This is a genomic window from Kutzneria kofuensis (assembly GCF_014203355.1).
In the GTDB taxonomy this organism is placed as follows: domain Bacteria; phylum Actinomycetota; class Actinomycetes; order Mycobacteriales; family Pseudonocardiaceae; genus Kutzneria; species Kutzneria kofuensis.
On sequence record NZ_JACHIR010000001.1, the window covers coordinates 514,470 to 971,912 of the forward strand.

The following is a 457,443-nucleotide window of genomic DNA, read 5'->3' on the forward strand; positions in this document are numbered from 1 at the left end:
GCTGGAGCCGGTCGGCGACCCGACGTACAACGACAACATCATCCTGCGCGGGATGAGGGAGCTGCCGGTGCGGATAGCCTGACGGAATGGTCTTCACGCTGAGCACCCCGCTGCCCGGGGACGCGACCGTCGGCCGGGTGCTGGTCACCGGGGCGGCGGGGCGGATCGGGTCCGGGTTCCTGCGGCACGTCGCCGGGCGGTACGTGCTGCGGGCCACCGACCTGCCGTCGAGGCCCGTCGAGGCCGAGGACTTCGTGCCGGCCGACCTCACGGACCCCGCCGCTCTGGCCCGGGCCTGCGAGGATGTGGACACCGTCGTCCACCTCGGCGCCGACCCCCGGCTCGACGCCGACTGGGAGTCGCTGCTGCCCAACAACATCGTCGGCACGCACACCCTGTTCGAGGCCGCCCACGACGCCGGCGTGCGCCGGGTAGTGTTCGCGTCGTCGGTGCACGCCGTGTCGGGATACCCGGCCGGCAAACAGGTCTCCGCCGACGACCCGGTGAACCCCGGCAACCTGTACGGCGTCACCAAGGCCTTCGGCGAGGCGCTGGGCCGGTTCTACGCCGAGCAGCGCGGCCTGTCGGTGATCGCCCTACGCATCGGCGCCTTCCACACGGAGGGCACACGGCCGGATCCTCAGCCGTACAACGAGTTCCTGCACCTGGCGGCCGCGGATCTCTACCGGATCATGGTCCGGGCGATCGAGGTGCGGGGCGTGCGCTACGCCGTGGTGAACGCCATCAGCGAGCAGCCCGGCGGCCGCCTCGACATCACCGCCACCCAGGCGCTGTTGGGCTAGCGGGGCCACGTGCCGGGGTAGCTGGGCCACGTGAGTGGCTCACTTCGCTTCCAGGGGCCACGTGAGTGGCTCACTTCGCTCCCAGGGCCAAGTGAGCCACTCACGTGACTGAAAAACCGGGGTGAGGCGGGTCAGAGGCTCTTGGCCAGGCGGTCGGCCAGGACCTTGGTGAACTTGGCCGGGTCGGGCAGCTCGCCGCCCTCGGCCAGCAGCGCCATGCCGTACAGCAGCTCGGCGGTCTCCCCCAGCTCGGTCTCGTGGCCGCCCTCGGTGAAGGCGCTGCGCATGCTGGTCACCAGGGCGTGCTCGGGGTTGAGCTCCAGCACCCGCTTCACCGCCGGCACCGGCTGGCCCATGGCCCGGTACATCTTCTCCAGCGTGGGCGTGAGGTCACCGGCCTCCCCGACCAGGCACGCCGGCGAGGTGGTCAGCCGCGACGACAGGCGGACCTGCTTCACGCTGTCGGTGAGGTTCTCCGACAGCCACGTCAGCAGCGGGCCGAACTCCTCGTCCTGCTCCTTGTCGGACTCCTTGTCCTTGTCCAGGTCGACCTCGCCCTTGGCCACGGACTGGAACTTCTTGCCGCGGTACTCGTCACCGGCGTCGACCCACATCTCGTCGATGGCGTCGGTGAGGATGAGCACCTCAAGGCCCTTGGCGCGGAACGCCTCCAGGTGCGGGGAACTCTCCACAATGGACCGGGAGGCGCCGGTCATGTAGTAGATGTGCTCCTGCCCCTCCGGCATGCGCTCGACGTAGTCGGCCAGCGTGGTGGGCTTCTCGGCGTCGTGGGTGGAGGCGAACGAGGCGATGTCGAGGATCGTCTCGCGGTTCTCGGCGTCGCTGAGCAGGCCCTCCTTGACCGCCGGCCCGAACTCGGACCAGAAGGTGGCGTACTTCTCCGGCGCGTCGGCCATCATGGTCTTCACGGTGGACAGCACGCGCTTGACCAGCCGGCGGCGCATCAGCTGGATCTGCCGGTCCTGCTGCAGGATCTCGCGGGACACGTTCAGCGACAGGTCCTGCGCGTCCACGACACCCTTGACGAAGCGCAGGTACTCCGGCATGAGCGCCTCGCAGTCCTCCATGATGAACACCCGCTTGACGTACAGCTGCACGCCACGCTTGCGCTCACGCATGAACAGGTCGTACGGGGCCTTCGACGGCAGGAACAGCAGCGCCTGGTACTCGAACGTGCCCTCGGCCTTGACGTGGATCGTCTCCAGCGGGTCGTTCCAGTCCCGGCTGATGTGCTTGTAGAACTCGGTGTACTCCTCGGCCGGCACCTCGTCCTTGGACCGCGCCCACAGCGCCTTCATCGAGTTGATCGTCTCGAACTCGCGCGTGGTCTTGTCGTCGACCTTGCGCTCCACCTCCAGCCGCACCGGCCAGGTGATGAAGTCCGAGTACCGGGTGACGATCTCCCGCAGCTTCCACTCGGCGGTGTAGTCGTACAGGTGGTCCTCGGTGTCCTCGGGCTTGAGCTTGAGGATCACCGACGTGCCCTGCGGGGCGTCGTCGACGGTCTCGATGGTGTACGTGCCCTCGCCGTCGGACTCCCAGCGCGTGCCGGTCTCCTCGCCGGCCTTGCGGGTCAGCAGCGTGACGTGGTCGGCCACCATGAACGACGAGTAGAAGCCGACGCCGAACTGGCCGATCAGGTCCTGGCTGGCGGCGGCGTCCTTGGACTCCTTCAGCTTGCGCAGGAACTCGGCGGTGCCGGACTTGGCGATGGTGCCGATCAGGCCGACGACCTCGTCCCGGGACATGCCGATGCCGTTGTCCCGGACGGTCAGCGTGCGCTCGACGCGGTCGGCGACCAGCTCGATGCGCAGGTCCGAGGTGTCGGCGGCGAGGTCCTTGTCGCGGTAGGTCTCCAGGCGCAGCTTGTCCAGCGCGTCCGAGGCGTTGGAGATCAGCTCACGCAGGAAGGTGTCCTTGTTCGAGTAGATCGAGTGCACCATGAGCTGGAGCAGCTGGCGCGCCTCGGCCTGGAACTCGAGCGTCTCGACTGGCGTGTTCACCGGAATCCTTTCGCTGTTCGCACCGGCGGCCCGGCGTCGAGCACCGGGCCACCGAACAATGCAGGATACCGAATCCGCGCCGGCCCGAAGCTGTGAACGGACCTTTCCCAAACTCGGAGTAGAGGAACGGTCCGTTCCGAACTTCGGCGGGGCGTCAGGGCGCGGTGACCTGGACCGTTGCGGTGCGGGTGACGGTGTTGGCGCCGGCGGCGGTGACCGTCACCGTGACCTGGTAGCTGCCGGGTTCGGTGCCGGGTGGCGGGGTCAGGGCGACGGTCTGCTGGACGGGCAGGTGGTTCGACTTCAGCAGCAGCGCGCCGGGGTTTGCGACCCAGCCGTTGGAAGCGGTGATCGCCACCGGGAGCGTGCCCGGGGCCTGGCCGAGCACGTCGACGCCGAGGCCACGGATCGAGGCGTCCACGTGCCGGCGCGAGTCCGGGGCGGCGTGGTTGATCGACGGCGGCTCGTCCTGGGGCCTGGTCGCCCACGCCGACGGTGTGCTGCCGACGGCGACCCGGAGCGTGCCGCCGCGGGTGATGTCGTCCCAGCCCAGCCAGCTGGCGCTGACGCCCCGGCCGTTCAACGCCACGCTCTGGACGTACCGGTTCACATCCGTGACCCCGGGCGCGGTGATCGTCAGCTGGCGCTGTCCGGTGTGGACGGTCATGGTCGGGAACTGGGGACTGGACAGGGCCAGGAAGTTGCCACCGCTGGTCGTCGGGTACAGGCCCAGCGAGGAGAACACGTACCAGGCCGACATGGTGCCGAGGTCGTCGTTGCCGGTCATGCCGTTCGGGCCGGTGGTGAACAGGGTCATCGCCGCCCGCACCACGGTCGCGGTCTTCGACGGCGCGCCGGCCCACAGGTACATGTACGGCGCCAGCAGGTCGGGCTCGTTGTTCGGGTTGTAGGTCGGCTTGCTGTAGTAGTCGTACGGGCTGGAGATCCAGTCGTCGTGGACGGCCCGGCCCGGATCGGTCAGCAGGTGCGGGTACGCGAAGAAGGCGTCCAGCCGCTGCTCGGCCGTCCTGCGCCCGCCCATCAGCTGCACCAGCCCGGCCGGGTCCTGCGGCGCCAGCCACTGGTACTGGTACGCGCCGCCCTCGTGGAACTGGTGGTCGGCGGCGACCGGGTCGTACGGCGTGAGCCAGGTGCCGTCGACGGTGCGGGGCCGGAACTGGCCGGTGGAGCTGTCCCACAGGTTCCGGTACCACTGGCCGCGAGCGGCGAACATCCGCGCGTCGGCCTTGTGCCCGAGGCCGTCGGCCATCAGTGCCAGCGCGGCGTCGGCGAGGGCGTACTCCTGGGTCGCGGACGCCGGGTGGTCGCAGTCGTTGTCGCCGCCCTTGTCGGCGCAGTCCGTGCCGCGTTTGAGGCCGGACGGGATGTAGCCGCGGTCGGTGTAGAACGGCTCGCCGGTGCGGCCGTTGTACTGCGAGCCGGCCGGCGGCAGGCTCGTCGCGTTGGCCCGGAGCAGCGTGTACGCCTCCTGCTCGTGCCCCTTGAGCAGGCCCTTCGTCCATGCCTCGACCAGGAACGGCGTCACCGGGTCGCCGGTCATGATGTTGGTCTCGCTGTTGGCCAGCGCCCAGCGCGGCAGCCAGCCGCCGTCCCGCCCGGCGGCCACCAGCGACAGCGCCACGTCCCGGGCCACGTCGGGGTGCAGCAGCTCCAGCAGCTGGTTCTGCGGGCGATAGGTGTCCCACAGGGAGAAGTTCTGGTAGGGCGTGTAGTCCGCCGCCCGGTGCACCTTGGCGTCGAAGCCGGCGTAGCCGCCGTCCACGTCGCCGGCCAGGTTCGGGTGCAGCTGGGAGTGGTAGAGCGAGGTGTAGAACGCCGTCTGCCGGTCCGGGCTGCCGCCGCCGATCTCGACGGTGTTCAGCTCCTTGATCCACGCGTTGTGCAGCGCGGCGCGGGTGGCGTCGAAGTCGTAGGAACCGCCGGTCTCCTGGGCCAGGTTGGCCCGCGCGCCGACCATGCCGGTGTAGGAGATGCCGACCTTCAGCGTCACGGTGCGCTGGGTGGTGGCGTCGAAGGTGACCCAGGCGCCGTTGCCGCCGGAGCCGGCGGCGTCCTTCGCGCCCGGCGTGGGCGTGGTGCCGCGCCAGGCGCCGTACGAGGCGAAGGGGTGGTCGAAGCTGGCGGTGAAGTAGACCGTGTGCTGGTCGTGCCCGGCGCAGAAGCCGCCGTCGTGCACGCGTCCCTCGACCGTGTGGTTGTCGACGACGTGGACCTCTGAGTCGAACACCGACTGGTTGGCCTGGCCGGTGTTGAACAGGACGTTGGCCGCCGCCGTCGACGGGAAGGTGTAGCGCTGCCAGCCGGTCCGCGGCGTGGCGGTCAACTCCGCATTCACGCCATAGGTGGACAAACCGACCCGGTAGTAACCGGGCGTGGCCTGTTCGTCGTCGTGTGAATAGGCCGACGCGTACTTGGCCGGATCCACCGAATTCACCGCGCCGGTCGTCGGCATGACCGGTAGCTCCCCCATCACGCCGCAGCCGACGCCCGACAAATGGGTTTGGCTGAAACCGTAAATCGCCGACTGGTCGTAGTCGTAGCCGCCCTGGCCGCCGGTGTCCGGACTCACCTGCACCATGCCGAACGGCGCGCTCGCGCCGGGAAAGGTGTTGCCGGAGTTCTCGGTGCCCACGAACGGGTTCACCAGCGTCGTCGGATCGGCTGGCGCGGCGTCGGCGGCAGGACCCACCGTGACCGCCAGAAAACCCGCCACCAGCGTCGAAACCGCCATTGCCGAACGGAACCGCATGCCGGCCCACCCCCCACGGTAGCCATCTGGTTACGGGAAGCACTAGACCAATGCGTGCCGGCGCTGTCAATCGAGCGATCCGTCCGTTGTCCCGCAGATGCGCCGTTTGAGTGAAGATCTACATGGCCGACTCCGCAACCGGCCTGGGAAGCGACTACGGTGTCTGACCGACCGCCGTCGAGTGGAGGCGTCATGAACAAGGACGCGGGTCCCGACGGCAGGCGTTGGATGGGTGTCGGCCAATCCAGCACCACCGCATCGAGGACCGCAGCGGCCGAGGCCGCACGCGCCGCCCTGACCGGGGCGGATCCGAAGCTGCTCATCGTCTTCGCGGCGATCACGTACGACCCGGCGCAGGTGCACGCCGGCGTGCGCGACGTCGTCGGCGACGACGTGCCGGTGATCGGGTGCACCACCCGTGGCGAGATCTGCAACGGCGGCGCCAATGACGGCACCGTCGTGGTGGCCGCGATCGGCGGCCCCGGCTTCGCCGTCACCACGGCCGCCGCCGAGAACGTGGCGGGCCGGCAGCGCGACGCGGGTGTGGAACTGGGCAGGGCCGTGACCGAGATCCCGGGCCTGCCGAACCGGGTGCTGGTGTTGCTGACCGACGGGCTCGTCCGCGAGCAGGAGCAGATCGTGCGCGGCTGCTACAGCGTGCTCGGCGCGAGCGTGCCGCTGTTCGGCGGCTCCGGCGCGGACGGCTGGCGCATGAAACAGGCCTACGTGCTGGCCGGCGACCGGGTGCTGACCAACGCCGTCGTGGCCGCGACGATCCACTCGGAGGCGCCGCTGTCGGTGGGCGTGCGGCACGGCTTCCGCACGGTCGGCGAGCCGATGATCGTCACCAGCAGCCGGGACGGCCGCATCCAGACCGTGGACGACCGGCCGGCGCTGGACGTGTACCTGGAGCGACTGGGCGCGCCGCCGGAGGCGTACACGGACAAGGAAGCGCTGATGCGGTTCGCGCTGCCGCGGCCGCTGGGCCTGCAGCGGCGCAACGGCGTCGACGCCCGCAACGTCAGCACCCAGATCGACCTGGAGGGCCGGTCGCTGGGCGGCGGCGGCAACTTCGACCACGGCGGCCTGGTGTGGGCCATGACCGGCGACGAGCAGTCCATCCTGGCCGCCACGGACGCGGCCTGCCAGGAGGCGCTGGCCGGGCTCGGCAGCCGGGAACCGGTGGGGCTGCTGACGATCAGCTGCGCGGCGCTGCGGGCGGTGCTGGACGACGAGGCGCTGCGGCGGGACAACGCCCGGCTGGCCAAGTGGGCCGAGCAGGCGCCGTTCGCCGGCTTCTACGCGTACGGCGAGATCGCCCGGGCCCGAGGCATCCACGGGTTCCACAACCAGACACTCGCCGTGCTGGCCCTCGGCTGAGATGACGAGCATCGGGGGCGCTTACCACGACGGGCAGCAGCTGCTGGAGCTGTTGTCCGTCGTGTCCGAGTGCTCGGACGAGGAGTCGGCGGCGCACGCCGCCGTCGAGCGGGCCGCTCAGGCGCTGGACGCCGAGGTGGCCGCGGTGGTCATCGACGACGAGGTCGCGGCCGTCGTCGGGTTCCCGGTGGGCCGGGTGCCGCAGGACGACCTGGTCGCGGTGGCGCACCGCGAACGCGACAACGTCGACGTGCCCGGTGTTGGCCATTGTCACGCCATCGCCGCCGACTGGGGTGGCAGCCGGCCCGGCCACCTCGTGCTGGCCCGGTGGGGCGAGCGCGGGTTCTCGGTGGAGGAACGCAACGTCGTCCGGGGCATGGCTCGGCTGCTGGAGCTGGCCCTGACGATGCTGCGGACGTTGCAGGCCGAGCACGAGATGCGGGAGCGCAGCGAGCGGCAGGCGGCCGAGAACGCCGAACTGCTGGCGTCGCTGCAGCAGCGGCAACGGTTGCTGGAGCACCTGTTCGACGTGCAGCGGGCGATCTCACGGCGGCGGCCGCTGCCGCAGGTGCTGGACATGATCGCGGCGGCGGCGCGGCAACTGCTCGGGGACGGCGCCGTCGGGTTGTGGCTGCGGGACGACTCGGATCCGCAGCAGATCTCCCTGGTGGCCGGGGCCGGGCTGGCGGTGGACATCGAGCGGGAGACGCCGACGATGCCGCTGGCCGAGGCCGGCACCGTCGGGGCGGCGATCATGTCCGGCGGGGTTGTCGTGTGCGAGGACGACTCCACCGAAGGCGTTGCGTCGATGGCGGCCCCGGTGCACGACTCCGGCACCATTACCGGCGGGCTCGTGGTGATGGCCGAGCGGCCCGGGCGGGTTTATGCGCCGCCCGAGGTGCAGATGCTGCAGTCCTTCGCCGAGCACGTGAGTTTGGCGCTGACCGATGCCAACACCGTCGACCGGATGCACCAGGCATTCCACGACTCGGTGACGGGGTTGGCCAGCCGGAGCCTGTTCCTGGACCGGCTCGCGCATCAGTTGGAGCTGACGGGGCACGGCGGCGGGCGCGTCGCGTTGTTGTTCATCGACCTCGACCGGTTCAAGGCCATCAACGACACGTTGGGGCATGCGGCCGGGGACACGCTGCTGACAATTACGGCCGATCGGATCGTGGCGCAGCTGCGGGACAGTGACGTGGCCGCGCGGTTCGGTGGGGACGAGTTCGCGGTGATGCTGCAGAATGTCTCCACGCCGGGGGACGCCGCCAAGGTCGCTGACCGGATTCTGCGCGGATTGCATGAGCCCATGCGGATCGCGGGGCGGCAACTGCAGGTGAACGCGTCCATCGGGATCGCGTTGAGCACGCACGGGATGACGGATCCGGCGGCGCTGGTGCGACGGGCGGACATTGCCATGTACCGGGCCAAGCGGAACGGGCGCGGGCGGTACGACGTGTTTGCCGACGAGATGCTGCTGGCGTTCACCGATGGGGAGACTCAGCAGACGGTGTGACGGGGTGTTCGAGGTTGCGGTCGCGTGGTCGTGGCTGCGGGTTGTGGGTTGCGTGGTCGTGGTTGTCGGTTGCGTGGTTGCATTTGTGGGTCGCGTGGATTTTGTGTGGAGCCTCTGGACGATGGCCTCCGAGGGGCAATTCCGGGGCAGGCTCCGCCTGCCCCTCGCGCGGAGAGCTTAGGCCATCGTCCACCTCCACACAAAATCCACGCTTAGGTGTTCGGTGTCGATGGCGGGGTGGCGGCGACGCGATTATGCATGAAACAATCACCCGTTAGTGATTCGAGTTCGATCATGTGTGCGAGTATTCTGGAGGCATGGAAGAACTCACCCGCGAATTGGAGACCAGGGAACCTAGTGGCGACCTGTTCAGCCTGATCATGGGTGTGGAATGGGCGAGGCTGTCCGCCGACCAACTGGTGACGGTGTCCATTCTCGCCCGCAAACTGAAGTCCGCCTGCGAATGGGTCGAGCTGGCCGCACTGCGCCGAACCGAGGACCCCACCGAGCTCGCCATGGCCCTCACCGAACCCGAACAGACCGTCGCCCGGAGGAAAGAAGCCAGTGTGGTGCTGGAGATGCTGCCTCGGTTGGCCGAGCAGTTGCGGCGCGGCGAGTTGGACTTCCGCCGGCTCGATGCGGTGCGGGAACGGGTCCAGCACCTGTCCCCCGACCTGGTGGCCGAGGTTGAGGATGCCCTGGTCGGTGTGGCCGCCGGGTTGAACCAGACCCAACTGTGCCGCAAGACCACCGCCCTGGTCGCCCACGCCGACCCCGACGGCTACGAAACCCGCTGCCACAAAGCCAGCAAGGACCGCCGGGTCGAATTCGCCCCGCTCCCCGACGGCATGGCCAAACTGACCTGGATCCTGCCCGCTGCCGAAGCCCACGTGGTGTTCGAGCAGCTCTGCAAGGACGCCAAAGCCCTGCCCGCCGACGATCGCACCACCGACCAGAAGCGGTCCGATGCCCTGCTGGACCGGCTCCGGCGGACCAAGGGCGACTGGAACGTGCGGACCTTCGTCACCGTCTCCATGGAGACGTTGATGGGCCTGACCAACGACCCCGGACACCTCTCCGGCTACGGCCCTGTGTCTGCCGACGCCGCCCGAGAGCTGGCCATGCACGGCCCCTGGCGCGGCATCCTCCTCGACCAGTACCGCCATGCCACGGCCATCACCACCGACACCTACCGCCCCACCACCCTGATGAAGGAATTCGGCCACGTCCAGGCGGGCGGCACCTGCACGGCTCCGGGCTGCAGCAGCCCGATCCAGGAATACGACCACATCACCCCCTGGCCACAGGGCGAAACCGAGCCCGCCAACCTCCAGGGCCTCTGCGCCTGGCACCACCACCGCAAACACGACAACTACACCGTCACCCGCGCCCCTGACGGCACCTCACACTGGACCACCCCGACCGGCCGCCATTACACGACCCGCCCATTCGAATACTGACCGCCCCGGTTCTTTGACAATTCCACAGCGACCGACAACCGCCAACCCACCGCCCCCAACAATGCGCTTGGGCCGATTTTGTGTGGAGGGGGACGACGGCATACAATTGATCCGGCTCAGGGCAGGCCCTGCCTGCCCCTAACCGCCCTGAGCGCCATCGTCCAGAGGCTCCACACAAAATCGGCCCACCCCCAAAACAAAAACCCGCTACCCCACCGTTACAACAAATCAGCCGTCCGAACGCTTACGATGCAGGCTGAACTTCTCAAAAACCGACAGCTCGCCGTTCGGCTTGTTCACGTTGTAGTAGGTGACGTGCATGGTGGTGGTGTCGCCGGGGCGGCGGCCCGGGTCGACGGTGAACGCGGCGAAGCCGTACGGATGGTCGAGGTCGCGGACCGCGCTCCACACCGCCTCCTCCTTCACGTATGTTGCGGTCCGTTTGCCGTTGGAACCGGGCTGCGCGGACACGGCGGTGATCACCTTGCCGGTGCCGTCCTTGAAGAAGGAGCCGTTGGTGGTGCCGGAAACGCCGCCACCGCCGAGAATCATGTGCACGGTGCCGTGGGTGGCGTCGATGTTGTCGGTGGCCGAGGACACCGGGTTCGGTGTGAGCGTCTCGCTGCCGGAAACCACACCGTGCACGGCGAGGGACCGCTCGTAGTCGTGCTCGTGCCCGCACAGCACCAGGTCCACGCCGTAGCGGTCGAACAGCGGCCCGTACTTCTCGCGCAGCCCGAGGTCGGCGCCGTTGGCGTCGGAGGTGCTGATCATCACCTGGTGCATGGCGACGACGACCCAGTCGATGTCCCGGGACTTGCGCGCGGCGGCCAACTCCTTCTCCAGCCACGCCAGCTGCCGCCCACCGGAGTAGCCGTTGATGTAGACGTCACCGCCGTCCTGCAGGCAGTTGTCGTCGTTCTGCAGCACGATCACCCGCACCGAGCCGGCGGTGAACGAGTACCACAGGCCGGCCAGTTCGCGGTCGGTCTCGGTCGACGGCAGCTGGAAGTACGCCTGGTACGCGGCGAGGCCGATGGGGCCGTTCTGCTTCTCGATCTCGTGGTTGCCGGCGGCCGGCATCCACGGCCGGAACCGGGCCGAGCGGGTGTTGTTGGTGAAGAAGTTGTTCCAGGTGCGAACCCGGTCCACGTCCAGGTTGGCGTAGCACAGGTCGCCGTTGAGCAGGTGGAACAGCGGGGCGACGGTCTCGATGCCGGTGACGATGTCCTTGGTGGCCGGCGTGGAGTTGGCGTCCAGGCCGACGCTGCCGTTGGCGGCCCAGGTGACCTGCGGCGCGGACTGGTCGCCGAAGCTGGTGAAGGTGAACGGCATGCGCCCGGCCGGCGCGGTGCGGAAGGTGCCGGCGTCCGGGGTCGCGCCGTCGTGCTGCGCCGCGTACATGTACTGGGTGTTGGGGCGCAGGCGGGTCAACTCCGCGTGGTGGATGTAGACGGTGCGGCCGGAAGTGCCGTCCACATAGGTCTTGGTGTCGGCGTCGACGCAGCCGCCGAAGCCGCCCTCCAGCGTGCCGTAGACGACGCGCGGCTTGCGCACCGAGCCCTCGGTGATCCAGGAGACGACCATCTGCCGCGACGGGTCGCGGCCGAACGTCAGGTGCAGGCCCTGCACCGGGGTGGCGCCGTTGCCGACGCTGGGCACGAACGCGGGCGTCGCGGCCCCGGCCGTGGCGGTGCCGAGCAGCGGGGCCGCGGCGGCGGTCGCGCCGAGCAGGCCCAGCGCTCCTCTTCGGCTGACGGTGCGCTTGGTGGTGTCGTCGGACATCGGGTCTCCTCGCTCGCCGGATCGCGCAGAACCTAGGCCGATGGAGCGTCCGTGCCGTGAACACCAGCTGTCCGAGCGATGAATCAGCCTGAGGGTCCGAACCTTTCGACCCGGATGTCCGCCGTGGGCACGCCGATGTCGAGCAGCAACATGCTTGCGGCCTCGGCGAAAGCGGCCGATCCGCAGACGTAGCAGATAGCGCCGGGCGTGTAGAGGGGCAGCAGTTCCCGCGCGGTCAGCCGACCGCCGGCACGGCCGCCGAAATCCTCACGGGTGACGGCGATCAGCGCGCCGGCGGCGGTGAGTTCGTTGGCGTACGGCAGATCCTCGGCCGTGCGGACCGACACCGCGACGCGACAGTTGTCGGAATTGTGCCGCAGCATGGAAATCATCGGCACGACACCGGAGCCGCCGCCGACGCCCAACGCCGGCGTGGCGCCGTCCCACGCGAACCAGCCGCCGATCGGGCCGCGGATCTCCAGCTCGTCGCCGGGCTCCACGATGTCCGCCAGGTACGTGGAGACCTCGCCGTCCTCCAGCCGTTCCACGAACAGCTCCAGCAGCGGGTCGGCCGGGGCCGAGGCCACCGAGTACGAGCGCTGCGCCCGGTAGCCGTCCTCGGCGGTCAGCCGGATCACGTAGTGCTGGCCGGGCAGGTGCCGCACCCGGTCCGGCACGTCCATCCGCAGGGTGACGCTGTGCGGTGTGTCGTGCCGGACCGCCACGACCTTCGCGTACCGCCAGCCGCGCGGGTCAGTCACCTTGGTACCGCTGTTCCAGCCAGGGATCGCCGAGGTCGTGGTAGCCGTTGCGCTCCCAGAACCCGTGCACGTCATGGTCGAGCAGGGTCAGCTTGGTGATCCACTTGGCGCTCTTCCAGAAGTACAGGTGCGGCACCAGCAGCCGGATCGGGCCACCGTGCTCGCGGGGCAGCGGCTTGCCCTCGTGCGTCCACACCAGCCACGCCTTGCCGTTGCGCACGTGCTCCAGCGGCAGGTTGGTGGTGTACCCCGTGGTGGAGGTGGCCAGCACGTGCGTCGCCGCCGGCAGCGGCTCCACCTGGTCGAGCAGCAGGTCGACGCTGACGCCGCCGAACCGGGTGTCGAACTTCGACCACGTGGTGACGCAGTGGATGTCGCCGCGGTACTCCTCGTGCGGCAGCCGCTGCAGGTCATCCCAGGTCCATTGGCCCGGCGCGCGGACCAGGCCGTCGATGGTCATGGTCCAGCGGTCGGTGTGCACCCGCGGCGTGACCTCGGCGGTCAGCACCGGGAAGTCCCGGCCGATGTCGTACTGGCCGGGCGGCAGCCGCCGGTCCCTCGGGGCCCGGCGTTTGCCGACGAACCCCCGTGTGGGTCGACTCATGGCGGCAGTATGCCGGCAGCACCCGAGGCAGTGCTATCCGAAGAACCTGGTGAGTTCCTCGACCACGGCGTCCGGTCGCTCCTCGGCCAGATAGTGGCCGCTGTCCGGAATTTCGCGGATCCGCACGTCGGTGGCGGCCTCGGTGATGGCGGCTTCCACCGGTTCACGCACCCACGGCGCGAGCAGCCCCAGCACCGGTGTGGTCACTTTCTCGTAGCCGCGCAGGTCCTCGATGTCCCGCTCGAACGCCTGGTACCAGCGGTTGCCGGCGCGGATGGCGTCCGCGGTGTCGTAGGCGGCGGCGTAGATCGCCCGGTCGCGGTCGGTGATCGCGTCCCGCCGCACCGCGATCCGGTCGATCATGTGGTCCACCAGGTACCGCGCGCGTCCTTCGAGCAGCTGCGCCGGCAGCGTGTCGAGCTGGTTGAAGGCGAACCACCACAGCGTGCCGGGGCCCAGCACGCGGAGCTCGTGGAAGGAGTCGCTGGGGTGCGGCACGTCCAGCATCGCGATCTTGCGCACCGTGTCGGGGTGGTTGGCGGCCAGGCTGAACGCCACCATCGAGCCGATGTCGTGCCCGGCCACGTCGACCCGGTCGTGGCCGAGGTGCCGGACCAACTCACCGATGTCGGCGGCCATGGTCTTCTTGTCGTAGCCGTCGGCGGGCTTGGCCGAGCCGCCCATGCCGCGCAGGTCGACGGCGACGACGCGGTGCCGCTCGGCCAGTTTCGGCATGACCTTGTGGTACGACCACCAGGTCTGCGGCCAGCCGGGCAGCAGCACCAGCGGCTCCCCGTCCCCGCCGATCACGTAGTGCAGGCGGGTCCCGTTGACGTCGGCGTGCTCGCTACGGAAGCCGAGCTCGGCGGCGAGTTCTACGTCGTTCATCTATGACTCTTTCCAGATCGATCGTTCCAATATTGGGCTGTGCGTAGACGCGGATCCACGTGAGTGGCTCAGGTGGCCGTGGCGGGCAAGTGAGCCACTCACGTGCGCCCAAGCCGGGCTGGCGGGTCAGGCGAGCAGGGACAGGGCCTGGTCCAGGGCGTCGGTGATGCGGCGCTCGTCCGGGTGGTGGGCCATCACCCGCAGGCCCTGCAGGAACGTCACCAGGAAGCGGGCCAGCGCCTGCGGGTCCTTGTCCGGACTCAACTCCCCCTCGTCCCGGGCCCTGACCAAGGCGCCGGCCAGCATCGCCTGCAGGCCGTTGAAACCGCCGTCGACCAGGGCTTCAGCGCCGTCCACGGCCGGGCATTCGACGGCGGTGTTGGTGATGAAGCAGCCCTTGCGGTCGGGATCGAGCACCGCGTCCCGGGCGGCGGACGCCATCAACGCCCGCACCGCCGCCAGCGGCCCCGGCCCGGACAGCTGGCTCAGGTAGCGGACGCCCAGGTCCTGCGAGTAGCGCTCCAGGGCTCGCAGGTAGAGCTCGTTCTTGCTGCCGAAGGTGGCATAGATGCTGGCCCGGGCGATGCCCAGGTGGTCGACCAGGTCCTGCATGGACGTGGCCTCGTAGCCCTGCCGCCAGAACAGGTCCAGCGCCGCCCGCAGGGCGACGTCGGGATCGAACTCCTTGGTCCTGGCCATGCCGGCACGCTAGTCATATCGGAACGATCGGTCAAGAAATAGTCCGCAACGGCGACAGGGTGCTCGCGACCGCCTGCACGGTCAGGCCGGCGATGCCCACCCACAGGGCGGTCGGGATGCCGACCCAGTCCGCCAGCACGCCGCCCAGCGGCGCGCCGAGCACGATCGCGCCGCGGTTGAGCGACCGCATGGTGGCGTTCATCCGGCCCTGCAGCCGGTCCGGCGTCACCGCCTGCCGGTAGCCCATCGCCACCGGGCCCTCCAGGCCGATGCTGAAGCCGAACACGAACTGCGCGGCGCCCACCAGTACCAGGCCGACGATTCCGTTGCCGGCCAACGGGATCAGCAGGTAGCCGAGCGGTGCCAGCCAGTGGCCGGCGACGATCGTCGGGCCGGTGCCGAACCGCCGCCCGGTCCGGGTGGACACCAGCGCGCCGATCACTCCCCCGGCGCCGGGAACGGCCATGAGCACACCGAACGCGAACGAGTCGACGTGCAGCACCCACTGGAGGTAGAGCGGGAGGACGGTGGTGACGACCGCGTTGAAGAAGAACCACACGTTGCCCGTGAGCGCCAGCGGGGCCAGCATCCGGTGCCTGTACACCCAGGACAGGCCCTCGCGCAGCTCCTGCCACAGGTTCCGGGACTCGGGTCGTTCGAGGGGCTCCTCGACCCGCACCCGGGCCAGCAGCAGGCCCGAGACCAGGAAGGACGCCGCGTCGACCAGCACGGCCGCCGCGGCGCCGACCACCTGCACCAGGGCACCGGCCAGCGCCGGCCCGGCGACCTGCGCGGCCGAGTTCGTCTGCAACAGCCGGGCGTTGGCCTCGGCGAGCCCGCTCGTCGGCACCAGGCGCGGCAGGAACGACTGGTGCGCCGCGTCGTAGGCCAGCGACAGCACGCCGATCAGCGCCGTCAGCACGATCAGCACCGGCATGGTCAACCGGTCCAGCGCCGCCAGCAGCGGGATCATGCCCATCAGCGCGAACCGGATCAGGTCCGCGCCGATCAGGATCGGCTTGCGGCGGCAGCGATCCACCAGCACGCCGGCGAGCAGACCGAACAGCAGGTACGGCAGCCACGTCGACGCCCGCAGCAGGCCGAACTCGGTGCCGGTGGCGTGCAACACGTTCAGCGCCAACAGCGGCACCGCGACCGTGGTCACGTACGAGCCGGTCATGGAGACCGTGTCGGACGCCCAGAACAGCCGGAATCCCGGCGCCGCCAGCAACCGAGGGGTGCTCATCCGGCCAGCGCGTAGCCGAGGAACACCGCGCCCAGCCCGGCGATCAGGCTGATCAGCACGTTCATCACCGCGTACAGGTAGGCCTTCTGCTCGACCAGCCGGAGCGTCTCGTAGCTGAAGGTGCTGTACGTGGTCAGCGCCCCGCAGAAACCCGTGCCCAGCAGGGCCGCCAGGGCGCTGGGCAGCGAAGTCCCCAGCCCGGCAAGGAATCCCAGCACCATGCAGCCGAAGACGTTCACCGTCATCGTGCCCCACGGGAAGACGGAGTCGTGGCGGACCTGCACGGCCCGGTCCACCAGATAGCGCAGCGGGGCGCCGACGATCGCCCCCGCGAACACGAGAACCAGCGTCACCGGTTGTCCCCCAACACCTTCCGGGTCAGCGCCACGCCCGCGAGCACCGCCAGCATCGCCGCGGCGAGCGTGCCGAACAGGTAGGCCAGCGCCACCGGCACCTCCCCCGGCGCCAGCAACGCCCGCGTTTCCACCGCATACGTGGAGAATGTGGTGAAACCACCCAAAACTCCGACGCCGAGGAACGGTCGCAGCAGCGGGCGCTGTCCCCATCGGACCATCAGCACGCCGATCAGGAAACAGCCCAGGACGTTGATCGCGAACGTGCCCCACGGGAAATGCCCCGGCATGGTCGGCAGCCACAACGAGATGCCGTAGCGGGCGAGCGCCCCGAGCCCGCCGCCGAGCGCGATCACCGCCAGCACGCCGCCGTGGGTGCGGGCCAGTTCACGCCGTTGAGCCGGGACATGGACGTCGACATCGGGGTCGACAGACACACGGACCTCCCCCCGTCGGTTCGCCCAGCATAGCGGCATGACCATGCGCGGCAGCGGGTAACCCCGAGGTCGAAGGAGGTGCGTCATGCCCCAGGCGTGGAGCAACAAGCGGGAACGGCAGTACCAGCACATCAAGGAGTCGCAGAAGGACCGCGGCGCCAGCACCAAGCGCGCTGAGGAGATCGCGGCCCGCACCGTGAACAAGAACCGCGCCCAGCAGGGCGAGTCGCGCACCGCGAGCCGGTCGTCCACGAAGGACGTCTCGCCGCAGCACCGCGGCGGCAAGCGGTCGCACTCCGGCCCCGGCGGGCCGACCCGGGACCAGCTCTACAACGAGGCCCGCAAGCGCAACATCAAGGGCCGGTCGAAGATGAGCAAGAAGGAGTTGGCCAAGGCGCTGGGCCGCGGCTGACGGAGCGGGGGACGGGCGGAGCCGCCGGCCCCGCCCCGCACCCTCACAGGTCGGCCAGGGCCGCCTGCACGGAGTCGCGAATGTCGAAGCCGGCGTCAAGACCGGTGATTTCCAGCGGGCGCAGCACGACCCGGTTGTCGGCGGCCAGCCGCAGCGTCACCGAGGCCTGCCCGGCCTTCTCCCCCACCGCCGCGAGCATGGCCAGGCCGGCGGAGGCGAGGAAGGTCAGCCCGGTCATGTCCACCACGAGGCCGGCGGGCCCGCCCTCGATGGCGTTGTCCAGTTCGAGGGCCGCCGCCTGAACGGTCTGCATGTCCAGCTCGCCGGCAAGGTGGACGACGGCCACGCCGCCGACCAGCTCGGTGTCGGCGGCGAAGGCGCCGGTGTTCTCGGGCACGTACTCTCCTGATGGTCGACTGACGCCGCAGCCTACGGCACGGTCAACTTTCACCGATCCACCGTTCGCCCAGGACCCGCTGCATCGTGTCGAGCAGCTCGTCGGCGTCCACCGGCTTGGTCACGTAGCCGTTGGCGCCGGAGGCGAGGCTCTTCTCCCGGTCGCCCTGCATGGCCTTGGCGGTGACGGCGATGATCGGCAGCTGCGCGAACTGCGGCATCGCCCGCACGGCCGCGGTGGTGGCGTAGCCGTCCATCTCGGGCATCATCACGTCCATCAGGATCAGGTCGATGTCGGAGTTGGCCAGCAGCACCTCGATCCCCTTGCGGCCGTTGGGGGCGTGCAGCACGGTCATCCCGTACGTCTCCAGCATGCCGACGATGGCGAACACGTTGCGCACGTCGTCGTCGATCACCAGCACCTTGCGGCCGCGCAGCCCGTCGTGCTTGTGGTCCTCGACGGACAACTGCCGCACGAGCCGTTCCCGCAGGGCGTCGACGCCTTCGACCAGCTCCACCGACCGGTTGCGCACGTGCGACTGGAGCAGCCGGTCCTGCGCGGGCGTCAGCGGCCGGGACAGGTGCGCGAACACCGGCAGCGCCACCAGGTCGGGGTGGTTGGCCAGCCGCTTGAGGAACGTCAGCGACATCGCCTCGGGCAGGTTGAGGTCCACGACCACGGCCTGGTGCGGGGCGGCGCGCAGCGCCTCGACGGCCTCGTCGGGAGTCGACGCCACGGTGACGTGCGGGTCGCCGAGGGTCACGGCGACCTGCCGGGCCAGCGTGGACAGCTCGTCGCCGCCGGACTCCAGCACCAGCACCCGCCGGCGCGCGTCCGGCACCACCGGTTCGGCCGCCGGCGCCTGCTCGGCGATCTCCGGCTCGACCGGCAGGTGCAGGGTGAACGTGCTGCCGACGCCGAGCTCGCTCTCCGCCTTGATCTCGCCGCCGAGCAGGTAGGCCACCTCGCGGCTGATGGACAGGCCGAGGCCGGTGCCGCCGTAGCGCCGGCTGGTGGTGCCGTCGGCCTGCTGGAACGCGCCGAAAATGGTCTCCAGGTTGTCCGGCGCGATGCCGATGCCGGTGTCCGACACGGCGAACTCGATGGTGTCGCCGTCCAGCCGCACCGCCAGGTTGACCCGGCCGGTCTCGGTGAACTTGACCGCGTTGGACAGCAGGTTGCGCAGGACCTGCCGCAGCCGCGGCTCGTCGGTGTAGAGGTGCTCGGGCACGTCCGGCGCCACCTGCACGCCGAAGCCGAGGCCCTTCTCCACGGTCAGCGGCTGGAACGTGGCCCGCACGTACTCCAGCAGCTGCGGCAGCGGGAACCGCTCCGGGTGGATGTCCATCTTGCCGGCCTCGACCTTGGACAGGTCCAGGATGTCGTCGATCAGCTGCAGCAGGTCGGTGCCGGCGGAGTGGATCACGTTGGCGAACTCGACCTGCTTGGGCGTGAGGTTGCGGGTCGGGTTCTGGGCCAGCAGACGGGCCAGGATGAGCAGGCTGTTCAGCGGCGTGCGCAGCTCGTGCGACATGTTGGCCAGGAACTCGGACTTGTACTTGGACGTCAGCGCCAGCTGCTGGGCCCGTTCCTCCAGCTCCTGGCGGGCCTGCTCGATCTCGAAGTTCTTCACCTCGATGTCGCGGTTCTGCCGGGCCAGCTCGGCGTTGGAGCGGCGCAGCTCGCCCTGCTGCTCCTGCAGCTGCTCGGACCGGGCCCGCAGCTCCTGGGTGAGCCGCTGGGACTCGGCCAGCAGCGAGTCGGTGCGGGCGTTGGCGATGATCGTGTTCACGTTGACGCCGATGGTCTCCATCAGCTGCTCCAGGAAGTCCCGCTGGACGGGCGTGAACCGGCCGAACGAGGCCAGTTCGATCACGCCGAGGGCCTGGTCCTCGAACACGATCGGCAGCACGATCAGGTTGGCCGGGCCGGCCGAGCCGAGGCTGGAGGCGATCCGCACGTAGTCGGCGGGCGTCTGGTCGACCAGGATGGCCTTCTTGGTGCTGGCCACCTGCCCGACCAGCGACTGGCCCAGCCGGAACTCGGTCGGCAGCTCGTCGTGCTGCTCGCCGCCCATCCGGAGCGTCCCGTAGCCGGCGACCAGCCGCAGCGTCACGTCGTCCTCGCCGGTCTCGGCCAGGAAGAACGTGCCGAGCTGGGCGTCGACCAGCGGGGTCAGCTCGTTCATGATCAGCTCGGCCACGGTGCCCAGCTCGCGGTGGCCCTGCATCAGGCCGGAGAACCGGGCCAGGTTGGTGTTCAGCCAGTCCTGGTCCTCGTTGGCCCTGGTCGTCTCGCGCAGCGACTGGACCATGGCGTTGATGTTGTCCTTGAGCTCGGCGACCTCGCCCTGGGCCTCCACCGAGATGGACCGGGTCAGGTCGCCGGTGGCCACGGCGCTGGTCACCTCGGCGATGGCCCGCACCTGCCGGGTCAGGTTGCCGGCCAGCTCGTTGACGTTCTCGGTGAGCCGCTTCCAGGTGCCGGACACGCCCTCGACCTCGGCCTGGCCGCCCAGCCGCCCCTCGCTGCCCACCTCGCGGGCCACGCGGGTGACCTCCGCGGCGAACGAGGACAGCGTGTCGACCATCGTGTTGATGGTCGTCTTCAGCTCCAGGATCTCGCCGCGGGCGTCGACGTCGATCTTCTTGGACAGGTCGCCCTGGGCGACGGCCGTGGTGACCTGGGCGATGTTGCGGACCTGGCTGGTCAGGTTGCCGGCCATGAAGTTGACGTTGTCGGTCAGGTCCTTCCACGTGCCGGCGACGCCCGGGACCCGGGCCTGGCCGCCCAGCATGCCCTCCGTGCCGACCTCGCGGGCCACGCGCGTGACCTCGTCGGCGAAGGCAGAGAGCGTGTCGACCATGGTGTTGATGGTGTCGGCGAGGCCGGCGACCTCGCCCTTGGCCTCGACCCGGATCCGCTTGGTCAGGTCGCCCTGCGCGACGGCGGTCGCCACCTGCGCGATGGACCGCACCTGACCGGTCAGGTTGGACGCCATCACGTTGACGTTGTCGGTCAGGTCCTTCCACGTGCCGGACACGCCCCGCACGATGGCCTGCCCGCCCAGGTCGCCCTGCGTGCCGACGTCGCGGGCGACGCGCGTGACCTCGTCGGCGAAGGCCGACAGCTGGTCGACCATCGTGTTGATGGTGTCCTTGAGCTCCAGGATCTCGCCACGGGCGTCGACCCGGATCTTCTGCGACAGGTCGCCGCGGGCCACGGCGGTGGTCACCTGGGCGATGGACCGCACCTGGTCGGTCAGGTTGTCGGCCATGACGTTCACCGAGTCGGTGAGGTCCTTCCAGGTGCCGGAGACGCCCTTGACGTCGGCCTGGCCGCCCAGCTTGCCGTCGGTGCCGACCTCACGGGCCACGCGGGTGACCTCGTCGGCGAAGGAGGACAGCTGGTCCACCATCGTGTTGATGGTGTTCTTCAGCTCCAGGATCTCGCCCCGCGCGTCAACGGTGATCTTCTGCGTCAGGTCGCCCCGGGCGACCGCGGTCGCGACCTGGGCGATGGACCGCACCTGGCCGGTCAGGTTGCCGGCCATGAAGTTCACCGACGTGGTCAGCGCCCGCCAGGTGCCGCCGACGCCGGGCACCTGGGCCTGGCCGCCGAGGATGCCGTCGGTGCCGACCTCACGGGCCACGCGCGTGACCTCGTCGGCGAAGGAGGACAGCTGGTCCACCATCGTGTTGATGGTGTTCTTCAGCTCCAGGATCTCGCCCCGCGCGTCAACGGTGATCTTCTGCGTCAGATCGCCCTTCGCCACGGCGGTGGTCACCTGGGCGACGTTGCGAACCTGGTCGGTGAGGTTGCCGGCCATGAAGTTCACCGAGGTGGTGAGATCACGCCAGGTGCCGGCGACGCCGGGCACGGTCGCCTGGCCGCCCAGGCGGCCCTCGCTGCCCACCTCACGGGCCACCCGGGTGACCTCGTCGGCGAAGGAGGACAGCTGGTCCACCATCGTGTTGATGGTGTTCTTGAGGGCCAGCATCTCGCCCTTGACGTCGACGGTGATCTTCTGGGTCAGATCGCCCTTGGCGACGGCCGTCGCGACCTCGGCGATGTCGCGCACCTGGCCGGTCAGGTTGCCGGCCATCGCGTTCACCGAGTCGGTGAGGTCCTTCCAGGTGCCCGACACGCCCGGGACCACGGCCTGACCGCCCAGCTTGCCGTCGGTGCCGACCTCACGGGCCACCCGCGTGACCTCGGACGTGAACAGCGCGAGCTGGTCGACCATGCCGTTGAAGACGTCCGACATCTCGTCCATCAGCACGTCGTCCACCCGCGGCAACCGCGTGCTGAAGTCGCCGTCGCGCACCGCCTTGAGGCCCTGGAGCAGCTGCTGGAGCCGCTCGTTCTGCACGGCCTTGCCCTCCACGACCATCCACCGCTCCTACTGCGTCCATGCCCCCGGAGATCCATCCTGGCACGCGCGCATCACGCCGCGAACACTTCTACACTCGCCCGGTGTCGGACCTCGAACGGCTCGCCCGGCTGGTCGCCCGTCAGCGGGACCAGCTGGCCCAGCTGCGGGCGCGCGCCGCCGCGGATGCCGTCCTCGAGCAGGCCAAGGGCCGGCTGGTGGAGCGCATCGGCGGCAGTCTCGCGCACGCCACCCAGCACCTGCACACACTGGCCGAGAGCGTCGGGCTGACGCCGCTGGAGATGGCCGCCGAGCTCATGGAGACGACCCCGCCGCCGGCCGGCGGCGACGTCCCTGTGCTGGGCAAACGCCTGGCCGAGACCCGCGCCGCGGTCGCCCAGGACGGTGACGCGCTGGCCGACGCCGTGTTCACCGAGGCGCTGCTGCCCACGGGCGCGGTGGCCCTGGCGATCTGGCGGGTGGACCCGGACGGGACGCTCCGCATGGTCGGCGAGCGGGGCCTGGGCGCGGCCGAGGCGGCCCGGTGGCGGCAGCTGCCGCCGCAGTTCGCCGCCAACGCCCGAACGGCGGTCGTGGAGCAAAGGCAGCTCTGGTTGCGCTCGGGCGTGTCGGATCCCGCCCTCGCACCGGCAGCCGAGCGCTGGCCGGGCGGGGCCCGGGCCGTGCTGCCGATCCGCAACACCCGGGCCGTGCTCGGCGTCATGGAGATCTGCTGGCCGGTGCCGCGGCGGGAGTTCACCGCGGGCCAGCGCACCGAGCTGGTGGCGCTGGCCGACCTGTGCGCGAGCACGCTGACCGACGTCGACGGCGAGCAGTCGTGGCTGCTCGGGCTGCTGGACAGCCTGGTCGACGCCGTGCTGACGGCCCGGCCCGAGCGGGTGGACGGCGAGGTCGTGGACTTCGTCGTGAACCACGTCGGCGACGGCTGGCCGCTGCCGCCGGCGGACATGATCGGCGAGCGGCTGCTGGCCCTGTTCCCGTTCGCGGCCAAGGCCGACGGGCTGTTCGAGCGGGCCGTGCGGGTCCTGGAGACCGGCGTCAGCGAGGAGTTCCTGGACGACGAGCGCCGGGTCCGGGTGGCCCGCCTGTACGACGGCGTGGCGATCAGCTGGCGGCAGCGGGGCGACGCGGAGCTGGCCGACAACGCGCTGCGGGCCGGTGGGCTCGGCGGCTGGGAGGAAAGCCTGGTCACCGGCCGGGTGACGTGGACGCCGCGGCTGACCGAGGTGATCGGCGCGCGGCACCCGATGCCGCTGCGGGAGCTGGCCGCCGAGCTCGGCGCGGACGGCGAGTCGACGATGGACCGCCTGCTGCACACGGTCATCAACGGCCGCCGGTCGGCGACCGCCGTGTTCAAGAAGCCGGACCGGCAGCTGCGGCTGTTCGCGGAACCGGTGCCGGACGCCGCCGGCGAGGTGGTGGCGCTGCGTGGGGCGTGGCAGGACGTCACGTCGGAGTACCACACGGAGTTCGCGCTGGAGGTGACCGCCGAACGCGCCGACGAGCAGCAGCAGCTGGCGATCCAGCTGCAGCACGCGATCATCCCGCCGACCACGCAGCTGCCCCGGACCGCCGGCCTGGAGATCGCCGTGCGCTATCAGCCGGCGGCGACGCAGCACCTGGTCGGCGGCGACTGGTACGACACCGTGACGCTGCCGTCCGGGCAGCTGCTGCTCGTCGTCGGGGACATCGCCGGGCACGGGATTCCCGTGGTCACGGGCATGATCTCGATGCGGAACGCGCTGCGCGGCCTGGCGATGACCGGCGCGCCGCCGGCGCAGATCATGGCGTGGCTGAACACAACCGCCGCGGCGCTGCCCGAGCGGGTGAGCGGCACCGTGCTGTGCGGGATGTACGACCCGTCGACGTCGACGCTGGTGTGGGCGCGGGCGGGACATCTGCCGCCGCTGCTGGTGCGGGACGGGGTGGCGGCGCTGCTGCCACTGCCGGCCGGTCCGCTGCTGGGGGCGTTCCGCTCACCCACGTACGAGGAGAACACGCTGGTCCTGGCCCCCGACGACCGGTTGGTGCTGTTCACCGACGGGCTCGTCGAGCGGGCGCAGCAGGACATCGACGAATGCCTCGACGACCTGGTGGCGACCGCCGCCAACCCGGTCGACGGCATCGAGGAGTACGCCGACCTGCTACTGGCGCACGTTGGCGCCAACGCCCGGGACGACACCTGCCTGCTCGCGCTCCGCGTCCGCTGACCGGATCGCGTCCTCGGGGCTGGCGAACACCGGGAACATCGTGCTCAGGCCGGTGAGCTCCAGCGGGAGCAGGGTGGCGCGCCGGGTCGCGACCAGGCACACCGAGATGTTCCGGGCGGCGGCCGCGCGCTGCGTCTCGATCAGCACGGACAGGCCCGCCGAGCCCAGGAAGTCGACGTCCCGCAGGTCGAGGATGAGAAACCGGGGCGCGGCGGCGAGCGCCTCGGAGATCCGCGCCGAGGTGGCCGCCTGCGTGCCCACGTCGAGCTCACCGGACAGGGGCACCGTCATCACATCTGCTTCGATCACGTCAGGCCGTCCTCTGTTCGCCGTCACCGCTCGGTCCTAGATACCCGTCGCCCGCGCCGCCCAAACGGGCGGCGCGGGCGACGAAGGGGCACATCACTTGCCCGTGAGGGCGTCCTTGACCTTCTCGGCCGCGTCCTTGACCTTCTCGCCGGCCTGCTTCAGGCCGCCCTTGGCCTGGTCGGCACGGCCCTCGGCCTGCCACTGCTCGTTGCCCGTGGCGTCGCCGACGCCTTCCTTCAGCTTGCCCTTGACCTCGTCGGCCTTGCCCTCGAACTTGCGCTCCGTGCTCATCTCAACTCCTCCAGTAATCGGCTAGTCGGCCGGGTCGGGTCACCAGCGGTACCAGTGCCCACCGCCCTCGGCGGTGCGCATCAGGAAGCCCAGCAGCCACACCACGAGCACGATGCCCGCGACGATCCACAGGGCGTGCACGGCGAAGCCGACGCCGCCGAGCACGATGGCCAATAACAGCACCGCCAGGATGATTCCCATTGGATACTCCTGTTCGCCGGGGGAAGTTGACTCTTGGATACCCAGCTGGCGGATTGCTAAACCTTGCGCCGCAATGATTCCTCGACGCGTTCCGCCCGGCGCTGCTGGCGCCCGTGCAGCAATCCGTAGGTGAATCCGTTGTCGCCGTCCAAATGCGACTGGACGCCGATGGCGCGCAGTTCCTGGCGTGCCACAACGGAATCCTGGTGCAGGCCGAGCCGCTTGGTCAGCTTCTTCATGCGGCGGGCCAGCTTCTTCTTGCCGGCCGCCTCCGCCACGTAGCGGGCCCGCTTCGCCGCCTTGCGCACGTCGTGCAGGGTTCCGTTGCCGCGGGCCTCGTTCCGCCACGCGCGGTCCACCCGTCGGCGCGTGTCGCGCAGCCGCTTCCTGGCCTTCGCCGACCGAATCCGCAGCGTGTCCAACCGGTCCAGCAGCGTGAAGTACCGCTTGCTACGCAAGGTTTCCAGCACTTCCGCCCGGGCCGCCTGCTCACGCGGGGCGAACGTCTCGGTGAGCCGCTGCCGCACGTTGCCCAGCACCAGTTCGGCCGGCAGCGCGTCGACTTCCGCCTGCAGGTGCTCACGCAGCACCTCCAGGTCGCGGGCCTCGCCCAGCACTCCGCCGAGCCAGCGCAGCTCCTCCCGTAGCGAGCGGGATCCCTTGTACGCCTGGAGAATGCTGCGGATCCGGCGACTCGCTACGCGCATCTGGTGCACGGAGTCCTCGGCGTCCTGGCGTACGCGCAGGTCCTGTCGGCGCAACTCGGCGACCTGCTGCCGCACGTACGCCGTGATCCGATCGGCGGCCTTCGGCTCCTTCGGGATCCGATCCCCCAGCAGCCGCAGCAGTTTCGCCGGCGCGTCCGAGGGCCGGCCCAGCGTGCGCTCGACGGCGTCGAACACCTCACCGCCGCCCTCGACCAGCTCGACCTCGATCTCCCGCCAGGCCTTGATCTCCGAGGTCTCGCCCAGCGTCTGCGCCATCACGTCGTCCTCGACGACCTCGGCCGCGATCCGGCCGTCGTCGTCGAGCAGCTCCCACCGCTTGCGTTTGGTCCGGATGTGCGCGATCGGCGCCAGTGGCTCACCCCGGGTCAGCCCGAGGACGAGGTCCGTCAGTTCCTTCGGCACCCGCTTGGCGTCCTTGGTCGCCTTGGCGCGGATCTCGTCCCGCGCGTCGTCGCCCAGCGGCAGTTTCAGGTGCCAGCCCGCGTCCTCGCCGCCGGTTCGGCGGCGCAGGGTCACTCCGTTGCGAGCCAGCCGCAGGTCCGCGGTGTCGTGATAGACGGCGTCCAGCAGCAGGTCCTCGCCGCCGCCCACGACCGTCACCCCTGGCACGCCCGCCAGCAGGCCACCGTCCGTGTCCACCGGCTCGTACTTCCGCTCCGTCTCCTTGACTCGCGTGGTCATGACGGCCGGATACCCACAAGCCGCGTCCGGTTATGCATCCGCGGCGAGGTCGGCCATCTCCGTGGCGATGCCGTCGAGGTACTCGGTCTCGCCGCTGGCGGCGAACCAGTCCCACAGCTCCAGGGCGTGATAGATCTTGTACAGGCGCATCCGCTCGTCCGGGACGGCCCCGTAGCCGTCGAGCAGGGCGTCGAGCCTGGTCGCGTCGCCGCGGGCGGTGTAGAAGTCGACCTTGGCGAGATCCAGCCAGGGGTCGCCGGCGAGCGCGTTCTCGCTGTCGACCAGCCCGGTGATCTTGCCGTCCTCGACCAGCACGTTGCCCTCGTGCGCGTCGTTGCGGCAGAGCACCGGCGCCGGGCAGCGGGCGAACAGGTCGGAGTGGGCGGCGACGTAGGTCTGCACGAGGTCGTGCAGCTCGGCATCGCCCCGCAGTTCACGGAACTCGCGGAGCTTCTTGGCGAACTGGCGGCCCATGTACGCGGTGTTGTCCGGCACGGCATCGAGCACGTGGGTGGTGATGTAGCCGTAGCCGGGCTGGGGAATGGCGTGGATGGTGGCGAGCATGCGGCCGAGTTGACGGTAGACGTCGGCGATGTCGTCGACGCTCGTCTCGGACAGCGGCGTGCCCGGAAGCCTTGTCATGACGGTGAAAGCCCGGCCGGCGACGTCGGCGTCGGGCTCGACGCGGAGCACCGTCGGGACGGGGCCGACGCCGTGCTCGGCCAGCAGGCGGTAGACGTGAGCCTCCTTGGCCTGCTTCCACCGCCACTTGTCGGCGTACACCTTGATGATCGCGGTTCGGTCGCCGGCGCGCACCTCGTAGACCGTGCTCAGCCGGCTCCCGGTGCGCGGCACGACGGCCGTGACCGCGACGTCCGGCCACAGCGGGCGCAGCATCTGGCCGGCCTGGAGCAGATCCACGGTTTCCACTGTGGCACGGGACGGCAACCCAATATCAGCGCAACGTGGGGACGCCTCCGTTCGGCAGCCACTCGACGGTGGCCCCGGCACTCCACCCGGCCGCGATCTCGGCGAGCCGGTCGGCGGTCACCGGCGTGTGGCCGAGGCCGATGGCGTACTTGTGGGGCGCGAACGGCCGCGGCCAGGCGTGCACGTCCGGCATGTCCTGCTCCAGCATGGCGAGCAATGCCCGGATACGGCCCTTGAGGCGGCCCTCGTCGGTTGCCGTGAGCACCGCCCACGCCGAGTGCCGCTGGTGCATCGGCGGGCTTTCCAGCAGCTGCGGCCACGGGTCGGTCTCGGCGGAGGCGATCTCCCAGGCCCGGTACAGCTCCTGGGTGAGCAGGTCGCGCAGGCCGAGGCCGACCTGTTCGGTGCACGACCGGATCGGCTCCGTCGGCGTCATGATCGTCATGGGCCCATAGGCCGTGTGATCGCCTTGCAGCGCGACCGCGTTCCGCCAGTCCCAGGCCGCCCAGTGCCCGAAGAAGTCCGCCGGCGACCCGGATTCGAGGCTCGCCGCCAGCACCGCCCAGGCGATGCCCGGCAGCCCGCCGAACGGCGCCGAGTCCAGCCCGCGCGCCTTCGCCCACGCCTTGACCTGCCGGGCCAGCTCGACGTTCCGGCCGTTGATCGCCCCGGCATCGGTGACCGCGCTCAGCGCGATCGCCGCCGCCGATCCCAGCTCGGCCCGGCGCTCGACCGCCTCGGCCGGGTTCACGTCGCCGGTTTCGACGAGCACCAGGTCGACGCTCCGCCCGCCGAGCCGCATCCGCACGCCCGGCACCCGCGCGCCGACGACCGGGCGGACCTCGGTGGCGCCGGGAATGTCGAGGTCGACCGGGCCGGGCACCGCCGCGACCAGGTCGACGTCGGCGTCCGCGAGGGCATTCCCCATCCGCCGCGAGCCGACGAGATGCACCACGCCACCCGGCAGGGCTTCGGCGACACGGTCCACAATGGAGTCGATCTGGTCGCTTTCCGTGATCGCCACCCCACTGGCATCCGATACCCACTCCACGGCGCCGCTGCCCAGCGCGACCCGGGCCCTGGTGCGCATCGGCTCGTCACCACGCCTGGACAGCACGACCAGCTCTCCGACGCGTGTGTCCACAGGGGACAAACGGGTCGCGCACTCGGCCGCAACCGCTTGCGCGTCCTTGCTACGGCCCAGGGTGAGGTGCGGCGTGAAGCCGTCGGTGCGGCAGCCGGGGAACGGGCGGGCGACGGCCTCCCGCAGCGCCGGCCATTCGGGGGCGACGGGGTCGAGCCAGATGGTGGCGTCGTCGCGATGGCCGAAGGTGTGCACGCCGTCGAGCCGCACGGCGAACGGCGGCACCTGGGCGGCGGCAGCGGCCAGCAGCGGCACGGCCCGCTCGAACTCCGACTCCGGCACGAAGCCGAACAGGACGTTGACATGTGCGGGCCAGCGGTCGACCTGCGGATCATGCCGGCGCCGCAACGACTCCACCTCGGCGAGGTCGGGCGGCAGCCAGGCGACGGCGGTGCGGGCGATGGACGGGACGTCGAGGACATCTCCGTCGGCCTTGCCCACCAGCAACTCCGCCTCGACGCCGTAGTGATCGGACACGGGCTCCCGCCGCAGCCGGGCGTGCGTCGAGCGCAGCCCGCGCACCAGCACCCGGTCGAGCCGGGACGCGTGGCCGGTCAGCGAGGACACCGCGGCCAAGGGGTTCGCCACCGGGTCGAAGGTGGGTGTCTGGTCCGCCGGGCCGTGCACCTCGGTCCACGCGTCGGTCAGCCGCAGGGCCTCCGCCGGCATTGCGGTGCCGTCGTTGAAGTCGCCGAGCAGCACCACCGGGCAGTCCACATCGGACAAACCTTCGCCGATGGCCGCGATCTCCGTCTCCCGGAGCTCCGCGCCCAGCTCGTGGTGGTCGCTGGTGAGGTGCGTGGTCGCGACGGCGACCGAGCCGCCGGCCGTCTCCAGCACGAACGCGACGATGCCCTTGTGCGGACCGAGCACGTGGAATCCGGCCTCACGCACGGGAACCCGGCTGAGCAGCAGCAACCCGTTGACATCGACCTCACGGCCGCCGATCTCGCTGACGACGTACCCGGTCCGCACCCACGGCGCCGCCAGCAGCAGGGTCAGCAGCCCGGTCTCGACCTCCTGCAGGGCGATCACGTCGGCGTCGGCCCGCTCCAACTCGGCCACCAGCCGCGGCCGGCGGTTGGCCGTGTCGATGCGGTCGGCGTCGTAGCGGTCCCACAGCGTGTTCCACGTCAGCACCCGCAGCCGACTGTCGCCGTACCGTCCATCATGGACATTACGAACCGGCGACCACGCCAGGCCGTCCCACGCATACGGGGACCTGGCGGTGAAGAACGGGGCGCGCAGTCGGCGCGGACCCAACACGCGTCCGGCGTCGGACTCGTCCATCCGGTCGATCCCGGTGGCCCGGTCCCACAACACCTCGCCGTCGGCCTCCACGAACACCACGCGGTGCCACGGGATCTCGCCGCCGGGCACGAACGCCGGCAGCGGCACCCGATTCGGCGGCCGGCCGCGCATGCCGATCCCCAGCACGAACCGGGCCGGGTCGAACCGCGGGTCCCAGCGCACCCGGTGATAGATCTCCTCGCTGGTCCGCATCATCCCTCCTCGCGGCCGAGCGCGCCGGCGACGTCCTCGACCCTACCGGAAGCGCCGACATACCAGGTCCGGTGCGCCTCGCCGGGGTACGGCGGCGAGAACCGGCCCAGCTGCGCGGAAAGCACGTCCGGCGGCAACGCGTGCGACCGGTTGCCGTTGCGGCGGAACAGCTCCTCCTCCGGCACCAGCAGCACGGCATTGGTGACGAACGCGTCCCGTCGGGCCGCGACCGTCTGGGGCATGGCCCGCTGCCGGCGATTCAACGACGTCGCGTCCCACACCACCGTGCGGCCGGCGGTGAGAGCCCGCTCCAGCCGCCGGACCCCGATGTGGAAGACGGTCGCGTTGGCGCTCTGGTCCTCGCGGGAGCCGCGGGCCTCACGCAGGTCGTCCAGCGACACGACCTCGTCGATTCCCCGCAACGAACCGATGAACCGGCTCTTCCCGCTGCCGGACGGCCCGATCATGGCGATCAGGCGGGGGAAATCGCCGGACCGCCAGCGCCAGGTCAGCGGAACGGCCTCCGCGGCCGTGGAAACCCGGCACCGAGCCTCGGCCCAGCACCGGTCGGCCACGTCCTCGTCGAGACCCTGCATGCGCAGCGCCGACTTCAGCGGCTCGAACGGCCGCTCGCCCAGCAGCCCGGCCTCCTCCGCGTGCATCGCCGACCACTCGACCTCCTGGTTGCCGGGGTGGGCCGCCGCCGCAACCGCATGCAGCACCCCGAGATCGGCCGCCAACGCCAACCGGGTGAGGCCGATCCGGCGCTCGTCGTCGGGAAACGGCACCAACAACCGCCCGTACAGCCCGGTCAGGTCGGCCACCTGTCGCGCCAGTCGCATTCCCAGCGGCGCGACCAGGTCCGCCGCGATCTTCCGGCGCGGCCGCCCGCGCAGCATCGCCGCCAGCACGCCCGCGAGCCGCGCGTCTCCCCTGCGGCCCAACAGATCCAGCCGTCCGACGACGTCCCCCGGCTCCTCCGCCTCGGAAACCCCCACCGCCGCCAGCAGACCCGGCACGTCCACGGCCATGCCGGCGCGCACGTCCCACAGCGCCGCCGCCGGGCCCCGGCCGTTGGCCACGACCGGGCCGAGCATCCAGTGCTGATCGGTCTGCACGTGCCCGGTCCGCACCCACTTCGCCACGCAGCGCCGGAACTCCTCGAACGGGAACCCGTCGGCGACCCGGACGACGTAGCCCTCCTGGCGGCTCAGGTCCAGCCGGATCCGGCGCAACGCGCGCTCGTCGAAGATCCCGCGCCACAACACCTTCGGCACGGGAATGCCCAGCGACGTCACGAACCGCACGGTGGCGTCCCAGGACAGGCAGCGGTCCCCGGCCCACACCGAGAAGGCGTAGAACCAGCTGTCCAGGTCGTCGTAGCCGAGGGAGTGGCGGGCGTACATGTTCTCGCCGCACACCCGCCACCCCGCCGGGATCGCGCTCGCCACACTGCCGTGCAGGGACTTCACCCACGCCCGTGACGGGTGGTGCGCCGAGTCGAGCGACCGGGCGTGCAGGCCGTCGCGGTACAGCGTGGTGTTCTCGCCGTCCAGTTTCTCCGTCACGACGACCTCGCGCCCGGCCAACCCCGACAGGTCGGCGGTCCGCACGTCGTCGGCCGTCGCGCCCGGCGACCACGGCAGGTGCGGCGTGCGCGGATAGTGCACTCTCACGGCCCGAAGTCCTTACGCTTGATCTTCGCCCGCCGCCCGTCCGGGTGATGGAACACCAGCCCCTCGGCGAGATGGCCCGGCGAGTAGACACTGTCCACAGTGGCCAGGAACGTCCGCAGCCCGGCGAAGTCCCGCGGCACGTCGGCGTACACCGGCGCGCTCAGGTTGAACGGCACGCAGACGTGCAGGTCGAGGCCGAGCGGATTGCCCTGCACGCGCGGCCCGATCGCCTCGCACGGGTGCTCGCCGTCCGGCCACGCCGACATGTCGGTGCCGTCGGCCGCCGCCATGATCCACTTGTCCTCGCGGCCCGCGTCGACGTACCAGCCGTCGACGATGCCCCGCTGCTTCTGTTCCTTGCCGGGGTTGCGCCGCTTCTCGACCCGGACGAGAGTGCCGCAGCGCACGGTCAGCCGAACGTTGGTGCCGTCCAGCTTCTCCGTCGCCACGCCCTCGCCGTCGAACACCCACGCGCAGTCGGCGCGCGGGCGGTCGACGACGTGGAACCGGCCGTCCCGTTCGAAGATCGTCGCGATCTTCTCCATGACCGTGCCCCCTTGATCATCCGTTGTCGGCGAACAGGTTGGCACACCGCGGCCGGTTCATCCCACTGAAATCCACGTCACCCGGCGGCGGAGCGGAAAACGGTCACCCGAGGACCAGGATCACCAGCCCGACCACGACCAGCAGCAGCCATGGCACGAGGCGTGGCCAGCGCTCGCGGCGGGCCCGCCAGGCGAGGACGGCGCCGAGCAGCAGCGGCACCAGCCCGAGGTAGCGGGCCCAGTCCGGCCCGGCCAGACCGGCGATGATGCCGCCGAGGATGCCGGCGGTCACCGCTGCGCTCCCGACCGTCCGCTCATTCCCGCAGCCTAGCGCCGCTGTCCGTTGGGGTACAAAACCTGGCCCGAAACCGACCGGAGTTGTGCACACTCACAATCCCGGCTCCTACGGTGATCGCGGGAACCACCGTGAGAGAGGCAATTTCTGGTGAGACGTCTGCTGTCTGCCGCCGCGGTCGCCGCGGCGGCAGTGGTCACCATGGGCAACTCGGCCGCCGTCGGCGCGGCCCTCCCGCACGACGCGATCGTCTGGGGCTCCTGTACGGATCCGACGCTGGCCGGCGCCGGCGCACAGTGCGGCACCCTGCAGGTGCCGCTCGACCACGCCAACCCCGGCGGAGCGAAGCTCACGCTCGCGCTGTCCCGGTTGGCCCACAAGGCCTCCAGCCCGTACCAGGGCGTGATGCTGGTGGCGCCGAACATGCTCAGCGGCACCGGATACGAGCAGTCGCTGCTCGGGCAACAACTGCCCGGCGCGGACGGCTACGACTGGATCGGCATCGCCCGCCGCGGCCTCGCGCCCAGCGTGCCGGCGCTGTCGTGCGAGCCGAACTACCAGGACTTCAACCGGCCGAACTACGTGCCGACCACACCGGACATCGAGGCCCAGTGGCTGAACCGGGTGCAGGGCTACGCCGACGCCTGCGCCAAGGCCCAGCCGGACCTGTTGCAGCACATGAAGACCACCGACGTGGTCGCCGACCTCGATGACGTGCGCCAGGCGCTCGGCGCGGGCCAGGTCAGCATGTACGGCCAGTCCTACGGCACCTACGTGGAGGAGGTGTACGGCACGCTGCACCCGCTGTCCGTCAAGCGGATGGTGCTGGACAGCCCGATCAACCCGGACGAGGTGTGGTACCGGGCGGCGAACTTCGACCAGAACACCGGCCTGGAGCGCAACTTCCTGCTGTGGTTCGACTGGCTGGCGGCCAACGACGCCACCTATCACCTCGGCACCACGCGGGCGGCGATCCAGCAGGTGTGGGCGGCGCAGATGGCGAAGGTGACCGCACAGCCGGGCAACGGCGTCATCGGCCCGGACGAGTTCGCCGACACCTTCCTGGTGACGCCGTACTTCCAGGCCACCTGGCCGCTGTTCGGCGGCGTCTTCGCACGGTACGTGGCCAGCGGTGACGCCACCGAGATCCAGGCCGTGTACTCGCAGTTCTTCCAGCACGGCAACGACAACGTGTTCGCGACGCTGCTGGCGCAGACCTGCACCGACGCCCCGTGGCCGAAGGACTGGTCGCAGTGGCGCGCCGACACGGTGGCCAGCGCCGCGCAGGCGCCGGACACCGCCTGGGGCAACACCTGGGCGAACGCGCCGTGCCGGGTGTGGCCGGCGCAGGCCGGGAACCCGGTTCCGGTGCTCGGTTTCGCGGTGGGCAGCGTGCTGCTGCTGGAGAACTCCCTCGACGCTGTCACTCCGCTGTCCGGCGCATTGTCGGTGCGCCAACGGTATCCGCACGCGGCGCTGCTGACGGTCGACGGCGGCATCACCGACGGGGTCACGCCGAACGCCGACAGCTGCGTGAACTCCGTGCTGGGCACCTACCTCAGCAGCGGAAAGCTCCCGCCGCGCAAGACCGCCAACGCCTCCGACGTCGAGTGCGCGGCCCCGCCCGCGCCGGTCGCGGGCTGAGCTCGTCCGGCGATTCCAGGCGCGGGTGGGAGCGCTGCACGCCCACCCGCGCCGCCTCCCGGCCGAGCCTGCTCGAACCCGCGTTTCCCGACGCCGCCCCGGCTTTCCGGCCGGGGCGGCGTCTCCGCGTTCTGGTCTAGACCAAATCTGTCAAGGGTGAACGCTTCGCGCGAGGATCATTCGCTGCCACGATGGGCGGACGCCGCCACGAATCACGTCATTACCCCTGCGATGACTGTGAGGAAACATCATGGCGAAGGTTTCTCTGCGCCTCGTCTCGCTTTCCGGGCTCGTGCTGAGCGGACTCCTGGTCGCGGCCCCGCTGGCCACGGCCGGCACCGTGCCGGTGGGCGTCGCCGCGCCGGCCTCCCCGTTGTGCACGCAGAAGAGCACGCTGGCCGGAACCCACCTGTCGGACAAGCAGATCGCGCAGTACGCGCGCAACGCCGGCCTGCACGGCAACGGCCTGGTCATCTCCATCGCGGTCGCGCTGGCCGAGAGCCAGGGCTGGACCAAGGCGGTGCTGATCAACACCGACTGCAGCCGGGACCGTGGCGTGTGGCAGATCAACTCGAAGTGGCACGGCGAGGTGTCGGACGACCAGGCGTTCAACCCGACCACGTGCGCCCAGGCGGCCGCCCGCATCTCGTCCAACGGCAACGACTGGACGCCGTGGACGACCTACAACAACGGCGCCTACAACCAGTACATGTCCCGGGCCCGCACCGCCGCCTCGCAGGTCGGCGGCTGAGTGTCACCGCGCCGGCCGTCCTCGGGGCGGCCGGCGCGTTCTTCTAGCCAGAATGCAGCATGGTCGTGTGCAGCGCCTCGACGTGCCGGCACGTGACCTCGACCGCGGCGACCGCGTCCCGCCGTTCAACGGCCGCCGTCAACTCGCCGTGTTCCCGGTTGGATTCGCGCAGGTACTCCAGCGGATACGGCAGGTAGTAGCGGTACAGCTCCCGCACGACCTCGCCGTACTTCTCGACCCCGGCCGTCACCCCGCTCGACGCCACCACCGCCGCGTGGAAACGGGCGTCCAGCTCGTGGAACTCGGCCCATCCCGACGCCTTCTCCATGCGCCGCACGAGATCCCACATCTCCGGCACGGCCTCGTCATCACGCCGCACGGCGGCGAGGTGCACCAGGCCCGTCTCCAAGGCCAGCCGGTGATCGATCAGCTCATGCACCTCGGCCACGGCCCCGGTGTAGGCGGCGATCTCCGCGACCACGCCCGACGCCGGCTCGGCGGCGACCGACGTCCCGCCGCCCCGCCCGCGACGCCGCACGAGCACACCGTCCGCGCACAGCGACACCAGTGCCCGGCGCACGGTGATCTCGCCGACCCCGAGCGCGGCGGCGATCTCCGGCCCGGGCGGCAGCGCCTCCCCCGGCGCGAGCAGGCCCAACTCGACCGCCAGCGCGATTCGCGCCCGCACCGTGTCCAGCGCGGACAGCCGGCGGATACCGGTCAGCGCGGGCGCGCTCAGGCCGTCCATGCGACCACCCTAACGCCTTTAACCGCTCATTTTGAGCACTCTTGTGAAAGTGCTCAGCCTGGACTATTTTGCGGCTACCGGAAGGAGCCGCCCGTGTTGCCCGTCGTGCTGGTGCAGGCCGAACCCGTGCCGTTCGACCGGCCGCTGGACATGTTCGCCACCGACGTCACGACCGTGCTCGCCGAGCATCCCGGCACGCGGCTGGTCATGTACCCCGAGCTGCACCTCTGCGGCGCCGAGAACCCGCGCGCGACCGCCGAGCCGCTGACCGGACCGCGCACGCGTCGGCTCGCCGAGATCGCCGGCGACCTGGGCGTCTGGCTGGTTCCGGGCACCGTCTGCGAGCGGGGCCCGGCCGGCGAGGTGTTCAACACCGCGCTCGCCTTCTCACCCGGCGGCGAGCTCGTCGCCTCGTACCGCAAGATCTTCCCGTGGCGGCCGTACGAGCCGTACGACCCGGGCGACAGGTTCGTCGTCCTCGACATCCCCGAGGCCGGCCGCGTCGGCTTCTCCATCTGCTACGACTCGTGGTTCCCGGAGCTGGCCCGGCACCTGGCCTGGATGGGCGCGGAGCTCGTGCTCAATCCGGTGCAGACCACCACCCCGGACCGCGAGCAGGAACTGGTGCTGGCCCGGGCGAACGCGATCGTCAACCAGGTGTTCGTGGCCAGCCTCAACGTGGCCGGCCCCTTCGGCAGGGGGCGCAGCGTTGTCGTCGGGCCCGAGGGCCAGGTGCTGGCCGAGACACCCGACGCCGATCCGGCTGTGCTCGCGCTGACGCTGGATCTCGGCGAAGTGGCGCGGGTCCGCCGGCGCGGCACCGCCGGCGTGAACCGGATGTGGGAGCAGTTCACCGACTCCGACGCGCCCATTGAGCTTCCCCTTTACCAGGGCAGGATCGAGCCCGGCCGCTGGCGGCCGCGTGGAGGTGACCCGCGATGACCGCGACCAGGACCGGCAGCCTCACACCGCACCTGCACCTGCGCGGCGTTGTCCTTTTCGGACTCGCCTACATGGCGCCGCTGATCGTGCTCGGCACGTACGGGATCGTCGCCGACACCACCGCCGGCACCGTGCCGACGGCGTACATCCTGGCCACGGTCGCGATGCTGTTCACCGCCGCCAGCTACGGACGGATGGCCGCCGCCTACCCGGTCGCCGGCTCCGCGTACACCTACGTGCGCAAGTCGATCGACTCCCGGGTCGGCTTCCTGGTCGGCTGGGCGGTCCTGCTGGACTACTTCTTCCTGCCGATGGTGATCTGGCTGATCGGCGCCGCCTACATGTCGGCGCAGTTCCCGTCGGTGCCGAGCTGGGTGTGGGTGCTCGGCTTCATCGTGCTGACGACCGTGCTGAACGTGCTGGGCATTCGCGTCGCCGTCACCGCGAACTTCCTGCTGATGGCGTTCCAGCTGCTGGTGATCCTGTTCTTCGTCATCCTGTCGCTGCGCCAGGTCGGGACCGGACTGTTCAGTACGGTTCCCTTCTACCACAACGGATCCTCCTTCGGCGGCATCTCCGCCGGCGCCGCCGTCGCCGCGTACTCGTTCCTCGGCTTCGACGCCGTCACCACGCTCACCGAGGAGACCTTCGAGCCGCGCAAGACCATTCCCCGCGCCATTCTGCTGACCGCGCTGCTCGGCGGCGTGCTGTTCGTCATCCTCGCCTACGCCACGCAGCTCGTGCATCCCGGCGCCACCTTCCACGACGAGTCGTCCGCCGCCTTCGAGATCGCCACCGACATCGGCGGCAACCTCTTCGCCGCCGTGTTCCTGGCCGGGCTGATGGTCGCCCAGTTCGCCTCCGGCATCGCCGCCCAGGCCGGCGCCTCCCGGCTGATGTACGCCATGGGCCGTGACGGCGTGCTGCCCAAGCGCTTTTTCGGCTACCTGCAGCCGAAGTTGGAGACCCCGGTCTTCGGCATCGTCCTCATCGGACTCGTCGGCCTCGGCGCGCTGGCGTTGGACGTCACCACCTCCACGTCGTTCATCAACTTCGGCGCCTTCACCGCCTTCACCTTCGTCAACCTCTCCGTGATCGCGCTCTGGCTCCGCCGGCGCGGCTCGGTCCTCCGGAACCTGGTCGTGCCGATCGTCGGCGCCGCCGTCGACCTCTGGCTGCTGGCCCACCTCGACGGCATCGCCATCACCCTCGGCCTCATCTGGCTGGCCCTCGGTGTCTGCTACCTGACCTACCTCACCCGCGGTTTCCGCCGCCCGCCACCGGAAGTCACATTCGAGGATTAATTAAAATTTACAGCTGAAATCGACTCGGATACCGTGGCCTCATGGCCACGACAATCGTCGAAACGACCGAACATCTCATTCCCGAACTGGTGGCTTCCGTGGGCGCGCTGTTCGCCGAGGACGGCGCGCGGCACGATCCGCGGATGGACGCCGACTGGCCCCGCCGGCACGGCGCCGAGTACTACACGCAGGTCCGCGACCAGGGCGACTTGTGCCTGCTGGCCCGGGTGGACGGCATCCCCGCCGGCCATCTCGTCGGCCGGCTGCGCTCCAGCGACATCCGGCCGGGGGCACGGATCGCCGCGCTGGAGAGCATGCAGGTGTTCGAGAGGTTCCGCCGGGCCGGCGTCGGCTCCGCCCTGGTCACCGAATTCACCGCATGGGCCGGCCGCACCAACGCCACCGAATTCCGGGTCACGGCGTTCTCGGCCAACGAAAGGGCGATCGCGTTCTATCGTTCACACGGATTCGAGCCGTTCGAACTGACCCTCCGCCGGGTTTAGCTCATCGAGCGGAGCACGTCGGCGAGCACCGCGGCCTGGCTGATGTCCAGCGACTTCGTCGCCGTCAGCAGCGTGACGGTGCCGTCCGTTTCGAGCAGGCCACGCAACGCCGCCTGCCGCTCGGGATCGGCGAGTTCGGCGCGGTAGCGCTCGGCGAACTCCTCGAACCGCTCGGGGTCGTGGCCGTACCAGACGCGCAGCTCGGTCGACGGCGATACGGACCGGCACCAGATGTCCACCTTCGCCAGTTCCTTGCGCAGGCCGCGCGGCCACAACCGGTCGACCAGCACCCGGGTTCCGTCCTCGGGACTGGGATCGTCGTAGACCCGCGCCACGCGCACCGTCCGCACAACTGACGATAACTCCGAACGGCCCGCCTCGCCCGAGGGACACACCGCCGACTCAACCGGGTGCGAGGCATCGGCCCCCGAAGGGGCCGAGCCGCGCACGGAACGCGCGCCATAGAATACCGCGATGCTGGCCGTGAAGCTCCTGGGCGCGCTGCAGGCGGAGGTCGACGGACGCGAACTGGAGCTGGGGCCACCCAAGCAACGGGCTCTGTTCGCGCAGCTCGCGGTCCGGCGCAACCAGGTCGTGTCCCGCACCGAGTTGATCGACGGCGTGTGGGGCGAGGATCCCCCGGAAAGCGTTCGCGGCATCATCCACACCTACGTGTCCAAGTTGCGCCAGACGTTGGCGGGTGACCGCAAGGCGTCCGCCCGGGACAGCGTGCTGACGAGCGTCGGATCCGGCTACCGGCTGGCGCTGGAGCCGGACAACCTGGACATCTGGCTGTTCGAGCACGCGTTCCAGCAGGCCGGGCAGGCGCGGGCGGCGAACGACGTCGAACGGGCGATCGCGCACTGGGACGAGGGCCTGAGGCTGTGGCAGGGCGAGCCGCTGCCGGGTGTGCCGGGGCCGTTCGCGGAGAACGAGCGCCAGCACCTGGAGGAGCTGCGGCTGGCGGCGATCGAGGACCGCGCGGAGACGCTGCTGTCCCTGGGCCGCGAGTCGGAAGTGGTCGTCGACCTGCGCACGACCGTCGAGGACAATCCGCTGCGCGAACGGTTGCGAGCCCTGCACATGATCGCCCTGTACCGGGGTGGCCGGCAGGCGGAGGCCCTGGAGCACCACGACCGGCTGCGCCGGCTGCTCGCGGCGGAGCTGGGCGTCGACCCGGGCACCGAGGTGCAGGACGTCTACCGGCAGATCCTGGCCAACGACCCGGCGCTGGGCCGGCCGACGCCGCGCGTGACGGTGACGCTGCCGAAGGAGGAGCCGCCGACGCCCGCCCGCGAGGGCCGCAGCCCGTACCCGGGGCTGCTGGCGTTCTCCGTGGGCAACGCGCAGTACTTCTTCGGACGTGAGCAGCTGACGGCGACGCTGGTGGACCGGCTCGGCGACCCGCTCCGGGACGGGCCGGTGGCGGTGGTCGGCGCGTCCGGCTCGGGCAAGTCGTCGCTGCTGCGGGCCGGTCTCGTGCCGACGATCGAGGGCATGGACCTGGCCACGCCGCGGCGCTGGTCGTGGCTGCTGTTCACGCCGGGCAACAAGCCGGTGGAGGCGCTGGCCTCCGCGTTGGCGCAGGCCACCGGCCGGCCGCCGTCGGAGCTGCTGGCGATCATCCACGACGACGCGGGCGAGCTGGCCGGCGTGCTGGACGGGTCGGACCGACTGGTGGTGGTGATCGACCAGTTCGAGGAGCTGTTCACGCTCTGCGAGCACGAGCCCGAGCGCCGCCGGTTCGTCGAGGCGCTGACCGCGTTGAACGCCGCCGTGGTGTACGGCGTGCGGGCCGACTTCTACGGCCACTGCGCCCGCTTCCCGGAGCTGGTCGCGTCGCTGGAACGAGCGGTGGTCGTCGGCCCGATGACGGCGACGGCGCTGCGGGAGGCGATCGAGCGGCCGGCGGCGCTGGCCGGGCTGGAGCTGGAGCCGGGGCTGAGCGACGTGCTGCTGCGCGATCTCGGGGCCGAGGAGGACACCGGCGGCGTGCTGCCGCTGCTCGCGCACACGTTGCTCGCCACCTGGCAGGTCCGCGAGGGCAACCGGCTGACGTTGAAGGGGTATGCCGAGGTCGGCGGCGTGCACCGGGCGATCGCGACGACCGCCGACGCGACGTACGCCCGGTTCGACCCGGTCGGCCGGGACCTGGTGCGCCGGCTGCTGCTGCGGATGGTGCACGTCGGCGAGGGCGTCGAGGTGACGCGGGCACGGGTGGACCGGACCAGCCTGGTCGAGGGCTCCTCCGACCCGGAGACCGCGGCCGCCGTGCTGGACGCGCTGGCCCGGGCGCGGCTGGTGACGTTGGACGAGGACACCGCGGAGATCAGCCACGAGGCGCTGCTGCGGTCGTGGCCACGGCTGCGGCAGTGGGTCGCCGACAACCGTGAAGGCCTGCGGCTGCACCAGCAGTTGGCGCAGGATGCCCGGTCGTGGCAGCGGGACGGGCGCGACGACTCGGGGCTGTATCGGGGCGCGAAGCTGGCGATCGCCCTGAACTGGGCGCCGGACGACGGCACGTTGGCGCCGGTCGAGCGGGAGCTGCTGGACGCCAGCCGCGCGCGTGAGGCGTCCGAGCAGCAGGCGGCCGTGCGGCAGACGCGGCGGCTGCGGCAGCTCGTCGCCGCGCTGACGGCGCTGCTCGTGGTGGCCGTGGCCTCCATGGTGTTCGCCTTCGTCGAGCGGAACACGGCGTTGCAGGAGCGGGCCGACGCCATGTCCAGACAGGTGGCGCTGCGCGCGAATTCCCTGCTGGCGGCCGATCCCGCGCTGGCGGCGCAGCTGAGCCTGGTGGCGTACCGGATCTCGCCGACCACGGAGGCCCGCAGCAGCCTGCTGACCACGTCCGGCGTGCCGGCGACGACCCGGCTGATCGGGCATTCCGACGGCGTCACGGCGCTGTCGTACGGCGGCAATCTCCTGGCCAGTGCCAGCAAGGACAAGTCGGTGCGGCTGTGGGACGCCGGTAGCCGGACCGCGGTGGCGACGGCTCCGGTGCCGAGCACCGCGTACGGGGTGGCGTTGAGCCGGGACGGCAAGATGTTGGCCGCCGGCATCGCCGACGGGTCGGTGATCCTGTGGAACGTCAGCAATCCGCGCAGCCCGGAGCAGCTCGCGGTGGCCAAGGGGCACACCGACAGCGTGTTCGCGCTGGCGTTCAGCCCGGACGGCAGGGAGTTGGCCTCGGCCAGCGGGGACAAGACGGTCCGACTGTGGCATGTGGACGGTCGCCAGGTCACGTCGGTCGGAACGCTTGCCGGGCACGAGAAGACGGTCACCTCGATCGCGTTCAGCCCGGACGGCAAGCTGGTCGCCAGCGGCAGCTACGACAACACCGTGCGGCTGTGGAACGCCGCCACCGGGGCGTCCGCCGGTGTGCTGACCGGGCATGGGAACGCCGTGACGGGCGTGGCGTTCAGCCCCGACAGCCGCCGGGTGGCCAGCGCCAGCTACGACGAGACGGTCCGGGTGTGGGATTCGTCGAGCGGCGCCACGGTGTCGACGCTGGCCGGGGCCACCAGCTTCCTGGAGGCCGTGGCGTTCAGCCCGGACGGCCGGACCGTCGCCGCTGGTGGCGACGACCACATCACCCGGCTGTGGGACATCGCCGCCGGCACTCAAGTGGCGTCGTTCACCGCTCCGGCGACGATCCGCGCGGTCGCCTTCAGCCCGGACGGGTCGTCGGTGGCCACCGGCGCCGCCAATTGGTGCGTGTCGGTGTGGGACGTGCGTGCCGCCGAGGTGGACGGCCACGCCCAGTCCGGCTGGGGCGTGGCGTTCGACAAGACCGGCAAGGTGCTCGCCAGCGGCCACTACGACGGCACCGTGCGGCTGTGGGGCACGTCCGACCCCCGCCGGCCGACGGCGCTGGCGACGCTGACCGGCCACACCGGCCCCGTGACCTCGGTCGCGTTCAGTCCGGACGGCAAGACCCTGGCCAGCGTGAGCTACGACCACACGGCCCGGCTCTGGGACGTCTCCGACCCGGCGCATCCGGCCCTGCTGTCGACCGTGCCGGCGTCCACCGGGCAGCTGGAGGCGGTCGTCTTCGATCCGTCCGGAAAGGTGATAGTCACATCTGGTGACGATCACCTGATCAGACTATGGGACGTGACGGACGCGAGGCATCCGGCCCCGATCGGGCAGCCGCTGGCCGAGCACACCGACGTGGTGAGCTCGCTGGCGTTCAGCGCCGACGGGAAGACCCTGGCCAGCGGCAGCTATGATGGCTCCGCACGGCTGTGGGACGTCACCGATCCGGTTCATCCGGTCAGCAGGTACCGGATCGCCACGAACCGGCCGGCCCCGATCCGCAGCATCGCACTCTCGGGCGACGCCAAGCTGCTGGCCACCGGCGGCGAGGACCACGCCGTCGAACTCTGGACCGTCGGCGACGCTCCGTCGCAGGTCAGCGCGTTGACCGACCACACCAACACGGTGACATCGGTGGCGTTGAGCGCCGACGGCAAGTCACTGGCCAGCGCGAGCTGGGACCGTACGGTGTCCATCTGGGACATCAGCGATCCCCATGCCCCGCAGCCGACGGCAACCCTGGCCGGGCCGACCGACAACGTCACCGCCGTGACGTTCGATCCGCGTGGCGGCAGCGTCGCCGCCGGCGTCGCCAACGCACCGAACTCGGTGTGGCAGACCGATCCCGACGCCGTGGCGAAGCAGGTGTGCGCCGTGCGCGGCACCCCGGTCACCGACGCCGAATGGCAGACGTATGTGAGCGAGGACTCGCCGACAGATCCCTGCTGACCGTGGAATACTGACGGCCGTCCGGTAGTTGAAGGTTCAAGTACTGGACGTTCGAGAGGAGCGGACATGCAGTTCGGAGTGTTCACGGTCGGCGACGTGACGACCGACCCCACCACCGGCGTGACGCCGACGGAGGCCGAGCGGATCAAGGCGATGGTCACGATCGCGCTGAAGGCCGAGGAGGTCGGGCTGGACGTGTTCGCCACCGGGGAGCACCACAACCCGCCGTTCGTGCCCTCGTCGCCCACGACCATGCTCGGCTACATCGCGGCGCGCACCGAGAAGCTCATCCTGTCCACGTCGACGACGCTGATCACCACCAACGACCCGGTGAAGATCGCCGAGGACTTCGCGATGCTGCAGCACCTGGCCGACGGCCGGGTGGACCTGATGATGGGCCGCGGCAACACCGGCCCGGTGTACCCGTGGTTCGGGCAGGACATCCGCCAGGGCATCCCCCTGGCCATCGAGAACTACGCGCTGCTGCACAAGTTGTGGCGCGAGGACGTGGTGAACTGGTCCGGCAAGTTCCGCACGCCGCTGCAGGAGTTCACCTCCACGCCGCGGCCGCTGGACGGCGTGCCGCCGTTCGTCTGGCACGGCTCCATCCGCAGCCCCGAGATCGCCGAACAGGCCGCCTACTACGGCGACGGCTTCTTCGCCAACCACATCTTCTGGCCCACGTACCACTTCCAGCAGCTGATCGGGCTGTACCGGCAGCGGTTCGAGCACTACGGGCACGGCTCCGCCGACCAGGCCATCGTCGGCCTCGGCGGCCAGGTGTTCATGCGGCGCAACTCCCAGGACGCCGTGCGCGAGTTCCGGCCGTACTTCGACAACGCGCCGGTGTACGGGCACGGGCCGTCGCTGGAGGAGTTCACCTCGCAGACGCCGCTGACCGTCGGCAGCCCGCAGGAGGTCATCGACAAGACGCTGACCTTCCGTGAGCACTTCGGCGACTACCAGCGCCAGCTGTTCCTGATGGACCACGCCGGGCTGCCGCTGAAGACCGTGCTCGAGCAGCTGGACCTGCTCGGCGAGATCGTTCCCGTGCTGCGCCGGGAACTCGACGCCAAGCGGCCCGCGCACGTGCCCGACGCCCCCACCCACGAGTCGCTGAAGCAGAAGAAGGTGTCCGCATGACCACCGTCGCGGTCGTGACGGCCGGCCTGAGCCAGCCGTCCTCCACCCGGCTGCTGGCCGACCAGCTCGCCGCCGCCACGCAGGAGGCTCTGGGCGACGCCGAGGTGACGGTGATCGAGCTGCGGGACATCGCCGTGGACGTCACCAACAACATGCTGACCGGCTTCCCCAGCCCCAAGCTCGCCGCCGCCATCTCCGCGGTGACGTCCGCCGACGCCCTGATCGCCGTCACGCCGGTGTTCACCGCCTCGTACAGCGGCTTGTTCAAGTCGTTCTTCGACGTGTTGGACAAGGATTCCCTGGTCGGCAAGCCCGTGCTGATCGCCGCCACCGGCGGCACCGAGCGGCATTCGCTGGTGCTCGACTACCAACTGCGCCCCATGTTCGCCTACCTGCGGGCCGAGGTGACGCCCACCGGTGTCTACGCCGCGTCGTCCGACTTCGGCAGCCCTTCCCTGCACGACCGCGTCCGCCGCGCCGGCGCCGAACTCGCCGACCGGGCGCTCGGGATTCGTGCCGTGAAGAAGCCCGCCGACACCTTCGTCCCGTTCGAACAACTGCTGGCACAGTAGGCGGGTGAACATCGAGGTCCTGTCCGAGGTCACCGACGAGGTCGCCGCCGCCTTCGCCCGGCTGCTGCCCCAGCTGTCCCGTTCCGCCGCGCCGCTTTCCCGAGCGGCGCTGGCGGAGATCGCCGCCCACCAGGCCACCACCGTGCTGGTGGCTCGCGAGGGCTCCAGCATCGTCGGCACCCTCACCCTGGTGCTCTACCCCATCCCCACCGGCCTTCGGGCCCACATCGACGATGTTGTCGTCGATTCCTCCGCTCGCGGCCAAGGCGTCGGCGAGGCCCTGACTCTCGCCGCGCTTCGCATCGCCACCGAGTCCGGCGCCCGCACCGTCGACCTCACGTCACGGCCTTCCCGCGAGGCCGCCAACCGCCTCTACCAACGTCTCGGCTTCGTGCTGCGCGACTCCAACGTCTACCGCTACACCGCAAGTCCCGCCTAGCCCGACCCCGGCGAGTCACGCTCTCGGACACACCGAATGTAGGTTTCGGGCAGTTGGCGCGGCGTTCCGAGGGCACCGCGCCACCTCTAGAAGTGAGTCGCGATGCCGAACACCTCCCGGAGCCGGGCCATGTCGTAGCGGTCGCGGTCGGTGGGCTCGTAGCCCTGGTGGAAGCAGACCTGCTGCTCCGCCGACAGACACGGCACCCGCGTCCCCCGGATCGTGCCCGTGACGAAACACGATGCCGGATAGCGGAACGGCTGCTCGGGAACGAAAGACGCCTGCACCGCCGACCCGTCCGGCGCGAAGACCAACGGGTGCAGGTCGATCTCCCGCCCAGCCGGATCCGTCACCACGAACCGCACCGGCCGCCAGTCCAGCGTCTCCACGAACCCGGCCGCCGCCAACGCGGCGACGACTGCCGGCTCCTGGTCCTCCCGGTGCGCCAGGTCCAGATCCCGGTGCTCGCGCGTCTGCTCACCGACGAGAGCGTCGATGCCCCAACCACCGCCGATCCAGACGTCGAACTCCCGCAGCACCGTCACAATGGCCAGCACATCGTCAGCCGTCATCACCGCCCGCACGCTAGCGACGCCTCGCACGAGTATGCGACCGGATTTTGCCCGACCGCATTCGACTAAAGTCGTACGACTCGTTCCGACGCAAGATCGATGCCGGGTAACCCGATCAGCCCATAGCTTCGTGTCATGTCGCACCACCTCGCGCAGGCGCTCAGCATCAGTCGGGACGCGGCCGCCCAGGGCATCGGGATCGGCCTGCTCATCGCCCTCATCGCCGGGGGCATCTTCCTGGTCGTCTTCTTCCTGGCGGCGCTGTTCAGCATCCTCGGCGCCGACATCGGCTGCGGCGGCAAGATCCTCTGGTTTCTCGTGATCCTCTGCCTGCCGTTCCTGGGCAGCCTGCTCTGGTTCGTCGCCGGCCGCCCGCGCCCCCGCCCGTACTACTGAGCGAACACGAGGGGCACTACCGTCTGCCGCCCGTGGCCTGGGCCATCGCTAGTTGATGCAGGGAACGCCGTCGGCGGTGATCGCCGAGTTGGACGACGTCGTCGACGGCGCCGCGGCGGCGAAGGTGTTGAGCTGCATGGGGGCGTTGCCGGTGAAGCCGTACTTGGTGTTGTAGTCGGTGCCGACGTAGACCCGGACATGCCCGGCGGTGATGGAGTCGTCGGGGACGAGCGGGAGGCCGCCGAGGGCGGTGGCCACGGCCTGCGCCGCCGCCTTGCCACCCGACGGGTAGTTCACGCTGGAAGCCTTGCGGGCAGTGGCATTCCCCGTGTCCCCGCGCCCAAAGCCCTTGCCCACCAGCTTTTCCTCGACGCTGCCGGCCAGGCCGGCCACGCCGGAGGCGTTGCGAACGTCCACAGTGGTCGATGAGTAGTCGACGCTGTTGGGGCTGGCGGCGCCGGTGGGCGAAGCGGAGCCGCTGGCGGCGCCGCCGATGGTCTGCTTGACGAACTCCTGCACCTGCGCGGGATCGACCTGGACGGCGTCGCCGTCGTGCGGGGTCTGCAGGGTGATGCTGACGATCGGAATCGTCACGAACTTGATGTTGCCGGTGCTCATGCCCTGCAGCTGCTGGGCGAACTGCAGCACGTCCCAGCCCTGGTCGATGACGACGGCCTTCTTCACGGCGCCGATGAGGTCGTTGAGCTTGCCGGGATTGGCCAGCGTGCCGGCGGACAGCACGGTCTTGGCCATGCTGGACATGAACGCCTGCTGCCGCTTGATCCGGTCCAGGTCGCCGTTGGGCAGACCATGGCGCTGCCGAACGAAGGCGAGCGCGGCGGAGCCCTCCACGGTCTGCTGACCGGCCGGGAAGTTGGCGCCGGAGAAGGAATCCTTGACGGGCGCGACGAGGCACACGGGCACGCCGCCGATGGCCTGGCTGATGAAGTAGAAGCCGGCGAGATTGACCGCGGCGTAGTGGGTGATCTGGAGCCCGGTGAACTGTTCGATGGTGGCGATGGAGGTCTTGGCGCCGGCCTCGGCGGCCTTGGTCTCCAGGTCGGCGCCGGACAGCCCCTGCTTGGACAGCGTGGAGTAGGCGTCGTTGCGGCCGTAGCTGTAGGCCGAGTTGATCTTGTGCTTGCCGAAGCCGTCGGCGATCTGCACGTACGAGTCGCGCGGGATGGAGATCGCGGTCGCGGCGCCGCCGCCGGCCGGGATGTGGATCACGATCATGGTGTCGGTGGTGTCGCCGCCGTCGTCCCCACCGCCGGCGTGCAGCTGGTTGAGCACGTCCTTGGGCAGCGGGTTGCCCATCGCGTCGGTCCGGGTGTCCAGCCCGACCATGAGGATGTTCTGCTCGGCCAGCGGGGACACGGTCTTGCCGATCACGTTGGCCGTGGTCAGGCCGTTGAGCTGGGCCAGCTGCGACCACGCGTACCAGGTGCCGCCGAACACGACCATCGACACCACGACCATCAGCACCTGGACGGTGCGCAGGGCGGGGCTGGGGCGGCGGCGCGCGGCCGGCCGGGGCCGCCCGGCGGGCCGCGGGGGCACCCGCCGCACGTCGACACGCTCCGGCATGGCGCGATCCTCTCTTCCTGGTCAACGGGGTCGCACGGTGGTGCACCCACTGTCCCTAGGACGTCCATATTGCCTTGCCGTTGCCCGCGGTGAGACGGCGACCGCCCGTCCGGGTGCACGACCCGGACAACGTGCCCCTTTTCCCCGCGCCGCCGCCACGCTGGGTGACGGCGTCACCTCATCGGGTCAGCGGAAGGCCGAAACGCACCGGGACGCCGGGCGACCACAGCACGCTCACGGGCGGCTCGCCCGGCCGGGGCACCCCGGCGGCGACCAGCAGGCCGTCCTCGATGTCCAGCAGCTCGGCGCGGTGCAGCGGCCAGGCGGGGTGCTCGTTCGGCACGTAGAGCGTGCGGCCGTGCCACGCCACGTGCAGGCCCCAGCGGGCGGTCAGGAAGTGCTCCAGCTCACTCGGCTCGGCGATCGGCGCGCCGGGCAGCACCCGGATCCGGCTGGACGGGCCGCCGCCGCGTCGCCGGCAGGTGTACGTGACGACGTCGCCCTCCCGGCGCACCCGCATCGACGACCAGATGTACGGCAGGCCGACGGCGTGCCGGCCGACGAGCACCGGCAGCAGCCGGGCCGCGTCCAGCGAGCGGAACACCACGCCGCGCCGGCCCCGACCGTCCACTGAGTACAGGCGCACGTTCGTCTCCGGGAACGTGCCGAAGTACGGCATCCGGAGCACGTTGCGCATCCCGAACGGAACCAGCCCCACGTACGTGATTCCGGCCAGCGTGTCCGGAACCGTGCCGGCCGGCAGGAACCCGGCGATCCGGTCCGGCTCCACCGGCCAGTGCAGGAAGGTGAGGTCGCGCCAGGTCTGCGTCATCATCGCCCGCCGCACCGGCCGCGGCGTGGTGACAGTGATCGACTCGGGGACCGGCTCGACCTCCACTCCCCCATGCTAACCCACGGGTTGCCCGAAACTACCCGGCCGGTGGTGACTCCGGTGCAACCACGCGTCGGGAAAAGCCTTGCGGGACACCGGTTCCGGCCCGTCCTACGTAGATGTGCGTATACGCACGGCCGCCCGGCGGCGACAGGATCTCCCCGGGGACCTCGTCCGAGGAGAACGGAAGCCGTGCGAGCAAGCAGATATCTCGTCGTCAGTGACACCGTGTACGCCGATGGCCGTGGCAATCCGGTCCGGCTCGTGCTCAACACCCGCACCTCACGGGTCTGCACGCTCGGCGACAACCTGGCGTGGGCGCTGCGCCACGGCGACTGCGCCACGCTGCCGGTCGAGGTCTCCGACCAGCTGTCCGACCTCAAGATCCTCGTGCCCGAGGGCCGGGACGAGCTGACCGACGTGATGGACGAGCAGCGGGCCAAGGCGCGCTCGCTGGCGTCGCTGAACTACGTGCTGGTGCCGACCGGGTACTGCAACCTGGGCTGCGAGTACTGCGGTCAGGTGCACGTGCGCGGCAAGACCTCCGCCAATCACCGCGGCGCGGTGAGGGACCGGATCCTGCGCGGCATCCGGCGGCCGAGCACCGAGGAGGTGCAGGTCGGCTGGTTCGGCGGCGAACCGCTGATGGCGTACGCGATCGTGCGCGACCTGGCCCGGCAGTTCGTCGAGGCGGCCGAGGCGGAGGGCGTGCGCTACCGGTCCCGGATGACCACCGGCGGCGCGCTGTTGACCATGCCCAAACTCCGTGCCCTGTATGAGGAATGCCGGATCAGCTCGCTGTGCCTGACGATGGACGGCATCGGCGACCGGCGCTCCCCGCACGAGCAGATCCTGTCCGTGCTGGCGGATCTGGTTGCCCACGCGGACGAATTCCCCGGTCTGCGGTTGACGATCCGCAGCAGCCTGGACGTGAAGGACGTCAACCGGGTGGACGCCTTCATCGACGCCATGGTGTCGGCCGGCCTGAACCACCCGATGATCGAGTTCGACCTGCGCGTGGTGCAGGGCTGGAGCAACGACGCGTCCACGACCCGAACCGCCCGGCAGCGGTTCGCGGCGGCGGAACCCCGCTGGCTGCGCCGGATGCACGAGGTCGGGATGGTCACCCGGACGCTGATCCCGGCGCAGCTGCGGGGGCCGCTCTGCCCGGCCGTGACCCGCACGGCGGAGGTGATCAGCAGCAGCGGCGCGATCTTCTCGTGCACCGAGCATCCGCTGGTGCCCGAGCACGAGCAGGGCGACGTGCTGGAGCTGGTGGAGCACGCCGACCACGACCGGCAGCGGCCGGCCGGCCGTTACGACGACTGGCATGACCGGATCAACCGCGGCGAGCAGAGCTGCGCCGGCTGCGTGTTCCTGCCGGTGTGTGGCGGCAGCTGCCCGAAACACTGGGGCGAGGGCAATTCGCCCTGCCCCAGCTACAAGTTCAACATCCAGCAGCGGCTGGACCTGGAGGCCGCCCGCACCGGCCTGACCCCGCTCTTGACGTGACCCGGTCGGCCTCGGTACTGAGGTACGAGACGTCGGAGAGGGGCACCATGGCCACCGAGGGGCACGTCGCGTTCGGCGATCACCAGACCTGGTACCGGATCACAGGTGAGCTCGGCTCAGGTGGCGTGCCACTGGTCGCGCTGCACGGCGGGCCGGGCTGCACGCACTACTACCTGCTCCGGCTGACGTCGCTGGCCGACGACCGGGCCGTGGTGCACTACGACCAGCTGGGCAACGGGCGTTCCACACACCTCAAGGACGCACCGCCCGACTTCTGGACGGTGGAGCTCTTCCTGGCAGAACTGGACAACCTGCTGAGCGCACTGGGCATCGCCGACCGCTACGCGCTGCTCGGGCAGTCCTGGGGCGGCATGCTGGCCGCGGAGCACGCCGTGCGCCGGCCGGCGGGCCTGCGCGGGCTGGTGATCGCCAACTCGCCGGCGTCGATGCACCTGTGGTCGGCGGCCGCGGACCGGCTGCGCGCGGAACTCCCGCCGGACGTCGAGAAGACGCTGCGCACGCACGAGGCCGACGGCACCACCGACAGCCAGGAGTACAAGGACGCCGTGCAGGTGTTCTACGAGCGGCACCTGTGCCGGGTGGTGCCGATGCCGGACGAGGTGGCCGCCACGTTCGAGGCGCTGGACGACGATCCGACCGTCTACCACGCGATGAACGGGCCCAGCGAGTTCCACGTGATCGGCAGCATCCGGGACTGGTCGATCATCGACCGGATCGATGCGGTCGCGGTGCCGACCCTGTTGGTCAGCGGCCGGCACGACGAGGCGACACCCGAGACCGTGCAGCCGTACTTCGACCGCATCCCCGACGTGCGGTGGGAGATCTTCGAGGAGTCCAGCCACATGCCGCACGTGGAGGAGCCCGAGCGGTTCACCGAGGTGGTCGGCGGCTTCCTGCGGACGCTGTCGTGAGCGAACTCGCGGACTTCGGCTACAAGCAGGAGCTCAAGCGGTCGCTGCGGCTGCGGGACCTGCTGGTGTACGGGCTGATCTTCATGGTGCCGATCGCCCCGTTCGCGATCTTCGGCGTGGTGTTCAACGCGTCCCGGGGAATGGTGCCGCTGACCTACGTCATCGGCCTGGTCGCGATGCTGTTCACCGCGCTGAGCTATCGGGAGATGAGCCGTGCGTTCCCGGTGGCCGGCTCGGTCTACGCCTACGCCGGCCGCGGCATCGCGCCCTGGGTCGGCTTCCTGGCCGGCTGGGCCATTCTGCTCGACTACCTGCTCGTGCCGACGCTGCTCTACGTCACCGGCGCGGCCGCGCTGGGCACCGTGCTGCCGGGCGTTCCGCAGTGGCTGTGGGTGGTGCTGTTCGTCGTGCTGAACACCGTCGTCAACCTGGCCGGCATCGAGACCACGGCGCAGGTCAACCGGTGGTTCCTCGTCGGCGAACTGGTCGTGCTGGCGATCTTCGTGGTGGCCGCGGTCATCGCGGTGTCGGCCCGCGGCGGCTGGTCGTTCACGCCGTTCTTCAACGCCTCCGAGTTCTCCCCCGGCCTGGTGTTCGCGGCGCTGTCCGTCGCGGTGCTGTCGTTCCTCGGGTTCGACGCGATCTCCACCCAGTCCGAGGAGGTGCGGGGCGGGCCGCGTGTGGTGGGCCGGGCGACCGTGCTGTCCCTGTGCCTGGTGGCCGTGCTGTTCATCGTGCAGACCTGGCTGGCCGCGCTGCTGGTGCCCGGCACCACCGAGTTCGTCGGGCAGGACGCCACCAACCAGGCGTTCTACCAGGTCGCCGGCCTCGCCGCCGGGCCGTGGCTGACCGTGCTGGTGGCGATCACCTCGGCGCTGGCCGCCGCCGTGGCCAACAGCCTCGTCGCGCAGAACGCCACCGCGCGGCTGCTGTTCTCGATGGCCCGGGACCGCACGCTGCCCCGGTTTCTGGCCCACGTCAACGAGAAGCGCCGGGTGCCGGAACGTGCGGTGCTGCTGGTCGCCGCGGTCAGCCTGATCCTGGGCGTCTTCTTCGTCGGCCAGATCGAGTTCCTGTCCACGCTGGTCAACTTCGGCGCCCTGTTCGCGTTCCTCGTGCTGCATGTGTCGGTCGCCGTGTACCACCTGGTCAAGCGGCGCCAGCGGACCTACGGCATGCACCTGGCGGTGCCGCTGATCGGCTTCGTGATCATCGGCTACGTGCTGCTGAACGCCGACGTGGACGCCAAGATCGGCGGCCTCGTCTGGCTCGCCGTCGGCGTCGGCGTGATCGTCGTCCGCAAGCTCACCGGCCGCGAGATCACCCTCAACCTCGACGACCGCCCCCGCGAGTCGCGCTCTCAGACACCCGGACCGCAAGCCTGAGGTAGCTCAACCGCACCGAGCAGGCATTCGGTGTGACGCCAAGGGGGCTTGTGCTGGACTGTCCCGACATGATCCGCACACGACACTGGGGTGACTGCGATGCCTCTCGAGGGCGAGTACGAGCCGAGTCCGGCGCAGTGGGTGCGCGAACAGGTCGAGCTGTACGAGAGTTCGGGTGGCACACAGGGCACAACGCTCTGGGACACGGGCCTGCCGGTCGTCATTGTCACGATACGCGGCGCGAAGAGCGGCAGGATTCGCAAGATTCCGCTGATGCGCGTGGAGCACGAGGGGCGGTACGCGGCGGTGGCCTCGAAGGCCGGCTTCCCGCGCCACCCGGTCTGGTACTTCAACCTCAAGGCCGACCCGCGGGTGGATCTCCAGGACGGCCCCGAACGCCAGCGCATGGTGGCCCGTGAGCTCACCGGGGACGAGAAGGCCCAGTGGTGGCAGCGCGCGGTCGCCGCGTATCCGCCGTACGCCGAATACCAGGAGAAGACCGACCGCGTGATCCCGGTCTTCGTACTCGAACCCGAGCACCTCGCCGAGCCGGCGAAGGACCCGGCGCCGACGAGGAACTGAGCTCCGGATCCGCCGGCTCGAGCGCGGGCCGCGGGCGTCTCGCCTCTCAGGCCGGCTTGAGTTCCGCCATCTCCGACCAGCCGTCCTGCGGGATGGTGACGTTGATGATCTGCGGCGTGGTGGCGATGGCCTTCGGGAGCTCGGACATGGCCTTCCTGAAGTGCTCGGAGGTCACGTGGGCCTCGGCCGCGTCGTCCCGGAAGGCCTCGGTCAGGACGTAGACGTTCGGGTCGTCGACGCTGCGGGACCAGTCGAAGAAGACGTTGCCCGGCTCGGCCCTGGTCGCGGCGGTGAAGTCGGCGACGAGGTCCAGCCAGCCGTCGGCGTGCTCGGGCCGGACGGTGAACCTGACCACGATGAAGATCACGGCGAGCCTCCTGTCGTGTGGGCGAGGCCCACGATACCGATGATCAATACGGTCGCGCTGGCCGTGAGCAGGCTCAGGGCGTGTGCGCAGAACCAGGCGACCCTGGCCCGCACGCACTCGGGCACGGACTGCGGCTCGACGGACCGGAACACGAGCAGCGACAGCGTGAGCGTGGCGCCGAGGACCGTCAGCGGGATCATGAACTCACCTCCGCGACGACGAGGTACACGTTCAACAGGGTGATCAACGCGGCGCAGCCGGAAGCGGCGACGGTCGTGACACGGCGGTTGACGAACGAGCCCATCACGTCGGCCCGCCTCGTCAGCAGCACCAGCGGGATCAGCGCGAACGGGATGCCGAACGACAGCGCCACCTGGGAGATCACCAGGCTGTCGGTGGTTGGCAGCCCCAGGGCGAGCACCGTCAGCCCCGGCAGCATGGTGACGCCGCGCCGCACGTACAGCGGGATGCTGCGGCGCACGAATCCCCGCATCACCACCTGTCCCGCGTACGTTCCGACGCTCGATGACGACACCCCCGACGCCAGCAGCGCGACGGCGAACGCCAGTGCCGCCCCGCCCCCGACCATGCGTCCCAACGAGTCGTGCGCCGACAGGATCGGGTCGCCCGCGATCGGCAGCGACGCCGCCAGCACCAGCATCGCCATGTTGATCAACCCCGCGGTGCCCAGCGCCAGCAGCACGTCCACCGCCTGCGACCGCAGCAGCGTGTGCCGGGACAGCTCGCTGCGGTGATGCGCCCGCTTCTTCGTCAGCGCCGAGTGCAGGTAGATCACGTGCGGCATCACCGTCGCGCCGATGATGCTCACCGCGAGCAGCACGCTGTCCGGTCCCGCGAACCCCGGCACCAGCCCCGCCACGACTTCACGGCCGTGCGCCCCGACCGTCGTCACGTCGTAGGCGAAGCCGAGGAAGACCACCCCGAACAGCGCCGCGATCGCCAGCTCGAACGGCCGACGGCCGCGCTGTTCCAGGGCCAGCACCCCAAACGCCACGACTGCCGTCAGCACTCCCGCGATCGGCAGCGGTACTCCGAACAGCAGGTTCAGGCCCACCGCCGCGCCCACCAGCTCGGCCAGGTCCGTCGCCATCGCGACCAGCTCCGCCTGCACCCACAGGCCCCGCGACACCGGCCTCGGAAAGTGCTGCCGGCACAATTCCGGCAGGTCCCGGCCCGTCGCGATGCCCAGCTTGGCCGACAGGTACTGGACGAGCATGGCGGTCACGTTGGCCACCACGATCACCCACAGCAACCGGTACCCGAACAGCCCGCCGGCGGTGATGTTGGTGGCGAAGTTCCCGGGATCGATGTACGCCACAGCCGCGACAAACGCCGGCCCCACCAACTTGGCGGAGATAGCCGGCCGCACCGCCGCCACGGTCGCCGGATCACGCTCAAGCACAGCCACCCCCTCCACGTCAAGGATGAGTTGTTCGGAAAGGACCATTCCTCACGTTGAATGTCAGGAATGGTCCTTTCACAGCGGTAAACGGGGGTGTCAGGCCACTGAGGGGCCCATGCCCAGGGATTGGGGGGTGCTGGAGTCGGGCGAGGGTTGGTGCAGGCCCTCGTCCAACGGCCCGAACTCGGTCATCAACGCGGCGCTGCCACCCCACGGAGTCTGTTCCTCGGCGATCAACGAGTTGGTCGTGAGCAGCAGGCCGGCGACCGAGGCACCGTTCTGGAGGGCGGAGCGGCAGACCCGCAACGGGTCGATGATGCCCATCTCGACCATGTTCCCGTAGCGCTCGTGCAGGGCGTCGAAGCCTTCGTCCTCGGAGAGTTCACGGGTGTGGGCGAGGATCTGGGCGGCGGGCAGGCCGGCGTTGGCGGCGATCAGGAACGCGGGCTCGGACAGGGCCCGGCGGACGATCTCGGCGCCGGTGGCGTAGTCGCCGGTGACGCCGAGGTCGTCGAGCACCTTCTCCGAGTGGAGCAGGGCGGCCCCGCCGCCGGGGACGATGCCTTCGGCCATGGCGGCCCGGGTGGCGGAGAGGGCGTCCTCGACGCGGTGTTGCAACTCCTTGAGCTCGGCGGGAGTGGCGGCGCCGACACGGATCAACGCCACCTTGCCGGTGAGGGCGCCGATCCGCTCGGTCAGCACGTCCTCGTCGGTGCCGTTCTGGGCCCGCTCCAGCTCGGACCGCAGCTGCGTGACCCGGAACTCCACGTCGGCCGCCGTGCCGAAGCCGCCGACGATGGTGGTGGTGTTCTCGGTGATGCGAACCTGTCGAGCCCGGCCGAGGTGCGCCAGGGTGAGCGTCTCCAGGGAGAAGCCGGACTGACGCGACAGCACCGCCCCGCCGACGACGGCGGCGAGGTCCTCCAGCTTGTGCAGGCGACGGTCGCCGAAGCCGGGCGCCCGCACGGCACAGGCCTTGAAGGTGCCGTTGACGTGGTTGTGCACCAGCATGCTCAACGCGGTGCCCTCGACGTTCTCGGCGATCAGCACCAGCGGCCGGGGATCACGCATGATCTTGTCCAGGATCGGCATCAGCTCCTGGACCTTGGTGATCTTCTCGCTGCACATCAGGATGTACGGGTCGTCGAGCACGGCCTCCAGCCGCCCCGGATCCGTCACGAGATACGGCGACAGGTAGCCGTTGTCGAACTCGAAGCCCTCGACGAAATCGACCCGCATGCCGATCTTCGGCGACTCCTCGATGCTGACCACACCGCCCTCGCCGACGGTGTGCAGCGCCTCGGCGATCACCGCCCCGACCCGGTCGTCGTCGTTGGCGGAAATGGCGGCCACGCGGGCGAAATCCTGCCGCGAGCTGACCGGGTGGGCGACTTTCTCCAGGTGCTCGACCAGCAAGCCGACGGCGTGGTCGATGCCGCGCTTGATCAGCACGGGATTGCCGCCCTGGCCGATGCGGGCCATGCCCTCGCGGATGATGGCCTGCGCGATCACGGTCGCCGTGGTGGTGCCGTCGCCCACCACGTCGTTGGTCTTGATCGCGGCCTCCTTGACCAGCTGCGCGCCCATGTTCTCGAACTGGTCCTTCAGGTGGATCTCCCGCGCGATCGTCACGCCGTCGTTGGTGACCACCGGCGAGCCGGTGATCTTCTCGATGATCACGTTGCGGCCCTTCGGCCCCAGCGTCGACTTGACCGCCTCGGCCAGCTTGTCCACGCCCGCGAGCAGCAGGTCCCGGGCTTGCGCGCCGAAGCGCAGTTCCTTGGCCATGGTTCCCAGCCTTTCTACGGGGTGAGCACGGCCCGGCCGCGCACCCGGCCGGCGTCGAGGTCGGCCAGCGCGTCCAGCGCGGCGTCCAGCGGGTACTTGCGGGTGTGCAGGGTGACCTTCCCCTTCTGCGCCAACACCATCAGCTCGACGAGATCGTTGTACGTGCCGACCAGGTTGCCGATCACGTTGCGCTCGGTGGAGATGATGTCGATGGTGGGGATGTCGATGTTGCTGCCGTAGCCGATGACGAAGTGCGAGCCGCCGCGCCGGGTCATCGCGAACGCGTCCTGCTGGGCGCCCTGCTCGGCGACGAAGTCCAGCACCACCTCGGCCCCGTGCCCGCCGGTCAGGTCCAGCACCGCCTCGACATGCTTGCCGTCGGCCGGCACCGTGTGCTCGGCGCCGAGTTTCGCCGCCAGGTCGAGGGCTTCCGGGTTGCGGTCGACGACAACGATGGTTGTCGCGGTCAAGGCCGCCAGCGACTGGATGCCGATGTGCCCGAGCCCGCCGGCGCCGTTCACCACGCACACCGTGCCGGGGTGCAAGGAAGGCACGGCCTTGCGCACGGCGTGATAGGCCGTGATGCCGGCGTCCGCCAGGGCGGCCACATCGGACGGTTGCGTGGCCGGGTCCAGCTTGATGCAGGCCCGTGCCGACGTCAGCAGGTACTCGGCCATGCCGCCGTCGGTGTTGATGCCCGGGAACGACGAGTTCAGGCAGTGCATGTCGTCCCCGGCCCGGCAGGCGTGGCACAGCCCGCAGGTCGGCGCCGGGTGCAGGATCACCGTGTCGCCGACGGCCACATTGGACACTCCCGAACCGACTTCCTCGACCCAGCCGGCGTTCTCGTGCCCGATGGTGTACGGCAGTGCGACGCCGGACTTCTCCGCCCACTGCTCCTCGATGATGTGCAGGTCGGTGCGGCAGACGCCGGCCCCGCCGATACGCACCACGACGTCGAACGGGTCGCGGGCGCGCGGTTCCGGCACCTCCTCGACGACGGGCTGCTTGTGGTAGGAGTGCAGCCGAACGGCCTTCATCGCTCCTCCTTCACTCCGTAACGGCCGAGCAGCATTCCCCGGCACACCCCGGAGTTGGCCTCCTGGCTGACCCTCGTCAGCCGGGCCAGCCCGAGATGTGTCCTGATGTCGGTGACCGCCTCGCCCGTCGCCGGATCCAGCACCAGCGGGTCGGAATCCCCGCTGGGCAGGCCGAGTTCCCTTCGGCGGGAACGCAACCGCTCTCGATCGGCGCCCTCCGGTGCGTCGCCGAGAGTGAGGTCGGTGAGGGTGAAACGGTCGACGCCGGCGGTGATCATGGCCCGGCACACCCGGTCGGTGCCGGCGAGCACGGCCCGGCGCAGGAAGTCCGCGCGCAGGTCGTCCAGCTCGTTCACGGCCTCACCGGGGAAGGAGCCCACGAAGCCGGACCGCCGGGCCACCCCGTCGTTGATCACCGAGGCGGCGAAGTGGTCCTCCAGCTTCACGGACACCGACCTCACGCCGGGCACGGCGCTGACGGCGTCGTAGGAGTCCGCCACCATCAGATAGGCGAAGTTCGGCGCGCAGAAATACGTCGGCAGCCGCAGCCGCACGCGAACCTCCCCGTCCTCGGTGACCAGGCAGTGGGAGACGAAACCCAGGTGGGTCAGCGGTTCGTCCAGCTCGGGGTCGAGCACGGTGCCCAGGGCCGACCAGACCGCCGCGAGCACCGCGGCGGCCTGGTCGGGGGTGCGAGTCACGGAGGTCATGACGCCGGCACGCCGACCGGCTCGACCTCGGGCGCGTCGACATCGCACTCCGGGGGCACCTTCAGGTCGTACAGCTTGGCCGCGTTCAGGCCCAGGATCTTCTTCTTGGCGGTGACCGACAGCTTGCCGTAGTCCGAGAACTCCTCGCCGTCGGGCATCTGCCAGTCGACGAAGCCCTCCACCTGCCACCTGGGTTCCCAGATGGCGTAGTCCGCGCCGAACACCAGCCGGTCCTCGCCGAGCCAGAACAGCAGCTCGCCCATCACCTTGGCGAAGAACCGCGGCCGGGCGTGCATCAGGCCGCCGACCACGACGGACAGCCCGGCGTACACGTTGGGCTCCTGCGTCGCCATGAAGCAGAAGTCCTCGATCCGGGGTAGTCCCACGTGCTCGACGACGAAGTTCAGCTCGGGGAAGTTGGTCGCCGCGTGGTCCACATCGGACACGTCGAACGCGTCCTTGTCCAGGGGCCAGATCGTCGGTCCCTTGTGGACGTGCACGTTCTTGATGCCCAGTTCCTGGCACTTCTCCAGGTACCGCGCGGCCTCCGGGCTCTTCAGGCTCCAGCCCCGGGAGTCGCCCTTCCACTCCGCGGTGTAGAGCTTGACGCCCTTGCAACCCCAGCGCCGGGCTCGCTCCTCCAGCGCCTTCAGGCCGTCATCGCCGTCACGGGGATCCCAGTTGGTGTTCACGACGAACTTGCCGGGATGCCGCTCGGCCAGCTCCCCGTTGGTCTCCGTGGTGTTGAACCCGGTCGTGTACCACTGGCGGAGATCGGTCGGCTGGAAGATCGCGACGTCCACATGGCCCTCGTCGAACAGATCGGTCATCATCTGCTCTTCGGAGTACTTCTGGAACTTCTCGATCGGCCAGTGCGTCTGGGCCGGGCCGAGACTCTGGTACGCGTGGAAGCACTCGATCCAGCCCTTGGCGTACTCCTCCTGGCCGGGCACCCAGTTGGCGGGGCTGGCGTCCCAGAAGTGGGTGTGGCCGTCGACCACGAAGTACTTCACGCCGTCCTTGACGTACACGCTGCCTCCTAGGACCGGGCCACGAGGTCGAAGTCGAGGTACTCGGCGGCGTCCTCGGGATTGGCGAACATGATCGTGCGGTCGTCCTCGTGGATCATGCGGCCGTAGTGGGTGGACATGCTCTCCTCGAACTCGGCCGCGTTGAACCAGCCCTCCTCCTCGCCGGCGGCCTCGTCGATCTCGGCGTAGACCACGTCCATCCGGCCGACCGCGTCCACCCGGATCATCGACGGCAGCGGCAGCACGGTGACGTTGTCCTTGGTCGCCATCACCTCCGCGACGATCGCCCCGACCTGGTTGTTCATCAGGGTGAAGCCGCACATGTTGGAGGCGGTGTTGTTCTGCTGGTACGGGCTCTCGGCCGTCTTGAACACAGTCACTGGCCCAGCTCCTTCGGCGCCGTCAGTTCCAGGTCGGTCAGGATCGCGCTGAACCGGCTCTTGGCCCGGTCCAGGCCGTCCTCGAAGCGAGGCGGCTTGGCATCCGGCTGCGACCACAGCGGTTGCAGGGTCCGCGCGGCGTGGATGCACCGCGGCACCCAGTCGGAAAGCCACTGCTGCATCAGCTTCCTGTTCTCCGCGCCGAACTGCTTGTCGTTGACCAGCAGGTGGAACATCGGCTTGGTGTAGCGGAGATCCCGCTCGGCGAAGTCGTACTCCTCCGCGCCGATCAGGGTCGGTGTGATGAAGTCCCCGTTGGACGGCGCCGCCTGCTGGACCAGGTTGCTGCGGAACAGTTCCCCGACCAGCGGCTCGAACACGATGTTGGCCGCGAACACCGCCTCGCACCAGTCCCACACCGAGGTCAGCTGCTCGGCGGTCTCGCGCACGCCCTGCCAGGCCGGGTCGGAGTTCCAGGTCTGGATGTGGGCACTGCCGTCGAAGTCGGCGATCTCCTCGCTCAGCGTCAGGTTGTACAGCGCCAGGTCCTGCGCGGCCCGGATGCGGTGCATGCTGTTCACGGAGATCGCGTTGTTGTGCATGTTCGTGGGCGCACGCCGGTTGGCGTTGGCGAACAGGTAGAGCCCCAGGCCGTGGTCCACGTGCATCCACGCCCCCACGTGCTGGGCCACGAACTGCACCCAGTTGCGGTTCCACTGGTCGAACGCCTTGGCCTGGCGGGCGGCCTCGATGTTCTGGTTGAGCTGGCGGACCACGTTGGAGTTGTAGCGGTAGAGCGTGAGCTCCCACTCCTCGTTGGGGTCGCGGAACTCGTGCCAGCCGTGCGCCGGCCACTCGTAGCCCTGTCCGCCGGAGCCGGCGTAGCGCTCCGGCTCCGGCCGGTCGCTCCCCCAGGCCCGCAAGGCGGTCCACTCCAGGGGGTAGCCGCCCTTGCCGTCGGCGAAGCCGTACAGCCAGCCCTGGGCCAGGTAGTGCCGCGGGTCGGGCTGCACCTCGACGGTGACGTCCTCGTAGTGGCTCTGCTTGCGCTTGGCCGGCGTGAAGTAGTTGAAGCGGCGCGCGTCGGAGTCGGGGAACACCTTGGCGCCCGCCTCGGCGTCGGTGAACACCGGCTTGGGCACGCTGCGTTCGGTGCTGGGTTCTGCGGTCGTTGTCATCGGCTAACTCCTTCAGCCGCCGGTCGTGGTGAACTTGTCGTAGAAGACCCGTCTGTCGGCCACCCCCAGGGCGGGCAGCAGCTCGATCGCCGCCTCCACCATCGGCGGCGGCCCGCACACGTAGGCGTCCGCGCCGGTCAGGTCGGCCTCTCGGCGGCGGACCACGTCGGTGATCAGCCCCACCTCGCCGTCCCACGGCTCACCGTCCGGTTCGGACAGTGCCGGCACGAACTCGAAGCCCGGCAACCGGGTCGCGAGCTCGGCGATCTCCTTCTCGAAGCAGAGATCACGCCGTCGGCGGGCGCCGTAGTAGAACACCGCCCGGCGCTCGATGCCGCGCTCGGCCATCGACCGCAACAGCGCCAGGATCGGCGCGATGCCGGCGCCACCGCCGAGAAACACCAGCGGGGCGGTGGAATCCCGCAACGTGAACACCCCGAACGGCCCGGTCACCCGCAACCGGTCGCCGACCGCGACTTCGCCGTCCAGCACGCCGGAGAACAGGCCGTCGGGGTAGATCTTGATGACGAACTCGAGCAGCCCGCCGGCGGCCGAGGTGGTGGCCATCGAGAACGAGCGGGTGGCGTCCCGACCCGGCACCTCGAAGTCCAGGTACTGGCCGGGAAAGAACTTCAGGTCGGCCGGCTCGACCAGCCGCACCACCAGCTGCACCATGTCGTGGGTGACCCGGTCCTTGGACACGACCTCCACGGTGGCCTGCTGGATGGGCAGCCCGGACCGGATCATCTCCTCGTCGTAGTTGATCAGCTCGACGGTCAGGTCCTCGTACGCGTGCGCCCGGCACAGCAGCGTGTAGCCCTCCTCCTTCTCGTAGTCGGGCAACGCGAAGGTGGAGTAGCGGTCGTGCTCGACGTCGTCACCGTCCAGGATGAACGACTTGCACGACGCGCACTGGCCCTCCTTGCAGCCGTGCATGAGCATCACGCCCTGCTCGGCGGCGGCGCGCAGGATGGTCTGGTCCTCGTCGGCCTCGATCTCGATGCCGACCGGCTCGAAGCGGATCCGGTGCTTTTCGCCCATGGCGCTGTCTGCCTCTCGATCGGGCGCTTTCGCTGGGATGAGGGAGGCGCCCGGGGGTCGCCTCCCTCCGACCGCGGTTCAAGCCCGGGCGGGAGCCGGCCTGCCGGCGGGGCCCTGCCGGTTGTAGTCGGCCTGGAACGCGGCCCGCTCCTCGTCGGTCATCTGGTTGAGCAGCACGTTCGGGCTCTGCACCGGCGGCATCCGGCGAAGGTGGTCCAGCGTCCACATCTTCTTCGGGTCCAGGTCCAGGTGCGGCTGCGCGACCATCGTCCTGCCGTCGTCGCGGACGAAGCCCATGTCCTTGACCACGTCGGCCCAGTTCCAGCCGTGGTAGAGGGTTTCCCACTCGCGGGCGCCGATCAGCCGGCCCATGTTCGGCGTGTTGCGGCCCTGGTAGGTCGGCCGGAACGCCTCGGCGTCGGTCCACCGGCAGGCCTCGTGGCAGTACGTGCGCCACTGGCCGTCGACCTTGTCCATCACCATGTCCTCGCGCACCAGGCACGGCACCATGCAGGTCCAGCACCGGTGCGGGTACACGTAGTCGACGTTCTCGGCGACGATCGGGTGGTGGCCGTTGGGCTTCGACAGCCGGTTGTAGTTCTCCCACCACTTGCCGTACCGGTCGTACCAGCCCGGGTACTTGAACTCGAACCACTCGAAGTCCTCGTCGGTCATCGGGTCGATGCGCCAGTAGTTGGCCAGCCACCCGGTGGCGAAGAACTGCGCGACCTCGTGCACGTAGCCCTTGTTCCAGATCTGGTTCCAGGACTCCTCGATGAGGTCGTGCGGAATGGTCAGGCCGTACTTCTCCAGCGGGACGAGGTAACTGCGGTAGTAGTCGTCGTAGATCCAGCGCCGCCACATCTCCGCATAGCTCTCGCGGTCCTTGCGGCGGTCCTTGGTGCCGTACTCGATGAACGTGCCGATCGCCGCGTCCACCACGCGGTGGTTGTTCCACCACGCGTAGCGCAGGTCGCGTTCGAGCAGCTGGTGGTTGGACTCGTCGGACAACGCCATCAGCAGGGTGGCGTAGCCGTTGCTGATGTGCCGGGACTCGTCGGACTGCACGGAATGGAACACCGTCGGCAGCAGATAGTCGCCGTTGGCCGCGGCCTCGGCCGGCATCGCGACGAACAGCGTGTTGGTGAACGCCGTTTCCGCGACGATGGTGAGGTAGATGCTGGCCGCCGTGATGGCGTCGCCGGTGATGAATCCCTCGGCGAACTGCCGCCCGATCGTGCCGCAGTAGTCGTTCTGGAAGTTGCGCAGGCTGGAGTTGAAGCCGGCCGGGTCGATGTAGTTGTTCATGTACAGGCGCTTGAGGTTCTGCTGGATCGTCGAGTGCCTGACCTCGTCGATCATCTGGATCGCCTGGCCGTTGTGCAGTTCCGGGTTGGGCACCGTGCGGAACAGCAGCGGCATCGCCCGCGCCGCCGAGATCTCCGGCAGCGGAATGATGGACAGGAACAGTTTCTGCCATTCCAGCCAGCGTTCCTGGACCTGACGGAACATGTTGCCGCGGATCGCGCCGTCCTCGGCGCCGTACACGCGGTGGTCCTTCTCCTCCTGCATCGGGAAGTAGGACCGCAGCACCTGCTTGAGCGGGTCCTTCTTCTTCGCCTTGCGGAAGGTGTAGTCGGTGCCGTAGTGCGAGACCGGCTCGTGGTACACCGGGTCCCAGCTCAGCTCCTGGATCTTCTGGTGTGCTTTCGCCACGCTCTGGCGGCTCATGGTCACTCCTCACCCGCCGGTCGCCGGCGGTCGAGCGCGTCGTCGTCGTTGCGCTACTGCCTCAGGAATTACAACCGGTGGACGGGGCCGCTTCGGGTCTCAAAATGAGACAGTCAGCGCGGCCCGAACTGCTGGTCGAGCATTTCCGCGAGCTTGGCGCGGTTTTCCCGGGTCACCCGTTCGTCGGTGCCGCCGACAACCGGCGTGACGCCGAGCGCGCGCAGCAGCTGCGCCGCCGGCTCGCCCGGGTGGCCGGATTCGCCGAGCACCGGGTGGTAGCCCTGGTCGACCAGGTGGTGGAAGACGAGGTTGACGATGGTCCACGGGTTGTAGGACTCGTTGTCGGTCATTGCCCACACACCTCCGACCTCTCATCTCACTCCCGTCGAAGGCCACCGACTGTCTCAATTTGAGACACCCGGCGGGACCGCCGGGGGCCTACCCTGGGCCCAGCGGAAGGCACCGCCGGGTGCCCGCGGCCAGGGCTGTCCGTGGGTAGGAGGTCCATGTGCAGGACGTAGTGGCGGCCGACGAGCGGCGACTGGCCCGCACCCGGGAGCGGTTCCTGACCTCGGAGTCCATCGCCGGCGACCAGGTGCGCAAGAGCATCCTGGACTCGTGGTGGCGGTCCCGCCAGCTGCGGGTGCCGGCCGACAAGATCGTGCTGCCCTACGTCCGCCGGCCCGACCTGGACACGCCGCTGATCCGCGCCGCGGCCCCGGTGCTGCAGCGGCTCGGCGACCAGCTGGACGGCCAGCCCATCAGCCTGATCCTCACCGACCCGACGGGTGTGGTGCTCACCCAGCGCACCGGCGACACCGACCTGCACCGCAAGCTGGAACGGGTGGAGCTGGTGCCCGGCTTCAGCTACGGGGAGCAGTTCGTCGGCACGAACGGCATCGGCACCGCGCTGGAGGACGGCCGGCCCACACACGTGTTCGGGCACGAGCACTACGCCGAGAACCTGGAGAACCTGGCCTGTGCCGGCGCGCCGATCCAGCATCCGGTGTCCGGAAAGACGGTCGGCGCGGTCGATCTGACGTGTTGGAGCCGCGATGCGGGCCGGCTGCTGGTGGCGCTGGCGCAGTCGGCGGCCGAGCAGATCAGCCAGACGCTGCTGACCCACACCAATCCCCGTGAACTGGCGCTGTTCCAGGCCTATCTGCGGGCGTGCCGGCGGACCACGGGGATCGTGCTGGCGTTCAACGACGGCATCGTGATGATGAACGACCACGCCCGGCAGCTGCTGGACCCGGCCGACCAGTCGGTGCTGATCGCCCACGCCACGCAGGCGGTCGTCGAGCGGCGGTCCAGCACCGCGGACGTGGCGCTGCCGACCGGGAGCAAGGTGCGGTCCCAGTGCCGCAAGGTGTTCGGCCAGCACCGCAACGACGTCGCCGGTGTGGTGCTGTGCGGCAAGTTGATCGACTCCGAGCCCGAGGGGGCCGGTGTGCCCGAACCGCGGCTGCCGATGTTCCTGCCCGGCGCGGTCGGCTCCGCGCCGCTGTGGCTGCGCTGCGCGCACGACGTCGACGCGGCGTACAACGCGGGCGAGTGGCTGGTGCTCGGCGGCGATCCCGGCGTGGGCAAGACGACCCTGGCCCGGTGCGTGCACCAGCGCCGGCATCCGACGGGCCGGGTGCACCTGCTGGACGCGGCGGCGGCCGACGCCGGCTGGCACGACGACCTGCGGCGGGAACTGGTCGAGGATCCGGTGGACGCGTTGGTGATCCGGCACGTTGACCGCCTGGCCGGTCCGGCGCTGGGCACCACGATTCGGTTGCTACGCCTGGCATCCCCGGCGACCTGGATCGCGATGACGCTGTCCGAGAACGCCATCGGCCGGCCGGACCTGGCCGAGCTGCTGGCGCTGTTCCCCCGCACCGTCAGGGTTCCCCCGCTGCGCCGGCACGTGGAGGACCTGGCCGAACTGGTGCCGCTGTTCCTGAACCGGCTCGGGCACGGCGGCCAGCTCACCTGCTCGCCGGCGGCGATGCACCTGCTGATGCGGGCCGACTGGCCGGGCAACGTCGCCGAGTTGCACCACGTGCTCAAGATCGCGGTGCAGCACCGGCGGACGGGCACCATCCAGCCGGGCGACCTGCCGGCCGAGTTCCGCACCCTGACCCGGCGGCCGCTGTCCCGGCTGGAGTCGATCGAGCGGGACGCCATCGTGCAGGGCCTGGCCGACAGCGGCGGCAACAAGGTGCAGACCGCGCAGCTGCTCGGCATGTCCCGGGCGACGCTGTACCGCAAGATCCACGAGTACGGGATCGTGACGCCGGAGCGCTAGAACACCTGGCCGTGCGGGGTGGCGTTGGGGAACACCTTGGCGATCTCGGCTACGTCGTCGCCGGGGCCGCCGTAGACGTCGACGTGGGTGATCGTGGCGACGGTGGGTATCCGCCCGAGCAGCTCCCGGCCGTTCTTGCCGTGCTCGGCGGACGCGGCGGCGTCGACGTACTCCTCGATGAAGGTGTAGCTGCCCGGGACGCCGGAGAAGACGCGGTAGGTCAGGGTGCCGGGCTCGTCGGCGGCCTGGGCCACCAGGGCCTTCGCGATCTCCTCGAACTCGGCCTGCTTGCCGTCGTGCGGGGTGACCTCGACGCGCAGATAGATGCTCATGGCGGCCATTCCACCAGCATCCCGCGGGTCTGCGCGCCCCGAGCACACGAACGCTGCGTCATCGGCCCTCGATCAGCAGCTCCAGGCCGTCGAAGATGCGCGCCAGCCCGAACTCCCAGCTGCTGTCGGGGGCGGCGTCCGCGGCGTCGTCGGTCGCGGCCACCAGCGCCGGGAACCGGTCGCCGTGAGCCGCGATCTGGCCGTGCAGCCGCTTGTCCCGGTTCCACGGCTGCGTGCCGGACGTCGACGCCGACTGGGTGTTGCGGATGTGCCCGCTCACCAGGAAAACGGCGTCCATCCGCTGGGTGCCGGTCAGGCCGGTGCCCTCCAGCGCGGCGACCGCCGCCTCGGTCCAGCCGATCTCGCGCGGCCCCATGGCCCGGTCGCCGACGGTGGCCGCCGGCAGCCACGGGTGCCGCTGCCAGGTCTCGCGCATCAGGCGGGCCCATTCGGTCAGCTTCGGCCGCCAGCCGCCGGGCACCGTGGACAGGTCGGGCGGCGCGCCGACGGCGATCTCGATCATCACGGCCACCAGCTCGGCCTTGTTGGTGACGTGCCGGTAGAGCGCCATCTTCGTCACGTCAAGCATGCCGGCCACCTGCTGCATGGACACCGCCGCCATGCCGGCCTCGTCGGCGAGCATGATGCCGGCGGTCGCGATGCGCGGCACGGTCAGCGCCGGCCGCGTGACGGCCCGGCCCTGGTCGCCCAGCTCCCAGAGCAGTTCCGTACCGACGAACTTGGCACTTTCTGTCAATGCCGGCCCCTTGCTGTCCTCCCCAGGCGTGTCTACCGTACACCGTAGTGTCCGGTAGACACACATGTGTCCGAAGGACACCGAGAACGAAGGGGCCGGCATGGTCATCCGCACGCACGTGGGCGTGAGCCTCGACGGGTTCATCGCCGATGCGGACGGCGTGGCGGCGTGGGAGTCGCTGCCCGGTTACGAGCACCGCTCGCACGGTATCGCGGAGGTGCTCGAGCACTGCGAGGCCGTGGTGATGGGCCGGGCCACGTTCGACCGCGGGCTGGCCAAGTGGAAGCGGGACTGGCCGTGGACGGACAAAGAAGTGCACGTGCTGACCTCCCGTCCGCTCCCGGACGACGTCGCCGCGCGGCGGTGTGACAACCCCGCCGACCTGTTGCGCCGGCTCCAGCTCACCGGCCTGATGGGGGACGTGCACCTGCTCGGCGGCGCCCGCACCATCCGAGCATTCCTCGACCTCGGGGCCGTCGCCCGCCTCGGCGTCGTCGTGTTGCCGATGCTGCTGGGCCACGGAATCCCGCTGTTCGCCGGCACCAGCCAGGCGCTGCGCCTGCAGTGCCAGCGGATGCATCCCGGCGGCGCAGTCGAGCTGATCTACACGCCGGCCTGAGCTTCGACGCTCGGAACGGACCATTCCTCAACTCCGAGTTGAGGAATGGTCCGTTCCGAACATCTGTCCCTTGACAAGCGGGCTAGTTGTGCGTAAAGGCGGCCATGGTGCGGGTGTACTGCCATGGGGCCTGGTCGACGCCGGAGCAGGCGTCGGAGTGCTGGCCCGGGCAGGAGCCGCTGTCGCGGCCGAGCGCCCAGAACGACAGCGAGCCGATGTCGTGCAGCCACGACCAGACCGTCACGTCGATGGCGTCACGGGGCGTGAAGATCTCCAGCGGGCCGGGCTCGCCGCCCGAGCCGTAGTCGTCGATGCCGACCATCTCGATGATGCCGACCTGCTGCCACAGCTTGGCGTCCGGCGTGCCGGGGTGCAGCACCCGCAGCTCCTCCAGCAGCCGGTCGGCGGCCGTCTTGGTGTCGGCGGCCATCTGGTGCTGCTGGTTGTCGTAGTAGTCGAAGGTCATGATGTTGACGATGTGGATGTCCGCGCCGTTGGCCACGGCGTTGGCCAGCATGTCCTTCGTTTCCTTGGTGATCCCGACGACGTCGGTCGGCACCGTGTAGTCGAACTGGATCGTCCGGTGGTTGGCGGCCGCCCACTTCTCGACCTTGGCGATCGCCTTGTTGCGGCGGTCCACGCCCGGCAGGTTCTTCGGCATCGGCCCCTCGACGTCGAGGTCGATCCGGGTGATGCCGTAGGTCGTGATCACCTTCTCGAAGTTCTCGGCGATCTTGTCGACGTCGGTGCAGCTGTCGGCGATGTCGGTGCCGTGGCCGGAGGCGTCGCCGCCGCCGTAGGACGCGATCACGTCGCCGCCCATGGCCCGCAGCCGGGCGATCGAGTCGCCGTACTCGGCCTGGGAGATCGGACGTTTCGGGTCGCCGTCCCAGGTCGCCTCGCAGGAGCCGGCGACCGGCGTCTGCAGGAAGGCCATGGTCAGGTAGCGGGCGCCGGAGGCGGCCGCCTGCTCGGCCGGGTCGCCCGGCTTGTACGTCTGGAAGTACGGGGCGAAGACGTGCGCGGGGATGGCTCGCTGGTGCCCGGCGGCCGCCGCGCTGCCGGGAGTCGCCGTGGCGGCCACCGCGGCCAGCGCCACGGCCGTGGCCAGCCCACGGGCCAGTCGTGAGGTCAACATCCCCACAGCCTTCCGGTACCGGTACCAAAGGTCCAGACCTTTGTCCGAACAAACCCGGGACCGGTTCCGACATTGACACCGGCCCGCGTGTCGGATGACCATGAGAGCGCTCTCACCACCCTGCCGAGAGCACGGCCGCCTCGCCACCCTGCATCCGACGAGGGGAATTCACGCATGCGCACGACAAGGAAGTTGTGCACGACCGCCGCCGCGGCACTGCTCGCCGCGGCCGCCCTGGTGTCCGCGGAACTCGTGTCCACCGGGCCGGCACAGGCCGCCGTGCCGGCCACCATCCCGTTGAAGATCGTCAACAACTCCGGCCGCAGCGGCCCGGTCTACCTCTACGACCTCGGCACCAACCTGGCCACCGGCCAGCAGGGCTGGGCCGACGCCAACGGCACGTTCCACGCCTGGCCGCCCGGCGGCAACCCGCCGACGGCCGCGCCGGACGCGTCGATCGCCGGACCCGGCAACGGGGGTTCGGTCACCATCCGGATCCCGAAGTTCTCCGGCCGGGTGTACTTCTCCTACGGACAGAAGCTCGTGTTCAAGCTGACCACCGGCGGCCTGGTGCAGCCGGCGGTGCAGAACCCCAGTGACCCCAACCGGAACATCCTGTTCAACTGGTCCGAGTACACGCTCAACGACGCCGGCATCTGGATCAACAGCACCCAGGTGGACATGTTCTCCGCGCCGTACGCGGTGAGCGTCGGCACGAAGACCACCGGACACCTGAAGGCCGGCGGCTACAACGCCGTGCTGAACGGGTTGAAGGCGCAGCCCGGCGGCTGGGCGGGCCTGATCCAGACCGCGCCCGACGGCTCGATCCTGCGGGCCCTGTCGCCGGGGCACGGCGTGGAGACCGGGGCGCTGACGGAAAGCGCGATGAGCGACTACGTCAACCGCGTGTGGAGCCGGTACAGCAGCTCCACCCTGACGGTGACGCCGTTCGCCGACCAGCCGAACACCAAGTACTTCGGGCGGGTCTCCGGCAACGTCATGAACTTCACAAACAGTTCCGGCCAGGTCGTGACGTCCTTCCAGAAGCCGGACGCCTCCAGCATCTTCGGCTGCTTCAAGCTGCTGGACGCGCCCAACGACCTGGTGCGCGGGCCGATCTCGCGGACGCTGTGCGCCGGCTACAACCGGGGCACGCTGCTCACCACCGCGAACCAGCCGGACCTCAACGCCGGCGACTTCTACAAGGACGGCGTGACCAACCACTACGCGCGCCTGATCCACGGCCAGATGGTGGACGGCAAGGCCTACGCGTTCGCCTTCGACGACGTCGGCAACTTCGAGTCGCTCGTCAACGACGGCAACCCGGCCGGCGCCACCATGACGCTGGATCCGTTCAACTGACAGAATCGGCCGGGTGAACAAGCCCAGCAAGGCGGAACTGGCCGCCGCCCACGGCACCGTCATCGACGACCTGGTCGCTCCCGAGCTGAACGTGCTGTTCTGCGGGATCAATCCGGGGCTGTGGTCGGCGGCCACCGGCTTCCACTTCGCCCGGCCGGGCAACCGGTTCTGGCCGGCGCTGCATCTTTCCGGGTTCACGCCGCGGTTGTTCGACCCGTCCGAGCAGAAGGCCCTGCTGGGACTGGGTTTGGGCATCACCAACGTCGTCGCCCGCGCCACGGCTCGGGCCGATGAGCTGACGCCCGAGGAGTTCGTGGCCGGCGGCAAGCGGCTGGTGAAGCTCGTGCACGAGTGGCGGCCGAAGTTCCTGGCCGTGGTGGGGTTGGGCGCGTACCGGACGGCGTTCGGCTCGCCGAAGGCGACGGTCGGGCTGCAGCCGGAGACGATCGGCGACACCCGGGTGTGGGTGCTGCCCAATCCCAGCGGCCTCAACGCGCACTGGCAGCTTCCCGACCTGGCGGCGGAGTTCGGCCGGCTGCGGAAAGCGTCATCGCAGTGACACAGTTCCCGCCGCCCCGTCGACGGTGATCTCGTCGCCGGTGGCGATCCGCTGGGTGGCGTTCGGAACCCCGACCACCGCCGGAATCCCGTACTCCCGAGCCACGACGGCCCCGTGCGAGTTGGCGCCGCCCATCTCCATCACCAGCCCGCCGGCGGTGAGGAACAGCGGTGTCCAGCCCGGATCCGTCGACGGGGCAACGAGAATCTCCCCGGGTTCGAGGTGCGCGCCGACGGGATCCAGCACCACGCGGGCGATGCCGGTGATGTGGCCGGTGGAGGCGGCGGTGCCGACCAGCGCGCCGTCGGCCGGCGGCGGTGCGATGGCCTCGGGGTCGGTGCCGTCGGACAGCAGCATCTGCGGAACCTTGCGGCGGTGAAGTTCCCGGTCGTACGACTCGTGCCTGGCCGCGACGACCTCCCGGAAGTCCTTGCCGGCCAGGGCTTCCCGGCACTCCTTGAGCGTCAGGAAGAAGACGTCGTCGGCGCAGGCGAGACGGTCGGCGGCCGCCAGATCAGCGCCGACGTGCTGGAGTTGGCGGCGAACCTCGGCGAGGGTCTGGATCAGGAAGAACTTCGGCGTCTCCCGCAGACCGGCAAGGCGGCGGGTGCGGCGGAGCGCGAACCGGACGAGGCGTCCGCGGACGCCGCCGGCCTTGCCGGACAACGACCGGATCATCGCCTCGGCCTCGGCGCTGCCGCGGGCGAACTGGGCGTCCGGGGCGGCGTCGGGGTCGTCCAGCCGCAGGTAGTTGGCCAGCACGCCGAGAATGTGGGTCGGGTCGTCGGCCCAGCGGGGCATCCCGAGGTCGATCTCGGCGACGGCTCGGTGGCCGTACCGGGCCAGGAACCCTTGCAGCGCCAGCTGAACCTCGGCGGGCAGCGTGCCGGCGCGATACCGGGCGGACAGCTCGGCGGGCCCGCTGGTCGTGAACAGGTCCGTGTGGGCGCGGAGCCGGGTCGCCACGTGCCAGAGTTCGAGATCCATCTCCGTGGTGACGTTGTGCGGGAGTCCACGAAGGACGGTCTCCAGACCGGCGCCGCTGCCCAGCAGCCGGCGGGCGAACGCCAGCATGATGAAACCCGCCAGCGGCACGGGAAGCGCCTTCGGCAGCATCGTGGGGATCTCCGGCATCGCGCGGATGACGTGCTCCAGCCTGGTCCTTGAGTCATGCTCGCCGGACAGGGTCGTGGTAGCCAGCAAACGCTTGCCCACACCGTCGAGACGCCGCTCGGCGGCCGCGGGCCGGATCATCGCCTCGATCAGCCGGAACGGGAATCCCATCCGCAGCATCAGCTTCACGATGCGCAGTGCCGCCGGGAAGGCACCGGGCCGCAGCGCCATGTCGGGGTCGTCGAACAGCGACCGCATCGCGGCGGCCGACCGCGCCTCCATCACGTCGAAGATCCGCGGAACCACCGCCCGGCCCAGGCGACTGCGCATGACCGCCGTGACATCGCCGTACACCCGCTGTCCGGCGTCGGAGAAGAACGCCGGCCCGGCCAGGGCATCGGTGACCGGCAGGCGGAACATGCGCCGCCCGCCGCTGGCGATGAGCCGGAACGACGCCAGCCCCATCGGCGTGATGGGCCGATACAGGCCCTGCGCGACGGAAACACAGATGTAGGCCCGCCGGCCCCGGCCGTCGTTGGATGGACTGTCGGGCACCGGAAACAGGGTCGTGATCGGACGGGCCTGCGTCAGCCACAACCGGCCGTCGGCGTCGATGGCCCACTCGGTGTCCTGCGGGCTCCCGTAGTGCCGCTCGACCCGGTCCCCCAGCGCCGCCAGCTCACGGATCTGCTGGTCCGACAGGCACGGCTCGCTGCCGTCGACCTCAACCTCTCGCGTGCCACCGCCGGCAACGGACCGGACGGCGATCTTCTTGTCCCCCAAGCGCCGCTGAAGGATCGCACCCGTCGCCGTGTCGACGACGAAGTGGTCCGGGTTGACCGAGCCCGACACGACGGTCTCCCCCAGGCCGGCGTTGGCGTCGATCACGGCCTCGCGCCGCCGGCCGGTGACCGGGTTGGCGGTGAACAGCACACCCGCCACCTCGGCGTCGACCATGAGCTGCACGACCGCCGCGAGCTCGACGGCGTTGTGGTCGATGCCGTTGCTCTCCCGGTAGGCGTACGCGCGATCCGTCCACAGCGACGCCCAGCACCGGCGCACGGCGTCCAGCACGGCATCGGCGCCGACGACGTTGAGGAACGTGTCCTGCTGACCGGCGAAGCTGGCGAACGGCAGGTCCTCGGCGGTGGCCGACGACCGCACGGCGACCGGGGCATCCGCGCCCAGCTCCGCGTACCGGGACCGGATCTCGTCGGCGATGTCGGCGGGGATCTCGACGCCGAGCAGCGCCTCCCGCACCCGGTCGAGCGGAATCCCGGCCGCCACCCGCCGGTACGCCTCGGTGGTCACGCAGAAGCCCGGCGGCACCGGCAGGCCGGCCCCGGTCAGCTCCCCGAGGTTGGCCGCCTTGCCGCCGACGGCGGCCAGCATGGTGCCGTCGATACGGGCGAAGTCCAAGGTCAGCGTCGACATGACGCCGAGGTTAGGACTCCCCGGCACCAAACTCAACAGCTGTTGAATAACGAACTCAGGACTCGGTGTGCCGGTGCACGGCGAACATCGCCCGCTCGTCACCCTCCCCCACGCAGCTGACCAGAGCCTCCTCCAGCCCGCTCATGTCCACGCCGATCAACACCAGGCTGGTCCGGCGCGGTTCGTTCCTGCCCCATGGGGCACGCCGAAAGCGCAGGAAGCCGCCGACCACCTGCAGCTCGTACCGCTCAGGCTGTCCGAAGTGGACGTAACCCTTGATCCGGAACACGCCGTCCGGGCGGCCGTCGAGGAACGCCATCAACCGCTCGGGATGCATCGGCTCGTCGGTCTCGAAGGACACGCTCTGGTACAGCGCGTGGGCGTGCTCCCCATGGTCCGTCGCGCCGTGGTCCTCCAGGTCGTCGAACGACAGCTGCGCCGGCCGCGGGCGCTCCCGACGGTCGAACAGCAGCCCCGGGTCGAGCCGCCCGTACTCGGTGGTGACGATCGCGCCGCCCTCGGCCAGCTCCGTCACCACGGCGAACACCTCGGCCAGCTCGGCGGCGTCCACCCGGTCGACCTTGTTCAGCACCACCAGGTCCGCGACCTGCAGGTGCTTGTCCAGCTCCGGATGCCGCTCCCGGGTGGCGGCGAACTCGACGGCGTCCACCACCTCGACCAGGCCGCCGTACTCGACCGACGGGTCCGCGCTGCCCAGCACCTGCCGGGCCACCGCCTGCGGCTCGGCGATGCCGCTGGCCTCCACCACGATCACGTCCACCGTGCCGGTCAGCTTGCCCAGCACGTCGTCCAGCCCGCCCTCGTCGGTCACGCAGCACACGCAGCCGTTGGACAGCGACACCATCGCGTCCACCTGGCCGGCGACCGCCATCGCGTCGATGTTCACCGCGCCGAAGTCGTTGACCACCACCCCGATCCGGGTGCCGGAACTGGTCCGGAGCAGGTGGTTGAGCAGCGTTGTCTTGCCCGCGCCGAGAAAACCGGCCAGCACCACCACGGGGACAGTCGTCCGCGCCATGGTCCCCTTCCCGAATGTCGCGATTTCCGCCCATGATAACCGGTGTCGTGGTTACAGTCGGTACATGATTGACTTCGAGAAGGCGACGCTGCTCAAGCTGGCCCGCATCGACCCTCGGGACATCGCCGGCAGCGTGGAGCCGCTGATCGTGCCCGGCGAGGAGTTGCACGCGGCGTTCAAGACGGTGCGGGACTTCGTCGTCTTCACGAACAAGCGGGTGATCGCGGTCAACGTGCAGGGCATGACCGGCAAGAAGAAGGACTACACCTCGCTGCCGTACAGCAAGATCCAGGCCTTCTCGGTGGAGACCGCCGGCCACTTCGACCTCGACGCCGAGCTGGACCTGTGGTTCAGCGGCCTGGGCAAGGTGCGCTTCGAGTTCCGCGGCGAGTCCGACATCCGGCAGATCAGTCAGCTGATCGGCTCGTACGTGCTATGAGATGAGCATGGAAACCCTGCCGTGCGGGCACGTGGCCGAGGCCGGCGACATCCGGATGTGCGCGCATCTGGTGGCCGAGAAGCCGCCGTGGGCCTCGTACCGGTGCTTGACCGGTCGCGGCCTCGAGTACGTGCGCCTGTGCGAGCCGTGTGTCGACGGCGGGCTCTCGGCAACCGTCACGGTGTGCGTCGGCTGCGTCGAGCGGGTCGAGGCGCAGACGCACTCCCGTGGCACGCGCGGGCGGCCGGAGTTCCGGCGCCGTGACGAGGTCCTGGCCGAGCCGACTTCCGTTGCCTGCACGGTGGTTCCGCGCAACGAGTACTGCCTGGCGGCGCTGCCCGACGGCTGGCTGGCCCTGACCGACGACGCCCTGATCCGCATCGCCGACGACGGCGCCACGACCTTCGTCGGCGAAGTGGACTTCGAGGAGTGGTACGACCCGGACGACGAGAACTCGCCGGAGGCGGTGGGCGACTTCGAGATCGGCTCGGGGCTGCATGTCTCCCCCGACGGCCGCTTTGCCGCCGTGGTAACGAATTTCGGCCGCTACGGCATCGTGATCGACCTGTCGGACGGCTCCGTCGTGCTCGAACTCGACCGGACCTTCGACGACAACTGGACCACGTTCTTCCCCTTCGCCTTCCTGCCCGACGGCACGTTCGTCACGGCGACGGCCAGCAACTGCCTGGACCGCTTCGACCTCGCCACCGGGAATTGCCTTACCGAGCGCGACATCTCCTACGGCACCGAGCGCTACGTGGACTGCTTCCACGGCGGCCTGACGCCCAGCCCGTCCGGCCGCTGGCTGATCGACGACGGTTGGGTGTGGATGCCGATCGGCGTCCTCAGCGCCATCGACACGGTGGCCTGGGCGCGGGACCGGTACGCCGCGGAGCACGGCGTCACCGTCGACGACCCGGATGGCGACTGGAACCGGCCGCTGGCCTGGCTGGACGACGAGATGGTGGCGGTGCAGCGGATCGGCCGCTCCTGGGACAGGATGATCGACGGCGTCACCCTGTACCGGGCGCCGACGTTCGAGAAGGTCGGCCACTTCTATGGCCCCACCGGCCGGATGTGGGCGCATCGCGGTCGGCTGCACACCGTCACGGATGAGGGCATGGAGGTCTGGGACCCCGCTGACGGCGCGCGCATCGGCCTGCTCAAAGGATTCTCACCCACCGCGCACAACCGTGCCGCCGGCGTGTTCGCGCAGCTCACCGACGGACAACTGCGTACCTGGCGGTAACCTCCGGCCGGCGCAGCGCCGGCTGCTCCCCATGGCGTCAGTCCCCCTCCGGTCCGGCGCAAAGCGCGTTTCGCGTGGCGAGAACCGGGCAATCGTCGGGGGTCACACCGACGAAGGAGGACCCCATGTCGACCACAGCCATCGTGATCGTGGTCGTTGTCGTTGTCGTGCTGCTGGTGGCCGCGCTCGTGGCGCGCCCCTACCTGAAGCGCCGGCAGCTGCAGGCCAAGTTCGGCCCCGAATACGACCATCTGGTGCGGGACAAGGGAGATCGCCGCACCGCCGAGCAGGAGCTCGAGGAGCGCCAGCGCCGGCACGAGCGGTTCGAGCTGCGCCCGCTGAGCGAGGAGAGCCGGGAGGGCTACCTGCGCGACTGGGCCTGGGCGCAGGAGCAGTTCGTGGACTCGCCGCGCGGCGCCGTCCGGCGGGCCGACGAGCTGGTCGGGCAGATCATGCGCGAGCGGGGCTACCCGGTCGAGGGCACCGAGCAGCAGATCGCCGACCTGTCCGTCGAGCACTCGGCGGTGCTGGACAACTACCGCATCGCGCACGACATCTCCAGCCGCGGCGACGACGACGCACCGTCCACTGAGGACCTGCGCAACGCCATGCGGCACTACCGCACGCTCGTCGAGGACCTGCTCGACCACGCCACGACGGAACGGAGCAAGTGATGCGACAGCACGAGGACAGCAAGAACGTCACGACCACCGAGGACATCGCGGCCGTCGACGAACCCCGTGCCGAGACCGACCCGATCGACTCGGACCGGACCGACGCCGACCGCGTCGAGTCGGAGCGCGTCGACACCGACCGCGCCTCCGATGACCGGATCTCCGGCGACCGGTTCTCCGACGACGAGCGGATGGCCTCCGGCCAGACCGACTCGGAGCGGATCGGCTCGGAGCGGGACGACGACCGGGTCGTCACCGTCGACGAGACGGCCCGCCCCACCGACACCACGCTCGCCGGCCGGCACGAGCCCGGCCACGTCGCCGAGGTCCCCGGCCAGCGTCAGCCCGGCGACGCCGCCGCCGACGTCCTGTTCGACGAGGCCGACGCCGCCCGCTTCCGGGACCGCTGGCGCGAGGTGCAGGCCGGCTTCGTCGACGACCCGAAGCGCGCCGTGCAGGACGCGGACGTGCTGGTCGCCGAGCTGATGCAGTCGCTGGCCTCAGCGTTCAGCGAGCGCAAGCACCTGCTCGAGGACCAGTGGCGGGAGGGGTCGAGCGCCGAGACCGAGGATCTGCGCCTGGCCCTGCGCGGCTACCGGTCGTTCCTGGACCAGCTGCTGGCGCACTGACCAGTCGGGGCCGCCACCCTGACGGCGACCCTGAAATGACCCTGGTCCTCTTCCGTTGCGACGCCACCGGCGGCACCGGCCGGGCAGGATGGGGGCATGAAGACCCTGCTGAACCTGATCTGGCTGGTGCTGTCCGGCTTCTGGATGGCGCTGGGCTACGCCGTGGCCGGCGTGATCTGCTGCGTGCTGATCATCACGATCCCGTTCGGCGTCGCGTCGTTCCGGATGGCGAACTACGCGCTGTGGCCGTTCGGCCGCACCCTGGTCGACAAGCCGACCTCCGGCGCGGGCGCGGTGCTCGGCAACATCATCTGGTTGGTGGTGGCGGGCTGGTGGCTGGCACTCGGGCATCTGGTCACCGGCTTCCTGCTCTGCGTCACGATCATCGGCATCCCGCTCGGGGTGGCGAACTTCAAGCTGATCCCGGTGTCACTGCTGCCGCTCGGCAAGCAGATCGTCGAGACCTGATTTCGTCACGCCGCGCGCCGCGAGAGCGTCCTTGAACGCATGCAGCGCGACGAAGGCGTCCTTGGTTGCGGTCGCGCCGGCCTTCGGCGCGACCAAAACGTCACGGTGCCGGGGCGGCAGCGCGAGCAGCGCGTCGGCGACGGCGAGCTGGCGGCGCTGCGCCGCCGGAACCACGCTGTCGGTGCCCTCACCCACCACGTCCTGCACGGTCCGGAACAGCCACAGCCTGGCCTGCACGCCTTCGCCCAGGTCACGGGCCTTGGCCGCCCGAACCAGGGTCTGCGTGACGACGTCCTCGGCCCAGGCGCGGCGGCCCCCGGTCAGCCGGTTCGCGTATGCCATCAGCGCGGCCCCGTGCTGCTGGTACAACGCCCGGACGACCTTCTCACCCCTAGCCATGGTTCGAGTTTCAACCATCCGCGTGGATGGGACATCGGGGAAACCCACAGCGCTCAGGGGCGTGACGAAACCCGGCCCTGCTCGACCGCCCACGCCGCGACCTGGGCCCGGGTCCGCAGGTCCAGCTTGGTGCGGATGTGCAGCAGATGTGTCTCCACGGTCCGCTCGGAGATCGACAGCCGGACCGCGATCTCCCGGTTGGTCAGGCCCTCCGCCGTCAGCATCGCCACGTCCCACTCGCGCTGCGACAGCGGCGAGTCGTCGTCATCGGCGACCGGCGTCCGCAGCGCGTACGCGATCGCCTGCGCCAGGGTCATCCGCTCGCCGGCCTCGGTGGCCTCCCGCGCCGCCTGCGCGCTCAGCGACGCCCGCGCGGTGGCCATGGCGGCGTCGACATGCCGCTGCCAGAACGGTTCCCGGCGCATCCGCCACTTCCGCAGCTGCGTCGCCATCGCCGTGCCGAGCAGCAGCGCCCGCTTCGGCTCGCCGGTCAGCGCGGCGACGATCGCCAGCCCCTCCACCGGGTACGTGGCCGGCTCACCCGCCGCCGGACAGACCTCGACGCTGCGCCGGAAGTAGTCCCCGGCCTGGTCGATCTTCCCGCGCTCCAGGGCGATCCCGCCGGCCGAGTGCAGGATCTCCATCTGCTTCACTGGATCCGCGAGCTCCATGTAGACCGGCAGGCACTCCTCGATCAGCTCCGCCGCCCGCGCCGGGTCGCCGCCGGCCATGGCGCCGTAGCCGAGATTGTGCATTCCCACCGCGGTGTCCAGGGGCCGGCCCAGCGGCCGCACCAACTCCACGCAGCGCTCGGCGCACCGCGTGCTGCGCTCCACGTCGCCCAGGGCCTGGTAGACCATGGACAACAGGGTCATGTTGCGACCCAGCACCACCGGCCGGTCGCGCGGCTCCTCCAACGCCATCGCCTCGACGGCCAGGTCGCGGGCCCGCTCGAAGTCCCCCGCGGTGACGTTGAACCACCCCAGTTCGATCAGCGCCAGGCTGCGGTACGGATTGTCGGCCTTCGTGATCGTCAGCGCGGCCTCGAGCAGCTTGCGGATCTGGACGGTGTGCCCCTGCCGCCGCCAGGCGCCGCCGAGCGCGGCGGCCAGCACCGCAAGGCGCTCGTCGCGGCGTGCCGTCGTCCATTCCACGGCCTGCAACAGGTTGTCGCGCTCGTCGTCGACCTTGGGGCCGTCGTCGTACACCGTGAGCAGCATCTGGTCCACGTAGTGCGACTCGCCGAGCGAGGTCAGCCAGCCGACCAGCCGTTCGGTGGTGTCGTCGACCTCGCCGGCCTCGGCCAGCTTCTCCCGCGCGTAGAGCCGGATCGACTCCAGCTGGCGGAACCGCTGCACCATCCCGGGCACGGCCACGACCAGCGACTTCGCGTCCAGGTCGGCGAGCAGCCGGAGCGTGCGCTGCGGGCCGACGCCGCACACCGCGCTGGCCGAGTCGAGGCTGAAGTCGCCGGCCAGCACCGACAACCGGCGCAGCGCCTCGCGCTCGGTGTCGTCGAGCAGCTCGTAGCTCCACTCGATGGTCGCCCGCAGGTCACGGTGCCGCGTCGCGGCCGTGCGCGGGCCGCGCGACAGCAGTTCGAACCGGTCGTCCAGGCGCGCGAGGATCTCCTCGACCGACAGTACTCGCACCCAGCGCGCGGCCAGCTCGATCGCCAGCGGCATGCCGTCCAGGCGCATGCAGATCTCCGCCACGACCGGCCGGTTCGCGTCCGTCAACTCGAAGTCCGGCCTCAGCAGCCGGGCCCGTTCCACGAAGAGCTGCACGGCTTCGGAACGCTGCGAGGAGTCCGGCAGCGAGAGATGTCCGACCCGGAGCACGGCTTCCCCAGGCAGGTCAAGGGATTCCCGGCTGGTGACGAGCACGCGCAGCTGCGGGCAGCCGGTGAGCAGCGCGTCGGCCAGCGACGCGCTCGCATCCACGAGATGCTCACAGTTGTCGATGACGAGCAGTGCTCGCTTGCCCTGCAGCGCAAGGACAACCGTGTCCACCAGATCCTCACCGGCCTGCTCCCGCACGCCCAGCGCGGAGGCGATCGTCTGCGCCAGCAGGTGATCGCTGGTCAGCGGGGCCAGCTCGACGATCCACACGCCGTCGGGATACGTGGCCACGGCACGGGTCGCGTACTCCGTCGCCAACCGCGTCTTGCCGGCGCCGCCCGTGCCGACCAGGCTCACCAGTCGGGCGCGGCGCAACAGCAGGCCGATGTCGGTCAGCTCCTGGACCCGCCCGACGAACGCGTCGCGGCTGGCCGGCAACCGGCGCGCGGCCATGGGCTGAGCCTCTGCCGTCGACTCGGGCTGCTGGTCGCCGGAGCGCTGGCGGTAGGCCCGCTGACGGCAGGCACGCGAGCAGAACCGAGCAGGCCGACCCGGCCCGTCAGCGCGCGACGGCAGCTCGTTTCCGCACGTCTCGCAGCGCGTCGGTGCCACTGACAACGGCGCTCCCTCTCCTGCACCCGTGCCTCGACCCTACCCGTGGAAAGACCGGACATCGTAGCCGCCGACCGCCACGGGTCACACGTGCTGCCCGTCCGTGCCCAGATACCCGGTCGGCCGGGACCAGTCCAGATGGGCCAGGAAATCCGGCTGTTCGGACGGCTTCGGCCGGGCGCTGGGCGGCGTCGTGCTGCCCGTTCGCGCGGCGGTGAACCGGGCGCTGGTGGCGATGTTCTGCTCGACGCGGGGCCGGCGCAACGTCTCGTAGGCATCCAGGGCCTCGGTCGTCACGCCCAGGTCGCGCAGGGCCTTGCCCAGTACGACGGCGTCCTCCAAGGCCATCGACGCGCCCTGGCCGGTCGCGGGGGACGCGGCGTGCGCGGCGTCCCCGACGAGCAGCATCCGGCCGGCCCGCCACGGCATGCCTTCCGGCAGGTCACGGGCGTTGGTGACCATCAGCCGGTCGGTCGTCGCGGCGATGATCTCGGCCGCCGGCGTCGCGTCCGGGCGGACCAGTGGCAGCAGCGTCTCCCGCCACTGCTCGGGCGAGCCGGCGGCGATCTCCTCGGCCGTCAGCTCGGTGTCCGGCACGCGGCAGAACCAGTTCGTCTCCCCCTCCGGCGACACGGCGTAGCCGATGGCCGTGCCGCTGCCGCGGAGCATCTCGATCCGCCCCGGCTCGTGATCGGGCTTGGCGTCGGTGGTGTAGCCGTAGAAGACGCGCTGGCCGGCGTAGCGGGGGCTGGTCGGCGCGATGAGCGAGCGGACCGTCGAGTTCAGCCCGTCCGCGCCGAGGATGAGGTCACCGGTCGCGGTGCTGCCGTCCTCGAAGGTGACGGTGCCGTCGTCGACACCGATGAGGCGCTTGCCGTGCACGATCTCGATGCCCCGCCGCCTGGCCTCCGCGCGCAGGGCGGCGCCCAACTCGGCGCGGCCGATGCAGCGGTAGTGCCTGAGCGGATCGTCCTGCTCGCCGATCGGCGTGACGGCCAGCACATCGCCGTTGTGCGCGGTGACGCGCATGGCGGTCAGCGGAAAGCCGACCCGGGCGACGGCCTCGGCGGCGTCCAGCTGGGCCAACGCGATCATGCCGTTGCTGGCCAGCGTGAGGAATGCTCCGATGTCGGCGCCGCTGTCCGGGTGGGCCTCGAACACGGTCACGTCGAGGCCCGCCTTGTGCACGGCCAGCGCCGCCGACGTGCCCGCGATGCCGCCGCCGATGATCAGGATTCGCGTCACGGGTCCATTATTGCGGGCGAGCAGGGAGGTACCGATGCCAGGACCGCTGTCCGGACTGCTGGTCGTCGCCTTGGAACAGGCCGTGGCCGCGCCCTTCGCCACGCGCCAACTGGCCGACCTCGGCGCCCGGGTGATCAAGATCGAGCGTCCCGGGGGCGATTTCGCGCGGGGCTACGACCGGGCCGTGCACGGGCAGTCCAGCCACTTCGTGTGGCTCAACCGCGGCAAGCAAAGCGTCGAGCTGGACGTGAAGGAATCCCCGCACGTGCTGCGGGCCCTGGTGGAGCGGGCCGACGTGTTCGTGCAGAACCTCGCGCCCGGCGCGGCCGCCCGGCTCGGCTTCGGGGCGGACGACCTGACGGCCCGACATCCGCGGCTGGTCACGTGCGACATCTCCGGCTACGGCTCGGACGGCCCGTACCGTGACCGCAAGGCCTACGACCTGCTGATCCAGAGCGAGGCCGGACTCATCTCGATCACCGGCACCCCGGAGTCGCCGGCCAAGGTCGGCATCGCCGCCGCCGACATCGCCGCCGGAATGTACGCGTACAGCGGGATCCTGACCGCTCTGTACGACCGTGAGCGCACCGGCCGGGGCAGCGCCATCGAGGTGTCGATGCTGGAGGCGCTCGGCGAGTGGATGGGATTTCCCTTCTACTACGGCACTTACGGCGGCACCCCGCCCGTGCGCAGCGGCGTGCACCACGCCACCATCGCGCCGTACGGGGCCTACCGGGCCGGCGACGGCACCGTGATCCAGCTCGGCATCCAGAACGAGCGGGAGTGGCAGGAGTTCTGCACCAAGGCGCTCCTCATGCCGCATGTGGCCACCGATGCGCGTTTCGTGTCGAACTCCGACCGCCTGGTTCACCGATCGGAACTGGACGCCGTCATCGACTCCGTGTTCGGCGGCCTGACCGGCCCGGAGCTGATAGGTCGCCTGGAATCCGCCCGTATCGCCTTCGCCCAGCAGCGGACGGTCGCCGAGTTCGCCGCCCATCCCCAGCTCCGCCACCGTGATCGCTGGCGGACCGTGTCCACACCCGAGGGCGACGTGCGGGCATTGCTGCCGCCGGCCACCTTCCGCGGCCGGGAGGCCGAGATGGGGCCGGTGCCGGCGTTGGGCCAGCACACCGAGGAAGTGCTGCGCTGGCTGGGCGTCTAGTTGTGTAGCGCCTCCGCCAGCGGCAGGAACTTCGCCAGGAACTCGTCCCAACTCGTCGAGCCCGCCGGCCGCAGCACGAACTTCGACAGCCCGGCATCCAGATAGCCGTCGAGCAGCCGCCGGGCATCGTCCCAACTGCCGGCGACCAGATCCGCGGGGTCGACGCCCGGCGCGCGGTCCGCGGCGGCCTTGGCCAGCGCGGGCGGAATGCCGTCGGGGGCGACGGCCAGCGACAGGCCGTAATGATCCTCCTCGACCTCCCGGCCGGCCTCGGCGGCGGCCGCCTTGATCGTCTCGACGTGCAGCTTGGCCTGCTCGGGCGTGACGAAGCTGCCCAGCCAGCCGTCGGCCAGACGGCCGACCCGGCGGAGCGCGGCGGGCGCGCTGCCGCCGACCCAGATGTCCAGCGGCCGCGCCGGGCGTTCGGCCAGGGAAACGCCGTCCACCTGGAAGAACTCGCCGTCGAAGCTGACGTTGTCCTCGGTGAGCAGCAGCCGCAGCAACCGCAGCGACTCGTCGAAGACGGCCGCGCGGCGGCCCTCCGGCACGGGGAACAGGTTCCACTCGTCGCGCCGCGCGGGCCGTAGCCCGAACACCGGCAACACGCGCTTCGGCGCCAGCCCGGCCAACGTGGCGAGCTGCTTGGCCACCAGCACCGGATGCCGCCCGGGCAGCACCGAAACCCCGGTGCCGACCTTGAGCTTGGTGGTGCGGGCCAACGCGTGCGCCATGCCGATCATCGGATCGACGTTGCCGCCGTAGACGACCTCGGACAACCACAGCGAGTCGACGCCCTCGGCCTCCAGCTCGTCGACGATCTTCGGGAACTCGGCGGCGCCGCCGCCCGGTCTCAGTCCGACGCCCAACCGCACCTTCAGCACGCCCATGCCCAAGGTCTTACCAGAGGAAAGCACGCCCATGTCGGCGTCTTCCCGGCGCGACTTGCACACCCGACCGTACTTACGCTTTGATAAGCACTGTACAGCTGCGAAGGAGGCAGCCATGGATCCGAGAACCTGGGACACCGACGAGGTGCGTCGCTACCTGCTGCTCGGCACGTCGCCGCCGGACACCGAGGGCGTCTCCGGCGTGGGCGAGCGGGCGATGGTGGTGGGCTCCACCGGGCCGTTCGCCCAGCTCGCCGGCCGGCAGGCGCTGGCGGCCGGCGGCAGCGCGGTGGACGCCGTCATCGCGACGTCCCTCGCCCAGATCGCGCTGGCCGCCGGCTCGTGGGTGAGCTATGCGGGTGTATTCACCATGACGCATTTCCTCGACGGCAGAACGGATTCGCTCAGCGCCGGCTTCGCGACGTTCGCCGAGGAGGACGACCCCGCCAGCATCCCGCGGCAGCCGATCGCGAGCGGCCGTACGGCATTGGTGCCGGGCTTCATGGCCGGAGTGCAGGCAGCGCACCGAAGATTCGGTCGCCTACCGTGGGCGGATCTCTTCGAGCCGGCGATTTTTGTTGCCGAGCAGGGCTTTCCGGTCGGCCTCGGCCGGGCAAACCAGTTCGCGCTACGGAAAGATGTTCTGCCGCCGGGGTTTCATGCCGTCGAGGGCGACGAGTTCCGCCAGCCCGACCTGGCCCGCACGCTGCGGGCCGTCGCCGCCGAGGGCGCGGAGTGGATGTATCACGGGCCGTGGGCACGGGAGTTCGTCGACGTCGTGCGCGCGGCCGGCGGCAAGGCCACGCCGGCCGATCTCGCCGCGTACGAACCGGTTTGGGACACGCCGGTGACCGTGGACTTCCACGGTGCCCAGGTGCACGCCGTCGGCCGACCGAACCGTGGCGGCGTGGCCCTCGCCGAGGCGTTACGCCTGGCCGAGGGCATCGGCGACCCGCTGACCGACCCGGTCGCGCTGCGGGACCTGATCGGCGTCGCGCGGCAATCCGGCCGTCCCGGCGGGCACTCCGACTTCGTGCTGGCCGTCGACTCGTACGGGGCCGTGGCCGCCGCGTGCCACTCCATCAACACCAGCTTGTGGGGCACCACCGGCTTGTTCGCCGGCGGCGTCTCCATCCCCGATGCAGCGTCGTTCCAGCAGGCCACCCTGGCCAAGCTCGGCCCCGGCGAGCACTTACCGTCGCCCGCCAACCCCGCGATCGTGCTGCGCGACGGCGTGCCGGTGCTGGCATCCAGCAGCATCGGCGCCGGCTTGCACTGCGCCACCCTGCAATGCCTGCACGCCGTGCTCGGCCTCGGCGTGGACATCGCCGACGCCGTGCGCCGCCCAATGTTCCACGGCCCCGACTACCTGGCCGGCGACACCGTCGTCACACCCGTGCAGGATCGATTACAGGGCAAGCGTTTCGGCTCCGCGTGGCAGAACGCCGTGCAGCGCGCCCGCGAGGCCGGCGTGTCCCGCGAAGGCATGTGGGATGCCGTGCTGGCCGACATCCCCCAGGTCATCGAGGACCGCTTCGACTCGGATGTGCTGCGCCGCGCCGAGGAGCTCGGTCAGCGGCTCACCGTGCGACCCGTCACCGAGCCGTCCATCCCCCGCGGCTTCTGGGGCGGGATCGCCCTCGGTGACCGGCTCGTCGGCGCACGCACCCCGTTCTCGGGCGGCACCGTCGAAGGGCTGTAGTCAGTCCTCGCGCACCTGCACGTCCACGACGTTCGGGTAGAACGCCACGTACTCCTTGATCTCCGCCACCGCGTCGTAGGGAGTCTCGTACGTCCACACCGCGTTGTCCGCCGAGGTCTCCCCCGCCCGGATGCTGTAGTAGGAGGCGTCCCCCTTGTACGGGCAGTACGTCTCGTGCTCCGACCGCTCCAGCAGCGTGAAGTCCACGTCCTTGCGCGGGATGTACCGCACCGCCGGGTACGTGCTCTCCTGCAGCGTCAGCGCCTCCCGGGTGTCCGCGATGACCCGGCCGCCGACCGTCGCCACCACGTGCTCACCCGTCGCCGTCACCGTGATCGGGTGCTTCTCGTTCGGGATCAGGACCTGCTTGCTCACCGTGCGTCAACTCCTCGACCTCTCGGATAGGAGGTGCAACGCCCCGCCCCCGGCGGCTTGTTCCGCGCTACCGTGACACATGATCGTCTGGGTGAACGGGACCTTCGGGGCGGGCAAGACCACCACGTCGCGACTGCTGGTGAAGGCGCTGCCGCAGGCCCGGATCTTCGACACCGAGTACGTCGGCTTCATGCTGGGCCACGTGCTGACCGAACCGGTCGAGAACTTCCAGGACAATCCGCCTTGGCGGGCCCTGGTCGTGCGCACCGCCGTCGAGGTGCTCGACCACGTCGGCGGCACGCTGGTCATCCCGCAGACCGTGCTGACCGAGTCCTACGCCCGGGAGATCTTCGACGGGCTGGCCGCCGAGGGCGTGAAGGTGCACCACTTCGTGCTGCACGTCGATCGCGAGGAGCTGGTTCGAAGGATCGTCGAGGATCGAGAGGAGGCGGGAGCGAAGCAGTGGCGACTCGACCATGTCGAGCGGTATGAGGCTGCGCTGCCGTGGCTGCGGGAGGCGGGGGTGGTTGTGGATACGACGAGGTTGGGAGCGGAGGAGGTGTGTGCCCGGATCGTGTCCGAGGTTTGAGGGCTTGAGGCTCGGGGTTGTGGCGGGTTTTGCCGTGCATGTCGCGTGGATTTTGTGTGGAGCCTCTGGACGATGGCACTCAGGACTGTTTAGGGGCAGGCAGAGCCTGCCCTGAGTCGCTGTCAATTGTATGCCATCGTCCACCTCCACACAAAATCCACGCTCCGCTTCACCGCTTGCTGGCCCGCTTCACCGTTTCCCGACCCCGCTTCCCCCGCTTCACCGCTTGCCGGCCTCGCTTCCCCGCTTCCCACTTCCACGATCCCCCGATCCCCCGCTTCCCACTTCCTCAGTCCCCCGACCCCCATCCCCCAGAACGCGAAGCGCCCAGCGATTATGCATGAAACAATCACCCATTAGTGATTCGAGTTCGATCTTTGGAGCGCGTATTCTAAAGACATGGAAGAACTCACCCTCGACATGGAGAACAAGGAGCCTTGCGGGGCCCTGTTTGACCTGTTGGCGAGGGTGGGCATTCCAGGCCTCTCCGGTCAGGAGAAGGTCACCGCCTACATTCTGGCCGGCAAGATCGCCGCATTCGGCCACGCCATCCAGCTGGAGGTCCTCCACCACGTCGACGACCTCACGGAGTTGGCCATGGCCGGCCATGAACCCGAGCGGGCGTTGGGACAACGCAAGGAATTCAGCCGGGTGGTCGAGACACTGCCCCGGCTGTTCGCCCAGCTGCGGCGCGGGGAGATCGACCAGCGGCGGCTGGAAGTCGTGGACGAGCGGGTCGCCCACCTGCCCACCCAGGCCCTGATCACCCAGGTCGAAGACACCCTGATCGAGGTCGCGCCCGGGTTGAACCGCAGCCAACTCGCCCGCCAGACCACCAAACTCGTCGCGCTGGCCGACCCCGACGGCAGCGACCGACGCTGCCAGCAGGCCAAGGCCGAGCGCCGAGTCGAATTCAGACCCCTCCCGGACGGGATGGCCCAGCTCAAGGCGGTGCTGCCCGCCGTGGAGGCCCGCATGGCCTACGACCTGCTCAACGCCGACGTCGCCGAGCTGCCCCAAGATGACCGGACCACCGACCAGAAGCGGGCCGACGCCTTCCTCGACCGCTTCCTCGCCAACACCAAGGAGCGCCAGGTCCAGGTGCATGTGACGATCCCCGTCGAGACCTTGATCGGGCTGACCAAAGACCCCGGCCTGTTGGACGGCTACGGCCCCATCCCCGCCGAACTCGCCTGCGAACTGGCCATGCAGGGCCCCTGGCGCGGCATCCTGCTCGACGAGTACCGGCACGCCACCGGCATGAGCACCGCCAAGTACCGGCCCACCGCCCCCATGCGGGAGATGGTCAAGATCCACGACGGCGGCACCTGCACCGCCCCCGGCTGCACCAGCCCCATCCGCGAACTCGACCACGTCATCCCCTGGCCCAAAGGCAAAACCACAGCCACCCAACTCAAGGGCCTCTGCTCCTGGCACCACCACCGCAAACACGACAACTACACCGTCACCCTCGACCCCGACGGCACCACCACCTGGACCACACCCCAGGGCCGGGTCCACACCACCCGACCCCATCAGTACTAACCCGCGTTCTTTGACAACTCCACAGCGAACGAAACCCGCCCGCCGACTCGTCGAACACCACGCCCCCAATCCGATGGCGACCTTTCACCGCCCGCACCCACCACCCCTTCTCACCGGCACCCTTACACCACCCGACAGCCGCCACCCCATCACCCTCACCCCATACTTGGGCCGATTTTGTGTGGAGGTGGACGATGGCATACAATTGACAGCGACTCGGGGCAGGCTCTGCCTGCCTCTAAACAGCCCTGAGTGCCATCGTCCAGAGGCTCCACACCAAATCGGCCCACCCACGCCGCCAACCCCCGCCGCCCTAACACCACACAAATCCGCCCCGAACACCACTGAACCCCACCCAACCCAACACCTCAAATCCCCATCCCCTCCACAACCAAACCTACCGCCCATCCAAAGCATCAAACCCTCAAGCCTGATACGCCGCCGTCAGATCAGCGACCACCACATGCTTGTCGGTGTTGTAGTAGACGTAGAACTCGGTCTCCGTCCCGTGCATGGTGTCGTCCGGCGCGGCGAACGCCCCGATCCAGCCGAGGCCGTCGGGAATCGGCTCGCTGTCCCGCCACACGTACCAATCCCCGGCCCGCGTCCGCACGTACTCCCGCACGGCCCCGTCCGCGCCGGTCGTGAACATGTGCTCGCTGCCGTCGGCGTTCCAAAGGTACGAGTCATTAGCCGCATTAGGAGCCCAGCGCGGGTCGACCGTCGGGGTGGCCGCGGCGACGTCGGTGTCGGTCCACCGCCCGCCCTCCCACGCAACCTCGTGCAGGTGGGTGTCGCTGGTGTAGTAGCGCAGGGCATAGCGCACGAGGCGCCCGTCCCGCAGGAAGACCATCGAGTTCATGGTGAAGAACTTCTCGTCGGCCGGTACCCCGACCCGCTGGTCGGTCCACCGGCCGTGCTGCCCGGCCAGCACGTGCGGGTAGCCGTCGGTGCCGATGTACCCGATGGCCTCGCCGTCGGTGCCGAGCGACGACGCGGCGAGGTACCAGCCGTAGTCGTTCTTCGGGTGGATCCCGGCCCGCTCGGTCAGGTTGGTGAACCCCCACCCCGCCCCGGGCGCGAACGTCGCCTCCCAGATCACGCCGTTGCCGTGCCCGTCCTTGAAGACGACGTGCTGCTGGCCGTCCTGCTCGTAGCCGCGCGGGTCGAGCTCGATCAGCGGCCCGTGGTACGTCTCGGTGAGGTCGACCTTCTGCCACGTCGGCGAAGCGTCGCTGGACCACAATTCGATCAGGTGGTGGGTGACGCCGTCGGCGTAGACGATGTGCGAGCTGTGGTCCCAGGAGTACGAATACGTGGTCAGGTAGCCGAGGACGTACGCACTGTCCAAAGCGGTGGTCCACGTCCAGGATCCGCCCGGGGCAGAGCTGGCGACGATGATCCGTTGGTCGTCGCTGACGTACGCGAAGTGCCGCTTGAGGTCCCACGGCGTGTACCACCCCGCGGGCTCCATCTGCCCGACGGGAACGCCGGCGGAGCCGGTCAGGTCCTGGCTGGTGAAGTACCCGGCGCCGGCGTGCGCGGCCGGGGCCGCCAGCAGCGCGACCCCCACGGCGAGCGCGGCGGACAGCGCTCTGGCCCAGTTGCGTGACATGGCGACATCGTGACCAGCGCAAACGCCGTCCGGAATACGCAGTTCTGCGTAGTTCCTCCAGCAGGCCGAGCGCTCGGCGAGCAGCGCACGCAGCCCGCGCTCCCGGCGCGATGACCGCCACCAGCGCGACAACCTGTTGCAGACCAATGACTTCGCCAGGTAGCGGACGGCGTCAAACGTCCACTGGCCACAATACGACGCCGTGATCGAGGGCTGCGCGAGTTGTATCGGCAGAGTGTCCTGAGCCCGTCACAGGTGATCCTGCGGCAACCGCCGACCGTGGTTAGGCTCGGGCCGTGGAGCCGAGTGCGATCACCGAGATCCTCGACGGGCGGTGGGCCGCTCTGCGGCGCACGGTCCGCGAGCAGCTGGCCGCCGTCGAGTACAGCGACACCAGCGGCCTGAGCACGGACGAACACCGGGCGCTGGTGTTCGAGCAGATGCACGCCCTGGCCAAAACGGACGGCCCCAGGCTGGGGTTCGACCGCGAATACGGTGGCGGCGGCGACATCGGCGGCTCGGTGGTCGCGTTCGAGATGCTCGGCTTCGGCGACCTGTCGCTGATGGTGAAGGCCGGCGTGCAGTGGGGACTGTTCGGCGGCGCGGTGCAGTTGCTCGGCACGCGCCGGCACCACGAGCGCCACCTCGCCGACATCATGGACCTGACGCTGCCGGGTTGTTTCGCCATGACCGAGACCGGTCACGGTTCCGACGTGCAGCACCTGCGCACGACCGCCACCTTCGACGGCGGCGAGTTCGTCATCCACACGCCGCATCAGTCCGCCCGCAAGGACTACATCGGCAACGCGGCGCGGGACGGCCGTGCGGCGGTGGTGTTCGCCCAGCTGATCACGGACGGCCGCAGTCGCGGCGTACATGCCTTCCTGGTGCCGATCCGGGACACCGAGGGCAATCCGATGCCCGGGGTGTCCATTGAGGACTGCGGCCGCAAGGGCGGCCTGAACGGCGTCGACAACGGCCGGCTGACGTTCGACCACGTCCGTGTGCCGCGCGACAACCTGCTCGACCACTACGGCCAGGTCGACGAGGACGGCACGTACCGCAGCCCGATCGACAGCGACAACCGACGCTTCTTCACCATGCTGGGCACGCTGATCCGCGGTCGGGTCAGCGTCGCGGGCAGCGCCGGCAGCGCGGCCAAGCGCGCACTGACCATTGCCGTCCGCTACGCCGACACCCGCCGCCAGTTCAACCGCCCGGACGAAGCACGCGAGGTCGTGCTGCTGGACTACCAGGCGCACCAACGTAAACTGCTACCGGCACTGGCCACCACGTATGCGCTGCACTTCGCCCAGGAGGCCCTGACGGCCACTTTGGACGAACTGCAGAGCGCCGCGGACCCGGACGAGCGCCGGCAGCGCGAGCTGGAATCCCGCGCCGCCGGCGTCAAGGCACTGTCCACATGGCACACCACCGCGACGATCCAGACCTGTCGCGAGGCGTGCGGCGGAGCCGGCTACCTGGCCGAGAACCTGCTGACCGGGCTGAAGGCCGACACGGACGTGTTCACCACGTTCGAGGGCGACAACACGGTGCTGTTGCAGCTGGTCGCCAAGGGGCTGTTGACCAACTACCGCAGTCACTTCGAGGATCTCGGCACGCTGGCGACCGCCCGCTTCGTCGCCGAGCAGTTCGTCGGCATGGTCGCCGAGCGACTGCCCAGCCTCGGCCCCGGCCGGGACGACGCCGACGCCCTCTACGACCGCGGCTGGCAGCTGCGGGCGTTCGAGGACCGGGAGGCGCACGTGCTGGACGGGCTGGCCCGCCGGCTGCGGCGGGCCGCGAGCGGCGACGCGGACCCGTTCGAGGTGTTCAACAGCGCGCAGGACCACGTGCTGCGCGCCGGCCGCGTGCACACCGAACGCGTTGTGCTACAAGCGTTCGCGGACGCGGTCGAGGGCTGCGCCGACCCGGAGGTCAAGCACCTGCTCGACCGGGTGTGCACGCTGTACGCGCTGCACACCGTGAACGACGACCTGGCGTGGTTCCTCGCGCACGGCCGGCTGGCGGCCGGTCGCGGCAAGGCGGTGAACGGTGCGGTGAACGCGCTGTGCGCCGAGTTGCGGCCGCATGCGCGCACCCTGGTGGACGCCTTCGCCATCCCGGAACGCTTCCTCGACGCGGCGATCCTGCGTGAGGAACCGGACCGGCAGGACGTCCAGTGGCGGCACGATCAGGCGAACGCCGCCAGCTGATAGTCCAGCGGCGCCTTGGTCATCCGGTTGGCGAAGGTGGACAGGGTGTAGGCGCCGATGCCCAGCACCACCTCCAGGGCCTGCTGCGTGGTGTAGCCGTGCCCGAGGAACTCCTTGAGCACGACGTCGTCCACGCCGCCGGCGGTGGCCAGGACCTCGATGGTGAAGGTACGCAAGGCTTCCAGCTTCTCGTCGGCGAGCGGCCGCTGGTCGCGCAGGGCTGCCACCAGCTCGGCGTCCGCGCCGATGCCGCCGAGCTTGGCGGTGTGCATGGCGATGCAGACGTGGCAGCCGTTGCGCACGGCCACCGTCATGACAACCACCTCGCGGGCGACCGGCTCCAGCGACGTGGTCTCGAACATGGTGCTGAGCCGGAGAAAGCCGTCCAGCAGCTGCGGCGACGCCGCGAGCCGCGCGACCGGCGACGGCAGGTAACCGAGGTGGTCGATGGTGGCCTTCATGGATCTCCGCGCCGCCTCGGGCGCGGTCTCCAGGGTGTGGTCGGCGAACAACATCTCCTCCAGATGGACTAGCATCGTCAACGTGGTTGTCGAAAAGGTAAACCAGGTTGTCGAGTTGCGCAATGACTAATCCATCCGGGGACGAGCCCGGCTTCGCGCTGCCGCTGCTGTTGTTCGCCGGCTTCCGCACGCTCATCGACCGCCTACACGCGGAACTGGCCGCTCAGGGGCACCCGGATCTGCGCCCCGCGCACGGCTTCGCGCTGCAGGCCATCGGCCGCGCCGGCACCACCGCGAGCGAGCTGGGCCGACGCCTCGGCGTGTCCAAGCAGGCTGCCGGCAAGACCGCGGACCGGCTGGAGGCGCTCGGCTACGTGGAGCGCGTCGACGACACCCACGACGCTCGGCGCAAACTGGTCCGCCTCACCCCGCACGGCGTCGACGCGCTCGTCCGATCGGCCCAGATCTTCGACGAGCTGCGCGCCGAATGGGCCCAAACCCTGGGGCCGCAACGCCTCCGCGACATGGAAGCGGGCCTGCGCACGATGACCCCGGGCAACTTCTTCCGCCTCGACGCCCCCGGCTGGTTCACCAGCTGACCCGCCACCGCCCACACTCCACCCCGTCAAGCCCCGAACGTTCGGAAAGGACCGTTCCTCTACTCGGAGTAGAGGAACGGTCCTTTCCTAGCGGTGCTGGCGGTGGGTCAGCTGAGCGTGACGGCCGTGTCGTCGATGACGAACGAGGTCTGCAGGCCCGAGTCCTCCGCGCCGGTGAACGAGATCGTCACCGTCTGGCCGGCCAGCGAGGAGACGTCGAACGTCTTCTGCGCGTAGCCGCTGGCCTTGTTCAGGTTGGAGTACGTCGCCAGTGTCGTCGAGCCGGCCTTGACGGTCAGCTTGTCGTACGCGGTCGAGGTGGTCGTCTCGGCGGTGTCGATGTGCAGCCAGAACGACAGCGTGGCGTGGCAGCCGGCCGGAATGGTCACCGACTGGGACAGGGTGTCGCTGTGGGTCTGGCCGTAGCCGTCCAGCCAGGCCAGGTAGCTGCCGGAGTGCGCGGCCTCGCCGGCGGAGGCGTTGCTGACCACGCCCGAGGAGGCGCTCCACGGCGAGGCGCTGCCGGTCTCGAAGCCGGGGTTGCCGAGCTTCTGGCCGGAGCAGGAGCCGCCGGTGGTGCTGACGGTCCAGGTGAAGGAGGCGCTGCCGGCCTTGCCGGCGGCGTCGGTCGCCGTGACGGTCACGTTGTACGTGCCGGCCGTGGTGGTCTTGCCGCTGATCACGCCGGTGCCCGAGGCGATGGACAGGCCGGCCGGCAGGCCGGACGCGGTCCACGTGTACGGCGAGGTGCCGCCGGTGGCGCGGACGGTGATGTTGACGCTGTCACCGACCAGGTTGGACTGGTTGCCCGGGCTGGTCACCGACGGGGCGCCCGGCTGCGTGGTGCCGCCGCCGGACAGGTTCGGCACGAGGGCGTCGGCCTTCGGCGAGCCCCAGCCGCTGGCCTCGTCGAAGTTGGCCGCGGCGCTGTAGTGCAGGTTGTCGCCGCTGGTGATGTCGTGGAACAGCGAGCCGTAGTTGCTCGACGAACCCAGCTGGTACAGCGTGGAGTTGACCTGGCCGACGCGGGAGTGGCCGGCCGCGGCCGCCTGCTGGTTGGCCAGCGTCAGCACGGAAGCCCACAGCGGGGTGGCCGCGCTGGTGCCGCCGACGGTGGTCCACTGGCTCTGGGTGTAGATCGAGTAGTCCGACGCGACGGCCGAGACGTCCGGCACCTGGCGCAGCGCGCTGGTGTTGACGCCGGGGCCGGTCTGCCAGGACGGGCGGGCGAACTTGCTGGACACGCCGCCGCCACCGGCCCACTTGGTGGCCGTGCCCTCGTTCCACACGGTCTCGGAGCTGTAGCTGCCGCCGCTGCCCTCGGTCAGCACGGTGCCGCCGACGCTGGTCACGTACGGGTCGGAGCCGGGGAAGTCGACCGCGAGGTTGTTGGCGTTGGGCGACTGGGTGCCGGAGTGCCGGTAGCAGTCGTAGGCGCCGGAGTCACCGGCCGCCGACAGGAAGGTCTGGCCCTGGGCCGCGCCCTGCTTGGCCACGTTGTCCACGGCGGTCTCGGTCGACGCCGTGTCGTCGAGCTCGCAGGCGCCCCAACTGGAGGACACCACTGACACGTTGTCGGTGATGAACTTGTTCCACATGTCGATCTCGCCCTGGTCGCTGTTCGGGGCCTCGTAGACCGCGACATTGGCCTTGGGCGCGATCGCGTGCGCGACCTCGATGTCCAGCTCGACCTCGACGGTGCCGTCGCCGGCGGTGTCGTCGTCGCCGCCGTCGACCTTGACCACGGTCGGGGTCGGCGAGCCGGTGCCGTACTGCGAGTCGTACTTGCTGATGTTGGTCTGGCTGAAGTGCGAGAACTCCAGCATGGCGACGGTCTGGCCGGCGCCGGTGGTGCCGGCGTTGAACAGCTTGTCGACGCCGTAGGCCGAGCGCAGCTCCTGCGCGGTGTAGCCGCCGGCCGGGCCGCTGCCCGCCTTCGGCGCGTTCGCGTTGGGCGTCCTGGTGTAGCTGTGCAGCTGGTAGTGGTTGTTCAGGCCGGAGATGCCGCCGATGAGGCCGGCGACCGAGCTGTCGACCGACGGGGCCGTGTCGTTGGCGGTGAAGTCCTTGTTGGTCTTGTTGTCGTGGTAGCGCGACACCGAGGTGGCGAAGGCGCTCTGCACCGTCTTGGCCGGGCCCTTGGCGTCGATCAGCATCCGGTTGGACGCCACGTCGGTGATGGTGAGGCCCTTGCTCTGCAGGTACGCGCGCACCTGGTCGACCTGCGCCTGGGTGGGCGCGAACCGGTCGCGGAACTGCTCCGGCGTCAGGTAGTGGTGGTAGTCGGCCGAGCTCGGGTTGTTCACGCGGGCCAGGAAGGCGTCCAGGCCGGCCGCGTCCCGGTAGTTCAGCGAGACGGCGACCTGCATCTGCTGGTCGGCGTTCACCGAGCCGGTTCTTGTGGCGAACTCGAGTCCCGGGGCGGCACTGTTGGCCAGCTGGGTGGTGTGCGGGTTCGTCTGCGCGGAGGCGGTGAACCCGGCGCCGGTCGCCAGGACCATCGGCGCGGCAACCAGCAGCGCCACGGAGGCGCGACGGGTCAGCTTCACGATTGCTCCATCCCTACAGGGGAGATGAAAATGGCAGGGGTTATTTCCCTCGGCGAGGGAGTTACCGGAACACTAACAGCCGGACTTCCGCCAGGGAATGGATTCCCTACCAAGGTATGGAATCGCCCGTCACGGGTGGCCGTATCGTGACCTGGCCGTCACGCACGGGACAGCATGCGTCGACCGACCGTGACACATTCCCCGGCAAAGCGGACAAACCAACTGGTTTTGCGTCCATTCCTTGGGATATGGACCTTAACAGTCATCAACACCGGCAGCCCGACGAAAGAAGGATTGTCAAAACTCGTTCGCGAACGGATCATCCCGGCCGGTAACGTGACCCGGTGACCAGAACCGGACGATTCGCGGCCGTATCCAGCGCATTGGCGTTGCTCAGCGACCGGCAGGTCGCACGGCTGCTGGAGACCACGACGCCGGTCGACAGCAGCGGCGTCGGCGGCGCGGCCGGGGTGCTGACCGTGGCCGGCGAGCGGGTGTTCGTCAAGAGGGTGCCGCTGACCGAACTGGAGCGCCGCCCGGAGCACCAGCGGTCGACCGCGAACATGTTCGGCCTGCCGCCGTGGTGCCAGTACGGCGTTCTCACGCCCGGTTTCGGCGTGTGGCGGGAGGTGGCCGCGCACGTGATGACCACCAACTGGGTGCTGTCCGGTGCGTGCGCCAACTTCCCGCTGCTCTATCACTGGCGGGTGCTGGACACGCCGCCGCCGGTGCGGCCGGACCTCGACGACGTCGACCGGTTCGTCGAATACCTGCACGACGGCACGGGTGTGCGGGCCCGTGCGGAGGCGTTGGTCGCCGCCGAGGCGACCGTGGTGCTGTTCATGGAGCACTTTCCGCACGTGCTGAGCGACTGGCTGCCGGCCCGGCTCGCCGCCGGCGACATCGAGGGCCCGTGCGCGATGGTGGAACGGGACCTGCTGGCCGTCACCGCGTTTATGGAGAGCCACGAGCTGATCCATTTCGACGCCCATTTCGCCAACATCCTCACCGACGGCGAGCGGCTCTATCTCGGCGATCTCGGGCTGGCGACCTCGCCCCGGTTCGATCTGTCGCCGGCCGAACGGGAGTTTCTCGAACACAATGCCGGCCACGACCGCTGTTACGTGCTGGCACACCTGGTCAATTCCCTGGTGCGGGCGTTCGGCAACGTCGAGGGCGGCCCGTTGGACCGGCACGCCTTCGTCCGTGACTTCAACGACGACGTGGCGTTTCCTCCCGCCGCGGCCGACATCCTGCGCCGCTACCGCTCGATAGCCGTGCCGTTCAACGACTTCTTCGCCGCTCTGTTCGGCGAGAGCCGCCAGACCCCGTATCCGCGAGCAGCCCTCGCTCCGGCGCTGGCCCTCATCCGCGAGCAACCCTCACCCGTTCGCTAGCGCGCCCGCGTCCACTTCGGACATGGCTCAGAACTGGAGGAACACAACCGACGCGTCGTCGCGGGACTTGCCGCGCGGAAAGGCCGTCCGCTCCGGGTCCGCGATCTCCGCCTCACGCACCTCGTCGACCACTCGCTGAACACCATTGTCCCTGACCTGCTTGAACAACTCGGTCCAGTCGCCGAAGCCGAACACCTCGGTCCACCGGCTCGCGCCGTCCGACATCGCCGCCGCCGCGCGCACTTCCGCGCGGGGCAGATGCCCGGTCACCGCGCGCTTCGCCACTTCCGGGTCCGCCGCCGCCGTATAGAACCCGTCGTCGGCATTCCTCATGCTCTCCAACGCATCAAAATATGCCGGCGTATAGCGGATAGCCCGCAGCTCCGGCCGGCCAGTGACCTCGTCCAGCCTCGTATCAAGAATCGGCGTCACCGTGCCGTTGACGTCCAACAGCAACACCGAGTCCGACAACACCAGCCACTCCACCCGGTCGTCGTCCCACCGCACCGCCACCACCGTCGACTGCGGCGTGCGCCGATGGCCCAGATCGCAGGTCCCCTCGTGCTGCGCCGCCGTCTGCGCGATCGCTTCCGCCAGGCAGTCCGCCAGCGACTGATCGCGCCTCTGCTCCGCCCGCCCCAGCAACGCCGGCCCCAACTTCTGCACGAACCACGTCACCGTGTGGATGCATCCCGTCTGCCCGTCCGGCGGTGGCGTCACCCCGTCCAGCACCAGCGCGGCCCCTCGCGGCGACACCGCCGCGAAGTCCTCGTTCGCGCGATCCGGTTCGCCGGGCACGGAGAGCAGTTCGGTGCGCATGCCGTCAGCCTCTCACCAGCCCCGACCCCGCGCGACCGAGCCCGCACCCCTGGCCTCTCAAACCCCGACCAGGTCCTGCTCCGCGCGGCCGAGATCCCGCACCGGCGGCGCGAGCAGCAGTGCGACCATGCCGGCCACCGCCGTCACCGCACCCACCACCAGCACCGGTCCGCTGCCGAGCAGACCCGCCGCCGGGCCGGCGAGCGCCTGGCCGACCGGCATCATCGCCAGCGAGCCGGCGACCTCGTAGGCGTGGATGCGGTTGAGGATCGAGCCGGGGATCTGGGTCTGGATGCTCGTCGCCCACATCACGCTCCAGAACGTCTGGACGCCGCCGGTGACCGCGAACCCCGTCGCCACCAGCCAGATCGGGGCGTGCAGCGCGACCATCACCGGTTGCAGTCCGTACGCGAGCATCGCGATCGCGCCGGCGCGCAGCGGATGGCGTGGCCGCAGGCGCATCGCGATCAGGCCGCCGACGGCCATTCCCGCGCCGCCGATCGAGTTGACCAGGCCGTACGCGGTGTCGCCGTGGGCGGTGATGATCTCGGTGGCGACGAGCGGGGTGAGCGGGCCGAAGGTCGTGATCATCAGGACCATCCACACCAGGATCACGCCCCACACCCAGCCGCGGGCTCGGAATTCCCGCCAACCCTCGACCAGATCCGTCCGGAACCGTTCGCGCTCGGCCGGCCGCGGCCCTCGGCGCAGGCGCAAACCCAGTAGGCACAGCGCACTCGTGAGGTATGTCGCCGCGTGCGCCGCGAAGACGCCGCCCACCGACGTGACGCCGATCAGCAGGCCCGCGACGGCCGGGCCGGCCACGCCCATCACCGACTCCGCGATGCGGATGATCCCGTTGGCGCCCTGCACGTCGGTGGCGATCTGTGGGATCGTGCTGGCGATGCCCGGCTGGAACAGCGCCGCGCACAGGCCGTTGATCGCGCCGACCACGCAGATCTGCCAGAACACCACGTGGCCGGTGAAGAACATCATCGCCACCGACGATTGGGTGACCACCCGCGTCAGGTCCGCGCACACCATCACCGCTCGGGTGTCGAAACGGTCCGCGATCACGCCGCCGAAGATGACAAAACCGGCGAAGCACGCACTGAAGGCCGCCATCGCACCGCCGACCGCGCCGACTCCGTAGCCGTACTGGATCAGGCCCGCCGCGAGCGCGACCGGCAGCATCATGTCGCCGAGTCGGGCCGCCGCGCGGGCCACGAAGAACAAGGAGAAGTCACGGTTCCACCGGCCGGTGCGCACGTGCCGTCACCCTACCGGAAGGCGGATGTTCTCCTTGCTACCAATCAGAAATTCCCACCAGTTGGGCACTTTCACACCACAACCGCTCGCAGCGCTCCGGGTCCGTCGTGTGCTCCGCCGTCTTCACGAGCTCGCGGCCCACATAGAAGCCGCCCGTCCTGCCGTCCACTTCGGACGCCGTCGCCAGCCACACCGGGGTTTCCGCCCCCACTTCCGCCCTCGGCGCCGTCCGGCCGAGCTCCTCGCCCAGTCTCTTCAGCGCGCCACGGGCATTCCTCCCCAGCCCCGTGCCCCCGATGATCCCCGGATGCACCGCATTGACCGTGATCGCCGTCAGCCTTCGCGCCAGCGCGTAGCAGAACATGGCGTTCATGTTCTTGGTCCGCCCATACGCCACGAACGGCCGCAGATCCGGGTCCGGCATGCGAAGCCGTCGGGACTCCAGATCATCCAGATCCACCGGCACCCTGGCCAACGCCACCGGATCCGCCCCGACGATCACGAACCTCGCCTGCCGACCACCCCCTTCGCCGATTCGCTCCGCCAGCAACCGCAACAACAGGTACGGAGCAAGGTGATTCGTCGCCAGCAAGGTCTGCACCCCCTCGTCGGTGCGGTCATCCAGGTCCGTGATCACCGCTGCATTGCTCACCACCACGTCCGGCGACTCCAGCCGTTCCGCGAGGCTCCGGACTTCCCCGCACAGCGCAAGATCAGCCCGTTCCAGGATCAGGTCCGCGCCCGGCACGGCCTTGCCGATCCGCGCCGCCGCCGCGCGCAGCCGAGTGTCGTCCCGGCCGACCAGCGTCACCGTCGCGGATCGGGCCAGCTTCGCCGCGATCGCCTCGCCGATGCCGGACGTCGCCCCCGTGACCACCGCATGCATGACTCCCCCTTCAGGTTGACGTCGTCAACCTAGCTCCGGCGGTTGACAGCGTCAACCACCGTCTAAGATGCGGCAATGGCTTCCGGGACCCGTGAGGCATTGCTCGACGCGGCGACGCGACTGCTCGACGCGGGCGGGGTGGAGGCCGTCACGCTGCGGGAGGTCGGGCGGCAGGCCGGGGTCTCCCACAACGCCCCGTACAAGCACTTCCCCAGCAAGGAGGCCCTGCTCGCCGCGCTCGCCGCCCGCGAGCTCGAACGCCGGGCCTCCCGCCCCCAGCCCGACGCGTCGCCCGCGAACCGGCTTCGCCACACCCTGCACGGCTACGTCCGCTGGGCGCTCGACTCCCCCGCCCTGTTCCGTTTGATCTTCGGGCCCTGGACCGTCGACTCCACCGAGCTGCACCACGCCGCCGATGCCGCCCAAGCCCGGTTCGTCGAGACGGTGCTCGCCGCCCAACAGGCCGGCGTGCTCCCCGCCGGTGACCCCGTGCGGCTCGCCTCCCTGCTCCGCTCCCTCGCCCACGGTGCCGCCGACCTCGCGTCCGCCGGCCATCTCGCCGCCGGTGGCAAGGGCAATGCCGACCCCGAGGGCCTCGTCGACGACCTGCTCGCCTACCTCGGGACAGTGTCCGGCTGAAAGTGCCGGAAACGCCTCCGGGCCGGCGCATCGCGCGTACCGTCGTTCCCGTGCAGCACAGGTGGAAACCCGTGTTCCGGCTCGGGGTCATGGACGCCGTCGCCACTGCTTGTCTCATGGGCTTCGGCGGGTTCCTGGCGCTGGCCGGCATCGTCGTCCTGACGCGACTGTACCCGGGCCTGCGGCCGGACTTCATCGTGCTGTTCCCGGCCGGGGCCGTCTTCTTCGGCACCGGCCTCCGTTGGCGCATGGTCAATGTGTACGTCGGTGGCGACGGCGTTCTGCTGCGGTTCTTCTGGTCCACCCGGATGATGCCCTGGGGCACCATCGCCGCGGTGGAGAACGTGTCCGTCAACGGCGTGTTCGGCGACACTGCCGGCCAGGAACTGTGGTTCGACCTGACGGATGGTTCCGCCGCCGACACGCCGATCTGCCATGCCCCCTGGGCTCGCACCGGCCTCCTGCGCAATGTCCGCACCCGCTACCGCTACGACGAGGGCTTCGACGAACTGCGCGCCGTCGTCACGGAGCGCGCCGCCGGCGAGATCAGGAAACCGGCCACCGCGCCGCCGGCCACCCAGCTGCCGATGCGGCGGTCGGCGGCATGGGCGAAACCCGTCAGCCGCGGCGGGAAGCGATCGTGACCAGCCTCGGCCACGAGGACTACGCGGGCGGCCGCCGCGGTCTAGTCGGTCAGGGTCTAGTCGGTCAGTTCGACGCGGATGGTCAGCAGGTCGGTGCCGAGCAGGCGCACGCCGGCGCTGTTGGCCGCGGGGAGCGTGCGAAGGCGCGCCTTGGCGTCGTCCTCCGGCATGAGGTGCGCGATGCCGGCACGCCAACGCCCCCTGATCCGGACGCGGACCCGGGGGTCGGCCTGGATGTTGCGCACGTACTGGGACTTCTCGCCGTGCTCGGAGACGAGCCAGAAGTCCCGGCCGACCACGCGGCCGCCGAGCGGGGTCCGGCGGGGCAGGCCGGAGCGGCGCCCGGTGGTCTCCAGCAGCGTCTGACCCGGCATGCGTTTCAGGATCGGGTTGATCCCGCGCTGGAAGGACGTGACGATCCGGTGCTTGGCCCGATTGCTGGACATTCCTGACCTCTCCGAGTCCGGGGAAAAATGCAGCCCCCGTTTCCATCCAATCACGTGGAGCTGGCAGTGCGGGGCGGTGATGATCACCAGCCACGAGGTTGCCAGGTTCGTCTGGTTGGATGGAAACGGGGGCTGCGTCGAACGGGACGGGCGGCGAGGTCGGACGGAGCGGCATGGCGGCGGGCGGCATGGGGCAATCCGAGAGTGGGGGGCACCGGGCCTTCCACGACCCGACGGCTGGCATGGGCGGGGTGGTTCCGACGCGGACGGCGCGACTGTGGCTGGCGGCGGTGGGCCTGGCGCTGTGCGTCGCATCGGCGCTGGTCTCCTTCCGGCTCGGCATGACGTGGGCGGGCGTGCTGCTGGCGGTGTTGTCGGCGACGACGGTGGTCAACATCGGTTGGGTGGCCTACCGGCGCCGCCGGGGCTGAGGTCAGACCCGGCGAAGCACGTGCAGCAGGTATTCCTTGCGGTTCAACGGGTTGTGGTCCCATCGCGGTCGGTCCGGGGCCGGACCGTCGACGGGCCGGTAGTGGTCGAAGGCGGACTCCAGCACACCCTCGCCACTGGTCAGCGACGGTAGCCGGCGCTCAAGCCCGTGGACCTCGGCGGCGGGGATGTCGCCGGAGAGGACATGAGTGCCGCCGCGGATGGACGACATCAGCGGCGCGGCGCGGAGATTCACCAACACCGGCAGCACGGCGGCGAACGCCTCGGTGGGAATCTCCAGCTGGTAGCGATGAATGGGCTCGTGGACCCGGGTGCCGGCCTTCGCCAGGGCGGACATCAGCACGAGCGGGGTGAGGCCGCGGAAGTCGGCGCCGGTACTGGACATCGACTTGTCGAACGTGGCGTGCATGTGGCTCTGCCGTGGGGAATAGCCGGAATGAGTCATCGTGACGACGCAGTCGATCACCTGCCAGCCGTGCAGACCTTGCAGCAGGGTCTCCCGAACGGTGTCCTCGACCGCCTTCATGAAGGCGTACGGCATGGAGCCGAGTTCGACACCGAGCCGGTAGCGCACACCACTGTCGATCGGGCCGGGCTCGATACGAAGACCGACGGTGGCGAGGAAGGGATTGGGCTGGACGTGCATGATCTCGAACGCCGCACCGGTGCCGACAACACGTTCGACATTGATGGTCGTGGTCTCCCGGAAGGAGACTTCGAGGCCGAACTCCTCGGCGAGCGTGGCCTGGATGACCTCCTTCTGCACCTCGCCGTAGAGCGACACCGAGATCTCGCGGCGAATTTCGTCCTGACGGACGTCGATCAGCGGATCCTGTTCGGCCAACTGGTCGAGGGCGGCGCGAAGCGTGCCGCGCTCCCCCGAACGCGCCGGCAGGACGACGGTTTCCAGCGTGGGCAGCGAGAAGTAGCGCTCCGCCGCGCCGGGAGACGAACCGATGGTGTCGCCGATGCGAATGCCGTTGAGCCCCCACAGCTTGGCGATGGAACCGGCGGAAACGGCCGACCGTGAAACGCTGGTGCCCGCCGAGAAGACGGAGATGGCGGTCACCTTGTCGTCGCTGTCGGGCAGCCGGTCCCGGACGCGCAGGGTGCCGGCGTGCATTCGCACGTAGGCGATCTTCTCGCCGGCGGGTCCGCGCTCGACCTTGAACACCGTGCCGGAAACCGGGGCATCGGCATCGGAAGGAGCCGTCGGCAGGAACGACGTGATGCCTTCGGCCAGGGCATCCACGCCCGTCCCGGTGATCGCGGAACCGAAGTACACCGGGTGCGCCAGTCCCCGCCGCGACCGCTCCGCGAGCGTGGACAACGCTTGCTCGTAGGGAACTTCCGTAGCGGAGAGGTAAGCGGCGGTGAGGTCGTCGTCCAACTCGATGAGCCGTTCCACGAAATCGAGGTCACCCGCGCCGAAAGGCACGGCGCGGGCGGCACGGGTACCGAGACCGGAAACCGAGCCCATCGGCACGATCGAGGACGACAGTTTGGCGGAAATGTCCGCCAACAGCTCGTCGTAGCGGGCGCCGCCGCGATCGACCTTGTTGACGAAGATGAGCGTCGGAATACGCAGCCTGCGCAACACACGCATCAGAATCCGGGTCTGCGCCTGCACGCCTTCCACCGCCGACACCACGAGCACCGCGCCGTCGAGCACGCCCAACACCCGTTCCACCTCGGCGATGAAATCCGGGTGGCCGGGCGTGTCGATGAGGTTGACCGTGCGGTCGCCGAGGGTGAAGGACACCACCGCCGACTTGATGGTGATGCCTCGACGGCGTTCCAGCGCCATCGAATCGGTTTGCGTGTTTCCGTCGTCGACGCTGCCGATCTCGTCGATGATCCCGGCGGTGAACAGCAACCGCTCGGTCAGGCTGGTCTTACCGGCGTCGACGTGCGCGAGAATCCCGAGGTTGAGCACTGCCATGCGGCGTCATGTCCTTCAGAAGGGGGCGATTTCCATCTGCGGTGAACATGACAGCTGCTCGCATCTCAACTCCTCGCTCGGCTACGCCAGGAGTTGAGCAGAACCGGCGCGCGGCAGGCAACCGAATTATAGGAGGACGGCGTGACACCACGGCGCCGGAGCTGAGGATCAGGGGCGGGGGGCCGGGTTCGGAGTCGGGGCGGAGGGTCGCCGGATTCAGCGGCGGGCGGCGAGGTTGCGGACGGCGGCGGCGAGGTGCTCGCGCATCTCGGCCTGGGCGATGGCGACGTCGCCGGTGGCAATGGCGGTGAGGAGGCGGCGGTGTTCGGTCGCCAGATTGTCACCACCGGGATAGAACGTGTGCAGCTGGGCCAGGCAGAGCTGCATCTCCTCCTGGAGCGCCGGGTACACGCGGTTGAGGCGGGGGCTGCCGGCGAGTTCCACGAGGGCGATGTGGAACTCGGTGTGGATCTCGACGCGGTCGGCCCAGCTGGCGTCGGGGGCCAGGGCGTCCATCTTGGCGAGGATGCGCTCGGGGCGGTCGAGGCAGGCGCCGGACTCGACGATGACGCGGACGGCCTCCAGCTCGAGCGGGGTCCGGACGAAGAAGAGGTCCTGGACGTCGGCCTCGGTGAGCACGGGCACGACGAGCGACCGGCCGTTGGCGCGCTGGGCGAGGTTGCGGGCGACCAGCTCCTGCAGCGCGGAGCGGATGGTGGGCCGGGCGACGCCGAAGCGCGAGGCCAGCATCGTCTCGGTGAGGCTCGCGCCGGGCGGCAGCTCGCCGCTCAGGATGAGCCTGCGAACCTCGGCGACCAGGGCGTCCCGAGTGCTGGTCGTCTGAAGCGCCGTCACACCGCGTGAGTATAGCGGTCAGACCGTTGTGTATGACGGTCATACCGTATTACCGTCAGCGGGTGACGAGAAGCGGGCAGGCGGCGGCCAGCGCGGCCGCGGGCGCACTGTTGTGGGGCACGCTCGGCCCGGTCGCGGCGCTGTTCGGCACCGGCGACCGGATCGCGGCGGGCGGCATCCGGCTGGCGATCGGCGCGCTGGTGCTGCTGGCGGTGGCGAAAGGCCGGCCGCTGCGGGGAATGGCGCGAGGAGGTCGGGCCGTGGACGCCGGTCCACCGGCGGCCGGCGGGCAGCCGGCGCAGAGCGGAGCGGGCCGGGTCGCGCCATGGAGCCGTACGGACCTCCGCCCCCTCGCGGGCGGGGCGGTCGGCATCGCCGGCTTCCAGATCGCCTACTTCGGGGCGATCACCAGCGCGGGTGTTGCCGTGAGCACCGCCGTGGGCATCGGCCTCTCCCCCGTGTTCACGGGGTTGTGGACGGCGATCAGGGACCGCCGTCAACCAAACGCAGGCTGGATCGTGGGCACGGCAGTGGCGGTGGGCGGGCTGTGCCTGCTGGCCTTCGCAACCACCAGCGTCACGTTCTCCCTTGCGGGGCTGGGACTCTCGGTCCTGGCGGCGGCCTTTTTCAGCCTGCAGGCCGTATCCATCCAGGAATTGACCCAGAGGCACGATGACGCGACGGCGCTGACGGGGATCTTCGCGCTCGGGGCGGTGCTGATGACGCCGGTGATCATCGGCACGGCGACGGCGAAACTCCTGACACCACAGGGGATCGCCGGAATCGCCTACCTGGGCGTGGTGACGACGGGGATGTCGTACTGGCTGTTCGCCCGGGGCATCAGGCACATCGGCGCGGCGGCAGCGGTGACGATCACGCTGCTGGAGCCGGCGGCCGCGGCGGTGATCGCGGCGCTGTTGCTGCACGAGACGTTGTCGACCGGCCAGTGGGCGGGGATCGTGCTGATCGGCGTAGCGATCACGATCACCGGCCGCACCAGCCGGTCGACGGCGGAACCAGAACTCAGTTCGGCTGCGGCGGGATCCTGATCCCGGGCCGCCCGGCCGACGCGGCGGCCTTGGCGATCCGGGTCCCGACCTCCTTGCCGATGCGTGCCGCCCGACCGGGGCCGGGCAGCGTCAGCGCGGGCGGCATGACCACCACGGGACAACCGACGTGGTACATCAACCGGTGCGCCAGTAAAGTGTTCGCCTTCAGGTCGGTGCGCCGGGGAGCGTCGAGCACGAGCATCAACGCGCCCTCGCTTTCCTTCAGCAGCACCGAAACGGGCGTCCCCTTCACCAGCCGGCACTCCACCTTGGCGTCCTCGCCCAAGGCGGCGGCCACGTCGGCACGCAGCTTCTCCTCGCCCTCGGCGAACACCGCGTCCACGTCCCGGCTGACGGCCGGCGGGTGTACACCGGGCGCGCTCGGCGGGCGAGGAGCCCGCCAGGCGCGGACGGCGACCAACCCGCACCGCCGGCGCCGCGCCTCGTCGGCCGCCCACCGCAGCGCGGTCGGCGATCCACTGCGGACACTCACGCCCACGACGATGAAATCAGCCACGGCTACCTCCTCGTCGTCGCGGATCCTAGCGGGCTTCCTGCGCCGGCGCCTTGGACAGCGGATCGGCCACGTCCTCCAGCGACTGCCCCTCGGCGTTGACGCCGAAGAACCAGGCGATCAGCCCGCCCAGGATCATGATCCCGGCGCCGAAGTAGTAGCCGATGGTCAGCGGCCCGCGCTCGGTGCCCTCGCCGACCAGCGCGCCGAACACCGTGGGCGCGATGGCGCCGGCGACCTGGCCGATGGCGAAGAAGTACGAGATCGCCTGCCCCCGCAGCTCCAGCGGGAAGATCTCGCTCACCGTCAGGTACGCCGACGATGCGCCCGCGGAGGCGAAGAAGAACGACACGCACCAGAAGATCGTCTGGGTGGTCGCGGTCAGCGAGCCGGCGCTGAACAGGGCCGCCGAGACCGCGAGCACGATGCCGGCGAAGCCGTAGGTGCCGAGGATCATCTTGCGCCGACCGACGGTGTCGAAGAACGGTCCGAGAATGAGCGGCCCCAGCAGGTTCCCCACCGCGAACGGGAAGAAGTACCAGGACGTGTCGCTGTCACTGATGTGGTAGAAGTTGTGCAGCACCAACGCATACGTGAAGAAGATGGCGTTGTACAGGAACGACTGCGTGACCATCATCGAGAAGCCGAGGAAGGACCGCTTCGGGTACTTCTTCAGGAAGATCGCGGACACGGTGCGGAAGCCCAGCCGCGGCGCCTCCACGATCGACATCGCCTTCTCCGGCGGCACGGGCGTCAGCGTCACGCCCTCCCGCTGCACCCCGGCCTCGATCTCGTCGACGGTCTTCTCCGCCTCGGCCAGCCGGCCGTGCGTCATCAGCCACCGCGGGCTCTCCGGGATGTGCCGGCGCAGGTAGATGATGATCAGACCGAGCACCGGGCCGATGAAGAAGCCGATCCGCCAGCCCCAGTCCACCGGCAGGAAGCTCGGGTTGAGCAGGAACAGGTTGGCGGTGGCGCCGATCATCGCGCCGCCCCAGTACGTGCCGTTGACGGCGATGTCGACGCGGCCCCGGTAGCGGGACGGGATCAGCTCGTCGATGGCGGAGTTGATCGCCGTGTACTCGCCGCCGATGCCCAGGCCGGCGATGAACCGGAAGATGTAGAGGAACCAGACGCTGAACGAGAAGCCGGCGATGCCGCTGGCCACCAGGTAGATCGCCAGGGTCAGGATGAACAGCCGTTTCCGGCCGATCTTGTCGGTGAGCCGGCCGAAGTACAGCGCGCCGACCACCTGCCCGATCAGGTAGATGGTGCCGGTGAAGCCGACCTCGACCGAGCTCATGTGCAGCGTCTGCTGGTAGCCGGCGGCGGAGACGATCTGGATCTCGAGGCCGTCCAGGATCCAGGACACGCCCAGGCCGATCACGATCGACCAGTGGAACCGGGTCCAGGGCAGCCGGTCCATTCGGGCGGGAACGAGGCTCACCTGGGGGGTCGCCGTGCCGGCGGGACTGGCAGCTGTCATGGAATTCTCCCGATGTCGCGTGCGTTGCCGAAACGTTCGCGCACATGTGGCCGGCGGGTTACGAGCAGGTTAGAGATCTACCGCCAAAACCGGCGGTCCGCAACCGGTAAGAGGCGTGAAAGTCCGGCATGGTCACAGTTCTCGGCCCAGGTCACGCTGCCGGCGCGGGCGCTCACCCCGCGCGCACGCGAGGGTTTCAAACCTGGTCGGGACAATTGTCACGGTGTTGTTGCCTGAAACGCCACGGGCAGGCCGAATCGGTGGTGTACTGCCGGATCGAGGAATGCGTCGGCGGCGGCCACGTGACCGTCCCGGACGGACACGACGTCGACCGCGCCGCGACTCCGGCCCCCGCTGGCAGCGACCGCCACGCCGTGTTCACTCGTCGGCCGATGGGGCCCGGTACGCGGCGAAACCGGGGAGCTTTCGCCACAACAGGACCGCGCCGGCGATGGTGGACAACCCGCCGATCACGGCGCTGAGGCCGGGTGTGGTGAGCGAAGCGATCGCGCCGGCGCGGAAGTTGCCCAGCTGCGAGCCGCCGAAGCCGACGACGTACTCGGCCGCGCCGATTCGGCTGCGGTACCGGTCGGGCGTGGCCACCTGAAGCATGGTGGTCCGGAACACGACGCTGATCACGTCGCACGCTCCCCCGACGACCAGCAGCGCGACCGACAGCCAGAGCGCGGTCGACACACCGAAGCCGATGAGCGTGACCGCCCAGCCGACGCCGGCGAGCAGCATCGCGCGGCCCTGCCGCGACACGTGTCCGACCGGGCCGGACAGCGCCGAGCCGAGAACGCCGCCGATCGCCGGTGCGGCGTTGAGCAGGCCCAGGGTCTCCGGGCCGCCGCCGAACAACGCCGCGTTGACGGCCGGGAACAGGGCGAACGGCGCACCGAGGACCATCGCGAACAGGTCGGCCAGCACCGCACCGGTCAGCACCGACGAGCCCCCGATGAAGCCGACGGCGGCCACGACCGCCTTCATCCCGGGCTTGGCCAGCGTGCCCTCGGGCGGCATCGGCGGCAGCCGGAACACGCCGTACAGCGCGGCGCCGAAGCTGATCGCGTCGATCAGGTAGCACGCCTTGAGGCCCCCGACCGCCGCGACCAGGCCCGCCAGCAGCGGGCCGACGGTGTTGCTGAGGTGCATGGTCATCATGTTCAGCGCGGCGCCGGCCGGCAGCAGGGCGGCCGGCAGCAGGCGCGGCGTGAACGTCCGGCGGGCCGGCACGTTGATCGACACGACCAGCGCCTCGACCACCGTGAGCACGTACAGCAGCCAGAGCTGGCGTAGGTCGAGGAACGCCTGCACGGCGAACAGGCCGGAGACGACGGCGAGCACGGCGCTGGTGACCAGCACCAGCTTGCGGCGGTCCACGGCGTCGCCGATGCTGCCGGCGAGCATGCCGAGGGCGATCGCCGGGACCGCGGAGCACAGCCCGACGGCGCCGACCGCGAGCGAGCTGCCGGTCAGGGTGAAGACCTGGTAGGTGACGGCGAACAGGGTCATCTGGGTGCCGATGGCCGACAGCCCGGAACCGATCCAGTAACGCCGGAACGCCGGGGAGGTGCGCAGTGGGGCGGCATCTACCAGCAGGCGCCGGGGCATGGTCACCGGGCCGAGCGTATCGACGACCCGAGCGGCACACGACGGAATTACCCAGGCCGGGGCGCGGTTGACCGAGGTATGAAGGCAACGATCAACGGCCGCGTCGTGGCCGAGGCGCCCGAGTCCGAGCTGGTCTCCATCGAGGGCAACTGGTACTTCCCGCCGTCGTCCATCGCGGACGGTGCGCTCGACGACAGCGCGACGCCGTACACTTGCCCGTGGAAGGGCGTGGCCCAGTACCACGACGTCGCCGGCCAGTCCGACGCCGCCTGGAGCTACCCGCAACCGCCGTCGTCCGCGGTCACCCGGGTGGGCAAGGACTTCGGCGGCTACGTCGCGTTCGACCGACGCTACGTCGAGGTCAGCTGAGGTCGAGCGCCGCGCGCACGATGCTGTCGGCGTCGAGGCCGTGGTAGCGGTAGACGTCCTCCAGCGAGCCGGCCTGGCCGAACTTGGTGACGCCGAGCGAGGCCGACGGCACCCGGTTGACGGTGGCCAGGAAAGCAAGCGTGTGCGGATGACCGTCCAGAACGGTCACCAGCGGCGTCGGGCGCAGCACCTGGTCCAGGATCCAGGACGGGGCGTCGGCGAGACCCCGCTTCGCCTGCTGCGCCTGGAAGAGCAGGCCCGGACTGGTCACGCAGACCACATCCGCCTCGATGCCGACCTGCTCCAATCGCTCGGCGGCCTGCAGCGCCTCCGGCACCACCGCGCCCATCGCGGCGATCGTGATCGTCGGATTCTCCTTGCGCCGCAAGGAGTACGCGCCGGCCACGACCTGCCGGCGGCGGCGTTCGCGGGCGGCCAGGTCCGTCGGCACGTCCGCCAACGTCTGGTCCACCGGGCGGGTGGACAGCCTCAGGTAGGCCGAGGTTCCGTCCGGCTTGCCGAGTTTGGCCAGGCTGGCCAACAGGGTCCACTCGGCGTCGATCGCGAACGCCGGCTCGTACGTGATGCAGCCGGGCTGTTCCAGGCCGATCGACGGAGTGGTGATGGACTGGTGCGCACCGCCCTCCGGGGCCAGCGTGACCCCGGACGGTGTGCCGACCAGAATGGACTGTCCGCCGGCGTAGATGCCGAAGGACCACGGTTCCAGGGCGCGGGAGACGAACGGGTCGTAGAGGACGCCGATCGGCAGCAGCGGCTCGCCCCAGCGGCTCCACGTCGCGCCGAGCTCGCCGATCAGGCCGACCAGGTTGGTCTCCGCGATGCCGAGCTCGATGTGTTGTCCGCCGGGGCTTTCCCGCCAGTGCAGGATCGTGTCGGCGTCGTCGGCGAACCAGTCGACGCGTTCGCGCGGGGACCACACGCCGACCTTGTTCACCCAGCCGCCGAGATTGGTGCTGGAGCTGACGTCCGGGCTGACCGTGACCACGCGTCTGGCCGCTTCCGGGGCGCGGCGGGTCAGATCCAGCAGTGCGCGGCCGAGCGCCGCTTGCGTTGTGGTCGTGCCGTTCTGCGTGCGGCCGAGATCGAGCGGGATCTCCGGCGGCTCGGTCATCTTGACGTCGTTGCGCCGCAACCTGTTCGCCGTCTCCGAGCACATCATGGCCGCGTCCGAGCCGGCCGGGAACGGCTGCCAGGGCCGGTCGACGTCCGTGCCGAGACGCTGCGCGAGCTCCGCGAACTGCTCCGGGGTCAGCAGGGACGAGTGGTTCTGCGGGTGGCCCTGCGTCGGCAGCCCGTTGCCCTTCACGGTGTACGCGAAGATCACCGTCGGTCGGGTGTCGTCGATCTGCTCGAACGCGCCGTCCAGCGCGGCCAGGTCGTGGCCGCCGAGGTTGCGGATCGCCGCCAGCAGCGTCCCGTCGTCCACATCGGACAGCAGGTCGGCGACGTCCGGATCGCCCGCGGGCAGGCGCTCCCGCAGCTGCGCGGCGTCACAGCGGAGCAGGCGCTGGTACTCGGGGTTGGGCATCTTGTCGATGCGGTCGCGCAGGGCCGGGCCGCCGGGGCGGGCGAACAGTTCCTCCAGCAGGTTCCCGTACTTGAGGGTGATCACCTGCCAGCCGGCGCCGGCGAACATGTCGCGCAGCCGGTCCGCGGCCATCTGCGGCACGACCCGGTCCAGCGACTGCCGGTTCAGGTCGACGATCCAGACGATCTCGCCGAGTTCGGCGACCGACGGGTCGAGCACCGCCTCCCAGACCGCGCCCTCGTCCAGCTCCGCGTCGCCGAGCAGCGAGTACTGGCGGCCACTGCCCGCTCCCACGTAGCGACGGGCGATGGCGCCCCAGATCGGGGCGGTCGCGCCGATGCCGACCGAGCCCGTCGAGTAGTCCACCGGGTCCGGGTCCTTGGACCGGCTCGGGTAGCTCTGCAGGCCACCGAAGGCGCGCAGCGTCGTCAGATAGGACTCGTCCAGCTCGCCGAGCAGGTAGTTGATCGCGTGCAGCACCGGCGAGGCGTGCGGCTTGACCGAGACCCGGTCCTCCGGGCGGAGGTGCCGGAACCACAGCGACGTCATGATCGACACCATTGAGGCGCTGGATGCCTGATGTCCGCCCACCTTGAGGCCGGAGGTGTTGGGGCGCACGAGGTTCGCGTGGTGGATCACGGCCGTGGACAGCCACAGCACGCGCCGTTCGATCTCGGTCAGCACCGCCAGCGCCGCCGGGCTCTGCCTGGTCATCTCGCCACCCTCCGCACGTGCACAACGTGCTGAAATGACAGCATCGGCGCTCACGACGCACAATGTGGATGCCGCAGATTGAGCAGATCGCACAAACCCGCCCCCGAGCGGACCGGCGAAAGCGAGCAGAGTGCGCAACGACGACCGCTTCGACCAGACCGACCTGCGCCTGCTGCACGCGCTGGCCGAGCAGCCCCGGGCCACCGCGGTGGCGTTGGCCGAGCAGACCGGGCTGTCCCGCAACACCGTGCAGGCGCGGCTGCTCCGGCTCGAACAGCCCGGCGTGCTGGACACCTTCGAACGCCGCATTCCGCCCCGTGCCCTGGGCTATCCGCTGACGGCGTTCGTGATGATGGTCGTGACCCAGCAGCGACTCGACGAGGTCGCCGCCGCGCTGGCGGACGTGCCCGAGGTGCTGCAGGTGCACGGCATCAGCGGCCAGCCCGATCTGTTCGTGCACGTCGTCGCCCAGGACGGCGACGACCTGTACCGCATCGCCGGCCTGATGCTCGCGATTCCCGGGGTGGAGCGGACCAGCACCGCGCTGGTGATGCGGGAGCTCGTGAGCTACCGGATCAGTCCGCTGCTCGACCGGCGTTCGCGTTGACCACGGCCCAGGCGGCGTCCGGATCAAGCAGGGACTCGACCTCAACAGCGTGCCGCCGACGCGTCAGTCGGCCCGCGCCTGCCGGATTCCGTGCACCACCACGTAAACCAACGACACGGTGGTGAGCAGCTCGGCCCAGAAGAACGCGCCGTAGTCGATCAGACCGCCGATCGGCGGCGAGCCGGGCGCGGCGTTGCGGAAGCCGACCAGCGCGAACAGGGTGGCCGCCATCCAGCCCATCGCCGGCCACACCAGGCCCATCCGCTTCGACACGATGGTCAGCGCCGCGCCGAGCACCGCCAGCGCGAGCGCCCACATCGCGATCATCAGGAACCAGGCCAGCACCGACGAGCTGAACGACCGGCCGGCGACGACGTTCGCCTTCAGCAGACCGGTGCGCCACTCGGCGTCGTCCGCCTTGGCCGTGAACAGCGCGTCGTAGCCGCGGAACCGCAGCGACAGCGGCACATCCTGGTCGCCTGCCGTGACGTAGAAGCCGATCCCGGCCGCGTAGCTGTCGAACGGGTAGGAGGACACCAGGCCGTCGTCGACGCCCATCCGCACGTCCTGCAGCGAGACGCGGTCGTGTGCCTTGAACCGCAGCACCCCACTGGTCAGCGACGAGGTTTCGACTTCGATGTCCTTGGCGGGAATGTCGTCGGCGCCGTCCGCGAGGGCCCCGTGCAGCACCGGGATGATCCGCAGGTCCAGCTCCCGGGCCGTGACGTCCACCCGTTGCAGCGTCACGTCCAGCTCGACCCGGTTGCCGTCCTCGCTGCCGACGACGTAGTCGATCTTGCGACTGCCGGTGTCGATCTGGAACCCGACGATGCCGCCGGCCGCCAACACCGCGATCACCACCCCGACCGCGACGATCCGAACCTTCCTCACCCGCCGTCACGCTAGGCGAGACGGCGGGCGGCGGCACGGCGATTCACCTGTTGGTGTCGCCCAGGAACTCCGCGACGACGGCGGCGAACTCGTCCGACCGGGTCTCGTGCACGAGATGGCCGGCGTCGATCGTCACGAGCGTGGCGGCCGGCATCAACTCCGCCATGGCGGCGATCTCGTGCTGCGGGAGATGACTTCGCTCGCCGCCGGCGACGACGAGCGTCGGTGTGGTGATCCCGGCCAGCCGGCGCGGCCAGTCGGGCCCCGGGTCGTTCAGCTCGGCGATGATCCGTGGCCGCAGCTCCCAGTCGTAGTCCAACTCGCCCTCGGGCCGCGGCGGCAGCCGCAAGCCCAGCGGAACCGGCGGGGGTGCCTCCTCCAACACCATCGCGGCCACCCGCGTCGGATGCTTCTCGGCGTAACGGTAGGCGGCGACGCCGCCCATGGAATGCCCGACGAGCACGGCCCGCTCGACACCGAACGCGTCGAGCAGGCCGTGCAGGTCATCGGCGAACAGGTCGAAGGAGTAGTCGTCGGCACGCGGACTCCGGCCGTGACCACGCTGATCTGGCGCGACAACGTGCCAGCGGTCAGCGAAGCTTGCGGCGAACTCCCGCCAGGTGCTTCCGTTCGCCGACGCACCGTGCAACAGGACCATTGCCGGCGCGGCGGGCGAACCCCAGGTGCGAGTGAACAGATCCACCCGCCCTGACTATCACGGTCAGCAGTTCGGCGTGGGGGCCTTGCCGGCGAAGCGGTCGCCGAGCCAGTTCAGCGCGGCGGTGCCGTAGGTGCTGATCGCGACGATGTGGCCGGCGAGCGGAACGGGTTGCCACTGCACGGAAGCACCGAGGGCGCAGAGGCGCTCGCGGAGCTCCTGGCCGACGTGGAACGGAATCAGCTCGTCGGCCGTGCCGTGATAGAGCAGCACCGGGGCGGACGGCTTGTGCGTGCCGAGGGTGTTCTCGGCGAGCCGGGCCTGCCAGCGCGGATCCTTGATCATGCCCGGCACGGTGGTCAGGTTGTCGAGGCGGTCGAACGGGTCGGCGAGCGCGAGTTCGACGACGCAGGAGTTCTCGACCTTCTGCACGACCTCGTGGCCCTTGGCGTTGAGCACGTCCGCGAACGGCAGCTCGGGGTAAGCCGCCGCGTAGCCGACCGCGGCACCGGCGACGAGACTGAAGCCGATGTTGCCGTCGTTGTAGGCGGCGACCTCGTTCAGGTCGGCGGGGACGCCGCCCTCGGCGATGCCGACAACGTGCACGTCAGGGGCGTAGGTCGGCTGCAGTTCACCCGCGGCCGCGGCGGCCTGGCCGCCCTGCGAGTAGCCGAACACACCGACCGGTGCCGTCGGGCTGATGCCGGCACCATCGACCTTGCTCGCCGCGCGGGCGACGTCGAGCAGCGCGTGGCCCTCGGACCGGGAGACGGCGTAGGTGTGCGTGCCCGGCGTGCCCAGCCCCTCGTAGTCGGTGAGCGCGACGGCGTAGCCCTTGAGCATCGCCTGCGCGAGGAAGGCGATCTCCACTTCGGTGCCGGTGCGCAGGTGATAGGACGGCGCGCAGTCGTCGCCGAGACCTTGCGTGCCCATCGCGTACGCGATGACCGGACGCGGGCCGGGGCCCGTCCACGGGATCGGCGGCACCAGGACCATGCCGGACACGGCGTTGGGCGCGCCGGTGGCGGAGGTGGAGCGGTAGAGCACCAGCCAGGTGTGGACCGGGGCCTGGAACACGCGGAACGGCTCCGGGTACCAGTCGACCTGACGCTGGCGGATCAGGTCGCCGGGCTGGCCGGGCAGCGGCGACGGCGGCGTGTAGAAGGGGTCCTGGGCGGGCGCCGGCGGGCGGGCATCGGCCTGGGCGACGGCCGGAACCGCCAGCAGGGCCGTGCACAGGGCGAGCAGCGGCACGAGCACTCGGCGAAGCATCGTTGCCTCCGAGCTGAAGTGGTAATCAGGATTTTCACAAGGTAGGGGCCGCTCGGGTAATCTGGCAATCCCGATTACCAGTTTTTGTCACGCGGGTGAGGAGTCGGTCATCGCCAGACGCGCGTACGCGGGAGTGGCCTCCGAGCAGCGCCGGGCCGAGCGCCGGCAGCGGCTGCTGCAGGCCGCCCTCGGCTTGTTCACCACCGTCGGCTACCGGCAGACCAAGATCGTCCAGATCTGCGCCGAGGCCGGCGTGTCCACCCGCAACTTCTACGAGGAGTTCACCGGCAAGGAGCAGGTGCTGCTCACCCTGCACGACCTGATCAACTCCGCCGCCCTGGACCGGGTCAGCGCCGCCCTGCAGACCTTGGCGTCAGAGGACGTCGTCACCCGGATCTCCGTGCTGCTCGACGCCTTCGTCGCCAGCGTCACCGCCGATCCCCGGCTGCCGCGGCTGAACTACGTCGAGGCCGTCGGCGTCAGCGAGGAGCTGGAGCGGCAGCACCAGGAGTGGGTCACCCGCTGGGCCGACTTCATCGAGGCCGAGGCCCGGCACGCCGCCGCCCACGGCGTCGCCCCCGACCGGGACTACCGGCTCACCGCCATCGGCCTGGTCGGTGCCATCACCGGCCTGCTCCGCGAATGGCAGGCACACCAACCCCCGTGGCCCGTCGCCGACATCGCCGCCGAGATCCGCGCCATCATGCTCGCCGCCATCCTGCGCTGACCTCGGGGGGCCGAAGGGCTTACCACGCCAGCAAATCGCCGATCGACGCCAGACCGGTCGCGGAACGACTCACCACGCCAACAGAACCGCCTGCCGCCGCCAGGCCCAGCGGAGGAGGTCGAAGCTGACGACCGGGGTGGCGAGGTTGATGCCGAGCTCGAGCGGGTGAGCTGGATTCCGGTGTACCGCAAGGGTTCCGGCGGGAACGGCAGCGGCTCGGCATGCACCATGTCCGGACCGGCTGGCCACGCTCCGTGAGCCGGTGGTCCGGATCTACCGGACCGATCTCACCCGTCCCAGGGGCGCCCCACTGGCCGCCGGCGTCACGCGACGACCTAACGAGGCCCGCGCCGTCGAGCTGATTCTGTCCGTTTTCCGAGGAGCGGGCTTCGACGACGCCGACGCCGTCCGCTGCTACCACTCGTTCATCGACCTGGCTCTCGGTCACTCGGCGCTCGACGTGGCGGCCCAGTCGCTGACGCCCGCGGCCCGCCGAGGCCGACCGGAACGCCTGGCGGGAGAACTACCGTCAACTGTCACCGACACCCACTCGAACATCGCAGCCACCGCCCGCCACCTGGCCCGACACATGGGCGGCAGCCCCTTCGGCACCAGCCCGGAACTGTTCCCCCGCGCGCTCGCGCAACCGATTTCCCCGAACATGAGATGAACCAGGACGCCGCGGTGATCGTGTCCTTGGGAAGACGGGAAGGAGTTAGGCTCGGCGATGCTTCACCAGGGCGTAGCACATGCGACACAGGTCACATCCCGCCGGGAAACCATCCGGGCCGCCGCGATGTTGTTGAAATTTGAACATGAAGTCGGTCGTAGCGCGGCCACTGGCAGATCGGAGTCCCCCATGTCGACGAGCGAGGCCGAGGCAACCGTCCGCACCCGGGTGCGCATCCCGCTCCGCTTCGCCGACGGCTTCTCCGTCACCGCGGACGCGGTCACCTTCCACGGGCTGGCGGACGGTCTCGAGCACGTCGCCCTGGTGTTCGGCGACCCGACCACGGGCACGCCCCTGGTCCGCCCGCACTCCGAGTGCCTGACCGGCGACGTGTTCGGCTCCGCCCGCTGCGACTGCGGCCCCCAGCTGCGCGAGGCCGTCGAGCGTATCTCGGTTGCCGGCGGTGTGCTGCTCTACCTGCGCCAGGAGGGTCGCGGCATCGGCCTGTACAACAAGCTCGACGCGTACGCGCTGCAGGACAACGGCCTGGACACCTACGCCGCGAACGCCGCGCTGGGCCTGCCCGAGGACGGCCGCGACTACACCGCCGCCGCGCAGATGCTGGCCGCCCTGGGCGTGCGCAAGATCGACCTGCTCTCGAACAACCCGGACAAGGCCGAGCAGCTGCGCGGGCTCGGCGTCTCGGTACGCCGCCGCGTGCCGACCGGCGTGTTCGCCACCGAGAACAACCTGCGCTACCTGCGGGCCAAGGTGGACCACACCGGACACACCATCACGCTGTCCAGTCTCGTGAGTTGAGTCCCATGAAACTGCCGTATGTCGTGCTGTCGGCGGCCGTGAGCATCGACGGCTACCTCGACGACGCCGGTGTGAAGCGCCTCCTGCTGTCCTGTCCGGAGGACTTCGACCGGGTCGACGCGGTCCGGGCGGACGCCGACGCGGTTCTGGTCGGCGCCAACACGATTCGCCGTGACAATCCGCGGTTGATCGTGCACTCGGAGCAGCGGCGGGCCCAGCGGTCGGCCCGTGGCCTGCCCGCGCACCCGATGAAGGTGGTCGTCACGGGCTCCGGCGACCTCGATCCCGAGCTCGCCGTGTGGGGCTGCGGCGGCGAGAAGCTCGTGTTCACGGTGGACTCCGCCGCCGAGAAGGTGCGGGACCGGCTGGGTTCGCTGGCCGAGGTCGTCAGCACCGGACCGGTGTTCGACTGGCACACCGTGCTGGCGCGGCTGGGCGAACGCGGCGTCGAACGGCTGATGGTCGAGGGCGGCGGCACCGTCCACACCCAGCTGGTGGCGTTGAACCTGGCCGACGAGCTGCACATCGCCGTGGCGCCGCTGGTGGTCGGGCAGGCCGACGCGCCGCGGTTCCTGCGCCCCGCCAACTACCCGGGCGGCCCCACCGCCCGGATGAAACTCCTCGGCTGCACCCAGGTCGGCGACGTCGTGCTGCTGCGATACTCGCCGAAGGACCTGACCTGTTGCCAGTAGGAGGAACACATGCCCCTGTTCGACCTCTCGGAACCGGAGCTGGCCGAGCACAGGGTGACCGCGACCGAGCCGGACGGCCTGGACGCGTGGTGGGCGGACCGGATCGCCGGCGCGCGGGCGTCGGCGGAGCCGGTTTCGCTGGTGCGGCACGAGGAGTTGGCGTACGGGCCGATGCCGGTGTGGGACGTCGAGTTCTCCGGCGACGGCGGTGACCGGATCAAGGGCTGGTACCTGCGGCCGGCCGGCTCGGACGGCCAGCGGTTGCCGATCGTCGTGCGGTACATCGGGTACGGCGGCGGGCGTGGCCTGCCGCTGGACCACACCCTGTGGGCCGCCGCCGGTTATGCCGTGCTCGTGATGGACACTCGCGGGCAGGGCGCCCGGTGGTCGATCGGCGCGACCGGCGACCCGGGGCGGTCGCCGGCCGGCCCGGAGTTTCCCGGCGTGATGAGCCGGGGCATCGCCAGCCCGGAGACGTACTACTACACCAGGCTTTTCGTGGACGCGGTGCGAGCCGTCGACGTCGCGTCCGAACTGGACGGTGTGGATCCGGCGCGGATCGCGGTCAGCGGCGGGAGCCAGGGCGGCGGGCTGGCCATCGCGGCGGCGGCCCTGTCGGGCGACCGGGTTCGGGTGTGTCACGCGGACATCCCGTTCCTGTGCGACTTCCACCGGGCGATCCGGATCTCGCCGAAGTCGCCGTACACCGAGATCAGCGACTTCCTCGCACAGCACGTGGATCTGGTGCCGGCGGCGCTGGAAACCCTGCGGTACGTGGACTGCGCCCTGCTGGCCCGGCGCATCACCGCCACCACCCTGTTCAGCGTGGGGCTGATGGACATGGTGTGCCCGCCGTCCACGGTTTACGCCGCGTACAACGAGATCACGGCGCCCAAGGAGATCACGGTGTCCCCGTTCGGCGTGCATGACGTGCCGCGTGGGCACATCGAGCGGCAGCTACGACACCTCCGCGAGCACCTCGGCTGATTCGCGCCTGGGCAGCAGTGCGGCGGCGCCGACGACAAAAAGCCAGATGTCACCGGGATATCCGGCCAGTCGTTCGGCGCCGCCGACCCCCAGCAGCTCCGGCGCGAAGATCGACATGGCGGTGCCGAGCAACCCGAACACCGCCGCGACGATGCCGAACATGCCGATCCTCGTGTGCCGGGTCGCCAGTGCCAGCAACAGGATCGCGACGCTGCCCAGCGGCAGGTTGACCGTGCCGATCTGGTGCAGCGGGAGGTTCTCGTTCGCCGGCGCCACCCCGACCAGCACCTTGCCCGCTCCGGCGAGAATCCACAGCAGCACACCGACCGTGGCCGTGTTCGTGTCCGGCCACACCGAACGCAGCAGCCCCACGCCCGCGACCGTCAACAGCCCGGCGACGATGAACGACGCGTTCATCACGCCCGCCAGCGGCGAGCAGACGTAGGTCGCCAGGAAAGCGCCGCAGTCCGTGTTGCCCAGGTCGCTGATGTAGTTGTCCCGCCAGCTGTAGGGCGTTCGCCAGTGGGCGGCGACGGCGATCTGCGCGACGAAGTACTGCACCATCGCCACGATCCAGAGGAATCCACCGACCGCTGCGCGCTTCTCGGCACTCGTCATGTCACGGCCCTCCCAGATGGGAGGTTGACCCGGCCCGGTCGGGCCGGCAACCGGCGTCCCCCTATCGAGGGAGGCTCAGGCCTGGCGGACCGTCGCCGCGAACGCCCCGAGCAGCAGGTACACCACGCCGCTGGACCGGTCCAACCGGCGTCGGGCCCTCGCCGTCCTCCGCAGCCGGCCGGCGATCGCGCTCGACAGCAGCGCGTACGTCCCGTCGCTGACGATGCCGAGGAGGATGAAGCCGACACCGAAGAAGACGAGTTGGAACGTCACCGACCCCAGCGCCGGGTCCACGAACTGCGGCAGGAAGGCGGCGAAGAAGATCAGCGTCTTCGGGTTGAGCAGGTTGACGATCACTCCCTGCGTGAAGATCCTCCGCAGCGACGCCCTCGGCGGTTCCGCGGCGTCGTCCTCGTTGCCGCGGGACAGCCACAGCTTCTGCACCCCCAGCCATACCAGGTACGCCACGCCCAGGTACTTCACCACCTGGAACGCCGTCTCGGAGGCTTCGAGCAGCGCCGAGAGCCCGAACGACGTCGCCAGCACGAAGAAGATCGTGCCGGTGTGGACGCCCAGCACCGAGACCAGGCCGGCCGCGCGGCCCTGCGAGACGGAGCGGGTGACGATGTACAGGACCGCCGGGCCGGGGAACACCAGCAGCGCCATGGTGGCGGCGACGAAGAGCAGGATGGTGGACAGGGTCGGCATCACCGCAGGGTAGCTCCGGGGTGGACGGGGCCGAACCGGATTTCTGCCCGAAACCTGCATTCGGTGTGTCCGAGAGCGTGACTCGCCGGGGTGGCTAGGCGTGGCTTGCGGTGGTCACGAGTTCGGGGAGGGCGTCGTGGTCGGGGAGGTCGGTGTCGACGTCGCGGACCACTCGCACGAAGAAGCCGCAGAGGCCGACGACCACGCCCAGCACGCCGGTCGCGAAGAACACCAGGGCCATGCCGCCGCCGGGCCCGCCGGGAACGACGGAACCGAAGACCCGCAGCAGTGTGCCGCCGGGTTGCATGCCGGGTTCGAGGACCTTGTCGGCCAGCGGACCGACGACGGCCAAGGCGAGGGGTAACGCCAGGTTGTCGACGACCTGGCGGGCTCCGAAGACCCGGCCCTGCATGGCGGGGTCGACCTTGACCTGCCAGATGGCGTCGAGGTTCCCTCGCAGGAAGGGCATGCACACCCACGAGCAGAACCAGCTGGCGGCCCACCAGAACATGTCGTCGCCCATGCCGAGCACGATCCGCCCCAGCGAGTAGTAGGCCAGCACGGCCAACAGGACCGACCTAACGGGACGCACGGGCGGGGGCCGTAACAGCATCACGACGCCGCCGACGACTCCGCCGAAGGCGCCGACGGTCTGCACCAGGCCGGCGGCGAGTTCGTCGTTGCCGCTGCGTAAGAGGACCATGGGCGTGAGCACCTGCCAGCCCATCACGGACAGCATGCTGACGACGAAGAACGTCAGCTGCAGCCCGACCAGTCCGGGACGGGCGGCGATGTAGCGGAATCCCACCACGGCGCCGTGCCACCAGCCGGTGGCGCACGCGGCGGTGCGGTCGGGCTGCGGGATGTGGACCAGGAAAACGGCGAAGACCGCGACGGCGCCGGCGAGCACGGCGATCAGCACCACGACGTCGATGCCCAGGCACTGCAGGGCGATGGCGCCGAGGGTGGGGGCGACGACGTTCTGCACCGAGTCGGCAATCGTTCGCATGGCGTTGGCCCGGGACAGGTCCTCCTTGGCCACCATCAGGGAGATGGTCGCCGAGTAGGCCGGCACCTCGAACGCCACCAGCACGCCGATGAGCGTGTTGGCCAGGAACAGCTCCCACGCCTGCACACCGTCCACGGCGAACAGCACGAGCAGGGAGCCCAGTACCACGACGGTCCCGGCGTCGCCGACGGCGATGGTCAGCCGGCGCGGCAGCCGGTCGATCGCCGCGCCGGCGAACGGGCTGCACAGCATCGTGGCCACGAACGCGGCGCCGGTCATCAGCGACAGGTCCCACGCGCTGTGCGTCTGCAGGAACAGCCAGACGCCGAAACCGAAGTTGACCATCCGCGCGGCGCTGACCGACAGGATCTGCCCGGCCCACAGGATCGAGTAGCCCCACAGACCGCCGGGACGGCTCCAACTCACCACAGGAAGCGCCCCATCCCCGCATCATCGGAGACGGCACGCCCGATAGGCAAGATCAAGATCCACATTGTGGGCGACATGGCAGTAAGTCGCCGACGTTCGATCGGCCTACGACCACATCATCAGGAGATCCGCTGGGTGATCAACACCGACGCGGCGACCGACAACAGCGAGATCAGCGTGCCCAGCGCCAGCCACGGCTGGCTGGCGTCGACCTGCTTGGTCTCGTACCCGATCTGCGACGCCAGCGTGCTGTAGACGTTCTGCAGCTGCCCGGCGCTCTCGGCGTCGTAGGCGTCCCCGCCGGACAGCTGCGCGATCTGCTGCATCGCCTGCTGGTCACCGGGCACGTCCTCCTGCTGCCCCTCCACGTCGGCGGTGCCGCCCTTGGTGCCGAAGTAGATGCCGGAGATCGGCATCTGCGCCTGCTTGGCCGCCCTGGCCTGGGTGTACGCGCCGCGCTGGGCGTTCGGGTCGGCGGGGGTGTTCTCCCGGCCGTCGGACAGCAGCACGATGCGCGCGGGCGGCGGCCCGTCCGCGCCGGTGATCAGCTTGCCGAAGGACTGGATCGCCTGCACGGCCGCGGCGATGGCATCACCGGTGGCGGTGCCCTCGGCCGGCTTCAGCGCGTCGATGCCGGCCTTGACCTGCGTACGGTCCGTGGTCGGCGACACCAGCGTCGTCGCGGAGCCGGCGAACTCGATCAGCCCCAGGTTGACGCCGGGCGTCAACTGGTCGGCGAACGACTTCGCGGCCTGCTGAGCGGCGGCCAGCCGGGACGGCGGAATGTCCTTGGAGTTCATCGACAGCGACACGTCCACGACCAGCATCACGGTCGCCCGGTTGCGCGGCACCTTCTGCTCGGCGGTCGGACCCGCCAGAGCGATGCTCAGCAGGATCAGGCCGACCGCGAGCATCGCCGGCGGAATGTGCCGCTGCCAGCCCGGACGCCGCGGGGCGACCCGTTCCAGCAGTTCGAGGTTGGTGAAGCGCTTGGTGTCCCGACGGCGCAACCGCTGCGTGATGAGATAGCCGACCGCCAGGACGGCCACCACGCCGATGAGCAGCAACCAGAGCGGGTCCGCGAACCCGGACAAGCTCATCCAGCTACTCCCCCGGACCACCGCCGCTTGCGGGCCACCACGAACCGGACCATGTCGGCGATCCAGTCGGAGTCGGTGCGCAGCACGAGATGCGCGCAGTTGGCCTGCCGCAGCCCGGCGGCGACCTGCGCGCGGTGCTCGTCCGCGGCGGCGGCGAACTGCCGGCGCAGCAGCGGCGACGCGTGCACCTCGCGCTGGCGGCCGCTCTCCGGGTCCACCAGCGTCACCAGGCCGACCTCGGGCAGGTCGATGTCACGCGGATCGACGATCTCGACGGCGACCAGCTCGTGCCGGGCGGACAGCCCCCGCAGCGGCCGCTGCCACGACAGGTCGCCGAGGAAGTCGGAGATCACGACGGCGAGGCCGCGGCGACGCGGCGGCCGGCGCAACTGCTCCAGCAGCGCCACCAGATCGCCACGCACACCCTCCGGCGCACGCGGCGTCGTAGCGACGCGCCGCACGAGGCCACGGGCGTGGGCCAGGCCGCCACGCGCCGGCAGACGCACCATCTCCTGGCCGGTCGACAGCACGGCGCCGATGCGGTTGCCGCCACCGCCGGTCAGGTGCGTGAACGCGGCGACGGCGGCGACGGCCAGGTCGCGCTTCTCGCACGCGGCGGTGCCGAAGTCGAGGCTCGCGGACAGGTCTACCGCCAGCCACGTCTCCAGCTCGCGGTCGGCGACCGTCTCCCGGATGTGCGCCTGCGTGGTGCGGGCGGTGACGGCCCAGTCCATCCGGCGCACGTCGTCGCCCGGCTGGTACGGCCGCGCCTCGCCCGGCTCCGTGCCGGGTCCGGGCACCAGGCCCAGGTGGTTGCCCTGGAGCAGGCCGTCCAAGCGGCGTCGCACGTCCAGTTCGAGGGTGCGCAGCGCCGACTCCAGCTTCTCCTCACGCAGCACGGGAGGAGCCCAGCGGGGGCGTGGTTCGGTCACAGGCCCACCTCGCTGACGCTCGGCGGGTCTGCGACCCAGGTCCCTGCGTTGAATGGTGACCTCGCAAGCTCGGTCACGGCCTACCGACCGGCGCGGGCGGCTGCATCGGCCCGAGGTGCGGCTGGAACGGCTGCTGCTGCGGCTGCGGGCCGGTCATCGGCTGGCCCGCCTGCGGCCGCGCGGAGACCTGCGGCAGCGGCACCGTCTGCAGCACGCGCGCCACGATGTGGTCCAGCGGCACGCCGTCGGCCAGCGCGTCGTAGGACAGCACGAGACGGTGTCGCAGCACGTCCGGCACCACGTCCACCACGTCCTGCGGCAGCACGTAGTCGCGGCCGCGGACCAGGGCCAGCGCCCGCGCGGCGGCGACGATGCCGAGGCTGGCACGCGGCGAGGCGCCGTAGGCGACCCAGCCGGCGACGTCGGTCAGGCCGTGGTCGCCGGGCGAGCGGGTGGCCAGCACGAGCCGCACCACGTAGTCCACCAGGGCGTGGTGCACGAAGACCTTGGAGGCGACGTCCTGCAGCCGGACCAGCTCGTCGGTGCCGAGCACCTGCTGCGGCTGCGGCGGCGCGACGCCCATCCGGTAGACGATCTCGCGCTCCTCCTCGGCCGTCGGGTACTCCACGACGATCTTGAACAGGAACCGGTCGCGCTGCGCCTCCGGCAGCGGGTAGACGCCCTCGTTCTCGATGGGGTTCTGGGTGGCCAGCACCAGGAACGGGTCGGGCATCGGGAAGGTCTGGCCGCCGATGGACACGTGCCGCTCGGCCATCACCTCGAGCATCGCCGACTGCACCTTGGCCGGCGCGCGGTTGATCTCGTCGGCCAGCACGAAGTTGGCCACCACCGGGCCGAGCTCGACGTCGAAGGTCTCGCTGGTCTGCCGGTAGATGCGGGTGCCGAGGATGTCGGCGGGCACCAGGTCCGGGGTGAACTGCACGCGGCTGAAGGTGCCGCCCACGACCTTGGCGAAGGTCTCCACGGCGAGCGTCTTGGCCACGCCGGGCACGCCCTCCAGCAGCAGGTGGCCCTTGGCCAGCAGGCCGACGAGCATGCGCTCGACCAGCCGGTCCTGGCCGACGATCACCCGCTTGACCTCGAACACGGTGCGCTCGAGCAGCTGGGCGTCCCGAGCCGGGGTGTTCGGCGGCGTGCCCTCGGTGTTCACGGGCTCGGCCACGTGCGGACCTCCTAGATGACGGCGTGCTCCGACGGTAGGTAACCCGATCACCGGTGTGGGTGCTGTGAAGCAACCTTGGCCAGGTCGGCGGGCGTGTCCACGTCGACGGTCTCCCCCGGCTCGGCGGTGACCGGGGCGTAGTCCAGCGCCCCCAGCACCGAGCGCAGCGACGCGCCCGCCGGGTCCTTGAGCAGCACTCTACGCAGGGAGTCCGCCCGCCACACGCCGATCAACCACTGTGTGTGGCCGTCGTCGAGCACGGCGCCGTCGGCCCGCACCGCGGCCCGCAGCCGTGCCACGGTGTTCGCGGTGACGCCGGCGAGGTCCGTGGCCAGGACTGCGACCGTCGAAGCGTCTCCGATCAACGCCAATCCCGCTGCCAACCCGGCGACGGGACCGCCGCCGGGCGGGTCCTCACGGGTCCACAGCACCGGCCGAGCGGTCGCCGTGGCAGGCCCCACGACCACTACCGGCGAAGCGTCGGCGACCGCCTGGACGCAGCGGTCGAGCAGGGTGCTGCCGGCCACGACCAGCGCCGGCTTGTGCACCCCGCCCATCCGGCTGCCACGGCCACCGGCCAGCAGCACCGCCGCGAAGTCCGTCACGCAGTGGACACTAGCCCCCACACCACGGGTCGGCCGCCGTCGCCTACCGACCCCGCCGACGACCACCCGGCGATGGTGCCGTCGTCGTCGATGAAGCGGGCGCTCGCCTTCGTGGTGCCGTCGAGCAGCGGCAGTTCGGTCAGGAACGTCGTGCCCTGCCACACCGCCGCCGGCCCTTCCGGCACCCGCGGCTCGAACTCCGCGCCGGCGATCAGGCCGGAGGCGTTGACGTCACACGCGACAGCGCCATGGTCCAGCGGTGTCGCCACGTATCCCGGAGCGGTCCACACCATCGCCTGCGGCCCCGGCAAAGCGGTCGGAACCGCGCCGCCGACCACGACCCCGTGCCGGATGTTGTTCGCCCATGGACGCTCGTATTCCGAGGGAACCGTCAGCCGACGCGTGGCGCCGTTGCGCACCAGATACGGGCCCGTGCCGTCAGCGAGCAGCACAGTTCCGTCGTCGTCGATCGCCGTCGGCGTCGAGTTCGGCAGCGCACCGGGCAGCGGCCTCGGCCCGGCCTGGCCGAACGGCGACCAGTACAAGGCCACCGTCGACTGCGGCTCGGCCGGATCGACCGCCTCCACGGCCATGTCCCCACGCGGGCCGATCGCCGCCGACCGGACGTCTGTGTACCGGCCCGTCGACACCGCGTGGTACCCCGTGGCGTCGACCGTGTACAGGTGCGTCTCCGAGGTCTCGGTGGACACTCCGACCAGCACGGTGTCATCGCGGCTCTCGCCGTACACGTACCCGAAGTGGCTCTCCGGGAGCAGGCCGTGGTCGGTGACCTTCCCGTCCTTCCAGGTGACGAGGTCGTGGCCCTTGTCCGCGAACAGCAGGCCGGCGTAGCCGCCATGCCCGTCCGCCGCCATCACATAGCCGGTCACGTCCTCCAGACCTGGCGGCAGCGGCAGGGCGCTCACCTGCCAGTGCGGTGCGTCGGCCAACGCGGGCGTCGCGGTGGCCGTCACCGCGAGCAGCGTGGCGGCCATGACGCCGAGCGTTCTCCACCCCATGCGTTCCCCCTCGGATCGGACTGTCTCTCCGAGTGCTCACGCTCGACAACCCCGGAAGGTTGTCCGGTTTCACCGATTCAGCAGGGGCGGCGAGAACCTCTCCACGGCCGCGCCGATCGCCTCGCCCATGGCCGGGCTGCCGGTGTGCCCGGAGTCCTCGACGATCACCAGGTCGGCCGACGGCCAGGCGCGCACCAGCTCCCACGGGTAGAGCAGCGGGCAGCTGAGGTCCCGCCGCCCGTGCACCACCACCGCCGGGATCCCGGCCAGCCTGTGCACGTCCCGCAGCAGCTGCCCGTCCTCGAGAAACGCGTTGTGCCGCGCGTAGTGCACGATGATCCGGACCATCGCCAGCACGCCGTCATGGCCGCCGTACTGGCCCGGCCGCCCGAGGGTTTCGTGCGCGATGACGGCGTCCTCCCACGCGCACCAATCGGCGGCCGCCTTCTCCCGCACGGCCGGATCGGGGCTGGTCAGCAGCTGTTCATAACCGGCGAGCAAGTCGTCGCCGGCAACGGCGCCGGCGAACGCCTCGTAGGCGTCGGGCAGCAGCAGCCGCAGGCCGCCGCCGTAGAGCCAGTCGCTCTCCGCCCGGGTGGACAGCGTCGTCGAGATCAGAATGATTTCCGAGACCCGCTCGGGAAACCGCTCGGCGTAGGCCAGTATCAGCGTCGACGCCCACGACCCGCCGTAGAGCAGCCACCGCTCCACGCCGAGGTGCTCGCGCAGCCGCTCCATGTCGGCGATCAGGTGCTCGGTCGTGTTGCACGACATGTCCACGGCCGGATCGGCGGCGTTCGGCAGGCTCTCGCCGCAGCCGCGCTGGTCGAACAGGACGATGCGGAACCGCTCGGGATCGAACGCCCGGCGCGCGCCGCGGGTGCCGCCCCCGCCGGGGCCGCCGTGCACGCACAGCGCCACCTTCCCGTCGGGGTTTCCGCTGGTCTCCCAGTAGATCCGGTTGCCGTCGCCGACGTCGAGCAGGCCCCGGTCGTACGGTTCGATGGTCATCGTCAGCTCCTCGCTCAGGTGTGATCCTCGACGCTAGTGATCAAGCACTTCGGCGGGGGGCGCATTTCCCGGCGCGGTGGCTACACTCCGCACATGGACAGTCGCTCCGGCCGTCACGGGGACCCGCGGGCGTGACCCCACCGCTGCGGGTCCAGCTGCTCGGCCCGGTCCGGGCCTGGCGCGGCGACCAGGAGGTCGATCTCGGCTCGGCGGGGCGGCGGGCGGTGTTCGCGATCCTGGCGCTGGCGGCCGGGCGGGCGGTGACCCGTGAGGAGCTGGTGGACGGCATCTGGGGCGACGACCCGCCGGCCCGAGCGGTCGGCATTCTCCACACGTACGTCTCCGACCTGCGACGATCCCTCCAGGAGCAGGTGCGCGGCAGCCGGCCGTCGGCCGAGCCCGTCCTGGACTCCGTGGGGTCGGCGTACGCGCTCCGCATACGCCCCGAGCAGCTGGACGTCACCGAGTTCGACGAGCTGCGGTCGACGGCGGACGACCTCGGTGGCTCGCTGCGCTCGGTCACGGCGGCGTTGGCGCTGTGGCAAGGCGAGGCGCTCTCGGGTCTCTCCGGACCCTTCGCCGAGCTGCACCGAGCCCGCCTGGCCGAGCTCCGGCTGGCCGCGCTGGAACGCCGCTGCGCGCTGCTGTTGGCGCTGGGCGACCAGGACACGGCGATCGCGGAGCTCACCGGCCTGGCGCGGGAGCATCCGCGCCGGGAGGGCCTGCGCGGGTTGCTGATGGTGGCGCTGTACCAGGCGGGCCGCCGCGACGAGGCGCTGGCGGAATTCGAGCGCGCACGGGAGGTTCTGGTCGCCGAACTCGGCCTGGACCCGGGGCCGGCGCTCCAGGACATCCACGACCGGATCGTCGCGCACCAGAAGGTGCCGATTCCCGGCGTCGCCACGCAGCACGACCAACTGGCCGCCTCGACCCGTCAGCCCGAGGCGCCGACGGAGTTCGTCGGACGTCAGCGCGAGGTCGCCTGGCTGCGGGCGCTGGTGGTTGCGCTGGCCGACGGCGCCGGCGGGTGTGTGCTGGTCGAGGGCGAACCCGGCATCGGCAAGTCGGCATTGCTGGCGGTCGGCCTGGCCGACGCGCCGGTGGCCGGCTGCCGGGTGGTGTGGGCGCTGGGCGAGGACCTGTCCGGCGACGGTCCGCTGGCGCCGATCAGCCGCCTGCTGTCGTTCGTCGACCAGGCGTGCGCGGAGGCGCCGCTGGTCCTCGTGATCGACGACGTGCAGTGGCTCGACGAGACCGGTCTGCTGGCCTGGCACCGGTTGTCCCGGCTGACCCAGCAACTCCCGCTGCTGCTGGTCGGCGCACGCCGCACGAACCCGACCGCGCACCACGTCGACCTGGCCGGCGGCCGCACGCTGGCCATCGGTCCGCTGCACGAGGACGACGTCCACGAGCTGGCGGCGCGGCTGGCCGGCGCGTCGCTGGGCGCCGTGCTGCGGGAGCTGGTCGATCGGGCCGCCGGCAATCCGTTGCACGTCAGGGAACTCGTCGACGGGCTGCTGCGGGATTCGGTGCTGCGCACCGTGGACGACTTCGCCGACGTCGACCCGTCGAGCGGCTTCGACGTGCACCGGGCGATGGCGGAGGTTGCCACGCGGCGGCTGGAATTCCTGTCCCCCACGGCGTTGGACCGGCTGCGCTGGGCGGCGCTGCTCGGCGTCGAGTTCGACCTGGCCGACCTGGCGGCGATCGTCGGCGCCTCCCCCGCCGACCTGGTCGGCGCGATCGAGGAGGCGACGGACGCCGGCCTGCTCGCCGACGCCGGCAACCGTTTGGCGTTCCGGGATCCGGCCGTCCGGCAGGCGCTGTACGAGGAGCGCCCGGCCGCCGTGCGTACGACGTTGCACCGCGAGTCGGCGAAGGCGCTGGCCCATGCCGGCGCGCCGCTGGAGCGGATCGCCGCGCAGCTGGCGGCGGCCGGGGTGTTCGACCACTGGTCGGTGCAGTGGCTGCTGGCCAACGCCGAAACCGTCGCCGGCCGCGATCCGGCACTGGTGCTGGCGCTGCTGGACAGCGCGCTGGAAAGCACGTCGCCGACGCCCGAGGAGCGGGAAGTCCTGCTGGTCAGCCAGGTCCGCTGGCAGTTCCGGCTGGGCCGGCAGCCCGAGGCGGCCGCCCGCGCGCTGCTCGACGTGACGCGGGATCCCGCCCACGCCGCGGAAATGCGCTGGATCCTGGCCTGTTTGACGTACGGGCGGGGCGACGTGGCCCAGGCGATCGCGGATCTCCGTGCGGCGGCGGCAGATCCGGCCGCGCCGGACTTCTGGGTGGCGCGGCACGACACGCTGCGCGCCCAGTTCGAGCGAACCGGCCTCGACGACCTCGACACCGCCGAGACCACCGCCATCGCGGCCCTGGGCCAGGCGACCGACGCGAACGACGCCCCGGCGATCGCCGCCGCCGAGCAGGAGCTGTGGTACGTGGAATCGGTGCGCCGCAACCACTCCGCGGCGCTCGCACACGTCAACAACGCGCTGGCGGCCGCTACTGGCAACCAACACCTCGTCGACCTCCAGATCAACCTGCTCGGCGCGCGACTGTTCAGCCTGCAGAACCTGGACCGGCTCACCGACGGCACCGACACCGTGGCCCGCACGCACGCGCTGGTCCGGCGCACCGGCCGACCGTCCGGACGGGTGCACATCGGCGCCGCCGTGCACTACTACTGGCTGGCCCGCTGGGACGAGGCGCTGGCCGAGCTGGACTCGATCGTCGGCGACGAGCCCGAGATCACCATTTTCGACCTGCGCTCCCGGGTTCCCCTGCTGCAGTACGGCACCGCCGCGCTGATCACCGGGCACCGCGGCGACAGTGAGCAACTGCACGCCCACCTGCGCACGGCGTCGTCGTATCCGGTGATCGCTCCCGGCGACCAGGAGAACAGCGACTTCTACCTGTCGGCCAAGGCGATGGCGGCGGAACAGGACGGCGACCTGGCCGGCGCGGTCGCGGCGTACGAACCGATCCTGGACACATCCTACGGTCGGATGACGTTGCGGCACCAGTGGTTGCCGGACCTGACCCGGTTGGCCCTCGACGCCGGCGCACCCGACGTCGCACAGGCGGCGCTGCGGCTGGCTCAAGCCGAGGCATCTTCGGAAACCGTGCCGGCACGGGCATTCAACGCCGCCCAGCGCTGCGCCTCCCTGATCTCCGGCGACCCCGCGCCACTGGTGGCCGTGGCGCGGCGCTACCGCGACGTCGGCCGGCGCATCGAGTTCGCCGTCACGAGCGAGGACGCCGCCGTCCTGTTGGCCCGGCGCGGAGAAGTCGACCGGGCCCGGCGGACGTTCCAGGAAGCCCTTCTCGTCTATGCGGAGCTCGGTGCCTCCTGGGACATCCGGCGCGCGGAGTCGCGGCTGCGCGAATTCGGCATCCGGCGGGCGGGCGTGTCCACCGGGCAGCCGGCGGTCGCCGGTTGGAACGCGCTGGTGGGCGACGAGGTCCGGGTGGCGGAACTGGTCGCGCTCGGCCGGTCCAACCCGGAGATCGCCACCGAGCTGGCGTTGTCCCGACGGGTCGTGCAGGCGCACGTCTCGCGCATCATGCAGAAGCTGGGTGTGGACTCCCGACCGGACCTCGTGGGTAAGGTGTCCGGGCATTCACCATCGGCCGGCACCGGGGAGCGCAGTGGCTGAGCAGGCCCACGATCTGAGGGTCGAACTACTGGGCCCCGTCCTCGTCCGGCGGGACGGCGACGAGTTGCGGCTGGGCGCGCCGCGGCAGCGGGCACTGTTCGCGGTACTGGCCTCCCGGGCGGACAAGGTCGTGTCCAGAGAGGACCTGATCAACGCGATCTGGGGCCACGAGGCGCCGACGTCCGCCGACGGCAGCATCTACACGTACGTCTCAGGCCTGCGCCGAGCGTTGGAACCCGGTCGCGGCAACCGCGCCGTATCGGCGTTGTTGCTGTCCGAGGGGCCCGGTTACCGGCTGCGCGTCGACGCCGACGCCGTCGACCTGCACGAGTTCGACGCGTTGCGACGCCGGGCCGAGCAGGCCCTGGAGGACGGCGACCAAGCGGCGGCGGTCGAGGCCGCGGACCGCGCTTTGGCGCTGTGGCATGGCGAACCGCTGTCCGGCCTGCCCGGCCCGTGGGCGGCGAGCCTGCGCGACCGGCTACTCACCAACCGCCTCGACCTGCTGGAGACCCGCGCCGCCGCGGGCCTGGCCGGCGGCCGGCACGCGGAGCTCGTCGCCGAGCTGACCGCGCTCGTGCGGGAGAACCCGTTGCACGAGGGGCTGCGCGGGTTGCTGATGATCGCGCTGTACCGGGTCGGTCGGCAGGCGGACGCGGTGGAACAGTTCCGGGCGGCGTCCCGGGTGCTGGCCGACGAGCTCGCCACCCAGCCGGGGGCCCGGCTGGCGGAGATCCACCAGCAGATCCTCACCAATGATCCGGTCCTGACCGCGCCGGCGGTCGCGTCGCCACCCCGGGTTCGCCGCCGGCCGGCCTGGTGGGCCTCCCGTCCCCGGCCGCGCGCCCGCGCCTTCGTCGCCCGGGATCACGAGCTTTCCGTGCTACGAGAAGCCGTCCGCACGGTGGCCGGCGGCAAGGGCGGTGTGCTGCTGGTCGAGGGCGAGCCCGGCATCGGCAAGTCGGAGCTGCTGACCACCGGCATGGCCGCGTGCGAGGACGCGGCCGTGCAGCTGGTGTGGGGCGCGGGCGACGAGCTGGCGAGCCGCTTTCCGTTGCGGCTCATGCTGGACTGCCTGGGGATCGACGCCGACTCGCCGGATCCGGCGCGGGCGCGGGTGGCGGAGATGATGCGGCTGGCCCAGTCCAGCCGTGATCCGCTGGGCGGCGGCGACCCGACACTCGCCGTGGTCAACGAGCTGGTGGCGATCGTGCGGGAGATGTGCGCCGACGGGCCGCTCGCGCTGGTGGCCGACGACATCCAGTGGGCGGACGAGGCCAGCCTGCTCGTGTTCAGCCGGCTGGCGCTGGAAACCGCCACCGTGCCGTTGCTGCTGATCGGCGCGCTGCGGCCGGTGCCGCGAACTCCGGTGCTGGACGGCGTTCGGGACGTCGTGTCCAAGCAGGGCGGGTCGGTCCTCCAGCTGGCGCCGCTCGCCGGGGGCGAGGTTGCCGAGCTGCTGCGGGGGATCGTCGGCGGCGCGCCGGGCGCGGGGTTGCTGGGCCTCGCCGACCGCGCGGCCGGAAACCCTTTGTACGTCGGCGAATTGGCGGAGGCTTTACTCCGGGACCGTCATGTCGAGGTGTCCGCCGGCCAGGCCGAGGTGGCGGCCGGCGGCGTGTCGGTGCCGACCTCGTTGTCCTCGGCCCTGACGCACCGGCTGGGCTTTCTCACCGCCGCCACCACGGAAGTGTTGCGGCGGGCGGCTTTGCTCGGCACCGAGTTCGCGATCGCCGACCTGGCCGTGCTGATGGGCCGGCCGGCCGGCGAGCTGCTGCCGGCGCTGGAGGAGGCCACCACCGCGAAGGTGTTGCTGGCCAACGGTGACCGGTACGGCTTCCGGCACGCCCTGATCCGCCAGGCCCTGTACGACGCGACGTCACCGACCGTGCGGACCGTGCTGCACCGGCAGGCCGCCGAGCGGCTCGACCGTGCCGGCGCCTCAATGGAAACCGTTGCGCGGCAACTCGTTGCCGCCCCGGTGGCCGTCGACTCGTGGGTGATCGACTGGATGCTCCGGCACGGCGAGCGGATCGCGCACCGGGCCCCCGACATCGGGTTGGACCTGCTGCGCCGGGTCGTCGCCAGCTGCGATGCCGACGACCCCCGGCACGTGGAGCTGACCGCGGTGCTGGCACGGGTGCTGTACTGGCGGGGTGAACTGCCCGAGGACGAGGTGCGGTCGGTGCTCGCGCTGACCCGCGACCCCGACCTTGCCGGCGAGATGCAGTGGATCCGTGCCGTCGTGCACTACCGGCGTGGGCAGGAGGCCCGATCCGTTGCGGCGCTGCGGGAAGCCGTGTCCGCGCCCGAGGTTTCGGCCGTGTGGCAGGCCCGGTGCCAGGCGCTGCTCGCCGTGCGGGAAGGCATGGGGCTCCTCGAGTTCGACCTCGCCAAGGTCACCGCCGCCGCGGCCATCGACCGTGGCGAGAAGGCCGGCGACGGTTTCGCCGTGGCCTTCGCCCTGCAGGCCCTGTGGCTGTTCCAGTCCATCGCCCGGGATCACGCCGCCGCTTTGCGTCACGTGGACGAGGCTTTGGCCGTTGTCGCCGAGGACGCCGGCCTGGCGCACCTGCATTTGAGCCTGCTCGACAACCGCGTGTTCAGCCTGCAGAACCTCGACCGCCTCGACGAGGCCGACCAGGCCCTGGCCGCCGTGCGCAGCCTGGTGCACCGGTACCAACTGCCCGGCGGCCTGCCGATGTCCACCGCCGTCAACCACTACTGGGCCGGTCGTTGGGGTGACGCCCTCGTCGAGCTGAGCATCATCACCCGGTCCGGCCCGGAGTTGGCCTTCCTGGGCCTGCGTGAGAGCAGCCCCATGCTGCTCCTCTCCCACGGCGTCGCCGCCCTCATCGCTGCCCTGCGTGACGACGGCGACGACGTCGCCGCCCATCTCGCCGCCGCCGACGAACTGCCCATGCTCACCACCGCCGACCGCGAGAACTGCGACTTCCTCCTGATGGCCGAGGCCCAGGCCGCCGACCGCGACGGCCGCGTCGACCAGGCGTTGATCGCCCTCGAACCCGTGCTCGATCCCCGTTACGCCCCCATGATGCTTCGCCACCAGTGGCTCCCCGACGTCGTCCGCCTCGCCCTCCAGGCCGGCTCCCCCGACGTCGTCGCCCGTGCCCTGGAGATCTGCTCCGGCGAGGCCTCCCGTGAGGTCGTCCCCGCCCGCGCCGCCGCCGCGCTCCTCCGGTGCCGTGGCCTGGCCGAGGGCGATCCCGCCCAGGTGATGAAGGCCGTCTCCCACTACCGCGCCGTCGGCCGCCCGGTGGAGTTGGCCCAGGCGTTGGAGGATCTCGCCGTCGTCCTCGCCCAGGCCGGCCGCCGCCCCGAAGGTGAGGCAGCGTTGTCCGAGGCCGTCCGCCGGTACGAGGCCGTGGGAGCGGCCTGGCCCGCCCGCCGCGCGACGGCGCGGTTCGCCGGCCGCGAGCCGGGGAAAGCGGAACGCCGCAACGTGGGCTGACTGCCGGGCTGGGTCACGGCCTGGCCCCGTCGGAGCGCCGCTGGGCACCGTCCTGGGCGTCCGGGCGCCGATCATCGTCGGCGGGGTGATACTGGGGGTGTCACTGCCGCTGGTGCCGAGGCCGGCGACGCTGGAGCAGACGTGAACGACCCTTTGTGGCGGCCATCACACCGATTCTGGCGTGTGCACTGTAGACGCTCCGCCATCCGGTGCATTTTCCGATCGAGATTCACGTGTGAACCGAAATGAGTCGCGGAACGGTCATGGTGAACGAAGATGGAGGAGGGGGACCAGCGACACAGACGGGAGCCGTGATGGGTCGGACACTGGGCGTGGTCACCGAGTCGGCCGCCGGCGAGACGCGGGTGGCGGCGACGCCGGCGACAGTGCGCCAACTGACCGCCCTCGGCTACGAGGTGCTCGTCGAAGCGGGCGCCGGGGCGGCGGCGAGCTTCACGGACGAGGCGTACGCGCAGGCCGGGGCCAGGATCGCGGACCGCGGCGAGGCGTGGGCCACGGACGTGGTGATCAAGGTGAACCCGCCGACGGAGCCGGAGATCGGGGCGCTGCACGACGGCGCGACGCTGATCGGCATGATCGGGCCGGCGTTACACCCTGAATTGGTCCAGACCCTGTCCGAGCGGCCGATCACCGTGCTGGCGATGGACGCGGTGCCCCGCATCTCCCGCGCCCAGTCGCTGGACGTGCTCAGCTCGATGGCCAACATCGCCGGCTACCGGGCGGTGATCGAGGCGGCGAACGTGTTCGGGCGCTTCTTCACCGGCCAGGTCACGGCCGCCGGCAAGGTGCCGCCGGCGAAGGTGCTGGTGGCGGGCGCGGGCGTGGCCGGCCTGGCCGCGATCGCGACGGCCAACAGCCTCGGCGCGGTGGTGCGGGCGACCGACCCGCGCGCGGAGGTCGCCGAGCAGGTGAAGTCGCTGGGCGGCGAGTTCCTCGCCGTCGACGTCGAGCAGCAGGCCAGCACCGACGGCTACGCCAGGGCCACGTCGGAGGCGTACGACAGGCGGGCGGCCGAGATCTACGCCGAACAGGCCCGTGACGTCGACATCATCATCACCACCGCGCTGATCCCCGGCCGCCCGGCGCCGCGGCTGCTCACCAAGGAGCACGTGGCCAGCATGCGGCCGGGCAGCGTGATCGTCGACATGGCCGCCGGGCAGGGCGGCAACGTGGAGGGAACCGTCGCGGGCGAGGCGGTCGTCACGGCGAACGGCGTGACGATCATCGGCTACACCGACCTCGCCGGCCGGCTGCCGGCGCAGGCCTCGCAGCTGTACGGCACGAACGTGGTGAACCTGCTGAAGCTGCTGACGCCGGGCAAGGACGGCGAGGTGGTGCTGGACTTCGAGGACGTCGTGCTGCGGGCGATGACCGTGGTCCGCGACGGCGAGACGACCTGGCCCCCACCCAAGATCAGCGTCAGCGCGGCGCCACCGCAACAGAAGCAGGAAACCCCGGCGCCGCAACAGCAACAGAAACCGCGCCGGGCCCGGCACGTGCTGGTCGCCGCGGCGGCGATCGCGCTGTTCCTGCTGGTCGGCTTCTCCCCCAACGAGTTGATCGGTCACCTCACGGTGTTCGCGCTGTCCGTGGTGATCGGCTTCTACGTGATCGGCAACGTGCACCACGCGCTGCACACGCCGCTGATGTCGGTCACCAACGCCATCTCCGGCATCGTGGTGGTCGGTGCGCTGCTGCAGATCGGCCACAGCGGCGTCGCCGTCACGGTGCTCTCCGCGGCCGCGGTGTTGTTGGCCAGCATCAACATCTTCGGCGGATTCGCCGTGACCCGCCGCATGCTGAGCATGTTCTCGAGGAGCTGACGATGACCGTGGCAACGGCGGCACAGGCCGCGTATCTCGTCGCAGCGCTGCTCTTCGTGCTCAGCCTGGCGGGCCTTTCCCGGCACGAGACGTCCCGCAACGGCGTGCTGTTCGGCATCGCCGGCATGGCCCTCGCCCTCGCCGCCACGATCGTGTTGGCGCTGCAGGGAATGGCCGTCATCGGCATCGTGCTGCTGGTCGTCGCGATGGCGGCCGGCGGCGGCATCGGACTGTGGCGGGCGCGGGTCGTCGAGATGACCGGCATGCCGGAACTCATCGCGCTGCTGCACAGCTTTGTCGGCCTGGCGGCGGTTCTGGTCGGCTGGAACGGTTACCTGGACGCGGACGCCGGCAACCTGCCGGGCATCCACCACGCCGAGGTGTGCATCGGCGTGTTCATCGGCGCGGTCACGTTCACCGGCTCCGTGGTGGCGTTCCTGAAGCTGTCGGCCCGCATCAAGTCGGCGCCGATGATGCTGCCGGGCCGGCACTTCCTCAACCTCGGCGCGCTGATCGCCTTCGTGGTGCTGACGGTTCTCTTCGTCATCACGCCGAATGTCGGCCTGCTGGCGGCGGTGACGGCGATCGCGCTGCTGCTGGGCTGGCACCTGGTGGCGTCCATCGGCGGCGGCGACATGCCGGTGGTGGTGTCCATGCTGAACAGCTATTCCGGCTGGGCGGCGGCCGCGTCGGGCTTCCTGCTGAACAACGACCTGCTCATCGTCACCGGTGCGCTGGTCGGCTCCTCCGGCGCCTACCTGTCGTACATCATGTGCAAGGCGATGAACCGGTCGTTCATCTCGGTGATCGCCGGCGGTTTCGGCGTCGAGTCCGGCACGTTCGCGGCCATCGAGCAGGGCGAGCACCGCGAGATCACCCCCGCCGACACCGCGGAGCTGCTGCGCGAGGCCGAGTCGGTGATCATCACGCCCGGCTACGGCATGGCCGTCGCGCAGGCCCAGTACCCCGTCGCGGACCTGACCCGCAAGCTCCGGGAACGCGGCGTGGACGTGCGGTTCGGCATCCACCCGGTGGCCGGCCGGCTGCCGGGGCACATGAACGTGCTGCTGGCCGAGGCCAAGGTGCCGTACGACATCGTGCTGGAGATGGACGAGATCAACGAGGACTTCCCGCAGACCTCGGTGGTGCTGGTGATCGGCGCGAACGACACGGTCAACCCGGCCGCCGACGATCCGGGCAGCCCGATCGCCGGCATGCCGGTGCTGCACGTGTGGGAGGCGCAGAACGTGATCGTGTTCAAGCGCTCGATGGCCGTGGGCTATGCCGGCGTGCAGAACCCGCTGTTCTTCCGGGACAACAGCAAGATGCTGTTCGGTGACGCCAAGGAACGCGTGGAGGACATCGTCCGGGCGCTCTAGCCGGTCGGGGGCGGCCGGGTCACCGCCCGCCCCCGGCCAGGTCCTGGCCGTGCAGCAGGGCGGCCAGCCGGCGCACCCCCTCGGCCAGGTCCGCCTCGGCCGCGGCCATGGAGATGCGCACATAGCCCTCGCCGGACGGCCCGAACGCGGTGCCGGGGGCGACGGCGACGTGCTGCTCGGCCAGCAGCCGCAGGGCGAACTCCCGGGCGGCGCCGGGCCGATGGTCGTTGATGTCCAGCCAGCCGTAGAAGCCGCCGACCGGGGTGGGCATCTCGATCCGGGCCGACTTGGCCAGCTGGGTGACGACGTCGCGGCGGGCGCGGTAGCTCTCCCGCATCTCGACCACGCAGTCCTGCGGGCCGGTCAGCGCCGCGTGCGCGGCGTGCTGGGTGGGCGCGTTCACGCAGGCGACGATGGTCTCCTGGCACTTGGCCATGGTGAGCGCGACCGGCTCCGGTACCGCGGCGTAGCCGATGCGCCAGCCGGTCATCGCGTAGGTCTTGGAGAAGCTGTAGACGGCGATGGTCCGCTCCGGCGCGAACAGCGCCGGGCTGACGCAGGCGGCGTCGAAGACGATCTCGTCGTAGCACTCGTCGGAGATCAGCCACAGGTCGTGCCGGCGGGCGAACTCGGCCACCTGCTCGACGCGGCGCCGGTCGGCGACCGTCCCGATCGGGTTGGACGGCGAGTTCACCACCAGCACCCGGGTACGCGGGGTGATCAGCGACTCCAGCACGTCCACGTCCGGGAGGAACTCGGTCTCGGCGGTCAGCGGGTAGGCCACGTCGGTCAAGCCGAGCATGCGGGCCATCATCACGTAGTTGGGCCAGGCCGGATCGGGCAGCAGGACCTCGTCGCCCTTGGCCGCCAAGGCGCTGAGCGCGGCGAAGATGCCCTGCGTCGCGCCCTGGGTCACGATGACCTGATCGGGGCTCACGGTGAACCCGTTGCGCTCCACAACCTTCTGCGCCAACGCCTCGCGCAGGAAGGTCAGGCCCACGTTCGGCACGTAGTGGGTGTGGCCGTCGGACGCGGCCCGCAGCGCCGCCTCGGTGACGTGGGCCGGCGTCGGGAAGTCCGGGTCGCCGATCTCCAGCCGGATCACTTCGGGCCGGCCGAAGGCCAGGTCCATCACCTCACGGATACCCGACCTGGGCAGGGAATCCGCGACGGGGTTGGTGCGCATCAGGACTCTCCGGCGTTCCGGCGGCGCCGCGCGGCCGGCGCGAGCACCAGCTGTCCGGCCGCCGCGAGCAGGCACACGACAAGACACGTCGACCACAGCACGGGCGCGCCGACGGACAGCAGCATCGTGCCGCCCAGCGGCGCGACGAAGGCGGCGACGCCCCACGCCGTGCCGTAGGCGCCGTTGTAGCGGCCGCGCAGGTGCGCGGGCGCGAGGTCGTTGACCACAGTGGCGGCCATCGAGTGAAACACGATCTCGCCGAGCGTCCACACGGCGACCGTGGCGGCGTACGCCGGCGTGCCGCCGGCCAACGCGGTCGCGCCGAAGCCGAGGCCCAGCACCACGATCCCGCCGGCCAGCACCCACGAGTGGTCCCACCGGCCCAGCCGGTTGCCCAGCAGCGGCTGCACCAGCACGATCACGATGCCGTTGACGGCCATCACGATGCCGTACGCGGACGGCGGCAACCCGTTGCTGCGCATGGCCAACGGCAGCGTCGACAGGCACTGGAGGAACACGAACGCCGCCGCCAGCACGACGACCAGGAACCCGAGCATCACTCGGTCCCGCAGCACCTCGGCGAAGCCGCCGCGGTCGCGTTCCCGGACCGCCACCCGGGTCTCCGGCACCGCCCGCCACACCAGCAGCCCGAAGGCCACGCAGGTCAGGGCATCGACCCAGAACAGGGTGTGGAAACCGGCCCCGGCCAGCGTGCCGCCGAGCACCATCGCGACCGAGAAACCGATGTTGATGGCCCAGATCAGCAGGCCGAAGGCCCGCGGCCGGTCGCCGTCCGGCACCATGTCGGCCACGATCGCCTGCACCGCCGGCCGGAACATGTCCACGACGAGGCCGAGCAGCAGCGCGAACGCCGCGATCAGCGCCAGGCTCTCCACGTAACCCAGGCCGATCATCACTGCGCCGGTGCCGACCATGCCGCCGGTCAGCGCCACCCGGCGGCCGAACCGGTCGGCCAGCACGCCCCCGATCAGCTGGGAGAACATCTGGCCCACGCCGAGCAGGGCCAGGATCTCGCCGGCAGTGGCCACCGACAGCTGCCGACCGCTGGTCAGATACAGCGACAGGAACGGCAGCACCATGGTGCCGAGCCGGTTGACCAGGCTTCCGGTCCACAGCACCCAGAACGCGCGCGGCAGCCCGCCGAGCCGGGACCGCACGAACCCCACGGCCGGCGCGGCGGCGGGACTCGTCACTCGGCCACCACCGGCCCCCGGTAGGAGCTGAACTGCTTGGTCAGCGACCGCACCAGCTCGTCCGGGCCGGCCAGGCCGACCGCGAACACCTCGAGCTCCTCGGCGGTGGACCGGCCGACCAGCTCCTGGTACGCCTCGAAGCTGTTGTGCAGCCCGCGCCCGGCGCCGCCGAACACGGCGCTGGGCACGTCGGCCTCGGCCGCCGCCGCGATCAGCTTGCCCACCTGCGCCGGCCGGCCGGCGAGAATCACGGTGTTGTACCGGATGCCGGCGTGCCGCACACCGTCGGCGCCCTTGACGCCGTCCGTCGCGTACAACCGCGGTTCCAGGTGCGCGAGCTGGCCCATCAGGATCGCCGCCGCGTTGGCGACGGCCGCCGGGTCCAAGCTCTTGTGCACCACGATCGCGGCACGCAGCGGGCCTTGCTCAGTCACGATGATCCTTATCTTCTGAGTCGGGTCGGTTCTGGTCAGTCGTAAGATCAGGAAGGCCCGGGGACCTCGGGTGTGGCTGTCATGACGGAGCCGTTGGTGTGGCTGGGAAGGATTGGCCGCCCGGGGTCCTGCGACGACTCGGCCGCTGATTGGGATGAGCGAAACAATCGCTGCATAAGGACGTGACGGCGAGGTCGTCTGCTGGGTGTCTGGCACGAACGACGACGGGAGGTGGCCGTGCCGCAACTGTGGGCCGGTGTGGACGCGGGCAAAGCCCACCACCACTGCGTGGTGATCAACGCCGAGGGCGACAAGATCCTGTCCCGGCGAGTGCCCAACAACGAGGCCGAACTGCTGGAGCTGATCGCCGATGTCCGAGCGCTGTCGCCCGACGTGCTGTGGGCGATCGATCTCAACGCCGGCGGCGGCGCGCTGCTGATCGCCCTGTTGGTCAACCACGACCAGGCCCTGCTCTACATCCCCGGCCGCACCGTCCACCACGCCTCGGCCGGCTACCGAGGATCGGGCAAAAGTGACGCCAAGGACGCGTTCATCATCGCCGACCAGGCCCGCATGCGCCGCGACCTGCACCCGATGACCGCCGGCGACGAGATCGCCGTGGACCTGCGGATCCTGACCGCCCGCCGCTACGACCTGACCGCCGACCGCACGAGGGCGATCAACCGGCTGCGCGCCCAGATCCTGGAGTACTTCCCCGCCCTGGAACGAGCCTTTGACTACAGCTCCTCCAAAGCCGCGCTGGTGCTGTTGACCGGCTTTCAGACTCCCGCCGCGCTGCGGGAGTGCGGCCAGGCCGAGCTGGCCACCTGGCTGCGGGCCCGCAAGGTCCGCAACGGCGCCGCAATCGCCGCGACCGCGATCGCCGCAGCCCGGGCCCAGCTCACCGCCGTTCCCGGACAGTCCACTGCCGCGGCCATGACGGCGCGGCTGGCCAAGGGGGTGATGGCCCTGGATGAGGAGATCGCGGAGACCGACGCCCTGATCGAGGGCCGGTTTCGCCAGCACCGGCACGCCGCCGTGATCCTGAGCATGCCCGGCATCGGGCCGTTGCTCGGGGCCGAGATCATCGCTCTGACCGGCGGGGATCCGGCCGCGTTCGGCAGCGTTGACCGGCTGGCCGGTGTCGCCGGCCTGGCGCCGGTCCCGCGTGACTCCGGCCGGGTTCAGGGCAACCTGCGCCGTCCGCGCCGCTACAACCGGCGGCTGCTGCGGGCGTTCTACCTGTCCGCGCAGTACGCCATCGTCCGGTGTCCGGAGTCGAAGGCCTTCTACGAACGCAAACGGCACGAGGGCAAGGTCCACAAGCAGGCCGTACTGGCCCTGGCGCGTCGACGCCTCAACGTCGTGTGGGCGCTCGTCCGCGACGAACGAACGTTCCAGCCCCACGTGCCACGACCAGGCAGCGCAGCAGCCTGACAGGCTCACCGCCTATCACCGCTACCGCTTGACAACGTCATTGGGAATCCTTCCGGGTGAACACCACGAAGCCCATGGGGGTACCGGCGGACAGTACCCGGACGACGCGCATCCCGTAGTGATCGGCGGAGGTCTGGTTGGTGACCGCGCCGGCCGGTCCGTCGTGCCCCAACGCGTCCCGGCAGGCGGAGCTGTTGGAGCTGGCCAGCACGGTGCTGCCGACCGGCTCGGTGAGCGACTCGACCAGCGACTTGGTCGCGGGGTGGTGGTAGACGACGTCCAGCGCCTCCGGGTCCACGCCCTCGGGCACCGCGAACACCATGTCCGGCAGCTGGCCCAGGAAGGTCTCCACCGCCTTGAGCTCCGGGTCGAAGAAGAAGGCGCGGATGTCGGGGTACGCGGACGGCACGAGCAGCACGTCGTGCTCGCCGGCGCGCACCCGCTCGGCCGCCTGCTCGAAGGCCGGATAGCCGACCACGGAGCCGGCTCTGCCCTCGGCGGCCCATCTGCGGCCGACGGTGACGCTGCAGGTCAGGCCGGCCGGTTCGTCGGCCAGGGTGGCCAGGGAGCGGTAACGCGGCCGGAAGGTCAGGTCTTCCTTGAAGGCGGCGACAGCGACGTCAGTCATGTTCGGTCCCCAGTTCGTAGAAGCCAACACCGTCGAGATAGCGCAACGTGCCCAGATCTCGCATGAGGACCTCGTCGACCTCGTGCATGAACGTGACGATGATCGGATAGGTGGTGTCGTCGACCGTGCGCCGCAGGCGCTGGCCGGGCTTGGTCAGCTGCCACATCTCGTGAAAGCTCTCCAGGGCCTGGATCTCCTCGATGGCCCGGTAGCGGCGCAGCGTCCCGGCCACCGGAGAGATCATCGCCGCCCACGAGTAGTACCGCTGGATCCGGTAGTCCTCGGCGCAGCGCGCCCGGAACCGCTCCGGCCGCAGGCAGGCGTCGACCATCCAGTCCAATTGGGACTCACCGATGCCCAGCCGCGCGTAGTGCGGCAGGTCGCCGCCGGAGAGCCGGGCCCCGACCTCGATCAGGCACGGTCCCTGCGGCGTCAGCTTGAGCTCCACGTGCGCCGCGCCCTGGCGGATCCCGACCGCGTCCAGCACCTGGCCCGCGTAGTCGACGAGTTCGTCGTGGTGCGGGCCGCGCCGGGGCACCAGGTAGCAGGCGCCGGACAGGTCGGTGATGCCGTTGACGGAAAACCGCTGGCTCTTCCAGATGTCGCAGACGTGGTGCGCGCCGTCGAGGCTCACCGTGTTCACGATGAACTCCGCGCCCACCAGGTACTCCTGCGCCACCACGGCGTCGTTGTCCTCGGAGAACAGGTTCTGCCGCGAGGTGATCGCCCGCAGCGCGGCCGTCGACTGCTCGGGGGTGTCACAGAACGACACCCCGTCACCGCCGGCGCTGCGGATCGGCTTGACCACGATGCGTCCGCCCAGTTCACGGTGCCACTGAGCCAGTTCCGCCTCGTCGGCGGTGCGCAGCTGGCGGGCCGCGCGCAGGCCGGCGGCCCGAACCGTCTCCACCATCGTGTGCTTGTCCCGCCGGGCCGCGCTCAGCGCCGTTCCGTTGCCCGGCAGGCCCATCGCCTCGGCCAGCACGTCGGTGAAGGCCACGCCGTACTCGCCGCCGGCAACCACCGCCACCGGCCGGTACGGCTCCAGCGCGGCGATCGTCTTCTCCAGGTCGCCGTCGTGGACGATGTTGTCGACGTAGTTCGCATACGTCGGCGACGACGACCGGTACACACCCGGCGCGTCCGGCGCGCTCTGCACCCGGACGCAGTCGGCCCCGGCGGCCCGGAAGGCAGGTGCGATGTGCCGCGCGGTCTGCGGCACGCCGTGATCAGCCGTCTCGTAGGTGTCCACGAGCACGACGCAATCGTTGGGCAATTCTTCCCCCAGAAGCTCCCCCGTTGATTGATCGGAAAACTAGCTCGCGGCCGGGGGCCACGAGAAGGGGTCGCGCGCGAATCACCCTGTCGGCCTAGGAGTTCCAGTGCATGGGACAGGACTTTCCGGTTCCCCATGGGTAACCGGAGGTTAACGTCTCGGCAGCGTCAGGAAGCCCAGATGGCTGTCCAGGTGTCGTCCAGGTGCTGGGAACGCCGGTGCTTCTCCAGGTGCTCGCGCAGTTCGGGCAGGCCGGGATGCGGGTTGTCGGCCCGCCAGATCAGCGAGTGCGGGTAGACCGGCGTGGGACCGATCACGGGAATGCTGCGCAGGTCGGCGGTCCAGACCTTCCGGATGCCGGTGCCCCAGAAGGTCGCGAGCGACGGCGTGTCGGCGATCATGTCCAGCATGGTGTCGCTGCCGAAGTTCGGCCCCTGGCCGTCGATGGACAGGTCGAACGCGGCGGCGAGTTCCTCGTAGTACGCGCTCCACTCGGAGCCGGGCGCCATGCCGGGCATCCAGATCCGGTGCCCCACAAGGTCTTTCAGCGCCAGTTCGGGCGCGTCGGCGAGTTCGTGCTCGGGGCCGACCAGGAAGTTCAGGGGTTCGTCGTGCACGCGCATCGTGCGGACACCCTCGGGCGGCGGGGTCCGCCGCGCGCAGAAGGCCGCGTCGATCGTGCCGGCCAGCACGGCGGCGGTGGCGGCCTCGCCGTTGGGCAGGACGACGACGTCCAGCTCGATTTCCGGGTGCTGGCGGTGGAATTCGTGCAGCATGGCGGCCGTGACGAGCCGCCGGCCGAGCACGTCGACGCGCAGCGCGCGGCGGCCGGGGCGCACGGATTCGACGGCACGGTCGGCCGCTTGCAGCAGGGCGCGGGCGTGGGGCAGGAACGTCTCGCCCTCGACGGTCAGCCGGATGCCGCGGGCGGTGCGGGTGAACAGGCGGACACCAAGGTCCTTCTCCAGCGCGCTGATGCGTTTGGACACGGCCTGCTGGCTGACGCCCAACTCGTCGGCGGCATCCTGCAACCGGCCCTCGCCGGTCGCCACCACGAAGGTCCGCACCGCGTTGAGGTCCACGGCGCGAGGCTACAACCGTTGGTTGTGGCTCGCCGGCGCGGGGTTGTTTGATCGGAGTCCCGTCCGGCGTCGAAGATCCAGTCATGGGTAGGGATTTCGGATGGCTGTGGGCGGCGTACGCGGCGAGCACGGTCGGCACCTGGTTCGCGTTCGACGCCTTCACGCTGGTGGCGATCCTCGTGCTGCACAGCACGCCCGCCGAGGTGTCCCTGCTGGCAGCCGCCGGCCTGATCGTCGGCGCGCTGCTGGCGGTGCCGCTGGGGCCGTGGATCGAGTTCCGGCGCAAGCGGCCGGTGATGATCGCCATGGACCTGCTGCGGTGCGGGGCGCTGCTGACGCTGCCGGCGGCGTATGTGTTGCACGGCTTGACGTTCGGGCAGCTGGTGGTGGTGTCGGTGGTGGTCGCGGCGGCGGACATCGTGTTCACCGCGGCCAGCGGGGCGTTCCTGAAGTCGTTGGTGGCCAAGGAGGACCTGCTCCAGGCCAACGGCCGGTTCGAGGCGACGCAGTGGTCGGCGACGGCGGTCGGGCCGCCGCTGGGCGGGGCGGCGATCGGCGCGTCCGGCCCGATGACGACGATCGTGGTCGACGCCGTCAGCTTTCTGGTGTCGGCGCTGGGGATTCGGGCGATCCGCCGGCCCGAGCCGGCGCCGGCCCCGGCGCCCGCGTTGACCGTGGGCGAGATCTTCGACGGCTGGCGGCACATCCTGCGGCACCCGGTGCTGCGGCCGCTGTTCCTGAACAGCGCCCTGTTCAACGGATTGCTGATGGCCACGGCGCCGCTGCTGTCGGTGCTGATGCTCGGCGACCTCGGCTTCGCGCCCTGGCAGTACGGCCTGGCGTTCGGCGTGCCGTGCCTGGGCGGTCTCGTCGGCTCGCGGCTGGCGCGACCGCTGGTGGGGCGGTTCGGTCAGGGCCGGGTGCTGCTGGCCACCAGCCTGCTGCGGGTGATCTGGGTGCCCGGCCTCGCCTTCGTCACCCCCGGCCTGCCGGGGCTGCTGCTGGTGATGGGCCTCGAGTTCGGGATCATCACCTGCTGCAGCATCTACGCCCCGGTGTCGGCGACCGCCCGGCTGGAGAACTCGGCGCCGGACACCGTGGCCCGCGTGCTGTCGGCGTGGTCGGTCACCACCAAGGTCAGCATCGCCGCGACCACCGCGGCCTGGGGCCTGCTGGCCGGCGCGATCGGGCCGCGCGAGGCGATCGCCGTCGCCGGCGTGCTGACGCTGCTCACGCCGGCGACGATGCTCGGCCGTCAGAGCACGCGGGTGGCGTACGGCATGATCTCGCCCCAGCGCACCGGCACCACCCGCACGTAGGCGCCGGAGTACGGCGCCTCGATCATGCGGCCGCCGCCGATGTACATCGTGACGTGGTGGATGTTGCTGGGGTTGCCGTAGAACAGCATGTCGCCGGGGGCCATCTGGGACAGCGGCACGTGCTGGCCGGCGTAGTACTGGTAGCCGCTGTAGTGCGGCAGGTAGATGCCGACACCGGCGAAGGCGTAGACCATCAGCCCCGAGCAGTCGAAGCCGATCTTGTTGTAGTCGCCGTAGTAGTCGGCCTCGCCGCCGCCGTCGCTGATACCCCGGCTGGGGCCGCTCGGCGTGCCGCCGCCCCACGCGTACGGCATGCCCAGCTCGGCCATCGCCCGCCCGATCACCGCCGCGGCCCGGCCGGCGGCGGCCACCGGCACCGGCCGTGGCGGCGGGGCGGGGCGGTTGGCGACCGGACGGGAGGCGGCCGCCGCCGCGGCAGCGGCCGCGGCGGCCTCTTCTTCCTTCTTCTTCTGTGCCTGCCAGTCCTCGTAGCGCTGGCGCTGCGCCTGCAGGTCGCCGACGGTGGCCTGGGCCGCCGACAGCTGGTTCTCCATGGTCGTCTTGGACGCCTGGAGCTGCTTCTCCTGGTCGGCCTCGCTCTGCCGGGCGGCGACCGCGGCCGCCATCGCCGCGTCCACCTTGCGCTTGGCCGCGTCGGCCTCGTCCTGCTTCTGCTTGGCCAGCTGCAGCGCCTTGCGGCTGGCCGACTCCTTGTTGGCGCGGTCCACCTCGGCCCGCTGCGCCACGTCCATCGCCTTCAGCTCGGACTCGCTGACCGCGTTCAGCATCTGCACCCGGGCCAGCAGGTTGTCCGGGCTGGTCGCGTCGAACAGGGCGGAGAAGCCGCCGACCGCGCTGCCCTGGGAGAAGCTGGCCGCCGCGAACTCGTCCAGCCGCTTGCGGGCGTCGTCCATGGCGCCGGCCGCCGCGTCCGCCTCCAGCTTGGCCGCGGCGGCGTCGTCGCCGGCCTGCTTGGCGGCGGCCTGCGCGGCCTCCAGGTCGACCCGGGCCTTGTTGACCTCCTCCATCCGGGCCTCGACCTGGTCCTGCAGGTCCGCGAGCCGGGCGTCGGCGGCGGCGAGCTGGTTGGTCAGGTCCCCGACCTTGGCCGCCTTGTCCTTGACGTCCTGCTGGCCGGCGCTGATGTCGGAGTCCGACGGGTTGTCGGGCGGCGGCGGCACGGCGACCCCGGGCGCGGCCGAACCCAGCAGAACGGCGAGGACCACCCCGGCCAACACGGTTGTTCGAACCACCACACACCTCCTCGCGAAGGCTGGGCCATTCGGAGCAACACGGATAGGCCGAACGGCGTCAACCAGGCACGATGACACTGTGCCACTCGTGCCCCGTTGACGCCACAAGTACCGCGCAAAACTCACCCACCATCAGCCACACGTGTAACACGAACGGCCTAAAACCCCGGCGCGTCACGCTCTCAAGCAGGGCGAATGCCGTTCTGAGGCACACCCGGGCCGGAGAAAGCGCAAGTCCCGCGCACGAGCCGTCATGAAACCAATTCATGACCGCCCGGACGTGGGACTCGCGGTGTGCCCGAAACCGACATTCGGTGTGCCGGAGAGCGTGACTCGCCGGGGTTCTCAGTTGACCTTGCGGTCCCGGCCGGCCCAGTAGGGCTCCCGGAGCTTGTACTTCTGGATCTTGCCGGTGGCGGTGCGCGGGATCGACTCCCGGAACTCCACCGAGGTCGGCGCCTTGTAGCCGGCGAGCCGCTGCTTGCAGTGGGCGATCAGCTCCGCCTCGTCCGCGGTCGCCCCGTCGGCCAGCACGACCAGGGCCTTGATCGTCTCGCCCCACTTCTCGTCGGGCACGCCGATGACCGCCACCTCGGCCACCGCGGGGTGGCTGAACAGGCAGTCCTCGACCTCGATGGACGACACGTTCTCACCGCCGGTGATGATCACGTCCTTGCGCCGGTCGGAGATGACGACATGGCCCTCGTCGTCGATCGAGCCGCCGTCGCCGGTGTGGAACCAGCCGCCCTCCAGCGCGTCGGCGGTCGCCTCCGGGTTCTGCCAGTACCCGTCCAGCACGACGTTGGACCGGGCCAGCACCTCGCCGCTGTCGGAAATGGTGATCCGCGCGCCGAGCGCGACACCGCCGGCCCGGGACAGCTTGGCCGCGCGCTCCAGCGGTGGCAGGTCCACGTCCTGCGGCCGGGTCCGGTTGAACGTGAGCAGCGGCGACGTCTCGGTCAGGCCGTAGATCTGCAGGAACTCCCAGCCGAGCTCGTCCTGCACGCGGGCGATGGTCCGGGTCGGCGGCGGCGCGCCCGCGCACACGATCCGCACCTTGTCGCGGCCGGGGATCTCGCCGCTCCACGTCTGCGCGGCGTCCAGCACGGCGTTCCACACCGCCGGCGCCCCGCACATCAGGGTCACGCCGTGCTGCTCGACGCGGCGCAGGATCTCGGCGCCGTCGACCTTGCGCAGCACGATGTGCCTGGCCCCGACGCCGGTCAGCCCGTACGGCATGCCCCAGCCGTTGCAGTGGAACATCGGCAGCGTGTGCATGTACACGTCGCGTTCCCACGCCCGCGTGTGCATCGCGAAGGTGACGGCGTTGACCCAGATGTTGCGGTGCGTCAGCTGCACGCCCTTGGGCCGCGCGGTGGTGCCGGAGGTGTAGTTGATCGTCGCCGTCGCGTCCTCGTCCGGCTCCGACCACGGCCGCGGCTCGGCGTCGAACCGCATCAGCTGCTCGGTCTCCGCGCCGAGCAGGAACCGGTGCGGCGCGGTCACCTTGGCCAGCGACTCGTCCAGCTCGGGGTCGACCAGCAGCACGGACGCGCCGCTGTGCTCGACGATGTACGCGATCTCGTCGGCCCGCAGCCGGAAGTTCACCGGCACGCAGATGCGGCCGCTGGCTGGGACGGCGTGCAGGAGTTCCATCAGCCGCGCGGAGTTGTGGCTGACGACGGCGACCCGCTCGCCCTCGCCGACGCCCAGTTCGTCCAGGCCGGCCTGCCAGGCGCGGACCCGCCCGGCCAGCTCGCGGTAGGTGGTGGTGGCGACGGGATCGGCCGGCTGGGCCGGCTCGTCCACGATCGCGACGCTGTCGGCGAGGACCGTCGCTGCACGGTCCAGGAAGTCACTGACGGTGAGTGGGACCCGCATCACAGCAGCCTAGCTACCAAGTGGCCGGATCGCCCCACGTCGACAGGCGCCCCTTGGGCTCGATCGTTTCAGCCGCCGCCAGCGCGGGCAACGACTCGGTCAGCGGCTCCCGCACGACCGCGTCGGCGATCTCGTCGTACGGGGTCCACTCGGCGTTGCAGATCAGCACCTTCGCGCCGGCCTGCGCGGCGACGCCGACCAGGCCCGCCGCCGGGTGCACGGTCAGCGAGGTGCCGGCGGCGAGGAAGAGGTCGCAGTCCAGCGCCGCCCGCTGGGCCCGGCGCAGCACGTCGTGGTCGAGCTCCTGCCCGAACGAGATCGTCGCCGACTTGATGATCCCGCCGCATTTCCGGCAGGGCGGGTCGGCTTCGCCGTGGGCGACCCGGGCCAGCGCCTCGGCCATCGGGGCACGGTCGCCGCAGCTCAGGCATTCCGTCTCGGTCAGCGACCCGTGCAGCTCGACGACCAGCTCCGGATTGGAGCCGGCGCGCTGGTGCAGGCCGTCGATGTTCTGCGTCAGCAACGCCCGCAGCCGGCCGGAACGTTCGAGGTCGACCAGCGCCCGGTGGGCGGCGTTGGGCTCGGCGTGCCAGGCGGGATGCACGGCCCGGCTGCGCCAGGCCCGTTGCCGCACCTCGGGATCGGCGACGTAGTCCTGCAGCGACGACAGCCGCTGGGCCTCGGGATCCTTCGTCCACACGCCGTTCGGGCCGCGGAAGTCGGGGATGCCGGACGCCGTCGACACGCCGGCCCCGGTGAGCACGGTTATGCGCCGGGACCCGCCGATCAGCCGCATCGCCTCCCGCATGCCTACCTGGCTACGCCACCAGGCGGCCCTTGTCCAGCCGGAGCTGGCGATCGGCCACCGCGTGCACGCGGGGATCATGGGTCGCCGCGATCACGGCCGTGCCACGATCGGCCACCCGGCGCAGCACCGTCAGCACCACCTCGGCGCTGGCGTGGTCGACGTGCGCCGTCGGTTCGTCGGCCAGCAGCACCTCCGGCTCCACGACGATCGCCCGGGCCAGAGCGGCCCGCTGCTGCTGGCCGTAGGAGACCTCGTTCGGGTACCGGTCCGCGAGCTCCCCCACGCCGAGTTCGGTGAGCACGGCGACGCTGCGGGACTTCGCCTCCGGGGATCCCGTCAGCAGCAACGGCAACGCGGTGTTCTCGGCCAGGGTCAGCTCGCCGGCCAGGCCGAGCGCCTGCGGCAACACGGCGCAACGCCGCCAGCTCGGGGCGCCGTCCAACTCGACGTCCCGGATCTGCACGCTGCCGACGTCAGGACGGTCGAATCCGCACAGAATGGACAGCAGGGCGCTCTTGCCCGAACCGGACGGTCCGCCGATCGTGACGAACTCCCCCGGCGCCACCGCGAGATCCACCCCGCGCAGCACCTCGACCTGCCGGAAGGACCGGCTGATCCCGTTGGCCACCAACGCCATCACGCCACCCGCCCAGAATCCACTCGACCCGAGTCCATCCGCACCACACGATCGGCCAGCTTGATCAACCGGTCGTCGTGCGATGCCACCGCGACCGGAACTCCCCGGTCCACCAACACCTTCAGCGTCTCCAGCACCAGCCCGGCCGATGTGTCGTCCAGCTGGGACGTCGGCTCGTCGGCGAGCACGACCTTCGGTTCACGGGCCAGCGCGCAGCACAGCGCCAGCCGCTGCTGCTGCCCGCCGGACAGCGCCGGCACCCGGTAGTCGCCCATGCCGTCGAGGCCGACGACGCCGAGCAGGTCCAGGTCGGCTTCGCGGCCGGCGCTCTGCGCGGCGGCGATCACGTTCTGCGCGGCCGTGAGCTCGGGCAGCAGGTTCTCCAACGGGTTCTGGAACATCAGCGCGATGGTCTGCCGCCGCAGCGCCCGCAGCCGGCGGTGCGATCGCCCGCTCACCGCCTCGCCGCCGAGCTGGACGACACCCCGGGTCGGCCGCTCCACCAGCGCCAGCACTCGCAGCAGCGTCGACTTGCCGGAGCCGGACGGCCCGGCGAACAGCGTGACGCCCTCGTCGGGCACGGTGACCGTCACGCCGTCGATCGCCGTCACGGTGCCGGCCGGCGTCGGGTAGTCGACGCCGACTCCTTGCGCGGCAAGGACGTCAGCCACGGATCAACTCCCCGACTCGGGCGGTGCGCACGCCGCGCACCGCGATCCACCCGGCCGCCGCGACGACCACCAGCCCGATCACCACGGCGATCAGCACGAACATCACCGAGTTCGGCAACGCGGACACCGGCCGCAGCCAGGGCGCGGGATCCAGGCGTGGCACCGAGAACGCCGAGACGACCAGTCCGACCGTCACCCCGGCCAGCAGCACCGATCCTGCCACGGCGCCGAACTCCAGCAGGTGGCTGACGACCAAAGTGGCGGGCCGCAGCCCCATCCGCGTCGCCAGCGCGCCCGACAACGCCGTCTGCTTGCGCCGCGCGCCGACCGCCAGCAGCAGCGACGCCGCCGCGATCACGGCCAGCAGCGCGCCGACCGACGCGATGTAGCCGAAGGTCCATTGCACGGTGTAGAAGGGCAGCGCGTCCAACGCCATGTCGGTCGTCTTGTACGCGATGTGGTCGATGCGGCCGGCGGCGAGCTGCTTGAGCACGGTGTCGGCGTTGTCGCTGGACCAGAGGAAGAACGAGTTGATCTCCGACGTGCTGGTGATGTCGGACCGGGCCGTCACGTAGCCGACGTTGTACGGCATGCCGGGGAACAGCGGCAGCTGGCCGATCGTGTGCAGCGGCGCGAACCCGGGGATGGCGATCGAGCCGGTTTTCGCGCCCCCGACGGCGATCGCCGCCCCGTGGCCGAGCCGGCCGACCAGGTCCAGCATCTCGTCGCGGCGTTCGGGGTCGATCCAGGCGCCGTTGGCGAAGGTCGCCGGGTCGACGGCGACCATGTTGCTCACGCCCCGATCGACCACGCCGACCACCGTGGCATGAGCGTCCACTGTGGATGGAAGCGGCGCCTTGCTCTGTCCGAAGGTGGTGGAGATCTGCACGGACGTCCTGGCGCCGATGAGGTTGCCGGACTTGCTGGCCAAGGAGTTCTGCTCGGCGTGGTTGACACTGTTGCCGACGGCGAGCGTGCCGACGGCGAGGACACCCACCAGCAGGACGCCCGTCGCCGCCGTGCTGGCCGCCGCGAGCCGGCGCACCGCCAGCTGCACCGACGGCAGCGACCACACGCTCAGCCGGTGCGACCACGCCAGCAGCAACCGGCCGAGTCGGGCGGCGATGCCCGCGATCACCACGACCACCAACACCGGGAACGCCAGTGCGAAGGCGTCCAACGACGGCGCGACACCGCCGGTCCTGGGCACCGACTGCATCAGCCGGAGTCCCGAGAACACGGCTGCTGTCGCGACCGGCAGCTCGAACGGGATCAGCCGCAGCACACGGGGAATCCGCCGACGGCGCGGCGCCTGGAACATGCGGTGCGTCCACCAGGCGGCGGTCGCCGTCAGCACCGCGGCCGCGCTGACGAGTACGCCGAGGACCACGAGTACGGCCCAGGTTGTGGTACCGGGATCCAGCTCGGCAACGGGGGCGTACCACGGCAATGCGACCCGGGCGACAACCAGACCGATCGCCGCCCCGACGACCAGCGGGCCGGCGAGTTCGAGCAACGCCTTGGCGCCCAAGGAGATCGGCGAGCTGCCTCGGGCCCACAGGAGTCGCAACACGGCGTGTCGGCGTTGGCACCACTGCGCGGCCATCGCGCCGACGCCAACCAGGCCGACCAGCAGGCTGATCGCCGTCAGCGGCAGCACGAACGCGATCACGTTGGTCTGGGCCTTCTCCGCCTCGGTCAGCGCCGACGCGAACGGCAGCCGTACCGGTGCGAAGGCGGTCAGCCCGTCGGCGGCGAACTTCTTGCGCAGGGCATCGGCCAGCCGGTCGCTTCTGGCGGCCAGGTCCCGTGCCTCCGCGAGCGTCTTCGGGGCCGTGACCGGGAAACGCACCGAGATGTCGAGGCGGCGGCCGAGGTTGGCGACGTCGGCGATCGTGGGCAGGAACGCCGTCGTGGAACTGCCGCCGTCGCCCGCCTGGGTGTTGTAGACGACCGTGGCGACTTCGGTGCACCAGAACGGCGACACCGGGTCGTTGAGATCGGAGTAGATCGCCGTCACCGGCGGGATCTCGCTGCTCAGCGGCCCCAGGCCGATGTGCGCGTCCGCGGACGGGCTCTGTGCCAACCACGTCCCGTTCGTCGCACCGCCCTGGATCGCGCGCAGGTTCGCCGTCGCGTCGTCCCGGTAGCCGAAACGCAGCCACGGCGACGGCCGGCCGCCGAGATCCAGGCGGAACGTCCGGGTGTACGCGCCGAACAGCGTCTGCGGGAATCCCTGCTGCTTCGCGACTTCCCTGGCGTCCTGGGCGATCCGGTCGGCTGCGTCAGGGGGCACCCCCAGCCCGTTCACCGCCGGGGCCAGCGACTGCGGGCAGGAACGGCCCACCTGGTAACTCAGCGCGGCGTTGCCGGTGCTCACCGCACACAACACCGCCGATGCTGCGACGAAGGCCAGGAGCAGACCGGTCACCGTCGCCACCACGACGGAACTGCCGCTGCTCAGGCCGGTGCGAGCGGAAGTCCGCCACGGCAGCTGCATTGGCGAAGATTAACCTCGACAAGGCCCGTCTCGTCGAGGTTTTCCGAAAAGGGAGCGAACCGTGGCGCTTCCTGCCCCTGCCAGGAAGCGTCACGGTCCTTCTCGCGCCACCCGCCCGGTTCCGGGACGGGCGACCCCTTGCCACTCACCCGCCCCCGCTTCGGCGGGCGACTCTCCCCCTTGGTGCTCACCCGCCCCGCTCTCCCCGAGCGGCGGGGCGGGCGGTCCCTCACCCCCGGTCCGTGGCCCCCTCCGGCCTAGACCGCGATCTGGTCGCGCTGCTCCCGGCGGCGCTGCCGCTGCTCGATCGGGTAGAAGTCGTCGAGGAAGCGGGTGTTGTCGCGGGTCCAGCGAACCCGCTCGGACAGCTCGTCGTTGCCGACCTGCTGGCGGCTCGCGGTGCGGACCTCCTGCCAGCCGTAGATCGCGGCCAGCACGCCGCCGGCCATCACCACGGCCAGCGCCACGGCGACGACGCCGCTGACGTGGACCTGGGTCAGCAGCACCACCATGGCCCAGAGCTGCACCGCGGTGAACAGCGTGGTCAGGACGACACGGGCGAAGACTCGGTTGTAGGGTCGGCGCTCCTCGTTCTGAGTGTTCATCTCTGGTCCCCTCCTCTACCTGCCCGATCAGGCAGATGACACCTTTCTAGACCGGTCGGCGGCGGAGTTCTGCGTCACATGACACACAGCGGAACTTCCACGAGGAAATTTCGCCGTGCACTTGCAGGCCGGACACCTGTGGTTCGCTGTGCGGGTGATGAGTGAACGGATCGGGCCGCCGCTGCGTGGCGACGAGCGGGAGACGCTGCGGGCGTTCCTGGACTTCCACCGGGCGACGCTGGCCCTGAAGTGTGAAGGGTTGAACGACGAGCAGCTACGGCGACAGGCCAGCCCGCCGTCGACGCTGTCGCTGCTCGGGCTGGTGCGGCACATGACCGAGGTGGAGCGGACATGGTTCCGAAGGGTGATGGGCAAGGAGAACGTGGGGCTGGTGTATTCGGAGGAGACGGATTACCAGGCGGCGTACGACGCCTCAGGGGCGACATGGGGCGAGGCCGTTGCCGCCTGGGAGGCGGAGGTGGAGGCGTCGCGGCGGATTGAACGGGAAGCGGAGTCGTTGGATGTGACGGCATACAACGCGCGATGGGAGGAGGAGGTGTCGCTGCGGTTGGTCATGCATCACATGATTCACGAGTATGCGAGGCACAATGGACATGCGGATCTGTTGAGGGAGGCGGTGGACGGGGTGACGGGGGTGTAGCGGCGGGAGGTGGCGGGCTTTCCGTGTCGGATCGCGTGGATTTGGCGTGGAGCCTCTGGACGATGGCACTCAGGGCTGTTTAGGGGCAGGCAGAGCCTGCCCTGAGTCGCTGTCAATTGTATGCCATCGTCCACCTCCACACAAAATCCACGCTTGGCTTCACCGCTTCACCGCTTCACCGCTTCACCGTTTCCCGACCCCGCTTCCCCCGCTTCACCGCTTGCCGGCCTCGCTTCCCCGCTTCCCACTTCCACGATCCCCCGATCCCCCGCTTCCCACTTCCTCAGTCCCCCGACCCCCATCCCCCAGAACGCGAAGCGCCCAGCGATTATGCATGAAACAATCACCCATTAGTGATTCGAGTTCGATCTTTGGAGCGCGTATTCTAAAGACATGGAAGAACTCACCCTCGACATGGAGAACAAGGAGCCTTGCGGGGCCCTGTTTGACCTGTTGGCGAGGGTGGGCATTCCAGGCCTCTCCGGTCAGGAGAAGGTCACCGCCTACATTCTGGCCGGCAAGATCGCCGCATTCGGCCACGCCATCCAGCTGGAGGTCCTCCACCACGTCGACGACCTCACGGAGTTGGCCATGGCCGGCCATGAACCCGAGCGGGCGTTGGGACAACGCAAGGAATTCAGCCGGGTGGTCGAGACGCTGCCCCGGCTGTTCGCCCAGCTGCGGCGCGGGGAGATCGACCAGCGGCGGCTGGAAGTCGTGGATGAGCGGGTGGCTCACCTGCCCACCCAGGCCCTGATCACCCAGGTCGAAGACACCCTGGTCGAGGTCGCGCCCGGGTTGAACCGCAGCCAACTCGCCCGCCAGACGACGAAACTGGTCGCGCTGGCCGACCCCGACGGCAGCGACCGACGCTGCCAGCAGGCCAAGGCCGAGCGGCGGGTCGAGTTCACGCCGCTGCCGGATGGCATGGCCCAGCTCAAGGCGGTGCTGCCCGCCGTGGAGGCCCGCATGGCCTACGACCTGCTCAACGCCGACGTCGCCGAGCTGCCCCAAGATGACCGGACTACTGATCAGAAGCGGGCCGACGCCTTCCTCGACCGCTTCCTCGCCAACACCAAGGAGCGCCAGGTCCAGGTGCATGTGACGATCCCCGTCGAGACCTTGATCGGGCTGACCAAAGACCCCGGCCTGTTGGACGGCTACGGCCCCATCCCCGCCGAACTCGCCTGCGAACTGGCCATGCAGGGCCCCTGGCGCGGCATCCTGCTCGACGAGTACCGGCACGCCACCGGCATGAGCACCGCCAAGTACCGGCCCACCGCCCCCATGCGGGAGATGGTCAAGATCCACGACGGCGGCACCTGCACCGCCCCCGGCTGCACCAGCCCCATCCGCGAACTCGACCACGTCATCCCCTGGCCCAAAGGCAAAACCACAGCCACCCAACTCAAGGGCCTCTGCTCCTGGCACCACCACCGCAAACACGACAACTACACGGTGACCCTGGATTCCGACGGCACCACCACCTGGACCACACCCCAGGGCCGGGTCCACACCACCCACCCTCACCAATACTGACCCCGCGTTCTTTGACAACTCCACAGGGATTCAGGGCTCAGCGCAGGATCCGAAACCGACCGGGCGCCGCCGGGTCTCGATCGGCGACCTGCACCGGCGGCCAAGCCCATTGCCAGACGTTGATGCCTGGCGTGCGGGAGAACCGGATCAGCCCACGAGTGCCCTCCACTGCGACGTGCGGCCAGGATTCGGCAATGCGCGCCCGGTCCACGCCGTCAGACCGCAGCACATCGGCGAGGACGGCGACCGTGTCGTAGCCCTCGAAGGCCACAAAGGAAGGCGCCTCGCCCAGCCGCTCACGCAACGCCGCCTCCACCCGCACACCGAGCGGCCCCAGGCGCTCGGGCAGGTACCGCAAGAACGGGATCCCAGCGCCATCGCCGCCCAACAGCGTCACCCACTCGGCGAACTCCGGTTGCCCAGCCGGAGCACCGATCATGACCTCGGCCAGCCGCCGGTCACGACGCACCGCCTTGACGATCGACACCGCCGGCTCCGGGTTGCCGACCAGCAGCAGGAGGGCCGTCGCGCCCTTCTCGACGAGTTCGTCGCACACCGCAGTCGGGGCAAGCGCCCGCATGTCGAACTCAACGACCGTGCCGCCACGAGGAGCGAGGTAGTCCCGCAGAATGCCGACGCCAGCCGCCCAATACACGCTCGGCTCGACTGCCACGGCGATTCGACGGTGCCCCGCGCCGAGCAGGAAATCCGCGTAGATCCGCCAGCCGTGCGACTGCGCCGGGGCAACACGCGCCACCCACTCCGTCGGCTGCTCGGTGAGCCCATCAAGAACCGCCGACGAGCACAGGAACGGCAGCCCGAGCGCATCAGCCCGGGCGGCAACCTCACGCCCGACAACGCTGTGATACTCCCCGGCCAAGGCCACCACGCCCAGCCCGGCCAGTTCGTCCACCGCTGCCACCGCCCGCTGCGGATCAGCCGCCGTATCCCGGACCACCAGCTCCAACGGCCTCCCGACGACCCCGCCCCCGTCATTGACCTCTCGAACGGCCAACTCGAGTCCGGCGAGCAAGTGCCGCCCCGCCCCCACCCATCCGGGCCGGCTCAACGGCGCGAAAGCCCCGATCCGCACCGGTGGCCCACCAATTCCCCCCGCCCCACCCAACGGTTCCGTCATATTCATTGCTCAATCCCTCCCCTGAGCCGCAGAACGACAAGGCTCCGCCTGCCCTTGACAGCCTTGAGTGCCATCGTTCAGAGGCTCCGCACAAAATCGGCCCCCAACACCACAACCCCTCACCGCACCAATTCCCGCAACCTCTCCATCCGGTGTATCACGAACTGACCCCGCCCGGTCGTGATCACGCCCTCTTCCCGCAACTCCCGCAACACCCGCGCCATCGACTCCCGAGATGTCGACGCCGTCTCCGCCAATTCCTGCTGCGTGAACGGCGACGCGATGTGCACCCCGTCCACCCCGGCCTTCCCCAACCGATTGGCGAGATCCAGCAGCAACGTCACCACCCGCTGCATGGTGCTCCCGCCCCCGTATTCCGCCCGCTGCTGATCCGTCTCCCGCAGCCTCTGCGCGATCACCTCCAACAGCGACCACGCAATCCGCGGATGCGCGTCGCACAGCCCCTGCAATCGCACCGCCGGCAGCGACAGCACATCGACGGCATCGATGGCCGTCATCGTCGCCGACCGCGGCCGCCCGTCGATCGCCGACAGCTCCCCCAAAACCTCCCCGGGCCCGCACACGGCCAGCATCACCCCGTGCCCCGCGGCCGCCCCCGCGATGACCTTGATGTGGCCGCTCAGCACCACGTACACCTGCTTGGTCTGCTCCCCCTGGCCGACGATCACCTCACCCGCGGCGAACCCGCTGCGCGTGGCGGCCGCGGCGAACGCGGCCTGCTCGGCCGGTGACAGCCGCCCCCAGAACGTGCCGGCCGGACCGGTCAGCGCGATCACCTCCCCTATGGTGTTCGGCAAGAGTAGTTGCTGGGAGGGCACGACACGGATGTCAGAGCGTCAGCCTTCGGTGTACCGGGCGATCCTCGTGGTCGATGTGGAGAGTTTCAGCGGCGGTCACCGCAGCGAGGACCACCGCCGGATCGTCCGCGCCGGTCTGCGCGAGATGCTGACCGCCGCGCTCGGCGCCCTCGGGCACGACTACGAGGCGGGGTACCACAACGACACCGGCGACGGCGTGGTCGTCTTCCTGACGCCCGAGGTGCCGGAAAGCCTCCTGGTCCGCCGCCTGCCGCACGAACTGGAGGTGTTGCTGCGCGAGCACAACAGCCGCTACGCGGACGGCGCTCAGATCCGCCTTCGGGTGGCTTTGCACCACGGCCAGGTGTTCTTCGACGAGACGGGCGCGTCGGCGGCGGCGGTGATCCACGCGTGCCGGCTGGTGGACAGTCACCCGGTGCGGGACGCGTTGAAGCGCGGCGAGGCGCCCCTTGCGCTGATCGTGTCGGACGACTTCTATCGCGAGGTCGTGCGCGGCGAGCCGGCCGCCGCTCCCGGCACCTACGCCGAGGTGCAGGTCAGTGCCAAGGAGACGGACTGCGTCGGTTGGCTGCGCGGCGGCGTCACCCAGGCCGTGGTGCCGAAGCAGCCTCAGCTCCCGCTGGTGCTGGAGGCCGACGACGGTGTGGTGCGCGTGGTGCCCGGCGGCGAGCGGCTCGTCGGTCAGCTCGTGCACGCCATCCGGCAGTCCCCGCTGCTGTTGGCCGCCACCCGCTCACGGTGGCCACAACACGACATGCGCAGCGCCCCCGACGAGGCGTTGCATGCGCTCGCGGAGGCGTTCCTGCGGGTGCCGTCGATGGTGGACGACATGGCGCGCCGCGACATCGTCGAGGAACTGCCGATGCAGATCCGGGTGTCGATCCCGCGCAGCCCGCGCGCCCGCACGGACGTTCGCGCGATCGTTCGCACGTGCGTCACGCGCAACGGCGGCCTTGCCGCGCTGCTGACCGCCGTGCAGCGCATCGAGGGCGACGACAGCCTCGACGTCGACGCGCTGCACGGCGACGTGATCACGATCCTCGCGTCACTGCTCGACCAGGACTGATCACCAGGGCTTGGCCATCGCGTCCAGCATGCTGTGCTGGGCGTCGTCCTCGGCGATCTCCCACGTGAAGGCGCCGCGCAGGTTCGCATTGCGGGCGTAGTCGGAGCGAATGCCGATCGAGCGCGGGTTCTCGAAACTGACGAACTTCCGCTCGGCCGCGTTGTACAGCCACGGCGACTGCGCGTTGCTGTCCCAGTACTGCTTCCACGCCGGGTCGGTCAGCAGCTTCGTCTTGATGTCGCCCCAGCTGCCCGGGTCGAAGCTGGTGTCCCACGGCTGGAACAGGCCGTGGTTCGGGCCCTCCTGCGTGACGTGGAAACCGCGCCCGTAGTACGGCACGCCCAGCACGATCCGGTCCGCCGGCACGCCGTGCATCTCGTAGTACTGCACCGCGCCGGTCACGTTGTTCCAGCGCTTCATCGGCTGTGGCAGCGGATCCGCCGGCACCTGAGCCATCGGCGCGTTGAACGTCGACACCGGGGAGAAGCCCGTGCCCATGTCGTACGTCATCAGGTTGACCCAGTCCAGCACCTTCGCGATGCCGCCCAGGTCGAAGCTCGCCGCCGGGTCGTACGGATCGCCGTACTTGCCCGTGCCGGTCTGCAGCCGACCCGCCGGCAGTGCCGCCGTGAGCAGCTTGTGCGAGCCGCCGAGCGCGTCCAGCTGCCGCCGGAACTCCTTGGCCAGCAGTGTCGCGTTCTGCTTGTCCTGCGGCCGGGCGGTGATCTCGGCCGGGCCGCCCGAGACCGGGAACTCCCAGTCGATGTCGACGCCGTCGAACGTGTCCTTGTAGGTCTTGAAGAACGTGTTGAGGCACGCGCCGACGAACTTCTTGCGGGAGGCGTCCGTCAGCGCCGCGTCGGAGAAGCCGCCCGCGCCCCAGCCGCCGATCGAGATCGACACCTTCAGGTTCGGGTGGCTCGCCTTCAGCTGCTTCAATGCCGCGAAGTCCCCGGCCGCCCCGCCGTCCGGCGTCGCGCAGACGCCGTTCGAGATCGTGGAGAACGCGTAGAAGACATTCGTGACGGTGTTCGCCGGGATCTGCGACGCCGGGAAGGAGTCACGCTCCCAGCCGGCGAAGTACGCCCCGACGACATGGTTCGGCGCGGTGTGGCGGTCGGGCGCGGCGGGGTTGTCGGTCGCCGCCGACGCCGAGCCCGCCACCGTCCCGACAACGGCCAGCGCGGCCAGCCCGAGGGCGGTCAGAGCACGCAGGGAAGACATGCCCGCCACTCTGTAATGAGTCGATCACGATCAGCAAGAGGTCGGTATGGTTCAGACCAAAAATTCGCCTGTTCAGCCGGTCAGATCGTCAGGACCAATGCCCCGGTGGCCGCCGCCAGGCAGGCGAGGGCCGTGACCAACCCGGTGCGCAGGAAGCGCGGCCAGGCGACCTTCACGCCGGCCGAGCGGCAGCGTTCGTACCAGAGCAGCGTGGCCAGCGAGGCCCACGGCGTGACGATCGGACCGACGTTCGTGCCGATCAGCAGCCCGAGCAACTGGTCATGGTTGGCCACCGGCACCACCGCCTCCCCGGCGGTGTAGGCGGGCAGGTTGTTGAGCACGTTGGACAGCCCGGCCCCGGTGCCGGCGGCCCGGAACACGCCGCCCGGCCCGTTGCTGTCGCCGATGACGGCGTGCATGATGCCGGCGAGCCCGTGGTCGCTGATCGTCTGCACGACGAAGAACAGACCCGTGACGAAAACCAGCAACCGCCACGGCAGGAGCCCCCAGCGCAGCGAGCCTCGCTTGCGCACGGCGAAGGCGATCACCACCACGCCGGCGCAGACGGGCGACACGACGGCCAGCTCCAGGCCCGCGACGACGCCGGCGATGAAGATCACGCAGGCGGCGGCGCAGATTCCGAACAGGACGGGGTCGGCCGGCCGAGGGGCGGTGGGTGGCTCGTAGCGGTCCATGCCGCGCCGGCCCCGCCGCCAGTAGAAGATCCACAGGCAGACGGCGGTCGCCGCGACCGAGGCCAGCTCGGGAAGCACCATCCGCTGCGCGAAGGCCGGGGCGCTCAACGCGACCCGGTTCATCGCCAACAGGTTCGTCAGGTTGGACACCGGCAACAACAGACTCGCGGTGTTCGCCAGCCACACGGTCGTCATCGCCAGCGGCGCACCGGGAATCGCCAGCCTGGCCGCCACGGCCAGCATGACCGGCGTCAGCAGAACCGCCGTGGTGTCCAGGTTCAACGTCGCCGTGGTGATCGCGGCGAACAGCACGCACAGCACGAACAGCAGCACGAAGTTGCCGCGCGCCAGGATGGTCAGCCGGATCGCGATGGCGTCGAACACGCCGGCCTCGGCGGTCAGCTCGGCCAGCACGATCACCGCGCCCAGGAACACCAGGATCGGCCCGATCCGGACCAGGGTGCCCTCCGCCTGGGCCGGCGGCAGCAGCCCGGTCGCCAGGAACACCAGGCCCACCGCGAGCAGCCCGATCGCCACCCAGTCCAGCGCGTCCAGCCTCCGCACCGAAGCTCCCTTTTCTCTCAAGGTGTTCACGACCGGGGCCGCATCCGGCTCTGCGGATCCCACAGCAGGAAGTCGCCGTCGTCGCTGGCGCTGGCGATCAGCGGCTGCCCGTCGACCCGCACCCGGGTCAGCGCGCGCACGGTGCCGCCGTGCGCCTGGTACTCGCCGACGAGCTCGCCGGTGCGCACGTCCCAGAACTGGATCAGGCCGCCGAAGCCGCCGCTGGCCAGCAGCCGGCGATCGCCGACCCGGACCGGCCCGAGCGCGCCGACGTGCCCGAGCCCGCTGTCCATCACCAGCCGCACCTCGTCGCCGGGATCGCCGACGGCGATGGTGCCGTCCTGGCAGCCGGCGGCCAGCCGGCCGTCGACGACGGTCAGCGTGACCACGCCGGCCAGGCCGTCGTCGAAGGTGCCCAGCAGCTCGCACGACCCCGGATCCCACAGCAGCACGCGGCCGTCGCTGTCGGCGCTGGCCAGCAGCGGCCCCTGCGTGCCGTCGACCGCGGCCAGCGACACCACCTCGGCCGCCGGCCCGCGCAGCACCTGCGACTCCTCGGCCCGGTCCAGCGGCCACAGCCGGATGGTGCCGTCGGCGCTGCCGCTGGCCATGAACCGCTCGCCGTTGACCAACAGCGGCGTCACCGTCCACACCTCGCCGGTGTGCTCGGCCCGGGTGGACAGGTGCTCGCCGGTGTCGGCGTCCCAGATCCGCACGGTGCCGTCCGACGACCCGGTCGCGAGCAGCACGCGGCCCGGCCCCGGCACGGACGCCAGCGCCCGGATCGTGCTGCGGTGCCCGCGAAGCGTCCGCTCCTCGGAGAAGCCGGACAGCTCGTGCAGGTGCACGGACCCGTCCAGGGCCCCGCTGGCGAGCAGGGTCCGGTCCGGCAGCAGCACGGACGTCAGCGCCCACACCGCGCTGGACCGCACCGACTGCAGCTCGTCGGTCTGGAACGTGACCGGGTCGGCCAGCCGGATCGTGCCGTCCACGCCACCGCTGGCCAACTGCACCCGGCCGTCGACCTCGACCGCGGCCAGCGCCCACACCTCGCCGGTGTGGTGGCTGAACCGGTGCTCGACGCCGTCCCGTGTGCCGCGCGGGTTCCACAGCCGCACCGTGCTGTCCGCGCTGCCGCTGGCCAGCAGATCGCCCTGGCCGGTCGGCACCACCGCGAGCGTGCGGATGGTGCTGACGTGCCCGACGAACGAGTTGACCAGCGCGCCGGTGCGCGGGTGCCACAGGTGGATCATGCCGTCGGCGCCGCCGCTGGCCAGCAGCGACTCCCCGTTCACCGTGACCGTGGTCAGCGCCCACACCGTGCTGCGGTGGGCCTGGATGGTGCGCAGCACCGCGCTCGTCTCCGGGTCCCACAACCGGATCGTGCCGTCGGCGCCGCCGCTGGCCAGCAGCTCTCGGCCGGCGACCTCGACCGACGCCAGCGCCCACACCCGGCCGCCGCGGCGCACCAGGGTGCGCAGCCGCTGCCCGCTCTCCGGGTCCCACAGCTGGATCATCGACCCGGATCCGGTGCCGGCCAGGCAGGTCCGGCCGCCGACGCGGACCGTGGCCAGCGCCCACACCTCGCCCTCCAGGAACCGGCTCTCCCGGAGCAGCGCGCCGGAGTCCAGGTCCCAGGTGCGGACGATGCCGTCCACGCCGCCGCTGGCGATCATGTCGTGGCTGCCGTCGGCGGACGGGATGGGCGCCAGCACCCGGACCGGGCCGGTGTGGCCCTCCAGGTTGAGCACGGTCTGCCCGCTGGCCACGTCGATCAGCCGCACCGCGCCGTCCGCGCCGCCGCGGGCCAGCAGCGACCGGCCGCCCGAGCGGATCTCGGCCAGCACCCACACCGGGCCCTGGCTGTCCGGCTCGCCGACGTGCGAGTCGTCGCCGGGGAACGGCGGCGGCGGGAAGCGCAGCACCTCCGGCGGCGTGGTGCGCGCCGGTCGGGCCGCGACCCGGCCGAGGCAGTCCACGATGGCGTTGAGCGCCGTGCGGGCGTCCTTGCCCTCGAAGGTGACGCCGTCAATCCGGTCCACCATCTCGGCCAGCAGCAGGCCGGCGTGGATGGTCACCGCCAGCACCCGGCCCCGGCTGCCGGGGCTGTCGATCAGCGCCTGCAGCCACGCCTCGCCGGCGTAGGGCAGCGCGACCGTGCTCGCGGAGATCACGGTGATGACGTACCGGCCGTTCTCCAGCGCCTCCGCCGCGAGCCGGCGCAGCCCGTCCGGGGTCGAGGCCTCGGACAGCGGCCTGATCACGACGGCGTAGCCGAGCCGGTCCAGCTCCCAGCGCAGCCATTCCGCCCAGGCGTAGTCCCGGGGGTGGTAGCTGAGGCAGATCTGCGACGCCAGCCGCTCCGTGCGTTCGCCTTCCTCGGTCACCGCATCTGTTTCCGGTTCGGAACCGTCCAGAGTGGTCAGTTCGACCAGGGACGGCGAGTTCTCGTCCTCCGGCGCCGGAACCAACTGGCTCCAGCGTTTTGCCGCCTGCGAGTACGGCGGCCCCAACGCCTCCAGCACGGTGTTGAACACCCGGGCGAACGCGATGCTGCCCGTGGACAGGCGTGGACCGTCGTGGCCGAACGGGTCGGCCAGCATCGCGGCGAAGTCCAGCGGCTGCCCCATCCGGCTGCCGACGAACCTCGACACCTCGCCGAAGACCCTGACGGCCTCGTCCCTGCGCAGCGTTCCCAGCAGGGTTTCCCTCACTCCCTTGCGGAAGTCGTACTGCACCTCGTCCGGGTCCTCGTCGGGTCGCTCGTCCCCGATCCGGTGAAGCAGTTGCCCCAGAAACACTTCCGCCAGATGCGCCGGTCCGGATTCCGGCAGCATCGTGGACTGCACGAGCCGCATCACCGGCAGGCTCAGCGGCGCTGTGGCCAAGTACGAAGCAAGTCGGAAGGCCGTGGGGGAAGCCGTCGCGCGGAAGGCCTGCACGAGGTCCAGCGGGGCGTCCGGCGGCACGTCCACCATCCACTCCGGACGGGCCCCGACCTCGCCATCGGCAAGCACTACCACACCGTCGACCCAGCCGCGGTTCTCGCCGGCGAGCAGTGACGCCCAGCGCCCGATCCACCGCGGATCCAGCTCCATGATGGGCACCGACGTCCCGGTCGGCGGCGGCGCGCCGAAGCCCTGGTTGCGCGGCTGGAACTCGAACCGCCGGAACGGCAGCCCCGACTCGAAGGCCCGCAGCCGCACCGGAATCGGCACGATCGCCGTGCGGTGCCACAGCCGCTGCGGGAGCGGCTGGACGATCGCCACCGAGCCGGACTTCGACCACATCGCCAACAACCGTGACATGGCACCGGAAAGCCACGCCTCGCCGACGCAGTCGCTCAGCATCAGCACAAGTCGACGACCGCTCGGATCGATCAGCTCACGGGGGCTGCGACTCGGCGCGCCCGGCCGGCGCAGCCGCGGCTCGTCCTCACGGGTGTCCATCTCCCACACGCGGACGTCCCGGAACGCCCCCATGCGCTCCAGCAACACGCGCAACTCCGTCGCCGCGCGCCGCCAGATCCGCATGGACGGACCCGAGTCGACGACGAGCGCGACCTCCAGCCACCGCGTCATCTCCGGTTGCCACTCCGGCAGCCACAGCCCCGTGTCGGCGATGTGGTCGGCGGTGTCCTGCTCGTTGACGACGAGTCGATGCGGATCGGGCACGCGCCGCTTCAACGGCCGCAACGCCCGCGACAGCTGCAGCGTGTCCGGCAGCGCCGGCGCCGCCGGGCTCAGCATCGTCAAGCCGCTCATGCCATCGGTGTGATTGCCGCGCCCCGGCAGGTGCATGGACGCCGACGACGCCGGCACCTCCGTCGCCCCCGGCGACGGCCGACTTCCCAAGCGCCGCTTGGGTTCCGACTCCACGCCGCCCGGCGAGGCCGGCTCCTCCGGCTCCACCGGCGGCGGCAGCGGCTCCCGCTCCAGCACCGGCTCGCCCGTCCCCGTGGGCCGGGCGTTGCCGAGGTGACCGGCCAGCCAGATGGCGTCGGCCAGCTCCTCGCCGGTGACGTCCACCCGGGCCGCCGCCAGCACGTCGACGAGTCGTTCGAGCCTCATTGGCCCGGCTGGCTGAGCGGCCGCAGCAGCGCGTCGAGCAGCCGGGCCCGGGTCTCCTCGGGCGGTCGGCCGCCGGACGCGGCCAGGTAGATGGCGTTCAGCAGCTGGTCGTTGGCCAGGTCGCCGACGCGGCGGTCCTCCAGGAAGCGGTCGATCACGTCGTCGCTGGCGGCCACCGCCTCCGGGCCGAGGTGCGCGGCGACGATGTCGGTCAGCTGCTGCCGGTTCGGCGTGCGGATGTCCACCCGCAGGCAGCGGCGCAAGAACGCCGGCGGGAAGTCGCGCTCGCCGTTGCTGGTCAGCACCACCACCGGGAAGGCGTTGCACCGCACGCGGCCGCGCTGGATCGGCACGGTGTCGGTGCCGTCGGCGATCATCACCTCGACCGTGGCCTGGTCGTCGGGCAGGCGGGTGAGCTCGGGGATCTCGAACTCCCCTTCCTCGAACACGTTGAGCAGGTCGTTCGGGAGATCCACGTCGCTCTTGTCGATCTCGTCGATGAGCAGCACGCGAGGCCGGGCCTGCGGCAGCAGTGCGGTGCCGAGCTTGCCGAGACGGATGTAGCGGCCGATGCTCGGCGGTGCGGCGGGTTCCCCACCACTCGTGCGCAGCAACGGGCGGGCGCTGCCCTGGCGCAGGCTCGCGTCCTGGAGGCGGCCCACGGCGTCGTAGCGGTAGAGACCGTGTTCCAGCGTGGACCGGCTGGTGATCGGCCAGCGCAGCACCGGCCCCAGCTTCAACTCGTGCGCGATGCTGTACGCCAGCGTGGACTTGCCGGTGCCGGGCTTGCCCGTGACCAACAACGGCCGGCGCAGGTACAACGCGGCGTTGACGATCTCCGTGACCTCGCGGTCCGCGCGGTAGGTGGTGGCCCGCTCCTGCTCGCCCAGCTTGCGGCCGCCCGAGCCGTCCATGCCCAGCCGCGGGTCCACGAGGGGCAGGCCGCCGAACTCGCGCCACCGCGGTGGCGGCGGGAGGCGGTCGATGCCGTCGTGCGGCTCGCCTGCGCCCCGGTAGATCAGCCAGTCCTCGTCCCCGGTCATGGTGGGGATCCTCCCGTTGAGCTCGGCGCGGACAGCCCGAACCTCGGCTCGGGCAGGCGGGACGGGTCGTCCCAGAGCAGGCTGAGGTGGTTGCCGCAGTGGTCGTCGACCGCGCCGGGAGCGTCGGCCTCCTTGCGGGCGCGCAGCGCGTGGTCGGGCAGCCGCGGCAGCGGGCCGTTGGTGAGCATTTCGGTCAGCTGGAGGTGACCGCCCTCGCCGTGGTGCTCACGGCACCACAGCGCCACCGGCGTGCCGGCCCACACCGCGGCACCCAGCACGGAGTCGACGGCTTGGTGTTCCGGGGGCGGCGGGCCGTGCCACGCGACCGCTACGGGCTGGTCGCCGGTCAGTTCGCGGTACAGCCGCTGCGGATCGTGGCCGTCCTCGTCGGCGAGCCACCGCACCGCCGACTCGGGGTGCAGTCCGCTGTGCTCCTGCAGCCAGCGCCACTTCGCGCGCCACTGTTGGCGCAGCGGCAGCGATGTGGTGCGCAGGCGGTCCAGGCTGCGCACCACCACCGGGTAGTAGACGCCGAGGCGGCTGCGGAACGGGCCGCCCTGCGTGATCAGCCACTTGTCCACCGGCATGACCAGCAGCCGGTGCGGCAGGATGAACTCGACCATCGGCTCCACGGCGTCCGTGACCAGCAGGCTGCCGCAGTCCAGCAGCGCGCGGTCGATGACGTCCGGGATCTCCTCCAGCGTGTACGAATGGTCGTCGCGGGCGAGCGTCTGGCTGTCGGTGTCCAACCACAGCCACACCGACACCTGGAACCGGTTGTGGTCGAGACCGTCCTCCTCGATCTGGACCAGCAGCGAGGCGCGGCCGCCCGGCTTCGTGGTGTGGAAGTGCGCGCTTTCCCGTGCGGCGGCCAGCAACTGCGGCGGCAGTTCGCAGCGCCGCACCACGTCCGCGTTCCAGTGCCGCAACGCCTGCGCCGTCTGGCCACGACCGTCCACAGAGGCCGCCAGGTACTCCAGGAACACCAGCAGCGGCGGCAGTTGTCCCGGCGGCGTCATCATGTTGACGAGTTCGTCGGCCACGCCGAGCAGGTCGCTCGGGGCCGACTCCAGCGGCGGCGCCAGCGGGCCCGCCGACGCCCGGTACAGGCTGTACGCGTCCACCTCGGACGTCAGCGCCGTCAGCAGTTTGCGCAGGTCCGCCCGCTCCGCGGGGAGCAGGATCTCCAGCGGGATGTGCGCGGCCACCAGGTCCGCCGCCTCTTCCACGCGGTAGTGGCCCTGGCAGAACAGGCGCAGCGCGTCCACCAGCTTGCGCAGGCCGCCGTAGTGCCGCTGGCATTCCTCGACCAGCGCGATCGTGTACAGCCGGTCGCTCTTCTGCATCGGCACGTCGAAACCGGGGCCCAGCCGGTTGCGCAACTCCGTCATGATCAGGCCGCGGGTGGTCGGGTCCTGCAGCTCGTCCACCTCGAGCAGCAGCGCCACCAGCCGGTTGCGCACGGGTTCCGGCAGCTGCGGCCGGCCAGCAGACACCACGCGCGCCTCCCCCATCGCTCACGATCTTCGCGGGCCATCGTAGGTCGCCGCCGGTCGTCCGGCCCCGTCGCGGGCAAGGCTAATCAGGGTTGGGACGTTCGTCTGCGTCAAATGGCACGTAAGCGCACCGCCACTGGGCACTTCGGGTGACAGAACGCCCCAGGGGTATCCGAGCCACGCTACGTTGCCTCTTCGTAGCGGAGAGCAGCCTCCGGCCCCGCCCGACGAGCCGGCGTGCGGACCACTTGGTGAAGGGGAAGCGGTGGCCCGCACGCCAACCACGTCAGCGCGGCGCTCCCAGCTGAACCGGTCGGCGCGGGTACGGAATCGGCAGATCCGGCGCCGGCATGTCGGGCCGCGGCTCGTGCTTCGACCTGCTCATGGTCGCCTCCCTCGTGGATGGCGATGGGCTCCCTGACAAGGTTGTCGGCGCGTCAACGCGCGACCTTGCGCCGTTCGACGCGAAGGGAGCAGTCCAATCACCGAATTGGCCCAAACGGCCCACCCCGGCGAGTCCCGCTCACAGACACACCGAATGTCGACTTCCGTCACAATCGAAATGCCACATCCGCGTCGTTGTTGCCTCCCAGCGCCCCATGCGGACCGCATGTGGCATTCGGGGGCCGAGCTAGAAGCGGCGTCGTCCCACGCGGTAGGCAACGCCGACGCATGACGCGCCGACGGCAACCGCCACCGCGACCTGCACAACCACCGCCGTCACCGACACGGGCGCGTTGTCGAAGAGCAGGTGGGCCATGGCTCCGACGGGCGGGAGGCGGTTGGCCACGGCGAGAACCACCAGCGACACGCCCACGACGGCGACCAGGGACCAGCCGGTGGTGGGGATCATCGGGCGCGAACACAGCACCCCGAGGCCGATGCCGGTGACGGCGCTGATCACGTGCGCGGTGAAGCCGAGGGCCACATCGGACAGTGCGTAAGGGTGGTGATGGATCAGGGCGGGCACGAAGGTGGCCAGCAGCACGAGCACGCCGTTGAGGACGAAGGCGGCGCCGACGAGGCCGCCGAGCAGACGACGCCAACCGCCGACAGCGGCGATGGTGACGTACCGCTGCACGGGATCCTCGTTGTTGACGAGCACGACGGTCAGCCACGCGGCCAGCGGGAACAGCACCATCTCGGACACGCCGTAGGGCGGCCGGGGCGTGCCGGGGTCGCCGCCGTAGAGGATGCCGGTCATCGCGAGGTACACGAACACCGGCGGCAGCCACCGCTGCGACTTGAACAGGTCGGCGAGCAGGTAGCGGATCACGCTGTCCTCCGCACCGACTGCACGCCGGGCAGCTTCGCCACCTGGTCGACGGCCTCGGACGTGCAGGTCACGACGACCTCGACGAACCCGAGGTCCTCGACGGGCCGCAGCACCCCGTCGGCCATCCGGAACACGGTCGCGCCGGGCAGCTTCGCGGCGGCGCCGGTGTGATCGGTCACGAGCACGGTGGCGCCGGCGTCGGCCGCCTCCCGGACGAGGTCGCTGAGCACGGCCCGGGCGGCGACGTCGAGACCCGCCCACGGCTCGTCCAGCACGAGGAAGCCATCGACGGAGCCGAACGTCTGGGTGAGGCCGACCTTCTGCGCGTTGCCCTTGGACAGCTCCGACATCGGCTGGTCCAGGTCGCCGGCGAAGCCGAGCCGGTCGAGCAGTTCGACCCGGGTGGGCAGTCGCCGGATCCGCGCGAAGTGCCGCAGGTACGCCCGCGCCGACAGCCGCAGTTGGTCGGGGAACCGCTCCGGCAGGTACGACACCGCCGACGGCCGGCCGCGTACGGAGCCGGCGGTGGGGACGGTGCAGCCGGCGGCGATGCGCAGCAGCGTGGACTTGCCGCAGCCGTTCTCGCCGAGCACCACCGTCACGGAGCCGGGTGACAACGCCACGTCGATTCCCGTGAGCACGTCAGGCCCACGGCCGTAGCGCATCCACACCCCGTCGACAGTGATCAAGGCCACCCCTCCCGGCGGGAGATCCTGGCACACGCGATGAGAGATTCACGTGAGCAAGACCCCACTTGAAGGCCAATACAGGACAAGCGTACTGTTAAAGCCGAGCAGGGTCCGGCGGCGCACCCCACCAAGGTGCGCGACACTGGCGTCCCTACGCTCCCGAACTGACCAGCGCCGTCGCACGATGGAGTTTGACGTGACTGCACCTGCGAGCAAGGACAGCTTCGGCGCCCGTGGCACGCTCACCGTTGGGGACGCCTCCTACGAGGTGTTCCGACTGAGCGCGGTCGACGGCGCCGAGCGCCTGCCGTACAGCCTCAAGATCCTGCTGGAGAACCTGCTGCGCACCGAGGACGGTGCGAACATCACGGCCGACCACGTCCGTGCGCTGGCGAGCTGGGACCCGAGCGCCGATCCCGACACCGAGATCCAGTTCACCCCGGCCCGGGTGATCATGCAGGACTTCACCGGCGTGCCCTGCGTGGTGGACCTGGCCACCATGCGCGAGGCCGTCACGCAGCTGGGCGGCGACCCGGCCAAGGTGAACCCGCTGGCCCCGGCCGAGCTGGTCATCGACCACTCGGTCATCGCCGACATCTTCGGCCGGCCCGACGCCTTCGAGCGCAACGTGGACCTGGAGTACGAGCGCAACCGCGAGCGCTACCAGTTCCTGCGCTGGGGCCAGACCGCCTTCGACGAGTTCAAGGTCGTGCCGCCCGGCACCGGCATCGTGCACCAGGTCAACATCGAGCACCTGGCCCGCGTGGTGATGGTCCGCAACGGCATCGCCTACCCGGACACCGTGGTCGGCACCGACAGCCACACCACCATGGTCAACGGCATCGGCGTGCTGGGCTGGGGCGTCGGCGGCATCGAGGCCGAGGCGGCCATGCTGGGCCAGCCGGTCTCCATGCTCATCCCGCGCGTCGTCGGCTTCAAGCTGCACGGCGAACTGCCCGCCGGCGCCACCGCCACCGACCTGGTGCTGACCATCACCGAGATGCTGCGCAAGCACGGCGTGGTCGGCAAGTTCGTCGAGTTCTACGGCTCGGGCGTGTCGGCGGTGCCGCTGGCCAACCGCGCCACCATCGGCAACATGAGCCCCGAGTTCGGCTCCACCTGCGCCATCTTCCCGATCGACGGCGAGACGGTGGACTACCTCAAGCTCACCGGCCGCAGCGCCGAGCAGGTCGCGCTGGTCGAGGCGTACGCCAAGGAGCAGGGCCTGTGGCACGACGACGAGCGTGAGCCGGTCTACTCCGAGCAGCTGGAGCTGGACCTGGCCACGGTCGTGCCGTCGATCGCCGGCCCGAAGCGCCCGCAGGACCGCATCGAGCTGGCCGAGGCCAAGAAGCGCTTCCAGCAGAACGTGCGCGACTACGTCAAGGCCGACGACAACGTGGACGAGGAGATCGACGAGTCGTTCCCGGCCAGCGACGCCCCGGCGCACAACGCGGCCGCCAACGGCGCCCGCCCGCGCAAGGTCGTGTCGGTGACCCTGGAGGACGGCACCGAGACCACGCTGGACCACGGCCACGTGGGCATCGCGGCGATCACCTCCTGCACCAACACGTCCAACCCGTCGGTGATGATCGGCGCCGCGCTGCTGGCCAAGAACGCGGTCGAGCGCGGCCTGTCCCGCAAGCCGTGGGTGAAGACCACCCTGGCGCCGGGCTCCAAGGTCGTCATGGACTACTACGAGAAGGCCGGCCTGACCCCGTACCTGGACAAGCTGGGCTTCAACCTGGTCGGCTACGGCTGCACCACCTGCATCGGCAACTCCGGCCCGCTGCCGGAGGAGATCTCCGCCGCGGTGCAGGAGAACGACCTGGCGATCGTGTCGGTGCTGTCCGGCAACCGGAACTTCGAGGGCCGGATCAACCCGGACGTCAAGATGAACTACCTGGCCAGCCCGCCGCTGGTGGTGGCCTACGCGCTGGCCGGCACCATGGACCTGGACCTGACCAGCGACCCGATCGGCACCGACAGCGAGGGCAAGGACGTCTACCTCGCCGACATCTGGCCGTCGCCGCAGGACGTGCAGGAGGTCATCGCCTCCGCGGTCACCGCCGAGATGTTCACCAAGGACTACGCGGACGTGTTCGCCGGCGACGAGCGCTGGCAGTCGCTGCCGACGCCGACCGGTAACACCTTCGAGTGGGCCGACGACTCGACCTACGTGCGCAAGCCCCCGTACTTCGAGGGCATGGCGCTGGAGCCGTCCCCGGTCACGGACATCAGCGGCGCCCGGGTGCTGGCGCTGCTGGGCGACTCGGTCACCACCGACCACATCTCGCCCGCCGGCTCCATCAAGGCCGACTCCCCCGCCGGCAAGTACCTGACCGAGCACGGCGTCGAGCGCCGGGACTTCAACTCCTACGGTTCCCGCCGCGGCAACCACGAGGTGATGATCCGGGGCACCTTCGCCAACATCCGGCTCAAGAACCTGTTGCTGGACGGCGTCGAGGGCGGTTTCACCCGCAACTTCCTGGCCGACGGCGAGCAGACCACCATCTACGACGCGTCGGTGGCCTACGCCGAGGCGGGCGTGCCGCTGGTGATCCTGGCCGGCAAGGAGTACGGCTCGGGTTCGTCGCGGGACTGGGCGGCCAAGGGCACCAGCCTGCTGGGTGTGCGCGCCGTGATCGCCGAGTCGTTCGAGCGCATCCACCGCTCCAACCTGATCGGCATGGGCGTGCTGCCGCTGCAGTTCCCGGCCGGCGAGAACGCCGCGTCGCTGGGCCTGACCGGCACGGAGACCTTCGACTTCGCCGGCGTCACCGAGCTGAACAACGGCACGACGCCGCGGACGGTCAAGGTCACCGCGACCAGGACCGACGGCGGCAAGGTCGAGTTCGACGCCGTGGTGCGCATCGACACCCCCGGCGAGGCGGACTACTACCGCAACGGCGGCATCATGCAATACGTGCTGCGCAAGATGGTCAACAGCTGACCTTCGGCACACGAGGGGCCGCCGCCGGGAACTCCCGGCGGCGGCCCTTTTTCGTCGCCGCCGTGCTCGTACACGAGAACCTTCCGCCGACGAGTGCCGCACGTCCCGCCTCGCGCAGGCTTGACCTACTCCATTCCGGGTATTGCGCGGGAGTTCCGTTCAGCCGGTGCCGGCAACGTCGGTAAATCTCTTCGACAAACCATGCACGGACCGTAGCTATGGGCGGCACCCGCCGATAGGATCCGAAACGGTCCTTGGGCGGTGAGCATGTGACGCGCGTGGATCCACTATTCCGCCACATGCAGCAGGGAGTGGAACGTGGCCGGCGGCACTGGAATGCGGACGCAACTCTCCATCGGCGAGTTGATAATTCACCTACGGGGGCAGCACGGGCTGACCCAGTACGAGTTGGCCGACCAGCTGGCGGGGGTGTCCGGCAACGACGCGGTGACCCGGGAGGAGGTGTCCCGCTGGGAGCGCGGCAAGCGCATCCCGGGACCGTACTGGCGCACCTGGCTCAGCGAGGTGCTGGGCTGCCCGTCCGAGCGCTGGGAGAGCGCGGCGCTGGCGGCCCGCAGGTCCCGGCGGATCCCGGTGCAGCGGCGGCAGAACGCGGGCTGACCGCCGACCGGCGCGGCCGGGCATCGTCGGGTCCGCCATCTCGACGACACCGGTCGGCCGTGGAATCAATTGATACAACGGGCAACTACTCACGTTTTGATGCGGTAACACCGATAAAACCGCTGATTCACATTGTCGAACCAAACGGCGTCTTGACCGAGGCCGGCGTGTATGACAACGTGCTCGTCGTCCCGCCGCCCCGGACCCTGTGAGGGTGGGCGTTGTCCTTCAGACGGTTGACATATTCACTTTTCTGCGCGGCCCTGCTGTGCGTGCTGCCCCTGCCAGCCGCACACGCCCGGACCCAGACCGCGTCGGGCGGCCTGGCTCCGACGCAGAGCAACGGCGTCGCCGCCACACCGCAGCTCGGCTGGAGCAGCTGGAGCTTCGTGCGGAACAATCCGACCGAGGCCGACATCGAGGCGCAGGCCCGCGCCATGCATGACAGCGGACTGGTCGCGCACGGCTACACGTACCTCAACATCGACGACTTCTACTACCTCAACCCCGCGACCACAGTGGACTCCGGCGGCCGCTGGGCGATCGACCCGAACCGCTTCCCGCACGGCATGGCGGCGGTCGCCGACTACGTGCACGGTCTCGGCGAGAAGTTCGGCATGTACCTGACGCCCGGCATCCCCGTCGCCGCGTACCAGCAGAACACACCGATCACCGGCACCGGCTGGCACGCCCGCGACATCGTGTCCTACACCAGCCGGTACGAGACCAACTACAACTTCGGCAACGGCTCGATGTACTACATCGACTACGCCAAGAACCCGGCCGCCGCGCAGGCGTTCCTGAACTCCTGGGCGAACCAGCTGGCGTCGTGGGGTGTCGACTACGTCAAGCTGGACGGAGTCGGCGACTGGGACATCCCGGACGTGCAGCACTGGTCGCAGGCGCTCAACCAGGCCGGGCGGCCGATCCACTTCGAGCTGTCCAACTCGCTGGCGCTGTCCGACGCCGCGATCTGGAAGCAGTACGCCAACGGGTGGCGGATCGAGGGCGACGTCGAGTGCTACTGCAGCACCCTGACCAACTGGAACAACGTCGCTCAGCGCTTCGGCGACCTGCCGAACTGGACGGACTGGGCGGGCGCCGGCGGCTGGAACGACCCTGACTCGCTGGAGATCGGCGGTTCCAACACCGGGCTCACCGCGGACGAGCGGCGTACCGCGATGACGCTGTGGGCCGTCACCGCGTCGCCGATCACCCTGGGCACCGACCTGACCGCGCTCACCGCCGACGACCTGTCGCTGCTCACCAACGACGAGGTGCTCGCCGTCGACCAGCGTGGCAACGCCGCCCGGCCGGTCGACCGGCTGACCCAGTTGCAGACCTGGGCCACCGGCAACGCCGACGGCAGCTACACCGTGGCGCTGTTCAACCTCACCGGTTCGACCGCGACCGTCACCGCACGCTGGAGCGACCTCGGCTTCGGCGGCAGCGCCTCCGTGCGTGACCTGTGGTCGCACACCGATCTCGGCACCGCCGCCACCACGTTCAGCGCCTCGCTCGCGCCGCACGCCTCGCGGCTGCTGCGGGTCGTGCCGACCGCCGGGTTCCACTACACCGGCATGTACTACACGGTCTCCAACGCCAACGGCGCCCTGGACGTGACGTCCTCGTCCGTCGTGCAGCGTCCCTTGAGCGGCGCTGCCACCCAGACGTGGCAGGCCGTCCCGTCCGGCGCCGGCACCGTCAAACTGGTCAACCGCAGCACCGGTCTTCTGCTCACCGTGCCCAACTCCACGCCCGGCGCGTCGCTCGTGCAGTCCCGTGACAGCGGGGCTGCCTCGCAGTGGCGGGTTGCTGGCTCTGCCATCACCAGCGCCCAGAACGGTCTCGTTGTCGGCGCCGGTTCGAGCACCGTCGTTCAGGCCGTCGGCACCGGCGCTGCCGACCAGCAGTGGCAGCTGACGCCCGTCATCGACGCCGGCACGCGGTACAAGCTCGTCAACCTCAACAGCGGTGGGCGGATGGACGTCGACAACGACTCCACCGCCGACGGCGCCAAGGTGCTGCAGTGGGAGGACAACGAGCAGGCCGACCAGCTGTGGACGCTGTCCCCCGCCGGCAACGGGCTGTACACCATCACCAACGTCAACAGCGGCAAGCTGCTCAACGTGCCCGGGGCATCGACCACTCAGGGCACCCAGCTCATCCAGTACCACGACGACGGCAATTCCAACTCGCGCTGGCGGCTCGTCGACGCCGGCCCCAACCGCCTCGGCATCGTCAGCGCCTCCAGCGGCCTGCAGCTGGACGCGTACAACAACTCCCTCTCCGACGGCGCCGCGATCATCCAGTGGTCCGGCAACAACGGCGCCAACCAGAAGTGGACGCTCGTGCCGGCGTCCTGACCGGCGGGTGGGTGGGCTCCGGCCCACCCACCCCGCTACTTCGCGGTCTTGATCAGCGGCGCGTCCCGGGACAGCTCCCGGAACCCGACGCCGTAGTACAGCTCGCGCGCCCTGACATGCGCGGGCGCCCCCAGGCACGCGACCGTGGCGTGGTTGGCCCCGGCCTCCCGGGCCAGCTGCATTCCGTGCAACAGCATCGCCCTGCCCAAGCCGAGACGCCGGTAGCCCGGATGCGTCCCGACCGGCTCGAACTCGACGGTCTTGTTCACCTCGTCGAGCCACATGATCGTTGACGACGCCATCGTCCCGTCCGGCGCCTCCACCAGGACGTGCAGGTCGCCGCGATACGCCGCCGTCTGCCGGACGCCGTCGTAGCTCTCCGCCGTGTACGCCGTCGGCGCCCAGGCGTCCACGTGGGCCTGGACGGCCGCCTCCGGGCCGGCCTCGTCCGCCGTGCGGAACCGGAAGCCGTCCGGCAGCACCGGCTTTTCCACGTCGGTCAGGTCCCGCTCGTTGAGCTGCGTCCAGGACCCCGCGTCGCCCAGCGCCTCCGTGTCCGTCTCGTAGCCGTGCGCCGCCCACCGCTTCAGGCCGTACTCATCGGCGGCCCCCGGCAACACCGTTCGCTCCAGGCCCGCCGCCGTCGCGTCGTACCAGTCGATCACCGCGTCGACCAGGCCGGCATGGTCGGGATGGACCTGGTACGCCAGGTAGGCGCCCTTGACGTCCCGCACCGACCCGTCGTTCCTCCTCACCTGGTGCGGCAGCTGGGCCCAGCCCCATGCCACCAGGTCCCCGCCGTCGAACCACAGCCGACGCCGCCAGCTCCCGCCGATGCTCGCGTAGCCCTTGCCCCAGTTCCAGGCCAGCTCCCCATACGACGCGTCGCTGTTCACCAGGTCCGGGCGGGTGGCCGTGACCCGCTGCGCCAGCTCCTGCATGAGCTGCAGGTCCTCGGCGGTCACCAGCTCGACGTTCGCCATAGTGCGCCACTGTGTCAGGGCTCCCCACGGCCGTCGAACCGTTTTCGGGCGACACCCCACACCACCGCTAAGCCCGACTCGCCGGCACCGACTCCCGCATCCGCGCCAGGATTTCCAGCCGGTCCTCCGCGAGAATCCGCCGCGTCGTCACCCGCTCCGGATAGCACCGCATGAACATGCTGGTGAAATGCGAGCCGTAGTGGATGACCTCCTCGGGCTCCCCGCCGGCGAGGGGACGAAGGGCGGCGGGGAAGTCGGGCTCGTGGAAGTAGGCGACGGAGTAGCGCTCACGGTCGGCCAGCTTCACCTTGTGCGGCGTGGAAAGCAGCTCGCCGGAGGTGAGGAACTGGAGGATGTCGCCCGGAAACACGGTGAACGTGCCGGGCACGGGGTCGACGAGGCGCCAGGGCTCCTCGTTCTCGAACGCGCCGGCGGAGCTCTCGTGGTCGAGCCAGTTGCGGGGGCGCTTCTCACCGGGAACGGGCGGCCGGACGAACAGGCCGTTGCCGACCTCGTCCTGGGTGGCGATGACGAGCATGCCGTAGTCGGTGTGAGCGCCGATGCCCCGGGTGGAAGCCTCGGACCGGGCGGGAAAGCGCAGCACACGCATGTGGTGCCAGCCGTCGGTGGCGAGGGTGGTGAGGGCGTTCATGTCGGCCAGCCCCAGGCCCAGGGCGGTGAGCTTGAGGATCTTGTCGCCGATGAGGCCGAACTGGGACATCAGGGCGGTCATGACGTCCCGGTAGACGGGGTCGGGCCAGGGCACGGGCCCGTGGCAGGGCCAGCCGGCGCGGACGCGGGGATCGGTGACCGGCACGTCCTTGCAGACGGTGAAGATCTCGGAGAAGTCCTGCTCCCCGGCGGTGACCTCCTCGCCGGAGGCGACATAGCCGGCATAGGTGAGATCGCTGACGAGGGCGGCCTTGTCGGGCAGCGGCCGGGCGAAGAAGCGGCGGCTCTCCCGCAGCGCCGCGGCGCTGACGGCGTTGGCGACGCTGCCGGTGGCGACCTGCAGGATGCCGTCGGACTGCCAGGTGCGGACGAGTTCGACGCCCAGCGCGATGTCCCAGATCGAACCGGTGACCTCGGCGGGCAGCTGGAAGGTTCGAAGTGTCGTCATGGCGTGCACACGGTCGTGCGGGCACGAACGGTTCTACGGGACGCCGAAGCAGGCCTAAAGATACATCGGCGGCGCCCCGGAGAACGCCGCCGATGATCGGGCATTACGTCACTCCGCGCGGGACAGCGATACCGCGAAGCGCCGCGCGCTGTCGGTCCACCAGTGCGACAGGGCGAAGCCGGCGTCGGCGAGCTCGGCGGTGACGCGCTCGTGGCGGAACTTGGCGGAGATCTCGGTGCGCATCTCCTCCCCCTCGGCGAAGTCGATCTCGATGCCGGCGCCGGGCAGCTTCACGTGCATGGGCCGCAGCGCCCGTAGCCGCATCTCGATCCACTCGTCGACGTCGTCCCACAGCGCCACGTGCTGGAAGGCGTCGGCGTCGAAGTCGGCGTCGAGTTCACGGTTGACGACACGGAGCACGTTGAGGTTGAACTCGGCGGTCACGCCCTGCGCGTCGTCGTACGCCGGGACCAGCACGCCGGGGTCCTTCACGAGGTCGGTGCCGAGCAGCAGCCACTCCCCCGGCTCCAGCACCGCACGGATGGAGCCGAAGAACTTGGCCCGCTCCGCCGGCAGCAGGTTGCCGATGGTGCCGCCGAGGAACGCCACCATCCGCGGCCCCTCGCCGGGCAGCAGCGCCAGGTGCTCGGTGAAGTCTCCGACCACGGCGTGCACGGACAGGCCCGGGTACTCGCCGACGATCGTCTCGGCGGCCGCGCGCAGGGCGCTCTCCGAGACGTCCATCGGCACGAACTGACGCAGCGATCCGTTGTCCCGCAATGCATCCAACAGCGTCCGGGTCTTGTCGGACGAGCCGGAGCCGAGTTCGATCAGTGTCCGCGCCTGGGTCACCGAGGCGATCTCGGCGGCCCGGGCCCGCAGCACCTCCCGCTCGGCCCGGGTCGGGTAGTACTCGGGCAGCTCGGTGATCCGCTCGAACAGGTCGCTGCCGACCGCGTCGTAGAACCACTTGGGCGGCAACGACTTCAGCGGACCGGCCAGCCCGGCGCGCACGTCGTTGCGCAGCGCGCGGGCCATGTGGTCGGCGGTGAGGTGGTTTTCCACTACCGGGTTAGTCATGGTTCCTGCCGTCCTGGATCCAGGGGTCGGATGTCCACAGTGGTCTTGGAGGCGAACACGATGCTGCGGTCGGGCACGGCGACCCACGCCGGGTCGTCGTCGATGGGCTCGGACGCGACGGTCACCGCGCCCGGCCCGGGCCGCACCCACAGCGAGTGCCACCACGCGGTGGCGACGAGCAGTTCGTCGTTGCCCAGCAACAGGTTCAGTCTCGAGTCGGGCGCGGCGGCGGCCACCTCCAGCATGACCGCCTCGATCGCGTCCACCGGCTCCTGCCCGGCCCGCAGCCGGTGCCGGACCAGCGCCCACAGCAGCGCCGCGTCGGTCGGGGCGTCCAACGTGAGCAGGTCGGTGACGGGCAACCGCTGGGCCAGCAGCGAAACGCTGTCCGGCCAGCCGCGTACGACCCCGTTGTGGCTGAACAGCCAGCTCCCCTCGGCGAAGGGGGCGCTGGCCGTCTCCACCACGGGCATGCCGACGGTCGCGGACCGCGCGGCCGCGACCACGGCCGTCGCCGTGGTCGCGGTGGCCAGCGAGGCGAACGCGGTGTCGGTCCACATCGGCACCGCACGCCGGTAGCGCACCGGCGACTTCTCGCCGGGCGCGAACCAGCCCGCGCCGAACCCGTCGGCGTTGATGGTCCCGCCGTGCCGCATGTCCCGCGGCGCGTACGACTGGTGCAGCAGCGAGTGCGGCGGCGCCAGCAGCAGGTCGGCCAGCGGCACGGCGGGGCCCAGGTAACCCAGATGGCGGCACACCGGCGTCAGTCCCGCCGGTGGTCGCGGGCGCACCGGAAGCCGGCGAAGATCTGCCGCCGGATCGGGTGGTCCCAGTTGCGGAAGGTGCCGCGCACGGCCGCCTTGTCGGTGCCGAACGAGCCGCCCCGCAGCATCTTGTAGTCCCCGCCGAAGAACACCTCGGAGTACTCCCGGTACGGGAACGCCTTGAAGCCCGGATACGGCTGGAAGCCGGAGTCGAGCCACTCCCACACGTCGCCGATCAGCTGCCGCACGCCCAGCGGCGACTGCCCGAGCGGGTACGCGCCGACCGGGGCCGGCCGCAGGTGCAGCTGGCCGAGGTTGGCGTGCTCCGGCGTCGGATCCTCGTCGCCCCAGGGATACCGGCGGGACCGTCCCGTCTCCGGGTCGAAGCGGGCCGCCTTCTCCCACTCCGGCTCGGTGGGCAGCCGCTTGCCGGCCCACGCCGCGTACGCCTCCGCCTCGAAGTAGCAGACGTGCACGACCGGCTCGTCCGGCGGAATCGGTTCGACCACGCCGAATCTGGTGCGCAGCCAGCCGTCGCCGTCCCGCTGCCAGAACCGAGGGGCGGTCAGCTTGGCCTCGTTGCGGTACGCCCAGCCACGCTCGCTCCACCAGCGCGGGTCGTCGTAGCCGCCGGCGTCCATGAACGCCAGGTACTGCCCGTTGCTCACGGGCGTGGTGTCGATCCAGTACGAGTCGACGTGCACCTGGTGCGCGGGCCGCTCGTTGTCCAGCGCCCACGGCTCCAGCGAGGTGCCCATCTCGAACGGGCCGCCGGGCACGAACACCTCGGCCGGCAGCCGCTCGGCCGGCGCCGCCGGCGGGTTGGGCGCGTGCAGCACGGGCGCGCCCTTGCGGAGCTGGTGGGTGGCCAGCATGGTCTCGTCGTGCTGCTGCTCGTGCTGCACGATCATGCCGAAGGCGAAGCCGTTCTCGACCAGCCGGCGGCCTTCCAACGGCGTGCGGTCGAGCACGTCGAACACCTTGTCCCGCACCTCACGCACGTAGGTGCGGGCCTCCACCGGGTTGAGCAGCGGCAGCGCCGGCCGTTCGGCCCGCGGGTGCTGGAACGCGTCGTACAGCTCGTCGATGTCCTGGCGAACCGGGTCCCGGCCGCCGACGTCGCGCACCAGCCACAGCTCCTCCTGGTTGCCGATGTGGGCGAGGTCCCACACCAGCGGCGACATCAGCTTGGAGTGCTGGCGGACCAGGTCGTCGTCGTCCACGGCGTCGGTGAGCAGGGTACTGCGGTTCCGCGAGCGCTCGAGCGCCTCGGCGATGGCAGAACGGAGATCGAGAGTGGTCACAGACCCTCCTCGCTAGCGCTCGGCGCGTCTGCGACGCAGGTCCCGGTGTTGAATGGTTCGCTCGCAAGCTCGCTCACGGTGTTGCCTCCAAGCTTCGCGGTGGCCGTCGCGAGCCGGCGATCGAGGCTGTCGATCACCGGTGCGGACAGCTCCGTCGGCAGGCCGAGCCGGTGCATGTTGCGCAGGCCCAGCTCGAGTGCGGCGGCCGCGGCCCGGGCGACCAACGGGTCGTCCAGGCCGTGCCGGGCCGCCGGCAGCCAGCGCCCCGCGGCGGGCGCGGCCGCATCCAGCGCGGCGTCGACCACGTCGTCCGCGCTGAACAGCGCGATGAGCAGCGCGACCGCCGGGCTCCAGTCACCGGGCGGCTGCGAGTCCAGGTACCGCACCTCGAAGTAGCCGCGCGGCCGGACCGGGGTGAACATCGTGCTCAGGTGGTAGTCGAGGTCCTCGGTGGTGGGCACGCCGGGCAGCGCGCCGGCGATCCAGTCGGCGAAGGTGACGTCGCCGGGCACGTCCCAGCTGTCGCCGCCGTGCCGGAAGCAGATCATCGGCGTGTCCAGCACCCGACGGGCCCAGCTCGCCGCCGGGTCGTCGCCGGTGTCGCCCGGGCCGCTGCGGGCGGGCTCGGCGCCCAGCACCACGCGGGTGCGGGCGGAGGCCCACCCGGTCGGTCGGCCGGCCAGTCCCGGCGAGTTGGCGAACACCGCCAGCAGCGCCGGACCCAGCGCGTGCAGCGCGTTCCAGCGGGTGGCGACCTGTCCCGCCTCGCCCGTGTCCAGGCACACCTGCAGGCCCGCGGTGCTGCACATCATGACCACACCGTCGGGTCCGTGCCGGTCGAAGCGGGAGTTCATCGCCGCGTAGCGCGGGGTGTTCAGAATCCGGCGCGGTGGGCGATAGGGATCGGTTCCGGCCGTGCCCAGTTCCAGTCCTTCGGCCGCCAGCAGCTGCTGCAGCTGCGCGATGTCGGCGGAGACGGTGGTGAGCAGGTCGGCGGTTGTCGTCTTCGGTGGAGTGCTGATCTCCACCTGGCCACCGGGCTCGACGGTGACAGGGGAACCACCGCGAAGCGGCAGGTTCGGGCTGTCGGGCCGGAGCGTGGCGGGGGCGTGCGGCCCCAGGGCTTTCGCCAGGACGTGTTGGTCGAGCGGCTGACATCGGTCCTGCGCGTGGTGCACCGTCCACTCGATCTCAGCCCCGACGTACCTCGGTGGCCCGTGCTTGAAGCAGACCGAGGCCACGTACGCCTCGGCCCGCTCACGGTCCCGAAGTAAGTCGGGCGCCGGATCGGTGGCGGGAGTAACACTGACGGTAGTCACCGTTACCACCCTTCGTGATCGTCGTCGTTCCGACGCTACACGGAGGGTCTGACAATCGCACGGGCTCACAGGTCAGGCTGGCGGTCGTTCACCTGTTGGTAAGGACTGCCGGACAACCGGTCGCCCGACCGCTGCCCGTCCGGTCACCGGGTGGTCCCGCCGCACCCTCCACGGCGGGACCGCCGGCGTCACCGCCGGCTCAGCACGAAGTGGGAGTGCCGGGGGCGGTACGTCGTGCTGGCCAGCGGCTCGGGGTCCACGTGCACCGGCGTCAGGTTCCACGAGCCGAAGAACGTCGCCACCATGATCATCATCTCGGTGAAGGCGAAGGACTCGCCGATGCACTTGCGCACGCCGGCGCCGAACGGGAGGAAGGCCTGGCGGTGCATGGACCGGGCCCGCTCCGGCAGCCAGCGGTCCGGGTCGAACCGGCGGGGGTCGTCGAAGTTGCGGGGATCCATGTGCAGCGCGTACGGGCTGAACATGACGTCGGCGCCGGCCGGGATGTGCACCCCGTCCAGCTCCACGTCGGTGGTGGCGTAGCGGGTGAGCAGCCACGCCACCGGGTACATGCGCAGCGCCTCCTGCACCACCCGGCCGGTGTACTCCAGCTTGGGCATGTCCTCGTAGTCGATGCGCCGCCCGGCCAGCACCAGGTCGAGCTCCTCGTGCATGCGGTCGCGGATGTCGGGATGCTGGTGCAGGGCGTAGGCCATCCACAGCAGCATCGTCGCGGACGTCTCGGTGCCGGCGACCATCATGCTGCGCACCTCGTCGTGCAGCTGGGTGTCGGTCATGCCGGTGCCGGTGTCGTCCTGAGCCATCATCATCATCGACATCAGGTCGCCGTGGTCGACGCCGCCGCGCCGGTACTCGGCGATGACGTTGTCCACCACCCGGTGCAGCTCCCGCATGGCGGCGTCCTCGCGCAGCTTGGGCGGCAGCGGCAGCTTGTGCACGAACGAGATCGGGATGAACGCCCGCCGGCCCACGCCGTTGACGATCACCTGCATCACGGCGCGCACCTCGGCGGCGGTGTCGGTGTCCTTGACGCCGGCGAACAGGCACCGGGTCAGCGCGTCCATCGTCGCCACGTTCATCAGGGCGTCGAAGTCCACGGTGGAGCCGTCGACCCACTCGTCGGCGATCTCCTGCGACACCTGGGCCATCACCTCGGTGTAGCGGGCCAGCCGGCTGTGGTGGAACGCCGGCTGCATGAGCGGCCGCGCGCGGCGGGCCTGCTCGCGGTCGCAGCCGACCAGACCGTTGCCCAGCAACGGCTTCGACTGCTTGAACAGCGGCCCGCCCTTGTCGAAGCAGTGCGACTTGGTGATCAGCAGCTCCTTCATCAGGTCGGGGGTGCTGATCAGGTACGCGGGCCGCGGCCCCAGGTTGAACCGGACGACGCTGCCGGTGTCGCGCAGCTGCTCGACGAACTCCAGCGGCCGGCGTAGAAGATCCACTGCGTGTCCGAGCAGCGGCAGGCCGCCCGGCAAGACGTTGATCGTCATCTGCTGTCCTGTCCACTAGACGGCCGGACACCGATGTGATAGCACCGGGCCGCCGCCGGGACAGCCGTCCGGGGGCAATGGCTACACAAAACCCCCGTGTTTGACCACGGGGGCTTGTGTTCTCGGTCAACCTGTACTAGCTGGGGAAATCACTAGGGGAACTTCAACCGCACGATGACGTTGTCCTTGGAGCTCGGCGTGCCGCCGTTCTTGTCGTCGTTGGTCGACGTCACCCACAGGCCGCCGTCGGGCGTCTTGACGACGGTGCGCAGCCGGCCCCACCGCCCGGCGAAGATCGCCTGCGGGGTGCTGGTGCCGTTGCCGGCGGAGTTGATCTGCGCCACGTACATCCGCTCGCCGGTGACCGCGGCGATGTAGATCCAGTCGTTGACGATCTCGATCCCGCTCGGCCCGCCCTGCGCGGTCGGCCAGGTGCGCTTCGGCGCGATGTAGCCACCACAGTTGCCCTGCGTGCCCTCGCACGACGGCCAGCCGTAGTTGCCGCCCTTCTGGATCAGGTTCAGCTCGTCCTGGCTGTTCTCGCCGAACTCGGTCTCCCACAGCTGCCCGCGCGAGTCCCAGGCGATGCCCTGCGGGTTGCGGTGACCCATGCTGTAGACGTACCGCGCGTTGCCGCCCGAGGAGTAGAACGGGTTGTCGGTCGGCGCGCTGCCGTCCGCGTTGAGCCGCAGCACCTTGCCGTTGAGCGAGTTCTTGTTCTGCGCGTTGGCGCCGTTCTTGGCGTCGCCGGCGGTGGCGTACAGCTTGCCGTCCGGGCCGAAGCGCAGCCGGCCGCCGTTGTGGTACCGGTTCTTCTCGATGCCGGTCAGGATCGGCGTCGACGTGGTCGACAACTTCCCGTCCTGGTAGGTCATCCGCACGATCCGGTTGTCGTTGGCCGCGGTGTGGTCGATGTAGATGTAGTGGTCGTTGGCGAAGTTCGGCGACACGGCCAGGCCCAGCACGCCACCCTCGCCGTTGGTCGTCATGGCGCCGGGCACCTTGCCCAGCACGGTCACCTGGCCGTCCAGGGTGACCCGGTCGATCTCGAACCGGTCGCGCTCGGCGACGAGTGCGGAGCCGTCCGGCAGCCAGTCGATGCCCCACGGCAGGTCGAGCTTGGCGACGTCCTTGTCGTAGACGGGAATGCCGCCCTTGCCGCCCGGCGCGGAGGTCGTCACGGAGATCGCGTTGCTCGCCGCCGACGTGTTGCCGTCGGGGTCGCGCGCGGTGACCGTGAACGTGTACTTGGTGCTGGGGCTGAGATCCGTGACCGTGGTGCTGGTCGAGTTGGTGCTGGCGACCTTGGCGCTGCCCTGGTAGACGTCGTAGCCCGCGATCACGCCGCCGTTGTCGGTGGAGGCGTTCCAGGCCAACGCGACGCTGTCCGCGGTGACGCCGGTGGAGCGCAGGTTGCCCGGCGCGCTCGGCGGCGTGTGGTCATCGCTCGGCGGCGTGGTGAACGTGACGACGTTGCTCTGCTGCGAGGCGTTGCCCGCGGCGTCGAACGCGCCGACCGAGATGTCGTAGGCCGTGTTCGGGGTCAGAGTGTCCACAGTGGCCGACAGCGTCTTGCCGTCGACGGTCTTGAGCACGTTGCCGCCGCGGTTGACCTCGTAGCGGACGACGCTCGTGTCATCGGTGGCCGCGGCCCAGGTGAAGTGCGCGGTGGTCGGCGTGATGTCGCTGACCACGAGGTTGCTCGGCGCCGTCGGCGGGGTGGTGTCGACGTTGTTCGGCGTCACCGTGACGTTGTCCAGGTTCGGGCCGCCGTTGGCGGTGGTCGCCGTGGCCCGGACCTTGTTGCTGCCCGCCTTCAGGTTGACGGTGGTGGTGGCCACCTTCCACGTGGTCCAGCTGCCGGTGGTCGGGAAGGCGAGGTTGCTGACCGCCGTGGTGCCGTTGACGGTCACGTTCATCGGCCGGTTGTCGGCGGCGTCGAAGGCGTAGCGGAAGTCCAGGCGGGCGCTGCCGGCCGACGGCGCGTTCACCGTGAACTCGACATAGCCGCCGACGGTGTTTGTGTAGTCGACAAAACCGGTTCCGGTGTAACCGGTGTGATTGTTCGCCACGGTCCCTTGCGAGATCGTCGCGTTCTCTGCTTCATAGACCGTGCCGGCCTGGGGAGCGGCCAGCGCGTTCGGAATCGCGATCGCCAGCGCGACGACCGCGGACAGGCCACCGGCGAGCGCCAGCCTCAGGCGGGATGGGGGTGCCACGATGCCTCCCACAGCAGGGGTACGGGGTGGCGGCGGAACGGGCAGGAAACTTTCTTGTCCGTAAGGTGGATCACACCATTTGTCCGTGCGGGTGTCAATACATGAAAGCGCTTGCCTTCATTTGGCACTGAAGCCATAGGATGTTTCATCGGTTACGTTCTGTATGCAATCCGTACGTACGGATTGCAATTGCCCGGCGTTCGCTGGACGATGGTCGAATGCCCCGCGTCAGCCAGGACCATCTTGAGGCCCGCCGCCGTCAGATCCTCGACGGCGCGCGTGCCTGCTTCGCCCGCCATGGCTACGAGGGGGCGACGGTACGGCGGCTGGAAGAGGCTACCGGACTGTCCCGCGGCGCGATCTTCCATCACTTCCGCGACAAGGAGTCGCTGTTCCTCGCGCTGGCCGAGGACGACGCGCTGCGGATGGCCGAGGTCGTCGCCGAGCAGGGCCTCGTGCAGGTGATGCGCGACCTGCTCGCCGGCCGCAAGGACGACAACGACGACGAGCACCCGGCCGACTGGCTCGGCACCCGGCTGGAAGTGTCCCGCCGGCTGCGCACCGACCCGGACTTCCGGGCCCGCTGGGCCGAGCGGTCCGAGCAGCTGACCAAGGCCACCCAGGACCGCCTGCGCCGCCAGCGCGAGGCCGGCAACCTGCGCGACGACGTCTCCGTCGAGGTGCTGTCCGACTTTCTGGAGCTGGTGCTGGAGGGCCTGGTCTCGCACCTCGCGATGGGCCTGCCCGCCGACGACCTCGGCCCGGTGCTGGACCTCGTCGAGGAGACCGTCCGGAGGCACCGCCGCAACGAGTGCTGATCACCCTCGGCGACAGTGCCCATGTCGCGCGGCGCTCGCGCTCGGTAACCGGCGGCGGTTCGGAAATACTCCAGCGGCGGCGTGGGCGAGGGTGTGACCGTCCGCGCCGCGATGGCCGCTGACAATCGTTTCAACACGCCAAATCGAGTACGCCGATCGCGCCATAGAACTGAACGGCCAACCGGGACGCGCTCCCTGGGTCGCCGAGGTCGCCGGAGAGATCAGCACCGCCGGGCTCAGACCCTGAACACCTTGAGGTTGCCCAGTTTCACCGTGCCGGTGAGCCGGATACGCGGGCCGTTGGGGCCTTCCTGCTCGCCGTAGATCGCGCGCTTGCCCATGATGGCGGCGCCGTCGTCGATGACGGTCGCGTCGTCGGCGACCATCAGCTGCACCTTGCCGCAGAAGGCGTCCACCTGGACCTCGATCTCCGCGCCGGCCGGCACGGACACGAGGTTGAGCACCACCGCGCCGAAGAGCGACCGGGCGTGGATGCGGCGGCTGGTGTCCGGCACACGGACGATCTTGCTGAGCACGGCGGCGACCTCGGTGGTGCCGTCCGACAGCGGAGCCACATCGGTGCCGCCCAGGTCCGACAGCAGCGGCCGCAGGTCGCCGGTCACCCGCGCGGCGTAGACGGCCTCCACCCGTTCGGCGTGCTCCGGCCAGGTCAGGCGGCCGTCCGCGACGGCCCGGTTGAGCAGTTCGACCGCGCGCTCGCGGTCGTCGTTGGACAGCCGCAGCGGCACGGCGGCCCGCGGCGCCTCGAATCGCGCCGGCTCGGGCAGCGACATGATGCCCACCCCCTCCAAATCTCTTAGTTTCCGAGATTCTCACTTTACGGACGGCGCGGTCAAGTCGGTGGTAGAAAGGCGGCGACGGGGTGAGGAGAACACCATGTCCGACAGACAACTCGCGACCGCGATCGCGATGGGCAAGGTCGTGCTGGGCTGGTTCCGGCTGCTGGACGATCCCGGCGCGATGCTGATCCGGCCGTTCCAGTCCATCGATCCGTATCCGCAGTACGAGCGCATCCGCGCGCGGGGCAAGGTGGTGCCCAGCAAGCTCGGCATGCTGCTCGTCACCGACTACGAGCTCTGCAGCGCCGTGCTGCGCGATCCCGCCTACGGCGTCGCCCCCAACCGCGAGCTGGGCCAGCCCGATCTCGGCATCGACGGCATGGTGCACCCGCTGGAGGACTCGTTCCTGTTCCACAACCCGCCCGAGCACGGCCGGCTGCGGCGGATCGTGTCGCCGCTGTTCACGCCGCGGGCGATGCACGACCGGCAGGCCCGCATCGAGGCCATCGTCGACGGCTTCCTCGACCAGCTGGCCGGGCGCGAGGAGTTCGACCTCGTCGGCGAGTTCGCCGCCCGGGTGCCGATCAAGATCATCTGCGACCTGCTGGGCGTGCCCGACGCCGAACACCGGCGGATGACCGAGTGGGGCACCACGCTGGCCGCGTCCATCGACGGCATGGGCAGCATCGCCCAGGTGCGCGAGCTGCGGACCACGCTGCGGGAGCTGAACGACTTCCTCGCCGGCATGATCGCCCAGCATCGTGCGGAGCCGAACGACGACGTGATCGGCCACATGCTGGCCGACGGCAGCCTGACCGAGCGGGAACTGCTCGCCACCTCCGGGCTGCTGCTCGCCGCCGGCTTCGAGACCACGGTCAACCTGATCGGCAACGGCGTGCTGACGCTGCTGGCCAATCCCGCCGCGCGGCAACGAATCGTCGACGATCCCGATGCGACGGACAACATCGTCGAGGAGATCCTGCGGCTCGACCCGCCGATCCAGTACACCGCGCGGCTGTCCCTGGACGGCAAGGCCAAGCTGGCCGGGCGGCCCGTGCCCGCCGGCAAGCCCGTCATCCTGCTCACCGCCGCCGCCAACCGGGATCCCGCCGTGTTCGAGGACCCGCACCGGTTCAACCCCGACCGGCCCAACGCCCGCGAGCACCTGACGTTCTCCTCCGGGGTGCACTACTGCCTCGGCGCCGGACTGGCCCGGATGGAAGGTGGCATCGCGCTGCGGGCACTGTTCCGCCGGTTCCCCGACCTCCGCGTCGGCGGCACCGTCCAGCGGCGCCCCAGCCGGGTCGTGCGCGGGCCGCTGCGGCTGCCCGTGCGGGTGACTTCCCGTCAACCAGCCGCGATCGGCTGACCACTAACGGTCAAAGAGACCGGCATCACCCACCCGTTCGGGTCATGACATTCCGCATTTCCCAGTTTTTCAGGCACTCTGGACGCAGCGCCTCTCGATCCGCCACCCCGCCGCCGTGACGGATCGAGGGGTTGCTTTTCAGTCGGCCCGTGCCGGCAGGAAAGTGCCGGCCGTCGGCCACGCGGTGCACCTGATCGACGTCGTCTCCACGCACGTGGCGACCGCCAACGGGCTGCCCGGTGTCACCGCGCCCGTCGGCGACGCCCGACAACTGTCCACTCCGGACTCCAGCGTGGACGTCGTGCCGCTGCCCGGGCCGACGCACCACCTCGTCGACGCCGACCGCATCGACGATTTCGACGCCCGTTCGCCCCGCCCTGACGTTCGGAAGGGGGCATTCCTGGCGTTGAACGCCAGGAATGCCCCCTTCCGAACGCTTTCCGGACGGGTCAGTCGACGCCCTGCATCTTGCGGGAGATGGCCGGGGCCAGGAAGAGCAGGCCGATCGCCAGCACGACGGTGACGCCGCCGACGATGCCGAAGTACGGGATCTCCGTCTGCGGCGTCGCGAACGGCACGATCTGGGCGCTGATGCCCTGGGCGGCGGCGTCGGACAGGAACCAGAGGCTCATCATCTGGGCGCCGAAGGCCTTGGGGGCCAACCGAGTCGTCGCCGACAGACCGACCGGGGACAGGCACAGCTCGCCGAGGATGACGATGAAGAAGCTGCCGACCAGCCAGAACGGGCTGACCTTGGCGTCCGGCCCGTACAGCGCGGCCGGCAGGATCATCAGCAGGTAGGACAGGCCGGCCAGGCCGAGGCCGAGGGAGAACTTCACCGGGGTGGACGGCTGGCGGCTGCCGAGCTTGGTCCACAGCAGGGCGAACAGCGGCGCGAACACGACGATGAAGCCGGGGTTGAGCGTCTGGAACCACGACGCCAGCAGCGGCAGGCTGCCGATGTGCAGGTCGGTGCGGTTGTCGGCGTAGTCGGCCAGCACGACCGAGCCCTGTTCCTCGATCATCCAGAAGAACAGCGACGCGATGAACAGCGGGATGTAGGCGACCACCCGGGACCGCTCCACCGAGCTGACCCGCTTGCTGCGGATCATGGTGATGAAGTACAGAGCGGGCAGGAGGATGCCCAACGCGCTGATCACGTTGATCACGAGCTTGACGGTGAACAGGCCGGCCAGCACGACGATCACGAACAGCACGACGACGACCGCGGCGCCGATGGCGATGCGGCCGAGGACCTTGCCGCGCTCCTCGGCGGTGAGCGGGTTGCTGGGCGCGTCGCCGACGGCGGCCAGGCGCTTGCGGCCGAAGATGTAGATCACCAGGGCCAGGAACATGCCGATGGCGGCCACGGAGAAGCCGAGGTGGTAGCTGACCTGCTGGCCGAGCGTGCCGACCAGCAGCGGCGCCACCACCGCGCCGAGGTTGGTGCTCATGTAGAAGATCGAGAAGCCGGCGTCGCGGCGGCGGTCCTTCTCGTCGTAGAGGCCGCCGACCATGTTGGAGATGTTGGGCTTGAGCAGGCCGGTGCCGATGGTGATCAGCAGCATCGACACGTACAGCGCGGCCACCCCGGACGGGAACGACAGCGCGATGTGCCCGAACATGATCAGCACGCCGCCGTAGAGCACGGCCCGCCGCGAGCCGAGGATCCGGTCGGCCAGCCAGCCGCCGAGCACGCCCGACATGAACACGCTCGCGCCGTAGATCGACATCAGGCTCTTGGCCAGCGTCGGATCGAGGCCCAGGCCGCCCTCGCTGAGCTTGCTGTACATGAAGAACAGCAGGATCGCGCGCATCCCGTAGTAGGAGACGCGCTCCCAGAACTCGGTGAAGAACAGCGGCCCGAGAGCGGCAGGATGCCCGAAGAATCCCTTTTGGGGAGGCTTCGCGCTCTCAACGGTGGCGCTCAACCGACTACCTCCTGTGTGCACTCACAGTCAACTCGACGTTCACCGAACGTCGTGAGGCGCACCATAGCGCGAGTCGCGCCGAGCCCGTTGCCACCCCGTCAGCTTCTGGCCGAACGCCGAGGTCAGAGCGACGCCGACGATGACGAGGCCGGCCGCCGCGATCGCCAGTCCGGACATTTTCTCGTGCAGAACCAGAGCCGACGATGACATTCCGAACACGGGCACAAGCAAGGAGTAAGGAGCAATGGCCGTTGCGCCGTAACGGCGAATGAGCATGCCCCACAGGCCGTAACCGACGAGGGTGGACAGCCACGCGACGTAGCCCAGGGAGACCAGCGCCGAGGCGTCCAGGTGGGACAGGGCATCGAGGTCCGTGTCGACGCCCTCGACCAGCGCGGACAGCACGAGCATCGGCACCGGCGGCACGACGCTGACCCACACCATGAACCGGAACGCGTCCGGCGGCGCGGCCTTGCGGGTGGCGATGTTGCCGAGCGCCCAGCTCGCGGCGGCGGCGAGCACCAGCACGAAGGCCAGCACCGGACTGGCCTGCCCGTAGTCCAGCGCCACCAAGCCGATGCCGGCGAGGGCGATGACCATGCCGACGACCTGCCGCCGCCCCGGCCGCTCCCCCAGCAGCAGCGCGGCGAACACCATGGTGAACACCGCCTGCGCCTGGATCACCAGCGACGACAGGCCGGCCGGCATGCCGAGGTGGATGCCCAGGAACAGCAACCCGAACTGGCACGCGCCGATCGTCGTGCCGACCGCGAGCACCCAGCGCCACGGGACCTGCGGCCGTCCGATGAAGAACACCGCCGGCACGGCGGCGACGGCGAACCGGATGGCGGTGAACAGCAGCGGCGGGAAGGACTCCAGGCCGATGTCGATGGCGACGAAGTTGATGCCCCAGACGAGGGCGACGAACACCGCCGCGAGCAGGTGACGAGGTTGCATGGGGCCCAGCCTCGGCGGCCGCTCAGTTAAGCACCAGCAAATTGTCCTTCATGGTTAACGGTAGCATCGCTACATGATTGACCTGGGTCGGCTCCGCGCCCTGCATGCCATCTCCGTATACGGGTCGGTGAACGGCGCGGCGGCCGCGCTCGGCTACACGCCGTCGGCGATCTCCCAGCAGCTCAACAAGCTGGAGCGGGAGACCCGGACTACGCTGCTGGAGCGGCGCGGCCGCGGCGTCGTGCTGACCGACGCCGCGCAGGCGCTCGCCGACACCGCGGCCGAGGTGCTCAAGCTCGTCGAGCAGGCGGAGATCCAACTGGAGGAACAGCGCGGCCAACCCGTCGGCAAGGTCGCCCTCGGCGCGTTCCCGACGGCCTGCCGCGGCCTGCTGCCGCCCGTCGTCGCCGAACTGGCGGCCGAGCACCCGGCGCTGGACGTCACCGTCGTGGAGGTCGACCCGCCGGGCGCGGTGACGGCGGTGCAGCGCGGGGACATCGACATGGCGGTGGTGCACGACTGGCAGATCGCGCCGCTGGCGATGCCGGACGACCTGGCGCGCGAGTCGATCGGCGAGGACGTGGCGGACCTGTTGGTGCCGGCGGGCCACCGGCTCGCCGGCCGCGAATCGGTGACGGCGGCGGACCTCGTGCACGAGCGCTGGCTGTGCCAGCCGCCCGGGTCGATCTGCCACGACTGGCTGGTGCAAACGGTGCGCACGACCGGGCACGAGCCGGTGGTGTCCTATCTGGTTTCCGAGTACCAGACCCAGCTGGAGTTCCTGCGCGCCGGCATCGGCGTCGCGCTGATGCCCCGCCTCGGCCGCGCACCGCTGCCGGACGACGTGGTCGCGGTGACGCTGGAGCCCGTGCCGACCCGCAGGTTGTTCACGGTGTGGCGGGAGCGCACGAGTCGTCGGCCGGCGATCAAGGCGACCGCCGACGCGCTCAGGCGCGTGACAACCCGTGTCGTGGATGCGACAAGCCGGGGCCGGTGACACGCTCGCCGCACAGGCCACCGGTACTGTCCTGTTCAGTTGGCGAAGGGAAGGTGGGTCAGTGCCCGGACGGCAGATCACGCTCGCCGAGGTGGCCCAGCACGCCGGGGTGTCGCTCGCGACGGCGTCACGGGTGATCAACGGCAGCACCCGCCAGGTCAGCGACCCGCTGCGGGACCGCGTGCTCGCCAGCGCCGACTCGCTGGGCTACCTGCCCAACGCCTCCGCGCAGGCGTTGGCGCGCAACAGCAGCTCGCTGGTCGGGCTCGTGGTGCACGACATCGCCGACCCGTACTTCTCCAGCATCGCCGCGGGTGTCACCCGGGTCGCCGAGGACGCGGGCCTGGTCGTGGTGCTGGGCACCACCGCGCGCAAGTCGGAACGGGAGCGGGAGCTGCTGTCCACGCTCCGCGCGCACCGCGCCAAGGCGGTGGTGATGATCGGCAGCCGGTCCACGCAGCGTTCCGCCACGGCCAAGCTGGCCGACGAGATCATGGCCTTCACCGAGCAGGGTGGCCGGGTGGCGTGCGTGTCACAGGCGAAGCTGCCGGTGGACACCGTCGTGCCGGCGAACCGGGCCGGCGCCAAGGCGCTCGCGATGGCGCTGGCCAAGCTGGGGCACCGGCGTTTTGTCGTGCTGGGCGGCCCGGAGGAGCTGCTGACGAGCCGGGACCGGGTGTCGGGTTTCCGGGCAGGGCTGGCCGAATCCGGCGTGGAGCTGCCGGAGAAGTCCATTCGGTACGGTGAGTTCACCCGCGACGGCGGCTACGACACGGTGACCGAGTTGCTGGCCGAGAGCACCGATGCGACCTGCGTGTTCGCCGTGAACGACGTGATGGCGCTGGGCGCGATGGCGGCCATGCGGGCGGCCGGGGTGCGGGTGCCGGAGGACATCTCCGTCGCCGGTTTCGACGACATCCCGACGCTGCGGGACGTCTCCCCCACGCTGACCACGGTTCGGTTGCCGCTGGAGGAGATGGGCGCGCGGGCGGCGCACATGGCCCTGTCCGATCACCCCACCGACGAGCCCCGCACGGTGCGGATCGCGGCCGAGGTCGTGCTGCGGGAAAGCACCCGACGCCTTTGATCCTGTTACGGACCGCCACGCAGTCGGTCGCGATCGCCGACAACCGGATCGTCGCGCTGGGGCCGGAGGCCGAGGCGCTGGGCGTCGCCGAGGTGGTGGACCTGGGCGACGGTGTGCTGCTGCCGGCGTTCGGGGACGGGCACGCGCATCCCGTGCTGGGCGGGCTGGAGCGGCAGGGCCCGCCGATCACCGACAAGTCCACTGTGGACGACATCGTGGCCGAAGTCGGCCGGTGGGCGCGGGAACAACCCGGCGACGGCTGGATCGTGGCCGCGAGCTACGACCCGACACTGGCGCCGGACGGCGCCTTCGACGCGCGGTGGCTGGACGCCGTGGCGCCGGACCGCCCGGTCGCGCTGCGGTCCCGCGACTACCACGCCGTGTGGTGCAACAGTTCCGCTCTGGCCGCAGCGGGAATCACCGCTGACACACCGGATCCCCGGCTGGGCCGGATCCTCCGGCGTTCCGACGGCAGCCCGCTGGGCACGCTGCTGGAGTGGCACGCCTGCGATCTCGTGCTGGACCTGATTCCTCGACGGTCGACCGAGGATCTCGTTGCGGCGCTTGAGGAAGCCGGGCGGGTGTACGCGGCGGCGGGCGTCACCTGGGTGCAGGACGCGTGGGTCGAGCCGGAACTGGTGGACGCGTATCTGCTCGCCGTGGAACAGGAACGGCTGTCGTTCCGGGCCGATCTGGCCCAGCGGGTCGACCCCGACCGCTGGCGTGCGCAGCTTCCGTCCTTCGCGGCACAACGAGAACGGTGCAAGCGCTTCGGCCGCGACCTGGTGACCGCGCGAACCGTGAAGTTCTTCGCCGACGGGGTGATCGAGACCGGGACCGCGTCGATGCTCGACCCGTACACGGATGTGCCGCATTCACACGGGATGCCGGTGTGGTCGCCGGAAGAGTTGGCCGACGCCGTCACGACGTTCGACGCGGAGCGGTTCCAGATCCACGTGCACGCCATCGGCGACGCCGCGATCCGGGCGGCCCTGGATGCCATCGAACGGGCGCGAGCCGTCAATCCGGACTGGGACCGCCGGCCGGTGATCGCCCACGTGCAGGTGGTGGATCCCGCCGACCTGCCGAGGTTCGCGGAGCTGGGCGTGATCGCGACCGTGCAGCCGCAGTGGGCGCAGACCGACGCCGTGATGACCGAGCTGACCATCCCCCGGCTCGGCCCGGCCCGCGCCGACCGGCAGTACCCGTTCGCGACGCTGGCCCGGCTGGGCACGCGGTTGGCGTTCGGCAGCGACTGGCCGGTCAGCCCGGCCGACCCGCTCATCGGACTGGGCGTCGCGACGAGCCGGGACTGGTTGCCGGGCGAACGACTGGACGTGACTCAAGCCGTGCAGGCGCAGACCGCGGGTGTGGCGTGGCAGGCGCAGGCCGAGCACGAGTGGGGCGAGCTCGCGGTGGGCCGCCGTGCTGACCTTGTGTGCCTGAGTGGTGACCCGGCGCACACGCCGCTCGGTGACGTCGTCGTGACAGGAACGTGGTTGTCCGGCCGCCCCACATACGCAGCCCTTACACTGGACGTCGACGTGCCACGTTCACCATCTGAGGAGTGACTGTTTCCGTGCCTGACGCGCGGTCACCTGGCCACAGTAGTGGGCCGGGGGAAAGCCCCGGCTGCGATACCAATCCGGTCCCGAGCGTGAGTTCGCGATGACCGGCTACCTGTTCGACGTCCTCTGCCTGCTCGCCGTGCTGCTGCTGACGCTGGCGAACGCGGTCTTCGTGACGGCGGAGTTCTCCCTGACCACGCTGGAACGCAGCCAGGTCGACACCAACGTCGCCCTGGTCGGCGACAGCCGCTCGCGCGCCGTGCAGAAGGCGCACCGCACGCTGTCGTTCCAGCTCTCCGGCGCCCAGCTGGGCATCACCCTGGCCACCCTGGTCACCGGTGCGCTGGCCGAGCCGGCGCTGGCCGACCTGATCAAGTCGCCGCTGACCGCTCTGGGCATGCCCGACGGCGGCGCCGAGGCGGTCGGTGCGGCCCTGGCCCTGCTGCTGGCCTCCGCGCTGTCGGTGGTGCTCGGCGAGTTGGTGCCGAAGAACCTGGCGATCGCCCGGCCGCTGCAGACCGCACGCGCCGTCGCCGGCTTCCAGTACGCGTTCTCCCGCGCGTGCAAGGCGCCGATCACCGTGCTCAACGGCACCGCGAACTGGATCGTGCGGCGCTTCGGCGTGGAACCGGCCGAGGAGCTGCGGTCCGCGCGGTCGCCGCAGGAGCTGGGCTCGCTGGTCCGCTCCAGCGCCGCGCACGGCACCCTCGACCAGGGCACCGCGACGCTGCTGGACCGGTCGCTGCGGTTCGGCGACCGCACCGCCGACGAGCTCATGACGCCCCGGGTGCGGGTGGAGGCGCTGCGCGGTGACGCCACCGTGCTGGACCTGATCGCCGCCGCCCTCCGTACCGGCTTCTCCCGCTTCCTCGTGCACGACGGCGACCTCGACGACGTTCGCGGCGTCGTGCACGTGAAGCAGGTGTTCGGCGTGCCGGCCGCACAGCGCGCCACCACGCCCGTGTCCGCGCTGATCCGGCCGGTGCCGACCGTGCCGGAGAGCCTGGAGGCCGACGCCCTGCTGGAGCGGCTCGGCTCGGGGCTGCAGATCGCCATCGTCGTCGACGAGTACGGCGGCACCGCCGGCATCGTGACGATGGAGGACCTCGTCGAGGAGATCATCGGCGACGTCCGCGACGAGCACGACCGCCGCGAGGTGGCGCCGGTGCGGCCGCTGGGCCGGGCCAGCTGGATGGTGTCCGGGTTGTTGCGGGCCGACGAGGTCGCCGAGGCCACCGGCTTCCGGATGCCCGACGGCGACTACGAGACCCTCGCCGGCCTGGTGCTCACCCGGCTCGGCGAGATCCCGACGGTGGGAGACGAACTGCGCGTGGACGGGTGGCGGATCACCGTGATGGCGATGGACCGGCACCGGATCGCGGAGCTGCGGGTGGCCAAGGTCGGCGAGGCGGCCAGCACGAGCGGCGATCGTCCACCGGCGGAGGCGCCGGTGTCGGGCGCGAGCGGGGTGACGGCGTGAACGACGGCCTCGCACTTCTCATCACCGTGTTGTTGCTGCTGGGCAACGGCTTTTTCGTCGGCGCCGAGTTCGCCATCATCACCGCCCGCCGGGACCGGCTGGAGGAGCTGGCCCGGCAGGGGCAGCAGCGGGCCCGCACCGTGATCCGGGCCGGGCACCAGCTGCCGCTGCTGATCGCCGGCGCGCAGCTGGGCGTGACGGTGTGCTCGCTGGCGCTGGGCGCGCTGGCCGAGCCGACCGTCGCGGGCCTGCTGGAGGAGCCGCTGGCGCCGCTGGGCGTGCCGGCGACGCTGGTGCACGGCATCGCGTTCGTGGTGGCGCTGATCCTGGTGTCGTTCTGCCACACCGTGATCGGCGAGATGGTGCCGAAGAACCTGACCATCGCCGGCCCGGAGCGGGCGGCGCTGTGGCTGGTGCCGGTGCACTTCGCGTTCTGCCGGCTGACCCGCCCGCTGCTGACGGCGTTCACGGTGATCTCGCAGGCGCTGCTGCGGCTGATCAAGGTGGAGCCGAAGGACGAGCTGGAGGGCGCGTACACGCCGGACGAGCTGGCCTCGCTGCTGGGCGAGTCCCGCCAGGAGGGCCTGCTGGACGAGCCGGAACACCGGCGGCTGGCCAAGACGCTGTCCTCGGCGGCCCGGACCGTGAAGGACGTGCTGGTGCCGCTGGACCGGCTGACCACCGTGCCGGCCGAGCCGACCGTCGGCGACGTCGAGGCGGCGGTGGCGGCCACCGGCTTCTCCCGATTCCCGCTGCTCGGGGCGGACCGCCGGCTGGCCGGCTACCTGCACGTGAAGGACGTGCTGGACCTGGCCGACCAGCCGCCGTCGACGCCGGTGCCGCGCAACCGGGTCCGGGGCCTGCCGGAGCTGCCGGCCGATGCCCGGCTGGACGACGCGCTGGCGGCGCTGCGGCGGGCCCAGAGCCACCTGGCCCGGGCGGTCGACGCCGACGGCCAGCAGCTGGGCGTGGTGGCGCTGGAGGACCTGGTCGAGGAGTATGTCGGTACGGTCCGGGACGGCACCCACGTAGGCGGGCGGTGACGCTCGGTGGCCCCGTGGCCACGAGTTCCTCGGTTAGGGCACCGTGTTCTCGGCGGGTAGGGCAGAATCTGCCCGATCATGACGCTGACATAACACGCTGACTGTGACATTCCCTGTGGGCAGCTTGACCCGTGAGACACACCTGGGCTCGGAGAGGGACGTGATGGCTCGACACCGCGCACTGGTGACGAGGGTCCGGCGCCGCATGGCCAAATGGCCCGTCGCGATCACCGGCCTGGTCGTGCTGGTCCTGCTCGGCTGGCTGGCCTGGACCTGGCTGGGCGGCGTGCTGGAGCGGCGGGCCGCCGCCGAGGCCAACGGCTGCACCAACGGCGACGTGGTGCTGCGCGTCGCCGTGACGCCGAGCATCGCCCAGCCGGTGCGCGACGCCGCGCAGCGCTGGACCGACACCCACCCGGTCATCGACGACTCGTGCATCCGGCTGCAGGTGCAGTCGGTGGAGTCGCAGACCGTGCTCACCGGGCTGACCACCAAGTGGGACACCGACAAGCTCGGCGACCAGCCGGCGGCCTGGCTGCCCGACTCGATGCTGTGGGCGAACCGGTTGACGGCGCAGAACAACGCCATCGTCGGCACGGCGCCGCAGTCCGTCGCCACCAGCCCGGTGGTGCTGGCCACGCAGCAGCCCGGCGCGGACGCGCTCGCCAGCGGCAACCTGGTGCAGTGGACGGACCTGCCGGGCCTGACGTCCGCGCCGAACGGCTGGGCCGGCTACGGCAAGCCGCAGTGGGGCAAGTTCCGGCTCGCGGTGCCCGACCCGGCGACCAACCCGGCGAGCGCGCTGGCCATCCAGTCGGCGCTGGCCGGCGCGACCGCGCAGGGCGCGGGCCCGGTGACCACGGACATGCTGGCGCAGCAGGGCGTCAAGGACCTCATCACGAAGCTGGCCAACTCCCGGGCCGCCGGCGCGCCGGCCGACACCCTGGACGCGCTGGACGGCCTGGCCAAGGCCGCCGACATCGGCACCGCCAGCTACAGCGCGGTGCCGGTCACCGAGGTCGACCTGTACCGCCGCAACCTCGGCAAGGACGGCGCGCCGAAGCCGGCGACACCGCTGTACGAGGTGGCGATGGGCGGCGCGAGCCCGGCCGCCGACTTCCCGTTCGTCACGCTGTCGGGCAGCTGGGTCGGACAGACGCAGAACAAGGCGGCGCAACAGTTCCGCGACTTCGTGCGGCAGCCGGCGCAGCAGAAGCTGTTCGCCGCGGCCGGACTGCGGGTCGCGGCGACGCCGGACCACCCGACCGACGCCGTCGGCATGCGCTGGCCGGCGCTCACCCAGACCCTGGTTCCGGCCGACGCCACCACCGCACAGGAGATCTCCGCCAGCTGGACCGCGGCGGCGCTGGGCAACGAGGTGCTGTCGGTGCTGGTGGACACCTCGCCGGCGATGGGGGACGACGGCGTGAAGGCCGTCCGCGACGCCCTCACCGGCGAGGTGAACCGGACGGTGTCCGGGTCGATGGGGCTGTGGGCGTACGCGGCGGGGCTGGACGGCGGCAAGCCGTACAAGCAGCTCGTGCCGGTGGTGCGGATCGACCAGAGCATCGACCAGTTGCACGCCGGCATCGCCAAGCTGACCCCGGCCAACGGCAGCCAGCTCTACGCCAGCATTCTCGCCGTGTACCAGTCCGTGCTGGCCGACTACCAGAACGGCAAGCACAACCGGGTCGTCGTCGTGGTGGCCGGCAAGAACGACGGCGGGCTCACGTTCGACCAGCTGCGGACCCAGCTGGGCCAGGCCAAGGACGCCAAGCGCCCGGTGTCGGTCAACATCATCGCCGTGGGCTCGAACGTGGACCACGACCAGCTCAGCGCCATCGCGCAGGACACCGGCGGCAGCCTGGCCTCGGTGCAGAACGGCAACGGCGTGGACGCCGCCCTCGGCCAGTTGCTCTCGACCAGCAGTTGAGTTCTGCCAATGCGGCCCCGAACGGGCCGCGTTGGCCCTAAGCTGAGTGCCGCCGCCGCCAATCCCCCCTGGTGGTGGGCGACAGCTGGAGCCCTTGCCTACCCCCCGGACAGGGGCTCCAGCCCTTTACCGTCGTGGTTCCTCAGTGCGTGCCCTGCAGGAACTCGTCCCGGGCCACGATGCCGATGTCGGCCGTGTCGGTGAAGAAGCCGTCGATACCGGCCCGCAGGTACGTCTCGATCTCGCCGAACAGGTTGCCGTAGGCGGCCGGGTCGGCCGAGGAGCGGAAGTCCGCCGGCAGGAACGTGTTCTCCGGTCGGAACGTGTACGGGTGCACCTTGAGGTGCGCCGCGTGCGCGTCGGACACCAGCGAGGTCGGCTTGGCCAGGTGGTCGGTGGCGTCGCGCGGGATGATCTGGTTCTTGTCCGGGCCGACACCCTGCGCGTAGGTCGCGACTTCACGCAGCCCCGCCGCCGAGGTTATGTCGGCGTAGGTGCGCTTGTCGCCGGTCGCCGTGAAGTCGAACGGCTGGCCGGTCGCCTCGGTCAGCTGGATCAGCGGCACCCGCAGCTGGCGGTGCAGCTGCTTGAGGTTGGACACCTCGAACGACTGCACGAAAACCTTGGCGCCCGGGCGGTTCAGGCCGTTGCGGTTGAGCGCGTCCACCAGCTTCGGCTCGATCTGGAGACCGGCGTCGCGGAAGAAGGTGGGGTGCTTGGTCTCCGGGTAGATGCCGATGTCCCGGTGCAGTTCCTTGTCCAGCCGCCGCACCAGGTCGATGACCTCCTGGAAGGTCGGGATCTGGTAGCGCCCGTCGTAGACCGTGTTGCGCTGGCGCACCTGGGGCAGCCGCTCCACCGCCCGCAGCGTCTTCAGCTCGGCCAGCGTGAAGTCCGTCGTGAACCAGCCCGTCACCGGCACGCCGTCGAGCAGCTTGGTCGTCTTGCGGTTCGCGAACTCCTTGTGCTGCGCCACATCGGTGGTGCCGCCGATCTCCGGCTCGTGCCGGGCGACCAGCACGCCGTCCTTAGTGGACACGAGATCGGGCTCGACGTAGTCCGCGCCCATCCGCGCCGCCAGCTCGTAGGACGCCAGCGTGTGCTCGGGGCGATAGCCCGAGGCGCCGCGGTGGCCGATCACGGTCGGTCCGTGCGACGCGGTGTGATCCGCCGATTGTGCCGACACTTCCGGGGAAACCGCGTTCGCGGCGGGAACGGCCGTGATGGCGACGGCCGCGGCCGCGGCCAGCACGATCCCGGCGATCCGGGTTCTGCTCATGGTGGAGGCTCCTGACATCGTGGACCAATCGGGCAGCGACACCCAAGTCCCTCGGCCCGAAATCGGCGCCAACGTACCGACAAGCCCCGATCAACGGTAGGTAAAGCGCCCGTGTCCGGGTTCCCGGTGCAGCGAATCGCCGCCGAGCAGCCCGACCCCGCCGACGGGAGCCTGGTCGCCGATACGCCCGAAAGATCCGTAGGCTGGCGGCCACACGCACCACTTCCTGGGGAGACGCACCGCCTTGGCCACGACAGTGACCCCTAACGCCAGCAAGCGGCTCGGCCGGTGGCTGCTCGAGGGGCAGCCGCCGCAGTCGCACAAGCCGTCCGCATCGGAGTCGGAGCACCACAGCCAGCCGTGGTGGAAGGTGATGTGCCTGACCGGTGTCGACTACTACTCGACGCTGGGCTACCAGCCGGGCATCGCGGCGCTGGCGGCCGGCGTGCTCTCCCCCGTCGCCACGCTGGTGCTGGTCGTGCTGACACTGGCCGGCGCCCTGCCGATCTACCGCCGGGTCGCCCGGGAGAGCCCGCACGGCCAGGGCTCGATCGCCATGCTGGAGAAGCTGCTGCCGCAGTGGAAGGGCAAGCTGCTCGTCCTGGTGCTGCTGGGCTTCGTGGCCACCGACTTCGTCATCACCATGACGCTGTCGGCCGCGGACGCCTCGGCGCACGCCATCGAGAACCCGTTCTTCCCGAGCTTCCTGCACGGCCAGCAGGTGCTGGTGACACTGGTGCTGCTGGCGGCGCTGGGCGCGGTGTTCCTCAAGGGCTTCACCGAGGCGATCGGCATCGCCGTCACGCTGGTCGGCGCCTACCTGGCGCTGAACGTGGTGGTCGTGGTCGTCGCGCTGGTGCACGTGGCGCAGGCGCCGAAGCTGGTGCTGGACTGGCAGAGCCTGCTGGTCGGGCAGTACCACAACCCGTGGCTGATGATCGGCGTCGCGCTGTTGGTGTTCCCCAAGCTGGCGCTGGGCCTGTCCGGCTTCGAGACCGGCGTGGCCGTCATGCCGCAGGTGCGCGGCGTGGCCGGCGACACCCCGGGCCGGCCGGAGGGGCGGATCCGCAACACCCGCAAGCTGCTCACCACCGCCGCCGTGACGATGAGCGTGTTCCTGATCACGACCTCGTTCATCACCTCGGTGCTGATCCCGCAGCAGGAGTTCCGGTCCGGCGGCGAGGCCAACGGCCGGGCGCTGGCCTATCTCGCGCACGAGTACCTGGGCAGCGCCTTCGGCACCGTCTACGACCTCAGCACCATCGGCATCCTGTGGTTCGCCGGCGCGTCCGCGATGGCCGGCCTGCTCAACATCGTGCCCCGGTACCTGCCCCGCTACGGCATGGCGCCGGACTGGGTGCGGTCGAACCGGCCGCTGGTGCTGGTGTTCCTGGTGATCTCCTTCGGTATCACGGTGATCTTCCAGGCCGATGTGGACGCTCAGGGCGGCGCCTACGCCACCGGCGTGCTGGTCCTCATCTCCTCCGCCGCCCTGGCGGTGATGCTGTCCGCGCTCCGCAAACGCCAGCGCGCCGCCACCATCGGCTTCGCCGTCATCACGGCGGTGTTCGTCTACACCACCGTCGCCAACATCATCGAACGCCCCGACGGCGTGAAGATCGCCTCCTTCTTCATCGTCGCCATCATCGTGACGTCCTTCGTGTCCCGGGCGACGCGTTCCCTGGAACTCCGCTTCACCGAGGTCGACTTCGACGACACCGCCCGGCGGCTGATCGACGGGCAGGCCGCCAGCGGCCGGATCCAGCTCATCGCCAACGAGCCGGACGCCCGCGACGAGCAGGAGTACGTCGACAAGGAGCGGGAGCAGCGGGAGGACAACCACATCCCCGCCGGCGATCCCGTGATGTTCCTGGAGATCACCATCGGCGACGCCTCCGACTTCACCACCGAGCTGACCGTGCAGGGCGAGGAACGCTTCGGCTACAAGATCCTCAAGGTCGACAGCCCCACGGTCGCCAACGCCATCGCCGCCATCCTGCTCAAGATCCGCGACGACACCGGCGTGGTCCCGCACGTCTACTTCGCCTGGGCCGAGGGCAACCCGTTCCTGTTCCTCTTCCACTACCTGTTCTCCGGCGCCGGCGACGTGCCGCCGGTGACCCGGGAGGTGCTGCGCCGGGCGGAGCCCGACCCGGAGCGGCGGCCCGCGGTGCACGTGGGCTGACCCGAACCACCACCGTCTCCACCGGCCGGTCGCGCACTGCGCGGCCGGCCGTTCCGCATGGCGGCCACACCCGACGGTCGTGACCGCCGTCACATCCGAAGATATGGACACAGTGTCTTCAAGGTGTTTATATGTACACAACGTCCACAAATGAACGGAGCAAGGGTCATGAGCAGCCAGATCATCGTCGTCACCGGCGCGTCGAGCGGCTTCGGCTGGATGAGCGCGCACCGCCTGGCCGACGCGGGCCACACCGTGTACGCCGGCATGCGGGCCACCGCCGGCCGCAACGCCGACAAGGTCACCCAGATCCAGCAGTACGCCGACGAGCACAAGGTGAACCTGCGGGCGATCGAGATGGACGTCGCCGACCAGGACTCGGTCGACGCCGCGGTGGCCCGGATCATCTCCGAGCACAGCCGCATCGACGTGCTGTTCCACAACGTCGGCCACATGACGCTCGGCCCGGCCGAGGCCTTCACCCCCGAGCAGCTGGCCCAGATCTACGACTCCAACGTGCTCGGCTCGCAGCGGGTCAACCGCGCGGTGCTGCCGCACATGCGGGCCGCCCGCCGCGGCCTCGTCGTCTGGAACAGCAGCAGCAGCTCGGCCCGCGCCGGCACACCGCCCTACCTCGCGCCGTACTTCGCCGCCAAGGCCGCGATGGACTCGCTGGCCCTGAGCTACGCCGTGGAGCTGGCCCGGTTCGGCATCGAGACGTCGCTGATCGTGCCCGGCGCCTTCACCGGCGGCACCAACCACTTCGCCAACGCCGGCAAGCCCGCGGACACCGCGACCGCCGAGGCGTACGAGGAGTTCTACGCCGGCCTCACCGACCAGGTCACCGCCAAGCTGACCGAACTGGAGCCGGCCGACGCCGACCCGTCCGAGGTGGCCCGCGCGGTGGTCCGCGTGGTCGACGCCCCGTACGGCAAGCGCCCGCTGCGCACCCACATCGACCCGTCGCAGGACGGCGCCGAGGTCGTCAACGCGGTCGCCGACCGGCTGCGCTCGGACTTCTACGAGCGGATCGGCCTGGCCGACCTGCTGCACCCGCAGACGGTGTAATCCCCGCCACTCCACTGGCGATGACAACGTTGTCAGATGAAACACCTGCAACCCCACCGGCGGATAACACGTCTACAGGGAAAATTCACGAACTTCTTAACGTAGATTTGGGGCCGACCGTCGACGACGCCGTCGGCCCCACCGCCGCCAGAGGAACCGCCGATGAGTACCGCCGCCGCGCGTCGCCGAACCGTGCTCGCCACGGGCACGCTCCTGGTCGCGCTGACCGCTTCCGCGTGCGCGGCCGGCGTAGTCGAGGGTTCCTCGATCAAGCCCTCCCCGCAGGCCGCCGTCACCGCCGCGAGCGGCGGCGCCACCTGCGCCAAGCCCGACGTGCCGGCCGGTCTGAGCACCCAGCACGTGATGTCCAACGGGCTGCGGCGCACGGTTGTCGTCTACTACCCGCACGGGCACAAGCCGGGCAAGCCCATCCCGATGGTGCTGGACCTGCACGGCAGCGGCAGCACCCCGCTGGGCCAGCTGTCCGGTTCGGACATCGCGGCCACCGCCGACAAGCACGGCTTCGTGGTCGTCGCGCCCCAGGGCGGCATTCCGTTCATCGCCGGCAAGTCGCACGGCTTCGCCTGGAACGTGCCGGGCGTGCCGCTGATGAGCGGCCGGCCGGTGCCCAAGGGAGCGCCGAACGACGTGCAGTTCATCCGGGACACGATCGCCGCCATGAACAAGGCGCTGTGCGTGGACCCGAAGCGGATCTACGTCACCGGTTTCTCCGGCGGCGCCCGGATGGCCTCGCAGATCGGCTGCGAGCTGTCGGGGCAGATCGCCGCCATCGCGCCGATGTCCGGGCTGCGCATGCCGGGCAACTGCAAGCTGAGCCGGCCGCAGTCGGTGTTGTCGTTCCACGGGACCTCGGACGGCACCAACCCGTACAACGGGAGCAAGCAGGTCTACTGGTCCTACAGCGTGCCGGTCGCGGCGCAGCGGTGGGCCGCCGCCGACCACTGCGGCAAGGGCGTGCAGCAGCAGGTTGTCAACGGTGTCATCAGCACCACGTACAACAACTGCCAGAACGGCCGCCAGGTGGTGCTGTACACGGTGACCGGGCAGCGCCACTCGTGGCCGGGCGTGGCCGGCTCGATGGCCAAGGGCTACGCCCTGCCCAAGATCGACCCGAACGAGATCATGTGGACGTTCTTCGAGTCCCACCCCCTCGACACCGCCGTCGCCTAGGCCGGCGCGCCGTCCTCGTCCAGCTTGGGCCACGGGATCGCGGTGAAGTCGGGCTGCCGCTTCTCGACGAACGCGCTGACGCCCTCGGCGTAGTCGCGGCTGGCGTAGGAGGCGCGGTACCAGCGGTGCGCCCACTCGTCGTCGGCCGCCTCGCCGTTGGCCGCACGGGCGATGAGCTGCTTGGCGCCGGCCAGCGTGATCGGGGCTCGCTTGGCCAGCGTGCCGGCCAGTTCGTACGCCTTGGCCGCCGCCTGGTCGACCGGGTGCACCTCGTGCACGAGGCCGATGCGTAGCGCCACGTCGGCGTCGAGCAGTTCGCCCGTGAACAGGATGTAGCGGGCCCAGGCCGGGCCGACCGTCTCCACCACCCGTGCCGTGGACATCTGGTGGTAGACCACTCCCAGCTTCGACGGAGTGATGCCGAACCTGGCCGTGTTGTCGGCAATTCGGATGTCACACGCCAGCGCCAACTCGCAACCGCCGCCCACGCACCAGCCCTGAATCAGCGCCACCGACGGCTTTGACATCGTTGCCAATGCCCGCTCCGCCTCGTGCACGACTTCGGAGTACGCCGCCGCGGCTTCCTCCCCCTTGCGCACGGTCTGGAACTCCGCGATGTCCGCCCCCGCCGAGAACGGTCCGTCGCCCGCGCCCCGGATCACCAGCACCCGCAGGTTGTCGTCGTCCTCGACCGCGCGCACCACCGCCGGGATCGCCTGCCACATCCGCAACGCGAAGGCGTTCCGCTTGGCGGGGCGGTCGATCGCCAGCGTGGCGATCGGTCCGTCGAAGCTGAGCGACAGTTCCTCGGGCAGGTTCATGGTCAGCAAGTTACCCGGGTCAACCGTGAACGCGCCCCGACGAACGCAGGTGGTTGCGTCACGTTTCGCACTGCGACGCTGGCCGCACGTCTTCGCCAGAGGAGTGACGAGATGCTTCGACGTTTGTCCCTCGGCCTCGCCGCCACCCTGCTCCCGTTGGCCGGCATCGGTTTCGCCGCGCCCGCGGACGCGGCGCCGACCGTGGTCACCCTGCACTACAACGCGAGCGGGATCACGCACTACTCGGCCCAGGTGGTGCAGGCCGTCAAGAACTGGGACACCAGGCTCAAGAACGTGCAGCTGGTGTCCGGCGGCAGCGCCACGATCAGGTTGCACGAGATCAACGGCGGCGGTTCCTACACCAACACCGACGGGCACGGCCACGGCGACATCTACATCGACCGCCAGCAGGTCGCGCAGGGCTTCGACCCGACCCGGATCATCACCCACGAGTTCGGCCACAACCTCGGCCTGCCCGACGACTACAGCGGCCCCTGCTCCGAGGTGATGTCCGGCCACGGTCCCGGCACCGCCTGCAAGAACGCCATCCCCTCGGCGGCCGAGGTCGCCCAGGTCGACGCCAACTTCGCCAACGGCTTCGCACCCGCGACCGCCGTCCACACGGTTCACTGACGTCGGATTTGCCTGGGGCGCACCCGCTTTGTCGGGTGCGCCCCTTTTTGCCTACGCAGTGGAGGGCTGGGTGGTCGACGGGTCGCGACGGCAGGCGCAGCCGAGGGTGACGTCAAGGCGGGCGACCTGGCTGGTGCGGAGGCGGATGCGGTGGGCGGTCGGCGGGTAGGCGGTGGCGACGACGGTGAGGGACCCGGGCGGTAGGCCGGTGATGTGGTAGCGGCCGTGGGCGTCGGCGGTGGTGGCGGCGACCATGCGGCCGTCGCCGTCGAGGACGCTGAGGACGGCGTGGGGACGCGTGGCGCCGGCGACGGCGCCGCCGCCGAGGGGGATGCCGCTGAGTTCCCGAAGCACGTGCCGAAGGTGGATGAGCGGACGGGAGGCGGGAACACCGGGGGCGAACAGGGCGGCGTCGGCGGCGGCGAGGGGGCCTTCGGCGGCGGGCTGGACGGCGCCCACGGGCGAGGCGATGAGTTGGCGGACGGCGTCGGCGAGGGAGCGGCAGGCAGGGGCGAGCTGCGGGTCGGGGCGGCGCAGGGCACGGGCGTGCATGCCCAGGGAGGCGTAGAGGGCGAGCCGGTGCCGGGTCTGCGGGGACATGGTGCCGCCGAGCACGGGCCGGGTGAGCGGCCGGGCGACGAGGGCGAGTTGCCAGAGCCGGGTGTCCAACACCCGGCTGACCGCGTCGAGATCGCGGCGCTCGGCGGCGGCGTCGAGAAGCTCGGCGAGGGCGGTGAGCACGGCGTCGCGAGCGCTGCGCACAGTGTCCTTTGTGGACAGCGGCGTGACGACGAGGGCCACCAGGAAGCCGATGACGGCGCCGACGGCGGTCTCCTCCAGGCGCAGCAGCAACAGGTCCGTGGAGAACTCGTGCAGCACGCTGTAGAGCTGCCCGACCATCACCGTGACAAAGAAGATCATGTACAGGTAGGAGACCCGGAGCAGGTAGAAGCCCAGGAACATGCTGCCGATGATCACCGCCAGCACACCGGCGGTGCTGCCGGCGGTGAGCTCGGCGAACAGCACGGAGGCGACCAGCCCGAGCATGGTGCCGGCGACCCGGTTGAAGCCCTTGACGAAGGTCTCGGTCCGGGTGGCGGTGCCGGCGAACATGACAAACGCGGCGATCACGGCCCAGTAGTAGCGCGCGGGCGACAGCGCCTCGCCGGCGATGATCGCCAGCGCCCCCGCGACGGCGACCTGGATGGCCTGCCGGGTGGTCATGTCCAGGCGGGCCAACGGGTTCCAGTGCCCGCCGCGCGCCGGCACGTCCTTGGCGACGGCCGGCGAGCCGGGCAGGGCGCCGAAGGCCAGCGAGATGGACGGCTCGAACTCGTCGAGCACGTCATCGGTGGTGTCGTCGGAACCGGACGCCACCGCGACGAATTCCGTTACGGCGACGGCAAAGTGCTCATCCGGCAGCGCTCGGGCCAGCTGGACGGCCCGCTCGTCGTCGCGGCGGGCCAACCGGTCGGCGACCCACGCGGCGGCCCTGGCCTTGTCGGTGCCGACGAGCGCCTCGGCGGAGGTGACGAGTTGGTCGAGGGCGTGCTGGGCGTCGATCAGCTTGCGGCGTAAGCGAGACGGCGACGCGTCGGCCGGCAACGCGCCCGGTTCCGCCGACCAGCCCTCGACCATCAGCGCCGCCTCGGTGACGCCGGCGAGCCGTGCGTGCAGCCGTCGGCGTAGCCGGTCGATGCGACGGGAATCTGTGCAGGACAACAGGTCCGCGGTCGCACGGGCGACGGCACGGGCCCGGGCGTCGAAGGCGCGGACGACCCGGGCGAGGGTCTTGGCGGAGTTCACCCGCAGGACGGTGATCGACAGCAGCAGCACCCACGCCGTCGCCACGATCACCGTGACGAGCAGGCCGGGCAGCATCGCCAGGGTGGTGTGCAGGAAGGCCGCGAAGAAGTAGCCCATCCAGCCCATGAAGCCGTAGAAGAAGTAGTCGACGCCGAACCGGCGCACGTACACGGCGGCGAACATCACCGCGACGAACACGGCCAGCATCAGGTCGGTGTTGTCGCCGACCAGCGCGCCGGCCACCATGCCGACGCCGAACGCCACCGGGAACAGCGCCGCGGTGCGGGTCTTCGCCCAGGCGCTGCCGGACCCCAGCGCCATCGCGCCCATCATCGCCACCACCGCGCCGAGCAGCATCGCGATCAGCGTCCCCATCGCGTCCGCGCCGGTGACCAGCGCGAACCCGTACTCCACGGCCAGCCCGCTGGCCATCGCGAACGTCGCCGACGCCGCCGACCACAGCCGGCTCAGCCCCGGGTCGGACCCCACCACCCGATCCCGCACCTCGCTCAACGCGAGCGTCATCCAGGCCCCCATTCCTCGATGTCGGTACCATACCGCTAATTACCGGTGTCATACCGCCATATTTCGGAGGCACGCATGACGGACACGGCGGCGGCGCTGGACGTGCTCGAACTCGCCACGGCGGTGCTCGCGCGCAACTTCGAGCTGCTGCGGCGGCGCAGCGACGTGTACAAGGAGCTCGACAAGTCCGAGTACCTGCTGCTGCGCACGCTCGACCAGCTCGGCCCCATCGACGTCAGCACGCTGGCCAGCGCCGTCGGCCTCGACCCGTCGACCGCCGGCCGGCAGGTCACCGTGATGCGGGGCCGCGAGCTGGTGACGAAGATCCACGACACCGCCGACCGCCGGCGCTGGATCATCGCGCCGACCGAGCAGGGCCTGGAGCTGATGGCCCTCACCCGGCAGCGCCGGCTGGCGGTGTCGGCGGAGCTGCTCGGCGACTGGACGCCGGACGAGCTACGCACCTTCGCCGAGCTGCTGACCCGCCACAACAACGCCGTAGCAACCCGCTACCTGAACCCCGGCGAGTCACGCTCTCAGGCACCCCGAATGTAAGAATCGTGCAGAACTGAGCCTCGCGGCTCAGTTCTGCCGGAAACCTACATTCGGGGTGCCCCAGAGCGTGACTCGCGGGGGTCAGAACCAGGTGCCGGAGGGCCAGGTGTCGGGCCAGGCCTGGCGGCGGGCGGAGTCGGGGTCGTCCTCCATACGGGGCGGGGTCGCCATGATCATGGTGGGACGCCGGGTCGGCTCGTACGGGGTCCAGTCGACCTTGCCGTCACGGACGAAGGAACCCCAGGCGGCGTGCATCACCCGGGACAGCTCGTCGGCGGCCGGGTCGCCGAAGTCGCCGACGGCCCAGGCGAACGCGACGTCGGTGCCGTGGCCGGCCCGAACGGCGCCGGGCAGCGTGCCGTCGAAGCGGTACCGCCAGGTCGGCGCGTGCCGGGACTGGCCGTCCACCAGCCGCAGCGTGGGAATGCCGTACCGCTCGTCGGTCATCACGGCGGCGAGGTCGTCGCCGTAGACGTCGAGGATCCGCCGAGCCCGCTCGGCCCCGAACGCCTCGGTCAGGACACGGGGCGCCGGCCGGGCGGCGCGGGGATCCAGGCCGACGAAGGTGCCGGCCTCGTTCGCGGCGCTGGACGCGAGCAAGGCGACCTTGGCGGCGGAGCCGGCGGCGATCCGACGCGCCGGCACGTCCGGCAGCACCGTCCCGTCGACCACCGGACGCCACGTCCACACCCCGTACAGCGGCGGCGACACCGTCTGCTGCGCGGCGAGCAACTCCCTCGCCGGCACGGAGGGAATGTGCCGGCGGTCGATCCCCAGCCGGTCGACGGTGGCCCGAGCGACCTCGACGGTCGTCACGTGGTCGCCGCCGCCGCTCTGCGAGATCGCCCGCTGGAACAGCCCGGACGCCGACGGCGCGGCCATCAGCGTCGCCACGCTCTTCGCCCCGGCGGACACCCCGCCGAGGGTGACCTGCCGCGGATCGCCGCCGAACGCCGCGATGTTGTCCCGCACCCAGCGCAGCGCGGCGATCTGGTCCAGCACACCGCAGTTGGTGTCGTCGAAGAAACCGAACGCCCCCAGGCGGTAGTTGAACGTCACCACGACGACGTCGTGGTTGCGCACGAACATCTCGCCGTCGCCGATCCCGTCCGGCCCGGCGCCGGTCAGGTAGCCGCCGCCGTGGATCCACACGAACACCGGCCGCGGCGTCGGGGACGGCCGGTCGGGAGCGCACACGTTGACGTAGAGGCAGTCCTCGCTCATCCGCTGTGGATCGTCCACAGCGGCCGGTTGCGGACCGAGAATCACCCGGCCCGGCAACACGGTCTGCATCGCCCGGGCGCCGAACCGGGACGCGTCCCGCACGCCGATCCACGAGTCCGCGGGCAGCGGCGGCCGGTGCCGCAGCGCGCCGACCGGCGGCTGCGCGTACGGGATGCCGCGCCACGCCACCGCCCCACCGAGATCGACGCCGCGAACCTGTCCGATGGTGGTGGCGACGATCGCCGTCATCTCACTTCCCCTGGGTACGTCTTCCGTGCGACACCGCGTACACCTGGCTGCGGAACCGCAGCACCGGGTCGTCGGACAACTCGATGCCGGGCACCAGCCTGGTCGGGTCGAACATACGCCGGTCCCACTTGGCCTGGTCCTCGACCGGCCCGGTCACCAGCAGCCGCCCCACGGTGAGCTCCGTGCGGTCGTTCGGCCACAGCACCGTGCAGTCGTCGGTCGGGTCGCCCGGCTCGGCGATCTGCACCTTGAGCTGGAACGCCACCGTCGTCGACGCCAGTCTCTCGGCCAGCTCGTCGGCGAGATACGTGGGAGACTTCTCCGAGGCACGCTCGTCCGACAGCTGCTGCACGCCGGCTTCGGGTTCCCAGCGGTAGCGCACGGCCGTGCGTCGGCGCATCTTGTCCAGCCAGATGAAGGCGTGCACCGCCCAGTAGCGGATGGTCGCGTAGCTCACGGGGATCGGCGTGTTCTTGACGGCACGCAGGCCACGCATCGCCTCGCTGTGCTCGGTGGCGTACTTGCGCACCACCTCCGGGTCGGGCGAGCCGGTGAACATGTTCGGCTCGGCCGCCTCGAGGAAGTTGCGGAACGCCTGCGGCGTCGCCGCCACGAACACCGGCTGGCTCACCGACACCAGGTCGGTGGCCACGCCGCCGGGCAGGTGGAACGCCACCGACAGGCCGCGCGCCGACCTCGTGCGGTCCCAGATGTAGGGATTTCCCGAGAAGTTGGAGAAACGCACCGTCGCCGGCACCGGGTCGCCCTGCAGGTGGGCCGCGGTCGTGTACTCGGCGGCGGCCCCCGTCGGCAGGAACACCGCTCGGTAGCAGGAACCCTTCGCGTGCGCCCGGCGGTAGCCGGGGTACAGACCGGAGACCCATTCCAGCCGGTCGACGATGTCGACGGCCAACTGCGGATGGGCACCGTCGGGTGGCTGAACGGACATGTGCGCGATCCTGTTCGGCTCTGCGTCGGGTCGCCAGCCTAAGGCGCGACCGTCTTGGTGCCAAGCTGAGTACGGTGTCGGGTATGGACGGGCACCAGCCGCCGGGCCCCCAGGACCGCTTCGAGAACGACCTGATCGGGTTGGATCCGAACGATCCCGAGGCCAAGGCCTTCGCCGAGCATCTGGACCGGATGGAACGGGTCCGCAACGGCTACACCGTGGAGGGCTATCTGGCCGGTGTCACCGATTTCGCCGAGTCGGCCAACCGGTCCAGGGGACACCGCCGGTTGATGGTGAGCCTCGTCGTGCTGCTCATCCTGCTGGGGCTGGCCTTCGCCACATGGAATCTACTCACAGTGGTTTTCGGCGTCATCATCCCCTGATCCGTTGCCCGATCGGGCGCGATGGCTTGCCGCACCGGCATTACAGGGAGCCGTCGAGGTAGCGGCGGCGGATGGCGGCGCGGGTGGGGTGGCCGGACCAGCCGGCGGGCATCCGGCCCGACTCGACGAGCACGACGTCGCGGACGCGGACGTTGAAGCGCCTGGCGACGGCGGCGCGGACGGCGTCGACGACGGCGGACAGGTCGAGGTCGTCCGGCGGGACGTGCTGGGAGCGTTCGGCGACGACGACAACGGCCTCGCCGAAGGAGAGGGCGACCACCCGGTCGGGGCGGACGGCGGGGTGCGCGGCGCGGGCGACCAGTTCGACCTCGTGCGGGTCGAGCCGGCGGCCGTCGACGGTGAGCAGGTCCTCCTGCCGTCCCAGCACGAACAGCTCCCCCTCGTGCAGGAAGCCGAGATCGCCGGTGCGAAGCCAGTCCCGACCGTCCAAAGAGACCAGTTCCTGCCGGACGGCCACGGCCCCGCCGGAGAGCCAGATCTCGCCGACCATGCCGTCGGGCAGCGGCCAGCTGGCGCCGGGATCGACCACCAGCACCAAGCCGTCGACGGGCACACCGCTGGACACGAGCAGCGAAGACCGGCCGTCGGTGCGCAGGACGGCCTTGCCGGCGGCCAACTGCTCCCGGTCGACGGTGATCCGCCGCGGCGGCGCGGCCGGGGCTGTCATCGTCACGGGGCCGACGGCGCCGACGGCGCTGTAGCAGGTGCGGAACGCCTGCGGCGGCAGCCCGCACTGGCCGAACACGTCGATGGCCACCCGCACGGTGCTGGCGTTGATCGACTCGCCACCGTCCAGCATGGTGCTGACCTGCGACAACCGCAGCCAGGACCGGTCCTGCTCGGTGGTGCGGGACGCGCAGTAGGCCAGCGCGAAGTCCGGTGCGGCGGTGATCACGTCCTGGCCGGAGGCCAGCGCCTGCAGCCACCGGCGGGGCTGCTCCAGTACCGAGGACTGCTCAAGCAGCACGGCCCGCAGCCGGCCGGCCAGCGGCGCGGCGACGCCGAGCACGAAGCCGAGGTCGTAGCACAAGGGCAGCCAGTTCACGGTGACCGAGCGTCCGGTGACAGCCCGGAACGCGGAGATCGCGCGGCTGCCGGCGGCGGCCAGGTCGCCGTGGCTCAACGCGGTCCCGAACGGGTCGGTGCCGGGGTCGACCGGGTAGCGCAGCATGGCGATGTCGCTCGCGGTGGCCGGGTACCGCGCCAGCTCGTCGTCGGGCATGGCGTCCACGAGCACCACCGGCGCGTCGAAGAACGCCTGCACGCGGGGCTTGGCGGCGCTGGTGGTGAGCACGGCCGTCGCCAGGCAGTCGTTCAGCACCGCGCTCACGTGCTCGGGGTGATCGTCGAGGTCGCCGAGGTCGAGCGGCACGGCGATCACACCCGCCCAGAACGCCGCCAGCAGCGCCACGACGTCGTCGACCCCCTGCGGCGCGAGCACGACGGCCCGGCTGCCCGGTCCGGCGACCCGCCGCAGCGCGGCGGCGGTGGATGCGACCCTGCGGTGCAGCGAACCCCAGGTCGCGGTGACCGACAGCCCGTCGAGGCTGGTGCTGTGGTCGACGTAGGTCACGGCTGCGTCGTCGGCGTTGGTGGCGGCCCATGCGGCGAGGTGGTCGGTGAGCACGGTTCCTCCAAACGAGAGGGGACCCCGTCGGACATCCAGTGTCCGACGGGGTCCCCGAACCGCAACAGGCTTAACCGATCGTGTAGCTGTACGGAACGCCGGCCAGCTCGTCGCCGCTGAGCAGCACGCCGTTGAAGTTGTCCACGTACAGCACGCCGCTCACCTTCGTGCCCTTCGCCCCGGTCGGGGTGATGGTCACGGTGATGGTCGCCGTCTGACCGGGGGCCAGCTGCACCGGCGCGAAGTCCGGCGCTCCCGCGTCCACGCTGTACCGCCACAGGTCACCGGTGGTGCTGGTGGCCGAGGTGTCGAACGCCTGGGCGTGGACCTGCGCGGCCAGCGTCGCCGAGCCGGTGACCTCGCCGTCCTCCGGGCCGACCGGGGTGGCCACGGCCAGCCACTGGCCCTGGGTGACCTCCGGCGCGGCCGTGCTGCCGGTGGCCGAGTTGCCGCGCGGCGAGCCGTAGATCTCGGCCACGCCGCTGAACCCGGACGCGTCGAAGTCGGCCGGCAGCGTCGCGTTCTGCTGGATGGTGAGCGACCGGGTCTCGGTCGGCACCAGCCAGGCGGTCCCGGTCGCCGTCGCCGGCTGCGGGATGGACTGGTCGGCCGAGGTCCCCGGCAGCACCGCCAGCGCCTGGTCGACCTCCGTGGTCAGGCGTGGGTCGACGAACACCGCCTCCGGGGCGACGCCGTTGTTGCGCACCTTCACCTGCACGGTGATCGGCTTGCCGGCCACGACCGTGCCGCTGGGCAGGCCGGTGACCGTCGCGTCGACCACGTTGAACTTCAGGTGCCCGGTAAACGGCTGGGACAGCGCCGTGCCGCTGACGCCCTGGTTGACGTTGATCACCAGTTCCCAGCGGCCCTTCTCCGGCGCCCGCACGTACGACTGCAGCGTCTTGGTCCGGACATTGCCGTTCGCTCCGGGCTGCTGGTTGGTCGACAGCGACACGATCTGGCCGCTGGGCGACTGCAGCGCGGCGTAGACGGTCTGGTTCGGGTCACCGCCGAGGCTGACGTCCAGGCCGAAGTCCTTCTTGCCGGCCGGCACGTCGAACCAGTACGTCTGGGTCTGCGCCGGCGCGAAGTCGCGGCCGTTGCCGCCGACGATCGTGCCGCTGAACGCGCCGCCGTTGGCGGTCGTGATCAGGCTGCGCAGCGTGAACGGCACCGAGGTGACCGCGCCCAGCTGGGTGTCCAGCTCGACCGCGGCCGACAGGTCGCCGGGCTGGTCCGGCGTCTTGGCGGTGACGTGGAAGGTGCCGGACTGGCCGGGCTTGAGGGTCAGCGTCTTCGGGCTCACCGAACCGAAGTCGGTGTACTTGGTGCTGGTGAACTCGTAGGCCACGTTGCCCTTGAAGCCGGTCGCGCCCTTGGTCGCGTAGAACACCGCGGTCCAGGCGCCCGGCGCCGGGTTCCGCACGTCGACCCGGCCGTGGTTGGCCTGGCTGCTGCTGTTCTGCGGCCGGGAGTCGACCTGGTACACGCCGTTCGGGTCGATCAGCGCCATCCGGATCGTCGCGCTCTGCGAGGAGTTGCCCGGCCAGGCCAGGTCGCCCTGCAGGTGGTCGGCGCCGAACGGGACCTGGAACTTGGTCGTGGCGTACGCCCGGGTCGCGCTGGTGCCGTCGACGAAGGTCGGCGTCGAGGGCGAGGTGACGTCCAGCGCGATGCTGCTGGTGGTGTCGGCCAGCGTCTTGCCCAGCACGCGGCCGTGCGCGGACACCGTCTGCGTGTTCGGGCTGGTGTTGGTGATCGTCAGCGGCTCGCTGACGGTCGAACCGGGCTTGCCGACCGCCGTCAGCTGGGTGTCGCCGCCGGTGGTGGTGGCCAGCAGGCCGGCGCCCTGCGCCGCCGGCTTGCCGTTGCCGTCCTGGATGGACATGGCGGCCCGGACCGCGGCGTAGGTGTTCATCTCGCCGGCGCCCTGCTCGTAGGCGGGGTGGCCGAGGTCGGTGGCGGTGCTGGTGAGGATCTGCTTGACCAGCTGCGGGCTCGGCTTGGCGCCGTGGTGGGTGTTCTTGTACGCCTCGATGACCAGCGCGGCGCCGCCGGCGATGAACGGCGCGGCCTCGCTGGTGCCGCCGAAGGTGCGGATGTTGGACGGCCGGCCCTGCTCGTCGGTGCAGCCGGCGAACCGCGGGTCGGCGTCGCACACCGACCAGCCGGACTCGCCCGGCGCGACCAGGTCCGGCACCCGGCCGAGGTCGTCGATGCCGCCGGAGGACAGCGAGGACATGTTGTCGTTCGCCCAGGTCTTGGCGAAGGTGCGGGCGCCCCGCTCGCCGGTCTGCGCGTACAGCCGGTAGTTGGTGACCGAGCCGGCGGAGATCACGTGCGGGTCGACCGCCGGGGTGCCCATGGTGCCGCTCGGGCCGGCGTCGCCGCTGGAGGCGACGACGGTGACGCCCGCGGCGACCGCGGCGTCGTTGGCCAGCGCGACCGGGTCGACGCCGTCGGCCGGGAACGGGTTGCCGCCCAGCGACTCGTTGATCACGTCGACGTTGTCGTTGTTCACGGCGTAGTCGATGGCCTGCAGGATGATCGAGTTGGTGACCAGCTCGGCGCTGCCGAAGATGTTCAGGCCGACCAGGCTCGCGCCCGGCGCGATGCCCCGCACGGTCACGTTGCAGCCCTTGGGCAGCGGGTGCGCGGCGGCGACCACAGTGGACAGGTCGTAGGTCACGCGGCCCTGTGCCGCGATGGAACTGGCGTCGCCGAAGGCTTCCTCGCCGGACTGCGGCCCGTTCGGGTCGGTCCCGGAGAAGTCCTGGTAGTCGCTGAAGACGGGGGTGCCGTCGGCGCGGATGAAGTCGGGGTTGTGCGGGTCCATGCCGTCCGCGATCCACGCGACCGTCACGCCCTTGCCGTCCACGATGTTCTGCGCCTGGGGCAGGTTCGGGTTGGTGTAGGCGGTGTGCGTGGTCTGCAGCGCCTCCGGCTCCAACAGCGGCTTGCTCGGGTCGGTCGGGCACGTGCCCGGCGCCAGCGGCTGGTCGGCCGCGGCCTTGAGCTGCTGCTTCTGCGCGGCGTCCAGCTGCTTGACCGACCGGGTGCGGTCCGGCACGACGGCCGCCACGTTCGGGTCAGCGGCGAGCTTGCCGGCCTCCGCGTCGGTGACCTTGGCCGAGAAGCCGTTGAGCACGTCGAACGCCTTCACGTTCTGCGCGCCGACCTGCTTGGCCTGGTTCACCAGCGGGGCCTGCTCCTGGCCGACGGTCTGCTTGCGCTGGGTGCGCTGGGCCTTGGGTGATAACTCGGGATGCTGGTTCTTCAGCACCACGATCACCGACTGCTTGCTCCCCTGGGCCAGCGCCTGGTCGGCGGCGGCCGCGCCGGCGGCCATCGCGTTCGGGCCGGTCGCGGCGAGCACGCCGGTGACCGTGGCCACGACGAGCACCAGTCTTCGGCGTTGTTGGCGGAACATCCGCGCACACCTCATTCCGGGTGACTTCACATCGGACCGCCGGAGCCTATGCGCGCTCCCGGCCGGAAAGTCACGGGCAATGGTGGCCAGTTCCGGCCGAACGAGAACTAACGGACAGAACGCCACTGTAACTGTTAACAGGAATAAGGAAATACGCCCGGTTGGCGACTGGCGGATTTGTTGCCGGCGGCGTAAAAGCGCCGTGAACTGGTGACGATCACCAAGGGGAACCGACCAGATGCGTACCGTAGCACGCCCTTGCGCCGGCCGCCGTAAGAGATCGGTAACGTGGCCGAGCGTGTATGGGCAGTAGCCTTGCCCGCATGGTCACGTTGGTCGTCGTCGGGTTTCTGGCCGGGGTGATCACCAGTCTCTCCCCCTGCGTGCTGCCGGTGCTGCCGATCGTGCTCACCTCGGGCGGGCCGCAGCACCGCAAGTGGCGGCCGTACCTGGTCATCGCCGGCCTCGTGTTGAGTTTCGCGCTGTCCACGCTGTTCGGCTCGCTGGTGCTGACCGCGCTCGGGCTGCCCCAGACGCTGCTGCGCGACGCCGGCATCGCCGTGCTGGCGCTGATCGGCGTCGGGCTGGTCTGGCCGCGGTTCGGGGACCTGTTGGAACGGCCGTTCGCTCGGTTGGGCGGCCGTCCGGTGAATCCCGACGGCAACGGAATCGTGCTCGGTCTCGGCCTCGGGCTCCTTTTCGTGCCGTGTGCCGGTCCCGTGCTCGCCACCATCGCCGTCATCGGCGCCAATCACACGTTCAGCGCCGGCGCGCTGGCGCTCACCGCCGCTTTCGCCATCGGCTGCGGCGTGCCGTTGCTCGTTCTCGCCGTCGCCGGTGACGCCCTCTCCCGCCGGTTGTCCGCCATTCGCACCCGGGCCCGCGGATTCCGCGTCACCAGCGGCGTCGTGATGCTCGTGGTCGCCGCCGCGATCGCTTTGAACCTCACCGACGGATTGCAGTCGGCCGTGCCCGGATATACGAGTGCGTTGCAGCAATCCGTGGAGAGCAATTCCGAGGCGCAGGGCGAGTTGCACGGGCTGTCCGGCTCCGGCGACGCCGCCCCCTCCTCCCCCGGCGTCTCGTGCCAACCCGGCGGCGCGACGCTGCGGGACTGCGGCAAGGCCCCCGAGTTCACCGGCATCACCGACTGGATCAACTCGTCGCCACTCACCCTGGCCGGGCTGCGCGGCAAGGTCGTGCTGATCGACTTCTGGACGTACAGCTGCATCAACTGCCAGCGCACCCTGCCGCACGTCGAGTCCTGGTACCAGGCCTACCACCAGGCCGGGCTGGAGATCATCGGCGTGCACACGCCCGAGTTCGCCTTCGAGCACGACGTCGCCAACATCAGGGCACAGGCCCAGTCGCTCGGCGTGCGCTACCCCGTCGCCGTCGACAACGGCTATTCGACCTGGAACGCCTACAGCAACCAGTACTGGCCCGCCGAGTACCTCATCGACGCCGCCGGCAACCTCCGGCACGTCAACTTCGGCGAGGGCGACTACAGCGGCACCGAGCAGCTCATCCGTCAGCTCCTCACCAGCGCCTCGTCCACTGTGGACCTTCCCGCCGCCACCGACGTCGCCGACACCACCCCCGCCGAGCAGCAGACCCCCGAGACCTACCTCGGTTCCCAGTACGCCCCGCTCCACGTCACCGGCAAGACGCCCAGTGGCAGCAACAACCAGCTGTTCCAGTTCCCCTCGGCCCTGCAACCGGACACCTTCGCCCTGGCCGGCGCCTGGCAGGGACAGGCCGAGTCGCTGACGTCCGGTCCCGGCGCCCAGTTGGAACTCAGCTACCAGGCGCGGGACGTCTACCTCGTGCTGGGCGGTTCCGGCACCGTCACCGTGCAGGTGGACGGCAAGGCCACCCAGACCGTCGCCGTGTCCGGCGTCCCCAAGCTCTACACCCTGGTGGACAACGGCCCCTACCAGCGCTCGACGCTGACGCTGGGCTTCACCCCCGGCATCGACGCCTACGACTTCACTTTTGGCTGACCCGGCGACGGGTCGTAGCGGCGGACCTCCTGGGTGGCGGCGACGAGCTGGCGCGGGTCGGGGATGCCGGCCTGTACCAGCAGGTTGCCGAGGGCGGTGGCCTCGACGGGGCCGGCGAGGACGGGCAGGCGGCAGGCGTCGGCGGTGAGTTGGCAGAGAAGCTCGTTCTGCGAACCGCCGCCGACGATGTGCACGACGTCGATCTCCTTGCCGGACAGGCGTTGCGCGTCGAGCAGGGTGTCGCGGTAGGCCTGGGCGAGGCTGTCGAGGATGCAGCGGACGATCTCGGGCGGATCGGCGGGAACGGGTTGGCCGGTGCGGCGGCAGGCGTCGACGATCCGGGCGGGCATGTCGCCGGGGGGCAGGAACTCGGGGGCATTGGGGTCGATGACGGCCCGGCGGGGCAGACCGGCGGCGGTCTTGAGCAGGTCGTCGCGGCCGAGATCCCACACCCGAAGGGATTCCTCCAGCAGCCAGAGGCCCATGACGTTCCGCAGGTACCGGACGGTGCCGCCGACGCCGGCCTCGTTGGTGAAGTTGGCGGCGAGGCTCTCGGTGGAGAGAACGGGGCGATCGAGCTCGACGCCGACCAACGACCAGGTGCCGCAGGAGATGTAGCCGAAGCGGTCGGTCCGAGCGGGGACGGCGTAGACGGCGGAGGCGGTGTCGTGCGAACCGACGCTGACGACGTTCCGGCCGAGGGAAGAACCAGGCCGGCGGATCGGAGGGAACAGGGCCGAGGGAATGCCCAGGCGGGACATCAGACCGGTGGCCCACTGTCCAGTTCGGACGTCGAGCAGCTGCGTGGTGGAGGCGTTGGTGTGCTCGGCGCCGATCTCGCCGGTGAGCCAGTACGCGACGAGATCGGGGATGAGCAGCAGGTGCGAAGCCTGCTGCGCCAACGGATCGGCCACGAGCTGGAACAGGGTGTTGATGGGCAGGATCTGGATGCCGGTGACGTCGTACAGCTCGGCGGCCGGCACCTTCGAGAGGACCTGCTCGACGACGCCGTCGGTGCGGGAATCCCGGTAGCACACCGGATCGGCCAGCAACTCGCCGGAAGCATCGAGCAGACCGTAGTCCACGGCCCACGAGTCGATACCGATGCTACGGACGTCCAAGCCCCGTAAGCCTTCCTCCACGGAGCGACGGAGGAAGGCGGCGTCCCAGCGCAGCGCACCGTCCCGAACGGCCGGACGGTACGAGAACCGGGACACCTCCCGCAGCGACAGCCGGTCGGCCTCGACGCGCCCGAGCATCACCCGCCCGCTGGACGCGCCGAGGTCGACGGCTGCGTAGGAACCGCTGGTCATCGCAGGAAGGCCGCGGCGACGCCGGCATCGACCGGCACGTGCAGGCCGGTGGTGCGGGACAGCTCGCCGCCGGTGAGCACGAAGATCGCGGCGGCGACGTGCTCGGGCAGCACCTCCTCCTTCAACAGGGTGCGCTGCGCGTAGTACTCGCCCAGCTTCTCCTCTGGCACCCCGTACACGGCGGCCCGCTGCGCGCCCCAACCGGACGAGAAGATGCCGGAACCCCGAACCACCGCATCGGGATTGACGCCGTTGACCCGGATGCCGTGGGCGGCGAGTTCGGCGGCGAGCAGCCGGACCTGGTGCGCCTGGTCGGCCTTGGCGGACCCGTAGGCGACATTGTTGGGGCCGGCGAAAACGGCGTTCTTGCTGACCACGTAGACGATGTCGCCGCCGATGCCCTGCGCGATCATCGTCCGGGCGGCGGCCCGCGACACCAGGAACGAGCCCCGAGCCATGACGCCGTGCTGGCGGTCCCAGTCCTCGTCGGTGGTGTCCACCAACGGCTTCGACACCGACAGCCCGGCATTGTTGACGACGAGGTCGATGCCGCCGAACGCCAGGCAGGCAGCGGAAATCGCCTCGTCGACGGCGTCCGAAGAGGACACGTCGACGTGCACGGCCACCGCGGTGGAGCCGATCTCCTTGGCCACCGCCTCGGCGGCGGCCAGATCACGGTCGGCGACGACGACACAAGCGCCCTCGGCGGCCAGCCGCAGAGCCGTGGCCCGGCCGATGCCGGAGCCGCCGCCGGTGACGAAGGCGACCCGTGCCGTCAACGGCTTCGGCTTGGGGCGGCGACGCAGCTTCGCCTCCTCCAGCTCCCAGTACTCGATCCGGAACTTCTCGCTCTCCGGGATCGGCGCGTACCGGGACACGGACTCGGCCCCGCGCATGACGTTGATGGCGTTGACGTAGAACTCCCCGGCCACCCGGGCGGTCTGCTCGTCGGCGCCGAAGGAGAACATGCCGATGCCCGGCACCAGCACGATCGCCGGATCGGCCCCGCGCATCGCCGGCGAGTCCGGCGATGCGTGCCGCTCGTAGTAGGCCCGGTAGTCCTCGCGGTACTCGTGGTGCAGCACCCGCAGCCGCTCCACCACGGTCTCGAACGGCGCGTCGGCCGGCGTGTCCAGGATCAGCGGCCGAACCTTGGTGCGCAGGAAGTGATCCGGGCACGAGGTCCCCAGCGCCGCCAGCTCCGGGGCCTTCGAGCCGGCCAGGAACTCCAGCACCTCCGCGGAGTCCGTGAAGTGCCCGACCTGACGGTTGTCCGTCGACGCCAGCCCGCGGACCACCGGCGCCAGCGCGGCCGCGCGAGCACGCCGAGCCTCGGGCGCAAGCGCTTGCCGTTCGGGAACGACGGCGCCGAAGGGATCGGCCGAACCGCGAGAGTCCAGGAATTCCTGCGCCCGCCGGATGATCTCCAACGAGTTTGCCTGGCACTCCTGCGAAGTAGCGCCCCACGCGGTGATCCCGTGCCCGCCGAGGATCACGCCGATGGCCGCCGGATTGGCCCGCTTGATCTCGGCGATGTCCAGCCCCAGCTGGAAACCCGGCCGCCGCCAGTCCACCCACGCCACCCGGTCGCCGAAGCACTCCCGGGTCAGCGCCGGCCCGTCCGCCGCCGTCGCCAGCGCGATGCCGGCATCCGGGTGCAGGTGGTCGACGTGCGCGGCGTCGACCAGGCCGTGCATGGCCGTGTCGATGGACGGCGCGGCGCCGCCCTTGCCGTGCAGGCAGAAGTCGAACGCGGCGACCATCTCGTCCTCGCGCTCCACCCCCGGATACACGTCCACCATGGCCCGCAACCGGTCCAGCCGCAGCACGGCCAGCCCGGCCTCGGTCAGGGTGCCGAGATCACCGCCGGATCCCTTGACCCACATCAGTTCCACGTCGCCGCCGGTGACCGGGTCCCGGTCCACCGCCTTGCACGACGCGTTGCCGCCGGCGTAGTTGGTGTTGCGCCGGTCCGCGCCGATCGTGTGCGCACGATCCAACAACAAGGAGACTTCCGGGTTCACGCGCCCCATCCCATCGCCGAGCCGCCGACCCGCTCGGCCTCGATCTTCTGCTGGTAGCCGGACCGGTGGTAAGCCCCGATCGGGTCCGGGTCGAGCCCGTCCTCGGCGCGCAGCTCCGCGAGCAGCGGCCGGACGTCGGTGTTGTAGGCGTCCATCAGCGCCGCGTTCGCGCCGAGCACGTCGCCTTCCGCCTGCGCCTTGGCCAGCGCCTCGCGGTCCACGAGCAGCGCCTTGGCGGTGGCCTCCTGCACGTTGAGCACGGACCGGATCATGGCCGGCACCTTGGGCTCGATGTTGTGGCACTGGTCGAGCATGAACGCCACGTCCGCCTCGGGCGCCAGCGCGTCCGCGGCCACGATCTCGTGCATGATCCGGAACAGCTGGAACGGGTCGGCGGCGCCGACCATCAGGTCGTCGTCGGCGTAGAACCGGCTGTTGAAGTGGAAGCCGCCGAGCTTGCCGGCCCGCAGCAGCAGCGCCACGATGAACTCGATGTTGGTACCCGGCGCGTGGTGCCCGGTGTCCACCAGCACCTGCGCCTTCGGCCCGAGGTTCACGCAGTGCGCGAACGAGGTGCCCCAGTCCGGCAGGTCCATGGTGTAGAAGCTGGGCTCGAACAGCTTGTACTCCACCAGCATCCGCATGCCGTCGGGCAGCTGACCGTACACTTCGGACAGTGCGTCGGCCAGCCGGTCCTGCCGGGCCCGGATCGAGTCCTGGCCCGGATAGTTGGTGCCGTCGGCGAACCACAGCGACAGGATCGTCGAGCCCGTCTGCACCCCGACCTCGATGCACTCCAGCAGGTGGTCGGTCGCCTTGCGGCGGATCTTCGGGTCGGGGTTGCAGACGCTGCCGAGCCGGTAGTCGTCCTCCTGGAACACGTTGGGGTTGATGGCCCCGATGGCGATGCCGTGGTCGCTGGCGAACCGGGCCAGCGCGGGATAGTCGTCGACCTTGTCCCACGGGATGTGCAGGGCGATGCTCGGCGCGACGCCGGTCAGCTCGTGCACCTTGGCCGCGTCCGCGATCTTCTCCTGCGGCGTGCGCGGCACGCCCGCCTGGGCGTAGACCTTGAACCTGGTGCCCGAGTTGCCGTACGCCCACGACGGCGTCTCGATCCGGTGCCTGCGCAGCTGCGCCTTCACGCCTTCCACGGCGGCTCTCCTTCGCCAGCGAGGGGGTCAGAAGTTGTACTTGTCGACGTTGTCCTTGGTGAACGTGAGCGGCGGGCCGAGCACCACCTCGCCCTTGTCGCCGATGGTGTACTCGCCGAGCTCACCCGCCTTGAACTTCTCCCCCTGCTTGCCGGTGATCTGCCCGGACGCCAGCGCGACCGCGGCGTAGGTGGCCAACTCCCCCAACTGGGCCGGGTCCCACAGCGCGACCGAGCCGACCGTGCCGTCCTGGATGAACTTGCGCATCTGGTTGGGGGTCCCCAGCCCGGTCAGCGCGACCTTTCCCTTGTACGACGAGGAGTCCAGGTAGCGCGCGGCCGCGGCGACGCCGACCGTGGTGGGCGAGATGATGCCCTTGAGGTTGGGGTGCGCCTGCAGCAGGCCCTGCGTCTTCTGGAACGACGTCTCGTCGTCGTCGTTGCCGTACGCGATCTCGTCCAGCTTGATCTTCGCGTACTCCGGCTTGGCCAGTTCCTTCTTCATGATGTCGATCCAGGTGTTCTGGTTGGTCGCGTTGGCCGTCGCCGACAGGATGGCGATCTCCCCGGAACCGCCGATCGCGTCCGAGATCAGCTTCACCTGACCGGCGGCGATCTCCTGGGACGAGGCCTGGTTGATGAACACGTCCCGGGCGTCGGCGGCGGCGTCCGAGTCGAACGTCACGACCTTCATGCCCTGCTTGCGGGCCGCCTTCAGCGCCGGTGCGACCGCGTTGCTGTCGTTGGCCGCCAGCAGCAGCGCGTTCTGGCCCTGCTGCGCGGCGGTGTTGATGTAGGTGACCTGCGACGAAGCGTCCGCGTCCGACGGACCGGTGGCCTTGAGCTGCTCGCCCAGCGCGGTCGCGGCCTTCTCGGCCCCGCCCTGCGCGACCGTGAAGTACGGGTTGTTGACCTGCTTGGGCAGGAACGTGATCTTCAGGTCCTTGGCGGTGGCCGCGTTCGGGTTGGCGGTGGTCTGCGTCTGCCCGCCGCCGGAGTCGCCGCCCGAGTTGTTCTTGGTGGTGCCGCCGCAGCCGGCCAGCAGCAGTGCCGTGGACAGAAGGACGACCATTCTCCTCATGGGCGCTGTCCGCTTCATGGTGTGCCTCTCGTCAGACGCTTGGTGACGGCCGGCGCGAAGACGCTGGCCAACAGCAGGATTCCGGTGACGAGCTTCACCACCTCGGTGGCGATGTCGTCGAGGATGAGCGCGTCGGTCAGGCCGCCGAGCACGAGCGCGGCGAGGATCACGCCGCCGATCGTGCCGCGGCCGCCGAAGATGGACACGCCGCCGAGCAGCACGGCGGTCACCACCTCGAGCTCCAGCCCGGTGCCGTTGTCGGCGCGGGCGCTGGCGAACCGCAGGGTGTAGACGATGCCGGCGAGCGCGGCGACCGCGCCGGTCAGCACGAACAGGATGAACTTGATCCGCTTGACCCGGATGCCGGAGAACCGGGCCGCCTCCTCGTTGGCGCCGATGGCGAACACCGCCCGGCCGAACGTCGTGGCGTGCAGCAGCAGCCCGAACACGACCGCCAGCACCGCGAAAAGCAGGATGGGGTACGGAATCCAGGTCCCCGGCACCGGATTCGTGCCGAACTGCGTGTAGCTCTCCGGGAAGTCGGCGACGGCCTGATCGCCCAGCACCACGAACGCCAGCCCGCGGTACAGCGCCAGCGAGCCGATCGTCACGGCCAGCGACGGCAGTCCCAGCTTCGTCACCAGGAACCCGTTGATCGCCCCGCACACCGCGCCGACGACGATCACGAACGGCAGGATCGCCTCCAGCGGCCAGCCCGCGTTCCACAGCGCGCCGATCAATGCGCTGGACAGTCCCAGCACCGAGGCCACCGACAGGTCGATCTCGGCGGCCACGATCACCAGCGTCAGCGGCATCGCGATCAGCGCCATCACGGCGAGGTCGCTGCCCACGTTGAACGCGCCCCGGCCGGTGAGGAAACTGCCGCCGGTGGCCGCCGAACCGACGACCGCGACCAGCGCCAGCAGCACGAACAGCACGCTTTCCCAGCGCAGCAAGCCTTTCACGCGCTGACTCCCCTCGACTGGCGGCGCAGCCGGGCCGCCACCCGCAGCGCGACGGACCGGTCCAGCGCGATCGCCGCGATCAGCAGCGCGCCGGTGATCGCCTGCTGCCAGAACTGCGCGATGTGCACGACCTCCAGTGCGCTGCCGATGGTGGACAGCAACAGCGCGCCGAGCGCCGCGCCGGCCACGGTTCCGCTGCCGCCGAAGATCGCCACGCCACCGACGACGACGGCGGAGATCACCTGGAGTTCCAGGCCGGTGCCGACGGTCGCGTCCACCGTGCCGTAGCGGGCGACCGCGAGCACGCCGGCGAGGCCGGCGACCGTGCCGGACAGCAGGAACGTGGTGAAGACCCGCCGCCCCACGGGAATGCCGGCGAGCACCGCCGCCTCCGGGTTGGAGCCGATCGCGTACAGCTCGCGGCCGCTGCGGTAGCTGCCCAGGTGCAGTGCGGCGACCGCCAGCACGACCAGCGTGATGATCACCAGGTACGGGATGCCGAACACGCTGCCGCTGCCCAGGGCCAGAAAGCCGTCGGGCAGGTTGGCGGCGTTGATCTGCCGGCCGTGCGCCCACATGAAGTCCAGGCCGCGGAACACGCTGAGCGTGCCCAGCGTGACGACCAGGCTCGGCACCTTGCCCAGCCCGACCAGGGCCCCGTTGACCAGCCCGCACAGCGCGCCGACCACGATGCCGACGACGATCGCCAGCACCGGGTTGACGGCGAACGTGTCGGCGGTGACGAACGCCGACAGGCCGAGCACCGAGCCGACCGACAGGTCCACGTTGCGGGTGATCACGACCATCGTCTGGCCGACCGTCAGCAGCGCGACCAGGCAGGCGTTCAGCAGCAGGTCCCGGATCCCCTGCCCGCTCAGGAAAAGCGGGTTCACGACGGCCGTCACCACGACGACGACGGCCAGGGCGATGAGGATGCCCAGCTCCCGGACGGCGGTCATCGGACGACCACCGGCCCCCGGCTCGCGGCCGGTTCTCGGATCTCGCTCATCCGGCCGCCACTCCCGTCGCCGCCAACACGATCCGCTCCTCGTCCGCCTCGTCCCGGCCGAACTCCCCGACCAGCCGCCCCTCCCGGACGACCAGCACCCGGTCGGCCATGCCGAGCACCTCCGGCAGCTCGGAGGAGATCATCAGGATCGCCACGCCCTGCGCCGCCAGCTCGGACAGCAGCCGGTGCACCTCGGCCTTGGTGCCGACGTCGATGCCGCGCGTCGGCTCGTCCACGATGAGCACCGTCGGCTGCCGGGACAGCCACTTGGCCAGCACGACCTTCTGCTGGTTGCCGCCGGACAGCACGCCGACGGGGTCGGTGAGCCGGGCGAACTTCAGCTGGAGCTTGACGGCCCAGTCCCTCGCCAGCGACCGCTCGTCGGCGCTGCGCAGGAAGCCGAAGCGGGACAACCGGTTCAGCGATGCCAGCGCGGCGTTGCGTTCGATCGACGCCTCCAGCACCAGCCCCTGCTGCCGCCGGTCCTCCGGCACGAAGCCGATGCCGGCGCCCATCGCCGCGCCGGGCGAGCCGGGACGGATCCGCTTGCCCCGCACCAGAACCTCGCCGCCGTCCGGCTTGTCGACGCCGAACACCGCCCGCGCGATCTCGCTGCGGCCGGCCCCGACCAGCCCGGCCAGCGCCAGGATCTCACCCGCGCGAACGTCGAAGGAGACGTCCGTGAACACGCCTTCCCGAGTGAGTCGGCGCACCGACAGCACGGTGTCGCCGGCCTCGACGTCCTGCTTGGGGAACAAGGCATCCAGCTCGCGGCCGACCATCAGCCGCACAATGCCGTCCGGCGTCTGCTCGGACAGCGGGCCGGACCAGACGAAGCCGCCGTCGCGCAGCACGGTCGCGTCCTGGCACAGCTCGAAGACCTCGTCGATGCGGTGCGACACGAACAGCACCGCCGCGCCGTGCTCCCGCAGCGCCCCGACCACGCCGAACAGCCGGGCCACCTCGGTCCCGGACAGCGCCGCCGTCGGCTCGTCCATGATGATCACGCGGGCGTCCGAGCCCAGCGCCTTGGCGATCTCCACCAGCTGCTGGTCGGCGATGGACAGGCCGCGGGCCGGCCGCTTCGGGTCGATGTCCACGCCGAGCCGCTCGAACAGCAGCTCGGCCTGCTCGCGCATGGCGGCGGTGTCGACCATGCCGCCGCGGCGGGTCGGATGCCGGCCCATCGCCACGTTCTCGGCCACGGACAGGTCGCCGAACAGGGTCGGCTCCTGGTAGATCACGGCCACGCCGGCCGCCTTGGCGTCGGCGGGCGAGGCGAACCGGGCCGGCGCGCCGTCCAGCAGCAGCTGCCCGGAGTCCGGCCGGTGCACGCCGGCCAGGACCTTGATCAGTGTGGACTTGCCGGCGCCGTTCTCCCCCAGCAGCGCGTGCGCCCGGCCCGGAGTCAGCGTCAGCGAGACCCCGCGCAGCGCCTGCACCGCGCCGAAGGACAAGCTGGCGTCCGCCAGGGCGACCTCCACCCGCACCCTCCCCTAAATCGTTTCAATCCCGCACCGCCCGAAGCGTGCCCGCAGCACCCGAAAGTGTCAAGTGTCACATGGTTGACCAGGGGCTATCATTTTTGAAACGATTTAGTCCGCGTAGCATCCCCCAGCCCACCCGAAGAGGCGAAGTTGCCGGTCAGCATCAAGGACGTCGCCGCGCTGGCCGGCGTGTCCGTGGGCACGGTCTCCAACGTGCTGAACCGTCCGGACGTGGTTGCCGACGATACCCGGCGCAAGGTGCTGTCCGCGATCGAGGAGCTCGGCTTCGTCCGCAACGAGTCGGCGCGGCAGCTGCGCACCGGCACCGCCCGGGCGATCGGGCTCATCGTGCCGGACGTGTCCAACCCGTTCTTCACCGACGTCGCCCGCGGCGCCGAGGACGCCGCCAGCGATGCCGGGCACGTGGTGATCCTGTGCAACAGCGACGAGTCCGAGCAGCGCCAGGACCGGCATCTGCAGCTGCTGGCCGAGCAGCGGGTGCACGGGGTGCTGATCACGCCGGTGGAGGCGCCGGAGCCGGTGCAGCGGCTGCGGGCGCGGGGCGTGTCCGTGGTCCTGTTGGACCGGCACGCGGACGTGGAGGACACCTGCTCGGTGTCGGTGGACCACCGGCTCGGCGGCACGCTGGCGATCAACCACCTGCTCGCCGAGGGGCACCGTGAGCTGGCGATGATCACGGGCCCGCTGTCCATCGCGCAGTGCCGGCAGCGCCTGGACGGGGCGCGCGACGCGCTCGTGGCGGCCGGGCGCGATCCCGAGGGGCTGCGGGTGATCGAGGTGAACGCGATGAACGTGGTCTCCGGGCGCAACGCCGGAGAGCGGGTGCTCGCCGGAACGCGCAGGCCGGACGCGCTGTTCTGCGCCAACGACCTGCTCGCGCTCGGCGTGCTCCAGGTGATGGTGCGCGCAGGGGTGCGCGTGCCCGGAGAACTCGCTATCGTCGGGTACGACGACATCGATTTCGCGGCTGCTGCCGCAGTGCCCCTGACCTCGGTGCGGCAACCGAGCAGGTTGCTCGGTCGGCGCGCTGCCGAACTGGTGCTGGGCGAGACCCAGTCACCGCAGGAGCACGTCCATCATCACGTGGTGTTCTCCCCTGAGCTCGTGGTCAGGGAGTCCAGTAGGCGGTTCCGCTAGTCGAAGCCGCGCATGATGAGTGGCTCGTAGCCGTCTTCACGGTCGGCGTTCCAGACCAGGCTCTGCTGCGGCAGCTCCTGTCCCTCGCCGTCCTCCTCGCCCCAGTTCCAGCTCCAGGTGCGAGGGCTGTCGTCGATGTCCAGTCGTCCCATGGGTTCTCACTCCCCAGATCTCATGTCGTTCGGGCTTCCCTCAGTGTCTCCACTTCGCTGTGGCCAACATCACTGTGCCTGAGCACAACCTTGGACTCAACCAAGTTTAGGGATCTTATGTTCGGTTTATAGGGGTTCTCTAGAAGGTTAGCCATGCCTAACCCCCGTTGGAGTGACAGATCCGCCGCTCAGCCGGATCTTGGTGTATCGAGGCGGCCGAGTCCGTCGCCTCGTGTATCGAATCCGCAGGTCACACGGTTACAGTCGCCCCCTCGGCGCCGCTGCCGCGAACCAGTCGGACGTACGTCTGGGACACTCGGTTAGTCGGTGCAGATGCAGGGCGGACTTTCCAAGCTCGGACCGATCCAGGTGGCATCCGCCCGAGCCGCGGGTAGGGGTGGTTGCGGCGATCGGGGTGGCCGTCGGCGCTCGTCCGACTCCGACGCGATCCCGGTAGGGTCGCCGTCGGGGGAACCGAGGCATACCAGCATATCGCTAGTTTTTGCCGCTGTCGTGTCGTCCCCCACTGTCATCAAGTGCCTGGGGGATACATGTCAGCAGTCACCGAGATCGCCGACGAGTTCTTCGACCTCCTCCTGGACCGCTTCCCGATCGGCGCCAGCTTCATGGGCGTGCCCGGGTACGACGACCGGCTCACCGACTTCGGCCGCGCCGCCGAGCGGCGGTTCGCCGACGCCGTCGCGGCGCTGGCGGCGCGGGCCCGGGCCGTGCCGGACGAGGGCCTGAGCCACTCCGACCGGATCACCAAGCGGGTCATCGCGCACGAGGCCGAGGTGATGACCGGGCAGATCGAGGGCCGCTGGCTGGAGTTCACCGTCAGCGACCTGCTCCTGACCCCGGTGGCCGGCCTGCTCACGTCGCTGAGCGATGTGCCCGTCACCGACGACTTCCCGAAGCGGCTGGCCGCCGTGCCGGCGGCGCTGGCCACCATCGCGCAGCGGCAACGGGAGGGCCTCGCCGACGACCTCACTCCCGTGGCCCATCTCGTGCAGGCGACGATCGAGTACCTGGACCGCCACCTGTCCAATGTGGACACGTTCGTCCGCTCGGAGGCCTGCCGCCCCGCGATGGCCTGGTGAGCTCTGATCAGCTGAAGTCGCCGGCGTGGTCGCGGGCCCACTCGGCGTACGTGCGCGCGGGTCTCCCGGTGACGTGCTCCGCCGTCGGCAACGGCGCCGGCGGCTTCGGAGCCTGCTCGGCCGGCGATCCGCTCCTTCCGTCATAGGTCTGGAATCCCAGGAGGAACTCGGCGTTGGCCGCCGCCCAGCCGCCCTGGGCTCGGTAGTGGGCCAGCGCCTGGTCGGCGGTGACCGCCCTGATGGTGATCTCGTGCCCGATGGCGTCGGCGATGGCCCGCACCTGATCGCGGTGACTGACCGGCTGCGGTCCGACAAGGGTATAGGCGTTGCCGGCATGGCCGTCCTCCAGCAGGGCGGCGGCGGCGACGTCGGCGATGTCGGCCTCGTGCACGGGCGAACCGGCCTGGTCCGGACAGGGGTCGAGCACCACGCGATCCGCGCGGATGGACGGCCCCCACAGGTGCAGGGTGTTCAGGGCGAACTCGCCGGGACGGACATGTGTCCATTCCAGACCGGACTCCTCGACCGCCCGCTCGACGGGCAGATGGAACGTCGTGTCGTAGCCAGTGGTGACCGCGCCGGAGGACAGCACCACGATCCGGCTCACGCCGGCTTTCCCTGCTGCCGCGACGACTTCGCGCGCGGTCTGTGGCACGGGAAACAGGTACAGGCGGTCGGCGTCTCTGAACGCCGCGTCGAGCGTGTCCGGCCGTAGGAGATCGGCGCGCACCACCTCCACGCCTGAGGGTGACCGGGCGGGATTTCGCGTCACCACCCGGACTTTCTCGCCGGCCTGCCGGAGTCGGTCGACCACCAGTCGGCCGACATGTCCGGTCGCGCCCGTCACCACAGTCGTCATGTCCCCGGTCCTCTCGTCCGAGCACTCAACGTAGCACCTGAATGTTCCGCCATGGAACATCCATGTTCCATTCTGGGGTGACGATATCGTATGCCCGTGACCGAAGCGCCCGCCGACACCGGAGCCCGCAGTCGCACCCGGCGCGCCATCCTCGACGCCGCCGCGACCGTGCTGGCCCGCCACCGCGGCGCGACACTCGCCGACATCGCCGAGGCCGCCGAGGTCGGCCGCACCACGCTGCACCGCTACTTCCCCGACCGCGAGGCGCTGCTCACCGCCGTCGTCGAGGACTCGTGGCGCACCATCGAGGACGCCACCCGTGACGCCGCCATCGACGACGGCCCGCCGGCCGAAGCCATGCGCCGCCTGGTTTCCGCGATGGTCGACGCCGGCGACCGGCTGCTCTTCCTGTTCGGCGACCCCCGCAGGTCCGACGACCACCCCGTCCCGCCGCAGGATCCGATCCTCGACCTCATCCGCCGCGGCCAGGCCGACGGCGCCTTCGACCCCGGCGTCAGCGCCGAGTGGATCCGCACCGTCGTCTGGGGCCTCGTCTACGCCGGCTGCGAAGCCGCCGGAGACGGGCTGCTCCCCCGCCACGGCGTCACCGAGACCGTGATCCGCACCCTCCAGAACGGCATCGGCCCGCACGCCGGCCGGTGACAAGCCGGGCGTGACTCCTGGGCGGATTCGGACAACCTGCGCGTACGAAACGGCGTATGGCTCACGGAAGCAAACCGTGAGGAGATCTCGAAGTGCCTTTCACCAGCAGAACAAGGCGGCGCTTGTGGGTCCGCACCGCCGCCGTGGCCGCGGCGCTGGGCTGCGGTCTCGGCGTGCTGCCCGCATCGGCCGCCGCCACGGGGGACGGCTCCGACGCGCTGGCCGATCGCGCGCCGACGCCGACCTTGACCTGGGCCGACTGCTCGGGCGGCTTCCAGTGCGCCACGGCCGGGGTGCCGTTGGACTACAACGCGCCGTACGGCCGGAAGATAGACCTCGCGCTGATCAAGCTGCCGGCGACCGACCCCGCCCACCGGATCGGCACGCTGTTCGTCAACTTCGGCGGCCCCGGACCGTCCGGAGTGGACCGACTGCGGCAGCGCGCCACGTGGCCGTGGCTGTTCTCCGACGAACTGCGCGCCCGGTTCGACCTCGTGTCGTGGGATCCCCGTGCGGTCAGCCACAGCACGGCGGTGCGCTGCTTCGCCACCAGCGCCGAGCAGGAGCAGTTCTTCAACTCCTTCCCGGAGATGCCCGGCGACCCCAGCGGCGAGCCCGCCTTCTACCGCGCCTCCAAGGAACTCGCCGACCGCTGCCAGCAGCAGGCGGGCGCGTTGCTGCCGTACATGAACAGCGTCAACACGGCCCGTGACCTCGACCTGCTGCGCCGGGCCGTGGGCGACGCCAAGATCACGTACCACGGCATCTCCTACGGCACCCACATCGGCGCGATCTACGCGAACCTGTTCCCCGCCAGGATCAGGGCGCTCGCCATGGACGGCACCATGGACTTCCAGGGCAGCGCGACCGGTCACGGCGCCGCCGGCGCCACCCAGCCGGTCGACACCCGCCAGGACGTGGCCACCGGCATCGCCGAGACCTTCGAGTCCTTCCTGACCCAGTGCGCCGCCGCCGGGCCGAACTGCGCATTCTCCGACGGCAACGTGCACGCCAAGTGGCGCACGCTGGCCGACCGCGCCCGCCAGCACCCGATCACCGTGACCAATCCGGACGGCACGGCGAGCACCTACAGCTACTCCGCGATCATCAACCTGGCCGCCGATCTCGCCAAGCCGGAGACCTGGAAGGACAACGCCGGCCAGCTCGAGAAGCTGTACCAGGCCAGCGGAACCGTGGCAGCGGCCAGGGCGGTCCAGCCGAAGGGCGAGCAGTACCTGGGCAACTCGACCGAGGCGTTCAACGCCATCCAGTGCGCCGACAGCACCGTGCCCACCGCGGAATCCACCTACAGCGCCCTCGCGACCAGCGAGGACAAGCGCGTCCCGTACTTCGGCCGCATCGGCGTGTTCGACATGATGAGCTGCGCCTACTGGCCGCGCCCGGCCGTGCAGCCCTACCGCGGCCCGTGGAACCGGGTGACCGCCGCTCCCATCCTGGTGATCAACAGTCGGTTCGATCCTTCGACGCCGCTCAAGGGCGCCAAGGACGGCATCGCCGAACTCGCCAAGGCGCGGCTGCTCGTGGTGGAGGGCTCCGGCCACAGCACCATGTACGTGCACAGCACCTGTGCGGAGAAGGCGAAGCGGGACTACCTGATCTCCGGTGTGCTGCCGCCCGTCGGGGCCACCTGCGCCATCGACCACAAGCCGTTCGACCCCGCCTAGGGCCGACGGGCCGCCGGGTTTCGGGTTCGCGAAACCCGGCGGTGATCGGTTCTCCGCCACCACGTTCCGGCGTCAGCGACGAACGTGCGCGGAAGGGGTTGACCCTGACCCTGCGTCAGGGTTGGAGCCTTGTCGCATGACGAACAGCAGCACTTCCCCGGCTCGGCCCGCGCCACCGGTCGGAGGGTTCCAGGAGATCGACGGCCGCCGTGTTTTCGTACACCGGTCGGGCAGCGGCGGGCCGGCCGTCGTGTTCCTGCCGGGCGCCAGTGCGGTCGGTCTGGATTATTTCGGTGTCCAGCAAGGGGTTTCGCAGTTCACCACCGCAGTGGTGTACGACCGGGGCGGCACGGGTTACAGCGATTCCCTCGCGCTGCCGCGCACCGCCGCCGCGGTCGCCAGGGAACTGCGCGAGCTGCTGCGCGCCCAGAACATCGCTGCCCCGTACGTTCTGGCGGCACACTCGCTCGGCGGCTTCTACGCGCATCGGTTCGCGCAGTTGTACCCGCAGGACGTGGCGGGACTGGTCTGGTTGGACGGCCTCCATCGCGACTGGGACCAGTTCATGCCGCCCGCACTGCATCTCGCCGCGACCGAGCAAACGGCACCTGATCGGGAGCAGCTCGAACAGATGCGCCCGGCCCTGCGCGAGATGTACACCGAGCTGCGCGCGGACTACCCGGAGCACGTGCGGCAATCGCTGGTCGATGCCAAGATGAGTGCCGAATGGCTCGAGGCCGGCGTCGCCGAGCGCAGCAAGTTGACCGACCTCGCCAGTGAACTGCGGGCCGGGCCGAACATCCCGGACGTCCCGGTGATCGCGCTCACCGTGCTGGGCGTCGACCCCGCCCATCCGGCGCTGGCGTCGCAAGAGATGCGTGACGGCAAGACGAGGATGGACGCGGCCCTGGTGAACGCGGTCTCGTACGGGGAGCAACGCATCCTCACCGACACCCTCCACCACCGGCTCTGCTTCGACCGGCCCGATGCCGTGGTCCAGGCGATCCGTGACGTCGTCGACCGGGCGGCTCGCCCCTAGACTCGGCCGCGTCGTGCGAAGCCCCAAGGAGGACGGTGCTCACGATCAGCCAGCTCGCGGCGACCGCCGGCGTGACCGTGCGCACCGTCCGCCACTACCACCACGTCGGCCTGTTGCCCGAGCCCGAACGCGATGCCTCCGGCTACCGCCGCTACAGCGCGCAGGCGGCGGTGGATCTCATCCGGATCAGGACCCTCGCCGACGCCGGGGTGCCGTTGGCCCGTATCGACGCGCTGCTGCACGCCCAGCCCACCGAATTCGCCGCTGCCATCACCGACATCGACGCCGAACTGCAGCGCAAGATCGACCAGCTCGCCGAGTACCGCCTCCGCATCGCCGAACTGGCCAGCGGCGAAAGGCTCGTCCTGCCTCCCGAGGTGGTTGCGATCCTGGACCGGATGCGTGGTCTCGGGGTCAGCGAGCTACGGGTGAGACTGGAGCGCGACTCGTGGATCCTGATGCAGGCACTGGATCCGCACGTCATGCCGCAGCGGATACGCGACAAGAACGCCAGCTTCGACGATCCCGAGACGACGCGCCTGTATCTCGCCTGCGACCAGTCGGTCGACTGGGATCCGCAGGATCCACGCCTGGATCGGCTCATCGACGACATGGACGCGTGGGAGATCAAGCACGGACGGGACAGCGGCCAGGCACGGTACCTGAAGCTGGTCGTCTCCCGGATCTCCGAGGCATCGCCGGCGTGGCAACGCATCCTCGGTGTGCTCGCCCATCGCGCCGAGCAGCGCCGAACCGCCGCGCACACCAAGTGAAGCCAACACCTTCTGCGCATGAGCGCGCGGCGCGCGCTACCCGGCGATGATGTGGTCACAACCTCTTTTCACTGTCGATCCGCCGGCTGCCACAGCGCCAAGGTGGCGCCACCGGGTTCTTCGACGACGACCACCGAGCCCGGCGGCAGATCGGTACGGGGCTTGACGATCCGCGCCCCGAGTTCCACCGCGCGCCGGGCAGCAGCGTCCACATCGGTCACCGGGACGTAAGGGATCCACTGTGGACGTCGCGGGTCACCGTCGGGCAGCGGGGTGAATCCGCCCCAGACACCACCCTCGTCACCGAACATCGGCCCGGCGGGGGTGTCGGTGACCGCCCAACCGAACAGCTCGGTGTAGAAGCGGCGCGAGGCGGACAGGTCAGTGGTCCGGACGTCGTGGAACACGAATTGTTGGGACATGTGTCCTGACTTTAGGACATGTGTCCCACGTTGGCAACGAGGCGGTAGATTTGCCGGCGTGACAGCGACCAGGCCCGTGATCGAAGCCAACCGGCGCGGCAAGCGCGAGCAGATCATCGACGCCGCCAAACAGGTCCTCGCCCGGGACGGGCTCGCGGCCTGCACCGCGCGAGCGGTCGCCGACGCGAGCCCGTTGACCAAGAGCGCCGTGCACTACTACTTCGACGACATCCACCAGATCGTGGACATCGCGATGCGGGAACACGTGGCGGCGATGGTGGCCGGGCTGCGGCAAGCCGCCGACGGTGAATCCGACCCCGTCGAGAAACTGTGGGCGGTCGTGGACGCCTACCTGGCCACGTTCGCCGCACAGCCCAACGCCGCGTTCCTCTGGTTCGAATACTGGATCGACACCGGCCGTCGGCAGTCCGCCGACGCCGTTGCCGCCACTGTGGAGGACATGCGCGCCCTGCTCGGCGAACTCGCCGCGCAACTACCGGTCGACGACCCCGCCGTCACCGTCAACGCACTGCTGTCCTGGCTGTTGGGAACGGTCGTGCAGCAGCAGATACGGCCACAGTCGCCGGCGAACCTCCGCCGTGAACTGAACTCCGTCATCCACCACACGATGGGATGAGGCCACCGGCGGCACGAGGGGTAAGGCGATCCGGTGTGCTTCGTGGCCACCAGCACCGCGGCCGAAGCCGGCTGAGCAGGTCACCCGTGAACCCAGTGGTGGTAGGCATTCAGGTCGACGTTGCTACCGCAGATGACGGTGACGATGCGACGGCCGGCGAAACGGTCGGGGTCCTCCAGCACGGCAGCGACACCGAGGGCAGCTGAGGGCTCGACGACGAGGCCGGCGTGCTCCAGGAGCAGTCGCATGCCGGCGATGATCGACGACTCCCGGACGAGGACGGCATCGTCAGCCACTGCGAGGAGATCGTCCAGGACCGCGGGAATCGGGTACCGGCCGGCGACGCCGTCGGCGATGGTGTCCATCGATTCGGTGGTGATCACTCGCCGCTCGTGCCAGGAGCGGGTCATCGCCGGCGCACCCATCGGTTGCACGCAGATCACCTCGGCTCCGGGCGCCAGGGTCTTCAGGACGTAGCCCACGCCGGTTGCCATCGCGCCGCCGCCCAGGGCGATCAGCACAGTGTCGAATGTGGACTTCTTGTCCGCCAGCTCAAGGCCGATCGTCGCCGCGCCCTCGCAGGTCTCGATGTCCAGACTGTCCTCGAGCAGCCGGATACCGCGCCGCTGCGCGATGGTCGCAGCCCGCTCGCGGGCCATTTCGAAGTCGCCGTCCACCAGCTCCAACTCCGCACCCAGCGCGCGGATCCGATCGAGCTTGGCCGCAGGCGCCCGTCGCGATGCCACCACCGTCACGTCGAGGCCCCGGCGGCCGCCCGACCAACCGAGCGCCTGGCCGAGATTGCCGGCGCTGGCGCACACCACGGCACTCCGGCCCCGCTCGGCGAGCAGGCTCGCCACCAGCTCCGTGCCCCGGCCCTTGAAGCTGCGGACCGGGTTCGCCGTTTCCAGCTTGATGCTCACCGTGCAGCCGAGTCGGCGTCCCAGCGCGTCGCACCGGTACATCGGCGTGTCCAGGAACACCGGGTCGATCACGCTGCGGGCCGCGTGGATCCGGTCGAGATCAAGCCGCGTCTGGGGCACGCCGCGACCCTACTGACGACGGATGTGCCACGGGGCGGGGTCGGGAGAACCTACTTCCCCTCACTCTGAGGAGCGGGTCGCCAGGACCTCGATGCCGGCGATGACGAGGTCGATGGCGGCGAGGAAGCGGCGTTCGCCGTCGCCGGAGCCGAGGAGGGGGCCGAGGGCGAGGAGGGAGGGGAAGCGGTCGGGCGGCAGGGAGGCCATGTACTCGCCGAGTTGGCGGGTGCGCTCGGCGATCTCGGCGGGGCTGAACTGGCCGCTGCGAATGGCGTTGGCCTCTACGGCGAAGGCGGTGCAGTAGAGGGTGAGTACGTCGAAGGCGACGGCGACCTGGGCGTCGGGGAGGCCGGAGGCGCGGAGGAGGCCGAGCATGGCCTCGGCCTGGGAGAAGGAGGCCTCGCCGGTGGGGACGATGGTGGCGAGGGCGACCTGGGCGATGCCGGTGTGGGCGATGAGGGCGCCGACGGTGTGGCGGCAGAGGTCCCGAAGCTGGGAGGCCCAGCGAGCGGGGTCGGGCGGCTCATGGGGCACCTGGGAAAGGACCCGTTCCAGCAGCAGCTCCTGAAGCTCGTCCTTGTTGCTGACGTGCGCGTAGAGGGAAGCGGCGCCGGTGCCGAGCTCGGTGGCGATCCGACGCATGCTGAGCCCGTCCATGCCCTCCCGGTCGAGGATCTCGAGCGCGGTGTCGACGATCAGCTCGCGGCTGAGCTGCTGGCGCACGGGCTTACGCCACGGTGGTTCCGGAAGCGGCACGCCACCACTCTAGTTGACACGAACGGCGTTCGCGACTAGAAACGGCGTTCGTCAGGACGAACGACGTTCGACGCTGCGAGGGGGACCGAGGATGACGGTGTTGGTGGTGGGAGGCGGCCTGTCTGGGCTGTCGACGGCGATGTTCATGGCGCTGCACGGAGCGCCACCACTGCTGGTGGAGCGGCACCCGACGACATCGCTGCACCCGAAGGCGAGGGGCCAGTTCCCGCACGTCATGGAGGCGCTGCGGGTGGCGGGAGTGGACGAGCAGGTGCGGTCCGCGTCGACGGACGGGCAGTTCCGGATCACCAGGGCGGTGAGCCTGAACGGACCGGTGCTGCAGGAGATCATGGCGGAGTCGCCGGACTTCAGCGCGCTGTCGCAGGCACCCTGGGCGGACGTGAGCCAGGAGCGGATGGAGCCGATCCTGGCCGACAGGGCCCGGCAGCTGGGGGCGGACCTGCGCTTCGGCACGGAGCTGGTGTCGTTCGAGCAGCACGACCGGGGCGTGACGGCCGTGATCAGAAACCTCGAAACCGAGGAAGAAGAGACGGTCGAGGTCGACTACATGGTGGCGGCGGACGGTCACCGGAGCCCGATCCGGCACGCGCTGGGCATCGAGCTGATCGGTCGGGGCGTGCTCGGCGAGGGGACGGGCACGCTGTTCGAGGCGGATCTGGAACAGAAGCAGTTCCTCTGCTACCTGCTCAACCCGGACCTCCCGGGCGGAGCGGGGGTGCTGGTCAGCACGGACGTCCCGGGCCGGTACGCGGTGGGCGTGTCGAACACGGACGGCCCGAAGGACTGGGTGCGGATCATCCGCACGGCGACGGGCATCCCGGACCTGGAGCCGAAGGTCCTGGACCTGCGCCACGGCAGCTCCCAGACCAGGCACGGCGTGGCGGAGCGCTTCAGCGACAACCGGATCTTCCTGGTCGGGGACGCGGCCAGGATGATGCCACCGACGGGGGCTTTCGGCGGCAACACGGCGATCATGGACGGCTTCGGCATCGCCTGGAAGCTGGCGATGGTCACCAGGGGCGAGGCGGGTCCGGGCCTGCTGGCGAGCCACGACCCGGAGCGCCGGCCGTACTCGAAGATCCTGGCGGACCAGCAGTTCCTGCTGTTCACCCAGCGCAGCCGGCCGGACCTGGCGAACGACCCGACGCTGCCGGAGCCGGTGTCGCCGGTGAGCGCGCTGTTCTTCGGCTACCGCCAGCTCGGCGGGGCGGTCATCACGGAGCCGGGCGATCCGGGCGACCTGCTGGAGGATCCGGAGCGGCCGACGGGCCGGCCGGGGGTCCGGGCGCCGTACGTCAGGCTGGCCAACGGGTCGACAACCGACCTGCTCGGCCGGGGATTTGTTCTGCTCACGGGCAATCCCGCGTACCAGGACACGGCCCTGCCGATCGAGGTGCACGTGATCGACGAGCCGGAGTTCTTCACCAGGTACGGAATCTCGCCCGAAGGGGCGGCGCTGGTCCGGCCGGACTTCGTGATCGCCTGGCGCAGCGTCGGCGCGGCATCCCCGGCAGAGCTGGAAAGGGCCTGGCGCACGGTGCTTGACTTGCGGGCATGACCCGACGTGTGCCCCGCTGGCGGGAACTCCGGCCCCTGTTGCAACCCCGCGGCCTGGAGCTGGATCCCGTCAAGCGGGCGCACACGCTGTCCGATCTCCGCGCGGCGGCCGGGAAAAGGGTGCCCAAGGCGGTCTTCGACTACGTCGAGGGCGGGGCGGACGACGAGATCAGCCTGCGCCGCAACCGTTCCGCCTTCGACCGGGTCGAGTTCAGCCCGCAGGTGCTGGTGGGCGGCGACATCGACACCGGCACGACGATCCTCGGCGAGCCGGCGGAACTCCCCCTCGTGCTCGCTCCCACGGGCTACACCCGCATGATGCATCACGCCGGCGAGCCGGCGGTCGCGCAGGCCGCCGCCGAGGCGGGTATCCCGTACGCACTGTCCACAATGGGCACAACCGCGCCGGAAGACCTCCATGGCGACAACCTGTGGTTCCAGCTCTACGTCTGGCGGGATCGCGGCTTCACCAAGGACATGGTCGGCCGGGCCAGGGACGCCGGATTCAGGGCGTTGGTGCTGACCGTGGACACGCCCGTGCCGGGCAACCGGGTCCGGGACATCCGCAACGGCCTGACGCTGCCGCCCCGGCTGAGCCTGAGCACCCTGCTGGACGGCGCGACGAAGCCGCGCTGGTGGTGGAACCTGCTCACCACCGAGCCGCTCCGGTTCGCGTCGTTCGACGGCGACGGCTCGCTGGCTCCGTCGGACATCGGCGCGAAGATGTTCGACCGCGACGTGACGTGGACGGATCTGGCCTGGCTGCGGGAAGTCTGGGACGGCCCGCTGGTGATCAAGGGCATCCAGAGCGTGCGGGACGCGAAGAAGGCGGCGGAGGTCGCCGCCGATGCGGTGGTGCTGTCCAACCACGGCGGCCGGCAGCTGGACCGCGGCCCGGCGCCGCTGGAACTGGTCCAGCCGGTCGCGGACGAGGTCGGCGACCGGCTGGAGGTGTTCGTGGACGGCGGCATCCGCACCGGCGGCGACATCGCGGCGGCGGTCGGCCTCGGTGCGAAAGCCTGCCTGATCGGGCGGCCCTACCTGTACGGCCTGATGACGGGCGGCGAAAGGGGCGTGACCAAGGTGATCTCCATCCTCCGCGAGGAACTGGAGCGCACGATGCGGCTGGTGGGGGCGAACGCGATCACCGATCTGGACCGGTCGCGGGTCAGGCTCCGGGCTTAGCCTGGACGGCGTGCTGATCGACGACCTCCACGCCGTCCTCCCGCCGGACCGTGTCGTGACCGATCCGGACGTGCTCCGCGGCTACGCCCACGACGAGGCGGAATGGGCCCCGCACGGGTTGCCGGCGGCGATGGTGCGGCCGCGCGGCGCGGAGGACGTCCAGGCGACGGTGAGAACGTGCATCCGGCGCGGCGTCCCGCTGGTCACGAGGGGCGCGGGCACCGGGCTGTCGGGCGGGGCGAACGCGGTCGAGGGCTGTGTGCTGCTGGCGATGGACCAGCTGAACCGGATCCGGGAAATCGACCCGGTGGAGCGGCTGGCGGTGGTGGAACCGGGCGTGGTCAACGACGATCTGCGGGCGGCCTGCGCCGAGCAGAACCTGTGGTACCCACCGGATCCGGCCAGTTCGCCGTGGTCGACGATCGGCGGCAACGTGGCGACGAACGCCGGCGGCGTGTGCTGCGTGAAGTACGGCGTGACCCGCGACTACGTGCTGGGCATGCAGGTCGTGACCGGCACGGGCGAGATCGTCCGGCTGGGCAGGCGAACCGCGAAGGGGGTCGCGGGCTACGACCTGGCGGGCCTGATGGTCGGGAGTGAGGGCACGCTCGGCGTGATCACGGAGATCACCGTGCGGCTGCGCGCGAAGCGGGCGGCCGAGCGGACCGTGGCCGGCTACTTCGACTCGATCGTGGCGGCCGGCGAGGCCGCGGCGGCGGTTGTCGCGTCGGGGGTCGTGCCGTCGGCGCTGGAGCTGGTCGACCGGCACTGCCTCAAGGCCGTCGACGCGTGGAAGAACATGGGGCTGTCGGCGGAGGCGAACGTGGTGCTGCTCGGCCGCACGGACACGCCCGGCGACACGGAGGCGGCGACCGTGCTGGGCTGCTTCGAGCAGGCCGGCGCGACCTGGGCGGCGATGTCCACCGACCAGGAGGAGGCGGACGCCCTGTTCGCGGCCCGCCGGCTGGCCTACCCGGCGCTGGAGCGGCTCGGCCCGGTGCTCACCGAGGACGTGTGCGTGCCGACCAACAAGATCGCCGAGATGCTGGGCCGGATCGAGGCGGCCGCGCAGAAGCACGACACGGTGATCGCGAACGTGGCGCATGTCGGCGACGGCAACCTGCACCCGCTGCTGATCACGCCGCTCGACGACGACAACGCCCGAAAGCGCGCCCAGGCGGCGTTCGAGGACATCGTCAACGACGCCCTCGCGCTCGGCGGCACCGTGACCGGCGAGCACGGCGTCGGCCTGCTCAAGCGGCCGGGCCTGGTGAAGGAGCTGAGCCCGGCGGTGCTGGAGATGCACCGGGCGGTGAAGACGGCCCTCGACCCGCACGGAATTCTCAACCCGGGCAAGGTGTTCGCGTCGTGACCGTGATCAGCGCACCGAGACCGGACGACCCCGGCCGGGGCCGTCCGGTCCGTCGGCTGATCAGCCCTTGACGGTCGTCGTCGGGTAGGCCGGCGACGACACCGGCCCGGACACCGTCGTCCGCGTCGTCTGCGGCGCGGAGACAGTGGTCTGCGGCACGGACACGGTGGTGGTCGCCGGGGCGGACCGCGTGGTCTCCGTGACCTGCGGGGCGGACACCGTGGTCTGCGGGGCCGACACCGACGTCGTCACCGGCGACGACGCCGTCGGGGAGACGGTGCTGGACGGGGCCGGCGACGTGGTCACGGTCGTCGACACCGGCGAGGTGGTCGTGGTCGGCGCGCCGCCGGAGGCCGAGGTCGCCGCCATGGCGACCGTGCCGGCCCCCAGCACGCCGACGGTGACCGCCGCCGCCACGATGGCCTTCCGGGACCGCAGCACAGCGGGGATACGCATGGGGTGTCCTCTCGATCAACGGATCTGACACCACTTCCATGCGGCCCGCGCCGGATCTGTTGCAGCGGCCGGCAGAAAAGTCTCAGTTCGACGTGGTCGTCTCGGTCGTGGTCATCGGCGAGCTGCTGACCTGCGAATGCGTGGTGACGGTCATCTGCGGTGATGTGACCGTCGACGGCGGCGAGACGGTGACCGTCGACGACGTGGTCACGGGCGCGGCCGGCGGCACCTGCGCCGGCCCCGACTCGCCGTGCTGCAGCAGCACGATGCTGATCACCGCGACCGCCAGCACAGCGGCGGCGGTCAACAACGGCGCGTAGCGACGAACCGGCCGGCGGGCCTCGGCGCGGGCCCGGATCGCGGGCCCGGACAGGGACGAGTGCACCCGGTCGGCGCGGGCCGCGAGCATCCGCCGCAGCTCGTCCTCCTCGTCACTCATGGCCCCGCCCCCTGACGCCCCTCTGGACCCGCTCCGGAGTGCCCAGCACCGACCGCAGCGCGGCGAGGCCCCGGCTGACGTGCGCCCGCACGGTCGCCTCGCGACAGCCCAGCAACGAGGCGATCTCCGCGTCGGTGAGGTCCTCGTAATAACGCAGCACGACCGCCGCTCGTTGCTGCCGGGGCAGTTTTCGCAGCTCACGCCCCAGGCGCTCGTCCGGCTCGTCCCAGCCCAGTTCGACGCTCGCCGACTCGGGCACCTCGGGAACCGACCGGATGTGCCGGGTGCTCCAGCGCCGCCGCCACGACAGGAACTCGTTGGTCACGGCTCGCCGCACGTAGGCGTAGCGGGAGCCGTCCAGCGTCTCCCAGCGCGGGTAGACCCGGACCAGCACCTCCTGCACCAGGTCCTCGGCCTCGCCCTGGCCACCGGACAGCAGCGTGGCGTAGCGGACCAGCGCCTGCTGGTGGGAGTGCACGAACTCGTCGAAGGACTGGTCCATCGAACGGCTAGACGCCTATCCCGGCCCACGAGTTGCTCACAGCTCGTCCATCGCCTTGTAGATCCGCTTCTCGGAGACCGGGTACGCGGTGCCCAGGGTCTGCGCGAAGTAGCTCACCCGCAGTTCCTGGATCATCCAGCCGATGTTGCGCAGCGGCTCCCCCACCGGCTCGCCCGGCGGCACGGCGTCGAGCAGTGCCCGGTACTCGGCGGTGATCTCGGCGATCTCCTCGGTGCGCTGCACGTCCCGCTGCGGGTTCTCGGGCAGCTTCTCCAGCCGCCGCTCGATCGCCTTGAGGTAGCGCTCCACGTCCGGCAGCCGCTGGTAGCCGGTCTCCGCGGCGAAATCGGCGTGCACGAGGCCGCGGAGCTGGGCCCGGATGTCGGCGACGGAGGCGTCCGGGGCGAACTTCGCCGCCGCCAGCTGCCGCTCAACGGCCTGCGCGGCGTTCAGCACCCGACGCACCCGGTTCACCACGTCCAGCACCGTCTCGTTCAGGCCGGCCCGGGCCCGGACCAGCAGCTTCTCGAAGCCGGCCTGGTCGAAGGCGGGGCCGCCGCCGTCGGCGACGAGCTTGTCCACGGCCGTCGCGATGCAGTCGTTGAGCAGCGCGGGCACGCCGCCGTGCGGATTGCGGCTCAGCGTCAGCTTGGCGTCGTTGCTGAGGCTGCGGACGATCAGCTTCACCGGGGACGGAAGCTGGAGCAGCAGCAGGCGCCGGGTGCCCAGGGCCATCGCCGCCCGCTGTTGGGCGGCGCTGTCCAGCAGCTTCACGTCCACGTGGTCGCCGCGGTCGACCAGCGACGGATAGGTGGTCACCTCGTAGCCGGTGACGGCCTGCCGGTGCGTGCGCGGCAACGTGCCGAAGTCCCAGCTGGTCAGGCCCGTGCGCTCGATGTCGTTGGGCGCGGCCGACAGCGCGGCGCGCATGGTCGCCCGCAGGTCCTCCTTGATCGCCGCCAGGTCCTTGCCCTCGGCCAGGGTGCGGTCCCGCTCGTCGACCACGTGGAAGGTGGTCTTGAGATGCTCGGGCACCTGGTCCAGCTGCCAGGCCTCGCGCGGGATCGTCACGCCGGACAGCGTGCGCAGCTCGCGCTCGACGGCCTCCAGCACGTGCTGGTCGTCCGCCCCGATCCGGTCGACCACGGCCTTGGCGAAGGTCGGGGCCGGCACGAAGTTGCGGCGGATCTGCTTGGGCAGCGACTTGATCAGCGACGTGACGAGTTCCAGCCGCAGGCCGGGGATCTGCCACGCCAGGCCGTCGCCGTCGACCTGGCCGAGCACCGGCAGCGGCACCCGGACGGTCACGCCGTCGTCACGACGGCCCGGCTCGAACCGATAGGTCAGCGGCAGCTGCACTCCGCCCTGCGTCCAGTGGTCCGGGTAGTCGGCCTCGGTGATCCCACCGGCGTTGTCGTTGACCAGCATGTCCGGGTCGAACGTGAGCAGGTCGGGCTGCTCGCGGCGGGTCTTGCGCCACCACGTGTCGAAGTGCCGCACCGACACGACCTCGGCGCCGATCCGCTTGTCGTAGAAGTCGAACAGGGTCTCGTCGTCGACCTTGATGTCACGCCGGCGGACCCGGTCCTCCAACTTCTCCACGTTCTCCAGCAGCTGCCGGTTGTGGTGGAAGAACCGGTGGTTGGTGCGCCACTCGCCGTCGACGAGGGCGTGCCGGATGAACAGCTCCCGGCTCACCTCGGGGTCGATCCGGCCGTAGTTGACGCGGCGCGCGGCGACGATGGGCAGGCCGTACAGGGTGACCTTCTCGGTGGCGATCACCGCGCCCTGCCTGGCTTCCCAGTGCGGCTCGCTGTAGTTGCGCTTGACCAGGTGCGCGCCGAGCTTCTCGGCCCACTCCGGCTCGATCTTGGCCACCACCCGGGCCCACAGCCGGGACGTCTCCACGAGCTCGGCCGCCATCACCCACTGCGGCTGCTGCCGGGACAGCGCCGAGCCGGGGAAGATCGCGAACTTCGCGCCGCGGGCGCCGAGGTACTCGGTGGGTCCCTTGCGCGGAACGCCCTTCGTGATGACGTCCTTCATGCCCAGGTGCGACAGCAGTCCGGCGAGCAGCGACAGGTGGATGCCCTTGGTGTCGATCTCGCCGCCGTTCACGGACACGCCCTGGCCCTTGACCACCTGGCGCAGCTGCGAATAGATGTCCTGCCACTCCCGGACCCGCAGGTAGTTCAGGAACTCGGCGCGGCACATCTTGCGGAACTGGTTGGAGGACAGCTCCTTCTGCTGCTCCCGCAGGTAGTTCCACAGGTTCAGGAAGCTGATGAAGTCGCTGTCGGGGTCGCGGAACCGGGCGTGCTGCTGCTGAGCCTGCTCCTGCTGCTCAGTGGGACGCTCGCGTGGGTCCTGAATGGACAGCGCGGCGGCGATCACCATGACCTCGCGCACGCAGCCGTTCTCCTCGGCGGCCACGACCATCCGCGCCAGCCGCGGGTCGACGGGAAGCTGCGAGAGGCGGCGGCCGATGGTCGTCAGCTTGCCGTTCTCCAGCGCGCCGAGTTCCTGCAGCAGGCCGATGCCGTCGTTGATGTTGCGGCGGTCCGGCGGGTCGATGAACGGGAACGCGGCGATGTCGCCCAGGCCGGCCGCCACCATCTGCAGGATGACGGAGGCGAGGTTGGTGCGCAGGATCTCGGCGTCGGTGAACTCCGGCCGGCTGAGGAAGTCCTCTTCGGAGTAGAGCCGGATGCAGATGCCCTCGGAGACGCGGCCGCAGCGGCCCTTGCGCTGGTTGGCCGAGGCCTGCGAGATGGGCTCGATCGGCAGCCGTTGCACCTTGAGCCGGTGGCTGTAGCGGGAGATGCGGGCGTTGCCCGGGTCGATCACGTACTTGATGCCGGGAACCGTGAGCGAGGTCTCGGCGACGTTGGTGGCCAACACGATCCGCCGGCCGGTGTGCCGCTGGAACACCCGGTGCTGCTCGCCGACGGACAGCCGGGCGTACAGCGGCAGGATCTCGGTGTTCCTGAGGTCCTGTTTGGACAGTGCGTCGGCGGTGTCGCGGATCTCCCGCTCGCCGGACAGGAACACCAGGATGTCGCCGGGGCCCTCGGCGCACAGCTCGTCGACGGCGTCGGCGATCGCCTGCACCTGGTCGCGGTCCGGGTCGGCGTCCGGGTCCTCGGGGTCGACGACCGGGCGGTAGCGGGTCTCCACCGGGTAGGTGCGGCCGGAGACCTCGACGATCGGCGCGTCGCCGAAGTGCCGGGAGAACCGCTCCGGGTCGATGGTGGCGGAGGTGATGATCACCTTGAGATCGGGGCGGCGCGGCAGCAGCTGCTTGACGTAGCCGAGGATGAAGTCGATGTTGAGGCTGCGCTCGTGCGCCTCGTCGATGATCAGCGTGTCGTAGCGGGACAGCAGCCGGTCGCTCTGGATCTCGGCCAGCAGGATGCCGTCGGTCATCAGCTTGACCAGCGTGTCGTCGCCGACCTGGTCGGTGAACCGGACCTTGTAGCCGACGACCTTGCCCAGCTCGGTGTGCAGCTCCTCGGCGACCCGCTCGGCGACCGTGCGGGCGGCCAGCCGCCGCGGCTGGGTGTGGCCGATCACACCGCGCACGCCGCGGCCCAGCTCCAGGCAGATCTTGGGCAGCTGGGTGGTCTTGCCCGAGCCGGTCTCGCCGGCCACGATCACGACCTGGTGGTCCCGGATCACGTCCAGGATGTCCTGCCGGCGCTGGCTGACCGGCAGCTCCTCCGGGTAGCTGATGCGCGGCACCGCCGCGACGCGCGCCGCCAGCTTCGCCTGCGCGGCCAGCACCTCCTCGTCGATGCGGGCCAGCGCGGCGCGGCGTTTCGCCTCGTCACGGATCTTGCGGGTGCCGTCGATGCGCCGACGCAGCCGATGCTCGTCGCGCAGCATCAGCTGGGGCAGTTCGATGTGGGCAGCAGTCACCGGTAGCGATCCCATTTGACTTCGCAGCGTAGCCACCCGCGGTTCGGACACGCGCGTGGTTTTCTCCCCTCCCAGTCTAGGTGACCGGCGGGCCTGCCATGATCTGTCGGTGCCGCATCCCGACTGCACGCTGCTCCGCTCGCTGAACACGGCCATCGACGACGGCCTGCGCGCCGCGCTCGGCGAAGCCAGACGGGTCTCCCTGGTGCACTTTCCCGACCCCGACTCCCCCGGCGATCCGGCCGGGTGGCTGGGCACCCGGATCGCGCTGCGCCGGCTGGGCGTGCGGGTGGCGTACCAGTGCCTCGGGGAGACGCTGGCCGAGGACGCCGTCGAGGGGCCGCTGCTGCTGGCCGGCGGGGTCGAGGTTCGGCGGCCGGACGTACCGGTCGTGCGCCTCGCCGACCTGAAGGTGCCGCATCTCGCCCTGGCGCTGGGCGCGTTACCGCGGCTGGGCACCGTGGACGTCGACGTGCTGTGGCACTGCTCCGAGGGCACGCCGCCGCCGGAGGTGAGCAGCCGGGTCGTCACCTGGGACTCGCCGGAGCCGGGCTACACCCCCAGGCAGCGCGTCACCGCCAAGGCCAACGCCGAGTTGCGCGCCCGGGCCTGCCGCGACCCCGAGTTCGCCCGGCGGACCTGGCGGGCGCTGTCCGCGACGTTCGTTCCCCTGGCCAAGGCCCACGTCCAGCACGCGTTGACCGTGCTCGGCGGCGGCCGCGTGCTCGTCACCGACGACCTCCACGGGCACCTGCTGGCGTTGCTGGCCGGGATCCCGCACGTCGTGCTCGGGGAACTGCCCGGCGGCGTGCCGGAGAGCTCCCTCGTGCGGACCGCCGACGACGTGACCTCGGCCCGTGAGCTGGCGTTGGAGCTGCTCTAGGCTCGTGCGGCCAGGTCGTAGGCGGCTTCGGACCAGTCCGGGAAGTCGAACTCGAAGCCGGCTCGGGTGAGTTCTCCGGGGACCACGCGCCGGCTCTTGAGCAGCAGTTCGGTGTCGCTACGGAGCGCGAACGCCCCGATCTCGGCCATCCACTTCGTCGCCGGCAGGCCGATCAGCCGTCCGCTCGCAGCGCGCAGGGTGCGCATGAAGTCCCTGTGCGGCAACGGGCTCGGCGCGGCGAGGTTGACCGGACCGGTCAGTTCGATTGCGAGCAGGAACTCGACCGCGCGCACGAAGTCGTGCTCGTGGATCCAGGAGACGTACTGCCGCCCGCCCGCCACCGGGCCGCCAAGGCCGAGCCGCGCCAACCGTCGCAGCACGTCGAAGGCGCCGCCGTGGTCGGGGCTCATCACGATCGCCGTGCGCAGCGCCACCTTGCGGGTGTTCGGCGTGTCGGCCGCGCGCTGCGCCTCCTCCCACGCCTTCGCGATCCGGACGCTGTACTCCCAGTACCGTGGGACGCCCGGTTCGTTGCCGCCGATGATCCCCGTGGCCTCGTCGTTGGCGACGTCGAAGCTGTGGGCGTAGATCGTCGCCGTGCTCATCTGCAGCCACGTCCTCGGCGGGTTGCTCGCCCGCTCGATCGCCACGGCCACCGCCCGCGTCGAGTCGACCCGGGAGTTCATCATCTCCCGCAGGTTCGCCGCCGTGTACCGGCAGCTCACGCTGCGTCCGGCCAGGTTGATCACCGCGTCGGCCCCGTCCAGCTCCGCCGCCCAGGGCCCCTGGGTGCGCCCGTCCCACCACACGTGGCCCGGCCGTCGGCTCAGCACCACCACCTCGTGGCCCTTGTCCCGCAGCGTCCGGCCCAGGAACCCGCCGATGTGGCCCGTCCCGCCGGGCAGCACGATCTTCACGAACCCAAACTACTCTAGTTCTGACTAGAAGAGTTGTGGTTTCCAGCAAGACTGGCAGGGATTCGGGTTCGGGTAGCCCTCCGCCGGCAGGTCGAACCTCCTCACCACGTCTCCGTCAGCTCGGGGCCAGGATGAAGCCTCCGTCGACGGTGAGCACGGCGCCGGTGACGAAACCGTTCTCCATGAGGTACAGGTTCGTCGCGGCGATCTGATCCGCCTCGCCGATCGCCTTGGTCAGCGTTCGTTCCGTGAACGTGGCGACCATCGCGTCGAGTTGCGGCTGCGGAATGCCGTCCCACATCGGCGTGTGGACCGGGCCCGGGCGGACCGTGTTGACGCGGATCGGGGCCAGATCGACGGCCAGGCCACGGGCCAATCCCTCGATGGCGGCGACCGAGGCGGCCGCGAGCGCCGCACCGGGCGTCGGGCGGACGCCGATGATCCCGGATGTCAGCACGATGGAACCGCCCGGCCTGATGCGGGGCGCCGCGTGTTTGACCGCGGCGACCACACCCCAGAAGCGGACGTCGAACAGGCGCCGGGCCTCATCGAGCGGCAGGTTCGGCAACGGCCGCTGATCCGGCGTGTCACCCGCGGTGTACACGAGGTGATCCAGGGCGCCGACACGCTCGAACAGGGCGGCGACGTCCGCCTCGTCGCGCGCGTCGGTGACGAACCCGTCGCAGGTGTCCGGCAGTTCGGCCAGAGCCGCATCCAGCCGCACCGCTCGGCTCGACGCGATCGTGACGGACGCGCCCGCCGCCGTCGCGGCACGGGCCGTTGCCAGCCCCATACCCGAACTGCCGCCGATGACGACGATGCGTCGGCCAGCCAGAGACATGATCCATCCTCCTGAAGCGGAGCCGTTGTGATGACCCAGTGAGACATCACCATAGCAGTGATGGCTCAGTGAGTCATCACTGCTACGATCGCGGCATGCCGCGGTGGGACCCGAGAGCTCAGGACCGGCTTCGTGCCGCCGCGCTGGAGCTGTTCGTCGAGCACGGGTACGAGAACACCACCGTCACGCAGATCACCGAACGGGCCGGCCTGACCCGTCGCACGTTCTCCCGCTACTTCACCGACAAGCGCGATGTGCTGTTCGCCGGCTCGGAGCAGCTCCCCGGCGCTGTGTCCGACGCCGTCCGGCGCGCCGACGCCGCGCTCCCGCCCTTCCAGGCACTGCTCGCCGCCCTGGTCGACACCGGCGCACTGTTCGCCGACCTGGTTCCGCACGCGGCCCAACGACGCGCGGTCATCGCGTCCAGCCCCGAACTGCAGGAACGCGAGCGAACCAAGCTGGCGGCCGTCACCGAAGCGCTGGCCGAAGCACTACGGCAACGCGGCGCCGCCGCATCGAGAGCGAAACTGCTCGCGCAGGTCGGCATCGCCGTCTTCCAGACCGCGTTCGAGCGGTGGACCGACCAGCCCGAACAGGCGGACTTCGCGGCGCGTGTCCACGAGGTCGCAACCGAGCTCGCCGCCAGCCTGGACCCTGCCGCCGGATCCGCCACGCAGCCGGCGAACCCCTAGCCTCCGCGCATCCGGAAGGTGCTCTGCACACCGGAGCAGCCGAACTGGAACGCTTCGGGCTGACGGTGGCCGGAAGCGGCCGAAGGCTGTGGTTGGACGACCCCCAGCACGCCGTTCACTGTTGATTTCCTGGCCGGCGGACAGTCCTTTCGGATGGGGTTCGGTCGTGCGGGGGCCGGTAGCGTCGGATGCCACCTGTTCGTAACCCTGCGACGAGCGGACATCATCCATGCGAGCAAGCATTTTCCGGCGCGTGGGCGCCGGTCTGGTGGCATGCACGGCGGTCGTGCTGATGGCGACGCCGGCCCAGGCGGCAGTGGCGACGCCGATGGCGGCAAAGAGCACCACGGACGTGGCGGGCGTGCAGCGCGGAGACGCGGTGCGGCAGAGCACGGCGGCGCAGAAGGAGTCGTTCCTGACGGCGCACGAGGGACTGCTGGGCCGCAGGCTGAGCGGCCACGCGGTGCAGGCGCCGGCGACGATCCACCCGTCGGCGGGCACCGCGTTCATCAACATGGGGAACAACCAGGGTGCGTTCGCGGCGCAGAGCGTGAGCACGGCCGTGCACCCGACCAACAGCGGCACGACGATCTACACGCCGACGCTGTACCCGGCGGGCGGGTCGTGCATCGAGGTGACGACGGTCTACACGAAGTCCACGCAGGCGGTGGAGGCGTGGGACTGGTGCAACCACATCGACTTCGAGGCCTCGGTGGCGATCAACTCGTCGTTCATCAGCAAGTACACCAGCGGCGGCGCCTACACGACGGAGATCCTGAAGACGGGCGGCAACACCTGGGTGGCCTACCTCTACAACTACACCACCAAGGCGTACGACAAGCTCTACACCTCCTCGGGCAACACGCAGGCCGGCACGACCGGCTGGGACGTCAATGAGCTGTACTCGGAGCTGCAGAGCAACGGCCAGAGCTACGCCTGCGCGGACATGGCGGGCAAGACGTTCTCGGCCGACAACATCCAGGTGAACCTGGGCGGCACCTGGCAGGCGGCGGCCCCCGGCAACTCGGACACCCGCTTCGACTCGGGCAACGCGGCGTTCGACTGCTCCAGCCGCACCTACACGATGGTCACCAAGTACAACCACTGGCAGGTCGTGGGCTGACGTGTCGAGGCCCGGCGCGAATACCCGGTTGCGCCGGGCCACCACAATGACGGGGAGATGAGCGAAAGACTTCGAACGATCGCCCGCGAGACCGTCGCGATCTGCGATCGGGGCTGGTACGAGACCGCGGCCGGCCGAACCGGGATCCACGTCAACCCGGCGAGCACGACCCTCCACCTGCCGGACGAACCCCTCGACCTGCCCGAGCAGCGGGACGAACTTCCCCACGTCGAGATCACGAACGAGTCGACGCTGCAGGCGGCACGCCGCACTCGAGGCGCGGCCCTGGTGTTCGCCTCGGCCCGGAACCCGGGCGGCGGCTTCCTGAACGGAGCGCAGGCGCAGGAGGAAAGCATCGCCCGCTGCTCGGCGCTGTATCCGTATCTGCAGGCGGCGCAAGGCTTCTACGCCCACCACCGGGCGGACCCGGACCTCACCTACAGCGACCGGGTCATCCACTCCCCCGACGTTCCGGTGTTCCGCGACGACCAGGGCGCGCTGCTGACCGCGCCGTACTCGGTCTCGTTCCTCACGGCCGCGGCGCCGAACCGAGGGGCCGTCGTACGCAACCAACCCGAACGCGCCCACAGCATCCCCGCGATCCTGCACCGCCGGGCGGTCCGCGTGCTGCAGGTCGCCGCCAACCACGGCCACCGGCGGCTCGTGCTGGGCGCCTGGGGCTGCGGCGTTTTCGGCAACGACCCCGCCACCGTTTCGCGGGCATTCCGGGCGGCGATCGACGAGAATCGGTACTTCGAGCACATCGTCTTCGCGGTCCTCGGGGCACCGAACCTGGCCGCCTTCACGGAAAGCTTCCGATGACCGACCTCGCCCGCACGATCGCGGCCGCCGCACTGGGCCGCGACCCCGGCCCCCTGACCGCGACCGACAGTCTGTCCCACGACGTCTACCTGGGCGCGGACGTCGTGGTGAAGATCGCCGACGGCCACACCCGCCTGAGCCGGGAGATCGCCCTCGCACCGCATCTGCCCGCCGGCATCACGGCCCCGCTGCTGGCCAGCGGCGCGCACGATGCCGTCCGCTACGCCTGCTACACCCGCGTGCCGGGCCAGCCTCCCGACATGAACGCCGTCGAAGCCAAGACCGCGCGGGCACTGGCCGAGCAGGCGATCCAGCGGCTCGACCGCCTGCACGACTGGACGCCGCCGGCCGAAGCCCTGCCGACGCTGCGGGAAACCCTCGACCACGGCGGCTTCACCACCCAAGAGGCGCTGCACGAAGAGATCGACCGCCTCAGCCGTCACGAAGTGCCGCGGCACCTGCTCGACGGTCTGACCGCGATAGCCAAGGACGCGCCGCCGCGGGCCAAGACCACGGTCCCCGTGCACGCCGACTGCCACTGGGACAACTGGCTCGTCGACGGTGACGCCGTGACGGCGCTGCTGGACTTCGAGTGGGCCCGCTTCGGCGAGCCGCTGGACGACTGGGTCTTCGTGATCCGCTTCAGCGGCCCGCACATGGTCGACGTCCTCGACCTCGTCGCCGAGGCCACGGCGCTGTCCAAGGACGTGCTCCGCCGGGAATGCGAGCTGCGGGAGGCCAACTTCCTCGCCGCCGACCTCCGCATCGCCCTTGAGACGAACCCGAAGATGGCCGCCGGCAACATCCGCGACCTGGAGGAGATCATCGTCGGCCGCTACTGGTGGCGCAGCAGCAGCGCGTAGAGGGTCAGCCCGGGACCGAAGGCCAGCAGCACGACGTGTCCCCGAACCGGCAGCAGCCGCTGCAGCACGAGCAGCACCGTCGCCGAGGAGCAGTTGCCGTGTTCGGCCAGCACGGCGCGAGAGGCGTCGAGGGCGTCGGCGGGCAGCTTCAACTCCTCCTCCACGGTCTCCAGGATCCGCGGCCCGCCGGGATGCACCGCCCACCCGGCGACCTCGGTGACGCCGTTGCGCCGGAGCAGCCCCTCGACGGCGGGCCGGAGGTGCAGGGCGAGGACGTCGGGCACCTTGGGCGACAGGCCCATCCGAAACCCGAGGTCGGTGACGTCCCAGGTCATGTGGTCGGGCGTGCCGGGATCGGTCAGGGCCACGAGGTCGACGACCTCCAAACCGGCGCCGGGAGCGAGCACGGTGGCGACGGCGGCGTCACTGAACAGGGCGTGGGCGACGATCTGGTCCCGCGAGATGCCGGCGGGCTGGACGTGCAGCGAGGTGAGCTCCACGTTGAGCAGCACGGCCGGGCGGGCATGGGCGGCGACGTAGTCGGCCACCGCGCCCAAGGCGGGAATCGCGGCGTAGCAGCCCATGTGCCCGAACACGAGTCGCCGCAGCTCAGCGGGCATCCCGAGCTCGGCGGCCACGTGCACGTCCACCCCCGGGCTGACGTAGCCGGTGCACGAGGCGACGGCGAACAGGCCGACCTCCGACGCGGCGATGCCTGCCTGATCCAGAGCGTCCGACACGGCGGCGGACCCCAGCGGCACGGCCTCGACGGCGTAGCGGCGCATCCGCTGCCCGGTCGACCACCCCGACACGTCCTCGACCAGCGGATTCAGCACGGCATGGCGGCGCACTACCCCCGAGTTGGCGAAGATGCGGGCGCCGAAGCCGGGCGAGTCGACGTGCTGCCGGAAGTACCCGTCCCACAGCTCCTGCTGCGACACGGCGGCCGGTAGCGCCCGGCCCATGCCGGCGATGGTCACGGCGGTCATCCCGCCTCCTTAATCCCCCGGCCCCTGGAACACGCCCCAACCCTGGAACAACACCGCCGTCGACGCCGACGGCACCATCTCCACCCTGCCCCTCCGGCGCGGCAGCCACCGGACGAGCTGCGGCACGGATGGACGAATACCCCGTAACGAGAGCCGCACACCGGCCTCCGCGCACAGCCGGACCAGGCGTTCGCGGTTCACGAACAGCGCCGGGTCGTGGATGCCCCGCGGCACCAGGCCCGGCACCCGCTCCGCGACGGTGACGGCGAGGAAGCGGGCCAGGGCGGTGTCGGCGAGGGTGTCCAACACCAGCCGTCCACCCGGTCGGAGCAGCCGGCACGCCTGCGCCACGGCGGCGTCCAGGTCGGCCACGTGCTCCAGGATCTCCCCCGCGACGACGACGTCGGCGCACCCGTCACCCAAAGGTAGGTGAAGCACGTCACCCTTGATCGGCACGATGCCGTGTGCCCGGGCCTGCCGCAGGGCGCTGTCGACGACGTCGACGCCGATGTGGGTGTATCCGCGCGCGGCCACGTGCGGCGCGAGCAGCCCGCCGCCGCAGCCGAGATCGACGAGCAACGCCCCAGGTCGCTCCGCGAGTGGCACAAGCGCTCCCCGGGCGGCCGCGAGCCAGTGCAGCATCGCGAACGCCCCGTCCGGCAGCCACCACTGCCCGGCGAGCCGGTCGTACTGCGCCGTGTCGTTGCGCACAGCCCCACACTTCCACTTTCGTGGTTCAGTGGCCCACCACGCGCCCGGATGATTTGATCGTTCGGCACATGTTGGAAGGAGCGGCAATGCGTCCGTGGCCGGGCACCTCCTACCCGCTCGGCGCCTCGTACGACGGCGCCGGCACGAACTTCGCGTTGTTCTCGGAGGTTGCTGAGTTCGTCGATCTGTGTCTGTTCGAGGCGGACGGCACGGAGACCGTGGTGCGACTGCCGGAGGTGGACGGTTTCGTGCACCACGGCTACCTGCCGGGCATCGGCCCCGGGCAGCGCTACGGCTACCGCGTGCACGGGCCGTACGATCCGGCCAACGGCCTGCGCTGCAATCCGAACAAGCTGCTCATCGACCCGTACGCGAAGGCCGTGGACGGCGGCGTCGACTGGGACGAGTCGCTGTTCGGCTACCGGTTCGACAACCCGGACGAGCGCAACGACGCCGACTCGGCGCCGCACCTGCCCAAGTCGGTGGTGATCAACCCCTTCTTCGACTGGGCCGACGACCGCCGGCCACGCACCCCGTACCACGAGACCGTGATCTACGAGGCGCACGTCCGGGGCACCACGATCAACCACCCGTTCATCCCCGAGGACCTGCGCGGCACCTACTCGGGCCTGGCCCACCCGGTGATGATCGAGCACTTCACCCGGCTCGGGGTGACGGCGGTCGAGCTGATGCCGGTGCACCAGTTCGTCGACGACCACCACCTCACCCAGCGTGGCCTGAGCAACTACTGGGGTTACAACACGATCGCCTTCCTGGCCCCGCACAACCGGTACGCCTCGCAGGGCGCGCTGGGCAACCAGGTGCAGGAGTTCAAGGCGATGGTGCGGTCGCTGCACGACGCCGGCATCGAGGTCATCCTCGACGTGGTCTACAACCACACCGCCGAGGGCAACCACATGGGCCCGACGCTGTCCATGCGCGGCATCGACAACGCCGCGTACTACCGGCTGGTCGACGACGACCCCCGCTACTACATGGACTACACCGGCACCGGCAACTCGCTCAACGCGCGCAACCCGCACACGCTGCAGCTGATCATGGACTCGCTGCGGTACTGGGTGACCGAGATGCACGTGGACGGTTTCCGCTTCGATCTGGCGGCTACCCTGGCCCGTGAGTTCTACGACGTTGATCGACTGTCGGCCTTCTTCGACATCGTGCAGCAGGACCCGGTGGTCAGTCAGGTGAAGCTGATCGCGGAGCCGTGGGACGTCGGTCCCGGTGGCTATCAGGTGGGCAACTTCCCTCCCCTGTGGACGGAGTGGAACGGCCAGTTCCGGGACACCGTGCGGGACTTCTGGCGCGGCGAGGCCGGCACGCTCGGCGAGTTCGCCTCGCGCATCACCGGCTCCTCCGACCTGTACCAGGACGACGGCCGGCGGCCGTTCGCCTCGATCAACTTCGTCACCGCGCACGACGGTTTCACCCTCAACGACCTGGTGTCGTACAACGACAAGCACAACGAGGCCAACGGCGAGGGCGGCAACGACGGGGCCAACGACAACCGGTCCTGGAACTGCGGCGCGGAGGGTCCGACCGAGGACCCGGCGGTGCTGGCGCTGCGGGCCAAGCAGCGGCGCAACTTCCTGGCCACCCTGTTCCTGTCCCAGGGCGTGCCGATGCTGCTGCACGGCGACGAGATGGGCCGGACCCAGCACGGCAACAACAACGTGTACTGCCAGGACAACGAGACGTCCTGGATCGACTGGTCGCTGGCCAAGGACAACGCCGACCTGATCGAGTTCACCGGGCGGCTGGCCGCGCTGCGGGCCGAGCACCCGGTGTTCCGGCGGCGCAAGTTCTTCCAGGGCCGGCCGCTGCGCCGGGGCGACGACCGGCGGGACATCGCCTGGTTCGCGCCGTCGGGCGAGGAGATGACCGAGGCCGACTGGGACACCGACTTCGGCCGCTGCGTCAGCGTCTTCCTCAACGGCGACGCGATGGACGAGCTGGACCGGCGGGGCGAGTGGGTCACCGACGACTCGTTCCTGCTGTGCTTCAACGCCCACTACGAAGAGGTCGACTTCCGGATCCCGGACGGCGAGTACGGCAGCAACTGGCGGGTCGTGGTGGACACGTCGGTCGAGTCGAACGCGGAGCCGGCCACCGAACTGGAGGGCGGCTCCATGCTGCCGGTGCCGGCCCGGTCGCTGGTCGTCCTGCAGCGGAGTTCCGAATGATTCCCTCGTCCACGTACCGGATCCAGTTCGGGCCCGGCATGGGTTTCGCGCGGGCCAAGCAGATCGCGGGCTACCTGCAACGGCTCGGTGTCGGCGCGCTGTACGCGTCGCCGCTGCTGCAGGCGACGCCCGGTTCCACGCACGGCTACGACGTCACCGACCCGACGGCGACATCGGCCGGGCTCGGCGGCGAGGTCGGGCGGCAGGCGCTGCACGACCGGCTGCGCGAGCTGGGCCTGGGCTTCGTCGTCGACATCGTGCCCAACCACGTGGGCATCTCGGTGCCGCAGGCCAACCCGTGGTGGTGGGACGTGCTGCGCTACGGGCGGGAGTCCGAGCACGCCGCCAAGTTCGACATCGACTGGTCGCGCGGGCCGCTGATGGTGCCGATCCTCGGCGACGAGCACGGCCTGGAGGAGCTGCGCCTGGAGGGCGACCGGCTCGTCTACTACGAGCAGATGTTCCCGGTGGCGCCGGGAACCGGGGGCGGCACGCCGCAGGAGGTGCACGAGCGCCAGCACTATCGGCTGGTGCACTGGCGGACCGCCAACACCGACCTCAACTACCGGCGGTTCTTCGACATCAACACGCTGGCGGCGGTGCGCGTCGAGGATCCGGAGGTCTTCGATGCGACGCACCGGCACGTGCTGAGCTGGGGCGTCGACGGCCTGCGTATCGACCACCCGGACGGCCTCTCGGACCCGGGCGGGTACCTGCGCCGGCTGCGGGATGCCGCGCCGGACACGTGGATCGTGGCGGAGAAGATCCTCGCCGTCGGCGAGTCGCTGCCGGTGTCGTGGCCGGTCGCCGGCACCACCGGGTACGACGCGCTGCGCGAGATCTGCGGCGTGTTCATCGACCCGGCCGGTGAGCCGGAGAGCCCGGAATCGTTGCGGGAGCTGGAGAGGCAGTGCCGGCTCAACGTCGCGAGGACGCTGCTGCGGGCGGAGGTGCGGCGGATCAACGCGCTGCTGCCGTTCGACGACGAGGATGCCGTCATCGAGCTCCTGTCGTCGTTCCCGGTGTACCGCAGCTACCTGCCGGAGGGCCGCGACTCGCTGGAGCAGGCGGCCGAGGCGTCGCCGCGGGCGGCGGAGATCGCCGAGCTGATGCTGGCCGATCCGCACGGTGAGCTGGCGACCCGCGTGCAGCAGACGTCCGGCATGGTGATGGCCAAGGGCGTCGAGGACACGGCCTTCTACCGCTACAACCGGTTCGTGGCGCTGAACGAGGTCGGCAGCGACCCGGAGCGGTTCGGCGTGTCGCCGACCGAGTTCCACGTCGCCATGCAGGCCCGCGCGGCCGGCGCGCCGGAGACGATGACGGCACTGTCCACTCACGACACCAAGCGGGCCGAGGACGTCCGGGCCCGGCTGGCTGTGCTGTCCGAAGTGGACTTCGAGACGCCGTATCGCCGCTGGTCCCAGCAGAAGCCGCTGCCGGAGGAGTCGCTGACCCGGCTGGGCTGGCAGACGCTCGTCGGGGCGTACCCGATCAGCGGCGACCGGCTGCGGGACTACCTGGCCAAGGCGGCCAAGGAGGCCAAGCTGGTCACCTCGTGGGTGGACTCGAATCCGGAGGCCGACAAGGCGATCGCGGCCTGGCCGGAGGACGTGTTCGGCGACGCCGCGCTGATGGCCGAGGTCACCGGGTTCGTCGAGCGGATCACGCCGGCGGGCTGGTCGAACTCGCTGGGGCAGAAGCTGCTGCAGCTGGCCGGACCGGGCGTGCCGGACGTGTACCAGGGCACCGAGCTGTGGGACTTCTCGCTGGTGGACCCGGACAACCGGCGGCCGGTGGACTTCGAGCAGCGGGCCGCCCTGCTGGCCCGGATCGACGACGGCTGGCTGCCCGAGATCGACGAGTCCGGCGCGGCCAAGCTGCTGGTCACGTCCCGCGTGCTGCGGCTGCGCCGGGAACGGCCCGAGCTGTTCACGGGCTACCGTCCGGTGCCGGCGCAGGGCCCGGCCGCCGACCACGCGCTGGCGTTCGCGCGGGGGGACCGACTTGTCGCAGTGTGCACGAGGTTGCCGATCGGCCTGGCGTCCGCCGGCGGTTGGCGGGATACCGTGTTGCCGCTGCCCGCCGGGGAGTGGACGGACGTGATCACCGGGCGACCGGTGTCGCATGCTCCCCTGCTGTCCGAGCTGTTGTCCCCGTATCCGGTTGCCTTGGTGGTGCGTTCGTGACCGAGTTCGCCGTGTGGGCCCCGAACCGTTCCCGGGTTCGCGTCCACAATGGACCGTCCGTGCACGAGATGGCGCGCGGCGAGGACGGCTGGTGGCGGGCCGAGGTGCCCGACGCCGCACCGGACTACGCCTTCCAGCTGGACGACGAGCCGGCGGAGCTGCCCGACCCGCGCTCCCGCTGGCAGCCCGACGGCGTGCACGCGCGATCCCGTCGCTACGACCACGACGAGTTCCGGTGGACCGATGCCGGCTGGACGGGCCGGCAGCTGCCCGGCGGGATCGTGTACGAGCTGCACATCGGCACGTTCACGCCCGAGGGCACCTTCGACGCGGCCATCGGCCGGCTGGACCACCTCGTCGAGCTCGGCATCGACTTCGTGGAAGTGTTGCCAATCAACGCTTTCGACGGCCCGCACGGCTGGGGGTACGACGGCGTGCTGTGGTACGCGGCGCACGACCCGTACGGTGGTCCCGACGGGTTCAAGCGGTTCGTCGACGCCTGTCACAACCGCGGCCTGGCCGTGCTGCTCGACGTCGTCTACAACCACCTCGGGCCGTCCGGCGCCTACCTCGACCGGTTCGGGCCGTACTTCGCCGGCGAGACGATCTGGGGCCCGACCCTGAATCTCGACGGCCCGCAGTCCGACGAGGTCCGTCGGTACGTCATCGACAACGCGTTGAGCTGGCTGCGCGACTTCCACGTCGACGGCCTGCGGCTCGACGCCGTGCACGCGCTGGCCGACCGGCGGGCGACGCATCTGCTCGAGGAGCTGTCGTCCGAAGTGGACGCTCTTTCCGCGCACGTCCGGCGGCCGCTCACACTCATCGCCGAATCGGACCTGAACGACCCGAAGCTCGTCACGCCGCGGGAGGCCGGCGGCTACGGCCTGCACGCCCAGTGGAGCGACGACCTGCACCACTGCCTGCACTCCACGCTGTCCGGCGAAACCCAGGGCTACTACGGCGACTTCGGCTCACTGCAAGCGCTTGCGGCCACGCTGACCGGGGTCTTCTTCCACGCCGGCACGTGGTCGTCGTTCCGCGGCCGGCACCACGGCCGCCCGGTGAACACGCTCACCACGCCGGGCCACCGCTTCCTGGCGTACCTGCAGAACCACGACCAGATCGGCAACCGCGCCACCGGCGACCGGCTGTCCGCGACGGTGTCCCCCGGCCTGCTGGCCTGCGGGGCGGCGATCGTGCTGTGCTCCCCGTACACGCCGATGATCTTCATGGGCGAGGAGTGGGCGGCGTCGACGCCGTGGCAGTTCTTCGCCTCGTTCCCGGACCCGAAGCTGGCCGACGCCGTCCGCACCGGCCGCCGGTCCGAGTTCGCCGAGCACGGCTGGGCCGAGCAGGACGTGCCGGACCCGATGGATCCCGCCACCTTCGAGCGGTCCAAGCTGCGCTGGGACGAGGTCGGCGACACCGGCCACGGCGAGGTGCTGGCCACCTACCGGGCGCTGATCGCGCTGCGCCGCAGCCGTCCCGAACTGTCCGATCCCCGGCTGCACCGGCTGTCCGTCGACGTCGACGAGGACCGCCGCATCGTCACGCTGCACCGCGGTGGCCTGCGGGTGGTCTGCAATCTCGGCGGCGAGCACGCGGACGTCCCGGGGACCGTGCTGTTCAGCTCGAAGTCCCCGGGCGCGCCCGAATCGGTGACGGTGGTCGAGGGGGATTAGCTGGCGCGGGACTTGACGCGCCTCCTGGTCGCGGAGATCACGGCGCGGCGCTCGTTCTCGCCCATGCCGCCCCAGATGCCGTACGGCTCCTGGACCTGGATCGCGTGTCGCAGGCATTCGGCGCGCACCGGGCAGGAGTGGCAGATCCGCTTCGCGTTGGCCTCCCGCTGCTGTCGCGCGGAGCCGCGTTCGCTGTCAGGATGGAAGAAGACAGCGCTGTTGGCGCCCCGGCAGGCGCCGAGGCGCTGCCAGTCCCAGTTCTCCGAGACCGGAATGGGTAGCCGGTGCACGTCGGCCATGTGCGCCTCCTGGAAAGTACTCGTCGTCCGCCCTCTGGTACCCGAACGCGAAGTACCCAAACCCCCGGGTTTGACGATCTCCCCCGACCGGGTATCCGGCACCCGTGGACGAGGTGAGATTCGGCCCCGAACTGCTCGACCGGCTGCTCGCGCACCTGGTCGAGCGTGTGCCCGGCTGCGACGGAGCCGGCGTGAGCACGAACTCGCGAAGCCTGCGCGCGATCGGCACGGCCGTGGACCGCGACCCCGAGCAGTGGCGACGCGGCGACGGCCCGGTGGTGGCCGCCGCGACCGGCGAGGAGACCCTGGTCGAGGCGCTGCCGGACGGCGTGAGTTGGATCACGGCGGTGCCGGGCAGCTGGACCGAGGAGGGCCCGTCGGTGCTCTCGGTCTACACCGACCACGAGCCCAAGGAGGACGACCTCCGGGTCATCGACCAGGTCGAGCCCCTGCTGGCCACGGCGACCGCGGTCATCGAGTTCTGCGCCGACGAGGTGCTGCGCGCCGACCAGATGGTGGAGATGGTGCAGAACCGCCGGCTCATCGAGCAGGCGAAGGGCCTGGTGATGGGCCGGCTGCGGTGCGACTCCGGGGCGGCGTTCCGCGCGCTGGTGCGGTCCAGCCAGCACTTCAACGTGAAGTTACGGGATCTGTCGGCGGCGCTGGTCGAGGTCGTCGGCGGCGCGCCCGTCGGCGACCAGGAGCCGGACACCGGCCCGACCACCGTGCCGCCGCCGGCCGCCGTGCAGGCCGCCCGCATGACGTGGCAGGCGCTCGGCAGGGACGGATGATCACCGGCGTGGCCGGCTTGTGCCGCCGGCAAGCGCTCCGTACGGTGTCGAGCGCAGCGGTTGAGCAAGCAGCCGCCGCCTCTTCGTCGGTGCCGCGATCCCGACAGTTACTCCTTTCCGCGACGCGTGAGGACAGTGGCCTGAACGTGACCGAGAACAGCAGCGCTCTCCCGATCGACGTGGTGGTGGACCGCCCCGCCCCGGGTGTGGCCGTCGCCACCGTCAGCGGGGAGGTGGACATGCTCACCGCGCCGAGCCTGCGCGCCGTCGTGACGGCGGAGCTGGACGACTGCACGGTGTTCGTGCTCGACCTGTCCGGGGTCAGCTTCCTCGGCTCGGCCGGGCTGGCCGTGCTGGTGGAGGCCTCGCACGAGGCGCAGCGGCGGCAGGTGGAGCTACGCCTGGTCGCCAATGGCCGGTCGGTGCGCCGGCCGCTGGAGATCACCGGGCTGACTGAGGTGTTGACCACGTTTCCCACCCGGGACGACGCGGTCGGCGCGCCCGGCTGAGCGGTTGGGGGGAAGAATGGCCGAGGTAGACGTCGACGGCACCGAGGTGACAGTGAGCGAGCACGAGCCCAGCACCACCACCAGCGAGAAGCCCGCGCCCGGGGCCGACGTGGAGGTGCGCATCGCCGCGTCTCCCGCGCACCTGTCCGTCGTCCGGGCGGTGGCCGCCGACCTGGCGATGCGTGCCGATTTCACGCTGGACGCGATCTCCGACCTGAAGATGGCCGTGGACGAGGCCTGTTCGGAGCTGATCTCGCGCGCCGTCCCCGACGGGGACCTGGTGTGCCGGTTCGGCATCGAGTCCGACCAGATCCACTTCTCCGCGGAGGCCCGCACCGGTTCCGCGGTGCCGCCGAGCCGGGAGAGCTTCGGCTGGCGGGTGCTGACCGCGCTCACCGACGCCGTGAACACGTGGGTCGTGCCCGCGCCCGGCGGCGGCCACGTGCTGCGGTTCGACCTGCTGAAGAAGCGAGCCGACGACGTGGTGGGCCTGTGACACAGTCCTCCGAGCGCGCCACCAACGACTACGCCCACCTGGATCCGCTGCTCGCGGAGCTGGCCGAGTTGGCGGCCGACGACCCGCGGCGCGGTGAGCTGCGGGACCGCCTGGTGACCGAGTTCCTGCCGGTGGCCCAGCACATCGCGCGGCGCTTCGGGCAGCGCGGCGAGCCGCACGACGACCTCGTGCAGGTCGCCACCGTCGGCCTGATCAGCGCCATCGACCGCTTCGACCCGACGCGCGGCAGCGACTTCCTGTCGTTCGCCGTGCCCACGATCATGGGCGAGGTGCGCCGGCACTTCCGGGACACCAGTTGGTCCGTGCGGGTGCCGCGGCGGCTCAAGGAGCTGCACCTGGCCATCACCGGCGCGACCAACGAACTCTCCCAGCACCTCGGCCGCGCCCCCACCCCCAGTGAGCTCGCCTCACATCTGGGCATCAGCAAGGACGAGGTGTACGAGGGCCTCGAGGCCAGCAACGCCTACCGCAGCTCCTCGCTCGACGAGCTGCTCGTCGGCACCGACAAGTCCGTGTCCCTGGGCGACGCCCTCGGCGACGACGACCCGGAGCTGATGGGCGTCGAGAACCGCGAGGCCCTGCAGCCCCTGCTGCAGCAGCTGCCGGAGCGGGAACGCACCATCATCCTGCTGCGCTTCTTCGGCAACCTCACCCAGACCCAGATCGCCGACCGGATCGGCATCTCCCAGATGCACGTGTCCCGCCTGCTGGCGCGAACCCTGGTGGAACTGCGCAAGGGACTGCTCAGCGAATAGCGCCGATCATCAGGTCCCAGAAGCGGTCCACGTTCAATCCCGTCGCCACCAGCGCATTCGGCTTGCGGCCGGTGACCCGGTGCAGGTCGACGACGGTGGCGCCGCGGGTGTGGGTGCCGGTGAGCTCGATCTCGACGTTGACGGGGCGGGCCGAGATGACGGTGGGGTCGATGACGGCGGCGACGGCGACGGGGTCGTGCAGGGGCGGGGACTCGAAGCCGAAGTAGGCCCGGTAGGAGTCGGCGAAGAACGTCAGCAGCTGGTGGCAGATGCGGGCGAGCGGGGTGCCGAGGGCGGCGACGCGGTCGAGCACCTGGGGCGTGGCCAGGGCCTGGTGGGTGACGTCCAGGCCGCACATGGTGACGGGGACGCCGGAGCGGAAGACGATGTCGGCGGCCTCGGGGTCGGCGAGGATGTTGAACTCCGCCAACGGCGCCATGTTGCCACGGCCGGTGGAGCCGCCCATGAGCACGATCCGGTCGACGTTGCCGACGTCGTTGCGCAGCAGGGTTGCCACGTTGGTCAGCGGTCCGGTGGCGATGATGGTCGTCGGTTCGGTGAGAACGTCGGTGGCGAGCTGGAGGGCGCTGCGCGGGTCGACGTCGACGGTCGGCGGCGGGAAGTGGGGGCCGTCGAGGCCGGAGTCGCCGTGGATCTCCTCGGCGTACAGCGGAGCCTGCGCCAGCGGGCGGTCGAGGCCGGCGGCGATCGGCATGTCTAGGATGCCGGCGACGGTGCACATCCGGCGGGCGTTGAGCGTGGTCTTGGCCAGCGTCTGGTTGCCGGCGACGGTGGTGATCGCCCGCAGGTCGAGGTTCCGTGCTGCCAGCAGGATCGCCAGCGCGTCGTCGTGCCCGGGGTCGCAGTCGAGGATCACCCGTGTCGTCATGCCGCCATCGTGTCAGTCCCGCGCACGCCGCCGGCACTTCTTCGGCAGCAGCGTGAGCGAGGATCTTGGATCTATCTCGCGGGCGTCGGGGTGATCTTGGGGACGAGTCGGTCCCAGACGCGGCTCGGCAGAATGTGGTGGACGCCGAGCATGATCTGGGCGAGTCCGCCGACGCGGTAACACGGCCGCGGATGTTTGGCGGTGGCGGCGCGGTGGACCACACGCGCGACGTGTTCGGGGTGCAGGGCGACTGGATTGCGGCTGAGTCGGTCGACGACCCGGGTGGTGAAGTCGGCGTATGGCCCGTCCGGTCGTCCGTGGCGGAAGGTGCGCCGTTCGGTCTCGGCGAACGGTGTGTCGATGCCGCCTGGTTGGATCACGCTCACCCCGATGCCGAACGCCTTCAACTCCTGACGCAGCGCTGCGCTCATCGATTCCAGGCTGTGCTTGCTCATCGCGTACGCGCCCATACCGGGCATCGTGACCTGGCCCGCGACCGAGCTGATGTTCACGATCCTGCCGTATCCGCGTCGGCGCATGCCCGGTGCGACGAGCTGCGTGACCCGTAGTGCTCCCAACACGTTCACGTCGAATTGCCGGCGCAGAGCGTCGAGGGGGAGCTCTTCCAGCGGCCCGCCCTGGGATGCGCCGGCGGCATTGACCACGACGTCGATGTCACCCTTGGTCGCGGTGAGCACATCCGACTCGGTGGTGACATCCAGGCGGACTGGCTGGCAGCCCATCGCGGCGAGCGCTTCACGGGCGGCGGGGTCGCGGTATCCGGCGATGACGATCGCCCCGTCCGTGCGGAACCGTTGGGCGACTGCGCGACCAACACCTCCACTTGCACCTGTGATGAGTACGGTCCGTGCCATGCGTTCCTCCACCGTCGGGTCGCTGTGCCGCGAACGCTAAACTTTGGAGTGCGCTCCAATGTCAAGGCGGTCGATCATGCTGGTTCACGAGGTCGCGGCACTGCTCGGAGTGAGTACCGACACCGTGCGCTATTACGAGCGTGAGGGGCTGCTGGATGATCGCCACGTCGCGCGGCGGCCGAACGGATACCGCGACTTTGACGACGCGGCGGTTGAGCGGCTGCGGCTGCTGCTGCAGGCGCGACGTTCGGGGATGTCCATCGCCGACGTCAAAGCGCTGGCGGCCACGTTCGACGATGGCACACTGACTGTCGATCGCCAGTTGGAGTTCCTGCGGGAGAAGTTGGCCGACCTCGACCGCCAAGCCGAGAAACTCGACGCGACCCGGACCACGATCGCGGCCAAGATCGCCGACCTCGAGTCGCGACTCAAGCCGGCCACCCGACACGAGCGGTCCAGTTGACGACTGTGGCCGGGGTTCATGTCGGCCGACTGATCGACCATGCGAACCCGCACTCGGACCTGCGGGTCTAGGTCTGTCTCACTCCGATGTCACCCAAGATCGCTCTCGATTTCGCGGCACTTCTTCGGCTGGAGCCTGAACGACGACGCCGTCGACTTGGCTGGCCGAGCGCCGAGCCGGAATCGGACGGCGCTGCGCGTACGGCAGGCACCCGCTCCCAGCGCCGACAACTTCACATGTCGCCCTCGTTCGCCGTGTGGTGGAGCAGGACCAGGGCGGCCGCGACGATGTTGCCGATGCGCCACGGGCAGCCACGGAAGCCGAGGCATCAACCTCGCTGCACCATGACAGCTAATCTGTCCGCTCATTGGCGACCGGGTCTTGCAGGACTGATCATCGGCAGGGGCCATGTCGCTGGCGTGGGGACGCCATGGTGGCGTGGGGACGCCATTCTGAGTGGAAGCGGCCCCGTCCGGCCGCTCACCGCGCCATGGTTGGTGCCATGACCGACTATGAGGGCTGGGGCTTCGGTTGGCACGGTTGGACAGATCTCGACAAGGTGCGGGCGCGGCTGGAGGAGGGTGCGGACCCGAACGCCGGCGGCTGGCCGTTCGGGCCGCCGCTGCATGTGGCGGCCCAAGACGGCTCGGCAGAGGTTGTGGCCGAGCTCGCGCGGCGGGTGGACGATGTGGACGCGATGGTGCACGGGCATACGGCGCTGTGGCGGGCGGTGGCCGCGAAGCGGCCGGACAACGCCCGCGTCCTGGTGGCCGCGGGCGCGGACCCGTGGCGGGACATGATGTCGGGCTGGTCGCCGGGGCGGCTGAGCCTCGCCGGCCCCACGCCGGAGCTGTTCGGCTCGAACGAGTCGCTCACCCAGGAGGAGGCCGCCGTGGTGCAGCAGAGCCGGCAACTGATCGCTGCGGTCGGCGGCTCGTGCCTCGAGGGGCTCGGCATCGCCTGTGTCGCGGGCGTCGACGTCGCTGAGGCGGTGCGCAGACTCGACGCCGAGATCGTCAACGGCGACTACGAGCAGATGATGTGGGCGGAGGACCCGAACGGCCCCGACACGATCCTGACCATGTGGGTCACCGGCGTGCCCGGCGGGTGCGTGCTCGCACAGCCCTGGGGGTACGGGCCAGAAATGTCGCGTGTGACGACGGCGTTGTCGGCGGGCACGACGTGTTACGGCATGTATGCCAACCCCAAGAGTGGCCATCAGGGCAGCATCACCCGCGACGGTGAGGTCGTCGCCCACGACCTGCACCCCGGCGGCGAGCCCAACGAGGAGGGTGACGTGCTGCTGACCTACCTGTACCAGGACCAGGCGCTCGCGTACTGCTTCGCGTACGTAGGGCTGCAGCCTGCCGACAGGCGCGCGATCAGCGGCCCGCCAGACGCCTGGATCCGTCTTCCCGAACGCTACTACCCTCACCCGGGCGGCGACCGCGCGCAGGACCAGGCCATTCGCGAGTGGGCCCGCAGCCAGGGGGAGAAGATCTCCGACCGCGGCCGCATCCCGGCCGAGCTGGTGGCCAAGTTCCAGGCTCCCCACGGCAGTTGACCGACGTGCATGTACTACATTTCGAGATCTTGAACCGGGTCGGCTGACCGTGCGTATCCCGTGCCACGGTCGAGGTCGTTACTGCTCAGGACATCGCCGGCTGGGACGCTGACCTCCACAGCCTTACCGAGGGCTTGGGATGGATGTTCAACCGCCCGCAGCCGAAGGTGACGTCAGCGCTAATGGTGCGGGCGTTGCTGGCCGATGTTCCAAAAAGAACTCCCGGGAAACGCCCGGATGAGCCTGGCGGGGGACCTCTGACTGAAGCTTTCCGCGTAACAGTTCGTCGCTATGTGTGATCATGTTGTGCGACTGTGCTCGACGTGGAGGATGACCAGCGCTGCTGCGGCGATGACGCCGATCTTCCATGGGCACAGGCTGACGTGCGCAGCGCCTTGAAGCTGGTCTTGAGCAGCGAGTTCCAATGTCTGCCCTGGGATGCGGACATGGACCAACGTCGCAGGGCCGTGTGGTGCAGTCGGCATGGTGCCCCGTTCAGGTGAGCCGCCGGACCGTTCCAGAGCTACACCCCAGGGCGAATCTGCTGCTCGAGCGACAGCGGCGAGTCGCCGGTTCCACTCGAACGGCGCAGCAGGTGCCAGAACATGATCAACCTCAATGATCTTGGCCCCAGTGCCAGGCAGGGGCCAAGATCATTGAGAAAGGGGCATCGAGATCGAGACTCCACAACGCCGGCCGTTCGGTCCGATACCCGTCGGGAAGCCGCATCGGGCCAGTGAAACCGGCGTTTCCGGCGGCGTCCGCCGATTAACCCTTCAGGGCAGTTGCGGCAGCCCGAACGCGCCGGAGTCGGCGCGCAGCCGGGCGGCGTCCTGGCCGGGCGGGGCGCCGAACAGCTCCCGGTACTCGCGGCTGAACTGCGTCGGGCTGTCGTAGCCGACGAGATGCCCGATGCCGGCGACGTCGCCGGGGCGGGCGACGAGCAGCGACCGCGCCTCCTGCAGCCGGATGATCTTGCGGAACTGGATCGGGCTCATCGTCGTGACCGACCGGAAGTGCCGGTGGAACGCGGACTCGCTCATGCCGGCCAGCCGGGCCAGGTCGGCGACCCGGATCGGCTCGGCGTAGTTCTCCCTTATCCACCGGATCGCCCGTCCGACCAGGGAGAGCCCGCTGTCGGCGAGGCCGATCTGGCGGACCAGCGGCCCGTGCGGGCCGGTCAGCAGCCGCCACAGGATCTCCTGCTCGTACAGCGGCGCGAGCACCCGCGCGTCGGCCGGGTGGTCGAGCAGCCGCAGCATGCGCAGCACGGCGTCGAGCAGTTCGGGCTCCGCCCGGCCGGTCGCGATCGCCGGCGCGGGCCGCCGGTCGGTGGGCGCGGCGAGCAGCAGCGGGGCGATCACGGCCGGACGTAGCGCCAACCCCATGCCCAGGGCCGGCGCTTCCTTGCTGACGTCGAAGAAGTGGCCGCTCAGCGGCACCTCGGCGCTGACCACCAGGCAGTCGCCGGCGCGGTACTCGTGCACCTGGTCGCCGAGCAGCAGGCGCTTGCCTCCCTGCGCCAGCACGACGAGCATGGGCTCGGTCAGCGAGTGATGCTCCTCGGTGCTGTCCACACTGGACACCCGCAGCCCGTCGATGCGGGTTTCCATGCCCGGCCGGGCATGCCGCGCGATCAGGTCCCGGATCTCGTCAAGCGCCATGCCACCATGACAGCACCCCGGAGCACCGGCGGCAATCCGATCGGGGCGAAATCGGCAGGATCGTGCAAGAGCCGGGGCGGATCGGTCTACCGGCCCGCGGCCCCCGCGCGCTGAGATGGAACGGACACGAAACCGATCCATCGGGAGCCGATCATGCCGCTCGACCACTACGTCACCCTCGGCCGCTCCGGGCTGCGGGTCAGCCCGTTCGCCCTCGGCGCGATGACCTTCGGCACCGACCCCGGCTCGTCCGGCTGCGACGTCGACGAGTCCGAGAAGATCATGTCGACCTATCTCGACCGGGGCGGGAACTTCATCGACACCGCCAACTTCTACAGCAACGGGCACTCCGAGAAGATCGTCGGCGACTTCTTCGCCGCCCGCCCCGGCCGGCGCCAGCACGTCGTGCTGGCGTCCAAGTTCTTCGGCAACATGTGGCCCGGCGACCCCAACGGCGGCGGCGCCGGCCGGGCGTCGATCATCGCCCAGCTGCACGAGAGCCTGCGCCGGCTGAACACCGACTACCTCGACCTGTACTGGCTGCACAACTGGGACCGGCACACGCCGATCGAGGAGACCATGCGCACGCTGGACGACCTCGTGACCGCCGGCAAGATCCGGTACGTCGGCTTCTCCAACACCCCCGCGTGGGTCACCGCCCAGGCCCAGACCCTGGCGCTGCTGCGGGGCTGGTCGCCGATCATCGCGCTGCAGGTCGAGTACTCGCTGCTCGCCCGTACCGTCGAGGGTGAGCTCGCGCCGCTCGCGCTGGACCAGGGCATGGCCCTGACGCCGTGGAGTCCCCTGAAGAACGGGTTCCTGTCCGGCAAGTACCGCCGCGGCGCCATGGTCGCCGACTCCGAGCGCGTCGCTTACGTCGGTGGCCCCACCGAGGAGGAGTTCGACGTCATCGAGGCCGTCGCCGCCGTCGCCCAGGACCTCGGCACCACCCCCGCCGCCGTGTCCCTGGCCTGGCTTCGGGCGCGTCAGGGCACCGTCGTGCCCATCGTCGGCGCTCGGCGGCTCGAGCACCTCACCGACAACCTCGCCGGCATCGACGTCGTTCTGTCGCCCTCGCAGCTCCGTGCCCTGGACGAGGTTTCCACCCCGGTGCTGAACTACCCGGCCCCCATGCACGGCGCCCAGCGGGACATGCTCCAGTTCGCCGGAACCACCGTGGACGGTGTCGAGTCCACCGTGTACCCGCCGCTACTGGCCAGCGATGTCCGCTACTGACCGGCGCGACCACCAGAAGGAGCGGTCCGGGAACGCGTCCGCGTTCCCGGACCGCTCACCACAACGTGGTCAGCACTCGGACTTGACCGAGAGGATGGGATGCTTGAGCGCGAGATGCCTCAGCTTGATGTCTTTGATCTTGCCACCGAACGCCAGGACGGCTTCCTCCCCCTCGAAGTTCTTCTTCTCGTACAAGTGAGCCTTGCATGAGTTGTTATGGACGAGCGACTCGACATGGTCCCGGAAAATGTGACGATCAGCCTCGTCGGTCATGTCCGGGTCGGTCACCTTGACCTTGCTCATCTCGCCGTAGAACTGTTCTTCCTCGTACGCACACAGGTAGTCGCTGGGACATGGTTCATCTTTCAGCCCCGGGCTCGCCATGGCCTGGCCACCACTGATCGCGACAAGACCGGCAGCGAGAGCGCAAGCCGCGAACACGGCGCCGATCAACGAACACAAGAGGCCAGGCGGATGGCCGACAGCGGGTCAAGCCGTGCGGATCCGATGGGCCAGCGCCGTGTAACGGCGACCGGTGGAGGGAGTTCGCACGGCCTGGTGGATGGCGCGGCGGGAACCGACCAGGACGACCAGTTTCTTGGCGCGGGTGACGGCGGTGTAGAGCAGGTTGCGCTGCAGCATCATCCAGGCGCTGGTGGTGATGGGAATGACCACACAGGGGTACTCGCTGCCCTGGGAGCGGTGGATGGTGATGGCGTAGGCGTGGACGAGTTCGTCCAGTTCCCCGAACTCGTAGTCGACGTCCTCGTCCTCGTCGGTGCGGACGGTGAGGGTCTGCTCCTCCACCGACAGGCCGGTGACGACGCCGACGGTGCCGTTGAAGACCCCGGCCACGCCCTTGTCGTAGTTGTTGCGAATCTGGGTGACCTTGTCGCCGACGCGGAAGACGCGGCCGCCGAAGCGGCGTTCGGGCAACCCCGGCTTGGCGGGCGTCAAAGCCTCCTGCAGCAAGGTGTTCAGCGTGCCGGCGCCGGCGGGGCCGCGGTGCATGGGGGCGAGCACCTGGACGTCCCGGCGAGGGTCGAGGCCGAACTTGCGGGGGATGCGGTTGGCCACGACGTCGACGGTCAGGGCGGCGACGGCATCGGTGTCGTCCTGGGCGAACAGGAAGAAGTCGGGCAGCCCGTCGGTCACGGGCTGACGGCCGGAGTTGATCAGGTGCGCGTTGGTGACAACGCCGGACTGCTGGGCCTGGCGGAAGATCTGGGTCAGCCGCACCCGGGGGATCGGCTCGGCGGCCAGCAGATCCCGCAGGACCTCGCCGGCGCCGACGCTGGGCAGCTGGTCGACGTCGCCGACGAGCAGCACGTGCGCCCCGGGCGGCACGGCCTTGAGCAACTTGTTGGCCAGCAACAGGTCCAGCATGGACACCTCGTCGACGACGAGCAGGTCCACGTCCAGCGGGCGGTCCCGGTCGTAGGCGGCGTCGCCGCCGGGCTTGAGCTCCAGCATCCGGTGCACGGTCGCGGCGTCGACCCCGGTGAGCTCGGCCAGCCGCTTGGCCGCCCGGCCGGTGGGCGCGGCCAGCAGCACCTTGGCGTTCTTGGCCTTGGCCAGCATCACGATGGACCGCACGGTGAAACTCTTGCCGCAGCCGGGACCGCCGGTCAGCACGGCGACCTTTTCCGTCAGCGCCAACCGAACGGCCTGCTCCTGCTCCGGCGCCAGCGTCGTGCCGGTGGACCGCCGCAGCCACTCCAACGCCTTGCCCCAGTCGACCGAGGCGAACGACGGCATCCTGTCCACATCGGACGCGAGCAGCCGGGTCAGCTGCCCGGCCAGGGAGATTTCGGCTCGGTAGAACGGAACCAGGTAGATCGCGGCCGGATCGCCCTCGAACAGCTCCTCCCGGACGACGCCCTCCTCCGCGACCAGCTCACGCAGGCAGTCCCCCACCAGCACGCTGGAGACCTCCAGGATCTCCACGGCCTTGGCGATCAACTCGTCCTGCGGCAGAAAGCAGTTGCCGTCGTCGGAGGCCTGCGACAGCGTGTACTGGATGCCGGCCTTCACCCGCTGCGGGCTGTCGTGCGGGATGCCGACGGCCTGCGCCAGCACGTCGGCGGTCTTGAAGCCGATGCCCCACACGTCGGCGGCCAGCCGGTACGGCTCCTCCTTCACCACCCGGATCGAGTCGTCCCGGTACGTCTTGTAGATCCGCACCCCCAGCGACGTCGACACGCCGACGCCCTGCAGGAACAGCATGACCTCCTTGATGGCCTTCTGTTCCTCCCACGCCGCGGCGATCAGCTTGGTGCGCTTGGGGCCCAGCCCCGGCACCTCGATCAACCGGCCGACGTCGGTCTCGATGACGTCCAGCGCGGTCAGCCCGAAGTGCTCGACGATCCGGTCGGCGATCCGCGGCCCGATGCCCTTGACCAGCCCGGAACCCAGGTACCGCCGGATGCCCTGCACGGTGGCCGGCAGCACGGTGCTGTACGAGTCGACGAGGAACTGCTTGCCGTACTGGGGATGGCTGCCCCACCGGCCGCGCAGCCGGAGGCTCTCCCCCGGCTGCGCGCCCAGCAACGACCCCACGACGGTGAGCAGGTCACCGGCGCCGCGGCCGGTGTCGACCTTGGCGACGGTGTACCCGGTCTCCTCGTTGGCGTAGGTGATCCGCTCCAGTGAACCCTCGACGACGGCGTAGCCGAGCGAGTCCCCGGAGCCTGGCATCGATCAGGCCCAGCCCGGCATCGGGTAGCCCGCCAGCAGCTCGGAGATCTCGGCCGCGGTGGTGTCGATGACGGACTCGTCGCCGTTGGCGGCCGCGGTCACGACCCGGTCGATCCACGCCGCCAGCTGCGGCATCTGCTCGACGCCGAGGCCGCGGGTGGTGATCGCGGCGGTGCCCAGCCGGATGCCGGACGGGTCGAACGGCTTGCGCGGGTCGAACGGCACGGTGTTGTAGTTCAGCTCGATGCCGGCCCGGTCCAGCGCCTTGGCCGCCGGCTTGCCGGCGACGTTCTTGGATGTCAGGTCGATCAGCAGCAGGTGGTTGTCGGTGCCGCCGGAGACCAGGTCGAAGCCGCGCTCGGACAGCGCCGCCGCGAGCGCCTGCGCGTTGGCCACCACGTTGTGCGCGTACGTCCGGAAGTCCTCGGTCGCCGCCTCCTTGAGGGCGACCGCGATGCCGGCGGTTGTGTGGTTGTGCGGGCCGCCCTGCAGGCCGGGGAACACGGCCTTGTCCAGCGCCGACGCGTGCTCGGCGTCGGACATCAGCATCGCGCCGCGCGGGCCGCGCAGCGTCTTGTGCGTGGTCGTGGAGATCACGTTGGCGTGGCCGACCGGGGACGGGTGCGCGCCGCCGGCGATCAGGCCGGCGATGTGCGCGACGTCCGCGGCCAGCACGGCGCCGACCTCACGGGCGATCTCGGCGAACGCCGGGAAGTCGATGGTGCGCGGGATGGCCGTGCCGCCGCAGAAGATCACCTTCGGCCGCTCGGCCAGGGCCAGGTCGCGCACCTCGTCCATGTCGACGCGGCCGGTCTCCTTGGTCACGCCGTAGCGGACGGCGTTGAACCACTTGCCGGTGGCCGACACCGTCCAGCCGTGGGTCAGGTGCCCGCCCGACGGCAGCCCCATGCCCATCACGGTCTCGCCCGGCTTGAGGAAGGCCAGGTAGATCGCCAGGTTCGCCGGCGAGCCGGAGTACGGCTGCACGTTGGCGTGCTCGACGCCGAACACGTCCTTGGCCCGCTGGATCGCCAGCTGCTCGATCGGGTCGATGAACTGCTGACCCTCGTAGTAGCGCTTGCCGGCGTAGCCCTCGGAGTACTTGTTGGTGAGCACGGTGCCGGTCGCCTCGAGCACGGCGGTGGAGACGTAGTTCTCGGAGGCGATCAGACGGATCTTGTCGTGCTGGCGCTTGGCCTCGGACTCGACCAGTCCGGCCAGCTCGGGGTCGGTGGCGGTCAGTGCGGTGAGTGCGGGCTGATGCATCGTCAAACTCCCGAGTCAATGCGGTCGTGGCAGCTGACACCCAGGCGCGCGACGCCACCGTGTACTGCGGTCGCTCCCCGGTGGTCGATTCCACCCCAACACGCCAGTCGCGACGCTGAGTGATCCTAAACCGCGACGCCGGGGTTGTCCTCAAGCAGGGCTCGCATCCGGCAGGCCTCGCCCGCGGGTTCGATGCGCCATTTCGCCCGCACCCGCTCGTTGGCCGCGGCCACCCGCGCCAGGTCCCAGCGGTGGTCGTAGAAGTCGCGGTCCACGGCCGGGTCCTGGTGGCGCCGGAACACCGCGGCCGCGTTGGGCGTGACGCCGACGGCGAGCCCGTGCAGCTGCAGGGTCAGCCCGAGGTCGAGGTCGGTGCGGCACCACATCTGCTCGTCCAGCCCGCCGAGCCGCAGCGCCGTCGCCCGCGACAGGGCGAAGCAGTGCCGCTCCAGCTGCGTGACGATCCGGCGCACGCCGGTCGGGGCCGGGTCGAAGTGCGGGTTGCCCACCTCGTCCTCGTGCACCACCGGCACGGCCACGTCGCAGTAGCCGGAGGCGAGCATCGACATCAGTTCGGCGCTCGCGCCCGGCCGCAGCTCGACGTCGTTCTCCACACACATCAGGTGCTTCGACCGGGTCGTCGCGACGAACTGGTTCCACACCAGGTTGGTGTTGGCGTGGCGCTGCGTGGCCTGCCACCGGAGCCGGTCGCCGCCCAGCTCACGCAGGCGGGCCGCCAGCTCCGCCGGGTAGCCGGCGTCGAACACCACGACCTCGCTGTTCGGGGGCAGGTCGGCCAGCACGGCGGCGAGCGCCGTCGGAGCCCCGCTGAACTTGTCCCGTGCGATCAGGCCGATCGAGAGGAATGGCTCACTCATCAGATCGGCGGCACCATGCCCGTCAGCCGACCGTTGGTGTCGCAGACGTGACACGTGCGGTTGGCGGTGGCGGTGCGGCCGACGCCGCCGACGACCGCGAGCACCGGGATCGGCACCTCGCCGATGCCGCCGCACTGGTGGCACACGGTGTACATCTTCTCGGCGACCGGGTCCGCTACGAACTCGGCCTCCTCATCGTCTCCCGTCACGAGCGCCCACCATACGGTCCGGCCGGAACCAGCCGGACCGCAGGTGCCGTTTCCGCAGGTCAGGACGCGGCGGTGACGGTGACGGCGTCCACGACGAACACCAGCGTCTCGTTGGGCTTGATGCCCTGGTTGCCGGTGGTGCCGTAGCCCTTGTCCGGCGGGATGATCAGCAGCCGGCGGCCGCCCTGCTTCATGCCGACCAGGCCGTCGTTCCAGCCCTGGATGACCTGCGCCTGCCCGACCGGCTGCACGGTGAACGGCTGGAACGGCTGGTGCGCCCAGGAGGAGTCCACCTCCTGCTTGTCCGACCAGGTGACCAGGTCGTAGTACGTCGCGACGGCGTCGCCGGTCTTGACCTCGGCCCCGGTGCCGGGCGTGAGGTCCTTGCTCAGCTGCTGCGTCGGCGGCGTGCAGGTGTCCGGGACGGTGATCGTCGGCTTGGCGCCGAACGCGCCGCTGACCTGCACGTCGTCCGCCGTGCACGGCTTCTTGGGCGCGTCGGAGGACGCGGGCTGGTTGCCTGCGGACGAGGAGCCGCCGCAGGCGGCCGCCCCGAGCAGGGTGGCGAGGATCATGGCCACGAGGCCGGCTGTGCGCATGGTGCGCGAGCCTAACGGGCGCTGCGCGTTACCTGTTCGTGACCTACCGGTAGGTATCCCCATCCGACCCGCCCGTCCCTGATTACCAGGACGAGGGAGCGGAGGGGGCAATGGTGGGACGCCCGCGGCACGGACCGGGAAGGCCACCGACCGACATGGGTGACGGGGACACCGACAATCGCTACGAACAGATCGCCGTCCTGCTCGAGGCCGCCCGCGCCGACCCGCGCGGCGGCATGGACCCGCTGATCGTCGAGCTGACGCCGCTGCTCTGGCACGTCGCCAGGGCACAGGGCCTCGACGCCGGCAACTGCGCCGACGTGGTGCAGACCACCTGGCTGAACCTGCTGCGGTCGCTGGCCGACATCCACACCCCGGCCGCGCTGACCGCCTGGCTGGTCACCGCGACCAAGCGGGAGGCGTGGCGGGCCAAGGACGCGCACCGCAACGAGACCCTGGCCGGCGACGACGCGTTCGCCGACCTGCTCGACGCCACCCCGGGGCCGGCCGAGCAGGCCCTGGTCACCGACCAGCGGCGGCGCCTGTGGAAGGCCGTCGACCAGCTGTCCGCCCGCTGCCAGCAGCTGCTGCGGGTGGTCGCCTTCACGCCCCGCCCGGACTACGGCCTGGTCGCGAACCGACTGGGCATGCCGCGCGGCAGCATCGGCCCGACCCGCGGCCGGTGCCTGGCGAAGTTACGGGAGCTGCTGATCGCCGACCCGGAAGGAGAGTGGGGATGACCTCGCTGCGCCCGGACGACCCGATCGACGAGCTGGACCTGCGCATCCTGGCCGCCGTACGGGACCTGTGGTCCGCCGCCGACCCGCCGCCCCCCGACCTGGTCGACCGGGTCCGCTGCGCGGTGGCACTGCACGGCGTGCGCCTGGGACCGCCGTCCGTCGCGGTGTGCCGGCAGCGCACCGGCTCCGACGACGTCGGCCGCATCACCTTCGACAGCGACGCCCTGACCATCAGCCTCAGCGTCGGCGTCAACCGGGACGGCACCGTGCGGATGGACGGCCGGCTGTCCCCGCCCGGCAGCCACGACGTCGAGCTGCGCACCGACGACCAGCGCCTGTGCACCCGCAGCGACGTGCACGGCCGGTTCACCATCAACGGACTTCGCCACGGCCCGGCGCACCTGGTCGTGAGCGCCACGGACGTGTCCCTCACCACGCCGCCCATCACGCTGTGACATGCCGCGCGTTCCGCGCGGGGCGGGTTCGCCTTTAAGCCGATGCCTTCCCTTGGCTTAGCTCGATCGATGGACAGACTCGATCGAGCTAAGCCCGCGGTCCAGGCATCGGCGCGAACCCGCGCATCCCGTCAAAAGGGGAGCCCGAAGGTGGGCAGGCCCACCACGGCGTCGGCCGCGAGCGCCACGAACACCAGCATCAGATACGTGTTGGAGAGGTGGAACAGCTTCATCGGGCTGCCGGCCTGGCCCCGCTTGACCGCATTGTGCAAACGGTGGGCGAACACCAGGAACCACGCGCCGAACACGACGGCGAACACTCCGTAGATCCAACTGGTCGCGGGCAGCAACAGCAGCGTCCAGCCGACCATCACCCAGGAGTACACGACAATCTGTCGCGAAACCTGTTCCCGAGTTGCCACCACCGGCAGCATGGGCACCTTCGCGGCGGCGTAGTCGTCCTTGAACTTCATTGCCAGCGCCCAGAAATGCGGCGGCGTCCAGAAGAAGATGACGCCGAACATGACCAGCGCCTGCCAGCCGACCGTGCCGGTGACCGCGGACCAGCCGATCACCACCGGCATGCAGCCGGCGGCGCCGCCCCACACGATGTTCTGCGACGTCCGCCGCTTCAGCCCCATCGTGTAGACGAAGACGTAGAACAGGATGGTGACCACGGCCAGCACCGCGGACAGCAGGTTCGTGGTCAGCCAGAGGAAGGCGAACGAGCCCACGCCCAGCGCCAGGCCGAACACCAGGGCGCTGCGCACCGGCACCTCGTGGGTGGCCAGCGGGCGGGCCTTGGTCCGCTTCATCACCTTGTCGATGTCCGCGTCGACGACACAGTTGAGCGCGTTGGCGCTGCCGGCGGCCATGGTGCCGCCCAGCAGCGTGGCCAGCACCAGCCACACCGACGGAATTCCACGCTGTGCGAGCAACATCGCTGGGATCGTCGTCACCAGCAGCAGTTCGATCACGCGCGGTTTCATCAGGGCGACGTACGCCCTGAGCACGGCGCGCACGGAGCGACCGGATGTGGTGGTGGCGTCGACGGCGGTGCTGCCAGGCATTCCCTGTGTCGGGCTCACCGGCGGCATCTCGCTCCTCGAATCGGACAGTTGACTAAGAATGGGGACCGGCAGCACGCCAGCCGATCGCATGAATCGTAACCGCGTGCCGCCGGCGCGCTCTTGTGGGGTCGTTGCGAGGTCCGTCACGACTCACTCCGCCATGTTGAGATCACATATTCGACACGTCGGGACTAGGCTTGCCAGCGACGAGCGAAGCGAGCGGGAAGGGCTGGGCACGGTCGGCTCACGGTATCGATCAAGAGCCGGTCGACCAGCGCCGTCACGGCCCTCCCGCGTGACGTGAAGAGTGGGAGCTCAGGTCCGTGTCCGACACCGACGAAGTCACCCGGCTGACCACCGCCCATCTGCCCCAGGACTGGACCGAGCTGGACAAGCGCGCGGTTGACACGATCCGGGTGCTGGCGGCCGACGCCGTGCAGAAGGCCGGCAACGGCCACCCCGGCACCGCGATGAGCCTCGCCCCGGCCGCGTACACCCTGTTCCAGCGGGTCATGCGGCACGACCCGACCGACCCGCACTGGCTGGGCCGGGACCGGTTCGTGCTGTCCGCCGGGCATTCCAGCCTGACCCTGTACCTGCAGCTGTTCCTGGCCGGCTACGGCCTGGAACTCGACGACATCAAGGCGCTGCGGACCTGGGGCTCCAAGACCCCGGGCCACCCGGAGGTGCACCACACCGCGGGCGTGGAGATCACCACCGGCCCGCTGGGCAGCGGCCTGGCCTCCGCGGTCGGCATGGCCATGGCGGCCCGCCGCGAGCGCGGCCTGTTCGACCCGGACGCCGCGCCCGGCCAGAGCCCGTTCGACCACCACGTCTACGTGATCGCCTCCGACGGCGACATCGAGGAGGGCGTCACCTCCGAGGCGTGCTCGCTCGCCGGCACCCAGCAGCTGGGCAACCTCACCCTGATCTACGACGACAACAAGATCTCGATCGAGGACGACACCACGATCGCGCTGTCCGAGGACACCGCCAAGCGGTACGAGGCCTACGGCTGGCACGTGCAGGTCGTCGAGAGCGGCGAGAACGTGCAGGGCCTGCTGGACGCGCTGGCGGCGGCCAAGGCCGAGACCGAGCGGCCCTCGATCATCGTGTTGCGCACGATCATCGGCTACCCGGCGCCGACCAAGATGAACACCGGCAAGGCGCACGGCGCCGCGCTGGGCGAGGACGAGATCGTCGAGATCAAGAAGATCCTCGGTTTCGACCCCGAGGTGAAGTTCCCGATCTCCGACGAGGTTCTGGCGCACACCCGCAAGGCGGTCGAGCGCGGCAACGCGGCCCACGTGGAGTGGCAGAAGTCCTTCGACGTGTGGGCGGCGGCCAACCCGGAGCGCAAGGCGCTGCTGGACCGGCTGACCGCGCGGGAGCTGCCGGCCGGCTGGGCGGAGAAGGTGCCGACCTGGACCCCGGACCCGAAGGGCGTCGCCACCCGCAAGGCGTCCAACGAGATCCTGTCCGCGCTCGGCGAGGTGCTGCCGGAGCTGTGGGGCGGCTCGGCCGACCTGGCCGAGAGCAACCTCACCACCATCAAGGGCGCGGACTCGTTCGGCCCGACCTCCATCTCCACCAAGGAGTGGAAGGCCAACCCGTACGGCCGGACGCTGCACTTCGGCATCCGCGAGCACGCGATGGGCATGATCCTCAACGGCATCGCGCTGCACGGCCCGACCCGCCCGTACGGCGGCACCTTCCTCGTCTTCAGCGACTACATGCGGCCCGCGGTCCGGCTGGCCGCGCTGATGGGCATCCCCGTCACCTACGTGTGGACGCACGACTCGATCGGCCTCGGCGAGGACGGCCCGACGCACCAGCCGATCGAGCACTACGCGGCGCTGCGGGCGATCCCGGGCCTGGCGTTCGTCCGCCCCGGCGACGCCAACGAGACCGCGTTCGCCTGGCGGGCCCTGATCTCCCGGCACGACCACCCGACCGGCCTGGCGCTGAGCCGGCAGAACCTGCCGGTGCTCGAGGGCACCGACGCCGACGGCGTGGCCAAGGGCGGCTACGTGCTGGCCGACGCGTCCGACGGCGAGCCCCAGCTGGTGATCATCGCCACGGGCTCCGAGCTGCAGATCGCGGTCGAGGCCCGGAAGGTCCTCGAGGCCGAGGGCGTTGCAACACGTGTGGTGTCCATGCCGTGCGTCGAGTGGTTCGACGAGCAGGACCAGTCCTACCGGGACCAGGTGCTGCCGCCGTCCGTGAAGGCACGGGTGACGGTCGAGGCGGGCATCGCCCAGCCGTGGCACCGGTTCGCCGGGGACGCGGGTGAGATCGTTTCGATCGAGCACTTCGGGGCATCCGCTGACTATCAGACGTTGTTCCGCGAGTTCGGTTTCACGACCGAGAAGGTCGTGGAAGCCGCACGCCGAAGCATCGCCAAGGTGGAGGGAAAGTAATCATGAGCGCCAACAACTTGGCCGCGCTCAGCGAGGCCGGCGTGTCGATCTGGCTCGACGACCTGTCGCGGAGCCGGCTGCAGACCGGCAGCCTGGTGTCGCTGATCAAGGACAAGAACGTCGTCGGCGTGACGACGAACCCGACGATCTTCGCCAGCGCGCTGTCCCACGGCGAGGCCTACGACGAGCAGGTCCGTGAGCTGGCCGCCCGCGGCGCCGACGTGGACGCGGTGGTCCGCGAGCTCACCACGACCGACGTGCGCAACGCGTGCGACGTGTTCCGGGAGACCTACCAGGCCTCCGGCGGCAAGGACGGCCGCGTGTCGATCGAGGTCTCCCCGCAGCTGGCGCACGACACCGACGCCACCGTGGCCGAGGCTCTCGACCTGTGGAAGACGGTCGACCGCCCGAACCTGATGGTGAAGATCCCGGCGACCGTCGAGGGCCTGCCGGCCATCACCCGCACGCTCGCCGAGGGCGTCAGCGTGAACGTGACGCTGATCTTCTCGGTGCAGCGCTACCTGGACGTGATGGACGCGTTCATCGCCGGCATCGAGCAGGCGCGGGCCAACGGCCACGACATCTCCCGGATCCACTCGGTGGCCTCCTTCTTCGTGTCCCGTGTGGACACCGAGGTGGACAAGCGGCTGAAGGCGATCGGCACCCCGGAGGCCGAGGCGCTGCTGGGCCAGGCCGCCATCGCCAACGCCCGGCTGGCCTACGCCGCCTACGTCGGCGCGTTCAGCACGCCGCGCTGGCAGGAGCTGGCCGCGGCCGGCGCGCACGCGCAGCGTCCACTGTGGGCGTCGACCGGCGTGAAGGACCCGGCCTACTCCGACACCCGCTACGTCGACGAGCTCGTCGTCGACAACGTGGTGAACACCATGCCGGAGAAGACGCTGGACGCGGTGGCCGACCACGCGAACCTGCGCGGCGACACGGTCACCGGCACCGAGGAGCAGGCCCAGGAGGCGTTCGACGCCCTGGAGCAGGCCGGCATCGACATCGACGACGTCTACGACGTGCTCGAGCGCGAGGGCGTGGAGAAGTTCGACAAGTCCTGGGCCGAGCTGCTCGAGACCGTGCAGGCCCAGCTGGACAAGGCGAAGGGCTGAATCACTGTGGGGATCTCCGTCGACATCGTCCACGACGGCCTCGCCGAGCAGGCGCGTCCGCTGGTGGACCAGCTGATCGCGGACAAGGTCGCGTCCAAGCTGGCCGCGCAGGACGCGACGCTGTGGGGGCCGGACGCCCAGCCCGAGGCGTCCATCCGGCTGAGCTGGACCACGCTGCACGAGAGCTCCCGGGCGCTGGTCGGTGAGATCGAGGCGCTGCAGGCCGAGCTGGCCGGCGAGGGCATCGACCGCATCGTGCTGGCCGGCATGGGCGGCTCCTCGCTGGCGCCGGAGGTGATCACCGCGACGGCCGGCGTGCCGCTGGTCGTGCTGGACACCACCGACGCCGGCCAGGTGGCCGACGCGCTGGCCGGCGACCTGTCCCGGACCGCGATCGTGGTGTCGTCCAAGTCCGGCGGCACCGTCGAGACCGACAGCCACCGCCGCATCTTCGAGAAGGCCTTCACCGAGGCCGGCATCGACGCGGCCAGCCGCATCGTCGTGGTCACCGACCCCGGCTCGCCGCTGGAGAAGCTGGCCACCGAGGCGGGCTACCGCAAGGTGTTCACCGCCGACCCGCACGTCGGCGGCCGCTACTCGGCGCTGACCGCGTTCGGCCTGGTGCCGGCCGGTCTGGCCGGCGCCGACGTCGCCGCGCTGCTCGACGACGCGGCGGCGGCGTTCAAGCTGCTGTCGCTCGACGACGACACCAACCCCGCCCTGTGGCTGGGGGCGGCGTGGGGCGCGGCGCACGCGCAGGGCGCGGAGAAGGTCATCCTGGCCGACACCGGCTCGGGCGTGAAGGGCTTCCCCGACTGGGCGGAGCAGCTGATCGCCGAGTCCACCGGCAAGCAGGGCACCGGCCTGCTGCCGGTGGCGGTGGAGAACGCGGACGCGCCCGGCTTCGTCACCGCCGGCACCGACGCCACGCCGATCGCCATCGGCCCGGACGTGGACGCCGCGTTCATGAGCACCGCCGGCGAGCTCGGCGGCCTGTTCCTGCTGTGGGAGTTCGCCACCGCCATCGCCGGCCGGCTGATCGGCATCAACCCGTTCGACCAGCCCGACGTGGAGGCGGCCAAGGCCGCCGCCCGCGCACTGCTGGACAAGCCGGTGGGCGGCGAGGAGGCCGCGCCGAACCTGACCATCGGCGCCGTCGAGGTGTACGAGAGCGGCGAGTGGCTGCCGGCCACGGCGACCACGCTGGCCGATGTTCTGAACGCCTTCCTGGCCGCCGCGCCCGATCACGGTTACGTGGCCGTGCAGGCGTACCTGGACCGGCTCGACGACGCCTCCGCCGCCGTGCTGCGGCCGGCCATCGCCCGGGCCAGCCGGCTGCAGACGACGTTCGGCTGGGGCCCGCGGTTCCTGCACTCGACCGGCCAGTACCACAAGGGCGGCCACCAGAACGGCGTGTTCCTGCAGATCACCGGCGCGGTGGCGCAGGACCTCGAGGTGCCGGACCGGCCGTACACGCTGGGCGTGCTCCAGCACGCGCAGGCGCTGGGCGACGGCCAGGTGCTCGCCGAGCACGGCCGACCGGTGCTGCGCCTGCACCTGACCGACCGGGCCGCCGGCCTGGTCGAGCTGACCAAGGCCGTCCAGGAGGTCAAGAGGTGAGCAGCTGGCGTAACCCGCTGCGGGACGAGCGGGACAAGCGGCTGCCCCGGATCGCGGGGCCGTGCGGCCTGGTGATCTTCGGGGTGACCGGCGACCTGTCCCGCAAGAAGCTGATGCCGGCGATCTACGACCTGGCCAACCGGGGGCTGCTGCCGCCGGGCTTCGCGCTGACCGGGTTCGCCCGCCGGGACTGGGCCAACGAGGACTTCGGCGAGGTCGTGCACGAGGCGGTCAAGCAGCACGCCCGCACGCCCTACCGGGCCGAGGTCTGGAACCAGCTGGCCGAGGGCATCCGGTTCGTGCAGGGCACGTTCGACGACGACAACGCGTTCGACAACCTGGCCAAGACGGTCCGGGAGCTGGACGAGCAGCGCGGCACCGGTGGCAACCACGCGTTCTACCTGTCCATCCCGCCCAGCGCGTTCCCGGTCGTGACCAAGCAGCTGGCCCGCGCCGGGCTGGCCGAGCAGGACGCCGAGCAGTGGCGCCGGGTCGTCATCGAGAAGCCGTTCGGGCACGACCTGAAGTCGGCCAAGGAACTCAACAACGTCGTCAACGACGTGTTCCCCGAGGACTCGGTGTTCCGCATCGACCACTACCTCGGCAAGGAGACGGTGCAGAACATCCTGGCGCTGCGCTTCGCCAACCAGATGTTCGAGCCGATCTGGAACGCCAACTACGTCGACCACGTGCAGATCACCATGGCCGAGGACATCGGCCTCGGCGGTCGCGCCGGCTACTACGACGGCATCGGCGCGGCGCGGGACGTGATCCAGAACCACCTGCTGCAGCTGATGGCGCTGACCGCGATGGAGGAGCCCGTCTCCTTCCACCCGCGGGCGCTGCGGGCCGAGAAGATCAAGGTGCTGTCGGCGGCGCGGGTTCCCACGCCGTACGACGAGACCACCGCCCGCGGCCAGTACACCGGCGGGTGGCAGGGCGGCCAGAAGGTGCTCGGCCTGCTGGAGGAGGGCGGCTTCGCCAAGGACTCCAAGACCGAGACCTACGCCGGCATCACGCTGGAGATCAACACCCGCCGCTGGGCCGGCGTGCCGTTCTACCTGCGGCACGGCAAGCGGCTGGGCCGCAAGGTCACCGAGATCGCGGTGGTCTTCAAGCGGGCGCCGCACCTGCCGTTCGACTCCACGGCCACCGAGGAGCTGGGGCAGAACGCCCTGGTCATCCGGGTGCAGCCGGACGAGGGCGTGACCATGCGGTTCGGCTCCAAGGTGCCGGGCAACGCCATGGAGGTCCGGGACGTCACCATGGACTTCGGCTACGGCCACGCCTTCACCGAGTCCTCGCCCGAGGCCTACGAGCGGCTCATCCTGGACGTGCTGCTCGGCGAGCCGTCGCTGTTCCCGATGAACGAAGAGGTCGAGCTGTCCTGGCAGATCCTGGACCCGGTGCTGAACCACTGGGCCAAGCAGGGCGCGCCGGAGGGCTACGCCCCCGGCAGCTGGGGACCGCCCTCGGCCGACCAGATGCTCACCCGCACCGGTCGTCATTGGAGGCGCCCGTGATCATCGACCTGCCGTCCACCACGACCGCCCAGGTCAACAGCAAGCTGGTGGAGGTCCGCGAGACCGGTGGCGCGGTCGCGCTCGGCCGGGTGCTGACGCTGGTGATCGTCACCGACGACAGCGCGAAGACCGAGGACGCCATCCAGGCGGCCAACGAGGCCAGCCGCGAGCACCCGTGCCGGGTGATCGTGCTGGCCCGTGGGGCCCGCAAGGCCGCGGCCCGGCTGGACGCCCAGATCCGGGTCGGCGGCGACGCCGGCGCCAGCGACGTCATCGTGCTGCGGCTCTACGGGCCGCTGGCCGACCAGGCCGCCAGCTGCGTCGTGCCGCTGCTGCTGCCGGACGCGCCGGTGGTGGCGTGGTGGCCGTCCGAGGCGCCGGACGTGCCGTCCGAGGACTCCATCGGGCAGCTGGCCACCCGCCGGATCACCGACTCCGCCGCCGAGAAGAACCCGATCAAGGCGTTGGAGCAACGTCGCAAGTCCTATGTGGACGGCGACACCGACCTGGCGTGGACCCGGCTGACCAACTGGCGGGCGCAGCTCGCCTCGGCGCTGGACCTGCCGCCGTACGAGAAGGTCACCGCGGCCACCGTGGTCGGCGAGGCCGACTCGCCGTCCTCGGAGCTGCTGGCCGGCTGGTTCGCCTCGCGGCTGAACGTGCCGGTGAGCCGGGCCAAGGCCACCAGCGGCGAGGGCATCGTGCAGGTGACGCTGCAGCGCCGCTCCGGGGCCGTGGACCTGCTGCGGCCCGACGCCAAGACCGGCACGCTCACCCAGCCGGGCCAGCCCGACCGCCGGATCGCCCTGCAGCGCCGTTCGGTGCGGGACTGCCTGGCCGAGGAGCTGCGGCGGCTCGACCCCGACGAGATCTACGAGGCCGCCCTGAAGGCGGTGCCGAAGGTCACCAAGGGCCGGGTGGCGACTTCGTCGTCCAAACCCGCCGCGAAGCCGGCGCCCGCCAAGGCTTCCGCGGAGTCCAAGGCGAAGGCGGCGGCGGAGACCAAGGCCAAGGCGGAGGCTCCCGCGGCCGAGGCCAAGCCGAAGCGGGCCGCCGCGAAGAAGGCGACCGCCAAGGCCGAGTCGTGACCCGTCCCGATGTTGTGGTCCACAGCGGCGGCGACCTCTTGGCCGCCGCCGCTGCGGCCCGCCTGCTCACCAAGCTCGTGGACGCCCAGGCCGCTCGCGGCTCGGCGTCCCTGGTGCTGACCGGCGGCCGTACCGGCAATGCCGTCATGGAGCACGTGCGGGACAGCCCCGCCCGGGACGCCGTCGACTGGTCCCGGGTCGATTTCTACTGGGGCGACGAGCGTTTCCTGCCGGCCGGGCATCCCGACCGGAACGAGACGCAGGCCCGGGCGGCGTTGCTGGACCACATCCCCCTGGACCCGGCCCGGGTGCACGTCATGGAGCCGTCCGACGGCCGTTTCGGCGACGACCCCGACGCCGCCGCCGCGGACTACGCCCGGCTCCTCGGCTCCCCCGTGCCCGCTTTCGACGTGCTGCTGCTGGGCGTCGGCGAAGAGGGGCACACCGCCTCCATCTTCCCCGACTCCCCCGCGGTGCACGAGACCTCGCGGACCGTCGTCGCCGTGCGGGACTGCCCCAAGCCCCCGCCGACCCGGGTCTCCCTCACCCTGCCGGCCATCCGCTATGCCGACGAGGTGTGGCTGATGACCACCGGCGAGGCCAAGGCCGACCCGGTGGCCCGGGCCCTGGCCGGCGCCACCGAGGTGGAAATCCCCGCCGCCGGCGCCCGCGGCACCCACCGCACGCTGTGGCTCCTGGATTCCGCCGCAGCCGCGAAGATTTCCTGACGGTTCTGCCCAGCTGTCCTCGGCTTCGACCGAGGGCAGCTAGGCTCCCGTCGCATGGAGACCGACCTCGCCCTCGCCGACGGCCGCACCCTGCACGTGTACGACACGGGCTCCGGCGTTCCGGTCTTCTGGCATCACGGCACCCCGCAGGTCGGCGCCGTCCCCGCTCCTTTGCTTGCGCTGCCGGGCATTCGCTGGCTGTCGTATGACCGTCCCGGCTACGGCGGCTCCACCGCTTCGCCCGGCCGCACCATCGGCTCCGCCGCCTCCGATGTCGCCGCGATCGCCGATTCCCTTGGCATTTCCCGGTTTTCCGTGCTCGGCCACTCCGGCGGCGGCAACCATGCCTTCGCCTGCGCGGCGTTGCTGCCCGACCGGGTCGTCCGCTGCGTGACGGCCGGCGCCATCGCCCCGTTCGAGCCGGCCGGTCTGGACTGGTGGGCCGGCATGGTCGCCCCCGACGAGCTGCACGCCTCCGTGGCCGGCCGGGACGCGCTCGCCGCGCAACTCGCCTCGGCCCCGTTCGACGAGAACTCCTTCACCCCCGCCGATCATGCCGCCGTCTCCGGCGCATGGGCCGACCTCGGCCGCAACTCCGCCCTGGCCACCGCCAACGGCCTCGACGGCCTGATCGACGACGACCTCGCCTACGTGTCCCCGTGGGGCTTCGACCCCGGGGAGATCCGCTGCCCGGCGCTGCTTCTACACGGAGTCGAGGACCGCGTGATCCCCTTTTCCCACGCCGAATGGCTCGCCCGCCACCTACCCGACGCCACCCTCCGTCCGTCCTCTTCGGACGGTCACATCTCCGCCCTGGACCGCGTTCTCGACGTGGTTGAATTCCTGCATGGCTAAGACCGCCCTGCTGGTGATGTTCCCTCAGCAGGCCGACGTCCTCACCGTCGCCGAGTGGACCGGGGCGTGACCAAGGTTCTCGTCACCGGCATGTCCGGCACCGGCAAGTCCTCCGCGCTGCGGGCCCTCGCGGCGCGGGGACACCGGACCGTCGACACCGACTCCTCCCGCTGGAGCCGCTGGGAGGGCACCGACTGGATCTGGCGCGAGGAAGCCGTGTCCGCCCTGCTCCAGGTCGAGGGCCCCGTGTTCGTCTCCGGCTGCAAGTCCAACCAGGGCCGCTTCTATCCCCTCTTCGACCACATCGTGCTGCTCAGCGCCCCCGCGCACGTCCTGCTGGCCCGCATCGCCGCCCGCACCGACAACCCCTACGGCAAGTCCCCCGCCGAACGGGCCGAGATCCTCGCCAACCTGGCCGCAGTCGAACCCCTGCTCCGCGCCACCTGCACCCTGGAGATCGACACCACCGCGCCCCTGGCCGACGTCGTGCGCCAGCTGGAGAACCTCGTCGGCTGAGGCTCTGGAAGGGTTCGACGCCGTCAAGCTCGACCCGATCGTCCCCTGAGGACGGTGGAGGGCAGCGGACCGCCCTCCACCGCAAGGGAATCAGCCGGTGATCGCGGTCAGCGCGCTGTAGTAGCCGCGGTGCCCGTTGGCGGTCGGGTGGTAGGACTCGTTGAGCTTGTCCCACTGCAGGCTGGTCAGCCACACCGAGTTGCCGGAGCAGATCTCGTGGCCGGTGAACACGGCGGGAGCGTCGACGAACCGGAAGCCGGCGTTGGCCGCTGCGGTCTGGATGAGGCCGTCGAGCACGTCGGCGGCGTTGTTCAGGGCGGTCCGCTTGGTGTCGCTGAGCCCGAAGAGGCAGTTGCCGCCGATCTTGTACATCCGCGGGTAGCCCATCACCACGACCTGCGCCGACGGCGCCTTCGCCCGAATCCCGCTGTACAGGCCGGCGAGCGAGCCCGGCAGCACGGAGCGGCCGGTGTCGATCGCGGTGGTGACGGCGTTGGTGCACGTGGAATCCGGCAGGTTGAGAATGCACGTTTCCAGCACGCTGACGAAGCCGACGTCGTTGCCGCCGACCTGCACGGTGACGAGCGAGGTGTCCGGCGTCAGGCCGGCCGCCGCCTGATTGACGACGTCGGCGACCTCCGCGCCGGAGCAGGACTCCTCGACGTACGTGGTGGACGGGTGCGCGGCGGCCCACAACCTGCTGTACGCCAGCGGCCCGCGTCGACACGCGTCGTTGGGGTCGTCGTAGGTGTAGGTGCCGACACCGACGGCGTACGAGTCGCCGAGGGCGACGTATCTGCCGGGAGCCGTGGGGGCGGCGGCGGCTGTGGCGGGCAACAGGATCGCGATCGCAGGGACGAGCAGCAGTGCCAGACGGCGCATTGATGTCTCCGTTGTCGAAGGCATAGCGGACGATGCTGACGCGATCACTACGAGTAGCAGTTCGAACGTGACTCCGGTAGGCCCGCCGGTATCGTTCACCCGCCGGTCAGCGCGCCGTCGGGCAGGACCGCGTGCACACCCCACGTCGTGTTGGCCACCTGGGTGATCCGCAGGTCCACCACCGGGCTGGCCAGCGCAAGGGCCGTCGCCCGGTCGACGCCGTACCGCGCCTCCATCCAGTCCAGCATGGCCGACAGCGCCTGCGCCGACGCCTCGTTCAGGTCGGCGTCGAAGCCGAAGGTCACCCGGCCGGCCGGTGTGATCGCGTGCGCCGTCCGGATCGGGGGCTCCGACACGAGATCCAGCACCAGCCGCGTGGTCATGCCGCACTCGACCGCCGTCCCGCACACCTCGCCGTCGCCCTGCGCCCCGTGGCCGTCGCCCAGGCACAGCAACGCCTCTGGCACTGTGATCGGCAGGTACAGCGTCGAGCCCGCGACCAGCTCACGGCAGTCGATGTTGCCGCCGCAGGGCCGGGGCGGGGTCGTCGAGTGCTCTCCCGGCTCGTCCGGCGGCAGCCCGATCACGCCGAGGAACGGCGCCAGCCGCACCCCGAACCCGAGGTTGTTGACCGCATTACCGTCCGCGATGTCCCAGTGCAGCCACGCCATGTCGCCCGGAAACACTTTGAGCCGCCGGTTGAGCGGGGTGTCGCGCCCCACCGACACCGTGTAGCCCCAGTTGTCCGGCTGGAGCGACTCCAGGCGGACCGCCAGCATCATCCCCGGCTCCGCCCCGCGCACCGCGATCGGCCCCGTCAGGCAGTGTCCCCGAGCGTCGGGAATCAGCTTCGGGCCGTGCACATCGTCGCCCAGGTGCCCGGATGCGTTGAGGCTGCGCACAATCAGCGTGTCGCCCGGATCCACCGTCAGCACCGGCGGCCGGTCGCGGTCGAAGACGTCGGTGACGGTGTCGGCGCTCGGATCAAGTCGATGTTCGGCCACCAGGCCATCCTGCCTCGTTCGGGCGGCACGGTCAGGTGGAATATTCGTCGCCCCAGGGTGCCTGGAGCCCGAACCGTCGCGGTGCCCCTAGATCACTGACCGGCACACCATGACCGGGTCCGCCACGTCGGCGACGGTCTTCGCGGCATCGCCGGCAGCGGCCCTGAAGGTTGGATCGCCAAGCACCCGTGCCACCGCGTCCCGGATGGCATCCACTGCCGGCGGCCGGACGACGACAGCGCTCCCCTGCCGGGCGGCGCGGTTCGCCAGCTCCCACTGGTCGCCGCCGCCCGGCACGGCGACGACCGGCACGCCGGCGAGCAAAGCCTTGGCCAGCAAGCCATGCCCGGCGCCACACACCACAACGGACGCCTGGCGCAGCAGGTCGTCCTGACCGCCGGCGCCGGCACGGGCCCAGGCGGGCAGGTCGTTGGGCGGTTGGAACGCGGAGACAGCGGCCCGCACACCCAGCCCGTCAAGCGCGGCAAGGGTTGTGGACAACATGTCGGCAGCGCCGCCCGTCGCGGTGGACGGCGCGATCATCACCAGCGGTTCGGCGCCGGGCGGCGGCGTGAGGCCGACTGGTATCGGATCCCACAGCAGCGGCCCGACCACGTGGGCCTCCCTGGGCCAGTCCGGGCGAGGAACCTCCAGCGCCGGCAATGTGGCGATCAATCGCGCGGCCGGGCCGGGATCCGTTGCCGGCAAACCGATTCCGGCGCGGGCGGTGGCGCGTTGTCGGTGGCCCTGTCGCAGGGAGCGGGCCGTGGCGAGACGGAGCACGGCGTCGCGCAGGCGACCGCGAACGCCGACGCCGGGGGCGAGACCCGTGCCGATCGGCGGCAGGCCGCGCGACGGCAGATAGAGCGGGTGCGGTGACAACTCGACCCACGGCAGCCCGGACAGCTCGGCGGCCATGCCGCCGCAGGTCGCCAACACGTCCGACACGACGAGGTCGGGGCGGATCTCCTTGAGGGTCGGCACGAGCTGGCGGGCCAACTCCGCCGCACGCTCGTACAGCCAACGCCCGATGTCGGCCTCGTGCCGCAGTGCCAGCCATTCGAGCGGCGGCACCTCGACCCCGGCCGCCACCGCGGCGTCGCGCCAGCCGTCGGCGCTGAGCAGCACCGGCTCGTCGCCGGCCGCCGCGAACCGCAGGCACAGCGCGACCGCGGGGAAGACGTGACCGGCATCCGGCCCCGCAACGACGGCCACTCGCACGTGCAGCAGACTCCCACACGAAAACCGGTTGCCGCGCGGCCACTCCGGTCACGAGACTGCCAGCCACCATGACAATTCGGACACCACTGTTCTGCGGCACCGCCCTGGCCGAGCGCATCGAACGCGTCGAGGCGCACTTCATGGCCAAGGCCGCCGAGGCGGCCCGCGTCCGCCGCGGCGACCAGGTCGGCTTCGCCCGTGAGATCGCCGGCGGCATCGCCACCTACGCCGAGCCCGACTCCCCGTTCAACAAGGTCGCCGGCCTCGGCTTCGCCGGCACGCCGACCGCCGACGAACTGACCCAGGTCGAGAAGGCCTTCCACGAGCTCGACGCCCCCGTCCAGGTCGAACTGTCGAACCTGGCCGCCCCGGCCGTCGGTGAACTGCTCACCGACCACGGCTACCGGCTGGCCGGCTACGAGAACGTGCTCGGCATGGCCCTGGACGACCTGCCCGCGTTCGAGCCGCCGCCCGGCATCGAGATCCGGCCCTGCCGCGACGACGAGTCCCAGCTGGTGGTGGACATCCTGGTCGAGTCGGTCCGCACCCCCGACACCGAGGGCGCCGCCGCGGCCGAGGACTTCCCGGCCGACGCCCTGGCCAACGCCCTCCGCGACATGGACGCCGCCGGCACCCGGCGCTACCTCGCTCTGATCGACGGCGTCCCGGTCGGCTCCGGCGCCTTGCGCATCGCCGAGGGCATCGCCTACTTCGCCGGCACCGCCACCACCGTCCAACACCGCCGGCGCGGCGTGCAGACCGCCCTGATCGCCACCCGCCTGGCCGAGGCCAAAGCCGCCGGCTGCGACATCGCCACCGTCACCACCGGCCCCGGCACCAAGTCCCAGCAGAACGTCCAACGCCGTGGCTTCGACCTGCTCTACACCCGCGCGCTGCTGCTAAAGACCCCCTGAGTCCAGGTCGGCCAGCCGCCCGATCTCCAACCGAGCGGGGTCCTCGCCGTCGAGGATGACGTCCAGCACCATCGCCAGCGAAGTGCCCAGCACCGGCACCTCGCTGCGGCGCCCGGCCAGCTGCCACCGGTTGGGCCGCTCGTCCTCGGTGTCCGGCTCGAACCGGCACAACACCCAGTGGAAGTCCTCGTCGCCGACCGCCACTGCGACGGTCCGTCCGTCGGCGAGTTCGACCACGCCCTCTAGTCGTCGCTGGTCCGGCTTGCCGAACGCCTTGCGCTGGTCCGCCGCCGGCACGATCCGCGCCGCGCCGTCGAGCAGGCTCGCCGAGCCGATCCGCCGGTAGAGCTCCATCACCTCGGCGGACGCGGCCCAGTGAATAACCTCGACGGGCTCGGTGGCCTCGTGATCGCGGATGATCCGATCGAGCACAGACGTGATCTGGGCTGTCGCCTCGGTGAGATGCCAGCCGGCGATCGGCCGCAGCGCCCCGTTGTCGTCCTGGGCGACGCCGACCAGGCCCGCGTGCAGTGCCACCGACCAGTTCCGCCCGGTGAACCGGTCGTTGATCCACACCAACGCCCGGGACAGTGTGGCCGGCACCTGGTCACTCCGGATCGCCGGGCACTCGACGCCGCCCCGTGCGGTGACACGGACGTCACTCGGTTCGCCGATCGGCAGCGCCAGTAGCGGATTCGGATTGTCGGCGACGCCGCCGTCCTTCAGATACGGATAGAACCGCGCGGCCCAGCCGGTGATCACTTCGCCGCCGTAGGCGTCGGACGGGTTGTAGATGCGCTGCCAGAAGGCGGTGTCGGCCCGACCGCTCGCGGCCCGGACGAACTCGTCCGCGATCGGCACGAGCGACCGGCGCCACTGCTCCAGGCCGAACTCCGGCAGCCGGTCCACCCTCGACCGGATCTTGCGCCAGTCCTCGACGGTCCCGGTCAGCGTGATCGACGGGATGCCGCAGATGCACAGCAGCCAGTACGAGAAGTACGGCGAGTAGCCGTCGAGCATCACCACCCTTCCTGCGGTCCGCTCCACCTTCGTGCTGGTGGTGAAGTCGCATTCGAACAGATCGGCGCCTACCGCCCTGCTCGCGATCTGCTTGCCGAACTGCTCGACAATGTCGTGCCACGAGTCCGCGTCGGCCGGCGCCGGCCCGTAGACCTCCACGGTCAACGCCTCTCGGCCGGCGTGCCCGACCAGCTTGGACCGCAGCTCCTCCGCGTTGAGGCGGATGTGCTGGGCCACGCCCTGGGCGATGGTCAGCCACACCGCGTCCGGCGACAGCACCAGCGGCCGGTGGTCGACGAAGGCCCGGGCGACCGCGCCCAGCAACGGATGCACCCCGTCCGGCTCGATCAACGGCGTGTCCGGGTCACCGCCCAGCGCCAGCACGTCGCCGTAGACCTCGGCTAGCGGCCGCGTGGGTAGGGGCGCGGCCGCGGGGGTCACGTCGTCGACGCGGAAAGTCGTCACGAGAAGACCTTAGGGTCGTGTCGATTCCGGTGGCGGCCGTTCGACGCACTGGTGAAGACACCGGAGCACGAGAGGAACCTCCATGGGCTACGCGGACGTGAACGGCCTGCACATGTACTACGAGCGGCACGGCGAGGCCGGCACGCCGCTGGTGCTGCTGCACGGCGGGATGCTGACGATCGACCTGAACTTCGCGAACCTGATCCCCACGCTGGCCCGCGACCACCAGGTGATCGGCGTGGAGCTGCAGGGCCACGGCCGCACCGCCGACATCGACCGGGCGATCACCCCGGCCGCGCTGGCGGGCGACGTGGTGGCGCTGCTGGACCACCTCGGCATCGAGCGGGCACACGTGCTCGGGCACAGCATGGGCGGCGCCGTCGCGCTGGAGCTGGCCGTCAGCCACCCGGACCGGGTGCGCTCGGTGGTCCCGATCTCGGCGAGCGTCCGGCCGGACGGCATGCACGAGGACCTGCTGGACCCGTCCAGGCACGCCACCTCCACCCGGCTGCCGACGCAGCAGGACTTCACCGACTTCCGGGAGGCCTACCAGCGGCTGTCCCCGCACCCGGAGCACTTCGACGAGTTCCTGGCCACGATGTCCGCCTCCGCCGCTGACCTGAAGGGCTGGAGCGACGAGCAGCTGGCCGGCATCACCGCACCGACCCTGCTGGTGATGGGCGACCACGACTTCGTCACCATCGAGCACGGCGCGCTGATGAAGCGGCTGATCCCCGGCTCGCACCTGGCGGTGCTGCCGAACACCACGCACATGACCGTGACCCTGCGGTCCGAGCTGCTGCTGCCGGTGCTGGCCGACTTCCTGGACTAGATGTATTGACCGGAGAGGTTGGTCAACCTGCTGATCGGTGGGTGGCCTCCGATGGCGGTGTGGATGCGGTGATGGTTGTACTGGTGTAGCCATGCCGGCAAGGCTTTGCGTCGGGCCTGCTCGCCGGGGTAGTGGCGGGCGAAGGCCCATTCCTGGGCGAGCGTGCGGTTGAAGCGTTCGACCTTGCCGTTGGTCTGCGGCCGGTAAGGACGCGTGTGTTTGGGGCGGATGCCCAGCTCGGCGCAGGCCTCGCGCCAGAGTTTGCCGCGGTAGCAGGAGCCGTTGTCGGTCAGCACCCGTACTGGTCGGACTCCGCGTGCGGCGAACCAGGCGACCGCTCGTCGTAGGACAGCGGCCGCGGTGGCGGCGGTCTCGTCGTTGTGGATCTCGGCGTAGGCCACGCGGCTGTGGTCGTCGAGCACGACGTGCACGAACCCGTGGCCGAGTTTGGGGTTGTAGTGGGCGTTGCGGGCGGTGCCGGGGGTGGCGGATCGGTTGTGTTTGCCTTGGACCCGGCCGACGAACCGCCAGCCGCCGCCGTCGGGGATGTTGCCCAGTTTCTTGACGTCGGCGTGCAGCAGGTCACCGGGCGCGGGGTGCTCGTAGCGGCGGATCGGTTCCCCGGTGCGGCGGTCCAGCGTGGAGAGGCGGTTGATCCGACACCGCCGCAGGATCTGGTGGGCGGTCGAGGGGCGATGCCGACCATGCGGGCGATCGCGACTGGGCCGAGCCGGTGGCGCCACCGCAGGTGCACGACCGTGCGTACGACCGGTGCCGGGGTTCGTCGGGGGCTGTGGTGGGGCCGGCTGGAGCGGTCGTTCATGCCGGCGTGGCCCGCGGTCAGGTATCGGTCGGCCCAGCGTTTGGCGGTGGGCCAGGAGACCGCGAACCGCTCGGCGGCGCGGGCGATCGGCCAGCCCTGCTCGACGATGAGTTGGGCCAGGCGTAGCCGGGCGCGCGGGGTCAGCGCTGCGTTAGCGTGGGACACGAAGACCTCCCGGTCGTGGTCGGATGCCGTCAGACAGCTCCACACCACCCGGGAGGTCTTCCCGGATCAAGATCAGTCAGATCGTGTCGTCACACAACCAACGTCCCCGGTCAATACAACTAGAACTGGCCGAACCGGAACTTGTCCAGCACGCGCCGCTCCCGCTTGGTGGGCCGGCCGGCGCCCCGCTCACGGCGGGCGACCGGGATGGCGGCCTCCGGCGGGGGCGCGGGCGTGCGGTCGATGAAGCAGGTCGCGGCGTCCGCGGCGCCAACCCGCTTCTGGATCACCCGCACCACCTCGACGACCCGGGTGCGGTCGCCGACCCGGGCGCGTACCTCGTCGCCCGGCGACACCACGGTCGCCGGCTTCGCCGGCTTGTCGTTCACGCGCACGTGTCCGCCCCGGCAGGCCGCGGCGGCGTCCGGACGGGTCTTGGTCAGCCGGACCGCCCACAGCCAGCGGTCCACTCGGGTGGACTCCACCTCCCCACTATGTCATCGGTCCCCAACGGATTTCAGCCGTAGGTCGGGTGCTGCGGCCAGCCGGGCGGCGAGTCCTCCCAGTCCTGCTGGCGGCCGTACGGCACGAGGTCGAGGATGCTGTTGGTGAACACCAGTCGGTCCACACCCCGCTGGGTGGTGTTGTACGTGCGGTAGATGCGGTCCCCGTCGCGCAGGAACACGGTCAGCATGAAGCCGACCTCCGCGTCGGTGTCCGCCGCGAACGTGGTGCCGTGCGACGACGCGAACGGCACCGTCCAGCCCATCTTCTCCCAGTACGCCGCCATCTGCGTCAGCGGCATGTTCGACACCGTCACCCAGCTGACGTCGTTGTCCGCGAGCAGGCCGACGGCCGGCGACGGCACGTTGTTCGTGAACCACGTGCAGCCGGGACAGTAGGCGTCCGGCCCGTTGTCCATGAACTGGTAGACCGCCAGCTGCGGCTTGCCGTCGAACAGGTCGAGCAGCGACCTCTTGCCCGCCGGCGTGTCGAACTCGTAGGTGTCCGGGAACTCGACCATCGGCAGCCGGCGCCGGCGTGCCGCGATGGCGTCAAGGGCCCTGGTCGCTTCCTTCTCCGCGGCGAGCAGTTCGGCCCGGGCCTGCCGCCACTCCTCGATGGGGACGATCGGTGGTTTCTCCATGCGCCCGATTCAACACCAGCGACCGGACATTTTCCGGCGATCCGCAACCCACTGATCATCTTCGCCGCGGGACCGGGGCGGTCGAGCAGGAAAGTCCTTGCCGCACAACCGCTTCAGAAGTACCAGCGATCCGCAACCGGGGTCAGCCGTCCCATCGGCCGGTGAGGTATCGGGCGACCAGGGCGGCGTGCGACAACGGGGTGGCCAGGTTCGCGACGTCGCCGTTCGTGGTGTAGTCCACCAGCACCAACGGCCGTTCGGCCCCGAGTTCGCGCAGCTCGGCCAGCACGTCCTGCACGCGGTTGTCCAGCACCCAGCGATACGCCGGCAGGTAGATCCGCCGCCGCGTGGCCTCGTAGTCCAGCAGCCCACTGCCCCCGCAGGCCGTCGCGATGCCCGAGCACCGGCCCGAACTTGCGAACCGTCCTCTTCGATCCGCAATCCGAAGGACAGCCTGCGGCACCAGCGGGACCGGGAGATCGGACAGTTCGGGGACCGGGTGGGACAGTCGTTCGTGGTGGTCGGCGGGGCGCTGGCGATGTTTCTCGCGATGTTCCGCCTGGACCACTTCTGGATCGCCAACACGATCTACCTGGCCTTCACGCTGTCGGCGGTGCTGGGCTCGGTGGCGCGGATCGTGGGCTACCGGCGGGGGTTCCCGGCGTGGTGAAGCCGACGAGGGTGACGAATTCGATCCGGGCGCTGCGCTTCGCCAGGGGCGAGATGACGCAGGCGGAACTGGCCGACCGGATCGGCGTCACGAGGCAGACGGTGATCGCGATCGAGCAGGGCAGGTACTCGCCGTCGCTGGAGATGGCGTTCCAGATCGCCCGCGTGTTCGAGGTCCCGCTCGACAACGTTTTCCAGTACCCGGAAGGAGATTCCTCATGAGAGCCGTCATCCGTGACCCTTATGGCCCACTGGATGTGCTGCGATGACACGACATCGAGCACCCGGAGCCGGGCCCCGGCTAGGTGCTGATCCGCGTGCGGGCAGCCAGCGTCGACCCGAGCATCTGGCATCTCACCACCGGCGAGCCGTACCTGATCCGCCTGATGGGGTTCGGCTTGCGTAGACCGAAAAGACCGGTGCCGGGCCTCGATCTCGGCGGCATCGTCGAGGCAATCGGGCCCGGCGTCACAAACTTCCGGCCTGGCGACGAAGTTTTCGGCACGGCCGATGGCTCCTTCGCTGAGTATGTCAGCGTCAAGGCAACCCGGGTCGTTCGCAAGCCCGACAACGTGACCTTCGACCAGGCAGCGGCCGTCCCCGCGTCGGCATGCACTAGAGCGCATGTCGTCGGTGTCTGCAGCACCGCCAAGATCGAGCTGGTCCACGTCCTCGGCGCCGACGACGTCATCGACTACAAGCGCGAAGCCATCACCGGTCGCTACGACGTCATCATCGACACCGCCGGCGACCGGCCGCTTTCCCAGCTGCGCCACCACCTCACGCCTCGGGGCACCCTGATCATCGTCGGCGGCGAGGGCGGCGGCTGACGGGCCTGATGGCCACCGCCGAACGCACCGAGGACCTCCTCGAACTCCGCCGGCTCATCGAGGGCGGCACCGTCACGCCCGTGCTCGACCGCACCTTCCCGCTCGAGGAGGCCGTCGCCGCCATCACCTACGTGCGGGAAGGAGTGGGTCGCCCGCACCGACCACGGCCCGATCGCCGTGGCGGATCCGGACGGCAACGTGGAGAACCTGGCCCGGCCGTGGCGGCGTACCGCCCGCGCCGGCATCTACGAGCCACACCTCATCCGCAACGACCCCAGGAGCGAGCGAGGAGCGCGCCGGCTTCTGGTGGCGGAAGTCACCGGTTGATGGCAAGGCAGGCGGCAGCGCCGACCTCATCCGAGAATGGCGCCATGAGCAGCCCGCTGGCGGCGGCGATCGCCCACATCGAGACCGTGTTCGGCGGCTACCCGCAGCGGCCGGTGCTGGCGGGCTGCCCGCACTGCCGTGGCGACGTCCGGGTGGAGGACCACGACCTGTTCTCGTTGACGATCAGGCTCGGCAACACCGTCGGCACCGAGGACGACGTGAAGGCGCTGCTGCCGATGTTGCTCACCAGCCTCATCACCACTGGCGACCTCGACCCGGGCATCGTTCTCGGCAAGGTCTCGCCGAGCTGGCCGGCGGAGGAGCGCGAGGCCGTCGACCGGTTCCTCGACGCCGTGTGGCAGCAACTCCCGATCGGGGCGTTCTACGACGCGGAGACGTTCCTGGCAGCCGTGCCGAATCCGGAGCGGTTCAACTGACCCCGGTCCACCGAGCGGCACGGTTCCCGTGGTCGCCGGCGTGACCGTCGCGACGCCGACCGTGACCACGAACCCGGTCGACCGATCGCCGACCGGACCCCGGTCGGCCGGTCTTGGGCAACCGTCGAAGGTCTGGTCTTTTCGGTTAATCCTGAACACCGTTAACACGTAGCTCGACCCGCACTGCGCGTGACCAGCCGTGCTAGCCTGCCGGCAAAACCGCAGGTCAGGTATCACGTTGGGTGAGCGGACGGGTACCGGGCGTGTGCAGATGCACATAAGTTTCGGGTGCCGCGTCCCGAACGAGTGTTAGGACTGTCTAAGAGCACAAGACCAACTCGCCCTGCCCGAGGAGGACGGAGCCGTGCCGAACCGGCCGCGCCATGCCGTGAACGGTCCCGACATGCCCGAGGTCGGTGTGCCGACCCAGCGCGACAACGATGACAGGATCTGGACCGGCGAGCCGATGAGCGGCGAGCAGGCAGCCGACATCGTCAGCACCGTCATGCACCGCCGAGGGCCGGTCGCGGAGCTCCGCGACAAGGGCAACCGCTTCCTGCGACGCCACTCGGGGCCGCTCAGTGACCTCGGCGCCATCGCGCTGGCGCTGCTGGACGTCCTGCTGGTGTTCCCGAAGGACGCCGAGCTGTACTCGCACATCCTGTCCGGCGTGGCCTGCCTCGCGCTGGTGCTGCGCCGCCGCTACCCGTTCCTCGTGCTCCTGGCCACCGTGCCCGGCTACCTCGCCGGCTGGTCCCAGCTGGCCGGCATGATCGCGCTGTACTCGCTGGCCAAGAAGCGGGCCTGGAACTGGCAGACGATGGCCGGCGCGGTGCTGATGATGCTGTGCCGGTTCGTGGTGTGGCCGATCGACGACTTCCTCGGCCAGGACTGGCAGCACCAGCTGCTCAACCTGCTGTGGTCCGTCGTGGACGCCGGCATGCCGCTCGCGCTGGGGCTGCTCGTCACCACCCGCAAGGAGCTGGTCCGCCGGGTCACCGAGCTGGCCGCGACCCGCGAGCGCAAGCAGCAGCTGCAGGCCCAGGCCATCCGCGCCGAGGAGCGCACGCGGCTGGCGCGGGAGATGCACGACGTCGTGTCGCACCAGGTCACGCTCATCGCCATGCAGGCGGGTGCGCTGAAGATGACCGTGACGGACCCCGACTCGCGGGAGATCGCCAACACGATCCGGCGGCTGTCCACCAAGACGCTGGAGGAGCTGCGCCAGCTCGTCGGCGTGCTGCGCACCACCAGCGACGAGGACGACGGCCGCCCGGACCTGACCGACCTGCGCCGCCTGGTCTCCGACTGCGGCCTCGCGGTCACGCTCAACGTGGACGGCGACATCGAGACCATTCCGCGGCCGGTGTCCGCCGCCGCGTACCGGACCGTGCAAGAAGCACTGACCAATGTGGGAAAGCACGCCCCGTCGGCCGCCGTGTCCGTGCTCGTCCAGGTGGGCGAGGACGAACTGGAGGTGCGGGTGCGCAACGGACGGCCCCGAGGACAGCGGACCCCTGCCCTGCCCTCTGGCGGCCATGGCCTGGTCGGACTCACCGAGCGGGCCGAGCTGCTGGGAGGCAGCTGTCATGCCGAGCCGAGTCGGGACGGTGGGTTCGTGGTGACCTCACGGTTCCCGCTCGCCCTGCCCGGTGTGCCGGCGCCGCAGGCTCCCCAGCACGCGTAGAGGAGGGACGGACCGGAGGGGAGCCGGGCGCGGGCCTTCCCTCCTCCGACCCTCCGCGCAGCGAAGGCCGCCTTGCTCTCGGAAACGGGAGCAGGGCGGCCTTTGTTGTCAGGCGAAGAGGACCCCGCCTCCGCACCGAGTGCGAGGCCCAGCAGGGGCCGAGCCCCGCACGGAACGCGCGGAAAAAGCACAGAAAAGGCCGCCTTGCCCCGGTGGTCTGGGGCAAAGCGGCCGTTGTCGTATGTCGAATCCGCGTGCGCGGGGCCTAGAACTCGCCCTCACGCTGGGCCCGCAGCTTGGCCAGCGCCTCGGCCAGGATCGCCTCGCCGTCCGCGTCGGAGCGCCGCTCCTTCACGTACGCCAGATGCGTCTTGTACGGCTCGTTGCGCGGTGGCGCCGGCGGGGCCTGCTGGTCCCGACCCGCGGGAAGCCCGCAGCGCGGACAATCCCACGACTCCGGCTCCTCGGCCTCGAGGGCGAAGGACGGACGCGACTCGTGGCCATTGGCGCACCAGTACGACACCCGATGCCGGGGCGCGGACTCGCCGCGCTCCGACTCGCCCATCGGGCCCGATCCGACTCGGGTACCGCGGATCGCGTTACCGCCAGTCATCGACCCTCACACTCCCACAGGACGTGGTTGAACAACCCCAGTGACGGATGGCGGCGAATCAGCCGCCGAGCTTGGCCAGCAGCCCGATGCCGATGATGCTGATCACCCAGATCGCGGCGACGAACAGGGTGATCCGGTCCAGGTTCTTCTCCACGACGCTGGACCCGGACAGGCTCGACTGCATGCCGCCGCCGAACAGCGAGGACAGACCGCCGCCACGGCCGCGGTGCAGCAGCACCAGCAGGATCAGCAGCAGGCTGGCGACGATCAACAGGATCTGCAGGAACAGGTTCATCTCACCCTCGCTGTAAGGCGTATAGACGCTACAGGTTACCTGTTCCGGCCCCGGCTTCGGAGCACGGTCCGGAAAGGAACGGTCACGGAACGCGGATCGGGGCCCCGCCGGCAAGTGACAGGGCCCCGACCTGCGGCAACGATCTACGGCAGCGGACCGCCGGCCGCCAGCGCGCACAGCTTGGCGAACTCGTCGCCGTCGAGGCTGGCGCCGCCGACGAGGCCGCCGTCGATGTCGGGCTGCTTCACCAGGTCGGCGATGCTGCCGGACTTCACCGAGCCGCCGTAGAGCACGCGGACGGTGTCGGCGACCTCCTGGCCGTACTTGTCGGCCAGGGTGGACCGGATCGACGCGCACACCTCCTGCGCGTCGGACGGGGTGGCCACCTTGCCGGTGCCGATCGCCCACACCGGCTCGTAGGCGATCACCACCTTCGCCGCCTGCTCGGCCTTGAGGCCCTTCAGGCCGGCGATCAGCTGGGTGTTGCAGTGCGCCAGGTGGCCGTTGACCTCCCGGACCTCCAGCTTCTCGCCGACGCACAGGATCGGCGTGAGGCCGTGCTTGAGCGCGGCCTTGACCTTGCGGTTGACCAGCTCGTCGTCCTCGTGGTGGTACTCCCGGCGCTCGGAGTGCCCGACCACCACGTAGGTGCAGCCCAGCTTGGCCAGCTGCGCCCCGGACACGTCGCCGGTGTAGGCCCCGGAGTCGTGCGGGGACAGGTCCTGCGCGCCGTACTTGATCAGCAGCTTGTCCCCGTCGACCAGGGTCTGGACGCTGCGGATCGAGATGAACGGCGGCAGCACGGCCACCTCGACCTTGGCGAAGTACTTCTCCGGCAGCGAGAAGGCGATCTTCTGGGTGAGCGCGATGGCCTCGAGGTGGTTGAGGTTCATCTTCCAGTTGCCGGCGATCAGCGGAAGGCGTGCCATGGTCAGTCCTCCAACACCTTCACGCCGGGCAGCTCCTTGCCCTCCAGGTACTCCAGCGACGCGCCGCCGCCGGTGGAGATGTGCGAGAAGCCGTCCTCGGGCAGACCGAGCTGGCGCACGGCCGCGGCCGAGTCGCCGCCGCCGACCACGGTGAACGCGTCGGAGTCGACCAGCGCCTGGGCGACGGCACGGGTGCCGCCGGCGAACGCGGCGAACTCGAACACGCCCATCGGGCCGTTCCAGAACACCGTCTTCGCGTCGGCCAGCTTGCTCGCGAACAGCTCGCGGGTGGCCGGGCCGATGTCCAGGCCCTCCCGGTCGGCCGGGATGGCGTCGGTGGCCACGACCTCGTACGGCGCGTCCTCGGCGAAGTGCGTGGCGGCCAGCACGTCGACCGGCAGCACGAGCTCGACGCCGCGCATCTCGGCCTCGGCCAGGAAGCCCCTGACCTGGTCGAGCTGGTCTTCCTGCAGCAGCGACTTGCCGACCTCGTGGCCCTGGGCCTTGAGGAAGGTGTACGCCATGCCGCCGCCGACCAGCAGCCGGTCGACCTTGGTCAGCAGGTTGGCGATGACGCCGAGCTTGTCGGACACCTTCGCGCCGCCGAGCACGACCACGTACGGGCGGGCCGTGTCCTCGGTGAGCTTGCGCAGCACCTCGACCTCGGCCAGCACCAGGCCGCCGGCGAAGTGCGGCAGCTTGGCGGCCACGTCGTAGACGGAGGCCTGCTTGCGGTGCACGACACCGAAGCCGTCCGAGACGAAGGCGGCCTTGTCGCCGACCAGCGACACCAGGTCGTTGGCGAGCGCCTCGCGCTCGGCGGCGTCCTTGCTGGTCTCGCGCGGGTCGAAGCGGATGTTCTCCAGCAGCGCCAGGCCGCCGTCGGTGAGCGCGCCCACCACGGTCCGGGCCGACTCGCCGACGACGTCGGCGGCGAGCGCGACCTCGGCGCCCAGCAGCTCGCCCAGCCGGGCGGCGGCGGGGGCGAGCGAGAACTTCGGGTCCGGCTCGCCCTTGGGGCGACCCAGGTGGGCGGTGACGACGACCCGCGCGCCGGCCTCGGTGAGGCGCTTGGCGGTGGGCAGGAACGCCCGGATGCGGCCGTCGTCAGTGATCTTGTCGCCGTCCAGCGGGACGTTGAGGTCGGCACGCACCAGGACGTGCCGACCCTGGACGCCCTCGGCGAGCAAATCGTCGAGAGTCTTCACTTGCGGTTGCCCTCTCAGAGCTTCGAGGCGACCAGCGCGACCAGGTCCGCGAGGCGGTTGGAGTAGCCCCACTCGTTGTCGTACCAGCCGACGACCTTGACCTGGTTGCCGATGACCTTGGTCAGCGGCGCGTCGTAGATGCACGACGCCGGGTCGGTGACGATGTCCGAGGACACGATCGGGTCCTCGTTGTAGCGCAGGTACTTGGACAGCGCGCCCTCGGCGGCCGCCTTGTACGCGGCGTTGACCTCGTCCACGGTGACCTCGCGGCCGACGGTGACGGTCAGGTCGGTGGCCGAGCCGGTCGGCACCGGCACGCGCAGCGCGTAGCCGTCCAGCTTGCCCTTCAGCTCCGGCAGCACCAGGCCGATGGCCTTGGCCGCGCCGGTGGAGGTGGGCACGATGTTCAGCGCGGCGGCGCGGGCGCGGCGCAGGTCCTTGTGCGGCGCGTCCTGCAGGTTCTGGTCCTGCGTGTAGGCGTGGATGGTGGTCATCAGGCCACGCTCGATGGTGAACGCGTCGTGCAGCACCTTGGCCAGCGGGGCGAGGCAGTTGGTGGTGCAGGAGGCGTTCGAGATGACGGTCTGCGAGCCGTCGTACTGGTCGTCGTTGGCGCCGAGCACCACGGTCAGGTCCTCGCCCTTGGCCGGCGCGGAGATGATGACCTTCTTGGCGCCGCCCTCGTCCACGTGCTTGCGGGCGGCCGCGGCGTCGGTGAAGAAGCCGGTCGACTCGACCACGACGTCGACGCCGAGGTCCTTCCAGGGCAGCTTGCCCGGGTCGCGCTCGGCCAGCGCCTTGATGACCTTGCCGTCGACCTCGATGCCCTCGTCGTGCAGCGCCACCTCACCCGGGAAGCGGCCCAGGATGGAGTCGTACTTCAGCAGGTGCGCCATGGTCGCGACGTCACCCAGGTCGTTGAAGGCCACGATCTCGATGTCGTGCCCGCTGGCCTTGACCGCCCTGAAGAAGTTGCGGCCGATGCGGCCGAAGCCGTTGACACCTACGCGAACCGTCACGGTGTGTCTCCTCGAAACTCGAACCGGTCAAATGCCGGAGCCCAGTAGATGCGGCGACGCTGCCTGCCGGCAACACTAGCGTTACGAAGTAGCGCTGGTCACAGTGGTATGGCAGCTTTCTTGATCGAGCCAGCAGACACTGCTCCGTTCGGGCTAGAAACGATGGTGAATTGGTCCAGACCAAGCCACCCGTCGAATGCCGCATGCGCGCCATACCCGCGCCGCAGAGCCACATGCGGAGCGCATGTGGCGCAGGGGTGGGGGTCAGGCGCGGTCGCGGCCGAAGTGGATCCCACCCTTGATGGTGTGCGCCTGGACCGTGTTGGTGCTGGTGCCGTTGATGGTGTTCGTCACGGTCCCGAAGGCTGTGGGCTCGCTCTCCTCGACCGGTGCAGATGCCGCCGGACCGTCCTCGGCGATCATCGTGGCGAGGGTGCGGGCGTCGAAGCCGGGCACGGTGACCCAGGCCCGCCGGGCGAACTCCTTGTTGGTCACGGCCAGCTCCGCGAAGTCCGAGCCGCGCGCGATCTTCGTGTAGTCCGAGCCGAAGACCGTCTGGTACACGGCGTCGGACACGATCATGGCGGTGCTCATCGAGCCGTCCGGACGGTCGGCGATGCAGCGGCGGGCCAGCAGCTTGAACGCGGGCGCCTCCAGCAGCCGGCTGCGGGAGATGTTGGCCGGGTGGAAGCCCTGCACGTCCGGCAGCGGCCCGACCTCGACGGCCAGCCGCAGCCGAAGCTCCAGCTTGTTCCACTTGTTGTGCTCGGCGACGATGCCGTCCAGCGCGCGGCCGAGGTCCACGACGCGGCCCAGCAGCGCGCTCGGGAAGGCGTAGAGCCAGCCGTCGCCGGTGTACTGCGCGTCGACCGCGTCCTGCCGCGACAGGCCCACCGCGTCCATGCCCGTCGACAGCAACTTCTCGAGCACGGTCGGCACCTGCGGCAGCAGATGCGGCGCGGTGCGGGCGGAGTCGATCACGTCGACCCCGAGCAGGGTCCGGATTTCGGGGACGGTGTTGTCCACGGGTCCTCCAGTCGGCGGGTGCTCAACACGCACGAGTGGAGTCTGGTTGCGCAAAGTTGTCGGGTCTCCCGGAAAAGCGGGAGACATCGCCGCGACCGGGCCGCCACTCCGGATCGGCCAGGCACCGCTCCAGCAACGGCGGATCCGGCAACACGTAACTGCGCCGTCCCGTCTCCAGCAGCTTGTCGCTGCGCAACTGCTTGAGCACGTGGTCGACGGTCTTGGCCGACGCCGTCACGAACTGCGCGATCTCCAGCTGGGTCAGGCCCTTCACCCGCAGCCCACCGCCGTCGACCGGCTCGCCGGACGACTGCGCCCAGCTCAGCAGCTGCTTGGCCACCCGCACCGACACCTCGAACGAGGCGTGCAGCCGCTGCCGCTGGTCGGCCTGGAACAGCCGCTTGCTCAGCACGTCCGTGACGTACGCCGACAGCGGCGGGTGATCACGCAGCAGGGTGCGAAAGGTGTGCGCGTCCACGTGCAGCGCGATGCCCGGCGTCCGGGCGATCACGTCCGCGCTGCGCGGCCGGTCGCCCATCACCCCCATCTCCCCCATCAGCTCGCCCGCGCCGTAGAAGCCGAGAATGGAGTCGGCGCCGTTGGGGCCGTGCAGCACGACCTTGACCTTGCCGGTCTCGATCAGCAGCACCTCGTCGCTCGGCGCGCCTTCCGCGATCAGCACCTCGCCCCGCCGGAACGGTCTGGGGCGGCCGGAGTTTCGCAGCAGGGTGCGGACCTGATCGGCTAACCGGTCCTCGGTCATGTCACGTTCCCCTCAGCGACGAGCGCAGCCATGGTCGCGGCAGCGCCGCCCGGGCAGCAAGGTCTGGATCGGGTGGCGCGCCTCAGCGCCCGGTATGAGCGGTTTGCGCGCGCTGGATTGTCGCCACGGCCTCGTGCACGCCGACCACCGCCGTGTCGAGCACCAGGTGATCACGCTGCCGCGGCTCGTACTCGCGAATCTGGATCTCCTCCCACGAGGGCAACGGCAGATCCGGGATGTCCACCTCCCGCGTCGCCACCCGGCGCCGGTGCGCCGTCTTCGCCGGAGACCCACTTGCGGGGTCGAGCATCGACCCGGTGCAGACCAACTCCACCTCCAGCAGCCCGACGCCGCACTCCTCGGCGACGGCCAGTCACCCGCCGCGGGTCACCCTCAGCGGGTTCACGCACTCGACGATCACGTCCGACCCGAGCCGAAGCTGTTCCGCCGCAAGGGAAGGCTTATCAGACGTCGGCCTCCTCGACCTCCAACATCTCCGGAGTCACCGCGGATTCCGTGTCGGGCAGCCCCAGCTCGTGCGCGCGCTTGTCGGCCATGGCCAGCAGCCGCCGGATCCGGCCGGCGACGGCGTCCTTGGTCATCGGCGGCTCGGACAGCTGGCCCAGCTCCTCCAGCGACGCCTGCCGGTTGCTCAGCCGCAGCCGGCCCGCGGTGACCAGGTGGTCCGGCGCCGACGGGCCGAGGATGTCCAGCGCCCGCTCCACGCGGGCGGCGGCGGCCACCGCGGCGCGGGCGGACCGGCGCAGGTTGGCGTCGTCGAAGTTGGCGAGCCGGTTGGCGGTGGCGCGGACCTCGCGGCGCATCCGCCGCTCCTCCCACGCCATCACGGAATCGTGAGCGCCCAGCCGGGTCAGCAGCGCGCCGATCGCGTCACCGTCGCGGACGACGACCCGGTCCGCGCCGCGCACCTCGCGGGACTTGGCCTGGATGCCCATCCGCCGGGCGGCGCCGACCAGCGCCAGCGCGGCCTCCGGCCCCGGGCAGGTGACTTCGAGCGCGCTGGAACGGCCGGGCTCGGTCAGCGAGCCGTGCGCCAGGAACGCGCCGCGCCAGGCCGCCTCGGAGTCGCAGGTGCCGCCGGACACCACCGGCGCGGGCAGCCCCCGCACCGGGCGGCCGCGCGGGTCCAGCAGGCCGGTCTGCCGGGCCAGCCCCTCGCCGTCCTTGACCACGCGGACCACCCAGCGGGTGCCCTTGCGCAGCCCACCGGAGGTCAGCACGTGCACGTCGGAGTGGTGCCCGAACAGGTCGTGGATCTCTTTGCGCAGCCGGCGCGCGGCCGAGCCGGTGTCCAGCTCGGCCTCGACCACCACCCGGCCGGCGACGATGTGCAGGCCACCGGCGAACCGCAGCAGGGAGGAGACCTCGGCCCGGCGGCAACAGGTCTTGGCCACGGCCAGCCGGCTCAGCTCGTCCTTGACCGCGCCGGTCATCGCCACTGGTGGTCTCCTCCGCCTCTACTCACACTCGGTCGTGCAGTCCGTGCAGCTGCAGCGCGTCCCGCAGGCTCAGCGCCAGCGCCGCCGGATCGTGCCGGTCGGCGGCGCCCCCGGCCGTCACGGTGGACAGGTGCGCCGTCGCCCCCAGGGAGGCCGCGGCAGTGCGCAGCCGCTCCGGGGTCGGCACCGAGTCCACGTCGGCGACCACGGCGTCCACCCGCAGTCTCGGTGCGTGTTGGCAGAGTACGTCCAAGTGGCGTTCGGGGGAGAAACCGGCGGTCTCACCTGGTTGGGGGACCAGGTTGAGCACGACGACCTTGCATGCGGCGGTGTCCACCAGCGCCTCGTGCAGCTCCGGCACGAGCAGGTGCGGCAGCACGCTGGTGAACCAAGATCCAGGTCCGAGCAGTACGACGTCCGCGTCGAGCACCGCCTGGACGGCCTGCGGGCACGCCGTCGGCTGGCCGTTGCGGTCGGCCCGCAGCCGGATCCGCTGCACCTGACCGGGTGTGGTGGCGACCGCCACCTGTCCCCTGATCCGGCGAACCGCGGTGACGTCCTCGTCCAACCCGGTCACGTCCGCCTCGATGTCCAGCGGGACGTTGCACATCGGTAACACCCGGCCGCGCAGGCCCATCAGCCGCGCCACCTCGTCCAGCACCGCCACCGGGTCGCCGAGCGTCTCCAGCAGGCCGGCGATCAGCAGGTTGCCGACGGCGTGGCCGGCCAGCGCCCCGTTGCCGCCGAAGCGGTGCTGGAACACCTCGGCCCACATCCGGCCGCCGTCGTCCTCGGCGGCCAGCGCGGCCAGGGCCTTGCGCAGGTCGCCGGGCGGCAGCAGGCCGAGCTCCCGGCGCAGGCGGCCGGAGGAGCCGCCGTCGTCGGCGACCGTGACCACGGCCGTCACGTCCGGCGTGAGCAAGCGAAGGGCGCGCAGGGTCGCCTGCAGGCCATGGCCCCCGCCGAGGGCAACGGCTCGGAGGGGCTTGTCGCGCGCGCCGTCGGGCTGCACGGGGATCACTCGCGACCCAGGTCCCGATGCACGACCTTCACGGTCATACCGTCCTCCGTCGACAGCAGTCCTGAAAGTTCTTCGGAAATCGCCACGCTTCGGTGCTTACCACCGGTGCAGCCCACAGCCAAGGTCAGGTAGCGCTTGCCCTCCCGACGGTAACCCGCGCCGATCAGCTTCAGCAGCTCGTGGTACCGGTCCAGGAACTCCTCCGCGCCCTCCTGGCTGAGCACGTAGTTGCGCACGTCCGCGTCCAGGCCGGTCTGCTCGCGCAGCTCCGGGATCCAGAACGGGTTGGGCAGGAAGCGCACGTCCATCACCAGGTCGGCGTCCATCGGCAGGCCGTACTTGTAGCCGAAGGACAGCACGGTGACCCGGGTGCGGGCGCTGGCCTCGGAGCCGAACGTGTCCTCGATCTTGGCCCGCAGCTGGTGCACGGACAGCGCGCTGGTGTCCAGCACCAGGTCCGCCGCCTCGCGCAGCGGCGTGAGCAGCAGGCGCTCGGCGGCGATGCCGTCGGCCAGCCGGCCGTCGCCCTGCAGCGGGTGGCCGCGGCGGACCGACTCGAAGCGGCGCACCAGCACGTCGTCGGTGGCTTCCAGGAACAGCACGCGCGGCTTGTAGCCGCGGGCGTCGAGGTCCTTGATGATGGCGGCGAGGTCGTCGGTGAAGGCGCGACTGCGCACGTCCATCACGACCGCGACCCGGGTGATCGCGCCGCGGGCCTGCGCGCCCAGCTCGACCATGGTGGCGATCAGCTCCGGCGGCAGGTTGTCCACGACGAACCAGCCCAGGTCCTCCAGGCACTTCGCGGCGGTGCTGCGGCCGGCGCCGGACAGCCCCGTCACGACGGCGACCTCGATGCCCGACTTGTTGGCGGGTGCGTTCACGACTTTTCCCTTTCCTTCCCAGCACTCGCCAGAGTGGCGTGCACGGCTTCCGCGGTGCGCCGGCCCACGCCGGGCACCCCGCTGATCTCATCCACGGTGGCCTCACGCAGCTTGCGCACCGACCCGAAGTGCTTGAGCAGCGCCGCCTTGCGGGTCTGGCCGAGGCCGGGGACCTGGTCCAGCTCCGAGGTGGTCATGCGCTGCCCGCGCTTCTGGCGGTGGTAGGTGATGGCGAAGCGGTGAGCCTCGTCCCGCACGCGCTGCAACAGGTACAGCGCCTCGCTGGTGCGCGGCAGGATCACCGGATCGGGTTCGCCCGGCACCCACACCTCCTCCAGCCGCTTGGCCAGGCCGATCACGGCAACGTCGGTGACGCCGAGCTCGGCCAGCACGTCCGCGGCCACCGCCACCTGTGGCGCGCCGCCGTCCACCACCAACAGGTTCGGCGGGTACGCGAACTTGCGCGGCCGCCCCGTCTCCGGGTCGATGCCTGGGCGGTCCGGGTCCACCGGGCCGGCGGCCTCCTGCTGGTAGCGGGCGAAGCGGCGGCGGACCACCTCGGCGATCGAGCCGACGTCGCCGCCCTCCTTGCCCTCCCGGATCGCGAACCGCCGGTACTCCGACTTGCGGGCCAGGCCGTCCTCGAAGACGACGAGCGAAGCCACCACGTCCGTGCCCTGCACGTGGCTGACGTCGGTGCACTCGATGCGCAGCGGGGCCGTGTCCAGGCCGAGCGCGTCCTGCAGCTCCTGCAGCGCCGCCGACCGGGCCGTCAGGTCGCCGGCGCGGCGCAGCTTGTGCTGGGCGAACGCCTCCGCCGCGTTGCGCTGCACGGTCTCCATCAGCGCCCGCTTGTCGCCGCGCTGCGGAATGCGCAGCTGCACGCGGGATCCGCGCAGGCCCGACAGCCAGTCCTGCACCGCCTCCGCGTCGTCCGGCAGCTCCGGCACCAGCACCTCACGTGGCACCGCACTCCCGGTCTGCTCAGCGTCTTCCGCCATCTCCGCCTGGTCGCCGTAGAACTGGCTGAGGAACTGGTCCACCAGCCCAGCGGTGTCCGTCTCCTCGACCTTGTCGATCACCCAGCCGCGCTGGCCGCGGACCCGGCCGCCGCGCACGTGGAACACCTGCACGGACGCCTCGAGTTCGTCCTGCGCGAAGGCCACCACGTCCGCGTCCGTGCCGTCGCCGAGCACGACCGCCTGTTTCTCCAACGCCATCTTCGCCGCGTTCAGGTCGTCGCGCAGCCTGGCGGCCTTCTCGAACTCCAACTCCTCCGAGGCGGCGAGCATCTCCCGCTCGAGCCGCTTGATCAGGGCGTCGGTCCTGCCGGCGAGGAAGTCGCAGAAGTCCTCGACGATGTCCCGGTGCTCGTCCGCCGACACCCGGCCCACGCACGGGGCCGAGCACTTGTCGATGTAGCCGAGCAGGCAGGGCCGCCCGATCTGGCCGTGCCGCTTGAAGACGCCGTTCGAGCACGTTCGCGCCGGGAACACCCGCAGCAGCAGGTCCAGGGTCTCCCGGATGGCCCACGCGTGCGAGTACGGGCCGAAGTAGCGCACGCCCTTGCGCCGCGGGCCGCGATACACGTGCAGGCGCGGGAATTCCTCGTTCAGCGTCACCGCGAGCACCGGGTACGACTTGTCGTCGCGGTACCGGACGTTGAACCGGGGGTCGAACTCCTTGATCCAGGAGTACTCCAGCTGGAGCGCCTCGACCTCGGTCTTCACCACCGTCCACTCGACGCTGGCCGCCGTGGTCACCATCTGCCGGGTGCGCGGGTGCAGTGTCGCCACGTCCGCGAAGTACGACGACAGGCGGCTGCGGAGGCTCTTGGCCTTGCCGACGTAGATCACCCGGCGGTGCTGGTCGCGGAACTTGTACACGCCAGGGTTGTCGGGGATCGTGCCTGGTGCTGGGCGATAGGTCGACGGGTCGGCCACCCGTCAAGCCTACGGCCGTGGTCTGACAGTTCCCGCACGCGGTCGGCGACCGCGTGCGGGAGCGGGCGTCAGGCCAGGACGACGGCGGCGCCGCTGACCTTCACGTTGACGGCGGTGAGGCCCTCGGTGGCCGGGCCCTTGGTGACGGCGCCGGTGGCCGCGGTGAACGTGCTGCCGTGGCCGGGGCAGGTGATGACCCCGCCCTGCGGCGCGGCGACGGTGATGCCCTGGTGCGGGCAGGCCGCGTTGAAGGCCTTCACCTCGCCGGCGGTCGGCTGGACCAGCACCAGCTTGTTGCCGGTGCCGCCCGGCTCGTCGACGACAACGCCGCCGCCGACCGGGACCTGCGCCAGCTTCGCCACCTCGGTGCCGGGGGCGGCCTGCGGCTTGGGCGAGTCGGTGGTGGTGTTCGTGCCTCCCGACCCGCTGGGGGACGCGCTGCCGCACGCCGTCGTGACCGCACCGCCGGCGACGAGCGCTGCGGCCAGGCCACACAGCACCTGGCGGCGGTTCGGGTTGGCGATGACCTCGGGCGTCTTCAAAACAAGCCTCCGTGCGACGTGGTGGGGAGGCCACAGTCCACCAGACGCACGTGAGAGCCAGACCAGGATTTGCTCAGAAAGTCCCGACAATCAGGTGGCGCCTACCCGCGCCCCGAACGCGGGTAGGCGCCTATTCCCCGCGACAGGGCTCTAGTTGGCCGAGCCGGCGATGGTGCGCGCCACCGCGAGCACGGCGGTGAACGGCGGCAGCCAGTGCCGGCTGAACGAGGGGGCGTTGGCCCAGCGCACCCGCCCGTAGGGGGTCATGGTCGGCGGCAGCACGAGGCTGCTGGGCGAGCGCACGAACCGGATCTCCGACGGGGTGCGCAGCTGCACCGGCAGCAGGGCGACGAGCTCGGCCAGGAACACCCAGTTCTCCTGCGGGCCGGGGATCACCAGCGTCGGCCCGGCCAGCATCCGGGCGCGCAGCTCGGCGAGCACGGCCGAGCCGATGCGGGCCGGCATCACCAGGCCGGTGGTGGTCGGCCCGAGCGGCAGCAGCACGCCCTGCTCGGTGACGGTGACCTTCCAGCCGAGCATCCGGTAGTTGGCGACGACCTCACCAAGGGTGCGGCCGAAGCTGCTCTCGGGCGGCTGCGGCGGTTGCACGACGGCCTGCGGGGCTCGTGGCGGCTGGGTCGAGGTACGCATTGGCGGACGTCCTCCCGGGTCGGGCGGTCGCTGCGGCGGTGGCCGGCGGGTTCCTCGCCGGGCGCCCTGGTGTGCCAGCAGCGTGCGCCGACCCGCGGGGGCACCGCCAAACCGCACCCGGATGGGTCTTATCCGGCTGCTGCATCACCGGTCCGGATGAAGGGTCGGCGGTTTCATGCATGAGGTGAATAGACAGGCTCTCACCAGCGATTACACTGTGAACACGCTCAGTGACGGGGGCGAGGTGCCATGGAACCGGTCGGGTTACGGCAAGCCAGCACCGGACGAACATGTCCGTGTGGCGCCCGCATCGCGGCCGACAACTCGGACCGCCTGTGCACCGCGTGCCGTCGCGGCGCGCGAGCCGACGTGTTCGGCCCGCCTCCGCTGCCGGACGGCTTCTGGGACCACCCGGTGCTCGCCGAGGCCTTCGCCGACCAGGACATGGGCGCGCTGATCGGCGGGTATCGCCACCACCCGCAACACCCGCACCGGATCACGCAGGACCGGATGGCGGGCTGGCTGGGCATCAGCCAGGCACAACTGTCCCGGTACGAGAACGGGGAGAACCCGATCGACCGGATCGACAAGCTGCGCGCGTTCGCGGAGGTGCTCCGGGTGCCGCCGGAACGCCTCTGGTTCGACCGCACGGGTCCTCCCCGACCCCGTGACCCCGAGGGCTCCACGGCCCAGGACGTCTTCACGCCGTCCTGGGACGCGCTGAGCACTGCCCGGTCCGTCGAAGAGGTGACGAGGAGCGACTTGACTCTCAGCAGAAGGGCGGCGCTGACCGCAGGCGCCGCGGTAGCGGTAGGACCCTCTCTCGTCGAACCGATGCAGCACTGGCTGACGCCGCTGCAGCCGCTGGCCAAGTGGGCTGCGGGCGGCGCCATCAGCGCCGACGAGCTCGCGGCGATGCGCACGGTTGTCGACGGACTGCGCGGCTGGTCGGGCGGCGGCGGTGTCGCCCGCAAGGCGGTGCTCGGGCAGCTCAACGAGCTGGCCGAGCGGCTGCGCAGGGCGCCGGACTCGCCGACCACCCAGCAGGCGTTCCAGCTGGGCGCCGAGCTGGCCAAGATGGCGGCCAGCATGTCGTTCGACACCGGCCTGCACGACTCGGCCCAGCGCTACTACGTGCTCGCGGTGCGGATGGCCAAGGCCAGCCGCAACGAGCCGTTCGGCGCGCTGTGCCTGGCGTCGATGGCCCGGCAGATGTTCGACCTCGGACGCCCCGAGGACGGGCTGGAGCTGGTGCAGCTCGGCCAGTACGGCACGCGTCGCACGGCGACGCCCGCGCTGCGGGCGCTGCTGCACACCCGTGAGGCGTGGGCGTACGCGCTGCTGGGCCGGGTCAACGAGTTCCACCGGGCGGTCGGCCACGCGCAGGAGTGCTTCGGCGCGCGGGACCGGTCGGCCGAGCCGACCTGGATGGCGTCGTTCGACGAGGCCGAGATGGAGGGGGTGATCGGCGCCCGGCTGCGCGACCTGGCCCGGCACGACCCCACCCAGGCCCCGCTGGCCGAGCGGCACATCCGCCGGGCGCTGGCGCTGCGTGACCCGTCCCGGGTGCGCAGCCGGGTGTTCGACGTGATCGGCCTGGCCCGCACCCGGCTGGCCACCGGCGAGCCGGAGGCGGCGTGCGAGCTGATCCAGTCCGTGCTGCCGGTGGTGGTGCGGCTGCGGTCCGGCCGGGTCCGGCGCAAGCTCCAGGACTTCGTGACGGAGTCGGCGCACTACCGCCAGATCAACGCCGTCCGCGAGGTCCAGGACGCCATCCGCGCCGTCAGGACAGCCTGACAGAGCCGACGCTAGGAACGGACCATTCCTCGACTCGGAGTTGAGGAATGGTCCGTTCCGAACGATCAGGCCTTGTGCTGGGTGGTGGCCTGGGTGTACTGGGTGGCGTCCTTGTAGAGGGCGCGGAGGGTGCGCATGGCGGTGACGGCGCGGGCGCCGTCGGCGGCCTGCACGGCCATGATCGACACGTACTCGTCGGCGGGCAGCTCGAGGCGGGCCCACGCGGAGCCGTCGGGGAAGCTGAGGCCCCGCACGTCCGTCCACGCGTATCGGGTGGAGCCGAGCAGGTTGCGGACCTCGATCCACTCCGCCTGCGCCCGCACCCGCGGCCGGGTCAGCAGCAGCACGCCGCAGGCCAGCAGCACGCCGACCAGGCCCATGGCGATCTGGTCGGACAGCTCGAAGTAGGCGCCGGTCGGGGTGTTGCGCAGCAGCACGGCGATCACCGCGAACAGGGCGACCAGCCCGATCGCCGCCGGCACGGCGACGAACCGCACGCGGCGCGGCCGGAACGTGACGGGGGCACTCATGACAGGCCCCGATCGGTCCACGGCCGGTTGATGTTGCGCAGCTGCACGGCCGTGTCCAGGGCGGCGACGGTGGCCTCGAAGCCCTTGTCCTCCGCCGAGGACGGCATGCCGCAGCGGTCGAGCGCCTGCTGCTCGGTGTCGCAGGTGAGCACGCCGTTGCCGATCGGCGTGGACTCGTCCAGCGACACGCGGGTCAGGCCGGCGGTGACGGCGTCGCATACGTACTCGAAGTGCGGCGTGCCGCCGCGGATGACCACCCCGAGCGCGACGACGGCGTCGTGGTGCTTGGCCAGCGCCTGGCACACCACCGGCAGCTCGATCGCGCCGGCCACCCGCACCACCGTCGGCTCCTTGACGCCCGCCTTGGTGGCCGCGGTCAGCGCGCGGTCCAGCAGGTTGCTGGTGATCGTCTCGTGCCATCGGGTGGCCACCACCGCCAGCCGCAGGTCCTCACACCACTGCGGCACCGGGATGGTCGGCCGGCCTTCGCCACTCATCGCTGCGCTCCGTCGCTCTCACTGTCGGCACTCGTGGACTCGTACTGCTCAAGATGATGCAGGTCGTGTCCCATGCGGTCGCGCTTGGTCCTCAGGTAGCGCAGGTTCTCCGGGTTCGGCCACACCGGCAGCGGCACCCGGTCGACCACCTTCAGGCCGTAGCCCTCCAGGCCGACGCGCTTGTCCGGGTTGTTGGTGAGCAGCCGCATCGACTTGATGCCCAGGTCGACGAGGATCTGCGCGCCGGTGCCGTAGTCGCGGGCGTCGGCCGGCAGCCCCTGCGCCAGGTTCGCGTCCACGGTGTCCGCGCCCTTGTCCTGCAGCTGGTACGCCTGCAGCTTGTGCAGCAGGCCGATGCCACGGCCCTCGTGCCCGCGCATGTACAGCACGACGCCGCGGCCCTCGGCGGCGACGGCCTCCAGCGCGGCGTCCAGCTGCGGGCCGCAGTCGCAGCGCAGCGAGCCGAACACGTCGCCGGTCAGGCACTCGGAGTGCACCCGGACCAGCACGTCCTCGCCGTCGCCGAGCTCGCCCTTGACCAGCGCGATGTGCTCGATGCCGTCCAGCATCGAGTCGTAGCCGACGGCGGTGAACTCGCCGTGCGCGGTCGGGATGCGGGCGTCGGCGACCCTGACGACGTGCCGCTCGGTGCGACGGCGGTAGGCGATCAGGTCGGCGATGGTGATCATCTGCAGCTCGTGCTCCGCGGCGAACACCATCAGCTCGTCGCGGCGGGCCATGTCGCCCTCGTCCTTCTGGCTGACGATCTCGCACAGCACGCCCGCCGGCTGGAGCCCGGCGAGCTTGGCCAGGTCCACGGCCGCCTCGGTGTGGCCAGCACGGCGCAGCACGCCGCCCTCACGGGCGCGCAGCGGCACCACGTGGCCCGGGCGGTTGAAGTCGCCCGCCTCCGAGGACGGGTCGGCCAGCAGCCGGATGGTGTGCGCGCGGTCGGCGGCGGAGATGCCGGTGCTGACGCCCTGCTTCGCGTCCACCGTGACGGTGTAGGCGGTGCCGCGAGCGTCCTGGTTGGTGTGGAACATCGGCGGCAGGTCCAGCCGGTCACACACCGACTCGGGCAGCGGCACGCAGATGTAGCCGGAGGTGTAGCGCACCATGAAGGCGATCAGCTCCGGCGTGGCCTTCTCCGCCGCGAAGATCAGGTCGCCCTCGTTCTCGCGGTCCTCGTCGTCGACGACCACGACGGCCTTGCCGGCGGCGATGTCCGCGATCGCCTGCTCGATGGCCGACTGGGTGCTGATCGGGTTCGAGCTGATGGGGTTGCTCACCGGACCTCCTCGTGGTGCGCCGCGAGCGCGGCCAGATGCGGCGTGGCCAGCCGCTCGACGTACTTCGCCAGCACGTCGACCTCGATGTTCACCCGGTCGCCCGGCTGTCGGCGGCCCATCGTGGTGAGTTCCAGCGTGGTCGGGATGAGCGCCACCGAGAAGCTGTCGTCGGTGACGTCGACGACGGTCAGCGAGATGCCGTCGACCGTGACCGAGCCCTTCTGCACCAGGTAACGGGACAGGGAGGCGGGCACCGCGAACCGGGTCAGCCCGCCGTCGTTGTGCTCCAGCAGCAGGCCGACGCCGTCCACGTGGCCCTGCACGATGTGGCCGCCGAGGCGCTGGCCCGCGGCCATCGCGCGCTCCAGGTTGACCACGTCGCCCTCGTGGATCTTGTCCAGGCTGGACCGCTGCAGCGTCTCGTCGACGACGTCCACGGTGAACGTGCCGTCGCCGGTCTCGACGACCGTGAGGCACACGCCGTTGACCGCGATCGAGTCGCCGTGCTTGGCGTCGGAGGTCACGAGCGGCCCCCTGACGGTCAGCCGCGCCGCGTTCGGCAGCTGCTCGACGGCGACGATCTCGCCCAGTTCCTCGACGATCCCGGTGAACACGGGAATCCCCCTCTACTCGGTCTTGACCGGCACTGCGGAGATCCGCACGTCGGGTCCGCTCATGGTGACGTCTTCGATGCCGAAAGGCAGCGCCTGGGTGATGGTGTTCACGCCGGCGTCCAGCAGCGCGGCCGGGCCCGCCCCCAGCAGCACGGGCGCTATGTAAACGAGGGCGCGGTCCACGCGGTGCGCCCGCAGGAAGGCGCCGGCCAGCATCGGGCCACCCTCCAGCAACACGTCCACCACACCCCGCTCGGCCAGTGCGGCCAGCACCTCGTTCGGGTCGTGGCTCCGCACGTGCAGCGTCTCCGCCGCGTCGTCCAACACGCGGGCGGCCGGGTCTATTTCGGTCTTGCCGACGACCACGCGCAGCGGCTGCCTCGCCGCGAGGGTGCCGTCGTCCTCGCGGGCGGTCAGCTGTGGGTCGTCGGTGCGGATGGTGCCGGTGCCGGCGACGATCGCGTCCACCTTGCGGCGGATGTCGTGCACCTCGGCCCGGGACATCGGGGAGCTGATCCAGCGGCTCGTGCCGTCGGCCGCCGCGACGCGGCCGTCCAGGCTTGCCGCGTACTTCCATGTGACGTGCGGACGGCCAGTGCGGGCGTAGTGCAGCCAGGCCCGCAGCGGCCCACGCTCCACGTCCTCTGCGAGCAGGCCGCCCTCCACCTTGACGCCGGCGGCGCGCAGCACGTCAGCGCCGCCCGCCGCTCGGGGGTTGGGGTCCGCCACCGCGTAGAACACGCTGCTGATGCCGGCCGCGAGCAGTGCCTGCGTGCACGGCGGCGTGCGGCCGTAATGCGAGCACGGCTCCAGCGTCACGTAGGCCGTGCCGCCCTTGGCCCGCTCCCCCGCCGCGCGCAGCGCCATGACCTCCGCGTGCGGGCCGCCCGGCGGCTGCGTCGCGCCGATGCCGACGATCTCGCCGTCCGCGGCCACGATCGCCGCGCCCACCGGCGGGTTCGGGCTCGTGATGCCCCTCGCCCGCTCGCTGGCCTCGATCGCCGCCCGCATCGCCGCCGTCATCGCGCGGCCTTGGCCCTCAGGTTGCGAACGGCTTCCGCGGGGTCCTTCGCGCCGTACACCGCCGAGCCCGCGACGAAGCAGTCCACGCCCGCCTCCGCCGCCTGCTCGATCGTGTCCTCGTTGATGCCGCCGTCGATCTCCACCAGCAGCGTCAGGTGGCCCGTGTCGACCAGGCGGCGGGCCGTGCGGACCTTGCCCAGAACCTCCGGCATGAACGACTGGCCGCCGAACCCCGGCTCCACCGACATCACCAGCAGCGTGTCGTAGTGCTTCAGCAGGTCCACGTAGGGCTCCAGCGGCGTGCCCGGCTTGACCGACAGGCCCGCCTTCGCCCCGGCCGCCCGCAGGTCCCGCGCGATCGCCACCGGGTCCTTCGCCGCCTCCACGTGCACCGTCACGTTGTAGGCGCCCGCCTCGGCGTACCCCACCGCCCAGCGGTCCGGGTCGTCGATCATCAGGTGGCAGTCCAGCGGGATGTCCGTCGCCTTGCGGATCGCCTGCACCACCGGCAGGCCCAGGGTCAGGTTCGGCACGAAGTGCGCGTCCATCACGTCCACGTGCAGCCAGTCCGCGCCGGCCACGACGTTGGCCTCCTCGCCCAGCCGGGCGAAGTCGGCGGACAGGATGCTCGGGGCGATCAGCGGCGACTGTGGCACGCCCCGAGTCTAGTTGTCAGTCCCGCATGGATTCGGCTCCGCGCCGCTCACCCCGCTAGGCCGTAGGTCACACCCTGCCCCTCACAATCGACGCAGCACCTGGCAGAACATGGCGTCGGTGCCGTGGCGGTGCGGCCAGAGCTGCACGTGCGGACCGTCGCCGAGGTGGGGAACGCCGGGGAACAGGTCCCTGGTGTCGACCGCCTCGGCCAGGCCCTTGCGGACGATGTCGGAGGTGACGCCGATGGACTCCCGCAGGTGCGGCGAGCAGACGACGTAGGCGACGACGCCGCCGGGTCGGACCAGCTTCAGCGCGGCGGTGAGGAGCTCGCGCTGGAGCTTGGTGAGGTCGGCGACGTCGTCGGGGCGACGGCGCCAGCGGGCTTCGGGCCGGCGGCGGAGAGCGCCGAGGCCGGTGCACGGGGCGTCGACCAGGACCCGGTCGAAGCCGCCCTCGGGCAACCCTGAGTCCCGCCCGTCGGCGACGTGCACGGTGATGTCGAGGCCGGTGGTGGACTTGCGGACGAGGTCGGCGCGATGCGGGGCCTTCTCGACGGCGTCGACGGTGGCGCCGGACAGGCGGGCCAGCGCCGCGAGCAAGGCGGCCTTGCCACCGGGACCGGCACACAGGTCCAGCCATCGCTCGTCGCGGCCGGCCAGCTCGGCGCGGGTCAGGGCGAGGGCGCAGAGCTGGCTGCCCTCGTCCTGCACGGCGGCGAGCCGCTCGCGAACGGGCTCCAGGTCGCCGGGGTCGCCGGCGCCGGGCTCCAGGTGCACGCCGTACGGCGAGTACGGCGCGACGTCGCCGCCGACGATGGCGGCGAGTTCCTCGCTGCTGATCTCCCCGGGCCGGGCGGCGAGATGCACGGCCGGGCGGGCGTCGTCGGCCCGCAGTGCGGCGTCCAGCTCGTCGCCCTTGTCCCCCAAGGCGTCGGCAAACGCTTGCGCGATCCACTTGGGATGGGCGTTGGTGAACGCCAGGCGGCCGACGGGGTCCTCGGGGGCGAGCTGCTTGACCCACGCCTGCTCGTCCTGCTCGCCCACGCGGCGCAGCACGGCGTTGACGAAGCCGGCCGGTCCGGAACCGTGCACGGCCCGCACGAGGTCCACAGTGGACGCCACTGCGGCGTGCGCGGGAATCCTGGTGCGCAGCAACTGGTAGGCGCCGAGCCGCATGGCGTCCAGAAACGGTCCGTCTATTTCGGACAGTGGCCGGTCCGAGCAGGCGGCGATGATCTCGTCCAGCAGCCCCTGCGCCCGCGCTGCGCCGTAGGCGAGCTCGGTGGCCAGCGCGGCGTCCCGGCCGCCGATCCGCCGCTCCCGCAACAGCTTCGGCAGCACGAGGTTGGCGTACGCGTCGCGCTCGCGGATCGCCTTGAGGGTGTCCCACGCGGCGATGCGCGCCGGGTCGTCCTCCGGCGGGCGGCGCGGGCCCTGCCGCCGGGCGGGTGGATGCTGGCGCTGCGGCCGGGACGGACGCCGGCTCGGTCCGCCGCTTCGCTCGCTCACGCCAACCGCTCCCCTGCCTCGATCCTCGTGCCGCGCGCCCAGTCGGTCGCGGCCATCCGCTTCTTGCCCGGCGCCTGCACCTCGCCCAGCTGCACGGCGACGGTCGACGTGCCGACCAGCACCCGCTTGCGCTCGACCCGGATCTCCCCGGGGGCCAGGTCGTCCACATCGGACAGACGGACCGGCCCCAGCTTGAGCCGCTCGTCCCGGAACACCGCCCAGGCCCCGGGTTCCGGCGTCACCGCCCGGGCCAGCCGGTCCACCGCGAGCGCCGGAGCGGTGAAGTCCAGATGCGCGTCGTCCACGGTGATCTTGCCCGCGTAGCTGACGCCGTCGGCCGCCGGCTGCTCGCGTGCCTCCAGCGTGCCGTCCTCGATCCCGTCCAGGGTTCGGACCAGCAGGTCCGCGCCGACGATGGCCAGCCGGTCCAGCAGCTCGCCGGCCGTCTCGTGCTCGCCGATGCGCTCCGTGACCACGCCGAACACCGGGCCGGCGTCCAACTCCTTGACGATGCGGAACGTGCTCGCGCCGGTGATCTCGTCGCCGGCCCGCACCGACGCCTGCACCGGGGCCGCGCCGCGCCAGGCCGGCAGCAGCGAGAAGTGCAAGTTCACCCAGCCGTGTCGCGGCACGTCCAGCGTGCGCTGCGGCAGCAACGCCCCGTACGCGACCACCGGGCAGCAGTCGGGGTCGATCTCGCGCAGCCGGTCCAGGAACTCCGGCGCGCCCGCCTTCTCCGGCGTCAGCACCTCGATGCCGTGCTCGTCGGCCAGTGCCCCGACGGGTGACCGCACCAGGTGCCGGCCGCGCCCGGCCGGGGCGTCCGGCCTGGTCACGACCGCCGCCACCTCGTGCCGTTCGGACGCGATCAGGGCCCGCAGCGACGGCAGCGCCACCTCGGGCGTGCCGGCGAAGACCAGCCGCATCAGTTGCCACCGCCGAACAGGCTGTGCGGGCTCTGCTTGATCGTGGGGACCGCGCCGGCGAACCACTCGGCCTCGCGGATGGCCTTCATGGCCTCCTTGCGGGTCTGCGCGTCCAGGCGGTCCAGGAACAGCACGCCGTCCAGGTGGTCCGTCTCGTGCTGGATGCAGCGGGCCAGCAGTTCGCTGCCCTCCACCTCGACCGGCTCGCCGTGCATGTTCCAGCCCTTGGCCACCACATGCAGGTGCCGCTTGCAGTCCCAGGACAGGCCGGGGATGGACAGGCAGCCCTCCGGGCCGTCCTGCATCTCCTCGCCGACCACGTCGAAGGTCGGGTTGACCAGGTGCCCCGCGAAGCCGTCGCAGTGGTAGGTGAACACTCGCAGGCCCACGCCCAGCTGCGGCGCGGCCAGGCCGGCGCCGCCCTTGTCCTCCATGGTCTCCCACAGGTCGGCGACCAGGCCGCGGAGTTCCTTGTCGAAGTCGGTGACCTCGGCGGCGCGGGTGCGCAGCACCGGGTCCCCGAACAGGCGGATGGGCTGGACGGTCACTGGTCTCCCTGGGCTGGACGGGCCTTGCCGGTCCAGTCTAGGAGATCAGTACTCTGCGTGGTCGGCCCCCAGGAACAGCACGGTCGCCATGGCGACGACGAAGTGCCCGGTGAACCTGGCCGCCGTGATTAGCGCCGACAGCAGCTGAGCCGGCCAGCGGACGGCGATGGTGTTGTGGGTGGCGGTCAGCGTGGTCATCGTGGCTCCTCGGGTCGATCGTGACTCAAGGTTCGCTCGGTGAACCGTCATCCCGCGTCGGCACGGAGTCCCATCCGCGGACTCATCCCCGAGGATGAGTCACAGCAGCTCAAGCGGGTCCATGCGGACCCGGACGGGATCGGGGTCCTTGCGGGCGGTGCGCACGCGCACGGCGGCGGCGACGGCCTCGGCCAGGGCGCGGCCCTCGGCACGGGAGGCGCGGACGAGGGCGCGTTCCTTGTCCTCGCCCAGCGGCACGGGGCCGAGGATCTCGCCGGTGGCGGGCAGCCGCAGCTCGTCCAGCACGGCGGCGACGGCGTCGGGGACGCCGTCGATGGTGGCCATCCGCACGGCGGGCGGGAAGCCGAGCTCGGTCCGTCCGGAGAGCTCCAGGTTGGCGTGCCAGACGGGGTCCCACCGGACAAGCGCCTGCACGGTCGGCAGGCTCGACTCCGCCGTGACGACGACCCGGCCGCCCTGTGCGCCGGAGACGACCATGCCGGCGGCGGTCATCCACAGCCGCAGCGCCTCCTCCGTCGCCCGGAGGTCGGCGCGCCCGAGGATGGCCCAACCGTCGAGGAGCAGCGCGGCACCGTAACCGCCGACGGCGTGCGGCTCGGCACCGGGAGTGGCGACGACGAGGGCAGGGGCGTCGGGCACCTCGGCCAGCACCTCGCCGGCGCCGGAGGTCCGTACGACGATGCCGGGGAAGGCACGGCCGAGCTCCTCGGCAGTGCGCTTGGAGCCGACGACAACGGCGCGCAGTCGGCGTGAACCGCAGGCCGTGCAGCGGAACATGACCTCCACGGCCCCGCACCAGCGGCACTCGGCCGGGCGCGGCGCACCGTTGTCGCTGCCGCCGGGAAGGGACAGCGGCCCGGCGCACTTGCGGCACTGGGCCCGCACGCGGCAGTTGGCACACGCGAGCGCCGGCACGTAGCCACGGCGCGGCACCTGCACGAGCACCGGCCGCCCGGCCTTCAGGGCGTCGCGGGCGGCGTCGAAGGCGATGGCCGGCAGCCGCGCCGTGCGGGCGGCCTCGTCCCGGGCCAGCTGCGTGTCGGTCTCGCCGATGGCCGTCACGCGGGGTGCAACGGCACGGAGCTGTTCGCGCGAGGCGACGATCTCCGGCGCCCAACCGGTGTCCACGAGCAGCTGTGCCTCGGCGGTCCGCGCGAAGGCAGCGACGAGCAGCGACGCCCCGGCCATGTGTGCCCGCTGCACCAGGACGTCCCGCACATGCGGATACGGCGCCAGCTGCTCGGCGTGGCCGCTGTCGCCGTCGTCCCACACCACGAACAGCCCCGGGTCGGCGACGGGGGCAAAGGTAGCGGCCTTGGTACCGACGACGACGCGCACAGTCCCCCGCAGCACCGACAGCCACCGCTTGTAGCGCTCCCCCGGCCCGAGGTCGGCCGACAGTGCGACGACGCCGTCCATCAGCTTCTGACACGCCGCGAACACCCGATTCACGTCGCGGTAGTCCGGCACCACGATGACCACGCCCTTGCCGGCGGCCGCGACCGTGGCGGCGACCTCGGCCAGCCGCGCGGGCCAGTCCTCGCCGGGCAGCGCCTGCCAGACGGCGTTCGCCGAGCGGCCGCCGGCCAGGGCGTCGAGATAGGCGGGGCCGCGGGTGTAGCGCTGCCAGCCGTCAGCCGCTGGACGTTGCGGCGGCGGCACCGGGTCGTCGGCCGGGCGGGCCTCCGCGCGGGCGTGTCGCGGCGGGATCGCCAGCCGCAGCACATTGGCCAGCGACCCGACGTACCGGTCGGCAACCGCGCGGGCCAGGCCGTGGATCTCCGGTGTCAGCACCACTTCCGGCGACACGACCCGCTCGATGTACTTGATCTTGTCGGCGACCTCGGTGTGCTCGACCCGCTCCAGCAGGAAGCCGTCGGTCAGCTTGCCCCGGAACCGCACCCGCACCCGCACGCCCGGCTTTGCGTCGGCGTCACACTCGGCGGGGATGCGGTAGTCGAAGGGGAAGTCCAGGTGGTACGGCAGCGGCACGTCCACGCTGACGCGTGCGACGGCGGCGGAGGCGGCGGGACGCCGCTCACCGCGCCGGACGTTCCCGCTGGTGGCCACGCTGTGAGGTCTACCAGAGCAGCCCCGCTTGGTGCCGTGAAGGGGGCATTCCTGGCGTCGGACGCCAGGAATGCCCCCTTCCGGGCTCTGTCCGAAATCGACATTCGGTGTGCCGTGCTTGTGCCGCGCGTTCCGCGCGGGACTCGCCGGGGTCGTTACACGTGCTTCCAGGTGCAGGTGAAGGTGTTGCCGCCGGACAGGCCCGAGACGGCGTCCTTGGTGGTGCCGCCGCTGGCCTGGGTGATGGGGTCGTAGTTCTGGCTGCCGATGGCCTTGCCGTTGGCGGTGGCGTTGGTGAACGTCACACTGCCGAAGTCGGCCAGCGGCAGCGTGCCATTGCTGTCGGACGGCGCCTCGGCGATGATCTCGGCGCTGGCCAGCTTGGCAGCGGAGTAGGTCTTGTTGACGGTGTGGCTCCAGCCACGCGTGTCGTCGGAGATCTTCAACGTGAACTTGCCGCCGGTGGTCTCGGTCACCGAGGCGGTGAAGTGGTCGCCGGGGCGGACGGTGTCGCTGAAGTTGACCGGGTAGGCCGGGTACATCTCGTACCAGGCGTAGTACTCGGCCTGGCCGTTGATGTAGTCGACCTCGGTGCCGAGCTGTTCCACGGAGTTGCTGCCGTCGCCGTCGATGCCGACCCAGAAGCTGGAGTACGCGTCCTGGGAGGTGGCCTTCACCGACGGCTGCACCCAGCTGGCGGACACGCTGGTGAACTTGCCGCCGGTCACTGCATAGCCAGCCCAGTTGCCGCTGGTGCTGTGGGACAGGCCGTGGTTGAGCGGCTTATGGATGTGTGGCGCCGGTGCGGCGGTGGCGGCCGGAGTGGCCAGGCCGATCACGGCCAGCGGTGCGAGCACGGCGATGGCGATACGCAGGCGCGTCTTCACGACAGGGTCTCCTCGTGCAGGGGTAAGAAGCACTGCACGGCCACGCTAGGTTCGCGAAACCCCGTGGTGAAGCGGGAAACCCCTTGGCACGAACCCTAGATTCAGTCAGACCACCGCAAAGCGAACCAAAGTTCCATGCGCCGCTGCACGTCGGACAGGTCGATGTCCAGTTCCCGTGCCACCACACCGATCCGGTGCCGCACGCTGTTGCGGTGGACGCCGAGCTCGGTGGCGGTGCGGTCCCAGTTGCCGTTGCACGCCAACCAGGTCCGCACCGTGTCCACAAGTTCGGGTCGAGTTGCCAACGGCGCCAACAACTCCGCGGCGAATCGGGCGGCGGCGCCCGGATCCACCAAAGCCGACACACCGTCGGCGCCGGTCACGGGCCGGCCGATGGCGACGGCACGGTCCAGCATCCGCCCGGCTTCCCGGTCGGCGGACGGCAGATCGGCCACGCCCACCGGGGAACTCACCGCTAGCAGCCAGCCGGCCTCTTGCGCCGCAACAACATCCGGCGAAGTCGTGACGACGGCACGCAATCGGCCTCCGTCGACGTCCACCAAGCCGGTGCCGAGGTCGAGGTCCCTGTCGCCACGGGACTTCCGCCGGCCGCGCACCACCCGGTAGCCGTCGTACGGATCGTCACCAACCAACATCTTCGTGACCGAACGACCGTCGGCCCGCTCGGCCAAAGCCAGCAGCGCCAACGCAACCGCGATGACGGCCCGGTCCGTGGCGGAGAACGGCCGTTCGGCGCCGACGACCAGAACCTGGTCGGGCTCGACCGGATACCCGACGACGTGCCACGATCCGAGCTCGGTCGACGCGCTCCGCGGGCCACTGCCGGCCCGAAGCCGTGCCGCCAGCGCCAGAATCTCCGTATCGACGCTTTCGACGCCGACCCGCGCGAGGACACCGTCAGTCCCCAGCAGCACACACCACCAGTCGGCGAGCTCTGCCAGCGCGGAGACGACTGCGCGCAAGGGATTCGGCCGCAACGCCGCGCGTGTCAACGCCGCCTGCGCCTCGGACAGCCACCGCAGCTCCGCGTGCTCCGCCTCGGCCAGCGCCACCCCCACGGCCTGGCTCACGGCGAGGAACGGTGTCGACGGCGGCAGTGCCAGCAACGGCAACCCGTGCCGTGCGCACGCGTCAACCAGATCGGCCGGTACATCGTCGTAGACAGGCGTGATGCCGAAGCCCAGCGCCTGCACGCCGGCGGCGACCAGACCGCGCACGTACCCGTCGACATCCTCGGGGAAGTTGACGCCGGCGGTCAGCAGCAGCTCGCCGCCGAGCAGGTACGGCACGGGATCCCGCAGCTCGCTGACGTGCGCCCACCTGATCGGGCGATCCAGCTGGTCCGAGCCGGTGAGCACGACCAGCCCCAGTTCCGGCCGGCGCACCAGCGTGCCGAGGGGGACTGTGGACGTTCGGCCCAAGGACATGGCCCGAGATTGTGCACTTCGTCCACAGCGGCCGCACGCCGTCGCTTCCTAGGGTGACCTGAACGACAGGAGGACCCCGATGGCTCTCGATTACGTGGTGATCGCGGCGTACGTGCTGGGCATGGTCGGCGTCGGCTGGTGGGGCATGCGCCGCGCCACCACCCGCAGCGACTACCTGGTCGCCGGCCGCCGCCTGGGCTGGGCGATGTACTCCGGCACGATGTCCGCCGTGGTACTGGGCGGTGCCTCGACCATCGGTGGGATCGCGCTCGGCTACCGGTTCGGCGTCTCCGGCGCGTGGCTGGTGTTCACCATCGGCCTCGGCATCCTGGCGCTGTCGGCGTTCTTCGCCCGCCGGATCGTGCGGCTGCGCGTCTACACCGTCCCCGAGATGCTGGACCTGCGCTACGGCGGGTCGACGAGCATGGTGTCCGGGGTGGTGATGTGGGGCTACACGCTGATGCTGTCGGTGACGTCCACCATCGCCTACGCCACGGTGTTCGAGGTGCTGTTCGGGCTGCCGAAGGCGGCCGGCGTGGTCATCGGCGGCGTGATCGTGGTGCTGTACTCGGCGCTGGGCGGCATGTGGTCGATCACCCTGACCGACATCGTGCAGTTCATCGTGAAGACGGTCGGCATCCTGCTGGTGCTGCTGCCGACGGCGCTGGTGGCGGTCGGCGGCTTCGGCGGCCTGCAGGCGAAGCTGCCGGCGAGCTACTTCGACGTCGGCTCGATCGGCACCGGCCGGATCGTCACCTACCTGCTGATCTACGTGTTCGGCCTGCTCATCGGGCAGGACATCTGGCAGCGCGTGTTCACGGCACGCACCCCGCGGGTGGCGACCGCCGGCGGCCTCACCTCCGGCCTGTATTGCGTCGTCTACGCCGTCGCCGGCGCGCTGATCGGCAGTGCCGCCCGCGTGCTATACCCGACGCTGGCCAACCCGGACGACGCGTTCGCCACGATCGTCACCGGCCTGCTCCCGGCCGGCCTGCGCGGGCTCGTCCTCGCCGCCGCGCTGGCGGCGATGATGTCGACCGCCTCCGGCGCGTTGATCGCGTGCTCGACCGTCGCCCAGAACGACATCCTGCCGAAACGGCTCCTCGGGGGCGACGGGGTGCGGGCGAACCGCGTCGCCACCCTCGCGCTCGGGGTCGTGGTGATCTTGATTGCGATCATCGTCGACGACGTGGTAGCGGCCCTGACCGTGGCCTACAACCTGCTGGTCGGAGGCCTTCTGGTGGCCATCATCGGGGGCTTGCTCTGGAAGCGCGGAACCCGGGTCGGCGCGATGGCGTCCATGATCGCCGGCGCCGTCACCGTCGTCGCGTGCATGCTGGCTTTCGGCCTGCTCGCCGACGAGCCCATCTACTACGGCCTGCTCGCCAGCCTCGCCGTGTACGTGGTGGTCAGCCTGGCCACCCCGCGCACGGCCGACTCCGTGCTGCACAGCTGGGAACAACGACTCGCTGGAGCGACCGCATGACCCCGATCGGCCCGACCGACTCCTCCGTCGTCCCGCGCTTCGCGGGCTTCGCCACCTTCGCCCGGCTGCCCCGGATCGACCAGGTGAGCAGCGCGGACGTCGCCGTGGTCGGCATCCCGTTCGACGCCGGCGTCTCCTACCGGCCGGGCGCGCGGTTCGGGCCTGCGGCGGTGCGCGAGGCGAGTCGGCTGCTGCGGCCGTACCACCCGGCCCTGGACGTGTCGCCGTTCGAGCGGGCGCAGGTGGTGGACGCCGGCGACATCGCGGCCAACCCGATGGACATCTCGCAGGCGATCGGGGTGATCGAGCGGGGGGCCGGTGAGTTGCTGGACGGCGGGGCGAAGCTGGTCAGCATCGGCGGCGACCACACGATCGCGCTGCCGCTGCTGCGAGCGCTGTCGCGACGGCACGGACCAGTGGCGCTGCTGCATTTCGACGCGCACCTGGACACGTGGGACTCCTACTTCGGCGCGTCCTACACGCACGGCACGCCGTTTCGCCGGGCCGTCGAGGAGGGCCTGCTGGACACGTCCGCGCTGAGCCACGTCGGCATCCGCGGCCCGCTGTACGACCGCGGCGACCTGACCGGCGACAAGGAGCTCGGCTTCGGCATCGTGACCTCGGCCGACGTGCTGCGGCGCGGCGTGGACGAGGTGATCGGCGGGCTGCGGGACCGTATCGGGGACCGCCCGCTGTACGTGTCGGTCGACATCGACGTGCTGGACCCGGCGCACGCGCCCGGCACGGGAACGCCGGAGGCGGGCGGCCTGACCAGCCGCGAGCTGCTGGAGATCCTGCGCGGCCTGGCCGGCGCCAACCTGGTGTCGGCCGACGTGGTCGAGGTCGCCCCGGCCTACGACCACGCGGAGATCACCTCGATCGCCGCCTCGCACGTGGCGTACGACCTGGTCTCGCTGCTGGCGATGGGGGTGTCGGCGTGACGCGCATCGGGGCGGATCTGGTCGTCGAGACGCTGAAGGCGCTCGGCGCGGACACGGTGTTCGGCGAGCCGGGGCAGCACGCGCTCGGCCTGTTCGACGCGTTGCGCCGCTCCGACCTGCGCTATGTCGGCAACCGCACGGAACCGTCGGCCGCGTTCGCGGCCGACGGCCACGCGCGGCTGACCGGACGGGTGACGCCGCTCGTCGTGTCAACAGGTCCTGGCGCATTGCTCACATTGGCCGGGTTGCATGAGGCAGTCTCGTCTTCGTCGCCGGTGCTGGGCATCAGCAGCCAGATCCCGTCCGACGGGCTGGGCGGCCGGCGGCGCGGCTACCTGCACGAACTTCCCGACCAGCAGGCGAGTTTCCGCGATGTGGTGAAGTCCGTGCACGTAGTGCGGACCGCGGCGCAGATCCCGGCCGCGCTGGCCGAGGCGTGGCGAAGCGCTTCAACCGCGCCGACCGGCCCCGTATGGGTGGAGATTCCACAGGACGTGCTGGCCGGTCCGACCGTGCAGCCACCGGTGCTTTCGGTCGACGCCGAGCCGAGAATCTTGCGGGCGCAAGCAGAACTGGTCGCGGAGGCGGTGAAGCTGCTCGACGCTGCCAAGCGGCCGATGATCCTCGCCGGCGGCGGCGTGGTGCGCGCCGGCGCCCAGGAAGCGTTGCTGGCGTTGGCCGAACGCCTCGGCGCGCCCGTGGCCAGCACGTTCGGCGGTCGCGGCGCGTTCCCGTGGGAGCACCCGCTGTCCCTGCGGTCGTGGCTGGAGGACCGGCACACCACGGAGTTCCTGGCCTCGGCCGACGTGCTGCTGGTGGTCGGCTCCGGGCTCGGTGAGCTGTCCACGAACTACGGCACGTTCCGGCCGGGCGGACGGGTCATCCAGGTGGAGGCCGACGCGGCGCGGCTGGCGGCGAACTATCCAGCATTGGGGATCCACGCCGACGCCGGGGAATTTCTGTCCGAAGTTGTCAAACACATTGCCGTGCGGGACCGTCCGGCGCCGGACACCGCCGGCCTGCTGGCGCGCGTCGGGGCGCGGCTGGACGGTCAGGACCTGGCGTTGGAGCGCGACACTCTGGCCGCCATAAGGGAAGCGCTACCCGACGACTCGCCCAGTTTCTGGGACATGACCATTCTCGGCTATTGGGCCTGGTCAGCGTGGGACCCACGATCGGGCGGAATGCACACGGCGCAGGGTTCCGGCGGCCTCGGCTGGGCGTTCCCGGCGGCCGTCGGGGCGGCCGCGGCGCTGCGGGGGAATCGGCCGGTGCTGGCCGTTTCCGGCGACGGCGGAGCCATGTACGGGCTCGCCGAGCTGGCCACCGCGGCCCAGCACAAGCTGCGCGTCACGTGGTTGATCGTGGATGATGGAGGGTATGGGATTCTCCGCGAGTACATGGACACCCCGTACGGCACCGAGCTGACCCGCCCGGACTTCGTGGCGCTGGCCAGGTCGTTCGGCGTGTCGGCGACCCTGAGCAGTCCGGCCGGGCTGGCGTCCGACATGATCAATTCGTTGGCGGCCGACGGCCCGAGCGTCGTCGTGCTGCCGGCGGTGTTCAAGATGTTCGCGCCGACCCACCAGGAGGTGCAATGGCGCACAACGTGATCAACGGCGAGCGACTGTCCGGTATGGACGGTCTCACGGCCGACGTCGTCGACCCCGCCACGGGCGAGGTCAACGGCAGTGCTCCCATCTCCGGACCGTCCGATGTGGACAAGGCGGTGCGGGCCGCCGCGGCGGCGTTGCGCGCCTGGCGGCGCAGCACGCCGCGCGACCGCGCGCACGCGCTGCTCGGGCTGGCCGCCGCCGTCGAGGACAACGCGAAGCGGCTGGCCGACGCCGAGTGCGCGGAGACCGGCAAGCAGTGGCACGTGGTGCTGGACGAGGAGATTCCGGCGAGCGTGGACGCCCTGCGGTTCTTCGCCGGCGCCGCGCGCAACCTGGAGGGCCGGTCCGCCGGGGAGTACGCCAGCGGGCTGACCTCGACGATCCGGCGGGAGCCGGTCGGCGTGTGCGCGCAGATCACGCCATGGAACTACCCGCTGCTGATGGCCGTGTGGAAGATCGCGCCGGCGGTGGCCGCCGGCAACACGACCGTGGTGAAGCCGGCCGAGACGACGCCGTCGAGCACGGTGCTGCTGGCCGAGCTGGCCGGCGAGTACCTGCCGGCCGGCGTGGTGAACGTGATCTGCGGCGACCGGGAGACCGGCCGGCTGCTGGTCGAGCACCCGGTGCCGGCGCTGGTGTCGATCACCGGTTCGACCCGGGCCGGCATGCAGGTCGCCGCCAGCGCGGCGGCGACGCTGAAGCGGACCCACCTTGAGCTGGGCGGGAACGCTCCCGTGATCGTGTTCGACGATGTCGACGTCACCGACACCGCGGAGAAGATCGTGGCCGCGGCGTTCTACAACGCCGGGCAGGACTGCACCGCCGCCAGTCGTGTTCTCGTCCATGCCGACGTGCACGACGAGCTGGTGGAGGCCCTCACCAAGGTCGCCTCGGCCCAGCGGACCGGTCGCGGGCCTCGCGAGGCGGCGGACTTCGGGCCGCTGAACAGCCAGGCGCAGCTGGACCGGGTGACGGGGCTGGTGTCGAGGCTGCCGGCTGCGGCCGTGGTGCACTGCGGCGGGCACCGGGTCGGTGACCGGGGGTTCTTCTTCGCCCCGACCGTGATCTCCGGGGTGCGCCAGGACGACGAGATCGTGCAGGAGGAGGTGTTCGCCCCGGTCATCACCGTGCAGTCGTTCGGCACCGAGGAGGAGGCCGTCGAGCTGGCCAACGGCGTGCCCTACGGCCTGGCGTCGTCGGTGTGGAGCGAGAGCCACCGACGGGTGCTGCGGGTGAGCTCGGCGCTGGACTTCGGGTGCGTGTGGGTGAACACGCACGGGGCGCTGGTGTCCGAGATGCCGCATGGAGGGTTCAAGCAGTCCGGGTACGGCAAGGATCTCTCCGGCTACGGCTTCGAGGACTACACGCGGGTGAAGCATGTGATGAGCGCGGTTTGACGTCGCGGTTTTTGGGTGCGGGTCGCGTGGATTTGGTGTGGAGCCTCTGGACGATGGCACTCAGGGCTGTTTAGGGGCAGGCAGAGCCTGCCCTGAGTCGCTGCCAATTGTATGCCATCGCCCACCTCCACACAAAATCCACGCTTCGCTCATTGATCACCCGCCCCGCTTCCCCATCCGCTTCCCCGCCCCGGCTTCCCCCCATCCGCTCCCCGGTCGCCAGAACACACAGCGCCCGAAGTCAGCGATTATGCATGAAACAATCACCCATTAGTGATTCGAGTTCGATCTTCACCGAGCGTATTCTAGAGGCATGAAAGAACTCACCCTCGACATCGAGAACAAGGAGCCCTGCGGGGCCCTGTTCGACCTGTTGGCGAGGGTGGACATTCCAGGCCTCTCCGATCAGGAGAAGGTCACCGCCTACATTCTGGCCGGCAAGATCGCCGCATTCGGCCACGCCATCCAGCTCGAAGTCCTCCACCACGTCGACGACCTCACCGAACTGGCCATGGCCGGCCACGAACCCGAGCGGGCGTTGGGACAACGCAAGGAATTCAGCCGGGTGGTCGAGACACTGCCCCGCCTGTTCGCCCAGCTGCGGCGCGGCGAGATCGACCAACGACGACTGGAAGTCGTCGACGAGCGGGTCGGCCATCTGCCCGATCAGGCTCTGATCACCCAGGTCGAGGACTCCCTGGTCGAGGTAGCGCCGGGATTGAACCGCAGCCAACTCGCCCGCCAGACCACGAAACTGGTCGCCCTGGCCGACCCCGACGGCCACGACCAGCGCTGCCACAAGGCCAAGTTGGAACGCCGAGTCGAATTCACACCGCTACCCGATGGGATGGCCCAACTCAAGGCCATCCTGCCCGCCGTTGACGCCCGCATGGCCTACGACCTGCTCAACGCCGACGTCACCGACCTGCCCAAAGACGACCGGACCACCGACCAGAAGCGGGCCGACGCCTTCCTCGACCGCTTCCTGGCCAACACGAAGGACCGGCAGGTCCAGGTCCACGTCACCATCCCCATCGAGACCCTCATCGGCCTGACCAAAGAGCCCGGCCTGCTGGACGGCTACGGCCCCATCCCCGCCGAACTCGCCTGCGAACTGGCCATGCAGGGCCCCTGGCGCGGCATCCTGCTCGACCAGTACCGCCACGCCATCGCCATGAGCACCGCCAAGTACCGGCCCACCGCCCCCATGCGGGAGATGGTCAAGGTCCATGACGGCGGCCTCTGCACCGCCCCCGGCTGCACCAGCCCCATCCGCGAACTCGACCACGTCATCCCCTGGCCCAAAGGCAAAACGAAAGCCACCCAACTCAAGGGCCTGTGCTCCTGGCACCACCACCGCAAACACGACAACTACACGGTGACCCTGGATTCCGACGGCACCACCACCTGGACCACACCCCAGGGCCGGGTCCATACCACCCGACCCCACCAATACTGACCCGCCCCCGCCCCCATTCTTTGACAACTCCACAGCGAACGAAACCCGCCCGCCGACTCATCGAACACCACGCCCCCAATCCGATGGCGCCCCTTCGCCACCCAACAACCGCCACCCCACCACCCTCACCCCATACTTGGGCCGATTTTGTGTGGAGGTGGACGATGGCATACAATTGACAGCGACTCAGGGCAGGCTCTGCCTGCCCCTAAACAGCCCTGAGTGCCATCGTCCAGAGGCTCCACACCAAATCGGCCCACCCACGCCGCTGAATTCGCATCCACCCAACACCGCTAACGCCGCCAGCACCACCAACCACACACCACCCCAAACACCGCTATACCAAGCCACCCGACACACGAAAACCACCACCCAACCGCCTAATACGCCGACACCTCCATCAAAACCGACCGAGACCCACCCGGACAAACAAATCCCAACCCCTAGCAAACCGTACGTCCGTACTGCTACCGTCGTCGCATGACGGACGCCACCACGCGCTTCGGCGGGTTCGCCGAGGAGTACGACCGGGTTCGCCCTCGGCCCCCGGCCGAACTCGTCCCGCTCATCAGCCAGTGGGCCGGCACCTCGACCCCTGACGTGGTCGACCTCGGCGCGGGCACCGGGCTTTCCACGGCCCTCTGGCCGTCCGCCATCGGCGTCGAACCCGATCCCGGCATGCGCGCCGTCGCCGCCGCCCGGGGCCTGCGGGTCATCGACGGCACCGCCGAGGCGACCACCCTCCCCGACAACTGCGCCGACGTCGTCACCGCCGGCCAGGCCCTGCACTGGTTCGACCCCGAGCGCACGTTCCCCGAGATCGCGCGCATCCTCCGACCCGGCGGCGTGTTCGCCGCCTTCGACTGCGACTGGCCTCCGGCCGTCGACGCCGAATGCTTCGCCACCTACCTGGAGGTCGAGGCCAACTACCGCGTCCTGGAGGTCCGGCACCACGTCCGCCCCGCCTACGCCGAGAAGACCGACCACGTCGCCCGCCTCCGCGACAGCGGCCTGTTCCGGCACGTCGCCGAGATCGCCCTGCACGCCCGCGACACCGGCGACGCCGACCGCTTCGTCGACATCCTCCGCAGCCAGGGCGGCGTCGTCGCGCTGCTGGAACGCGGCATCACCGAGGACGAGATCGGTCTGACCCGCCTGCGCCAGGTCGCCCGGCGACGCATCCCCGAGCCCCGCACCTGGTGGTGGACCTACCGCGTCCGGCTAGCGGTCGTCTGACCGGTACACGCGGTACGAGATGACCCGCTCATGCTCCACGGGCTGGTCGGGCTCGAAGCCGGAGCGGGCCAGCACCTGCTCGGCGACGGCCTGCAGGGGCGACAGGTCCTGGCCCGGGAGCCAGGCGTACGGGTGCGAAGCGGCGTCGAAGACGACCTGCCGAGGGGTGTCGAGCTGGGGGAAGCTGACCTCGACGACCTCACCGGAGCCGAGAACCGAGTCGACGTCCTCGTAGCCGGAGGGGCCGTGGACGTGGTGGGCACCTTCCAACCCCAAGCGGCGGCCCTCGTCGAAGACGGCGTCACGCAGCGGTGCCAGTTCGGAGGCGAACATGCGGCCGCCGAGGGTCACGGCGACGGCGCCGCCGGGGCGGACGACTCGACGGGCCTCGGTCAGGGCCACGCGCCAGTCCGAGACGTGGTGCAGGACCCGGGCCAGGTGCACGCCGCCCAACGAGCCGGAAGCGAACGGCAGGGCGCAGGCGTCGCCGAGGACAAAGGGCGCCGAAGGGGCGTCGGGGCCGCGGAGGTCGACGGCGTCGAGCAGGATCAGGGTGCCGCCGAGCTGCGCGGCGACGGAGCCGACGCCGCAGCCGACGTCCAGGACGACCCCGGGCAGGAACGAGCGAAGCCGCCCGTAGAGATCACGGGCGGCTTCCTCGGGAACGGGCAGGCTCACGCGCCAGCGGCGGACTTCAGGGCCTCGGCCCGGTCGGTCCGCTCCCACGGCAGGTCCAGGTCGGGCCGGCCGAAGTGGCCGTACGCGGCGGTCGGGGCGTAGATCGGCCGCAGCAGGTCGAGGTCCCGGATGATGGCGGCGGGCCGCAGGTCGAAGACCTCGCCGATGGCCTGCTGGATCTTGGCCGGGTCCACGGTCTCGGTGCCGAAGGTCTCCACGAACAGACCGACGGGGGCGGCCTTGCCGATGGCGTAGGCGACCTGGACCTCGGTCCGGGTGGCCAGGCCGGCGGCGACGACGTTCTTCGCCACCCAGCGCATGGCGTACGCGGCGGAGCGGTCCACCTTCGACGGGTCCTTGCCGGAGAAGGCGCCGCCGCCGTGGCGGGCCATGCCGCCGTAGGTGTCGACGATGATCTTGCGGCCGGTCAGGCCGGCGTCGCCCATGGGGCCGCCGATGACGAAGCGCCCGGTCGGGTTGACGAACAGCCGCACGCCCTCGGTGTCGAGGTTCAGGTTGGCCAGCTCCGGCAGCACGACCTGCTCGCGCACGTCCACCGCGAGCATCTTCTCCAGGTCGATGCCGTCGGCGTGCTGCGAGGACACGACCACGGTGTCCAGCCGCACCGGCTGGTCGCCGGCGTACTCGATGGTGACCTGGGTCTTGCCGTCGGGACGCAGGTACGGCAGCGCGCCGTTCTTGCGGACCGCGGTCAGCCGGCGCGACAGGCGGTGGGCCAGCGCGATCGGCAGCGGCATCAGCTCGGGGGTGTCGGTGGTGGCGTAGCCGAACATCAGGCCCTGGTCACCGGCGCCCTGGCGGGCGATCTCGTCCTCGGCCGACTCGACCCGCGATTCATAGGCGGTGTCCACGCCCTGCGCGATGTCCGGGGACTGCGACCCGATCGCGACGTTCACGCCGCAGGAGTTGCCGTCGAAGCCCTTGGCCGACGAGTCGTAGCCGATCTCCAGGATCTTCTCCCGGACGATGGTCGGGATGTCGGCGTACGCCTCGGTCGTGACCTCGCCGGCCACGTGCACCTGGCCGGTGGTGATCAGCGTCTCGACGGCGACCCGGCTGCGCGGGTCCTTGGACAGCAGCCCGTCAAGAATGGAGTCGCTGATCGCGTCACAGATCTTGTCGGGGTGGCCCTCGGTGACCGACTCAGAGGTGAACAGCCTCCGGCTGTGTTCGCTCACGACACTCCTCACAGATGTTTCTCGGCGGCCTTCGGGCCCCTCGCCACGCTCTCTATCGCGTCAACCGTACCGGGCGTGACGTCGAAGCCCGCTCAAGTCCTGAGCAAGGGCCCGATCGCATCCCACACTGTGGCCGCCAGCCGGGACTTGGAGCCGTGCGGGATGGGATGTTCGTCACCGCCCGCGGTCAGCAGCCACCCGGCGTTGTCCTCGACCTCGAACGCGAGGCCGTCGCCGACGGCGTTGACGACCAGCAGGTCGCAGCCCTTGCGGGCGAGCTTGGCCCGGCCGTGGTGCAGCACGTCACCGGTCTCGTCGCCGGTCTCGGCGGCGAAGCCGACCACGACCTGTCCGGTGGGACGGGCCTTGACGAGCTCGACCAGGATGTCCGGGTTGACCGCGAGCCGGATCGGCTCGGGCTCCCGGTCACCCTTCTTGATCTTCGACGAGGACAGCGCGAGCGGCCGGAAGTCGGCGACGGCCGCGGCCATCACCACCACGTCGGCCTCGCGGCTCTCGGCGTGCATGGCGTCCCGCAGCTCGATCGCGGACCCGACGCGGACCACCCGTACGCCGGCGGGGTCGGCCAGGTCGGCGGTGTGCCCGGCGACCAGCGTGACCTCGGCGCCGCGCTGGGCGGCGACCCGGGCCAGCGCGTAGCCCTGCTTGCCGGACGAGCGGTTGCCCAGGTAGCGGACGGGGTCGAGCGCCTCGCGGGTGCCGCCGGCGGACACCACCACGCGGCGGCCCTCCAGGTCCCGGGGCAGCGCCGACGGGGCGGCCAGCAGCAGCCGGGCCAGCTCGACGATCTCGGCCGGCTCGGGGAGTCGGCCCTTGCCGGTGTCCTTGCCGGTCAGCCGGCCGCTGGCCGGCTCGGCCACGACCACGCCGCGGGAGCGCAGCGTGGCGACGTTGGCCTGGGTGGCCGGGTGCTCCCACATCTCGGTGTGCATCGCCGGCACCATGAGCACGGGGCAGCGCGCGGTCAGCAGCGTGCCGGTGAGCAGGTCGTCGGCCATGCCGTGGGCGGCCCGGGCCAGCAGGTCCGCGGTGGCGGGGGCGACGACGACCAGGTCGGCGGTCTGCCCGATCTTGACGTGCGGCACCGCCGGGACGTCGGTGAACACCCCGGTGGCGACCGGCTGCCCGGACAGCGCCTCGAAGGTGGCCGCGCCGACGAAGTTCAGCGCGGCCTCGGTGGGCACCACGCGCACCCGGTGACCGGACTCGGTCAGGCGGCGCAGCACCTCGCAGGCCTTGTAGGCGGCGATGCCGCCGCCCACGCCCAGTACGACGTTCGGAACGTCGCTCATTCGCCTTCGGTGTGCTCGAGCATGCCGGAGTGGATCTCGCGCAGCGCGATCGACAGCGGCTTCTCGCGCGGGCCCGGCTCGACCAGCGGGCCGACGTACTCGAGCAGGCCCTCGCCGAGCTGGGCGTAGTAGTCGTTGATCTGCCGCGCGCGCTTGGCCGCGTAGATCACCAGCGCGTACTTCGAGCTGACCTGCTCCAGCAGGTCGTCGATCGGCGGGTTGGTGATGCCTTCCGGCGTGCTGACGGGCTCGCCGACAGCGGCAAGGTGGCTCGGGATGGTCACAGACAACGCTCCTGAAGTAGTCACGGCTCGCTGGACACACGCTCGGTGGGCGAGCCGACCACCAAGGTTAGCAACTCGCGTGCGACGGTACGAACATCGGAGTTCACCAGCACGGCGTCGAACTCCTCGGCGGCGGCCAGTTCCTGCTCGGCCACCTTGAGCCGGTGCGCGACGACCGCCGGATCCTCGGTGCCGCGGCCGGTCAGCCGGGTCACGAGAACCTCCCACGTCGGCGGCATCAGCATCACCAGCTGCGCCTCGGGCATGGCGCGCCGCACCTGGCGCGCGCCCTGGAGCTCGATCTCGAGGATCGCTGGAGTTCCCCGCTCCAGCGCGGCCTCGACGGGCCGGCGCGGCGTGCCGTAGCAGTTGCCCGCGTACTCGGCGTGCTCGAGCAGCTCCCCGGCGGCCACCATGCGGTCGAACTCGGCGCGGTCGACGAAGTGGTAGTGCTGGCCGTCGACCTCGCCCGGGCGCGGCGCGCGGGTGGTCACCGAGACGCTGTAGTACACGTCCTCACCGAGCCCGCGCAGCTCGGAGAGCACGCTGGACTTGCCGACCCCGGAGGGGCCGGACAACACGGTGAGGCGGGGCCGGGCACTGGTGCCCGACCCCTTCTCGGCCGTCTTGCTCACTCGCCGCCGAACTCGGTCAGCAGGGCCTTGCGCTGACGGTCGCCGAGACCACGCAGCCGGCGGCTGGTCGCGATCTCCAGCCGCTCCATGATCTGCGCGGCCCGGACCTTGCCGACGCCGGGCAGGGACTCCAGGAGTGCGGAGACCTTCATCTTGCCGAGGACCTCGTCGGTGTCGGCGGCGGTCAGCACGTCCTTCAGGTTCGTGCCGCCACGCTTGAGGCGCTCCTTGAGCTCGGCCCGGGCGCGACGAGCGGCAGCCGCCTTCTCCAGCGCTGCGGCCCGCTGCTCCTCGGTCAGCTGGGGAAGGGCCACGATCTCCTCCGTGGTGTGGGTGTTCTTCAGTGGGATCGGTGTCGCGACCGTACCGATCGAGCCTCGCCCGGTACAACGTGGGTCCCCGTGGTGACAACGCACAACCAATGCGGTGACACTCCCCCACCCGGTCGGGTGCATCTCGACCAAAGCGGCCGTCACGACGTGGTGGAAGTAGTACCAAGGACCCCCGACAGCCTGATCACCGCCACCGGTGATGTGCCCCGCGAGCCCCGTGTGCTATGCACGACCAGCGGGGTTTCAAGATCAACTCACGGATTTCCCTGCCGTGCCTGCGGATTCGCCCAGCTCGCGGACGGATTCCCTGGTCGCGACGGCGGCGGCGCGCAGCGCCGCCACATCCGGCCCGTGCCGCAGCACGTCGCGGGACGAACTGGGCAGAACCTGGCCGGAAATCCCGCCGAAAAGTCGCCGCAGGTCGGCGACGGTGCCGCCCTGCGCGCCCAGCCCCGGCGCCAGCACCGGACCGTTCAGGCGGGACAGGTCCAGGCCCGTTTCACCCACCGTGGCACCGATAACGACACCCACATGGCCCAGTGGTCGGGCCCCGTCATTGCGCTCGGCGGCCGCATCCACGATCGACTGCGCGAGGGAAACGCCCCCATCGGTGCGCGCCCTTTGCACGGACGGGCCTTCCTTGTTGGAAGTCAAGGCGAGAACGAAAATTCCGCGACCGGTTTTCGCACTCAGCTCCAAAGCCGGATCCAGAGAACCGAATCCCAGATACGGCGAGAGCGTCACCGCGTCGCCGGCCAGCGGCGAGTCGTCGGACAGGAACGCCGACGCGTAGGCGGCCATCGTGGAGCCGATGTCGCCCCGCTTGGCGTCCACGATCACCAGCGCGCCGGCGGCCCGCGCCTCGGCGATGGTCCGCTCCAGCACGGCCACGCCCCGCGAGCCGAACGCCTCGAAGAAGGCCGCCTGCGGCTTCACCAGCGCCACCTCGGCGGCGAACGCCTCCACGCAGGTCAGCGCGAAGCGCTCCAGGCCGGTGACGTCCACCGGCAGGCCCCAGTCGGCCAGCAGGCCCGGGTGCGGGTCGATGCCGGCCACCAGCGGCCCGGCGGCGGCCACCTTGGCCGCCAGCCGGGCCCCGAAGGACTCGCTCATGCTTTCGCACCCTTCAGCGCGGCCTGGAGGCCCTGGAGCGACCGCACGCCGATGTCACCCCGGATGAGGGCCTCGATGCCGTGTACGGCCGCCGCAGCCCCGGAAACGGTGGTGATGCACGGGATGTCCCGTGCGACCGCCGCCGTCCGGATCTCGTAGCCGTCGACCCGGGGGCCGTGGTTGCCGTACGGGGTGTTCATGATCATGTCGACTTCGCCGGCGAGGATCTTCTCGACGATGTTGTCCTCGCCCTCGAAGTGCTTGCGCACCACCGTGCAGGCCACGCCGTTGCGGCGCAGCACCTCCGCGGTGCCGGCGGTCGCCAGGATCTCGAAGCCCAGGTCGGCCAGCCGCTTGACCGGGAACACCATGGCCCGCTTGTCCCGGTTGGCGACCGACACGAACACCCGGCCCTTGGTCGGCAGCGACCCGTACGAGGCGGTCTGCGACTTGGCGAAGGCCTTGCCGAACGAGAAGTCCACGCCCATCACCTCGCCGGTGGACTTCATCTCCGGCCCGAGCAGCGAGTCCACGCCCTTGCCCTCCGGCGTGCGGAACCGGTGGAACGGCAGCACCGCCTCCTTCACCGCGACCGGCGAGTCGGCGGGCATCTCGGCGCCGTCGCCCTCGGCCGGCAGGACGCCTTCCTCCCGCAGCTGGGCGATGGTGGCGCCGAGGGCGATCCGGGCCGCCGCCTTGGCCAGCGGCACCGCCGTCGCCTTGGACACGAACGGCACCGTCCGCGACGCGCGGGGGTTGGCCTCCAGGACGTAGAGGACGTCGTCCTTGAGCGCGTACTGCACGTTCAGCAGCCCGCGCACGCCGATGCCGTGCGCGATGGCCTCGGTGGAGCGGCGGACCGCCTCCAGATCGCTGCGGCCCAGCGTGATCGGCGGCAGCGCGCACGAGGAGTCGCCGGAGTGGATGCCGGCCTCCTCGATGTGCTCCATCACGCCGCCGAGGTAGACCTCCTCGCCGTCGCACAGCGCGTCCACGTCGATCTCGATGGCGTCGTCGAGGAACCGGTCGACCAGCACCGGGTGCTCCGGCGAGACCTCGGTGGCGCGGGCGATGTAGCCGGCCAGCGTCTCCTCGTCGTAGACGATCTCCATGCCGCGGCCGCCCAACACGTACGACGGCCGCACCAGCACCGGGTAGCCGATCTCGTCGGCGATCCGCTTGGCCTGCGGGAACGACGTCGCGGTGCCGTACTTCGGCGCGGGCAGCCCGGCCGCGGTCAGCACCTCGCCGAACGCGCCGCGGTCCTCGGCCAGGTGGATCGCCTCCGGCGAGGTGCCCACCACCGGCACGCCCGCGTCGGCCAGCCGCTGCGCCAGCCCGAGCGGGGTCTGCCCGCCCAGCTGCACGATGACGCCGGCGACGGTGCCGGACTCGCGCTCGGAGTGCACGACCTCCAGCACGTCCTCGAACGTCAGCGGCTCGAAGTACAGGCGGTCGGAGGTGTCGTAGTCGGTGGACACCGTCTCCGGGTTGCAGTTGACCATCACGGTCTCGAAGCCGGCCCGCCGCAGCTCCATCGCCGCGTGCACGCAGGAGTAGTCGAACTCGATGCCCTGCCCGATGCGGTTCGGGCCGGAGCCGAGGATCAGCACCTTCGGCCGGTCCCGCTGCTCGGTGACCTCGGTCTCCGCCGCCGGGTCGGACTCGTAGGCGGAGTAGTGGTACGGCGTGCGGGCGGCGAACTCGGCGGCGCAGGTGTCGACGGTCTTGAACACCGGCCGGACGCCCAGCCGGTACCGCAGCGCGCGGACGCCGTCCTCGCCGGCCAGCTCCGGCCGCAGCGACGCGATCTGCCGGTCGGACAGGCCGGCCCGCTTGGCCCGGCGCAGCAGCGCCTCGTCCAGCACGGCCGCGCCGACGATCTCCTCACGCAGCTCGCCCAGCGCGGCGATCTGGTCGATGAACCACGGGTCGATGCCGGACGCCTCGTGCACCTGCTCCACGGTCGCCCCGAGCCGCAGGGCCCGTTCGACGGTGTACAACCGCCCGTCGTGGCCCTTCTTGAGCGCTTCGAGGGTGTTCTCCAGCGTGGCGTCGTCGGCGTCCGGTCGGGTCCAGAAGCCGGCCGCCTTCGTCTCCATGGAGCGCAGCGCCTTGTTCAGCGCCTCGCTGAAGTTGCGGCCGATGGACATCGCCTCGCCGACCGACTTCATGGTGGTGGTCAGCGTCGGGTCCGCGCCGGGGAACTTCTCGAACGCGAACCGCGGCACCTTCACCACCACGTAGTCCAGCGTCGGCTCGAAGGACGCGGGGGTCTCGCCGGTGATGTCGTTCTGGATCTCGTCCAGGGTGTAGCCGATGGCCAGCCGGGCGGCGATCTTGGCGATCGGGAAGCCGGTCGCCTTCGACGCCAGCGCGCTCGACCGGGACACGCGGGGGTTCATCTCGATGACGACCATGCGACCGGTCCGCGGGTTGATGGCGAACTGGATGTTGCAGCCGCCGGTCTCCACGCCGACCGCGCGCAGCACGTCGATGCCGACGTCGCGCATGTGCTGGTACTCACGGTCGGTCAGCGTCATCGCCGGCGCGACGGTCACCGAGTCGCCGGTGTGCACGCCCATCGGGTCGATGTTCTCGATCGAGCAGATGACCACGACGTTGTCGTTGCGGTCCCGCATGAGCTCGAGCTCGTACTCCTTCCAGCCGAGCACGCTCTCCTCGATCAGCACCTCGGTGACCGGCGACTCGTCCAGGCCCAGCGAGGCCAGCCGCTCCAGCTCGTCCGGGGTGTGCGCCATGCCGGAACCCAGGCCGCCCATGGTGAACGACGGCCGGATGACCACCGGCAGGCCGAGCTCGGCCACGGTCTCGCGGACCTCGTCCATCGTCTTGCAGACCCGGCTGCGCGGGGTCTCCGCGCCGACGGAGGCGCAGATGTCCTTGAACAGCTGCCGGTCCTCGCCGCGCTGGATGGCGCCGATGTCCGCGCCGATCAGCTCGACGTTGTACTTCTCCAGCACGCCGCGCTCGTGCAGGGCGACGGCGGTGTTCAGCGCGGTCTGCCCGCCCAGGGTGGCCAGCACCGCCTGGATCGGGTGGCCGAGCGCCTGCTCCTCGGCGATCACCTTCTCCACGAACTCGGGCGTGATCGGCTCGATGTAGGTGGCGTCGGCGAACTCCGGGTCGGTCATGATCGTGGCCGGGTTCGAGTTGACCAGCGACACGCGCAGGCCCTCGTCCCGCAGCACCCGGCACGCCTGCGTGCCGGAGTAGTCGAACTCGCAGGCCTGGCCGATCACGATCGGCCCCGACCCGATCACCAGGACGTGGTTGATGTCGGTCCTCTTCGGCATCAGCGGGCCTCACTCATCAGCTGGCAGAACTCGTCGAACAGGGCCGCGGCGTCGTGCGGGCCGGCGGCGGCCTCCGGGTGGTACTGCACGGAGAACGCCGGCGCCTCGATGCAGCGCAGGCCCTCCACCGTGCCGTCGTTCGGGCAGTAGTGGCTCACCGTGGCCGGCCCGAACGGGGTGTCGAAGCGCTCCCCCGGCTCGCCCTCCAGGGCGAAGCCGTGGTTCTGCGCGGTGATCGCGACCCGGCCGGTGGCGGTGTCGATCACCGGCACGTTGATGCCGCGGTGGCCGTACTGCAGCTTGTACGTGCCGCGGCCCAGGGCCCGGCCCAGGATCTGGTTGCCGAAGCAGATGCCGAACAGCGGGATCCGCCGCTCCAGCACCCCCTGCGTCAAGGCCACACCGTGCTCCTGGGTGGCCGGGTCGCCGGGGCCGTTGGACAGGAACACGCCGTCCGGCTCCACGGCCAGCAGGTCGTCCAGCGTGGAGTGCAGCGGCAGCACGTGCACCTCGATGCCGCGGGCGGCCATCATCCGGGGCGTGTTGGACTTGATGCCCAGGTCCAGCGCGGCGACCCGGAACCGGCGCTCGCCGTCGGCGGGCACCACGTAGGTCTGCGCGGTCGTCACGTCGCCGGCCAGGTCCGCGCCCTTCATCTGCGGCGCCGCCTGCACCCGGGCCAGCATCGTGTCCACATCGGACAGTTCGTCGCCGGAGAACACGCCGGCGCGCATCGCGCCGCGCTCCCGGATGTGCCGGGTCAGCGTGCGTGTGTCCACGCCGGCGATGCCGACGACACCCTGCCGCACCAGCTCGTCGTCCAGCGACCGGGTGGCCCGCCAGTTCGACGGCCGCCGCGCCGGATCCCGCACCACGTAACCGGAAACCCAGATCCGCGACGACTCGTCGTCCTCGTCGTTCCAGCCGGTGTTGCCGATCTGCGGCGCCGTCTGCACCACGATCTGGCCGTGGTAGGACGGGTCCGTCAGCGTCTCCTGGTAGCCGGTCATGCCCGTGCAGAACACGACCTCGCCCAGGGTCGCGCCGAGCGCCCCGTACGCCTCACCACGGAAGACCCGACCGTCCTCGACCACCAACGCCGCCTGCTCGCGAGCGCTCACTGCGCGCCACCTCCAACGCCTGCCATGGACCGCAGCGCGGTCACCCACTCCTGGTAGTGCTCCTTCTCGTCGGCGCGAAACCCGCTGTCCAGCAGCTGGTTCTCCACCTGCCACCGGACGATGAGCAGGCCGTCGCCGAACATCACCTTGCCGGCCAGCCCCTGGCCGACCCGCGCGTCCCGGACCGCGTCGCGGGGGATCCAGACCGGGCTCGCGCCCACCCGGTCGATGAGCAAACCCTTGTCGTGCAGGTGAAGCGTCGCCTCCGAGCGGAAGCCGACGTCGCCGACCGCGACCCGGTCCTGCCAGCTTTCGTCCGTCGTCGTGCTGACGTAGACGCCGCTGGCCTCGGGCAGCAGCTCGGCGCCGAGCTCGGCCGGCGCGGACGGCAGCGCGGGCAGCGTCTCCGCCTGCCGGCGGGCCCTGTTCCGCCAGCCCCACCACATCGCGGCGGCGCACAGCACGAAGAACGCCAGCACGACGAGCACCAACACCAGGCGCGTCATGACTGGACCTTCCCCTCGGACACGGTGACCCGCCCGCGCAGCATCGTGGTGCGGACCACTCCCGGCAACTCCATGCCCTCGAACGGGGTGTTGCCGGCGATGCTGGCCAGTTCCGCGCCGCGCACCGTCCACCGGGCGGTGGGGTCGACCAGCACCAGCGTCGCCGGTTCGCCCACGGCCAGCGGCCGGCCCTGGTCGGGCAGGCCGGCGATCTCCGCCGGCTTCTCGCTCATCACGCGGGCCACGCCGCGCCAGTCCAGCAACCCCGGCCGCACCAGCGTTTCGACCACGATGGACAGCGCCGTCTGCAGGCCGAGCATGCCCGGCCGGGCGGCCGACCACTCGCAGTCCTTGTCCTGCGGGGCATGCGGCGCGTGGTCCGTGGCGACGCAGTCGACGACACCCTCGGCCAGCGCCTCACGCAGCACCTGCACGTCGGATTCCGTGCGCAGCGGCGGGTTCACCTTGTTCACCGGGTCGTACGTGGCCAGCCGCTCGTCGGTCAGCAGCAGGTGGTGCGGCGTCACCTCGGCGGACACCTTGGTGCCGCGCTCCTTCGCCCACCGCAGCACGTCGACCGTGCCGGCGGTGGAGACGTGGCAGACGTGCAGCCGCGCCCCGGTCTGCTTGGCCAGCAGGCAGTCCCGGGCGACGATCGACTCCTCGGCCGCCGCCGGCCAGCCGGCCAGGCCCAGCCGGGCCGCCCGCTCGCCCTCGTGCGCCTGGGCGTTGACGGTCAGCCGCGGCTCCTCCGCGTGCTGCGCGATCACACCGTCCAGCGCCTTGGTGTACTCCAGCGCCCGGCGCATGATCAGCGGGTCGGCGACGCAGTGGCCGTCGTCGGAGAACACGCGGACGTCGGCCTGACTGCGGGCCATCGTGCCGAGCTCGGCGAGCTTCTCGCCCTTCAGCCCGACGGTGACCGCGCCGACCGGATGCACGTCGACCAGGCCGACCTCGCGGCCCCGCCGCCAGACGTGCTCGACGATCACGGCGTTGTCGGCGACCGGGTCGGTGTTGGCCATGGCGAACACGGCGGTGTAGCCGCCCAGCGCCGCCGCGGCCGAGCCGGTGGCGATCGTCTCGGTGTCCTCGCGGCCCGGCTCCCGCAGGTGCGTGTGCAGGTCGACGAAGCCGGGCAGCGCGACCTGGCCGTCCGCGTCGATGACCTCGACGTCGGTGATCTCCTGGGTGCTGGCGGCGTCCAGCCACGGGCCGATCTCGGCGATCACGCCGTCGCGCACCAGGATGTCGACCGGGTCGCCCTCGCCGTAGAGCCGGACTCCCTTGATCAGCATCATGCGGCTTCTTCCTCCCCCGCGAGCAGGTGGTACAGCACGGCCATCCGGACGTGCACCCCGTTGCGGACTTGCTCGGTGATGGCGGCGCGCGGCGAGTCCGCGACGGCCGCCGAGATCTCCATGCCGCGCAGCATGGGCCCGGGATGCAGCACGACGGCGTGCTCGGGCAGCAGCGACAGGCGTCGCTCGTTGAGGCCGTAGGCGATCGAGTACTCCCGCGCGGACGGGAAGAAACCGCCGTGCATGCGTTCGGCCTGCACGCGCAGCATCATCACGGCGTCCAGCGCCGGCAGCTCGGCGTCCAGCTCGTGCGACACGGCCACCGGCCAGTTGTCCACGCCGGCCGGCAGCAGCGTCGGCGGCGCGACCAGCACGACCTCGGCGCCGAGCGCCGTCAGCAGGTGCACGTTGGACCGCGCGACCCGGCTGTGCAGCACGTCGCCGACGATCGCGATCCGCTTGCCGGCGATCTGCCCGAGCCGCTCCCGCAGCGTGGCCGCGTCCAGCAGGGCCTGCGTGGGGTGCTCGTGCATGCCGTCGCCGGCGTTGACCACGGCGGTGCCGGTGCCTTCCAGCCAGCCGGCCAGCCGGTGGGCCGCGCCGGAGGCCGGGTGCCGGACGATCACCAGGTCGGCGCCGGCGGCGGACAGCGTGAGGGCGGTGTCGCGCAGCGACTCGCCCTTGCCGACCGAGGAGCCGCCGGCCGACACGTTGATCACGTCGGCGCTCATCCACTTGCCCGCGACCTCGAAGGAGACGCGGGTGCGGGTGGAGTTCTCGTAGAACATCGTGACCACGGTCCGGCCGCGCAGCGTCGGCAGCTTGCGGACCTCGCGGCCGAGCAGCGTGCGCTTGAGCGTGTCCGCGGTGTCCAGCACCGCGGTGGCCTGCGCCGGGTCCAGGCCGTCGGTGGAGAGCAGGTGTTTCACTGGTGGTCTTCCCGTCGCAGGTACACGCCGTCGCGCCCGTCCACCTCGGTGAAGCAGACGTGCACCTCCTCGGTGCGCGAGGTCGGCACGTTCTTGCCCACGTAGTCGGCGCGGATCGGCAGCTCGCGGTGGCCGCGGTCGACCAGGACCGCCAGCTGCACCGCGGAAGGGCGGCCGGCGTCGCGCAGGGCGTCGAGCGCGGCGCGGATCGTGCGGCCGGAGAACAGCACGTCGTCGACCAGCACGACCAGGCAGTTGTCGATGCCGCCCTCGGGCAGTGTGGTCGACTCCAGCGGCCGGTTCGGCCGGTGCCGCAGGTCGTCGCGGTAGAGGGTGACGTCGAGCGCGCCGACGGGCACGCGGACGTCGCTGAACTCGGCGATCAGCTCGGCCAGCCGGCGCGCCAGCGGCGCTCCCCGGCTGGGGATGCCCAGCAGGACCACGGGTTGATTGGCCCGAGAATCCGACTCAGCGCTGCCGAGGGACGTCTTCTCGATGATCTGATGGGCCATTCGGGCGATGGTGCGCGCGACATCGCCGGCCGAGAGGAGCTCGCGCTCGGCCGGGTCCGTCGCGCCACGAACACGCGGCGCCACGGGTGGACCTCCTTCCCCGCCTCACCGGACGGGTCCTTAAAGGACGTCGGGTCGCCCGGCGTATGCCGAGCTCAGGGGCCACGGTACCAGCCACGCTCTGTAGCCCTTCCGGGTGGTTGACCCCCCTCCCCCGCATGCCGCAGCGAAGTCAGCTTGACCTGGTGACGACAGCGAGCGACCATTACTCTGCGTATTGATCTCAGGCTCCCCGCGGCGATGGCTACCGGCCGACGGGGCGAATGAACGGAGAACCGCCACATGGGCGATTACGCCAAGGCGCTGGGGGCCAAGCTCCGCGCCATCCGCCAGCAGCAGGGATTGTCACTGCATGGCGTCGAGCAGAAGTCCGGCGGTCGCTGGAAGGCGGTCGTCGTCGGCTCCTACGAGCGCGGCGACCGGGCGGTCACCGTGCAGAAGCTGGCCGAGCTGGCGGACTTCTACGGCGTGCCCGTGGCCGAGCTGCTGCCGGAGGGCCGCGTGCCGTCGGGGGCCGAGCCGGCCACGAAGATCGTCATCAATCTGGAGCGGCTGCAGCAGCTGCCGGCGGAGAAGGTCGGACCGCTGGCCCGCTACGCCGCCACCATCCAGAGCCAGCGCGGCGACTACAACGGCAAGGTGCTCTCCATCCGCACCGAGGACCTGCGGTCGCTGGCCATCATCTACGACATGACCCCCGGCGAGCTGACCGAGCAGCTCATCGACTGGGGCGTCCTGCCGCCCGAGGCCCGACCCTCGAAGGAAGACTGAGTTCTCGCCGCGCGGGACTGTGTTTTCGCCGCGCGTGCCGCGCGGGGCGGGTTCGCTCCTGAGCCGGTCTCTTCCCTTGTCTCAGCTCGATCGGTGAACGGACTCGATCGAGCTGAGCCTGCGGACCAGAGGCCGGCGCGAACCCGCGAATAGCCTGGGGACAAACGCGAAGGCCGCCCCACCGGACGATCCCGGTGGGGCGGCCTTCGAAGTTGATCCGGCCTTAGAGAGCGGCCCGCAGGTGCACCGCGATGCGGGCGATGCTGTCCAGCACGCCGTTGACGAAGCGCGGCGAGTCGTCGGTGGACAGCTGCTTGGCCAGCTCGACGGCCTCGCTGATGGCCACCGCGTCGTCCACGTCGGCCGCCCACAGCAGCTCGTACACGCCCAGCCGGAGCACGGCGCGGTCCACCGCCGGCATCCGGGCCAGGGTCCAGCCCTCGGCGTGCTCGGAGATCAGCTCGTCGATCCGCGCCCGGTTCGCCGTGATGCCCTCGACCAGGGCGATCGTGTAGTCGTTGACCGGGGGCACGTCGGGCGAGCCGACCCGCTCCGCGAGCAGCGTCACGGCGTCCGCGCCGCGCAGGTCCGCCTCGTACAGGACGTCGACCGCGCGTTTGCGGTATTTGCTGCGGGCACCCATCAGGCGTTGACTCGTCCGAGGTAGCGACCGTCGCGGGTGTCCACCTTGACCTTCTCGCCGGTCGTCACGAACAGCGGCACCTGGATCTCGGCGCCGGTCTCCAGGGTGGCCGGCTTGGTGCCGCCGGTGGAGCGGTCGCCCTGCAGGCCCGGGTCGGTGTGCTGGATGACCAGCTCGACCGAGGTCGGCAGCTCCACGAAGAGCGCGACGCCCTCGTGCACGGCGACCACGGCCTCCTGGTTCTCCAGCATGAAGTTGGCCGCGTCGCCGACGGTCTCGGCCGGGATGTTCATCTGGTCGTACGTGTCGCCGTCCATGAACACGAAGTCCGAGCCGTCGCGGTACAGGTAGGTCATGCCGCGCTTGTCGACCGTGGCCGTGTCGACCTTGGTGCCGGCGTTGAAGGTCTTGTCCACCACCTTGCCGGTGAGCACGTGCTTGAGGGTGGTGCGCACGAACGCGCCGCCCTTTCCGGGCTTGACGTGCTGGAACGCCACGACGGTCCAAAGCTGGCCCTCGAGGTTGAGCACCAGGCCGTTCTTGAGGTCGTTGGTGGTGGCCACGGTGGTGGTCTCTCCTGTAGTCACGGACGGGCCGCAGTCGCGGACCGCTGGGTTTCGGGTCGTGCGTCAGACGACCACGAGTTCCTTCGTGGTCAGGGTGAGCAGCTCGGGCGCACCCTCGCGCACGATGAGAGTGTCCTCGATGCGGACCCCGCCCTGCCCGGGCACGTAGACGCCGGGCTCGACGGTGACCGCCATGCCGGCGGCAAGTGTACCGGTACCGGCCTTGTTCAGTGCCGGAGCCTCGTGGATCTCCAGGCCGACGCCGTGTCCGACACCGTGCGGGAACTGCTCCGCCCGGCCGGCCGCGGCGATCACCGAGCGGGCCGCGTCGTCCACGCCGGCCAGCGGCGTGCCGGGCCGCAGCGCCGCGCGGCCGGCCGCCTGCGCCGCCGCCACCAGCTCGTACATCTCGGTCTGCCAGTCGGCGGCCCGGCCCAGCACCACCGTGCGGGTCATGTCCGAGTGGTAGCCGTCGACCAGCGCGCCGAAGTCCATCTTCACCAGGTCACCGGCCTTGAGCGCGGCGTCGGTCGGCTCGTGGTGCGGGATGGCCGAGTGCTCCCCCGCCGCCACGATCGTGGCGAACGCCGGCCCGGTCGCGCCCTGGTCGCGCAGGCCGTCGTCCAGCGCCCGCGCCACCTCGCGCTCGGTGCGGCCGGGGCGCAGGCCGCCGTGCTCGATCAACGCCGCCAGCGCCCGGTCCGCCGCCGCGCACGCCATCCGCAGCGCCTCGATCTCCGTCTCGTCCTTGATCACCCGCAGCTCCGCGACCAGGCCCGGGGCCCGGACCAGCTCCGCCCGCGCGGCCTCGGACAGGTCGGCCAGGCCGTCCACGGTGACGTGGTCGCTCTCGAAACCGATCCGTCCCGTCGCCCGAGCGGCCAGCGCCAGACCGCAGTCCCGCTCGATGACCCGCTCCAGGTCCGGCACCTGGCTTGCCGACGACGTGTCGTACCGGCCGTCCGTGCAGAACACGGCGTCGTCGCGGGTGACGAGCAGCGCCGCGTTCGAGCCGGTGAAGCCGGTGAGGTAGCGCACGTTGAGCAGATTCGTCACCAGCAGCGTGTCCAGCTCGCGCTCGGCGAGCAGCCGGCGCAGCGCCGCCCGCCTCCTGCCGTGCATCTCAGCCATGCCGAGCAGACTATTGCCAGCACGCCCCCGCAGACAATTGGCCATAATTGCCCGATACATCGTTGTCGTCGGCTTGGCGGCAATAGTTTGGTCGGCATGACGCCGTTGATCGACCTGCTCACCGACGCCGCAGACAAGGGCCGGCCAGCGCCTTCAACCAGGGCGAGGGACGGACGCCGGAGCGGGCCATCGAGTATGCCCTGGCCGAGCCCGGCCCCTGGTTGTGATCGACCAGTTCGTCACGGGAATTCCGGAGAACCGTCGTAAGCCCATTGTCGGCGACCGAAAATAACGACCACCCTTTTGTCACCGCGATTCCTGCCCGTCCGAACGGAGAGAAGGCACGCCGGCCAGAATTGGCGACCGGGGTGAGGGTTTACGCTGGGGCGATGAGGGCGTGGTTGCTACGCGGGCTGGTGTTGGCCGTGGTGCACGCGGCGGTGCAGACGGGCGAGGCGTGGGTGCGCGCCGGCGATCCGACCGCGGTCGGCTGGCTGCGGCCGACGGCACTGGGCCTGCTGGTGGGCGTCGCCGTGCTGTGGTCCGGCATCGACGGTTGGCTGGGCCGCGAGGGTCGCGGCATGGTGTGGTTCTTCAGCGCCCTGGTGGCCGGCCCGGTCGGCGGTGTGCTCGGGGTCATCGGCCAGGGCGTGTTCGTGGACGACACGGGCGCCGAGGCGCTGCCGGTGGCGATCACCGGCGGGGCCGCGTTCATCGCGCTGCTGGTGCTGGTCCCCGCCGGTGTCGGCCTGCTCATCGGACGGCTGGTGACCGCTACCCGAGCAGCGGATTCAGCACCAGCCACGCCTCCCACGCCCGTGTCACGCCGAACTGCGCGTTGAACCGGAGCGCGGCGCGCACGTCGTCGGGCGAGGCGCCGCCGCGCAACGCTCGGTCGACGTGGATGCGGAAGGTGTCGCCGAGAGTCCCGTAGTGAACGTCGACGCTGAGGCTGACCAGGCCGCGCTCCCGCTCGCTGAGCGTCCCCGGCCCGTTCCCGCCGCGCATCCGTGACTGGAGATCGAAGTACTCCGCGAAGTGCGGATCCATGCCCGCCAACCGATCCCGGACCGGCGCCGGCAGCGGGCTCGGCGCCGCGTCCGGGCCGGTGCTCACCAGCGACTCGTCCAGCGCCGCGGCCGTCGTCGGCTCCTCGGCCAACGCCGCCAGCGCCTCGAACCCGGCCACGGCGGCCGGGTATCCGATGTCGTACGAGACGAAGCGCAGCAGTCCGCGCAGGTCCTCGACGGTCACGCCGGCCCGCAGCCCGGCCCGGACGTGCGCCTCGAACGCCAGCCCGAGGCTGCCCTGGCAGATGTCGCCGACCACGGCCAGGAACGTCTTCTCCCGGTCGGTCAGTTCCGCGACCGACCGGGCGTGCCCGGCGCTGGCCAGCGTCATCTGCGCGAACACGGGGTCCAGTTGCCGGAGTCGGTCCCCGGCGGTCACCGCTGAAGTCATGACAGGTCCTCCCCTGAATTCACACTACAGCTGTAGCGCTACAACCGTAGCGTCAAGTTGGCCCGGATACAATCGCCGGATCATGGAGACGGGCACCCGGAAGCCGAACGCGCGCGGTCGCGGCGACCAGCTGCGCGAGGAGATCGTCACGGCGGCGACCGCGATGCTGGCGGAGCTCGGTGATGACGAGGCGCTGTCGCTGCGGGCCGTGGCCCGCACGGTGAAGATCGCCGCCACCTCCGTCTATCTGCACTTTCCCGACCGGGACGCGCTGGTGCTCGCGGTGATGGAGCGGTTCAACGGGCTGATGGTCGAGGCCGGCAGCCGCGGCGAGGCGGCGGGCACGGACGCGGCCGCGCGGCTCAGGGGCTGGATCTGCGGCCTGATCGACTGCGCCCTGCGCAACCCGGGCCTGTACAAGGTGATGCACGAGAGCCACGTCAACCGCGGCATCGGCATGCCCTTCAAGCAAACGATCGGCGTGCGGACGACCGAGGCCGTGCGGCGCTGCCTGGACGAGGGGCTCGCGCCGGCCGGCGACGCCGCCACCATCGCGGCCGACCTGCGCGCGGCCGTCACCGGCATGCTGTCGCTGCGGATCAACGAGCCGGACCTGCCCTGGCCGCCGGTCGACGAGCAGGTCGACCGGTTTCTGACAAAGCTGGTCGGGTTGTCAGTTCCCGCGGAAGGCTGACAGGTCGCCGCCCTTGGGGCGGGCGTCCCAGTCGGCGTCACTCGTCTCGGTGACGGCCGAGGAGTTCGCCTGGACGGCGCTCGGCCCGACCGGCCAGAGCTTGCCGTCGAGCAGGAACGCGTACGGTCGGTTCGGCGAGTGCAGCACCGGGGCGCCGGCCTTGATCACCGCGACCACCGGCAGCGAGTCCAGCCCCGGCACCGGCTTGTCCAGCACCTGCACGGCGATCCGCGCCGACACCGACCGCCGCTCGATCTTCACCAGCCGGTCCCCGTACACCATGACGATCATGCGGTCCGGCGACGGCATCGCGACCCCGTCCCCGGTGGCCAACGTCTGGCAGCCGTTGGCGTTGGCGATGTCCAGCCCGAACCGGCTCAGCCCGGTCGGCCCCTGGCCGTCGTCCCTGGTCGCTCGCACGACGTCGACCGGCACCCGCACGCACGGGTCCTGCGGCGAGGCCGGCGCGTGCCCGTCGGCCCGGCGCACCAGCCCCGGGCCCTCCTTCCACGGCCCGCCCAGCACGACGTCCTGGTACGGGTGCGTGGTGAATTCCTTGTCCCAGAACGAGATCACGGTCCCCTTGCCGTCGACCTCGTGCGCGACGGCGAACGCGTTCATGGCGTCCACCCACATCCAGTCGGCGCTGTAGGCGTTGGAAATCGACAAGGAGCGCTTGGTCTTCGTGCCGGGGACGTCCTGGAAACCGTTGGGCGTCAACGACTGCACACTGGTGGCGAAGTCCGGATCCGGTGACCGCAACACGAACTGCCCCGCACCGGCGGTGTTCGCGGCCGCGCCGGTGGTGTCCGTGAACATCAGGTAGAACCAGCCGTCGAGATGCAGCACGGACGGCTGGCCGACGCCGTAGGTGTTGGCCCGCTGCCTGTCCATCGACGGCTGCACGATCGGGTTCGGGTTGCGCTGCCAGGTCACGCCGTCGGCGCTGGTCGCGAGGCCGATGGAGTTGACCAGCGCGCCGTCGCCGGCCGCGCCGGTGTAGTACATGTAGTAGATGCCGTTGACCCGAATGACGGACGGGTCGCAGGTGTGCATGGCGTCGAAGCCGCCGCCGGACCCGTGCAGCACGGCCACCCCGTCGGGGAACGGCCCGTTCAGGCTGTCGGCCGAGGCCGTCAGCACGTCGTCGCCGGGCACCCCGACGTCGGGCAGCTGACTGCACCACCAGATCCGGTACCGACCGCCGTCGAGCATCGCGGTCGGCGCGTAGTTGTACGGCGCGGCCGGCCCGCCGGACACCAGCGTGCCGGCCCCCTGTCTGGCGCGGTCGGTGCGTAACGGCGCCTCGGCCGCGTCCGCGGGCGGCTGGTCGGCCCGCTTCTGCACGGCCGTCGGCGTGGTCGGCGCCGGCGCGGTGATGCCCTCGGCGCTGCCGCAGGCCGTGAGCACCGCGGCCACCGCCAGGTAACCGGTCGTGCTCGCCATGGCCCTGATGGGTCTCGGCATGCCGGGACGACCTCCACGATCGGATGACTGCGATTCCCGGCCAGTCTAGGGAATCCGGTCACCCGTGTGGGTTACACGTGGTCGGCGACCCACCGCAGCGCCAACGCGTACCCGTCCACACCCAGTCCGATGATCACGCCGTCGGCCACCGCGGAGATCACGCTGTGCTGCCGGAACTCCTCGCGCTTGTGCACGTTGCTGATGTGCACCTCGACCAGCTTCGACGTCAGCTGCGAGCAGGCGTCCCGGACGGCGATCGAGTAGTGCGTCCAGGCGGCGGCGTTGAGCACCACCGGAATGCCCTGGTCGGCGGCCTCGTGCAACCAGCCGATCAGCTCGCCCTCGGTGTCGGTCTGCCGCACCTCGACGTCCAGCCCCAGCTCCTTGCCGGTGCTCACGCACAGCTCGGCCAGGTCGGCGTGGGTGGTGCTGCCGTAGATCAGCGGCTCGCGCGCGCCGAGCCGCCCCAGGTTGGGGCCGTTGAGCACGAAGACCCTCGTCACAGACCCACCTCGCTAGCGCTCGGAGGGTCTGCGACCCATGTCCCTGTGCTCATTGGTGCCCTCGCAAGCTCGGTCACAGAAGCACCTTTCCGCTCGGCTTCTCGTCATCGCCGGCGATCACCGAGTAGGCGGCGGCGATCAGGCTCGGGTCCGGGCCCTCCAGCCGGCCCGGCTTGGCCAGCCCGTCCAGCACCACGAACCGCAGCACGCCGGCCCGGGTCTTCTTGTCGTTGCGCATGCCCTCCAGCAGCTGCGGCAGCGCCCCCGGCTCGTAGTTCACCGGCAGGCCCAGCGACGTCAGGACCGAGCGGTGCCGGTCCGCGGTCGCGTCGTCCAGCCGGCCGGCCAGCCGCGCCAGCTCGGCGGCGAACACCAGGCCGACGCTGACCGCCGCGCCGTGGCGCCAGCGGTACCGCTCCCGGCGCTCGATCGCGTGGCCCAGGGTGTGGCCGTAGTTCAGGAACTCCCGCTGCCCGGCCTCGCGCAGGTCGTTCGACACCACGTCGGCCTTGAACTGGACGGCCCTCGTGACCAGCTCGCCGATGACCTCGCCGGTCGGGTCGACGGCCGCCTTCGGATCGGCCTCGATCAGCTCCAGGATCCGCGGGTCGCCGACGAAGCCGGCCTTGACCACCTCGGCCATGCCGGCGACGAGCTCGTTGGCCGGCAGCGTCTCCAACGTGGCCAGGTCGGCCAGCACCGCCGTCGGCTCGTGGAACACGCCCACCAGGTTCTTGCCGGCGTCGGTGTTGATGCCGGCCTTGCCGCCGACCGCCGCGTCCACCATGCCCAGCAGCGTGGTCGGCACGTGCACGACCTTCACGCCGCGCAGCCACGTGCCGGCGACGAAGCCGGCCAGGTCGGTCACCGCGCCGCCGCCCAGGCCGACCACCGCGCCCGTGCGGTCCAGGCCGATCCGGCCGAGCACCTCCCACACGAAGCCGGCGACCGCGAACGCCTTGCCGTCCTCGGCGTCCGGGATCTCCACCCGGTGCGCGTCGATGCCGGCCGACTCCAACTCCTCGCGCACCGCCTCGGCGGTGGCGGTCAGCGTCGGCTGGTGCACGATCGCGACCGTCGGCACGCCCTTGAGCGTGTCGACCAGGTCGCCGAGCAGGCCCCGGCCGACGGTCACGTCGTAGGGGTGCTCGGCGGCGACGTGGATGCGGACGGGTTCGGGCATCAGCCTTCCTTGTGGTTCAGGGCCGTGACCACCTCGTCGACGATGGCCGGCGGCTCGTGCCGGTCGGTGTCGATCTCGACGGTCGCGACCTCGCGGTACAGCGGCAGCCGCGCGTCCAGCAGCGCCTTGAACGTCGCCCGCGGGTTCACGCCGGCCAGCAGCGGGCGGGCCGTGGACAGGCCGGTGCGGCGCACCCCCTCGGCCATGCCGACGTTGAGGAACACCACCGTGTGCTCGGCCAGCAGCTTGCGGGTGGACTCGGCCAGCACCGCGCCGCCGCCCAGCGCCAGCACGCCGTCGTGGGTGGCCAGCGCGCGGGCCACCGCCTCGCACTCGATGCGCCGGAACTCCGGCTCGCCGTCCTCGGTGAAGATGTCCGAGATGGGCTTGCCGGCCAGCTCGACGATGTCCGCGTCGACGTCCCGGAACGGCACGCCCAGCCGCTCGGCCAGCAACTCGCCGACGGTGGTCTTGCCCGCCCCCGGCGGCCCGACGACAACAACGACTCCCACCGGGGCTCCGGGACTCACCAGCGGTCCTGCAGCGACTTCAGGTAGCCCTCGACGTTGTGCCGGGTCTCGGCCAGCGAGTCGCCGCCGAACTTCTCCAGCAGCGCGTCGGCCAGCACCAGCGCCACCACCGACTCGACGACCACACCCGCCCGCGGCACCGCGCAGATGTCGGAGCGCTGGTGGATCGCCACCGCCGGCTCGCCCGTGACGACGTCGACCGTGGCCAGCGCGCGCGGCACCGTGGAGATCGGCTTCATCGCGACCCGCACCCGCAGCGGCTCGCCGTTGGTGATGCCGCCCTCCAGGCCGCCCGCCCGGTTCGACCGCCGCGTCACGCCGGACACGCCCGGCCCGCGGTCCATCTCGTCGTGCGCCTGGCTGCCGCGGCGGTGCGCGGTGGTGAAGCCGTCGCCGATCTCCACGCCCTTCATCGCCTGGATGCCCATCAGCGCGCCGGCCAGCCGGGCGTCGAGGCGGCGGTCCCAGTGCACGTGCGAGCCCAGGCCCGGCGGCAGGCCGTAGACGATGGCCTCGATCACGCCGCCCAGCGTGTCGCCGTCCCGCTTGGCCGCCTCGACCTCCGCCACCATCGCCTCGGTGCCGGCCGCGTCGAACGCCCGCACCGGGTTCTCGTCGATCGCGGCCAGGTCCTCCGGCCGGGGCAGCGGCGCGTCCGGGGAGCACTCCGCGGCGCCGATGGACACCACGTGGCTGACGATCTCGGCGTTGAGCACCTGGCGCAGCAGGTTGCGGGCCACCGTGCCCAGCGCCACCCGCTCCGCCGTCTCGCGGGCGCTGGCCCGCTCCAGCACCGGCCGGGCCTCGTCGAAGCCGTACTTCTGCATGCCGGGCAGATCCGCGTGGCCGGGCCGGGGCCGGGTCAGCGGCGCGTTGCGCGCGGAGCCCTCCAGCTCGGCCGGGTCCACCGGGTCGGCCGCCATGACCTTCTGCCACTTCGGCCACTCGGCGTTGTCGATGTGCACGGCGATCGGCCCGCCCTGGGTCCTGCCGTGGCGCACGCCGCCGAGGAACTCGACCTTGTCGGTCTCGAAGTCCATCCGGGGGCTGCGGCCGAAGCCCAGCCGCCTGCGGGCCAGTTGCACCGAGAGGTCCTCGGTGGTCACGGACACTCCGGCGATCATGCCCTCAAGGACACCGACCAGCGCGGGTCCGTGCGATTCTCCAGCGGTGATCCAGCGCAGCACCCCTGGATCCTTTCACATCCTCCGCCGGCGTCGCCGGGCACGAGCGGGGCGAGTGGTCCTCCCGTCGCCGGGAGGACCACTTCGCCGCTACTTCTGCCAGGTGAACAGCGCGTCGCCGGCCTCGACCGGCCCGAACTCGCGCACGTCGACCAGGTTCTCCGCGGTCGCGTCCAGCGCGACCACCGGGCAGATCGGCGACTTGCCGCCGTCCTGCACCGCCTTCGGATCCCAGCCGATCACCGGCTGGCCCGCGCGGACCGTCTCGCCCTTCACCACGTGCAGGGTGAAACCCTCGCCCTTGAGCTTGACCGTGTCGATGCCCAGGTGCACCAGCACCGCGGCGCCGTCCGCGGTGGCCACCACGAACGCGTGCGGGTGCAACGTGACGACCGTTCCGTCCACCGGGGACACCGCGTCACCGGCGGTCAGCTCCGGGTGCACGGCCAGGCCCGGCCCGACCATCGCCTGCGCGAACACCGGGTCCGGCACCTCGGTGATCGGCGCCAGGACGCCCTTCACCGGGCTGAGGACCGTGACACTCACAGCAAGTCCTCGATGTCGCTGGCGATCGTGTCCGCCTCGGGGCCGACGATGATCTGGACCACCGAGCCCGCGCGGATGACGCCGTGCGCGCCGATCGCCTTGAGCGCGGCCTCGTCCACCTTGGACCCGTCCTCGAGTTCGCAGCGCAGCCGCGTGATGCACGGCTCGATCTCGATGATGTTGTCAGCGCCGCCGATCGCGGCGATGATCTGCGCCGCCCTGTCGTCTGCCATCTCGTCGCCTGCTCTCACTAGTCGGTTGTGGACACGACGTCCGCCAGTCGTAGGCGAGTCGGCCGGATGGTGGCCGCCCGTGGCACGAACTCGTAACGGCGGTTGACACCCGGTCGCCCGGCGGCGCATCCTCCCCGCACCACTGGTCTAGACCGGAACGTACCAATGTTCGCGGCGAGGATCGACAGGTGGGGCCGAATCGAGACGAATCCGCGGGAGGTGCCATGGCCGTGTACGAGGGCGCGTCGGGCATCCCCGACCGGATCGTCGACGGCCCCAAGCCCAAGCACGCCCAGCTGCGGGAAATCCTGCGGAAACTGGCCCAACAGGACCTGCCGCCCGGCTCGCCCATCCCGTCCGAACGCGACCTCGCCGAGCAGTACGGCGTGTCGCGTCTCACGGTTCGGGCCGCGGTCGGCCAGCTCGTTTCCGAGGGACTTCTGGCCAGGGCGCGTGGTCGCGGCACGTTCACCGCGCAGCGGCGGATGGAGGCCCAGCTCTATCTGGAGTCCTTCACCGACGACATGCGCCGGCGGGGGCACGAGCCCGGCACCGAGGTGCTGTCGTGCGCCCTGGAGGTGCCGCCGCCCGCGGCGGCCGCCGCGCTGGGGTTGGAGCCGAACGACGCGGCGTACCGGCTGTTCCGGCTGCGCCGGGCCGACGGCACGCCGCTGGCGGTGGAGCGCGGTTGGTACAACCCGCACCGCCTGCCCGGCCTGCTCGACCTGGACCTGACCCGGTCGCTGTACACGCTGATGGCCGAGCATTTCGGCGTGCAGCTCAGCCACGGCCGGCAGACGGTGTGGGCCGAGGCGGCCGATCGTGAGACCGCTCGTCTGCTGGGGGTGCGCACCGGCTCGCCGGTGCTGGTGTTCCGACGGATCTCGACCGCGGACGGCGAGGCCATCGAGGACATGACGTCCTGGTACCGGGGCGACCTCTACCAGGTAACCATGCAATTGGACCGGGGCGACCCGGGTTCCGGTCCGCTTTCCGCCCACGGAGGAAACCGATGAGTGCCAGCGCCCCCACGGTGGCCGGCAGCAACAAGGGTCTGGCCGCGCTGCAGCGCCTCGGCCGGAGCCTGATGCTGCCGATCGCGACGCTGCCCGCCGCCGGCCTGTTGCTGCGGCTCGGTCAGGACGACCTGCTCGGTAGCTTCAAGAACGATTTCATGCAGGACGTCGCCAAGGTGTTCGTGGCGGCGGGTGGCGGGTTGTTCAACTACCTGCCGCTGCTGTTCGCGATCGGCATCGCGATCGGTTTCGCCCGCAAGGGCGACGGTTCCACGGCGGTCGCCGCCGCCGTCGGCTTCGTGGTCTTCACCCAGGTGGTCCAGGTGTTCGCGCCCGTGACCGCCAAGAAGGCCGGGGACACCCCCACGCCGCCCGGGGGTTGGCCCTACGGCGTGCTCGCCGGCATCCTCGTCGGCATCGTGTCCGCCCTGCTGTGGCAGCGCTTCTACCGCACGAAGCTGCCTCCGTACCTGGCGTTCTTCGGTGGGCGTCGGTTCGTGCCGATCATCAACTCCCTGGTGCTGCTCGTCCTGGGCGTGATCTTCGGCCTGCTCTACCCGATCTTCAACGCCGGCCTCACCTCGTTCGGCAACCTCATCGCCGGCAACCCCGTTGTGGGCGGCGGCATCTACGGCGTCGTCAACCGCCTGCTGATTCCGTTCGGTCTGCACAACGTCGTCAACTCCGTCGTGTGGTTCCTCACCGGTCACTTCACCGACCCGGCCACCGGCAAGGACGTCACCGGCGACCTGAACCGCTTCTTCGTGCACGACCCGTCCGCCGGTGGCTTCATGACCGGCTTCTTCCCGATCTTCATGTTCGCCCTGCCCGCCGCCGCCCTGGCGATCTGGCGCACGGCGAAGCCCTCCCAGCGCAAGGTTGTCGGCGGCATCATGATTTCCGCCGCCCTCACCGCGTTCCTGACCGGTGTCACGGAGCCGATCGAGTTCTCGTTCATGTTCGTCGCGTGGCCGCTGTACATCATCCACGCCGTCCTGACCGGCACCTCGCTCGCCATCGTCAACCTGCTCGGGATCCACGACGGCTTCTCGTTCTCGGCCGGAGCCATCGACTTCGTCCTGAACTGGGGCATCGCGCAGAAACCCTGGCTGCTGCTCATCATCGGCGTGGTGTACGGCATCATCTACTACTTCGTGTTCAGCTTCGTGATCACCAAGTGGAACCTGCGCACCCCCGGTCGTGAGGACGACGCCGAGGAGCAGTTGGAAGGCGGCACCTCGGTCGCGGAGTCCACTCCCCGCAGCCGCCAGTCGTCCAAATAGGACCTAGGACCGCCACACCGCACGAAAGGGAAGACCATGCCGGAACTTCGGGTCACCGTGGCCAGCAAGGTGGGTCTGCACGCTCGGCCGGCCGCTCTGCTGGCCAAAGCCGCCGCCGGTCAGGCCGTGCCCGTCTCCATCCGCAAGGAGGGTGGCGAGCAGGTGGACGCCGCCAGCGTCCTGGGCCTCATGACGCTGGGCGCCATGCACGGTGACGAGGTGATCCTGTCCGCCGAGGGCGCCGGGGCCGACGAGGCCCTCGCCGCCGTGGCGGACGTCATCACCACCGATCTGGACGGCGAGTGAGCTAGCTCCTAGCCCGCTCTCAGGCCGCTGGTTCCCGCCCACCCGGGCGGGGACCAGCGGCCTTTGCCGTGCCCGAACACCGCCCGCCAGCACCGGACCCACTCACCGCGACACAAAAGGAAGCCTCGCCCGGGAGTTCCCGGGCGAGGCTTCCAACAATCGAGCCAACCTCAGTGCAGCAGCGGCGACAACGCGGAGATGAGCGCGTGGCTGTCCGAGTCCTGACTGATCTCCCACGCCATCGCGCCGCGCAATCCCCAGCCCTGGATGAGCGTGGTGCGCTCGGCGACGGACTTGGGGTCCGAGTAGGCGATGACGGTCGGAACCGTTGCCACGTAAGGGGTGGCGCAGGTGCCGTCGGCGTTGAAAGCCGAGCACAGGTTGTGCGTGCCGGCCGGGTTGAACAGCCACGGCTCGCCGGCCTGGGCGTCCCAGTTGGCGGTGTAGCCGCCGGCGCCGACGATCTTGGCGGTGTCGACCAGGTCGTGGTACGTCGGCTGCGGCTTCTGGTCCGGCGCCAGGCTGTTCGGGTCGAGGCCGCTGTTGTCGGACTTCTCCCACAGGCCGGCGGCCCGCAGGTACTGGTTGCCGTAGAAGGGAACGCCGACCACGACCTTGTTCGGCGGAACCCCGGTGGCCAGATAGTACTGCACGGTGCCGACGGTGTTCCAGGACGGGTCGTTCGCGTTGGGGTCACGGAAGCTGTGCGTGAACAGGGTGTCCGGCGCGGCGACCCCACCGCCGGGAACGTTGTAGTCGTAGGTCATGATGTTGACCCAGTTCATCGGCGCGATGGCGGCGGTGAGCTCCCAGTAGTCCCCGGCCTTGGAGGTGGCCGGGAACGCGGCGGTCAGCAGGTGGTCCGGCCCGAGCTGGCGACGGAACTCCTGCATCAGCAACGTGGCGTTGTGCTTGTCGGCGGGACCGTAGTCGACGTTGCCGCCGGCCAACTGGGTCGGGTACTCCCAGTCGATGTCGATGCCGTCGAAGACACCCTTGGCCGCACCCGGGGCCAGGCCGGGAATGTTGCCGTCGATGAACGTGTCCACACAGGACTTCACGAAGTCCTGCCGGCGCTGGGCGGTCGCGGCGACGTCGCTGAACCACGTCGACTTCGTCCAGCCGCCGAGGGAGATCTCCACCTTCAGACCGGGGTGGGCCTTCTTCAGCTTGAGGAGCTGGTTGAAGTTGCCGAACAGCGGCTGCCCGGCGACATCGGCCACGCCGTCGACGGCCAGCGACGCGTCCAAGGGCCGCTGGTAGTCGGCCCACGGGTCCAGGATCGAGCATCCGACGGCGCCGGTGGCCTGGTCGAAGGTGGGCGCGGCGAAGGCGTACTGGATGACGTTGAGCTTGTCGGCCGGGATGTCCTTGACGTTGTAACCACGTCCGTAGATGTCCCAGTCGGCGAAATAGGCCGACACGACGCGGCCGTCGTCGTGCCGGTGGGCCTGGGTGGCGGTCTGGGCCACGGCCGGTACCGCCAGCAACGGGCCGGTCATCGCGACGAGGGCCGCCGCGATGGCGGCCCTGCCTCTGGTGCGGGGCATGTCCAGCTCCCTGGTTGGTCTACACCAATTGGTGGCCACACCCTCCGCCCGGCGATCACCGAAGTCAAGAGGCCGTATACCGGGGAAGCCAACCGTCCCAAGGGAACTGCCCGACCGACTGCCGATTCCGTCGCTCTCCGCGACCCCCGGCGACGTAACGTGTCTGCCCGAAACCGACATTCGGTGTGCCGGAGAGCGTGACTCGCGGGGGTTCTAGACGGGGAGGGAGAGTTCTGTGCCGGTTGCCTGGCGCAGGGCGGCGCGCATGGCCTCGCGCGGGGCCTCCAGACCGGTGAACCACCGCACCTGCGCGAACGCCTGGTGCAGCAGCATGTCCAGGCCCGTCACGACCCGGGTGCCCCGGTCCGAAGCAGCCTGCGCCAAGGGCGTCGGCCACGGGTGGTAGATGACGTCGAAAACGCACCCGGCCCGCACGATGTCCCCGGCCACGGGCTCGACCGCTCCGACCGGAACCGTGCTCACGACCAGGTCGGCGCCGCCACACACCGCCGCGAAATCCACGTCGTCCCACCGCAGGACGTCAACCTCGACGCCGACCCGCCCGGCACACGACAGCGCCTCGCCGGCCCGTGCCGGATCCCGCACCACGATCGTCGCCGACGGAATCTTCAACGCCTCCAAGGCGGTCAGCGCCGCGGTCGCCGTCCCACCGGCGCCCAGCACCACCGCACGCCCGCCGGCCTCGACTCCCCCGGCGGCCGCCAGCGACCCGACCACGCCCTCGACATCGGTGCAGTCGGCCAGCCACCCGCCCGAAGCCCGCGGCACCAACGTGTTCGCCGCCCCGACGAGCTCGGCCACCCGGGTCCGCTCCGTCGCGTACGCCAGCGCCGCCCGCTTCCCGGGCATGGTCACCGCCAGCCCGGCCCACTCCGGCCCGAGCCCGTCGACGAACCCCGGCAACTCCTCCGCCGTGCACAGAACCCGCTCGAAGACCCAGTCTCCGAGCCCCAGCTCCCGGTATGCCGCACCGTGCAGCACCGGCGACAGGGAATGCTCGATCGGCGATCCGAGAACCGCCGCCCGCCGAGGAGAACCCACCTAGTACGCTCCCGCCGCTCGGGCCTTGGCGGCGTTGGCGTCCTGCTCGGCCTGGGTGACGGCGAAGCAGGAGTTGCCGTCCTTGTCGCACTTGACGAAGAACAGCCACGGGCCGTCGGCCGGCTTCTGCGCCGCGGTGATCGCGTCCGGGCTGGGCGAGGAGATCGGCGTCGGGGTCAGGCCGGTGTTCAGGTACGTGTTGTACGGCCCGGGCTTGTCCCGGTCCGCGTCGGACGTCCTGATCAGCGGCTGGTCGAGCACGTAGTTGATGGTCGAGTCGTCGCCCATCGGGATGCCCTGCGCCAGCCGGTTGTAGATCACCCGCGACACCTTGGTGAAGTCGGACGTGATGGCCTCGCGCTCGATCAGCGAGGCGATGACCAGGATCTGGTACGGCGTCATGCCGGTGTCCTGCGAGGTCTGCGGCAGCGTGCTCAGCTTGGCGGCGGACTGCGACAGCACGGACTTCAGCAGCGCCACCGCGTCGGTGCCGGGCCGCACGTCGTACACGCCGGAGATGATCAGCCCCTCCAGCCGGTGCGCGGGATCGGCCTTCTGCACGGCGGGCACCGCCCAGATCGGGATGCCCAGCTTCGTCGGGTCGGCGGTCTGCGCCGCCTTGCGCACGTCCTCGACCGAGACGCAGCTCTTGGTGCCGTTCAGCGTCACGCAGCTGGCGGCGGCCAGCTGGGACAGGATCCCCGGCTTCACCGAGTTGTCCGGGTTCTTGGTGTCGTCGAGCTGCGTGCCGGCCTTGATCTGCACGTTGCCGACGCGGCTGGCCGGCGACACGATCCGGGTCGCCGCGGCCTCGCCGGACATGTGGGTCTTCATCACGTAGTAGCCGGGCTGCACGTTGCCGACCTCGGCGTTGCCGGCGGAGGCGTTGAGGAACGCCCGCACGGTCCGCACGACGTCCTTGGACTGCAGCGTCTCGGCGATGTCGGTGATGGTGGCGCCGTTGTCGACCTGGATCAGCACGTCCGAGTCGCCGTCGCCGCTGTAGTTGCCGTAGCCGCCGATGCCGAGGTAGACGCCGGCGCCGTAGTAGGCGCCCCAGCCGCCGCCGATCAGCACGACCAGCAGGATGGCCAGCAGCACCAGCTTGCGCCGCGGCTTGGGCGCCTTGCGGCCGGTCTCCTCGCCGCTGTCGAACAGGTCGAGGTCGTTGTCCTCGACATTGCTCTCGACGTCGTCGTTCACGTCGTTCACGGCCTGCCCTCCCTGGCGAGTGCGGCGGCCCGCGCGTCCAGCCACGCCTGGAGGATCTCCACGGCGGCGGCCTGGTCGACGACGGCACGCTGCCGCCGACCACGCACGCCGGCGTCGGCGAGCACCCTGGTCGCGGTGACCGTGGTCAGCCTCTCATCGGCTAGACGCACCGGCATGTCGAGCCGTTCAGCGAGCCGGCTCGCGAACTCGGTGGCGATCTCGGCGGCCGTGCCGTGCCGGCCGGCCAGCGTCCGGGGCAGGCCGACGATCACCTCGACGACCTCGTGCTCCCCGGCCAGCGCCACCAACGCCTCCACGCTGCCCTCGCGCGGCAGCGTGACCAGCGGCGACGCCAGCATCGGCGACGGGTCGCTCAGCGCGACGCCGACCCGCACCGACCCGACGTCGACGCCGAGGCGTCGGCCCGGCCCCGGATGGAACTCGGGGCCGGGCCGACGCCTGTCCTTGCTACGAGCCACGCTGGATCTCGGCCCGCAGGGCGGCGATGGCGTCGGCGATGCCACCGGGCTGGGTGCCACCACCCTGGGCGAGGTCGGGCTTGCCGCCGCCGCGGCCGCCGATGGCGGGGCCGAACACCGGCACCAGCTTGCCGGCGGCCAGGCCCTTGTCGCGTCCGGTGGCCGTGGTGGCGACGACGAAGCTGACCTTGTCCTCGTTGGCGGAGAACAGGGCGACCACGCCCGGCTTGTCGCCGAGCCGGCCGCGCACGTCCATGGCCAGGGCGCGCAGGTCGTTGCCGGAGACGCCGTCCGGGGCGGCGGCGGCCACCAGGAACGTGCCGCCCAGGTTCTCGGCGCCGTCGGCCAGCGAGCCGCCCGAGGACAGCAGCTGGGCGCCGCGCAGCTTCTCCAGCTCCTTCTCGGCGGCGCGCAGCCGCTCGACGGTCTGCCCGATGCGCTCGGGCAGCTCCTCGGGGCGGGCCTTGAACTGCTCGGCCAGCTGCGACACCAGCACGTGCTCGCGGGCGAGGAACCGGTAGGCGTCCAGGCCGACGAGAGCCTCGACGCGCCGCACGCCGGAGCCGATGGAGGCCTCCGACAGCAGCTTGATCACGCCGATCTCGCCGGAGCGGCCCACGTGGGTGCCGCCGCACAGCTCCTTGGAGTAGTCGCCGATGGTGACCACCCGCACCTGGTCGCCGTACTTCTCGCCGAACAGGGCCATGGCGCCGGACTTGCGGGCGGCATCCATGGTCATGATCTCGGCCTGCACGTCGTAGTCGTGCAGCAGCACGTCGTTGACCTCGTCCTCGACGTCGGCCAGCACGCTGGCCGGCACGGCCCCGCCCGGCGAGGTGAAGTCGAAGCGCAGCCGGCCGGGGGCGTTGAGCGAGCCGGCCTGGGCGGCCGTCTCGCCGATGGCCTTGCGCACGCCGGCGTGCACCAGGTGGGTGGCCGAGTGCGAGCGGGCGATGGCGGTGCGCCGGCTGACGTCCACGTCGGCCTGCACGGCGGCGTCGAGCAGGATCTCGCCGGAGACGACCTTGCCGCGGTGCACGGTCAGGCCCGGCACCGGCGACTGCACGTCGTACACCTCGACCACGGCGCCGTCGGTGATGATCTTGCCGGTGTCGGCCTGCTGGCCGCCGCCCTCGGCGTAGAACGGGGTGCGGTCGAGCACGACCTCCACCTCGGCGCCGGCCCCGGCGGCCGGCACGGCGACCCCGCCGACGAGCAGGCCGACCACGCGGGCCTCGCTGCCCAACTGGTCGTAGCCGAGGAAGTCGGTGCGCCCGTGGTCCTCCAGCACGGCCCGGTAGGCGGAGGCGTCGCCGTGGCCGGTCTTGCGGGCGGCGGCGTCGGCCTTGGCCCGCTGCCGCTGCTCGGCCATGAGCCGGCGGAAGCCCTCCTCGTCGACCTTGAGGCCCTGCTCGGCGGCCATCTCCAGGGTCAGGTCGATCGGGAAGCCGTAGGTGTCGTGCAGCTGGAAGGCCTTGTCGCCGGACAGCGTGGTGCCGCCGGCCGACCGGGTCTCCTCGGCGGCGGTCTCGAACATCTTGGAGCCGGTGGTCAGCGTGGCCAGGAAGGCGTCCTCCTCAGCCCGGACCACGGCGTCCACCCGCTGGAAGTTGGCCACCAGGTCGGGGTAGGACTCGCCCATCTCGTCGCGCACGACGGCAGCGAACGTGCCCAGCACCGGCTCGGTGATGCCGAGCAGGCGGGAAGAGCGCACGATGCGGCGCAGCAGGCGCCGCAGCACGTAGCCGCGGCCCTCGTTGCCAGGGCTGACGCCGTCGGAGACGATCATGATGCCGCTGCGGGCGTGGTCGGCGATGACGCGGAACCGCACGTCGTCGACCTCGTCGTCGCCGTAGCGCTTGCCGGACAGCTCCTCGGCCTTGTTGATCACGGCGCGGATCAGGTCCGTCTCGTAGACGTTCTCCACGCCCTGCAACAGCATGGCCACCCGCTCGACGCCCATGCCGGTGTCGATGTTCTTGGCCGGCAGCTCGCCGATCGGCGAGTGCCCGTACTTGGGGCTCTGCTCGCCGCGGACGTCCTGCATGAAGACCAGGTTCCAGATCTCCAGGTACCGGTCCTCGTCGGCGACCGGGCCGCCGTCCTTGCCGTGCTCCGGGCCGCGGTCGAAGTAGATCTCCGAGCACGGGCCGCCGGGGCCGGGAACGCCCATGTCCCAGTAGTTGTCCAGGCCGTCGCGGCGCTGGATGCGCTCCGGCGGCAGGCCGGCGACCTTCTGCCAGAGCTCGATGGCCTCGTCGTCGTCCTGGTAGACGGTGACCCAGATGCGGTTCGGGTCGAAGCCGTAGCCGCCCTCGTCCTGGGACTTGGTGATCAGCTCCCAGGCGAAGGTGATGGCGCCTTCCTTGAAGTAGTCGCCGAAGGAGAAGTTGCCGGCCATCTGGAAGAACGTGAGGTGGCGGGTGGTCTTGCCGACCTCGTCGATGTCCGGGGTGCGGACGACCTTCTGCACGCTGGTGGCGCGCTTGTACGGGGCCGGGGCCTCGCCGAGGAAGTACGGCTTGAACGGCACCATGCCGGCGTTGACGAACAGCAGCGTCGGGTCGTCGAGGATGAGCGAGGCACTGGGCACGACCGTGTGGCCGTTGCGCTCGAAGTGCTCGCGGAAGCGCTTGATGATCTCGTGGGTCTGCACGGCGGTGTTCCTTGCGGGTTCAGGTGAAGGTGGGCGCGGAAACGGCGGGCGGGAACTAGTTGCCGCCCGCCCTGCGCGCTCGCGCCTCGGCGCTACGCGAGTAGCTGTAGCCGGTCTTCGCCTGCACCTCGCGGGCCAGCTCGTCCTCGCGCTCGCTCATGCCGGCGCGCACGTCGGCGCCGAAGGAGCCGAGGGCCCCGGCCATCTCGCGCATGGCGTCGCCCAGGTTCTCGGCGACCCCGGCGGGCGTGGCCTTGAAGGTCATACCAGCGACTTTACGGGTCACGACGACGCCGGCGGCGACGCCGAGGCCCAGCCAGAACAGCCGTCGCATCATCGCCTCCCGCGCTTCGGTCGCCGCGTCTCCTTGCCCGCCGCCTTCGCGCGCCGGGCCCGGACAGCTTTGCTGATCCCGTAGGAAAGCGCAGCCGCTTTCACCAGCGGGCCGCCCAGGGTCGCGGTGAACAGCGACGTGAGGGCGGAGACGTTGCCGGTGACCGCGCGGGCGTTCGCGGTGATGCCGTCCACCCGCTCCAGCTGCGTGTTGACGTGGGTCAGCGTGGTGTTCGCCTCGACGAACAGCGGCTCGCTGTTCTCGTGCGCCTTGCGGATCGCCTTGGTCGCCTCGTCCAGCGTGCGCCCGAGCTTGACCAGCACGATCACCAACACGACCACCACCGCCAGCACGACGACGACGGCGGCCACCACCAGCGCGGTGATCCACTCCGGTGACACGGATCCTCCTAGCGAGACATGGGGTGTGCCACAGGCTACCGCCCCACGTTTTCACCCCCGCGCCGACCAGGCTTTCCAACCCACACAGTTGATCTTGCCGGCCACCGCCGCCGCCGAAGTTGTGAACGGGGCTTTCCCAAACCCGGAGTTGAGGAATGGTCCGTTCCGAGCGGTCAGACCGTCGCGAGCAGGCGCGGGGTGTCGGCGTGGAAGCCGGTGGGGGCGACCCGGCCGGCGCAGCGGCTGGTGCCGGCGCGCTCCGCCGCCTCGCGACCGACGGTCACCTCGTACACCCCGAACGGGCAGCGGACCTTGACCGTACGAGTGTCGTCGGCGTTGAGCCGCTCACCGGTGGCGACGGCGTCGTCGAGGCCGCGCAGCCCGGCGTGCCGGCGCACGACGATCTCGGCGTACTGGGTCCACTGGGTCGGCGACGCGGTGCGGCCACGCAGCTGCTCCAGCTGCACCTGCCCCTTCAGCGCGTCCTTGGCGACGAGCACGGCCTCGGCCGGCGTGAGCTGGCCGTGCAGGAAGCCGTCCGGCACGACGAGCAGGTTGCCGGCCCAGCGGTCGCCGCCGACGTGGCTGACCTCCCACGACAGGCCCGGGTGGTTCTCCGCCAGCGCCGCGGCGACGGGCCGGCCGAGCACGGCGCAGCACATGTCCTTGGCGCCGTGGGTGCACGCCAGGAACAGCGGCCCGGACACCGGTTCGCCGTGACCGGGGCGACCGTCGACGACGGCCTCCAGGTCGATCGCCGCCAGCTCGGCGAGGTCGGAGATGACGAGGCGTTCCAGCCAGCGGGCCCCGGGCACGCCACTGGCGACGAAGACCGTTCGTGTTGCCTGCTGGTCGCGCTGGTGGCGTCCCGGCGTGCGGATGAGCAGCGGGCGCAGGCCACGGGCCCGCAACTGCTCCATCCGCCCGTCCGGGAACGCCTCGGCCAGCACGTTCTCCAGCGCGTCGGCCGGCCACGGCCCGGGCTGCTCGATGAGCAGCCACGAGGTCATCAGGGCCGCGGTCCCGGCCGGGTTGCCACCGAGCAGCCTGGTCACGAAAGCACAGCCTCGTGCGGCATCCTCGGAAGTTACCTTAGGCATACCTAATCTTACACAGCTACCGCGGCGAGAGCATCCCGTGTGTGACCAACTCGCCCAACAAGGCCCGAACGGTCCCGCGATCGAGGGTCGGCGCCGCCAGCTCGACCAATGTCTTGACGGACAACGGTTGCGCGGGCAGCAGAGCCTCCAGCACGGGCGCGGCGGCAGCGGCGAAGACCAGGCGTTTCCCGGCCGCGGCCAGTGCGACCGTGCCCTCGCCGTGCTCCAGAACGGCACGCGGGACGACCAGCAGCACCTCCTCTTCGTCCCCGTCGGGCAGCAGGCCCGGAGTCGCCGTGAACGGCAGGCCGAGCCGGCTGTGCGCGGGCGCCTGGGCGTCGCGATCGGTCAGGAACCGGTCCACGACGTCGTCGGTGAGCCGCGCGACGAGCCGGTCCCGCAGCTGTCGGGCCCGCTCGACCCGGTCCTCGGCCGAGCCGAAGCGCGGCAGGTCCTCGCGGAACAACTGGTCCACCCGCAGCTGGTCGGCCAGCCACGCCACCAGGTCCACGCCGGTCGCCCGGTTGAAGCCGATCGTCAGGTGCAGCGACTGCTCCCCCACCGCCGACACGTCGTGCCAGTGGCCGCGCGGCAGGTACAGCACGTCGCCGTCTTCCAGCATGAAGTCGTCGATCGGCTCGCCCTCGGGCCGCACGGGCAGCTCGACGTCGCGCATCAGCGGGTACGGGCGGCTCACGCCGTGGATGCGCCAGCGCTTACGGCCGGCGATCTGGATGATGAACGCGTCGTGGTCGTCCCAGTGCACGTCGAAGCCGTGCGTGGTGCCCCAGCCGGCGTACAGGTTGACCTGGATCTTCTCCCGCAGGTCGTGCTCGAGCCCGGCGGCCAGGTCGCCGACCGGCTCGAACATCTCCTGGACGGAGTCGAGCACCAGGGTGGCGCCGGCCCGCAGCCGTTCGGCCAGCGGGGCGTTGAGCAGCCGCGGCACCTGCCCGTTGCGGCGGGTGTCCACCATTTCCGTGTACGTGTGCACCGGCACGACCGCGCCGTCGTGGGCCAGCCGCAGACGCGGGAAGTCCAGCCGGTGCTGGCGCAGCGCGCGGTTGAGGTCCGCCCACGGCAGCAGCCGGGCGAACCGGCCGGCGTGTCCGGCGAACCGCCGGTGCGTCCGGCCCTGCACCGTGGCAAAGAACTGGCTGACCTCGATCGGTGCGACGAGGTCAGCCAGGGTGGGAATGCCGGTCACTCAGTCGTTGCCGTCGTTGTCGGCAACGGCGCCGTTGGCCTTGCCGCGGTCGACGGCGGCGTCCAGCTTCTCGACCTCGATCAGCAGACCGCTCTCCATAGCCAACCTCCCAGTTAGGGGACCCTGACCCGCCCCACCGTACGTGCTGATCCCGGTGCGGGCATCGGTCAAAGGAGTGGTGGCGTGATCACTGCCCGCGATCAGTGGTCCACGTCGATTACCAGGCGATTCGGCCCCGTGAGGGTGAAAACGTGAACGTTGGCCGGGTGCTTCAGGCCGAGGCCGACGCTGAGCACGTGCTCGAAGTCGCCGATGATCGCGACAGCCTGCACGTTGGTCAGCTGCGGGGTGGAGATGGTCCGCGGACCGGTGTAGGTGGGGTTGCCGTTGTCGTCGAACGAGCTGGCCCCCTGCATCACCAGCTTCACGAACTTCGTGCCGGGAATGGTCACCGGGTTGCCGCTCGGGTCGTAGTACAGCTGGTCGACCAGCTCGTAGCGGTAGGCGGGCAGGCTCGTCAGGTCGAGCACCACCCGGTCGTACGTGTCGTGCGCGCCGACCCGGATGTTGGTCAGGCGGGCCGCGGTGTCGCTGGGGGCGGCGCCGGCCGCCGGCGCGACGGCGACGAGCGCGAGCAGGGCGAGAAGTAAGGCCGCCAGCGACTTGGGTCTGGTCATGGCAACTCCCGACAAAAAGGGTGTTCGGTTGCCAAGGAGACGCCGCGGACCCCGCATCAGTTGCCCTGCTCGGCGAGGAAGTTTCGGGCCAGTTCGAGGGCGTGGTCGAGCGCGTCGGCGGCGGGCACGTCGATGTCCGGCGCGACACCCACGGCCTCCCAGTTGGTGCCGGACTTCGGGTTGATCGCCCGAGCCTCGGGCACGGTGAGGTAGAGGTGCTCGGCGATCTCGTGCCAGTCGGTGGGATGCGCGCCGCCGCGGGTGGTCTCGCCGACGATCACCGCCCAGCCGGTCTGCTGCAGGTCGTAGGCCAACTCCTCGCCGCCGGAGAAGGTGAACGAGCTGGTCAGCACCCAGACCGGCTTGGCGCCGCCGAATCGCCGCCCCGGCACGTAGGGCGGAGTCCAGAACTGCACGACCATGTCGTCCGGCCGGCTGTAGATGTCGTTGACGTGCTTGGACTCGTCGAACAGATAGCCGCAGACCAGCGACACCATGCCGGGGTCGCCGCCGCGGCACCGGCGCAGGTCGATGATCAGCGCGTCGGTGTCGGCGACGAGGGTCATCGCGGCGGCGGCGATGTCGCCGTACGCCCGGGGATCGCGCAGCCGCGTGTTCTCGACGTAGCCGATGTTGCCGTCGAGGACCTCCACCCGGTCGAAGCCGTGGGCGTCGCTGACCGCGCGGGGCTTGGGCTCCTCGTGCAGCAGCCGCAGGTGCTTGTCGCCGTTGACGGACTGCAGGTCGGCGGTGACCGCCGCGGCGAACGCGTCGACGTCGGCGAGGTGGTCGTAGTCGTTGCGCCGCAACACGTCCACGATCTTCTCGGCCACGTCCGGGAACACGTAGTTGTCGGTGATCAGCGGGATCGCGGCGTCGATCAGCTCACGGCGGGTGGTCATCCCGCCACGCTAGCGGCGCGGCGGGACGACCGACCCCGAATCGTCAGAGGTCGCCGATGTCGCCGCCGACGCCCAGGCCGACGCCGGCGTGGAAACCGGCGCTGCGCTCGATGACGAAGCGGTCGATCTCCTGGCCGTGATTGGTCACGCAGCGAACCGTGATCGTCGACTTGCCGCCGAAGAACGCGGGCTTCACGTCCAGGGCGATGAAGGCGTAGCCGGTGTAGCGGACCCGGGACCAGGTCACGGTCTCGGTGACCTTCGCCCCGCCGTCGGCCCAGTAGTACGACGGCACCTCGCGCTGCGACACCTCGTGCCCGGCGTAGCTGTCCGGCGCCGGGAACGCGTACAGGCTGCGCCCGGCCGATCCACAGGTCGCGTAGACGGTGCCGTCCCGCTCGGGCCGGACGATCCCGCCGATCGGCACCTCGGTGCTGACCTTGCCGCCCCGAAGGGCATCGCTGCGCTCGTAGACGTGGTTGTGGCCGTTGATCACCAGGTCGACCTCGTACCGGTCGAACAGCGGCACCCACTGCTCCCGCACGCCGCCCTCGGAGGCATGGTTCTTCGTGGTGGAGTACGCGCAGTGGTGGAAGAACACCACGATGAAGTCGACGTCCGGCTGCGAGCGCAGGTAGGCCAGCCGGCGCTTGAGCCACGCGGTCTGGCCGCCCTGGCTGTAGCCCAGGTTGTGCGGGATCTCGTGCGAGACGTCGTTGGCGTCCAAGGAGATCACACCGACGTTGCCGTAGATGAAGGAGTACACGGTCGGGCAGGACGAGGGGCCGTTGCCGGGGAAGTCCCAGCGCGCGGTCTGGCCGCCGTAGCCGTGGTCGCCGTACAGCGCCTCCATGTCGTGGTTGCCGGTGGCGACCATCCACGGCACCTTCGACGCGACCGGCTCGATCTGGTTCAGGTAGGCGTCCCAGACCTTCGGGTCGAACGTGTCGTGCGTGGCGTCGGGCAAGCTCGCGATCGGGCTGCCCGAGCCGTTCGGGTCGGCGTAGGCGATGTCGCCGGCCAGCAGGTGGAACACCGGGTTCTGTTGCGCCACAACGCCGTTCTCGGCCAGCGCGTCGGTGCTGACGCCTTGGTCGCCGAAGGCGGTGAAGGTGAACGGGCGGGTCGGCAGCCAGCGCGCCGGGGCGGTGCGGAAGGTGGACAGCGCGCCGCCCTCGTAGCCCTCGTGGCCGACCGTGTAGTAGTAGCTCTGGCCGGGGCGCAGGCCGCACAGGTCGGCGTGCAGGTAGTACTGGTCGTACGGCGCGATCACGCCGGGGACCTCGGAGTGCAGCGCCCGGACCTCGGCGGGGATCCGCTGCGACAGGTGCTTGGGGTCGGTGCCGACGCGGACGAACGGCTTGCGCACCGGGGTCGGCACCTGCCAGCCGACCCGCATCTCGGTGCGGGGGTTGCGGCCGAACGCCAGGTGGCGCGCGGTCGGCGTGACGCTGTCGCCCGCGGCATAAGCGATTCCGGGCAGGAAGGCCGGGCCGGCGGCCGCCGCCGCGCCGACCAGCAGGCCGCCGCGCAGCATGCTGCGCCGGCCGAAGCGGGTGCGCAGGTAGTCGTGCTGCTCGGCCATGGACAGCCGGTTGGCCAACGGCTCCGGCACACCGGTTCTCGGGATCTCCATGGGCGCTCATGCTTGGTAACGCACGTGTACGCCGGACGTCCGGAAGGTGAACGAAGCGGGGCAATTCAGACAGGTTTCACCTTTGACACGAACGGCTATCCTCCTGCTCTCATGATCAGGGACTTCTTCGCGGGCATCGGCCTGCTGCTGCGGGGCTTCGGCATCGTGTTCCGAACGCCCCGGCTCCTGCTGCTCGGGGCGCTGCCGGCGGTGGTCACCGGCGGGCTGCTGCTGGCGCTGGTGATCACGCTCGGCATCTTCGCGCCCGACCTGGTCGCGCTGGCCACGCCGTTCGCCGACGGCTGGGACGCCACGTACCGGGAGATCTTCCGCGACCTGGCGGCCGTGGCACTGGTGATCGCGCTGCTGTTCCTCGGGCTGCTGGTGTTCGCCGCGGCCACGCTGGCCATCGGCGCGCCGTTCTACGAGTCGATCGCCCGCCGGGTCGAGGACCAGCTCGGCGGCGTGCCGACCGAGAACGACACGTCCTGGTGGACCGACACCGTGGACAACGCCAAGGTCGTGGGCGCGTCCGCGCTGCTGGCGGTCCCGCTGTTCCTGATCGACCTGGTGCCGGTGGTCGGCGAGACCGCCGGGCCGGTGATCGGCGTCTGCGTGAGCGCCTGGATGTTCGGGCTGGAGCTCAGCGTCGTGCCGTTCTCACGGCGAGGGTTGCCGCTGGCGGCCCGACGGCACCTGCTCGGCCGGCGGCGGGCGCTGGCGTTCGGCTTCGCACTGCCGGCGTATCTGCTGTGCCTGGTGCCGCTGCTGGCGATCGTCGTGATGCCGGCTGCGACCGCCGGCGGCACCCTGTTGGCCCATCGGTTGCTGGAAGAACAGGCATCCGCACCAGTCTCGCTACCCCGACCGGATTCAGAAAAGCCTTTCTTGCCCTAGGCTCCCTCCGGAACGATCTTCGGGAGGCAGCGATGCGGTGGTGGGCCACGGCGGCCGTCCTGGCGCTGCTGGTCGGTCTGGCCGCGCCCGCGACGGCCGCGACCAGCTGTCGGGACGTGACCGTGCCGGTTCAGCTCGACGTGGTGTTACCGGCACAGGTCCACGGCCGGCTGTGCGAGCCGCCGAGCGGCTCCGACCATGTGCAGCTGCTGGTGCACGGCGCCACGTACGACTCGCGATACTGGGACGAGCCCGTCGGTGACGGCCGGTTCTCGTACGTGCGGCGGGCCCTTGCCGACGGCTGGGCGACGCTGGCGATCGACCGCATCGGCTACGGACAGAGCACCCGCGTGCCCAGCATCCTGCTCACCGCCAGCACGCAGGCGATCACCGTGCACCAGGTCATCGCCGAGCTGCGGCGATCCTTCGACAAGGTGGTGCTGGTCGGGCACTCCGTCGGCAGCGCGGTGGCGTTGATCGAGACCTCGCTGTACAACGACGCCGACGCGCTGGCGCTGACCGCCCTCACGCACCGGCTGTCGCCCGTGGGACTGGCCTCCGCGCTGGCCGAAGACGTCCGTCCGGTCACTGTGGACCCCAGTCCGCTGGCCAAGGAGTACGACCCCGGTTACCTGACGACCGTGTCCGGTCACCGGGCCAAGCTGTTCTACGGACCGCATCCGGATCCGGAGATGCTGGCGTACGACGAGGCCACCAAGGGAGTCGTCTCCGCCACCGAGATGGCCGACGCCATCGCGGTCGGGTTCACGCTGCCGACGTCGCGGGCCATCACGGTGCCCGTGTACCTCGTGGACGGTGGTGTGGACACGTTGTTCTGCAGTCGTTTCGCCGGCGGCAACTGCTCCGCCGGCTCGTCCTTGGCCGCCCAGGAACGGCTCTACTTCGCCCATGCGCGCAGCTTCACCGCCGCTGTTCTACCCGGTGCCGGCCATGACCTGAACTTCGAACCGCGTGCGGCCGCGTACGAAGACGCGTTGAACGCCTGGGCCGACACCAACGCCTGACCCCTTCTTGTCCTAAACGTGTCGTAGCTCCGGTGTTGTCCGGAGTTAGGCTGCTTGCCCTGTCCACACAGCACAATCCCGGGGGCAACCCGAGGAGGTGCCGCAATGCGTTGGCGTGCAATGGGTGTTGGCCTGACGGCGGCCGTGGCGATGATCGGACTCGCGGCCCCGGCGACCGCGACGACGACGTGTCAGGACGTGTCCGTGCCGGCACAACTGGATCTGCTGCTGACGGTTCAGGTGCACGGCCGGCTGTGTGTGCCGGCCGGCGCGGACAAGGTGCAGTTGCTGGTGCACGGAGCGACGTACGACAGCAGATACTGGGACGAGCCGGTGGAAGGCAACCTGTACTCGTACGTGCGGGAGGCCACTGTGGACGGTTGGGCGACGCTCGCCGTCGACCTCGTCGGCTACGGGCAGAGCACCAAGGTCCCCAGCGCGACACTCACCGCGACCACGCAGGCACTGGTCGTGCACCAGCTGATCGGCAAGCTGCGCGCGGGAACCATTGGCGGGCATGCGTTTCCGCGGGTGCTGTTGTCGGCCCACTCGGTCGGCGGCGCCGAGGCCGTGATCGAGACCTCGCTGTACAACGACGCCGACGCGCTGGCCGTGTCCGGGATGAGCCACATGCTCTCCGTGCCGCAGCTGCTGCAGACGTTCACCTCTGGCCTGCATCCGGTCACTCTGGACCCGAGCCCACTGGCCACGCAGTACGATCCCGGCTACCTGACCACCGTGCCCGGCACCCGCGGAACCCTGTTCTACGGCCCCGATCCCGACCCCGTGATGGTGGCGTACGACGAGGCCACCAAGGGGGCCATCTCCGGCACCGAGGCCGCCGACGCCATCAGCCTCGGCTTCGTGCTGCCCACGTCGCGGGCCGTGCACATCCCCGTCTACCTCGTGCTCGGCGACTCGGACAAGCTGTACTGCTCGGCCGTGCTCGGCACCGACTGCACCGACAACGCCTCGCTGGACGCGCAGGAACGGCCGTACTTCGCCAACGCCAGCAGCTTCACCGCCGTTGTCGTGCCCGACTCCGGCCACGACGTCAACCTCTCGCCGAACGCCGTCAGCTACGAGACCGCCCTGAACACCTGGGCCGACACCCACATCTGACACCCCGGCGAGTCACGCTCTGCGGCACACCGAATGTAGGTTTCGCGCAGATCTGAGGCTCACATCTGCCCGGTTCTCACATTCGGTGGGTCTGAGAGCGTGACTCGCGGGGGTCACTCCTGGCCCCTGATGACCTTTCGCAGCTTCGGCACGCGGTCGGCCAGGGCGCGTTCGTTGCCGCGGTTGGTGGGGTTGTAGTAGTCCCGGCCGACCAGGTCGTCCGGCGGGTACTGCTGGGTCAGCACGCCCTCGGGAACGTCGTGCGGGTACCGGTAGCCCTGGGCGTTGCCCAGCTTCTTCGCCCCGGCGTAGTGGCCGTCGCGCAGGTGCGGCGGCACCGTGCCGGTCGCGCCCTTGCGCACGTCGGACAGAGCCGAGTCGATCGCCATGACGGTGGCGTTGGACTTCGGCGCGGTGGCCAGGTGGATGGCGGCCTGGGCCAGGTTGATCCGGGCCTCGGGCATGCCGATCAGCTGCACGGCCTGGGCCGCCGCCACGCACACCTGGATCGCCGTCGGGTCGGCCATGCCGACGTCCTCGCTGGCGTGCACCACCAGCCGGCGGGCGATGAAGCGCGGGTCCTCGCCGGCCTCGATCATCCGGGCCAGGTAGTGCAGCGTCGCGTCGACGTCGGAGCCTCGGATGGACTTGATGAACGCGCTGATGACGTCGTAGTGCTGGTCGCCGTCGCGGTCGTAGCGGACGGCCGCCTTGTCGACGGTGGCCTCCAGCGTGGCGAGGTCGATGACCTCCGCGCCGGTCGACGCGGCCGACTCGGCCGCTGCCTCCAGCGCGGTCAGCGCGCGGCGGGCGTCGCCGCCGGCCAGCCGGACCAGGTGGTCCTCGGCCTCCGGCGACAGCGTCGGCGAGCCGCCGAGGCCGCGCTCGTCCGTCACGGCCCGGCGGACGACCTCCCGCACGTCCTCGTCCGTGAGGGATTTCAGTTGCAGCACAAGGGATCGCGACAGCAACGGGGAGACGACCGAGAAGAACGGGTTCTCCGTGGTCGCCGCGACCAGCAGCACGATCCGGTCCTCCACCGCGCCCAGCAGCGCGTCCTGCTGCGTCTTGGAGAACCGGTGCACCTCATCGATGAACAACACCGTGGCCTCGCCGGAGCGGCCCAGCCGGCGGCGCGCGTCGTTGATCACCTCGCGGACTTCCTTCACGCCCGCCGACAGCGCCGACAGCGCGACGAACCGGCGGCCCGTCGCCTGCGAGACCAGCGTGGCCAGCGTCGTCTTGCCGGTGCCCGGCGGCCCGTACAGCATCACCGAGGCCGGCGCCGCGCCCTCCACCAGCCGCCGCAGCGGCGCGCCCGGGCCGAGCAGGTGCCTCTGGCCGACGACCTCGTCCAGCGACCGGGGACGCATCCGCACCGCGAGGGGCGCGTTGGCCGCCACCTGCGCCCTGCTCCGCTCCTCGACGTCGGCGCCGAACAGCCCGCCGTCGTACAACCCGTCGCTCATGAGTTCGACGTTACAACGCCGGCGCGTGTGAGATACTCGTTACCCGTGCCGTCAGCTTCCGTTCATCCGCGCGTCGTGCTGCTGGCCGGGCCCTCCGGCTCCGGCAAGTCCACCCTCGCCGCCCACCTCGGCTGGCCCGTGCTGCGACTGGACGACTTCTACCGTGAGGGCACCGATCCGCTGCTGCCCCGGGACGAGGCCGGCCGGGTCGACTGGGACCACGAGAACTCCTGGAACACCGACGACGCCCTGGCCGCGATCGTCGAGCTGGCCTCGACCGGCGAGGTGTCGGCGCCCGTCTACTCCTTCGGTGAGGACCGCCGCACCGGCTGCCACCGGGTCGAGCTGGGCGACTCGCCGCTGTTCCTGGCCGAGGGCCTGTTCGCCGACCGGCTCGTCACCGGCTGCCGCGACGCCGGCGTGCTGGCCGACGCCCTCGTGCTCGCCCCGCCCGCCGCGAAGACGTTCTTCCGCCGGCTCGTCCGGGACGTCGCCGAGGCCCGCAAGCCGCTGCCGGTGCTCGTCCGCCGGGGCCTGCGGCTGTGGCGGGAGCAGCCGGCCGTCGTGCGCCGCTGCCTGAACGCCGGCATGCGCCGCACCACCCCCGAGTGCGCCACCGCCGAGCTGGCCGACGTCGCCGCCGCGGCGGCCGTTGCCGCTTGACGCTTCCGGTCGTCATCGTCGACCTCGACGACACGCTGATCCCCGACGTCTCGGCCGCCCGTGCGGCGATCGAGCTGGTGCGGCAAGAGTTCGGCGTGGTTGCCGACGTCGATGCCGTGCTGGTTGCCGCCCCGGCGAGGTGGGGTGGCCCAAGGGCAGCCCGGAGTTCGCTGACGTCGTGCGAACCGCGCCCGACTTCGCCGCCTTCTGCCGCTGCTAGTCCGGGACCACCGCGACGGCGGTGATCTCCACCAGCTGACCGCCGTACCCGAGCATGCTGACGCCCAGCAGCGTCGAGCTGTGCGGGCCCTTGGCCAGGCCGGACGCCGTCACCACGTCCCACACCGCGACCAGGTCGGAGGGCTGTTCGGCCACGACGTACACGGTCGTGTTGACGACGTGTTCGAGGTCGGTGCCGGCCTGCCGGAGCTGCTCGGTCAGGTTGGCCAGCACCTGCTCGGCCTGGCGGACCCGGTCGCCGGGGCCGACGAGGTTGCCGTCCTGGTCCAGGGGGACCCCGCCCGCGGTGAACACCAGCCGCTCCCCCGGCTCGACGACGACGCTGTGCGAGTAGGTGGGCGGCGGGAACAGTCCGGGCGCGATGCGATGAGTGGCCATGGCACGGTTCTACCCCGTGACGTGGTGTCGGGCTTAGCGGATTTCAGATGGCGCGGTCGGGCCAGTACGGGCGGCGGAGGACCTTCTTGAGGATCTTGCCGGTGGCGTTGCGGGGCATCTCCTCGACGACGTCGATGGTGCGGGGCACCTTGTAGCCGGCCAGGCGCTCGCGGGCGTAGGCGACGAGCTCCTCGGGGTCGACGGTCTGGCCGTCGGCGGCCTGCACGACGGCCTTCACGGACTCGCCCCAACGGTCGTCGGGCACGCCGATGACGGCGACGTCCGCGACGGCGGGATGCTCGGCGAGCACGCGCTCGACCTCGGGCGAGTAGACGTTCTCGCCGCCCGTGATGATCATGTCCTTGACCCGGTCGACGATGTAGACGTAGCCGCCGTCGTCGAGGCGGCCGACGTCGCCGGTGCGCAGCCAGCCGTCGGCGGTGATCGTGTCGGCGGTGGCGGCCGGCTGCCCGAGGTAGCCGAGCATGGTCTGCGGCGTACGGAACCAGAGCTCGCCGACCTCGGCGTCCTCGCCGGTGGCGGGATCGACCACCCGCAGCTCGGCGCCGGCGATGGGCCGGCCGGCGGAGGTCAGCCGCTCCGGGTGGGCGGCGTCGCGGTGGTCCTCCGGACTGAGCACGGTGATCGCGCCCGCCATCTCCGTCATGCCGTACACCTGTACGAAGTCGGTGTCCGGCCAGGCGGCCATCGCGGCGCGGAGCAGCGGCAGCGGCATCGGCGACGCGCCGTAGATGAGGCGCTTGAGCCGGCCGAACGCCGTGATGGCGGGCTGGCCGGCGGCCATGATGCCGGCGACCACCGCCGGCACCAGGAAGGCGTGGGTGCAGCCCTGGGCGATGGCGCCGAGCAGGCCGGGGCCGCTCGGCTCGCGGAGCAGCGTCGACGGAATGCCTTCGCAGAAGCCGGACATCGCGTAGCAGGAGCCGCCGACGTGGAACAGCGGCATCGCCACCAGGCTGCGGAAGCCGTCCTCGACCGGCATGGCTTGCCCGGTGTTACGGGCGTGGGCGAGGACGTTGGCATGGCTGAGCAAAACGCCCTTGGGACGGCCGGTGGTGCCGGAGCTGTACATCACCAGCACGGGGTCCTCGGTTCGGACCTCGGACTGGACGGCTACGGGATCGGCGTCGGCGATGAGCTCCTCGTAGTCGCTGAGGAGGATCGTCGTCGGCCGGTCCGCGATGTCCTTCACGCCGGGGAGCAGGTCGTCGGCGACGAACAGCATCTTGGCCCCGGAGTCGCGGACCACGTAGTCCAGCTCGTCGGGGGCGAGGCGCCAGTTCAGGATCGCCGTCGCCGCCCCGAGCGAGCCGGCGGCGAGAATCACCTCCAGGCACGACAGGTTGTTCTTGTCGAGGTAGGCGACTCGGTCGCCGCGTCCGACCCCGGCCCTGCGCAGCGCACCCGCGACCTTCCGGATCCGGTCCCGCCACTGCTGCCAGGTGAAGCCCTGCGCCTCGTAGCTGATCGCCTCGGCGTCGGGCTTCACCTCCGCCCAGTGCTCGACCAGTTCCGGAAGCAGCCGCGCCTGTGCAGTCATGGCGTGACTTTCGCACCGCGCCAACGTGATGGCAATCGTTGTGCGTGCGCGAACGCGGACAACGACCCGGGTGCACGGTCGTGAGACGCGGGACGCCGGGACAGCCCTCGGTCAGAGCAGCTTGGCCAGCGCCGACAGCATCAGCTCGGCCCGGTCGAGCCGGGCGTTGTGGCCCATCAGGCCGATCCGCCAGACCGTCGACGCGTACCGGCCCGCACCCGCGCCGATCTCGATGTTGTACTCGGTGAGCAGCCGGTGCCGGACCTTCGGGCCGTCGACGCCGTCCGGCACCCGGACCGTCGTCAGCTCGGGCAGGCGGTGGCCTTCCGCCGCGAACAGTTCCAGGCCGAGATCCTGCAGGCCGGTCTGGAGGTACTCACCTGCGACGCGGTGCCGTTCGTACACGGTGTCCAGTGACTCGTCGAGGATCCGGCCGAGGGCCGCGTGCAGGGAGGCGATCATCGCCACCGGGGCCGTGTGGTGGTACGTGCGGCCGCCGGTCGCCGTGCCGGAGACGTAGTCCCCGATGAGTCCCAGATCCAGGTACCAGGTCGGCGGCTTCTGGACGCGGCGGTGCCAGGCCCGGTCGGAGACCGTGAACGGGGCCAGCCCCGGCGCCACCCCGAGGCACTTCTGGGTGCCGGAGTAGCCGATGTCGATGCCCCAGTCGTCGGCTTCGACCGGGATGCCGGCCAGGGAGGTCACGCAGTCGGCGATGACGACGGCGTCGGGGTCGCGGTCGTGGACCGCCGCGCCGAGGGCGGCGATGTCGCTGCGGACGCCGGTGGACGTCTCGGCGTGCACCGCGGCGACGATGGCGGGATTCGGGTGGGCGTCGAGGACCCGGTCGACGTCGATCGGCTGGCCCCAGTCGTGCTCGACCGGGACGACCGTGGCGCCGTAACGGGACGCGACGTCGACCATGCGCTGGCCGAACAGGCCGTTGACGGCGATCACCGCGGTGTCGCCGGGGTGGACCGTGTTGGCGAACGCCGCCTCCATGCCGATCGAGCCCGTGCCGGACAGCGGAAGGGTGCGGACGTTCGCGGTGCCCCAGACCGAGCGGAGGCGGGCGCAGGTTTCGTCGAGAAGCGTCAGGAACGCGGGGTCGAGGTGCCCCAGGAGCGGCGCGGCGAGGGCGGCAGTGGCCTCGGGGTACGGGTTCGACGGGCCCGGCCCCAGGAGAACGCGATCGATCAACGGCATAGGTGGAGCCTACGGAAGCGGTGGCGGTCAGAAGCCGGCCAGGCCGTTGGGGGTGCCCACGCCGGTGGGGCCGTCCCAGCCCTTGCCGGCGACGCACAGCTGGGGCGCGATGGTCTGGCAGGAGTGGGCGGCGCCGTTCTGGCCGAGGGAGACGTCGGTGAAGGCGCCGTCGGGCGCGGTGTAGAGGGTGTTGGGGCCGTCGACGCGGGAGGTGTGGCCGGCGCGGGCGTAGAGGGCGGCGATGAAGGGGGCGGCGGCGCTGGTGCCGCCGGCGATGTACCAGCCGCCGATGCCGTAGGAGTCGTAGACGGCGACGCCGGTGGCGGGGTCGGAGACGGCGGAGACGTCCGACGAGGCGCGGTGGCCGGAGCAGAGGGCGGCGACGGCGGAGGGTTGGCCGTGGGCGGGCGGGAGGTCGGTCTCGCAGGCGCTGCCGGCCTGGTTCCAGGCGTTGGAGACGAAGCCGTCCGAGGTCTGGTAGAGGGCGGTGCCGCCGGCGGAGATGACGGTGGGGAGGTTCTGCGGCCAGTAGCCGTGGACGTTGCCGTGGTAGCCGGAATCGCCGGACGACGCGACGAAGGCGATGCCGGGATGGGAGAAGACGGCGCTGACGGCGCCGGTGTTGATGTCCTTGGTGGACGGATAGCCGAAGCTCATGCTGACGGCGGAGGCGCCGGAGCGGATCGCGGTGTCCACGGCCTTGGCGATGCTGGGGACGGCGGCGCTGGAGGGGTGCAGGGCCGAGAGGTAGAAGTCCTCGGCGGGGGCCTGCACCAGGACGATCTTGCACGCCGGGCAGGCGGCGGAGATCATCTCGGCGTCCAACGCCGTCTCCAGGGAGAGTTCCTTCTCCTGGTCGGTGCCGTCGGGGTGCAGCGGCGGGCCGCCCTTGTAGTCGACGACCTTGAGGCAGCCGTCGGCGACCTTGCACGGGGGCAGGCCGAACTGGGAACGGTAGGTGGCCAGGTCGGACTCGAAGCCGGGATAGCCGCCGCCGTCGATGAGGGCGACGGTGCCGGCGGTTCCGGCCGACGCGGCGGGCAGGTGGTAGGCGGCGGCGAGCTCGGCGGCGCTGTAGCCGACCGGGACGACGGTCGCCAGCGGGGTGGTGGAGCCCTGGGCGACGGTGACGACCTCGGAGTTGCAGACGTCGCAGGTGGCGACCACGCCATGACTCTGCAGCAGGGTGCCGGCCTGCACCTGGTGATGCAGCGCGGTGGTATCGGGGTAAACGGACACAAGCGACGACGACAGCACCAGCGCCGCGACCATCCCGGCAAACACTGTGACCTCCCGAGCACTCTGCGTCACCTCAGTGTCGTGACAACTACCGGACTCCGCGCTTCCAGTTCACGGATGTATCCGATACATTCATGTATCAGATGGACACCACACCGAAGCGGGTCACCAAGCGCCGGGGCGAGACGCGCCAGCGGCTGCTCGACGCCGCCCTCCAGGTGTTCGCGGAGCAGGGCTTCGGCCGCTCGACGGTGGAACAGGTGTGCGAGCGGGCCGGCTACACCAGGGGCGCCTTCTACTCGAACTTCGCGTCGCTGGACGACCTGTTCCTGGCGATGTGGGAGCAGCGGTCGACCGAGCTGGTCGACGGGCTGCGGCAGGCGCTGGCCGACATGGAGGCCAAGAGCGTCAAGGACGTCCGCGGCGTGGTGGAGCTGGTGACACCGGCGGTGCGGGTCGACGACAGCTGGTACCGCGTCACGGCCGAGTTCACGGCCCACGCGCTGCGCAACCCCGGCCTGCGCCGGGTGATGAAAACACGGGAAGAGGCCATCGCCGGGGCGATCACGCCGGTGGTCTCCGCGCTGCTGCGAAGGATCGGGCGAGAAACACCCGATCAGGTGGCGTTGGGGCAGGCGCTGGTGGCCGTGCACGACGGCACCGCGGTGCAGTGCCTGCTGGAACCGGACAACCCCGCCGTGTGGCGGCGCCGCGCCGACCTGTTCGAACGGGTCCTGACGGCCTACAGCATCGAAACCGGAGGACGGTCATGACATTCGAGGCCGACGTCATCGTGGTCGGCGCGGGACTCGCCGGCCTGGTCGCCACGCACGAGCTGGTCAAGGCCGGCCGCAAGGTGCTGGTGCTGGACCAGGAGAACCGGAACAACCTGGGCGGCCAGGCCTTCTGGTCGCTGGGCGGCCTGTTCCTGGTGGACAGCCCGGAGCAGCGCCGGCTGGGCGTCAAGGACTCCTACGAGCTGGCCTGGCAGGACTGGCAGGGCTCGGCCGGCTTCGACCGCGACCAGGAGGACCACTGGGGCCGGCAGTGGGCGCAGGCGTACGTGAAGTTCGCGGCCACGGAGAAGCGCCAGTACCTGAGCGAGCTGGGCCTGCGGGTCACGCCGCTGGTGGGCTGGGCGGAGCGCGGCGGCGGGCTCGCCGACGGCCACGGCAACTCGGTCCCCCGCTTCCACCTGACCTGGGGCACCGGGCCGGAGGTGGTGCGGGTGTTCCTGGAACCCGTGCTGGAGGGGGAGAAGCGCGGGCTGGTGGAGTTCGCGTTCCGGCACCGGGTGGACGACATCGTCGTCGAGGACGGCGTGGCGGTCGGCGTGCGGGGCGCGGTGCTGGAGCCGACGGACCTGGAGCGCGGCAAGGCGTCCTCGCGGACCGAGGTGGGCGAGTTCGAGCTGCGCGCCAAGGCGGTCATCGTGGCGTCCGGCGGCATCGGGCACAACCACGAGCTGATCCGCCGGAACTGGCCGACGGACCGGCTCGGGCCGTGCCCGCAGACGATGATCTCCGGCGTGCCGGCGCACGTGGACGGGCGGATGATCGCCATCACCGAGTCGGCCGGCGGCAACATCGTCAACCGCGACCGGATGTGGCACTACACCGAGGGCATCAACAACTGGGACCCGATCTGGCCCGACCACGCCATCCGGATCATCCCCGGCCCGTCCTCGATGTGGTTCGACGCCACCGGCAAGCGGCTGCCCTCCCCCAACTTCCCGGGCTTCGACACCAACGGCACGATGAAGGCGATCCTGGCCACCGGCCACGACTACTCGTGGTTCGTGCTGACACAGTCGATCATCGAGAAGGAGTTCGCGCTGTCGGGTTCGGAGCAGAACCCGGACATCACCGGCAAGGACATCAAGCTGACCCTGACCGGCCGGCTGGGCAAGGGCGCGCCGGGCCCGGTGGAGGCGTTCAAGCAGCACGGCGTCGACTTCGTCGTCGCCGACAACCTGCAGGAACTGGTGGCGGGCATGAACAAGCTGTCCCGCGGCCCGCAGCTGTCCTACGACGACATGCTGCGCCAGATCCGTGCCCGCGACCAGGAGCTCCGCAACCCGTACACCAAGGACCTGCAGCTGATGGCCATCGCCAACGCGCGGCACTACCTCGGCGACAAGGTGTCCCGGGTGGCCAAGCCGCACCGCATCCTGGACCCGGCGCACGGCCCGCTGATCGCCGTCCGGCTGAACATCCTGACCCGCAAGACGCTCGGCGGCGTGCAGACCAACCTCGACTCGCAGGTGATGCGGCCGGACGGCGAGGCGTTCCCCGGCCTGTACGCGGCGGGCGAGGTCGCCGGCTTCGGCGGCGGCGGCGTGCACGGCTACAACGCGCTGGAGGGAACGTTCCTCGGCGGCTGCATCTTCTCCGGGCGGGCGGCGGGACGAGCGCTGGCCAAGAAGCTGTGAAGGCAAGAAGGCGGGCGGCCGCGAGGCCGCCCGCCCTCATTCACCAGTGAATCAGAAGCCGGCGAGGCCGTTGGGCACGCCGACGCCGGTCGGGCCGTCCCAGCCCTTGCCGGCGAAGCACAGCGCCGCCTCGGCAGCGGTGCAGGAGTGCGCGGGGGCGTTCTGGCCGAACTCGACGTCGGTGTCGGTCGGGTAGCCGTAGCTCATGCTGACCGCGGTCGTGCCCAGCTTCGCGGCGGTGCCCACCGCGGTGCCGAAGTCGGCCATGGCGGCGTCCAGATGCGCCTTGTCGCCGTAGAAGCCGTCCAGGAGCGGCAGCTGGAGTTCGATCAGCTTGCACGAGGGGCAGGCCGCCGAGGCCATGTCCATGTCCAGCGCGGTCTCCACGCTGATCGACTGCTCGGCCGGCTGGAGTTCGGGGTCGGTGGTCGGCGTCTGCGGCGCGCCGCCGTCCAGGCCGGCGACCGTCAGGCAGCGCGCAACGACTGGATCTGCGGCGTGACGGCGTGCGGATCGCCGGCCGCCTGCGCGACCGGGGCGAATGCGGTCAGGGCGGCGACAACGGCCGCGCCGACGGTGAGCAAGGTATTTCTGACGAACGATCCCGACACAGGTCCTCCACGAAAGGAATTACGGGAACCAACGCCAGGAGCGTAACCACACACACCGTGACCCGAGCGGACCACAACGAAAGGATTACCGGTCACGGCAGGTGATTTCATTTCAGGTCATGAGACCACATTTACCGCCGATAATGGCGGGCGACCACGGGCCGCCCGCCATCATTCATTTATGAATCAGAACCCGGCGAGGCCGTTGGGCACGCCGACCCCGGTCGGCGCGTCCCAGCCCTTCTGCGCCGAGCACAGGGCGGGCGTGGCGGTCGGGCAGACGTGCGCCGGGGCGTTCTGGCCCAGCGTCACGTCGGTGAAGGCGCCCTTGGGCGCGGTGTACAGCGTGTTCGGGCCCATCACCTGCGAGGTGTGGCCGCCGCGGGCGTACAGGCCGGCGACGAACGGCGACGAGGCGCTGGTGCCGCCCACGAGGATCCAGTTGTACGGCGCGCCGCTGAACGGCGAGTACGTGTCGAAGACGGCGACGCCCGTGTTCGGGTCGGCGACCGCGGACACGTCCGAGGAGGCGCGGTGGCCGCCGCAGTTGGCGCTGACGGCCGGCGGGGCGCCGATCGCGGCGGGCAGGTCGGTCTCGCAGCCGCTGCCGGCGCCGCCCCAGACCACATCGGTGTAGCCGTCGCCGTTCTGGAACAGCGAGGTGCCGCCGACGGACACCACCCACGGCAGGTTCTGCGGCCAGCCGGTGTGCACGTTGCCCTCGTAGCCGCTGTCGCCGGAGGACGCCAGCACGGCCATACCGGGGTGGAACAGGTCGCGGCCGGCCTGCCCGAACTCGACGTCGGTGTCGCTCGGGTACTGGTAGCTCATGCTGACCGCGGAGGCGCCCAGCTTGGCCGCGGTGTTCACGGCGTCGCCGAAGTCGGCCATCGCCGCGTCGACGTGCTCCTTGGTGCCGTTGAGCGCGTCGCCGATGGGCAGCTGCAGCTCGATCAGCTTGCACGAGGGGCAGGCCGCCGAGGCCATGTCCATGTCGAGCGCGGTCTCGACGCCGACCTCTTCCTCGTAGTACGTGTTCGGGAAGTCGGTGGCCGGCGGCAGCGCCGGGCCGCCGTGCTGGTCGGCGATGGTCAGGCAGCCGCTGGCCACGGTGCAGGCCGGCAGGCCGTACTGGGCCCGGTAGGCGTTGACGTCGGCTTCCAGGTTCGGATAGGCGCCGGCGTCGATGATCGCGATCGTGCCCTGGGCGCCGGTCGCGGCGGCGGGCAGGTGGTAGGCGGCGGCGAGGTCGTCGGCGCCGTAACCGGCCGGAACCGTGGTCGACAGGGGTGTTTTCGACCCGGGTGCGGCGGTGACGAGCTTCGACTGGCAGAAGGCGCAGGGCGCGAGCGTGCCGTGCGACTTCAGCAGGGTTCCGTTGTGGACCTGGGCCCGGAGGGACTGGACCTGCGGCGTGACGACGTGCGGATCACCGGCCGCCTGCGCGACCTGGCCGAATGCGGACGGCACGAATGCGGTGAGCGCGGCGACCACCGCCGCGCCGACGCCGAGCAGGGTTGATCTGACGAACGTTCCCGACACTTGTCCTCCTGAAATGGAAGAACGCGTCCAACATCGGGAGCGTACCCACGCAATTCCACGGTTGACCTATATCAACTATTCACGGAATTCTCTTGTGAATAATTCGTCCAAGTGGCCCACGACGACTGTCGTGAATCGCCTACGACTGTCCTGAACAAGACAGTGAAGGCATAAGGAACCAGATCCGAACCACGTCTCCACAACCACGGAATGCCCTTGAGCACGAGCCACGCCACGTGCTGCCACGGGGCGATCGCGGCGCCGCCGGCGCACTCCATGCTCACCGGTGCTTCGACGACGCAGCCGGCCAGCTCGAGTTCGTCGGCGAAGCCCTGGGCGAGCATCCGGTGCCCCAGTTCGGACGGGTGCAGCCGGTCCACGCTCCACGCCGCCAGGTCGTAGGCGCCGGGCAGCGAGTCCAGGTCGACGCAGCCGATGCCGCGGGCCACCACGACGGACGTGATCACGGCGTTGAGCTCGTCCACCCGGCGGCGCAGCGCGCGACGCAGCGGCGCCGGCAGCCGGAACACTCGGGCGTGGTCGTGGTAGCTGGCCAGCACCACCACCGCGCCGACGTCGAGCACCTTGCCCACCACGTGGTCGAGGTCGGCGCGCAGTCGCGCCGGATCGAAGTCCGAGCGCATCGTGTCGTTCATGCCGGCGACGATCACCACCGCGTCCGGCCGCAGCGCCGCCGCCATCGGCAACTGCTCGTGCCGCACCGTGCCGATCCGGGCCCCGGTGCGGGACAGGTTCGTCAGGTCGCAGCCGCCGAGCGCGTCGGCCAGCAGCGGGCCGAAGCCACGCCAGCCGCCGCCGGGCAGCGGATCACCGAGTCCGACGCTGGTGGAATCCCCGAGCACCACGAGCCGTCCGACCGCACGCCGGGCGGGCACGCTCTCCGACATCGCCTGAACCGTCACCCGTCCACGATCACCCGCGGACAATCACTCCCGGTGATGGCCGGGTGGCGGGCCGGGGACGGGTGGGCGAACAGTGCTGTTTGGCGCGCGGCTCGGCCCCTTCGGGGCCTCGCGCCTCCTGGGTACCGGCGAGGGTCGGTCAGCTGAACGCGGGGAACAGCGGGAGATGCACCGCCTCCGCGCCGTACTGCTCGGCGATCGCGGCGGCGACCTGGTCGGCGTGCTCGGCGACCGCCGGCGCCTTCAACCGCCCGGCGTCGTCGCGCAGCCGCTGCCACCGGGCGTGCAGCGCGCTGCTGCGCCGGGGCGAAGCCAACCGGTTGGTGATCGGCCCGTCCGGCACGCCCGGCCGCGGCAGGTACATCCACGTGGACAGCCACACCCACAGCAGCTGGCCGTGCAGCAGCTTGGGCATCAGCACCTCGTCGTCGTCCAGATCGGGGAAGACGGGGCTGACCTCGGCCCGCCAGGCCGCGACCATCGCCTCGGTCATGCCGTTGGGCAGCCGGAACGAGCAGCCGCACAGCGGGAACGGGATGCGCAGCGCGGCGGCGTCCAGGGCGACGTCACGCACGCAGCCGCCCTCGAAGTCCAGCACCCGCAAGCCCTTGCCGGTGATGAGGTTGTTGTCGGCGCACGCATCGGACGGGCTGAACGCCCGGTGCTGGGTGCTGGTCAGCAGCCGACCGCCCTCACGGGCGTGCCCGAGCGCCTCGGCGCCGATGGTCACGCCGAGCAACGTCTCCAGCATCTCCGGCAGCTCGGCCAGCGCCACCTTCGCCTTGCGCGCCAGCGGATCCTGCCCCGGGCGGCCGCCGAGCCGCCGGGTCAGCGCGTCGAAGTCGGCCTCGCGGCCGGCGGTGGTGGCGTGCAGCCGGCCGAGCGCCCGCGCCCACGCCAGCAGCGCCCGCTCCGCGCTGCGCGCGTCGTGATCGAGCAGCTTGTCGGCCAGGGTCGGGACGCGGCCGAGATCCTCCAGCACGATCACCCGCTTGGCGCCGTCGTGGGCGATCAGCTCCGGACAGATCCGGTCGTCCTGGCCCAGCGCGGTGAACAGCTGGTAGCTGACGGCCTCGTGCGGGAACGGGTCGATCAGCTCGCCGACCGGCGGCTCCGCGTAGCTCTTCACGACCAGCGTACGCGGTAGCGAGAACGGCGTCGACGCCACCCGCACCCGCAGCACGGTGGACTTGCCGCTGCCGCGCAGGTCCTCGGGGTCCGCCAGTCTGATCGACGCCCCGAATCGCCTGGTGAGCACTGACTCGGCGGCCGCGACGGTCGCCAGGACCTCGTTGTCCGCTGCCCCGGCGGCGTTGGCGGGGCCAGCGGTGGTCTCCACGCTCATCCCTTCCGACCCTACTCCTTCGAGTGCACGGCACGTCCACACGATCGGCACAATCGGCTACCAGGAGCAGTCGCTGCGCCCGTCATGTTCGAGCATCACCGCGCTGGAATACGGCTTGGTAACGGGTTGGTGCCGCCGGGGGACGCCTGAACGGGTACCCACTGACGGAGTAGTGGTCAGGCCTTCGCCGCCTCGCCCTTCACGACCGGCTTGGCGTCCACGCCGGCCTCCTTGCGCTGCTGCGCGGTGATCGGCGCGGGCGCGGCCGTCAGCGGGTCGTAGCCGCCGCCGGACTTGGGGAACGCGATGACCTCACGGATCGAGTCGGCGCCGGCCAGCAGCATGACGATGCGATCCCAGCCGAAGGCGATGCCGCCGTGCGGCGGGGCGCCGTACTTGAACGCCTCCAGCAGGAAGCCGAACTTCTCCTCGGCCTCCGCCTCGCCGAGGCCCATCACCGCGAACACGCGCTTCTGCACGTCGGGGCGGTGGATACGGATGGAGCCGCCGCCGATCTCGTTGCCGTTGCAGACGATGTCGTAGGCGTAGGCCAGCGCCTTGCCCGGGTCCTCCTCGAAGCGGTCGATCCACTCCGGGGTGGGCGAGGTGAAGGCGTGGTGCACCGCGGTCCACTTGCCGCTGCCCACCGCGACGTCGTCGCCGATCTTGTCGACCGACTCGAACAGCGGGGCGTCGACGACCCAGACGAACGACCAGGCGGACTCGTCGATCAGGCCGACGCGGCGGCCGATCTCCAGCCGGGCCGCGCCGAGCAGCGCCCGGGCGTCGGACGGGTCGCCGGCGGCGAAGAAGATGCAGTCGCCGGGGTTGGCGCCGGCGGCCTTGGCCAGGCCCTCGCGCTCGGTGTCGGACAGGTTCTTGGCGACGGGGCCGCCGAGCGTGCCGTCCTCGGCGACGAGCACGTAGGCCAGGCCCTTGGCGCCGCGCTGCTTGGCCCAGTCCTGCCAGGCGTCGAGCGTGCGGCGGGGCTGGTCGGCGCCGCCGGGCATGACCACCGCGCCCACGTACGGGGCCTTGAACACCCGGAACGGGGTGTCCTTGAAGTACTCGGTGAGCTCGGTCAGCTCCAGGCCGAAGCGCAGGTCCGGCTTGTCGGTGCCGTAGCGGGCCATCGCGTCGGCGTAGGTCATGCGCGGGATCGCGCCCTCGATGGCGTGGCCGGCCAGCTCGCTCCACAGCGCCTTGACCACGGCCTCGCCGAGCTCGATGACGTCGTCCTGCTCGACGAAGCTCATCTCGATGTCGAGCTGGGTGAACTCGGGCTGCCGGTCGGCGCGGAAGTCCTCGTCCCGGTAGCAGCGGGCGATCTGGTAGTAGCGCTCCATGCCGGCGACCATCAGCAGCTGCTTGAACAGCTGGGGCGACTGCGGCAGCGCGTACCAGGAGCCGGGCTGCAGGCGGGCCGGCACCAGGAAGTCGCGCGCGCCCTCGGGGGTGGAGCGGGTCAGCGTCGGCGTCTCGATCTCGACGAAGTCGCGCTCGTCCAGCACGCGGCGGGCGATCCGGCTGGCCTGGCTGCGCATCCGGATGGCGCGGGCGGGGCCGCTGCGGCGCAGGTCGAGGTAGCGGTGGCGCAGCCGCGCCTCCTCGCCGACCTCCAGGTTGTCGTCCAGCTGGAACGGCAGCGGCGCGGCCTCGGACAGCACCTCGAACGCGGTGACCGTGACCTCGATGTCGCCGGTGGCGATGTCCGGGTTCTCGTTGCCCTCGGGGCGGCGCACGACCTCGCCGGTGACCTTGAGGCAGTACTCGGCGCGCAGCCGGTGCGCGCGCTCGGCCATCTCGCCCTCGCGGAACACGACCTGGGCGACGCCGGAGGCGTCCCGCAGGTCGATGAAGATGACGCCACCGTGATCGCGCCGGCGCGCCACCCACCCGGTCAGGGTGACGGACTGCCCGGCCTGCTCGGCCCGGAGCGTCCCGGCCTCGTGCGTGCGCATCACGGGTACAGCACTCCTCATACGGTGGACGTTTCGGTCACCGGACAGGTTAGCCAACCTCGCCGAACGCCTTTCCCCGCGGTGCCGTTGACGAAGTGGTCCAGACCACCTACGGTGATGGACGGCACACGCTTTGTCCCTTTTCACCGGCTCCCGCACGGGCCCTCGCCGCCGCCCCGTGCCGGCGCCCTCCTGCGGATACAGGGAGAAACGCATGGCAATGTTCGGAAAGCGGCGGCTCATGGCGGGCGCCGCCGCGCTGGTCGGCCTGGTGGCCGCCTCACTCGTGGGCACGGCGCCTGCTTCCACCGCTGAGCCGGTCTCAACCTCGGCCCTGGCCGCCGGCACGACCATGGTCGGCTACTTCACCAACTGGGGCATCTACGACCGCGGGTACCAGGTGAAGAACCTGGAGACCAGCGGCACCGCGGCCAAGCTGAACGTCATCAACTACGCGTTCGGCAGCACCGCCAACGGCCAGTGCTCGCTCACCGACGCCTACGCCGACTACCAGAAGGTGTTCGACGCCGGCAGCAGCGTGGACGGCAAGGCCGACACCGGCCCGCTGTACGGCAACTTCGGCCAGCTGCGCAAGCTGAAGAAGATGCACCCCGGCCTGAAGGTGGTGTTCTCGGTCGGCGGCTGGACGCTGTCCGGCGGCTTCACCCAGGCCGCGAAGAACCCGGCGGCGTTCGCCTCGTCCTGCTACAGCATGGTGAAGGACTCGCGCTGGGCCGACGTCTTCGACGGCATCGACCTCGACTGGGAGTACCCGAACGCCTGCGGCCTGAGCTGCGACACCAGCGGCGCGGCGGCGTTCAGGAACGTGCTGTCGGCGGTGCGGTCCAAGTTCGGCTCCGGCGCGCTGGTGACCGCCGCGATCACGGCCGACGGCACCAGCGGCGGCAAGATCGACGCCGCCGACTACGCCGGCGCCGCGCAGTACGTGAACTGGTACAACGTGATGACCTACGACTACTTCGGCGCCTGGGCCCCGACCGGGCCGACCGCCCCGAACGCGCCGCTGACCACGTACTCCGGCATCCCGACCGCCGGCTTCTACGCCGACGCGGCGATCCAGAAGCTGAAGGGCAAGGGCATCGCGTCGTCCAAGCTGCTGCTGGGCATCGGCTTCTACGGCCGCGGCTGGACCGGCGTCACCCAGGCCGCGCCCGGCGGCACGGCCACCGGCGCCGCGCCGGGCAAGTACGAGGCCGGCATCCAGGACTACAAGCTGCTCAAGACGTCCTGCCCGGCCACCGGAACCGTCGCCGGCACCGCCTACGCCAAGTGCGGCAGCCAGTGGTGGAGCTACGACACGCCGTCCACCGTCAAGGGCAAGATGAGCTACGCCAGGACCCAGGGCCTGGGCGGCGCGTTCTTCTGGTCCGCCGACGGCGACACCAGCAACGGCGAGTTGGCCTCCGCGATGCGTGGCGGCCTGGGCTGAACTGATTAGGCCACCCCGGGCGCATTCCTGCGCCCGGGGTAACGCCTTGTGTTGTCGCGCCGACCTTGCTGCCGAGTCAGCGGATGATCGGCAGGCGCGATGGACCCGGGCGATGTCACGAACTCCATGGACGGCAAGGCGAACAACGTCGTCCAGGCGCACACCGTGCACGGCGGCGTGCACATCACCGAGGCGCGGCGGCACGCCGTCCGCAACGCGATCCTCGTGGCGCTCATCGTGTTGGGCACCGGCGGCGGCATGTGGCTGATGATCGCCAACCGGCCGACCGGCTCTGCCCCGCCGCCGTCGCCGACGCCGACGACACCGCCGGCGGAGCCCCAGAACGCCAGGTCGGTCCAGCAGTGCGAGGCGCTGCACCACATGTCGTCGCAGCACACCCTGATCAAGGTCTCCGACACCGCTCGCGCGTACAACTCCTGCGCGTGGCCCGCGCCGTCCTTCGCCGACGCCGACGGCTTCACCCAGATCAACGTCGTGACCGTGGCGGGGCCGGGCGAGTACGAGGCGTCCGACGCCACCGAGGTGGACCGGATCACCGGACCGTGCAGGGAGTTCAGGCTCACCTACGACTTCGGCTACCAGGGGGAGCTGCAGCACAAGGCGCCGTTCACCGCGCCGCCGGGCATGGTGACGGACCTGGACCAGCCCGGCTCGAACTGGTCGCCGGGCGTGACCGCGCTCAGCTTCTACCCGTCCCGCAACGAGGTCGATGTCGTGCACAACGGCCACAACATCGTCTCCGACGTCGCCTGCTCCGGCTGAGGTTCACCCGTCGGTGGGAAGAGCCTCGCCGGGGAACAGGATGGGGCTCAGCAGGTAGCGGGACCGGTCGCCGCCCGGACCGTTGCCCAGTCGGGGGACGATCACCTTGCGCAGGTCGGCGATCAGCTCTTCGAGCTCCGGCCGGCTGAGCCAGATCGCGTGCTGCCGGAAGCCGACGAGGTCCGCGGTCGGGTCGACGCCGTCGCGGTCGAGGTAGGCCGTGAACTCCGCCAGCAGCGTGGCCATCGCCAGGTCGAAGCCGCGGCGGTAGTCGTCGACGGTGAGGTCCTCGGTGTCGATGGTCGCGTCGCGCAGGCGGAAGGTCCGCTCGACCGCGCCGCGAACCCGGCGCTCCTCGGCGACTTCCAGGACTTCGCCGGCGGCAAGGGCTTCGACGTGCCGGTACACCATTGCCTTCGACACGTCCGGCAGCAGCTCGCACAGCCGGCCCGTGGTCAGCGCCCGCCCGCGCAGGGCGTGCACGATCCGCATCCGAACGGGGTGGGCCAGCAATTCCCTCGCGGTCACGGCGCAATGTTCTCACACCATGCTACCGTTCGCACATGTTGAGAACGGTGCTGGATCTCGCCGCCGCCGGGCGCTTCGAGGAACTGGCCGACCTGTTCGCGCCGGAGTTGCGGGCGGCGGCCTCGGCGGACATGGTTCGACTGGCCTGGGCCAAGGAGGTGGGCGAGCTTCGGTCTATCGGGGAGCCGGTCAGCCTCGGCTCCCGAAGGTTCGGCGTGCGCCTCAACGGGGACATCGATCTGTTCGCGTCCTTCGACGAACAGGGCCGGGTGACCGGGTTGCGGCTGGCCGCCGCGGCGGAGTGGACGCCGCCGCCCTACGCCAAGCCCCGACGCTTCACCGAACAGGTGGTGCACGTCGGCACCCGGCCCGGCACGTTGACGCTGCCGCGCAAGGGAAACAAGGTCGGGGTGGTGCTGCTGAGCGGCGGCGGACCGTTCGACCGGGACGGCACGGCCGGGGCGATGAAGCCACTGAAGGACCTGGCCTGGGGCCTGGCCGGCCAAGGCATCGCGTCGGTGCGGTTCGACAAGCCCGTGGACGCGCCGACGCTGACCGAGGAGTACGTGCCACACGCGGTCGCGGGCGTGGAAATCCTTTCGCGGCATGCGGATCGGGTGTACGTGGTGGGGCACAGCGCGGGCGGCAAGGTTGCACCCAAGGTCGCCTTGGTTGCACCGGCGGTGGCCGGTCTGGTGTTGCTGGCGGCCGACACCCAGCCGATGACCGATGCCGCCGTACGCGTGGGAAAGCGCCTCGGGCAGGACCTCAGCGAAATCGCCCAGCGAACCGCCGACGTCACCCCGGACACTCCGGCGAGCGAGCTGCTGTTCGGCTTCCCGGCCACGTATTGGCTGGAGCTCAAGGAGTACGACCAGGTGGCAGCCGCCATCGAAGCGGACCGGCCGATGCTGGTGCTCCAAGGCGGCCGGGACTACCAGGTGACCGTCGAGGACGACCTTCCGGCGTGGCGGCGGGTGCCGCGAGCGGAGATCCGGATCCACCCGGACGCCGACCACATGTTCTTCCCCAGCAACGGATCCCACGTGATGGCGGAGGTGGTGGACGACATCGCTCAGTTCACCCTTCGCCGCGAATAGCGCCGCAGCGACTCCAGCAGCAGCTCCACGAACTCCGGCAACCGCTCGGCCGCCTGATCATGCGGCCCGGCCAACGCCACGGCGCCGACCACCTGCCCCTGTTCCCACACCGGCGCGGCGACCGAGGCGATCCCCCGCAGCATCGGGCCGCTGTCCCCCAACGTGTAGCCGGTTTCCCGCACGCGGCTGAGCTCGGCGAGCAGCGCCAGGGCGGCCGCTCGGTCGTCGGGGAACTGAGCCGCCACGATCTCGTGCCGTTCGCGGTCCGGCATGAACGCAAGCAAGACGCGCCCTACTGCCGTCTCCGGCAACGGGGTGCGGAGCTGTTGCACGGTCAGGTAGTTGAACGGGTCGTCGGTGCCGGCCCAGTCGGCGTACACGGAGGTGTCGCCGGTACGCACGGCCAGGACCGCGCTGAGGCCGGTGCGGTTGTGCAGATCCACCAGGTCGGCGTGGTTGACCGTGGACACGAGCCGCTGCCCGGAACGCATGGCCAGCAGGTAGGGAGCGGCGCCGAGGCGGAAGCGCTTGTCGTCCTCCTCCAGGTAGCCGACGGCGACGAGCCCGTTGACCAGCTTCTGCACCGACGACACCGGGGCGTGCAGCCGCAGCGCGAGCTGGGTCAGCGTCAGCCCGGAGCGCTCCGTGACCACCGCCTCCAGGATCTCCGCGATCCGGTCCACCGCCCGGTGGTGCGGCCGCAGCTCCGCCATGATCCACTCCTTATCTATATAGATAGAACGGTATCACATTGCGTAAGCCGACCACGGAGCGCAGGATAGTTGATGTAAGGCAAACAACTGAGGAGGCGGAGAGCATGGGGGCTCTGGACGGCATCAGGGTGATCGACCTCGCGACGGTGGTCATGGGCCCGTACGCCACACAGATCCTCGGCGACCTGGGCGCCGACGTGATCAAGGTCGAGCCGCCGGCCGGCGACATGAGCCGGCTGACCGCCCCGTACCGCAACGAGGGCATGGGTTCGCTGGCCCTCAACGTCAACCGCAACAAGCGAGCCGTCTCCATCGACCTGAAGAACCCGCGCGGCAAGCAGGTGTTCCTCGATCTGGTGAAGACCGCCGACGTGCTCGTCACCAACATGCGCCCGGGTGCGCTGCGCCGGCTGGGCCTGGACCACGAGCAGCTGGCCGAGGTCAACCCGGGCCTCATCTACTGCAACGCGCAGGGTTTCCGCAGCGACTCGTCGCTGGCCGACCGCGCCGCGTACGACGAGATCGTGCAGGCCGCGTCCGGCACCGCCGACCTGATGCGCCGCGCCACCGGCACGCCGACCTACATGCCGACCATCCTGGGCGACAAGGTCAGTGGACTGACTATTGTCTACAGTGTCCTGGCGGCACTCGTGCACAAGCAGCGCACCGGCGAGGGCCAGCGCGTCGAGGTGCCGATGACCGACACGATGCTGGCGTTCAACCTGGTCGAGCACCTCGCCGGCCGCACGTTCGAGCCGGCCGCCGGCCTGATGGGCTTCTCCCGGTCGCTGTCCCCCGGCCACCGCGCCGTGCGGACGTCGGACGGCTGGGCCTGCATTCTCCCGTACAGCCGGCGCAACATCGACGACTTCTTCGCCGAGGTGGGTCACCCCGAGGTGGTGGAGGACCCGAGGTTCGCCGACTCGGCCAGCCTGGCCGCCAACTTCGACGCGTTCTACGACCTGATCGAGAAGTACGCGGCGCAGCGGACCACCGCCGAGTGGGAGGCGACCTGCGCCCGGCTGAGCATCCCGTTCGCGCCGGTGCTCGACCTCGACGACGTCACCGAGGACCCGTACGTCACCGAGGTCGGCCTGCTGGAGTGCGCCGAGCACCCGACCGAGGGCACCTATCGGGTGATCGGCTCCCCCGTGCGGTTCTCGGCCACGCCTGCGAGTGTGCGCAGGCACGCGCCGCGGCTGGGCCAGGACAACGACGAGGTGCTGGGCGAACTCGGGTACTCCGAGGACGAGCTGCGTGAGCTGGCCGAGGCCGGCGTCACGGTGAGGAGGTAGTGGTCATGCACTCGTCCCTGAGGGAACGAGCGTGCCTGCCGCCGCGGACGGCGGTTTGTAGGCTTGCTGCTGCCATCCTAGCTGGCTGCCAGGATGGGCGCTGCGTCTGGACGCATGACTTCGCCCCAGCACTTCACACCGCGTGCCGCGATGTTGAGCGCCGCGTTGTGGTCGGCGTGCCCAACGAAGTCACACCGGCCACAATGAAACGCCGCCTGACTACGGCGGTTGCGTTTGTCGACGTGCCCGCAGACGTGGCAGGTCTGCGAGGTGTAGGCCGCGTCAACCTGCACCAACACCACACCGGCCCGCTGGGCCTTATACGTCAGAAGCCGACCGAGCTGGGCGAACGCCCAGGAGTGCAGCATGGCCCGTTGGGGCTTGCGAAGCCGTACCCGTGCGCGGATTCCACCGAGGTCTTCGATGGCGATGCCGCGTCCGGTGCGTTCAGCCTCGGCCACGATGCTCTTGCTGATCTGATGGTTCACGTCGGTGGCGAACCGGGCCTCCTTGCGGCGGCGTTTTTTCAGCAGCCGTCGCGCGGAGGAGGTCTTCTTGGCCTGCAACCGCTTCCTCAGCCGCAGTTGACGCTTGCGGTAGCGGTTCAGCCGCAACCCGCACCGCCGGTCACCGTCAGAGGTCGTGGCGATGTTGACGACACCAAGGTCGACACCGAGGAACCCGTTTACCGGCTCGCGCTGGGGCGTCACGGGGGTGTCGATGACGGCGTGCAGCAGCCACACCCCGTCCCGGTGCAGCAGGTCGGTTTCCCCGATCGGACGGGACCGCAACAGCGCTATGTGGGCGCGACTTCCCACGATCCGCACATTCCTCAGTCGGCCGGCGGTGGTCCAGATCGACACCGTGCCCTCATGGCCGGCGTCGCCGAGCTGCCAGGACAGACAACGGGCGTCGAACGGCTGTCCCGCCCGCAGGCGGAACACGATCGGGGTGTTCTCGACCGTGCGGCGTCGGCCCGAGCCGGGCAGCCCGTAACTACCGGCCCTCAGATTGGCGTTGAGGGTGGAGTAAGCGTCCACGGTCTTGCCGATCACCCGGATCGCGGGTTGAGCGGCCAGCCCGAACCGCTCCCGCAACTGAGTGTAGAAGCGTTTCTGCACGTCGAACTTCCGCAACACCCGCTCGGTGTGCATCTGCTCGGACAGCCAAGACGCGGCAGCGTTGCAGGCGTGCAGGGTATCGGCAAGCGCCAACGCCTGCTCAGGCGTCGGCAGCAACCGCACCGGCACCACCTGCTTCATGCTGATCACCATAGCCCTGATCCATGTCACCACTGCGAGAGCCTGACCCCAACACCCGTAGCGGCCGGAACATCGTGCACAGTCGCTACCCGTGGGTCGACCACATATGGTCGCCGTCCTACTTCGCGGGCTCATGCGGGGGAACCCCGCTGTCATCGGTCCGCGAGCACATCGAGAACCAGAAGCACCCGAAGTGACCCACCGCTGCGCGATCGAGAGTCGAGGAATCGCCTCCTCTGGGCCGTGAACGGCCGAGCTTCCGTCGATTGGAGAAATCAGTGAAGGCAGCGGAAGTGGCCCGGCGGCTCGCGACCCCGCTCACCGCGCCCGCGTGGGCGCCGGTCCGGTCGCGGTTCACCGACCGGGAGTACCTGAACGTCGTCTACCGCACCGATCCCGAGGCGCTGCGGGCGGTCGTCCCCGAACCGCTGGAGTTCGACGAGCCGCTGGTCCGGTTCGAGGTCATGAAGATGGGCGACAGCACCAGCTTCGGCCCGTACACCGAGTCCGGCCAGGTGATCCCGGTCCGGTTCGGCGAGGAGCGCGGCGAGTACCTGCACGCGATGTACCTGGACAACGTGGCCGCCACCGTGGCCGGCCGGGAGGCCAGCGCGTACCCGAAGACCGCCGGCTCGCCCCGGCTGTTCGCCGAGGCCGGCGCCCTGGTCGGCACGCTGGACGTCGGCACGCAGCGGGTGGCCACGGCGACCATGGGCTACAAGCACTACCCGATGGACCTCGACGAGGCCCGCGCCGAGCTGACGCTCCCCACGTACATGCTCAAGATCGTGCCCGGCTACGAGCGCGAGCCGCGGATGTGCGAACTGGTCCGCACCCGGATCACCGACATCACGGTGAAGGCGGCGTGGACCGGGCCGGCCCGGCTGCAGCTGTTCCAGCACGTGCTGGCCCCGCTGGCCGACCTGCCGGTGCTGGAGATCGTGTCGGCCAGCCACATCATCACCGACCTCACGCTCGACGGTGTCCGGCCGGTGTTCGACTACCTGAAGGAGCGCTGACCATGACTGTCGCAGTCGTCGGCGCCGGCACCATCGGCCTGTCCTGGACGACCCTGATGCTGGCCAAGGGGCACACCGTGCGCGTCACGGATCCCCGTCCGGACCTGTCGGAGGCCGTTCGCGACGCCGTTCGCGAGTTCGCCCCGACCGTGCCGGGTTTCGCCGGTGACGCCGAGGAGTTGCTGTCCCGGGTGGAGATCGTCGGCTCGGTCGAGGAGGCCGTCGACGGTGTCCAGGCGGTGCAGGAGAACGGCCCGGAACGCCTGGAGTTCAAGCAGGACCTGTTCGCCGCCATCGAGAAGGCCGCGCCGGATTCGGCTCTGCTCCTCTCCTCCACCTCGGGCCTGACACCGTCCTCGATGTCGTCGAGGATGACCGCGCCGCAGCGGTTGGTGGTGGGCCACCCGTTCAACCCGCCGCACCTGCTTCCGCTGGTGGAACTCGTCGGCTCGTCGGACCGGGAAGTGGCCCGGGCCAAGGAGTTCTACCTGTCGCTGGGCAAGGTTGCGGTGGTGGTGCACCAGGAGATCCGCGGCCACGTGGCGAACCGGTTGCAGCGCGTGCTGTTCGAGGAGTGCGTGAACCTCGTCGAGCAGGGCGTGGTGTCCATGACCGAGCTGGACGACATCGTCACCAACTCGGTCGGCGTGCGGTGGGCGACCGTCGGGCCGTTCCTGGCCTTCCACCTCGGCGGCGGGCCGGGCGGGCTGCGACACATGATGTCGCACCTGATGCCCTACATCCCCTCGGACGTGCAGCAGCGCCTGGCCGACCAGGCCGAGACGGTGTATCCGTTGGCGCAGAACGAAAGCCGAGCCGCCCGGCGGGACCGCCAGCAGCTCGGGATCATCAGCTTGAAGGAGCGTGACGACGATGTCCGGTGACTTCTACGACTTCCAGAACCTGCTCACCGACGAGGAGAAGGCGATCGTCGAGCGGACGCGGGAGTTCCTGCGCACCGAGGTCGCGCCGATCGCCAACGATGCGTGGGCCAACGCCGAGTTCCCGCACCAGATCGTGAAGGGCTTCGCCGAGCTGGACATCGCCGGCCTGGCCTACCGGGGCGCGCGCAGCCTGCTCACCGGGTTCCTGGCGCTGGAGATGAACCGCGTCGACCCGTCCATCGCGACCTTCTTCGGCGTCCACAGCGGACTGGCCATGGGCAGCGTCAACCGCTGCGGCTCCGACGAGCAGAAGGAGCGCTGGCTGCCGGCGATGGCGCGGATGGAGAAGATCGGCGCCTTCGCCCTGACCGAGCCGGGCGGCGGCTCCGACGTCGCCGGCGGCCTACGGACCACCGCCCGGCGCGACGGCGACACGTGGATCCTCAACGGCGCCAAGCGCTGGATCGGCAACGCCACCTTCGCCGACCTGGTGATCGTGTGGGCGCGGGACGAGGCCGACAACAAGGTCAAGGGCTTCGTGGTGGAGAAGGGCACGCCCGGTTTCGTCGCCACCAAGATCGAGCACAAGATGGCGCTGCGGACCGTGCAGAACGCCGACATCACGCTCATCGACTGCCGCGTGCCCGAGGCCAACCGGCTACAGAACGCGCACGGTTTCCGGGACACCGCCGACATTCTGCGGCAGACCCGCGGCGGCGTGGCGTGGCAGTCCGTCGGTGTCATGATGGGCGCCTACGACCTCGCCCTGGCGTACGCCAAGGAGCGCACCCAGTTCGGCAAGCCCATCGCCGGCTTCCAGCTCGTGCAGGACCTGCTGGTGAAGATGCTGGGCAACGTGACGGCGTCGCTCGGCATGGTGGTGCGGCTGGCGCAGCTGCAGGACGAGGGCGTGTACAAGGACGAGCACTCCTCGCTGGCCAAGGCGTACTGCACGTCCCGGATGCGCGAGGCCGTTGGCTGGGCCCGGGAGATCCTGGGCGGCAACGGAATCGTGCTGGACTACAACGTCGGCCGGTTCGTCGCCGACGCCGAGGCCGTGTACTCGTACGAGGGCACGCGGGAGATCAACTCCCTGGTCACCGGGCGGGCGATCACCGGGCTCGGCGCCTTCGTGTAAGGACCACAGCGGGCCGCCCTCGGGCGGCCCGCTTCAGTCTGCCGGGCGCAGCGGCGGCATCCACAGCCGCCGGGCGCCCGGCACGACCATGCGCACCAGCGCCGCCACCAACACCGGCAGGCCGGCGTCGTCCGGCCAGGCCAGCCGCCCGATCGTCTTGAGCGCCCAGTCGCGGTGCCGGTCGTCGCCGGTGGCTTCGGCCATGTCGAGGAGAAACTCCACGTTCTCCACGACGCCGTGGCAGGAGGCGGTCGCCATCGTCCACTGGTCGGCCCGTACCGCCGCCGCGGCGGCGTCGGCGACCTTGCGGTAGCGCTCGTCGCCGGTCGCGAGCCAGGCTCGGACCAGGAAGCTGCCGACACCGGCGGCGTCGCCGCACCAGCCGCCGAGCGGGATGCTCTCCCCCGGGCCCGAGGGCCACCTCGCCGCCGTCCGGTCCCACATCGCGGCGTCGCAGAGCGTGTCGGCCAGCCGGATCGCCTTGATGCGCACGAGCTTGTCGCCGGTGGCCAGCGCGTGGTCGAGCAGGAACGCCGCGATGCCGGCGATGCCGTGGCCGAAGCCGTACTTGCCCTGCTCGGTGTCCTGGTGCCGGGCGCACTCGGTGGCCCGGGCCAGGAACTGCCCGTCGCCGGTGACCCGCCAGGCGTGCAACAGCGTCAGGCCCGCGCCGGCCGATCCGTCGCAGACGTCCGGATTGCTGCTCAGCACCGGGATCTCGGTGGCCAGCTTGGCCGCGCGGGCCATCAGCTTGGGATCGGCCAGCGCGTGCGCCGCGTCCAGCAGCGCCCACACCGCCCCCGACTGGCCGAAGTGCAGTCCCGGCAGGACGATCGACTCCCGCTCACACCGCTTCGCCGTGCGCTTCGCCGCCGTGCGGACCACGCCCGGCAGCCGGTCGTTGCGGGGCAGCGCCGCCACCAGCGCGCCCAGCACCGAGGCGCTGTGCTTGCGAGGATTCATCCGATTCAGCAGCTGGAGGATGCCGTCGTCGAGCAGCCGGTCGCCCGGCACCCCCTCCGGGTGCACCGCGCCCGCTGCCACCGATCCGATCGACATCACCGGCAGGACCCCCTCCGGCCTGCGAAAACACCGCTACCCGTCCACAATCGCACCAGGTGATCGCGGGGCCGACGATCGGGAGCATATCGTCCCGCCACCACTGCCCCAATGGACAGTCGGGGGGAAAACCGTGAAAGCTATTCGCGTTCAGCCGACCTGTTTGAGCAGCTTGGCGACGGCCTCGACCTGTTGCCTGACGGTCGTCAGCGCGGCGGCGCACGGACCGGCGTTGGGGCCGCCGGTGCTGGGGTCGGCGTTGTTCACGCCGGGATTCTGGGTGCCGACGCCGCACGTGCGCTTCTCGTAGTCGGCGACGGCCGCCTGCATCTTGTCGACGACGGCCTTGATGGCGTCGGCCTGCTTGCTGCCGGCGGTCTCCGAGACCACGCTGTTACCGAAGTTGGCCACCTGGGTCGCGTAGCGCTCGCATTCCGGATAGACGACCGCGGGGTCCACGGTCTGGCACTGGTCGGCCTGCAAGGCGTCGGCCTTCACGGTCAGGTCCTGCACCGACGGCCCGTACTTGGCCACCGGCGGGCCGCTCGGGCCGGCCTCCCGACTGCACCCGGCGGCGACCAGGAGCAATGCGGCGGCGGGCACGACAACCAGACGCAGGTTCACCACCCGGCCAGCGTAGAACAGGGCAGCGCCGCCCCGAACGGCGCGTCCCCGCCGCAACCGACACAGGTGCCCGGAAATTCCCGCTGGATACACAATTCGCCGATGAGGCAGGAATCGACGACTGACAAGACAGGATTGGCTTGCCGCCAGCCTTCGGGGGCGTAGATTTTGCCGCAAGACAACCAATACGTGTGACCGCGCGCACAGTTCTTCTAGCGAGGCCCCCATGCAATCCAGCACCAATGCCTGCCCCACCGCGCTGGCCGCGATCGGCCGCCGGCCGCGGCTCGGCCGGCCTCGCAACGCGGGCGCGCTCGCCGTCGGCTTCACCTTTCGGCGCGACGCGGCGCCCCAGCCGGCGCCCGACGCGTGGCTGATCCTGCGTCCGGGCGAGATCCTGTTGTACAGCAGGGACATCGCCTTCGACGCGGTCGAGCAGGCGGCGGCCAGCCGGATGATCGCGGAGGAGCTGCACGTCACCGAGGCGACGGTCCGGTTCAGCTCCGGCCAGGCGCTGCACAACCAGGGCCTGCCGTGCGGGATCGCGCTGCGCAAGGCGGCGGCGACGGCGTACTGGGGCCTGCACCGGGACGCGGCGGCGCTGCTGAACGTGCCGAGCCGCGCGCTCGCCTCCGACAACGGCCGGTTCCGGGTCCGCGGCGGCCTGCGGCGGGTGTCCTACGCCCAACTGCTGGACGCGACGACAACCGTGCTGTCGCTGGACACCCGCGTGCCGTTGGTCTCGGATCACGACTATCTCGCCGACTACGTCGCCCCGGCGGTCGTGCTGAGCAGCACGTCCTTCTCCTCGCAGGGAACGGGCCGGTTCTCCGGCTTCCTGCGGGACGAGATCCGCCGGGACGACGACGCGGCGACCGGGATCCTGGCCCGGATCAGCTGAGCGGCACCAGCCCGCCCGGCAGGAACGGCGGCACCTGGCCGGTGGCGTCCTCGTAACCCTTGACGGCGCCGTCGAAAGCACCGCCCGCCGCGCCACCGGCGGCCGCGCCGGCGAGTTGGCCGCCGGCCGTGCCGATCGCGGTGCCGATGGCCGTGCCGATCGGGGCCGCCGGCGGGGCGATCGCGCCGCCGATGGCACCGCCGATCGCACCTCCCGCGGCGCCGCCGACCGCGCCACCGACGGCCTTGCCGATGTCGCTGCCCGGCTTGGCCGTTCCGGTGGCGGTGCCCGTGACACCGCCGATGCCGCCGTCCACCGCCCCGCCCAGCCCGCCACCGGCGGTGGAGCCCAGCACGGAACCGGTCTGCTGGCCGAACTGCTCGCCGGCCTTCTGCCCGGAACCGTCCTTCACGCCGAAGATGCCGTCGGCGACGGCGCCGACCGTGCCGCCGGCGAACCCACCGAGGCCGGAGCCGAGCTGCTCGCCGGCGGTGATGCCGGCGTCGGTGAAGTCGGTCGGCTCGGCGGCGCTCGTGCTCGCGCTCGCGGAACCGGCCAGCGGCAGCATCATCATCGCCGCGACCACACCGCCGCCGACCGCGACGCTCAGCGCCGACCGCCGGACCAGACTGTGACGACCCATGGGAATTCCTCTCTCGCAACGGAATTGCCTGGACCGTAGCCAGATCGGGGGCCGACCGGCGGCGCCGTGTGAGTCAGTTCATCCGGGCTCGCGAGGAGTTGTCACGTCGGTGCGCAAGTCCGTCGACGCCAACTGTCCGCAGTGTTCATGCCGCGGAGCCCGGCACTCTGCCGCGTCGGCGATCAGCGCCAACTGTCCACGAGGGTCAACGGGCTGGTTCCGGTGGCGGCGGACCGGTTCGGGTCACTCTCCCAGGTGACCGATCCGTCCGGATTCTTCTTGATGTACTTGTACTGGAACGAGGTGTTGGCCGGCAGCGAGGCCGTCGCGGTCCAGGTCGGGTAGCCGGCCGAGGACAGCGCGATCGCATTGACCGGGTTCCAGCTGCCCAGCGCCGGGACGGACCCGACGACGTACACGTTCTGGCCCCAGCTCGTGGTGGCGTTCTCGGCGAACGACACCTGGACCCGGCTGCCCGTGATCTTCGAGCCGGCGTGGATCGCCACCGCGTCCATGCCGCCGACGGTTGTGGTGGCGTTTCCGTTGGCGTCCACCGTGATCACCGGTCCGGTACAGGAGCCGTTGCCGATGTCGCCGTGCAGGACGTCGCAGTAGGCGCCGGCCGGCATGCCCGTCGCGAACGTCCGCGCCAGCGTGCCGCCTTCCTTGTTGATGGCGACGAATCCCTTGCCGCCCCGGCCGAACGCGATCTGGTTGGTGCCGTCCGACCACCAGTTGCCGACGCTCGTGCCGGCGACGGCGTCGTGGAAGCCGACCATGTTCGCGGCCCAGCGTTGCCGGTGCTCGCACTCCCAGCCGTTGCCGCAGCTGACCGGCGACACCATGCCGTTCGCCTGCGCCGGCGGCGACTGGTCGTTGTCGCCGAAGTCGAAGCTGGACATGATGTTCGGCGTGCCGTAGTTCCAGGCCAGGCCGAACACCGTGGCCAGGTGGTAGATCGCACCGTCCTTGTAGGACAGCGTGCTGCCGTTCCGTTGCGTGTCATGGTTGTCCACGAACACGACCGCCTTGTTGCTCGGCTCCATTCCCCACGACTGGCCGAACGTGGCGAGATCGGCGATGTTGCCGCCACCGAACTTCGCCTTGAGGTTGGTGCCGTAGCGGAACTCCAGCAGGTCGCCGGTGCTCTCGTACTGCTGCGGCTGCACGGCCTCGCCGGCGCCGTAGATCACCTCTTGGAACAGGTAGGCCGGCCTGGCCAGCTTCGCCTCGATGCCGGCGATGTCGGCCGGATTGATGTGCTTGGCCGCGTCGACCCGGAACCCGTCCACACCAAGGGAAAGCAGGTCGTTCAGGTAGTTGGCGATGTTCGTGCGCACGTTGTCGTGCTCGGTGTAGAGATCGGCCAGGCCGACCAGCTCGCACTCCTGGACATCCGCCCGCACGCCGTAGTCGTGGATCTGGCCGTCGGACTCCGGGCAGGGATTCGGGTAGTGGTGGAAGTCCGCCGACGAGTACAGGCCCGGATAGTCGTACTTGTCGGGGAAGGTCGTGCCGCCGTAGCCCGTGTTGCCCTGGCCGGTCATGTGGTTGATCACGGCGTCGGCGTACACCTTCACGCCGGCCGCGTGGCACGTGCTCACCATGCTGGCGAACTGCTGGCGGTTGCCCATCCGGCTGGTGAGCTGATAGCTCACCGGCTGGTAGACCTCCCACCACGGGTGGTTCGCCACCGACACGGACTCCTCCGGCGGCGACACCTGCACGCCGCCGTACCCCTTGGGGCCCAGCACATTCGTGCACTCCGAAGCCACGGATGTCCACGGCCACTCGAACAGGTTCGCGATCACGTCATGTCCGCCGCCGGGTGGGGCGGCGGCGGATTCAGCGGGCAGGGTCAGCAGGGCCAGCAGGGCGGACACGATGACCACGCGGCCCCATTGCGACGTGGTTGTCATTCAACGGACGGTCCCGCGTGACCGGGCTCGAGGTCAAGGCGTGGTCCCGACCTCGCGCTCACGCCACCCGCTCAGCCACCTCCCGCAGATAGGCCCGTGCCACCTCCGGATCGCCCAGCCACGGCTCGTAGTCCGAGGGATCGTTGAACAGGTGCGCGAACCGGTGCGCGACCTCGGGAAACTCCTGCGCCGCCTGCAAGGTCTCCAACACGTGCACGGGCGGCGGCGCCAGCAGGTCGTTGTTGAACCGGGTCGAGTGCCGGGCATAGTCCCAGTACCGGTCGAAACACGTCCGCATGAACTCCGCGTCGAACGGCCGGTCCCCGTGCTCGAGGATCAGCCGCTGGTAGATGCGGGCGCAGTGCACGGCGTTGTTCGCGCCCTGGCCGGCGATCGGGTCGTTGGTGATCGCGGTGTCGCCCATGGCCAGCACGGGTTGCCCGGTCGGCAGCGTGCCGACGCCGTGCCGGACGACCGGCGTGATCCGCCCGGTCAGGAAGTCCAGCGGGCCATCGCTTTTCGCGTCCTCGGCCGCACCGGCCGACCACGGGAAGAACCGCCGCAGCTGCTCCTGGCAGAGTTCGAGGTGCCGCGCGGCGTCGGTGACGCCGTCGAAGACGTCCATCGGGCCGCCCGGGATCGCCGAGAAGTACAGGCCCGTCTTGGGGCCGGCGGCGGTGAGCAGCGGCAGCACGAAGAACTCGCCGACGCCGGGCACCAGGCCGAACGTGACGCCCTGGTAGAAGTCGCCGGGCGCCGTCACCAGGTGCAGGGTGATCCCGCGCTGCGGCTCCGAGTACGGGGAACGCGCGTCGTCCCGCGGGAAGACGCTGTCGAACTGCGGCCCGCGACCTGCGGCGACGAGCACCAGGTCGGCCTCGCGGGCGTAACCGGCGAGGTCCTCGGGAGTCGCCCTCGCGATCCGGAGTTCACCGCCGCGGGCCACGAACTCGTTCAGCCAGAACGACATCTTCAGCCGCTGGTCGACCGACTGCGCGGGGTGGTCCAGCGGCGAGACCCAGGAGATGAACGGATCGGCCGAGCCCGGCATGCCGGCGTCGAAGGCGATGCCGGTCACCGGCGGCACCTGGCCGTCCCAGTGGTTGAGGCCCAACGCCCGCTCGTGCCGCAGCGCCGGCTCGAAAACGCACTGGTTGGACAGGACCCGCCCGTTCCCGATCTGCTCCGCCGTCCGCTCCGACACCATGGTCACCCGGTAGCCCTCGGCCAGCAGCCCCAGCGCCAGCAGCGAACCGGCCTGACCTGCGCCGACGATCACGATGTGCCGCACGGAAAACCCCCTTCGCGCCCCAGTGACGATCAGCCTAGGCGGATTTCCGGGCGGCGGTAGCGCCCTTTAGGGTGCCCTGGTGAGCACCGAGCCGTTCCCGGCCGCACTGGCCGAGGTCGCCCGCGTCGACTTCCCGTACGACAGCGAGGACGACGTCGACTTCGAGCCCTACGGGGAGTTCCGGCCCGACGAGGACACCGCCTTCTGGCTGCCCCTCTGGACCGGCACGGACCTGTTGAACCCGAAGGACTTCCTGGTGTTCGGGCAGGACGGCAGCGGCGGCTACGTGATCATCTGGCTGGCCCGCGCGGGTGCGCCGGTCACCGAGCAGCCGGTGGTGTTCATGGGCTCCGAAGGCGACCACGGCGTGATCGCGAGCGATCTGGGCGACTTCCTGTGGCTGCTCGCCGACGGCTCCGGTCCGTACGAGGCGGTGTCGTCCCCGGACCGGCCGTCACGGCCGCACCGGGAGCTGACCGCGATCGCCGAGCGGCACGCCCCGGATGCCCGCAAGTCGGCGGCCGAGGTGATCGCCCTGGCCCGCGAGCGGTTCCCGCATTTCGAGCGGCTCGTCGCCGAGGCCATCGGCTAGGCGGCGGCCCGGTACGCGAGGCCGACCTGCGTCGGTTGCGCTCCCGGTTCGTAGAGACCGGTGTCTTCGCCCTGCGAGGGCAGCGCGAACCAGGCGTAGCGCTCCAGGTACGGCAGCGAGTCCAGCATCGCCGCCGCGTTCGTGACGAACGCCGCCTGCTGGGCCTGGGTCGGGAACTTCGGCGCGCCGCCGAAGTTGATCAGCGCGAACTCGGTGAGCCAGACGGGCTTGTGGTAGCGGTCGTGGACGGCCTGCAGGTAGCTCTTCAGCTGGCCGACCGCCGCCGCGCCGAAGTCCGAGCCGTACCAGTGCAGGGTGATGAAGTCGACCCGGTAGCCCTTGCTCCCGGCGCCACTCATGAACTGGTCGAGCCAGCCGCCGGGCGTGTCGCCGCCGAAGGCGACGGCCGGGCTGCCCAGGCGCATCCCCGTCGCCTGCAGCTGCGGCCAGAGGTCCAGTGCCTGTGCCGGCGTCATGTTCGCCTGCTGGGCCAGGTCGGGTTCGTTGAAGCCGAGCAGCTCGGTGCCCTGCTTCCTGACCTGCGCCAGCGTGTCCGCGGTGACGGACTTGGCTCCCCAGATCATCGGCACGTACTCGACGCCCGGCGGGGCCGGAATCGTGTTGTGGTTGGCGTCCCAGTTGTAGAACCAGGCCGCGCCGACGTCCTTGAGCGAGGCCGTGACGCCGTCGAAGGCCCAGGCACTCACGCCCTTTCGGGCCGAGGTCTGGGCCGGCTTCTGCTGCGGCACCGCCCTTGTGCTCGCCGCCGCCTTGGTGGTGGTCGTGGTCGTCGCCGTGGTTGTCGTTGTCGTCGTGGTGGTGACGGTGGTTGAAGTGGTGGTGATCGGCGCCGCGACGGCAATCGGCTCCGGTTCGGTGGGTTTCGGGACGAGCACCGCCGCCAGGACCGCCACGGCTGCGGCAGCCGCCACCAAGGGCTTCGTCGCGGCGTGCTGCCACCAGCGTCGGGGCGCCGGCGGCGACGAGGTCGGCACCGCGCCGAAGTCCGGTGGGATCGGCACCAACGGGATGCCGAGCAGCAGGCGCTCCGCCGGCATCAGGTCGTCACGCAGGCAGCGGCCGCAGTCGCGTACGTGGCGGGCGATTCGCTTGCGCCACAACGGGCTCGGTCGGCCGTCCCATTCCGCTGTGAGGTGTGCCAGCTCCGGGCACCGCACCCTCAACGCCCGCACCACCATGCGCGCCGCGTCCAGCTTGGCCTTCATCCGCTGCACCCGGACGGCCGTGTGCTGCGGCGTCAATCCCAGGCCCGCAGCCACTTCCGCCCTCGTCAGCCGGCCGGCCGCCTCCAGCCACCACAACGACAGCAGTTCGCGTTCGTCGTCCTCCAGCCAGCGCGTCGCCTCGACCAGGTCCCTGCGCTGGTCCACCAGGTGCAGGCGGTCGATCGTCAGGTCGACGAAGTCCGCGCCCGGGTCCGCCACGTCATCCGGCCGCACCGCCGGAAATCCCTCGCCCGTGCGGCGGCGCTTCCGTACCTCGCGCATTGCCATGACCACCAGCCAGGACCGGAAATGCGCCGGGTCTTCCAGGTCGGGCAGGCCGTCCAGGGCCGCGAGCATCGTGTCCTGGACCGCGTCGTCCATGTCCGGGTGGCCCGCCATCGCCCGGCCCACGATGTTGTAGACCAGCGGCAGGTAGGTCGCCACCAGCTCGTCGAGGGCGTCCGCGCGGCCCTTGCGCGCGGCGATGACCAGGTCCCAGTCGTCGCTCATCTCACTCCCCGACGCGAGGCGGATTCGTCCGCATGCTCGCACCACGCCCGGGAGTGATCCATGTGTTCATTTCCACTGGCCCGCTGACCAGCGGATAACAGTTTTCTCTGCTCAGAGAATTCGCCGGAACGCCGCGTCCGACACGCTCGCCGGCACCTCGTGTCCACCCGTGAACTCGCGGTAATCGACCCGGTATCCCACGATGCGCAGCGCCGGCACGATTCGCCGGCTCGTCCCCTCGATCGGCAGCACTCCGTCCTGGCGCCCGTGCGACACGAACACCTCCGGCTTGCCCGCCCTGGCGCCCGGCACCACGAAGCCCGGCGAGAACGCCACCACGTTGTCGAACAGCGTCCCGTTCGCCAGCCCCACCGACAGCGCGTACGAGGCCCCGTCCGAGAATCCCGCGATCGCCGCGGTCTTGATCTCGAAGTGCTCGAACAGCTCCGTCAGCGCCCGGTCCAGCGCCTCCACGTCCGGCCCGAAGTTCCCGTGGATCGCGTCCCAGGTGCGCGCCCTCGACTTGGGCGCGTACACCAGCGCTTCCCGGTCTCTCACCACGGTCAGCACCCGCTCCGGGTTCGACCCCGCCCCGTGCAGCAGCACCACCAGCGGCACCGGCCCCGTCGGCAGGTCGCTCGGCACGTGCAGCAGCCCTTCCCCGAACGCGTGCGTCCCCGCCGCCAGCCGCTCCCCCGTGGGCTGCCCCGGCCTCACCGCCAGTTCCCCCAGCCGTCACCCCGTCCCCAACTGCGCCGTCGTGCCCATGACCCACCCTCCCTTGTACGACCCTTGTCGTACGTAACCTCCGAGGTCCGAGATTCCATTCCCGCTCCGAGCGAACGGGCAGGCACGAGCCGCCGGCCGGCACTCCACGGCCGAAGACGGGTTCGGAAAGCCCCGTTCCTCCACTCCGAGTAGAGGAACGGCGCTTTCCGAACATTACCCGTCAGTAGGATTTGGGCAGCCCCAGGGTGTGCTGGGAGACGTAGTTCAGGATCATCTCCCGGCTCACCGGGGCGATCCGGCCCAGGCGGCTGGCGCCGAGCAGCGCCCCCAGGCCGTACTCGGTGGCGAGGCCGTTGCCGCCGTGGGACTGGATGGCCTGGTCGACGGTGGCGGTGGCGGCCTCGGCGGCGGAGTACTTGGCCATGTTGGCGGCCTCGCCGGCGCCGCGGTCGTCGCCGGCGTCGTAGAGAGCCGCGGCCTTCTGGGTCATCAGGCGGGCGAGCTCGATCTGGATGGCGCACTGCGCCAGCGGATGGGAGAGGCCCTGGTGAGCGCCGATGGGCGTGTCCCACACCTTGCGCGTCTTGACGTACTCGGTGGCGCGGGCGAGGGCGTTGCGAGCGAGGCCGGTCGAGAAGGAAGCGGCCATGATGCGCTCGGGGTTGAGGCCGGCGAACAGCTGGCCGATACCGGCGTCGGGGGCGCCGACCAGGGCGTCGGAGGGCAGACGGACCTCGTCGAAGAAGAGGGTGAACTGCTTCTCCGGGGACACGATGTCCATCTCGATGGGCTGGAACTCGAAGCCGGGGGCGTCGGTGGGCACGATCATCAGGGACGGAAGGAGCCGCTGCCCCTTCGAGTCGACGTGCCGGGCGACGACAAGCACGGCGTCGGCCTCGTCGACGCCGGAGATGTAGGTCTTGCGGCCGCCCAGCACCCACTCGTCGCCCTCGCGGCGGATGGAGGTGGCGAGCTTGTGCGAGTTGGAGCCGGCATCGGGCTCGGTGATCGCGAACGCCATCTTCGTGGTGCCGTCGGCGAACCCGGGAAGCCAGCGCTGCTTCTGCTCGGACGTCCCGAAGCGGGCGATGATGGTGGCGCAGATGGCCGGCGACACGACCATCATCAGCAGCGGGCTGCCGGCGGCGGCCAGTTCCTCGCACACGGCGGCGAGATCACCGATGCCGCCGCCACCGCCGCCGAACTCCTCGGGCACGGCGACGCCGAGGTAGCCGAGCTTGCCGGCCTCGGCCCACAGCTCGGTGGTCTTCTCCCCGGCCCGCGCCTTCGCGGTGAAGTACTCGGCCCCGTACCGCGACCCGAAGTCGAAGACGGCCTTGCGCAGCGCCTGCCGCTCCTCGCTCTCGACGAAGCTCATGCCCGCTCACCCTCCACAACAGCGAGCACGGCGCCCGCCTCGACCTGCTGACCTGCCTGCACGAGCACCTCGGCGACCTTGCCGCCGGCGGCGGCGACAACCCGGTGCTCCATCTTCATCGCCTCCAGCACGAGCAGTTCCGCACCGGCTTCGACAACCGCCCCGGGCTCGACCGACACGCGGACCACGGTGCCGGGCATCGGGGCGACGGTGGCCCCCTCGGCGATCTTGTCGGTGGGGTCCGGGAAGCGCGGGACCAGCGTCAACGCCAGCGGACCGACGTACACGGTGTCGCCGTAGCGGGAGACCTCGTAGCGCTGCCGCACACCGTCGACGTCCAGCACGACCTCGTCGGCGGACGCCCGAACCAGCTCCACGCCGGCCGGCTCGACCAGCTTCCCGTTGCGGTCGAAGCGATACGACACCTCGGCCTGCTCGAAGACGGTCCGCTGCGGCTGCGACGGGATGTTCCGCCAGCCCAGCGGGAAGCGGCCCTTGCGTCCGTGCGCCAGCGCGATCGCCGCCGCCAAGGCGCTGCGGTCCACATCGGTCACCAGCGGCGTGGACAGCACGTCCAGACCGACGCGGTCCAGGAAGCCCGTGTCGGTGTCGCCGGCCAGGAACTCCTTGCTGCGCAACACGTTCACCAGCAGGTCACGGTTGGTCAGCACGCCGTGGATCTTCGCGCCGGCCAGGGCGGCGGACAGCCGGCGCGCGGCGGCGGCCCGGTCCGGGCCCCACGCGATGACCTTGGCCAGCATCGGGTCGTAGTGCACGCCGACGACCGACCCGTCCTCGACGCCGCTGTCCAGCCGCAGCCCGAAGTCCCGCGGCACGGCGAACTCGGCGTCCACATCGGACAGTGCGAACCGGTGCAGGGTGCCGCTCTGCGGCCGCCAGTCCAGCGACGGGTCCTCGGCGTACAGCCGGACCTCGATGGCGTGCCCACGCGGCGCTGGGCGGTCCGCCGGCAACTGGCCACCCTCAGCGATGGCCAGTTGCCAGCGAACCAGGTCGATACCGTACACGCACTCGGTTACCGGGTGTTCCACCTGGAGCCGGGTGTTGACCTCCAGGAAGTGGATGGTCCCCTTGGCGGACAGCAGGAACTCGACCGTGCCCGCGCCGACGTAGCTGATCGACCGGGCGGCGGCGACCGCGGCGTCGAACAGTTTCGTCCTGATTTCCGGGGTCACGGCGGGTGAAGGCGTCTCCTCGACGATCTTCTGGTGACGCCGCTGAATGGAGCATTCCCGCTCCCCCAACGCCCACACCGTGCCGTGCGAGTCGGCGAGAATCTGCACCTCGACGTGCCGCGCGCCCTCCAGCAGCGGCTCGCAGAACACGGTGCCGTCGCCGAACGCGGACTCCGCCTCGCGCCGGGCCGCGGCGACTTCCTCACGCAGCGCGGACAGTTCCCGCACGATCCGCATGCCACGACCGCCGCCGCCGGCCGAGGCCTTGATCAGCACCGGCAGGTCGTCCTCGGTCACGGTTTCCGGGTCGAGCTCGGCGAGCACCGGCACGCCGTCGGCGGCGACCCGCTTCTTCGCCGCCACCTTGGACCCCATCGCCTCGATGGACTCCGGCGACGGCCCCACCCAGGTCAGGCCCGCGTCCAGCACCGCCCGCGCGAAGCCGGCGTTCTCCGACAGGAAGCCGTAGCCGGGGTGCACGGCGTCGGCCCCGGTCGCCTTCGCCGCCGCGACCAGCGCGTCGATCCGCAGGTACGTCTCGGACGGCGCCGCCCCGGGCAGCCGCACGGCGTGGTCGGCCTCGGCGACGAACGGGGCATCCGCGTCCGGGTCGGAGAACACCGCGACCGGCGAGATGCCGGCCAGCCGGCAGGACCGGAAGACCCGGCGGGCGATCTCGCCCCGGTTGGCCACCAGCAGTCGAGTGATCATGGCCCTCACATCCGGAAGACGCCGAAGCCCTCGGCGCCCTTGACGTCGTTGCTGTGCACCGCGGAAAGGCACAGGCCCAGCACGGTTCGGGTGTCCCGCGGGTCGATCACGCCGTCGTCGTAGAGCCGGCCGGACAGGAACGCGGCCAGCGACTGCGACTCGATCTGGCCCTCGACCATCTGCCGCATCGCGGCGTCGTGCTCGTCGTTGTACGGCTGGCCCTTCGCGGCGGCTGCCTGCCGCGCCACGATGGACAGCACGCCGGCCAACTGCGCCGGCCCCATCACCGCCGACTTGGCGTTCGGCCAGGTGAACAGGAACCTCGGCGCATAGGCCCGCCCGCACATGCCGTAGTTGCCCGCGCCGTAGGAGGCGCCCATCACGACGGTCAGGTGCGGCACCTTCGAGTTGGACACGGCGTTGATCATCATCGACCCGTGCTTGATGATGCCGGCCTGCTCGTAGGAGGCGCCGACCATGTAGCCGGTGGTGTTCTGCAGGAACAGCAAGGGGGTGTCGGCGCGGTTGGCCAGCTGGATGAACTGCGTCGCCTTCTGCGCCTCCTCGCTGAACAACACCCCGCGGGCGTTGGCGAGGATGCCGATCGGGTAGCCGTGCAGGCAGGCCCAGCCGGTGACCAGGCTGTCGCCGTAGCGCGGCTTGAACTCGTCGAAGTCGGAGTCGTCGACGATACGGGCGATGACTTCCCTGGGGTCGAAGGGAATTCGCAGGTCCGTCGGCACCAGGCCGAGCAGTTCCTCGGCGTCGTAACGGGGTTCGAGGACCTGGGACCGGGGCGCCGGCCCGAGCTTGCGCCAGTTCAGCCGGGCCACCACGCGCCGGATGGTGCGAATCGCGTCCACCTCGTCGGCGGCGACGTAGTCCGCGAGCCCGGAGACACGGCCGTGCATGTCGGCGCCGCCCAGGGCCTCGTCCTCGGCCTCCTCGCCGGTGGCCATCTTGACCAGCGGCGGGCCGCCGAGGAACACCTTCGAGCGCTCCTTGACCATGATCACGTAGTCGGACATGCCCGGCACGTACGCGCCGCCGGCGGTGGCGTTGCCGAACACCGCCGTGACGGTCGGGATGCCGGCCGCCGACAGCCGCGTGAGGTCCCGGAACATCTGGCCGCCGGGGATGAAGATCTCGGCCTGGCTGGGCAGGTCCGCGCCGCCGGACTCGACCAGGCTGATCACCGGCAGCCGGTTGGCCAGCGCGATGTCGTTGGCCCGCAGGGTCTTGCGCAGTGTCCACGGGTTGCTCGCGCCGCCGCGCACGGTCGGGTCGTTGGCCACGATCAGGCACTCGACGCCCTCGACCACGCCGATGCCGGTGACCACGCTGGCCCCGACCTGGTAGTCGCTGCCCCAGGCGGCCAGCGCGGAGAACTCCAGGAACGGCGCGTCCTGGTCCACCACCAGCTCGACGCGTTCGCGGGCCAGCAGCTTGCCACGCTTGCGGTGCCGTTCAACGTACTTCGGGCCGCCGCCGGCCAACGCCTTGGCGTGCTCGGCCTCCAGCTCGGCGAGCTTGCCCAGCAGCGCCTCGCGGTTCTCCTTGTGCTCGACGCTCGTCGGGTCCACGGTGGACTTCAGTGCTGTCATCAGGCGAATCCCATCCTGCGCGCGGCGAGCTCGGCCAGCACCTCGCGGGTGCCGCCGCCGATGCTGAGGATCCGCGCGTCCCGGTAGTGTCGTTCCACTTCGGACTCCCGCAGGTAGCCGGCGCCGCCGTGCAGCTGGACGGCTTCGTTCACCACGAAGTCGCACGCGTCGGTGCTGGCGTTCTTTGCCATCGACACCTCGGCGATCACCTCCTCGCCGGCCGCCACCTTGACCGCGACCTCGCGGGTGTAGGTGCGGGCCAGCGCGGTGCGCTGCGCCATCTCGACCAGCTTGTGCCGCACCACCTGCCGGCTGATCAGCGGCCGGTCGAAGGTGACGCGGTTGCGGACGTAGTCCACGGCCAGGTCGAGGCAGCGCTGCGCGGTCGCGTACGCCTGCACGGCAAGCGACAGCCGCTCCACCTGGAACTGCTGCATCAGCTGCGGGAAGCCGCCGTTCTCCGGCCCGACGAGGTTGGCGACCGGCACACAGGCGTCCGAAAAGGACAGTTCGGCGGTGTCGGAGCAGTGCCAGCCCATCTTCTCCAGCCTGCGGCTGGCGGTGAAGCCGGGCGTGCCGCGCTCCACCACGAGCAGGCTCACGCCCTGGTAACCGGGCTCGCCGGTGCGCACCGCCGTGGTGACGAAGTCGGCGCGGGTGCCGGAGGTGATGAACATCTTGCTGCCGTTGACGATGTAGTGGTCGCCGTCGCGGACGGCGCGGGTGCGCAGCGACGCCACGTCCGAGCCGCCGTCCGGCTCGGTGACGGCGAGCGAGCCGATCTTCTCGCCGGCCAGCGCCGGCCGGACGAAGCGCTCGACCTGGTCGGGGTCGCCGGCCGCGACGATGTGCGGGATCGCGATGCCGTGCGTGAGCAGGCCGGCGATCAGGCCGGACGAGCCGCCGGCCTGGATCAGCTCCTCGGTGACGACAACCGTGTCGAGCAGGTCGCCGCCGCTGCCGCCGACCTTCTCGTCGAAACCGACGCCGAGCAGTCCGACCTCGGCCGCCTTGCGGTGCAACGACCTCGGCAGCTCGCCGTCGCGCTCCCACTGGTCCAAGTTCGGGCGGACCTCGCGCTCGACAAACGCGCGCACGGTGCCGCGCAGCTGCCGCCGTTCCGGAGTCTCCCAGGGACTCACACGCTCACCTCGACCGATCGGAGCCACTCCCCCAGCGCCTTTGCCTGGGGGTCGAACCGGGTGCTGGCCGCGACACCCTCACCGAGCAGGCCGCGGACCACGAAGTTGACCGCCCGCAGGTTGGCCAGCGGATACCGTTCCACCTGCAGCTCCGCCAGCTCCGGCAGCAACTGCTTGAGCAGCGCGGAACTCAGGGTGGATTCGAGCCAGGCGTAGTCCTCGTCGGTGCGGGCCCACACGCCGAGGTTGGCGTCGCCGCCCTTGTCGCCGGAGCGCGCGCCGAACCGTTCGCCGATGCGGAACCTCGACGTGGCAACGGGTTCGCCATCGGGCTCGACACTGGCGGGCGGTTCTGTCGCCGCAGTCTGCGCGGGTGGTGTCACCTCGACACGCCGTCCGTCCGGCAACACGACCGTGTGCGCAATCGCTTGCTGTGGCAGGAAAGCCGCCGAGTAGACGCCGAACGGGGTGGCGTCCGAGGGCGGCGCGGTGACGTGGAAGCCCGGGTAGGAGGCCAGCGCCAGCTCGACGGCGGCCTGCGAGAACACTCGTCCGGATCGCTTACCGTCAGCATCCTTGATTGTCACGTGGAGCAGCGCACTGGCGGATTCCTCGGTCGGCGGGTCGTCGTGCGCGACCGTGCCGAGGCTCCAGGTGACGCCGTCGGAGCCGATGCGCTCGGTCAGCTGGCGCTTGACCAGGTCCGCCTTGGCCGCCACGTCCAGTCCACACAGGACGAACGTCGTCGAGTTGCGGAAGCCGCCGAGCCGGTTCAGGCACACCTTGGCCTCCGGCGGCGGCGGTGTTCCCTCGACCCCGCTGATGCTCACCCGGTCCGGGCCGGCCGGCGCGAGCCGGATCGTGTCGAACCGGCTGACCACGTCCGGGCCGAGGTAGTTCGGGCCGCCGATCTCGTAGAGCAGCTGGGCCGTCACGGTTTCCGTGGTCACCGCGCCGCCGGTGCCGTCGTGTTTGGTGATCACCGATGAGCCGTCGGCCTCGATCTCGGCGATCGGGAAGCCGGCGTGCAGCAGGTCCGGGATCTCGGTGAAGAAGGCGAAGTTGCCGCCGGTGGCCTGCGCCCCGCACTCGATGACGTGCCCGGCGACCGTGGCCCCGGCGAGCGCGTTCCAGTCGTCTCGGGCCCAGCCGTAGTGCGCGGCCGCCGGCCCGACGACCAGCGACGCGTCCGTCACGCGGCCGGTGACGACGATGTCCGCGCCGGCGTTCAGCGCCTCGACAATGCCCCAGCAGCCCAGATAGGCGTTGGCGGTGAGGAATCCGTCGAACCGGTCGCGCACGTCGTCACCTTCGACGTGTGCCACCGAGACCGCGACGCCGAGCCGGTCGGCCAGCTCGCCGATCGCGGCCGCCAGGCCGGCCGGGTTCAGGCCACCCGCGTTGGTGACGATCTTCACACCGCGGTCGACGGCCGTGCCGAGCGAGCCTTCCAGCTGGCGCAGGAACGTTTTGGCGTAGCCCTTGGTCGGGTCCTTCATCAGGTCCCGGCCCAGGATGAGCATGGTCAACTCGGCCAGGTAGTCGCCGGTGAGCACGTCGAGCGGGCCGCCCTCGAGCATCTCGCGGACGGCGTCGAAGCGGTCGCCGTAGAAACCGGACGCGTTGCCGATTCGATAGGTCACAGCCCCACCTCGCTAGCGCTCGGCGAGTCTGCGACCAAGGCCACTGTGCTTATTGGTGCCATCGCAAGCTCGGTCACTGAAACTCCCCCGGCTTCCGGCCGCCGCCCGGCAGACCGGCAAACGCTTGCGCCACACGGACGAACTGCTCGGCCACCGGTCCGACAACGGTGAGGTCGAGATCGTCGAGGTGCCGGCGTTGCGTGACCAGGAAGCAGAAGTCCAGGGCCGGCCCGGTGATCCGGTTCGCCGCGCCCTCGTCGTTCCAGGTCCAGGTGTCGCCGTCGGGTCCGGACAGCTCGAACCGGATCGGCTCGGCCGGCACGGGCAGGCCGTTGATCTGGAAGGCGAAACCCATGGCCCGCACGCCGATGTGGGCCACGTGTCGCAGCCGGGCCGTCGGCTCGCGGCGGACGCCGAGCGTGTCGGCGATGTCCTGGCCGTGCGCCCAGGTCTCCATGATCCGCGCGGTGGCCATCGACGCCGCCGCCATCGGCGGCCCGAACCACGGCAGCTTCTGTCCACTGGGGACGTTCACAAGCGCTTGCGCCAGCTCGTTTCTCCCCCGTCGCCACTCCACGAGCAGCTCGGCCGGGTCCTGCTGCGACCACGCCTCGGCCGCCAGGTCGACAAAGCCGGTGGGATTCGCCTGCGCCTGCTCGACCGTGTCGGCGAAGGCCTCCTCGTCGGTCGCCGCGAGCGTCGCCTGGCGGTCCGTCCAGGCCAGGTGCGCCACCTGGTGCGCGATCGTCCAGCCCGGCGCCGGCGTCGACGCCGCCCAGCGCTCCGCCGGCAGGTCCGCCACCAGCGAATCGGCGTCCGCGCTCTCCGCGACCAGATCCGCCACCAGGGCGGAGATGTCCGTCATGACTGCTCCTTCAACACGGCGTCGAGCATCGTTGCCCACTGCCGGACGATGCGGGCCCGGCGGCGCGAGTCGTCGGTCAGCTGGTTGGCCAGCGCGAGCCCGCGGGCCAGGTCCAGCGTCGCCTGCACCGTCTCGCGCACCCCCGGCTTGCCCTCGTCCGCGCCGAGCAGCTCCAGCGTCAGCTTGTGGCACTGCCGACCGAGGCGCGCCTCCAGGTCGATCACCACCGGCTTCAGCTCCGGGTCCGTGCGGGCCGCCACCCACAGTTCCAGCGCCGCCGTGAACATCGGGCTGGCGAAGAAGTCCACCACCAGCTCCACCACCGCCCGGGTGCGGTCGGCCGCCGCCGTCACCCGCCCCGACTCCCTGAGCAGCTGCTCCGCGCTCTCGTGGCCGACGTACTCCACCGCCGCGGTCACCAGCTCGTTTCGCGTGCGGAAGTGGTGCAGCTGCGCTCCCCTGGACACGCCCGCCCGCTCCGCCACCTGCGTCGTCGTGGTGCCCGACCAGCCGTGCTCCACCAGGCAGTCGACCGTCGCCTCCATCAGCTTGCGCCTGGTCTCACGGCTGCGGTCGGCCTGCCGCTGCCGCGTCAGCTCCGGTGCCATGGGAGCGAGTGTTCCGCCCAACTAACAAACAGTCAAGACTGATTGTTAGTTGCGCCTCCATCTCGCCCGGGAAGTCACATGCGCTCCTCACTTGTCATCTGGCGTCACATGCGGAGCGCATGTGGCAGGGGAGGGCGGGGCGGAGGTTTTTCGTGTCCACTGTCGATCCGCGCGGCAGCCGTTCGTACAGAGGGCGAGAATCCGAACCGAGGAGGCGCTCACCATGAAGAACTACCTGCTCAGCGTGTACCAGCCGGACGGCCCGACCCCCGCCCCCGACGTGCTGGGGCCGATCGTCGAGGCCCTCGGCGCGCTCAACGCGGAGATGAAGGCGGCCGGCGCGTGGGTGTTCGACGGCGGGCTGTTCCCGCCGGAGACGGCGACGGTCGTCAAGGTGAAGGACGGCGAGGTCGGCATGACCGACGGCCCCTACGTGGAGGGCAAGGAGCACCTCGGCGGCTTCACCATCGTCCGGGCGCCCGACCTGGACGCGGCGCTGGAGTGGGGCCGCAAGCTGGCCGCCGCGACGACGCTGCCGATCGAGGTCCGACCGTTCCGGTGAGCATCGAGCGGGTCTTCGCGGCCGAGTACGGGCGCGCCGTCGCCGTCCTGGTCCGCGTGTTCGGCGACATCGACATCGCGGAGGAGGCGGTGCAGGAAGCGTTCGCGACGGCGGTGCGGAAGTGGCCGGAGACGGGAACGCCGCCCAGCCCGGCGGGCTGGATCATCACGACGGCCCGGAACGCGGCGGTCGACCGGCTGCGGCGGGAGTCGGCCCGCCAGGACAAGCACGCGCAGGCGGCGCTGCTGCGCGCCGAGGACGAGCCGGTGGAGGAGGGACCCGTGCGCGACGACCGGCTCCGGCTGATCTTCACGTGCTGTCACCCGGCGCTGGCGCCGGCGGCGAGGGTGGCGCTGACGCTGCGGCTGCTCGGCGGGCTGGCCACACCGGAGATCGCGCGGGCGTTCCTGGTGCCGGAGAAGACGATGGCGCAGCGGATCGTCCGGGCCAAGGCGAAGATCCGCGACGCCGGCATCCCCTACCGGGTGCCGCGCGACGCCGACCTGCCGGACCGGCTCCGGGCGGTGCTCGCCGTGCTGTACCTGATCTTCACCGAGGGGCACACCGCGAGCTCCGGCGACGCGCTGGTGCGGGACGACCTGTGCGCGGAGGCGATCCGGCTCGGGCGGGTGCTGGCGGAGTTGATGCCGGACGAGCCGGAGGTGTGGGGGCTGCTGGCGCTGATGTTGCTGGTGCATTCCCGCCGCGATGCCCGTACGACGGCGTCCGGCGACCTCGTGCTGCTGGCCGACCAGGACCGGTCGCGCTGGGACGCGGCGCTGGTCGCCGAGGGGCAGGCGATCGTGCGGCGGTGCCTGGGCTGGCGGCGGCCCGGTCCGTACCAGATCCAGGCCGCGATCAACGCCGTGCACAGCGATCCGCCGACCGACTGGGGACAGATCGTGCAGCTCTACGACCAGTTGCTGCACTTCACGCCCACGCCGGTGGTGGCACTGCACCGGGCCGTCGCGGTCACCGAGGTGTCGGGGCCGTCGGCCGCCCTGAAGATCGTGGACGAGCTGGATTTGCCCTCGTACCACGTGTTTCACGTCGTGCGGGCGGATCTGCTGCGGCGGCTCGGTCGCACGGAGGAGGCCGCCGACGCCTATCGCCGCGCCGCCGAACTCACGGACAACGCGACGGAAAAGGCTTTCCTCCGCCGTCAGAGGGAAAGCGTGGAGCTAAAACACCCGAAAGAGTGAGGGAGATGAACGAGAGCCGGTTCGGGGAGTGGCGGTGCGACGAAAGAACGAACCGGCGCGGAAAGCGGTCGCGCGGCGAAAGGGCCACCCGCCAGAAGCGGTCGCGCGGTGAGAGAGCCCCCCACCGAAGCAATGGTGTGACAGCGCCAGCAGCGGGGTGCTTGAGATTGAACCGCCCCGCCGGAGCAATGGCGTGGCAGCGCCAGCGGCCGGGTGCCTGAGATCGAACCGCCCCACCGAAGCAGCGGCGTGGCAGCCGCCAGCGGCCGGGTCAGGAAGCGACGGCGTGGCGGAGCAGCAGGGTGCCGGGGGTGCGGTCGTCGGGCAGGCCGAGCAGCTCGGCCAGCACCTCCCCCGCCGTCCCGGCGGCGCGCCAGATGATGCGGGTCGGGTTGAGGAAGTTGGTCTCGTCACCGGGCATCCGGGTGGCGACGACGTCGTCCTCGCCGCGGAGCCACACGACGTCGATCACGTTGTGGTGGGCCCGAACACCGATCACCGCGACGACATGCCCCTCCGGGTTGCGGGGGTGCATGAACCGGAAACCGCGGGTGACCAGCTCGGCCAGTCCCAGGTCGGTGGAACGTGGTGCCTCAGTCGAGGAAGTCATCGCATTCGCCATTCTTCGCGCCGGCCGCGATCTCGGCTCGGGTGCGGACGCAACGGGCCGGCCGGGTAGCGGGAGCTGAGCGCGCCGGTGCGCCGGGCAACCGCCCCCAGGGCGCAGCGTGGACGTCGGCCATGCTCCCCACCCTCCGGACTTGCATTCGGGCTTGCAGCTGCACGTGCATCTGAGCGCTGCGTCACATTAGCACGACCACATGCACGTGCATCTGAACGCCGCGCAAGTTGGGCCGGTGGGGTGATCTTCCGGCCAGGGCCTAAAGGGCGTCCATCACCTCGGCCAGCGAACGCCGGCTGCGCTCAGGGGTTTCCGCGTCGACCATCAGCCGGTCCACGACCCGGCTGTACTGCTCGATCTCCTGCCGCTTGTCCAGGTACAGCGCCCCGGTCAGGTGCTCGATGTACACCAGGTTCGGCAGCTCCGGCTCGGCGAAGCGCAGCATTGTGAACGAACCCTCGGCCGCGTACCCGCTCAGATCGAACGGAACCACCTGAATGGTGATGTTGGGACGCTTGGTGTACTCGATCAGCCGCTTCAGCTGCGCCCGCATCACCTCCTTGCCGCCGATCGGCCGGTGCAGCACCGACTCGTCCAGCACCGCCCACAGCCGCGGCGCGTTCGGCCTGGTCAGCAGCTCCTGCCGCTTCATGCGCAGCCGCACCCGCCGCTCGACCACGTCGCTCGCCGCCTCGGGCCGGCCTCGCGTGGCGATGGCCCGCGCGTAGTCCTCGGTCTGCAGCAGGCCCGGCACGAACTGCGCCTCGTAGGTCTGGATCCGGGACGCGGACTCCTCCAGGCCGACGTAGTCCTGGAACCAGTCGGGCATCAGGTCGGTGAAGCGGTGCCACCAGCCGGGCTCGTTGGACCGCTTGACCATCTCGAGGAAGACCTCGCGCTCGCCGGGATCGTCCACCCCGTACAGCGACAGCAGGTCGGCCACGTCGCGTTCCTTGAAGCTGACCCGGCCGAGCTCCAACCGGCTGATCTTGGACTCGGAGCCCCGGATGGCGTAACCGGCGTCGGCCCGGGTGATCTCCGCGGCCTCCCGCAGCCGGCGAAGCTGCGATCCGAGCACGATCCGCCGCGCGGTCGGCCCAGCACCGTGATCAACCGAGCGGCCGTTACCACTTTCGGATGAATTGGTGGGGTCAATCGCGCCCATTCCGGCTCCTCCCGTACGCCCTCAGCACCCGGGTCGGCCCTGCGCGTCGGCCCCTCCCCAGGTGCTTCCATCAGGGCCTTTTGCCGGCGAACCCGACTACTCAACGTACACCGGTGCGGGCCGCGCCCGACAGCGCACCGCCGTTTACCGCAGTGGCGACGCACCAATAGGCTTACTCGCTCGGTTGTCGGAACCACCATGACGGTCTGCGAGGCGGAGATGCCCGTTCCCAAAGCCCCAGTGCACATCGACACGACCAAGGCCAGCATTGCCCGGGTCTACGACGCGTTCTTGAACGGGAAGGACAACTACGAGATCGACCGGGAGGTGTTCCGGCGGGTCAAGTCGGTTGCTCCCGAGGCGGCGCTGCTCGCCGTCGACAACCGGAACTTCCTGATCCGCGCGACGCGCTTCATCGCCAGCCAGACCAACATCACGCAGTACCTGGACTGCGGCTCCGGCCTGCCCACGGCGGAGAACACCCACCAGGTGGCGCAGCGGCTCAACCCGGACTCCAAGGTCGTCTACGTGGACAACGACCCGGTGGTGATCGCGCACGGCCGCGCGCTGCTGGAGGAGAACGACCAGACCCACTTCAGCGCGGCCGACATCTTCGAGCCGGAGACGCTGCTGCAGGACGAGGTCGTGCGCAAGCACATCGACTTCAACGAGCCGCTCGCGCTGTTCCACATGGGCACGCTGCACCACTACGACGGCCAGCGGCCGCCGCAGGACATCATGAAGACCTACATCGACGCGCTGCCGTCGGGTTCGTACGTGGGCGTCAGCCACTTCTACGACCCGCAGACGGAGGAGTACAGCGAACTGGCCCGCCGCATGGAGGACATGTTCGTGCACAGCCCGATGGGCAGCGGCGTGTTCCGCACCCGCACCGAGATCGAGGGCCTGTTCCCCGGCCTGGAGATGATCGAGCCGGGCGTGGTGGAGTGCGCGCGCTGGTGGCCGGACGGCCCGCAGATCAAGCCGATGGACCCGGTGCAGTACTGCATCGTCGGCGGCATCGGGCGCAAGCCGTAGTCGTTGCTACAACAGAGTCAGCTGCTCCTGGTCGACGCGGTGGGCAGGGGCCACCGCGTCGACCGGCAGCGCCCCGGCGGGCCAGGTCGCGTCCTCCTCGGCGCCGGGAACGCCGGTGGCGGCGGCGTCCCTGGCGACCTTGGGCGCGAGGCCGTGCTTGCGCACCAACGGTTCCACCAGGCCCGCGAGCCGGCGCCGGTAGCGGCGGTCCGCGTAGCTCCCGTTGCCGTAGAGCTCGCGGTAGCCAGGGACCAATGACGGGTGTTCCCGTTTCAGCCACCCCGCAAACCATTCTCGCGCCCCCGGACGCAGGTGCAGCGCCAGCACGGTCACGCCGGTGGCGCCCGCCTCGGCGATCGCGCCGAGCAGATCGTCCAGCTGCTGCGCCGAATCGGTGAGGCCGGGCAGCACGGGGGCGATGAACACGCCGCACGGCAGGCCGGCATCGGCGAGCCGGCGGACCAGCTCCAGCCGGGCCTGCGGGCTGGGCGTGCCGGGCTCCAGGGTGTGGTGGATCTCCTTGTCCAGCAACGCGATCGACACGCCCAGCCCGACCGGCACCCGCTTGGCCGCCGCGGCCAGCAGTGGGATGTCGCGGGACATCGTGGTGCCCTTGGTGAGGATGGAGAACGGGGTGCCGGTGTCGGCCAGCGCCTGGATGATGCCGGGCATCAGCCGGTAGCGCCCCTCGGCCCGCTGGTACGGGTCGGTGTTGGTGCCCATGGCGACGTGCTCACGGGTCCAGCGCGGGGAGGAGAGCCTGGCGCGCAACGCTTCCGCGGCATTGACCTTGACCACGACCTGGCTGTCGAAGTCGTGCCCGGAGTCGAGGTCGAGATAGGTGTGGGTGTTGCGGGCGAAGCAGTTGTGGTCAGCGCAAGTGCACACACCTGCACCCCGCCCACTGCCGAGGTCGCGGAGCACGCCCAGACGGGGCCACCGTGACGGGCGCGCGTCGCGTTTCGTGATGCTTTTCGTGACACTCAAGGGGTCGACATGTAGTCTGACCAGCAGATGTCACGAAATGAGTCACGGTGAGGTGGTGGGTGATGGGCACGCAATGCCTGGGCTGCGGAGAGGCGTTGAGCGCGGGCGCCAGTCGGGGACGTCCGGCCCGCTACCACGGACCGACATGCCGGCAGCGCGCCCGTCGCGCCCGACTGGCCGTGATTAACAGTGAGGTACTGGACGCCGTAGCGGTCGTCGAATCCACCATCAGTGAGGTGCGCCGTGCAGTTCTCGCCGGGGAGAGTCCCGGCGAGGCTGGCCACCAACTCGTGCGGGCTGCCGCCGAGCTCGCCGAGCGGCTTGGACTCTCCGGCGCGGGCTCGCCCGCCGATCCCAGCGCCGACCGCCCTGTCACGAAATCTGTCACGTTGCCGAGCGATCAGACCGAACCGTCCATGACCGCGCCGGCTGTCACGAAATCTGTCACGAAGCGGGTGCGGCCGCCACGCCGTCCGCACGTGCGATCAGCCGTGCCCGCGCTCCTTGATTTGGACACCGTCCGGCAGGAGCGTTCCACCGACCCCCTACGTCCGGGTTGGCGGGTCGTTGCTGGCGCAGCTGACGCCCCTGTGTTGGTGGGGTTCCTAGAGCCGACGTATTCGGCCACTGGACGGCGGTCCAGTCGCTGGGAGGCTCGAACAGATCGGCTCACGCTCGTGTCCGGCGGCCCCTGGCCCAACCGCGCTACGGCACTGGCCAACCTTGTGGCCGTATACCAGCGAGTGGCAAAGCACATGTCGGACGGCTGAGAGGGCGGTTCGGAGGTTACGTCCGTTTTTGGGTGACGCCTTGCGTTCGCTCATTACCAGCCCTGCGCAGCCGAGAACCGGGCAGCCTCACCACCAGTCAGAACATCACTCCATCATACGACGACGAACTACAAGAAACTCGCAAACCGCCTTCTCAGACGCACGCTCGTACCAGCTGTCAGGCATAGCCACAGTCGCTCACTTCGGTGGCCGGATTACTTCCAGAATCAAGCGGAACACTTTCTGGGCCGCTAGCCGGCGATCGCGTTTCCGTGACCATACGCCAGGGATGACCACGCCAAGAATGATAAAGGCTACTGCGGCAAGCGCGAGAACGACCACGCGAGCATCAGCTGCCGCGGCGGCTCCAATCACGGCACAAATCGTGGTTCTCGGGGACAGCAATGGCATGGTCTCGTTCTCCTGAGGTACCCCCAAGCCGGCATGTACCGACTTGGGGAGTTCGACAACTGCTTCCAAGGAGACACGAAGCGACGGCCATCGTCGAACTTCTCGTACAACCCCGACGATGCCCAGTTGCCGGCCAGCTGGGTGCCGTATGCTTCGTGCAACCCCAGACGAGTCCAGACGAACCCAGACACCCCCGCACCAGGGAAGGTCGGCATGAGTGAGCCTCTTCCGGCAGTGGCTGCATTGGCTGAGCAGCTGCGCGAGCTCAAGCTGCTGGCCGGCAATCCTTCGCTGACGCAGCTCGAGAAGCTCACGGTCGAACTGGGCGATCGCATCCCACGTGCCACGATCAGTGAGAAGCTGACCGGGCGGAGCAAGCCGGACCTCGACCAGCTAAACACCCTCGTGCAGGCATGCCGTGTGCACGCGGAGCGAGTCGGCCTGCCGCTGCCACCGGACCTCCGCGACAAGGCGAAGTGGCGCGAACGCTGGCTTGAGATGAGCCGGTCGCGGTCCGACCAACGGCGCCGACAGGAACGTACTCCGCAAACGGATAACAACACTCCTGCCGATGACAGCAACGCTGCACCAAAGCAAGACGGCCACCTGGAGTCGATAGGCCAGTCTTTGTCCGAAGCCCTCGCCGCCCGCATCGCAGCGACGCGCGAGAGTGATCGCACACTCTTCCGCCGCGTTGCAACCAGTCCCACAAAAGGCTCGGTGTTCAGCGCACTAGATCGCGCTGTCGAACTTGGCTTGATCCCGCAGAACGGTTGCCGCGTACGACTATCTCACACAAGCGCGTTCATAAGGTTTGCGCCCGACCCGGAGGAACGGGATCGCTGGAGCCCTATGGGTTTTAGCCTTGAACGATCTGATACCAAGCAGCTCTCGTTCGTCGAATGGGACGATGACGCGAGCGCGCTCGACTTCTTGCTCAAGATGACCGAAACCGTTCAGGCAATTGGGCTTTACCCTGGCGATTCCAGATTCACTCCCGATCAAGCTTTCTCCGATCTAGAATCGATCCTGCAACTTGCTTACCGCCAGTCCATCGCCGAAGACGGCGATGCGCAGGCACCGGCAATTCCGATCATCCAGATCTGCCCACCACAGTGGGCTATCACTACAAGTGGACTCATCAGCATTCGCAACGTTCAGGGATACTTCATCCCGAACGCACGTTTGGATGAACAAAATTGGACTGAACACCTACAATCCAAGCCTTGGGTTGATCAGGATAATTTCGATGAGGCTTTCGAGGATGCGAAGCACCTATACGAAGCCTGGCGCCGCGAATCACAACGGTACATCCCGAACGAAGAACCACCATTCTAACGCAATGAAAACCCGTCGTGCCGTGTAGTGCGGTGAGTGCACGACGGTTGGTGGCGCGCGACGACACGCACACAACGACGGGGTGTGAACCACGTCCGGTCCACACCCCGGGCGGGCACAGCAGCCGACGCGCCTGTATGACGCTGCGTCGGTCGTGATCAATTGTCAGGGCACAGAGACGCTCTGCCGGTCCGGGGCCACCACCCACTCCCAGTCCTCAATCCCCGGCTTGTTGACGCTCTCCCACCAGCGGTAGGCGGCCTCTGCCTCGTCCCACAACCGGCGCGGCCCGAACTGCCGCACCCCATACGTGCTGTGCGTCGTCGGCGCGATCCCCACGACTCCGAGACCGGGTCGGTCAGCCACGCCACCCCGTGATCCCGCTCCGCTGTGCGGGGCTCCACGTCGTACCGGCACGACGGGACCGCGACCGCGACCGCCCACCGCGACGCCTCCCCCAGCAGCATCGGGAACGGGCTGACCGATGTCGTCGACTCCTGCCTGGCGGCATCCCATGCCAACTCCGCCCGGGGCAGGGACCGCACACGGTGGCTGCGCAGTTCCATGAACCCCACCCGCAGCGGCACGGCCCGTCCCCGCGCGATCCCGTGATCATCGACCGTGAACCGCACCAGCGGACCGGACGCGAGATCGCCCCGCATCGGCGCGAGCAGCACGCCCCCGGGCCGCGTGCTGTGCACCCACGAATAGGGCAGGTGTCCCAGGTGCACGCTCGCGGTCGCGATGACCCGATCAAATGCGCCGGTTACGGCCTTGGCTGCCGCGTCGTGAGTACGGACGTCAACAAACGACCCCGCCTGATCGAGGTTCCGGCATGCGAGGGTCGCGAGCCGTGCATCGATCTCCAGACTCGTCACCGCGCCGGACCGTCCCACCATTGTTGCGAGCAACGCGGCGTTGAATCCCGTGCCCGTGCCGATCTCCAGAACCGAGTGCCCCTGTCTGATGTCCAGCGCGGCCAGCATTCCGGCGACGGCGGACGGCATCGACGCCGAACAGGTCGGGCGGGCCCGACATCGGGCCACACGGTGTGCCCGTCGTCGAACTGCGTCACGATGACCCGGTCCGAGTACACGTAGCCGAGCCAGCGGCCCGGTTCGTTCACCCGGTCCACCGGCACGTACGGGCCGTCATCGTCGGGTTGGACCCACATCTTGTCGGGAATGAACTGCTCGCGCCGCACCTGCTCAAACGCCGAGACGCACGCGGCCGGCAACAAGCCGGCCGCGTGCAGACTCGCCGCCAAGGTGAGCGCAGTGTCACTACTGGCGGTCATATTTGGGTCAACCCTACTTCTTCTTCTCGAAATCCTTCGGGTCGATCGGCGTGCTCGGCCCGCCTCGCTTGTCATCCTCCGCCGAGTGCTTGTCGCCCATGCGGACCCGCGAGACCAACCGTTGCCACAGCACGTCGTCCAGCATCGACCGGTGCTGCAACGCCGGACGGTCGGACACCACAGTGGACATAGCGTGTTTCCTTCCCTGGTTGGGATTCTCGTACCCGCGCTGTGTCGGCGCATCGTCTTTCGCCGCGCTGACACAGGGTTGTCTGCGGGTTGCTCGTGGCCATACCGCGAGCGCCGTCTTCAACGCGTGAACGCCGCCGGTCTGGGTGAGACCGGGTGGGGCAGCGCCAGCGCGTGGTCGAACGCCTCCCACGCGTCTGTTGCGTCAATCCGCGTGAACGGTGGCGGCGCGGTCAAGGATGCCTGACGCAGGTTCACGGTGGCTGTGGGCTCGGGGGTGGTCTCCCAGACGGTGACGGTGACGCTGTCGTCGGTGTCGCGGGTCGCGGTGAACCGCTCGCCAGGAACGCCAGTCAGCGGGTGCACCAAGGCGGCGGCGACCTGGGCTGCGGTCCGCCCGCCAGCCCACTGCACGCGTAGGCCGGTGGGTCCGTCCACGCGGATGGTCAGCCACACCGTGTCGCCGAGGACCCTGAGCCTGCGCAGCAGCGCGCTGGCCACAGGGACGGGGCCGGGAACGCGGCCCGCCGCGATCGCGGTCTGTTCCGGTGTCGTCAGTGGGTCCTGGAAGGCCGGCTGCCAGTGGCGGCCGGTCAGTGTGCGGGCGAATGCGAGCATGGCGGCCCACTGGCGATAGCTCGTGCTGGCCAGCGAGACCGACACGTCCTCGCCGCTGTCGATGAGGTACAGCTCCACGTGCCGGCGGCACAGGCGTACGCGTAGCCCGGGAAGGCCGTGCACGTGGTCGTCGACGATGCGGGGAAGCAGGGTGGTGATCATCGGCGTGGCGGTGGCGGGGCGTAGGTGCAGGACCGTGTGTGCGGTGTGGTGGGTGTCGTCGAGGACAGGGCGGACCATGAAGCACACCGGCATGGGCGCGACCACGGCGGTTGCCGGCCACTGGTAGGGGCCGATCTGGCCCAGCGCGAGCAGGATGCCGGCTTCCAGCTGCTGTTGGGCGGGGTCGGTGGTGTCGGCCAGCACGGTGCGGCGGATGTGCTCTTCCACTGGTGGACCTGGGTTCTCGCCGAGGAGGCGGGTCTCGTAGCCGCTGTTGAGCGTCGTGAGGATGGTGGCGCGGTCTGGTGGGGTGAGTGCGGTCATGCCTGCGGTGACGGTGGCGCGCAGGGTGCTGTCGGTCTCTCCGGTGTAGGTCCGGCGGAGGTCGCCGACCCGGCGAGTCAAGGGGAGTCGGGTGGCCATAACGTGAGTACTCCGGGCAAGCAAGGGGTCAGGGCAGGTAGGCGAGGGCGGCGAAGGCCAGCGACTCGGCGGGGTCGCCGACGTCGGCCCAGTGCTCGGGTCGCCACTGCGGGGTGTAGACGACGCCGGGGAACACCAGGTGTTCGAACGGGGCCAGCATGGTCGTGATCTCCGAACGCGTGCGCAGGTGTGCGGTGTTCTGGGTCTGCCGGTAGATGGCGATCACGTCGGCGAGCTGGTCGGGGTAGTCGGTGGCGGTGGCGTGGGAGAGCGCGAGGTAGCTGCCCGACGCCATCGCGTCGGAGTAGGCGCGCACGACGTCGGCGGGGCGGCGTTCGTCGGGGATGAAGTGCAGCACCGCGCACATCAGCACCATGATCGGCTGGGAGAAGTCGAGTAGCCGCGTGGTCTCCGGATGATGCAGCACGCTGTTCGGGCGGGTGATGTCTTCCTGGATGCAGGTGGCGTAGGGGTTGTCGCGGAGCAGGTCGAGGCTGTGGGCGACGGCGACGGGTTCGTTGTCGACGTAGACCACGCGGGCGTCCGGCACGGCGCGGTGGGCGATCTCGTGGACGTTGCCGGCGGTGGGCAGGCCGGAGCCGAGGTCGAGGAACTGCCGCACCCCGTGCCCGATGCCGTAGTGGACGGCGCGGCGGAGGAAGCTGCGGTTGTGCCGGGCGAACGTGCGGGCTTCGGGCAGCACGCTCAAGACTGCCTCGGCCGTGGTTCGGTCGACCTCGAAGTTGTAGGAGCCGCCGAGGTAGTAGTCGTACATGCGGGCGGCGCTGGCGCGTTCTGTGTCCACTTCGGATGGTCGCCAGTCCGCGTTGTGGCTCCACTGGGTCGGGTCGTGGCCCTCAGCCATGCCCATGGCGTGCTCCTCATTCGGGGTGTCGCAACTCAGCGCGGCGAATCGGGACGCGAACCGGGGCCGCCGCTGTGCGGGGCGACGGCACCACCGGCCCTGACTTCACCGCCGCGCATACAGCCGGGTTCGGAACCGTGCTGCGCAAGGGTGCAAGCGTGATCTGGTGAGTCGGACCGACCTGCTGTCGCGCCCGGTGCGGCGCAGCACGGATGGTCCGAAGGTGACGGCGCATACGGGCGCGTGCCCGTCGTGTCAACAACAGGACGTCGCCAGGGCACAGATGATAGGTGCTCATGTAAGCCAACGTGAGCATTCCTAGAGACAGCAAGGCGAATCCTGCCACGATTGCCCAGCTGCACAGTTCAACGATCATCGTGGCTCCCACTTGCCAACCATCGGTAGACCGGGCCGAACACACGCCGGATGACGATGGCAAGCGCGAGTCGGACACCACCGAGCAGCACGACGGCGACGAGCGCGGACATGACCAGCGCTGCCACGGCGGCGTGAAGGCCGACGACCCACACGAGCGTGCTAGCCACGACGTACCCCTGTCGGTTGGTTGCGGTCGGCGCGCTGAGGCCGGGGTCACTCAGCGCGCCGGCCGCCATCGGGTGTCCGGCGGTGGGCGAGGTGGGCGCGGAGCCCCCACCGCCGGACGGCTCGGGTGACCGCCATAAGACGGCCATGGCAAACTGAAATCACCATGTCATCAGCGCGTCGTCAGCGGAACGATCTACAGGCGACATGTGGGCGACATGGAACGACACCCGTAGCGAGGGCGGGAGGGCGAGCGATGCGCGTGTTTCGGACAGTGCTGGAGCAGAAGGTTTGGGAACGACGGCAGACGCTCGAAGAGTTCGCCGAGTACGCGGAGACCTACGCGCGCGAGCACAAGGAGCCCGGCAGCATCGGCCTCCGACACCTACAGCGGCTGGCGTCTGGTCGTGGCCCGAAAGGTCAGCCGCTTGGGCCAGTGAAGCCGGCAACCGCGAGGCTACTCGAAAGCATCCTCGGTCTCAGCATTGACGAGCTACTCCGCCCAACGAACGAATCACCGCAAGATTCCGACCTGAACCGTCAGCACGTGTCAGCTCAACCCCTGCACGCGAGCCCCGATTTCTCCGCCGCGTTCGACTGGCTAGACGAGCGCGCGAGTTGGCCACCGGGAACGGCCCAAACGAAGGTATCAGCGAGACTCGCCGAGGTGAGCACTGGCGAACTGCGAGACCGAAACACGCGGCGCAGGAAAGTAAACCGAAGCCAAGTAGCAAGAGCCCTATCGGCTTACTACGCGGCCAGTGAGCCAGACTATGGACTGTACCAAGTGGAAGGCGCCGGACAAAAAATTGTGACGAGCGTCCTCACATCGCCCGACTGGCTAAACCTCAATTGTGCACTAAACGCGCGCAACGACCGACTGACACTCACCAGCCTGGCAACACACCCTGACATCGAGCTGGATAACGAGGGCGTGGAGGCCGCTGTTCAACAGTTGGCCGAGACGATGGCAACGAAAATCCGGCTCGTGGACATGCCACTGTACCGATTGCTCGATATCAAGATTGACAGGGATTCTATAGCTGGCTCGGTTGGCGTCACACGCTTCGTAAACTATGCCCTGACAATGGATCTACTGGAAAACGAGTTGGTCGACGCTATTGCCGCAGACCTCCCTCTGCGGCGAGGTTCATTGCCACTACGTGACCGATACCTGCCCAACCTAGCGTCTGTTCTCAACATCTCCGCTCGGCCCTGCGTCGGCGGCACCCTTGCCCTGTGTGCGATCGCCCGCCCATTCGATCCATATCGTGGCGCGCGAGACTATGCGCTTCTAGTGCAGGAGCGGTCGGGCCATGTTGTCAATGCTGCCCGGCGCCTCGCGGTCATCCCGAAGGGTTTTCATCAACCGGATACAGATATCCGTTCAGATACCCAGATCGGCGGCACACTGCGACGCGAAATGGAAGAGGAGCTGTTCGGGCGCGACGAGGTGGACAACACCTGTGGTGAACGGCGGGCGGCAGCGCCGATGCATCCACAACGATTGTCGAATCCAATGCGTTGGCTCATGGGCAACGCCGATCAGCTGCGCATGGAGAGCACTGGATTCGGACTGAATCTTGTGAGCGGCAATTTCGAGTTCGCCAGCATCGTTGTCGTTGACGATGAGGAGTTCTGGACACGCTACGGCGGCGACATCGAAGCCAACTGGGAGTCGAGTGGGCTACGCCTGTACTCCAGCCTCGACCGCGAACTGCTGACCGAGCTGATCTCAGACGAGGCTTGGAGCAATGAGGGCGTTTTCGCCTTGTGCCAAGGACTTCGACGTCTCGCGGAGCTCGCCGACGAGCGCGTGAACCTGCCGACTATGGCAGCGACGGCCAACGGACGGTGATGACAACCGAGTCCGAAATGGCTTCCCATGAGTGGTCAATCCCCGGCCCCCACGTGACGTAGTCGCCCTGCCTTTCCAGGATGGCGCTGCCCTCGGTGAGGTCGAGCCGAAAACAGCCTTCGACCAACAGGAGAAGTGTGGTGCGCTGGTCATCAGAGGTCCACTCAGGACGCTTGTCGCCGGCCGGGTGGACACCCCACTTGACTTCGACATCCTTTGTCGAACGGACACCTTTTGACGGGTCGATGAAGTGGCCCAGGATCCAACCGCGGTTCTCTTGGCCGTCGTCGGCGGCATTTCCGTGGTGCCAGTTGGTGCCCATTACTCAACCTTCCACTCGATCGCTGGCAGGTCCACCCGCGACCCGCCAATCTGCGCCAGCCGTCGAAGTCCTTGCAGCAGCGCAAAGAGTCCTTCGTTGCTCCAGGCTACATCACTGATCAGCTCGGCCAACAGAAGGGGGTCGAGGCTGGAGTATTGGCGCAGGTTCGACGATTCCCAGTTCGCTTCGATAACTCCGCCGTAGCGCGTCCAGAATTCCTCGTCTTCGATGACGATCAGGCCCGGAAACTCGAAATTTCCACTCACGAGGTTCAGGCCGAAGCCGCTGCACTCCATGCGCAGACGGCCTGGCCGCTCCATTAGCCACCGCATCGGCTCAGAGAGTCGGCTCGGGTGCATCGGATCAGCGCGGCGCTGGTCCGATACCGTGTTGTCGATGTCGTCCCGCCCGAAGAACTCCTCTTCCATCTCACGTCGGAGCGTCGCGCCGATCTGTGCGTCTGCTCGGATATCGGTGAGAGGTTGGTGGAAGCCCTTCGGGATGACTGCCAGTCGCCGAGCAGCGTTGAGGACATAGCCAGAGCGCTCCTGCACCAAGAGCACATAGTCAGCGTCGCCACGAAACGGGCTCGCCGGGCGAGCGATTGCGCACAGAGCGAGCGTGCCACCGGCACAAAGCCGACCGGAGACGTTGAGCACGGCCGCGAGATCTGGCAAGTACTGGTCGCGCAGCGGCAGAGAACCGAGTATCGGGGAATCAGCGGCGAGAGCGTCAACCAACTCGTTTTCAAGCAAGTCCATGGTCAGGGCGTAGCCAACGAAGCGCGACACCCCAGCTTGCCCGCCGATTCGGCCCTTGTGCACATCGATGCCGAGCAGTCGGTACAGCGGCATATCGACGATTCGGGTGCCCGTCGCCAACGTCTCAGCCAGCCGCTGTACTGCTCGGGCAGTGGCCTCCTCGCTCAGTGGCATACGGGCGTCTTCGGCTGCCCGAATGACCGAAAGCCGGTCAGCCGTCGCGATGAGCGGGCATTCCAGATCGAGCCAATCGGGTTGGGTGAGAATGCTTGTGGTCGCGGCCGAGCCGTCATAGGTGGCGCTGTACGTGCCGTATGGGGCGGTTCGAGCGCCGTAGTAGTCGGCAAGTGCTTCGGCGATTCGCCGTTGATCCACCCTCGCTCGACGGCTCCCCCTGTCACGGAGCGCCTGAACGTCGACAAGGCCGAGACGAGCCGCCACGCGGCCGCGAGCCGTACCCGGCTCCCATCCTGCGTGATGGTCGAGCCAGTCGAGTCCAGCGACGATGTTCGGATCGGCCGCAAGTCGCTGTTCTGCGTCGCTCGGCGGAGTGGACGGCCCAGCCGTGAGCTGCGCGAACCGCGATTTGACTGCCGATGTCGCGTTCTCCAGAGCGGTATCGAGAAGCTGCTGCATGGCTGACTGCGGCTTGGTGTTGGGCTTCTCATGCCAGCCAGCGACCGTTCGGACACCGATGCGGAGATACGCGGCAAACGCATCATTGCTCATCTGCAACGCGGCCTGAAGCGCACACGCGGTCTCGCCTGTCCAGCTCACCGAATCCATCGGCCCGATGCCCCCAGAATTGTCTTTCGCATGGCTTCCGCACTGGTTCCGCACCGTTTACACATGATTTCCGCCGCGAATTTCCGGTGGAATTACTGGCATGCGAAACACCGAAACCAGCGGCCCGGTCCTACCGATCCGGGCGGACATGATCGATCACCGTCGAGATGCTGGACTCGATGCCGTCGAGGCGCTCGGTGATCTCTGCCAGGCGCTGTTCGAGCGCATCCAGCCGGGACCACAGGGTGTCGCCAGCGTCTGTCACGGGCTCGTCGACCTCGGGCGGCCTTTGCCCGCGCAGCACGGCTTCCAGGTGCTTCGGGTGCCAACCGAGCGTCGTCGACAGCGACTCCAACGTCCGCGTGCTGCGGCGCCGTTCGACGGTGTGGTGCTGCACCTCGCGGACGATCGCCTGCGAGACGTGCGACCTCTCCGCGAGTTCGCGTTGACGCCATCCGAGCTCATTCACGCGCTCGTTGATGGCCTTGCTGACCGCCGCCCAATCCTCCGACACCTATTCCTCCGCGCTCCGCCTCAGCGCCGAGATTAGCGGCTTCTCATCGCTCGACCGCGGGACACGGCCGTTGTCATGCGGCGGTTAGCGAAACGCGCCTCAATATGCGCTGATTTCAACAACATACTGTTGAAACCATCAGACTTTCTCTCTCGAAGGACATTTCTCATGCGCACTTCCATGCCCAAGCAGACCTACTACTCCGTCCGACAGGCCGCGTGGCTTCTCGGCATCGACCCGTCGACCGCATCCAGGGCCGTCCGGCTCGGCAGCCTGCGGACCGTCCGGCGGCGTGGCCGGCTCGTCGTTCCGGCGACGGCCGTGGCACGGCTGCTCAGCGAGCCCTCCGGGGGTGTCTCCTGACCACCTTCGATCAGTGGCTGGTCGTGGTCGCCTGGCAGCTTGACCGGCTGCGCTGGGTGCCCGATGACGTGCTCAGCAACATCGTGCGTGACGCCGGTACCTGCATGTTCCCGACCACCGAGGACGAGCCGACCGGGAACGACGACTACGTGACCGATCGACAGTTGGCCGCACGGCTGTGCGCCGGCTGCCCAGCCCAGGACGAATGCCTAGAGCTGGAGCTACGAACCGCAGGCGAACACACGGTGGGCGTGTGGGGCGGTTTGACGGACGACGACCGGCGGGCGCTGCACTGGCACTGGCGTCAGCGGGGCGAGCGTGCCGAGGGAGGTTCCCAATGACGCTCAGTCTGACGCCCGTCGAGATCATGGCGGGTCTTGGAGTCCTCCTGGCCCTGGGTTTCGTCTGGCGTGCGGGTGCGCGGCGGGCGAAGGCTGCCGCCGAGGCCGCGCGGACCGGTGCACGGCTGATGTCGCTGGCCGGGCGGGTGCTGTTCACCGCCGCACTCATCGTCGCCGTGCAATGGCTGGTGCTCACCCATGAGCCGGGCGTGTGGCTGACGCTGGGTGTCCTCGGGGTTCCGGCGCTGTTCGCGTCCCACACCCTGACTCGCGCGTTGACCATCACCACGCACGACGTGCCGCGTCGCCGGGGTGGTGAGCGCCGATGACCAGAAACGAGACGAGTGGGCAGCTGCGGCCGTCCACCCGGCCCGTCGGGGCCGAACCGGTCGACCACGTCGCCACCCAGGTGGACCGGCTGTGCTGGACCGGCATCCTGCTCGGGCTGGCGTTCACGATGACCAACGTTCAGCAGTTCGCCGCGAACGGTGCCCCTCTGTGGTCGCTGTCCTGGTGGTCGGCGTGGCTGTTGGACCCCATGGTGTCGCTGGTGTTGTTGGCGATTTTGCGGGCCGAGCAGGTCACCGCCCGCTACCGGGTGCGAACCGGTGGATGGGTGCGGGCGGCGAAGTGGTTCACGCTCGCGGCCACCTACGTCATGAACACCTGGCAGGCGTTCACGGCCGGATCACCCGCGTTGGTGGTGCTGCACTCGGTGCCGCCGCTGGTCGTGTTCGTCGCGGCTGAGGCGGTCACCGATCTGCGGGAGAAGTTGGGCCAGGCGGTCACGGCGGCGTTCATGAACACGGCTGGGTTCATGAACACGGCGTCCAAGCCTGCGAGTGACTCCGACGAGCCTGCGCCGCCGACTCGGCGGACGTCCTTCACCGATTACCTGGCCATGGCGCGTGGTGCTCGCACGCCGGAGGTGGTCGTGACCCCAGCGTGGGTGCGGCAGGTCACCGGCTGCTCGCGGGGGCTGTCGTCCCGGTTGGCCGCTGCGCTGCGCGCGGACGATTCCGTGACGGATTTCGTGACAGGAACGGAGGTGGGTTCATGAACACCTCCGGTGAGCGGGAAAACCCCGCCGTGACCAGCGCCGGTCACGAAACTGGGCACGGCAGGACCGGCCCGGACGGTTCCGCTGCGTCGTCTGTGAACGGTCATGTCAACGGCGGGGCCGCCACGATGGAACGGAAGGTGTTCGACGCGGAGTTCGCCGAGGACCGGTCCCACACCACCACCGTGTTGAGTCCACATCAGAGGGTCCGCGCGGGCGTGGCTGCCGGGGTACTGGCCGGGCTGGTCGGATTCGTGGGGCGGTTGGTCGCCCGGTACGCGCGGCGGGTGTGGGACTCACCGACCAGTCAGCGCGTGCGTGCGGTAACCGCCTATCGCGCCCGGAAGGCACCGACCGACGTGGCACGGCTGGTGTGGTTCGTGCTGCGGGGCAACTGGCGGTGGCTAGTCAAGTTCTGGAGTTGGGCCACCTATGCCGACCTTCGCGCCGATGCCCGGCGCGCTCGGCTGGCCGGCGATGCCCAAACTAGGCGGACCGCTCAGGAATTGATCCGGTCGGATGCCACCGCGCGATGGGCCAAGGCCGGAATCGTGGTGCGACGGTTAGTGATCACGGCCCGGATCATCGGCCCGGTAGCCGTGCTGCTGTGGGCGGTTAACTCCTGGATGGTTCGCGCGGCGATGTGGCCGTGGCTGGCCGGACTATATGCGGCACTGGACACGGCGTGGTCGATGCTGGTCGTGGTCGCGCCGGCTGTGCTGTCTGCGTTGCCCGTGGTGTGGGTGGTCGCGGCGGCGTTCGAGGGTCGGGACAAGACCCCTGGCGCCGGCTGGCTTGTCCGACCGGACCGGGATGACGCCGATTCGTGGATCGATGAGCGTATGATCTCCAAAGCGTTGGCGCACTTGGGAATCAGTCCGCTCGATCGGTTCTACAAGGACGGTGGCGAGCTGGTCTACACCGTCGCGGCCCGTAAAGACGGTGACGGCACCTTCGCGCAGATCAGGTTGCCGATGGGTGTCACCGCGGACATGGTGGCCGCGCGTCGGTCCAAGCTGGCCGCGAACCTGGGGCGTGCGTCGCTGGAAACCTGGCCCACCAAGGGAGACGAGGACGGAATCCTTGACCTGTGGGTCGCCGACAAGGGCGTTCTGCGGGGCGGAGCGGGCGAGTGGCCCTTGGTCCATGATGGACAGGTCGACCTGTTCGAGGGTGTCCCGTTCGGGCTGTCGCAACGCGGTCTGGTCATCAACGCCCCGTTGATCGGCGTCAACTGGCTGATCGGCGGCAGGCCCGGACAAGGAAAGTCGGCCGCGCTGCGGACTCTATTGCTGGGCGCGGCACTGGACCCCACGGCGGAGTTGTGGGTGTTCGTGATGGGCCAGTCACCCGACTTCGACCCGTTCGCCCCGCGTCTTGCCCGCTACCACATGGGCATGGACGACAGCGTCGCCGAAGCGGCCACGCGAGCACTGGAGGACCTTCTGTCCGAGATGGAGCGACGCGGCAAGGTGCTCGGTGAGCAGCCGGGCCGACCGCCCAAGGTGTCCCGCAAGCTCGCCGACCGGCGCGCGCTCGGGCTGCATCCGTTGGTGTGCGGGATCGATGAGTGTCACGAGTTGTTCCAACACCCCCGGTTGGGCAAGAAGGCGGCGGAGTTGGCCGTTCGGTTGATCAAGCGGGGCCGCAAGTACGGCATCGTGTTGTTGCTGGCGACTCAGTCACCCACCAAGGACAGCATCCCGCGTGAGGTCACCCGCAACATCTCGTGTGGTGTCGCGTTCTCCGTGGCCGATCAGGTCGCCAACGACGGCCTGTTGGGGTCTGGCAAGTACGCGGCCGGCATCCGCGCGACCGAGCTCCGCATCAACACCGACAGGGGAACGTGCGTCGCGGTCGGCATCACCGATGAGACCTTCGAGTTGGTGCGCACGTTCTACGTGCCGTTGGAGGACGGGGCCGACGAGGTGAGTCCAGTCATCGCCCGCGCGATGGCGTTGATCGATGACGCGGGCCGCACGATCGCATCCAGCGCACGACTGGAGATCGGACCGGCCGCACCGGCAGAGGTGGACGAGTTGGCCGATCTCGCCGCTGTGGTGGGCCGTGAGGATCGGGTACGGACACAGCAGGTGTTGGCCAGGCTGGTGGAGCACAACCCCGACCACTACAGCGGGTGGAGCTTCGCCGCGCTGGCTTCGATGCTCGCCGATCACGGCATCACCGCGCGCAAGTCCCACGGCGTGATGACCGTGCACGCTGCCGACGTCACGGCCGCGCTCGCACGCCGTGACACCGCCGAGACGCACGGGGACGCGGCCGGGGAGCAGTCGGGGACGCGGGGAGTTCTCCCCACCACCTCCCCCGCCGAAACTCCCCGCGCTGACCAGGGCAAACATGACTCGGGGAGGTGGGGAGATGCTGACCAGGGCACCCGCTGAACCGCCGGAGACGCGGGTACTCGCGACCACGTGCGGCTCTCTCCCTGGTTCCCCGCCGACGGGCAGAGGGGCGGTGATCCCCTTTGACCGACTACCCCGCCAATGATCCACAACCGAGGACAAGGCGGCATCCACGGAAGGGCAGTGACCATGATCGTCAACACCACGGGGCACCACGCGACGGACACACAACGCCGGGCAACGGCGACCGCTGCCCGGATGGCACCCCGCCCGCCTCAGCGGACGGCAGTCGGGACAGCAGCGGGAAGCAGGCGCAGACCGACCGCACCCGACCTGACCGACAGGGCACCCCCGTAGGACGACTGAAACGGGCCGTGGGCCGCTCAACACCGCCTGCGTCGGCCGATGCTGCATCCGACCGCGCTACGGGTACCACAGGACGCGGCAGGCACCGTGTCAGCCGACAGCGGCCGACATCCACGCCAGAAGAATTGGCACAGCAACAACTGACGACCGCGCTTCCCCAGTCACCACAGACCGCCGACCCGACGCAGTACCAGGCAAACAGCAATGATCAGGAAGCAGAAGGCGCGGGAATCAACCCGGTGTCGGACAAGTACGGAAATCGGGAGGTCCGCACCCTCCCACCCATGACCCCGGAGGAAATAGATTGGACTGACAGATTTCTAGCCAAATTGGAAGCTAGAGGATTCTTTGACGAAACCAAGTCCAGAGACATCCGAGCGATATTCGAGTAAAGCAAACACCCCTTGACCATTCAGATCAGGGGGTGTTTTTCTCGACTTCTACACTCTAATACTACAGCCGCAGGCTGTGATGTTTGCGGTGTTGCCGCTGGTAGTGGCATCGCCGGGCGTGGGTCTGATGAAGTCGCCGCCAGTCCGACCATCGATCAGTGTGCGCTCGGGGGTGCGTCGGTCGCGTCAGGATGGCCCACAAACGTCTGATCTCGTTGCACGACAACGGGATCAAACACTCGTGGCCGGCTGTGACGCCCCCTTTGCGTCGCGGTCGCGTTCAGCGGACGCGGTCACGGCCAGGAACGCGGCGGCCAGCATCGACAGCGTGACATGTCGGTACCACGCCTGATACTTGCGGACCTGGTAGTGGTCCAAGCCGGTCTCGTTCTTGGCGAACTGGAAGGTTTCCTCGACACCCCAACGACTGCCGGCGACCCGGACAAGTTCTGCCAACGGCACGGGACGGCGGGTGTGGCAGATGTAGTACGCCAACTCGTCCGGCTTGCTGATCGACCGGCGCACCACGAGAAGGTGCTCGTCCGCGCCCGGGTCCAGCAGCAGCCAGTCATACAGCCGGCGCCCCTTGCTGCCCTCACCGGCCGACAGGCGTTGCCAGCCCTTGCGCGGTGCGCTGCGAGCCAACGCATCCGCCCGCACAGCGCCTTTCGGGGTGGTGAAGCGCTGATCGCAGGAAACGGCCATGACGTAGTCGATGTCGTTGTCTTCTAGCCAGGTTCGCAGGCCGGGATTGTCGCCGTATGCCTCGTCCGCGGTGAACCAGTCGATGTCCCTTCCCGCCTCCAGCAGGCGAGCCAGCATGTGTTGGGCCAGCACGGGCTTGGTCGCGAACTCCACATCCTCGTCGATCCCGGCCTCCGCGCAGCGCTCGCGGTCGTCGGTCCAGGACGCGGGCAGGTAGAGCTCGCGGTCGATCAACGCCCGCCCCCGGGCCGACACGTAGGTCAAGAACACGCCGAGTTGGCAGTTCTCGATCCGACCGGCGGTGCCGGAGTACTGCCGTTGGACACCGGCGGATTTGGTGCCTTTCTTGAGGAATCCGGTCTCGTCGGCGACCACGACCCCGGTGGGATCAGTGATCTGGTCCAGCACGTAGTCCCGCAGGTCGTCTCGGACCGCGTCGGCGTCCCAGCGGTAGAAGTTCAGCAGGCGCTGCATGCCGTCAGGGGCCAGGTCACCGGCCTGCTCGGCGATCGTCCAGGAGTTCTTGCGCTCGGCGCCCGACAGCAAGCCCAGCAGGTACATCCTGGCCCGGTGGCGTGAGTCTGCCTGTGCGAACCGGCCTGCGACCAGCGCGAACATGTCCTCGAACCCTGCCCGCCACCGCGCCAGGCGATCGTCCGCGTTCGTCTCCGGTAGGGCCGTGAGGTCCTGCTCCATGTCCGGCACACCCAAGTCGATCACGCATCGGCGGTCTCCGTGAACACGACACGCCGACAAGTATCACACCGTGCGGCTGTAGTACTAATCGCTCAATGCAGACCGCTCCGACAGTGTCGAACTGTAGACATAATTGACGCCGTCAATATTCATGCGCTTCCCGGTTTCTCACCTGAGGCCATCGCCTTCAACTGCTCCGCCAGGAACGGTGTCACAAACGTCTTGACCACATCTTTTTCAGTGGGACACTGATCCAAGTTGGGGCAAACTAGGGGTATCAGCACACGCAACGCGTTCGTCAAGTGGGCAATGGGGGTGTGGCCTAGCGCGATCTTCAATCCGAGTCCGGCACCAGCGCCCAGCACGTTCGCCATGCACCTCGGCATGCCCAACGCTATCAGACCGTCTCGTGTCGGCTTCTGAATTTGCGCAGCGTAGGTTCCGGGATCCACGCCTTTAGCAAGACCATTGAGACGTAGGCACAGCCAGTGGCCACGCCGTCGACCACGATGCCAGATCGGCACGTGATCAAGCAGACGCCCAGCCAATCCGGAATAAAACCCATCTCGATTGAATATATAGGTCAACACCTCGTTATTGACGTCCAAGCGGCTCGACGCGAGCGATCGCTTTGCCTGTTCCCGACTTACTTGGCGCTGCGACAGGCGTCCATGGGGCTGCGGCGATCCACTCGAACGTTGTGGCGATACCGCCATAAACGATTTCCCGACAGGTTGCGGCTGACGATGTCGTTTGACTCGGGTTGTTTGAAGGGTCGGCACGGGCGGTACATAAATCGTTGACCGACGAGTCCTACCGCACTCCCGACCGGCCCGAGAACCGTACTTATGACGCCCGCCGCAGCTTGAGCAGTCATACTGATTCCTCGGCGTTGCACGCCTTCGAGCTGCCACCATGACCAGATGTCTTACTGCATCAGAGCATCCTCAACTGTGTCATACGACACATTCACCCGTTTGATCTTGACCGCTCCGAAGCTGACTGCGGCATCAGACGCTTCCACAGTGGCCCAACTGCGGTGCATCGACAGGTGCACACGGGCTTGACGCGTGCTCACAGGCGCTGGTCGGCAAAGTTTCGGCACCATAGGCGCAGCACGCGTCAGTCTCCAGCGACGACGTGTCTCACTGGCCAGCTTCGTTCTTCACCTCACTTGGGGACGAGTCAACCCACACCTGACAGGTTCGAGGTCTGGTTTGCCGTTGTCTCGCAACGACTTCCACCACACTTCACAGCCTGCAACGTTCGCAAACGAGAACGTCCACTACAGACGGTCAACGACGGTCGTCTGCCATCGTTTGATGGGGGAAAAGTATGGAGATGATCTTGACTACCCCTAAGGTGTCCACCAGCTCGACAAGCAAGCGACGATAACAGTACAGCATCTATATGACATGCGCACGTAACACCTGGTCTACTAAATCGATTTTCCACGCAACGACGGACTCCCCACACAAGGAACAGTCGATGGATCTTACAATTCTCTTAGCCGATGCCGCTCAAGTGAGCCACGACCAGAAGGTCAGCGCACTCGGGCTCGGCTGGACAGCTACGCAAGCACCACTTCCACCTCACGCTGTCGTAGTCTTTTTCGAAATCGACTGGAACGAGACAAACCAAAGAGTTCACACCAAGATCATCCTCGTCAATGCGGACGGACATCCCGTTAGACAGCAGACCGAAACAGGCGAGCAAGAGATATTCGCCGAGGGCGAAATGGAATTTGGCCGACCGCCAGGACTACCAGCCGGTACACCTATTACATTTCCAATCACGTTTGGCATCGCGCCAGGAATCCAACTACCCTCCGGACGCTATGAATGGCGAGCATCCGTCGACGGCCACGAGAAGACACACTGGCGTCGAGCATTTCTCGTAATGTCGTAGTTTGCCCACGCTGTGAACACAAGGGGGATCTGTGGCCGACTTCGTTACACCGCTCCTAGCTGCCCTAGGTACGATCATCGCAGCACTTGGGGGACCAACAGTCGCTGGCGCACTACAGAACCGGCGCGACGGAAGGCTGCGAGCATCGTTTACCAGCAACAAAGAGTTACTCAAGGAGCTCGACGAAAAACCTTCACTACTGAACGAATCACAGAAACAAGATCTTCAGGCGCTAGTGAACGAGCAAGCCGCCGCTCTCGTTTCTCGCGAGCGAGCACGACTTAACAAGCGTCGCGAATGGTCCAACTTAGGTGTAGTTATATTTCTACTTTGCACTTTCGGCTGGATCCCGGTCTGGATGTGGTTTATCCAAACATGGTGGTCATGGATCATTTTCGGCCTGGTTGGAATATTCCTTGCGGCCTGCACGATAACAGGGACAATTCAAACCTTTCGACCATCAGAATCCTCCAGAAAACGGAAGTCAACAGTGAACGAGTAGTGGGTGCTCAGGCATTACTACACCGCAAGGGAGGGGCTTCGCGCCATCCCGGAGACCGGCCGCGCGGCGAGCGCTGCGTTGACTCTGTTCGGCGGCGCAGGCCGCCGGCCTGCTGCTTCTTCGATCGCGACCTACAGGGTAACGCAACAGGTCGATTCAGCGACCTACGTTCTGCTACTGCTCCGACGAATAAGGATGACCATATGAGGAACATCTCTTCAGCAGTCGCAGTCAGTGTGCTCGCGCTATCACTTTCAGCATGTGCCACGACGTCGCAAATGGATGCCCATCGGACGGCCACGATACATGGCGTGGTTGCTCTAACTGACAGTCATGGCGGCGCGTGGCTCACTCAGAACAGCGTAACGGATGGAGCATCCTGCGCAGTGACACAGGACTTAATACCCGGATTTAACGGCGGAACCCGAGCATTCCCTGGTGATGCGCAAGTGGTGGTAAAGAATCAATCCGACACTACTTTGGGAGCAGTCGCCCTAGACTCACCTAAATCCGGAATCGTACGCCACGCGCCGCAGTCAAACACAAGATATTACTGTGAGTTCTCCTGGCAAATCATAGTTCCAGCAGCCAACCTGTATTCGATTGAATTTCCTGGGGCAACAACACAGCGATTCGAAGCGAACTCTGTTCCGCCCGTGGTTAGGCTTAGCATAGGAAATGGAGCTGGGTTCACACCTCAAGGTGTTGGTTAGCGTTGGCTGTTCGTCAGACACCCACGGTCCCCGCCGCCGAGTTGTCGCCGCCGAGGACTGACCGTTATTCCTCACCGCGGCTTGCGGGGTGGCCGGAGGCCGAGGCCCCGACGAGCCGCCGAGCGGCCCCCTCAAGGGGGCCGCCTTGATCCAGTGAAGAAGGTGTGAATACAGCAAGCGTCCGCGCGATTGTCGTGGTTCGACCAATGCTTGACGCGGCCAGACGGAGCAGCAGCGCCGTTAAGCGCGAAATTCAAGGTTTGTACGGTCTACGCATTATTCGGGAAAGACTAGCTGATCAGGGTGGAATCTCACGCCCTGTCCGACTGCTTTGACACCAACGACTGGAAAGAACCTACGAATAGTGTCTCGCTGCTTGCCGATGTCCTTAGACTTGAGGAAGGACTCAGCATCGTCTAGAGGCAACGGTTGAGGCTTAGCTTTTTGCTCTTTCCTTAGTGTATCAATCTTCTTCTGAGCATCCTGCCGAATATCCGCCAGAGTAGCTATGTCAATACGGTCATCCTTGAAAGCCTGCACCGCATCGTCAATCTTTCCCTGTTGCCGAGCTATCTCACTTCCGGTTGTGTCTACCACCTTCTCAACCACAACGGGTAGACGCTTGATTGCCTTGTAGGTCAACTGGATGAAGAACTTCTCTAGCGCGTCGGCATTCCTGGAGACACTTCCACAACCGCCGCGCGGTTTTTGGCATCGATAGACGTAATGACGCTTCTTAGTTCCGTCCTTGTGCTTCTTGCCGTACTTGTGGCCGTACGCCATCTTCGTGGCACATTCAGCGCATACAAGGATGCCCGTCAGCAGATGCTTGGGCGCTTTCTCCGTTGCCCACGACTTGTTTTTCGACAGAATCTCTACTACCTCATAGTGCTCATCTTCCGTAAAGATCCTTGGCCAACTCCCCCTGGCGACAACTTCACCCTTGGGAATAACCCTTCCCTCAACCTCGATGTCTCGTGTAAATACGCGCAATGCGGCATAGGCAGGGTTGCGCAACAACCTACTCAAGTCGGTAACAAAGTAAGGCTTGCCATTTGGCTTCACGACGCCTTGTTCACGCATTTCATTACAGATGCTCGACAGCGACCGTCCGGCAACAACCTTCTTGCGCGCACGCCGCAACATCTTAGCCTCTTCCCAGTCGATAGCTTCATAGCCAAGCGTGTAGCCAATCCGCTTTACTCGACTAGCAGGAGCCTTACCCTGAATGGCTCGAAGTTCCTTCCGGGCTCGTTGCCTATGGCCGGTGATCTTAGACTCGGAGCGGCTCAACACAGCGATGATGCCGGTAGTTACATCGTCTTTGATCTCCCGGCCGGACGAATCGAAAGTGCGAACCTTCGACAGGTCAGTAATTACGTGGTACTCCTCAAGAACCGAGGACTCCCTACGACTGAGCCTATCCTGATCCCGCACGATAACGAAGCGTCCAGACAACTCGCCAGACATGATGTCTGACATGAGCTTGTTGTAGCCCGGACGCTCAATATCCTTGGAACCCGACTTATCGTCGTCGTAATAGACGCCATCGGTTCCCACCGAGGCATCAAGACGCAGTCCCGAACTTCTCGCGTATTGCACGCATCGGAGGACCTGGGTAGCGAAGTCGTCACCGATGGACTTGCGGAAGTAGAACACGCAAGGTTGGCGCGACATGTCGCCATCGATCAGGTAGGCCCTGTCCTCCGACAGGGCCTCAGGGAAGATGTCCTCTGTCCTCATCGGACGAGCGTTTGTCCTGGTCATCTCGACTCCCATCCCACCGACACGGTACCGCGCCAGGTGTGCGTGTCGAGAGTGAACACGAACAGTTGTGGCTCACCACGCCGTCGGCGACGAAGTCGCCGGTGCCGGTGGTGATGTCGTAGAGGTGCCGGGTGTCCAGGCGTTCGATCTTCGTCACGGTCAGGTTCGCACCGGGCGCGAGTTCGCCGTCGAGAGCCAGCCGGCCGGCCGTCGCCGGGTCCACGGTCTGCCGGAACCGCAGCCGCTCGGCCAGGTCCGCGGTCAGCACGACGGCCCGGCGGTCCTCGGTGACGTGGTGGTCGAAGTCGAGTTCCTTCAACGCCAGGCAGATCGCGTCCAGCAGCCGGGCGTCCCGGGTGAAGATCCGCGGCACGCCGTCGCGAACGCTGCCGCGGGCGTCGAAGATGCCGGCCAGCAGGCCCTTGTGCCAGTCGAGGCCGGGCGCGAGCGGCAGTTCGTCCGGCACCGCCGAGGTGCCGAGCTCGGACAGGTAGCGCTCGGTGCGGTCGATGCCCTCGGCGCCGGCCAGCGCGACCCGGAAGCCGTGCGTGCCACCGCCCTGCACCATGCCGCAGAGGTAACCCCGTTGGTAGTTCTCGGTTTCCTCCGGCGGTAAGGCGAACTTCCCGGTGCCGACCAGTTCCGTGCCGACCGTCAGATGTGGACGCATGGTGCCGGTGACGTGCCGCCAGCCGTCCGCGGCGAGGAAGCGGTGGTCGCCGCTGGCCACCATCTCCGTGCCGTCGTCCAGGGTGATCCGGTAGGCGCGCTTGGTGGTCCGCCAGTGCGCCAGCACCTTCGTGCGGACGTAGCGGCGCTCCCCGCCGACCGCCTGAGTGCCGACGATGTCGTCGCCGACCTCCAGTCGTGCCAACGGCTTCGTGCTGCCGTCGGCCAACAGGATCGGCGTCTGCCCGTCCAGGCAGTAGACGCACGCGTGCGTGCAGCCGCGATAGGGGTTGACGGTCCAGCTGAACGGCATCGGCGAGCCGCCGGGCACCCGGTTGAGCACGGTCCTGGCCCGCACCTCGTGGAAGACCACGCCGGCGAACTCCGGCGAGCGCACCGACCTGATCAGGCCGGACAGTCCCAGCAGGGCAGGTTCGTCACGGTCCACCCGTTGCTCGTCCCATCGCACCCCTGCAGTCGAACACATGTTCGATCGAACGTCAACCGGATCGGCGTTCGGAGCAACCGAACAGGTGGTCCCGGAGTCTGCACCGGCATGGAGAACGGCACCCGCGGCGAGTCCGAAGCGGGGACCAGTCAGGATGTGGTGATGAGCCACGGGCACGGGCACGGCCACGAACCGGCGGCCCCGGCGTCGGCCCGGGTGCGCCGACTGGTCGTGGGCCTGCTGCTGCCCCTGGTCGCGCTGACGGTTGTCGGCGCGGCACTGCTCTACCCGTGGGGCGGCCACGCGGCCGCGGGCAAGCCCGTGGACGGGCCGACCGTCACCGAGCACGGCGTGGTGACGAAGGTGGTGGCCAGCGACTGCGGTGGGGGTGGCGGCGCCAAGCAGTGCGAGGCCATCACCGTGCAGCTGGACAACCGGCAGAACATCACCGAGCCGATGCCGGTCGAGCCGTCCACGCCGCGGTTCACCGTCGGCGACAAGGTGGTGCTCGGCTACAACGGCGGCGATCCGAACGATCCCGCTTCGTACCAGTTGCTGGACTTCCAGCGCGGTTTCCCGTTGGCGCTGCTGGGTGTGCTGTTCGCGGCGGCGGTGCTGATCCTGGGCCGGATGCAGGGCCTGAAGGCGTTGGGCGCGCTGGTGCTCACCTTCGTGGTCATCGTCCTTTTTGTACTGCCGGCGATGATTGCCGGGAAGGACCCGCTCTCGGTCGGCATCGTCGGGGCGGCGCTGATCATGTTCCTGGTGCTGTACCTGACGCACGGGTTGTCCGCCCGGACGTCCACGGCCGTGGTCGGAACCTTGGTCAGCCTCGGCCTGATCGGCGTGCTGGGCTGGCTGTTCTCCGTGGTGGCCGACCTGACCGGTCTGGACGAGGACACCGCCAACCTGATCACCGTGCTGGGGCACGGCATCGACGCCCGCGGACTGCTGCTGGCCGGCATCGTCATCGGCTCCGTCGGCGTGCTCGACGACGTCACCGTCACGCAGACCAGCGCCGTGTGGGAGCTGCGGCGGGCCAACCCGAAGCTCGGCTGGCGCGAGCTGTACGCCGCCGGGCTGCGGATCGGCCGCGACCACATGTCGTCCTCCGTCAACACCCTCGTGATGGCCTACGCCGGCGCGGGCCTGCCGCTGCTGCTGGCGTACTCGGCGAGCGGGCGCGGGCTGACGGACCTGCTGACCGCCGAGACGGTGGCGCAGGAGATCGTGCGGACCCTGGTCGGCAGCATCGGCCTGGTGGCGTCCGTGCCGATCACCACCGTCCTGGCGGCGCTGATCGCCAGGCAGGAGAAGGTCGGCCCGCCGGAGGTCGACCCGCCCGAAGTCCCAGCGCCCGAGGCCCCGGAACCGGAGACGGTGGCGCCGGTCCGCCGCAAGCGGGTCAACCCGGACGACATGCCGACCGAACGCTTCGAGGCCGTGGGCCGGCCACGCCCCCAGCGCCCACCGGAGGACCGGCAGCAGGCCACGGACGCCCCGCGCCGGCAGCGCCCGGAGCGGCCGCGCCGGCAGCCACCATCCGAGCAGCACACCCAGGTGGCGCCGCGTCGCGGGCAGCTCCCTTCAACGCCGCCGCGGCGGCAGCCACCGCCGGGACAGGCCCGCCGGCTGCCGCCACCGCCCGAGCTTCCGGGCGGCCATCCGTCCGCGCCGCCCGAACTCCGGAGCCGGCCCTATCCCCCGCCGGGCGCCAGCGCCGAGGAACCGCCCCGGCACTGAGAGCCGGGGCGCGCCGTCACTTGCCGAGCGGCCGTTCCTCCGGCTGCTCGGTGTCGGCCTTGAGGTGGATCAGCGAGGTGAAGCCGGCGGCCTCCAGCCGGCCCAGCTGCGCGCCGAACTTGCCGGAGCGCGGCTGCACGGCGGCGGTGCGCCCGCCGGAGCGGACCTCGCGGGCGACCCGGAAGACGTTGGCCAGCGGCACATCCGACTCGAACAGCACGGCGACGCTGTCCTTGCGGGGCAGCTCGCCGAGCATGTCGACGATGCGCTCGAAGCCGATGGAGAACCCGCACGCCGGCACGTCCTTGCCCAGCGTCCGGCCGATCAGCTTGTCGTAGCGGCCGCCGCCGGCCAGCGAGAACGGCACGGACGGGTGGCCGACCTCGAAGATCTGCCCGGTGTAGTAGCCCATGCCGCGCACCAGCGTCGGGTCGAACTCCCAGGTGAGCCCGGACAGCTCGTCCAGGCAGCCGGCGACCGTGCCCAGGTCGGCCACGACACTGTCGTCCAGCGACGGAACGGTGTCCGACA

At 70.2% G+C, this 457,443-nt stretch carries 415 protein-coding genes, 6 pseudogenes and 1 riboswitch (2 of these 422 running past the window's edge); of the genes and pseudogenes, 159 read left to right on the plus strand and 262 right to left on the minus strand.

What is annotated here, in order from left to right:
* Positions 1–82 carry the 3' portion of a cytochrome P450 gene (locus BJ998_RS02310; protein ID WP_184858047.1) on the plus strand. It extends 1,109 nt beyond the left edge of the window, so only the last 82 of its 1,191 coding nucleotides appear in the window; its start codon lies off the left edge, out of view; the stop codon is at positions 80–82.
* Positions 83–86: 4 nt separating this feature from the next.
* The gene (locus tag BJ998_RS02315; protein ID WP_184858049.1) at positions 87–803 is read left to right on the plus strand and encodes an NAD-dependent epimerase/dehydratase family protein; all 717 of its coding nucleotides are present in this window, start codon (positions 87–89) and stop codon (positions 801–803) included.
* Between the two features lie 131 nt (positions 804–934).
* Here BJ998_RS02315 and htpG read toward each other — a convergent pair whose 3' ends face one another.
* Positions 935–2,827, minus strand: a complete 1,893-nt coding sequence (gene htpG / locus BJ998_RS02320) for a molecular chaperone HtpG (protein ID WP_184858050.1) — start codon at positions 2,825–2,827, stop codon at positions 935–937.
* Positions 2,828–2,981: 154 nt separating this feature from the next.
* Positions 2,982–5,579 carry a GH92 family glycosyl hydrolase gene (locus BJ998_RS02325; protein WP_246488501.1) on the minus strand — a complete coding sequence of 866 codons (2,598 nt, stop codon included), beginning with the start codon at positions 5,577–5,579 and terminating at the stop codon, positions 2,982–2,984.
* 210 nt (positions 5,580–5,789) lie between these two features.
* Here BJ998_RS02325 and BJ998_RS02330 point away from each other — a divergent pair, with 210 nt between their 5' ends.
* The 3 genes from BJ998_RS02330 to BJ998_RS02340 all read left to right on the plus strand — a co-directional run bounded on the left by BJ998_RS02330 (position 5,790) and on the right by BJ998_RS02340 (position 9,953).
* On the plus strand, positions 5,790–6,977 hold the full coding sequence (locus BJ998_RS02330) for an FIST signal transduction protein (protein WP_184858054.1): 1,188 nt from the start codon (positions 5,790–5,792) through the stop codon (positions 6,975–6,977).
* A 1-nt stretch (position 6,978) separates the two neighbouring features.
* Positions 6,979–8,493, plus strand: coding sequence for a sensor domain-containing diguanylate cyclase (locus tag BJ998_RS02335; protein ID WP_184858056.1), 1,515 nt, complete (start codon positions 6,979–6,981; stop codon positions 8,491–8,493).
* Between the two features lie 317 nt (positions 8,494–8,810).
* Entirely contained in the window at positions 8,811–9,953 is a 1,143-nt protein-coding gene (locus BJ998_RS02340) for an HNH endonuclease signature motif containing protein (RefSeq protein WP_184858058.1), read from the plus strand.
* Positions 9,954–10,181: 228 nt separating this feature from the next.
* Here BJ998_RS02340 and BJ998_RS02345 read toward each other — a convergent pair whose 3' ends face one another.
* From BJ998_RS02345 to crcB (BJ998_RS02380), 8 genes are all read right to left on the minus strand, one after another.
* Positions 10,182–11,738, minus strand: a complete 1,557-nt coding sequence (locus BJ998_RS02345) for a purple acid phosphatase family protein (protein ID WP_184858060.1) — start codon at positions 11,736–11,738, stop codon at positions 10,182–10,184.
* An 83-nt stretch (positions 11,739–11,821) separates the two neighbouring features.
* Positions 11,822–12,499 (minus strand): FAD-binding oxidoreductase, encoded by a 678-nt coding sequence (locus tag BJ998_RS02350; protein WP_312889879.1) that lies wholly within the window; start codon positions 12,497–12,499, stop codon positions 11,822–11,824.
* Positions 12,492–13,103 carry a sulfite oxidase-like oxidoreductase gene (locus BJ998_RS02355; RefSeq protein WP_184858064.1) on the minus strand — a complete coding sequence of 204 codons (612 nt, stop codon included), beginning with the start codon at positions 13,101–13,103 and terminating at the stop codon, positions 12,492–12,494. The genes BJ998_RS02350 and BJ998_RS02355 overlap by 8 nt, the downstream gene beginning before the upstream one ends.
* A 33-nt stretch (positions 13,104–13,136) precedes the next feature.
* A complete protein-coding gene (locus tag BJ998_RS02360) occupies positions 13,137–13,991 on the minus strand; it encodes an alpha/beta fold hydrolase (protein WP_184858066.1) in 855 nt (284 codons plus the stop codon).
* A gap of 126 nt (positions 13,992–14,117) precedes the next feature.
* Positions 14,118–14,690 carry a TetR/AcrR family transcriptional regulator gene (locus BJ998_RS02365; RefSeq protein ID WP_184858068.1) on the minus strand — a complete coding sequence of 191 codons (573 nt, stop codon included), beginning with the start codon at positions 14,688–14,690 and terminating at the stop codon, positions 14,118–14,120.
* 31 nt (positions 14,691–14,721) lie between these two features.
* A complete protein-coding gene (locus BJ998_RS02370; RefSeq protein ID WP_184858070.1) occupies positions 14,722–15,936 on the minus strand; it encodes an MFS transporter in 1,215 nt (404 codons plus the stop codon).
* On the minus strand, positions 15,933–16,289 hold the full coding sequence (gene crcB, locus BJ998_RS02375; RefSeq protein ID WP_184858072.1) for a fluoride efflux transporter CrcB: 357 nt from the start codon (positions 16,287–16,289) through the stop codon (positions 15,933–15,935). The genes BJ998_RS02370 and crcB (BJ998_RS02375) overlap by 4 nt, the downstream gene beginning before the upstream one ends.
* Positions 16,286–16,726, minus strand: coding sequence for a fluoride efflux transporter CrcB (gene crcB, locus BJ998_RS02380; protein ID WP_312889880.1), 441 nt, complete (start codon positions 16,724–16,726; stop codon positions 16,286–16,288). Before crcB (BJ998_RS02380) ends, crcB (BJ998_RS02375) begins: the two co-directional genes overlap by 4 nt.
* Before the next feature lie 85 nt (positions 16,727–16,811).
* On the opposite strand from crcB (BJ998_RS02380), the gene BJ998_RS02385 reads away from it, so the two are divergent.
* The gene (locus BJ998_RS02385; RefSeq protein WP_184858074.1) at positions 16,812–17,138 is read left to right on the plus strand and encodes a plasmid stabilization protein; all 327 of its coding nucleotides are present in this window, start codon (positions 16,812–16,814) and stop codon (positions 17,136–17,138) included.
* Between the two features lie 43 nt (positions 17,139–17,181).
* Here the strand turns inward: BJ998_RS02385 and BJ998_RS02390 are convergent, their stop codons facing one another.
* Together BJ998_RS02390 and BJ998_RS02395 are read right to left on the minus strand one after the other, a co-directional pair.
* On the minus strand, positions 17,182–17,535 hold the full coding sequence (locus BJ998_RS02390) for an STAS domain-containing protein (RefSeq protein WP_184858075.1): 354 nt from the start codon (positions 17,533–17,535) through the stop codon (positions 17,182–17,184).
* A gap of 43 nt (positions 17,536–17,578) precedes the next feature.
* Positions 17,579–21,928, minus strand: coding sequence for a HAMP domain-containing protein (locus tag BJ998_RS02395; protein ID WP_184858076.1), 4,350 nt, complete (start codon positions 21,926–21,928; stop codon positions 17,579–17,581).
* An 83-nt stretch (positions 21,929–22,011) separates the two neighbouring features.
* Here BJ998_RS02395 and BJ998_RS48965 point away from each other — a divergent pair, with 83 nt between their 5' ends.
* Positions 22,012–24,138 (plus strand): GAF domain-containing SpoIIE family protein phosphatase, encoded by a 2,127-nt coding sequence (locus BJ998_RS48965; RefSeq protein ID WP_184858077.1) that lies wholly within the window; start codon positions 22,012–22,014, stop codon positions 24,136–24,138.
* On the opposite strand, the gene BJ998_RS02405 is transcribed toward BJ998_RS48965, so the two are convergent.
* The 9 genes from BJ998_RS02405 to BJ998_RS02445 all read right to left on the minus strand — a co-directional run bounded on the left by BJ998_RS02405 (position 24,073) and on the right by BJ998_RS02445 (position 32,438).
* Entirely contained in the window at positions 24,073–24,429 is a 357-nt protein-coding gene (locus tag BJ998_RS02405; protein ID WP_184858078.1) for an STAS domain-containing protein, read from the minus strand. The genes BJ998_RS48965 and BJ998_RS02405 overlap by 66 nt on opposite strands.
* A gap of 111 nt (positions 24,430–24,540) precedes the next feature.
* Positions 24,541–24,738, minus strand: a complete 198-nt coding sequence (locus BJ998_RS02410; RefSeq protein WP_184858079.1) for a CsbD family protein — start codon at positions 24,736–24,738, stop codon at positions 24,541–24,543.
* Positions 24,739–24,777: 39 nt separating this feature from the next.
* Positions 24,778–24,939, minus strand: a complete 162-nt coding sequence (locus tag BJ998_RS02415; protein ID WP_184858080.1) for a hydrophobic protein — start codon at positions 24,937–24,939, stop codon at positions 24,778–24,780.
* 56 nt (positions 24,940–24,995) lie between these two features.
* Positions 24,996–26,348: a CYTH and CHAD domain-containing protein gene (locus BJ998_RS02420; RefSeq protein ID WP_184858081.1), complete on the minus strand. Its 1,353-nt coding sequence runs from the start codon at positions 26,346–26,348 to the stop codon at positions 24,996–24,998.
* Between the two features lie 30 nt (positions 26,349–26,378).
* Positions 26,379–27,269, minus strand: coding sequence for an aminoglycoside phosphotransferase family protein (locus tag BJ998_RS02425; RefSeq protein ID WP_221337849.1), 891 nt, complete (start codon positions 27,267–27,269; stop codon positions 26,379–26,381).
* 34 nt (positions 27,270–27,303) lie between these two features.
* A complete protein-coding gene (locus tag BJ998_RS02430; protein ID WP_184858082.1) occupies positions 27,304–29,925 on the minus strand; it encodes an RNA repair domain-containing protein in 2,622 nt (873 codons plus the stop codon).
* Complete coding sequence (locus BJ998_RS02435; protein ID WP_184858083.1) at positions 29,925–31,601, minus strand: RNA ligase family protein; 1,677 nt, start codon at positions 31,599–31,601, stop codon at positions 29,925–29,927. Before BJ998_RS02435 ends, BJ998_RS02430 begins: the two co-directional genes overlap by 1 nt.
* Entirely contained in the window at positions 31,598–32,146 is a 549-nt protein-coding gene (locus BJ998_RS02440) for a hypothetical protein (RefSeq protein WP_184858084.1), read from the minus strand. The genes BJ998_RS02435 and BJ998_RS02440 overlap by 4 nt, the downstream gene beginning before the upstream one ends.
* 103 nt (positions 32,147–32,249) lie before the next feature.
* Entirely contained in the window at positions 32,250–32,438 is a 189-nt protein-coding gene (locus BJ998_RS02445; RefSeq protein ID WP_184858085.1) for a hypothetical protein, read from the minus strand.
* A 153-nt stretch (positions 32,439–32,591) separates the two neighbouring features.
* Between BJ998_RS02445 and BJ998_RS02450 the strand changes: the two genes are divergently transcribed.
* Together BJ998_RS02450 and BJ998_RS02455 are read left to right on the plus strand one after the other, a co-directional pair.
* On the plus strand, positions 32,592–34,085 hold the full coding sequence (locus BJ998_RS02450; RefSeq protein ID WP_184858086.1) for an alpha/beta fold hydrolase: 1,494 nt from the start codon (positions 32,592–32,594) through the stop codon (positions 34,083–34,085).
* Between the two features lie 250 nt (positions 34,086–34,335).
* Positions 34,336–34,836, plus strand: a complete 501-nt coding sequence (locus tag BJ998_RS02455) for a transglycosylase SLT domain-containing protein (protein ID WP_184858087.1) — start codon at positions 34,336–34,338, stop codon at positions 34,834–34,836.
* Between the two features lie 43 nt (positions 34,837–34,879).
* On the opposite strand, the gene BJ998_RS02460 is transcribed toward BJ998_RS02455, so the two are convergent.
* Complete coding sequence (locus tag BJ998_RS02460) at positions 34,880–35,584, minus strand: FadR/GntR family transcriptional regulator (protein WP_184858088.1); 705 nt, start codon at positions 35,582–35,584, stop codon at positions 34,880–34,882.
* 93 nt (positions 35,585–35,677) lie between these two features.
* On the opposite strand from BJ998_RS02460, the gene BJ998_RS02465 reads away from it, so the two are divergent.
* From BJ998_RS02465 to BJ998_RS02475, 3 genes are read left to right on the plus strand one after another with little or no spacing between them, the layout of a single operon-like run.
* A complete protein-coding gene (locus BJ998_RS02465; RefSeq protein ID WP_312889881.1) occupies positions 35,678–36,526 on the plus strand; it encodes a carbon-nitrogen hydrolase family protein in 849 nt (282 codons plus the stop codon).
* The gene (locus tag BJ998_RS02470; RefSeq protein ID WP_184858089.1) at positions 36,523–37,830 is read left to right on the plus strand and encodes an APC family permease; all 1,308 of its coding nucleotides are present in this window, start codon (positions 36,523–36,525) and stop codon (positions 37,828–37,830) included. Before BJ998_RS02465 ends, BJ998_RS02470 begins: the two co-directional genes overlap by 4 nt.
* A gap of 41 nt (positions 37,831–37,871) precedes the next feature.
* A complete protein-coding gene (locus BJ998_RS02475) occupies positions 37,872–38,333 on the plus strand; it encodes a GNAT family N-acetyltransferase (RefSeq protein ID WP_184858091.1) in 462 nt (153 codons plus the stop codon).
* Here BJ998_RS02475 and BJ998_RS48970 read toward each other — a convergent pair.
* Positions 38,330–38,683, minus strand: coding sequence for a DUF488 domain-containing protein (locus BJ998_RS48970; RefSeq protein WP_184869221.1), 354 nt, complete (start codon positions 38,681–38,683; stop codon positions 38,330–38,332). The genes BJ998_RS02475 and BJ998_RS48970 overlap by 4 nt on opposite strands.
* A gap of 124 nt (positions 38,684–38,807) precedes the next feature.
* Between BJ998_RS48970 and BJ998_RS02485 the strand changes: the two genes are divergently transcribed.
* The 4 genes from BJ998_RS02485 (at position 38,808) to BJ998_RS02500 (ending at position 45,251) form a co-directional block, all read left to right on the plus strand.
* Positions 38,808–43,097 carry an nSTAND1 domain-containing NTPase gene (locus BJ998_RS02485; RefSeq protein ID WP_184858093.1) on the plus strand — a complete coding sequence of 1,430 codons (4,290 nt, stop codon included), beginning with the start codon at positions 38,808–38,810 and terminating at the stop codon, positions 43,095–43,097.
* Positions 43,098–43,163: 66 nt separating this feature from the next.
* On the plus strand, positions 43,164–44,240 hold the full coding sequence (locus tag BJ998_RS02490) for an LLM class flavin-dependent oxidoreductase (protein WP_184858094.1): 1,077 nt from the start codon (positions 43,164–43,166) through the stop codon (positions 44,238–44,240).
* A complete protein-coding gene (locus BJ998_RS02495; protein ID WP_184858095.1) occupies positions 44,237–44,812 on the plus strand; it encodes an FMN reductase in 576 nt (191 codons plus the stop codon). The genes BJ998_RS02490 and BJ998_RS02495 overlap by 4 nt, the downstream gene beginning before the upstream one ends.
* A gap of 4 nt (positions 44,813–44,816) precedes the next feature.
* On the plus strand, positions 44,817–45,251 hold the full coding sequence (locus BJ998_RS02500; protein ID WP_184858096.1) for a GNAT family N-acetyltransferase: 435 nt from the start codon (positions 44,817–44,819) through the stop codon (positions 45,249–45,251).
* A gap of 86 nt (positions 45,252–45,337) precedes the next feature.
* Here the strand turns inward: BJ998_RS02500 and BJ998_RS02505 are convergent, their stop codons facing one another.
* Positions 45,338–45,823: a nucleotidyltransferase domain-containing protein gene (locus BJ998_RS02505; protein WP_184858097.1), complete on the minus strand. Its 486-nt coding sequence runs from the start codon at positions 45,821–45,823 to the stop codon at positions 45,338–45,340.
* A 135-nt stretch (positions 45,824–45,958) separates the two neighbouring features.
* Here BJ998_RS02505 and BJ998_RS02510 point away from each other — a divergent pair, with 135 nt between their 5' ends.
* Positions 45,959–46,219 (plus strand): PLD nuclease N-terminal domain-containing protein, encoded by a 261-nt coding sequence (locus BJ998_RS02510; protein ID WP_184858098.1) that lies wholly within the window; start codon positions 45,959–45,961, stop codon positions 46,217–46,219.
* Positions 46,220–46,267: 48 nt separating this feature from the next.
* Here the strand turns inward: BJ998_RS02510 and BJ998_RS02515 are convergent, their stop codons facing one another.
* Positions 46,268–47,806, minus strand: coding sequence for an LCP family protein (locus BJ998_RS02515; RefSeq protein WP_246488502.1), 1,539 nt, complete (start codon positions 47,804–47,806; stop codon positions 46,268–46,270).
* Between the two features lie 178 nt (positions 47,807–47,984).
* Positions 47,985–48,704 (minus strand): YqjF family protein, encoded by a 720-nt coding sequence (locus tag BJ998_RS02520; protein WP_221337850.1) that lies wholly within the window; start codon positions 48,702–48,704, stop codon positions 47,985–47,987.
* 186 nt (positions 48,705–48,890) lie between these two features.
* On the opposite strand from BJ998_RS02520, the gene BJ998_RS48975 reads away from it, so the two are divergent.
* The 4 genes from BJ998_RS48975 (at position 48,891) to BJ998_RS02540 (ending at position 53,109) form a co-directional block, all read left to right on the plus strand.
* Entirely contained in the window at positions 48,891–50,210 is a 1,320-nt protein-coding gene (locus BJ998_RS48975) for a radical SAM protein (RefSeq protein ID WP_184858099.1), read from the plus strand.
* A 47-nt stretch (positions 50,211–50,257) separates the two neighbouring features.
* Positions 50,258–51,142 carry a proline iminopeptidase-family hydrolase gene (locus BJ998_RS02530; RefSeq protein WP_184858101.1) on the plus strand — a complete coding sequence of 295 codons (885 nt, stop codon included), beginning with the start codon at positions 50,258–50,260 and terminating at the stop codon, positions 51,140–51,142.
* Positions 51,139–52,527 (plus strand): APC family permease, encoded by a 1,389-nt coding sequence (locus tag BJ998_RS02535; protein WP_312889882.1) that lies wholly within the window; start codon positions 51,139–51,141, stop codon positions 52,525–52,527. The genes BJ998_RS02530 and BJ998_RS02535 overlap by 4 nt, the downstream gene beginning before the upstream one ends.
* Before the next feature lie 99 nt (positions 52,528–52,626).
* Positions 52,627–53,109, plus strand: a complete 483-nt coding sequence (locus BJ998_RS02540; protein WP_184858103.1) for a nitroreductase family deazaflavin-dependent oxidoreductase — start codon at positions 52,627–52,629, stop codon at positions 53,107–53,109.
* A 46-nt stretch (positions 53,110–53,155) separates the two neighbouring features.
* Here BJ998_RS02540 and BJ998_RS48455 read toward each other — a convergent pair whose 3' ends face one another.
* From BJ998_RS48455 to BJ998_RS02600, 12 genes are all read right to left on the minus strand, one after another.
* Positions 53,156–53,476, minus strand: coding sequence for a putative quinol monooxygenase (locus tag BJ998_RS48455; RefSeq protein WP_184858105.1), 321 nt, complete (start codon positions 53,474–53,476; stop codon positions 53,156–53,158).
* Positions 53,473–53,676, minus strand: a complete 204-nt coding sequence (locus BJ998_RS02550; RefSeq protein WP_184858107.1) for a hypothetical protein — start codon at positions 53,674–53,676, stop codon at positions 53,473–53,475. Before BJ998_RS02550 ends, BJ998_RS48455 begins: the two co-directional genes overlap by 4 nt.
* The gene (locus BJ998_RS02555; protein WP_312889883.1) at positions 53,673–54,899 is read right to left on the minus strand and encodes an Nramp family divalent metal transporter; all 1,227 of its coding nucleotides are present in this window, start codon (positions 54,897–54,899) and stop codon (positions 53,673–53,675) included. Before BJ998_RS02555 ends, BJ998_RS02550 begins: the two co-directional genes overlap by 4 nt.
* 96 nt (positions 54,900–54,995) lie before the next feature.
* A complete protein-coding gene (groL, locus tag BJ998_RS02560; protein ID WP_184858111.1) occupies positions 54,996–56,687 on the minus strand; it encodes a chaperonin GroEL in 1,692 nt (563 codons plus the stop codon).
* Positions 56,688–56,701: 14 nt separating this feature from the next.
* Complete coding sequence (locus BJ998_RS02565; RefSeq protein WP_184858113.1) at positions 56,702–57,727, minus strand: NAD(P)-dependent alcohol dehydrogenase; 1,026 nt, start codon at positions 57,725–57,727, stop codon at positions 56,702–56,704.
* Entirely contained in the window at positions 57,724–58,437 is a 714-nt protein-coding gene (locus tag BJ998_RS02570; protein WP_184858115.1) for an iron-sulfur cluster assembly protein, read from the minus strand. Before BJ998_RS02570 ends, BJ998_RS02565 begins: the two co-directional genes overlap by 4 nt.
* Positions 58,434–59,468, minus strand: a complete 1,035-nt coding sequence (locus tag BJ998_RS02575) for an amidohydrolase family protein (RefSeq protein ID WP_184858117.1) — start codon at positions 59,466–59,468, stop codon at positions 58,434–58,436. The genes BJ998_RS02570 and BJ998_RS02575 overlap by 4 nt, the downstream gene beginning before the upstream one ends.
* 8 nt (positions 59,469–59,476) lie before the next feature.
* Positions 59,477–59,848, minus strand: coding sequence for a propane 2-monooxygenase effector subunit MimD (gene mimD / locus BJ998_RS02580; protein WP_184858119.1), 372 nt, complete (start codon positions 59,846–59,848; stop codon positions 59,477–59,479).
* Positions 59,845–61,026 carry a ferritin family protein gene (locus tag BJ998_RS02585; RefSeq protein ID WP_184858121.1) on the minus strand — a complete coding sequence of 394 codons (1,182 nt, stop codon included), beginning with the start codon at positions 61,024–61,026 and terminating at the stop codon, positions 59,845–59,847. Before BJ998_RS02585 ends, mimD begins: the two co-directional genes overlap by 4 nt.
* A 12-nt stretch (positions 61,027–61,038) precedes the next feature.
* Entirely contained in the window at positions 61,039–62,067 is a 1,029-nt protein-coding gene (locus BJ998_RS02590; RefSeq protein ID WP_184858122.1) for an NADH:ubiquinone reductase (Na(+)-transporting) subunit F, read from the minus strand.
* A gap of 78 nt (positions 62,068–62,145) precedes the next feature.
* A complete protein-coding gene (locus tag BJ998_RS02595; RefSeq protein WP_184858124.1) occupies positions 62,146–63,798 on the minus strand; it encodes a ferritin family protein in 1,653 nt (550 codons plus the stop codon).
* Positions 63,799–63,911: 113 nt separating this feature from the next.
* Positions 63,912–64,148, minus strand: a complete 237-nt coding sequence (locus BJ998_RS02600) for a hypothetical protein (protein ID WP_184858126.1) — start codon at positions 64,146–64,148, stop codon at positions 63,912–63,914.
* A 158-nt stretch (positions 64,149–64,306) separates the two neighbouring features.
* Here BJ998_RS02600 and BJ998_RS02605 point away from each other — a divergent pair, with 158 nt between their 5' ends.
* Positions 64,307–66,091 (plus strand): sigma-54-dependent Fis family transcriptional regulator, encoded by a 1,785-nt coding sequence (locus BJ998_RS02605; protein ID WP_184858128.1) that lies wholly within the window; start codon positions 64,307–64,309, stop codon positions 66,089–66,091.
* Here BJ998_RS02605 and BJ998_RS02610 read toward each other — a convergent pair.
* Together BJ998_RS02610 and BJ998_RS02615 are read right to left on the minus strand one after the other, a co-directional pair.
* A complete protein-coding gene (locus tag BJ998_RS02610; RefSeq protein ID WP_184858130.1) occupies positions 66,088–66,423 on the minus strand; it encodes a putative quinol monooxygenase in 336 nt (111 codons plus the stop codon). The genes BJ998_RS02605 and BJ998_RS02610 overlap by 4 nt on opposite strands.
* Before the next feature lie 58 nt (positions 66,424–66,481).
* Positions 66,482–67,180, minus strand: coding sequence for a TetR/AcrR family transcriptional regulator (locus BJ998_RS02615; protein WP_246488503.1), 699 nt, complete (start codon positions 67,178–67,180; stop codon positions 66,482–66,484).
* 100 nt (positions 67,181–67,280) lie between these two features.
* Here BJ998_RS02615 and BJ998_RS02620 point away from each other — a divergent pair, with 100 nt between their 5' ends.
* Positions 67,281–67,799, plus strand: a complete 519-nt coding sequence (locus BJ998_RS02620) for a dihydrofolate reductase family protein (RefSeq protein WP_184858134.1) — start codon at positions 67,281–67,283, stop codon at positions 67,797–67,799.
* Between the two features lie 82 nt (positions 67,800–67,881).
* On the opposite strand, the gene BJ998_RS02625 is transcribed toward BJ998_RS02620, so the two are convergent.
* Positions 67,882–68,937: a glycosyl hydrolase family 18 protein gene (locus BJ998_RS02625; protein WP_184858136.1), complete on the minus strand. Its 1,056-nt coding sequence runs from the start codon at positions 68,935–68,937 to the stop codon at positions 67,882–67,884.
* Positions 68,938–69,111: 174 nt separating this feature from the next.
* Here BJ998_RS02625 and BJ998_RS02630 point away from each other — a divergent pair, with 174 nt between their 5' ends.
* Positions 69,112–70,299: a glycoside hydrolase family 64 protein gene (locus BJ998_RS02630; RefSeq protein ID WP_184858138.1), complete on the plus strand. Its 1,188-nt coding sequence runs from the start codon at positions 69,112–69,114 to the stop codon at positions 70,297–70,299.
* A gap of 4 nt (positions 70,300–70,303) precedes the next feature.
* On the plus strand, positions 70,304–70,858 hold the full coding sequence (mug, locus tag BJ998_RS02635) for a G/U mismatch-specific DNA glycosylase (RefSeq protein WP_184868375.1): 555 nt from the start codon (positions 70,304–70,306) through the stop codon (positions 70,856–70,858).
* On the opposite strand, the gene BJ998_RS02640 is transcribed toward mug, so the two are convergent.
* Both BJ998_RS02640 and BJ998_RS02645 read right to left on the minus strand, forming a co-directional pair.
* Positions 70,847–73,405 (minus strand): PEP/pyruvate-binding domain-containing protein, encoded by a 2,559-nt coding sequence (locus BJ998_RS02640; protein ID WP_184858140.1) that lies wholly within the window; start codon positions 73,403–73,405, stop codon positions 70,847–70,849. The two genes, mug and BJ998_RS02640, sit on opposite strands and share 12 nt — an antisense overlap.
* Positions 73,406–73,460: 55 nt before the next feature.
* Entirely contained in the window at positions 73,461–74,444 is a 984-nt protein-coding gene (locus BJ998_RS02645) for a CobW family GTP-binding protein (RefSeq protein ID WP_184858142.1), read from the minus strand.
* 64 nt (positions 74,445–74,508) lie between these two features.
* Here BJ998_RS02645 and BJ998_RS02650 point away from each other — a divergent pair, with 64 nt between their 5' ends.
* The 5 genes from BJ998_RS02650 to BJ998_RS02670 all read left to right on the plus strand — a co-directional run bounded on the left by BJ998_RS02650 (position 74,509) and on the right by BJ998_RS02670 (position 77,903).
* Positions 74,509–74,883 (plus strand): PH domain-containing protein, encoded by a 375-nt coding sequence (locus BJ998_RS02650; RefSeq protein WP_184858144.1) that lies wholly within the window; start codon positions 74,509–74,511, stop codon positions 74,881–74,883.
* 1 nt (position 74,884) lies between these two features.
* Entirely contained in the window at positions 74,885–76,132 is a 1,248-nt protein-coding gene (locus BJ998_RS02655) for a WD40 repeat domain-containing protein (protein ID WP_184858146.1), read from the plus strand.
* Positions 76,133–76,257: 125 nt separating this feature from the next.
* The gene (locus BJ998_RS02660; protein ID WP_184858147.1) at positions 76,258–76,806 is read left to right on the plus strand and encodes a hypothetical protein; all 549 of its coding nucleotides are present in this window, start codon (positions 76,258–76,260) and stop codon (positions 76,804–76,806) included.
* Positions 76,806–77,435: a hypothetical protein gene (locus BJ998_RS02665; RefSeq protein ID WP_184858149.1), complete on the plus strand. Its 630-nt coding sequence runs from the start codon at positions 76,806–76,808 to the stop codon at positions 77,433–77,435. The genes BJ998_RS02660 and BJ998_RS02665 overlap by 1 nt, the downstream gene beginning before the upstream one ends.
* Positions 77,436–77,531: 96 nt before the next feature.
* Positions 77,532–77,903 (plus strand): YccF domain-containing protein, encoded by a 372-nt coding sequence (locus BJ998_RS02670; protein ID WP_184858151.1) that lies wholly within the window; start codon positions 77,532–77,534, stop codon positions 77,901–77,903.
* Here BJ998_RS02670 and BJ998_RS02675 read toward each other — a convergent pair.
* The 3 genes from BJ998_RS02675 to BJ998_RS02685 all read right to left on the minus strand — a co-directional run bounded on the left by BJ998_RS02675 (position 77,865) and on the right by BJ998_RS02685 (position 82,000).
* On the minus strand, positions 77,865–78,302 hold the full coding sequence (locus tag BJ998_RS02675) for a sigma factor (protein WP_184858153.1): 438 nt from the start codon (positions 78,300–78,302) through the stop codon (positions 77,865–77,867). The two genes, BJ998_RS02670 and BJ998_RS02675, sit on opposite strands and share 39 nt — an antisense overlap.
* A 53-nt stretch (positions 78,303–78,355) precedes the next feature.
* Positions 78,356–80,596, minus strand: a complete 2,241-nt coding sequence (locus BJ998_RS02680; RefSeq protein ID WP_184858154.1) for an ATP-binding protein — start codon at positions 80,594–80,596, stop codon at positions 78,356–78,358.
* A 243-nt stretch (positions 80,597–80,839) separates the two neighbouring features.
* Positions 80,840–82,000 (minus strand): FAD-dependent oxidoreductase, encoded by a 1,161-nt coding sequence (locus BJ998_RS02685; protein WP_184858155.1) that lies wholly within the window; start codon positions 81,998–82,000, stop codon positions 80,840–80,842.
* A 34-nt stretch (positions 82,001–82,034) separates the two neighbouring features.
* Between BJ998_RS02685 and BJ998_RS02690 the strand changes: the two genes are divergently transcribed.
* Positions 82,035–83,165, plus strand: a complete 1,131-nt coding sequence (locus tag BJ998_RS02690; RefSeq protein WP_184858156.1) for a CaiB/BaiF CoA transferase family protein — start codon at positions 82,035–82,037, stop codon at positions 83,163–83,165.
* On the opposite strand, the gene BJ998_RS02695 is transcribed toward BJ998_RS02690, so the two are convergent.
* Positions 83,162–84,046, minus strand: a complete 885-nt coding sequence (locus BJ998_RS02695) for a TIGR03854 family LLM class F420-dependent oxidoreductase (protein ID WP_312890535.1) — start codon at positions 84,044–84,046, stop codon at positions 83,162–83,164. The genes BJ998_RS02690 and BJ998_RS02695 overlap by 4 nt on opposite strands.
* Before the next feature lie 121 nt (positions 84,047–84,167).
* On the opposite strand from BJ998_RS02695, the gene BJ998_RS02700 reads away from it, so the two are divergent.
* Positions 84,168–85,754, plus strand: a complete 1,587-nt coding sequence (locus tag BJ998_RS02700; RefSeq protein WP_184858157.1) for a gamma-glutamyltransferase — start codon at positions 84,168–84,170, stop codon at positions 85,752–85,754.
* Here BJ998_RS02700 and BJ998_RS02705 read toward each other — a convergent pair whose 3' ends face one another.
* On the minus strand, positions 85,755–86,129 hold the full coding sequence (locus tag BJ998_RS02705) for a DUF427 domain-containing protein (protein ID WP_184858158.1): 375 nt from the start codon (positions 86,127–86,129) through the stop codon (positions 85,755–85,757).
* 91 nt (positions 86,130–86,220) lie between these two features.
* On the opposite strand from BJ998_RS02705, the gene BJ998_RS02710 reads away from it, so the two are divergent.
* Positions 86,221–86,718, plus strand: a complete 498-nt coding sequence (locus tag BJ998_RS02710) for a P-loop nucleotide/nucleoside kinase family protein (RefSeq protein WP_312889885.1) — start codon at positions 86,221–86,223, stop codon at positions 86,716–86,718.
* A gap of 399 nt (positions 86,719–87,117) precedes the next feature.
* A complete protein-coding gene (locus BJ998_RS02715; protein ID WP_184858160.1) occupies positions 87,118–88,263 on the plus strand; it encodes an HNH endonuclease in 1,146 nt (381 codons plus the stop codon).
* Positions 88,264–88,687: 424 nt separating this feature from the next.
* On the opposite strand, the gene BJ998_RS02720 is transcribed toward BJ998_RS02715, so the two are convergent.
* The gene (locus BJ998_RS02720) at positions 88,688–89,878 is read right to left on the minus strand and encodes a hypothetical protein (protein ID WP_184858162.1); all 1,191 of its coding nucleotides are present in this window, start codon (positions 89,876–89,878) and stop codon (positions 88,688–88,690) included.
* Between the two features lie 296 nt (positions 89,879–90,174).
* On the opposite strand from BJ998_RS02720, the gene BJ998_RS02725 reads away from it, so the two are divergent.
* Entirely contained in the window at positions 90,175–92,094 is a 1,920-nt protein-coding gene (locus BJ998_RS02725) for an acyl-CoA dehydrogenase family protein (RefSeq protein ID WP_184858164.1), read from the plus strand.
* Here the strand turns inward: BJ998_RS02725 and BJ998_RS02730 are convergent.
* Positions 92,073–92,606, minus strand: a complete 534-nt coding sequence (locus tag BJ998_RS02730) for a carboxymuconolactone decarboxylase family protein (RefSeq protein WP_221338375.1) — start codon at positions 92,604–92,606, stop codon at positions 92,073–92,075. The two genes, BJ998_RS02725 and BJ998_RS02730, sit on opposite strands and share 22 nt — an antisense overlap.
* Before the next feature lie 71 nt (positions 92,607–92,677).
* Here BJ998_RS02730 and BJ998_RS02735 point away from each other — a divergent pair, with 71 nt between their 5' ends.
* Positions 92,678–93,154: a MarR family winged helix-turn-helix transcriptional regulator gene (locus BJ998_RS02735; protein WP_184858166.1), complete on the plus strand. Its 477-nt coding sequence runs from the start codon at positions 92,678–92,680 to the stop codon at positions 93,152–93,154.
* Between the two features lie 107 nt (positions 93,155–93,261).
* On the opposite strand, the gene BJ998_RS02740 is transcribed toward BJ998_RS02735, so the two are convergent.
* Complete coding sequence (locus tag BJ998_RS02740) at positions 93,262–95,703, minus strand: protease pro-enzyme activation domain-containing protein (protein WP_184858168.1); 2,442 nt, start codon at positions 95,701–95,703, stop codon at positions 93,262–93,264.
* Positions 95,704–96,047: 344 nt separating this feature from the next.
* Between BJ998_RS02740 and BJ998_RS02745 the strand changes: the two genes are divergently transcribed.
* Positions 96,048–97,100, plus strand: coding sequence for a hypothetical protein (locus tag BJ998_RS02745; protein ID WP_184858170.1), 1,053 nt, complete (start codon positions 96,048–96,050; stop codon positions 97,098–97,100).
* A gap of 27 nt (positions 97,101–97,127) precedes the next feature.
* On the opposite strand, the gene BJ998_RS02750 is transcribed toward BJ998_RS02745, so the two are convergent.
* From BJ998_RS02750 to BJ998_RS02760, 3 genes are read right to left on the minus strand one after another with little or no spacing between them, the layout of a single operon-like run.
* A complete protein-coding gene (locus tag BJ998_RS02750; protein ID WP_184858172.1) occupies positions 97,128–97,919 on the minus strand; it encodes a hypothetical protein in 792 nt (263 codons plus the stop codon).
* A gap of 57 nt (positions 97,920–97,976) precedes the next feature.
* Entirely contained in the window at positions 97,977–99,188 is a 1,212-nt protein-coding gene (locus BJ998_RS02755) for an MFS transporter (RefSeq protein ID WP_221337852.1), read from the minus strand.
* Positions 99,189–99,225: 37 nt separating this feature from the next.
* Positions 99,226–100,074 (minus strand): SDR family NAD(P)-dependent oxidoreductase, encoded by an 849-nt coding sequence (locus BJ998_RS02760; protein ID WP_184858174.1) that lies wholly within the window; start codon positions 100,072–100,074, stop codon positions 99,226–99,228.
* Positions 100,075–100,149: 75 nt separating this feature from the next.
* Here BJ998_RS02760 and BJ998_RS02765 point away from each other — a divergent pair, with 75 nt between their 5' ends.
* Positions 100,150–100,713, plus strand: coding sequence for a TetR/AcrR family transcriptional regulator (locus BJ998_RS02765; protein WP_184858176.1), 564 nt, complete (start codon positions 100,150–100,152; stop codon positions 100,711–100,713).
* 50 nt (positions 100,714–100,763) lie between these two features.
* Positions 100,764–101,357 (plus strand): hypothetical protein, encoded by a 594-nt coding sequence (locus BJ998_RS02770; protein WP_184858178.1) that lies wholly within the window; start codon positions 100,764–100,766, stop codon positions 101,355–101,357.
* Between the two features lie 56 nt (positions 101,358–101,413).
* On the opposite strand, the gene BJ998_RS02775 is transcribed toward BJ998_RS02770, so the two are convergent.
* The gene (locus BJ998_RS02775; protein WP_184858180.1) at positions 101,414–101,803 is read right to left on the minus strand and encodes a nitroreductase/quinone reductase family protein; all 390 of its coding nucleotides are present in this window, start codon (positions 101,801–101,803) and stop codon (positions 101,414–101,416) included.
* 251 nt (positions 101,804–102,054) lie between these two features.
* Here BJ998_RS02775 and BJ998_RS02780 point away from each other — a divergent pair, with 251 nt between their 5' ends.
* Entirely contained in the window at positions 102,055–102,234 is a 180-nt protein-coding gene (locus BJ998_RS02780; RefSeq protein ID WP_184858182.1) for a hypothetical protein, read from the plus strand.
* Between the two features lie 2 nt (positions 102,235–102,236).
* On the opposite strand, the gene BJ998_RS02785 is transcribed toward BJ998_RS02780, so the two are convergent.
* Together BJ998_RS02785 and BJ998_RS02790 are read right to left on the minus strand one after the other, a co-directional pair.
* The gene (locus tag BJ998_RS02785; RefSeq protein WP_184858184.1) at positions 102,237–104,195 is read right to left on the minus strand and encodes an elongation factor G; all 1,959 of its coding nucleotides are present in this window, start codon (positions 104,193–104,195) and stop codon (positions 102,237–102,239) included.
* Between the two features lie 216 nt (positions 104,196–104,411).
* Positions 104,412–105,050 carry a GntR family transcriptional regulator gene (locus tag BJ998_RS02790; protein ID WP_184858187.1) on the minus strand — a complete coding sequence of 213 codons (639 nt, stop codon included), beginning with the start codon at positions 105,048–105,050 and terminating at the stop codon, positions 104,412–104,414.
* A gap of 62 nt (positions 105,051–105,112) precedes the next feature.
* Between BJ998_RS02790 and BJ998_RS02795 the strand changes: the two genes are divergently transcribed.
* Positions 105,113–106,099, plus strand: a complete 987-nt coding sequence (locus BJ998_RS02795) for a DMT family transporter (RefSeq protein ID WP_184858189.1) — start codon at positions 105,113–105,115, stop codon at positions 106,097–106,099.
* On the opposite strand, the gene BJ998_RS02800 is transcribed toward BJ998_RS02795, so the two are convergent.
* The 3 genes from BJ998_RS02800 to BJ998_RS02810 form a co-directional block, all read right to left on the minus strand.
* Positions 106,074–106,616: a universal stress protein gene (locus BJ998_RS02800; protein WP_184858191.1), complete on the minus strand. Its 543-nt coding sequence runs from the start codon at positions 106,614–106,616 to the stop codon at positions 106,074–106,076. The genes BJ998_RS02795 and BJ998_RS02800 overlap by 26 nt on opposite strands.
* Positions 106,617–106,641: 25 nt before the next feature.
* Complete coding sequence (locus tag BJ998_RS02805) at positions 106,642–108,099, minus strand: MFS transporter (RefSeq protein ID WP_221337853.1); 1,458 nt, start codon at positions 108,097–108,099, stop codon at positions 106,642–106,644.
* A gap of 378 nt (positions 108,100–108,477) precedes the next feature.
* Positions 108,478–109,713, minus strand: a complete 1,236-nt coding sequence (locus tag BJ998_RS02810; RefSeq protein WP_246488845.1) for an MFS transporter — start codon at positions 109,711–109,713, stop codon at positions 108,478–108,480.
* Positions 109,714–109,791: 78 nt separating this feature from the next.
* On the opposite strand from BJ998_RS02810, the gene BJ998_RS02815 reads away from it, so the two are divergent.
* Positions 109,792–110,082: a DUF427 domain-containing protein gene (locus tag BJ998_RS02815; protein WP_184858194.1), complete on the plus strand. Its 291-nt coding sequence runs from the start codon at positions 109,792–109,794 to the stop codon at positions 110,080–110,082.
* On the opposite strand, the gene BJ998_RS02820 is transcribed toward BJ998_RS02815, so the two are convergent.
* Entirely contained in the window at positions 110,075–112,345 is a 2,271-nt protein-coding gene (locus BJ998_RS02820) for a transketolase-like TK C-terminal-containing protein (RefSeq protein WP_184858196.1), read from the minus strand. The two genes, BJ998_RS02815 and BJ998_RS02820, sit on opposite strands and share 8 nt — an antisense overlap.
* Positions 112,346–112,475: 130 nt before the next feature.
* Here BJ998_RS02820 and BJ998_RS02825 point away from each other — a divergent pair, with 130 nt between their 5' ends.
* A complete protein-coding gene (locus BJ998_RS02825) occupies positions 112,476–112,952 on the plus strand; it encodes an Lrp/AsnC family transcriptional regulator (RefSeq protein ID WP_184858198.1) in 477 nt (158 codons plus the stop codon).
* Between the two features lie 63 nt (positions 112,953–113,015).
* Here the strand turns inward: BJ998_RS02825 and BJ998_RS02830 are convergent, their stop codons facing one another.
* The 3 genes from BJ998_RS02830 to BJ998_RS02840 are packed head-to-tail and all read right to left on the minus strand — an operon-like array spanning position 113,016 to position 115,773.
* Complete coding sequence (locus BJ998_RS02830; protein WP_184858199.1) at positions 113,016–113,843, minus strand: DUF4436 family protein; 828 nt, start codon at positions 113,841–113,843, stop codon at positions 113,016–113,018.
* 43 nt (positions 113,844–113,886) lie between these two features.
* Positions 113,887–114,546, minus strand: coding sequence for an alpha/beta fold hydrolase (locus BJ998_RS02835; RefSeq protein WP_184858201.1), 660 nt, complete (start codon positions 114,544–114,546; stop codon positions 113,887–113,889).
* Between the two features lie 18 nt (positions 114,547–114,564).
* Positions 114,565–115,773, minus strand: a complete 1,209-nt coding sequence (locus BJ998_RS02840; RefSeq protein WP_184858203.1) for a lipase family protein — start codon at positions 115,771–115,773, stop codon at positions 114,565–114,567.
* Between the two features lie 133 nt (positions 115,774–115,906).
* Between BJ998_RS02840 and BJ998_RS02845 the strand changes: the two genes are divergently transcribed.
* From BJ998_RS02845 to BJ998_RS02865, 5 genes are all read left to right on the plus strand, one after another.
* Positions 115,907–116,500: a TetR/AcrR family transcriptional regulator gene (locus BJ998_RS02845; protein ID WP_312889886.1), complete on the plus strand. Its 594-nt coding sequence runs from the start codon at positions 115,907–115,909 to the stop codon at positions 116,498–116,500.
* Between the two features lie 262 nt (positions 116,501–116,762).
* Positions 116,763–117,170 carry a TetR/AcrR family transcriptional regulator C-terminal domain-containing protein gene (locus tag BJ998_RS02850; RefSeq protein ID WP_184858205.1) on the plus strand — a complete coding sequence of 136 codons (408 nt, stop codon included), beginning with the start codon at positions 116,763–116,765 and terminating at the stop codon, positions 117,168–117,170.
* Positions 117,171–117,359: 189 nt separating this feature from the next.
* A complete protein-coding gene (locus BJ998_RS02855; protein ID WP_184858207.1) occupies positions 117,360–117,989 on the plus strand; it encodes a GTP cyclohydrolase II in 630 nt (209 codons plus the stop codon).
* A gap of 5 nt (positions 117,990–117,994) precedes the next feature.
* A complete protein-coding gene (locus BJ998_RS02860) occupies positions 117,995–118,681 on the plus strand; it encodes a RibD family protein (protein ID WP_184858209.1) in 687 nt (228 codons plus the stop codon).
* A 9-nt stretch (positions 118,682–118,690) separates the two neighbouring features.
* Positions 118,691–119,668, plus strand: coding sequence for an acetylxylan esterase (locus BJ998_RS02865; protein WP_184858210.1), 978 nt, complete (start codon positions 118,691–118,693; stop codon positions 119,666–119,668).
* Here the strand turns inward: BJ998_RS02865 and BJ998_RS02870 are convergent.
* From BJ998_RS02870 to pip, 9 genes are all read right to left on the minus strand, one after another.
* Positions 119,639–120,286: a DUF998 domain-containing protein gene (locus tag BJ998_RS02870; RefSeq protein WP_184858211.1), complete on the minus strand. Its 648-nt coding sequence runs from the start codon at positions 120,284–120,286 to the stop codon at positions 119,639–119,641. The genes BJ998_RS02865 and BJ998_RS02870 overlap by 30 nt on opposite strands.
* A 75-nt stretch (positions 120,287–120,361) precedes the next feature.
* A complete protein-coding gene (locus tag BJ998_RS02875) occupies positions 120,362–120,994 on the minus strand; it encodes a LysE family translocator (protein WP_184858212.1) in 633 nt (210 codons plus the stop codon).
* A gap of 94 nt (positions 120,995–121,088) precedes the next feature.
* Complete coding sequence (locus BJ998_RS02880; RefSeq protein ID WP_184858213.1) at positions 121,089–122,429, minus strand: MFS transporter; 1,341 nt, start codon at positions 122,427–122,429, stop codon at positions 121,089–121,091.
* 122 nt (positions 122,430–122,551) lie between these two features.
* Positions 122,552–123,532: a VWA domain-containing protein gene (locus tag BJ998_RS02885; RefSeq protein ID WP_184858214.1), complete on the minus strand. Its 981-nt coding sequence runs from the start codon at positions 123,530–123,532 to the stop codon at positions 122,552–122,554.
* Positions 123,529–124,464 carry a DUF58 domain-containing protein gene (locus BJ998_RS02890; RefSeq protein WP_184858215.1) on the minus strand — a complete coding sequence of 312 codons (936 nt, stop codon included), beginning with the start codon at positions 124,462–124,464 and terminating at the stop codon, positions 123,529–123,531. The genes BJ998_RS02885 and BJ998_RS02890 overlap by 4 nt, the downstream gene beginning before the upstream one ends.
* A gap of 73 nt (positions 124,465–124,537) precedes the next feature.
* A complete protein-coding gene (locus tag BJ998_RS02895) occupies positions 124,538–125,647 on the minus strand; it encodes an AAA family ATPase (protein WP_312889887.1) in 1,110 nt (369 codons plus the stop codon).
* 47 nt (positions 125,648–125,694) lie between these two features.
* The gene (gene mobA, locus BJ998_RS02900; RefSeq protein WP_184858216.1) at positions 125,695–126,252 is read right to left on the minus strand and encodes a molybdenum cofactor guanylyltransferase; all 558 of its coding nucleotides are present in this window, start codon (positions 126,250–126,252) and stop codon (positions 125,695–125,697) included.
* Entirely contained in the window at positions 126,249–127,271 is a 1,023-nt protein-coding gene (locus BJ998_RS02905; protein WP_184858218.1) for a hypothetical protein, read from the minus strand. The genes mobA and BJ998_RS02905 overlap by 4 nt, the downstream gene beginning before the upstream one ends.
* A 69-nt stretch (positions 127,272–127,340) precedes the next feature.
* The gene (pip, locus tag BJ998_RS02910; RefSeq protein WP_184858221.1) at positions 127,341–128,282 is read right to left on the minus strand and encodes a prolyl aminopeptidase; all 942 of its coding nucleotides are present in this window, start codon (positions 128,280–128,282) and stop codon (positions 127,341–127,343) included.
* A 131-nt stretch (positions 128,283–128,413) separates the two neighbouring features.
* Here pip and BJ998_RS02915 point away from each other — a divergent pair, with 131 nt between their 5' ends.
* The 4 genes from BJ998_RS02915 to pntB all read left to right on the plus strand — a co-directional run bounded on the left by BJ998_RS02915 (position 128,414) and on the right by pntB (position 138,633).
* Complete coding sequence (locus BJ998_RS02915; RefSeq protein WP_184858223.1) at positions 128,414–131,938, plus strand: ATP-binding protein; 3,525 nt, start codon at positions 128,414–128,416, stop codon at positions 131,936–131,938.
* Positions 131,931–135,410, plus strand: a complete 3,480-nt coding sequence (locus BJ998_RS02920) for an ATP-binding protein (protein ID WP_184858225.1) — start codon at positions 131,931–131,933, stop codon at positions 135,408–135,410. Before BJ998_RS02915 ends, BJ998_RS02920 begins: the two co-directional genes overlap by 8 nt.
* Positions 135,411–135,724: 314 nt before the next feature.
* Entirely contained in the window at positions 135,725–137,254 is a 1,530-nt protein-coding gene (locus tag BJ998_RS02925; RefSeq protein ID WP_184858227.1) for a Re/Si-specific NAD(P)(+) transhydrogenase subunit alpha, read from the plus strand.
* Between the two features lie 2 nt (positions 137,255–137,256).
* Positions 137,257–138,633 (plus strand): Re/Si-specific NAD(P)(+) transhydrogenase subunit beta, encoded by a 1,377-nt coding sequence (gene pntB / locus BJ998_RS02930; RefSeq protein WP_184858229.1) that lies wholly within the window; start codon positions 137,257–137,259, stop codon positions 138,631–138,633.
* Positions 138,634–138,652: 19 nt separating this feature from the next.
* Here the strand turns inward: pntB and BJ998_RS02935 are convergent, their stop codons facing one another.
* From BJ998_RS02935 to BJ998_RS48980, 3 genes are read right to left on the minus strand one after another with little or no spacing between them, the layout of a single operon-like run.
* Entirely contained in the window at positions 138,653–139,819 is a 1,167-nt protein-coding gene (locus BJ998_RS02935) for a pyridoxal phosphate-dependent aminotransferase (RefSeq protein WP_184858231.1), read from the minus strand.
* The gene (locus tag BJ998_RS02940) at positions 139,819–141,033 is read right to left on the minus strand and encodes an MDR family MFS transporter (protein WP_312889888.1); all 1,215 of its coding nucleotides are present in this window, start codon (positions 141,031–141,033) and stop codon (positions 139,819–139,821) included. Before BJ998_RS02940 ends, BJ998_RS02935 begins: the two co-directional genes overlap by 1 nt.
* Positions 141,030–141,467 carry a DUF2000 family protein gene (locus BJ998_RS48980; protein WP_184858233.1) on the minus strand — a complete coding sequence of 146 codons (438 nt, stop codon included), beginning with the start codon at positions 141,465–141,467 and terminating at the stop codon, positions 141,030–141,032. The genes BJ998_RS02940 and BJ998_RS48980 overlap by 4 nt, the downstream gene beginning before the upstream one ends.
* Before the next feature lie 237 nt (positions 141,468–141,704).
* Here BJ998_RS48980 and BJ998_RS02950 point away from each other — a divergent pair, with 237 nt between their 5' ends.
* Positions 141,705–142,904: an IS110 family RNA-guided transposase gene (locus tag BJ998_RS02950; RefSeq protein ID WP_376775833.1), complete on the plus strand. Its 1,200-nt coding sequence runs from the start codon at positions 141,705–141,707 to the stop codon at positions 142,902–142,904.
* 37 nt (positions 142,905–142,941) lie between these two features.
* Here BJ998_RS02950 and BJ998_RS02955 read toward each other — a convergent pair whose 3' ends face one another.
* From BJ998_RS02955 to BJ998_RS02965, 3 genes are all read right to left on the minus strand, one after another.
* Positions 142,942–143,532, minus strand: coding sequence for a hypothetical protein (locus tag BJ998_RS02955; RefSeq protein ID WP_184858236.1), 591 nt, complete (start codon positions 143,530–143,532; stop codon positions 142,942–142,944).
* The gene (locus BJ998_RS02960) at positions 143,525–144,790 is read right to left on the minus strand and encodes an ATP-grasp domain-containing protein (protein WP_184858238.1); all 1,266 of its coding nucleotides are present in this window, start codon (positions 144,788–144,790) and stop codon (positions 143,525–143,527) included. Before BJ998_RS02960 ends, BJ998_RS02955 begins: the two co-directional genes overlap by 8 nt.
* 185 nt (positions 144,791–144,975) lie before the next feature.
* Complete coding sequence (locus BJ998_RS02965) at positions 144,976–145,890, minus strand: LysR family transcriptional regulator (RefSeq protein WP_184858240.1); 915 nt, start codon at positions 145,888–145,890, stop codon at positions 144,976–144,978.
* Positions 145,891–145,973: 83 nt separating this feature from the next.
* Between BJ998_RS02965 and BJ998_RS02970 the strand changes: the two genes are divergently transcribed.
* Positions 145,974–147,209 carry an MFS transporter gene (locus tag BJ998_RS02970; RefSeq protein WP_184858242.1) on the plus strand — a complete coding sequence of 412 codons (1,236 nt, stop codon included), beginning with the start codon at positions 145,974–145,976 and terminating at the stop codon, positions 147,207–147,209.
* Here BJ998_RS02970 and BJ998_RS02975 read toward each other — a convergent pair.
* The 7 genes from BJ998_RS02975 to BJ998_RS03005 all read right to left on the minus strand — a co-directional run bounded on the left by BJ998_RS02975 (position 147,146) and on the right by BJ998_RS03005 (position 155,564).
* Complete coding sequence (locus BJ998_RS02975) at positions 147,146–148,462, minus strand: NlpC/P60 family protein (protein ID WP_312889889.1); 1,317 nt, start codon at positions 148,460–148,462, stop codon at positions 147,146–147,148. The two genes, BJ998_RS02970 and BJ998_RS02975, sit on opposite strands and share 64 nt — an antisense overlap.
* A 345-nt stretch (positions 148,463–148,807) precedes the next feature.
* Positions 148,808–150,343 (minus strand): AMP-binding protein, encoded by a 1,536-nt coding sequence (locus BJ998_RS02980; RefSeq protein WP_184858244.1) that lies wholly within the window; start codon positions 150,341–150,343, stop codon positions 148,808–148,810.
* 13 nt (positions 150,344–150,356) lie between these two features.
* Positions 150,357–151,151: an SIR2 family NAD-dependent protein deacylase gene (locus tag BJ998_RS02985; protein ID WP_184858245.1), complete on the minus strand. Its 795-nt coding sequence runs from the start codon at positions 151,149–151,151 to the stop codon at positions 150,357–150,359.
* A gap of 10 nt (positions 151,152–151,161) precedes the next feature.
* Positions 151,162–151,788 (minus strand): ABC transporter ATP-binding protein, encoded by a 627-nt coding sequence (locus BJ998_RS02990; protein WP_184858247.1) that lies wholly within the window; start codon positions 151,786–151,788, stop codon positions 151,162–151,164.
* Positions 151,788–152,459, minus strand: coding sequence for an ABC transporter ATP-binding protein (locus BJ998_RS02995; protein ID WP_184858249.1), 672 nt, complete (start codon positions 152,457–152,459; stop codon positions 151,788–151,790). Before BJ998_RS02995 ends, BJ998_RS02990 begins: the two co-directional genes overlap by 1 nt.
* Positions 152,452–154,959: a hypothetical protein gene (locus BJ998_RS03000; protein WP_184858251.1), complete on the minus strand. Its 2,508-nt coding sequence runs from the start codon at positions 154,957–154,959 to the stop codon at positions 152,452–152,454. The genes BJ998_RS02995 and BJ998_RS03000 overlap by 8 nt, the downstream gene beginning before the upstream one ends.
* Positions 154,960–155,216: 257 nt before the next feature.
* The gene (locus BJ998_RS03005) at positions 155,217–155,564 is read right to left on the minus strand and encodes a hypothetical protein (protein WP_184858253.1); all 348 of its coding nucleotides are present in this window, start codon (positions 155,562–155,564) and stop codon (positions 155,217–155,219) included.
* A 157-nt stretch (positions 155,565–155,721) separates the two neighbouring features.
* On the opposite strand from BJ998_RS03005, the gene BJ998_RS03010 reads away from it, so the two are divergent.
* Together BJ998_RS03010 and BJ998_RS03015 are read left to right on the plus strand one after the other, a co-directional pair.
* Positions 155,722–156,225, plus strand: a complete 504-nt coding sequence (locus BJ998_RS03010; RefSeq protein WP_221337855.1) for a DinB family protein — start codon at positions 155,722–155,724, stop codon at positions 156,223–156,225.
* Positions 156,226–156,618: 393 nt separating this feature from the next.
* Entirely contained in the window at positions 156,619–157,764 is a 1,146-nt protein-coding gene (locus BJ998_RS03015) for an HNH endonuclease (protein WP_184858255.1), read from the plus strand.
* 37 nt (positions 157,765–157,801) lie between these two features.
* On the opposite strand, the gene BJ998_RS03020 is transcribed toward BJ998_RS03015, so the two are convergent.
* Both BJ998_RS03020 and BJ998_RS03025 read right to left on the minus strand, forming a co-directional pair.
* Positions 157,802–158,908 carry an ABC transporter substrate-binding protein gene (locus BJ998_RS03020; RefSeq protein ID WP_184858257.1) on the minus strand — a complete coding sequence of 369 codons (1,107 nt, stop codon included), beginning with the start codon at positions 158,906–158,908 and terminating at the stop codon, positions 157,802–157,804.
* Between the two features lie 113 nt (positions 158,909–159,021).
* Positions 159,022–159,699, minus strand: a complete 678-nt coding sequence (locus BJ998_RS03025) for a Crp/Fnr family transcriptional regulator (protein WP_184858259.1) — start codon at positions 159,697–159,699, stop codon at positions 159,022–159,024.
* 49 nt (positions 159,700–159,748) lie between these two features.
* Between BJ998_RS03025 and BJ998_RS03030 the strand changes: the two genes are divergently transcribed.
* A complete protein-coding gene (locus BJ998_RS03030) occupies positions 159,749–160,807 on the plus strand; it encodes an effector-associated domain 2-containing protein (protein WP_184858261.1) in 1,059 nt (352 codons plus the stop codon).
* Here the strand turns inward: BJ998_RS03030 and BJ998_RS03035 are convergent, their stop codons facing one another.
* The 7 genes from BJ998_RS03035 to BJ998_RS03065 all read right to left on the minus strand — a co-directional run bounded on the left by BJ998_RS03035 (position 160,808) and on the right by BJ998_RS03065 (position 171,864).
* Positions 160,808–162,031, minus strand: coding sequence for a glycoside hydrolase family 18 protein (locus tag BJ998_RS03035; protein ID WP_184858263.1), 1,224 nt, complete (start codon positions 162,029–162,031; stop codon positions 160,808–160,810).
* Between the two features lie 80 nt (positions 162,032–162,111).
* Positions 162,112–163,290: an ArsB/NhaD family transporter gene (locus BJ998_RS03040; protein WP_312889890.1), complete on the minus strand. Its 1,179-nt coding sequence runs from the start codon at positions 163,288–163,290 to the stop codon at positions 162,112–162,114.
* A 26-nt stretch (positions 163,291–163,316) separates the two neighbouring features.
* Positions 163,317–167,360: an SAV_2336 N-terminal domain-related protein gene (locus tag BJ998_RS03045; protein WP_184858265.1), complete on the minus strand. Its 4,044-nt coding sequence runs from the start codon at positions 167,358–167,360 to the stop codon at positions 163,317–163,319.
* Positions 167,357–168,403: an AAA family ATPase gene (locus BJ998_RS03050; protein ID WP_184858267.1), complete on the minus strand. Its 1,047-nt coding sequence runs from the start codon at positions 168,401–168,403 to the stop codon at positions 167,357–167,359. Before BJ998_RS03050 ends, BJ998_RS03045 begins: the two co-directional genes overlap by 4 nt.
* Positions 168,400–169,902 carry a VMAP-C domain-containing protein gene (locus BJ998_RS03055; RefSeq protein WP_184858269.1) on the minus strand — a complete coding sequence of 501 codons (1,503 nt, stop codon included), beginning with the start codon at positions 169,900–169,902 and terminating at the stop codon, positions 168,400–168,402. Before BJ998_RS03055 ends, BJ998_RS03050 begins: the two co-directional genes overlap by 4 nt.
* A gap of 628 nt (positions 169,903–170,530) precedes the next feature.
* Positions 170,531–171,175 (minus strand): hypothetical protein, encoded by a 645-nt coding sequence (locus BJ998_RS03060; RefSeq protein WP_184858271.1) that lies wholly within the window; start codon positions 171,173–171,175, stop codon positions 170,531–170,533.
* Complete coding sequence (locus BJ998_RS03065; protein ID WP_184858273.1) at positions 171,172–171,864, minus strand: ATP-binding cassette domain-containing protein; 693 nt, start codon at positions 171,862–171,864, stop codon at positions 171,172–171,174. Before BJ998_RS03065 ends, BJ998_RS03060 begins: the two co-directional genes overlap by 4 nt.
* A 184-nt stretch (positions 171,865–172,048) precedes the next feature.
* On the opposite strand from BJ998_RS03065, the gene acnA reads away from it, so the two are divergent.
* The 3 genes from acnA to BJ998_RS03080 all read left to right on the plus strand — a co-directional run bounded on the left by acnA (position 172,049) and on the right by BJ998_RS03080 (position 177,804).
* Positions 172,049–174,817: an aconitate hydratase AcnA gene (gene acnA / locus BJ998_RS03070; protein WP_184858275.1), complete on the plus strand. Its 2,769-nt coding sequence runs from the start codon at positions 172,049–172,051 to the stop codon at positions 174,815–174,817.
* Positions 174,818–175,135: 318 nt separating this feature from the next.
* Positions 175,136–175,438: a helix-turn-helix transcriptional regulator gene (locus BJ998_RS03075; RefSeq protein ID WP_312889892.1), complete on the plus strand. Its 303-nt coding sequence runs from the start codon at positions 175,136–175,138 to the stop codon at positions 175,436–175,438.
* A 236-nt stretch (positions 175,439–175,674) separates the two neighbouring features.
* On the plus strand, positions 175,675–177,804 hold the full coding sequence (locus BJ998_RS03080; protein WP_221337857.1) for an alpha-galactosidase: 2,130 nt from the start codon (positions 175,675–175,677) through the stop codon (positions 177,802–177,804).
* 35 nt (positions 177,805–177,839) lie between these two features.
* On the opposite strand, the gene BJ998_RS03085 is transcribed toward BJ998_RS03080, so the two are convergent.
* From BJ998_RS03085 to BJ998_RS03120, 8 genes are all read right to left on the minus strand, one after another.
* Positions 177,840–178,787: a GNAT family N-acetyltransferase gene (locus BJ998_RS03085; protein ID WP_184858279.1), complete on the minus strand. Its 948-nt coding sequence runs from the start codon at positions 178,785–178,787 to the stop codon at positions 177,840–177,842.
* A 67-nt stretch (positions 178,788–178,854) separates the two neighbouring features.
* On the minus strand, positions 178,855–179,907 hold the full coding sequence (locus BJ998_RS03090; RefSeq protein ID WP_184858281.1) for a 2OG-Fe(II) oxygenase family protein: 1,053 nt from the start codon (positions 179,905–179,907) through the stop codon (positions 178,855–178,857).
* 108 nt (positions 179,908–180,015) lie between these two features.
* Entirely contained in the window at positions 180,016–180,987 is a 972-nt protein-coding gene (egtD, locus tag BJ998_RS03095) for an L-histidine N(alpha)-methyltransferase (RefSeq protein WP_184858283.1), read from the minus strand.
* Positions 180,984–181,745, minus strand: a complete 762-nt coding sequence (gene egtC, locus BJ998_RS03100; RefSeq protein WP_184858285.1) for an ergothioneine biosynthesis protein EgtC — start codon at positions 181,743–181,745, stop codon at positions 180,984–180,986. The genes egtD and egtC overlap by 4 nt, the downstream gene beginning before the upstream one ends.
* Positions 181,746–181,750: 5 nt before the next feature.
* Positions 181,751–183,055, minus strand: a complete 1,305-nt coding sequence (gene egtB, locus BJ998_RS03105) for an ergothioneine biosynthesis protein EgtB (RefSeq protein ID WP_184858287.1) — start codon at positions 183,053–183,055, stop codon at positions 181,751–181,753.
* Positions 183,052–184,374, minus strand: coding sequence for an ergothioneine biosynthesis glutamate--cysteine ligase EgtA (egtA, locus tag BJ998_RS03110; RefSeq protein WP_184858289.1), 1,323 nt, complete (start codon positions 184,372–184,374; stop codon positions 183,052–183,054). Before egtA ends, egtB begins: the two co-directional genes overlap by 4 nt.
* A 188-nt stretch (positions 184,375–184,562) precedes the next feature.
* A complete protein-coding gene (locus tag BJ998_RS03115) occupies positions 184,563–185,885 on the minus strand; it encodes a cytochrome P450 (protein WP_184858291.1) in 1,323 nt (440 codons plus the stop codon).
* 152 nt (positions 185,886–186,037) lie between these two features.
* Positions 186,038–188,104: a PQQ-dependent sugar dehydrogenase gene (locus BJ998_RS03120; protein ID WP_376775836.1), complete on the minus strand. Its 2,067-nt coding sequence runs from the start codon at positions 188,102–188,104 to the stop codon at positions 186,038–186,040.
* A 218-nt stretch (positions 188,105–188,322) separates the two neighbouring features.
* Here BJ998_RS03120 and BJ998_RS03125 point away from each other — a divergent pair, with 218 nt between their 5' ends.
* Positions 188,323–188,922 carry a TetR/AcrR family transcriptional regulator gene (locus tag BJ998_RS03125; RefSeq protein ID WP_184858293.1) on the plus strand — a complete coding sequence of 200 codons (600 nt, stop codon included), beginning with the start codon at positions 188,323–188,325 and terminating at the stop codon, positions 188,920–188,922.
* A 236-nt stretch (positions 188,923–189,158) separates the two neighbouring features.
* On the opposite strand, the gene BJ998_RS03130 is transcribed toward BJ998_RS03125, so the two are convergent.
* On the minus strand, positions 189,159–189,716 hold the full coding sequence (locus BJ998_RS03130; RefSeq protein WP_184858295.1) for a DUF1707 SHOCT-like domain-containing protein: 558 nt from the start codon (positions 189,714–189,716) through the stop codon (positions 189,159–189,161).
* A gap of 103 nt (positions 189,717–189,819) precedes the next feature.
* On the opposite strand from BJ998_RS03130, the gene BJ998_RS03135 reads away from it, so the two are divergent.
* Positions 189,820–191,091: a cytochrome P450 gene (locus tag BJ998_RS03135; protein WP_184858297.1), complete on the plus strand. Its 1,272-nt coding sequence runs from the start codon at positions 189,820–189,822 to the stop codon at positions 191,089–191,091.
* Positions 191,092–191,229: 138 nt separating this feature from the next.
* Here BJ998_RS03135 and BJ998_RS03140 read toward each other — a convergent pair whose 3' ends face one another.
* From BJ998_RS03140 to BJ998_RS03150, 3 genes are all read right to left on the minus strand, one after another.
* Complete coding sequence (locus tag BJ998_RS03140) at positions 191,230–191,439, minus strand: hypothetical protein (RefSeq protein ID WP_184858299.1); 210 nt, start codon at positions 191,437–191,439, stop codon at positions 191,230–191,232.
* 101 nt (positions 191,440–191,540) lie between these two features.
* Complete coding sequence (locus tag BJ998_RS03145; protein ID WP_184858301.1) at positions 191,541–193,022, minus strand: peptide MFS transporter; 1,482 nt, start codon at positions 193,020–193,022, stop codon at positions 191,541–191,543.
* 39 nt (positions 193,023–193,061) lie between these two features.
* Entirely contained in the window at positions 193,062–193,979 is a 918-nt protein-coding gene (locus BJ998_RS03150; RefSeq protein ID WP_184858303.1) for an EamA family transporter, read from the minus strand.
* 73 nt (positions 193,980–194,052) lie between these two features.
* Between BJ998_RS03150 and BJ998_RS03155 the strand changes: the two genes are divergently transcribed.
* The 6 genes from BJ998_RS03155 (at position 194,053) to BJ998_RS03180 (ending at position 202,087) form a co-directional block, all read left to right on the plus strand.
* Positions 194,053–194,976, plus strand: coding sequence for a LysR family transcriptional regulator (locus BJ998_RS03155; RefSeq protein WP_184858306.1), 924 nt, complete (start codon positions 194,053–194,055; stop codon positions 194,974–194,976).
* 61 nt (positions 194,977–195,037) lie between these two features.
* Positions 195,038–196,063, plus strand: a complete 1,026-nt coding sequence (locus BJ998_RS03160; RefSeq protein WP_312889893.1) for a LacI family DNA-binding transcriptional regulator — start codon at positions 195,038–195,040, stop codon at positions 196,061–196,063.
* The gene (locus BJ998_RS03165) at positions 196,060–197,634 is read left to right on the plus strand and encodes an amidohydrolase (RefSeq protein ID WP_184858309.1); all 1,575 of its coding nucleotides are present in this window, start codon (positions 196,060–196,062) and stop codon (positions 197,632–197,634) included. Before BJ998_RS03160 ends, BJ998_RS03165 begins: the two co-directional genes overlap by 4 nt.
* Before the next feature lie 97 nt (positions 197,635–197,731).
* A complete protein-coding gene (locus BJ998_RS03170) occupies positions 197,732–199,111 on the plus strand; it encodes a hemolysin family protein (protein ID WP_184858311.1) in 1,380 nt (459 codons plus the stop codon).
* Positions 199,108–200,154 carry a hemolysin family protein gene (locus tag BJ998_RS03175; protein WP_184858313.1) on the plus strand — a complete coding sequence of 349 codons (1,047 nt, stop codon included), beginning with the start codon at positions 199,108–199,110 and terminating at the stop codon, positions 200,152–200,154. The genes BJ998_RS03170 and BJ998_RS03175 overlap by 4 nt, the downstream gene beginning before the upstream one ends.
* A 205-nt stretch (positions 200,155–200,359) precedes the next feature.
* The gene (locus BJ998_RS03180) at positions 200,360–202,087 is read left to right on the plus strand and encodes a substrate-binding domain-containing protein (protein WP_246488506.1); all 1,728 of its coding nucleotides are present in this window, start codon (positions 200,360–200,362) and stop codon (positions 202,085–202,087) included.
* Between the two features lie 142 nt (positions 202,088–202,229).
* On the opposite strand, the gene BJ998_RS03185 is transcribed toward BJ998_RS03180, so the two are convergent.
* The gene (locus tag BJ998_RS03185) at positions 202,230–203,366 is read right to left on the minus strand and encodes a glycerophosphodiester phosphodiesterase (protein ID WP_184858317.1); all 1,137 of its coding nucleotides are present in this window, start codon (positions 203,364–203,366) and stop codon (positions 202,230–202,232) included.
* A 244-nt stretch (positions 203,367–203,610) separates the two neighbouring features.
* Between BJ998_RS03185 and BJ998_RS03190 the strand changes: the two genes are divergently transcribed.
* The 3 genes from BJ998_RS03190 (at position 203,611) to BJ998_RS03200 (ending at position 207,810) form a co-directional block, all read left to right on the plus strand.
* Positions 203,611–205,551 carry an APC family permease gene (locus BJ998_RS03190; RefSeq protein WP_184858319.1) on the plus strand — a complete coding sequence of 647 codons (1,941 nt, stop codon included), beginning with the start codon at positions 203,611–203,613 and terminating at the stop codon, positions 205,549–205,551.
* A 168-nt stretch (positions 205,552–205,719) separates the two neighbouring features.
* Positions 205,720–206,619 (plus strand): SDR family oxidoreductase, encoded by a 900-nt coding sequence (locus tag BJ998_RS03195; protein ID WP_184858320.1) that lies wholly within the window; start codon positions 205,720–205,722, stop codon positions 206,617–206,619.
* Positions 206,620–206,781: 162 nt separating this feature from the next.
* Entirely contained in the window at positions 206,782–207,810 is a 1,029-nt protein-coding gene (locus tag BJ998_RS03200) for a CE1 family esterase (protein WP_184858322.1), read from the plus strand.
* Here BJ998_RS03200 and BJ998_RS03205 read toward each other — a convergent pair.
* Positions 207,807–208,631: an enoyl-CoA hydratase/isomerase family protein gene (locus BJ998_RS03205; RefSeq protein WP_184858324.1), complete on the minus strand. Its 825-nt coding sequence runs from the start codon at positions 208,629–208,631 to the stop codon at positions 207,807–207,809. The genes BJ998_RS03200 and BJ998_RS03205 overlap by 4 nt on opposite strands.
* Positions 208,632–208,742: 111 nt before the next feature.
* Here BJ998_RS03205 and BJ998_RS03210 point away from each other — a divergent pair, with 111 nt between their 5' ends.
* Entirely contained in the window at positions 208,743–209,264 is a 522-nt protein-coding gene (locus BJ998_RS03210) for a snapalysin family zinc-dependent metalloprotease (RefSeq protein ID WP_184858326.1), read from the plus strand.
* 51 nt (positions 209,265–209,315) lie between these two features.
* Here BJ998_RS03210 and BJ998_RS03215 read toward each other — a convergent pair whose 3' ends face one another.
* The gene (locus BJ998_RS03215) at positions 209,316–211,595 is read right to left on the minus strand and encodes an FUSC family protein (protein WP_184858328.1); all 2,280 of its coding nucleotides are present in this window, start codon (positions 211,593–211,595) and stop codon (positions 209,316–209,318) included.
* Positions 211,596–211,670: 75 nt separating this feature from the next.
* Here BJ998_RS03215 and BJ998_RS03220 point away from each other — a divergent pair, with 75 nt between their 5' ends.
* Entirely contained in the window at positions 211,671–212,150 is a 480-nt protein-coding gene (locus tag BJ998_RS03220) for a MarR family winged helix-turn-helix transcriptional regulator (protein WP_184858330.1), read from the plus strand.
* Between the two features lie 81 nt (positions 212,151–212,231).
* Here the strand turns inward: BJ998_RS03220 and BJ998_RS03225 are convergent, their stop codons facing one another.
* Together BJ998_RS03225 and BJ998_RS03230 are read right to left on the minus strand one after the other, a co-directional pair.
* Positions 212,232–213,623: a carboxylesterase/lipase family protein gene (locus BJ998_RS03225; protein ID WP_184858332.1), complete on the minus strand. Its 1,392-nt coding sequence runs from the start codon at positions 213,621–213,623 to the stop codon at positions 212,232–212,234.
* A gap of 1 nt (position 213,624) precedes the next feature.
* Complete coding sequence (locus tag BJ998_RS03230; protein ID WP_184858333.1) at positions 213,625–214,572, minus strand: catalase family peroxidase; 948 nt, start codon at positions 214,570–214,572, stop codon at positions 213,625–213,627.
* Positions 214,573–214,655: 83 nt separating this feature from the next.
* Here BJ998_RS03230 and BJ998_RS03235 point away from each other — a divergent pair, with 83 nt between their 5' ends.
* The gene (locus BJ998_RS03235) at positions 214,656–214,955 is read left to right on the plus strand and encodes a hypothetical protein (protein ID WP_184858335.1); all 300 of its coding nucleotides are present in this window, start codon (positions 214,656–214,658) and stop codon (positions 214,953–214,955) included.
* 40 nt (positions 214,956–214,995) lie between these two features.
* On the opposite strand, the gene BJ998_RS03240 is transcribed toward BJ998_RS03235, so the two are convergent.
* Both BJ998_RS03240 and BJ998_RS03245 read right to left on the minus strand, forming a co-directional pair.
* Positions 214,996–216,603, minus strand: coding sequence for an AMP-binding protein (locus BJ998_RS03240; RefSeq protein WP_184858337.1), 1,608 nt, complete (start codon positions 216,601–216,603; stop codon positions 214,996–214,998).
* Positions 216,604–216,673: 70 nt separating this feature from the next.
* A complete protein-coding gene (locus BJ998_RS03245) occupies positions 216,674–220,033 on the minus strand; it encodes a S8 family serine peptidase (RefSeq protein WP_184858339.1) in 3,360 nt (1,119 codons plus the stop codon).
* A 323-nt stretch (positions 220,034–220,356) separates the two neighbouring features.
* Between BJ998_RS03245 and BJ998_RS03250 the strand changes: the two genes are divergently transcribed.
* A complete protein-coding gene (locus BJ998_RS03250; protein ID WP_184858341.1) occupies positions 220,357–222,036 on the plus strand; it encodes a cytochrome c biogenesis protein DipZ in 1,680 nt (559 codons plus the stop codon).
* Here BJ998_RS03250 and BJ998_RS03255 read toward each other — a convergent pair.
* The 7 genes from BJ998_RS03255 to BJ998_RS03285 are packed head-to-tail and all read right to left on the minus strand — an operon-like array spanning position 222,015 to position 231,065.
* Positions 222,015–223,349 (minus strand): rhamnulokinase, encoded by a 1,335-nt coding sequence (locus BJ998_RS03255; protein ID WP_184858343.1) that lies wholly within the window; start codon positions 223,347–223,349, stop codon positions 222,015–222,017. The two genes, BJ998_RS03250 and BJ998_RS03255, sit on opposite strands and share 22 nt — an antisense overlap.
* On the minus strand, positions 223,346–225,382 hold the full coding sequence (locus tag BJ998_RS03260; RefSeq protein WP_184858345.1) for a bifunctional aldolase/short-chain dehydrogenase: 2,037 nt from the start codon (positions 225,380–225,382) through the stop codon (positions 223,346–223,348). Before BJ998_RS03260 ends, BJ998_RS03255 begins: the two co-directional genes overlap by 4 nt.
* Positions 225,370–226,518, minus strand: coding sequence for an L-rhamnose isomerase (gene rhaI, locus BJ998_RS03265; protein WP_184868387.1), 1,149 nt, complete (start codon positions 226,516–226,518; stop codon positions 225,370–225,372). The genes BJ998_RS03260 and rhaI overlap by 13 nt, the downstream gene beginning before the upstream one ends.
* Positions 226,519–226,554: 36 nt before the next feature.
* Positions 226,555–227,607: a rhamnose ABC transporter substrate-binding protein gene (gene rhaS / locus BJ998_RS03270; protein ID WP_246488507.1), complete on the minus strand. Its 1,053-nt coding sequence runs from the start codon at positions 227,605–227,607 to the stop codon at positions 226,555–226,557.
* A 14-nt stretch (positions 227,608–227,621) separates the two neighbouring features.
* Positions 227,622–228,572, minus strand: a complete 951-nt coding sequence (locus tag BJ998_RS03275; RefSeq protein ID WP_184858349.1) for an ABC transporter permease — start codon at positions 228,570–228,572, stop codon at positions 227,622–227,624.
* A complete protein-coding gene (locus tag BJ998_RS03280; protein ID WP_184858351.1) occupies positions 228,569–229,531 on the minus strand; it encodes an ABC transporter permease in 963 nt (320 codons plus the stop codon). Before BJ998_RS03280 ends, BJ998_RS03275 begins: the two co-directional genes overlap by 4 nt.
* Before the next feature lie 46 nt (positions 229,532–229,577).
* Entirely contained in the window at positions 229,578–231,065 is a 1,488-nt protein-coding gene (locus BJ998_RS03285; protein ID WP_312889894.1) for a sugar ABC transporter ATP-binding protein, read from the minus strand.
* Positions 231,066–231,218: 153 nt separating this feature from the next.
* On the opposite strand from BJ998_RS03285, the gene BJ998_RS03290 reads away from it, so the two are divergent.
* Positions 231,219–232,226, plus strand: a complete 1,008-nt coding sequence (locus BJ998_RS03290) for a LacI family DNA-binding transcriptional regulator (protein ID WP_184858354.1) — start codon at positions 231,219–231,221, stop codon at positions 232,224–232,226.
* Here BJ998_RS03290 and BJ998_RS03295 read toward each other — a convergent pair.
* On the minus strand, positions 232,223–232,378 hold the full coding sequence (locus BJ998_RS03295) for a hypothetical protein (protein WP_184858356.1): 156 nt from the start codon (positions 232,376–232,378) through the stop codon (positions 232,223–232,225). The genes BJ998_RS03290 and BJ998_RS03295 overlap by 4 nt on opposite strands.
* A gap of 551 nt (positions 232,379–232,929) precedes the next feature.
* Here BJ998_RS03295 and BJ998_RS03300 point away from each other — a divergent pair.
* Positions 232,930–233,478 carry a DUF885 family protein gene (locus BJ998_RS03300; protein WP_184858358.1) on the plus strand — a complete coding sequence of 183 codons (549 nt, stop codon included), beginning with the start codon at positions 232,930–232,932 and terminating at the stop codon, positions 233,476–233,478.
* 7 nt (positions 233,479–233,485) lie between these two features.
* Here the strand turns inward: BJ998_RS03300 and BJ998_RS03305 are convergent, their stop codons facing one another.
* A complete protein-coding gene (locus tag BJ998_RS03305; protein ID WP_184858360.1) occupies positions 233,486–234,337 on the minus strand; it encodes an NAD(P)H-binding protein in 852 nt (283 codons plus the stop codon).
* Positions 234,338–234,433: 96 nt separating this feature from the next.
* Here BJ998_RS03305 and BJ998_RS03310 point away from each other — a divergent pair, with 96 nt between their 5' ends.
* The 4 genes from BJ998_RS03310 (at position 234,434) to BJ998_RS03325 (ending at position 238,497) form a co-directional block, all read left to right on the plus strand.
* Positions 234,434–235,000, plus strand: a complete 567-nt coding sequence (locus BJ998_RS03310) for a TetR/AcrR family transcriptional regulator (RefSeq protein WP_312889895.1) — start codon at positions 234,434–234,436, stop codon at positions 234,998–235,000.
* A gap of 92 nt (positions 235,001–235,092) precedes the next feature.
* Entirely contained in the window at positions 235,093–236,685 is a 1,593-nt protein-coding gene (locus tag BJ998_RS03315; RefSeq protein WP_312889896.1) for an alpha/beta hydrolase, read from the plus strand.
* A gap of 250 nt (positions 236,686–236,935) precedes the next feature.
* Positions 236,936–237,724: an alpha/beta fold hydrolase gene (locus BJ998_RS03320; protein WP_312889897.1), complete on the plus strand. Its 789-nt coding sequence runs from the start codon at positions 236,936–236,938 to the stop codon at positions 237,722–237,724.
* 35 nt (positions 237,725–237,759) lie between these two features.
* On the plus strand, positions 237,760–238,497 hold the full coding sequence (locus tag BJ998_RS03325) for a MerR family transcriptional regulator (RefSeq protein ID WP_184858366.1): 738 nt from the start codon (positions 237,760–237,762) through the stop codon (positions 238,495–238,497).
* 68 nt (positions 238,498–238,565) lie between these two features.
* On the opposite strand, the gene BJ998_RS03330 is transcribed toward BJ998_RS03325, so the two are convergent.
* Positions 238,566–238,919 carry a VOC family protein gene (locus BJ998_RS03330; RefSeq protein ID WP_221337859.1) on the minus strand — a complete coding sequence of 118 codons (354 nt, stop codon included), beginning with the start codon at positions 238,917–238,919 and terminating at the stop codon, positions 238,566–238,568.
* 58 nt (positions 238,920–238,977) lie between these two features.
* On the opposite strand from BJ998_RS03330, the gene BJ998_RS03335 reads away from it, so the two are divergent.
* Positions 238,978–239,556: a TetR/AcrR family transcriptional regulator gene (locus BJ998_RS03335; RefSeq protein ID WP_312889898.1), complete on the plus strand. Its 579-nt coding sequence runs from the start codon at positions 238,978–238,980 to the stop codon at positions 239,554–239,556.
* A gap of 80 nt (positions 239,557–239,636) precedes the next feature.
* On the opposite strand, the gene BJ998_RS03340 is transcribed toward BJ998_RS03335, so the two are convergent.
* Entirely contained in the window at positions 239,637–240,599 is a 963-nt protein-coding gene (locus BJ998_RS03340) for a threonine ammonia-lyase (RefSeq protein WP_184858370.1), read from the minus strand.
* 60 nt (positions 240,600–240,659) lie between these two features.
* The gene (locus BJ998_RS03345; protein ID WP_312889899.1) at positions 240,660–241,355 is read right to left on the minus strand and encodes a TetR/AcrR family transcriptional regulator; all 696 of its coding nucleotides are present in this window, start codon (positions 241,353–241,355) and stop codon (positions 240,660–240,662) included.
* 91 nt (positions 241,356–241,446) lie between these two features.
* Between BJ998_RS03345 and BJ998_RS03350 the strand changes: the two genes are divergently transcribed.
* From BJ998_RS03350 to BJ998_RS03360, 3 genes are read left to right on the plus strand one after another with little or no spacing between them, the layout of a single operon-like run.
* On the plus strand, positions 241,447–242,934 hold the full coding sequence (locus BJ998_RS03350; RefSeq protein ID WP_184858372.1) for an FAD-dependent monooxygenase: 1,488 nt from the start codon (positions 241,447–241,449) through the stop codon (positions 242,932–242,934).
* Positions 242,931–244,118, plus strand: coding sequence for an alpha-hydroxy acid oxidase (locus BJ998_RS03355; protein ID WP_184858374.1), 1,188 nt, complete (start codon positions 242,931–242,933; stop codon positions 244,116–244,118). Before BJ998_RS03350 ends, BJ998_RS03355 begins: the two co-directional genes overlap by 4 nt.
* 10 nt (positions 244,119–244,128) lie before the next feature.
* Positions 244,129–245,490 carry an FAD-binding oxidoreductase gene (locus tag BJ998_RS03360; RefSeq protein WP_184858376.1) on the plus strand — a complete coding sequence of 454 codons (1,362 nt, stop codon included), beginning with the start codon at positions 244,129–244,131 and terminating at the stop codon, positions 245,488–245,490.
* A gap of 60 nt (positions 245,491–245,550) precedes the next feature.
* Here BJ998_RS03360 and BJ998_RS03365 read toward each other — a convergent pair whose 3' ends face one another.
* The 4 genes from BJ998_RS03365 to hrpA all read right to left on the minus strand — a co-directional run bounded on the left by BJ998_RS03365 (position 245,551) and on the right by hrpA (position 250,772).
* The gene (locus BJ998_RS03365) at positions 245,551–245,946 is read right to left on the minus strand and encodes a superantigen-like protein SSL4 (RefSeq protein WP_184858378.1); all 396 of its coding nucleotides are present in this window, start codon (positions 245,944–245,946) and stop codon (positions 245,551–245,553) included.
* A gap of 82 nt (positions 245,947–246,028) precedes the next feature.
* Positions 246,029–246,385, minus strand: a complete 357-nt coding sequence (locus tag BJ998_RS03370) for a hypothetical protein (RefSeq protein WP_184858379.1) — start codon at positions 246,383–246,385, stop codon at positions 246,029–246,031.
* Positions 246,378–246,887 (minus strand): SigE family RNA polymerase sigma factor, encoded by a 510-nt coding sequence (locus tag BJ998_RS03375; RefSeq protein ID WP_184858380.1) that lies wholly within the window; start codon positions 246,885–246,887, stop codon positions 246,378–246,380. Before BJ998_RS03375 ends, BJ998_RS03370 begins: the two co-directional genes overlap by 8 nt.
* A gap of 36 nt (positions 246,888–246,923) precedes the next feature.
* Positions 246,924–250,772, minus strand: a complete 3,849-nt coding sequence (gene hrpA / locus BJ998_RS03380) for an ATP-dependent RNA helicase HrpA (protein ID WP_221338396.1) — start codon at positions 250,770–250,772, stop codon at positions 246,924–246,926.
* Positions 250,773–250,914: 142 nt separating this feature from the next.
* Here hrpA and BJ998_RS03385 point away from each other — a divergent pair, with 142 nt between their 5' ends.
* Entirely contained in the window at positions 250,915–251,688 is a 774-nt protein-coding gene (locus tag BJ998_RS03385) for a hypothetical protein (RefSeq protein ID WP_184858382.1), read from the plus strand.
* Here BJ998_RS03385 and BJ998_RS03390 read toward each other — a convergent pair.
* Together BJ998_RS03390 and BJ998_RS03395 are read right to left on the minus strand one after the other, a co-directional pair.
* Positions 251,685–252,605, minus strand: coding sequence for a TIGR01777 family oxidoreductase (locus tag BJ998_RS03390; protein WP_184858383.1), 921 nt, complete (start codon positions 252,603–252,605; stop codon positions 251,685–251,687). The genes BJ998_RS03385 and BJ998_RS03390 overlap by 4 nt on opposite strands.
* Positions 252,606–252,720: 115 nt before the next feature.
* Positions 252,721–253,446, minus strand: a complete 726-nt coding sequence (locus BJ998_RS03395) for an SDR family oxidoreductase (RefSeq protein WP_184858384.1) — start codon at positions 253,444–253,446, stop codon at positions 252,721–252,723.
* A gap of 95 nt (positions 253,447–253,541) precedes the next feature.
* On the opposite strand from BJ998_RS03395, the gene BJ998_RS03400 reads away from it, so the two are divergent.
* The 4 genes from BJ998_RS03400 (at position 253,542) to BJ998_RS03415 (ending at position 256,946) form a co-directional block, all read left to right on the plus strand.
* A complete protein-coding gene (locus tag BJ998_RS03400) occupies positions 253,542–254,138 on the plus strand; it encodes a TetR family transcriptional regulator (RefSeq protein WP_184858385.1) in 597 nt (198 codons plus the stop codon).
* Between the two features lie 229 nt (positions 254,139–254,367).
* Complete coding sequence (locus BJ998_RS03405; protein ID WP_184858386.1) at positions 254,368–255,261, plus strand: hypothetical protein; 894 nt, start codon at positions 254,368–254,370, stop codon at positions 255,259–255,261.
* 57 nt (positions 255,262–255,318) lie between these two features.
* A complete protein-coding gene (locus tag BJ998_RS03410) occupies positions 255,319–256,083 on the plus strand; it encodes a TIGR02452 family protein (RefSeq protein WP_184858388.1) in 765 nt (254 codons plus the stop codon).
* On the plus strand, positions 256,080–256,946 hold the full coding sequence (locus BJ998_RS03415) for a phosphotransferase family protein (protein ID WP_184858391.1): 867 nt from the start codon (positions 256,080–256,082) through the stop codon (positions 256,944–256,946). The genes BJ998_RS03410 and BJ998_RS03415 overlap by 4 nt, the downstream gene beginning before the upstream one ends.
* On the opposite strand, the gene BJ998_RS03420 is transcribed toward BJ998_RS03415, so the two are convergent.
* Both BJ998_RS03420 and BJ998_RS03425 read right to left on the minus strand, forming a co-directional pair.
* Positions 256,919–257,935, minus strand: a complete 1,017-nt coding sequence (locus BJ998_RS03420; RefSeq protein ID WP_184858393.1) for a type III polyketide synthase — start codon at positions 257,933–257,935, stop codon at positions 256,919–256,921. The two genes, BJ998_RS03415 and BJ998_RS03420, sit on opposite strands and share 28 nt — an antisense overlap.
* 9 nt (positions 257,936–257,944) lie before the next feature.
* Complete coding sequence (locus BJ998_RS03425) at positions 257,945–258,646, minus strand: methyltransferase domain-containing protein (protein WP_312889901.1); 702 nt, start codon at positions 258,644–258,646, stop codon at positions 257,945–257,947.
* Between the two features lie 86 nt (positions 258,647–258,732).
* Here BJ998_RS03425 and glgX point away from each other — a divergent pair, with 86 nt between their 5' ends.
* From glgX to treZ, 3 genes are read left to right on the plus strand one after another with little or no spacing between them, the layout of a single operon-like run.
* A complete protein-coding gene (gene glgX, locus BJ998_RS03430; RefSeq protein ID WP_184858394.1) occupies positions 258,733–260,847 on the plus strand; it encodes a glycogen debranching protein GlgX in 2,115 nt (704 codons plus the stop codon).
* Positions 260,844–263,036 carry a malto-oligosyltrehalose synthase gene (treY, locus tag BJ998_RS03435; RefSeq protein WP_184858396.1) on the plus strand — a complete coding sequence of 731 codons (2,193 nt, stop codon included), beginning with the start codon at positions 260,844–260,846 and terminating at the stop codon, positions 263,034–263,036. The genes glgX and treY overlap by 4 nt, the downstream gene beginning before the upstream one ends.
* Complete coding sequence (gene treZ, locus BJ998_RS03440) at positions 263,033–264,721, plus strand: malto-oligosyltrehalose trehalohydrolase (protein ID WP_184858399.1); 1,689 nt, start codon at positions 263,033–263,035, stop codon at positions 264,719–264,721. The genes treY and treZ overlap by 4 nt, the downstream gene beginning before the upstream one ends.
* Here the strand turns inward: treZ and BJ998_RS03445 are convergent.
* Positions 264,718–265,020, minus strand: coding sequence for a WhiB family transcriptional regulator (locus tag BJ998_RS03445; RefSeq protein WP_184858401.1), 303 nt, complete (start codon positions 265,018–265,020; stop codon positions 264,718–264,720). The two genes, treZ and BJ998_RS03445, sit on opposite strands and share 4 nt — an antisense overlap.
* Positions 265,021–265,124: 104 nt before the next feature.
* Here BJ998_RS03445 and BJ998_RS48985 point away from each other — a divergent pair, with 104 nt between their 5' ends.
* The 4 genes from BJ998_RS48985 (at position 265,125) to BJ998_RS03465 (ending at position 267,592) form a co-directional block, all read left to right on the plus strand.
* The gene (locus BJ998_RS48985) at positions 265,125–265,811 is read left to right on the plus strand and encodes an ANTAR domain-containing protein (RefSeq protein ID WP_184858403.1); all 687 of its coding nucleotides are present in this window, start codon (positions 265,125–265,127) and stop codon (positions 265,809–265,811) included.
* Between the two features lie 146 nt (positions 265,812–265,957).
* The gene (locus BJ998_RS48465; RefSeq protein WP_312889902.1) at positions 265,958–266,320 is read left to right on the plus strand and encodes an STAS domain-containing protein; all 363 of its coding nucleotides are present in this window, start codon (positions 265,958–265,960) and stop codon (positions 266,318–266,320) included.
* A gap of 16 nt (positions 266,321–266,336) precedes the next feature.
* Positions 266,337–266,816: an ATP-binding protein gene (locus tag BJ998_RS03460; protein WP_184858407.1), complete on the plus strand. Its 480-nt coding sequence runs from the start codon at positions 266,337–266,339 to the stop codon at positions 266,814–266,816.
* Positions 266,813–267,592 carry a SigB/SigF/SigG family RNA polymerase sigma factor gene (locus BJ998_RS03465; RefSeq protein ID WP_184858409.1) on the plus strand — a complete coding sequence of 260 codons (780 nt, stop codon included), beginning with the start codon at positions 266,813–266,815 and terminating at the stop codon, positions 267,590–267,592. The genes BJ998_RS03460 and BJ998_RS03465 overlap by 4 nt, the downstream gene beginning before the upstream one ends.
* On the opposite strand, the gene BJ998_RS03470 is transcribed toward BJ998_RS03465, so the two are convergent.
* Both BJ998_RS03470 and BJ998_RS03475 read right to left on the minus strand, forming a co-directional pair.
* Positions 267,582–268,481 (minus strand): nucleoside hydrolase, encoded by a 900-nt coding sequence (locus tag BJ998_RS03470; RefSeq protein ID WP_184858411.1) that lies wholly within the window; start codon positions 268,479–268,481, stop codon positions 267,582–267,584. The genes BJ998_RS03465 and BJ998_RS03470 overlap by 11 nt on opposite strands.
* Positions 268,482–268,552: 71 nt before the next feature.
* On the minus strand, positions 268,553–269,356 hold the full coding sequence (locus BJ998_RS03475; protein WP_184858413.1) for an SDR family oxidoreductase: 804 nt from the start codon (positions 269,354–269,356) through the stop codon (positions 268,553–268,555).
* 76 nt (positions 269,357–269,432) lie between these two features.
* Here BJ998_RS03475 and BJ998_RS03480 point away from each other — a divergent pair, with 76 nt between their 5' ends.
* The 3 genes and pseudogenes from BJ998_RS03480 to BJ998_RS49490 all read left to right on the plus strand — a co-directional run.
* Positions 269,433–269,819: a MerR family transcriptional regulator gene (locus BJ998_RS03480; protein ID WP_184858414.1), complete on the plus strand. Its 387-nt coding sequence runs from the start codon at positions 269,433–269,435 to the stop codon at positions 269,817–269,819.
* 502 nt (positions 269,820–270,321) lie between these two features.
* A pseudogene (locus BJ998_RS49485) lies at positions 270,322–270,597 on the plus strand (ankyrin repeat domain-containing protein); the annotation flags it as partial.
* Positions 270,598–271,260: 663 nt separating this feature from the next.
* A pseudogene (locus BJ998_RS49490) lies at positions 271,261–271,383 on the plus strand (Lsr2 family DNA-binding protein); the annotation flags it as partial.
* Positions 271,384–271,682: 299 nt separating this feature from the next.
* Here the strand turns inward: BJ998_RS49490 and BJ998_RS03490 are convergent.
* Both BJ998_RS03490 and BJ998_RS03495 read right to left on the minus strand, forming a co-directional pair.
* A pseudogene (locus BJ998_RS03490) lies at positions 271,683–271,807 on the minus strand (IS5/IS1182 family transposase); the annotation flags it as partial.
* A 352-nt stretch (positions 271,808–272,159) separates the two neighbouring features.
* The gene (locus BJ998_RS03495) at positions 272,160–273,047 is read right to left on the minus strand and encodes an AraC family transcriptional regulator (RefSeq protein ID WP_184858416.1); all 888 of its coding nucleotides are present in this window, start codon (positions 273,045–273,047) and stop codon (positions 272,160–272,162) included.
* 153 nt (positions 273,048–273,200) lie between these two features.
* On the opposite strand from BJ998_RS03495, the gene BJ998_RS03500 reads away from it, so the two are divergent.
* Positions 273,201–274,283, plus strand: coding sequence for an aldo/keto reductase (locus BJ998_RS03500; protein ID WP_184858418.1), 1,083 nt, complete (start codon positions 273,201–273,203; stop codon positions 274,281–274,283).
* Between the two features lie 69 nt (positions 274,284–274,352).
* Here the strand turns inward: BJ998_RS03500 and BJ998_RS03505 are convergent, their stop codons facing one another.
* The 6 genes from BJ998_RS03505 to BJ998_RS03530 all read right to left on the minus strand — a co-directional run bounded on the left by BJ998_RS03505 (position 274,353) and on the right by BJ998_RS03530 (position 279,932).
* A complete protein-coding gene (locus tag BJ998_RS03505; RefSeq protein WP_184858420.1) occupies positions 274,353–274,736 on the minus strand; it encodes a peptidase inhibitor family I36 protein in 384 nt (127 codons plus the stop codon).
* Positions 274,737–274,772: 36 nt separating this feature from the next.
* On the minus strand, positions 274,773–276,980 hold the full coding sequence (gene recD2 / locus BJ998_RS03510; RefSeq protein WP_184858422.1) for an SF1B family DNA helicase RecD2: 2,208 nt from the start codon (positions 276,978–276,980) through the stop codon (positions 274,773–274,775).
* A gap of 3 nt (positions 276,981–276,983) precedes the next feature.
* Positions 276,984–278,246 carry a serine hydroxymethyltransferase gene (gene glyA, locus BJ998_RS03515; protein ID WP_184858424.1) on the minus strand — a complete coding sequence of 421 codons (1,263 nt, stop codon included), beginning with the start codon at positions 278,244–278,246 and terminating at the stop codon, positions 276,984–276,986.
* A gap of 31 nt (positions 278,247–278,277) precedes the next feature.
* Positions 278,278–278,367: riboswitch (ZMP/ZTP riboswitch) on the minus strand.
* Positions 278,368–278,371: 4 nt separating this feature from the next.
* A complete protein-coding gene (locus BJ998_RS03520) occupies positions 278,372–279,124 on the minus strand; it encodes a glycosyltransferase family 2 protein (RefSeq protein WP_184858426.1) in 753 nt (250 codons plus the stop codon).
* Complete coding sequence (locus BJ998_RS03525; protein WP_184858427.1) at positions 279,124–279,333, minus strand: hypothetical protein; 210 nt, start codon at positions 279,331–279,333, stop codon at positions 279,124–279,126. Before BJ998_RS03525 ends, BJ998_RS03520 begins: the two co-directional genes overlap by 1 nt.
* Before the next feature lie 59 nt (positions 279,334–279,392).
* Positions 279,393–279,932, minus strand: a complete 540-nt coding sequence (locus BJ998_RS03530) for an FKBP-type peptidyl-prolyl cis-trans isomerase (protein WP_184858429.1) — start codon at positions 279,930–279,932, stop codon at positions 279,393–279,395.
* A 155-nt stretch (positions 279,933–280,087) separates the two neighbouring features.
* On the opposite strand from BJ998_RS03530, the gene BJ998_RS03535 reads away from it, so the two are divergent.
* On the plus strand, positions 280,088–280,672 hold the full coding sequence (locus BJ998_RS03535; protein ID WP_184858431.1) for an RNA polymerase sigma factor: 585 nt from the start codon (positions 280,088–280,090) through the stop codon (positions 280,670–280,672).
* The gene (locus tag BJ998_RS03540; RefSeq protein WP_184858433.1) at positions 280,669–281,127 is read left to right on the plus strand and encodes a hypothetical protein; all 459 of its coding nucleotides are present in this window, start codon (positions 280,669–280,671) and stop codon (positions 281,125–281,127) included. Before BJ998_RS03535 ends, BJ998_RS03540 begins: the two co-directional genes overlap by 4 nt.
* Before the next feature lie 131 nt (positions 281,128–281,258).
* Here BJ998_RS03540 and BJ998_RS03545 read toward each other — a convergent pair whose 3' ends face one another.
* Positions 281,259–282,197 (minus strand): heme o synthase, encoded by a 939-nt coding sequence (locus BJ998_RS03545; protein WP_246488867.1) that lies wholly within the window; start codon positions 282,195–282,197, stop codon positions 281,259–281,261.
* 323 nt (positions 282,198–282,520) lie between these two features.
* Between BJ998_RS03545 and tkt the strand changes: the two genes are divergently transcribed.
* The 8 genes from tkt to BJ998_RS03585 all read left to right on the plus strand — a co-directional run bounded on the left by tkt (position 282,521) and on the right by BJ998_RS03585 (position 292,062).
* Positions 282,521–284,617 carry a transketolase gene (tkt, locus tag BJ998_RS03550; RefSeq protein ID WP_184858435.1) on the plus strand — a complete coding sequence of 699 codons (2,097 nt, stop codon included), beginning with the start codon at positions 282,521–282,523 and terminating at the stop codon, positions 284,615–284,617.
* 2 nt (positions 284,618–284,619) lie between these two features.
* A complete protein-coding gene (tal, locus tag BJ998_RS03555) occupies positions 284,620–285,732 on the plus strand; it encodes a transaldolase (protein WP_184858437.1) in 1,113 nt (370 codons plus the stop codon).
* The gene (locus BJ998_RS03560) at positions 285,733–287,352 is read left to right on the plus strand and encodes a phosphoglucose isomerase-related protein (protein ID WP_184868394.1); all 1,620 of its coding nucleotides are present in this window, start codon (positions 285,733–285,735) and stop codon (positions 287,350–287,352) included.
* Positions 287,349–288,875: a glucose-6-phosphate dehydrogenase gene (gene zwf / locus BJ998_RS03565; protein ID WP_184858439.1), complete on the plus strand. Its 1,527-nt coding sequence runs from the start codon at positions 287,349–287,351 to the stop codon at positions 288,873–288,875. Before BJ998_RS03560 ends, zwf begins: the two co-directional genes overlap by 4 nt.
* Positions 288,872–289,963: a glucose-6-phosphate dehydrogenase assembly protein OpcA gene (gene opcA, locus BJ998_RS03570; RefSeq protein WP_184858441.1), complete on the plus strand. Its 1,092-nt coding sequence runs from the start codon at positions 288,872–288,874 to the stop codon at positions 289,961–289,963. The genes zwf and opcA overlap by 4 nt, the downstream gene beginning before the upstream one ends.
* Positions 289,960–290,691 carry a 6-phosphogluconolactonase gene (pgl, locus tag BJ998_RS03575; protein ID WP_184858443.1) on the plus strand — a complete coding sequence of 244 codons (732 nt, stop codon included), beginning with the start codon at positions 289,960–289,962 and terminating at the stop codon, positions 290,689–290,691. Before opcA ends, pgl begins: the two co-directional genes overlap by 4 nt.
* Before the next feature lie 54 nt (positions 290,692–290,745).
* Entirely contained in the window at positions 290,746–291,546 is an 801-nt protein-coding gene (locus tag BJ998_RS03580; RefSeq protein ID WP_184858445.1) for an alpha/beta fold hydrolase, read from the plus strand.
* A gap of 66 nt (positions 291,547–291,612) precedes the next feature.
* Positions 291,613–292,062 (plus strand): ATP-binding protein, encoded by a 450-nt coding sequence (locus tag BJ998_RS03585; protein ID WP_312889904.1) that lies wholly within the window; start codon positions 291,613–291,615, stop codon positions 292,060–292,062.
* A gap of 90 nt (positions 292,063–292,152) precedes the next feature.
* On the opposite strand, the gene BJ998_RS03590 is transcribed toward BJ998_RS03585, so the two are convergent.
* The 3 genes from BJ998_RS03590 to BJ998_RS03600 all read right to left on the minus strand — a co-directional run bounded on the left by BJ998_RS03590 (position 292,153) and on the right by BJ998_RS03600 (position 295,169).
* Complete coding sequence (locus BJ998_RS03590; protein WP_184858447.1) at positions 292,153–292,944, minus strand: SGNH/GDSL hydrolase family protein; 792 nt, start codon at positions 292,942–292,944, stop codon at positions 292,153–292,155.
* Positions 292,945–293,039: 95 nt separating this feature from the next.
* Positions 293,040–293,948: an acetamidase/formamidase family protein gene (locus tag BJ998_RS03595; protein WP_184858449.1), complete on the minus strand. Its 909-nt coding sequence runs from the start codon at positions 293,946–293,948 to the stop codon at positions 293,040–293,042.
* Between the two features lie 87 nt (positions 293,949–294,035).
* Positions 294,036–295,169, minus strand: coding sequence for a glycosyltransferase (locus BJ998_RS03600; RefSeq protein ID WP_184858451.1), 1,134 nt, complete (start codon positions 295,167–295,169; stop codon positions 294,036–294,038).
* A gap of 68 nt (positions 295,170–295,237) precedes the next feature.
* Here BJ998_RS03600 and BJ998_RS03605 point away from each other — a divergent pair, with 68 nt between their 5' ends.
* Complete coding sequence (locus tag BJ998_RS03605; protein WP_184858453.1) at positions 295,238–296,083, plus strand: GNAT family N-acetyltransferase; 846 nt, start codon at positions 295,238–295,240, stop codon at positions 296,081–296,083.
* On the opposite strand, the gene BJ998_RS03610 is transcribed toward BJ998_RS03605, so the two are convergent.
* On the minus strand, positions 296,069–297,568 hold the full coding sequence (locus BJ998_RS03610) for a DUF4419 domain-containing protein (protein WP_184858455.1): 1,500 nt from the start codon (positions 297,566–297,568) through the stop codon (positions 296,069–296,071). The genes BJ998_RS03605 and BJ998_RS03610 overlap by 15 nt on opposite strands.
* An 82-nt stretch (positions 297,569–297,650) precedes the next feature.
* Between BJ998_RS03610 and BJ998_RS03615 the strand changes: the two genes are divergently transcribed.
* On the plus strand, positions 297,651–298,400 hold the full coding sequence (locus BJ998_RS03615) for an alpha/beta fold hydrolase (RefSeq protein ID WP_184858457.1): 750 nt from the start codon (positions 297,651–297,653) through the stop codon (positions 298,398–298,400).
* On the opposite strand, the pseudogene BJ998_RS03620 reads toward BJ998_RS03615, so the two are convergent.
* The 4 genes and pseudogenes from BJ998_RS03620 to BJ998_RS03635 all read right to left on the minus strand — a co-directional run bounded on the left by BJ998_RS03620 (position 298,397) and on the right by BJ998_RS03635 (position 300,998).
* Positions 298,397–299,388: pseudogene (locus BJ998_RS03620) on the minus strand (IS481 family transposase). The gene BJ998_RS03615 and the pseudogene BJ998_RS03620 overlap by 4 nt on opposite strands.
* A 119-nt stretch (positions 299,389–299,507) precedes the next feature.
* Entirely contained in the window at positions 299,508–299,873 is a 366-nt protein-coding gene (locus BJ998_RS03625) for an Hsp15 family ribosome-associated heat shock protein (RefSeq protein WP_184858459.1), read from the minus strand.
* 32 nt (positions 299,874–299,905) lie between these two features.
* On the minus strand, positions 299,906–300,535 hold the full coding sequence (locus BJ998_RS03630; protein ID WP_184858461.1) for a DUF899 family protein: 630 nt from the start codon (positions 300,533–300,535) through the stop codon (positions 299,906–299,908).
* A 142-nt stretch (positions 300,536–300,677) separates the two neighbouring features.
* Positions 300,678–300,998, minus strand: coding sequence for a DUF6939 family protein (locus BJ998_RS03635; RefSeq protein WP_184858463.1), 321 nt, complete (start codon positions 300,996–300,998; stop codon positions 300,678–300,680).
* 36 nt (positions 300,999–301,034) lie between these two features.
* On the opposite strand from BJ998_RS03635, the gene BJ998_RS03640 reads away from it, so the two are divergent.
* The 4 genes and pseudogenes from BJ998_RS03640 to BJ998_RS03655 all read left to right on the plus strand — a co-directional run bounded on the left by BJ998_RS03640 (position 301,035) and on the right by BJ998_RS03655 (position 304,485).
* Complete coding sequence (locus BJ998_RS03640) at positions 301,035–301,205, plus strand: hypothetical protein (protein WP_184858465.1); 171 nt, start codon at positions 301,035–301,037, stop codon at positions 301,203–301,205.
* On the plus strand, positions 301,199–301,426 hold the full coding sequence (locus BJ998_RS03645; protein WP_184858467.1) for a helix-turn-helix transcriptional regulator: 228 nt from the start codon (positions 301,199–301,201) through the stop codon (positions 301,424–301,426). Before BJ998_RS03640 ends, BJ998_RS03645 begins: the two co-directional genes overlap by 7 nt.
* Before the next feature lie 95 nt (positions 301,427–301,521).
* Positions 301,522–302,798 (plus strand): annotated as a pseudogene (locus tag BJ998_RS49740) (NAD(P)-dependent alcohol dehydrogenase).
* Positions 302,799–303,201: 403 nt separating this feature from the next.
* A complete protein-coding gene (locus BJ998_RS03655) occupies positions 303,202–304,485 on the plus strand; it encodes a sensor histidine kinase (protein ID WP_246488508.1) in 1,284 nt (427 codons plus the stop codon).
* A gap of 265 nt (positions 304,486–304,750) precedes the next feature.
* On the opposite strand, the gene BJ998_RS03660 is transcribed toward BJ998_RS03655, so the two are convergent.
* The 14 genes from BJ998_RS03660 to BJ998_RS03725 all read right to left on the minus strand — a co-directional run bounded on the left by BJ998_RS03660 (position 304,751) and on the right by BJ998_RS03725 (position 316,836).
* On the minus strand, positions 304,751–305,098 hold the full coding sequence (locus tag BJ998_RS03660; protein WP_184858469.1) for an RNA polymerase-binding protein RbpA: 348 nt from the start codon (positions 305,096–305,098) through the stop codon (positions 304,751–304,753).
* A 58-nt stretch (positions 305,099–305,156) separates the two neighbouring features.
* Positions 305,157–305,393, minus strand: a complete 237-nt coding sequence (gene secG, locus BJ998_RS03665; RefSeq protein ID WP_184858471.1) for a preprotein translocase subunit SecG — start codon at positions 305,391–305,393, stop codon at positions 305,157–305,159.
* Between the two features lie 143 nt (positions 305,394–305,536).
* Positions 305,537–306,322, minus strand: a complete 786-nt coding sequence (tpiA, locus tag BJ998_RS03670) for a triose-phosphate isomerase (RefSeq protein WP_184858473.1) — start codon at positions 306,320–306,322, stop codon at positions 305,537–305,539.
* A 2-nt stretch (positions 306,323–306,324) separates the two neighbouring features.
* Positions 306,325–307,530, minus strand: a complete 1,206-nt coding sequence (locus tag BJ998_RS03675; RefSeq protein WP_184858475.1) for a phosphoglycerate kinase — start codon at positions 307,528–307,530, stop codon at positions 306,325–306,327.
* Between the two features lie 14 nt (positions 307,531–307,544).
* Positions 307,545–308,549, minus strand: a complete 1,005-nt coding sequence (gene gap, locus BJ998_RS03680) for a type I glyceraldehyde-3-phosphate dehydrogenase (protein ID WP_184858476.1) — start codon at positions 308,547–308,549, stop codon at positions 307,545–307,547.
* A 264-nt stretch (positions 308,550–308,813) separates the two neighbouring features.
* Positions 308,814–309,575: a hypothetical protein gene (locus tag BJ998_RS03685; RefSeq protein WP_184858479.1), complete on the minus strand. Its 762-nt coding sequence runs from the start codon at positions 309,573–309,575 to the stop codon at positions 308,814–308,816.
* A 22-nt stretch (positions 309,576–309,597) separates the two neighbouring features.
* Positions 309,598–310,338 (minus strand): Crp/Fnr family transcriptional regulator, encoded by a 741-nt coding sequence (locus BJ998_RS03690; RefSeq protein ID WP_184858481.1) that lies wholly within the window; start codon positions 310,336–310,338, stop codon positions 309,598–309,600.
* Between the two features lie 82 nt (positions 310,339–310,420).
* Complete coding sequence (locus tag BJ998_RS03695) at positions 310,421–310,597, minus strand: hypothetical protein (protein ID WP_184858483.1); 177 nt, start codon at positions 310,595–310,597, stop codon at positions 310,421–310,423.
* Positions 310,598–310,802: 205 nt separating this feature from the next.
* Positions 310,803–311,798 (minus strand): DNA-binding protein WhiA, encoded by a 996-nt coding sequence (whiA, locus tag BJ998_RS03700; RefSeq protein ID WP_184858485.1) that lies wholly within the window; start codon positions 311,796–311,798, stop codon positions 310,803–310,805.
* A 22-nt stretch (positions 311,799–311,820) separates the two neighbouring features.
* Positions 311,821–312,819 carry a gluconeogenesis factor YvcK family protein gene (locus BJ998_RS03705; RefSeq protein WP_312889906.1) on the minus strand — a complete coding sequence of 333 codons (999 nt, stop codon included), beginning with the start codon at positions 312,817–312,819 and terminating at the stop codon, positions 311,821–311,823.
* Positions 312,816–313,673 (minus strand): RNase adapter RapZ, encoded by an 858-nt coding sequence (rapZ, locus tag BJ998_RS03710; RefSeq protein WP_184868399.1) that lies wholly within the window; start codon positions 313,671–313,673, stop codon positions 312,816–312,818. Before rapZ ends, BJ998_RS03705 begins: the two co-directional genes overlap by 4 nt.
* Positions 313,674–313,696: 23 nt before the next feature.
* The gene (gene uvrC, locus BJ998_RS03715; protein WP_184858487.1) at positions 313,697–315,643 is read right to left on the minus strand and encodes an excinuclease ABC subunit UvrC; all 1,947 of its coding nucleotides are present in this window, start codon (positions 315,641–315,643) and stop codon (positions 313,697–313,699) included.
* Positions 315,644–315,711: 68 nt separating this feature from the next.
* Entirely contained in the window at positions 315,712–316,185 is a 474-nt protein-coding gene (locus tag BJ998_RS03720) for a Rieske (2Fe-2S) protein (protein ID WP_221337862.1), read from the minus strand.
* A 150-nt stretch (positions 316,186–316,335) separates the two neighbouring features.
* A complete protein-coding gene (locus BJ998_RS03725) occupies positions 316,336–316,836 on the minus strand; it encodes a hypothetical protein (RefSeq protein WP_184858489.1) in 501 nt (166 codons plus the stop codon).
* A 369-nt stretch (positions 316,837–317,205) separates the two neighbouring features.
* On the opposite strand from BJ998_RS03725, the gene BJ998_RS03730 reads away from it, so the two are divergent.
* Positions 317,206–318,633 (plus strand): helix-turn-helix domain-containing protein, encoded by a 1,428-nt coding sequence (locus tag BJ998_RS03730; protein WP_312889907.1) that lies wholly within the window; start codon positions 317,206–317,208, stop codon positions 318,631–318,633.
* A gap of 65 nt (positions 318,634–318,698) precedes the next feature.
* Here BJ998_RS03730 and BJ998_RS03735 read toward each other — a convergent pair whose 3' ends face one another.
* The 13 genes from BJ998_RS03735 to BJ998_RS03795 form a co-directional block, all read right to left on the minus strand.
* Complete coding sequence (locus BJ998_RS03735; protein WP_184858493.1) at positions 318,699–319,163, minus strand: PH domain-containing protein; 465 nt, start codon at positions 319,161–319,163, stop codon at positions 318,699–318,701.
* Entirely contained in the window at positions 319,160–319,660 is a 501-nt protein-coding gene (gene ribH, locus BJ998_RS03740) for a 6,7-dimethyl-8-ribityllumazine synthase (RefSeq protein ID WP_184858495.1), read from the minus strand. Before ribH ends, BJ998_RS03735 begins: the two co-directional genes overlap by 4 nt.
* Positions 319,657–320,949, minus strand: a complete 1,293-nt coding sequence (locus BJ998_RS03745; protein WP_312889908.1) for a bifunctional 3,4-dihydroxy-2-butanone-4-phosphate synthase/GTP cyclohydrolase II — start codon at positions 320,947–320,949, stop codon at positions 319,657–319,659. Before BJ998_RS03745 ends, ribH begins: the two co-directional genes overlap by 4 nt.
* Positions 320,946–321,563: a riboflavin synthase gene (locus BJ998_RS03750; protein ID WP_184858497.1), complete on the minus strand. Its 618-nt coding sequence runs from the start codon at positions 321,561–321,563 to the stop codon at positions 320,946–320,948. Before BJ998_RS03750 ends, BJ998_RS03745 begins: the two co-directional genes overlap by 4 nt.
* 12 nt (positions 321,564–321,575) lie before the next feature.
* Complete coding sequence (gene ribD, locus BJ998_RS03755; protein WP_184858498.1) at positions 321,576–322,586, minus strand: bifunctional diaminohydroxyphosphoribosylaminopyrimidine deaminase/5-amino-6-(5-phosphoribosylamino)uracil reductase RibD; 1,011 nt, start codon at positions 322,584–322,586, stop codon at positions 321,576–321,578.
* Positions 322,583–323,227, minus strand: a complete 645-nt coding sequence (gene rpe / locus BJ998_RS03760; RefSeq protein WP_184868402.1) for a ribulose-phosphate 3-epimerase — start codon at positions 323,225–323,227, stop codon at positions 322,583–322,585. The genes ribD and rpe overlap by 4 nt, the downstream gene beginning before the upstream one ends.
* 96 nt (positions 323,228–323,323) lie before the next feature.
* Positions 323,324–324,751 carry an RsmB/NOP family class I SAM-dependent RNA methyltransferase gene (locus BJ998_RS03765; RefSeq protein WP_184858499.1) on the minus strand — a complete coding sequence of 476 codons (1,428 nt, stop codon included), beginning with the start codon at positions 324,749–324,751 and terminating at the stop codon, positions 323,324–323,326.
* Complete coding sequence (gene fmt, locus BJ998_RS03770) at positions 324,748–325,677, minus strand: methionyl-tRNA formyltransferase (protein WP_184858500.1); 930 nt, start codon at positions 325,675–325,677, stop codon at positions 324,748–324,750. Before fmt ends, BJ998_RS03765 begins: the two co-directional genes overlap by 4 nt.
* A complete protein-coding gene (gene def, locus BJ998_RS03775; protein ID WP_184858501.1) occupies positions 325,677–326,225 on the minus strand; it encodes a peptide deformylase in 549 nt (182 codons plus the stop codon). The genes fmt and def overlap by 1 nt, the downstream gene beginning before the upstream one ends.
* Before the next feature lie 45 nt (positions 326,226–326,270).
* Positions 326,271–326,423 carry a hypothetical protein gene (locus BJ998_RS03780; RefSeq protein WP_184858502.1) on the minus strand — a complete coding sequence of 51 codons (153 nt, stop codon included), beginning with the start codon at positions 326,421–326,423 and terminating at the stop codon, positions 326,271–326,273.
* Between the two features lie 99 nt (positions 326,424–326,522).
* Positions 326,523–328,514, minus strand: a complete 1,992-nt coding sequence (locus BJ998_RS03785; RefSeq protein WP_184858504.1) for a primosomal protein N' — start codon at positions 328,512–328,514, stop codon at positions 326,523–326,525.
* Between the two features lie 155 nt (positions 328,515–328,669).
* Positions 328,670–329,401, minus strand: a complete 732-nt coding sequence (locus BJ998_RS03790) for a G1 family glutamic endopeptidase (RefSeq protein ID WP_184858506.1) — start codon at positions 329,399–329,401, stop codon at positions 328,670–328,672.
* A gap of 101 nt (positions 329,402–329,502) precedes the next feature.
* On the minus strand, positions 329,503–330,849 hold the full coding sequence (locus BJ998_RS03795) for a PucR family transcriptional regulator (protein ID WP_184858508.1): 1,347 nt from the start codon (positions 330,847–330,849) through the stop codon (positions 329,503–329,505).
* A 79-nt stretch (positions 330,850–330,928) separates the two neighbouring features.
* Here BJ998_RS03795 and BJ998_RS03800 point away from each other — a divergent pair, with 79 nt between their 5' ends.
* The 6 genes from BJ998_RS03800 to BJ998_RS03825 all read left to right on the plus strand — a co-directional run bounded on the left by BJ998_RS03800 (position 330,929) and on the right by BJ998_RS03825 (position 338,984).
* Positions 330,929–332,335: a sodium:solute symporter family protein gene (locus tag BJ998_RS03800; RefSeq protein WP_184858510.1), complete on the plus strand. Its 1,407-nt coding sequence runs from the start codon at positions 330,929–330,931 to the stop codon at positions 332,333–332,335.
* Complete coding sequence (gene speB / locus BJ998_RS03805) at positions 332,332–333,276, plus strand: agmatinase (protein ID WP_184858512.1); 945 nt, start codon at positions 332,332–332,334, stop codon at positions 333,274–333,276. The genes BJ998_RS03800 and speB overlap by 4 nt, the downstream gene beginning before the upstream one ends.
* Positions 333,273–334,889 carry a thiamine pyrophosphate-binding protein gene (locus BJ998_RS03810; RefSeq protein ID WP_184858514.1) on the plus strand — a complete coding sequence of 539 codons (1,617 nt, stop codon included), beginning with the start codon at positions 333,273–333,275 and terminating at the stop codon, positions 334,887–334,889. Before speB ends, BJ998_RS03810 begins: the two co-directional genes overlap by 4 nt.
* Entirely contained in the window at positions 334,874–336,289 is a 1,416-nt protein-coding gene (locus BJ998_RS03815; RefSeq protein ID WP_184858516.1) for a gamma-aminobutyraldehyde dehydrogenase, read from the plus strand. The genes BJ998_RS03810 and BJ998_RS03815 overlap by 16 nt, the downstream gene beginning before the upstream one ends.
* A gap of 313 nt (positions 336,290–336,602) precedes the next feature.
* Positions 336,603–337,748 carry an HNH endonuclease gene (locus BJ998_RS03820; protein ID WP_184858518.1) on the plus strand — a complete coding sequence of 382 codons (1,146 nt, stop codon included), beginning with the start codon at positions 336,603–336,605 and terminating at the stop codon, positions 337,746–337,748.
* A 480-nt stretch (positions 337,749–338,228) separates the two neighbouring features.
* Positions 338,229–338,984 (plus strand): class I SAM-dependent methyltransferase, encoded by a 756-nt coding sequence (locus BJ998_RS03825; protein ID WP_184858520.1) that lies wholly within the window; start codon positions 338,229–338,231, stop codon positions 338,982–338,984.
* Here BJ998_RS03825 and BJ998_RS03830 read toward each other — a convergent pair.
* The 13 genes from BJ998_RS03830 to pyrR form a co-directional block, all read right to left on the minus strand.
* Positions 338,970–339,662, minus strand: coding sequence for a class I SAM-dependent methyltransferase (locus tag BJ998_RS03830; protein WP_184858521.1), 693 nt, complete (start codon positions 339,660–339,662; stop codon positions 338,970–338,972). The genes BJ998_RS03825 and BJ998_RS03830 overlap by 15 nt on opposite strands.
* A complete protein-coding gene (gene metK, locus BJ998_RS03835) occupies positions 339,659–340,861 on the minus strand; it encodes a methionine adenosyltransferase (RefSeq protein WP_184858523.1) in 1,203 nt (400 codons plus the stop codon). Before metK ends, BJ998_RS03830 begins: the two co-directional genes overlap by 4 nt.
* A gap of 92 nt (positions 340,862–340,953) precedes the next feature.
* Positions 340,954–342,174 carry a bifunctional phosphopantothenoylcysteine decarboxylase/phosphopantothenate--cysteine ligase CoaBC gene (gene coaBC, locus BJ998_RS03840; protein ID WP_184858525.1) on the minus strand — a complete coding sequence of 407 codons (1,221 nt, stop codon included), beginning with the start codon at positions 342,172–342,174 and terminating at the stop codon, positions 340,954–340,956.
* The gene (gene rpoZ, locus BJ998_RS03845) at positions 342,171–342,458 is read right to left on the minus strand and encodes a DNA-directed RNA polymerase subunit omega (RefSeq protein ID WP_312889909.1); all 288 of its coding nucleotides are present in this window, start codon (positions 342,456–342,458) and stop codon (positions 342,171–342,173) included. The genes coaBC and rpoZ overlap by 4 nt, the downstream gene beginning before the upstream one ends.
* Positions 342,459–342,478: 20 nt before the next feature.
* Positions 342,479–343,093: a guanylate kinase gene (gmk, locus tag BJ998_RS03850; protein ID WP_184858529.1), complete on the minus strand. Its 615-nt coding sequence runs from the start codon at positions 343,091–343,093 to the stop codon at positions 342,479–342,481.
* A complete protein-coding gene (mihF, locus tag BJ998_RS03855; protein WP_116176684.1) occupies positions 343,090–343,407 on the minus strand; it encodes an integration host factor, actinobacterial type in 318 nt (105 codons plus the stop codon). Before mihF ends, gmk begins: the two co-directional genes overlap by 4 nt.
* 267 nt (positions 343,408–343,674) lie before the next feature.
* Entirely contained in the window at positions 343,675–344,538 is an 864-nt protein-coding gene (pyrF, locus tag BJ998_RS03860; protein ID WP_184858531.1) for an orotidine-5'-phosphate decarboxylase, read from the minus strand.
* The gene (gene carB / locus BJ998_RS03865; protein WP_184858533.1) at positions 344,535–347,855 is read right to left on the minus strand and encodes a carbamoyl-phosphate synthase large subunit; all 3,321 of its coding nucleotides are present in this window, start codon (positions 347,853–347,855) and stop codon (positions 344,535–344,537) included. Before carB ends, pyrF begins: the two co-directional genes overlap by 4 nt.
* Positions 347,855–348,976, minus strand: a complete 1,122-nt coding sequence (carA, locus tag BJ998_RS03870; protein WP_312889910.1) for a glutamine-hydrolyzing carbamoyl-phosphate synthase small subunit — start codon at positions 348,974–348,976, stop codon at positions 347,855–347,857. The genes carB and carA overlap by 1 nt, the downstream gene beginning before the upstream one ends.
* Positions 348,973–349,482: a PH-like domain-containing protein gene (locus BJ998_RS03875; RefSeq protein ID WP_184858535.1), complete on the minus strand. Its 510-nt coding sequence runs from the start codon at positions 349,480–349,482 to the stop codon at positions 348,973–348,975. The genes carA and BJ998_RS03875 overlap by 4 nt, the downstream gene beginning before the upstream one ends.
* The gene (locus BJ998_RS03880; RefSeq protein ID WP_184868404.1) at positions 349,479–350,780 is read right to left on the minus strand and encodes a dihydroorotase; all 1,302 of its coding nucleotides are present in this window, start codon (positions 350,778–350,780) and stop codon (positions 349,479–349,481) included. The genes BJ998_RS03875 and BJ998_RS03880 overlap by 4 nt, the downstream gene beginning before the upstream one ends.
* Positions 350,780–351,712, minus strand: a complete 933-nt coding sequence (locus BJ998_RS03885) for an aspartate carbamoyltransferase catalytic subunit (protein ID WP_184858537.1) — start codon at positions 351,710–351,712, stop codon at positions 350,780–350,782. The genes BJ998_RS03880 and BJ998_RS03885 overlap by 1 nt, the downstream gene beginning before the upstream one ends.
* Positions 351,709–352,308, minus strand: a complete 600-nt coding sequence (gene pyrR, locus BJ998_RS03890) for a bifunctional pyr operon transcriptional regulator/uracil phosphoribosyltransferase PyrR (protein WP_184858539.1) — start codon at positions 352,306–352,308, stop codon at positions 351,709–351,711. Before pyrR ends, BJ998_RS03885 begins: the two co-directional genes overlap by 4 nt.
* 258 nt (positions 352,309–352,566) lie before the next feature.
* Between pyrR and bldD the strand changes: the two genes are divergently transcribed.
* On the plus strand, positions 352,567–353,055 hold the full coding sequence (gene bldD, locus BJ998_RS03895; protein ID WP_015803953.1) for a transcriptional regulator BldD: 489 nt from the start codon (positions 352,567–352,569) through the stop codon (positions 353,053–353,055).
* Positions 353,056–353,278: 223 nt separating this feature from the next.
* Here bldD and nusB read toward each other — a convergent pair whose 3' ends face one another.
* From nusB to BJ998_RS03910, 3 genes are all read right to left on the minus strand, one after another.
* A complete protein-coding gene (nusB, locus tag BJ998_RS03900) occupies positions 353,279–353,698 on the minus strand; it encodes a transcription antitermination factor NusB (protein ID WP_184858541.1) in 420 nt (139 codons plus the stop codon).
* Positions 353,698–354,261 carry an elongation factor P gene (gene efp, locus BJ998_RS03905; protein WP_184858543.1) on the minus strand — a complete coding sequence of 188 codons (564 nt, stop codon included), beginning with the start codon at positions 354,259–354,261 and terminating at the stop codon, positions 353,698–353,700. Before efp ends, nusB begins: the two co-directional genes overlap by 1 nt.
* 66 nt (positions 354,262–354,327) lie before the next feature.
* Positions 354,328–355,395 carry a M24 family metallopeptidase gene (locus tag BJ998_RS03910; protein ID WP_184858545.1) on the minus strand — a complete coding sequence of 356 codons (1,068 nt, stop codon included), beginning with the start codon at positions 355,393–355,395 and terminating at the stop codon, positions 354,328–354,330.
* Between the two features lie 389 nt (positions 355,396–355,784).
* Between BJ998_RS03910 and BJ998_RS03915 the strand changes: the two genes are divergently transcribed.
* Positions 355,785–356,237 carry a B-4DMT family transporter gene (locus BJ998_RS03915; protein WP_184858547.1) on the plus strand — a complete coding sequence of 151 codons (453 nt, stop codon included), beginning with the start codon at positions 355,785–355,787 and terminating at the stop codon, positions 356,235–356,237.
* On the opposite strand, the gene BJ998_RS03920 is transcribed toward BJ998_RS03915, so the two are convergent.
* Positions 356,170–356,856, minus strand: a complete 687-nt coding sequence (locus tag BJ998_RS03920; RefSeq protein ID WP_184858549.1) for a carboxymuconolactone decarboxylase family protein — start codon at positions 356,854–356,856, stop codon at positions 356,170–356,172. The two genes, BJ998_RS03915 and BJ998_RS03920, sit on opposite strands and share 68 nt — an antisense overlap.
* An 82-nt stretch (positions 356,857–356,938) precedes the next feature.
* On the opposite strand from BJ998_RS03920, the gene BJ998_RS03925 reads away from it, so the two are divergent.
* Positions 356,939–357,550 (plus strand): TetR/AcrR family transcriptional regulator, encoded by a 612-nt coding sequence (locus BJ998_RS03925; RefSeq protein ID WP_184858551.1) that lies wholly within the window; start codon positions 356,939–356,941, stop codon positions 357,548–357,550.
* Here the strand turns inward: BJ998_RS03925 and BJ998_RS03930 are convergent.
* From BJ998_RS03930 to BJ998_RS03960, 7 genes are all read right to left on the minus strand, one after another.
* Complete coding sequence (locus BJ998_RS03930; protein WP_184858553.1) at positions 357,530–359,017, minus strand: glycoside hydrolase family protein; 1,488 nt, start codon at positions 359,015–359,017, stop codon at positions 357,530–357,532. The two genes, BJ998_RS03925 and BJ998_RS03930, sit on opposite strands and share 21 nt — an antisense overlap.
* A 71-nt stretch (positions 359,018–359,088) precedes the next feature.
* A complete protein-coding gene (gene aroQ, locus BJ998_RS03935; RefSeq protein ID WP_184858555.1) occupies positions 359,089–359,520 on the minus strand; it encodes a type II 3-dehydroquinate dehydratase in 432 nt (143 codons plus the stop codon).
* Between the two features lie 73 nt (positions 359,521–359,593).
* The gene (gene aroB / locus BJ998_RS03940; RefSeq protein ID WP_184858557.1) at positions 359,594–360,703 is read right to left on the minus strand and encodes a 3-dehydroquinate synthase; all 1,110 of its coding nucleotides are present in this window, start codon (positions 360,701–360,703) and stop codon (positions 359,594–359,596) included.
* Entirely contained in the window at positions 360,703–361,215 is a 513-nt protein-coding gene (locus BJ998_RS03945; RefSeq protein ID WP_184868406.1) for a shikimate kinase, read from the minus strand. The genes aroB and BJ998_RS03945 overlap by 1 nt, the downstream gene beginning before the upstream one ends.
* A gap of 14 nt (positions 361,216–361,229) precedes the next feature.
* Positions 361,230–362,420 (minus strand): chorismate synthase, encoded by a 1,191-nt coding sequence (gene aroC, locus BJ998_RS03950; protein WP_184858560.1) that lies wholly within the window; start codon positions 362,418–362,420, stop codon positions 361,230–361,232.
* Between the two features lie 87 nt (positions 362,421–362,507).
* Complete coding sequence (locus tag BJ998_RS03955) at positions 362,508–362,963, minus strand: PTS sugar transporter subunit IIA (RefSeq protein WP_184858562.1); 456 nt, start codon at positions 362,961–362,963, stop codon at positions 362,508–362,510.
* A complete protein-coding gene (locus tag BJ998_RS03960) occupies positions 362,960–363,196 on the minus strand; it encodes a PTS sugar transporter subunit IIB (protein WP_184858564.1) in 237 nt (78 codons plus the stop codon). Before BJ998_RS03960 ends, BJ998_RS03955 begins: the two co-directional genes overlap by 4 nt.
* A 224-nt stretch (positions 363,197–363,420) precedes the next feature.
* On the opposite strand from BJ998_RS03960, the gene BJ998_RS03965 reads away from it, so the two are divergent.
* Genes BJ998_RS03965 through BJ998_RS03975 form a run of 3 tightly spaced genes read left to right on the plus strand, consistent with a single transcriptional unit; the run spans position 363,421 to position 365,801 of the window.
* Positions 363,421–364,212 (plus strand): GntR family transcriptional regulator, encoded by a 792-nt coding sequence (locus tag BJ998_RS03965; RefSeq protein ID WP_184858566.1) that lies wholly within the window; start codon positions 363,421–363,423, stop codon positions 364,210–364,212.
* Positions 364,209–365,495, plus strand: a complete 1,287-nt coding sequence (locus BJ998_RS03970) for a PTS transporter subunit EIIC (protein WP_184858568.1) — start codon at positions 364,209–364,211, stop codon at positions 365,493–365,495. Before BJ998_RS03965 ends, BJ998_RS03970 begins: the two co-directional genes overlap by 4 nt.
* A gap of 36 nt (positions 365,496–365,531) precedes the next feature.
* Entirely contained in the window at positions 365,532–365,801 is a 270-nt protein-coding gene (locus tag BJ998_RS03975; protein ID WP_184858570.1) for an HPr family phosphocarrier protein, read from the plus strand.
* 170 nt (positions 365,802–365,971) lie between these two features.
* Here the strand turns inward: BJ998_RS03975 and BJ998_RS03980 are convergent, their stop codons facing one another.
* From BJ998_RS03980 to BJ998_RS04035, 12 genes are all read right to left on the minus strand, one after another.
* Positions 365,972–367,351, minus strand: a complete 1,380-nt coding sequence (locus BJ998_RS03980; RefSeq protein ID WP_184858572.1) for a glycoside hydrolase family 18 protein — start codon at positions 367,349–367,351, stop codon at positions 365,972–365,974.
* Between the two features lie 213 nt (positions 367,352–367,564).
* Positions 367,565–368,413 carry a shikimate dehydrogenase gene (locus BJ998_RS03985; protein WP_184858574.1) on the minus strand — a complete coding sequence of 283 codons (849 nt, stop codon included), beginning with the start codon at positions 368,411–368,413 and terminating at the stop codon, positions 367,565–367,567.
* Positions 368,414–369,625 carry an endolytic transglycosylase MltG gene (mltG, locus tag BJ998_RS03990; RefSeq protein WP_312889914.1) on the minus strand — a complete coding sequence of 404 codons (1,212 nt, stop codon included), beginning with the start codon at positions 369,623–369,625 and terminating at the stop codon, positions 368,414–368,416. It lies immediately after the preceding gene.
* The gene (ruvX, locus tag BJ998_RS03995; RefSeq protein WP_184858576.1) at positions 369,622–370,104 is read right to left on the minus strand and encodes a Holliday junction resolvase RuvX; all 483 of its coding nucleotides are present in this window, start codon (positions 370,102–370,104) and stop codon (positions 369,622–369,624) included. Before ruvX ends, mltG begins: the two co-directional genes overlap by 4 nt.
* On the minus strand, positions 370,094–372,760 hold the full coding sequence (alaS, locus tag BJ998_RS04000; protein ID WP_184858578.1) for an alanine--tRNA ligase: 2,667 nt from the start codon (positions 372,758–372,760) through the stop codon (positions 370,094–370,096). The genes ruvX and alaS overlap by 11 nt, the downstream gene beginning before the upstream one ends.
* Before the next feature lie 55 nt (positions 372,761–372,815).
* On the minus strand, positions 372,816–373,094 hold the full coding sequence (locus BJ998_RS04005; RefSeq protein WP_184858580.1) for a hypothetical protein: 279 nt from the start codon (positions 373,092–373,094) through the stop codon (positions 372,816–372,818).
* Entirely contained in the window at positions 373,094–373,495 is a 402-nt protein-coding gene (locus tag BJ998_RS04010; RefSeq protein WP_184858582.1) for a DUF948 domain-containing protein, read from the minus strand. The genes BJ998_RS04005 and BJ998_RS04010 overlap by 1 nt, the downstream gene beginning before the upstream one ends.
* Before the next feature lie 173 nt (positions 373,496–373,668).
* Positions 373,669–374,550, minus strand: coding sequence for a ferredoxin family protein (locus tag BJ998_RS04015; protein WP_312889916.1), 882 nt, complete (start codon positions 374,548–374,550; stop codon positions 373,669–373,671).
* A gap of 61 nt (positions 374,551–374,611) precedes the next feature.
* Positions 374,612–375,802: a cupin domain-containing protein gene (locus BJ998_RS04020; RefSeq protein WP_184858586.1), complete on the minus strand. Its 1,191-nt coding sequence runs from the start codon at positions 375,800–375,802 to the stop codon at positions 374,612–374,614.
* A gap of 200 nt (positions 375,803–376,002) precedes the next feature.
* Positions 376,003–376,479 carry an AMIN-like domain-containing (lipo)protein gene (locus BJ998_RS04025; protein WP_246488509.1) on the minus strand — a complete coding sequence of 159 codons (477 nt, stop codon included), beginning with the start codon at positions 376,477–376,479 and terminating at the stop codon, positions 376,003–376,005.
* Positions 376,480–376,535: 56 nt separating this feature from the next.
* A complete protein-coding gene (locus BJ998_RS04030) occupies positions 376,536–377,381 on the minus strand; it encodes a S41 family peptidase (RefSeq protein ID WP_184858590.1) in 846 nt (281 codons plus the stop codon).
* 43 nt (positions 377,382–377,424) lie between these two features.
* Entirely contained in the window at positions 377,425–379,017 is a 1,593-nt protein-coding gene (locus BJ998_RS04035) for a purple acid phosphatase family protein (protein ID WP_184858592.1), read from the minus strand.
* Between the two features lie 111 nt (positions 379,018–379,128).
* Between BJ998_RS04035 and BJ998_RS04040 the strand changes: the two genes are divergently transcribed.
* From BJ998_RS04040 to BJ998_RS04050, 3 genes are all read left to right on the plus strand, one after another.
* Positions 379,129–379,914, plus strand: coding sequence for an EI24 domain-containing protein (locus BJ998_RS04040; RefSeq protein ID WP_184858594.1), 786 nt, complete (start codon positions 379,129–379,131; stop codon positions 379,912–379,914).
* A gap of 32 nt (positions 379,915–379,946) precedes the next feature.
* Positions 379,947–380,939: an alpha/beta hydrolase gene (locus tag BJ998_RS04045; protein ID WP_184858596.1), complete on the plus strand. Its 993-nt coding sequence runs from the start codon at positions 379,947–379,949 to the stop codon at positions 380,937–380,939.
* A gap of 105 nt (positions 380,940–381,044) precedes the next feature.
* Entirely contained in the window at positions 381,045–382,061 is a 1,017-nt protein-coding gene (locus BJ998_RS04050; RefSeq protein ID WP_184858598.1) for an alpha/beta hydrolase, read from the plus strand.
* 113 nt (positions 382,062–382,174) lie between these two features.
* Here the strand turns inward: BJ998_RS04050 and BJ998_RS04055 are convergent, their stop codons facing one another.
* On the minus strand, positions 382,175–383,530 hold the full coding sequence (locus BJ998_RS04055) for a replication-associated recombination protein A (RefSeq protein ID WP_184858600.1): 1,356 nt from the start codon (positions 383,528–383,530) through the stop codon (positions 382,175–382,177).
* Between the two features lie 45 nt (positions 383,531–383,575).
* Between BJ998_RS04055 and BJ998_RS04060 the strand changes: the two genes are divergently transcribed.
* Positions 383,576–384,193: a uridine kinase family protein gene (locus BJ998_RS04060; RefSeq protein ID WP_312889917.1), complete on the plus strand. Its 618-nt coding sequence runs from the start codon at positions 383,576–383,578 to the stop codon at positions 384,191–384,193.
* A 216-nt stretch (positions 384,194–384,409) separates the two neighbouring features.
* On the opposite strand, the gene BJ998_RS04065 is transcribed toward BJ998_RS04060, so the two are convergent.
* From BJ998_RS04065 to BJ998_RS48995, 4 genes are all read right to left on the minus strand, one after another.
* Positions 384,410–384,811 (minus strand): RidA family protein, encoded by a 402-nt coding sequence (locus BJ998_RS04065; protein WP_184858603.1) that lies wholly within the window; start codon positions 384,809–384,811, stop codon positions 384,410–384,412.
* Between the two features lie 43 nt (positions 384,812–384,854).
* Positions 384,855–386,372 (minus strand): long-chain-fatty-acid--CoA ligase, encoded by a 1,518-nt coding sequence (locus BJ998_RS04070; RefSeq protein ID WP_184858604.1) that lies wholly within the window; start codon positions 386,370–386,372, stop codon positions 384,855–384,857.
* 111 nt (positions 386,373–386,483) lie between these two features.
* A complete protein-coding gene (locus BJ998_RS04075; protein ID WP_184858605.1) occupies positions 386,484–387,578 on the minus strand; it encodes a pyridoxal-phosphate-dependent aminotransferase family protein in 1,095 nt (364 codons plus the stop codon).
* Positions 387,579–387,605: 27 nt separating this feature from the next.
* Positions 387,606–388,862 carry a S53 family peptidase gene (locus BJ998_RS48995; RefSeq protein WP_184858606.1) on the minus strand — a complete coding sequence of 419 codons (1,257 nt, stop codon included), beginning with the start codon at positions 388,860–388,862 and terminating at the stop codon, positions 387,606–387,608.
* Positions 388,863–388,960: 98 nt separating this feature from the next.
* Between BJ998_RS48995 and BJ998_RS04085 the strand changes: the two genes are divergently transcribed.
* Entirely contained in the window at positions 388,961–389,590 is a 630-nt protein-coding gene (locus BJ998_RS04085; RefSeq protein WP_246488510.1) for a TetR/AcrR family transcriptional regulator, read from the plus strand.
* Entirely contained in the window at positions 389,587–391,248 is a 1,662-nt protein-coding gene (locus BJ998_RS04090; RefSeq protein WP_184858608.1) for an FAD-binding dehydrogenase, read from the plus strand. Before BJ998_RS04085 ends, BJ998_RS04090 begins: the two co-directional genes overlap by 4 nt.
* A gap of 51 nt (positions 391,249–391,299) precedes the next feature.
* On the opposite strand, the gene BJ998_RS04095 is transcribed toward BJ998_RS04090, so the two are convergent.
* The 6 genes from BJ998_RS04095 to aspS all read right to left on the minus strand — a co-directional run bounded on the left by BJ998_RS04095 (position 391,300) and on the right by aspS (position 397,633).
* Positions 391,300–391,635, minus strand: coding sequence for a hypothetical protein (locus tag BJ998_RS04095; protein ID WP_184858610.1), 336 nt, complete (start codon positions 391,633–391,635; stop codon positions 391,300–391,302).
* Between the two features lie 80 nt (positions 391,636–391,715).
* Positions 391,716–391,859, minus strand: a complete 144-nt coding sequence (locus tag BJ998_RS04100) for a hypothetical protein (RefSeq protein WP_184858611.1) — start codon at positions 391,857–391,859, stop codon at positions 391,716–391,718.
* Positions 391,860–392,045: 186 nt separating this feature from the next.
* Entirely contained in the window at positions 392,046–393,401 is a 1,356-nt protein-coding gene (locus BJ998_RS49000; protein ID WP_184858613.1) for a S53 family peptidase, read from the minus strand.
* 71 nt (positions 393,402–393,472) lie between these two features.
* Complete coding sequence (locus tag BJ998_RS04110; protein WP_312889918.1) at positions 393,473–394,324, minus strand: SGNH/GDSL hydrolase family protein; 852 nt, start codon at positions 394,322–394,324, stop codon at positions 393,473–393,475.
* A 139-nt stretch (positions 394,325–394,463) separates the two neighbouring features.
* Positions 394,464–395,669, minus strand: coding sequence for a hypothetical protein (locus BJ998_RS04115; protein ID WP_184858615.1), 1,206 nt, complete (start codon positions 395,667–395,669; stop codon positions 394,464–394,466).
* Between the two features lie 176 nt (positions 395,670–395,845).
* A complete protein-coding gene (gene aspS, locus BJ998_RS04120; protein ID WP_184858617.1) occupies positions 395,846–397,633 on the minus strand; it encodes an aspartate--tRNA ligase in 1,788 nt (595 codons plus the stop codon).
* Between the two features lie 238 nt (positions 397,634–397,871).
* Between aspS and BJ998_RS04125 the strand changes: the two genes are divergently transcribed.
* Both BJ998_RS04125 and BJ998_RS04130 read left to right on the plus strand, forming a co-directional pair.
* Positions 397,872–399,080 carry a glycoside hydrolase family 18 protein gene (locus BJ998_RS04125; protein WP_376775982.1) on the plus strand — a complete coding sequence of 403 codons (1,209 nt, stop codon included), beginning with the start codon at positions 397,872–397,874 and terminating at the stop codon, positions 399,078–399,080.
* A gap of 99 nt (positions 399,081–399,179) precedes the next feature.
* Positions 399,180–399,863, plus strand: coding sequence for a hypothetical protein (locus BJ998_RS04130; protein WP_184858621.1), 684 nt, complete (start codon positions 399,180–399,182; stop codon positions 399,861–399,863).
* A 3-nt stretch (positions 399,864–399,866) separates the two neighbouring features.
* Here BJ998_RS04130 and BJ998_RS04135 read toward each other — a convergent pair whose 3' ends face one another.
* Positions 399,867–400,391, minus strand: a complete 525-nt coding sequence (locus tag BJ998_RS04135) for a helix-turn-helix domain-containing protein (protein ID WP_184858623.1) — start codon at positions 400,389–400,391, stop codon at positions 399,867–399,869.
* A gap of 35 nt (positions 400,392–400,426) precedes the next feature.
* Here BJ998_RS04135 and BJ998_RS04140 point away from each other — a divergent pair, with 35 nt between their 5' ends.
* Positions 400,427–401,491, plus strand: coding sequence for an alpha/beta hydrolase (locus BJ998_RS04140; RefSeq protein WP_184858625.1), 1,065 nt, complete (start codon positions 400,427–400,429; stop codon positions 401,489–401,491).
* On the opposite strand, the gene BJ998_RS04145 is transcribed toward BJ998_RS04140, so the two are convergent.
* Positions 401,467–402,204 carry an IclR family transcriptional regulator gene (locus BJ998_RS04145; RefSeq protein ID WP_184858627.1) on the minus strand — a complete coding sequence of 246 codons (738 nt, stop codon included), beginning with the start codon at positions 402,202–402,204 and terminating at the stop codon, positions 401,467–401,469. The genes BJ998_RS04140 and BJ998_RS04145 overlap by 25 nt on opposite strands.
* Positions 402,205–402,308: 104 nt before the next feature.
* On the opposite strand from BJ998_RS04145, the gene BJ998_RS04150 reads away from it, so the two are divergent.
* The gene (locus BJ998_RS04150; RefSeq protein WP_184858629.1) at positions 402,309–403,499 is read left to right on the plus strand and encodes a CaiB/BaiF CoA transferase family protein; all 1,191 of its coding nucleotides are present in this window, start codon (positions 402,309–402,311) and stop codon (positions 403,497–403,499) included.
* 77 nt (positions 403,500–403,576) lie between these two features.
* On the opposite strand, the gene BJ998_RS04155 is transcribed toward BJ998_RS04150, so the two are convergent.
* Positions 403,577–404,761, minus strand: a complete 1,185-nt coding sequence (locus BJ998_RS04155; protein WP_221337864.1) for an RNA-guided endonuclease InsQ/TnpB family protein — start codon at positions 404,759–404,761, stop codon at positions 403,577–403,579.
* 23 nt (positions 404,762–404,784) lie between these two features.
* Between BJ998_RS04155 and BJ998_RS49495 the strand changes: the two genes are divergently transcribed.
* The 4 genes from BJ998_RS49495 to BJ998_RS04175 all read left to right on the plus strand — a co-directional run bounded on the left by BJ998_RS49495 (position 404,785) and on the right by BJ998_RS04175 (position 407,802).
* On the plus strand, positions 404,785–404,958 hold the full coding sequence (locus tag BJ998_RS49495) for a transposase (protein WP_221337865.1): 174 nt from the start codon (positions 404,785–404,787) through the stop codon (positions 404,956–404,958).
* Positions 404,959–405,039: 81 nt separating this feature from the next.
* Entirely contained in the window at positions 405,040–405,780 is a 741-nt protein-coding gene (locus BJ998_RS04165; RefSeq protein ID WP_184858633.1) for an acetoacetate decarboxylase, read from the plus strand.
* Positions 405,781–405,782: 2 nt separating this feature from the next.
* A complete protein-coding gene (locus BJ998_RS04170) occupies positions 405,783–406,664 on the plus strand; it encodes a 3-hydroxyacyl-CoA dehydrogenase NAD-binding domain-containing protein (RefSeq protein ID WP_184858634.1) in 882 nt (293 codons plus the stop codon).
* The gene (locus BJ998_RS04175; RefSeq protein ID WP_184868409.1) at positions 406,654–407,802 is read left to right on the plus strand and encodes an acyl-CoA dehydrogenase family protein; all 1,149 of its coding nucleotides are present in this window, start codon (positions 406,654–406,656) and stop codon (positions 407,800–407,802) included. Before BJ998_RS04170 ends, BJ998_RS04175 begins: the two co-directional genes overlap by 11 nt.
* A 33-nt stretch (positions 407,803–407,835) precedes the next feature.
* Here the strand turns inward: BJ998_RS04175 and BJ998_RS04180 are convergent, their stop codons facing one another.
* Positions 407,836–408,861 carry a lanthionine synthetase LanC family protein gene (locus BJ998_RS04180; RefSeq protein ID WP_184858636.1) on the minus strand — a complete coding sequence of 342 codons (1,026 nt, stop codon included), beginning with the start codon at positions 408,859–408,861 and terminating at the stop codon, positions 407,836–407,838.
* Positions 408,862–409,011: 150 nt separating this feature from the next.
* On the minus strand, positions 409,012–409,488 hold the full coding sequence (locus BJ998_RS04185; protein WP_184858638.1) for a hypothetical protein: 477 nt from the start codon (positions 409,486–409,488) through the stop codon (positions 409,012–409,014).
* A 223-nt stretch (positions 409,489–409,711) separates the two neighbouring features.
* Here BJ998_RS04185 and BJ998_RS04190 point away from each other — a divergent pair, with 223 nt between their 5' ends.
* Positions 409,712–410,386 (plus strand): hypothetical protein, encoded by a 675-nt coding sequence (locus BJ998_RS04190; RefSeq protein WP_184858640.1) that lies wholly within the window; start codon positions 409,712–409,714, stop codon positions 410,384–410,386.
* On the opposite strand, the gene BJ998_RS04195 is transcribed toward BJ998_RS04190, so the two are convergent.
* The 3 genes from BJ998_RS04195 to BJ998_RS04205 form a co-directional block, all read right to left on the minus strand.
* Positions 410,379–411,029 (minus strand): hypothetical protein, encoded by a 651-nt coding sequence (locus BJ998_RS04195; protein ID WP_184858642.1) that lies wholly within the window; start codon positions 411,027–411,029, stop codon positions 410,379–410,381. The genes BJ998_RS04190 and BJ998_RS04195 overlap by 8 nt on opposite strands.
* A gap of 182 nt (positions 411,030–411,211) precedes the next feature.
* Positions 411,212–412,948 carry a carbohydrate-binding module family 20 domain-containing protein gene (locus BJ998_RS04200; protein WP_184858644.1) on the minus strand — a complete coding sequence of 579 codons (1,737 nt, stop codon included), beginning with the start codon at positions 412,946–412,948 and terminating at the stop codon, positions 411,212–411,214.
* A 58-nt stretch (positions 412,949–413,006) separates the two neighbouring features.
* Positions 413,007–414,239 (minus strand): styrene monooxygenase/indole monooxygenase family protein, encoded by a 1,233-nt coding sequence (locus tag BJ998_RS04205; protein WP_184858646.1) that lies wholly within the window; start codon positions 414,237–414,239, stop codon positions 413,007–413,009.
* A 79-nt stretch (positions 414,240–414,318) separates the two neighbouring features.
* Between BJ998_RS04205 and BJ998_RS04210 the strand changes: the two genes are divergently transcribed.
* Positions 414,319–414,831 carry an SMI1/KNR4 family protein gene (locus BJ998_RS04210; protein WP_221337867.1) on the plus strand — a complete coding sequence of 171 codons (513 nt, stop codon included), beginning with the start codon at positions 414,319–414,321 and terminating at the stop codon, positions 414,829–414,831.
* On the opposite strand, the gene BJ998_RS04215 is transcribed toward BJ998_RS04210, so the two are convergent.
* The 9 genes from BJ998_RS04215 to BJ998_RS04255 all read right to left on the minus strand — a co-directional run bounded on the left by BJ998_RS04215 (position 414,828) and on the right by BJ998_RS04255 (position 426,443).
* Positions 414,828–416,567 carry a sigma-70 family RNA polymerase sigma factor gene (locus tag BJ998_RS04215; protein ID WP_184858648.1) on the minus strand — a complete coding sequence of 580 codons (1,740 nt, stop codon included), beginning with the start codon at positions 416,565–416,567 and terminating at the stop codon, positions 414,828–414,830. The two genes, BJ998_RS04210 and BJ998_RS04215, sit on opposite strands and share 4 nt — an antisense overlap.
* A gap of 111 nt (positions 416,568–416,678) precedes the next feature.
* Entirely contained in the window at positions 416,679–417,284 is a 606-nt protein-coding gene (locus tag BJ998_RS04220; RefSeq protein WP_221337868.1) for an alpha/beta hydrolase, read from the minus strand.
* A gap of 232 nt (positions 417,285–417,516) precedes the next feature.
* On the minus strand, positions 417,517–418,674 hold the full coding sequence (locus BJ998_RS04225; RefSeq protein ID WP_184858650.1) for an acyl-CoA dehydrogenase family protein: 1,158 nt from the start codon (positions 418,672–418,674) through the stop codon (positions 417,517–417,519).
* Complete coding sequence (locus tag BJ998_RS04230) at positions 418,671–420,581, minus strand: acetyl/propionyl/methylcrotonyl-CoA carboxylase subunit alpha (protein WP_184858652.1); 1,911 nt, start codon at positions 420,579–420,581, stop codon at positions 418,671–418,673. The genes BJ998_RS04225 and BJ998_RS04230 overlap by 4 nt, the downstream gene beginning before the upstream one ends.
* Positions 420,582–420,586: 5 nt before the next feature.
* The gene (locus BJ998_RS04235; protein WP_184858653.1) at positions 420,587–422,185 is read right to left on the minus strand and encodes an acyl-CoA carboxylase subunit beta; all 1,599 of its coding nucleotides are present in this window, start codon (positions 422,183–422,185) and stop codon (positions 420,587–420,589) included.
* Positions 422,185–423,327, minus strand: coding sequence for an acyl-CoA dehydrogenase family protein (locus BJ998_RS04240; protein ID WP_184858655.1), 1,143 nt, complete (start codon positions 423,325–423,327; stop codon positions 422,185–422,187). Before BJ998_RS04240 ends, BJ998_RS04235 begins: the two co-directional genes overlap by 1 nt.
* Positions 423,324–424,970 carry an acyclic terpene utilization AtuA family protein gene (locus tag BJ998_RS04245; RefSeq protein ID WP_184858657.1) on the minus strand — a complete coding sequence of 549 codons (1,647 nt, stop codon included), beginning with the start codon at positions 424,968–424,970 and terminating at the stop codon, positions 423,324–423,326. Before BJ998_RS04245 ends, BJ998_RS04240 begins: the two co-directional genes overlap by 4 nt.
* A gap of 73 nt (positions 424,971–425,043) precedes the next feature.
* On the minus strand, positions 425,044–425,835 hold the full coding sequence (locus BJ998_RS04250) for a TIGR03084 family metal-binding protein (RefSeq protein ID WP_184858659.1): 792 nt from the start codon (positions 425,833–425,835) through the stop codon (positions 425,044–425,046).
* On the minus strand, positions 425,832–426,443 hold the full coding sequence (locus tag BJ998_RS04255; protein WP_184858661.1) for a TetR/AcrR family transcriptional regulator: 612 nt from the start codon (positions 426,441–426,443) through the stop codon (positions 425,832–425,834). Before BJ998_RS04255 ends, BJ998_RS04250 begins: the two co-directional genes overlap by 4 nt.
* 223 nt (positions 426,444–426,666) lie before the next feature.
* Here BJ998_RS04255 and BJ998_RS46465 point away from each other — a divergent pair, with 223 nt between their 5' ends.
* Positions 426,667–427,005: a YciI family protein gene (locus BJ998_RS46465; protein WP_221337869.1), complete on the plus strand. Its 339-nt coding sequence runs from the start codon at positions 426,667–426,669 to the stop codon at positions 427,003–427,005.
* Positions 427,002–428,207, plus strand: a complete 1,206-nt coding sequence (locus tag BJ998_RS04260) for an RNA polymerase sigma factor (RefSeq protein ID WP_312889919.1) — start codon at positions 427,002–427,004, stop codon at positions 428,205–428,207. Before BJ998_RS46465 ends, BJ998_RS04260 begins: the two co-directional genes overlap by 4 nt.
* 271 nt (positions 428,208–428,478) lie before the next feature.
* Here BJ998_RS04260 and BJ998_RS04265 read toward each other — a convergent pair whose 3' ends face one another.
* Positions 428,479–428,817, minus strand: a complete 339-nt coding sequence (locus BJ998_RS04265; RefSeq protein ID WP_184858665.1) for a hypothetical protein — start codon at positions 428,815–428,817, stop codon at positions 428,479–428,481.
* Between the two features lie 271 nt (positions 428,818–429,088).
* Complete coding sequence (locus BJ998_RS04270; protein ID WP_184858667.1) at positions 429,089–429,994, minus strand: Sco1979 family transcriptional regulator; 906 nt, start codon at positions 429,992–429,994, stop codon at positions 429,089–429,091.
* A gap of 198 nt (positions 429,995–430,192) precedes the next feature.
* Here BJ998_RS04270 and BJ998_RS04275 point away from each other — a divergent pair, with 198 nt between their 5' ends.
* The gene (locus BJ998_RS04275) at positions 430,193–431,032 is read left to right on the plus strand and encodes an SAM-dependent methyltransferase (RefSeq protein ID WP_246488511.1); all 840 of its coding nucleotides are present in this window, start codon (positions 430,193–430,195) and stop codon (positions 431,030–431,032) included.
* Positions 431,033–431,038: 6 nt separating this feature from the next.
* Here BJ998_RS04275 and BJ998_RS04280 read toward each other — a convergent pair whose 3' ends face one another.
* Positions 431,039–431,920 (minus strand): radical SAM protein, encoded by an 882-nt coding sequence (locus BJ998_RS04280; RefSeq protein ID WP_246488512.1) that lies wholly within the window; start codon positions 431,918–431,920, stop codon positions 431,039–431,041.
* Positions 431,921–433,413: 1,493 nt separating this feature from the next.
* Here BJ998_RS04280 and BJ998_RS04285 point away from each other — a divergent pair.
* Positions 433,414–434,538 carry a hypothetical protein gene (locus BJ998_RS04285; protein ID WP_184858669.1) on the plus strand — a complete coding sequence of 375 codons (1,125 nt, stop codon included), beginning with the start codon at positions 433,414–433,416 and terminating at the stop codon, positions 434,536–434,538.
* 165 nt (positions 434,539–434,703) lie between these two features.
* Here the strand turns inward: BJ998_RS04285 and BJ998_RS49005 are convergent, their stop codons facing one another.
* The 6 genes and pseudogenes from BJ998_RS49005 to BJ998_RS04310 form a co-directional block, all read right to left on the minus strand.
* A complete protein-coding gene (locus BJ998_RS49005; RefSeq protein WP_312890598.1) occupies positions 434,704–434,904 on the minus strand; it encodes a hypothetical protein in 201 nt (66 codons plus the stop codon).
* A 347-nt stretch (positions 434,905–435,251) separates the two neighbouring features.
* Positions 435,252–435,545: pseudogene (locus tag BJ998_RS49010) on the minus strand (protein-L-isoaspartate O-methyltransferase family protein); the annotation flags it as partial.
* Between the two features lie 303 nt (positions 435,546–435,848).
* Positions 435,849–436,025, minus strand: a complete 177-nt coding sequence (locus tag BJ998_RS04295) for a hypothetical protein (RefSeq protein WP_184858670.1) — start codon at positions 436,023–436,025, stop codon at positions 435,849–435,851.
* 119 nt (positions 436,026–436,144) lie between these two features.
* The gene (locus BJ998_RS04300; protein ID WP_184858672.1) at positions 436,145–437,227 is read right to left on the minus strand and encodes a hypothetical protein; all 1,083 of its coding nucleotides are present in this window, start codon (positions 437,225–437,227) and stop codon (positions 436,145–436,147) included.
* 28 nt (positions 437,228–437,255) lie between these two features.
* On the minus strand, positions 437,256–438,098 hold the full coding sequence (locus tag BJ998_RS04305; RefSeq protein WP_246488514.1) for an SAM-dependent methyltransferase: 843 nt from the start codon (positions 438,096–438,098) through the stop codon (positions 437,256–437,258).
* 359 nt (positions 438,099–438,457) lie between these two features.
* Positions 438,458–438,706, minus strand: a complete 249-nt coding sequence (locus BJ998_RS04310) for a hypothetical protein (RefSeq protein WP_184858674.1) — start codon at positions 438,704–438,706, stop codon at positions 438,458–438,460.
* A gap of 203 nt (positions 438,707–438,909) precedes the next feature.
* Between BJ998_RS04310 and BJ998_RS04315 the strand changes: the two genes are divergently transcribed.
* Entirely contained in the window at positions 438,910–440,493 is a 1,584-nt protein-coding gene (locus BJ998_RS04315; RefSeq protein WP_312889921.1) for a transcriptional regulator, read from the plus strand.
* On the opposite strand, the gene BJ998_RS04320 is transcribed toward BJ998_RS04315, so the two are convergent.
* The 3 genes from BJ998_RS04320 to BJ998_RS04330 form a co-directional block, all read right to left on the minus strand.
* Positions 440,465–440,815, minus strand: coding sequence for a signal peptidase I (locus BJ998_RS04320; RefSeq protein ID WP_184858676.1), 351 nt, complete (start codon positions 440,813–440,815; stop codon positions 440,465–440,467). The two genes, BJ998_RS04315 and BJ998_RS04320, sit on opposite strands and share 29 nt — an antisense overlap.
* Positions 440,815–442,362: a helix-turn-helix domain-containing protein gene (locus BJ998_RS04325; protein WP_184858678.1), complete on the minus strand. Its 1,548-nt coding sequence runs from the start codon at positions 442,360–442,362 to the stop codon at positions 440,815–440,817. The genes BJ998_RS04320 and BJ998_RS04325 overlap by 1 nt, the downstream gene beginning before the upstream one ends.
* A 130-nt stretch (positions 442,363–442,492) precedes the next feature.
* A complete protein-coding gene (locus BJ998_RS04330) occupies positions 442,493–442,876 on the minus strand; it encodes an XRE family transcriptional regulator (RefSeq protein WP_184858680.1) in 384 nt (127 codons plus the stop codon).
* Positions 442,877–443,044: 168 nt separating this feature from the next.
* Between BJ998_RS04330 and BJ998_RS04335 the strand changes: the two genes are divergently transcribed.
* The 5 genes from BJ998_RS04335 (at position 443,045) to BJ998_RS04355 (ending at position 447,042) form a co-directional block, all read left to right on the plus strand.
* Positions 443,045–443,239: a helix-turn-helix domain-containing protein gene (locus BJ998_RS04335; RefSeq protein WP_184858682.1), complete on the plus strand. Its 195-nt coding sequence runs from the start codon at positions 443,045–443,047 to the stop codon at positions 443,237–443,239.
* Positions 443,240–443,262: 23 nt separating this feature from the next.
* Positions 443,263–443,580, plus strand: a complete 318-nt coding sequence (locus BJ998_RS04340; RefSeq protein ID WP_312889923.1) for a WhiB family transcriptional regulator — start codon at positions 443,263–443,265, stop codon at positions 443,578–443,580.
* Positions 443,577–443,909 (plus strand): hypothetical protein, encoded by a 333-nt coding sequence (locus BJ998_RS04345; RefSeq protein ID WP_184858684.1) that lies wholly within the window; start codon positions 443,577–443,579, stop codon positions 443,907–443,909. The genes BJ998_RS04340 and BJ998_RS04345 overlap by 4 nt, the downstream gene beginning before the upstream one ends.
* Positions 443,906–444,640, plus strand: a complete 735-nt coding sequence (locus tag BJ998_RS04350; protein ID WP_246488515.1) for a hypothetical protein — start codon at positions 443,906–443,908, stop codon at positions 444,638–444,640. Before BJ998_RS04345 ends, BJ998_RS04350 begins: the two co-directional genes overlap by 4 nt.
* Positions 444,641–444,768: 128 nt before the next feature.
* Positions 444,769–447,042: an FtsK/SpoIIIE domain-containing protein gene (locus BJ998_RS04355; RefSeq protein WP_184858686.1), complete on the plus strand. Its 2,274-nt coding sequence runs from the start codon at positions 444,769–444,771 to the stop codon at positions 447,040–447,042.
* A gap of 950 nt (positions 447,043–447,992) precedes the next feature.
* Here the strand turns inward: BJ998_RS04355 and BJ998_RS04360 are convergent.
* Together BJ998_RS04360 and BJ998_RS04365 are read right to left on the minus strand one after the other, a co-directional pair.
* Positions 447,993–449,084, minus strand: coding sequence for an IS701 family transposase (locus BJ998_RS04360; RefSeq protein ID WP_184860234.1), 1,092 nt, complete (start codon positions 449,082–449,084; stop codon positions 447,993–447,995).
* 227 nt (positions 449,085–449,311) lie between these two features.
* Complete coding sequence (locus BJ998_RS04365) at positions 449,312–449,770, minus strand: hypothetical protein (RefSeq protein ID WP_246488516.1); 459 nt, start codon at positions 449,768–449,770, stop codon at positions 449,312–449,314.
* A gap of 880 nt (positions 449,771–450,650) precedes the next feature.
* Between BJ998_RS04365 and BJ998_RS49500 the strand changes: the two genes are divergently transcribed.
* Positions 450,651–451,070, plus strand: coding sequence for a DUF6941 family protein (locus BJ998_RS49500; RefSeq protein WP_376775840.1), 420 nt, complete (start codon positions 450,651–450,653; stop codon positions 451,068–451,070).
* 31 nt (positions 451,071–451,101) lie between these two features.
* Positions 451,102–451,572, plus strand: coding sequence for a hypothetical protein (locus BJ998_RS04370; protein WP_184858688.1), 471 nt, complete (start codon positions 451,102–451,104; stop codon positions 451,570–451,572).
* Between the two features lie 989 nt (positions 451,573–452,561).
* Here the strand turns inward: BJ998_RS04370 and BJ998_RS04375 are convergent.
* Positions 452,562–454,028, minus strand: a complete 1,467-nt coding sequence (locus BJ998_RS04375) for a recombinase family protein (RefSeq protein WP_184858690.1) — start codon at positions 454,026–454,028, stop codon at positions 452,562–452,564.
* A complete protein-coding gene (locus BJ998_RS04380) occupies positions 454,003–455,169 on the minus strand; it encodes an intein-containing protein (protein WP_184858692.1) in 1,167 nt (388 codons plus the stop codon). Before BJ998_RS04380 ends, BJ998_RS04375 begins: the two co-directional genes overlap by 26 nt.
* A gap of 108 nt (positions 455,170–455,277) precedes the next feature.
* Here BJ998_RS04380 and BJ998_RS04385 point away from each other — a divergent pair, with 108 nt between their 5' ends.
* A complete protein-coding gene (locus tag BJ998_RS04385; protein WP_184858694.1) occupies positions 455,278–456,912 on the plus strand; it encodes a YibE/F family protein in 1,635 nt (544 codons plus the stop codon).
* 16 nt (positions 456,913–456,928) lie between these two features.
* Here the strand turns inward: BJ998_RS04385 and hisS are convergent, their stop codons facing one another.
* Positions 456,929–457,443, minus strand: partial view of a histidine--tRNA ligase gene (gene hisS / locus BJ998_RS04390; protein ID WP_221338437.1) — the final stretch only. 736 nt of this gene lie beyond the right edge of the window; 515 of the gene's 1,251 nt are visible here — the last part of the coding sequence; the start codon falls outside the window, past its right edge — the gene reads right to left on this strand; it ends in the stop codon at positions 456,929–456,931.

Excerpts from the sequence above, each read along its gene's own strand:
- BJ998_RS02315 (WP_184858049.1), top strand. The coding sequence starts at position 87 with ATGGTCTTCACGCTGAGCACCCCGCTGCCCGGGGACGCGACCGTCGGC.
- BJ998_RS02325 (WP_246488501.1), bottom strand. The coding sequence starts at position 5,579 with ATGGCGGTTTCGACGCTGGTGGCGGGTTTTCTGGCGGTCACGGTGGGT.
- BJ998_RS02330 (WP_184858054.1), top strand. The coding sequence starts at position 5,790 with ATGAACAAGGACGCGGGTCCCGACGGCAGGCGTTGGATGGGTGTCGGC.
- BJ998_RS02335 (WP_184858056.1), top strand. The coding sequence starts at position 6,979 with ATGACGAGCATCGGGGGCGCTTACCACGACGGGCAGCAGCTGCTGGAG.
- BJ998_RS02340 (WP_184858058.1), top strand. The coding sequence starts at position 8,811 with ATGGAAGAACTCACCCGCGAATTGGAGACCAGGGAACCTAGTGGCGAC.
- BJ998_RS02345 (WP_184858060.1), bottom strand. The coding sequence starts at position 11,738 with ATGTCCGACGACACCACCAAGCGCACCGTCAGCCGAAGAGGAGCGCTG.
- BJ998_RS02355 (WP_184858064.1), bottom strand. The coding sequence starts at position 13,103 with ATGAGTCGACCCACACGGGGGTTCGTCGGCAAACGCCGGGCCCCGAGG.
- BJ998_RS02360 (WP_184858066.1), bottom strand. The coding sequence starts at position 13,991 with ATGAACGACGTAGAACTCGCCGCCGAGCTCGGCTTCCGTAGCGAGCAC.
- BJ998_RS02365 (WP_184858068.1), bottom strand. The coding sequence starts at position 14,690 with ATGGCCAGGACCAAGGAGTTCGATCCCGACGTCGCCCTGCGGGCGGCG.
- BJ998_RS02370 (WP_184858070.1), bottom strand. The coding sequence starts at position 15,936 with ATGAGCACCCCTCGGTTGCTGGCGGCGCCGGGATTCCGGCTGTTCTGG.
- BJ998_RS02385 (WP_184858074.1), top strand. The coding sequence starts at position 16,812 with ATGCCCCAGGCGTGGAGCAACAAGCGGGAACGGCAGTACCAGCACATC.
- BJ998_RS02395 (WP_184858076.1), bottom strand. The coding sequence starts at position 21,928 with ATGGTCGTGGAGGGCAAGGCCGTGCAGAACGAGCGGCTCCAGCAGCTG.
- BJ998_RS02405 (WP_184858078.1), bottom strand. The coding sequence starts at position 24,429 with ATGACGGTGCCCCTGTCCGGTGAGCTCGACGTGGGCACGCAGGCGGCC.
- BJ998_RS02410 (WP_184858079.1), bottom strand. The coding sequence starts at position 24,738 with ATGAGCACGGAGCGCAAGTTCGAGGGCAAGGCCGACGAGGTCAAGGGC.
- BJ998_RS02415 (WP_184858080.1), bottom strand. The coding sequence starts at position 24,939 with ATGGGAATCATCCTGGCGGTGCTGTTATTGGCCATCGTGCTCGGCGGC.
- BJ998_RS02420 (WP_184858081.1), bottom strand. The coding sequence starts at position 26,348 with ATGACCACGCGAGTCAAGGAGACGGAGCGGAAGTACGAGCCGGTGGAC.
- BJ998_RS02430 (WP_184858082.1), bottom strand. The coding sequence starts at position 29,925 with ATGCGGACCAGCGAGGAGATCTATCACCGGGTGCGCTGGGACCCGCGG.
- BJ998_RS02440 (WP_184858084.1), bottom strand. The coding sequence starts at position 32,146 with ATGGAGAAGATCGCGACGATCTTCGAACGGGACGGCCGGTTCCACGTC.
- BJ998_RS02455 (WP_184858087.1), top strand. The coding sequence starts at position 34,336 with ATGGCGAAGGTTTCTCTGCGCCTCGTCTCGCTTTCCGGGCTCGTGCTG.
- BJ998_RS02460 (WP_184858088.1), bottom strand. The coding sequence starts at position 35,584 with ATGGACGGCCTGAGCGCGCCCGCGCTGACCGGTATCCGCCGGCTGTCC.
- BJ998_RS02470 (WP_184858089.1), top strand. The coding sequence starts at position 36,523 with ATGACCGCGACCAGGACCGGCAGCCTCACACCGCACCTGCACCTGCGC.
- BJ998_RS02475 (WP_184858091.1), top strand. The coding sequence starts at position 37,872 with ATGGCCACGACAATCGTCGAAACGACCGAACATCTCATTCCCGAACTG.
- BJ998_RS02485 (WP_184858093.1), top strand. The coding sequence starts at position 38,808 with ATGCTGGCCGTGAAGCTCCTGGGCGCGCTGCAGGCGGAGGTCGACGGA.
- BJ998_RS02490 (WP_184858094.1), top strand. The coding sequence starts at position 43,164 with ATGCAGTTCGGAGTGTTCACGGTCGGCGACGTGACGACCGACCCCACC.
- BJ998_RS02495 (WP_184858095.1), top strand. The coding sequence starts at position 44,237 with ATGACCACCGTCGCGGTCGTGACGGCCGGCCTGAGCCAGCCGTCCTCC.
- BJ998_RS02505 (WP_184858097.1), bottom strand. The coding sequence starts at position 45,823 with ATGACGGCTGACGATGTGCTGGCCATTGTGACGGTGCTGCGGGAGTTC.
- BJ998_RS02510 (WP_184858098.1), top strand. The coding sequence starts at position 45,959 with ATGTCGCACCACCTCGCGCAGGCGCTCAGCATCAGTCGGGACGCGGCC.
- BJ998_RS02515 (WP_246488502.1), bottom strand. The coding sequence starts at position 47,806 with ATGCCGGAGCGTGTCGACGTGCGGCGGGTGCCCCCGCGGCCCGCCGGG.
- BJ998_RS02530 (WP_184858101.1), top strand. The coding sequence starts at position 50,258 with ATGGCCACCGAGGGGCACGTCGCGTTCGGCGATCACCAGACCTGGTAC.
- BJ998_RS02540 (WP_184858103.1), top strand. The coding sequence starts at position 52,627 with ATGCCTCTCGAGGGCGAGTACGAGCCGAGTCCGGCGCAGTGGGTGCGC.
- BJ998_RS02550 (WP_184858107.1), bottom strand. The coding sequence starts at position 53,676 with ATGATCCCGCTGACGGTCCTCGGCGCCACGCTCACGCTGTCGCTGCTC.
- groL (WP_184858111.1), bottom strand. The coding sequence starts at position 56,687 with ATGGCCAAGGAACTGCGCTTCGGCGCGCAAGCCCGGGACCTGCTGCTC.
- BJ998_RS02565 (WP_184858113.1), bottom strand. The coding sequence starts at position 57,727 with ATGAAGGCCGTTCGGCTGCACTCCTACCACAAGCAGCCCGTCGTCGAG.
- BJ998_RS02570 (WP_184858115.1), bottom strand. The coding sequence starts at position 58,437 with ATGACCTCCGTGACTCGCACCCCCGACCAGGCCGCCGCGGTGCTCGCG.
- BJ998_RS02585 (WP_184858121.1), bottom strand. The coding sequence starts at position 61,026 with ATGACAACGACCGCAGAACCCAGCACCGAACGCAGCGTGCCCAAGCCG.
- BJ998_RS02590 (WP_184858122.1), bottom strand. The coding sequence starts at position 62,067 with ATGGGCGAAAAGCACCGGATCCGCTTCGAGCCGGTCGGCATCGAGATC.
- BJ998_RS02595 (WP_184858124.1), bottom strand. The coding sequence starts at position 63,798 with ATGAGCCGCCAGAGCGTGGCGAAAGCACACCAGAAGATCCAGGAGCTG.
- BJ998_RS02600 (WP_184858126.1), bottom strand. The coding sequence starts at position 64,148 with ATGACCGACAACGAGTCCTACAACCCGTGGACCATCGTCAACCTCGTC.
- BJ998_RS02610 (WP_184858130.1), bottom strand. The coding sequence starts at position 66,423 with ATGAGCATCTATCTGCGCGTCGAGGTCACCCCGCACGACGGCAAGCAG.
- BJ998_RS02620 (WP_184858134.1), top strand. The coding sequence starts at position 67,281 with ATGGTCATCCGCACGCACGTGGGCGTGAGCCTCGACGGGTTCATCGCC.
- BJ998_RS02625 (WP_184858136.1), bottom strand. The coding sequence starts at position 68,937 with ATGTTGACCTCACGACTGGCCCGTGGGCTGGCCACGGCCGTGGCGCTG.
- BJ998_RS02630 (WP_184858138.1), top strand. The coding sequence starts at position 69,112 with ATGCGCACGACAAGGAAGTTGTGCACGACCGCCGCCGCGGCACTGCTC.
- BJ998_RS02640 (WP_184858140.1), bottom strand. The coding sequence starts at position 73,405 with ATGTCGACGCTGACCTTGGACTTCGCCCGTATCGACGGCACCATGCTG.
- BJ998_RS02645 (WP_184858142.1), bottom strand. The coding sequence starts at position 74,444 with ATGGCGCGGACGACTGTCCCCGTGGTGGTGCTGGCCGGTTTTCTCGGC.
- BJ998_RS02650 (WP_184858144.1), top strand. The coding sequence starts at position 74,509 with ATGATTGACTTCGAGAAGGCGACGCTGCTCAAGCTGGCCCGCATCGAC.
- BJ998_RS02655 (WP_184858146.1), top strand. The coding sequence starts at position 74,885 with ATGAGCATGGAAACCCTGCCGTGCGGGCACGTGGCCGAGGCCGGCGAC.
- BJ998_RS02660 (WP_184858147.1), top strand. The coding sequence starts at position 76,258 with ATGTCGACCACAGCCATCGTGATCGTGGTCGTTGTCGTTGTCGTGCTG.
- BJ998_RS02665 (WP_184858149.1), top strand. The coding sequence starts at position 76,806 with ATGCGACAGCACGAGGACAGCAAGAACGTCACGACCACCGAGGACATC.
- BJ998_RS02670 (WP_184858151.1), top strand. The coding sequence starts at position 77,532 with ATGAAGACCCTGCTGAACCTGATCTGGCTGGTGCTGTCCGGCTTCTGG.
- BJ998_RS02675 (WP_184858153.1), bottom strand. The coding sequence starts at position 78,302 with ATGGCTAGGGGTGAGAAGGTCGTCCGGGCGTTGTACCAGCAGCACGGG.
- BJ998_RS02680 (WP_184858154.1), bottom strand. The coding sequence starts at position 80,596 with ATGGCCGCGCGCCGGTTGCCGGCCAGCCGCGACGCGTTCGTCGGGCGG.
- BJ998_RS02690 (WP_184858156.1), top strand. The coding sequence starts at position 82,035 with ATGCCAGGACCGCTGTCCGGACTGCTGGTCGTCGCCTTGGAACAGGCC.
- BJ998_RS02700 (WP_184858157.1), top strand. The coding sequence starts at position 84,168 with ATGGATCCGAGAACCTGGGACACCGACGAGGTGCGTCGCTACCTGCTG.
- BJ998_RS02715 (WP_184858160.1), top strand. The coding sequence starts at position 87,118 with ATGGAAGAACTCACCCTCGACATGGAGAACAAGGAGCCTTGCGGGGCC.
- BJ998_RS02720 (WP_184858162.1), bottom strand. The coding sequence starts at position 89,878 with ATGTCACGCAACTGGGCCAGAGCGCTGTCCGCCGCGCTCGCCGTGGGG.
- BJ998_RS02735 (WP_184858166.1), top strand. The coding sequence starts at position 92,678 with ATGACTAATCCATCCGGGGACGAGCCCGGCTTCGCGCTGCCGCTGCTG.
- BJ998_RS02750 (WP_184858172.1), bottom strand. The coding sequence starts at position 97,919 with ATGCGCACCGAACTGCTCTCCGTGCCCGGCGAACCGGATCGCGCGAAC.
- BJ998_RS02760 (WP_184858174.1), bottom strand. The coding sequence starts at position 100,074 with ATGCATGCGGTGGTCACGGGGGCGACGTCCGGCATCGGCGAGGCGATC.
- BJ998_RS02765 (WP_184858176.1), top strand. The coding sequence starts at position 100,150 with ATGGCTTCCGGGACCCGTGAGGCATTGCTCGACGCGGCGACGCGACTG.
- BJ998_RS02775 (WP_184858180.1), bottom strand. The coding sequence starts at position 101,803 with ATGTCCAGCAATCGGGCCAAGCACCGGATCGTCACGTCCTTCCAGCGC.
- BJ998_RS02785 (WP_184858184.1), bottom strand. The coding sequence starts at position 104,195 with ATGGCAGTGCTCAACCTCGGGATTCTCGCGCACGTCGACGCCGGTAAG.
- BJ998_RS02805 (WP_221337853.1), bottom strand. The coding sequence starts at position 108,099 with ATGACAGCTGCCAGTCCCGCCGGCACGGCGACCCCCCAGGTGAGCCTC.
- BJ998_RS02810 (WP_246488845.1), bottom strand. The coding sequence starts at position 109,713 with ATGCCCCGGCGCCTGCTGGTAGATGCCGCCCCACTGCGCACCTCCCCG.
- BJ998_RS02815 (WP_184858194.1), top strand. The coding sequence starts at position 109,792 with ATGAAGGCAACGATCAACGGCCGCGTCGTGGCCGAGGCGCCCGAGTCC.
- BJ998_RS02820 (WP_184858196.1), bottom strand. The coding sequence starts at position 112,345 with ATGACCAGGCAGAGCCCGGCGGCGCTGGCGGTGCTGACCGAGATCGAA.
- BJ998_RS02840 (WP_184858203.1), bottom strand. The coding sequence starts at position 115,773 with ATGCTTCGCCGAGTGCTCGTGCCGCTGCTCGCCCTGTGCACGGCCCTG.
- BJ998_RS02855 (WP_184858207.1), top strand. The coding sequence starts at position 117,360 with ATGTCGACGAGCGAGGCCGAGGCAACCGTCCGCACCCGGGTGCGCATC.
- BJ998_RS02860 (WP_184858209.1), top strand. The coding sequence starts at position 117,995 with ATGAAACTGCCGTATGTCGTGCTGTCGGCGGCCGTGAGCATCGACGGC.
- BJ998_RS02865 (WP_184858210.1), top strand. The coding sequence starts at position 118,691 with ATGCCCCTGTTCGACCTCTCGGAACCGGAGCTGGCCGAGCACAGGGTG.
- BJ998_RS02870 (WP_184858211.1), bottom strand. The coding sequence starts at position 120,286 with ATGACGAGTGCCGAGAAGCGCGCAGCGGTCGGTGGATTCCTCTGGATC.
- BJ998_RS02875 (WP_184858212.1), bottom strand. The coding sequence starts at position 120,994 with ATGCCGACCCTGTCCACCATCCTGCTCTTCGTCGCCGCCACCATGGCG.
- BJ998_RS02885 (WP_184858214.1), bottom strand. The coding sequence starts at position 123,532 with ATGAGCTTGTCCGGGTTCGCGGACCCGCTCTGGTTGCTGCTCATCGGC.
- BJ998_RS02905 (WP_184858218.1), bottom strand. The coding sequence starts at position 127,271 with ATGGGGTGGAGAACGCTCGGCGTCATGGCCGCCACGCTGCTCGCGGTG.
- pip (WP_184858221.1), bottom strand. The coding sequence starts at position 128,282 with ATGACCATCGAACCGTACGACCGGGGCCTGCTCGACGTCGGCGACGGC.
- BJ998_RS02925 (WP_184858227.1), top strand. The coding sequence starts at position 135,725 with ATGGGTCGGACACTGGGCGTGGTCACCGAGTCGGCCGCCGGCGAGACG.
- pntB (WP_184858229.1), top strand. The coding sequence starts at position 137,257 with ATGACCGTGGCAACGGCGGCACAGGCCGCGTATCTCGTCGCAGCGCTG.
- BJ998_RS02935 (WP_184858231.1), bottom strand. The coding sequence starts at position 139,819 with ATGCGCACCAACCCCGTCGCGGATTCCCTGCCCAGGTCGGGTATCCGT.
- BJ998_RS02955 (WP_184858236.1), bottom strand. The coding sequence starts at position 143,532 with ATGACTGACGTCGCTGTCGCCGCCTTCAAGGAAGACCTGACCTTCCGG.
- BJ998_RS02970 (WP_184858242.1), top strand. The coding sequence starts at position 145,974 with ATGGGTAGGGATTTCGGATGGCTGTGGGCGGCGTACGCGGCGAGCACG.
- BJ998_RS02980 (WP_184858244.1), bottom strand. The coding sequence starts at position 150,343 with ATGCGGGTCCCACTCACCGTCAGTGACTTCCTGGACCGTGCAGCGACG.
- BJ998_RS02985 (WP_184858245.1), bottom strand. The coding sequence starts at position 151,151 with ATGCGGGAGGCGATGCGGCTGATCGGCGGGTCCCGGCGCATAACCGTG.
- BJ998_RS02990 (WP_184858247.1), bottom strand. The coding sequence starts at position 151,788 with ATGGCGTTGGTGGCCAACGGGATCAGCCGGTCCTTCCGGCAGGTCGAG.
- BJ998_RS03000 (WP_184858251.1), bottom strand. The coding sequence starts at position 154,959 with ATGCAGCTGCCGTGGCGGACTTCCGCTCGCACCGGCCTGAGCAGCGGC.
- BJ998_RS03005 (WP_184858253.1), bottom strand. The coding sequence starts at position 155,564 with ATGAACACTCAGAACGAGGAGCGCCGACCCTACAACCGAGTCTTCGCC.
- BJ998_RS03010 (WP_221337855.1), top strand. The coding sequence starts at position 155,722 with ATGAGTGAACGGATCGGGCCGCCGCTGCGTGGCGACGAGCGGGAGACG.
- BJ998_RS03015 (WP_184858255.1), top strand. The coding sequence starts at position 156,619 with ATGGAAGAACTCACCCTCGACATGGAGAACAAGGAGCCTTGCGGGGCC.
- BJ998_RS03020 (WP_184858257.1), bottom strand. The coding sequence starts at position 158,908 with ATGAATATGACGGAACCGTTGGGTGGGGCGGGGGGAATTGGTGGGCCA.
- BJ998_RS03030 (WP_184858261.1), top strand. The coding sequence starts at position 159,749 with ATGTCAGAGCGTCAGCCTTCGGTGTACCGGGCGATCCTCGTGGTCGAT.
- BJ998_RS03035 (WP_184858263.1), bottom strand. The coding sequence starts at position 162,031 with ATGTCTTCCCTGCGTGCTCTGACCGCCCTCGGGCTGGCCGCGCTGGCC.
- BJ998_RS03045 (WP_184858265.1), bottom strand. The coding sequence starts at position 167,360 with ATGAGGCTCGAACGACTCGTCGACGTGCTGGCGGCGGCCCGGGTGGAC.
- BJ998_RS03050 (WP_184858267.1), bottom strand. The coding sequence starts at position 168,403 with ATGACCGGGGACGAGGACTGGCTGATCTACCGGGGCGCAGGCGAGCCG.
- acnA (WP_184858275.1), top strand. The coding sequence starts at position 172,049 with ATGGAGTTTGACGTGACTGCACCTGCGAGCAAGGACAGCTTCGGCGCC.
- BJ998_RS03085 (WP_184858279.1), bottom strand. The coding sequence starts at position 178,787 with ATGGCGAACGTCGAGCTGGTGACCGCCGAGGACCTGCAGCTCATGCAG.
- BJ998_RS03090 (WP_184858281.1), bottom strand. The coding sequence starts at position 179,907 with ATGACGACACTTCGAACCTTCCAGCTGCCCGCCGAGGTCACCGGTTCG.
- egtD (WP_184858283.1), bottom strand. The coding sequence starts at position 180,987 with ATGACTAACCCGGTAGTGGAAAACCACCTCACCGCCGACCACATGGCC.
- BJ998_RS03115 (WP_184858291.1), bottom strand. The coding sequence starts at position 185,885 with ATGACGATCAACGTCTTGCCGGGCGGCCTGCCGCTGCTCGGACACGCA.
- BJ998_RS03125 (WP_184858293.1), top strand. The coding sequence starts at position 188,323 with ATGCCCCGCGTCAGCCAGGACCATCTTGAGGCCCGCCGCCGTCAGATC.
- BJ998_RS03130 (WP_184858295.1), bottom strand. The coding sequence starts at position 189,716 with ATGTCGCTGCCCGAGCCGGCGCGATTCGAGGCGCCGCGGGCCGCCGTG.
- BJ998_RS03135 (WP_184858297.1), top strand. The coding sequence starts at position 189,820 with ATGTCCGACAGACAACTCGCGACCGCGATCGCGATGGGCAAGGTCGTG.
- BJ998_RS03140 (WP_184858299.1), bottom strand. The coding sequence starts at position 191,439 with ATGCGGTCGGCGTCGACGAGGTGGTGCGTCGGCCCGGGCAGCGGCACG.
- BJ998_RS03150 (WP_184858303.1), bottom strand. The coding sequence starts at position 193,979 with ATGCAACCTCGTCACCTGCTCGCGGCGGTGTTCGTCGCCCTCGTCTGG.
- BJ998_RS03155 (WP_184858306.1), top strand. The coding sequence starts at position 194,053 with ATGATTGACCTGGGTCGGCTCCGCGCCCTGCATGCCATCTCCGTATAC.
- BJ998_RS03170 (WP_184858311.1), top strand. The coding sequence starts at position 197,732 with ATGACCGGCTACCTGTTCGACGTCCTCTGCCTGCTCGCCGTGCTGCTG.
- BJ998_RS03180 (WP_246488506.1), top strand. The coding sequence starts at position 200,360 with ATGGCCAAATGGCCCGTCGCGATCACCGGCCTGGTCGTGCTGGTCCTG.
- BJ998_RS03185 (WP_184858317.1), bottom strand. The coding sequence starts at position 203,366 with ATGAGCAGAACCCGGATCGCCGGGATCGTGCTGGCCGCGGCCGCGGCC.
- BJ998_RS03195 (WP_184858320.1), top strand. The coding sequence starts at position 205,720 with ATGAGCAGCCAGATCATCGTCGTCACCGGCGCGTCGAGCGGCTTCGGC.
- BJ998_RS03200 (WP_184858322.1), top strand. The coding sequence starts at position 206,782 with ATGAGTACCGCCGCCGCGCGTCGCCGAACCGTGCTCGCCACGGGCACG.
- BJ998_RS03205 (WP_184858324.1), bottom strand. The coding sequence starts at position 208,631 with ATGAACCTGCCCGAGGAACTGTCGCTCAGCTTCGACGGACCGATCGCC.
- BJ998_RS03210 (WP_184858326.1), top strand. The coding sequence starts at position 208,743 with ATGCTTCGACGTTTGTCCCTCGGCCTCGCCGCCACCCTGCTCCCGTTG.
- BJ998_RS03215 (WP_184858328.1), bottom strand. The coding sequence starts at position 211,595 with ATGACGCTCGCGTTGAGCGAGGTGCGGGATCGGGTGGTGGGGTCCGAC.
- BJ998_RS03220 (WP_184858330.1), top strand. The coding sequence starts at position 211,671 with ATGACGGACACGGCGGCGGCGCTGGACGTGCTCGAACTCGCCACGGCG.
- BJ998_RS03225 (WP_184858332.1), bottom strand. The coding sequence starts at position 213,623 with ATGACGGCGATCGTCGCCACCACCATCGGACAGGTTCGCGGCGTCGAT.
- BJ998_RS03230 (WP_184858333.1), bottom strand. The coding sequence starts at position 214,572 with ATGTCCGTTCAGCCACCCGACGGTGCCCATCCGCAGTTGGCCGTCGAC.
- BJ998_RS03235 (WP_184858335.1), top strand. The coding sequence starts at position 214,656 with ATGGACGGGCACCAGCCGCCGGGCCCCCAGGACCGCTTCGAGAACGAC.
- BJ998_RS03245 (WP_184858339.1), bottom strand. The coding sequence starts at position 220,033 with ATGTTCCGCCAACAACGCCGAAGACTGGTGCTCGTCGTGGCCACGGTC.
- BJ998_RS03250 (WP_184858341.1), top strand. The coding sequence starts at position 220,357 with ATGGTCACGTTGGTCGTCGTCGGGTTTCTGGCCGGGGTGATCACCAGT.
- BJ998_RS03255 (WP_184858343.1), bottom strand. The coding sequence starts at position 223,349 with ATGACCAGCGGTTCCTACGCAGCCGTCGACCTCGGCGCGTCCAGCGGG.
- BJ998_RS03260 (WP_184858345.1), bottom strand. The coding sequence starts at position 225,382 with ATGGGGCGCGTGAACCCGGAAGTCTCCTTGTTGTTGGATCGTGCGCAC.
- rhaS (WP_246488507.1), bottom strand. The coding sequence starts at position 227,607 with ATGAGGAGAATGGTCGTCCTTCTGTCCACGGCACTGCTGCTGGCCGGC.
- BJ998_RS03280 (WP_184858351.1), bottom strand. The coding sequence starts at position 229,531 with ATGACCGCCGTCCGGGAGCTGGGCATCCTCATCGCCCTGGCCGTCGTC.
- BJ998_RS03295 (WP_184858356.1), bottom strand. The coding sequence starts at position 232,378 with ATGGGACGACTGGACATCGACGACAGCCCTCGCACCTGGAGCTGGAAC.
- BJ998_RS03300 (WP_184858358.1), top strand. The coding sequence starts at position 232,930 with ATGTCAGCAGTCACCGAGATCGCCGACGAGTTCTTCGACCTCCTCCTG.
- BJ998_RS03305 (WP_184858360.1), bottom strand. The coding sequence starts at position 234,337 with ATGACGACTGTGGTGACGGGCGCGACCGGACATGTCGGCCGACTGGTG.
- BJ998_RS03330 (WP_221337859.1), bottom strand. The coding sequence starts at position 238,919 with ATGTCCCAACAATTCGTGTTCCACGACGTCCGGACCACTGACCTGTCC.
- BJ998_RS03350 (WP_184858372.1), top strand. The coding sequence starts at position 241,447 with ATGACGGTGTTGGTGGTGGGAGGCGGCCTGTCTGGGCTGTCGACGGCG.
- BJ998_RS03355 (WP_184858374.1), top strand. The coding sequence starts at position 242,931 with ATGACCCGACGTGTGCCCCGCTGGCGGGAACTCCGGCCCCTGTTGCAA.
- BJ998_RS03365 (WP_184858378.1), bottom strand. The coding sequence starts at position 245,946 with ATGCGTATCCCCGCTGTGCTGCGGTCCCGGAAGGCCATCGTGGCGGCG.
- BJ998_RS03370 (WP_184858379.1), bottom strand. The coding sequence starts at position 246,385 with ATGAGTGACGAGGAGGACGAGCTGCGGCGGATGCTCGCGGCCCGCGCC.
- BJ998_RS03375 (WP_184858380.1), bottom strand. The coding sequence starts at position 246,887 with ATGGACCAGTCCTTCGACGAGTTCGTGCACTCCCACCAGCAGGCGCTG.
- hrpA (WP_221338396.1), bottom strand. The coding sequence starts at position 250,772 with ATGCTGCGCGACGAGCATCGGCTGCGTCGGCGCATCGACGGCACCCGC.
- BJ998_RS03395 (WP_184858384.1), bottom strand. The coding sequence starts at position 253,446 with ATGTCTCTGGCTGGCCGACGCATCGTCGTCATCGGCGGCAGTTCGGGT.
- BJ998_RS03400 (WP_184858385.1), top strand. The coding sequence starts at position 253,542 with ATGCCGCGGTGGGACCCGAGAGCTCAGGACCGGCTTCGTGCCGCCGCG.
- BJ998_RS03405 (WP_184858386.1), top strand. The coding sequence starts at position 254,368 with ATGCGAGCAAGCATTTTCCGGCGCGTGGGCGCCGGTCTGGTGGCATGC.
- BJ998_RS03410 (WP_184858388.1), top strand. The coding sequence starts at position 255,319 with ATGAGCGAAAGACTTCGAACGATCGCCCGCGAGACCGTCGCGATCTGC.
- BJ998_RS03415 (WP_184858391.1), top strand. The coding sequence starts at position 256,080 with ATGACCGACCTCGCCCGCACGATCGCGGCCGCCGCACTGGGCCGCGAC.
- BJ998_RS03420 (WP_184858393.1), bottom strand. The coding sequence starts at position 257,935 with ATGACCGCCGTGACCATCGCCGGCATGGGCCGGGCGCTACCGGCCGCC.
- glgX (WP_184858394.1), top strand. The coding sequence starts at position 258,733 with ATGCGTCCGTGGCCGGGCACCTCCTACCCGCTCGGCGCCTCGTACGAC.
- treY (WP_184858396.1), top strand. The coding sequence starts at position 260,844 with ATGATTCCCTCGTCCACGTACCGGATCCAGTTCGGGCCCGGCATGGGT.
- BJ998_RS03445 (WP_184858401.1), bottom strand. The coding sequence starts at position 265,020 with ATGGCCGACGTGCACCGGCTACCCATTCCGGTCTCGGAGAACTGGGAC.
- BJ998_RS03460 (WP_184858407.1), top strand. The coding sequence starts at position 266,337 with ATGGCCGAGGTAGACGTCGACGGCACCGAGGTGACAGTGAGCGAGCAC.
- BJ998_RS03470 (WP_184858411.1), bottom strand. The coding sequence starts at position 268,481 with ATGACGACACGGGTGATCCTCGACTGCGACCCCGGGCACGACGACGCG.
- BJ998_RS03475 (WP_184858413.1), bottom strand. The coding sequence starts at position 269,356 with ATGGCACGGACCGTACTCATCACAGGTGCAAGTGGAGGTGTTGGTCGC.
- BJ998_RS03480 (WP_184858414.1), top strand. The coding sequence starts at position 269,433 with ATGCTGGTTCACGAGGTCGCGGCACTGCTCGGAGTGAGTACCGACACC.
- BJ998_RS03495 (WP_184858416.1), bottom strand. The coding sequence starts at position 273,047 with ATGGCGCTTGACGAGATCCGGGACCTGATCGCGCGGCATGCCCGGCCG.
- BJ998_RS03500 (WP_184858418.1), top strand. The coding sequence starts at position 273,201 with ATGCCGCTCGACCACTACGTCACCCTCGGCCGCTCCGGGCTGCGGGTC.
- recD2 (WP_184858422.1), bottom strand. The coding sequence starts at position 276,980 with ATGCCAGGCTCCGGGGACTCGCTCGGCTACGCCGTCGTCGAGGGTTCA.
- glyA (WP_184858424.1), bottom strand. The coding sequence starts at position 278,246 with ATGCATCAGCCCGCACTCACCGCACTGACCGCCACCGACCCCGAGCTG.
- BJ998_RS03520 (WP_184858426.1), bottom strand. The coding sequence starts at position 279,124 with ATGAGTGAGCCATTCCTCTCGATCGGCCTGATCGCACGGGACAAGTTC.
- BJ998_RS03530 (WP_184858429.1), bottom strand. The coding sequence starts at position 279,932 with ATGCGCACAGCCGGCCTCGTGGCCATGATCCTCGCCACCCTGCTCGGG.
- BJ998_RS03535 (WP_184858431.1), top strand. The coding sequence starts at position 280,088 with ATGGGTGACGGGGACACCGACAATCGCTACGAACAGATCGCCGTCCTG.
- BJ998_RS03540 (WP_184858433.1), top strand. The coding sequence starts at position 280,669 with ATGACCTCGCTGCGCCCGGACGACCCGATCGACGAGCTGGACCTGCGC.
- BJ998_RS03545 (WP_246488867.1), bottom strand. The coding sequence starts at position 282,197 with ATGCCTGGCAGCACCGCCGTCGACGCCACCACCACATCCGGTCGCTCC.
- tal (WP_184858437.1), top strand. The coding sequence starts at position 284,620 with ATGAGCGCCAACAACTTGGCCGCGCTCAGCGAGGCCGGCGTGTCGATC.
- BJ998_RS03580 (WP_184858445.1), top strand. The coding sequence starts at position 290,746 with ATGGAGACCGACCTCGCCCTCGCCGACGGCCGCACCCTGCACGTGTAC.
- BJ998_RS03590 (WP_184858447.1), bottom strand. The coding sequence starts at position 292,944 with ATGCGCCGTCTGGCACTGCTGCTCGTCCCTGCGATCGCGATCCTGTTG.
- BJ998_RS03605 (WP_184858453.1), top strand. The coding sequence starts at position 295,238 with ATGACAATTCGGACACCACTGTTCTGCGGCACCGCCCTGGCCGAGCGC.
- BJ998_RS03615 (WP_184858457.1), top strand. The coding sequence starts at position 297,651 with ATGGGCTACGCGGACGTGAACGGCCTGCACATGTACTACGAGCGGCAC.
- BJ998_RS03630 (WP_184858461.1), bottom strand. The coding sequence starts at position 300,535 with ATGGAGAAACCACCGATCGTCCCCATCGAGGAGTGGCGGCAGGCCCGG.
- BJ998_RS03655 (WP_246488508.1), top strand. The coding sequence starts at position 303,202 with ATGCCCGAGGTCGGTGTGCCGACCCAGCGCGACAACGATGACAGGATC.
- BJ998_RS03660 (WP_184858469.1), bottom strand. The coding sequence starts at position 305,098 with ATGACTGGCGGTAACGCGATCCGCGGTACCCGAGTCGGATCGGGCCCG.
- secG (WP_184858471.1), bottom strand. The coding sequence starts at position 305,393 with ATGAACCTGTTCCTGCAGATCCTGTTGATCGTCGCCAGCCTGCTGCTG.
- tpiA (WP_184858473.1), bottom strand. The coding sequence starts at position 306,322 with ATGGCACGCCTTCCGCTGATCGCCGGCAACTGGAAGATGAACCTCAAC.
- BJ998_RS03690 (WP_184858481.1), bottom strand. The coding sequence starts at position 310,338 with ATGACCGAGGACCGGTTAGCCGATCAGGTCCGCACCCTGCTGCGAAAC.
- BJ998_RS03725 (WP_184858489.1), bottom strand. The coding sequence starts at position 316,836 with ATGCGTACCTCGACCCAGCCGCCACGAGCCCCGCAGGCCGTCGTGCAA.
- BJ998_RS03735 (WP_184858493.1), bottom strand. The coding sequence starts at position 319,163 with ATGAGTGCCCCCGTCACGTTCCGGCCGCGCCGCGTGCGGTTCGTCGCC.
- ribH (WP_184858495.1), bottom strand. The coding sequence starts at position 319,660 with ATGAGTGGCGAAGGCCGGCCGACCATCCCGGTGCCGCAGTGGTGTGAG.
- ribD (WP_184858498.1), bottom strand. The coding sequence starts at position 322,586 with ATGACGGCGGCGATGCGGGCGGCGATCGAGGCCAGCGAGCGGGCGAGG.
- fmt (WP_184858500.1), bottom strand. The coding sequence starts at position 325,677 with ATGCGGCTGGTCTTCGCCGGCACGCCCGAGGTGGCGCTGCCGTCGCTG.
- BJ998_RS03780 (WP_184858502.1), bottom strand. The coding sequence starts at position 326,423 with ATGACCACGCTGACCGCCACCCACAACACCATCGCCGTCCGCTGGCCG.
- BJ998_RS03795 (WP_184858508.1), bottom strand. The coding sequence starts at position 330,849 with ATGTCCTTGGGCCGAACGTCCACAGTCCCCCTCGGCACGCTGGTGCGC.
- BJ998_RS03800 (WP_184858510.1), top strand. The coding sequence starts at position 330,929 with ATGGCTCTCGATTACGTGGTGATCGCGGCGTACGTGCTGGGCATGGTC.
- speB (WP_184858512.1), top strand. The coding sequence starts at position 332,332 with ATGACCCCGATCGGCCCGACCGACTCCTCCGTCGTCCCGCGCTTCGCG.
- BJ998_RS03815 (WP_184858516.1), top strand. The coding sequence starts at position 334,874 with ATGGCGCACAACGTGATCAACGGCGAGCGACTGTCCGGTATGGACGGT.
- BJ998_RS03820 (WP_184858518.1), top strand. The coding sequence starts at position 336,603 with ATGAAAGAACTCACCCTCGACATCGAGAACAAGGAGCCCTGCGGGGCC.
- BJ998_RS03825 (WP_184858520.1), top strand. The coding sequence starts at position 338,229 with ATGACGGACGCCACCACGCGCTTCGGCGGGTTCGCCGAGGAGTACGAC.
- coaBC (WP_184858525.1), bottom strand. The coding sequence starts at position 342,174 with ATGAGCGACGTTCCGAACGTCGTACTGGGCGTGGGCGGCGGCATCGCC.
- pyrF (WP_184858531.1), bottom strand. The coding sequence starts at position 344,538 with ATGAGCGAGTCCTTCGGGGCCCGGCTGGCGGCCAAGGTGGCCGCCGCC.
- carB (WP_184858533.1), bottom strand. The coding sequence starts at position 347,855 with ATGCCGAAGAGGACCGACATCAACCACGTCCTGGTGATCGGGTCGGGG.
- BJ998_RS03875 (WP_184858535.1), bottom strand. The coding sequence starts at position 349,482 with ATGACGCGCCTGGTGTTGGTGCTCGTCGTGCTGGCGTTCTTCGTGCTG.
- BJ998_RS03880 (WP_184868404.1), bottom strand. The coding sequence starts at position 350,780 with ATGCTGATCAAGGGAGTCCGGCTCTACGGCGAGGGCGACCCGGTCGAC.
- bldD (WP_015803953.1), top strand. The coding sequence starts at position 352,567 with ATGGGCGATTACGCCAAGGCGCTGGGGGCCAAGCTCCGCGCCATCCGC.
- nusB (WP_184858541.1), bottom strand. The coding sequence starts at position 353,698 with ATGGGTGCCCGCAGCAAATACCGCAAACGCGCGGTCGACGTCCTGTAC.
- BJ998_RS03910 (WP_184858545.1), bottom strand. The coding sequence starts at position 355,395 with ATGGCTGAGATGCACGGCAGGAGGCGGGCGGCGCTGCGCCGGCTGCTC.
- BJ998_RS03915 (WP_184858547.1), top strand. The coding sequence starts at position 355,785 with ATGAGGGCGTGGTTGCTACGCGGGCTGGTGTTGGCCGTGGTGCACGCG.
- BJ998_RS03920 (WP_184858549.1), bottom strand. The coding sequence starts at position 356,856 with ATGACTTCAGCGGTGACCGCCGGGGACCGACTCCGGCAACTGGACCCC.
- BJ998_RS03925 (WP_184858551.1), top strand. The coding sequence starts at position 356,939 with ATGGAGACGGGCACCCGGAAGCCGAACGCGCGCGGTCGCGGCGACCAG.
- BJ998_RS03930 (WP_184858553.1), bottom strand. The coding sequence starts at position 359,017 with ATGCCGAGACCCATCAGGGCCATGGCGAGCACGACCGGTTACCTGGCG.
- aroB (WP_184858557.1), bottom strand. The coding sequence starts at position 360,703 with ATGCCCGAACCCGTCCGCATCCACGTCGCCGCCGAGCACCCCTACGAC.
- BJ998_RS03960 (WP_184858564.1), bottom strand. The coding sequence starts at position 363,196 with ATGGCAGACGACAGGGCGGCGCAGATCATCGCCGCGATCGGCGGCGCT.
- BJ998_RS03965 (WP_184858566.1), top strand. The coding sequence starts at position 363,421 with ATGGCCGTGTACGAGGGCGCGTCGGGCATCCCCGACCGGATCGTCGAC.
- BJ998_RS03970 (WP_184858568.1), top strand. The coding sequence starts at position 364,209 with ATGAGTGCCAGCGCCCCCACGGTGGCCGGCAGCAACAAGGGTCTGGCC.
- BJ998_RS03975 (WP_184858570.1), top strand. The coding sequence starts at position 365,532 with ATGCCGGAACTTCGGGTCACCGTGGCCAGCAAGGTGGGTCTGCACGCT.
- BJ998_RS03980 (WP_184858572.1), bottom strand. The coding sequence starts at position 367,351 with ATGCCCCGCACCAGAGGCAGGGCCGCCATCGCGGCGGCCCTCGTCGCG.
- BJ998_RS04005 (WP_184858580.1), bottom strand. The coding sequence starts at position 373,094 with ATGCGACGGCTGTTCTGGCTGGGCCTCGGCGTCGCCGCCGGCGTCGTC.
- BJ998_RS04025 (WP_246488509.1), bottom strand. The coding sequence starts at position 376,479 with ATGACCAGACCCAAGTCGCTGGCGGCCTTACTTCTCGCCCTGCTCGCG.
- BJ998_RS04030 (WP_184858590.1), bottom strand. The coding sequence starts at position 377,381 with ATGACCACCCGCCGTGAGCTGATCGACGCCGCGATCCCGCTGATCACC.
- BJ998_RS04035 (WP_184858592.1), bottom strand. The coding sequence starts at position 379,017 with ATGGAGATCCCGAGAACCGGTGTGCCGGAGCCGTTGGCCAACCGGCTG.
- BJ998_RS04040 (WP_184858594.1), top strand. The coding sequence starts at position 379,129 with ATGATCAGGGACTTCTTCGCGGGCATCGGCCTGCTGCTGCGGGGCTTC.
- BJ998_RS04045 (WP_184858596.1), top strand. The coding sequence starts at position 379,947 with ATGCGGTGGTGGGCCACGGCGGCCGTCCTGGCGCTGCTGGTCGGTCTG.
- BJ998_RS04050 (WP_184858598.1), top strand. The coding sequence starts at position 381,045 with ATGCGTTGGCGTGCAATGGGTGTTGGCCTGACGGCGGCCGTGGCGATG.
- BJ998_RS04055 (WP_184858600.1), bottom strand. The coding sequence starts at position 383,530 with ATGAGCGACGGGTTGTACGACGGCGGGCTGTTCGGCGCCGACGTCGAG.
- BJ998_RS04065 (WP_184858603.1), bottom strand. The coding sequence starts at position 384,811 with ATGGCCACTCATCGCATCGCGCCCGGACTGTTCCCGCCGCCCACCTAC.
- BJ998_RS04070 (WP_184858604.1), bottom strand. The coding sequence starts at position 386,372 with ATGACTGCACAGGCGCGGCTGCTTCCGGAACTGGTCGAGCACTGGGCG.
- BJ998_RS04075 (WP_184858605.1), bottom strand. The coding sequence starts at position 387,578 with ATGCCGTTGATCGATCGCGTTCTCCTGGGGCCGGGCCCGTCGAACCCG.
- BJ998_RS04085 (WP_246488510.1), top strand. The coding sequence starts at position 388,961 with ATGGACACCACACCGAAGCGGGTCACCAAGCGCCGGGGCGAGACGCGC.
- BJ998_RS04090 (WP_184858608.1), top strand. The coding sequence starts at position 389,587 with ATGACATTCGAGGCCGACGTCATCGTGGTCGGCGCGGGACTCGCCGGC.
- BJ998_RS04115 (WP_184858615.1), bottom strand. The coding sequence starts at position 395,669 with ATGAGCGTGGAGACCACCGCTGGCCCCGCCAACGCCGCCGGGGCAGCG.
- BJ998_RS04125 (WP_376775982.1), top strand. The coding sequence starts at position 397,872 with ATGGCGGGCGCCGCCGCGCTGGTCGGCCTGGTGGCCGCCTCACTCGTG.
- BJ998_RS04130 (WP_184858621.1), top strand. The coding sequence starts at position 399,180 with ATGGACCCGGGCGATGTCACGAACTCCATGGACGGCAAGGCGAACAAC.
- BJ998_RS04140 (WP_184858625.1), top strand. The coding sequence starts at position 400,427 with ATGTTGAGAACGGTGCTGGATCTCGCCGCCGCCGGGCGCTTCGAGGAA.
- BJ998_RS04145 (WP_184858627.1), bottom strand. The coding sequence starts at position 402,204 with ATGGCGGAGCTGCGGCCGCACCACCGGGCGGTGGACCGGATCGCGGAG.
- BJ998_RS04150 (WP_184858629.1), top strand. The coding sequence starts at position 402,309 with ATGGGGGCTCTGGACGGCATCAGGGTGATCGACCTCGCGACGGTGGTC.
- BJ998_RS04155 (WP_221337864.1), bottom strand. The coding sequence starts at position 404,761 with ATGAAGCAGGTGGTGCCGGTGCGGTTGCTGCCGACGCCTGAGCAGGCG.
- BJ998_RS49495 (WP_221337865.1), top strand. The coding sequence starts at position 404,785 with ATGTCACCACTGCGAGAGCCTGACCCCAACACCCGTAGCGGCCGGAAC.
- BJ998_RS04170 (WP_184858634.1), top strand. The coding sequence starts at position 405,783 with ATGACTGTCGCAGTCGTCGGCGCCGGCACCATCGGCCTGTCCTGGACG.
- BJ998_RS04175 (WP_184868409.1), top strand. The coding sequence starts at position 406,654 with ATGTCCGGTGACTTCTACGACTTCCAGAACCTGCTCACCGACGAGGAG.
- BJ998_RS04180 (WP_184858636.1), bottom strand. The coding sequence starts at position 408,861 with ATGTCGATCGGATCGGTGGCAGCGGGCGCGGTGCACCCGGAGGGGGTG.
- BJ998_RS04190 (WP_184858640.1), top strand. The coding sequence starts at position 409,712 with ATGCAATCCAGCACCAATGCCTGCCCCACCGCGCTGGCCGCGATCGGC.
- BJ998_RS04195 (WP_184858642.1), bottom strand. The coding sequence starts at position 411,029 with ATGGGTCGTCACAGTCTGGTCCGGCGGTCGGCGCTGAGCGTCGCGGTC.
- BJ998_RS04200 (WP_184858644.1), bottom strand. The coding sequence starts at position 412,948 with ATGACAACCACGTCGCAATGGGGCCGCGTGGTCATCGTGTCCGCCCTG.
- BJ998_RS04215 (WP_184858648.1), bottom strand. The coding sequence starts at position 416,567 with ATGAGCGACGACTGGGACCTGGTCATCGCCGCGCGCAAGGGCCGCGCG.
- BJ998_RS04225 (WP_184858650.1), bottom strand. The coding sequence starts at position 418,674 with ATGAGCTTCGTCGAGAGCGAGGAGCGGCAGGCGCTGCGCAAGGCCGTC.
- BJ998_RS04230 (WP_184858652.1), bottom strand. The coding sequence starts at position 420,581 with ATGATCACTCGACTGCTGGTGGCCAACCGGGGCGAGATCGCCCGCCGG.
- BJ998_RS04235 (WP_184858653.1), bottom strand. The coding sequence starts at position 422,185 with ATGACAGCACTGAAGTCCACCGTGGACCCGACGAGCGTCGAGCACAAG.
- BJ998_RS04250 (WP_184858659.1), bottom strand. The coding sequence starts at position 425,835 with ATGACGGACATCTCCGCCCTGGTGGCGGATCTGGTCGCGGAGAGCGCG.
- BJ998_RS04255 (WP_184858661.1), bottom strand. The coding sequence starts at position 426,443 with ATGGCACCGGAGCTGACGCGGCAGCGGCAGGCCGACCGCAGCCGTGAG.
- BJ998_RS46465 (WP_221337869.1), top strand. The coding sequence starts at position 426,667 with ATGAAGAACTACCTGCTCAGCGTGTACCAGCCGGACGGCCCGACCCCC.
- BJ998_RS04265 (WP_184858665.1), bottom strand. The coding sequence starts at position 428,817 with ATGACTTCCTCGACTGAGGCACCACGTTCCACCGACCTGGGACTGGCC.
- BJ998_RS04270 (WP_184858667.1), bottom strand. The coding sequence starts at position 429,994 with ATGGGCGCGATTGACCCCACCAATTCATCCGAAAGTGGTAACGGCCGC.
- BJ998_RS04275 (WP_246488511.1), top strand. The coding sequence starts at position 430,193 with ATGACGGTCTGCGAGGCGGAGATGCCCGTTCCCAAAGCCCCAGTGCAC.
- BJ998_RS04285 (WP_184858669.1), top strand. The coding sequence starts at position 433,414 with ATGAGTGAGCCTCTTCCGGCAGTGGCTGCATTGGCTGAGCAGCTGCGC.
- BJ998_RS04295 (WP_184858670.1), bottom strand. The coding sequence starts at position 436,025 with ATGTCCACTGTGGTGTCCGACCGTCCGGCGTTGCAGCACCGGTCGATG.
- BJ998_RS04300 (WP_184858672.1), bottom strand. The coding sequence starts at position 437,227 with ATGGCCACCCGACTCCCCTTGACTCGCCGGGTCGGCGACCTCCGCCGG.
- BJ998_RS04305 (WP_246488514.1), bottom strand. The coding sequence starts at position 438,098 with ATGGGCATGGCTGAGGGCCACGACCCGACCCAGTGGAGCCACAACGCG.
- BJ998_RS04310 (WP_184858674.1), bottom strand. The coding sequence starts at position 438,706 with ATGGCGGCCGGCGCGCTGAGTGACCCCGGCCTCAGCGCGCCGACCGCA.
- BJ998_RS04320 (WP_184858676.1), bottom strand. The coding sequence starts at position 440,815 with ATGGGCACCAACTGGCACCACGGAAATGCCGCCGACGACGGCCAAGAG.
- BJ998_RS04325 (WP_184858678.1), bottom strand. The coding sequence starts at position 442,362 with ATGGATTCGGTGAGCTGGACAGGCGAGACCGCGTGTGCGCTTCAGGCC.
- BJ998_RS04335 (WP_184858682.1), top strand. The coding sequence starts at position 443,045 with ATGCGCACTTCCATGCCCAAGCAGACCTACTACTCCGTCCGACAGGCC.
- BJ998_RS04345 (WP_184858684.1), top strand. The coding sequence starts at position 443,577 with ATGACGCTCAGTCTGACGCCCGTCGAGATCATGGCGGGTCTTGGAGTC.
- BJ998_RS04350 (WP_246488515.1), top strand. The coding sequence starts at position 443,906 with ATGACCAGAAACGAGACGAGTGGGCAGCTGCGGCCGTCCACCCGGCCC.
- BJ998_RS04355 (WP_184858686.1), top strand. The coding sequence starts at position 444,769 with ATGGAACGGAAGGTGTTCGACGCGGAGTTCGCCGAGGACCGGTCCCAC.
- BJ998_RS04360 (WP_184860234.1), bottom strand. The coding sequence starts at position 449,084 with ATGTTCGCGCTGGTCGCAGGCCGGTTCGCACAGGCAGACTCACGCCAC.
- BJ998_RS49500 (WP_376775840.1), top strand. The coding sequence starts at position 450,651 with ATGGATCTTACAATTCTCTTAGCCGATGCCGCTCAAGTGAGCCACGAC.
- BJ998_RS04375 (WP_184858690.1), bottom strand. The coding sequence starts at position 454,028 with ATGAGGACAGAGGACATCTTCCCTGAGGCCCTGTCGGAGGACAGGGCC.
- BJ998_RS04385 (WP_184858694.1), top strand. The coding sequence starts at position 455,278 with ATGGAGAACGGCACCCGCGGCGAGTCCGAAGCGGGGACCAGTCAGGAT.